Origin of the sequence: Azospirillum agricola, from assembly GCF_020005195.1 — a bacterium.
Taxonomy (GTDB): Bacteria; Pseudomonadota; Alphaproteobacteria; order Azospirillales; family Azospirillaceae; genus Azospirillum; species Azospirillum agricola.
Map to the genome: position 1 here is coordinate 56,283 of NZ_JAIFZR010000002.1, position 452,141 is coordinate 508,423.

At 70.8% G+C, this 452,141-nt stretch carries 404 protein-coding genes and 1 riboswitch; of the genes, 186 read left to right on the forward strand and 218 right to left on the reverse strand.

The features are described 5' to 3' along the window. Positions 1-95: 95 nt before the first annotated feature. Positions 96-833, forward strand: a complete 738-nt coding sequence (locus JN22_RS03115) for a hypothetical protein (RefSeq protein WP_085552534.1) — start codon at positions 96-98, stop codon at positions 831-833. A gap of 34 nt (positions 834-867) precedes the next feature. On the opposite strand, the gene tenA is transcribed toward JN22_RS03115, so the two are convergent. Both tenA and JN22_RS03125 read right to left on the reverse strand, forming a co-directional pair. Further along, positions 868-1,560 carry a thiaminase II gene (gene tenA, locus JN22_RS03120; RefSeq protein WP_085552535.1) on the reverse strand — a complete coding sequence of 231 codons (693 nt, stop codon included), beginning with the start codon at positions 1,558-1,560 and terminating at the stop codon, positions 868-870. Between the two features lie 10 nt (positions 1,561-1,570). Then, complete coding sequence (locus JN22_RS03125; protein ID WP_085552536.1) at positions 1,571-2,206, reverse strand: LysE family translocator; 636 nt, start codon at positions 2,204-2,206, stop codon at positions 1,571-1,573. Between the two features lie 265 nt (positions 2,207-2,471). On the opposite strand from JN22_RS03125, the gene JN22_RS03130 reads away from it, so the two are divergent. From JN22_RS03130 to JN22_RS03170, 9 genes are all read left to right on the forward strand, one after another. Continuing rightward, complete coding sequence (locus tag JN22_RS03130; protein WP_085552537.1) at positions 2,472-3,338, forward strand: DUF1194 domain-containing protein; 867 nt, start codon at positions 2,472-2,474, stop codon at positions 3,336-3,338. Further along, on the forward strand, positions 3,335-3,778 hold the full coding sequence (locus JN22_RS03135; RefSeq protein ID WP_085552538.1) for a hypothetical protein: 444 nt from the start codon (positions 3,335-3,337) through the stop codon (positions 3,776-3,778). Before JN22_RS03130 ends, JN22_RS03135 begins: the two co-directional genes overlap by 4 nt. A 164-nt stretch (positions 3,779-3,942) precedes the next feature. Next, a complete protein-coding gene (locus JN22_RS03140) occupies positions 3,943-5,346 on the forward strand; it encodes an efflux RND transporter periplasmic adaptor subunit (protein WP_085552539.1) in 1,404 nt (467 codons plus the stop codon). After that, positions 5,343-8,465, forward strand: a complete 3,123-nt coding sequence (locus JN22_RS03145; protein WP_085552540.1) for a multidrug efflux RND transporter permease subunit — start codon at positions 5,343-5,345, stop codon at positions 8,463-8,465. The genes JN22_RS03140 and JN22_RS03145 overlap by 4 nt, the downstream gene beginning before the upstream one ends. Before the next feature lie 6 nt (positions 8,466-8,471). Next, positions 8,472-11,561: an efflux RND transporter permease subunit gene (locus JN22_RS03150; protein WP_085552541.1), complete on the forward strand. Its 3,090-nt coding sequence runs from the start codon at positions 8,472-8,474 to the stop codon at positions 11,559-11,561. Between the two features lie 252 nt (positions 11,562-11,813). After that, positions 11,814-12,383: an RNA polymerase sigma factor gene (locus JN22_RS03155; protein ID WP_085552543.1), complete on the forward strand. Its 570-nt coding sequence runs from the start codon at positions 11,814-11,816 to the stop codon at positions 12,381-12,383. After that, complete coding sequence (locus tag JN22_RS03160; protein WP_085552544.1) at positions 12,380-12,814, forward strand: hypothetical protein; 435 nt, start codon at positions 12,380-12,382, stop codon at positions 12,812-12,814. The genes JN22_RS03155 and JN22_RS03160 overlap by 4 nt, the downstream gene beginning before the upstream one ends. After that, positions 12,811-13,266, forward strand: coding sequence for a periplasmic heavy metal sensor (locus JN22_RS03165; protein WP_085552545.1), 456 nt, complete (start codon positions 12,811-12,813; stop codon positions 13,264-13,266). The genes JN22_RS03160 and JN22_RS03165 overlap by 4 nt, the downstream gene beginning before the upstream one ends. A gap of 274 nt (positions 13,267-13,540) precedes the next feature. Further along, positions 13,541-13,795 (forward strand): hypothetical protein, encoded by a 255-nt coding sequence (locus tag JN22_RS03170; protein WP_085552546.1) that lies wholly within the window; start codon positions 13,541-13,543, stop codon positions 13,793-13,795. 15 nt (positions 13,796-13,810) lie between these two features. Here JN22_RS03170 and qhpR read toward each other — a convergent pair whose 3' ends face one another. From qhpR to JN22_RS03190, 4 genes are all read right to left on the reverse strand, one after another. Beyond that, a complete protein-coding gene (gene qhpR / locus JN22_RS03175; RefSeq protein ID WP_223677547.1) occupies positions 13,811-14,821 on the reverse strand; it encodes an AraC-like transcriptional regulator QhpR in 1,011 nt (336 codons plus the stop codon). A 275-nt stretch (positions 14,822-15,096) separates the two neighbouring features. After that, positions 15,097-16,497, reverse strand: coding sequence for an ethanolamine permease (eat, locus tag JN22_RS03180; RefSeq protein WP_085552548.1), 1,401 nt, complete (start codon positions 16,495-16,497; stop codon positions 15,097-15,099). 34 nt (positions 16,498-16,531) lie between these two features. Next, on the reverse strand, positions 16,532-17,338 hold the full coding sequence (gene eutC / locus JN22_RS03185; protein ID WP_085552549.1) for an ethanolamine ammonia-lyase subunit EutC: 807 nt from the start codon (positions 17,336-17,338) through the stop codon (positions 16,532-16,534). After that, positions 17,335-18,729 carry an ethanolamine ammonia-lyase subunit EutB gene (locus JN22_RS03190; protein ID WP_085552550.1) on the reverse strand — a complete coding sequence of 465 codons (1,395 nt, stop codon included), beginning with the start codon at positions 18,727-18,729 and terminating at the stop codon, positions 17,335-17,337. Before JN22_RS03190 ends, eutC begins: the two co-directional genes overlap by 4 nt. Before the next feature lie 228 nt (positions 18,730-18,957). Between JN22_RS03190 and JN22_RS03195 the strand changes: the two genes are divergently transcribed. Continuing rightward, entirely contained in the window at positions 18,958-19,146 is a 189-nt protein-coding gene (locus JN22_RS03195; protein WP_223677548.1) for a hypothetical protein, read from the forward strand. A 46-nt stretch (positions 19,147-19,192) separates the two neighbouring features. Here JN22_RS03195 and JN22_RS03200 read toward each other — a convergent pair whose 3' ends face one another. From JN22_RS03200 to JN22_RS03210, 3 genes are all read right to left on the reverse strand, one after another. Beyond that, complete coding sequence (locus JN22_RS03200; RefSeq protein WP_143268132.1) at positions 19,193-20,302, reverse strand: serine hydrolase domain-containing protein; 1,110 nt, start codon at positions 20,300-20,302, stop codon at positions 19,193-19,195. A 93-nt stretch (positions 20,303-20,395) separates the two neighbouring features. Continuing rightward, on the reverse strand, positions 20,396-21,094 hold the full coding sequence (locus tag JN22_RS03205) for a DUF1345 domain-containing protein (RefSeq protein ID WP_085552553.1): 699 nt from the start codon (positions 21,092-21,094) through the stop codon (positions 20,396-20,398). Positions 21,095-21,106: 12 nt separating this feature from the next. After that, a complete protein-coding gene (locus JN22_RS03210) occupies positions 21,107-22,813 on the reverse strand; it encodes a VTT domain-containing protein (protein ID WP_143268133.1) in 1,707 nt (568 codons plus the stop codon). 274 nt (positions 22,814-23,087) lie between these two features. On the opposite strand from JN22_RS03210, the gene JN22_RS03215 reads away from it, so the two are divergent. Continuing rightward, positions 23,088-24,257, forward strand: a complete 1,170-nt coding sequence (locus tag JN22_RS03215) for an acyl-CoA dehydrogenase (RefSeq protein ID WP_085553391.1) — start codon at positions 23,088-23,090, stop codon at positions 24,255-24,257. 109 nt (positions 24,258-24,366) lie between these two features. Here JN22_RS03215 and JN22_RS03220 read toward each other — a convergent pair whose 3' ends face one another. The 7 genes from JN22_RS03220 to ald all read right to left on the reverse strand — a co-directional run bounded on the left by JN22_RS03220 (position 24,367) and on the right by ald (position 32,710). After that, positions 24,367-26,040 (reverse strand): methyl-accepting chemotaxis protein, encoded by a 1,674-nt coding sequence (locus JN22_RS03220; RefSeq protein ID WP_085552554.1) that lies wholly within the window; start codon positions 26,038-26,040, stop codon positions 24,367-24,369. A gap of 421 nt (positions 26,041-26,461) precedes the next feature. Beyond that, complete coding sequence (locus tag JN22_RS03225; protein WP_085552555.1) at positions 26,462-26,815, reverse strand: DUF6867 family protein; 354 nt, start codon at positions 26,813-26,815, stop codon at positions 26,462-26,464. A 1-nt stretch (position 26,816) separates the two neighbouring features. Beyond that, positions 26,817-27,527 carry an ABC transporter ATP-binding protein gene (locus tag JN22_RS03230; protein WP_085553392.1) on the reverse strand — a complete coding sequence of 237 codons (711 nt, stop codon included), beginning with the start codon at positions 27,525-27,527 and terminating at the stop codon, positions 26,817-26,819. A 10-nt stretch (positions 27,528-27,537) separates the two neighbouring features. Continuing rightward, a complete protein-coding gene (locus JN22_RS03235; RefSeq protein WP_085552556.1) occupies positions 27,538-28,446 on the reverse strand; it encodes an ABC transporter ATP-binding protein in 909 nt (302 codons plus the stop codon). Continuing rightward, complete coding sequence (livM, locus tag JN22_RS03240) at positions 28,443-29,936, reverse strand: high-affinity branched-chain amino acid ABC transporter permease LivM (RefSeq protein WP_085552557.1); 1,494 nt, start codon at positions 29,934-29,936, stop codon at positions 28,443-28,445. Before livM ends, JN22_RS03235 begins: the two co-directional genes overlap by 4 nt. A 5-nt stretch (positions 29,937-29,941) precedes the next feature. Beyond that, positions 29,942-30,847, reverse strand: coding sequence for an ABC transporter permease subunit (locus JN22_RS03245; protein ID WP_085552558.1), 906 nt, complete (start codon positions 30,845-30,847; stop codon positions 29,942-29,944). A 744-nt stretch (positions 30,848-31,591) separates the two neighbouring features. After that, a complete protein-coding gene (ald, locus tag JN22_RS03250) occupies positions 31,592-32,710 on the reverse strand; it encodes an alanine dehydrogenase (RefSeq protein ID WP_085552559.1) in 1,119 nt (372 codons plus the stop codon). Positions 32,711-32,868: 158 nt separating this feature from the next. Here ald and JN22_RS03255 point away from each other — a divergent pair, with 158 nt between their 5' ends. Continuing rightward, complete coding sequence (locus JN22_RS03255) at positions 32,869-33,345, forward strand: Lrp/AsnC family transcriptional regulator (RefSeq protein WP_085552560.1); 477 nt, start codon at positions 32,869-32,871, stop codon at positions 33,343-33,345. 116 nt (positions 33,346-33,461) lie between these two features. On the opposite strand, the gene JN22_RS34735 is transcribed toward JN22_RS03255, so the two are convergent. Continuing rightward, positions 33,462-33,590 carry a tautomerase family protein gene (locus tag JN22_RS34735; RefSeq protein WP_263300728.1) on the reverse strand — a complete coding sequence of 43 codons (129 nt, stop codon included), beginning with the start codon at positions 33,588-33,590 and terminating at the stop codon, positions 33,462-33,464. Positions 33,591-33,656: 66 nt separating this feature from the next. On the opposite strand from JN22_RS34735, the gene JN22_RS03260 reads away from it, so the two are divergent. Next, positions 33,657-33,983 carry a LysR substrate-binding domain-containing protein gene (locus JN22_RS03260; RefSeq protein ID WP_247877480.1) on the forward strand — a complete coding sequence of 109 codons (327 nt, stop codon included), beginning with the start codon at positions 33,657-33,659 and terminating at the stop codon, positions 33,981-33,983. A gap of 160 nt (positions 33,984-34,143) precedes the next feature. Next, positions 34,144-36,783 (forward strand): response regulator, encoded by a 2,640-nt coding sequence (locus JN22_RS03265; protein ID WP_223677550.1) that lies wholly within the window; start codon positions 34,144-34,146, stop codon positions 36,781-36,783. A 79-nt stretch (positions 36,784-36,862) separates the two neighbouring features. Here JN22_RS03265 and JN22_RS03270 read toward each other — a convergent pair whose 3' ends face one another. The 3 genes from JN22_RS03270 to JN22_RS03280 all read right to left on the reverse strand — a co-directional run bounded on the left by JN22_RS03270 (position 36,863) and on the right by JN22_RS03280 (position 38,988). Further along, a complete protein-coding gene (locus JN22_RS03270) occupies positions 36,863-37,207 on the reverse strand; it encodes a hypothetical protein (RefSeq protein WP_085552562.1) in 345 nt (114 codons plus the stop codon). 112 nt (positions 37,208-37,319) lie between these two features. Beyond that, positions 37,320-38,333 carry an inorganic phosphate transporter gene (locus JN22_RS03275; RefSeq protein ID WP_085552563.1) on the reverse strand — a complete coding sequence of 338 codons (1,014 nt, stop codon included), beginning with the start codon at positions 38,331-38,333 and terminating at the stop codon, positions 37,320-37,322. Positions 38,334-38,343: 10 nt separating this feature from the next. After that, positions 38,344-38,988: a DUF47 domain-containing protein gene (locus JN22_RS03280; RefSeq protein ID WP_085552564.1), complete on the reverse strand. Its 645-nt coding sequence runs from the start codon at positions 38,986-38,988 to the stop codon at positions 38,344-38,346. A 421-nt stretch (positions 38,989-39,409) separates the two neighbouring features. On the opposite strand from JN22_RS03280, the gene JN22_RS03285 reads away from it, so the two are divergent. From JN22_RS03285 to JN22_RS03295, 3 genes are all read left to right on the forward strand, one after another. Continuing rightward, on the forward strand, positions 39,410-39,910 hold the full coding sequence (locus tag JN22_RS03285; RefSeq protein ID WP_085552565.1) for a hypothetical protein: 501 nt from the start codon (positions 39,410-39,412) through the stop codon (positions 39,908-39,910). Between the two features lie 297 nt (positions 39,911-40,207). Beyond that, positions 40,208-40,456 (forward strand): hypothetical protein, encoded by a 249-nt coding sequence (locus tag JN22_RS03290; RefSeq protein ID WP_085552566.1) that lies wholly within the window; start codon positions 40,208-40,210, stop codon positions 40,454-40,456. A 76-nt stretch (positions 40,457-40,532) separates the two neighbouring features. Beyond that, entirely contained in the window at positions 40,533-40,808 is a 276-nt protein-coding gene (locus JN22_RS03295) for a hypothetical protein (protein ID WP_085552567.1), read from the forward strand. A gap of 84 nt (positions 40,809-40,892) precedes the next feature. Here JN22_RS03295 and JN22_RS03300 read toward each other — a convergent pair whose 3' ends face one another. Next, a complete protein-coding gene (locus JN22_RS03300; protein WP_085552568.1) occupies positions 40,893-41,144 on the reverse strand; it encodes a hypothetical protein in 252 nt (83 codons plus the stop codon). A 327-nt stretch (positions 41,145-41,471) separates the two neighbouring features. Between JN22_RS03300 and JN22_RS03305 the strand changes: the two genes are divergently transcribed. The 4 genes from JN22_RS03305 (at position 41,472) to JN22_RS03320 (ending at position 47,483) form a co-directional block, all read left to right on the forward strand. Next, positions 41,472-45,062 carry a PAS domain-containing hybrid sensor histidine kinase/response regulator gene (locus JN22_RS03305; RefSeq protein ID WP_085552569.1) on the forward strand — a complete coding sequence of 1,197 codons (3,591 nt, stop codon included), beginning with the start codon at positions 41,472-41,474 and terminating at the stop codon, positions 45,060-45,062. A 60-nt stretch (positions 45,063-45,122) separates the two neighbouring features. Further along, positions 45,123-45,776, forward strand: a complete 654-nt coding sequence (locus JN22_RS03310; RefSeq protein ID WP_085552570.1) for a response regulator transcription factor — start codon at positions 45,123-45,125, stop codon at positions 45,774-45,776. A gap of 139 nt (positions 45,777-45,915) precedes the next feature. Beyond that, positions 45,916-47,088, forward strand: a complete 1,173-nt coding sequence (locus JN22_RS03315) for a DNA polymerase IV (protein WP_085552571.1) — start codon at positions 45,916-45,918, stop codon at positions 47,086-47,088. Positions 47,089-47,162: 74 nt separating this feature from the next. Then, on the forward strand, positions 47,163-47,483 hold the full coding sequence (locus tag JN22_RS03320) for a YgaP family membrane protein (RefSeq protein WP_085552572.1): 321 nt from the start codon (positions 47,163-47,165) through the stop codon (positions 47,481-47,483). An 85-nt stretch (positions 47,484-47,568) separates the two neighbouring features. Here the strand turns inward: JN22_RS03320 and JN22_RS03325 are convergent, their stop codons facing one another. The 5 genes from JN22_RS03325 to JN22_RS03345 form a co-directional block, all read right to left on the reverse strand. Further along, positions 47,569-48,756 carry a Gfo/Idh/MocA family protein gene (locus JN22_RS03325; protein ID WP_085552573.1) on the reverse strand — a complete coding sequence of 396 codons (1,188 nt, stop codon included), beginning with the start codon at positions 48,754-48,756 and terminating at the stop codon, positions 47,569-47,571. Positions 48,757-48,770: 14 nt separating this feature from the next. Further along, on the reverse strand, positions 48,771-49,826 hold the full coding sequence (locus tag JN22_RS03330) for a sugar phosphate isomerase/epimerase family protein (RefSeq protein ID WP_085552574.1): 1,056 nt from the start codon (positions 49,824-49,826) through the stop codon (positions 48,771-48,773). A gap of 204 nt (positions 49,827-50,030) precedes the next feature. Then, on the reverse strand, positions 50,031-51,011 hold the full coding sequence (locus JN22_RS03335; RefSeq protein WP_085552575.1) for a substrate-binding domain-containing protein: 981 nt from the start codon (positions 51,009-51,011) through the stop codon (positions 50,031-50,033). A 43-nt stretch (positions 51,012-51,054) separates the two neighbouring features. Further along, on the reverse strand, positions 51,055-52,083 hold the full coding sequence (locus JN22_RS03340) for an ABC transporter permease (RefSeq protein WP_085552576.1): 1,029 nt from the start codon (positions 52,081-52,083) through the stop codon (positions 51,055-51,057). Continuing rightward, the gene (locus JN22_RS03345) at positions 52,055-53,548 is read right to left on the reverse strand and encodes a sugar ABC transporter ATP-binding protein (protein WP_085553393.1); all 1,494 of its coding nucleotides are present in this window, start codon (positions 53,546-53,548) and stop codon (positions 52,055-52,057) included. Before JN22_RS03345 ends, JN22_RS03340 begins: the two co-directional genes overlap by 29 nt. A gap of 365 nt (positions 53,549-53,913) precedes the next feature. On the opposite strand from JN22_RS03345, the gene JN22_RS03350 reads away from it, so the two are divergent. Then, the gene (locus tag JN22_RS03350) at positions 53,914-55,116 is read left to right on the forward strand and encodes an ROK family protein (protein ID WP_211099563.1); all 1,203 of its coding nucleotides are present in this window, start codon (positions 53,914-53,916) and stop codon (positions 55,114-55,116) included. Positions 55,117-55,123: 7 nt separating this feature from the next. On the opposite strand, the gene JN22_RS03355 is transcribed toward JN22_RS03350, so the two are convergent. Together JN22_RS03355 and JN22_RS34740 are read right to left on the reverse strand one after the other, a co-directional pair. Further along, positions 55,124-56,896, reverse strand: a complete 1,773-nt coding sequence (locus tag JN22_RS03355; protein ID WP_085552578.1) for a tetratricopeptide repeat protein — start codon at positions 56,894-56,896, stop codon at positions 55,124-55,126. A 124-nt stretch (positions 56,897-57,020) separates the two neighbouring features. Next, complete coding sequence (locus JN22_RS34740; protein ID WP_211099564.1) at positions 57,021-60,104, reverse strand: response regulator; 3,084 nt, start codon at positions 60,102-60,104, stop codon at positions 57,021-57,023. 180 nt (positions 60,105-60,284) lie between these two features. Between JN22_RS34740 and JN22_RS03375 the strand changes: the two genes are divergently transcribed. Next, a complete protein-coding gene (locus JN22_RS03375) occupies positions 60,285-61,754 on the forward strand; it encodes an MFS transporter (protein WP_085552579.1) in 1,470 nt (489 codons plus the stop codon). Between the two features lie 21 nt (positions 61,755-61,775). Here the strand turns inward: JN22_RS03375 and JN22_RS03380 are convergent, their stop codons facing one another. Together JN22_RS03380 and otnI are read right to left on the reverse strand one after the other, a co-directional pair. Next, positions 61,776-62,543, reverse strand: coding sequence for an SDR family oxidoreductase (locus JN22_RS03380; protein WP_085552580.1), 768 nt, complete (start codon positions 62,541-62,543; stop codon positions 61,776-61,778). Between the two features lie 127 nt (positions 62,544-62,670). Continuing rightward, the gene (gene otnI, locus JN22_RS03385; RefSeq protein ID WP_085552581.1) at positions 62,671-63,447 is read right to left on the reverse strand and encodes a 2-oxo-tetronate isomerase; all 777 of its coding nucleotides are present in this window, start codon (positions 63,445-63,447) and stop codon (positions 62,671-62,673) included. A gap of 166 nt (positions 63,448-63,613) precedes the next feature. Here otnI and pelG point away from each other — a divergent pair, with 166 nt between their 5' ends. Then, the gene (pelG, locus tag JN22_RS03390) at positions 63,614-63,994 is read left to right on the forward strand and encodes an exopolysaccharide Pel transporter PelG (protein WP_179166030.1); all 381 of its coding nucleotides are present in this window, start codon (positions 63,614-63,616) and stop codon (positions 63,992-63,994) included. A 16-nt stretch (positions 63,995-64,010) separates the two neighbouring features. Here the strand turns inward: pelG and JN22_RS03395 are convergent, their stop codons facing one another. The 10 genes from JN22_RS03395 to hisG all read right to left on the reverse strand — a co-directional run bounded on the left by JN22_RS03395 (position 64,011) and on the right by hisG (position 73,084). Beyond that, positions 64,011-64,199 carry a DNA gyrase inhibitor YacG gene (locus JN22_RS03395; protein ID WP_085552582.1) on the reverse strand — a complete coding sequence of 63 codons (189 nt, stop codon included), beginning with the start codon at positions 64,197-64,199 and terminating at the stop codon, positions 64,011-64,013. Between the two features lie 27 nt (positions 64,200-64,226). Continuing rightward, on the reverse strand, positions 64,227-65,414 hold the full coding sequence (locus tag JN22_RS03400) for a ribonuclease E/G (protein ID WP_085552583.1): 1,188 nt from the start codon (positions 65,412-65,414) through the stop codon (positions 64,227-64,229). Between the two features lie 25 nt (positions 65,415-65,439). Beyond that, the gene (locus tag JN22_RS03405) at positions 65,440-66,036 is read right to left on the reverse strand and encodes a Maf family protein (RefSeq protein WP_396021886.1); all 597 of its coding nucleotides are present in this window, start codon (positions 66,034-66,036) and stop codon (positions 65,440-65,442) included. Positions 66,037-66,070: 34 nt separating this feature from the next. After that, on the reverse strand, positions 66,071-66,289 hold the full coding sequence (gene infA / locus JN22_RS03410; protein ID WP_012977999.1) for a translation initiation factor IF-1: 219 nt from the start codon (positions 66,287-66,289) through the stop codon (positions 66,071-66,073). A 112-nt stretch (positions 66,290-66,401) separates the two neighbouring features. Further along, positions 66,402-67,250: a lysozyme family protein gene (locus tag JN22_RS03415; RefSeq protein ID WP_223677551.1), complete on the reverse strand. Its 849-nt coding sequence runs from the start codon at positions 67,248-67,250 to the stop codon at positions 66,402-66,404. A gap of 367 nt (positions 67,251-67,617) precedes the next feature. Beyond that, positions 67,618-69,927 (reverse strand): hybrid sensor histidine kinase/response regulator, encoded by a 2,310-nt coding sequence (locus JN22_RS03420; protein WP_085552586.1) that lies wholly within the window; start codon positions 69,925-69,927, stop codon positions 67,618-67,620. A gap of 169 nt (positions 69,928-70,096) precedes the next feature. After that, complete coding sequence (locus JN22_RS03425; protein WP_085552587.1) at positions 70,097-70,570, reverse strand: arsenate-mycothiol transferase ArsC; 474 nt, start codon at positions 70,568-70,570, stop codon at positions 70,097-70,099. Positions 70,571-70,585: 15 nt separating this feature from the next. Further along, positions 70,586-71,068, reverse strand: a complete 483-nt coding sequence (locus tag JN22_RS03430) for a UPF0262 family protein (RefSeq protein ID WP_085552588.1) — start codon at positions 71,066-71,068, stop codon at positions 70,586-70,588. Continuing rightward, a complete protein-coding gene (gene hisD, locus JN22_RS03435; RefSeq protein WP_085552589.1) occupies positions 71,065-72,390 on the reverse strand; it encodes a histidinol dehydrogenase in 1,326 nt (441 codons plus the stop codon). The genes JN22_RS03430 and hisD overlap by 4 nt, the downstream gene beginning before the upstream one ends. Then, on the reverse strand, positions 72,374-73,084 hold the full coding sequence (hisG, locus tag JN22_RS03440) for an ATP phosphoribosyltransferase (RefSeq protein ID WP_085552590.1): 711 nt from the start codon (positions 73,082-73,084) through the stop codon (positions 72,374-72,376). The genes hisD and hisG overlap by 17 nt, the downstream gene beginning before the upstream one ends. 621 nt (positions 73,085-73,705) lie before the next feature. On the opposite strand from hisG, the gene JN22_RS03445 reads away from it, so the two are divergent. From JN22_RS03445 to JN22_RS03465, 5 genes are all read left to right on the forward strand, one after another. Continuing rightward, positions 73,706-73,906 (forward strand): hypothetical protein, encoded by a 201-nt coding sequence (locus JN22_RS03445; RefSeq protein WP_085552591.1) that lies wholly within the window; start codon positions 73,706-73,708, stop codon positions 73,904-73,906. 86 nt (positions 73,907-73,992) lie between these two features. Then, the gene (locus tag JN22_RS03450; RefSeq protein ID WP_085552592.1) at positions 73,993-74,775 is read left to right on the forward strand and encodes a MetQ/NlpA family ABC transporter substrate-binding protein; all 783 of its coding nucleotides are present in this window, start codon (positions 73,993-73,995) and stop codon (positions 74,773-74,775) included. Positions 74,776-74,818: 43 nt separating this feature from the next. Beyond that, positions 74,819-75,871: a methionine ABC transporter ATP-binding protein gene (locus JN22_RS03455; RefSeq protein ID WP_085552593.1), complete on the forward strand. Its 1,053-nt coding sequence runs from the start codon at positions 74,819-74,821 to the stop codon at positions 75,869-75,871. Then, positions 75,849-76,517: a methionine ABC transporter permease gene (locus JN22_RS03460; protein WP_143268135.1), complete on the forward strand. Its 669-nt coding sequence runs from the start codon at positions 75,849-75,851 to the stop codon at positions 76,515-76,517. The genes JN22_RS03455 and JN22_RS03460 overlap by 23 nt, the downstream gene beginning before the upstream one ends. A gap of 12 nt (positions 76,518-76,529) precedes the next feature. Then, on the forward strand, positions 76,530-77,327 hold the full coding sequence (locus JN22_RS03465) for a MetQ/NlpA family ABC transporter substrate-binding protein (protein ID WP_085553396.1): 798 nt from the start codon (positions 76,530-76,532) through the stop codon (positions 77,325-77,327). Here JN22_RS03465 and JN22_RS03470 read toward each other — a convergent pair. Beyond that, the gene (locus tag JN22_RS03470) at positions 77,299-81,009 is read right to left on the reverse strand and encodes a tetratricopeptide repeat protein (protein WP_085552594.1); all 3,711 of its coding nucleotides are present in this window, start codon (positions 81,007-81,009) and stop codon (positions 77,299-77,301) included. The two genes, JN22_RS03465 and JN22_RS03470, sit on opposite strands and share 29 nt — an antisense overlap. Before the next feature lie 191 nt (positions 81,010-81,200). Between JN22_RS03470 and JN22_RS03475 the strand changes: the two genes are divergently transcribed. Genes JN22_RS03475 through JN22_RS03520 form a run of 10 tightly spaced genes read left to right on the forward strand, consistent with a single transcriptional unit; the run spans position 81,201 to position 91,522 of the window. After that, positions 81,201-81,587: a response regulator transcription factor gene (locus tag JN22_RS03475; protein ID WP_085552595.1), complete on the forward strand. Its 387-nt coding sequence runs from the start codon at positions 81,201-81,203 to the stop codon at positions 81,585-81,587. Then, complete coding sequence (locus JN22_RS03480; RefSeq protein WP_223677552.1) at positions 81,584-82,315, forward strand: chemotaxis protein CheC; 732 nt, start codon at positions 81,584-81,586, stop codon at positions 82,313-82,315. Before JN22_RS03475 ends, JN22_RS03480 begins: the two co-directional genes overlap by 4 nt. A gap of 57 nt (positions 82,316-82,372) precedes the next feature. Next, the gene (locus JN22_RS03485; protein ID WP_085552596.1) at positions 82,373-84,331 is read left to right on the forward strand and encodes a methyl-accepting chemotaxis protein; all 1,959 of its coding nucleotides are present in this window, start codon (positions 82,373-82,375) and stop codon (positions 84,329-84,331) included. Then, complete coding sequence (locus JN22_RS03490) at positions 84,328-85,962, forward strand: chemotaxis protein CheW (RefSeq protein WP_085552597.1); 1,635 nt, start codon at positions 84,328-84,330, stop codon at positions 85,960-85,962. Before JN22_RS03485 ends, JN22_RS03490 begins: the two co-directional genes overlap by 4 nt. A gap of 20 nt (positions 85,963-85,982) precedes the next feature. After that, entirely contained in the window at positions 85,983-87,068 is a 1,086-nt protein-coding gene (gene cheB / locus JN22_RS03495; RefSeq protein ID WP_085552598.1) for a chemotaxis-specific protein-glutamate methyltransferase CheB, read from the forward strand. A gap of 54 nt (positions 87,069-87,122) precedes the next feature. Then, positions 87,123-87,740, forward strand: a complete 618-nt coding sequence (locus JN22_RS03500; RefSeq protein ID WP_085552599.1) for a HEAT repeat domain-containing protein — start codon at positions 87,123-87,125, stop codon at positions 87,738-87,740. An 8-nt stretch (positions 87,741-87,748) separates the two neighbouring features. Then, entirely contained in the window at positions 87,749-88,624 is an 876-nt protein-coding gene (locus JN22_RS03505; protein WP_085552600.1) for a CheR family methyltransferase, read from the forward strand. After that, positions 88,621-89,049: a response regulator gene (locus tag JN22_RS03510; RefSeq protein WP_085552601.1), complete on the forward strand. Its 429-nt coding sequence runs from the start codon at positions 88,621-88,623 to the stop codon at positions 89,047-89,049. The genes JN22_RS03505 and JN22_RS03510 overlap by 4 nt, the downstream gene beginning before the upstream one ends. Then, a complete protein-coding gene (locus JN22_RS03515) occupies positions 89,046-91,262 on the forward strand; it encodes a chemotaxis protein CheA (RefSeq protein WP_085552602.1) in 2,217 nt (738 codons plus the stop codon). The genes JN22_RS03510 and JN22_RS03515 overlap by 4 nt, the downstream gene beginning before the upstream one ends. Then, complete coding sequence (locus JN22_RS03520; protein ID WP_085552603.1) at positions 91,262-91,522, forward strand: hypothetical protein; 261 nt, start codon at positions 91,262-91,264, stop codon at positions 91,520-91,522. Before JN22_RS03515 ends, JN22_RS03520 begins: the two co-directional genes overlap by 1 nt. A gap of 119 nt (positions 91,523-91,641) precedes the next feature. Here the strand turns inward: JN22_RS03520 and JN22_RS03525 are convergent, their stop codons facing one another. Next, positions 91,642-93,330, reverse strand: a complete 1,689-nt coding sequence (locus JN22_RS03525; RefSeq protein ID WP_143268136.1) for a methyl-accepting chemotaxis protein — start codon at positions 93,328-93,330, stop codon at positions 91,642-91,644. A 236-nt stretch (positions 93,331-93,566) separates the two neighbouring features. Between JN22_RS03525 and JN22_RS03530 the strand changes: the two genes are divergently transcribed. The 3 genes from JN22_RS03530 to JN22_RS03540 all read left to right on the forward strand — a co-directional run bounded on the left by JN22_RS03530 (position 93,567) and on the right by JN22_RS03540 (position 98,778). Further along, on the forward strand, positions 93,567-94,976 hold the full coding sequence (locus JN22_RS03530) for a PAS domain-containing sensor histidine kinase (RefSeq protein ID WP_223677553.1): 1,410 nt from the start codon (positions 93,567-93,569) through the stop codon (positions 94,974-94,976). 71 nt (positions 94,977-95,047) lie between these two features. Then, positions 95,048-96,757 (forward strand): adenine deaminase, encoded by a 1,710-nt coding sequence (gene ade / locus JN22_RS03535; RefSeq protein ID WP_085552606.1) that lies wholly within the window; start codon positions 95,048-95,050, stop codon positions 96,755-96,757. Positions 96,758-97,023: 266 nt separating this feature from the next. After that, complete coding sequence (locus JN22_RS03540; protein WP_085552607.1) at positions 97,024-98,778, forward strand: CocE/NonD family hydrolase; 1,755 nt, start codon at positions 97,024-97,026, stop codon at positions 98,776-98,778. On the opposite strand, the gene JN22_RS03545 is transcribed toward JN22_RS03540, so the two are convergent. Beyond that, on the reverse strand, positions 98,694-99,467 hold the full coding sequence (locus JN22_RS03545) for a Fic family protein (protein ID WP_085552608.1): 774 nt from the start codon (positions 99,465-99,467) through the stop codon (positions 98,694-98,696). The genes JN22_RS03540 and JN22_RS03545 overlap by 85 nt on opposite strands. A 231-nt stretch (positions 99,468-99,698) precedes the next feature. On the opposite strand from JN22_RS03545, the gene JN22_RS03550 reads away from it, so the two are divergent. After that, a complete protein-coding gene (locus JN22_RS03550; protein ID WP_085552609.1) occupies positions 99,699-100,121 on the forward strand; it encodes a bacteriohemerythrin in 423 nt (140 codons plus the stop codon). Positions 100,122-100,177: 56 nt separating this feature from the next. Here the strand turns inward: JN22_RS03550 and JN22_RS03555 are convergent, their stop codons facing one another. After that, positions 100,178-101,869: a tetratricopeptide repeat protein gene (locus JN22_RS03555; RefSeq protein ID WP_085552610.1), complete on the reverse strand. Its 1,692-nt coding sequence runs from the start codon at positions 101,867-101,869 to the stop codon at positions 100,178-100,180. Positions 101,870-102,161: 292 nt separating this feature from the next. Between JN22_RS03555 and JN22_RS03560 the strand changes: the two genes are divergently transcribed. Further along, positions 102,162-103,589: a S8 family peptidase gene (locus JN22_RS03560; RefSeq protein WP_085552611.1), complete on the forward strand. Its 1,428-nt coding sequence runs from the start codon at positions 102,162-102,164 to the stop codon at positions 103,587-103,589. 89 nt (positions 103,590-103,678) lie between these two features. Next, positions 103,679-103,897 (forward strand): hypothetical protein, encoded by a 219-nt coding sequence (locus tag JN22_RS03565; protein WP_085552612.1) that lies wholly within the window; start codon positions 103,679-103,681, stop codon positions 103,895-103,897. A gap of 63 nt (positions 103,898-103,960) precedes the next feature. On the opposite strand, the gene JN22_RS03570 is transcribed toward JN22_RS03565, so the two are convergent. From JN22_RS03570 to JN22_RS03585, 4 genes are all read right to left on the reverse strand, one after another. After that, on the reverse strand, positions 103,961-104,974 hold the full coding sequence (locus tag JN22_RS03570; RefSeq protein WP_223677554.1) for a phosphotransferase family protein: 1,014 nt from the start codon (positions 104,972-104,974) through the stop codon (positions 103,961-103,963). A gap of 9 nt (positions 104,975-104,983) precedes the next feature. After that, on the reverse strand, positions 104,984-105,520 hold the full coding sequence (gene moaB / locus JN22_RS03575) for a molybdenum cofactor biosynthesis protein B (protein ID WP_085552613.1): 537 nt from the start codon (positions 105,518-105,520) through the stop codon (positions 104,984-104,986). A 32-nt stretch (positions 105,521-105,552) separates the two neighbouring features. Then, positions 105,553-107,565: a lytic transglycosylase domain-containing protein gene (locus JN22_RS03580; RefSeq protein ID WP_223677555.1), complete on the reverse strand. Its 2,013-nt coding sequence runs from the start codon at positions 107,563-107,565 to the stop codon at positions 105,553-105,555. 309 nt (positions 107,566-107,874) lie between these two features. Further along, positions 107,875-108,759, reverse strand: a complete 885-nt coding sequence (locus JN22_RS03585; protein WP_085552614.1) for a uracil-DNA glycosylase — start codon at positions 108,757-108,759, stop codon at positions 107,875-107,877. 153 nt (positions 108,760-108,912) lie between these two features. On the opposite strand from JN22_RS03585, the gene JN22_RS03590 reads away from it, so the two are divergent. After that, positions 108,913-110,586 carry an electron transfer flavoprotein-ubiquinone oxidoreductase gene (locus JN22_RS03590; protein ID WP_085552615.1) on the forward strand — a complete coding sequence of 558 codons (1,674 nt, stop codon included), beginning with the start codon at positions 108,913-108,915 and terminating at the stop codon, positions 110,584-110,586. A 74-nt stretch (positions 110,587-110,660) separates the two neighbouring features. Here the strand turns inward: JN22_RS03590 and JN22_RS03595 are convergent, their stop codons facing one another. The 14 genes from JN22_RS03595 to JN22_RS03660 form a co-directional block, all read right to left on the reverse strand. Further along, complete coding sequence (locus JN22_RS03595; RefSeq protein ID WP_085552616.1) at positions 110,661-111,206, reverse strand: HupE/UreJ family protein; 546 nt, start codon at positions 111,204-111,206, stop codon at positions 110,661-110,663. Between the two features lie 68 nt (positions 111,207-111,274). Next, entirely contained in the window at positions 111,275-112,372 is a 1,098-nt protein-coding gene (gene hypE / locus JN22_RS03600) for a hydrogenase expression/formation protein HypE (protein ID WP_085552617.1), read from the reverse strand. After that, the gene (gene hypD, locus JN22_RS03605; protein ID WP_085552618.1) at positions 112,369-113,517 is read right to left on the reverse strand and encodes a hydrogenase formation protein HypD; all 1,149 of its coding nucleotides are present in this window, start codon (positions 113,515-113,517) and stop codon (positions 112,369-112,371) included. The genes hypE and hypD overlap by 4 nt, the downstream gene beginning before the upstream one ends. Continuing rightward, on the reverse strand, positions 113,514-113,831 hold the full coding sequence (locus tag JN22_RS03610) for a HypC/HybG/HupF family hydrogenase formation chaperone (protein ID WP_085552619.1): 318 nt from the start codon (positions 113,829-113,831) through the stop codon (positions 113,514-113,516). Before JN22_RS03610 ends, hypD begins: the two co-directional genes overlap by 4 nt. Before the next feature lie 30 nt (positions 113,832-113,861). Next, complete coding sequence (locus JN22_RS03615; protein WP_085552620.1) at positions 113,862-115,355, reverse strand: sigma-54-dependent transcriptional regulator; 1,494 nt, start codon at positions 115,353-115,355, stop codon at positions 113,862-113,864. After that, on the reverse strand, positions 115,352-116,332 hold the full coding sequence (hypB, locus tag JN22_RS03620; RefSeq protein WP_085552621.1) for a hydrogenase nickel incorporation protein HypB: 981 nt from the start codon (positions 116,330-116,332) through the stop codon (positions 115,352-115,354). The genes JN22_RS03615 and hypB overlap by 4 nt, the downstream gene beginning before the upstream one ends. Next, positions 116,332-116,673, reverse strand: coding sequence for a hydrogenase maturation nickel metallochaperone HypA (hypA, locus tag JN22_RS03625; RefSeq protein WP_085552622.1), 342 nt, complete (start codon positions 116,671-116,673; stop codon positions 116,332-116,334). Before hypA ends, hypB begins: the two co-directional genes overlap by 1 nt. Before the next feature lie 15 nt (positions 116,674-116,688). Further along, positions 116,689-117,570, reverse strand: coding sequence for a [NiFe]-hydrogenase assembly chaperone HybE (locus tag JN22_RS03630; protein WP_085552623.1), 882 nt, complete (start codon positions 117,568-117,570; stop codon positions 116,689-116,691). After that, positions 117,567-118,451, reverse strand: a complete 885-nt coding sequence (locus JN22_RS03635) for a hydrogenase expression/formation protein (protein WP_085552624.1) — start codon at positions 118,449-118,451, stop codon at positions 117,567-117,569. Before JN22_RS03635 ends, JN22_RS03630 begins: the two co-directional genes overlap by 4 nt. Positions 118,452-118,462: 11 nt before the next feature. Further along, the gene (locus JN22_RS03640; protein ID WP_085552625.1) at positions 118,463-118,921 is read right to left on the reverse strand and encodes a thioredoxin domain-containing protein; all 459 of its coding nucleotides are present in this window, start codon (positions 118,919-118,921) and stop codon (positions 118,463-118,465) included. A gap of 6 nt (positions 118,922-118,927) precedes the next feature. Next, positions 118,928-119,248, reverse strand: coding sequence for a HypC/HybG/HupF family hydrogenase formation chaperone (locus tag JN22_RS03645; RefSeq protein WP_085552626.1), 321 nt, complete (start codon positions 119,246-119,248; stop codon positions 118,928-118,930). Positions 119,249-119,258: 10 nt separating this feature from the next. Further along, positions 119,259-119,885 carry a HyaD/HybD family hydrogenase maturation endopeptidase gene (locus JN22_RS03650; RefSeq protein WP_085552627.1) on the reverse strand — a complete coding sequence of 209 codons (627 nt, stop codon included), beginning with the start codon at positions 119,883-119,885 and terminating at the stop codon, positions 119,259-119,261. Positions 119,886-120,418: 533 nt separating this feature from the next. Further along, on the reverse strand, positions 120,419-121,258 hold the full coding sequence (locus tag JN22_RS03655; protein ID WP_211099565.1) for a Stf0 family sulfotransferase: 840 nt from the start codon (positions 121,256-121,258) through the stop codon (positions 120,419-120,421). Positions 121,259-121,268: 10 nt separating this feature from the next. Next, positions 121,269-122,033 carry a lysophospholipid acyltransferase family protein gene (locus JN22_RS03660; RefSeq protein WP_085552629.1) on the reverse strand — a complete coding sequence of 255 codons (765 nt, stop codon included), beginning with the start codon at positions 122,031-122,033 and terminating at the stop codon, positions 121,269-121,271. A 168-nt stretch (positions 122,034-122,201) separates the two neighbouring features. Here JN22_RS03660 and ftsE point away from each other — a divergent pair, with 168 nt between their 5' ends. The 8 genes from ftsE (at position 122,202) to JN22_RS03700 (ending at position 128,672) form a co-directional block, all read left to right on the forward strand. Next, a complete protein-coding gene (gene ftsE, locus JN22_RS03665; RefSeq protein ID WP_085552630.1) occupies positions 122,202-122,882 on the forward strand; it encodes a cell division ATP-binding protein FtsE in 681 nt (226 codons plus the stop codon). Positions 122,883-122,887: 5 nt separating this feature from the next. Then, the gene (locus tag JN22_RS03670) at positions 122,888-123,781 is read left to right on the forward strand and encodes a cell division protein FtsX (protein WP_085552631.1); all 894 of its coding nucleotides are present in this window, start codon (positions 122,888-122,890) and stop codon (positions 123,779-123,781) included. Continuing rightward, on the forward strand, positions 123,778-124,413 hold the full coding sequence (locus JN22_RS03675) for a YdcF family protein (RefSeq protein ID WP_317852915.1): 636 nt from the start codon (positions 123,778-123,780) through the stop codon (positions 124,411-124,413). The genes JN22_RS03670 and JN22_RS03675 overlap by 4 nt, the downstream gene beginning before the upstream one ends. A 316-nt stretch (positions 124,414-124,729) precedes the next feature. After that, positions 124,730-124,981 carry a DUF1127 domain-containing protein gene (locus tag JN22_RS03680; protein WP_223677556.1) on the forward strand — a complete coding sequence of 84 codons (252 nt, stop codon included), beginning with the start codon at positions 124,730-124,732 and terminating at the stop codon, positions 124,979-124,981. A 4-nt stretch (positions 124,982-124,985) separates the two neighbouring features. Further along, the gene (locus tag JN22_RS03685) at positions 124,986-125,423 is read left to right on the forward strand and encodes a GNAT family N-acetyltransferase (protein WP_085552633.1); all 438 of its coding nucleotides are present in this window, start codon (positions 124,986-124,988) and stop codon (positions 125,421-125,423) included. Positions 125,424-125,505: 82 nt separating this feature from the next. After that, positions 125,506-126,474: a threo-3-hydroxy-L-aspartate ammonia-lyase gene (locus JN22_RS03690; protein ID WP_085552634.1), complete on the forward strand. Its 969-nt coding sequence runs from the start codon at positions 125,506-125,508 to the stop codon at positions 126,472-126,474. A 56-nt stretch (positions 126,475-126,530) separates the two neighbouring features. Continuing rightward, a complete protein-coding gene (locus JN22_RS03695) occupies positions 126,531-127,322 on the forward strand; it encodes a PhzF family phenazine biosynthesis protein (protein ID WP_085552635.1) in 792 nt (263 codons plus the stop codon). Between the two features lie 120 nt (positions 127,323-127,442). Further along, on the forward strand, positions 127,443-128,672 hold the full coding sequence (locus JN22_RS03700; protein WP_143268137.1) for an acyltransferase family protein: 1,230 nt from the start codon (positions 127,443-127,445) through the stop codon (positions 128,670-128,672). Positions 128,673-128,681: 9 nt separating this feature from the next. Here the strand turns inward: JN22_RS03700 and JN22_RS03705 are convergent, their stop codons facing one another. The 5 genes from JN22_RS03705 to JN22_RS03725 all read right to left on the reverse strand — a co-directional run bounded on the left by JN22_RS03705 (position 128,682) and on the right by JN22_RS03725 (position 137,625). Then, a complete protein-coding gene (locus JN22_RS03705; protein ID WP_085552636.1) occupies positions 128,682-130,109 on the reverse strand; it encodes a S41 family peptidase in 1,428 nt (475 codons plus the stop codon). Positions 130,110-130,371: 262 nt separating this feature from the next. Further along, positions 130,372-131,094 carry a sugar transferase gene (locus JN22_RS03710; protein WP_211099566.1) on the reverse strand — a complete coding sequence of 241 codons (723 nt, stop codon included), beginning with the start codon at positions 131,092-131,094 and terminating at the stop codon, positions 130,372-130,374. A 150-nt stretch (positions 131,095-131,244) separates the two neighbouring features. Further along, positions 131,245-132,450, reverse strand: coding sequence for a nickel-dependent hydrogenase large subunit (locus tag JN22_RS35150; RefSeq protein ID WP_085552638.1), 1,206 nt, complete (start codon positions 132,448-132,450; stop codon positions 131,245-131,247). 273 nt (positions 132,451-132,723) lie between these two features. Further along, positions 132,724-134,400: a methyl-accepting chemotaxis protein gene (locus tag JN22_RS03720; RefSeq protein ID WP_085552639.1), complete on the reverse strand. Its 1,677-nt coding sequence runs from the start codon at positions 134,398-134,400 to the stop codon at positions 132,724-132,726. 126 nt (positions 134,401-134,526) lie between these two features. Beyond that, positions 134,527-137,625 carry a response regulator gene (locus JN22_RS03725; protein ID WP_179166031.1) on the reverse strand — a complete coding sequence of 1,033 codons (3,099 nt, stop codon included), beginning with the start codon at positions 137,623-137,625 and terminating at the stop codon, positions 134,527-134,529. Positions 137,626-137,911: 286 nt separating this feature from the next. Here JN22_RS03725 and hypF point away from each other — a divergent pair, with 286 nt between their 5' ends. From hypF to JN22_RS03740, 3 genes are all read left to right on the forward strand, one after another. After that, a complete protein-coding gene (gene hypF, locus JN22_RS03730) occupies positions 137,912-140,272 on the forward strand; it encodes a carbamoyltransferase HypF (RefSeq protein ID WP_085552641.1) in 2,361 nt (786 codons plus the stop codon). A 76-nt stretch (positions 140,273-140,348) separates the two neighbouring features. Next, a complete protein-coding gene (locus JN22_RS03735) occupies positions 140,349-140,804 on the forward strand; it encodes a DoxX family protein (RefSeq protein ID WP_085552642.1) in 456 nt (151 codons plus the stop codon). Between the two features lie 65 nt (positions 140,805-140,869). Further along, positions 140,870-142,147, forward strand: coding sequence for a hypothetical protein (locus tag JN22_RS03740; RefSeq protein ID WP_223677557.1), 1,278 nt, complete (start codon positions 140,870-140,872; stop codon positions 142,145-142,147). Between the two features lie 194 nt (positions 142,148-142,341). On the opposite strand, the gene cybH is transcribed toward JN22_RS03740, so the two are convergent. The 6 genes from cybH to JN22_RS03770 all read right to left on the reverse strand — a co-directional run bounded on the left by cybH (position 142,342) and on the right by JN22_RS03770 (position 149,218). Continuing rightward, on the reverse strand, positions 142,342-143,160 hold the full coding sequence (gene cybH / locus JN22_RS03745) for a Ni/Fe-hydrogenase, b-type cytochrome subunit (RefSeq protein ID WP_085552644.1): 819 nt from the start codon (positions 143,158-143,160) through the stop codon (positions 142,342-142,344). A 25-nt stretch (positions 143,161-143,185) separates the two neighbouring features. Beyond that, positions 143,186-145,000: a nickel-dependent hydrogenase large subunit gene (locus JN22_RS03750; protein ID WP_085552645.1), complete on the reverse strand. Its 1,815-nt coding sequence runs from the start codon at positions 144,998-145,000 to the stop codon at positions 143,186-143,188. 2 nt (positions 145,001-145,002) lie between these two features. After that, complete coding sequence (locus JN22_RS03755) at positions 145,003-146,076, reverse strand: hydrogenase small subunit (RefSeq protein WP_179166032.1); 1,074 nt, start codon at positions 146,074-146,076, stop codon at positions 145,003-145,005. 192 nt (positions 146,077-146,268) lie between these two features. After that, entirely contained in the window at positions 146,269-147,027 is a 759-nt protein-coding gene (locus tag JN22_RS03760; protein ID WP_085552646.1) for a thioesterase II family protein, read from the reverse strand. Between the two features lie 105 nt (positions 147,028-147,132). Further along, positions 147,133-148,872 (reverse strand): sensor histidine kinase, encoded by a 1,740-nt coding sequence (locus JN22_RS03765; protein WP_085552647.1) that lies wholly within the window; start codon positions 148,870-148,872, stop codon positions 147,133-147,135. 163 nt (positions 148,873-149,035) lie between these two features. Then, positions 149,036-149,218: a DUF3553 domain-containing protein gene (locus JN22_RS03770; RefSeq protein WP_085552648.1), complete on the reverse strand. Its 183-nt coding sequence runs from the start codon at positions 149,216-149,218 to the stop codon at positions 149,036-149,038. 121 nt (positions 149,219-149,339) lie between these two features. Here JN22_RS03770 and JN22_RS03775 point away from each other — a divergent pair, with 121 nt between their 5' ends. Next, positions 149,340-149,993 (forward strand): histidine phosphotransferase family protein, encoded by a 654-nt coding sequence (locus JN22_RS03775; protein ID WP_223677558.1) that lies wholly within the window; start codon positions 149,340-149,342, stop codon positions 149,991-149,993. A 35-nt stretch (positions 149,994-150,028) separates the two neighbouring features. On the opposite strand, the gene JN22_RS03780 is transcribed toward JN22_RS03775, so the two are convergent. Continuing rightward, complete coding sequence (locus tag JN22_RS03780; RefSeq protein ID WP_179166033.1) at positions 150,029-150,202, reverse strand: hypothetical protein; 174 nt, start codon at positions 150,200-150,202, stop codon at positions 150,029-150,031. A gap of 202 nt (positions 150,203-150,404) precedes the next feature. Here JN22_RS03780 and JN22_RS03785 point away from each other — a divergent pair, with 202 nt between their 5' ends. The 5 genes from JN22_RS03785 to JN22_RS03805 all read left to right on the forward strand — a co-directional run bounded on the left by JN22_RS03785 (position 150,405) and on the right by JN22_RS03805 (position 156,243). Further along, positions 150,405-153,179 (forward strand): hybrid sensor histidine kinase/response regulator, encoded by a 2,775-nt coding sequence (locus JN22_RS03785; protein WP_085552650.1) that lies wholly within the window; start codon positions 150,405-150,407, stop codon positions 153,177-153,179. Next, entirely contained in the window at positions 153,176-153,676 is a 501-nt protein-coding gene (locus tag JN22_RS03790) for a chemotaxis protein CheW (protein WP_085552651.1), read from the forward strand. Before JN22_RS03785 ends, JN22_RS03790 begins: the two co-directional genes overlap by 4 nt. An 81-nt stretch (positions 153,677-153,757) precedes the next feature. Continuing rightward, complete coding sequence (locus JN22_RS03795; protein ID WP_085552652.1) at positions 153,758-154,123, forward strand: response regulator; 366 nt, start codon at positions 153,758-153,760, stop codon at positions 154,121-154,123. 183 nt (positions 154,124-154,306) lie between these two features. Continuing rightward, complete coding sequence (locus tag JN22_RS03800) at positions 154,307-155,404, forward strand: protein-glutamate methylesterase/protein-glutamine glutaminase (RefSeq protein ID WP_085553403.1); 1,098 nt, start codon at positions 154,307-154,309, stop codon at positions 155,402-155,404. Then, positions 155,401-156,243 carry a CheR family methyltransferase gene (locus JN22_RS03805; protein ID WP_085552653.1) on the forward strand — a complete coding sequence of 281 codons (843 nt, stop codon included), beginning with the start codon at positions 155,401-155,403 and terminating at the stop codon, positions 156,241-156,243. The genes JN22_RS03800 and JN22_RS03805 overlap by 4 nt, the downstream gene beginning before the upstream one ends. A 55-nt stretch (positions 156,244-156,298) precedes the next feature. Here the strand turns inward: JN22_RS03805 and JN22_RS03810 are convergent, their stop codons facing one another. The 4 genes from JN22_RS03810 to ctrA all read right to left on the reverse strand — a co-directional run bounded on the left by JN22_RS03810 (position 156,299) and on the right by ctrA (position 158,060). Next, complete coding sequence (locus JN22_RS03810) at positions 156,299-156,526, reverse strand: hypothetical protein (RefSeq protein ID WP_085552654.1); 228 nt, start codon at positions 156,524-156,526, stop codon at positions 156,299-156,301. 32 nt (positions 156,527-156,558) lie between these two features. Then, a complete protein-coding gene (locus JN22_RS03815; protein WP_085552655.1) occupies positions 156,559-156,774 on the reverse strand; it encodes a hypothetical protein in 216 nt (71 codons plus the stop codon). Positions 156,775-156,856: 82 nt separating this feature from the next. Next, complete coding sequence (locus JN22_RS03820; RefSeq protein WP_085552656.1) at positions 156,857-157,066, reverse strand: cold-shock protein; 210 nt, start codon at positions 157,064-157,066, stop codon at positions 156,857-156,859. Between the two features lie 253 nt (positions 157,067-157,319). Beyond that, positions 157,320-158,060: a response regulator transcription factor CtrA gene (ctrA, locus tag JN22_RS03825; RefSeq protein WP_085552657.1), complete on the reverse strand. Its 741-nt coding sequence runs from the start codon at positions 158,058-158,060 to the stop codon at positions 157,320-157,322. Positions 158,061-158,324: 264 nt separating this feature from the next. On the opposite strand from ctrA, the gene fliI reads away from it, so the two are divergent. Both fliI and JN22_RS03835 read left to right on the forward strand, forming a co-directional pair. Continuing rightward, on the forward strand, positions 158,325-159,662 hold the full coding sequence (gene fliI, locus JN22_RS03830) for a flagellar protein export ATPase FliI (protein WP_085552658.1): 1,338 nt from the start codon (positions 158,325-158,327) through the stop codon (positions 159,660-159,662). Beyond that, the gene (locus JN22_RS03835) at positions 159,659-160,093 is read left to right on the forward strand and encodes a flagellar export protein FliJ (RefSeq protein WP_085552659.1); all 435 of its coding nucleotides are present in this window, start codon (positions 159,659-159,661) and stop codon (positions 160,091-160,093) included. The genes fliI and JN22_RS03835 overlap by 4 nt, the downstream gene beginning before the upstream one ends. Positions 160,094-160,122: 29 nt before the next feature. On the opposite strand, the gene JN22_RS03840 is transcribed toward JN22_RS03835, so the two are convergent. Beyond that, positions 160,123-160,455 carry an SHOCT domain-containing protein gene (locus JN22_RS03840; RefSeq protein WP_143268139.1) on the reverse strand — a complete coding sequence of 111 codons (333 nt, stop codon included), beginning with the start codon at positions 160,453-160,455 and terminating at the stop codon, positions 160,123-160,125. Positions 160,456-160,604: 149 nt separating this feature from the next. On the opposite strand from JN22_RS03840, the gene JN22_RS03845 reads away from it, so the two are divergent. Then, positions 160,605-161,147 carry a hypothetical protein gene (locus tag JN22_RS03845; RefSeq protein ID WP_179166034.1) on the forward strand — a complete coding sequence of 181 codons (543 nt, stop codon included), beginning with the start codon at positions 160,605-160,607 and terminating at the stop codon, positions 161,145-161,147. A 127-nt stretch (positions 161,148-161,274) separates the two neighbouring features. Continuing rightward, positions 161,275-162,165 (forward strand): prephenate/arogenate dehydrogenase family protein, encoded by an 891-nt coding sequence (locus JN22_RS03850; RefSeq protein WP_143268140.1) that lies wholly within the window; start codon positions 161,275-161,277, stop codon positions 162,163-162,165. 101 nt (positions 162,166-162,266) lie between these two features. Here JN22_RS03850 and JN22_RS03855 read toward each other — a convergent pair whose 3' ends face one another. Then, the gene (locus tag JN22_RS03855) at positions 162,267-162,866 is read right to left on the reverse strand and encodes a cold-shock protein (protein ID WP_085552663.1); all 600 of its coding nucleotides are present in this window, start codon (positions 162,864-162,866) and stop codon (positions 162,267-162,269) included. A 209-nt stretch (positions 162,867-163,075) separates the two neighbouring features. After that, positions 163,076-163,582, reverse strand: a complete 507-nt coding sequence (locus JN22_RS03860; RefSeq protein WP_085553404.1) for a YchJ family protein — start codon at positions 163,580-163,582, stop codon at positions 163,076-163,078. A gap of 190 nt (positions 163,583-163,772) precedes the next feature. On the opposite strand from JN22_RS03860, the gene JN22_RS03865 reads away from it, so the two are divergent. The 3 genes from JN22_RS03865 to JN22_RS03875 all read left to right on the forward strand — a co-directional run bounded on the left by JN22_RS03865 (position 163,773) and on the right by JN22_RS03875 (position 166,115). Further along, entirely contained in the window at positions 163,773-164,447 is a 675-nt protein-coding gene (locus JN22_RS03865; RefSeq protein WP_085552664.1) for a ribonuclease HII, read from the forward strand. Between the two features lie 90 nt (positions 164,448-164,537). Next, positions 164,538-165,620, forward strand: a complete 1,083-nt coding sequence (locus tag JN22_RS03870) for a site-specific DNA-methyltransferase (RefSeq protein ID WP_085552665.1) — start codon at positions 164,538-164,540, stop codon at positions 165,618-165,620. A 111-nt stretch (positions 165,621-165,731) separates the two neighbouring features. Beyond that, positions 165,732-166,115 carry a dihydroneopterin aldolase gene (locus tag JN22_RS03875; RefSeq protein ID WP_085552666.1) on the forward strand — a complete coding sequence of 128 codons (384 nt, stop codon included), beginning with the start codon at positions 165,732-165,734 and terminating at the stop codon, positions 166,113-166,115. 7 nt (positions 166,116-166,122) lie between these two features. Here the strand turns inward: JN22_RS03875 and pcaG are convergent, their stop codons facing one another. The 8 genes from pcaG to JN22_RS03915 form a co-directional block, all read right to left on the reverse strand. Further along, on the reverse strand, positions 166,123-166,671 hold the full coding sequence (pcaG, locus tag JN22_RS03880) for a protocatechuate 3,4-dioxygenase subunit alpha (RefSeq protein WP_085552667.1): 549 nt from the start codon (positions 166,669-166,671) through the stop codon (positions 166,123-166,125). Between the two features lie 3 nt (positions 166,672-166,674). Next, positions 166,675-167,394: a protocatechuate 3,4-dioxygenase subunit beta gene (pcaH, locus tag JN22_RS03885; protein ID WP_085552668.1), complete on the reverse strand. Its 720-nt coding sequence runs from the start codon at positions 167,392-167,394 to the stop codon at positions 166,675-166,677. A 74-nt stretch (positions 167,395-167,468) separates the two neighbouring features. Continuing rightward, entirely contained in the window at positions 167,469-168,839 is a 1,371-nt protein-coding gene (locus JN22_RS03890) for a 3-carboxy-cis,cis-muconate cycloisomerase (RefSeq protein WP_085552669.1), read from the reverse strand. Positions 168,840-168,848: 9 nt separating this feature from the next. Further along, positions 168,849-169,271: a 4-carboxymuconolactone decarboxylase gene (pcaC, locus tag JN22_RS03895; RefSeq protein WP_449658088.1), complete on the reverse strand. Its 423-nt coding sequence runs from the start codon at positions 169,269-169,271 to the stop codon at positions 168,849-168,851. 24 nt (positions 169,272-169,295) lie between these two features. Next, entirely contained in the window at positions 169,296-170,102 is an 807-nt protein-coding gene (gene pcaD, locus JN22_RS03900) for a 3-oxoadipate enol-lactonase (RefSeq protein WP_085552670.1), read from the reverse strand. Between the two features lie 70 nt (positions 170,103-170,172). Then, positions 170,173-171,372 carry a 3-oxoadipyl-CoA thiolase gene (pcaF, locus tag JN22_RS03905; RefSeq protein WP_085552671.1) on the reverse strand — a complete coding sequence of 400 codons (1,200 nt, stop codon included), beginning with the start codon at positions 171,370-171,372 and terminating at the stop codon, positions 170,173-170,175. Between the two features lie 3 nt (positions 171,373-171,375). Next, entirely contained in the window at positions 171,376-172,197 is an 822-nt protein-coding gene (locus JN22_RS03910; protein WP_085552672.1) for a CoA-transferase subunit beta, read from the reverse strand. Then, positions 172,197-173,075, reverse strand: a complete 879-nt coding sequence (locus JN22_RS03915; protein ID WP_085552673.1) for a CoA transferase subunit A — start codon at positions 173,073-173,075, stop codon at positions 172,197-172,199. The genes JN22_RS03910 and JN22_RS03915 overlap by 1 nt, the downstream gene beginning before the upstream one ends. A gap of 349 nt (positions 173,076-173,424) precedes the next feature. Between JN22_RS03915 and JN22_RS03920 the strand changes: the two genes are divergently transcribed. The 5 genes from JN22_RS03920 to JN22_RS03940 all read left to right on the forward strand — a co-directional run bounded on the left by JN22_RS03920 (position 173,425) and on the right by JN22_RS03940 (position 178,055). Continuing rightward, positions 173,425-174,609, forward strand: coding sequence for an ABC transporter substrate-binding protein (locus JN22_RS03920; RefSeq protein ID WP_085552674.1), 1,185 nt, complete (start codon positions 173,425-173,427; stop codon positions 174,607-174,609). Positions 174,610-174,678: 69 nt separating this feature from the next. After that, positions 174,679-175,548 carry a branched-chain amino acid ABC transporter permease gene (locus JN22_RS03925; RefSeq protein ID WP_085552675.1) on the forward strand — a complete coding sequence of 290 codons (870 nt, stop codon included), beginning with the start codon at positions 174,679-174,681 and terminating at the stop codon, positions 175,546-175,548. Further along, positions 175,545-176,585 (forward strand): branched-chain amino acid ABC transporter permease, encoded by a 1,041-nt coding sequence (locus tag JN22_RS03930; RefSeq protein ID WP_085552676.1) that lies wholly within the window; start codon positions 175,545-175,547, stop codon positions 176,583-176,585. Before JN22_RS03925 ends, JN22_RS03930 begins: the two co-directional genes overlap by 4 nt. Beyond that, complete coding sequence (locus tag JN22_RS03935) at positions 176,582-177,340, forward strand: ABC transporter ATP-binding protein (RefSeq protein ID WP_085552677.1); 759 nt, start codon at positions 176,582-176,584, stop codon at positions 177,338-177,340. The genes JN22_RS03930 and JN22_RS03935 overlap by 4 nt, the downstream gene beginning before the upstream one ends. Then, positions 177,330-178,055, forward strand: coding sequence for an ABC transporter ATP-binding protein (locus JN22_RS03940; RefSeq protein ID WP_085552678.1), 726 nt, complete (start codon positions 177,330-177,332; stop codon positions 178,053-178,055). The genes JN22_RS03935 and JN22_RS03940 overlap by 11 nt, the downstream gene beginning before the upstream one ends. Positions 178,056-178,177: 122 nt before the next feature. On the opposite strand, the gene JN22_RS03945 is transcribed toward JN22_RS03940, so the two are convergent. Both JN22_RS03945 and JN22_RS03950 read right to left on the reverse strand, forming a co-directional pair. Beyond that, on the reverse strand, positions 178,178-178,540 hold the full coding sequence (locus tag JN22_RS03945; protein ID WP_223677559.1) for a Lin0512 family protein: 363 nt from the start codon (positions 178,538-178,540) through the stop codon (positions 178,178-178,180). Positions 178,541-178,638: 98 nt separating this feature from the next. Beyond that, entirely contained in the window at positions 178,639-179,847 is a 1,209-nt protein-coding gene (locus JN22_RS03950) for a 4-hydroxybenzoate 3-monooxygenase (protein ID WP_085552679.1), read from the reverse strand. A 177-nt stretch (positions 179,848-180,024) separates the two neighbouring features. On the opposite strand from JN22_RS03950, the gene JN22_RS03955 reads away from it, so the two are divergent. The 5 genes from JN22_RS03955 to JN22_RS03975 all read left to right on the forward strand — a co-directional run bounded on the left by JN22_RS03955 (position 180,025) and on the right by JN22_RS03975 (position 186,264). Further along, complete coding sequence (locus JN22_RS03955) at positions 180,025-181,005, forward strand: helix-turn-helix domain-containing protein (protein WP_085552680.1); 981 nt, start codon at positions 180,025-180,027, stop codon at positions 181,003-181,005. Positions 181,006-181,040: 35 nt separating this feature from the next. Further along, complete coding sequence (gene cysE, locus JN22_RS03960; protein ID WP_085552681.1) at positions 181,041-181,874, forward strand: serine O-acetyltransferase; 834 nt, start codon at positions 181,041-181,043, stop codon at positions 181,872-181,874. Between the two features lie 154 nt (positions 181,875-182,028). Beyond that, the gene (locus JN22_RS03965; RefSeq protein ID WP_085552682.1) at positions 182,029-182,742 is read left to right on the forward strand and encodes a glutathione S-transferase; all 714 of its coding nucleotides are present in this window, start codon (positions 182,029-182,031) and stop codon (positions 182,740-182,742) included. A gap of 259 nt (positions 182,743-183,001) precedes the next feature. Next, positions 183,002-185,776: a phosphoenolpyruvate carboxylase gene (gene ppc / locus JN22_RS03970; protein ID WP_085552683.1), complete on the forward strand. Its 2,775-nt coding sequence runs from the start codon at positions 183,002-183,004 to the stop codon at positions 185,774-185,776. Between the two features lie 284 nt (positions 185,777-186,060). Continuing rightward, positions 186,061-186,264: a hypothetical protein gene (locus JN22_RS03975; protein ID WP_085552684.1), complete on the forward strand. Its 204-nt coding sequence runs from the start codon at positions 186,061-186,063 to the stop codon at positions 186,262-186,264. Between the two features lie 40 nt (positions 186,265-186,304). Here the strand turns inward: JN22_RS03975 and JN22_RS03980 are convergent, their stop codons facing one another. From JN22_RS03980 to JN22_RS03990, 3 genes are all read right to left on the reverse strand, one after another. Continuing rightward, entirely contained in the window at positions 186,305-189,253 is a 2,949-nt protein-coding gene (locus JN22_RS03980) for a hybrid sensor histidine kinase/response regulator (RefSeq protein ID WP_223677560.1), read from the reverse strand. Beyond that, positions 189,250-190,674: a sigma-54-dependent transcriptional regulator gene (locus JN22_RS03985; protein ID WP_085552685.1), complete on the reverse strand. Its 1,425-nt coding sequence runs from the start codon at positions 190,672-190,674 to the stop codon at positions 189,250-189,252. The genes JN22_RS03980 and JN22_RS03985 overlap by 4 nt, the downstream gene beginning before the upstream one ends. 82 nt (positions 190,675-190,756) lie before the next feature. Then, a complete protein-coding gene (locus JN22_RS03990) occupies positions 190,757-191,527 on the reverse strand; it encodes an FCD domain-containing protein (RefSeq protein ID WP_085552686.1) in 771 nt (256 codons plus the stop codon). Between the two features lie 581 nt (positions 191,528-192,108). On the opposite strand from JN22_RS03990, the gene lldP reads away from it, so the two are divergent. The 8 genes from lldP to JN22_RS04030 all read left to right on the forward strand — a co-directional run bounded on the left by lldP (position 192,109) and on the right by JN22_RS04030 (position 204,785). Then, positions 192,109-193,818, forward strand: coding sequence for an L-lactate permease (gene lldP, locus JN22_RS03995; protein WP_085552687.1), 1,710 nt, complete (start codon positions 192,109-192,111; stop codon positions 193,816-193,818). Between the two features lie 101 nt (positions 193,819-193,919). Further along, complete coding sequence (locus JN22_RS04000) at positions 193,920-196,793, forward strand: FAD-binding and (Fe-S)-binding domain-containing protein (RefSeq protein WP_085552688.1); 2,874 nt, start codon at positions 193,920-193,922, stop codon at positions 196,791-196,793. A 14-nt stretch (positions 196,794-196,807) separates the two neighbouring features. Further along, positions 196,808-197,575, forward strand: coding sequence for a (Fe-S)-binding protein (locus JN22_RS04005; protein WP_085552689.1), 768 nt, complete (start codon positions 196,808-196,810; stop codon positions 197,573-197,575). Next, a complete protein-coding gene (locus tag JN22_RS04010) occupies positions 197,568-199,001 on the forward strand; it encodes a LutB/LldF family L-lactate oxidation iron-sulfur protein (protein ID WP_085552690.1) in 1,434 nt (477 codons plus the stop codon). The genes JN22_RS04005 and JN22_RS04010 overlap by 8 nt, the downstream gene beginning before the upstream one ends. Beyond that, the gene (locus JN22_RS04015; RefSeq protein ID WP_223677561.1) at positions 198,994-199,791 is read left to right on the forward strand and encodes a LutC/YkgG family protein; all 798 of its coding nucleotides are present in this window, start codon (positions 198,994-198,996) and stop codon (positions 199,789-199,791) included. The genes JN22_RS04010 and JN22_RS04015 overlap by 8 nt, the downstream gene beginning before the upstream one ends. Before the next feature lie 123 nt (positions 199,792-199,914). Beyond that, a complete protein-coding gene (locus JN22_RS04020) occupies positions 199,915-203,361 on the forward strand; it encodes a pyruvate carboxylase (protein ID WP_085552691.1) in 3,447 nt (1,148 codons plus the stop codon). Next, the gene (locus JN22_RS04025; RefSeq protein WP_085552692.1) at positions 203,361-203,573 is read left to right on the forward strand and encodes a hypothetical protein; all 213 of its coding nucleotides are present in this window, start codon (positions 203,361-203,363) and stop codon (positions 203,571-203,573) included. Before JN22_RS04020 ends, JN22_RS04025 begins: the two co-directional genes overlap by 1 nt. Before the next feature lie 135 nt (positions 203,574-203,708). Further along, positions 203,709-204,785, forward strand: coding sequence for a PDZ domain-containing protein (locus JN22_RS04030; RefSeq protein ID WP_085552693.1), 1,077 nt, complete (start codon positions 203,709-203,711; stop codon positions 204,783-204,785). Between the two features lie 125 nt (positions 204,786-204,910). Here the strand turns inward: JN22_RS04030 and JN22_RS04035 are convergent, their stop codons facing one another. Further along, positions 204,911-206,227, reverse strand: coding sequence for a D-amino acid dehydrogenase (locus tag JN22_RS04035; RefSeq protein WP_085552694.1), 1,317 nt, complete (start codon positions 206,225-206,227; stop codon positions 204,911-204,913). A gap of 276 nt (positions 206,228-206,503) precedes the next feature. Here JN22_RS04035 and JN22_RS04040 point away from each other — a divergent pair, with 276 nt between their 5' ends. Beyond that, a complete protein-coding gene (locus JN22_RS04040) occupies positions 206,504-208,084 on the forward strand; it encodes a sigma 54-interacting transcriptional regulator (protein WP_085552695.1) in 1,581 nt (526 codons plus the stop codon). Between the two features lie 340 nt (positions 208,085-208,424). Next, the gene (locus tag JN22_RS04045) at positions 208,425-209,300 is read left to right on the forward strand and encodes a 3-hydroxybutyryl-CoA dehydrogenase (RefSeq protein ID WP_085552696.1); all 876 of its coding nucleotides are present in this window, start codon (positions 208,425-208,427) and stop codon (positions 209,298-209,300) included. A gap of 154 nt (positions 209,301-209,454) precedes the next feature. Here the strand turns inward: JN22_RS04045 and JN22_RS04050 are convergent, their stop codons facing one another. Beyond that, the gene (locus JN22_RS04050) at positions 209,455-210,402 is read right to left on the reverse strand and encodes a LysR family transcriptional regulator (RefSeq protein ID WP_085552697.1); all 948 of its coding nucleotides are present in this window, start codon (positions 210,400-210,402) and stop codon (positions 209,455-209,457) included. Positions 210,403-210,714: 312 nt separating this feature from the next. Between JN22_RS04050 and JN22_RS04055 the strand changes: the two genes are divergently transcribed. From JN22_RS04055 to JN22_RS04100, 10 genes are all read left to right on the forward strand, one after another. After that, a complete protein-coding gene (locus JN22_RS04055) occupies positions 210,715-212,037 on the forward strand; it encodes a M20 family metallopeptidase (protein ID WP_085552698.1) in 1,323 nt (440 codons plus the stop codon). 42 nt (positions 212,038-212,079) lie between these two features. After that, positions 212,080-212,856, forward strand: coding sequence for a class II aldolase/adducin family protein (locus JN22_RS04060; protein ID WP_085552699.1), 777 nt, complete (start codon positions 212,080-212,082; stop codon positions 212,854-212,856). 58 nt (positions 212,857-212,914) lie between these two features. After that, a complete protein-coding gene (locus tag JN22_RS04065; protein ID WP_085552700.1) occupies positions 212,915-214,561 on the forward strand; it encodes an ABC transporter substrate-binding protein in 1,647 nt (548 codons plus the stop codon). Positions 214,562-214,748: 187 nt separating this feature from the next. Further along, positions 214,749-215,729, forward strand: coding sequence for an ABC transporter permease (locus tag JN22_RS04070; RefSeq protein WP_085552701.1), 981 nt, complete (start codon positions 214,749-214,751; stop codon positions 215,727-215,729). Then, positions 215,729-216,586 (forward strand): ABC transporter permease, encoded by an 858-nt coding sequence (locus JN22_RS04075; RefSeq protein ID WP_085552702.1) that lies wholly within the window; start codon positions 215,729-215,731, stop codon positions 216,584-216,586. The genes JN22_RS04070 and JN22_RS04075 overlap by 1 nt, the downstream gene beginning before the upstream one ends. 67 nt (positions 216,587-216,653) lie before the next feature. Further along, complete coding sequence (locus tag JN22_RS04080; RefSeq protein WP_179166036.1) at positions 216,654-218,303, forward strand: ABC transporter ATP-binding protein; 1,650 nt, start codon at positions 216,654-216,656, stop codon at positions 218,301-218,303. Next, the gene (locus tag JN22_RS04085; RefSeq protein WP_085552704.1) at positions 218,300-219,295 is read left to right on the forward strand and encodes a ketopantoate reductase family protein; all 996 of its coding nucleotides are present in this window, start codon (positions 218,300-218,302) and stop codon (positions 219,293-219,295) included. The genes JN22_RS04080 and JN22_RS04085 overlap by 4 nt, the downstream gene beginning before the upstream one ends. Before the next feature lie 51 nt (positions 219,296-219,346). Further along, the gene (locus JN22_RS04090) at positions 219,347-220,588 is read left to right on the forward strand and encodes a Zn-dependent hydrolase (protein ID WP_085552705.1); all 1,242 of its coding nucleotides are present in this window, start codon (positions 219,347-219,349) and stop codon (positions 220,586-220,588) included. 188 nt (positions 220,589-220,776) lie between these two features. Beyond that, a complete protein-coding gene (locus tag JN22_RS04095) occupies positions 220,777-221,826 on the forward strand; it encodes a histone deacetylase family protein (RefSeq protein ID WP_085552706.1) in 1,050 nt (349 codons plus the stop codon). Continuing rightward, positions 221,823-222,743, forward strand: a complete 921-nt coding sequence (locus JN22_RS04100; protein ID WP_085552707.1) for a DMT family transporter — start codon at positions 221,823-221,825, stop codon at positions 222,741-222,743. The genes JN22_RS04095 and JN22_RS04100 overlap by 4 nt, the downstream gene beginning before the upstream one ends. Before the next feature lie 10 nt (positions 222,744-222,753). Here the strand turns inward: JN22_RS04100 and JN22_RS04105 are convergent, their stop codons facing one another. The 10 genes from JN22_RS04105 to JN22_RS04150 form a co-directional block, all read right to left on the reverse strand. Then, entirely contained in the window at positions 222,754-223,440 is a 687-nt protein-coding gene (locus JN22_RS04105) for an HAD family hydrolase (protein ID WP_085552708.1), read from the reverse strand. Between the two features lie 84 nt (positions 223,441-223,524). Further along, complete coding sequence (locus JN22_RS04110) at positions 223,525-224,289, reverse strand: ABC transporter ATP-binding protein (protein WP_085552709.1); 765 nt, start codon at positions 224,287-224,289, stop codon at positions 223,525-223,527. A 13-nt stretch (positions 224,290-224,302) separates the two neighbouring features. Beyond that, positions 224,303-225,046, reverse strand: a complete 744-nt coding sequence (locus JN22_RS04115; protein WP_085552710.1) for an ABC transporter ATP-binding protein — start codon at positions 225,044-225,046, stop codon at positions 224,303-224,305. Continuing rightward, positions 225,043-226,065: a branched-chain amino acid ABC transporter permease gene (locus JN22_RS04120; protein ID WP_085552711.1), complete on the reverse strand. Its 1,023-nt coding sequence runs from the start codon at positions 226,063-226,065 to the stop codon at positions 225,043-225,045. Before JN22_RS04120 ends, JN22_RS04115 begins: the two co-directional genes overlap by 4 nt. Continuing rightward, positions 226,062-226,937, reverse strand: coding sequence for a branched-chain amino acid ABC transporter permease (locus JN22_RS04125; protein WP_085553409.1), 876 nt, complete (start codon positions 226,935-226,937; stop codon positions 226,062-226,064). Before JN22_RS04125 ends, JN22_RS04120 begins: the two co-directional genes overlap by 4 nt. Before the next feature lie 215 nt (positions 226,938-227,152). Next, on the reverse strand, positions 227,153-228,289 hold the full coding sequence (locus JN22_RS04130) for an ABC transporter substrate-binding protein (RefSeq protein ID WP_085552712.1): 1,137 nt from the start codon (positions 228,287-228,289) through the stop codon (positions 227,153-227,155). Positions 228,290-228,332: 43 nt separating this feature from the next. Beyond that, positions 228,333-229,169 carry a shikimate dehydrogenase family protein gene (locus JN22_RS04135; RefSeq protein ID WP_085552713.1) on the reverse strand — a complete coding sequence of 279 codons (837 nt, stop codon included), beginning with the start codon at positions 229,167-229,169 and terminating at the stop codon, positions 228,333-228,335. Positions 229,170-229,173: 4 nt separating this feature from the next. Further along, positions 229,174-231,084 carry a bifunctional sugar phosphate isomerase/epimerase/4-hydroxyphenylpyruvate dioxygenase family protein gene (locus tag JN22_RS04140; protein ID WP_085552714.1) on the reverse strand — a complete coding sequence of 637 codons (1,911 nt, stop codon included), beginning with the start codon at positions 231,082-231,084 and terminating at the stop codon, positions 229,174-229,176. Between the two features lie 153 nt (positions 231,085-231,237). Then, complete coding sequence (locus JN22_RS04145) at positions 231,238-231,921, reverse strand: response regulator (protein ID WP_085552715.1); 684 nt, start codon at positions 231,919-231,921, stop codon at positions 231,238-231,240. Then, complete coding sequence (locus tag JN22_RS04150) at positions 231,918-232,124, reverse strand: hypothetical protein (protein WP_085552716.1); 207 nt, start codon at positions 232,122-232,124, stop codon at positions 231,918-231,920. Before JN22_RS04150 ends, JN22_RS04145 begins: the two co-directional genes overlap by 4 nt. 76 nt (positions 232,125-232,200) lie before the next feature. Here JN22_RS04150 and JN22_RS04155 point away from each other — a divergent pair, with 76 nt between their 5' ends. Continuing rightward, positions 232,201-234,084 (forward strand): sensor histidine kinase, encoded by a 1,884-nt coding sequence (locus tag JN22_RS04155; protein ID WP_085552717.1) that lies wholly within the window; start codon positions 232,201-232,203, stop codon positions 234,082-234,084. 127 nt (positions 234,085-234,211) lie between these two features. After that, positions 234,212-235,174: an AEC family transporter gene (locus JN22_RS04160; protein ID WP_085552718.1), complete on the forward strand. Its 963-nt coding sequence runs from the start codon at positions 234,212-234,214 to the stop codon at positions 235,172-235,174. On the opposite strand, the gene JN22_RS04165 is transcribed toward JN22_RS04160, so the two are convergent. Beyond that, complete coding sequence (locus JN22_RS04165; RefSeq protein ID WP_085552719.1) at positions 235,158-236,246, reverse strand: esterase-like activity of phytase family protein; 1,089 nt, start codon at positions 236,244-236,246, stop codon at positions 235,158-235,160. The genes JN22_RS04160 and JN22_RS04165 overlap by 17 nt on opposite strands. 271 nt (positions 236,247-236,517) lie before the next feature. Between JN22_RS04165 and JN22_RS04170 the strand changes: the two genes are divergently transcribed. Next, positions 236,518-237,216 (forward strand): sensor histidine kinase, encoded by a 699-nt coding sequence (locus JN22_RS04170; RefSeq protein ID WP_085552720.1) that lies wholly within the window; start codon positions 236,518-236,520, stop codon positions 237,214-237,216. Here JN22_RS04170 and JN22_RS04175 read toward each other — a convergent pair. Continuing rightward, the gene (locus JN22_RS04175) at positions 237,200-237,613 is read right to left on the reverse strand and encodes a NifB/NifX family molybdenum-iron cluster-binding protein (protein ID WP_085552721.1); all 414 of its coding nucleotides are present in this window, start codon (positions 237,611-237,613) and stop codon (positions 237,200-237,202) included. The genes JN22_RS04170 and JN22_RS04175 overlap by 17 nt on opposite strands. A gap of 219 nt (positions 237,614-237,832) precedes the next feature. Here JN22_RS04175 and rpoH point away from each other — a divergent pair, with 219 nt between their 5' ends. Together rpoH and pcp are read left to right on the forward strand one after the other, a co-directional pair. Continuing rightward, positions 237,833-238,705, forward strand: coding sequence for an RNA polymerase sigma factor RpoH (gene rpoH / locus JN22_RS04180; protein WP_085552722.1), 873 nt, complete (start codon positions 237,833-237,835; stop codon positions 238,703-238,705). A 379-nt stretch (positions 238,706-239,084) separates the two neighbouring features. Further along, positions 239,085-239,732: a pyroglutamyl-peptidase I gene (pcp, locus tag JN22_RS04185; protein ID WP_085552723.1), complete on the forward strand. Its 648-nt coding sequence runs from the start codon at positions 239,085-239,087 to the stop codon at positions 239,730-239,732. A 27-nt stretch (positions 239,733-239,759) separates the two neighbouring features. On the opposite strand, the gene JN22_RS04190 is transcribed toward pcp, so the two are convergent. The 7 genes from JN22_RS04190 to JN22_RS04220 form a co-directional block, all read right to left on the reverse strand. Further along, positions 239,760-241,274, reverse strand: a complete 1,515-nt coding sequence (locus JN22_RS04190) for a sigma-54 interaction domain-containing protein (RefSeq protein ID WP_085552724.1) — start codon at positions 241,272-241,274, stop codon at positions 239,760-239,762. A 207-nt stretch (positions 241,275-241,481) separates the two neighbouring features. Next, the gene (locus tag JN22_RS04195; protein ID WP_085552725.1) at positions 241,482-242,267 is read right to left on the reverse strand and encodes a 3-hydroxybutyrate dehydrogenase; all 786 of its coding nucleotides are present in this window, start codon (positions 242,265-242,267) and stop codon (positions 241,482-241,484) included. Positions 242,268-242,483: 216 nt separating this feature from the next. Beyond that, entirely contained in the window at positions 242,484-243,395 is a 912-nt protein-coding gene (locus JN22_RS04200) for a branched-chain amino acid ABC transporter permease (RefSeq protein ID WP_223677626.1), read from the reverse strand. 65 nt (positions 243,396-243,460) lie between these two features. Further along, positions 243,461-244,348, reverse strand: coding sequence for a branched-chain amino acid ABC transporter permease (locus tag JN22_RS04205; RefSeq protein WP_085552727.1), 888 nt, complete (start codon positions 244,346-244,348; stop codon positions 243,461-243,463). Between the two features lie 85 nt (positions 244,349-244,433). After that, on the reverse strand, positions 244,434-245,636 hold the full coding sequence (locus JN22_RS04210; RefSeq protein WP_085552728.1) for an ABC transporter substrate-binding protein: 1,203 nt from the start codon (positions 245,634-245,636) through the stop codon (positions 244,434-244,436). Between the two features lie 161 nt (positions 245,637-245,797). After that, a complete protein-coding gene (locus tag JN22_RS04215) occupies positions 245,798-246,535 on the reverse strand; it encodes an ABC transporter ATP-binding protein (protein WP_085552729.1) in 738 nt (245 codons plus the stop codon). After that, positions 246,528-247,283, reverse strand: a complete 756-nt coding sequence (locus JN22_RS04220) for an ABC transporter ATP-binding protein (RefSeq protein WP_085552730.1) — start codon at positions 247,281-247,283, stop codon at positions 246,528-246,530. Before JN22_RS04220 ends, JN22_RS04215 begins: the two co-directional genes overlap by 8 nt. Positions 247,284-247,874: 591 nt before the next feature. Then, positions 247,875-248,092: riboswitch (cobalamin riboswitch) on the forward strand. A 47-nt stretch (positions 248,093-248,139) separates the two neighbouring features. On the opposite strand from JN22_RS04220, the gene JN22_RS04225 reads away from it, so the two are divergent. The 8 genes from JN22_RS04225 to cobJ all read left to right on the forward strand — a co-directional run bounded on the left by JN22_RS04225 (position 248,140) and on the right by cobJ (position 257,237). Further along, positions 248,140-248,331: a CbtB domain-containing protein gene (locus JN22_RS04225; protein WP_085552731.1), complete on the forward strand. Its 192-nt coding sequence runs from the start codon at positions 248,140-248,142 to the stop codon at positions 248,329-248,331. Positions 248,332-248,340: 9 nt separating this feature from the next. After that, complete coding sequence (locus JN22_RS04230; protein ID WP_085552732.1) at positions 248,341-249,084, forward strand: CbtA family protein; 744 nt, start codon at positions 248,341-248,343, stop codon at positions 249,082-249,084. Between the two features lie 13 nt (positions 249,085-249,097). Beyond that, a complete protein-coding gene (gene cobW, locus JN22_RS04235; protein ID WP_085552733.1) occupies positions 249,098-250,147 on the forward strand; it encodes a cobalamin biosynthesis protein CobW in 1,050 nt (349 codons plus the stop codon). 171 nt (positions 250,148-250,318) lie between these two features. Next, positions 250,319-253,723: a cobaltochelatase subunit CobN gene (gene cobN, locus JN22_RS04240; RefSeq protein ID WP_085552734.1), complete on the forward strand. Its 3,405-nt coding sequence runs from the start codon at positions 250,319-250,321 to the stop codon at positions 253,721-253,723. Next, positions 253,720-255,087: a precorrin-3B synthase gene (gene cobG / locus JN22_RS04245; RefSeq protein WP_085552735.1), complete on the forward strand. Its 1,368-nt coding sequence runs from the start codon at positions 253,720-253,722 to the stop codon at positions 255,085-255,087. The genes cobN and cobG overlap by 4 nt, the downstream gene beginning before the upstream one ends. Continuing rightward, positions 255,080-255,718 carry a precorrin-8X methylmutase gene (locus tag JN22_RS04250; protein WP_085552736.1) on the forward strand — a complete coding sequence of 213 codons (639 nt, stop codon included), beginning with the start codon at positions 255,080-255,082 and terminating at the stop codon, positions 255,716-255,718. Before cobG ends, JN22_RS04250 begins: the two co-directional genes overlap by 8 nt. After that, the gene (locus JN22_RS04255; RefSeq protein ID WP_085552737.1) at positions 255,715-256,482 is read left to right on the forward strand and encodes a precorrin-2 C(20)-methyltransferase; all 768 of its coding nucleotides are present in this window, start codon (positions 255,715-255,717) and stop codon (positions 256,480-256,482) included. Before JN22_RS04250 ends, JN22_RS04255 begins: the two co-directional genes overlap by 4 nt. Then, entirely contained in the window at positions 256,479-257,237 is a 759-nt protein-coding gene (gene cobJ, locus JN22_RS04260) for a precorrin-3B C(17)-methyltransferase (RefSeq protein ID WP_085552738.1), read from the forward strand. Before JN22_RS04255 ends, cobJ begins: the two co-directional genes overlap by 4 nt. A 92-nt stretch (positions 257,238-257,329) precedes the next feature. Here cobJ and JN22_RS04265 read toward each other — a convergent pair whose 3' ends face one another. Continuing rightward, positions 257,330-258,082 carry a cobalt-precorrin-6A reductase gene (locus JN22_RS04265; protein WP_211099567.1) on the reverse strand — a complete coding sequence of 251 codons (753 nt, stop codon included), beginning with the start codon at positions 258,080-258,082 and terminating at the stop codon, positions 257,330-257,332. A 28-nt stretch (positions 258,083-258,110) separates the two neighbouring features. Between JN22_RS04265 and cbiE the strand changes: the two genes are divergently transcribed. From cbiE to cobM, 3 genes are read left to right on the forward strand one after another with little or no spacing between them, the layout of a single operon-like run. Then, positions 258,111-259,367: a precorrin-6y C5,15-methyltransferase (decarboxylating) subunit CbiE gene (cbiE, locus tag JN22_RS04270; protein ID WP_143268143.1), complete on the forward strand. Its 1,257-nt coding sequence runs from the start codon at positions 258,111-258,113 to the stop codon at positions 259,365-259,367. Beyond that, complete coding sequence (locus JN22_RS04275; RefSeq protein ID WP_085552740.1) at positions 259,364-259,816, forward strand: cobalamin biosynthesis protein; 453 nt, start codon at positions 259,364-259,366, stop codon at positions 259,814-259,816. The genes cbiE and JN22_RS04275 overlap by 4 nt, the downstream gene beginning before the upstream one ends. Further along, positions 259,813-260,574, forward strand: a complete 762-nt coding sequence (cobM, locus tag JN22_RS04280) for a precorrin-4 C(11)-methyltransferase (RefSeq protein WP_085552741.1) — start codon at positions 259,813-259,815, stop codon at positions 260,572-260,574. Before JN22_RS04275 ends, cobM begins: the two co-directional genes overlap by 4 nt. 56 nt (positions 260,575-260,630) lie before the next feature. Here the strand turns inward: cobM and JN22_RS04285 are convergent, their stop codons facing one another. Further along, on the reverse strand, positions 260,631-261,779 hold the full coding sequence (locus tag JN22_RS04285) for a cobalt-precorrin-5B (C(1))-methyltransferase (protein ID WP_085553411.1): 1,149 nt from the start codon (positions 261,777-261,779) through the stop codon (positions 260,631-260,633). Here JN22_RS04285 and cobA point away from each other — a divergent pair. The 4 genes from cobA (at position 261,778) to JN22_RS04305 (ending at position 266,127) form a co-directional block, all read left to right on the forward strand. Further along, entirely contained in the window at positions 261,778-262,563 is a 786-nt protein-coding gene (cobA, locus tag JN22_RS04290; RefSeq protein ID WP_085552742.1) for a uroporphyrinogen-III C-methyltransferase, read from the forward strand. The two genes, JN22_RS04285 and cobA, sit on opposite strands and share 2 nt — an antisense overlap. Continuing rightward, complete coding sequence (locus JN22_RS04295) at positions 262,556-263,902, forward strand: cobyrinate a,c-diamide synthase (protein WP_223677562.1); 1,347 nt, start codon at positions 262,556-262,558, stop codon at positions 263,900-263,902. The genes cobA and JN22_RS04295 overlap by 8 nt, the downstream gene beginning before the upstream one ends. A gap of 2 nt (positions 263,903-263,904) precedes the next feature. After that, positions 263,905-264,570, forward strand: coding sequence for a 5,6-dimethylbenzimidazole synthase (bluB, locus tag JN22_RS04300; RefSeq protein ID WP_085552744.1), 666 nt, complete (start codon positions 263,905-263,907; stop codon positions 264,568-264,570). 366 nt (positions 264,571-264,936) lie between these two features. Then, positions 264,937-266,127: a pentapeptide repeat-containing protein gene (locus JN22_RS04305; RefSeq protein ID WP_085552745.1), complete on the forward strand. Its 1,191-nt coding sequence runs from the start codon at positions 264,937-264,939 to the stop codon at positions 266,125-266,127. A gap of 15 nt (positions 266,128-266,142) precedes the next feature. Here JN22_RS04305 and JN22_RS04310 read toward each other — a convergent pair whose 3' ends face one another. The 5 genes from JN22_RS04310 to JN22_RS04330 form a co-directional block, all read right to left on the reverse strand. Then, positions 266,143-267,135: a formate dehydrogenase subunit gamma gene (locus JN22_RS04310; RefSeq protein WP_085552746.1), complete on the reverse strand. Its 993-nt coding sequence runs from the start codon at positions 267,133-267,135 to the stop codon at positions 266,143-266,145. A 74-nt stretch (positions 267,136-267,209) separates the two neighbouring features. Further along, positions 267,210-267,845 carry a formate dehydrogenase FDH3 subunit beta gene (fdh3B, locus tag JN22_RS04315; RefSeq protein WP_085552747.1) on the reverse strand — a complete coding sequence of 212 codons (636 nt, stop codon included), beginning with the start codon at positions 267,843-267,845 and terminating at the stop codon, positions 267,210-267,212. A 20-nt stretch (positions 267,846-267,865) separates the two neighbouring features. Further along, entirely contained in the window at positions 267,866-270,781 is a 2,916-nt protein-coding gene (locus JN22_RS04320) for a formate dehydrogenase subunit alpha (RefSeq protein ID WP_085552748.1), read from the reverse strand. A gap of 22 nt (positions 270,782-270,803) precedes the next feature. Further along, on the reverse strand, positions 270,804-271,007 hold the full coding sequence (locus JN22_RS04325) for a twin-arginine translocation signal domain-containing protein (RefSeq protein WP_085552749.1): 204 nt from the start codon (positions 271,005-271,007) through the stop codon (positions 270,804-270,806). Then, positions 271,004-271,624 (reverse strand): TorD/DmsD family molecular chaperone, encoded by a 621-nt coding sequence (locus tag JN22_RS04330; protein WP_085552750.1) that lies wholly within the window; start codon positions 271,622-271,624, stop codon positions 271,004-271,006. Before JN22_RS04330 ends, JN22_RS04325 begins: the two co-directional genes overlap by 4 nt. A gap of 220 nt (positions 271,625-271,844) precedes the next feature. Between JN22_RS04330 and adh the strand changes: the two genes are divergently transcribed. The 5 genes from adh to JN22_RS04355 all read left to right on the forward strand — a co-directional run bounded on the left by adh (position 271,845) and on the right by JN22_RS04355 (position 277,713). Next, positions 271,845-273,365, forward strand: coding sequence for an aldehyde dehydrogenase (gene adh / locus JN22_RS04335; protein WP_085552751.1), 1,521 nt, complete (start codon positions 271,845-271,847; stop codon positions 273,363-273,365). Positions 273,366-273,447: 82 nt separating this feature from the next. Then, positions 273,448-273,837, forward strand: a complete 390-nt coding sequence (locus tag JN22_RS04340) for a DUF779 domain-containing protein (RefSeq protein WP_085552752.1) — start codon at positions 273,448-273,450, stop codon at positions 273,835-273,837. 16 nt (positions 273,838-273,853) lie between these two features. After that, on the forward strand, positions 273,854-275,119 hold the full coding sequence (gene nosP, locus JN22_RS04345; RefSeq protein WP_085552753.1) for a nitric oxide-sensing protein NosP: 1,266 nt from the start codon (positions 273,854-273,856) through the stop codon (positions 275,117-275,119). 2 nt (positions 275,120-275,121) lie between these two features. Continuing rightward, positions 275,122-276,927 (forward strand): ATP-binding response regulator, encoded by a 1,806-nt coding sequence (locus tag JN22_RS04350; protein WP_085552754.1) that lies wholly within the window; start codon positions 275,122-275,124, stop codon positions 276,925-276,927. Between the two features lie 30 nt (positions 276,928-276,957). Then, positions 276,958-277,713, forward strand: coding sequence for an endonuclease III domain-containing protein (locus JN22_RS04355; RefSeq protein ID WP_085552755.1), 756 nt, complete (start codon positions 276,958-276,960; stop codon positions 277,711-277,713). A gap of 7 nt (positions 277,714-277,720) precedes the next feature. On the opposite strand, the gene JN22_RS04360 is transcribed toward JN22_RS04355, so the two are convergent. After that, the gene (locus tag JN22_RS04360; protein WP_085552756.1) at positions 277,721-279,757 is read right to left on the reverse strand and encodes a putative bifunctional diguanylate cyclase/phosphodiesterase; all 2,037 of its coding nucleotides are present in this window, start codon (positions 279,755-279,757) and stop codon (positions 277,721-277,723) included. A 275-nt stretch (positions 279,758-280,032) separates the two neighbouring features. Here JN22_RS04360 and msrB point away from each other — a divergent pair, with 275 nt between their 5' ends. The 7 genes from msrB (at position 280,033) to JN22_RS04395 (ending at position 286,406) form a co-directional block, all read left to right on the forward strand. Beyond that, on the forward strand, positions 280,033-280,446 hold the full coding sequence (gene msrB, locus JN22_RS04365) for a peptide-methionine (R)-S-oxide reductase MsrB (RefSeq protein ID WP_085552757.1): 414 nt from the start codon (positions 280,033-280,035) through the stop codon (positions 280,444-280,446). Positions 280,447-280,721: 275 nt separating this feature from the next. Further along, positions 280,722-281,258, forward strand: coding sequence for a hypothetical protein (locus JN22_RS04370; protein WP_223677563.1), 537 nt, complete (start codon positions 280,722-280,724; stop codon positions 281,256-281,258). Next, positions 281,255-281,878: a hypothetical protein gene (locus tag JN22_RS04375; protein ID WP_085552759.1), complete on the forward strand. Its 624-nt coding sequence runs from the start codon at positions 281,255-281,257 to the stop codon at positions 281,876-281,878. Before JN22_RS04370 ends, JN22_RS04375 begins: the two co-directional genes overlap by 4 nt. A 111-nt stretch (positions 281,879-281,989) precedes the next feature. After that, positions 281,990-283,123, forward strand: a complete 1,134-nt coding sequence (locus JN22_RS04380) for a hypothetical protein (protein ID WP_085552760.1) — start codon at positions 281,990-281,992, stop codon at positions 283,121-283,123. A gap of 5 nt (positions 283,124-283,128) precedes the next feature. Continuing rightward, positions 283,129-284,655: an ATP-binding cassette domain-containing protein gene (locus tag JN22_RS04385; protein WP_085552761.1), complete on the forward strand. Its 1,527-nt coding sequence runs from the start codon at positions 283,129-283,131 to the stop codon at positions 284,653-284,655. A 108-nt stretch (positions 284,656-284,763) separates the two neighbouring features. After that, positions 284,764-285,624, forward strand: coding sequence for an MICOS complex subunit MIC60 (locus JN22_RS04390; protein WP_143268144.1), 861 nt, complete (start codon positions 284,764-284,766; stop codon positions 285,622-285,624). Further along, positions 285,621-286,406, forward strand: coding sequence for an MlaA family lipoprotein (locus tag JN22_RS04395; RefSeq protein ID WP_223677564.1), 786 nt, complete (start codon positions 285,621-285,623; stop codon positions 286,404-286,406). Before JN22_RS04390 ends, JN22_RS04395 begins: the two co-directional genes overlap by 4 nt. A 7-nt stretch (positions 286,407-286,413) precedes the next feature. On the opposite strand, the gene JN22_RS04400 is transcribed toward JN22_RS04395, so the two are convergent. Beyond that, the gene (locus tag JN22_RS04400) at positions 286,414-287,112 is read right to left on the reverse strand and encodes a response regulator (protein WP_085552763.1); all 699 of its coding nucleotides are present in this window, start codon (positions 287,110-287,112) and stop codon (positions 286,414-286,416) included. Positions 287,113-287,326: 214 nt separating this feature from the next. Between JN22_RS04400 and JN22_RS04405 the strand changes: the two genes are divergently transcribed. Further along, entirely contained in the window at positions 287,327-288,730 is a 1,404-nt protein-coding gene (locus JN22_RS04405; protein WP_085552764.1) for an aminotransferase-like domain-containing protein, read from the forward strand. 72 nt (positions 288,731-288,802) lie between these two features. Here the strand turns inward: JN22_RS04405 and JN22_RS04410 are convergent, their stop codons facing one another. Then, positions 288,803-289,357 carry a carbonic anhydrase gene (locus JN22_RS04410; protein WP_085552765.1) on the reverse strand — a complete coding sequence of 185 codons (555 nt, stop codon included), beginning with the start codon at positions 289,355-289,357 and terminating at the stop codon, positions 288,803-288,805. 588 nt (positions 289,358-289,945) lie between these two features. Further along, on the reverse strand, positions 289,946-291,118 hold the full coding sequence (locus JN22_RS04415) for a mandelate racemase/muconate lactonizing enzyme family protein (RefSeq protein WP_085552766.1): 1,173 nt from the start codon (positions 291,116-291,118) through the stop codon (positions 289,946-289,948). Positions 291,119-291,230: 112 nt separating this feature from the next. Between JN22_RS04415 and JN22_RS04420 the strand changes: the two genes are divergently transcribed. The 3 genes from JN22_RS04420 (at position 291,231) to JN22_RS04430 (ending at position 293,257) form a co-directional block, all read left to right on the forward strand. Continuing rightward, positions 291,231-292,220, forward strand: coding sequence for a LysR family transcriptional regulator (locus JN22_RS04420; protein WP_223677565.1), 990 nt, complete (start codon positions 291,231-291,233; stop codon positions 292,218-292,220). Positions 292,221-292,365: 145 nt separating this feature from the next. After that, positions 292,366-292,596, forward strand: coding sequence for a hypothetical protein (locus tag JN22_RS04425; protein WP_085552767.1), 231 nt, complete (start codon positions 292,366-292,368; stop codon positions 292,594-292,596). Between the two features lie 85 nt (positions 292,597-292,681). Beyond that, a complete protein-coding gene (locus tag JN22_RS04430; RefSeq protein WP_085552768.1) occupies positions 292,682-293,257 on the forward strand; it encodes a hypothetical protein in 576 nt (191 codons plus the stop codon). Between the two features lie 55 nt (positions 293,258-293,312). On the opposite strand, the gene JN22_RS04435 is transcribed toward JN22_RS04430, so the two are convergent. The 5 genes from JN22_RS04435 to JN22_RS04455 all read right to left on the reverse strand — a co-directional run bounded on the left by JN22_RS04435 (position 293,313) and on the right by JN22_RS04455 (position 297,350). Next, positions 293,313-293,711 carry a hypothetical protein gene (locus JN22_RS04435; RefSeq protein ID WP_223677566.1) on the reverse strand — a complete coding sequence of 133 codons (399 nt, stop codon included), beginning with the start codon at positions 293,709-293,711 and terminating at the stop codon, positions 293,313-293,315. A gap of 21 nt (positions 293,712-293,732) precedes the next feature. Next, positions 293,733-294,287 carry a hypothetical protein gene (locus JN22_RS04440; protein ID WP_179166037.1) on the reverse strand — a complete coding sequence of 185 codons (555 nt, stop codon included), beginning with the start codon at positions 294,285-294,287 and terminating at the stop codon, positions 293,733-293,735. An 83-nt stretch (positions 294,288-294,370) separates the two neighbouring features. Next, a complete protein-coding gene (locus tag JN22_RS04445; protein WP_085552769.1) occupies positions 294,371-295,165 on the reverse strand; it encodes a phosphatase PAP2 family protein in 795 nt (264 codons plus the stop codon). A 23-nt stretch (positions 295,166-295,188) separates the two neighbouring features. Continuing rightward, positions 295,189-296,148, reverse strand: coding sequence for a D-2-hydroxyacid dehydrogenase family protein (locus JN22_RS04450; RefSeq protein ID WP_085553415.1), 960 nt, complete (start codon positions 296,146-296,148; stop codon positions 295,189-295,191). A 221-nt stretch (positions 296,149-296,369) separates the two neighbouring features. Beyond that, on the reverse strand, positions 296,370-297,350 hold the full coding sequence (locus tag JN22_RS04455) for a phosphoribosylaminoimidazolesuccinocarboxamide synthase (RefSeq protein ID WP_085552770.1): 981 nt from the start codon (positions 297,348-297,350) through the stop codon (positions 296,370-296,372). A gap of 92 nt (positions 297,351-297,442) precedes the next feature. Between JN22_RS04455 and JN22_RS04460 the strand changes: the two genes are divergently transcribed. After that, on the forward strand, positions 297,443-298,216 hold the full coding sequence (locus JN22_RS04460) for a 4'-phosphopantetheinyl transferase family protein (protein ID WP_085552771.1): 774 nt from the start codon (positions 297,443-297,445) through the stop codon (positions 298,214-298,216). On the opposite strand, the gene JN22_RS04465 is transcribed toward JN22_RS04460, so the two are convergent. Beyond that, positions 298,200-300,032, reverse strand: coding sequence for an FHA domain-containing protein (locus tag JN22_RS04465; protein ID WP_085552772.1), 1,833 nt, complete (start codon positions 300,030-300,032; stop codon positions 298,200-298,202). The two genes, JN22_RS04460 and JN22_RS04465, sit on opposite strands and share 17 nt — an antisense overlap. A gap of 396 nt (positions 300,033-300,428) precedes the next feature. Between JN22_RS04465 and JN22_RS04470 the strand changes: the two genes are divergently transcribed. Both JN22_RS04470 and JN22_RS04475 read left to right on the forward strand, forming a co-directional pair. Further along, entirely contained in the window at positions 300,429-301,082 is a 654-nt protein-coding gene (locus tag JN22_RS04470) for a chemotaxis protein (protein ID WP_085552773.1), read from the forward strand. 38 nt (positions 301,083-301,120) lie between these two features. Next, positions 301,121-302,101, forward strand: coding sequence for an endonuclease/exonuclease/phosphatase family protein (locus JN22_RS04475; protein ID WP_085552774.1), 981 nt, complete (start codon positions 301,121-301,123; stop codon positions 302,099-302,101). Positions 302,102-302,111: 10 nt separating this feature from the next. Here JN22_RS04475 and JN22_RS04480 read toward each other — a convergent pair whose 3' ends face one another. The 3 genes from JN22_RS04480 to JN22_RS04490 form a co-directional block, all read right to left on the reverse strand. Further along, positions 302,112-302,417 carry a hypothetical protein gene (locus JN22_RS04480; protein ID WP_085552775.1) on the reverse strand — a complete coding sequence of 102 codons (306 nt, stop codon included), beginning with the start codon at positions 302,415-302,417 and terminating at the stop codon, positions 302,112-302,114. Between the two features lie 3 nt (positions 302,418-302,420). Beyond that, positions 302,421-303,443, reverse strand: coding sequence for an ABC transporter substrate-binding protein (locus JN22_RS04485; RefSeq protein WP_085552776.1), 1,023 nt, complete (start codon positions 303,441-303,443; stop codon positions 302,421-302,423). A 115-nt stretch (positions 303,444-303,558) separates the two neighbouring features. After that, entirely contained in the window at positions 303,559-304,785 is a 1,227-nt protein-coding gene (locus JN22_RS04490) for a Bcr/CflA family multidrug efflux MFS transporter (RefSeq protein WP_085552777.1), read from the reverse strand. Between the two features lie 240 nt (positions 304,786-305,025). Between JN22_RS04490 and JN22_RS04495 the strand changes: the two genes are divergently transcribed. Continuing rightward, complete coding sequence (locus JN22_RS04495; RefSeq protein WP_085552778.1) at positions 305,026-306,015, forward strand: BMP family lipoprotein; 990 nt, start codon at positions 305,026-305,028, stop codon at positions 306,013-306,015. Between the two features lie 30 nt (positions 306,016-306,045). Here JN22_RS04495 and JN22_RS04500 read toward each other — a convergent pair whose 3' ends face one another. Next, positions 306,046-306,237 (reverse strand): hypothetical protein, encoded by a 192-nt coding sequence (locus JN22_RS04500; protein WP_085552779.1) that lies wholly within the window; start codon positions 306,235-306,237, stop codon positions 306,046-306,048. A 188-nt stretch (positions 306,238-306,425) separates the two neighbouring features. Here JN22_RS04500 and nadA point away from each other — a divergent pair, with 188 nt between their 5' ends. From nadA to nadC, 3 genes are read left to right on the forward strand one after another with little or no spacing between them, the layout of a single operon-like run. Beyond that, the gene (gene nadA / locus JN22_RS04505; RefSeq protein WP_085552780.1) at positions 306,426-307,478 is read left to right on the forward strand and encodes a quinolinate synthase NadA; all 1,053 of its coding nucleotides are present in this window, start codon (positions 306,426-306,428) and stop codon (positions 307,476-307,478) included. Positions 307,479-307,536: 58 nt separating this feature from the next. Next, positions 307,537-309,195, forward strand: coding sequence for an L-aspartate oxidase (locus tag JN22_RS04510; RefSeq protein WP_085552781.1), 1,659 nt, complete (start codon positions 307,537-307,539; stop codon positions 309,193-309,195). After that, positions 309,180-310,013 carry a carboxylating nicotinate-nucleotide diphosphorylase gene (nadC, locus tag JN22_RS04515; protein ID WP_085552782.1) on the forward strand — a complete coding sequence of 278 codons (834 nt, stop codon included), beginning with the start codon at positions 309,180-309,182 and terminating at the stop codon, positions 310,011-310,013. The genes JN22_RS04510 and nadC overlap by 16 nt, the downstream gene beginning before the upstream one ends. A 33-nt stretch (positions 310,014-310,046) precedes the next feature. On the opposite strand, the gene thiD is transcribed toward nadC, so the two are convergent. The 8 genes from thiD to JN22_RS04555 all read right to left on the reverse strand — a co-directional run bounded on the left by thiD (position 310,047) and on the right by JN22_RS04555 (position 319,334). Next, positions 310,047-310,847 carry a bifunctional hydroxymethylpyrimidine kinase/phosphomethylpyrimidine kinase gene (gene thiD / locus JN22_RS04520; RefSeq protein ID WP_085552783.1) on the reverse strand — a complete coding sequence of 267 codons (801 nt, stop codon included), beginning with the start codon at positions 310,845-310,847 and terminating at the stop codon, positions 310,047-310,049. Continuing rightward, a complete protein-coding gene (glmM, locus tag JN22_RS04525) occupies positions 310,844-312,208 on the reverse strand; it encodes a phosphoglucosamine mutase (RefSeq protein WP_085552784.1) in 1,365 nt (454 codons plus the stop codon). The genes thiD and glmM overlap by 4 nt, the downstream gene beginning before the upstream one ends. A 139-nt stretch (positions 312,209-312,347) precedes the next feature. Then, a complete protein-coding gene (gene folP, locus JN22_RS04530; RefSeq protein ID WP_085552785.1) occupies positions 312,348-313,499 on the reverse strand; it encodes a dihydropteroate synthase in 1,152 nt (383 codons plus the stop codon). Positions 313,500-313,588: 89 nt separating this feature from the next. Further along, the gene (locus JN22_RS04535) at positions 313,589-314,050 is read right to left on the reverse strand and encodes a hemerythrin domain-containing protein (RefSeq protein WP_085552786.1); all 462 of its coding nucleotides are present in this window, start codon (positions 314,048-314,050) and stop codon (positions 313,589-313,591) included. A gap of 91 nt (positions 314,051-314,141) precedes the next feature. After that, a complete protein-coding gene (locus tag JN22_RS04540; protein ID WP_085552787.1) occupies positions 314,142-316,844 on the reverse strand; it encodes a TIGR02302 family protein in 2,703 nt (900 codons plus the stop codon). 140 nt (positions 316,845-316,984) lie between these two features. Then, positions 316,985-317,923 carry a DMT family transporter gene (locus tag JN22_RS04545; protein WP_223677567.1) on the reverse strand — a complete coding sequence of 313 codons (939 nt, stop codon included), beginning with the start codon at positions 317,921-317,923 and terminating at the stop codon, positions 316,985-316,987. A 126-nt stretch (positions 317,924-318,049) separates the two neighbouring features. Further along, complete coding sequence (locus tag JN22_RS04550; RefSeq protein WP_085552788.1) at positions 318,050-318,601, reverse strand: DUF2934 domain-containing protein; 552 nt, start codon at positions 318,599-318,601, stop codon at positions 318,050-318,052. Between the two features lie 133 nt (positions 318,602-318,734). Further along, positions 318,735-319,334, reverse strand: coding sequence for an acyloxyacyl hydrolase (locus tag JN22_RS04555; protein WP_223677568.1), 600 nt, complete (start codon positions 319,332-319,334; stop codon positions 318,735-318,737). Between the two features lie 186 nt (positions 319,335-319,520). Between JN22_RS04555 and JN22_RS04560 the strand changes: the two genes are divergently transcribed. The 3 genes from JN22_RS04560 (at position 319,521) to JN22_RS04570 (ending at position 322,508) form a co-directional block, all read left to right on the forward strand. Beyond that, complete coding sequence (locus JN22_RS04560; RefSeq protein ID WP_085552789.1) at positions 319,521-321,083, forward strand: bifunctional aminoglycoside phosphotransferase/ATP-binding protein; 1,563 nt, start codon at positions 319,521-319,523, stop codon at positions 321,081-321,083. Positions 321,084-321,257: 174 nt separating this feature from the next. After that, positions 321,258-322,124, forward strand: coding sequence for a universal stress protein (locus JN22_RS04565; protein WP_085552790.1), 867 nt, complete (start codon positions 321,258-321,260; stop codon positions 322,122-322,124). Between the two features lie 105 nt (positions 322,125-322,229). Continuing rightward, the gene (locus JN22_RS04570) at positions 322,230-322,508 is read left to right on the forward strand and encodes a hypothetical protein (protein ID WP_085552791.1); all 279 of its coding nucleotides are present in this window, start codon (positions 322,230-322,232) and stop codon (positions 322,506-322,508) included. Between the two features lie 50 nt (positions 322,509-322,558). Here JN22_RS04570 and JN22_RS04575 read toward each other — a convergent pair whose 3' ends face one another. The 3 genes from JN22_RS04575 to JN22_RS04585 form a co-directional block, all read right to left on the reverse strand. After that, positions 322,559-323,230: a DUF3426 domain-containing protein gene (locus JN22_RS04575; protein WP_085552792.1), complete on the reverse strand. Its 672-nt coding sequence runs from the start codon at positions 323,228-323,230 to the stop codon at positions 322,559-322,561. 103 nt (positions 323,231-323,333) lie between these two features. Continuing rightward, a complete protein-coding gene (locus JN22_RS04580; RefSeq protein WP_085552793.1) occupies positions 323,334-324,578 on the reverse strand; it encodes an ABC transporter substrate-binding protein in 1,245 nt (414 codons plus the stop codon). Between the two features lie 55 nt (positions 324,579-324,633). Beyond that, on the reverse strand, positions 324,634-325,923 hold the full coding sequence (locus JN22_RS04585; protein ID WP_223677569.1) for a hydroxymethylglutaryl-CoA reductase, degradative: 1,290 nt from the start codon (positions 325,921-325,923) through the stop codon (positions 324,634-324,636). 142 nt (positions 325,924-326,065) lie between these two features. On the opposite strand from JN22_RS04585, the gene JN22_RS04590 reads away from it, so the two are divergent. After that, positions 326,066-327,442, forward strand: a complete 1,377-nt coding sequence (locus JN22_RS04590) for an aminotransferase-like domain-containing protein (protein ID WP_085552795.1) — start codon at positions 326,066-326,068, stop codon at positions 327,440-327,442. 16 nt (positions 327,443-327,458) lie between these two features. Here the strand turns inward: JN22_RS04590 and JN22_RS04595 are convergent, their stop codons facing one another. From JN22_RS04595 to JN22_RS04620, 6 genes are all read right to left on the reverse strand, one after another. Further along, positions 327,459-328,631 carry an MFS transporter gene (locus tag JN22_RS04595; protein ID WP_085552796.1) on the reverse strand — a complete coding sequence of 391 codons (1,173 nt, stop codon included), beginning with the start codon at positions 328,629-328,631 and terminating at the stop codon, positions 327,459-327,461. 325 nt (positions 328,632-328,956) lie between these two features. Continuing rightward, positions 328,957-329,745 (reverse strand): 3-hydroxybutyrate dehydrogenase, encoded by a 789-nt coding sequence (locus JN22_RS04600; RefSeq protein WP_085553418.1) that lies wholly within the window; start codon positions 329,743-329,745, stop codon positions 328,957-328,959. 5 nt (positions 329,746-329,750) lie between these two features. Next, positions 329,751-330,404, reverse strand: a complete 654-nt coding sequence (locus JN22_RS04605) for a 3-oxoacid CoA-transferase subunit B (RefSeq protein WP_085552797.1) — start codon at positions 330,402-330,404, stop codon at positions 329,751-329,753. A 17-nt stretch (positions 330,405-330,421) separates the two neighbouring features. Then, entirely contained in the window at positions 330,422-331,081 is a 660-nt protein-coding gene (locus JN22_RS04610; protein WP_085552798.1) for a CoA transferase subunit A, read from the reverse strand. 2 nt (positions 331,082-331,083) lie between these two features. Beyond that, positions 331,084-332,475 carry a GntP family permease gene (locus JN22_RS04615; RefSeq protein ID WP_085552799.1) on the reverse strand — a complete coding sequence of 464 codons (1,392 nt, stop codon included), beginning with the start codon at positions 332,473-332,475 and terminating at the stop codon, positions 331,084-331,086. A gap of 57 nt (positions 332,476-332,532) precedes the next feature. Next, entirely contained in the window at positions 332,533-332,973 is a 441-nt protein-coding gene (locus JN22_RS04620; protein WP_085552800.1) for an SRPBCC family protein, read from the reverse strand. Positions 332,974-333,462: 489 nt separating this feature from the next. Between JN22_RS04620 and infC the strand changes: the two genes are divergently transcribed. Then, positions 333,463-334,002 (forward strand): translation initiation factor IF-3, encoded by a 540-nt coding sequence (infC, locus tag JN22_RS04625; RefSeq protein WP_085552801.1) that lies wholly within the window; start codon positions 333,463-333,465, stop codon positions 334,000-334,002. 147 nt (positions 334,003-334,149) lie between these two features. On the opposite strand, the gene JN22_RS04630 is transcribed toward infC, so the two are convergent. Next, on the reverse strand, positions 334,150-335,421 hold the full coding sequence (locus JN22_RS04630) for a multidrug effflux MFS transporter (RefSeq protein WP_085553419.1): 1,272 nt from the start codon (positions 335,419-335,421) through the stop codon (positions 334,150-334,152). Between the two features lie 143 nt (positions 335,422-335,564). Between JN22_RS04630 and JN22_RS04635 the strand changes: the two genes are divergently transcribed. After that, on the forward strand, positions 335,565-335,765 hold the full coding sequence (locus JN22_RS04635) for a heavy-metal-associated domain-containing protein (protein WP_085552802.1): 201 nt from the start codon (positions 335,565-335,567) through the stop codon (positions 335,763-335,765). Between the two features lie 20 nt (positions 335,766-335,785). On the opposite strand, the gene hemP is transcribed toward JN22_RS04635, so the two are convergent. Continuing rightward, positions 335,786-335,989, reverse strand: coding sequence for a hemin uptake protein HemP (gene hemP, locus JN22_RS04640; RefSeq protein WP_223677570.1), 204 nt, complete (start codon positions 335,987-335,989; stop codon positions 335,786-335,788). Positions 335,990-336,238: 249 nt separating this feature from the next. On the opposite strand from hemP, the gene JN22_RS04645 reads away from it, so the two are divergent. The 5 genes from JN22_RS04645 to JN22_RS04665 all read left to right on the forward strand — a co-directional run bounded on the left by JN22_RS04645 (position 336,239) and on the right by JN22_RS04665 (position 341,142). After that, positions 336,239-337,258, forward strand: a complete 1,020-nt coding sequence (locus JN22_RS04645) for a LacI family DNA-binding transcriptional regulator (protein WP_085552803.1) — start codon at positions 336,239-336,241, stop codon at positions 337,256-337,258. A 124-nt stretch (positions 337,259-337,382) separates the two neighbouring features. Then, the gene (locus tag JN22_RS04650; RefSeq protein WP_085552804.1) at positions 337,383-337,835 is read left to right on the forward strand and encodes a MarR family winged helix-turn-helix transcriptional regulator; all 453 of its coding nucleotides are present in this window, start codon (positions 337,383-337,385) and stop codon (positions 337,833-337,835) included. Between the two features lie 36 nt (positions 337,836-337,871). Next, on the forward strand, positions 337,872-338,831 hold the full coding sequence (locus JN22_RS04655) for an efflux RND transporter periplasmic adaptor subunit (RefSeq protein ID WP_223677571.1): 960 nt from the start codon (positions 337,872-337,874) through the stop codon (positions 338,829-338,831). Positions 338,832-338,842: 11 nt separating this feature from the next. Continuing rightward, positions 338,843-340,942, forward strand: a complete 2,100-nt coding sequence (locus JN22_RS04660; RefSeq protein ID WP_085552805.1) for an FUSC family protein — start codon at positions 338,843-338,845, stop codon at positions 340,940-340,942. Then, positions 340,939-341,142, forward strand: coding sequence for a DUF1656 domain-containing protein (locus JN22_RS04665; protein WP_085552806.1), 204 nt, complete (start codon positions 340,939-340,941; stop codon positions 341,140-341,142). Before JN22_RS04660 ends, JN22_RS04665 begins: the two co-directional genes overlap by 4 nt. 20 nt (positions 341,143-341,162) lie before the next feature. On the opposite strand, the gene JN22_RS04670 is transcribed toward JN22_RS04665, so the two are convergent. The 7 genes from JN22_RS04670 to JN22_RS04700 all read right to left on the reverse strand — a co-directional run bounded on the left by JN22_RS04670 (position 341,163) and on the right by JN22_RS04700 (position 348,559). Next, entirely contained in the window at positions 341,163-342,020 is an 858-nt protein-coding gene (locus tag JN22_RS04670) for an AAA family ATPase (protein ID WP_085552807.1), read from the reverse strand. Positions 342,021-342,750: 730 nt separating this feature from the next. Beyond that, the gene (locus JN22_RS04675; protein ID WP_223677572.1) at positions 342,751-343,386 is read right to left on the reverse strand and encodes an endonuclease III domain-containing protein; all 636 of its coding nucleotides are present in this window, start codon (positions 343,384-343,386) and stop codon (positions 342,751-342,753) included. Positions 343,387-343,562: 176 nt separating this feature from the next. Beyond that, on the reverse strand, positions 343,563-344,348 hold the full coding sequence (locus tag JN22_RS04680; protein WP_085553422.1) for an ABC transporter ATP-binding protein: 786 nt from the start codon (positions 344,346-344,348) through the stop codon (positions 343,563-343,565). A gap of 11 nt (positions 344,349-344,359) precedes the next feature. Further along, positions 344,360-345,136: an MlaE family ABC transporter permease gene (locus JN22_RS04685; protein ID WP_085552809.1), complete on the reverse strand. Its 777-nt coding sequence runs from the start codon at positions 345,134-345,136 to the stop codon at positions 344,360-344,362. Positions 345,137-345,212: 76 nt separating this feature from the next. Further along, positions 345,213-346,325 carry an alanine racemase gene (alr, locus tag JN22_RS04690; protein WP_085552810.1) on the reverse strand — a complete coding sequence of 371 codons (1,113 nt, stop codon included), beginning with the start codon at positions 346,323-346,325 and terminating at the stop codon, positions 345,213-345,215. Positions 346,326-346,333: 8 nt separating this feature from the next. Then, entirely contained in the window at positions 346,334-347,839 is a 1,506-nt protein-coding gene (locus JN22_RS04695) for a replicative DNA helicase (RefSeq protein ID WP_085552811.1), read from the reverse strand. A gap of 135 nt (positions 347,840-347,974) precedes the next feature. Next, the gene (locus JN22_RS04700; protein ID WP_085552812.1) at positions 347,975-348,559 is read right to left on the reverse strand and encodes an LOG family protein; all 585 of its coding nucleotides are present in this window, start codon (positions 348,557-348,559) and stop codon (positions 347,975-347,977) included. 160 nt (positions 348,560-348,719) lie between these two features. Here JN22_RS04700 and JN22_RS04705 point away from each other — a divergent pair, with 160 nt between their 5' ends. The 3 genes from JN22_RS04705 to JN22_RS04715 all read left to right on the forward strand — a co-directional run bounded on the left by JN22_RS04705 (position 348,720) and on the right by JN22_RS04715 (position 351,384). Further along, complete coding sequence (locus tag JN22_RS04705) at positions 348,720-349,196, forward strand: c-type cytochrome (protein WP_085552813.1); 477 nt, start codon at positions 348,720-348,722, stop codon at positions 349,194-349,196. 5 nt (positions 349,197-349,201) lie between these two features. Continuing rightward, positions 349,202-350,125 (forward strand): c-type cytochrome, encoded by a 924-nt coding sequence (locus tag JN22_RS04710; RefSeq protein WP_085553423.1) that lies wholly within the window; start codon positions 349,202-349,204, stop codon positions 350,123-350,125. A gap of 167 nt (positions 350,126-350,292) precedes the next feature. After that, complete coding sequence (locus JN22_RS04715) at positions 350,293-351,384, forward strand: LysM peptidoglycan-binding domain-containing protein (RefSeq protein WP_223677573.1); 1,092 nt, start codon at positions 350,293-350,295, stop codon at positions 351,382-351,384. 20 nt (positions 351,385-351,404) lie between these two features. Here JN22_RS04715 and JN22_RS04720 read toward each other — a convergent pair whose 3' ends face one another. The 9 genes from JN22_RS04720 to JN22_RS04760 form a co-directional block, all read right to left on the reverse strand. Continuing rightward, positions 351,405-351,815, reverse strand: a complete 411-nt coding sequence (locus JN22_RS04720; protein WP_085552814.1) for a hypothetical protein — start codon at positions 351,813-351,815, stop codon at positions 351,405-351,407. Between the two features lie 29 nt (positions 351,816-351,844). Further along, positions 351,845-352,840 carry a magnesium/cobalt transporter CorA gene (gene corA, locus JN22_RS04725; RefSeq protein WP_085552815.1) on the reverse strand — a complete coding sequence of 332 codons (996 nt, stop codon included), beginning with the start codon at positions 352,838-352,840 and terminating at the stop codon, positions 351,845-351,847. A gap of 72 nt (positions 352,841-352,912) precedes the next feature. Beyond that, entirely contained in the window at positions 352,913-354,628 is a 1,716-nt protein-coding gene (gene ilvA, locus JN22_RS04730) for a threonine ammonia-lyase, biosynthetic (RefSeq protein WP_085552816.1), read from the reverse strand. 45 nt (positions 354,629-354,673) lie between these two features. Beyond that, entirely contained in the window at positions 354,674-355,849 is a 1,176-nt protein-coding gene (pelF, locus tag JN22_RS04735; protein ID WP_179166038.1) for a GT4 family glycosyltransferase PelF, read from the reverse strand. Beyond that, the gene (locus JN22_RS04740; RefSeq protein WP_179166039.1) at positions 355,786-356,715 is read right to left on the reverse strand and encodes a hypothetical protein; all 930 of its coding nucleotides are present in this window, start codon (positions 356,713-356,715) and stop codon (positions 355,786-355,788) included. The genes pelF and JN22_RS04740 overlap by 64 nt, the downstream gene beginning before the upstream one ends. A gap of 205 nt (positions 356,716-356,920) precedes the next feature. Further along, positions 356,921-358,282 carry a GAF domain-containing protein gene (locus JN22_RS04745; RefSeq protein ID WP_085553425.1) on the reverse strand — a complete coding sequence of 454 codons (1,362 nt, stop codon included), beginning with the start codon at positions 358,280-358,282 and terminating at the stop codon, positions 356,921-356,923. Positions 358,283-358,319: 37 nt separating this feature from the next. Continuing rightward, positions 358,320-358,904, reverse strand: a complete 585-nt coding sequence (locus JN22_RS04750) for a CsgG/HfaB family protein (protein WP_085552818.1) — start codon at positions 358,902-358,904, stop codon at positions 358,320-358,322. An 81-nt stretch (positions 358,905-358,985) separates the two neighbouring features. Beyond that, positions 358,986-360,596, reverse strand: a complete 1,611-nt coding sequence (locus JN22_RS04755; protein ID WP_223677574.1) for a tetratricopeptide repeat protein — start codon at positions 360,594-360,596, stop codon at positions 358,986-358,988. Continuing rightward, positions 360,577-363,552 carry a tetratricopeptide repeat protein gene (locus tag JN22_RS04760; RefSeq protein WP_223677575.1) on the reverse strand — a complete coding sequence of 992 codons (2,976 nt, stop codon included), beginning with the start codon at positions 363,550-363,552 and terminating at the stop codon, positions 360,577-360,579. Before JN22_RS04760 ends, JN22_RS04755 begins: the two co-directional genes overlap by 20 nt. Before the next feature lie 413 nt (positions 363,553-363,965). Between JN22_RS04760 and JN22_RS04765 the strand changes: the two genes are divergently transcribed. Further along, positions 363,966-364,142 carry a hypothetical protein gene (locus JN22_RS04765; protein ID WP_179166040.1) on the forward strand — a complete coding sequence of 59 codons (177 nt, stop codon included), beginning with the start codon at positions 363,966-363,968 and terminating at the stop codon, positions 364,140-364,142. Positions 364,143-364,371: 229 nt separating this feature from the next. Here the strand turns inward: JN22_RS04765 and JN22_RS04770 are convergent, their stop codons facing one another. The 4 genes from JN22_RS04770 to JN22_RS04780 form a co-directional block, all read right to left on the reverse strand. Continuing rightward, complete coding sequence (locus tag JN22_RS04770) at positions 364,372-365,073, reverse strand: endo alpha-1,4 polygalactosaminidase (protein ID WP_179166041.1); 702 nt, start codon at positions 365,071-365,073, stop codon at positions 364,372-364,374. 48 nt (positions 365,074-365,121) lie between these two features. Further along, complete coding sequence (locus tag JN22_RS34750) at positions 365,122-365,250, reverse strand: hypothetical protein (RefSeq protein WP_263300729.1); 129 nt, start codon at positions 365,248-365,250, stop codon at positions 365,122-365,124. A 4-nt stretch (positions 365,251-365,254) separates the two neighbouring features. Further along, the gene (locus tag JN22_RS04775) at positions 365,255-366,181 is read right to left on the reverse strand and encodes an NAD-dependent epimerase/dehydratase family protein (protein ID WP_085553426.1); all 927 of its coding nucleotides are present in this window, start codon (positions 366,179-366,181) and stop codon (positions 365,255-365,257) included. A gap of 104 nt (positions 366,182-366,285) precedes the next feature. Further along, entirely contained in the window at positions 366,286-366,687 is a 402-nt protein-coding gene (locus tag JN22_RS04780; protein WP_085552822.1) for a response regulator, read from the reverse strand. Between the two features lie 503 nt (positions 366,688-367,190). Here JN22_RS04780 and JN22_RS04785 point away from each other — a divergent pair. From JN22_RS04785 to JN22_RS04805, 5 genes are all read left to right on the forward strand, one after another. Beyond that, a complete protein-coding gene (locus JN22_RS04785) occupies positions 367,191-368,579 on the forward strand; it encodes a DUF6880 family protein (protein WP_085552823.1) in 1,389 nt (462 codons plus the stop codon). Between the two features lie 587 nt (positions 368,580-369,166). Further along, the gene (locus tag JN22_RS04790) at positions 369,167-370,720 is read left to right on the forward strand and encodes an MFS transporter (RefSeq protein WP_085553427.1); all 1,554 of its coding nucleotides are present in this window, start codon (positions 369,167-369,169) and stop codon (positions 370,718-370,720) included. Positions 370,721-370,827: 107 nt separating this feature from the next. Next, positions 370,828-371,979, forward strand: a complete 1,152-nt coding sequence (locus JN22_RS04795) for an alpha/beta fold hydrolase (RefSeq protein ID WP_223677576.1) — start codon at positions 370,828-370,830, stop codon at positions 371,977-371,979. Then, a complete protein-coding gene (locus JN22_RS04800; RefSeq protein ID WP_085552824.1) occupies positions 371,976-372,566 on the forward strand; it encodes a histidine phosphatase family protein in 591 nt (196 codons plus the stop codon). Before JN22_RS04795 ends, JN22_RS04800 begins: the two co-directional genes overlap by 4 nt. A 70-nt stretch (positions 372,567-372,636) precedes the next feature. Continuing rightward, positions 372,637-374,313: a methyl-accepting chemotaxis protein gene (locus tag JN22_RS04805; protein ID WP_085552825.1), complete on the forward strand. Its 1,677-nt coding sequence runs from the start codon at positions 372,637-372,639 to the stop codon at positions 374,311-374,313. A 117-nt stretch (positions 374,314-374,430) separates the two neighbouring features. On the opposite strand, the gene JN22_RS04810 is transcribed toward JN22_RS04805, so the two are convergent. Continuing rightward, positions 374,431-374,688, reverse strand: a complete 258-nt coding sequence (locus JN22_RS04810) for a con-10 family general stress protein (protein WP_085552826.1) — start codon at positions 374,686-374,688, stop codon at positions 374,431-374,433. 386 nt (positions 374,689-375,074) lie between these two features. Between JN22_RS04810 and JN22_RS04815 the strand changes: the two genes are divergently transcribed. The 4 genes from JN22_RS04815 to JN22_RS04830 all read left to right on the forward strand — a co-directional run bounded on the left by JN22_RS04815 (position 375,075) and on the right by JN22_RS04830 (position 380,402). Further along, on the forward strand, positions 375,075-376,580 hold the full coding sequence (locus JN22_RS04815) for a sigma-54 interaction domain-containing protein (protein WP_223677577.1): 1,506 nt from the start codon (positions 375,075-375,077) through the stop codon (positions 376,578-376,580). A gap of 236 nt (positions 376,581-376,816) precedes the next feature. Beyond that, entirely contained in the window at positions 376,817-378,307 is a 1,491-nt protein-coding gene (gene ccoG, locus JN22_RS04820) for a cytochrome c oxidase accessory protein CcoG (RefSeq protein ID WP_085552827.1), read from the forward strand. Between the two features lie 89 nt (positions 378,308-378,396). After that, positions 378,397-378,870 carry a DUF983 domain-containing protein gene (locus JN22_RS04825; RefSeq protein ID WP_085552828.1) on the forward strand — a complete coding sequence of 158 codons (474 nt, stop codon included), beginning with the start codon at positions 378,397-378,399 and terminating at the stop codon, positions 378,868-378,870. A 38-nt stretch (positions 378,871-378,908) separates the two neighbouring features. After that, on the forward strand, positions 378,909-380,402 hold the full coding sequence (locus JN22_RS04830) for an aminotransferase-like domain-containing protein (RefSeq protein ID WP_085552829.1): 1,494 nt from the start codon (positions 378,909-378,911) through the stop codon (positions 380,400-380,402). A gap of 5 nt (positions 380,403-380,407) precedes the next feature. Here JN22_RS04830 and JN22_RS04835 read toward each other — a convergent pair whose 3' ends face one another. Next, positions 380,408-382,078: an isovaleryl-CoA dehydrogenase gene (locus JN22_RS04835; RefSeq protein WP_085552830.1), complete on the reverse strand. Its 1,671-nt coding sequence runs from the start codon at positions 382,076-382,078 to the stop codon at positions 380,408-380,410. A 114-nt stretch (positions 382,079-382,192) separates the two neighbouring features. Beyond that, positions 382,193-382,822 (reverse strand): SH3 domain-containing protein, encoded by a 630-nt coding sequence (locus JN22_RS04840; protein WP_085552831.1) that lies wholly within the window; start codon positions 382,820-382,822, stop codon positions 382,193-382,195. A gap of 280 nt (positions 382,823-383,102) precedes the next feature. Here JN22_RS04840 and JN22_RS04845 point away from each other — a divergent pair, with 280 nt between their 5' ends. Beyond that, positions 383,103-383,771 carry a glutathione S-transferase gene (locus JN22_RS04845; RefSeq protein WP_085552832.1) on the forward strand — a complete coding sequence of 223 codons (669 nt, stop codon included), beginning with the start codon at positions 383,103-383,105 and terminating at the stop codon, positions 383,769-383,771. 11 nt (positions 383,772-383,782) lie between these two features. Here JN22_RS04845 and JN22_RS04850 read toward each other — a convergent pair whose 3' ends face one another. The 5 genes from JN22_RS04850 to gloB all read right to left on the reverse strand — a co-directional run bounded on the left by JN22_RS04850 (position 383,783) and on the right by gloB (position 387,612). Then, on the reverse strand, positions 383,783-384,073 hold the full coding sequence (locus tag JN22_RS04850; protein ID WP_085552833.1) for a DUF1488 family protein: 291 nt from the start codon (positions 384,071-384,073) through the stop codon (positions 383,783-383,785). 44 nt (positions 384,074-384,117) lie between these two features. Further along, positions 384,118-384,741 carry a LysE/ArgO family amino acid transporter gene (locus tag JN22_RS04855; RefSeq protein ID WP_085552834.1) on the reverse strand — a complete coding sequence of 208 codons (624 nt, stop codon included), beginning with the start codon at positions 384,739-384,741 and terminating at the stop codon, positions 384,118-384,120. A gap of 214 nt (positions 384,742-384,955) precedes the next feature. Continuing rightward, positions 384,956-386,047: an oxidoreductase gene (locus JN22_RS04860; RefSeq protein WP_085552835.1), complete on the reverse strand. Its 1,092-nt coding sequence runs from the start codon at positions 386,045-386,047 to the stop codon at positions 384,956-384,958. 100 nt (positions 386,048-386,147) lie between these two features. Next, positions 386,148-386,759 (reverse strand): glutathione S-transferase N-terminal domain-containing protein, encoded by a 612-nt coding sequence (locus JN22_RS04865; protein WP_179166042.1) that lies wholly within the window; start codon positions 386,757-386,759, stop codon positions 386,148-386,150. Positions 386,760-386,832: 73 nt separating this feature from the next. Further along, the gene (gene gloB / locus JN22_RS04870) at positions 386,833-387,612 is read right to left on the reverse strand and encodes a hydroxyacylglutathione hydrolase (RefSeq protein ID WP_085552836.1); all 780 of its coding nucleotides are present in this window, start codon (positions 387,610-387,612) and stop codon (positions 386,833-386,835) included. A 51-nt stretch (positions 387,613-387,663) separates the two neighbouring features. Here gloB and JN22_RS04875 point away from each other — a divergent pair, with 51 nt between their 5' ends. After that, a complete protein-coding gene (locus JN22_RS04875; protein ID WP_085552837.1) occupies positions 387,664-388,449 on the forward strand; it encodes a class I SAM-dependent methyltransferase in 786 nt (261 codons plus the stop codon). Positions 388,450-388,543: 94 nt separating this feature from the next. Here JN22_RS04875 and JN22_RS04880 read toward each other — a convergent pair whose 3' ends face one another. Then, complete coding sequence (locus tag JN22_RS04880; RefSeq protein WP_085552838.1) at positions 388,544-389,758, reverse strand: methyl-accepting chemotaxis protein; 1,215 nt, start codon at positions 389,756-389,758, stop codon at positions 388,544-388,546. 141 nt (positions 389,759-389,899) lie between these two features. Between JN22_RS04880 and JN22_RS04885 the strand changes: the two genes are divergently transcribed. After that, positions 389,900-390,451: an RBBP9/YdeN family alpha/beta hydrolase gene (locus JN22_RS04885; RefSeq protein WP_085552839.1), complete on the forward strand. Its 552-nt coding sequence runs from the start codon at positions 389,900-389,902 to the stop codon at positions 390,449-390,451. A gap of 99 nt (positions 390,452-390,550) precedes the next feature. Beyond that, entirely contained in the window at positions 390,551-391,576 is a 1,026-nt protein-coding gene (locus JN22_RS04890) for a 4-(cytidine 5'-diphospho)-2-C-methyl-D-erythritol kinase (RefSeq protein WP_085553431.1), read from the forward strand. Positions 391,577-391,591: 15 nt separating this feature from the next. On the opposite strand, the gene JN22_RS04895 is transcribed toward JN22_RS04890, so the two are convergent. After that, the gene (locus JN22_RS04895; RefSeq protein ID WP_085552840.1) at positions 391,592-395,041 is read right to left on the reverse strand and encodes an ATP-binding protein; all 3,450 of its coding nucleotides are present in this window, start codon (positions 395,039-395,041) and stop codon (positions 391,592-391,594) included. Positions 395,042-395,122: 81 nt separating this feature from the next. Between JN22_RS04895 and JN22_RS04900 the strand changes: the two genes are divergently transcribed. The 4 genes from JN22_RS04900 to JN22_RS04915 all read left to right on the forward strand — a co-directional run bounded on the left by JN22_RS04900 (position 395,123) and on the right by JN22_RS04915 (position 402,194). Further along, a complete protein-coding gene (locus JN22_RS04900; RefSeq protein WP_085552841.1) occupies positions 395,123-396,190 on the forward strand; it encodes a transporter substrate-binding domain-containing protein in 1,068 nt (355 codons plus the stop codon). A gap of 281 nt (positions 396,191-396,471) precedes the next feature. Further along, on the forward strand, positions 396,472-398,193 hold the full coding sequence (locus tag JN22_RS04905) for an MFS transporter (protein WP_085552842.1): 1,722 nt from the start codon (positions 396,472-396,474) through the stop codon (positions 398,191-398,193). Positions 398,194-398,320: 127 nt separating this feature from the next. Next, positions 398,321-401,800, forward strand: coding sequence for a hybrid sensor histidine kinase/response regulator (locus JN22_RS04910; protein WP_085552843.1), 3,480 nt, complete (start codon positions 398,321-398,323; stop codon positions 401,798-401,800). A 130-nt stretch (positions 401,801-401,930) separates the two neighbouring features. Continuing rightward, positions 401,931-402,194, forward strand: coding sequence for a CBU_0592 family membrane protein (locus JN22_RS04915; protein WP_085552844.1), 264 nt, complete (start codon positions 401,931-401,933; stop codon positions 402,192-402,194). A 19-nt stretch (positions 402,195-402,213) separates the two neighbouring features. Here the strand turns inward: JN22_RS04915 and JN22_RS04920 are convergent, their stop codons facing one another. The 4 genes from JN22_RS04920 to gltA all read right to left on the reverse strand — a co-directional run bounded on the left by JN22_RS04920 (position 402,214) and on the right by gltA (position 405,750). Then, positions 402,214-402,546 carry a hypothetical protein gene (locus tag JN22_RS04920; RefSeq protein WP_085552845.1) on the reverse strand — a complete coding sequence of 111 codons (333 nt, stop codon included), beginning with the start codon at positions 402,544-402,546 and terminating at the stop codon, positions 402,214-402,216. Between the two features lie 11 nt (positions 402,547-402,557). After that, positions 402,558-403,205 (reverse strand): response regulator, encoded by a 648-nt coding sequence (locus JN22_RS04925; RefSeq protein ID WP_085552846.1) that lies wholly within the window; start codon positions 403,203-403,205, stop codon positions 402,558-402,560. Positions 403,206-403,322: 117 nt separating this feature from the next. Continuing rightward, on the reverse strand, positions 403,323-404,336 hold the full coding sequence (locus tag JN22_RS04930) for an NUDIX hydrolase (RefSeq protein ID WP_085552847.1): 1,014 nt from the start codon (positions 404,334-404,336) through the stop codon (positions 403,323-403,325). An 82-nt stretch (positions 404,337-404,418) separates the two neighbouring features. Next, positions 404,419-405,750 carry a citrate synthase gene (gene gltA / locus JN22_RS04935; RefSeq protein WP_085552848.1) on the reverse strand — a complete coding sequence of 444 codons (1,332 nt, stop codon included), beginning with the start codon at positions 405,748-405,750 and terminating at the stop codon, positions 404,419-404,421. A gap of 206 nt (positions 405,751-405,956) precedes the next feature. On the opposite strand from gltA, the gene JN22_RS04940 reads away from it, so the two are divergent. Next, the gene (locus JN22_RS04940) at positions 405,957-406,187 is read left to right on the forward strand and encodes a hypothetical protein (RefSeq protein WP_085552849.1); all 231 of its coding nucleotides are present in this window, start codon (positions 405,957-405,959) and stop codon (positions 406,185-406,187) included. 76 nt (positions 406,188-406,263) lie between these two features. Here JN22_RS04940 and JN22_RS04945 read toward each other — a convergent pair whose 3' ends face one another. The 7 genes from JN22_RS04945 to JN22_RS04975 form a co-directional block, all read right to left on the reverse strand. Next, a complete protein-coding gene (locus JN22_RS04945) occupies positions 406,264-410,211 on the reverse strand; it encodes a response regulator (RefSeq protein ID WP_223677578.1) in 3,948 nt (1,315 codons plus the stop codon). A gap of 191 nt (positions 410,212-410,402) precedes the next feature. Further along, positions 410,403-413,006 carry a methyl-accepting chemotaxis protein gene (locus JN22_RS34755; protein WP_085552850.1) on the reverse strand — a complete coding sequence of 868 codons (2,604 nt, stop codon included), beginning with the start codon at positions 413,004-413,006 and terminating at the stop codon, positions 410,403-410,405. Between the two features lie 321 nt (positions 413,007-413,327). Then, on the reverse strand, positions 413,328-414,389 hold the full coding sequence (locus JN22_RS04955; protein WP_085552851.1) for an aldose epimerase family protein: 1,062 nt from the start codon (positions 414,387-414,389) through the stop codon (positions 413,328-413,330). A 22-nt stretch (positions 414,390-414,411) separates the two neighbouring features. Continuing rightward, entirely contained in the window at positions 414,412-416,175 is a 1,764-nt protein-coding gene (gene araD / locus JN22_RS04960; protein WP_085552852.1) for an L-arabinonate dehydratase, read from the reverse strand. A gap of 606 nt (positions 416,176-416,781) precedes the next feature. Further along, positions 416,782-417,090 (reverse strand): DUF2834 domain-containing protein, encoded by a 309-nt coding sequence (locus JN22_RS04965; protein WP_211099568.1) that lies wholly within the window; start codon positions 417,088-417,090, stop codon positions 416,782-416,784. Between the two features lie 98 nt (positions 417,091-417,188). After that, positions 417,189-417,893, reverse strand: coding sequence for an SDR family oxidoreductase (locus JN22_RS04970; protein WP_143268192.1), 705 nt, complete (start codon positions 417,891-417,893; stop codon positions 417,189-417,191). 177 nt (positions 417,894-418,070) lie between these two features. Further along, positions 418,071-418,799, reverse strand: a complete 729-nt coding sequence (locus JN22_RS04975; RefSeq protein ID WP_085552855.1) for a FadR/GntR family transcriptional regulator — start codon at positions 418,797-418,799, stop codon at positions 418,071-418,073. A 266-nt stretch (positions 418,800-419,065) separates the two neighbouring features. Here JN22_RS04975 and JN22_RS04980 point away from each other — a divergent pair, with 266 nt between their 5' ends. Both JN22_RS04980 and kdgD read left to right on the forward strand, forming a co-directional pair. After that, on the forward strand, positions 419,066-420,526 hold the full coding sequence (locus JN22_RS04980; RefSeq protein WP_085552856.1) for an NAD-dependent succinate-semialdehyde dehydrogenase: 1,461 nt from the start codon (positions 419,066-419,068) through the stop codon (positions 420,524-420,526). Positions 420,527-420,560: 34 nt separating this feature from the next. Continuing rightward, positions 420,561-421,472, forward strand: a complete 912-nt coding sequence (gene kdgD, locus JN22_RS04985) for a 5-dehydro-4-deoxyglucarate dehydratase (protein WP_085552857.1) — start codon at positions 420,561-420,563, stop codon at positions 421,470-421,472. 124 nt (positions 421,473-421,596) lie between these two features. Here kdgD and JN22_RS04990 read toward each other — a convergent pair whose 3' ends face one another. After that, on the reverse strand, positions 421,597-421,944 hold the full coding sequence (locus tag JN22_RS04990) for a hypothetical protein (protein WP_143268148.1): 348 nt from the start codon (positions 421,942-421,944) through the stop codon (positions 421,597-421,599). A gap of 277 nt (positions 421,945-422,221) precedes the next feature. Between JN22_RS04990 and JN22_RS04995 the strand changes: the two genes are divergently transcribed. After that, positions 422,222-422,599 carry an endonuclease domain-containing protein gene (locus JN22_RS04995; protein WP_085552859.1) on the forward strand — a complete coding sequence of 126 codons (378 nt, stop codon included), beginning with the start codon at positions 422,222-422,224 and terminating at the stop codon, positions 422,597-422,599. On the opposite strand, the gene JN22_RS05000 is transcribed toward JN22_RS04995, so the two are convergent. Further along, complete coding sequence (locus JN22_RS05000; RefSeq protein WP_085552860.1) at positions 422,577-424,781, reverse strand: methyl-accepting chemotaxis protein; 2,205 nt, start codon at positions 424,779-424,781, stop codon at positions 422,577-422,579. The two genes, JN22_RS04995 and JN22_RS05000, sit on opposite strands and share 23 nt — an antisense overlap. 563 nt (positions 424,782-425,344) lie before the next feature. Between JN22_RS05000 and JN22_RS05005 the strand changes: the two genes are divergently transcribed. The 4 genes from JN22_RS05005 to JN22_RS05020 all read left to right on the forward strand — a co-directional run bounded on the left by JN22_RS05005 (position 425,345) and on the right by JN22_RS05020 (position 428,692). Next, positions 425,345-426,340 (forward strand): TRAP transporter substrate-binding protein, encoded by a 996-nt coding sequence (locus JN22_RS05005; protein ID WP_085552861.1) that lies wholly within the window; start codon positions 425,345-425,347, stop codon positions 426,338-426,340. 80 nt (positions 426,341-426,420) lie between these two features. Beyond that, positions 426,421-426,960, forward strand: a complete 540-nt coding sequence (locus JN22_RS05010; protein WP_143268149.1) for a TRAP transporter small permease — start codon at positions 426,421-426,423, stop codon at positions 426,958-426,960. Beyond that, positions 426,951-428,234 (forward strand): TRAP transporter large permease, encoded by a 1,284-nt coding sequence (locus tag JN22_RS05015; RefSeq protein WP_085552862.1) that lies wholly within the window; start codon positions 426,951-426,953, stop codon positions 428,232-428,234. Before JN22_RS05010 ends, JN22_RS05015 begins: the two co-directional genes overlap by 10 nt. 125 nt (positions 428,235-428,359) lie before the next feature. After that, positions 428,360-428,692 (forward strand): cupin domain-containing protein, encoded by a 333-nt coding sequence (locus JN22_RS05020; RefSeq protein ID WP_085552863.1) that lies wholly within the window; start codon positions 428,360-428,362, stop codon positions 428,690-428,692. 158 nt (positions 428,693-428,850) lie between these two features. On the opposite strand, the gene JN22_RS05025 is transcribed toward JN22_RS05020, so the two are convergent. From JN22_RS05025 to kduI, 12 genes are all read right to left on the reverse strand, one after another. Beyond that, positions 428,851-429,567 carry a FadR/GntR family transcriptional regulator gene (locus JN22_RS05025; protein WP_085552864.1) on the reverse strand — a complete coding sequence of 239 codons (717 nt, stop codon included), beginning with the start codon at positions 429,565-429,567 and terminating at the stop codon, positions 428,851-428,853. A 162-nt stretch (positions 429,568-429,729) separates the two neighbouring features. Beyond that, positions 429,730-430,485 (reverse strand): GntR family transcriptional regulator, encoded by a 756-nt coding sequence (locus JN22_RS05030; protein ID WP_085552865.1) that lies wholly within the window; start codon positions 430,483-430,485, stop codon positions 429,730-429,732. Further along, on the reverse strand, positions 430,485-431,411 hold the full coding sequence (locus tag JN22_RS05035; protein WP_085552866.1) for a sugar kinase: 927 nt from the start codon (positions 431,409-431,411) through the stop codon (positions 430,485-430,487). Before JN22_RS05035 ends, JN22_RS05030 begins: the two co-directional genes overlap by 1 nt. Before the next feature lie 4 nt (positions 431,412-431,415). Next, on the reverse strand, positions 431,416-432,357 hold the full coding sequence (locus tag JN22_RS05040; RefSeq protein ID WP_085552867.1) for a 2-hydroxyacid dehydrogenase: 942 nt from the start codon (positions 432,355-432,357) through the stop codon (positions 431,416-431,418). 16 nt (positions 432,358-432,373) lie between these two features. After that, entirely contained in the window at positions 432,374-433,216 is an 843-nt protein-coding gene (locus tag JN22_RS05045) for a fumarylacetoacetate hydrolase family protein (RefSeq protein WP_085552868.1), read from the reverse strand. A 46-nt stretch (positions 433,217-433,262) separates the two neighbouring features. Beyond that, positions 433,263-434,003, reverse strand: a complete 741-nt coding sequence (locus JN22_RS05050; protein WP_085552869.1) for an SDR family oxidoreductase — start codon at positions 434,001-434,003, stop codon at positions 433,263-433,265. Between the two features lie 185 nt (positions 434,004-434,188). Next, positions 434,189-434,992, reverse strand: a complete 804-nt coding sequence (locus JN22_RS05055; RefSeq protein ID WP_085552870.1) for a transporter substrate-binding domain-containing protein — start codon at positions 434,990-434,992, stop codon at positions 434,189-434,191. 63 nt (positions 434,993-435,055) lie between these two features. Then, complete coding sequence (locus JN22_RS05060) at positions 435,056-435,784, reverse strand: amino acid ABC transporter ATP-binding protein (protein WP_085552871.1); 729 nt, start codon at positions 435,782-435,784, stop codon at positions 435,056-435,058. Then, positions 435,759-436,421 (reverse strand): amino acid ABC transporter permease, encoded by a 663-nt coding sequence (locus tag JN22_RS05065; protein WP_085552872.1) that lies wholly within the window; start codon positions 436,419-436,421, stop codon positions 435,759-435,761. The genes JN22_RS05060 and JN22_RS05065 overlap by 26 nt, the downstream gene beginning before the upstream one ends. A 47-nt stretch (positions 436,422-436,468) precedes the next feature. Beyond that, entirely contained in the window at positions 436,469-437,152 is a 684-nt protein-coding gene (locus JN22_RS05070) for an amino acid ABC transporter permease (protein ID WP_085552873.1), read from the reverse strand. Between the two features lie 119 nt (positions 437,153-437,271). Next, entirely contained in the window at positions 437,272-438,036 is a 765-nt protein-coding gene (kduD, locus tag JN22_RS05075; protein ID WP_085552874.1) for a 2-dehydro-3-deoxy-D-gluconate 5-dehydrogenase KduD, read from the reverse strand. Next, complete coding sequence (gene kduI / locus JN22_RS05080) at positions 438,033-438,869, reverse strand: 5-dehydro-4-deoxy-D-glucuronate isomerase (RefSeq protein WP_085552875.1); 837 nt, start codon at positions 438,867-438,869, stop codon at positions 438,033-438,035. The genes kduD and kduI overlap by 4 nt, the downstream gene beginning before the upstream one ends. 258 nt (positions 438,870-439,127) lie before the next feature. Between kduI and JN22_RS05085 the strand changes: the two genes are divergently transcribed. Together JN22_RS05085 and JN22_RS05090 are read left to right on the forward strand one after the other, a co-directional pair. After that, entirely contained in the window at positions 439,128-440,054 is a 927-nt protein-coding gene (locus JN22_RS05085; RefSeq protein WP_085552876.1) for a MurR/RpiR family transcriptional regulator, read from the forward strand. Next, complete coding sequence (locus JN22_RS05090; RefSeq protein ID WP_085552877.1) at positions 440,051-440,695, forward strand: bifunctional 4-hydroxy-2-oxoglutarate aldolase/2-dehydro-3-deoxy-phosphogluconate aldolase; 645 nt, start codon at positions 440,051-440,053, stop codon at positions 440,693-440,695. The genes JN22_RS05085 and JN22_RS05090 overlap by 4 nt, the downstream gene beginning before the upstream one ends. A 74-nt stretch (positions 440,696-440,769) precedes the next feature. Here the strand turns inward: JN22_RS05090 and JN22_RS05095 are convergent, their stop codons facing one another. The 8 genes from JN22_RS05095 to JN22_RS05130 all read right to left on the reverse strand — a co-directional run bounded on the left by JN22_RS05095 (position 440,770) and on the right by JN22_RS05130 (position 452,132). Next, entirely contained in the window at positions 440,770-441,450 is a 681-nt protein-coding gene (locus JN22_RS05095) for a Fe2+-dependent dioxygenase (protein ID WP_085552878.1), read from the reverse strand. A gap of 110 nt (positions 441,451-441,560) precedes the next feature. After that, entirely contained in the window at positions 441,561-443,744 is a 2,184-nt protein-coding gene (locus JN22_RS05100; RefSeq protein ID WP_143268150.1) for a TonB-dependent receptor, read from the reverse strand. Positions 443,745-443,919: 175 nt separating this feature from the next. Continuing rightward, positions 443,920-444,771 carry an energy transducer TonB gene (locus tag JN22_RS05105; protein WP_085552880.1) on the reverse strand — a complete coding sequence of 284 codons (852 nt, stop codon included), beginning with the start codon at positions 444,769-444,771 and terminating at the stop codon, positions 443,920-443,922. Beyond that, the gene (gene exbD, locus JN22_RS05110) at positions 444,768-445,196 is read right to left on the reverse strand and encodes a TonB system transport protein ExbD (RefSeq protein WP_085552881.1); all 429 of its coding nucleotides are present in this window, start codon (positions 445,194-445,196) and stop codon (positions 444,768-444,770) included. Before exbD ends, JN22_RS05105 begins: the two co-directional genes overlap by 4 nt. Positions 445,197-445,202: 6 nt before the next feature. Beyond that, entirely contained in the window at positions 445,203-446,168 is a 966-nt protein-coding gene (gene exbB / locus JN22_RS05115; protein WP_085552882.1) for a tonB-system energizer ExbB, read from the reverse strand. 433 nt (positions 446,169-446,601) lie between these two features. Further along, a complete protein-coding gene (locus JN22_RS05120) occupies positions 446,602-449,562 on the reverse strand; it encodes a PAS domain S-box protein (protein ID WP_085552883.1) in 2,961 nt (986 codons plus the stop codon). Then, a complete protein-coding gene (locus tag JN22_RS05125) occupies positions 449,562-451,331 on the reverse strand; it encodes a response regulator (RefSeq protein ID WP_085552884.1) in 1,770 nt (589 codons plus the stop codon). The genes JN22_RS05120 and JN22_RS05125 overlap by 1 nt, the downstream gene beginning before the upstream one ends. A gap of 114 nt (positions 451,332-451,445) precedes the next feature. Next, positions 451,446-452,132: a response regulator transcription factor gene (locus JN22_RS05130; RefSeq protein WP_085552885.1), complete on the reverse strand. Its 687-nt coding sequence runs from the start codon at positions 452,130-452,132 to the stop codon at positions 451,446-451,448. Between the last annotated feature and the right edge of the window lie 9 nt (positions 452,133-452,141).

Below are 452,141 nucleotides of genomic sequence, written 5' to 3' on the forward strand. Positions count from 1 at the left end.
GCTATTGGAATATATGAATTTTGCTGTCTGGCCCGCTTTCTGCACACCTTCTGCCCCAAACACCCCGGCGGGGTGCCAGACGAAGGGAGCGGGTCATGGTCAGCTTGTCCAGTTACAGCGATGTCAGCAGCATGGCGCAGAGCCTGCAGCAGTCCATCGACGCGGCGGTCAAGCGCGTGCAGCAGCAAGCCGGCCAATCCGCCAACAGCGGCGCCAGCGGCGCCAGCGGCAAGGTCCAGGAGTACGAGCAGACCGTCAAGAAGTCCTCCTACAACACCGCCCCCTTCGCGTCGAACATCGGCACGCTGGTGAAGGACACCAGCCGGCTCAACGTGTTCAGCTCGCTGGCGGCGAACGACCCGGCGGACTTCTACAAGTTCCAGGTCACCAGCAAGGGCGAGGTCACCGTCGGCACGGTCGGCGACGCCGGGGTGCGCATCCAGCTGATGGACCGCCAGGGCAAGGTGATCGCCGACAGCAACAAGGACTCCGGCTCGACCTACGACGCCTTCAAGAAGATGCAGGGCGGCAGCCTGAGCCTCGACAAGGGCGACTACACCCTGCGCGTCGCCCGCGACACGGACGTGCCGCTCAAGGAGGACAAGAGCTACGGCGTGCAGCTCCGCATGGGCAACTACAGCAAGGACTACGACACCATCGCCAAGCAGCCGGCCAAGGGCGACAACCCGTTCGGCGGCAACACCAAGCTCCAGAATCTGGCGGCGCTGCTGAACGGCGGCAGCTCCACCACCGGCAGCCTGTCGATGCTGCTGGGCGGCTCCGGCGGCGGCGCCTATGGCGGGCGCGGCTCGCTGGTGAACGCGCTGTTCTGAGCCGGGTTCCGAGCCGGCGCGGGCCGCGCCGGACTCAGGTGCCCAGCGTCAGGCCCATCTCCCAGAAATCCGCCTCCAGCCGGCTGGCCTGGCGGAAGATGGTCAGCAGCCGGGGGAAGCGGGCCGGGGTCAGGCTGTCGGCGGCGAGGCGGTTCAGCGTCTCCCGCGCGGCGGCGGCGACCCGCTGGTATTCCTCGCCGGAATATTCGGCGATCCAGGCGCGGTAGGGGTTGCCCTCGGCCAGCGCGCCCGGCACCGCCGCCAGCGTCCGGCCGATCTCGGCGTAGCCGATGACGCAGGGCGCCAGCGCCACATGCAGATCCAGCAGGTCGCCGCGCAGGCCCGTCTCCAGCACGTAGCGGGTGTAGGCCATCGTCGCCTTGGCTTCCGGCGTCCGCTCCAGCTCGTCGGCCGACAGGCCCCAGCCGGCGCAGAGCGAGACGTGCAGATCCATCTCGACGTCGAGGATCGCCTTCAGCCCGCCCAGCGAGGCCCGCATGTCGGCGAGGTTGCGGCCCTTGTAGACCGCCAGCGCGTAGGCCCGCGCGAAATGGATCAGGAACAAATAGTCCTGCGCCAGATAATGGCGGAAGGCGGCCTGGGCCAAGCTGCCGTCGCCCATCCCGCGCACGAAGGCGTGGTCGACGTAGCGCCGCCAGTCCTCCGCCCCCTCGGCGGCGAGGCGGTCGAACAGGTCCATGGTCGGGCTTCCGGTCATCGTCGTCATCCCCGGCGCCTCAGACCCGGCGCGCCAGCGCCAGCAGCCCGCCGGCCCCGATCATCAGCCCGCCGGTCAGCCGGTTCAGGCCGCGCGCCGCCGACACGCTGGTCAGCCGGGCGGCCAGACGGTCGCCGCCGGTGGCGTAGGCCATGATCCAGCCGAACTCGATGACGATCATGGTGGCGACCAGCGCGCCGAGCTGGGGTGGCAGCGGGGCGGCGGCGTCGATGAATTGCGGGAACAGGGCGCCCATGAAGACCAGCGCCTTGGGGTTGCTGAAGGCGACCAGCAGGCCGCGCAGGAACAGGCGGGCGGGCGACCCCTGGCCGCCGGCCGCCGCCGCCGCGTCGCGCGTCCCGGCCGGCTCGACCGGAGCCCGCCACGCGGCGATGCCGAGCCAGGTCAGATAGGCGACGCCGGCCCAGCGCACCACCTCGAAGGCGACGACCGAGGTGGAGAGCAGGGCGCCCAGCCCGAAGGCCGACAGCGCCGCCATCACCGCCAGCGCCACGCACATGCCGACCCCGCCCCAGACGGCGCGGCGGGCGCCGAAGCGCAGCCCGAGGCTCATCGCCAGCAGCATGTTGGGACCCGGCGTCGCCGAGATCACGAAGGCGGTGGCGAAGAAGAAGGCGAGCGTCTGCCAGCTCATGGGGGCTGCTCCAGGTGGGATGGGCGCCCAGGGGAGCACGAACCTTCCGCCTCCACAAGCGGTGACGGGGAAGCGCAGCCATGCCGGCGATTCGGGCCGGCAACCCGGATCGAGGCTCCGTCCGGCGTACCGCCTCCGGTCGCCGGCCTCCGGCGCGGGGGGCGCAAACAGGCAGGCGCGGTTCCGCGCGGTGGACAGCGGCGGCGGCGCTGTCCATGTCATTCCCTTGCCCGTGTCGGAAAGGACAACGCAAAGGGGGTGCGCGATGCCTGTGTGCCGTCGTTCGTGCCGTCGCCTCACCCTGGCCGCCGCCCTGGCGCTGGCCTCCCCCTTGTCCCAGCCGGCCATGGCCCCACCGGCCTTCGCCGACGAGCCGGTCGACCTGGAGCTGGTCCTGGCCATCGACGTGTCGGGCAGCGTCGACCCGGAGGAGGGGAGGCTCCAGCGCGACGGCTACGTCCAGGCCTTCCTGAACGAGAAGATCCAGCGGGCGATCCGGGGCGGTCCCTTCGGCCGCATCGCCGTCACCTACATGGAATGGGCCGGCGACAACTACCAGCGCACCGTCATCGACTGGACCGTGCTGAGCGACCCCCGCAGCGTGCGCAGCTTCGCGCTGGCGGTGGGCGAGGCGCCGATCACCTCGCAGCAATGGACCTCGATCAGCGGCGCCATCGACCACGCCGTGCCGCTGTTCGAGGCCAACGGGGTGGAGGGCACCCGCCGAGTCATCGACATATCGGGCGACGGCGAGAACAACCGCGGCCGTCCGGTGGAGACGGCGCGCGACGAGGCGGTGGCGCGCGGCATCACCATCAACGGGCTGCCGATCCTCAACGACCGGCCCAACCCGTGGGGCGGCTCGCCCTCCAACAACCTCGACGGCTATTACCGCGACCACGTCATCGGCGGTCCCGGCGCCTTCCTGGTGCCGGCGAACGACTTCGACGCCTTCGCCGACGCCATCCTCAGCAAGCTGCTGCTGGAGGTGTCGGGCATGGTGCCGGAGCGCGACTGGGCGCTGTCCGAGCGGTTGCGGCGGGAAATGGAAAAACTGGCGGCGGATCCGGGACAGGGCGGGGGGGATCGGCTAGCCTCGCCGCAAACCACCGCCGACGGACACGCCACATGACCGGAACCCCGCTGTCGCACCTGCTGAAACTCGGCCCCGACCGCGTCGTCGCCAGCGCGGCGGTGGCGCGCAACGGCGGGGAGGAGGGCGGCGCGCTGATCCTGTTCGCGCGCGACCGGCAGCCGCCGCTGCCCCTGCTGTTCATCAGCGGCGTCGTGGAATCGCTGGGCGACGCGCTGCGCGCCTTCGCCCGGGCCGGCGGGCGGGCGCCGGAGGATCCGGCGCTGGCGCTGCGCTTCTCCCTGAAGCGGCCGAGGATCGAGGAGAGCCATTGGGCGGTCCGCCACGACGATTCCCGCGTCGTCGACACCATCCGGGCGCTGGCGGCGACCAACGCCCTGGCCCTGGAGCTGGTGATGCAGGACCGCGGCGTTTGCCACCTCGCCCTGCCCGCCGGGGTGACGCGCCTGCTGGCGGACGAGCTGCGCGCCACCCTCTGAGACCCCCGGCCCCGGGAGCCCGCCGGGAAAGGGGCGGGCACGCCCGCAGGCCCGCCCCGAAAAATATCCCGCCTTCGCGCGACGAATTCGCCCCAGCCGCCCGTACCAAGGAACGCCAAGGAAACGCGGCCGGACAAACAGGTCGAGCGAGCGTCGGGACTGTCATGAAGATTCGTTGGAGGCCGGTCGTCACCGGCGTGGTTCTCGTCGGGCTGGCCGGTGGCGTCGGTTACGCGGTCGAGCGGAAGCTGACGGCGCCGGCCAGGACCGCCGGGGTCCCCGGCGGCCCGCCCGGCATGCCCGGTCCTCCCGGCATGGCTCCGGGCGGCGGCCGCAGCCCGGTGGTCGCCGTGCAGGCCGGCACGGTGGCGCGCGAGGACGTGCCCATCTGGTTCGACGGCATCGGCACCGTGCAGGCCTTCAACAGCGTCACCGTGCGCGCCCGCGTCGACGGCGAGCTGCAACGGCTCGACCTGCGCGAGGGGCAGATGGTCAAGGCCGGCGACGTGCTGGCGGTGATCGACTCGCGCCCGCTCCAGGCCCAGCTCGCCCAGGCCCAGGCCAAGAAGGCGCAGGACGAGGCCCAGCTCGCCAACGCCCGGCGCGACCTGGAGCGCAACATGAACCTGAGGGAGTTCGCCTCCAAGCAGACGGTGGACACCCAGCGCGCCCTGGTCGCCCAGTACGAGGCGCAGATCCGCGCCGACGAGGCGGCGATCGAGGCGGTGCGGGTGCAGCTCAACTACACCACCGTCACCGCCCCGATCAGCGGACGGATCGGCCTGCGCAACATCGACAACGGCAACGTCGTGCGGGCGAGCGACCAGAACGGCATCGTCACCATCACCCAGATCCAGCCGATCGCCGTCGTCTTCACCCTGCCGGAGAAGCAGCTTCCCGCCATCCTCGCCGCCCAGGCCAATGGCGAGGTGCCGGTCCAGGCGCTCGACCGCGAGGGCAGGGCGCTGCTCGGCGCCGGGGCGCTCCAGGTCATCGACAACCTGATCGACAGCGGCACCGGCACCATCCGCCTGAAGGCGACCCTGCCCAACGAGCCGCAGCGCCTGTGGCCCGGCCAGTTCGTCAACGTCCGGCTGCTCTCCACGGTGCGCCGGGGGGCCACGACGGTGCCGGCCACGGTGGTGCAGCGCGGCCCCCAGGGGACCTTCGCCTACATCGTCAAGGACGACCAGACCGTCGAGCAACGCCCGATCAAGGTCGGCCACATCGAGGAGAACAAGGCCATCGTCGAATCCGGGCTGACCCCCGGCGAGCGGGTGGTGGTGGACGGCCAGTACCGGCTCCAGCCCGGCTCGCGCGTCCGCATCGTCGATCCGGCCGCCGCCCAGCCTCCGGCCGGCTCCCCCACCGCCGCCGCACCCGCCGGGGCACCGCCCGCCATGGCTGGCCAGTCGGGAGGCGAGGCCCCGGTCGCCCGCGAGGAACGCCACCGGGAACGCGGCCCCCGCGATCCGAACAACCCGGACGCCCCGCGCCGCCGGCCGCCCTCGGCGGATGGCAGCCCGGAGAGTGCCGGCCCCGCCCGCAGCCCGCGTGAGCCCTCATGAACATCTCCGCCCCCTTCATCCTGCGGCCGGTCGCCACCGGGCTGCTGATGGCGGCGGTGGTGCTGCTGGGGCTGCTCGGCTACAGCGCGCTGCCGATCTCGTCGCTGCCGACGGTCGATTTCCCGACCGTGCGCGTCACCACCCAGTTGCCGGGGGCGGCGCCGGACGTCATCGCCTCCTCGGTCACGGCGCCGCTGGAGCGCCAGCTCGGGCAGATCGCCGGCATCTCGTCGATGATCTCGACCAGCTCCTTCGGGCTGTCGAGCATCACCCTGCAATTCAACCTGTCGCGCGACATCGACGCCGCCTCGCAGGACGTGCAGTCGGCCATCAGCGCGGCGGCCGGCAGCCTGCCCAAGGGGCTGCCCAACCCGCCGATCTACGACAAGGTCAACCCGGCCGACACGCCGGTCATGGTGCTGGCGCTCAGCTCCGACTCCCTGCGGCTGGAGACGGTCAGCGACGCCGCCGACACGCTGCTGGCGCAGAAGCTCGGCCAGGTCGACGGCGTCGGCTATGTCGGCATCGAGGGCGGCCTGCGCCCGGCCGTGCGCGTGCAGGTCAACCCGGCGGCGGTCGCCGGGCTGGGGCTGACGCTGGAGGACGTGCGCACCACCATCACCCAGGCCAACGTCAACGCCCCCAAGGGCAGCTTCGACGGGCCGCGCCAGTCCTGGTCGATCGGCGTCAACGACCAGATCGAGAACGCCGCCGCCTACCGCCCGATCATCGTCACCTACAGGAACGGCGGCCCGGTGCGGCTGTCCGACATCGGCGCCGTCGTCGATTCGGTGGAGAACACCCGGCTGGCGGCGTGGCACGACGGCAAGCCGGCGGTGCTGCTGAACGTCCAGCGCCAGCCCGGCGCCAACATCATCGACACGGTGGACCGCATCCGCGCCCTGCTGCCGTCGATCCAGGAGTCGCTGCCGCCGCAGATCACGATGGCGGTGCTGACCGACCGGACCGAGACGATCCGCGCCTCGGTGCTGGACGTCCAGAAGACGCTGGTGCTCACCGCCGGGCTGGTGGTGATGGTGATCTTCCTGTTCCTGCGCAAGGCGTGGGCGACGGTGATCCCGGCGGCGGTTCTGCCGCTGTCGCTGATCGGCACCTTCGGAATCATGGCGCTGTGCGGCTTCAGCCTCGACAACCTGTCGCTGATGGCGCTGACCATCGCGTCGGGCTTCGTGGTGGACGACGCCATCGTCATGATCGAGAACATCGTCCGCCACATCGAGAAGGGCGAGACGCCGATGCAGGCGGCGCTGAAGGGCGCCCGCCAGATCGGCTTCACCGTCGTCTCGCTGACGCTGTCGCTGATCGCCGTCTTCATCCCGCTGCTGTTCATGAGCGGCGTGGTCGGCCGGCTGTTCCGCGAGTTCGCCGTCACGCTCTCCATCGCGGTGCTGGTGTCGATGGTGATCTCGCTGACCCTGACGCCGATGATGTGCGCCCGCCTGCTGAAGCCGGAGGGCGACGAGCGGCCGAACATCTTCTTCCGCTGGAGCGAGCGCGGCTTCGACGCGCTGCTCAACGGCTACGCGGCGAGCCTGCGCGTCGTGCTGCGCCACCAGTTCGCGACGCTGCTCTTCACCCTGGCGACGCTGGCCGCGACGCTGTGGCTCTACAACGCGGTGCCGAAGGGCTTCCTGCCGCAGCAGGACACCGGCGTCATCGTCGGCGTCACCGACGCCGCCCCCTCCATCTCGGTCAAGGCGATGGCCGAGCGCCAGCGCGAGGTCGCCGAGATCGTGCGGCGCGACCCCGACGTCACCGGGGTGGCGAGCTTCGTCGGCACCGGCACGGTCAACGCCACCACCAACACCGGCAGCCTGACCATCGCGCTCAAGCCGCGCGAGCAGCGGACCTCATCGGCGGAGGCGATCATCGCCCGGCTGCGCGCCGCCACGGCGGAGCTGAAGGGCATCTCGCTGTTCATGCAGTCGGTGCAGGACGTGCAGATCGACAGCCGCGTCAGCCGCACCCAGTACCAGTACGTGTTGCAGGACGCCGACCCGAAGGAGCTGGAGACCTGGACCCCGCGCCTGCTCGACGCGCTGCGCGCCCGGCCCGAGCTGACCGACGTGGCGACCGACCAGCAGCCCTACGGTCTCCAGGTCTACCTCACCATCGACCGCGACGCCGCCTCGCGCCTGCATGTGCTGCCGCAGGCGATCGACGACACGCTGTACGACGCCTTCGGCCAGCGGCAGGTTTCGACCATCTACACCCAGACCAACCAGTACCGCGTCATCCTGGAGGTGGAGCCGGCCTTCCAGATGGACCCGGCCTCGCTGTCCAAGATCTACGTGAAGTCGAGCGGGGGCGGCGTCGTGCCGCTGAACGCGCTGGTCAGGGTGGAGCGCACCACCGCCCCGCTGGTCATCACCCACCAGGGCCAGTTCCCCTCCGTCACCCTGTCCTTCAACGTCGCCCACGGCGTGGCGCTGGGCGACGCGGTGCGGGCGATCCAGGAGGCGCGCGCCGGCATCGGCATGCCCGACACCGCGACCGCCCGCTTCGCCGGCACGGCCGCCGAGTTCAATTCCTCGCTGGAAACCCAGCCCTGGCTGATCCTGGCGGCGGTGGTCGCGGTCTACATCGTGCTGGGCATCCTCTACGAGAGCACGATCCACCCGATCACCATCCTGTCGACCCTGCCGTCGGCCGGCGTCGGCGCCATCCTGGCGCTGATGGCGACGGGTCACGACCTGTCGCTGATCGCGCTGGTCGGCATCGTGCTGCTGATCGGCATCGTCAAGAAGAACGCCATCATGATGATCGACTTCGCGCTGGAGGCCGAGCGCCACCAGGGCATGGCGCCGGAGCGCTCGATCTACGAGGCGTCGCTGCTGCGCTTCCGGCCGATCATGATGACGACGATGGCGGCGCTGCTCGGCGCCCTGCCGCTGGCGCTGGAGACCGGCACCGGGTCGGAGCTGCGCCAGCCGATGGGCATCGCCATCGTCGGCGGGCTGCTGGTGTCCCAGGTGCTGACGCTCTACACGACGCCGGTGGTCTATCTGTACATGGACCGGCTCGGCCGGCTGCTGCGCCCGCGCCGCAAGGCCAAGGCGACGCCGCCGCCGCACGGCGAACCGGCGGCGGCGGAGTAGGCGGCCATGTCCCTCTCCACCCCCTTCATCCACCGTCCGGTCGGCACCTCGCTGCTGATGGTGGGGCTGATGCTGCTGGGCATCGTCGCCTACCGCTTCCTGCCCGTCGCCCCGCTGCCGCAGGTCGAGTTCCCGACCATCGTCGTCTCCGCCTCGCTGCCCGGCGCCAGCCCGGAGACGATGGCCGCCTCGGTTGCGACACCGCTGGAACGCCGCCTGTCGCGCATCGCCGGCATCACCGAGATGACGTCGAACAGCAAGCTGGGCAGCACCGCCGTCGTCGTGCAGTTCGAGCTGGACCGCGACGTCGAGGCGGCGTCGCGCGACGTCCAGGCCGCCATCAACGCGGCCGGCGGCGACCTGCCGGCCGATCTGCCGAGCCCGCCCCGCATGCGGCGGATGAACCCCAGCGACGCCCCGATCATGACGTTGGCGATGACCTCCGCCACCCTGCCGCCGGGGGAGGTCTTCTCGCTCGCCGAGACCATCATCGGCCAGCGGCTGAGCCAGATCGAGGGCGTTTCCCAGGTCTCGATCAACGGGGCGGAGAAGACCGCCGTCCGCGTCCGCGCCAACGCCGCCGCCGCCGCGTCGATGGGCGTCAGCCTGGAGATGATCCGCAGCGCCATCTCCCAGGCCAACGCCAACGGCCCCAAGGGCAGCTTCGACGGCGAGCACGAGAGCTGGGCGATCGGCGCCAGCGACCAGTTGTTCGGCGCCGACGCCTACCGCCGGCTGATCGTCACCGAGAAGAACGGCGCCACCATCCGCCTGTCCGACGTCGCCGAGGTGATCGAGGCGCCGGAGAACAGCCGCACCGCGGCGTGGTACGACGGGCAGCGCGCCGTCCTCATCAACATCCAGAAGCAGACCGGCTCCAACGTGGTGGAGACGGTCGACCGCATCCGCGCCGAGCTGCCGGTGCTGGAGGGCTGGATGCCGCCCGGCGTCAAGATCGCGGTGCGCAGCGACCGCACGCCGATGATCCGCGCCTCCATCGCCGACGTGCAGAAGACGCTGGCGATCACGGTGGCGCTGGTGGTGATGGTGATGGCGCTGTTCCTGCGCCGGCTGTGGGCCACCGTGATCCCGACCGCCGCCGTGCCGCTGTCGCTGGCCGGCACCTGCGCGGTGATGTGGGCGGCCGGCTACAGCCTGGACAATTTCTCGCTGATGGCGCTGACCATCTCGGTCGGCTTCGTGGTCGACGACGCCATCGTCGTCATCGAGAACATCGTCCGCCACATCGAGAAAGGCGAGACGCCGTTGCGGGCGGCGCTGAAGGGCGCCCGTCAGGTCGCCTTCACCGTGGTGTCGATCAGCCTGTCGCTGGTCGCGGTCTTCATCCCCATCCTGTTCATGGGCGGCATCCAGGGCCGGCTGTTCCGCGAGTTCGCCGTCGTCCTGTCGGTCGCCATCGCCGTCTCGGCCGTCGTCTCGCTGACGCTGACGCCGATGATGTGCGCCCATCTGCTGACCCCCGAGGCCGAGCGCGGCCCGCCCGGCCGCGTCGCCCGCGCGCTGGGCTGGGTCGGCGACCGGCTGTTCGGGCTCTACGCCGACGGGCTCGACTGGGTGCTGGAGCACCGGCGCTTCATGCTGGTCACGACCTTCGCCATCATCGGCGTCAGCGTCTGGCTCTACGGGCAGGTGCCGAAGGGGCTGATCCCGCAGCAGGACACCGGCATGCTGAACGGCTTCAGCGACCCGCCGCCGGACATCTCCTTCCAGGCCATGCTGGCGCGCCAGCGGGCGTTGCAGGAGGCCATCGACGGCGACCCGGCGGTGGAGAGCGTCGGCGCCTCGATCGGCGGCGGCGGGCCGGGCGGCACCTATTCCGGCCAGATCTTCATCGCGCTGAAGCCGCGCGACCAGCGCGAGGATCTGGCGACCGTCACCCAGCGGCTGCGGATGCGCGCCGCCCGCGTGCCGGGGGCGCAGCTCTATCTCAGCCCGGTGCAGGACATCCGGGTCGGCGGCTTCCAGGGGCGCAGCCAGTACCGCTACTCGCTCCAGGACACCGACATCAACGCGCTCAACGCCTGGGCGCCGAAGCTGGTCGACAAGCTGCGCACCCTGCCGGAGCTGGTCGACGTCGCCAACGACCGCCAGAACGGCGGCATCCAGGCGAACATCCAGGTGGACCGCGACGCCGCCTCGCGGCTCGGGGTGTCGATCAGCGCGCTGGAGGCGACGCTGTACGACGCCTTCGGGCAGCGGCAGGTCTCGACCATGTACCTGATGCAGAACCAGCACAAGGTGGTGCTGGAGGTCGATCCTAGGGACGCGCTCGGCCCCGACGCCTTGAAGAGGATGCATGTGCCGGGCCGCGCCGGGCTGGTGCCGCTGTCGGCGGTCGCCAGCGTGACCATCGGCAACCAGGCGTCGAGCATCCAGCACCAGAGCGGCTTCCCGGTCGCCAACCTGACCTTCGACCTCGCGCCGGGAGTCTCGCTGAGCCAGGCGACCCAGGTGATCGCGCGGGCGGCCGAGGACATCGGCATGCCGGCCAGCATCCGCGCCGGCTTCCAGGGCGACGCCCGCGCCTTCCAGCAGTCGCAGTCGAGCCAGCCGCTGCTGATCCTGGCGGCGCTGCTGACCATCTACGTCGTGCTCGGCGTGCTGTACGAGAGCCTGATCCACCCGTTGACGATCCTGTCCACCCTGCCGTCGGCCGGCTTGGGGGCGCTGATCGCGCTGATCCTGACCGGCTACGACCTGTCGATCGTCGCGCTGATCGGCATCGTGCTGCTGATCGGCATCGTCAAGAAGAACGCCATCATGATGATCGACTTCGCGCTGGAGGCCGAGCGCGAGCGCGGCCTGACGCCGCTGGAGGCGATCCGCGAGGCCGGTCTGGTGCGCTTCCGCCCGATCATGATGACGACGATGGCGGCGCTGCTCGGCGCGGTGCCGCTGGCCTTCGATTACGGCACGGGGGGCGAGCTGCGCCGGCCGCTCGGCGTCGCCATCATCGGCGGGCTTCTGGTCAGCCAGATGCTGACGCTCTACACGACGCCGGTGGTCTATCTGACGCTGGAGAGGCTGGCGCTGCGCCGCAAGCGCGGGCGCCGGTCGCTGGCGCCTGCGGAGTAGGGGGGATGAATGCCATCCTCACGCCGGATCATGCTCAAAAGCCCTTCTCCCCTTGCGGGAGAAGGGTTGGGATGAGGGGTATTCCGCCGGAGGCGGAAAGATTCGCTCCCCCTCACCCCAACCCCTCTCCCACAAGGGGAGAGGGGGCTCTCTTGACAGCTTTTCGATAGGGAGGCGACGACGAACGGGTGCATTTCCAGGCCGCTTGACGTAGGTCTTCGCCATGCCCTGCTGCACGCCCTGCATCACGCCATGGCGCCGGACCGGACGGCGATGAACGACACCGACGGCGACGATTCGCTGATGGCGCGCGTGGCCGGCGGCGACGCCGGGGCCTTCGAGCGGCTGGCGGCCCGCCACATGCGGCGCGCGGTGGCGCTGGCGCAGCGGATGACCGGCAACCCGTCCGACGCCGACGAGATCGCGCAGGAGGCGTTCCTGCGCGTCTGGCAGCACGCCGCCCGCTGGGACGGCGCCCGCGCCGCCTTCACGACCTGGCTCTACCGGATCGTCGTCAACCTCGCCATCGACCGTGGGCGCCGGCCGGCGTGGTCGCCGCTGGAGGACGCCGGGGAACTGCCCGACGCCGCCCCCGACGCGGTGGCGCAAATCGCCGAGCGCCAGACCGCCGACCTCGTCAACCGCGCGCTGGACGGGCTGCCCGACCGCCAGCGCGCCGCCGTGGTGCTGTTCCACCAGGAGGGGCTGAGCCTGCGGCAGGCCGCCGAGATCCTGGGACTGTCCGAGACCGCCTTCGCGTCGCTGCTGGCGCGGGCGCGGGGTGCGTTGAAGACGGCGCTCGCCGCCGGGAGGGTGTCATGATGACCGAGAGCCAGTTCCTCCAGCACCTCGCCGATCTCGGCGCCGACCCCGCCCGCTGGCCGCCGGAGCTGCGCGCCGACGCCGAACGGGCGCTCGCCGCCTCCCCCGCCCTGAGGGACGCGGTGCGCGAGGCCGAGGCGTTCGACCGGCTGCTCGGCGGTCCGGTTCCGGCGGTGGACGAGGCGCGCGTCGCCCGCCTGCTGTCGGCCGTCGGCGCGGCGGCGCGCTCCGTCCCGCAGGACACGCTCATGATGCTGCTGCTCGGCCGCATGCCGCGGCGGACGGCGGCGTCGCTGTGCGTGGCGCTGCTGGCGCTGGGCTGGCTCGCCGGCAGCCTCGCCACCCCCGGCGGCCCGGCGCCCACCGCCACGCGGGACGTCGCCCTGCTGAGCGACGACGTGCCCACCCTGTTCGACGGAGACGCGCGATGACCGGCGCCATCCTCACCCGCCTGCGGCCGCGTCTGGGCTTGCGCGCGCTGACGCTGCTGTCGCTCGGCCTCAACCTGTTCCTGGCGGCGGCGCTGGTCGCGACCTGGCGCCATCCGCCCCCGCCGCCCTACCAGCCGATGCCCGACCGCTTCGTCGAGCGCCTGGTCCCCGACCTGTCGGCCGAGGACGCCGCCCGCCTGCGCGCCGCCTTCGAGCCGCAGCGCGCCCGCTACGCCGCCCTGACCGACGAGTACCGCGCGGCCGGCCACAAGGTCCGCACCATCCTGGAGGCCGAGCGCTTCGATCCCCAGGCCCTGCGCGCCGCCACCGAGGCCGCCCGCGCCAAGCGCCGGCAGATCGCCGAGCTGACCGAGGAGACCATCCTGACCCTGCTGCCCGACCTGTCCCCGGCCGGGCGCATGCGGCTGATCGGTTCGGGCCGCGGCTTCTGAGGGAACTTTCCCGGACTGCCTAATTTTTAAGCAAACCCACTCATCCACAGGCGGGATACGCCGCGCCAAAGGGTGGCGCTGATTCTGTTCGGGGATTGCGCACACATCTATCCACAGATTCTGTGGAGAAGAAAACCGGCCGAAATCTTATCCACACAAATTCACATTCTATCATCCCCAGGAAAGATCGATTCTTGATCCCGCGATCCTTGTATCCACAGCCGTTCTGAAATATCCAGGAAGGACGGATCGACAAGGACCGAGGGCATTCATCATGCTTGGAGATGCGTTTCATCCAAGAAAGGCGACGATTTCGCTGCGCGTCGACCACCGCGTCAAAGCAGCGGCCAAGAATTACGCGCGCCAGCGGCAAACACCGCTGTCCGACGTCATGCGCGATCTGCTGGCGCGCTACGTCGCCGAATGCGCGACCGAGAACGCCACGGCGGCGCCGGACCTGCTGAAGGACCGCCCGCCCCAGTATGTGGATTTCGCCCGCCTCCAGAGGATCCTGCCGGACGCGGAGTGACGCCGGCCCGTTCCCTCAGCCCGCCCGCATTCCCAGCGGCGAGACGCCGAACCAGCGTCGGAAGGCCCGGCTGAAGGCGCTGACCTCCGAATAGCCGAGCAGGACGCCGATGTCGGCGACCGGCACATGGCGCTGGCGGATGTAGACGCCGGCCAACTCGCGCCGCACCCGCTCGACGAGATCGGAGAAGCTCAGCCCCTCGTCGGCCAGCCGGCGTTGCAGCGTCCAGCGGGCGATCCCCAGCGCGTCGGCGATGTCCTCGACATAGGGGTAGCCTTCCGGCAGGCGCGCGCGCACCTCGGCCTTCACGCGGTCGAGCAGGGCCGGCGTTCCGGTGTCCCCGGCGATGCCGACCAGCGTGCCGCACAGCGCGGTCAGCCGCGCCATGTCGCCCCCCGGCATGCGGCGGTCGAGCATGCGGCGGTCGAGGTTGCGGTCGCGCAGCACCAGCGCGTTGGTGCGCTGGCCGAAATGGGCCGGGGCGTCGAACAGCGCCTCGTGCTGGCGCCAGCCCTCGGGCCGGGGATGCTCGAACAGCACCTCCTCCGGCATCCAGGACGGGCCGAGTCCCGCGCGCACCACGTTGGCGAACATGCCCATGGTCAGTTCCGCGTCCTGCCGCCGCTCGACGATGCGGCCGTCGAGGATGCGGTATTCCAGCCGCAGGAACTCGCCGTCGCGGACGAAGCGGGTCTCCGTCGCCTGCTGGTGGAAGGGGAACAGCCGGGCCAGATGGTCGAGCGCCGAGCCGAGAGTCGGCGCCGCCAGCGCGATGCGGCCGATCAGCCCCAGCATCTCCGGCTGGAACTGGCGCCCGAACAGCAGCCCGAAATTGTCGTTGCCGGTGTCGCGCGCCGCGACCTCCATCATCGCCACATAGGCGCCGAGGTCGAGCGCCAGCGTCGGCTGGCCGAGCGCCTTCTCCTCGACGCCGGCGCGATGGAAGACGTCGTCGGGATGCCCGCCCTGCCCGGCGATGAAGTCGGCGACGCCCGACGCGGCGGCGGCCAGGATGTTGCGTTGCACAGGCGCTGTGCCGGAGCCTGGATAATGACCGGGAGTCTGCCTGGAAATCGATCCGCGCGGCGTCATGGGACAGCCTTTCGAAGCCGGTTTGCCGCAACGCAGCAAACACCGTGCCGAACCCGCAAGTCAGCATGGCCGGAAAGGCAAGCGGCGACAATAATACGATGGGCGGATATTTCGCCTTCAAAGAGAAAGGGCCGCCATCGCGAAGGATGGCGACCCGAATATCGCCCTCTCCCGGGACGGGAGAGGGAATTAAGCAGCGCAAACGGCCCTCAATCCGTCATGCTGCGCGCTTCCGCGTGCGCGAGGTTCAGCAGCGGGTCGCCATCCTCCCGCAGATCGGCGGTGAAGCGGTAGAACAGGTAGCCGACCGCGAACAGCCCGACGAACAGGCCGAAGACCAGGGCGTTGAAGTAGATCATCGTCGCCAGCGCCAGCACCGCCAGCCCCAGCGAGATCGCCGGAAACACCGGGTAGAAGGGCGCGCGGTACGGGCGCTCCAGCCCCGGCTCGATCGCGCGCAGGCGGAACAGCGCCGCCATGGACATGATGTACATGACAATGGCGCCGAACACCGACATGGTGACGATGTTGGCGGTCAGCGGCTGCCCGCCGATCTCGACCAGCCCGTCGGAGAAGATGGCGGCGATGCCGACCACGCCGCCGGCCAGGATCGCCCAATGCGGCGTCTTACGGGTCGGGTGGACGGTGGCGAAGACCGGCGGCAGGAAGCCGGCGCGGGCCAGCGCGAAGATCTGGCGGGAATAGCCCATGATGATGCCGTGGAAGGAGGCGATCAGCCCGAACAGCCCGATCCACACCAGCATGTGCAGCCAGCCGCTGTTCTCGCCGACCACCGCCTTCATCGCCTGCGGCAGCGGGTCGTTGATGTTGGAGAGCTGGGTCCAGTCGCCGACTCCGCCGGCGAAGATCATGGTGCCGAAGGCCAGCACCACCAGCGTCAGGATCCCGCAGATGTAGGCGCGCGGCACGGTGCGCCTGGGATCGCGGGTCTCCTCCGCCGCCATCGCCGCGCCCTCGATCGCCAGGAAGAACCAGATGGCGAAGGGGATGGCCGCGAAGACGCCGCCGAGCGACCCCAGCGAGAAGCCGTCCTCCCCCGACCAGCCCTTGGCCGCGAAGTTGGCCCAGGAGAAGCCCGGCGAGACGACGCCCATGAAGACGATCAGCTCGATGATCGCCAGCACCGTCACGAACAGCTCGAAGGTCGCGGCGATGGACACGCCCGCCACGTTCAGCCCCATGAAGATGACGTAGGCGCCGACCGCCGCCATCTTCGGGTCGAGCCCGGGAAACTGCACGTTCAGATAGGCGCCGATGGCCAGCGCGATGGCCGGCGGGGCGAAGACGAACTCGATCAGCGTGGCGAAGCCGGCGACGAAGCCGCCGGTCGGCCCGAAGGCGCGGTAGCTGTAGGCGAACGGCCCGCCGGCGTGCGGGATGGCGGTGGTCAGCTCGGTGAAGCTGAAGATGAAGGTGGTGTACATCGCCGCGATCAGGATGGTGGTGACGAGGAACCCCAGCGTCCCCGCCGCCGCCCAGCCGTAGCTCCAGCCGAAATACTCGCCGGAGATCACCAGACCGACCGCGATCCCCCACAGATGCAGCCCGGTCAGGCTCTTGCTCAGTTCAGGCTTCGTGCTCCCAGACATGAAAATACCTCCTGCCCCTGTTCGAAGGCGTTGGTCATGGTTTGCCGTCGTGTCCCCTTGCGGGGCTGGGCAGGTCCGGTCCCTGTTTCTTGTCGTTGTCCGGACCCGCCAGGGACGGGGCGTCCTCCTTGAGGCCGACCCCCGTCAGTTTCAGCCGCGCCGCCTCGGTGACGAGCCAGCACAGCTTGTCCGCCGCCGCCCCGATGGGCAGGCCGTCGGCGTGGATGTTGGAGATGCAGTTGCGCTCGGAATCGGCGCGCCCCGGCTTCGCATCCCAGGTCAGGTAGACGCCCAGCGACTCCGCCGCCGACAGGCCCGGCCGCTCGCCGACCAGCAGCGCCACCAGCCGGGCGCCCATGGCGGCGCCCACCTCGTCGCCGAGCGCGACCCGCGCCTGCTCCGCCAGCACCAGCGGCCCGATGCGCAGGTGGGCGAGCCGCTCGACGCAGGCGTGGACCAGCGGCGCCGCGTTGACCTGCACCGCCGCCGCCGACAGCCCGTCGGCGATGACGAACAGGACGTCCCACGCCCCGTCAGCCGGAGCCGGCGGCAGGGCGGCGGCGCTCGCCGGGTCGAGCCGGCGGCCGAGGTCGGGGCGGCGCAGGTAGGTGGCGCGGTCGGGGGCGGCGCTGTGGACGCGCAGGGTCGGGTGCGGCGCCAGATCGGCGGCCAGCCGGTCGAAGTTCACCGCGCTGTGCACCGCGTCGCGGGCACGGGCGTGGGCGAGCTGGAACTCCAGCAGCGCCTTCGTCGGCAGCGAGTCGCCGCTGCGCCCCAGCCCGATCCGCGCGCGGGTCGCCCGGCGGAAGCGCGCCCAGGGATCCTTGGGCTGGTCGTTCATACGGCCGCCCTCCCCAGCAGGGCGGAGACGACGAGGCTCCGGTCGGGCCAGGGCGGCAGGCGGCGCTGCTCGTCGAGCCAGCCGGCCTTGTCGAGCCACGCCTCGAATTCCGGGGCGGGCGGACGCTTCAGCAGGTGCCGCAGCCCGAGCACGTCGTGGTAGGACAGGCTCTGGTAGTTCAGCATCACGTCGTCGGCGCCGGGCACCGCGATCAGGAAATTGACCCCGGCCGTCGCCAGCAGCGTCATCAGGACGTCCATGTCGTCCTGGTCGGCCTCGGCGTGGTTGGTGTAGCAGACGTCGCAGCCCATCGGCACGCCGAGCAGCTTGGCGCAGGCGTGATCCTCCAGCCCGGCCCGCGTGATCTGCTTGGCGTCATACAGGTATTCCGGCCCGATGAAGCCGACCACCGTGTTGACCAGCAGCGGATCGAAGGCGCGGGCGACGGCGTAGGCGCGGGTCTCGACCGTCTGCTGGTCCACCCCGAAATGCGCGTCGGCCGACAGCGCCGAGCCCTGGCCGGTCTCGAAATACATCACGTTGTCGCCGATGCTGCCGCGCTTCAGCGCCTTGGCGGCCTCCTGCGCCTCGGCCAGCAGCGACAGGCTGACGCCGAATCCCCGGTTGGCCTTTTCGGTGCCGGCGATCGACTGGAAGACCAGATCGACCGGCGCCCCGCGCTCGATCGCCTGGAGCGTGGTGGTGACGTGGGCCAGCACGCAGGACTGCACCGGGATGTCGAAGCGCGTGCGCACCGCCTCCAGCATCTCCAGCAGTGCGACGCAGGCCGGAACATTGTCGGTCGCCGGGTTGATGCCGATCACCGCGTCGCCGATGCCGTAGAGCAGCCCGTCCAGCGTCGAGGCGGCGATGCCGGTGGGGTCGTCGGTCGGGTGGTTGGGCTGGAGACGGCTCGACAGCCGGCCGGGCAGGCCGATGGTGGTGCGGAAACGGGTGACGACCGAGCATTTCGCCGCGACACAGACCAGATCCTGGTTGCGCATCAGCTTCGACACCGCCGCCACCATCTCCGGCGTCAGGCCGGGGGCGAGCGCCGCCAGCGCCGCCGTGTCGGCCTCGTAGGACAGCAGCCAGTCGCGGAACTGCCCGACCGTCATGTGCGCCACCGGGCGGAAGGCGGCGGAATCGTGGCCGTCGAGGATCAGCCGCGTCACCTCGTCGGTCTCGTAGGGGACCAACGCCTCGTTCAGGAAGACCGTCAGCGGCAGGTCGGCCAGCAGCATGCGCGCCGCCACCCGCCGCTCGTCGCTGTCGGCGGCGATGCCCGCCAGCTCGTCCCCCGAGCGGCGCGGCGAGGCGCAGGCCATCACCGCCTTCAGGTCGTCGAAGCGGTGCCGATGCCGCCCCAGATCGCGCGTGTAGACCGCCATCGCCGGCCTCCCTCCTTGCCTGTGCGTGAAGCATGACACGGGGATGGGGAGGGGCCGTTGACATTGGAACACAAAATGATGAGCCGCCCCCTTCGGGGCAACGGCGCGGCGCAATCGGCCTAAACCCGGTCCGACCCGCTCCGGCGGGCGTTGAAAGGGCGGTTGGATCGCGGCGAAATCGATATCGCCCGCCGGTCCGGACCCGTTTTTCCGATGGGAGATGTTCCGATGTTGACGTTGTTGCGCACCGCCGCCCTGGTCCTGCCGCTGATCGCCGTCGCCGCCTGCCACCAGGAAGGCCCGGCCGAGCGCGCCGGCAAGTCCATCGACAACGCCGGCCAGAGCGTCAAGGACGCCATCGACCCGCCGGGTCCGGCCGAGAAGGCCGGCCGCGCGCTCGACAAGGCGGTGAACTGAGCCTGACGATCCTTGGGGGGGGCGCCGGCGTCGGCCCGGCCTCCCTTCAGGGCGTCAGAAGGCCGCGGGCCAGCAGCAGGCCGACGTCGTCGTCGGTGTTCTCGTCGCCGTTCATGATCAGGACGATGACGCTGTCACGCTCCGGGTAGTACCAGGCCTCGGTGCGGAAGCCGGCGAGCCGGCCGGGATGCCCGTATTTCGGCCCGAGATCGCTGTCCTCCACCATGATGCCGTACCCATAGCCGTCCTCGGCGTCGCCCGCCCGGTCGACCAGCATCGCCCGCAGCGTCGCCGGGTCGAGCAGCAGCCCCGGACGGCGGAACAGCGCGGTCATGAAGCGTTCCAGGTCGCCGGCCGTCATCGTCGCCGGCGCGTCGCCGAGCGGGCTGGAATAGGCGTAGAGGCTGGCGTCCGACCGGCTGCCGTCCGGCCTCGGCGCGCGGTAGCCGTGCGCGACGCCGGGGTCGGCCGGATCCGCGCCGAGCCCGGTCGCCGTCATCCCGGCCGGGCGGAAGATCCGCGCCGCCAGCGCCTCGGCAAGGCCGACCCCGTCCAGCTTCTCGACGATCCGGCCCAGCAGCATGTAGTTGGTGTTGGAGTAGGCGTACTCGCCCGGCTTGGTCGGACGGCCGCAGGGCGCCTCGGTCAGCGCCTCCGCCACCGTCCAGCGCGGGCTCGGGTGGCGGGCCGTCACCGCCGCCGCGTTGCGCAGGCAATCGGGGATGCCCGAGCGGTGGGTCAGCAGATCCTCCACCGTCGCCGTGCGCAGATTGGCGAGCCGCTCGACCCCCGGCAGATCGAGCAGCGGCAGGGCGGGGTCGCCGAGCGCGACGCGCCCCTCCTGCACCAGTTGCAGGACGGCGACCGCCGTCATCATCTTGCCGGCGGAGGCGGTGTGGAAGCGGGTGTCCGGCGTCACCGCGACGCCGCGCGCCCGGTCGGCCATCCCGGCGGCGACGACGCGGGGGATCCCGTCGGGGCCGGACAGCGCCAGCACGCCGCCCGGCGCGTCGTAGCGGCGCAGCAGGCCGGCGAGCACCGTCTCGGGAGCCTCCGCCGCGCCGGCGGCCGGGGCGCCGGCCAGCAGGCACATCAGCACCGCGCAGCGCCGTGACGCGCGCGCCCAGGCCGCAGGACCGGCCGACCGAAAACCCACGACACCCTCCGGCGTTGCAACGAAACGCCGCTCATCCTGCCCAGGGCAATCCGGCGGGCGCCAGCGGCAAATCGTTCGTTTTCGAAGTGGTCGTCAGCCGACCAGACCGGCGGCAAGATTGACCCCCAGCGCCAGCACCGCCGTGTTGAACAGGAAGGACAGGGCGCCGTGCATCAGCACCAGCCGCCGCATCGCCGCCGTCCGGGTGGTGACGTCGGACACCTGCGCCGTCATGCCGACGGTGAAGCTGAAATAGAGGAACTCCAGATAGTCCGGCGCGTCGTTGCCGGGAAAATCCAGGCTGCGGCCGTCCGGGGGCTGGCCATCCGGGGCCCGCCCGCCCTGGCCGGTGCCGTCCAGCCAGTAATCATGGGCGTAATGCTGGGCGAAGAAGACGTGCAGGAAGGCCCAGGACAGCAGCACCGTCACGGCGGCGAGCCCCGCCGACAGGCCGGCGTGGGGGGAGCCCTTGGCGGCGATCAGCTCGACCGCGATGGCGACCAGCGAGGCCAGCGCCGCCAGCACCGCTCCCGCCAGCACGCCCCATTTGCCGGGGTCGAGCCGCTGGGCGCGGCGGCGCATCGACGCGACGGTGGCCCGGCTCATCAAGGCGGAGGCGACGACGATGTAGAGCGCAACCCCGACGTCCCAGCCGACCAGCAGGGCACCGACCGGGCGCAGCCACAGCGCGGCGGCCATGGCGACGGCCACCGCCAGCGCCAGCGCCGTCGCCAGCGACGGGCGGTTGCGGAGGTGGCGGATGGCGCCGCGGCGCAGGGCGTTGCGGCGCATCGGGGCGTTCCGTCAGTTCGAGGCCGGGTAGAGCGGCAGCAGCGCCTGCTGGCGCCGCTGGAAACGGACCAGCTCCAGCGCGGTCAGCGGGGCGAAGCCGCGCGCCCGGTTGGCGGCGGCGACCTCGAACATCAGCGCCTGCTGGTGGAACAGCGCGGCGTAGGCGTCGGTCAGCCGGAAATCGGGATCCCACATGTGGATGGCCTCGGCCCCGGCGCCGTTGACCTCGATGATCTGGATGTCCTCGCCCAGCTCCAGCCGCTCCACCGAGGCGAAACGCACGTCGAAGCGGCCGAAATGGAAGTTCGGCATGGAATCGGCGATCTCGTCGAAGCGCGCGACCAGGGTCGCCGTCACATGGGCGCGGGCGTCCTTGTAGAGGCCGCCGACCCGGCTGCTGCCGACCAGCGACAGGCGGACCACGTCGCCCTCCGCCGGCACCTCGTCCAGCCGGCCGGCCAGCGCCTCGTGGTGCAGGTCGGCCTTCCAGGCGGCGCGCGGGTCGCGCGCGATCAGGGCGCGCAGGCTCGACCGCCCGTCGCCGACGACGTGCGGGAAATAGCGGAAGGTCATCGAGAAGATGCGCCCGCTCTGCTCCCCCGGCAGCCGGACGTAGAAGATTCCGGCCTCGCCCGCGTAGGGCACGTAATCCTGGAGGATCACCCGGCAGTCGGCCGGGAAGCCGGCCAGATAGGCGGCGAGGTCGGCGCTGTCGCGCACCAGCCGGACGCCGATGCCGCGCCAGCCGATGTCGGGCTTGGCGACCAGCGGGAAGGCGAGGTCGGCCGATTCCGCCACCCGCTCCAACTCGGCGGTGCTCAGATCCGGCCGGTTGACCAGCGCCACCGATTTCGCCACCCAGCGCCGCGCCTGCGGCCCGATCAGGTCGATGCACTGGATCTTGGATTCGCCGAGCAGGCCGCCCGCCTCGATCGAGGGGTTGGCGGCCGTCGGCAGGCTCAGGCTGCGGTGGCGGATGCCCAGCGCGAACCACTGGATCACCAGCGGAATGTAGAAGAGCAGCGGCGGGATGCGCTCGGCCAGCCCGATGGTGCGGGCGCCGGCCGGGACCACCGGCATGCCGGGCAGGGCGATGGCGTGCGGCGTCGGCATCCCCTTCAGCGCGGCCGGCAGGTGCGGCCCGATGACGCGGCTCAGCCGGGATGCCAGGGGGGCCAGCGCCGAGCGCGCCGTCCGTGTCCGCAGCCCGACGATGACCAGCACGGTGACGAGGCCGATGGCCTGCATCTCCACCGCCGCCGCCTCCAGCGAGGAGGTCAGCAGCGTCAGCAGCAGACCGACATGCAGGACCGCCGTCACGATCGTGATGACGATGAAGCGCAGGAAGGGCACCTTCATCGCGCCGCAGGCGAAATAGGTCGGGAACAGGACGCCGGGCACCAGACGGCAAGTCACCAGCGCCGGAAGCAAATTCTTCTGCAACGCCGTGCGGCAGCGCTCAAGCAACGGCCCCTCGGTCCGCCGCCGCAGCCAAGTGACGCGCAGCGACAGGATTCCGAGGAAATAAATGAAAAGGTCTCCGGCAACAATCCCACCCAACAGAGCAAGAGCCGCAAGGCCGATGTTGAGAGTGCCGACGCTGATGAGACTGGCGCCCGCCGCAATCGCAACGTCTTCGTGCAACAGCGTCAGCAAGGCGAGTCCAAACAACAGAGGGAAATCGGAGAAGGCCGTTATTGGTTGCAATGCAGCAAGCACGGGCGTCGCTGTCCGTCAGAGTGGGTATCCAGTCTGGATATACGGGCAAAATTGCATAAGATTCGGTAAGCTTCACGTTAAAAGTTTTTTGAAACGCTTCGGTACGGACAATCCCCGATATGTCATATCGTTTCGTTATGGGGCTGATCGAAAATATGTGTTTGTCACTATGGCAGCAACCGGGCAGACTGCCCGTCCATCGCTTGAAGCCGCCCAACCCAGAGGTCCGCCCCCGACCGTTCGGGCAAGGACCAGGAGACGCACCGTGAAGACCATGCAGTGGGACGATCCCTTCCTCCTCGACTCCCAGCTTTCCGAGGACGAGAAGCTGGTGCGCGACAGCGCCCGCGCCTACTGCCAGGACAAGTTGCAGCCGCGCGTCATCGGCGCCTTCCGGGAGGAGCGCTTCGACCGCGAGATCATGGCGGAGATGGGTGCCTTGGGCCTGCTCGGTCCGACCATCCCGGAGGAATATGGCGGGCCGGGGGTCAACCACGTCGCCTACGGCCTCGTCGCCCGCGAGGTGGAGCGGGTGGACAGCGGCTACCGCTCGGCGATGTCGGTGCAGTCCTCGCTGGTCATGCACCCGATCTTCGCCTACGGCAGCGAGGAGCAGAAGAAGACGTGGCTGCCGCGTCTGGCCAGCGGCGAGCTGGTCGGCTGCTTCGGCCTGACCGAGCCGGACCACGGCTCCGACCCCGGCGGCATGAAGACCCGCGCCACGAAGGTGGACGGCGGCTATCTGCTGAGCGGCTCCAAGATGTGGATCACCAACTCGCCGATTGCCGATCTGGCGGTGGTGTGGGCCAAGTCCGACGCCCATGACAACAAGATCAAGGGCTTCGTCGTCGAGCGCGGGACCAAGGGCTTCTCGACCCCGAAGATCGAGGGCAAGCTGTCGCTCCGTTCCTCGGTGACCGGCGAGATCGTGCTCGACGAGGCCTTCGTGCCCGACGGGAACCTGCTGCCCAACGCGTCGGGCCTCGGCGGGCCGTTCGGCTGCCTCAACAAGGCGCGCTACGGCATTGCCTGGGGCGTGATGGGCGCCGCCGAGTTCTGCTGGCACGCGGCGCGCCAGTACACGCTGGACCGCAAGCAGTTCGGCCGTCCGCTGGCCGCCAACCAGCTCGTCCAGAAGAAGCTGGCCGACATGCAGACGGAGATCACGCTCGGCCTCCAGGCCTGCCTGCGCGTCGGCCGCATGATGGACGACGGAAGCTGGTCGCCGGAGATCATCTCGCTGATCAAGCGCAACAATTGCGGCAAGGCCCTGGACATCGCCCGCGTCGCCCGCGACATGCACGGCGGCAACGGCATCTCCGACGAGTTCCAGGTCATCCGGCACATGGTGAACCTGGAGACGGTGAACACCTACGAAGGCACCCACGACGTCCACGCCCTGATCCTGGGCCGTGCGCAGACGGGCATCCAGGCCTTCTTCTAAGGCGTTCTCCCGACGGCGGGGGGGCGGTGTCCGTCCGCCCCCCTTGTCCGTCTGAGCGGTTGTGCTCCCTTCCCCCTTCCGTCCCCCGGCGGAAGGGCTTTTTTTGCCGTTACGCCGCCTTGGCCTGCGAGCGCACCTCGTTGAGGAAGCGGTCGACCTCGGCGGCCAGCGTCCGCGTCTGCTCCGACAGGCCGCGCGCGGCGTCCAGCACGGTGCCGGCGGTCGCCCCGGCGCTCTCGGCGGTGCGGGCGAGCGCGGCGATGGTGCCCGACACCTCCTGGGTGCCCAGCGCCGCCATCTCCACCGCCCGCGCGATCGCCTGGGTCGCCGCGTTCTGCTCCTGCACCGAATGGGTGATGTCGCCGGCGATCCCGTCGATCGCGGTGATCGTCGTGCCGATCGAGCCGATGGCGGACGCCGCGTCGCGCGTCACGCTCTGCATGGCGTTGACCTGGGCGGCGATCTCGTCGGTCGCCTTCGCCGTCTGATCGGCCAGCCCCTTGACCTCGGTCGCCACGACGGCGAAGCCCTTGCCGGCCTCGCCCGCCCGCGCCGCCTCGATGGTGGCGTTCAGAGCCAGCAGGTTGGTCTGCTTGGCGATGGCGTGGATCAGCCCGACCACCTGACCGATGCGCTCGGCGTTGGCGATCAGCCCCTGCACCGTGGCGTTGGTGCGGTCGGTGTGGGACACCGCCTCCCCGGCGATGCGGGCGGAATGGCCGACCTGCTCGGTGATGCCGCCGATCGAGCCGGCGAGCTGGCTCGCCGCCGCCGCCGCCGAGCGGACGTTGGCCTGGATGTCGTCGGATTCCCGCGCGACGTTCCGCGACTGGTCGGACGCCTCGCCGGTCACCGCCGCCATGCGGCCGGCGCTGTCGGCCATGCCGACGGCCGAGGCGGCGATGCCCTCGACCAGCCGCATCACCGTGCCCTGGAAGCGGTCGGCGAGGTCGAGCAGGGCGGCGCGCTTGGCCCGTTCCGCCTTGGCGTCGGATTCCGCCTGCGCCGCGTGCATGCGCTCGATGGCCTGGGCGTTGTCGCGGAAGACGCTGACCGAGCCGGCCATGGCGCCGATCTCGTCGCGCCGCTCGGTGCCGGGGACCGCCGCCATGCTGTTGCCGCCGGCCAGATCGGCCATCGCCGCCGCCATGGCGCGCAACGGCTTGATCAGCATGCGGCTCAGCGCCAGGTTGAGCAGGCCGATCTGCACGACCAGCGCGATCAGGCAGATGGCGATCTGGTTGCGCATCTGGCCCAGGATGGCGTCGATCTGCTGCTCCAGGCTCCAGGCGATCTGGAGGGCGCCGACCAGCCGGTTGCTCTTGCCGGTCACGACGGGCACCGTCACCACGATGTGCCCCTTGGCCGAATGCGTCTGCGCGCCCTTGCCGGCCAGCACGGCGGCGACCGCCTCCTTGTCGGCGGCGAGGTCGTATTTGGCGAAGCGGGGGTTGGAATAGTCGGCCAGCGTCTCGGTCGCCGTCACCGCGCGCAGCGAGGCGAGCTGCACCTCCTGGCTGTCGGCCAGCGGCATGAACTCCGTCTCGATGGAGGCGCCGTCGTTGGCGACGAAGCTGGTCTTGGCGGCGTTCGCCAGCATGTCGGTCTTGACGCGGGCGTCGTGGGTGGCGAGCCGCACCGTGTCGTCATACTGCATCCTGGCCTGGAGGCCCATGATGACGACGAAGCCGCCGACGATGGCGGCGACGAAGGCGGCCGTCACCTTGCGTCCGACGGTCCAGAAATGACGGGGCCGCGAACCGGCCCTGCTGTCCCCTGTCATGAGACTGTCCCTTCCCCTGCGGATGAAGCCTTGCGGATGAATCCGTACGCCGGTGACGGCGTTTTCCCTGTTCATGGTCGAGATCGTTCGCGCCGGCCGATGACGTTCGGTCGGTTTTCCCGATTGCTCGGGTGGCTGATTGTCCAGGCGCGTCGTATTTCTGTAATTTTTTATTACAGTTATCGTCGATGATATCGTCGGGTTTCGACGAAATCCATCATGTTTTTGATTGATCGACCAATCATCAAGAGATCGATTGGTCTGTGTCTTCGGATTTTAGCCGAATTTTCTGAATTTCCGTGACATGGACGATGCCATGACTTCGGGTATGGTTTTTTTACGGTGACCGGCTGGACAACCGCCAAGTCTACGCTTGGCGGTTGTTTCACATCACATGGCAAACAATGCCCGGTGCGTGGGATCAGCCGCGCGCGGGGCTGCGCTCACGCCAAGCGAAGGGCCCTGCGCGCTCGTAGAGCCATGGGTACTGGTTGACCATGCGGCGTGCGATGGCGATGCGGTGGGCGGTGAGCGTGATGGCGCCGATAACGGCCGTGTGGACCAGGAAGCCCCATGGCGACAGCAGCGGCTCGCCGAACAGGCCCCAGGCGAGGAAGCGGTCGCCCAGCCCGAGCAGCAGCGAATAGGCCACCGCCACCGACGCCGGCTTCCAGCCCTCCGCCAGGGTCTGCCCGGTCAGCACCCCGAAGCCGCCGAACACCACCACCGTCAGCCCGAGGAACACCGGAAGCGACGCGCCAAGCAGATGCTCCATCTCAGTGCCCCCCTTCCAGATAGGCCGCCCGCACCTCCGGGTCAGCCAGAAGCTGCGCCCCCGACCCCGTCATCGTGATCCGCCCGTTCACCATCACATAGCCCCGGTGCGCCAGCTTGAGCGCGTGGAACGCGTTCTGCTCCACCATGAACACCGTCATCTTCTGCTCTTCGTTGATCGCCTTGATCACCTGGAAGATCTGCTTGACGATCAGCGGCGCCAGACCCAGCGACGGCTCGTCGAGCAGCAGCAGCCGCGGCTGGCTCATCAGCGCCCGGCCGATCGCCAGCATCTGCTGCTCGCCCCCCGACATCGTGCCGGCCCGCTGGTGGATGCGCTCCTTCAGCCGCGGGAACAGCGTCAGCACCCGCTCCAGCTCGGTCTCGAAGCTGCCCGGCTTCGCCACGATCGAGCCCATCTGGAGATTCTCCAGCACGCTCATCCGCGGGAAGATCCGTCTCCCTTCGGGCGACTGGGCGATGCCGCGCCGCACGATCTCGTGGGTCGGCAGGTCGGTGATGTCCTCGCCCTCGAACACCACCCGCCCCTGGCGCGCCCGCGGGCTGCCGCACAGCGTCATCAGCAGCGTCGACTTGCCCGCCCCGTTCGCCCCGATCAGCGAGACGATCTCGCCCGAGCCGATCTCCAGGTCGATGCCCTTCAGCGCCTCGATGGCGCCGTAGAAGGTGTGCACCCCCGACACTTTCAGCATGCTCATCGCCTCACGCCCCCTTCTGAACGGGAGCCGCCGGATCGACCGCCGCGGCCGGCAGGTCCGCCGCCACCTCCGGCGGCAGCTCGGAATCCTCGTCCTCGCCCAGATAGGCGCGGATCACCGCCGGGTCGTTCCTCACCGACGCCGGATCGCCGTCGGCGATCTTCCGCCCATAGTCCAGCACCACCACATGGTCGGAGATGCGCATCACCACGCTCATGTCATGCTCGATCAGCAGCACCCCCATCCGGTGCCCGCCCGGCGTCCGGGTGTCGCGGATGAAGGTGAGGATTTCCGCCAGCTCCGCCGACTCGCGCGGGTTCAGCCCCGCCGCCGGCTCGTCCAGGCACAAGAGCACCGGCTCGGTGCACATCGCCCGCGCGATCTCCAGGCGGCGCTGCGCCCCGTAGGGCAGATTGCCCGCCTCCCAGTCGGCGAACTCGGTCAGCCGCACCCGCTCCAGCCAGTATTTCGCGAGATCCAGCGCCTCGCGCTCCGCCGCCCGGTAGCCGGGCAGCCCGAGCAGCCCGGCGATCGCGAAGCCCGACGCGTCCATCAGCTTGTTGTGCTGGGCGACGATCAGGTTCTCCAGAACGCTCATGCCGCCGAACAGGCGGATGTTCTGGAAGGTGCGCGCCACCCCGGCCTGCTGGGCGATGCGGTAGCCGGCCATGCGCTCCAGCAGGAACTCCCGCCCGTCGGCGTGGCGCAGCGTCAGCCGCCCGACGGTCGGCGTGTAGAAGCCGGTGACGCAGTTGAACAGCGTCGTCTTGCCCGCCCCGTTCGGCCCGATCAGCGCGGTGATCTCGCCGGCCCGCGCCTCGAAGGAGACGTCGTTGTTGGCGACCAGGCCGCCGAAGCGCATGGTCAGGTGTTCCACCGTCAGCAGCGGCTTGTCGGTCATCACGGCGCTCATCGGGCGGCTCCGGCGTTCTGGGCCTGGGGTTTGCGGCCGCCATGCAGCAGGATGGTCGGGTCGCGGTGGGCCAGCAGGCCGCGCGGCCGCCACAGCATGATCACCACCATGCCCATGCCGAAGGCCAGCATGCGGTAGTCGGCCAGCTCGCGGAAGGCTTCCGGCAGCCCGATCACCAGCAGCGTCGCCACCACCACGCCGATCTGCGAGCCCATGCCGCCGAGCACGACGATCGCCAGGATGATCGCCGATTCGATGAAGGTGAAGCTCTCCGGGCTGATGAAGCCCTGGCGGGTGGCGAAGAAGGAGCCGGCGAAGCCGCCGAACATCGCGGCGATGGCGAAGGCCGCCAGCTTCATGTTGGTGCGGTTGATGCCGAGCGACGCGCTGGCGATCTCGTCCTCGCGCAGCGCCTCCCAGGCGCGGCCCAGCGGCAGCTTGCGGACCCTGAGCGTGAACAGGTTGACCACCAGCGCCAGCGCCAGGATCAGGTAGTACAGGAAGACGATGCGGTGCAGCGAGGAGAACTCCAGCCCGAACAGCTCGTGGAAGGCGGCCATGCCCTCGGTCGGCGTGCGGGTGAAGTCGGCGATGCCGAAGAAGCTCGGGCGCGGGATGCCGGAGATGCCGTTGGGGCCGCCGGTGAACTGGTACCAGTTGACCAGGATGATGCGGATGATCTCGCCGAAGCCCAGCGTCACGATGGCGAAATAGTCGCCGCGCAGCCGCAGCACCGGGAAGCCGAGCAGCACCCCCGACAGCGCGGCCAGCAATCCTGCCAGCGGCAGGCAGACCCAGAAGCTGAGCCCGAAGTAATGCGCCAGCAGCGCGTAGCTGTAGGCGCCGACCGCGTAGAAGGCGACGTAGCCGAGGTCGAGCAATCCGGCCAGCCCGACCACGATGTTCAGCCCCCAGCCGAGCATGATGTAGGTCAGCAGCAGGATGCCGATGTCGAGGATCTGGCGGTCGGCGATCGGCGTCAGCGGCAGGAGGGCGGCGCCGATGATGGCGACCGGCGCGATGTATTTGGTGGCGTGCTGGACCTGGACGGCGACGCGGTCCATGCGGCGGTCGCGCTCGGCCTGGGACAGCTTGGAGCGCCCGGTGGTCAGCGTGATGGCGGCGCGCAGGGCGATGATGCCGCCGCCGGCGACCAGCACCAGGCGCAGCACCTGGGTCGGCATCGGCAGCACCAGCCCGACCCCGGCGCAGACCAGCGCCAGGACGAGCACCGGCAGGGCGAGGTTCTGGCGGATCAGCCCGAGCCCGAGGCGGCCCAGGAACACCAGGACGATGGAGGCGATGACCTCGTCGGGCCGCGCCTCGATGCCCAGTCCGGTCGGGCGGTCGATGGTGCGCAGGCCGACCAGCGGCAGGGTGAGCAGCAGCGCCACGAAGGCGGCGAGCCCGGCGTCGCGCAGGGTGCCCGGCCAGTCGACGGCGCGAGTGGCGGGGACGGCGGCGGCGGCGGTGTGGGACGGCATGGTCATGGCGCTCACACCTTCTCGATCTCGGGCCGGCCGAGCAGGCCGGTGGGGCGGAAGATCAGCACGAGGACGAGCAGGGTGAAGGTGGCGACGTCCTTCCACTCGGAACCGACATAGCCCGACCAGAAGGCCTCGATCAGCCCGATGACGACGCCGCCGAGCATGGCGCCGGGCAGCGAGCCGACGCCGCCGAGCACGGCGGCGGTGAAGCTCTTCACCCCGGCGAGGAAGCCGATGTAGAAGTCGATGACGCCGTAGATCAGCAGCACCATCATGCCGGCGACGGCGGCCAGGGCGGCGCCCATGACGAAGGTCAGCGAGATGATGCGGTCGACGTTGACGCCGAGCAGGCCGGCCATCTTCTTGTCCTGCTCGCAGGCGCGCTGGGCGCGGCCCAGCGAGGTGCGGTTGATCAGGATGGTGAAGCCGACCATCAGCAGCAGGGTGAGCACGATGGTGGCGAGCCGCACGTAGCTGACCGAGACGGCGCCGTCCATCAGGGTGAGGTTGCCGGGCAGGATCGGCTGCAACGGCTTGGAGCGCGCGCCCTGGAGGATCTGCATGTAGTTCTGCAGGAAGATCGACATGCCGATGGCCGAGATCAGCGGCGCCAGCCGCGGGCTGGAGCGCAGCGGCCGGTAGGCGATGCGCTCGACCGTCCAGCCATAGACGCTGGTGAACAGCATCGAGGCCGCCAGCATCAGCAGCAGCGCCAAGGGCACCCAGGTGATCCCCAGCGCGCCGATCGCCAGGAACGTGATCAGCGCCACGAACGCACCGATCATGTAGATCTCGCCGTGCGCGAAGTTGATCATCCCGATGATGCCGTACACCATCGTGTAGCCGATCGCGATCAGCCCGTAGATCGCACCAAGCGACAAGCCGTTGATCAATTGCTGTACAAAATAGTCCATCAGGCTGGCATCTCCCAGTCTTCCAGAACCGCGTCTCCCAGACGACCGGCTTTCGTTGACAGGTGGTGTGAGGGGTGCTGAGGCCGGTGGGCGGCCGTGTGTGGCGGCGAGGTTCCGGTTCGGACCGAACGGGGGAGGACGGACCGGACCGAGGCAGGGGACGCTTGGAACCCCGCCGCCGCACCCGCTTGCGGCGAAAGCCCCGCCAGAGGGATCCGGCGGAGGTGTCGCGGCGTCGGGATGATGCGGACGCGCCTTAACAGGCGCGGGCGCGCATCGCGAATTCCTGTGATCTTCGGCCAGTGCGGCGGGCGGCGCGGCGATGCGCCTGCTTCACCCGGTCGAAAGCGCGGTAAGCGACCATGCGAACAGTTCCCCCATACGCGGCGTGGCGTTCAGCCACGGCGTCCCGCGTCCCACCGGCATCGCTGCCGGTTTTGTGTTTTTGACGATGCAACGGCCATGACGGACGGAATCCCCGCCCGCTCCAACCCGGCCGGCGTTACACGCCGAGCCTTGCCCTGTTCAAAATCTGTTCTTAATTGGCGGCCCCGGCACTTTGGTGCCGGTGGCGTATGCTGACCCTTTTCTTGTTACAGACACGTAAAGCAACTCGATCCGTGGGCGCAACTCTCTCTTTCCGATGAGCGAAAAAAACAACAAACGTTCGAAAAATTTGGAAGGTTTCCGCAAAAAATTTCGATGTCCCCAAGGGCGCGAGATATTTTCTTCGCTTTCAAGCAATCAGACCCCCAGCAGCGCCTGCGGGTCGTGGAACGGGTGGCCGAGGGCTTCCGCCACCGCCGGATGGGTGATGCGGCCGTCATGGACGTTCAGCCCGTCGCGCAGATGCCCATCCTCGGCCAGCGCCCGGCGCCAGCCCTTCCCGGCCAGCGCCTGGACGAAGGGGAGGGTGGCGTGGTTCAGCGCCTGGGTCGAGGTGCGGGCGACCGCCCCCGGCATGTTGGCGACGCAGTAATGGACGATGCCATCGACCAGATAGGTCGGGTCGGAATGGGTTGTGGCGTGGCTGGTCTCGAAACAGCCGCCCTGGTCGATGGCGACGTCGACCAGCACCGAGCCCCGGCGCATCCGGCCCAGTTGCGCGCGCGACACCAGCTTGGGTGCGGCGGCGCCCACCACAAGCACGGCGCCGATCACCAGATCGGCGTCGGCGACCAGCCGGTCGAGCGCGTCGGCCGAGGCGTAGACCGTCTTCAGCCGAGGCCCGAACAGGTCGTCGAGCTGGGCGAGGCGCGGCACGGAGCGGTCGGCGATCACCACGTCGGCGCCTAGCCCCATCGCCATGCGCGCCGCGTTGGCGCCGACCACGCCGCCGCCGATGACCAGCACCTTGCCCGGCAGCACGCCCGGCACGCCGCCCAGCAGCACGCCGGAGCCGCCCGCGCTCTTGTGCAGGGCGGTCGCGCCGACCTGGATCGCCATGCGCCCGGCGATCTCCGACATCGGCGCCAGCAGCGGCAGGCGGCCCTGGCGGTCGGTCACCGTCTCGTAGGCGATGGCGGTGCAGCCGCTCTCCATCAGCAGCCGCGCCTGCTCCGGATCGGGGGCGAGATGCAGATAGGTGAAGAGGAGCTGGCCGGGGCGCAGCCTGCGGCATTCTGTCGGCTGCGGTTCCTTGACCTTGACAATCATCTCCGCCGTGGAGAAGACATCCTCGGCGCTTCCCGCTATGGTGGCTCCGGCGGCCCGGTAATCCTCGTCGGAAAAGCCGATCTCCGCGCCCGCGCCGGTCTGGACGAGCAACTCGTGTCCATCCGCCGCCAGTTCGCGCACCGAGCCCGGCGTCAGCCCGACGCGGTACTCGTGGTCCTTGATTTCCTTCGGAACACCGAGGCGCATGGGCGTTGGTTCCTCTTGAAAAATTCAGCGGGGCGGATTGTCACCGTAAGGTCACTATACGCCGGGCGAATGGGGAGGATCTTTGCAAAGCCTTGCATGATTCGGCGATAATGGGCGGGTGCCTTCGCACGATCGCTCAAACTTTCGAACAAAGTTGCATGCACGCCCTCGACGCCCTCGATCACAAGATCCTCCGCCTGCTCCGCAAGGACGGCCGCATGAGCAACGCCAAGCTGGCGGCGGAGGTCGGGCTGTCGCCGTCGGCCTGCCTGCGCCGCCTGCACATGCTGGAGCATTCCGGCGTGATCCGGGGCTACACCGCCATCGTCGAGACCACCGACGCGGACCGTTCGGTCACCGTCATCGTGCAGATCACGCTGGAGCGGCAGACCGACGACTATCTTCGCCGATTCGACGCCGCCGTCCGCCGCTGCCCGGAGGTGCGGGAATGCTATCTGCTGTCCGGCAGTTCCGATTACCTGCTGCGGGTGGTGGCGCAGGACGCGGCGGATTACGACCGGCTCTACAAGGAGTCGCTGTCGCGCCTGCCCGGCGTGGTGCGCATCCAGTCGAGCTTCGCCATCCGCAGCGTGATCCGTCCGGGGATGACGATGGTGGACGAGCCGGCGGGCTGAGAGGGATCTCGCGATCATGGCCTCATGCCCGCTATACGACGTCGTATGAAAGGCCGCGCGGCGCTCCCCCGCCGGGGGGCAAGGGTTGGAGCAAGGGCGGGGGAAAGGGGCGACGCCTACGCCGCCAGCTTGCCGGCGATGCAGCGGTGCTCCTGCGTCCGTCCGCCATAGCCGTAGGCGTCGGCCTGCACCTCGTGGACCAGGATGTAGCTCTCCTCGTGCAGCGGCCCCAGCACCTCCGCCATGAAGGCGAAGATCGCCTGGAGATGGCGGCCTTCTCGTCCTTGGTGTTGGTGCCGTCGACCAGCTTGATGTCCAGCCAGAAGCTGCCGCTCGCCCTGTTCGACCCCCCGTGCAGCTTCCGCACGGCGGCGCTCGACGCGCTGGCGGCGGCTGGGAGGGCGTCGCGCGTCGCGGTGACCAGCCCCAGCCTCGCCGGGCTGCGCGCGGCGGTGGAGGCCGGCGTCGGGCTGACCGTGCGGACCCGCCACAGCCTGACCGGGCCGCTGCTGGCCGACGTCGGCGCGGAGTTGGCGCTGCCGCCCTTGCCGACCGCCGCCTTCTGCCTGTACGCCGGCGGTGACGAGCGCTGGCCGGAACGCGAGGACTTCCTGGAGATGTGCCGCCGCCTGGGGTGAGGCCGCCTGGGGTGAGGCGGCCAGGGCGCGGACCGGCTGGACCCGGAATTGGCGCGGGCGCGGCCTTGGCGGATGTGATAGTTTGGACCTGAAGGTTTTTGCGTGTCCGGACGACATCCAGGGGGGACGGTTGAGCCGTTTGGTCCGAGGCTCTTTGGCGGTGGCGATCGTCCTGTCCGCGATGATGGGCAACGCGGCGCTGATGGTGCACCGCGATTACCAGGACACGGTGCAGCGCCGCTACTCCATGGTCCGCGACATGACCAGGGTGGTGGAGGAGCATGTCCACCGGGCGATCCGGGGGGCCGCCATCTCGCTCGACCAGACGGCGGCGATGGTGGCGGAGGCCGGCGGCATCGACGCCGTCCGCGACCTGGACCACTGGAAGCGGCTGCGCGAATACGCCGCCCATGTCGACGGCGGCGAGTCGATCTGGCTCATCGACGCGCGGGGGCGCGCGGTTCTGGAAAGCACCAGCTTTCCCGGCCGGCCGCTGACGGTGCCCGACCGTGACTATTTCCGCGCGGCGCAGGAGAGCGACCGGCTGTTCGTCGGTCCGGCGGTGATCGGGCGGACGCCCGAGCGGCGGATGGTCTTCACCGTCTCGCGCCCGCTGCGCGACCAGGAGGGGACCTTCGTCGGCGTCGCCGCCGTGGCGATGAGCGTCGATTACCTGACCGGCTTCTACGACCTGCTGGGCTTCGACTTCAACCCGCTGATCGGCGTCTACCGGCCGGATGGCACGGTGGTCGGCCGCCGCCCCGACATGCGGGACATGGTCGGGCGCAGCGTCGCCGGCGGGCTGCTGTTCCAGAGCAAGCTGAAGGAGGCGCCGGAGGGGACGTACGTCTCCCCCTCGGTGCTCGACGGCGTGTCGCGCTTCGCCGCCTACCGGACCATGCGCGACTACGGCCTGATCGTCCTGGCCGGCATCGAGCAGACGGAGGCGCTGGCCGAATGGCGGTCGCGCGCCGTCGACACGATCGTCGAGGCGCTGGTCGGCAGCCTGATCATCCTGCTGACCATGGGCTGGGGCTTCCGCTACCTCGACCGCGAGAGGCGGACGCAGCTCCAGCTCGTCGAGGCGCGGGAGACCGCCGAGCGGGCCGGCGCCGAGCGCGACGAGGTGACCCGGCTGGCCGGCGAGCTGACCCGCGCCAAGGAGGCGGCGGAAGCGGCCAACCGGGGCAAGGGGGAGTTCCTCGCCAGCCTCAGCCACGAGCTGCGCACGCCGCTGAACGCGGTGATCGGCTTCTCCGACCTGATCGCGCGGGAGTCGGAGGGGCCGGTCGGGGTTCCCGTCTACCGGCACTTCGCCGCCAACGTCCGTGATTCCGGCCAGCATCTGCTGGAACTCATCAACGAGATCCTCGACCACGCGCAGGCGGAGGCGGGAAACCTGCGACTCGTCGAGGGGCGCGTCGATCTCGACGCCGCCGCCACCTTCGCCGTCCGCATGCTGACGCCGCGCGCCGAGCGGGCCGGGGTGACGCTGGCGGTCATGGTGGCGCCCGGTGCGCGCTTCCTGCGCGGCGACGAGCGGCGCCTGCGCCAGATCCTGCTGAACCTGATCGCCAACGCGGTGAAATACACGCCGTCGGGCGGGTCGGTGACGGTGACCGCCGGGCTGGAGGCCGGAGCGCTGGAGATCCGCGTCATCGACACCGGCTTCGGCATCCCGCCGGAGGATCTGGAGCGGGTGATGGAGCCGTTCGGCCGGGTCGACAGCGCGGTCAACCGCCGGGTCGAGGGCACCGGCCTCGGCCTGCCGCTGACCCGGCGGCTGGTGGAGCTGCACGGCGGCACCCTGTCGCTGCGCAGCACGCTGGGCGTCGGCACCACGGTGACGGCCCGCCTGCCGGGCGCGCGCGTCCTGCCGGTGGAGCCGGACAAGGCGGAGCCGGGGGAGATGCGGCCGGCCCCGTCCCGCGGCGACGGGCCGCTGACCGTTCTGCTGGTGGAGGACGACCCGATCATCCGCATGGGGACGGCGGAGCTGCTGCGCGAGTGGGGGCATGCGGTGGTCGAGGCGGCGAACGCCAACGCGGCGCTGGTCGTGCTGACGGGAAAGGAGCCGCTCGACCTGCTGTTCACCGACGTGGTGATGCCGCCCGGCATGCCCGGCACCGAGCTGGCCCGGCACGCGCAACGGCTGCGGCCGGGGCTGCCGGTCCTGTTGACCTCGGGTTTCGCGGCCCATGCGGTGGGGGCGGGCGACGGCATCGGGCCGGAGGTCGCCATGATCGCCAAGCCTTACGCCCCCGAGGATCTGCGGCAGCATCTGGCCCGCGCCGCCGCCGTCCGGGCCGGACGCCGGAAGGCCGCCCCCGAGATGGCGGCTTCCGGAACAACCGCCGAGGCGCCGATGACCGGCGCCGCGCCGTCCGCCGGCCCGGCCGGCCGCGCGCCGCGCCTGCTGATCGCCGAGGATCTGGAGATCAACCGCGAGCTTCTGGCCGCCATCTTCCAGCAGAGCGGGTACGGGCTGGATCTCGTCGCCGACGGCGCCGCGGCGGTGGAGGCGATGCGCGGCGGGGCCGATTACGACCTCGTGCTGATGGACGTCCACATGCCGGTGATGAACGGGCTGGAGGCGACCCGGTTGATCCGCGCCATGCCGCCGCCGCGCGGGACCGTGCCCATCCTCGCCCTGACCGCCGGGAACATGCCCGAGGAGATCGCGGAATGCCGGCGCGCCGGGATGGACGGCCATGTCGGCAAGCCCTACGACCGTGCCCGTCTGCTGCGGGAGGCGGCGAAAGCCATCGACGACGCCCGGACCAGCGCGTCGCGCGTCTGACCCGATTCGGCACGGCGACGCCGGCGCGAGGGCGGGTGGCGCCGATGGAAAGCGTGGGGAGCGGGCGGGGAAACGGCCGTCAGGCCGGGTCGAAGACCTGCGGGAAATGCGCCAGCCGGCGGCCGAACAGCCCGGCGGCCGAGGCGGTGCCCCCCTTGCCGCGCGCCTTCTCCGTCGCCGGGGTGGCGGGGGCCGGCATGGTGGTGGTGGGCAGGGCGGCGGCGGTCAGGGGGCCGGCAGGCACGGCGGCAGGCAGGGCGGCGGTGGGGCGGGCGCGGCGCTCCTCGTCGCGCGGAGGGGCGTAGAAATGCAGGGTCAACTGGCCGTCGGGTTCCGCCGCGTAGGGCAGACCGGGAACCGTCCGGCGCTCCGTGCCCGGAAGAACATACTGATCGCCTTGATCGGTGCGCTCGATGTGCGGCATGTACCGGTGTCCTGTCTCGACCCCAGCGATTCTGCCGTTCCCGACCGTCCGGGTCAAGGCCATGCTTGCGTGCGAACGGCTCAACCCGTTCGCGCCGCATGTTTTTTCCCTCTCAGGGGAGCAGAAGGGCCGCCGTGACGAGGTAGGAGACGTAGGCGACCGTCGCCGAGGCCGGAATCGTCAGCACCCAGGCCCAGACGATCCGCCCCGCCAGCCCCCAGCGCACCGCCGAGGTGCGTCGGGCGGAGCCGACTCCGACGATGGCGCCGGTGATGGTGTGGGTGGTGGACACCGGGATGCCGAGCCACGTCGCGCCGAACAGCGTGATGGCGCCCGCCGTCTCGGCGCAGAAGCCCTGGTAGGGCTTCAGGTCGGTGATGCGCGAGCCCATGGTGCGGACGATGCGCCAGCCGCCCATCAGCGTGCCCAGCCCCATCGCCGCCTGGCAGGCCAGGATGACCCAGAAGGGGACGTAGAAGCTGTCGCCCAGCATGCCCTGGCTGAACAGCAGCACGGCGATGATGCCCATCGTCTTCTGCGCGTCGTTGCCGCCGTGGCCCAGGCTGTAGAGGGCGGCGGAGACGAGCTGCCAATGGCGGAACTGGCGGTCCACCGCGAAGGGCGGCGCCTTGCGCAGCGCCCACGAGATGATCAGCACCAGCAGCAGCGCCAGCAGCAGGCCGATGGTTGGCGACAGCACGATCGCGACGGCGGTCTTGAAGAAGCCGCTGCCGACGATGGCCCCCACCCCCGCCTTGGCGATGCCGGCCCCGGCCAGCCCGCCGACCAGCGCGTGCGAGGAGGAGGAGGGCAGCCCCAGCCACCAGGTGAACAGGTTCCAGCCGATGGCGCCGCACAGCGCCCCCAGGATCACCGCCGGGTCGATGACCGACGGCTCGACCAGCCCGGTGCCGATGGTGGTGGCGACGTGCAGGCCGAAGAACAGGAAGGCGATGAAGTTGAAGAAGGCCGCCCAGGCGACGGCCAGCTTCGGGGACAGCACGCGGGTCGACACCACGGTGGCGATGGAGTTCGCCGCGTCGTGCAGCCCGTTGATGAAGTCGAAGGCGAGCGCCACCAGGATGATGAAGGCGAGCGCCGGCAGGCCGATCTGAAGGGCGTCCATCGGCGGGATCTCAGACCTGATCGAGCGTGATGCCCGCGACGAGGTCGCCGACGTCGTCGCAGCGGTCGGTCACCGCCTCCAGCATCTCGTACAGCTCGCGCCGGCCGAGGAAGGCGATCATGTCCGGCCGCTCGGCGATCAGCGCCTGGAGCGCGTTGCGCAGGATGTCGTCGGCCTCGTCCTCCAGATCCGACAGCCGGCCGCAGAGCTGGCCGATGCGGTCGGCGTTGCGGGCGATGGCGCCGAGCAGCGGCATCAGCTCGACCAGCACGCCGGCCTGCTGGCGGATCAGCGCCACGAAACGGCGCATCGGGTCGTCGAAGCTGACGACCCCGTACAGGCCGGCGTGGCGCGGCACCTCGTCCATCAGGTCGATGGCGTCGTCCAGCGCGTTGATCAGTGACAGGATGTCGGAGCGGTCGAACGGCGTGATGAAGGCGCGGTGCAGGTCGCGCCCGGCCTCCTTGGCGATGTGGTCGGCGTCCTTCTCGACCTTCTTCAGCGCGGCGATGCGCTGGGGGCGTTCGTCGGGGCTGGCGTCCATGACCGCTTCCAGCGCGGCGGCGGCGGCCACGATGTGGCGGGCCTGCTCGACGAACTGGTCGACGAAGCGTTCCTCCTTCGGCATCAGCGAACGGAATGCGCGGAGCAGCATGGGACGGTATCTCTTGTGCGTGAACTGGCGCGCCGCTCATAACACGCTTCGCGGGCGCGTGCAGCGGCGACTGTCATCCGAACGTCATAAAATCGACATCCGGCTTTCGGAAGGCCCCGCACTGCGGCATTTCCGCCCGCCCGCCAGGGCCGGCGGGCGATCGACGCGGGCGGAGTGTCTTCGACGCGGACAGGCACGGATTCCGGCTGTGCCGGCTCGCCGGAGGACACGGTATGGGATGGTTCGGCCATCCATGTTCATCCCTGGATACCGGAAACCGTCCATGTCTTGAAGAATTTTCTCCTTCCGCTTTGCCCCGGTCAACCGCAGCATGTCATGCTGGAGTCATCCTGCCCGCCCTGGACAGCCGGCGGAGCCGCCCCAACATGGGGGAGGGACACCCGAACCACGGACGCCGACCATGAAGACCCCGTTCGCCGCCGCGACCTTCGCCATCGCGCTCACCCTTTCGCCGCTGGCCGCGCGGGCGCAGGGCGCCGCCGCGCCGGACAGTTGCAGCCCGACCGTGTCGGCGGCGCTGGAGACCTGGGACCTGGGCATGGCGGCGGCCGAGCGGTTCGGCGAGAAGGCGGTGGCGCTGGCCCGCGAGAAGGGGCGGGAGTATCTGCTTCCCCTGCTGGGCATCGATCCGAAGACGCCCCCCTCCTCGGCGCATCCCGACGCGGAGCGCACCACCGACGACGTCGCCCGCGCGGTCGAGGCCAGCCGCAACGACCCCAAGCGCCGGGCCGAGCTGTGCGTCGCCGTCACCCGCGCGATGAACGAGGCGCGCGACACCGCCGCCAACACGGCGGGGGCGGGGCTGGACGCGCTGCGCCGCGCGGTGGAGGGGCTGCGCTCCACGCTGCCCGCCGCGCCGGCGGCGCCCGCTCCGGCTCCGGACGGCGCCATCAGGACCTGATCCGGCCGGACGGTGCCGAACCGGCGTTGTTTATCAAGTGGGGACGGCCGCAATCCTCCGCGCGAATTCGCCGGGCTGGCCCCGCAAAAAATCACAGGCGGAATAAACACGCTTCGCCCATGTTCTTCCTCGTGAGCCTCGGGGCTGCTTCGGGGCGGGGTGAGGGTGCGGCGGATTTGCCATGGCTCGCGGATTTGTCACAATCCAGGGTCATAGGCCCAATTGCAGCGTTCCTCACCAAGGTCTAGGTTGTTCGTGTAACCAACCAAAATCCCTCCTGCGGGGAAGGTGCCATCCATGAATCTGCACGGTCTGGCCAGCGATATGGTGAAAACCGCTCTGGCCTGCGAAAGGACGCTCCCCGGACGGGCGGGCGCCGACGATCACGATCTGGCGTTGCACATCATGAAGGAACCGGACATCGCCTGGCACGTCTGCGAGACGTACGCCCGCGTCACCCAGGTTTCCATCGAGGAACTGCCGGTCAGCCAGCTGCGCGGCCTCATCAGCGACATCGTGCTGTCCAAGCTTCCCCGTTACGACTGAGTTCCGCGATCCCAGGGGCCGGAGTCATCCGGGAGTCTTCTCTTCTCCCTCAATCCACAGACTTTGTGGTGCCGCCATGGCGATCGAACTTCATTCCTTCACCGTTACCCTGGCCATCGCCGACGCCTCCGGCTGCGCCAGCGCCGCCGAGCATCGCGCCCGCGTGTGGAAGGCCGTGTCCGAACTGTCGGAGGCGGTGCGCTCCGCCGGCATGGCCAAGGAGGCGCGTTTCCGCGGCCAGGACCGCTGCGGCCATGTGCTTTTCGAGGCGACCGACACCGGCGCCGCCTTCCTGCGCGGCCTGCCGGCCATCGCCCGCGTCGACACCGGACGGGTCGCCGTCCATCACTGACCGGCACTGACCGGCACTGACCGGCACTGACCGATTCGTGTCCGTCCCGCCGCCAGCGGCGGGACGGCTCACGTCATTGCGATCTCACCGCACGCGGTGGCGCAGGGGGCGGACGTTGCTTTCGCTTTCCTCCGCCTCTTCCGTGGGGCGGACCTTCTTGAGCTGAACCACGAAGCGTTCGGCGCCGTTCTCCATCACGGCGATCCCCGTCAGCCCATGCGCCCAGTCGCAGGGGACGACGTGGATTTCCTTGATGGTGGCGGTGCCGGCCGCAAGCTCCGCGCGGTCGAGGACGACATCCCCGACCCGAAATCCCAAATACGCGTCGATCAGCATTCTGTTGGGCGTCCGTCTTCCGTTGGGCGTCGAACCGGGGCCGGCCCGATGCCGGCCGACCCGTGACGGCCCATCTTGCCACAGATTGGGTCGGTTGCGACGCATTCCCATGACAATCGGTCGGGCTGCCGCTTGGTTCCCGTCCGGGCGATTCCGCCGGGGTCGCCCGGATGCCCCCTACCTTGGTTCCGGTGTGCCTGAAAAACAGGCAATCGCCGGGGCCGCCGTTGGCGGCGCTTCGGCCGATGGGCTAGGGTGGGGGGACGCCGGGGGCCATGGGCGCTCAAGCCCCTCGGGGGTGTGCGCAATCGCGGAAGGTTTCTCGCCGTGCAGAGTTGGCTGGTGCTGGCCGTGTCGGCGGCCTATCTGGGCGTGCTGTTCGCCATCGCGTGGTGGGGCGACCGCCAGACCGACCCGCGCGCCGGGGGCGGGGCGGGCGGCGGCCGGGCGGGCGGCGGCGCCCTGGTCTCGCTGACCTCGCGCTGGGCGGCGGTCTTCTACGCGCTGACGCTGTGCATCTACAACACGAGCTGGAGCTTCTACGGATCGGTCGGCCGGGCGTCGGCCAGCGGCTTCGACTTCCTGCCGATCTATCTCGGGCCGACCATCCTGCTGCTGTTCGCCCGGCCGGTCTTCCTGAAGACCATCGCCATCACCAAGGCGCAGAACGTCACCTCGATCGCCGATTTCATCGGCGCCCGCTACGGCAAGAGCCAGGCGGTGGCGGCGCTGGTCACGCTGACGGCGCTGGTCGGCGTGCTGCCCTACATCGCGCTGCAACTGAAGGCGGTCGCCGCCAGCTTCGACGTGCTGACCGCCCCGGCGCTGGCGGCGGCGACGGCGCAGCCGCCCTTCTGGGGCGACACCGCCTTCGCGGTCGCCGGGGCGATGGCGGTCTTCAGCATCCTGTTCGGCGTCCGCCACATCAACGCCAGCGAGCACCACCGCGGCCTGATGCTGGCCATCGCCTTCGAGAGCCTGGTCAAGCTGGCGGTCTTCCTGGCCGTCGCCGCCTTCATCGTCTACGGCATGTTCGACGGGTTCGGCGACCTGCTGTCGCGGCCGCAGGCGGCGCCGCTGCTCGATCCCGATTTCCTGCACCCGACCTGGTGGTCGAACACGGCGATCTCGGTCGTCGCCTTCCTCTGCCTGCCGCAGATGTTCCACGTCCTGTCGGTGGAGAACGAGAACCCGCGCCATGTCCGCGCCGCCGCCTGGATGTACCCGTCCTACCTGCTGGCGCTGAGCCTGCTGATGATCCCCATCGCGGTCGCCGGGCTGGTCACCTTCGGTGGCGGCATGGTCAACCCCGACACCTTCATGATCACCCTGCCGATCGCCGCCGGGGCGAACGGCTTCAGCCTGCTGTCCTTCATCGGCGGGCTGTCGGCGGCGACCGGCATGGTCATCGTCGCGGCGGTGTCGCTCAGCACCATGCTGTGCAACGACGTGGTGATGCCGCTGCTGCTGCGCCGGCCGCGCTTCGCCGCCCGGCTGGGCAGCGGCGAGACGGGGCGCGACATGGTCGGCACGCTGCTGCTGGTGCGCCGGCTGTCAGTGGTCGGCATCCTGCTGCTCGCCTACGCCATGCACCGGCTGGTCGACAAGGGCTACCCGCTGACCGTCATCGGGCTGCTGTCCTTCGTCGCGGTGGCGCAGTTCGGGCCGGCCTTCTTCGGGGCGCTCTACTGGCCGCGCGCCAACCGGGTGGGGGCGCTGGCCGGGATGGGCGCCGGCTTCCTCGTGTGGATCCACACGCTGCTGGTGCCGGCGATGGCCCGCATCGTGCCGATTCCGGCCGGTTTCCTGGATGACGGCCCCTGGGGCATCGGCTGGCTGGCGCCGGGGGCGCTGTTCGGGATCGAGGGGCTCGACCCGATCTCCCACGCCAGCCTGTGGAGCCTGCTCGCCAACCTGACCGCCTTCGTCGCCGGCTCGCTGCTGGCGCGGCCGAGCGCGGTGGAACGCACCCAGGCCGTCGCCTACATCGAGACCCGCTTCGCCGACAGGGAGGAGAGCCGTCCCTTCGCCCGCTCCCCGGCGCGGCTGGACGATCTGCGGGCGCTGGCCGTCCGCTTCGTCGGGGCCGAGCGCGGCAACGCCGCCTTCGACGCCTATGGCGCCGGCCGGGGCGGAAGGGCCGGGCCGGCCGATCTCGACGCCGTGCGTTTCACCGAGACGCTGATCGCCGGGGCGGTGGGCGCCGCCTCGGCCCGCGTGGTGATGGCGGCCTCGCTGCAAGGGCGCTCGCTGTCGCGCGGCGACGCCATGGCGATGCTCGACGAGGCGTCGGAGGCTCTTCTCTTCAACCGCAAGCTGTTGCAGGAGACGCTGGAGAACATCGGCCAGGGCGTCTGCGTGATCGACGCCGAGTTCCGGGTGGCCGCCTGGAACCGCCGCTACCTGGAACTGCTCGACCTGCCGGCGGACATGGTGCGGGTCGGCGTTTCCTTCGGCGACCTGATCCGCTTCAACACCGCGCGCGGCGAGTACGGCGTGCGCGACCTGCGGGATCTGCTGGTCGGCCGCGAGGCCGCGGGCCAGAGCTGGCCCTACCGCTACGAGCGCCGCCGCCCCGACGGCACGGTGCTGGAGATCGTGGTCAACCCGATGCCGGAGGGCGGCTACGTCTCGACCTACGCCGACGTGACCGAGCGCTACCGAGCCGCCGAGGCGCTGCGCGAGGCCAACGAGAGCCTGGAGCACCGCGTGCGCGAGCGCACCGACGCGCTCCAGCAGGCCAAGGCCGAGGCCGAGGCCGCCAACGCCAGCAAGACCCGCTTCCTCGCCGCCGCCAGCCACGATCTGCTGCAACCGCTGAACGCGGCGCGGCTGTTCGTCTCGGCGCTGGAGGAGAGCGTGCGGGAAGCCGCGCCGGGGCCGGACCAGCGCGCGGCGGAAGGGGCGATGGCCGACAACGCGGCGGCCGCGCTGCGCTCGACCGAGATGCTGCTGGGCGGGCTGCTCGACATCTCCTCGCTGGACGCCGGCAACGTGCGGGCCAAGATTCGGACCTTCGCCATCGGCGAGCTGCTGAGCGGGCTGGGCGTCGAGTTCTCCGCCCTGGCGCAGGAGCGCGGGCTGACCCTGCGGGTGGTCGGCTGCGGCGCCGTGGTGCGCTCGGATCCGCAGCTCCTGCGCCGGGTGTTGCAGAATTTCCTGGCCAACGCCATCCGCTACACGCCGAAGGGACGCGTGCTGCTGGGCTGCCGGCGGCGTGGCGGGGCCTTGCGCATCGAGGTGTGGGACACCGGCCCCGGCATTCCCGAGAACAAGCGCGGCGAGGTGTTCGAGGAGTTCCGCCGGCTGGGCGGCGACGGCGCCGGAAGCGTCGCCGATCACCGGCTGGGGCCGGGTGGCCTGGGGCTCGGGCTGGCCATCGTCGACCGCATCGCCAAGCTGCTCGGCCATCCGGTGACGCTGCGCTCCACCCTGGGGCGCGGCACCGGCTTCGCGGTCGAGGTGCCGGTGGCCGAGCATCGCGCCGTCTCCGCCGCCCGGCCGGCGGCCGCGCCCGCCGGGCAGCTGGCCGGCGGCCTGCTGGTGCTGTGCATCGACAACGAGGAGGCGATCCTCGCCGGCCTGCGCGCCCTGCTCGGCCAGTGGGGCTGCCGGGTGGCGACCGCCTCGGGGGTGGAGGGCGCGCTGGCGGCGCTGGACGGGGCGCTGCCCGATGTGGTCTGTGTCGATTATCACGTCGGCGGCGGGCTGACCGGCCTGATGGTGCTGGAACGGCTGCGGGAACTGTGGGACCGTCCGGTGAAGGGGCTGCTGATCACCGCCGACCGTTCCGAGATCGTGCGGGCGGAGGCCGAGCGCGCCGGTTGCGGCGTGCTCTACAAGCCGGTCAAGCCGGCCTCGCTGCGCCGCTTCCTCAATGGGGCGGCCTTGCAGACGACGGCGGTGGCGGAGCGTTAGGGAAGGGGCCGGAACCGGCGGTACAAGCCGGACGGCGCGGACAGGGGGGAGACGCGGGCCATGACCCGGACGACGATTGTCATCGGCGACGACCATCCGCTGGTCCAGGCGGCGCTGCGCGACGCGCTGGGCAAGGCGATGCCCGAGGTCGCGGTGGTCGAATGCCTCGACCTCGATTCGGTGATGGCGGCGGTGGCGGAGCGGCCGGACGACGTCGACCTCGTGCTGCTCGACCTCAACATGCCGGGGACCAACGGTTTCGCCGGGCTGTTCCTGATGCTGGCCCACCACCCGACGGTGCCGGTCGCCATCCTGTCGGCCTTGCAGGATTCCGACACCATCCGCCGGGCGCTGGCCTACGGCGCCTCGGGCTACATCCCGAAATCCCTGTCGATGGCGGCGATGGCCGACGCCATCCGCGCCATCCTCGGCGGCGCCGTCTGGGCGCCGCCGCTGGGCGGGCTGGGCAGTCCGGAGGCCGACGAGGCGGAGGCGGCCCGCCGTTTCGCCAGCCTCTCGCCGCAGCAGTTGCGCATCCTGACCATGATCGTCGACGGCAAGCTGAACAAGCAGATCGCCGGCGAGCTGAACGTCTCGGAGCAGACGGTGAAGGTCCATGTCTCCAGCATTCTGCGCAAGCTGAACGTGGTCAGCCGCACCCAGGCGGCGGTGGTCGCCGGCAAGCTGGCGGTGGAGGGGGACGTGCTGCGCTGAGTCCGGCCGCCGTTGGAGTGTTCCTCGTTCGTACTCAAGGACTGGTCCGGTTCGCCGCAGTCTGCTAAGCAGAACCGCGTGGCTCCTGGCGGGACTTGGGGAATTCCGCGTGGGGCAGCCGGGGAGCATAGGGCACGCCATGACCGCATCCTGCGTCTGCCGCGACTGCGCCGCCGCCCTGCGCGGGGACGCGGCGCGCTGCCCGAAATGCGACAGCCGGCGGCTGTTCCGCCATCCGGAACTGCACGCGCTGCCCATCGGCCACATCGATTGCGACAGCTTCTACGCCACGGTGGAGAAGCGCGACCGGCCGGAGCTGGCCAGCCGCCCGGTGATCGTCGGCGGCGAGGACCATCGCGGGGTGGTGGCCGCCTGCTGCTACGTCGCGCGCATGTCGGGGGTGCGCTCGGCAATGACGATCCGCGAGGCGCTCGACCGCTGCCCCGACGCGACGATCATCCGGCCCGACCACGCCAAGTACCGGGAGGTCGGCCATCAGGCCCGCGCCATCATGGCCGCCTTCACCCCGCTGGTCGAGCCGATCAGCATCGACGAGGCCTATCTCGACCTGACCGGCGTCGAGGAGCGGCTGAGCATCAGCCCGGCCCAGGCGCTGGTGGAGATCGTCCGCCGCTTCGAGACGGACCTGCGCATCACCGCCTCCATCGGCCTCAGTTACAACAAGCTGCTGGCGAAGATCGCGTCCGATCTCGACAAGCCGCGCGGCTTCTCGGTGCTCGGCCGGGGCGAGGCGGCGGCCTTCCTGGCGCCCAGGCGCGTCACCATCCTGTGGGGGGTCGGCCCGGCGCTGGAGCGCAGGCTGTTCACCGACGGCATCACCCGCGTCGGCGACCTCCAGGACAAGGACGAGCATTGGCTGGTCAAGCGCTACGGCGCCATGGGCCGCGTGCTGTTCAACTTCGCGCGCGGCGAGGACCAGCGCCGGGTCCAGCCGGAATCGGTCAGCAAGAGCATCTCGTCCGAGGAAACCTTCGACTGGGACATGACCACCCTGCCGGCGCTGATCGAGGAACTGCGCCCGCTCGCCGCCAAGGTCGCCCGCCGGATGGAGCGCGAGGGGCTGCTCGGCCGCAGCGTGGTGCTGAAGCTGAAGACCAAGGATTTCCAGCAGCTCACCCGCTCCCGCCGGGTCGAGCCGACGCGCTCGGCCGACGCCATCCTCGCCGCCGGGCTGGCCCTGCTGGAGCGCGAGGTGGACGGTCGCGCCTTCCGCCTGATCGGCATCGGCTGCACCGACCTGACCGATCCCGAAAGCGCGCCCGATCCGGAACTGGATCTGTTCGGCGGCTGAGGGACGGCGGAACAGGAGGCCGCTCCGGCCGTTGGAAGGGGCACACTGACACGCACCCTTTCCACGGAGTCGCCATGAGCGCCCAATCCACCATCCGCCACGCCTACGACAGCGCCTTCCATGGCGACCAGAATCTCGGATTCGGCGAGCGGGTCCTCTCGACCGGCCTCGGCCTCGCCGTCGCGGCCGGCGGCCTGCGCAAGGGGGCCAGCGTGCCGGGAGCGATCATGGGGCTGGTCGGCGCCGCCCTCGTCGCGCGCGGCATGAGCGGCCACTGCCCGATCAAGGAACGGCTGGAGGGCGGCGGCTCGCACGAGCGGCTTGGCTGGAGCGAGGGTTCGTCGCACGACCGGGCCGAGGCGCCTCCGGTTTCGGAGATGACCCGCAGCTATTGAGGGGGCGCGAGGGAACGACCGCCCAGCGACCCTTCGTCATGCCCGTGCCAAGCACGGGCATGACGTGTCGGATGAGCCGCCGGCCTCACAGTTCCACCCAGGCCGCGTCGCGGCGGCTGGATTCCACGGCGGCGTGGATGAAGCGGACTCCCCGCAGGCCGTCCTCGACCGTCGGCAGATCCGCCGCCGCGTCGGGCGGCGGGCGCCCCTCCAGATGGGCGGTGATCAGGTCGGCGGCGTCGCGGTAGATCTGCGCGAAGCCCTCCAGATAGCCCTCCGGGTGGCCGGCCGGGATGCGCGACGCGCGGGTCGCGGCGGGCAGGGCGCCCGGTCCGTTCCGCAGGATCGTCCGCGCCGGCTCGCCCAGGGGCGAGACGCGCAGCTCCTCCGGGCGCTCCTGCTGCCATTCCAGCCCGCCCGCCTCGCCGTAGATCCGCAGTTTCAGGTTGTTGGTGTTGCCGGGACAGACCTGGCTGGCCCACAGCATCCCGCGCACGCCCGACCCGTAGCGCATCAGGATGTGGGCGTTGTCGTCCAGGCTGCGGCCGGGAACGAAGGAGGACAGGTCGGCGGCCAGCGACCGGCAGGCCAGCCCCGACACGTATTCCGCGAGCTGGAAGGCGTGGGTGCCGATGTCGCCGATGCAGCCGCCGGCCCCGCTGAGCGCCGGGTCGGTGCGCCACGCCGCCTGTTTCTGGCCGGTCGCCTCGACCGGGGTGGCCAGCCAGTCCTGCGCGTACTCGACCTGCACCACCCGCAGCGGCCCCAGCGCGCCCGCCGCGACCATGGCGCGGGCCTGCCGGATCATCGGGTAGCCGCTGTAATTGTGGGTGAGCACGAAGGCCAGCCCGCGGTCGCGGACCAGCGCCGCCAGCTCCTCCGCCTGTTCGATCGTGTGGACCAGCGGCTTGTCGCAGATCACATGGATGCCGGCTTCCAGGAACGCCTTGGCCGCCGGGTGGTGCAGATGGTTGGGGGTGACGATCGCCACCACGTCGATGCCGTCGTCCCGCGCCGCCTCGGCCGCCGCCATGGCGGTGAAGTCGGCGTAGCGGCGGTCCGGCGCCAGGAACAGCTCGGCGCCGCTCGCCCGGTTGCGGTCCGGGTCGGACGACAGGGCGCCGGCGACCAGCTCGTAGCGGTCGTCGAGGCGGGCGGCGATGCGGTGCACGCCGCCGATGAACGCCCCTTGCCCGCCGCCGACCATGCCCAGCCGCAGGCGCCGCCCGAGGGGTGTCGGGGTGGGGGGCGGGGATGCGCCGTTCTTGCCCATGATGCCTCTTCTCCTCACCCCAGCCCGAGGATGCGGCGGTTCGCGGCGAGGTCGGTTCCGGCCTCGGCGAAATCGTCGAAGGCGCGGTCGGTGACGCGGATGATGTGGTCGTTGATGAAGCGGGCGCCCTCGGCGGCGCCCTGCTCGGGATGCTTCAGGCAGCATTCCCATTCCAGCACCGCCCAGCCGTCGAAGCCGTACTGGGTGAGCTTGGAGAAGATGCCGCCGAAATCGACCTGCCCGTCGCCCAGCGAGCGGAAGCGCCCGGCGCGCTCCGGCCAGGAGGCGTAGCCGGAATAGACCCCCTGGTAGGCGCTCGGGTTGAACTCCGCGTCCTTCACATGGACCATGCGGATGCGGTCGTGGAAGACGTCGATGTAGGAGAGGTAGTCGAGCTGTTGCAGCACGAAGTGGCTGGGATCGTAGAGGATGTTGCAGCGCCTGTGGCCGCCGACGCGGTCGAGGAACATCGCGAAGGTGGTGCCGTCGAACAGGTCCTCGCCGGGGTGGACCTCGTAGCAGAGGTCGCAGCCGGCCTCGTCGAAGGCGTCGAGGATCGGCCGCCAGCGCCGCGCCAGCTCGTCGAAGGCGGTCTCGATCAGGCCGGGCGGGCGCTGCGGCCAGGGATAGAGGAAGGGCCAGGCGAGGGAGCCGGAGAAGGTCGCGTGCGCCGTCAGGCCGAGATTGGCCGACGCCTTGGCCCCCAGCATGAGCTGTTCCACCGCCCAGGCCTGGCGGGCCTCCGGACGGCCGCGCAGCTCCGGCGGCGCGAAGCCGTCGAACATGGCGTCGTAGGCCGGATGCACGGCGACGAGCTGGCCCTGGAGATGGGTCGACAGCTCGGTCAGCGCGACGCCCGCGTCGGCCAGGACGCCCTTCACCTCGTCGCAATAGGCGGCGCTGGTGGCCGCCTTTTCCAGATCGAACAGGCGGCGGTCCCAGGAGGGTATCTGCACGCCCTTGAAGCCCAGACCGGCGGCCCAGCGGGCGATCCCCTCCAGGGAGTTGAACGGCGCCGCGTCGCCGGCGAACTGCGCCAGGAAAATGGCGGGTCCCTTGATCGTCTTCATCGACGTCCTCTCCATCCGATGCGCCGGTGTCGAACCGCCCTGCTCGCGAAATCCGCCCCGCCCGTCATGGCCGGGCTTGGCCCGGCCATCCACGCGCAACCTTTGTCCTGGAATTTGCGGCCCTGGATGCCCGGCTCAAGGCCGGGCATGACGTGGGTCGGGGGATGGTCGCGATGTGCGGTGCGATGCCCTGCCGAACCCTTCTCAGTAGGGCGAGTCCGGGAAGTAGAAGTCCTTGGCGTTGTCCTTGGTGATCAGCGCCGAGGGGATGATGTGGGTGGCCGGCAGCGCCGCGCCCTTCAGCCGGGCCTCGGCCGTCAGCTTGATGGCGTCGTAGATGAACTTCGGCGAGTAGGACACGTCGGCCTGGATCAGCGGGTTGGAGCCGTCGAGGATGGTCTTCACCATGGTCTTGGAGCCGGCGCCGCCGAAGACCTCCTTGATGTCGGTCCGCTTGGCCTGCTCGATCGCCTTGAGCACGCCGAAGGCCATGTCGTCGTCGGCCGCCCAGACGACGTCGATCTCCTTGAAGCGGGTCAGATAGTCCTGCGTCACCTTGAAGGCGTCGTCGCGGTTCCAGTTGGCGTATTTGGCGTCGAGAATCTTGATGTCCGGGTGCTTCTTCATCACCTCGGTGAAGGCGTTCCAGCGCTCGTTGTCGATGGTGGTGGCGATGCCGCGCAGCGCGACGATGTTCGCCTTCCCATTGTACTTCTTCGCGATGTATTCCGCCGGGATGCGGCCGAAGGCGGTGTTGTCGCCGGCGATGTAGGCGTCCTGCGCACTGGTGTCGGTCAGGCCACGATCGACGACGGTGACGTAGACGCCCTTCTTCTTGGCCTGGGCCACCGGCTGGGTCAGGGCGGCGGACTCGAAGGGGAAGATCACGAGGCTGTCGATCTTGGTGACGGTCACCAGATCCTGGAGCTGGTTGGCCTGCTCGGGCGCGCCGCCGGCCGTCTTGATGGTGATCTTCAGGTTCGGGTGGGCCTTCTCCAGCTCCTTCTTGGCCTCGTTGGCCCACCAGACGATGCCGCCGGTGAAGCCGTGGGTGGCCGCCGGGATGCAGACGCCGAGCTTCACCGTCTCCGCCGCCAGGGCGAACCCGCCGGTCCCGGCCAGCGCTGCCAAGGCCGCGCCGGCGCCGAGGACAGCGCGCCGGGTGACTGTCGCAACTTCCGTCATGACGTTTTCTCCACCGTTGTTTTCTGGTTGGTCCATGATGGCTTCACGGCCGCCGCCGTTGCAGGAAGGCGACGGCGATGATCACGCAGCCCTGCACCGCCGCGTTCAGGTAGACGCTGATGATGCTGGTCAGGTTCAGGATGTTGCTGATGACCGACAGCAGGATGGCGCCGATCACCGTGCCGGCGACGCGCCCCTCGCCGCCCTTGAAGGAGGTGCCGCCGACGATGACCGCCGCGATCGCCTCCAGCTCCCACAGCAGGCCGGTGGTCGGCGAGGCGGAGCCCAGGCGCGGCACGTAGAGCACCGTCGCGATGCCGACGCAGGCGCCGAGCAGCCCGTAGGTCAGCAGCTTCACCCGGTCGACGTCGACCGCCGCGTAGCGCGCCACCAGCTCGTTCGAGCCGATGGCCTGGACGTAGCGGCCGAAGGGCGTGTGGTTCAGCAGCACCGCGCCGGCCACCGCCACCAGGACGAAGATCCAGACCGGCGTCTGGATGCCGAGCAGGCTGCCGTAATAGACCGGGCTGTAGACGTCGGCGAGGTCGCTGTCGAGCGTGATGGCGCCGCCGTCGGACAGCCAGGTCAGCACCGCGCGGAAGATGCCGAGCGTGCCGAGGGTCACGATGAAGGGCTCGATCCGCCCGCGCGTGATGAGAAATCCGTGCGCCAGCCCGAAGGCGCCGCCCAGCGCCACGGCGGCCAGCATGCCGACCACGACCACCAGCACCGGCGAGCCGAGCGACCCGGCCAGCGCGTTCATAGCCAGGATCATCACGCCGGCGATCAGCGCCGCCATCGAGCCGACCGACAGGTCGATGCCGCCGGAGATGATGACGAATCCCATGCCGATCGCGATGATTCCGATGAAGGCCGTGCGCGTCAGCACGTTCATCCAGTTGTCCCAGGTCGCGAAATCCGGGTTCAGCAGGGTGCCGACGACCAGCAGCAGCCCCAGCCCGATCAGCGGGCCGTAGCGGTGCGGGTCGAAGCGCCGGGACGGCGCCTTCGGCTTGCCGGCCGCGTCCGCGCCGGGAGGCGTGTCAGTGGCGGGGGTGGGTGCCGATGGCATGGGCAATCAACTCCTCTTCGGTCAGCCGCTCGGCGGGCAGGGTCGCCGTCACCCGGCGGCCCCGCATCACGATCACCCGGTGGCACAGCCCGATCAGCTCGATGAGTTCCGACGAGACGACGATCACGCCCCGCCCCTCGGCGGCCAGCCGCTCGACCAGGAAATAGATGTCGCGCTTGGCCCCGACGTCGACGCCGCGCGTCGGCTCGTCGAGCACGAACACGCGCGGGTCGGGCTCCAGATACTTGGCGATCGCCAGCTTCTGCTGGTTGCCGCCGGACAGGGAGGAGGCCCGGCCCTCCGGGTCGCCGCGGACGCCGAAGGCGGCGACGGCGCGTCCCAGCGCCTCGTCCTCCGAACGGCCGGACAGCAGGGGGTGCGCGTGGCGGTCGAGCGTCATCAGGGTGAGGTTGTCCCGCAGCGGCCGGTTCACATGCAGGCCCTTGCCCTTGCGGTCCTCGCTCAGATAGGTCAGGCCGTGGCGCATCGCCTCGCGCGGGCTGCGCAGGCGAACCTCCCGGCCTTCCAGCGTGACGCGGCCGGCGCTGTGCGGGCGCAGGCCCAGGATGCCCTCGAACAGCTCGGTGCGGCCGGCGCCGACCAGCCCGGCGAAGCCCAGGATCTCGCCGGGCCACAGATCGAAATCCACCGCCTCCGCCCAGCCCGGCACCGTGAAGCCGCGCACCGACATCAGCGGCGTGCCCGACGTCGGTGCCACCCGCTTGGCCGGGAACAGGTCGGTCAGCTCGCGGCCGACCATCAGCGTCGCCATGTGGTGGCGCGAGGTCTCGGCGGTGGGGGCGCGGGCGACGAAGCGGCCGTCGCGCATCACGATGACCTCGTCGGTGATGCGCTCCACCTCGTCCAGCTTGTGGGAGATGTAGACGATGGTCACGCCGTCGCGCTTCAGCCGCCCGATCAGGGCGAACAGGCGCTCGCACTCGGCCGGGGTCAGGCTGGCGGTCGGCTCGTCCATGATCAGCAGGCGGGCGTTGCGGACCTGCGCCTTGGCGATCTCGACGAGCTGCTTCTCGGCGACGATCAGGTCGCGCACCTTGAGGTCGGGGTCGCCCTCGAAGCCGACCTGGCGCAGGGCGTTCTCCGCCTTCCGGCGCATCGCCCGGTCGTCGAGCAGCCAGCCGCGCCGGATCTCGTGGCCGAGGAACATGTTCTGGGCGATGGTCAGGTCGTCGGCGAGGCTGAGTTCCTGGTGGATCAGCACGATTCCCTGCTGCTCGGCCTCGCGCGACGAGGCGAAGCGCCGGGGCTCCCCGTCGATGCGCAGGGTGCCGGCGGTGGGGGCGTGGTAGCCGGCGAGGATCTTCATCAGGGTCGATTTGCCGGCCCCGTTCTCGCCCAGCAGACCGTAGACGCGGCCGGGCTGAAGCTCGACGCTGACGCCGTGCAGCACGCGGACGGCGCCGAATTCCTTGGTGATGCCCTCGAAGGCGACATGCAGGCTCATGGCGCCGCCTTTCGCGGAGACCATCGCGGCCCGTGCCGTTCCTCCTGCCGCGACCGGGCGACACCCGGACGAACGAGATCGGCCATGACGTTTCTCCCGATGCGGAGCGTGTCGTCCGGGGGCCGGGGCGCCCGTCGCCGCTTCCTTCAGTCCGTCCATCATACAAAGACGAGTTTGGACAGACAATGGTCATCTTCGGCCATAATATGATCTAAGATGGCCCGGTCCGGGCTTGAAGTCTGTTTCCTCCGAAACCGATCTGTGCTCCGATCGGGTCGCGCCGGGAGTGGTTCGGCGGCATGGAGCGGATCGGGTGGGACAAGGCCCAGGCGTCGGGAAAAGCGGGGAGGGGGAGGGTGCGGTCCGTGGTGAATTGGCAGCCTTTGTCGGCCGGCGAGCGCGCCCTGCTGGAGCGCCTGTTCTGGTCGGCGGGCCTGTCGCGCGGCGAGCTGGCCAGCTCGGCCGCCTTCTCGAAGAGCAAGGCGAACCTGGTCATCGCCAGCCTGATCGGGCGCGGCCTGATCGAGGAGGGCGGCAACCTGCCCTCCTCCGGCGGGCGCCGGCCGGAGATGCTGCACCTGAGCCACCGGATGGGCGTGCTGGCGGGGATCGACGTCGGCGCGACCAGCCTCGACGTGGCGCTGCTGGCCCCGGACATGACTCTGCTCGACCACCGGTCGGAGCCGGCCGACGTCCAGGCCGGTCCGGCCGCGCTGTTCGTCCGCGCGCGCGCGCTGCTGGGGGAGGCGCTGGAGCGGCACGGCCTGACCCGCGACCGGGTGCTGGGGATCGGCGTCGGCGTGCCCGGCCCGGTGGCCTTCGACAGCGGCCTGCTGGTCAACCCGCCGCTGCTGCCGGGGTGGGAGGGCTTCTCGATCCGCGACGAGCTGGGCGCGGAGTACGGCGCGCCGGTGTTCGTCGACAACGACGTCAACGTGATGGCGCTCGGCACCCATTGGCGCCTGCGCGGCCAGTTGCAGAATTTCCTGGTGGTCAAGGTCGGCACCGGCATCGGCTGCGGCGTGATCTGCCACGGCACCGTCTATCGCGGGGCCGACGGCTCGGCCGGCGACGTCGGGCACATCTGCGTCGATCCCAACGGCCCGCTCTGCCATTGCGGCAACGCCGGCTGCGTCGAGGCGATGGCCGCCGGCCCGGCGATCGCCCGCATGGCCGAGGAGGCGGCGCGCGCCGGCGAGAGCCTGCGTCTGAGGGAGATCCTCGACCTCAACGGCTTCATCAGCCCGGTCGAGCTGGGGAACGCCAGCCGGGCCGGCGACGCGGCGGCGGCGGCGATCGTCCAGCGGGCCGGCGTCCAGATCGGCCGCATGCTGGCGGCCGTGGTCAATTTCTTCAACCCGTCGCACGTCTTCATCGGCGGCGGCGTCGCCCAGATCGGGCCGCTGCTGCTCGCCTCGATCCGGCAGAGCGTCTATCAGCGCTCGCTCGCCCTGTCGACGCGCCACCTCGACATCCAGTATGTGCCGCAGGTGGAAAGCGCCGGGGTGATCGGGGCCGGCGTGCTGGCCTTGCAGGAAACCATCCTGGCGGGCGGCGGGCGCGGCTGAGCCGAACTCAGTCCGCCGGCTGGCGCTCCGCTTGCCGGTAGCGGAGCGCGTCGGCGACGCGCCGGCCGACGCTTGCCCAGTCGCCGACCCGCGTCTGGCGGAACAGGCGGGCGGTCGGGTACCAGGGGCTGTCCTCGCGGTCGAGCAGCCAGCGCCAGTCCGGCGAGAAGGGCAGCACCACCCACAGCGGCACGCCCAGCGCTCCCGCCAGATGCGCCGGCGCGGTGCAGGAGGAGATCACGAGGTCGAGGTTGGCCATGATCGCCGCCGTGTCGGTGAAGTCCTTCAACTCCGGGCCGAGGTCGGTGAAGCCCGGCGGCAGGTCGGCGCCCTCCAGGTCGGCGCGTCCGGGGCCGGCCTGGAGGCCGAAGACTCGCACGCCCGGCACGTCCAGCACGGCGCGCATCCCCTCCAGGCGCGGCGAGCGCAGGCGGTCGCCGGGAAAGCGCGGGTTGCCGGCCCAGACCAGCCCGACCTTCAGCGCCTCCCCATCGCCGATCCGGTCCCGCCACCGCCGGGCCTGCGCGGGATCCGGCCGCAGATAGGGGGCGGCCGGCACCGAGTCCGGCTCCGTCGCGAAGGCGCGCGGCAGGCTCATCAGCGGGCATTCCAGGTCGAAGTCGGGCAGCGGCTCGCCGCGGCCGAAGACCCGCTCCACCCCTGGCAGGCCGGACAGTAGCCGGACCAGTTGCGGCTGCACCTCCAGCAGCACGCGGGCGCCGCGTGCGGCGGCGAGCGGCGCGTAGCGGACGAATTGCAGCGTGTCGCCGAAGCCCTGCTCGGCGTAGAGCAGCAGCGTGCGGCCGGCGACGTCCTCGCCGCGCCAGGTCGGCTGCGGGAAGGTGCGCCAGGGCAGCTCGGTCCGCGTGTCGGCCCGGCGATGCTCGACCTCCGGCCAGGCGCCGGCGTAGTCGCCGATCAGCAGCCGGGCGAAACCGCGATTCCAGCGCAGGCCGGAATCGTCCGGCCGGGACTCCAGCGCCCGGTCGAAATCGGTCAGCGCCTCGGCCGGACGCGCCATGGCCATCTTCGCGATGCCGCGCGTCACCCACAGCAGCGGCGACGGGCGCAGCGCCTCGGCGCGGTCGAAGCCGGCCAGGGACTCGCCGAAGCGGCCGAGCTTGGCGAGCAGCGCCGCCCAGTTCTCCCACGCCTCGCCATAGCGGGGATCCAGGGCCAGCGCGGTGCGGTAGGCGGGGACCGCCTCCTCCCAGCGGTCGGCCATGGTCAGCGCCGAGCCGAGCGTCATCCAGGCGGCGGTCAGATCGGGCCGCATCCGCAGCGCCCGGCGCGCCGCGGCCTCGGCGTCGTCGGGTTGGTGGCAGGCGAGCAGGGCGTCGGCGGCGTTCGCCAGCGCCTCGCCGTGCGCCGGCTCCAGGGCCAGGGCGCGGATGGCGGAATCCCGCGCCATGTCCGCCCGGCTGAGCGCGCGCAGCGCGCTGGCCCGCCCGGCGTGGGCGTCGGCCAGCGTCGGGGCGAGCCGGAGGGTGCGCCGGTAGGAGGCCTCGGCGGCGGCCGATTCCCCCAGCGTCTGGAGGACGCCGGCAAGGTTGGAGTGGGTCCCGGCCCCGTCCGGCCGCAGGGCCGCCGCCCGGTGGAGCATCGCCCGTCCGGTGGCCGCCCGCCCGCTCTGGGCGTGCAGCACGCCGAGGAACTGCCACGCGTCCGGCTGCCCGGAATCCGCCTCCAGCACGCGGCGGTAGAGCGTCGCGGCATCGTTCAGGCGCCCTGCCCGGTGATGGTCGAGGGCGATCAGGAGGGCCTCGTGGATCGTTGCCATGCGGGACGTCCGGATGCTGGACCAGGGAACGGGCGCGGACGCTCGCTCCCTACTCATAGAGGGATTGCCCGGCGCAGGGAACCGGCAATCCGCACCGGCAATCCGTCCGCCGCCGGCCCCGGCGCTACCCGACGCCGCGCCCGGCCCGCACGGCCCGCAGGGCGGCGGCGAGGCCGTTGCTGTCGTAGGGCTTGCGCAGCAGGCGGGTGGTTCCCCGCCCGTCGTCCAGCCTGGGCGGGTCGTCCTGGCCGGTGGCGAAGATGATGCCGATCCGCGGGCGGAGCGCGCGGACACGGGCCGCGAACTCCGCCCCGGACAGGCCGGGCAGGCCGAGGTCGGTGACCAGAACCTCGACCGCCATATCCTCCAGCGCCGCCATCGCCTCCTCGGCGCTGGCCGCCTCGACGACGCTGTGGCCGAGATCCTGGAGCATGTCCGCCGTCGCCATGCGGATCAGGGCGTCGTCCTCGACCAGCAGGACGGACAGGCCGGCGTCGTCCGCCTCGCCCTTTCCGGGGTCGGCGGCCTCGGGCGCCGCCGGGGCGGGGTCCTGGAGGCGCTGGGCGCGGTTGGCCAGCACATGGCGAAGCTTGCGCGCCAGCGCCTCGCGGCTGTAGGGCTTGGAGAGCAGCTCGACCCCGGCGTCGAGCCGGCCGCCATGGACGATGGCGTTCTCGGTGTAGCCCGAGGTGAACAGCACGGCGATGCCGGGCTGCCGTTCCCGCGCCTTGCGGGCCAGATCGGGGCTGCGCAGCGGCCCCGGCATGACGACGTCGGTGAACAGCAGGTCGATCGGGACGCCGCTCTCGATCACGGTCAGGGCGCTGGCCGCGTCGCGCGCGGTGAGCACGCGGTAGCCGAGGTCGCCCAGCGTCTCGACCACGGTGGCGCGCACCCCCTCGTCGTCCTCGGCGACCAGGATCGTCTCGCTGCCGCCGGCGATCGGGCCGGAAGCGACGGGGATCATCACGTCCTCGCGCTGGTGGACGCGTGGGAAATAGAGCTTCACCGTCGTGCCCTGGCCGGGCTCGCTGTAGATCTTCACATGCCCGCCGGACTGCTTGACGAAGCCGTACACCATCGACAGGCCGAGCCCGGTGCCCTTGCCCTCCGGCTTGGTCGAGAAGAAGGGCTCGAAGACCTGGGCCATGACCTCCGGCGTCATGCCGCTGCCGGTGTCGGTGACGGCCAGCATGACGTATTGGCCGGGCCGTACGTCGGCGTGGCCGAGGGTGTAGGCGTCGTCGAGGAAGGCGTTGCCGACCTCCACGGTCAGCCGCCCATGCCCGTCCATGGCGTCGCGGGCGTTGATGGCGAGGTTCAGCAGGGCATTCTCGACCTGGGCGGGATCGACCAGCGTGTTCCACAGGCCGCCGGCGATCACCACCTCGACCTCGATGGCCTCGCCGATGGTGCGGCGCATCAGGTCGCCCATGCCGGTGACGAAGCGGCCGATGTTGACGACCTTCGGCTCCAGCGCCTGCCGCCGGCCGAAGGCGAGGAGCTGGCTCGCCAGCTTGGCGCCGCGCTCGACCCCGGCCAGGGCGTTGGCGACGCGCCGCCGCGCCTGCTCGTCCCCCGCGACGTCGCGCAGCAGAAGATGCAGGTTGCCGGCGATGATCTGGAGCAGGTTGTTGAAGTCGTGCGCCACGCCGCCGGTGAGCTGGCCGATGGACTCCATCTTCTGGGCCTGCTGGAGCGCCGCCTCCGTCCGCCGCAGCGTCTCCGCCGCCTCCCGTTCGGCGGTGACGTCGCGGCCGACGGCGTGGATGAAGCGGTGGTCGGGAACCGCCGTCCAGGACAGCAGGCAATGGCTGCCGTCCTTGCGCCGGTAGCGGTTCTCGAACCGGAAGGTCGTCACCCCCCGGCCGAGCTTGGCGACCTCGGCCAGCGTCGCCGCGCGGTCGTCGGGGTGGACCAGATCCATGAAGGAGCGGCCGAGAAGCTCGGCCTCCGTCCAGCCCAGCATCAGGGTCCAGGCCGGGTTGACCGCCGTGATCGTGGCGTCGAGGCCGGCCACCAGCATGATGTCGGTCGAGAGCCGCCACATGCGGTCGCGGTCGGCCGTCCGCTCGGCCACCTGCCGTTCCAGGCTGGCGTTCAGGTCGCGGAGCGCCGCCTCGGCGTGGGCGCGGTAGCGGTTCTCCTCCTGCACCGATTGGAGCAGCCGGGCGTTGTCGATGGCGACCGCCGCCTGGGCGGCGAGGCTCGACAGGCCGTCCTCGACGGCGGCGTCGAAGCGGCCGGCCCGCGAATGGCCGAAGAACAGGCCGCCGATCACCTCGCCGTTGCGCGACTTGACCGGCACCGCCAGATAGCTGCGCACCGGCAGGTGCCCCTCCGGCATGCCGGAGCGCGGCGCGTTGCGGCCGTAGCGCGGATCCGTCGTGATGTCGTCGGAACGGACGATCCCCTCCCCCGCGAAGGTCGGGGCGAAGACCGCCGTGTTGCGCGGCATCGGGAAGCCGGCGAAGGCGCTGCGGTCCACCCCCGACAGGGTGTAGAGCATGTAGCTGCCGCTCGCCTCGTCCTGGACGTTGTAGAAGAAGGCGCCGAACTCGGCGCCGCTGAGCGCCACCCCGGCGTCGGTGACGATCTGGGTCAGGCGGTCGAGGTCGCGTTCGGCCGACAGGGCGGTGCCGGTCCGGTTGATGATGGCCAGAGCCTCCGTCTGCGCCTTCAGGGCGTCGAGCGCCTCGCGGGCGGCCCGTTCGGCGCACACCTTCGCGGTGGTCTCCACCACGATGGCGATGACCCCGGCGGGCGTGCCGTCCTCGCCGAGGATCGGGGAATAGTCCAGGTTCATCCAGACCGGCTCCGGAACGCCGTTGCGGTCGAGCGTCAGTTCCTGGTCCTCGTAGGCCAGCGTCCCGCCGGCCAGCCCGATCTTCATGACGTTGTCGTTGAAGTCGGCGACCTCGGGCCAGCCCTCGCGCACCTTGGAGCCGAGAAGGCGCGGGTGCCGTCCGCCGGCGAATTCCGAATAGGCGTCGTTGTAGATCATCACGCCGTCCCCGCCCCACAGCGTGACGATCGGCACGGGCGAGCGCAGGGCGACGGCGAGGGTGGAGCGCAGGCTGGGCGGCCAGCCGGCGATGGGGCCGAGCCCGGTCGACGGCCAGTCGAACCCGGCGATCAGCCTCCCCAGCTCGCCGCCGCCGTTCAGGAACGAAAGGTCCGGGGACGATTCCTGAAGCTGTTCGGTCATCGGGGCGCGCTCGTTCCTGATCGTTGCCAAGACGCGGCAGGGTGTCGCAGGTGTAGCACAAGGCTCACCACCACAGGCAACAGCCGACGGCGCCGCGCGTGACATTTCCGTCCGTCCACCCGTTTTCGAGGAGCGGGGCGGCGCGTCGCCTCCGCCAAGGCCAGGGGAGCGTTGCGGGCGATGACCAGCGGGGATGACGGCACGACCATCCGCAACCTCATTCCCCTGCGCATGGACCGGCTGCCCTGGGCGCGCTTCCACTGGACGGTGGTCGTCGGGCTGGGGGTGAGCTGGATCCTGGACGGCATCGAGATCCAGTTGATCGCGGCCTCGGGCTTCAAGGAAAGCCTGGGCATGTCGAGCGCCGAGGTCGGCTTCGCCGGCACGGCCTATCTGGTCGGGCAGGTCGTCGGCGCCCTGGTCTTCGGCCGGCTGACCGACCGCTGGGGCCGGCGCCGGCTGTTCCTCGTCACCCTCGCCCTCTATCTGGTCGCCTCGGGGATCGCCGGTCTGGCCTGGACCCCCTGGTTCCTCCATGTCTGGCGCTTCGTCGCCGGGCTGGGGATCGGCGGGGAGTACACCGCGATCAACTCGGCCATCGACGAGTTGATTCCGGCCCGGTACCGTGGCCGGGTCGACATCGCCGTCAACGGAACCTATTGGGCCGGCGCCATGCTGGGCGCGGTGGGCAGCGTCTTCCTGCTCGACCGCGCGCTGCTGCCCGCGGACGTCGGCTGGCGGATCGCCTTCTTCATCGGGCCGGTGCTGGGGCTGGTCATCATCCATCTGCGCCGCCACATCCCGGAAAGCCCGCGCTGGATGGTCACCCACGGGCAGGCGGAGGAGGCCGAGCGCATCGTCGCGCGGATCGAGGCGGAGGTGCGGGCGCAGGGCCGGGAACTGCCGCCGGTCGACGCCGGCCGGGCGCTGTGCCTCCAGCCGGAGGGGGCGGTGCCGTTCGCCCGTCTGGCCGAGGTGTTCTTCCGGCAATACCCGTCGCGCACGGTCCTCGGCGTCACGATGATGGTCACCCAGTCGTTTTTGTACAACGCGATCTTCTTCACCTACGCGCTGGTCCTGCAAAATTTCTATCACCTCAGCGAGTCGCGGGCGGCGCTGTATTTCTTTCCGTTCGCCGCCGGCAACCTGCTCGGCCCGCTGCTGCTCGGGCCGCTGTTCGACACGGTCGGCCGGCGCCGGATGATCGTCGGCACCTATCTGCTGGCCGGGGCGGTGCTGCTCGCCTCGGCCTTCCTGTTCCGTCAGGGGGCGCTGACGGCGGGCACCCACACCGTGCTGTGGTGCGCCTCCTTCTTCTTCGCGTCGGCGGGGGCGTCCTCGGCTTATCTGACGGTCAGCGAGATCTTCCCCCTGGAGGTGCGCGGGCAGGCGATCTCCTACTTCTTCGCCGTCGGCCAGCTGGTCGGTTCCACCGGGCCGCTGCTGTTCGGGTGGCTGGTGGGCGACGGGACGGAGCGCGAGCCGCTGTTCTGGGGTTATGTCGTCGGCTCGGTGGTGATGATCGCCGGAGGCCTCGTCGCGCTGGTCTGCGGTGTCGACGCCGAGCGCAAGGGGCTGGAGGAGATCGCCGAGCCTCTGGGAACGGTCGCGCGACGGGCCGGCGGGCCGGCCCCGTCCGACGGGGGGTGAGCGGTTCCGGCCCCGCGCCCCTCACGCCCGGCTGATCGAGACGCCGCCCTCCACGAGAAGGGCGGTTCCCGTCGTGAAGCTGGAGGCGTCGCTGGCCAGATAGAGCGCGGAGCGCGCGATCTCGCAGGGCGAGGCCAGCCGTTTCAGGGCGTGCAGCCCCTCCACGAAGCGGCGCGCCTCCGGCGTGGCCATCGCGGCGCGGCCCATCGGGGTGTCCGTGCCGCCGGGGAGCAGCGCGTTGGCCCGGATGCCCTGGCCGCCGAACTCAGCGGCGATCACCTGGACGAGGCCGATCAGGCCGGCCTTGCTGGCCGCGTAGGCGCCCATTCCCGGAAAACCAACGGTGTGGCCGACGAAGGTCGAGGTGACGATCAGAGAGCCCCCGCCGCGCGCGACCATCGCCGGAATCTGGTGGCGGGCGCCGAGGAAGGCGCTGGTGAGGTTGGTGTCGAGCACCTCCCGCCAGCCGTCCGGGGTGATGTCCGGGACGGGCACGGCCTCCCCCATCGTCCCGGCGTTGTTGAAGGCGATGTCGAGCCCGCCGAACCGGCGGACCGCGACGCTCACCGCCTCCTCGGCCACGGCCTCGTCGCGGACGTCGCCCGCGACGGCGGCGGCCTCGCCGCCTTCCGCCTCGATCGCGGCGACGAGCCGTTCGAGCTCCGCGCGGCGGCGCGCCACGACGACGAGCCGCGCGCCCTCCCGCGCGAAGAGGCTTGCGGCCTCCCGGCCGATTCCCGAACTGGCGCCGGTGACGATCGCCGTCTTTCCCGCCAATTGCCGTCCCATCGTCATTCTCCCCGTGGCTGTGGATGTCCCGGGGTGATGCACGAGGAGGGGTGGCCGGCGCTTCCCGTTTCTTGCGGTCGAATCCGGATGCGGGGCCGGTCGCTTGGGGCCGGTCGTTCCGCGCGGGTCAGCGGCGCAGCGAGGCCAGCCAGCCCAGCCCGTCCTCGGTCCGCCCCCTGGGGCGGTACTCGCAGCCGACGAAGCCGTCGTAGCCGGTGGCGGCCAGAACCCCGAACAGGTAGGGGTAGTTGACCTCGCCCTGGTCCGGCTCGTGGCGGTCGGGCACGCCGGCGACCTGGACATGGCCGGTGATGTCGGCGTTGGCGCGGATGCGGGTGGCGAGGTCGCCCTCGCTGATCTGGCAATGGTAGAGGTCGAGCTGGAGCTTCAGGTTGGGCGCCCCGACCCGTTCGATCATCGCACGCGCCAGGGCGGTGCTGTTCATCAGGTAACCCGGCATGTCGCGGTTGTTGATCGGCTCGACCAGCAGGGTCAGCCCGGCCTCGGCGCAGGCCGCCGCCGCGACCCGCAGGTTGCCGGCGTAGGTGTCCAGCGCCGTGGCGCGGTCCGTTCCGGGAGCCGGAATCCCCGACATGCAGTGCAGGCGCCGGTTGCCGAGCGCCCTGGCGTAGCCGATGGCGGCCGCCACCCCGTCGCGGAACTCGGCCTCGCGGCCGGGCAGGCAGGCGATGCCGCGCTCCCCCGCCGCCCAGTCGCCGGGCGGCAGGTTGAACAGCGCCTGGGTCAGACCATGGGCGCGCAGCGCCGCCGCGACCGCCCCGGCCGGCGCCTCGTAGGGGAACAGCACCTCCACGGCGTCGAATCCGGCCGCCGCCGCCGCGCCGAAACGGTCCAGGAAGGGGTGTTCGGTGAACATCATGGTCAGGTTGGCGGCGAATCTCATCGCGGCGGCTCCCACAGGTCCAGAGGGATGGGGCCGGCATCCCCCGAAGGCGGGGGTGTCCATCCGGCTGCGGTCCTGTCTAACCTGCGGGTTAGCGGTTGGGTAATCGTTTGCCGACCAGAGTCGAGCGTTTTTTCCGATGCGCCGGCCGGGGGCCGTCATCTCCATGAACGTCGAGGGAGCCGTCTGCGCCGTGACGATCTTCACCGCACCGGCCATCGTCGGCGCGCTGGGGCTGCATTACCAGCAGATCGGCATGTTCCGCTTCGGCGCGCTGGGCGCCTTCTTCCAGGCGATGTTCCTGTTCTGCACGGTGATCCTCGCCTATTTCGACCTGCGGATGCGCAACCTGGCGGTCCAGCTTCTCTATCTGGCGGCCAACGCCGGCTTTACCCTGGCCTTCAGCAGGCTGGGCTTCGCCTGGTACGGCTACGGCTATTTCCTCAGCTCGCTGCTCGCCTTCGCGGTCGGCTACCTGATGGTCGCCGACGCGGTGCGGCGCCTGCCTTATTTCGCCTTCGTCGCCAACAACCCGTCGGTGCGCTGAGAGCGGTGGCGGCGGGTCAATCCTCGGTGGACGAAGCGGAGGGGGGCTGCGGCGTCTCGTTGGTCTCGATGCGGTAGACCCCGCCCAGCCAGCGGCCGAGATCGACGTCGGCGCAGCGCTGGGAGCAGAAGGGGCGGCTTGCCGGGTCGGGCGGACGGCCGCAGACCGGGCAGGGCTTGGCGGAGGTGGTGGCTTTGGCGTTCATGGGGACGCATCTCCCGTCCGGTGGAGCTTATGGGGACAGCAGGGCGGCCAGCGGCGAGCCCCGGCGGGCGCGGGTCAGCTCGACCAGCCCCAGCTTCGACATGCCATAGACCTGGGTCTGCACCGGGTCGCCGTCCACCGCCTCGTGCAGGGCGGCCAGCACCCGTTCGGCGTCGCCGCGCGAGCGCATGTTGACGAAATCGACGACGACGATGCCGCCGACGTTGCGCAGGCGGAGCTGCCGGGCGATCTCGGCCGCCGCGTCGAGGTTGACGTCGAGCGGGTTGCCGCGCTCCCCCGCGTTCACGTCCACGACGGTCAGCGCCTCGGTCGGCTCGATCACCAGCGAGCCGCCGCGCGGAAGCTCCACCCGCGTGTCGAGCAGGTCGGCGATGGCGCTGTCGAGGTCGCGCAGGTCGAACAGGTGCGGCGGCGCCTTGTGCCGCTCGATCAGCGGCAGCAGGTCGGGGGCGTGGTCGGCGCACCAGCCGGCCAGCCGCCGCGCCATCGATTCGTCGTCGACGAGGATGGAGGCCGGGGCGGCGCCCTGCTCGATCAGGGCGCGGACGGGCGCGGACGGGCCGGCGTGCAGCGGCGAGGGGGCCGTGGCGCTTTCCGCCGCGTCGCGGATGCCGCGCCAGAGCAGGTGCAGGGCTTCGGATTCGGCGGCCAGACGGTCGTCGCCGGCCGCCGCCGCTCCCGCCCGGACGATCCAGCCCGACCCGGTGGCCAGCCGCTGGACGCGCAGCCCCAGCTCGGCCCGCTCCGGACCGGCGCCCAGCCGTTTGGACACCGCCACGCCGCGGCCGAAGGGGGCGTGGATCAGGAAGCGGCCGGGCAGGGTGACGTCCATCGTCAGGGACGGCCCCTTGGAGGCCGTGGCGTCGGCCTTGACCTGGACCAGCACCGGCTGGCCGGTGCGCAGCAGGGCGCCGATCCGTCCGGTCTTCTGCCGGGGGCGCCCGTCGGGGTTGTCCGCGTCGGACGGGTGGCGGACGTCGGCGGCGACCAGGAAGCCGGAGACGCCGCCGCCGAGTTCGACGAAGGCGGCGTCGATGCCGCTGACGATCCGCTCGACCCGGCCGAGGAAGACATGGCCGAGCAGCGAGGGCTTGTCGGCGCGGTCGATGTGGAGGTCGGTCAACCGCCCGTCCGTCAGCACCGCCGCCCGCGTCAGCGTGCCGTCACGGTCGACGAGGATGTCGATCCGACTCAAGCGGGACCGCCGGCCGGGCGGCCCGTCATGATTGCGGGAACCCGGCGCCGTGGAGCAGGCCCGCCACCTCGTGCAGCGGCAGCCCGACCACGTTGCTGTAGGAGCCGCCGATCCAGCGGACCAGCGCGGCGGCCCGGCCCTGGATGGCGTAGCCGCCGGCCTTGCCGTGCCAGTCGTTGGAGGCGATGTAGGATTCGACCTCGGCCTTGGACAGCGCCTTGAAGGTCACGTCGGTGCGGACCAGCCGTTCGAGCCGGCGCTTGCCGCCCTCGGCGTCCGGAACCAGCAGGACGACGCCGCCATAGACCCGGTGCCGGCGGCCGGACAGCAGGTCGAGGCACTTGCGCGCCTCCGTCTCCTGCTCGGCCTTGGGCAGGATTCGCCGGCCGCAGGCGACGACGGTGTCGGCGGCGAGGATCCAGGAGTCGGGGTGGCGCGCGGCGACGCAGGCCGCCTTCTCGCCGGCCAGACGCAGGGCGTGCTGGGGCGGAAGTTCGCGCGGCAGTGGGGTTTCGTCGAGATCGGCGGGGTCGACCGCGTCGGGGACGATGCCGATCTGGCGCAGCAGGTCGAGCCGGCGGGGCGAGGCCGAAGCCAGGACCAGCCGGGGCGCCTTGGACATGCTCATCACGCGGGGCAGCGGCGTGGGTGTGCTGTTACTTGAACCGGAAGGTGATCCGGCCCTTGGTCAGGTCGTACGGCGTCATCTCCACATTGACGCGGTCGCCCGCCAGAACGCGAATCCGGTTCTTGCGCATCTTGCCCGAGGTGTGGGCGAGAACCTCGTGATCGTTGTCGAGCTTCACCCGGAACATCGCGTTCGGAAGCAATTCGACGACGGTCCCGGAGAACTCGATCAGATCTTCCTTTGCCATATGACCTTTAGTCCGTGCCTAGAGTTTCGCGGCAATAACTGACCCTCCGAAGCCGCCGGGTCAAGGGGGATTCCCATCCGGCGTGCGTTCGGTCGCAGCTTTGAGGTGCGGGTCAGCCCTGCGCGTTCGCCGTGTCGTCCTCGCTTTCGGTGCCGGACAGGCCCACGCTCTGGAACGGGCTGAGCGGCGATTGGGTTCCGCCGTCCAGCTTTTGCAGGGGTTCCGCCGCTTTGCCGATGGCCGCGAACATCTCCCGCTGGTCGATCTCCATGCGCCGGGTCAGCCGCGCCACCGTCTCGACGGCGGTGAGCGCCCGGCCGCTGCCGCGGTCGTGAAACAGGTTGTGGTTGGCCTTGGCGGCGGCCGGGAGCAGGTCCGACGCGGCGGTCTGGGGGGCCGATTCGGCCGCCTTGATCAGCTTCGCCGCGCCGCCGACGCCCATGATGTAGGCGATCCGGCTCTCGGATTCGCTCGCCGGGCGGCCCAGCCGCTTCTCCAGCCGTTCCCGCCCCTCGGCCAGATAGCGGGCGGCCATGCCGGCCGACAGGTCGACGTCGTGGCGCAGGTCGAGGATCTTCCGCCGCGTCTCCGGGTCCTTGACCGAGGCGATGCCGTTGCGGTTCCGGATCTGGCTGGCCAGCTCCCCCTGGCCGTAGGCGGCGCCGTGGCGGCTGAACAGGTCGAGCCAGGTGCGCTCCAGGAACTGGAAGGGGCCGGCGGCGGAGCTGTTGCTGTTGCGCGCCTTGACGTTCAGGCCGCTCTCCTGGGTCGCCTGGGCCAGGATGGCGGTGAAGCTGTGGCCCGACAGGCCGGCGACCTGCTGGGAGGCGATGGAGACGCGGACGGCGGTCGGGTTGTCGGAGGCGGCGATGGCGGCGGCGCCCGTCAGCCCGCCGCGCGACGCGGGCAGGGACGGCTTGCGGACCGGCAGCGGCACCAGCGTGCCGTCGGCCAGCTCCATCGGGGGCTCCGGCTTGGTCGCGGGCGCCGGCGGCGCCTTCTGCCCGTTGGCAAGGCGACCGCGCGGAACGGGCTGGGACTGCGCCATGACGTCGAGGAACGAGGCATCGCCTGCCTCGGCCGTGTTTCCGGCCGGGGGCGGATCGGGCTTCCGCTCGGGAACGGGAGCGAGAGGGGGCTGCGCAACCTTCATGAACCACCGGAGACCGTCGACTCGGCGACCACGCGGTGGCGGTCGCGGACAGGCAGTATAGCACCGACTCAGCCCATATGGGCATCAACCTGCGGGGGACAACCGGCGGGCGGTTCAAGCGGATCCGCGCGGGTTCGGCCGCAAGATCCTGTTCGGTGCCGGTTCCGGCGCCGGTTCAGGTGTGGACGATCTGCCGTGGTCCGGCGGGCCGGTCCGTCTCCAGGCCGGGACCGTCTTCCGCCGGCGCCGCCCAATGGGCGATGGCGGCCAGCAGCTTGCCCTTGTCGAGCGGCTTGGCGAGGTGGGCGTTCATGCCGGCCTGGAGGCAGCGCTCGACCTCCACCGCCAGCACGCCGGCCGACAGGGCGAGGATCGGGATGCGGCCGGTCGGGCCGGGCAGGGCGCGGATGCGGCGGGTGGCCTCCAGCCCGTCCATCACCGGCATCTGCACGTCCATCAGCACGAGGTCGTAGGGCGTCTCCTGCACCGCCGCGACGGCGGCGGCGCCGTCCTCCACGGAATCGACATGGTGCCCGGCCCGGGTCAGCATGGCGACGGCGAGGTCGCGGTTCATCGCCAGATCCTCGGCCAGCAGCACGCGGACGCCGGGGCTGCTGGGTTCCGACAGGGACGGGGCGGCGCTCTCCGCCTGGAGGACGGCGGCGCCGGCCGGTTGCAGCGGCAGCGTGAACCAGAAACTGCTGCCGCTGCCGGGCCGGCTCTCCACGCCGATCTCGCCGCCCATCAGCTCGACCAGCCGGTGGCAGATCGCCAGCCCGAGCCCGGTGCCGCCCCGGCCGCGCTCCAATTGGGTGAAGCGCTGGAACAGGTCGTGCCGGCGTTCCTCGGCGATGCCGATGCCGGTGTCGGTCACGGTGAAGGTGCAGCGCCGGCCGCCCTGGCCGTCGTCCGTCGCCCTCACCGTCAGCCGGACGGAGCCGCGGTCGGTGAACTTCACCGCGTTGCCCAGAAGGTTCAGCAGGATCTGCCGCACCCGGTCGGGGTCGCCCATGACGAAGCCGCGCGCCGTCGAGGCGATGGCGGTCTGCAACTCCAGACCCTTCTGCTCGGCGGTCAGGCGGACGATGGCGACGCAGCGGTCGGCGAGGTCGTCGAGCCGGAACGGCACGCTGACCAGATCGAGCCGCCCGGCCTCCAGCTTCGACAGGTCGAGAACGTCGTTGATGACGGTCAGCAGCGACCGCCCGGCCTCGCGCACCTGCGAGGCGTAGCGGCGCTGTTCGGCGGTCAGCGGGGTTTCCAGCAGCATCTCCGCGAATCCGATCACCCCGTTCATCGGCGTGCGGATCTCGTGGCTCATCGTCGCCAGGAACTCCTCCTTGGCGCGGCTGCCGGCCCGCGCCTCCTCCATGGCGCCGCGCAGGTCCTGCTCGCGCTGCTGGAGGCGGCGCGACATGTCGTTGAAGGCGTGGGCGACGAGCTGGAATTCGTGGGGCGCGCGGTCGGCCTCGATCACCGTGCCGACCCCGCCGGCGCCGATGCGCTTGGCGGCGCCCGCCAGCTCCCACACCCAGCGCAGCACCGAGGCGCGCAGCAGCGCCCACAGAGCGGCGACGCTGACCAGCGCCGCCACCGCCAGCAGCCCGAGCCCCTGGAGCAGGTCGCGCCTGGCCTCGCGGAGGATCGGCTCGGTCGGCACGCCGACGGCGAAGACGGTGCTGGTTTCCGCCGAATGGCGGAAGGCCCACAGGCGCGGGCGGCCGTCGGCGCTGGGGCTGTCCAGGGTGCCGGCGCCCTCCTTCAGCATGCGCTGGACGTAGGGCAGGTCGCTGACGTTGCGGTTCAGCCAGCCCTCGGGGTCGGGCTGGCGGGCGACGATGACGCCGTTGCGGTCGAGGACCAGCACCCGCGCGTCGGGCTGCTTCAGCACCTTGACGAGGTCGGTCAGCCAGGCGAGGTCGACGGCGACGCCGATGACGCGCCAGACCCGGCCGTCGCGCAGGATCGGGGCGGCGACGATGATCAGCGGCCGCAGCGACCGCTTGCCGATGATGAAGTCGCTCACCACCGCGGTGCGGGTGTCGAGCACGCGCTGGAAATACTCGCGCTCGCGCAGGTTGATGCCGGCGCCGGGGCCGCTGGTGTCGCAGATCAGCCGCCCGTCCGCCTCGGCCAGCCAGACGCCGGTGGTCCAGCGGTGCTGGCGCGGCATGGGAGCGAGCGTGCCGACGCAGGCGTCGGTGCTCTCGAAGGTCGCGTCGCGGATCGCCGGCACCAGCGACAGCACGCCCAGCAGGTTGCGCGCCTCGCCGATCAGGTCGCGCTGGCGCTCGACCCCGTCCTCCGCCAGATGGACGACCTGATCGCGGGCCGCGTCGAGGCGGTCGTCGAGCTGCTGGTCGAACAGATAGAGCGCGCCCAGCAGCGGCAGGGCCAGCGACGCCAGCACCACGCCCATCAGCCGGACGCGCAGGCTGCGCGGGCTCACGGCGCGGAGCAGGCGGGGCAGCGGTCCTGCGGGCATGGGTGGCGTGTCTCCAGCGGGGCGGGTCTGAAACGGGACGGATCCAACCCTAGAATGAGGCAAAAGCCGCCTCCATGACACAGCTCAATAGCACCGGAGACGGCGGCGTGGGAATGGGCGCCCTTCAGAAAGTTGAAAATATCACAGGCGTTCCAAACTTTTCCGCGTGTCAGACGCTGGGACCGCGCGACAGGGGAAAACGCTGCTTCAGCTTCACCAGCAACCCGTCGCGGACCTGCCGGTAGGCCTCCAGCATGGCGTCGCGGGTGCCGTCGACCAGGGTTGGGTCGAAGGTGTTCCAGAACTCGACGTCGCAGGCCATGGTCCGCGTCATCTCGATGGCGCGGTGCTGCGCCTCGGGCGACAGCGAGACGATCAGGTCGAAGTTGGTGTCCTCCAGATCCTCGAAGGTGCGGCAGCGGTGCCTGGAGAGGTCGATCCCCATCTCCTCCATCACCGCGACGGCGAAGGGGTCGACCTCGTCGCCCTCGCGGACGCCGACCGAATCGACATAGACCCGCGTGCCGTGGAAATGGCGCATCAGCGCCGCCGCCATCGGCGAGCGGATCATGTTGTAGGTGCAGGCGAACAGAACGCTCGTGACCGGAAGGGTCTGGAAGGCCGGGGCCGCCACCATGACCATGCGCCGTCCGCCCCGTCAGCCGCGAATGTGGAGGACGCAGATCAGCGTGAACAGCCGGCGCGCGGTCTGAAGGTCCATCTCGACCTTGCCGGACAGCCGGTCGCGCAGCATCTCCGATCCCTCGTTGTGCAGGCCGCGCCGGCCCATGTCGATCGCCTCGATCTGCGACGGCGTCGACCGCTTGATGGCGGCGTAGTAGCTCTCGCAGATCAGGAAGTAATCCTTCACGATCGACCGGAAGCCGGTGACCGGCAGGGCGATGGTGTCCAGCTCGCTGTTGTCCTCGCAGCGGATGTCGAAGAGGAGCCGGTTGTCCTCGATCGACAGATGCAGGTGGTAGGGACCGGCGTCCGGATGGTCGCAGGGGCAGAACTCGTTCTCTTCGAGCAGGTCGAAGATGGCGACGGCGCGCTCGTGCTCCACCTCCGGCTTGCGGCGGACCACGGTGCGCTCGTCGAGCGTCACATGGGTGATGCGGCGGTTGCTCTTTGCGGTCACGCGCCCCCTCCCGTCGTTAAGCCGCCCCCGCCGGGCAGGCGCAGCGCCACCGACAGGGCGTGCGCGTCCAGCCCCTCCGCGCGGGCCAGCGTCACGGCGGCCGGGCCGATGGCCCGCAGGCTGTCCGCGTCGCAGCCGACGAAGGTCGTGCGCTTCATGAAATCCAGCACGTTCAGCCCCGACGAGAAGCGCGCGCTGCGCGCCGTCGGCAGCACATGGTTGGGGCCGGCGACGTAGTCGCCGATGGCCTCCGGCGTGTGGCGGCCGAGGAAGATGGCGCCGGCGTTGCGGATCCGCGCGGCCAGCGCGTCCGGGTCCTCGACGGCCAGTTCCAGATGCTCCGGGGCCAGCCGGTCGACCAGGGCGGGCGCGTCGGCCAGCAGGTCGCCGACCAGCACGATGGCGCCGTGCCCGCGCCAGCTCTCGCCGGCGATGGCCGTGCGCGGCAGGGTTTCGAGATGCTTGTCCACGGCGGCGGCCACCGCGTCGGCGAAGGCGGCGTCGTCGGTGATCAGGATCGACTGGGCGGACGTGTCGTGCTCGGCCTGCGAGAGCAGGTCCATGGCGATCCAGGCCGGGTCGTTCTTCGCGTCGGCGACCACCAGGATCTCCGACGGGCCGGCGATGCTGTCGATGCCGACCAGCCCGTAGACCTGCCGCTTGGCGGCGGCGACGAAGGCGTTTCCGGGGCCGACGATCTTGTCGACCGGGCGGATCGTCGCCGTGCCGTGGGCCAGCGCCGCGACCGCCTGGGCGCCGCCGACGCGGTACAGCTCGCTGATCCCGCAACGCTTGGCAGCGGCCAGCACCAGCGGGTTGATGATCCCGTCCGGAGTCGGCACCACCATGACGATGCGCTCCACCCCGGCGACCTTGGCCGGCAGCGCGTTCATCAGCACCGAGGAGGGATAGGAGGCGGTGCCGCCCGGCACATAGAGCCCGACCGCGCCCACCGGCGTCCAGCGGGCGCCGAGCCGCACGCCCTGGGCGTCGCGGTAGTCCACGACCTCCGGCACCTGACGGCGGTGGAAATCCTCGATCCGCGCAGCGGCGAGGTTGAGGGCCTCCAGCGTCTCCGCCCCGCACTTGGCGGTGGCGGCGTCGATCTCGTCCTGGCCGATGCGCAGGGTCGCGGGCGTCAGCGTCTGGCGGTCCCAGCGGGCGGTGAAGTCGATCAGCGCCGCGTCGCCGCGCGCCTTGACCTCGTCGATCACCCCGGCGACGAGCGCCTGGACGTCCTCGCTGGTCTCGCGCTTGGCGTGCAGCAGCCCCTCGAAACCCTCGGCGAAGGCCGCGTCCCGGATATCAAGCCTGACGGGCATCGACCGCCTCCCGCATCCTGTCGATCCATTGCGAAATCTCGTCCGGCCGCGTCTTGAAGGCGGCGCGGTTGACGATGAGGCGCGAGGTCACGTCGGCGATGTGCTCCACCTCGACCAGCCCGTTGGCCTTCAGCGTCGAGCCGGTCGAGACCAGATCGACGATGCGGCGGCACAGGCCCAGCGTCGGCGCCAGCTCCATGGCGCCGTTCAGCTTGACGCATTCGGCCTGGACGCCGCGCGCGGCGAAATGGCGCTTGGTCACCTCGGGGTATTTGGTGGCGACGCGGACGTGGCTCCAGCGCGACGGATCGTCGCTCTCCCCCAGCTCCACCGGCTCGGCGACCGACAGGCGGCACTTGCCGATGCCGAGGTCGAGCGGCGCGTAGATCTCGGGATAGTCGAACTCCATCAGCACGTCGTTGCCGGCCACGCCGAGATGCGCGGCGCCAAAGGCGACGAAGGTCGCCACGTCGAAGGAGCGGACGCGGATGATGCTGAGGTTCGGCACATTGGTGGCGAAGCGCAGAAGCCGGCTGTTGTCGTCGTCGAAGGCCGCCTCGGGCTCGATCCCGGCATGCTTCAGCAGCGGGCGCAGCTCCTTCAGGATGCGGCCCTTGGGCAGGGCCAGCACCAGTTGGTCGTCGGCCGGGGACGGGGTGGCCGGATTCGCCGGGGCGCTGGTGTCGGCGGACAAAACTCTCTCCTCGGGTGGACCGCCGGGGCGCGGGCGGGCGCCCCGGGTGAACCGCAGACGCGATAGATAGCACATTCCACGCGCGCGTCACCTCCTGGTGTCGGAGAGGACAACCGCATTTGGACGTCCCCTTCCTCGGGGACGACGCCCCCTCCCGCGCGGGTGCAGGGGCCTTGCATGGGGGCGCCCGGATGACGGGGGAGGGGCCGAAGGCCGGGTTCCCGCTATAAACCCGTTGCTTGTGTGGAATATGTTATTTCACATCCGCCGTGAAAAATGTGGATTGACACAATCCTGACTCGTGGCGTAGATAAAGCTCATCGGCCGCCCAATGGTGGGCAGCCCGCGGCAATTTGATCCTCGCAGCTTGCGCCGCGTCACCAAACGCTAAAGCGCCACGATGCCGGTCGTGGACCTCTGATGAAGGAGAGACCGGAATGACCCAGCGGACCGCCGCTCCTCCACCCTCCCGGAACATGCTCCCGGTTGCCGTGTTCTCCGTCGCCCGAATGTGTTGCCGCTGATCCAAGCGCAGCCTTCCGCCGATTCGAGACAACGCCGCCCGCGCCGCCGACCCTGCCAATCGAGCCGGTCGCCGCGGGCCGAGGGGAGCCTTCCGTCATGACCCACGCCAACGCCTACGCCATCGAGGTCCAGGGCCGTTCCGCCGGCATCGTCGTCGCCGAGCGCGGCGGCTTCACCTTCTTCGTGTCCGACTGGGCCTTCCGCGACCTCGACCGCCGGGTGTTCCGCAACGTCGGGCAGGCCCAGCGCGCTGCCCACCAGCATCTGAGCCGCCTGCCGGACAACCGCCGCCGCTGAGGCCGCCGCCGCTGAGCGGCCCGCCCGGATCCGCAAAGACCTTCATTCCCACGCATCATCCCCAAGAAGAACGAAGGACATCTGCCGTGAAGCGTTTCCTGACGTCGGCGGTTCTGGCCGCCGGCCTTCTCACCGCCGCCGCCACCGCCCTTGCCGCCCCGCTGAAGGTCGGCGTCTCCGCCGGTCCCTACGGCGAGATTCTCGATTTCACCGCCAAGATCGCCGCCAAGGAGGGCATCGAGGCCCAGGTCGTCGAGTTCACCGACTGGAACATGCTGAACGCGGCGTTGCAGGACGGCAGCATCGACGCCAACAACTTCCAGCACCAGCCCTTCCTCGACAACCAGATCAAGCAGCGCAACTACGACATCGTCTCGGTCGCCAAGAGCGTCGTCGTGCCGATGGGCATCTACGCCAAGAAGGCGCAGAAGCTGGAGGAGCTGAAGCCGGGCGCCACCGTGTCGATCCCTAACGATCCGACCAACGCCGCCCGCGCCCTGTTCCTGCTGGCCAAGGCCGGGCTGATCGGCCTGAAGCCGGACGCCGGCATCAACACCAGCATCGTCGACATCGCCAGCAACCCGAAGAACATCAAGTTCGTCGAGCTGGACGCCGCGCAGCTGCCGCGCTCGCTCGACGACGTCGACGCCTCGGTCATCACGCTGAACTACGCGGTGCTGGCCAAGCTGGACCCGAAGCAGGCGCTGCTGCTGGAGGACGACCAGTCCAAGTGGCACCTCGTCTGGGCCGTCCGCAAGGACCGCGCCGAGGATCCGACGCTCAAGCGCTTCATCGCGCTGTATCGTTCGCCCGAAGTGCGGCAGTTTATCGAGACGCGCTTCAACGGCTCCATCATCCCGACGTGGTGAGACGGCCGGGGGAGTTGCGGCTCCCCCTTTTGCCGACCAGAAAATGATTACGCTAACAAACCTTCAGAAGACCTTCCCCGCCCGTGGTTCGGGCGTGCCGGTCCAGGCGCTCGCCGACATCGACCTGACCATCGGGCGCGGCGAGATCTTCGGAATCATCGGTCGCTCCGGGGCTGGGAAATCCACCCTGCTGCGCACGATCAACCTGCTGGAAAAGCCGACGACGGGCAGCGTGCGCGTCGACGACGTCGAGATGACCGCGCTGACCGCCGCGCAGCTGCGTGAGGCGCGCCACTCGATCGGCATGATCTTCCAGCATTTCAACCTGCTGTCCTCGCGCACCGTGTTCGACAATGTGGCGCTGCCGCTGGAGCTGGCGGGGGTGCCCAAGGCGGAGATCAGGACGGCGGTGGAGCCGCTGCTCGACCTCGTCGGGCTGGCCGACAAGCGCGACCGCTACCCGGCGGAGCTGTCGGGCGGGCAGAAGCAGCGCGTCGGCATCGCCCGCGCGCTCGCCAGCAAGCCCAAGGTGCTGCTGTCGGACGAGGCGACCTCGGCGCTCGACCCGGAGACGACGACCCAGATCCTGCATCTGCTGGCCGACATCAACCGGCGGCTCGGCCTGACCATCGTCCTGATCACCCACGAGATCGCCGTCATCAAGGAGATCTGCCACAAGGTGGCGGTGATGGAGGGCGGCCGCATCATCGAGCAGGGGCCGGTCTTCGACATCTTCGCCCACCCGTCGCACCCGACGACGCGCAGCTTCGTCGATCCGGTGATCAACCGGGGCATTCCGGACAGCCTGAAGGGCCGCCTGTCGCCGACCCCGCAGCCCGGCGCCAACCCGGTCCTGCGCATCACCTTCACCGGCGAGAAGGCGACCAGCCCGGTCATCAGCGCCATCAGCCGCAAGCTGAACCTTGACCTGAACATCTGGCACGGGCAGATCGACGAAATCCAGGGCGCCCCCTTCGGCACGCTGGTGGTCGAGGCGCTGGGCGACTCCACCTCGGTCGAGGCGGCGGTCAGCCTGCTGAAAGTCAATCATCTGGGTGTCGAGGTCCTGGGCCATGCTGTCCCCGCAAATCATTGACCTGCTCATCAAGGGGCTGATCGACACGCTGCACATGGTGGCGGTGTCGGGCGCCATCGGCACGCTGATCGGTCTGCCGCTCGGCGTGCTGCTGGCGGTGACCGGGCGCGGCGAGCTGTTGCAGAACCTCGTCTTCAACCGGATCATCGGGGCGGTGGTCAACATGACCCGTTCCACCCCCTTCATCATCCTGGTGGTGGCGATCATCCCCTTCACCCGGCTGGTCGCCGGCACCTCCATCGGCACCTCGGCGGCCATCGTGCCGCTGACCGTCGCGGCGGCTCCCTTCATCGCCCGCGTCGTCGAGAACGCCATCCGCGAGGTCGACCGCGGCCTGATCGAGGCGGCGCAGGCGATGGGCGCCACGCCGTTCCAGATCGTCCGCAAGGTGCTGCTGCCCGAGGCGCTGCCGGCCATCGCCATGGGCCTGACCCTGTCGGCGGTCAGCCTGATCGGCTATTCGGCGATGGTCGGCGCCGTCGGTGGCGGGGGCTTGGGCGATCTCGGCATCCGCTACGGCTACCAGCGCTTCCTGCCGGAGGTGATGCTGGCGGTGGTCGTCGTTCTGATCGTGCTGGTGCAGGTCGTGCAATCGACGGGCGACTGGATCGCCCGCCGCGTCAACAAGCGAAATCTGAAAGTCTGAGGAGTGTTCGAGATGCCGCGTATCCGTCTCCGTCCGCTGGCCGCCCTGCTGGCCGGTGCCGCCACCGTCGCCATGGCCTTCGGCGCTTCGGCGGAAGCCCTCAAGGTCGGCGTCACCCCCGGCCCGCACGCCCAGATCTTCGAGGCGGTGAAGCCGCTCGCCGCCAAGGAAGGGCTGGATCTCGAGGTCCTGGAATTCTCCGACTACGTGATCCCCAACCAGGCGCTGTCGCAGGGCGACCTCGACGTCAACTCGTTCCAGCACCAGCCCTATCTGGACAACCAGATCAAGGACCGCGGCTACGACCTCGTCACCGTTGGCAAGACGGTGGTCTTCCCCATCGGCCTCTTCTCCAAGAAGATCAAGAGCCTGGACGAGCTGGCCCCCGGCTCCAAGGTCGCCATCCCCAACGACCCGACCAACGGCGGCCGCGTGCTGCTGCTGCTCCAGTCCAAGGGGCTGATCAAGCTGAAGGACGGCGGCACGCTGAAGGCCTCGCCGATCGACATCGTCGAGAACCCGAAGAAGCTCCAGATCGTCGAGCTGGACGCGGCGCAGCTCCCCCGCTCGCTCGACGACGTGACGGTGGCGGCGATCAACGGCAACTACGCCATCGAGGCCGGCATGGATCCGGTGAAGGACGCCATCGCCCGCGAGGCGGCCGAGAGCCCCTACGCCAACATCCTCGTCGTCCGCAAGGCCGACAAGGACAAGCCCTGGGTCGCCAAGCTGGTGAAGATCTACCAGAGCCCCGAGGTCAAGCAGTTCGTCCTGACCAAGTTCAAGGACGCGGTCGTTCCGGCCTGGTAAGGTCCCGCAGCGCACGCCCGGCGGCGCCCAGCGCGTCGTCGAGCGTGCCGCCGGGCGGCGGGCCGAACAGCCGCATCGACGGGAACCACGGGCGGCAGCCGGTGCCGAGCGCCGTCCATTCCCCGGCATGGCCGATGCGCCAGACCGGCACGCCGAGCGCCCCGGCCATCTCGGCCACCGAGGTTCCGGCGGAGATCACGAGGTCGAGGGCGGCGGTGAGCGCCGCGGCGCCGTCGAGATCGTTCAGCAAATCAAGATCTGGGCGCAGGATGCGGATGCCGAAGCGCGCCTCGGCCTCGGCGAGTTCGGCCTCGCACTCGTCGTATTGAAGAGTGACGAAGCGCAGGCCGGGCAGGGTGAGGACCGCTCCCCAGCGGTCGAGCGTGGTGTAGTTTCCCGACCGTGCGGCGTTCAGGAAACGGCTGCGCCAGCAGATCCCGACGAGAAGCTCCCCGCCGTCCGCCGCCCGCCACCGCGCCACCGCTTCCGGATCCGCCCTTAGCCATCCGGCATTGCCCCTCGGGAAATCCGCCAACCGGCCGCGCAGCCGCAGCGGCAGCGACCCCGCCGCGACCTGGACGTCGGCATCCACCGGATCCGCGCTTTCCGCCCGCACCAGGGCGGTCGGGAAGGAGCGCGCGAACAGCGTCACCAGCCGCGCCTCGCATTCGATGACGACCCGTCCGGCCCGCGCGATCAGGTCGGCGTAGCAGGAGCTGTGCATCAGCTCGTCGCCGATCCCCTGCTCCCGCCAGACCAGCACGGTCCGTCCCGCAAGATCGCCGCCGTCCCAATTCGGAATGCGGAAGCGCCGGTCCGGCAGCGCCTGTCCCGAGGCGAAACGCGCCTCCAGTCCGGCCCAGCCCGCCGCCAGCTCGCCGCGCGCCAGCGCCGCGTAGCCCCGGTTGAAGGCCGCCAGGGTCTGCGAGGGATCCGTTTCCACCGCGAGGCGGTAGGCGGCGTCGGCCTCCGCCGGCCGGCCGGCGGCGTGCAGCGCGTTGCCCAGGTTGTAGCGCCAGTCCGCCCGCCCCGGCGCCGCCGCCAGCGCCCGTCCCCACGCCTTCAGCGCCGCGTCCAGCCGGGCCTGCCGCTGCCGCAGATCCGCCAGCCCGGCCCAGCCCTCGCCGCCGCCGGGCGCGAGCAGGATCAGCCGCCACCAGACCAGCCCGGCCGCGTTGCCGTCGCCGCTCCGCTCCAGCGCCAGGGCCAGATTGGCGAGGGTGCCGCCATCCTGCGGCCGGACGCGCAGGGCGGCGCGCAGGCTCGCCACCGCCTCGTCGGCGCGGTCCAGCGCCAGAAGCGCCACGCCGAGGTTGCCCAGCGCCTCGGGATAGCCGGGGCGCAGCCGCAGGGCCCGGCGCGCGACGCGCTCCGCCGCCGTGCCGGCTTCCCCGGCGCCCAACCCGTTCCACGCCTCCGCCAGCGCCGGGTCGAGGGCGAGCGCGCGGCGCAGGGAGGCTGTGCCGTCGCCCGCCGCCGCCTGGAGCGCCAGCCCGAGATTGGCGTGCAGGCCGGCGTGATCGGGAGCGTGACGCAGCGCCGCCCGCGTCGCCTCGGCCGACCCCGCCGCGTCGCCCCGTCCCAGCCGCAGGGCGCCCAGGCTGCCGAGCGCCTCCATGTCGCCGGGGGCGAGGGCGGCGGCGGCGCTCCAGTCGGCTTCGGCGGCGGCGAGGTCGCCCAGGGTCTGGTGGGCGAGCGCCCGCCGCCCGTGGCGGCCGGCCGTCGGCTCGGCCGCGATGGCGCGGGTCAGCAGCGTGACGGCGATGTCCGGCCGCCCGGCCTGCCAGCCGAGCCAGCCATAGCCCTCCAGGGCGTCCGCGTTGTTCGCGTCGCGGTCGAGGAGGCGTTGATAGGCCTTCTCGGCATCGGGCCAGCGGCCGGCGTCGTGGAGATGACGTGCCTCGGCGAGCAGGACGGGCAGGGTGTCGTCTTGTGCCCTCGCCTCAGGGGCCCGCTCACCGGCCCCCGCCCCGGCCTCTCCCGGCTCCTGCGCCAGCCGTCGCAGCTCGCCCGCGATCCGTCCCAGCACGTCGCCGAGCCCCTCGCCGGGCCGCGCGCTCCACAGCCGCATGGCTGGAAACCAGGGGCGCACCGCCGTGCCCAGCGCGGTCCAGTCACCAGCCTGGCCGAAGCGCCAGACCGGCACGCCGAGTGCTCCCGCCATCTCGCCGACCGAGGTCGCCACCGTCACCACGAGGTCGAGACCGGCCGTCAGCGCCGCCGCCGTCTCCAGATCGTCCGTCAGGTCGGCGTCGGCCCAGCGGTGCAGCCTCACGCCGAAGCGCGCCTCGGCCTCCGCGATCTCCGCCTCGGCCCCGTCATATTGCAGGCTGACCAGAGTCAGGCCGGGCACGGCGAACAGCGGCGCCCAATCGGCGAGCGCCGTGTAGGATTTTTTGCGCTCCCCGGCCCGCAGCCGGCTTTGCCAGCAGATTCCCACCCGCAGCCCCGGCCCGAGCGCGTCCAGCCGTCCGCGCCACAGCGCGGCCAGCGCCGGATCGGCCTTCAGCCAGCCAGCCGTTCCTGGAGCCGCCGCCGCCGGAAAATCGGCCAGCCGCCGCCGCATCAAGCCGGGCAGCGACCCCATGGCAACGTGCCGGTCGGCGTCGGCCGGCCCCACCGTCGGCGCCCGCACCGTGGCGCCGGGAAGCGAGCGGGCGAGCAGCCCGACCAGCCGCCCGTCGCATTCGACGATGAGGTGTCCGGACGAGGCCGCGACCCGCGCCGCCAGATCGGGCAGCGCGGAGCCGAACAGCAGCTCGTCGCCCAACCCCTGCTCGCGCCACACCAGGATGCGCCGGCCGGCCGCATCGCCGCCGTCCCAGCGCGGCATGGCGAGGTCGTCGCGTCCGCCCTGCACCCGGCGGGAAGCGAATCGCGCCTCGTAGAGCGCCTGCCCCTCCGCCAGCCGGCCCTGACCGAGCAGCAGCAGGGCGAGGTTCCAGCGCGCCAGCGGAAAATCCGGATCGGCCGCCAGGGCCTGCCGGTGCAGCGCCTCGGCGTCGGCCGGGCGCCCCTGCGCCTCGCGCAGCAGGGCCATGTTGACCAGCGTCTCCGGGTCGCCGGGGGCGTGGCGCAGCGCCTCGGCATGGGCGGCTTCGGCCTCCGCGAGCCGGCCGGCTTCCTTCAGCAGGACGCCCAGGTTGGTCAGCGCCACCGGGTTTTCCGGATCGAGCCGCAAGGCCCGGCGCAGGGCGTCCTCCGCCTCGCCGGTCCGGTCGGCGGCGCGCAGCGCGGTGCCGAGGTTGGTCCAGGCCTCCGCGTAGTCGCCGCGCAGATCCAGCGCGCGGCGGTAATGGGCGGCCGCCTCCTCCAGCCGGCCGCGTTCCTGAAGGGCGCTGCCCAGGCTGTTGTGCGCCTCCGGATAGGCCTCCCGCCGGTCGAGCGCCCGGCGGTAGGCGGCTTCCGCCTCCGCCGTCCGGCCGAGCGCGTGCAGCGCCAGCCCGAGGTTGGCGTGATATTCGGCGACGCCGTTCCGCCGGGCCAGCGCCTCGCCGATCAGCCGGACCGCCTCCCCGTGATGGCCGCACTGGTGGGCCAGCACGCCGAGCAGATGCAGGGCGTCCGGCTGGCCGGAGTCGGCGGCGAGGATGGCGCGGTAGCCCTCTTCCGCCCCGGCGAGGTCGCCGGCGCGGTGCCGGGCCAGCGCGGCGGCGAGGGAGGAGGGCGGCGGGAGAGTCATGAAGGTTGCGGCGTTGCGGTCTCGGCACCTCTTGATAGCATGGTTCGGCGGTGAAGAGGCGCCGGGAAAACCAGGGACCGCCGTCCGCCGGGAACTTCAAGTCTTCGGCGGCATTGAGAGGGCTGGTGCCCCGATAAACAAACTGTATAATCGGGGAAAATTGCGGAACCTCTCGCCTAAGGGCATATAACGTGAGTAAGACAGCGATCATTGTCGATGACAGCAAACTGTCCCGCATGCATGTGCGGGCGATGATTTTGCGTCATAAGCCCGATTGGTCGGTGGTGGAGGCCGCGAGCGGCGACGAACTCTTCCAGAAATTGGACGAGACTGCCGTGGACGTCGCGATCATCGATTACAACATGCCCGGCGACAACGGCGTCGAGGCCGCGGCCAAGCTGCGCGCGGCCAAGCCGGAGATCCACATCGCCATCATCACCGCCAACGCCCAGGACGCCGTGGTGTCGGGCATCCGCGCGGTCGGGGCCGCCTTCATGCCGAAGCCGCTGGACGAGGAGCAGGTAAGCCGTTTCCTGGCCTCCACCGCCCTGCCGCGCCGCCGCACGGCGCCGGAGTGACCGCCGCGGCCGGGGAGCTCGATGGACCGCCCGGCGGGCCGGCGGGCGGGCCGCCGGGCAGGGCATGGGACCGGCGGCTGACCGATCTGGAGCGTGACGCGCTGGCCGAGCTCGGCAACATGGGGATCGGCAAGGCCTCGACCGCGCTCGGCCGCATGGTCGGCGAACTGGTGCGCCTGTCGGTCCCCTCGGTGGAGGTCATGGAACCGGACGCCGCCGCCCGGTCGCTGGGCGAGGCGATGCCCGGCCCGCTGATCGGCGTGTCGGAGTCGCTGGGCGGGGTCTTCGACGGCACCGCGCTGTTCCTGTTTCCGGAGACCGACAGCCTTCCGCTGGTGCGCGCGGCCCTGCCGCCCGACGTGCCGCCGGAAGAGGCCGGTCTGCTGGAGGAGGAGGCGCTGGCCGAACTGGGCAACATCGTGCTGAACAGCGCGCTGGCCCTGGTCGCCAACCTGTTGGGCGGCGGGATCGACACCAGCCTTCCGGCGGTGCGCCGGGGAACCGCGGCCGCGATCCTGGCGGATTGCCGCAAGGCGGGCTTCCCCGGAGGCGGCCAGGCGGGTGGGGCTGCGGGTGCGGAGGCGGACGACACGGTGGTGCTGTTCCGCATCGATCTGCGCGCCACCGCCCAGACGCTCGGCGGCCGGGTCGTGCTGATGCTCGATCCCGGCTCGATGGGGCGCTTGAGGGGTACGCTCGGCCGCTTCATCGGACGTGTGTCGGGCTGAACGCGGAGACGCGTGGGAAAGGGCGCGCGGGCGCGCCGGTTTGGGGAACCGAGGGACATGGCACTCATCAAGAAGAAGCAGATCGACACGCCCCGCAAGACGCCGGGCGTCGGAACGGACGACCAGCGCGCCGCCGCCCCCGTTCCGCCGCCCGCCCCGGCGCCGTCCGGCGGAGCGATGGCCGTGCAGCAGCGCAAGGCCCGGGCCAACTCGCGCCGCCGTCAGGCCGCCGCCGGAATCGCCGCCGCGGCGGGCGAGCTGGCCAGCGGCGTCGCCCAGGCGGCCTCGGCGTCGGAGGAGCTGCGCAAGGCGATGGAGCAGATCGCCGCCGGAGCCGAGGAGGCGGCGGGGGCCACCCAGCAGTCGCAGCGCATGATCGGGCGCGCCGGCGAGCTGGTCGGGGCCACACGCAGCAACGCCGAGCAGGCGGTGGTCCGGATCGAGGCCTTGCAGACCACCGTCAAGGCGGTGAGCGTCCAGATCCTCGCCTCGATCGACGCCATCGTGCGCTCGTCGGAGCGGCAGGAGGCGTCGGTCCGTCTGGTGCGCGACCTGGAGAACCACGCGGCGGAGATCGGGACCATCGTCCAGGGCGTCGCCGCCATCGCCGAACAGACCAACCTGCTGGCGCTCAACGCCGCCATCGAGGCGGCCCGCGCCGGGGACAGCGGGCGCGGCTTCGCCGTGGTCGCCGACGAGGTGCAGGCGCTGGCCGATCGGTCGGAGCGCAGCGCCAACGACATCCAGTCGATGGTCGCCTCGATCCAGGAGGCGGTCGCCGCGATCGTCGGCGGCATCGTCGCCTCGTCGGAGGCCGGCAAGACCGAGGTCGGGCGTGGCCGGCGGATCGTCGAGCGGCTGGAGACGATGCGGGTCGACATGGCGACCGTCGCCCAGGGCGCGCAGGAAACCATCCGTGCCGCCGCCGAGGCCGACCAGGCCGCCCGCGAGGCGCAGAAGGGAGCGGAGACCATCGCCGCCAGCGCCGAGGAGCAGTCCGCCGCCGCCGAGGAGGCGCTGAAGACGGTTGGCGAGCAGGCGCTGGCCCTGGCCCAGAGCGAACGCGCCGCCAGCCTGTTGGCGGAGGTTTCCGAGGATCTGGAGGGCACGGCCAACCTCGCCTCGACTGCCGACGACCTGGCCTCCTCCGCCGACGAGCTGTCGGCCGCCATCGAGGAGATCAACCGCGCCGCCGCCCAGATCATGACCGCCATCGGCCAGATCGCCGGCGGCGCCCAGACGCAGAGCGCCGCGACCCACCAGCTCGCCTCCGCCATCACCGAGATCGACGCCGCCGCCAAGCTGGGGGGCGACCGGGCGCGGGAGGCGCTCGACCGCTCCGCCGCGATGGAGGAGCTGCTGGGCGAGATGCGCGGCATGCTGGGGGAACTGGCCGACGGCGTGACCGGCGCGGTCGAGTCGGCGCGCGCCGCCATCGCGCGCATGGACGGGCTGGACCGGCTGGGGCGCCGGATCGACAAGGTGGTGGACGCCATCACCATGGTGTCGATCCAGACCGGCATGCTGGCGGTCAGCGGCTCCATCGAGGCGGCGCGGGCCGGCGACTACGGGCGCGGCTTCACCGTGGTCAGCAACGACATCCGCAACCTCTCCCAGGACAGCGCGCAGAACGCCGAGCGCGTCAAGGACATCGTGCGCGACATCCAGGATCAGGTTCTCCATGTCCGCCGCGACATCGAGGACATCGCCGCCACCGCCGCCGCCGAGACCGTGCGCAATCGCGCCTTCGCCGCGACCCTGGCCACCGCCGCGGAGGAGCTGCGGATGGTGACGGCCGGCAGCCGGGACATCGTCGCCGCGGCCACCGAGGTGTCGGTCGCCCTGCGGGAAACGCGCAACGGGGTGGATCAGGTGGCGACCGCCGCCGCCGCCGCCAACGTCGCGGCCTCCGAAGCCGCCAAGGCCGCGCGCGAGCAGGCCAAGGGGGCCGAGGAACTGGCCGCCGCCATCGAGGAGATCGCCGCGATGGCCGACAACCTGCTGGGCGCCGCGTGACCGCCGCCGCGACCGATCGGGACGCGGCCGGGACCGGGGGCGGGGCCGCGCACGCGCTGGCCTTCCTGACGGTCCGGTCCGCCGGGCTGGGCTTCGCCCTGCCGCTGGCCGAGGTGCTGGAGGTCGTCCGGCCGCCGGAGGTGGTCCGCGTTCCGCTGGGGCCGCCCGGCCTGGACGGGCTGGCGCAATGGCATGGCGCCGCGATGCCGGTGCTCGATCTGCGCCGTGCGCTCGGACAGGAGGCCGGATCCGGCGGGGACGGAGCCGGTGGAGACGGCGGGGGCGGAGACGGGGGGGCGGGCGGCCGCGTCGTGGTGGTGCGGCACCAGGGGCAACCTGTCGGGCTGCGGGTCGACGGCATGGCCGGCATGGTCCGCGCGGCTCCCGACCGCATCGATCGGCTCGACGACGCGGAGGCTCCGGCGGTCGACGCCGCCCTGCTCGCCGGCGTGCTGCGCGACGGGGCCGTGGCCATTCTCGACAGCGGCGCGCTGATCGACCGCCAGTTCGGCGCGGGCTGGGGCGCCGCGGCGCCGCGGAGCGCGCTGGCGGGCGGGGCCGGTCCCGCGTCTCCGGCCATCCACCCGGCAGCGGCGGCGCCCGTGGATCACGCCCGGCTGCTGGTGTTCGGGGTTGCCGGACAGGAGTTCGCCCTGCCGGTCGAACAGGTCCGGGAGGTCCTGCCGGCGCCGGCCGGCGTTGTTACACGGATGGCCAGGGCCAAGGCGCATCTGCTGGGCGTCATGCCGCTGCGCGACCGGCTCCTGCCGCTGGTCGGGCTGCGCGTCCTGTTCGGCCTCGGCGCGGCCGGCGAGGGCTCCGGGCGCCGGGTCGTGGTGGTCCAGGCCGGAGGCGGCGACGCCCTGGTCGGGGTGGTGGTGGACGAGGTGCGGGAGATCCTGGGCATCGACCGCGCGCTGATCGACCTGGTGCCGCCGCTGCTGGCCCGCGAGCCGGAATTCGCGGACCTCGACGGCATCGCCCGTGCCGGGGACGGCCGCCGCCTGGTGTCGGTGCTGTCGGCGGCGCGCATGTTCCGCCACGGCCTGTCGCTGGGCGATGAGGGGGAGACGGCCATGGAGCGGTCCGGGACGCATGGGGATGCCGGCGGCGGTGCCGCCACCGACGCCGGCGAGCGTTTCGTGGTGTTCCGGCTGGCCGGAGCGGAGTACGGCCTGCCGGTCGCCGCCGTGCAGGAGGTGCTGCGTCGGCCCGACACGCCGGTTCCGCTGCCCAACGCGCCGGACTTCGTGGCGGGCGTCCTGACGCTGCGCGGCATCGTGCTGCCGCTGATCGACCTGCGCCGGCTGCTGGGCCTGCCGGCGGATGGCGGTAGCCGGGGCGGGGGCCAGGGCGGGAGCGGGCGGGGCCGCGTGGTGGCGGTCGCCCAGGGCGAGGCGCGCGTCGGGCTTCTGGTGGACGGGATGACCGGCCTTCTGGCGGTGCCGGCCGACCGCATCGGTCCGGCGCCGTCGGTGTCCGACGCCCAGCGCCGGCTGATCCGCCGGGTCGCCACCCTGACGGGCGACGGGGGGAGGGCGCGTCTGGTCCTGCTGATGGAGCCCGGCGGGCTGCTCGACATGGACCGTCTGTCCGCCCTGCTGCCCTCGGCCCCGCCGCTTTCGGCCTGACCGGCGGGGATGGACCGGGAATGACCAAGGTTCTGGTGGTGGACGATTCCCCGCTGATGCGCCGGCGGATCGGCGAGCTGCTGAGCGCGGCGGGATTCGTCGTGGAGACGGCGGTGAACGGCAGCGACGCGCTGGCGCTGCTGCCGGTCTTCGACCCGGACGTGGTGACGCTGGACGTCACCATGCCCGGCATGGACGGCTTGACCTGCCTCGCCCGCATCATGGTCGAGCATCCCAAGCCGGTGGTGATGGTGTCCGCCCTGACCGCCGCCGGAGCGGAGGCGACGCTGGAGGCCCTGCGGCTCGGCGCGGTCGAGGCGGTGCGCAAGCCGTCGGCCGGCGCGCTCGGCCTCATCGCCGAGACGCTGGTCGACACCGTGGCCGCCGCCGCCCACGCCCGGCCGCGCCGCGCGCGCAATCTGCGCGAGCGGCTGCGGCTGACCCGCGCCCGCATCGCCGGGGAGGATTTCGTGGCTCCGCCGGACCCGGACACCGCGGCGCCGGAGGCGGAGGGGATGGGGGCCGTGCTGGTCGGCGTCTCCACCGGCGGGCCGAGCACGCTGGAGGAGATCCTGTGCGGCCTGCCCGCCGGATTTCCCTGGCCGGTGGTCGTCGCCCAGCACATGCCGGTGGCCTTCACGGGCCCCCTTGCCCGCCGGCTCGACGAACTCTGTGCCCTGCGCGTGGTCGAGGTCGCCGCTCCGATGGCGCTGGAGCCGGGCTGCGTCTGCATCGCGCGAGGCGGGGCCGACGTCGAGCTGGTCCGGCGCGGCGGGCGCCTGATGGTGACGCCCGTGCCGCCGGGGGGCGAGAAACCCTGGCACCCCAGCGCCGACCGTCTGGTACGCAGCGCCATGCGGCTGCTGCCGCCCGAGCGCCTGGTCGGCGTGCTGCTGACCGGCATGGGCAACGACGGCGCCGAGGCGATGACCGAACTGCGCAAGGCGGGCGGCCGTACCGTCGCGGAGTCGGAGGAGAGCGCCGTCGTCTTCGGCATGCCGCAGGATCTGATCCGGCGCGGCGGCGCCAGCATCGTCCTCCCGTCCGAACGGATCGCCGGGCATCTGGCCCGGCTGCTGGCCCCGTCCGGCTGGCGGACGGGGTGAGGGTCGGGTCGCAACAGGTTTCGCACGCTTCGAACCCCCAAAGGGAGGAACAGGATGGCGCTGGTCAAGGCCAAGAAGAACGCGGCGCCGGCTCCGGCGGCCGAGACTCCTGTCGCCGACCCGCGCGCCGGGCTGTCGGATCCCGACGCCGCCGTGCGGCGGCAGGCGGCGCATCGGCTGGCGCAGGACCACGGCGCGGTGTCCCGGCTGGCCGACCGGCTGGCGATTGAGGCCGAGCCCGGCGTCCGCGAGGCGATCCTGACCGCGCTGGTCCGTATCGGCACGGGCGAGGCGGTGGAGGCGCTGCTGCCGCTGCTCGCCCGCGAGGATGCCGGGCTGCGCAACGCCGTTCTGGAAAGCGTCCAGCAGATGCCGGGCGAGTCCGTTGCCCCGTCGGTCGTGCCGCTGCTCGGCCATGCCGATTCCGACCTGCGGATCTTCGCGGTCCAACTCGTCGGCAAGCTGCGCCATCCCGAGCGCCCGGCCTGGCTGGCCGGGGTTCTGGAGAGCGACCCCCACGTCAATGTCTGCCTCGCCGCCGTCGAGGCGCTGGGCGAGATCGGCGACCCGGCGGCGCTGCCCGCCCTGGAGCGGCTGCTCCTGCGCTTTCCCGACGATCCGATGGTCGGCTTCTCGGTCGACGCGGCGCGGCGCCGCTTCCGGGGCGGATGACCGCCGGAATGAACGCTCTTCCCGACGAGTCGTCCCCCGGCCTTCCGCCGGCCGACTATGAGATGCTCTGCGATTTCCTGCGGGAGAGGACCGGCCTGTCCTTCACCGAGGCCAAGCGCTATTTCGTCGACCGCCGCGTCGCCACCCGCATGGCCGCGGTGGGCGTCGCCACCGTCCGCGAATATCTGAGGCTGCTGCGCTTCCAGGCCTCGGGCGAGGAGTTGCAGCTTCTCGTGAACCTGATGACGGTGAACGAGACCTATTTCTTCCGCGAGAAGTACCAGTTCGACTGCCTCGTCAATTCGGCCCTGGACGAGGTGGTGCGCGGGCGTCCGCCGGGCGCGCGGGTGCGCATCTGGTCGGCCGGCTGCTCGACCGGCGAGGAGCCCTATTCCATCGCCCTCATGCTGCTGGAGTATTGGCGTCGGGTGGACGAGTTCGAGATCGAGCTGTACGCCTCCGACATCGATTCGTCGGTCCTTGCCCGTGCCCAGGAGGGAATTTACGAGGAAAGATCGCTCCAGGGGCTGCCGGCGCATCTGCGGTCCAAATATTTCCGGCGGATCGGTTCCGCCCCCGACCGCTGGCAGATCATCGAGGAGTTGCGCGAGTCCATTGATTTCTCGCACGTCAACATCGTCGATCCCGAACAGCTGCGCGCCTTTCGCGGCATCGACGTCATCTTCTGCCGGAATCTGCTGATCTATTTCGACGATCTTGGCCGAAGGGAGGCCGCATCGATGTTCTATGACGCTCTGGCGCCCAACGGGTTCGTGTGCCTCGGCCATTCGGAGAGCATGAGCCGCATCTCGTCGCTCTTCGTTCCCCGGCGCTTTCCGGACGCCATCCTCTACCAGAAGCCGGTGCCGGGGGGGCTGCCATGAGCGCGCTTCCGGCCGCGGGCCGGTCTCCCCGCGTCCTGGTGGTGGACGACGCCGCCACCGTCCGCGCCTACAGCCGGCAGGTGCTCGAGGACGACGGTTTCACGGTGGACGAGGCGGTGAACGGCATCGAGGGACTGGAGCGCGCCCTGGCCCAGCCGCCCGACCTGTTGGTCGTCGACGTGAACATGGTCAAGATGGACGGCTACACCATGCTGCGCGTGCTGCGCCGCGACCCGGCCCTGCGCGACGTGCCGGCGATCATGGTCAGCACCGAGGCGCAGGACAGCGACCGCGAGCAGGCTTTTCTGGCCGGGGCGAACTGGTACATCGTCAAGCCGGCGCGGCCCGACGCGCTGACCGCCGCCGCCCGCCTGCTGACCGGCCGCCCGCCAGCCGGCCGCCCCGACGCGGAGGGAACCCCATGAGCGCGCTGTTCGACCAGTTCATCCTGGAATCGCGCGACCTGCTGACCGAGGCCGGCGACAGCCTGCTGGCGCTGGAGCGCGATCCCGCCGACCGGGCCGCCGTGGACGCGCTGTTCCGTGCCTTCCACACGTTGAAGGGCGCCACCGGCCTGTTCGATCTGGCGTCTTTCACCCGTCTGGTCCATGCCGGGGAGGATGCGCTGGCCGCCGTGCGCGACGGGCGGCGGGTCCTGACCCCGGAGCTGGCCGACCGGCTTTTCCGCGCGATCGACCAGAGCGCCCGCTGGATCGACGCGCTGGAGGCCGCCGGAACCCTGCCCGGCGATGCCGCCGAGGCGGCCGGGCGGCTGGGCGGCGAGCTTGGCGACGGGCCGGGCGACGGTTCGGGGGGTGGTTCGGGGGGTGGTCCGGGAGCCGGACCCGCCGCCGGGCCGGCGGCCGGTTTCGAATGGGTGGAGACGCTGGACGGGAGCCGGCGCGAGGCGGCCGGCCTGACCGGCGGGCGGACGCTGACGGCGCTGACCTACGATCCCGATCCCGAATGCTTCTTCAACGGCGACGATCCGCTGGCCCTGTGCCGGCGGATTCCCGACCTGCGCCTGCTGCTCGTCGAGCCGGCGCAGCCGCTGCCGCCGCTCGGCGCGCTGGACCCCTACCGTTGCCTGCTGCGCTTCCGCGCCCTCAGCGGCGCGCCGCCGGCCGAGGTGACAGCGGTGTTCCGCACGGTCCCCGATCAGGTGCGGGTCGGCGCGGTGACGCCGCCCCCGCCCCCGCCTCCGCCGCCGGCTCCCGGTCCGGAGGGGGCGGACAGTCTGGCTGACGCGATGCTGCGCACGCAGGAGAGCATCCTCGACCTGCCCGGCGAGCCGGAGGAGCGCGAGGCCCGCCGCGCCGCCGTGGCGCGCTCCGCCGGCAACATCCTGGCGGCGCAGGGGCTGACGGTGGACCGGGCCGCCCTGCTGGCGGCCTGCGTCGACGCCGGGTCGCTGCGCCGCTTCGTCGAAACCGCGCGGGCGCCGGCCATGGGCGAGGGGCCCCCGCCCATGGTCGGGCGCCGCGCCCTGCGGGTCGATCCGGAGCGCCTGGACCGGCTGATGGCCCTGGTCGGCGAGCTGACCGTCGCCAAGAGCCAGTTGCCGCCGCTGGTCCGGCGGGTCGGCGACGACGCGCTGGGGCAGGGGCTGAAGGCGGTGTCGGCGCAGTTCGACGCGCTGGTCGGCGAGTTGCAGCACGCCGCCCTGCGCCTGCGCCTGGTGCCGCTGTCCCGGGTGTTCGAACCGCTGCCCCGGCTGGTCCGCGACACCGCGCGGCGGCTCGGCAAGACGGTCGTGCTGGAACTCGACGGCGGCGAAACCGAGGCCGACCGGGACATCCTCGACGCGCTGGGCGAGCCCCTGCTGCATCTGGTGCGCAACAGCCTGGACCACGGCATCGAATCGCCGGAACGCCGCGCCGCCGCCGGCAAGCCGGACAGCGGCACCATCCGCGTCCACGCCTTCCAGGAGAAGGACGGGGTGGTCGTCGAGGTGGGCGACGACGGCGCCGGCATCGACCCGGCGGCGATGCGCGCCGCCGCCTGCCGCAAGGGGCTGCTCGACGAGGCCGCCGCCGCGGCGCTGGACGACGGGGAGGCGGTGCGTCTGGTCTTCGCCCCCGGCTTCAGCACGGCGGCTGGCGTGTCCGAGCTGTCGGGGCGCGGTGTCGGCATGGACGCCGTGCGCGCCGCCGTCGAGCGGGCCGGCGGGCGGGTCGAGATCGCCTCCACTCCCGGCGCCGGCACGCGGGTGCGGCTGGCGCTGCCGCTGACGCTCAGCATCACCCGCGTGGTGGTGGTCGAGGCGGCGGGCGAGCTGTTCGGCGTGCCCGTCGCCCTGGTCGAGGGCATGCGGCGGGTTCCCCGCGCCGACATCCGCGCGCTGAAGACGGCGGAAAGCGTCGTGTTGGGCGGCCGCGTCGTGCCGCTGCTCCGCCTGCGCCGCCTGCTCGGCCTTCCCGAAGATCCGCGCGAGCGCGCGGCGGAACGGGTCCTGGTCGCCGGGCTCGGCGGCGCCGGGGGAACCGTGGCGCTGGTGGTGGACGACGTGCGCGAACGGGCCGACGTGATGCTGCGGCCGATGCATGGCGTCTTGCGGGGGCTGCGCGGCTACAGCGGCACGGCGGTCCTGGGCGACGGGCGTTTGCTGCTGGTGCTCGACCTGCGGGAGCTTTTGTGATGCCGATCCGTTACGATCCGGACGCCGGGGCCGGCGGAACCGCGCGCTTCGAGGGCGTGTGCGCGGTGGACGAGGCGCTGCCGCTCGCCGAATGGCTGGAGGCGGCGGCCGAGCCGCGCGTCGATCTCGGCGCCTGCACGGAGCTGCACACCGCCCTGCTGCAACTGCTGCTGGCCGCAGGTCCGGCGGTGGCGGTGGCGGTGGCGCCGGAGGATGCGTTCCTGCGCCGCTGGGTGGCGCCCCTGCTGGCCAAGCCCTAGGGAAGCGGCCCGGCCTTGAGCCGGGCATTCACGGGCAAGCGCCAGGCGTCCGTCCCGACGGACGGGGGATGAGCCCGGTCACGACGGGAACTGAACGGGCGGGCGTTCCAACCCCCGGTTCACACCGCCTTCAGACGTTCGGTGAAATCGTCGAGATCGGTTTGCAGGGTGCGGGCGTGGACGGTCAGCCCCTGGGCGGCGTCGAGCATGCGGGCCGCGGCGTCGCCGGTGCGGCTGGCGGCCTCCGACACGCCGGTGATCGTCTGCGACACCTCGCGGGTGCCCGACGCCGCGTCGTGGACGTTGCGGGTGATCTCGCGCGTCGCCGCCCCCTGCTGCTCGACGGCGGCGGACACGCCGGCGCTGATGCCGTTGATCCGCTCGATGGTGCCGACGATGCCGCTGATGGCGGCGACGGCGCTGTGCGTCTCGCCCTGGATGGCGACGATCTGGGCGGAGATGTCCTCCGTCGCCTTCGCCGTCTGGTTGGCGAGGTTCTTCACCTCGCCGGCCACCACGGCGAATCCCTTGCCGGCCTCGCCGGCGCGGGCCGCCTCGATGGTGGCGTTCAGCGCCAGCAGGTTGGTCTGGGACGCGATGGAGTTGATCAGCCCCACCACCTCGCCGATGCGGTTGGCGGCGTCGGCCAGCCCGCGCACCGTTTCGTTGGTGCGCTGGGCCTCGCTCTCGGCCTCGCTGGCGATGCGGGCGGCCTCGTGCATGCGGGCGCTGATCTCGGTGATCGAGGCGACCATCTGCTCGGTGGCGGCGGCGACGGTGTGGACGTTGCCGGTCGCCTGTTCGGCCGCCGTGGCGACGCTGGCCGAGCGCTGCGAGGCGTCGCGGGCCGAATCCGACAGCCCTTCGGCGCTGCCCCGGATCTGGTCGGCCTCGCCGTTCAGGGTACGGCACAGCCCCTCGATCTTCCGCGCGAAGCCGCGGGTCAGCGATTCCAACGCTTCCTGGCGTTGCTGGCGGGCCGCCAGCGCCACCCGTTCCTGTTCGGCCAGCTCCTGGTTGCGCCGCAGGGCGTCGCGGAAGACCAGCACGGCGCGGGCCATGTCGCCAATCTCGTCGGCGCCGTCGGTGTTGGGCACGGCGGCGCTGGTGTCGCCGGCGGCGATGCCGGTCATCGCCGCCGTCATCCGCTGGAGCGGCCGGGCGATCTGGCCGCGCGCCACCGCCACCGCCAGCAGCAGCGCCACGACGATGCCGGCGACCGCCGTCGCCTCGACGATCAGGGTCCAGCGCGTCTCGGCGGCGACGAGCTCGGCGCGCAGCTGGTCGACCTCGCGGTCGATCGCGCCGACCAGCGTTTCCAGCGCGGCGTTCAGCGCCTGACGGTTCTTGCGGTTGGCGTCGTTGTCGCCGTAGCCCCGCGCCGCCGCCGCCCCTTGCTCGCGCCCGATGCGCACCAGCTCGGTCCGGAAGCTCACGAATTCGGCGAGCTTGGCGGAGGAGTCGGCGACATGCCCGCGCTCGGCCGCCGGGGTCAGCGTCTTCAATTCGGCCATGCGCTCGTCGAGGGACTTGAGCGCGGCGAGCAGCGGGGTGGCGAACTTGTCGGTTTCGGCGCGGTCACGGGACATGTAGATGCCCCGGCTGTCCATCACCACCGACAGCACCAGCCCGTTCAGCCGCTCGCCCAGCGCCTGCCGGTGCGAGGCGTTCTCGATCCGGGTCGAAAGCTCCGACAGATCGTTCATGGCGACCAGGGCGAGAAGACCGAGCAGCGCGGCGGCCACCGCCTGGATGCCGGCGATCGAATAAATCTTGGAACCGATTCTTAGCTTTCTAAGCGCTGACATTATCGCTTCCGCCCTTTCCCACTGCCTGCCTTGGTTTTTCTCTTCGAAACCCGCTCCGGCATCAGCATGGTCTAGGGGGACAATATTTCGAGATCCTTAAACTGGCATGCGACCGGCTGTCGCGGTTTCCCCTGAATGGTCACCCCTGGCCGTATGGCGGAGACTTGCGTGGGCCTACCCCTTCCAGCATAGTCGGGATGGCAAGGCCGGCGAACCGTTGGCAAGGTGTTTGGACCGTGGTGATTCAGCCTCTGCACAGCCTGTCCGAGGAGACGCCGGCCCAGGAGGCGGCGGCCGGGGAAACGCCGGAGGACACGATCCGCCGGCTGAAGAGGCGCGTCGCCGAGCTGGAGCTGTGCCAGCGCGGGACCGACCGCATGCAGGGCATCGCCGCCGGCATCGACGAGCTGAGGAGGCGCGAGGCGAAGCTGCGCGCCAGCGAGGCGCGTTTCCGGTCCCTGGTGCAGACGGCCGCCAGCATCATTTTGGTGCTGGGCGAGGACGGGCGCGTCCACGAGGCCAACCGCGAGGCGGAGCGCGCCTTCGGGCTGGAGCCCGGCACCACCGTCGGCCGGGCCTGGACCGAGGTGGTCGGCGAGCATCCGGTCAGCGCCTTCGCCGCCCAGCTCGCCATCGCGGCGGAAGGCCACGAGATCCGCAATTTCGAACAGGTCCAGCACGACCGCGCCGGGATCGGCGAGCGGGTGCTGCTGTGGAACATGAACCGGCTGCCCGAGGTGGAGGGGGTGGCGCCCGGCATCCTCTGCGTCGGCCAGGACATCACCCGGCGCAAGCGCGCCGAGCTGGCCCTGCGTCAGGCCCGCGACGAGCTGGAGATGCGCGTCGCCGAGCGCACCCGCGCCCTGATGCAGGAGGTGCAGGAGCGCCGTCGCGCCGAACAGGCGCTGATCCAGGCCAAGGAGCAGGCGGAGCTCGCCAACCGCGCCAAGAGCGAGTTCCTGGCCAACATGAGCCACGAGCTGCGCACCCCGCTGAACGCCATCATCGGCTTCTCGGCGATGATGGAAGGCGAGATCGTCGGGCCGCTCGGCCACCCCAAATACCTCGACTACGCCAAGGTGATCGGCACGTCGGGCCAGCATCTGCTGGCGGTGATCAGCGACATCCTCGACATCGCCAAGATCGAGGCCGGCAAGCTCGACCTCCACCCGCAGCCGATGGACGTGCGCGACGCGGTGGAAAGCTCGCTGCTGCTGATCGCCGAGCGGGCGGCGGAAGGCGGGCTGACCCTGACGGACGCGGTGGCGGACGACACGCCGCTGCTGCTCGGCGACCCGGTGCGGGTCAAGCAGATCCTGCTGAACCTGCTGTCGAACGCGGTCAAGTTCACCGGCCCCGGCGGAACGGTGTCGCTCCAGGTCCGCCGCGACCGCGACCGCATCCTGATCGAGGTCGCCGACACCGGCATCGGCATGAGCGCCGAGGGCATCGCCGTCGCCCTGCAACCCTTCGGGCAGGTCGACAGCCAGCTCTCCAGGCGGTCGGGCGGCACCGGGCTCGGGCTGCCGCTGGTGCGCTCCTTCGTCGAGATGCTGAACGGCACGCTCGACATCCGCAGCCGCGAGGGGGAGGGCACGACGGTCAGCGTGCGCCTGCCGGTCGCCCGCTACTTCGACGGGGAATAGGCCCGCGCTTGCGGATCGGCCCCGCCCGAGCCATGTTCCGATTTCGACGGCACACGAAGGAAGAGGCGGGCATGGCGATCGGGCGGGACGCGCTGAAGACGCGCATCGGGCAGGCGCTCGGCGAGAGCCGGGCCGATCTGGTCATCAAGAACACGCGCTTCCTCAACGTCGTGACCGGCGAGATCGCCGAGGGCGACATCGCCGTCTGCGGCGACGTCATCGTCGGCACCTATGAATCCTACGACGGGGCCGAGGAGATCGACGGGCGCGGGCTGATCGTGGTCCCCGGCTTCATCGACACCCACGTCCATTGCGAATCCACCTGCGTCACCCCGCGGGAGTTCGACCGCTGCGTGCTGCCGCGCGGCACCACCACGGCGATCTGCGACCCGCACGAGATCTGCAACGTGCTGGGCGAGGCGGGGCTGCGCTATTTCCTCGACAGCGCCGGCGGCACGGCCATCGACCTGTTCGTGCAGCTTTCCTCCTGCGTGCCGGCGACCGAGCTGGAGACGTCCGGCGCCCGGCTGGAGGCGCCCGACCTGATCCGCCACATGGATCACCCGCGCGTGATCGGGCTGGCCGAGTTCATGAACTTCCCCGGCGTCTTCCACAAGGTGGACGGGGTGCTCGACAAGCTGGCCGCCTTCGACGGGCGCCACATCGACGGCCACGCGCCGCTGGTGACCGGACGGGAACTGAACGCCTATCTGTCCTGCGGCATCCGCAACTGCCACGAGACGACCAGCGCCGGCGAGGCGATGGAGAAGCTGCGCAAGGGGATGCAGGTGCTGATCCGCGACGGGTCGGTGTCGAAGGACGTCCACGCCCTGGCCGAAGTCATCACCCCGGAAACCTCGCCCTTCCTCGGATTCTGCACCGACGACCGCAACCCGCTGGACATCGCGGAGGAGGGGCACATGGACCACCTCATCCGCAGCGCCATCCGGCTCGGCGCGCCGGTCGCCCATGTCTACCGGGCGGCCACCTGGTCGGCGGCGCGCGGATTCCGCCTGTTCGACCGCGGGCTGGTGGCGCCGGGGCACCGGGCCGATCTGGTGCTGCTCGACGATCTGGAGGAGTGCGCCGTCAACCGCGTCATCCGGGGTGGCCGCGTGGTGACGGCCGAGAGCTTCGCGGGCCGTCCGGCGGTGACTCCGGTCGGGTTGGATTCGGTCAGGCTCGACCCGGTGACGGTGGAGGATTTCGCGGTGCCGGCCGGCGGCTCGGTGCAGTCGGTGATCGGGCTGGAACCGGGCAGGATTCTGACCGAGCACCGGCGGATCGAGGTGCCGGCGGCGGGCGGGCGGATGGTCGCCGACCCGGCGCGCGACCTGCTGAAGATCTGCGTCTTCGCCCGCCACGGCAGCAACCGCAACGTCGGGCGCGGCTTCGTCCAGGGCTTCGGCTTCGCGGAGGGGGCGCTGGCCTCCTCGGTCGGCCATGACAGCCACAACATCTGCGTCGTCGGGGCGTCGGACGCCGACATGTCGGTCGCGGTCAACCGGCTGATCGAGCTTCAGGGCGGCTTCGTCGCCGTGCGCGGCGGCCGGGTCGTCGGCGAACTCGCCCTGCCGCTGGCCGGGCTGATGAGTCTGGAGCCCTTCGAGACGGTGGAGGCGCAACTGCGCGGCCTGCGCGCTGCGGTGCGGGCGATGGGCTGCCCGCTGGCCGAGCCCTTCCTGCAACTGGCCTTCCTGCCGCTGCCGGTGATCCCGCATCTGAAGATCACCGATCGCGGCATGGTGGACGTCGACCGTTTCGAGCTGATCGCCGCCTGAGCGGGCGGTGTGGCGATTTTTTGGGCGGTTGGGTGTTGTTTGGGCAGTGCTGAGCCCTTGCCCCCACCCCGCCCTTCCTCCGCCGGGCGGGGGAGGGAGTTCCGCCGCGCCCCGGCAAGGCTCCCGTCCCCCATTCCCCGCCCAATGGAGGAGGGGTCAAATGGGGGCAAGTGGTCGCACCCCCGGCCCAAAGGGGGCGGTTGCCATGCCCTGGCACGCGCCTTGCCACAGGATCCGGCGGAATCCACACACGACGCCGTTGCCGCATGACCCACCTCGCTCCGCTGCTCGTCGAAACCTCCCCCCTGCTGCCGGTCCGGCCGCCGGAAACCGTGTCGATGCGCACGCGCGACGGGGCGCGGCTGGACGCCGATCTCTACCGGCCCGACGCCGCCGGGACCTGGCCGGTGCTGCTGCTGCGCCTGCCCTGCGGCCGGCGGACGGCCCTGACCAGCCATTACGCCCACCCGCGCTGGTACGCCGCGCGCGGCTATGTGGTGGTGGTGCAGGACATGCGGGGCTGCGGCACCTCGGACGGCCGCTTCCGCCCCTTCGAGGCCGAGCGCGAGGACGGCGCCGACGCGGTCGCCTGGGCGGCCTCGCTGCCCGGTTCGTCGGGGGCGGTGGCCCTCTATGGCTGCGGCTATGCCGGCATCGCCCAGCTTCTCACCCTGGCGGCGGCCCCGCCGGCCCTGCGCGCGGTGGCGCCGGCCTTCGCCGGCTGGGACGTCTTCTCCGACTGGGCCTACGAGGGCGGCGCCTTCCGGTTGGCCGACGCCATGGAATGGGCCTTGCGCTCGGCCGCCGAGGCCGCCCGGCGGGTCGAGGACGGCACCGCCCACCGCATCCTGTCCGACGCCGCCCGCCGCCTGCCGCTCGACGAGGAGATCCCCTCGCGCCCGCAGGCGCTGCGCGATTACGCGCGCTACACCCATTACGACGACTGGCTGAGCCTGCCGGCGCCGGACCGGAGCTGGGACGCCCTGTCGCCGCGCGCCATGCTGGCGGACATGCCGGGCGACGTGGCGGTGATGCAGATCGGCGGCTGGTACGACCCCCGCCTCGCCGGCACGCTCGACGCCCACGAGGCGCTGTCCGGACGGACGGACGGACGGGCCCGCGCGCCGGTGCGGCTGGTCGTCGGTCCCTGGACGGCGGCGGGGCCGCAGGACGGCCCGTCGCTCGACAGCCTGCAACTGGCGTGGTTCGACCGGGTGCTGAAGGGTGAGGGCGCCGACGGCGGCCGTGGCGGAGCCGTGCGCCTGCACGACGTCGAGGCCGGGCGCTGGCACGATCTGCCGGCCGTTCCGCCGGCCGACACCGCCTTCCACCTGTCGAGCGACGGGTTGGCCAACCGCCAGGGCGGGCGGCTCGGGCTGGAGATGGCGGAAAGCGCGGCGCTCGATGTGGTGGTGCACGACCCGCGCGGGCCGGTGCCGGCGGTCGGCGGCCACGCGGTGCCCGACGCCGGCTGCCGCGACCGCGCCGCCGTGGACCGGCGGCCGGACGTCGCCGTCTACACCACCCCGCCGCTGGGCGAGCCGCTGACGCTGGCCGGGCGGGTGGCGCTCGACCTGTGGGTGGAGGCCGACGCGCCGTCCTTCGACGTCAGCGCGGTGCTGTCGGTGGTGCGCCCCGACGGGCGGGTGCTGCCGTTGACCCAGGGGCACGCGCGGGTCGAGCCGGGCGACCCGACCCGGCCGCTCGCGATCGCCATGCGCGGGGTCTGCGCGACTCTGGCGCCGGGCTCGGCGCTGCGGCTGAGCCTCGCCGGGGCCTGCTTCCCGGCCTACCCGGTCAACCCCGGCACAGGGGCCGAGCCGGGCGAGACGCGGCGGGTCGACGCCCAGCCGATCACCCTGCTGATCCACAGCGGGCCGGACCGCCCGTCGCGGCTGCGCCTCCCGCTGTCGGGGGCGGCGGACGCGCCCTTCGGTCAGCCGGCGCCGGGCCCGTCGTTCCCGGCCTCGGGAGCGGCCAGCCCCTTCGCCGCGGCGACGAGGCAGACGTCGAGGCTCTGATCGAGGAAGCGCATCATCAGGTCGCGGAACGGCGTCTTGTCGCCGACCGCCCAGGCGCGCTCGACCAGATCGGTGTAGAGCGCGCGGTCCTCGGCCCGGACCACCACCGGCGGATAGCCGGCGCGGTTCAGCATCAGGTTGCACATCAGCAGCGCCGTCGCCGCGTTGCCGGCGCGGAAGGGGCGGATCGCCATCAGCCGGTGGTGCGTCTCGAAGGCGGTGTCGGGCCCGGCCTCGGCACGGCGCAGCCAGCCCGACAGGGCCGACATCGACACCCGCAGCTTGGCCGGGTCGGGAGCGGCGCCGGCCGGATCGTCCTTGGGCGGGCCGTTGCGGTACTTGCCGGCCTCCTCGTCGACGCCCTGCTCCAGCACCGTGTGGAAGGCCGTGACGGTGCGCTCGCCGATCACGCCGTTCGGCTCGTAGGACAGCCGGGCCATCAGCTCCAGCGCGCCGCGGTGGTTGAGGACGAAGCGCTGCTCGTCGACCGGGCGGTGGCGCAGCACGGTGCCGCGCTCCAGGATCGCCTTGACGTCGGCCCGCTTCAGCACGACGCCCTCGATCCCCAGCGCGGCGATGGTCAGCTCCATCTCGAACCAGTCGGCGAGGTCGTGGACGGTGTCCTGGGGCAGCGGGCGGGCGCTGTCGAGCGCCTGTTTCTTGTCGGCGATCACGTCGAGCAGGGGCATGCGCCGCAGTCTCCGGAAAACGAAGCCAGGATACCGGAGAGGGAAACTGGCGGGGGAGGGAGGGGGAAGCGCGCCCCATGCGGCGCCCTCCGCGGCACCCCCTGCGGGGATTTGCCGCTTGAGCCGGCACCGTTGCCGGTTTTAGGATCCCTGTCAAGATTCCACAACTCGATCGGTCGGCCGGTTGCCGCCCCGGAGAATCCGGGGGGCGCGCAGGGGAGGATTGGGGCCATGACGCATGTCGCCTGGGACGAAACGATGAGCGTCGGCGTCGCCGTGCTCGACGACGAACACAAACGCCTGCTGGATCTGTTCAACGGGCTGCTCGAGAGCGGCATCACCCCGGCGAACCGGGAGGAGCTGTCGGCCCTGCTGGTCAGCCTGCGCGATTATGTCGCGGTCCATTTCGCGCGGGAGGAGGCGTTGATGGAACGCCGCCGTTATCCCGATCTCGACGCCCACATCGCCGCCCACCGCTATTTCGAGGGCGAGGTGGACAAGCTCCACGCCGACTTCGACGGGGACAACACCACCATGCTGCGGATGGACCTGATCCTGCTGCTGAAGGATTGGTTCGTCGAGCACATCCAGGAAACCGACGCCCTCTACCGGCCCTATGTGGCGGGCGAGCCGGCGGCGGCGACGGCGGAGTAGGGGGGCAGGCACCCGTCATGCCCGTGCCAGCCACGGGCATGACGGACGGGGGGGCCCTACGGCTTGGCCGCCGCCGCCTGCTTGTCGGGCAGCCCCTTGTCGAGCTTGGCCTGGATGGCCTCCTTCTGGGTGTCCTCGTCGGCGTTGCGCAACGCGCGGGTCCATTGGAAGCGCGCCTCGTTGCGGCGGCCGACGCGCCAGTAGGCGTCGCCGAGATGGTCGTTGATCGTCGGGTCGACCGGCTTCAGCTCCACCGCCCGCTCCAGCTTGGCGACGGCGCCCTCGTAGTCGCCCAGGCTGTAGAGCGCCCAGCCCAGGCTGTCGACGATGTAGCCGTCGCGCGGCTTCAGCTCCACCGCCCGCTCGACCATCGCCTTGGCCTTGTCGAGGTTGAGGCCGCGGTCGATCCAGCTGTAGCCGAGATAGTTCAGCAGCGTCGCCTCGTTCGGCTTCAGGTTCAGCGCCGCCTTCAGGTCGGCCTCGGCCTCCGGCCAGCGGTTGGTCTTCTCGAAGGCCATGGCGCGGGCGTAGAGCACCGGCCAATGCTGCTCCTGCGGCGTGCCGATGCGGGCCAGCGCCGCGCTGTAGGCCTCGGCCGACTCGGCGAACTTCCGGGCGTAGCGGTAGAGGTCGCCGAGCCGGATCGTCGCGTCGGTGCGCTCCGGCCGCTCGGCCGACAGGGCCTTCAAAGCGGCGATGGCGTCGTCGTTGCGCTCCAGCCGGGCGAGCGCGTCGACCGCGCGCATCCGCGCCGTCCAGCCCAGCACCGGGTTGCCTTCGAGCTGCTTGTATTCGGCCAGCGCGTCCTCGAAATGGTCGCGCGATTCCATGACGTCGCCGATCATCAGGCGGGCGAGCGGCAGATCCGCGCGCAGATGCAGGGCGATGCGGCCGAACAGCAGGGCGGTCTCCGCCGCCCCCTCGTGCTGCAACGCGCTGCCCAGGTCGAACAGGGCCTCCGCCATGCCGTGGCGGGCGTCGTTCACCATGCGGACCGGCACCGTGCCGGTGGCGAGCGCCTTCAGCGCCGGCTCGACGAGCTGGCGGTCGGGGCTGCCGGCCTGGAAGGCCTCGTAGAGCTTGCGTGCTTCCGCCGGGCGGCCGGTGCGCTCCAGGAAATTGCCGACGATCTGCACGACGCGCAGCGGCGCCTCGGTTTCCGCCACCTTGGCGTAGCGGGCCGCCGCGTCCTCGTTGCGGCCGCCGAGGTCGAGGATCAGGCCGGCGTGCAGGTTGTACAGCGCCCCGAAGCCGGCGACCCCGGCCAGCGGCTCCAGCGCCTCCAGCGCGCGGTCGGTCTGGCCGCGCCCGGCGGCGAGCCACGCCCTGGTCAGCGGGGCGACGAACTTGCCCAGCCCCTCGGCCGGCATCCGCGCGGCCATCGCCTCCGCCTCGGCCTGCCGGCCGGCGGCGAGATGGTCGGCGGCGATCAGCGCGATCGCCATCTGCGGCTCCTTGTCCTCCTCCAGCAGCCGGTTGGCGAGGCCGAGCGCGGCGGCGATCTGCCCCTCGCCGAGCTTCAGCAGGAAGGTTCGGCGCAGCAGGGCGAGGTCGTCGGGGTCGGCGGCCAGCGCCTGGGCGGTGTAGAGCGCGGCGGCGGTCCAGTCGTCCTGATGCTGGGCGAAGCGGCCGGCGAGATAGCTGCCGGTCGCCGATCCCGGCGCGCCCGCCGCCTGCGCGCCCGCGAGGGCGAGCGAGGAAAGCACCAGGGCGGCACCCAGCCGCAATCCAGTCCGGAACGTCGTCATACCTTGTCCACCTTGCGGGAGCGGGTTTGAACTCATGAGCCTAAGCAGCAAATCGCCGGCTGTCACACACTTGATGGCCTGATCGCACGATGATCATCCGCGGGGACCATTCGCGAGGATCAGCCGCGGTGATCATCCGCAGGGAAATGGGGATGGCTGGCCCGCATCTCCAGCCGGCGGCCGCTCGTCGGCAACGGACGGCGGGGAAATCGCGTCGAAGGCGATCGGTTCGCAAACATATTCCCCTTCCCGCTTCATCCCGGCGTGATAAAATTGAACATGTTTCGATAACATGTCTTTTCGAGGGATTGTCATGGCGGATATGAATGTTCTGATTGAGGTCAGGGGCGGCGATCCGCTTTCCCTGTCCGCCGTCGAGGCTGTGGCTTTTTCCGCCGGTCCCGCCGAACGGGTGAGAAGGGCGGAGGCGCTGCTGGCCGACCTTCCCGGCCTCGGGGTGGACGTGCTGGACGACATCGGTCCAATCCCCCTCGCGTCCGGTCCCGATGATCCGGTGTTCCTTCAGTCGCCCGGTCTGTTCGGCATGACGTTCGAGGGCAGGCTTGCGGATACCCCGGGCAGCGAGCGGACCTTCGTCGTGTCCGCCCAGGTGAAGCCGGGGGCGCTGGCGCGGCTGGAGGAGCGGGACGACATCATCGTCTGGCCGAACAGCCCCATCACGCTGCTGGGAGACGGGGGGGCGGTCGGCGACGGGTATTTCGGACTGTTCGATCTTGCCGGCAGCGGGGGCGGAACCGATTGCCGTCCCTTCCGGCCTGGGGTGTCGGTCGACGCCATCCGCCAGCTTCTCGGCGTGGAGGCGCTGTGGCGCGACGGCTATCGCGGGCAGAACGTCATCGTTGCGGTCCTGGATGAAGGGGTGAACGGCGCCTACCCCGTCGTCGGGGGATTCGAAAAGGATAACCAGAAGCTGTGGGGCATCGCCCCCATCCACAGCCATGGATCGATGTGCGCGGCGGATATCCTGGTGGCCGCCCCGGCGGCGCGGCTGTACGATTATCCATTCCTCGGTCAGCCGCGATCCGGCGGCGCCCTCGCCATGTTCCAGGCGGTCCTCGAACGCCGGCGCCGGGATGGAACGCCTCACCTGACCAACAACAGCTACGGTTATGTCGCCGTGCCCGATCGGGCGACCCAGCCGCGTCACGAAATCTGGGACATCAACCACCCCCTGCACCGGAAGATCCGGGAGGTGGTCGCCGAAGGCGTGGCCTGCTTCTTCGCGGCGGGGAACTGCGGCAGCGAATGCCCCAGCTCGGTCTGCCACAGCAGCGGGACCGGTCGCGGACGGTCGATCCACGCGTCGAACAGCCTGAGCGAGGTGGTCACGGTTGCCGCGGTGAACAGCCGGCACGAGCGCATCGGCTATTCGAGCCAGGGGCCGGGGATGTTCGACCCGGCGAAACCGGACATCGCCGGCTACTCGCACTTCTTCGGAAATTTCGGGCCGGGGCGGCCGGCAGGACTGGCCCAGCCGTTCGACAATGGAACGTCGGCGGCGACGCCCGTGGTCTGCGGCGTGGCGGCGGCCCTGGCCAGCGTGTCTCCCGGCATCAGCCCGCAGGAGATGAAAGCGGTTCTTATGGAGAGCGCTATTGACATCGGGGAACCGGGACCAGACCATCTTACGGGTTCGGGAGTCGTGAACGCCGCCGCCGCCTATCAGCTGTTGAAGAGGCGGAGGGTGCCCACCGCGTAGGACGGATCGCGTGAGGGCAGGCTGCGCAAGGCGGGAGGGGCCGGGCAGGAGGATGCAGCGGAGCGCATGAACTGCGACAGGAGAGTCCGATGAAATGGTTGATTACGACCGACACGCGGGTCGATGCCACGCTCCTTGAAAAGAAATTGGAAAGGCTTGGCGCCCACCGCGACGACACCCCGCCCGTTCCGCTCGGGGACAGGGAGGTCGTCTGGAGCGTCGACGGTCCGGCCAACCTCGATCGGACCCTTCCGGAAACCAAGGGCATTCTCGAGATATACCCCTCGTCCTCCATGACGCTTTATTGAACGCTTTCCCGGCTCCCCCCGCGCTTCGACAGGGCGGGAGCCGGTCGTGCAAACGCCCTTCCTCTACGACCAATCGCGCCGCACCTGCTCGATCCGCGCGGCGCGCAGGATGTCGGCGGCGTGCCCGTCCATATGGATGCGCAGCGAGTCCGGCATGCCGGGCGACAGGGTCGCGCCCTTCACCGACCAGCGGGCCATCCACGACAGCGTGCGCAGCCAGGTGAGACGGCGCAGCGGCTTGATCCCCGGCCGCACCGCCCCGGCCAGTTCCGCGGGCACGGCTGCGGCCCAGGACTCGTGGAAGGCGGCGACCTCGGCGGCGGTCAGCGCGGCGTCGACCGCCGGGTCCCACTTGGTCGAGCTGTAGAGGCTGGCGTGGGCCAGATCCATGGCCGGATGGCCGTATTGCAGCTTCTCCAGGTCGGTGAACCACGCCTTGCCGGCGGCATCGATCAGGAAATTGCCGGGGTGCACGTCGACCCCGACCAGGACGACCGGGGCCGGGCCGTCCAGGCGGGCGGCGCGGGCGGCGTCCAGCTCGGCTTCGATCAGGGCGCGGGCCTCGGCGGCCAAGCCGGCGTCGGCGAACCAGTCGGCCTGCCGCTCGACCTGGGCCAGCAGCGCTGCCGCCGGGTCGGCCGGGGCCGGCAGCGGCGGGCGCTCCTCCGGCGGGAGAAGCGGCAGCCGGTGCAGGGCGGCGAGCGCGCGGGCGATCGCCGGCATGTCGTCCGGCAGGCGCGGCGTGCGCCCGACGATCTCGCCGACCAGCAGGGCGCCCAACGGCAGGCCGTTTTCCGAAGCCGGGGCCGGCGGCAGCACGGCGGCGAGGCGCGGGGTGTGGCCCGACGGTTCGGCGCGGCGGAAGGCGGCCGCCTGATGGTCCAGCGCCGTCAGCGGGTCGAGCCCCATCTGGCTCCAGCGCGGGATGCGGACGACGAGGCCGTGTCCGCGCAGCCGGACATGGTCGTGGGCCACCCCCTTGAGCGGCAGCGGTTCGAGTGCGTCCATGGGGAGCGCCGCGAAGCCGGGCAGGCGCGCCAGCGCGGCGTGAAGGGCCGGCAGGGAGAAGGACGGCAAGGGGCGGGCCTAGGCCTGATGCTCGCGCAGGCGCGGGATCAGCTCGACGAGGTTGCAGGGGCGGTGGCGGTTGTCGAGCTGCCAGACCAGGATGTCGTCCCAGGCGTCGCGGCAGGCGCTGGGCGAGCCGGGCAGGGCGAAGAGGTAGGTCCCGTTCGCCAACCCGCCGGTCGCCCGGCTCTGGATGGTCGAGGTGCCGACCTTGGCGTAGCTGAGCTGACGGAACAGCTCGCCGAAGCCGGGAATCGCCTTGTCGTAGAGCGCCTCGACCGCTTCCGGCGTGACGTCGCGGCCGGTGACGCCGGTGCCGCCGGTGGTCAGCACCACGTCGATCTCCGGATCGGCGATGAAGCCCTGCACCTGCGCCCGGATCGCCGCCACGTCGTCCTTGACGATGACCCGCCGGGCGAGCCGGTGGCCGGCCGCCGTCAGCCGTTCCGCCAGCGCGTCGCCCGATCGGTCGTCGGCGGGGGTGCGGGTGTCGGAGACGGTGACGACGGCGATGTTCACCGGCAGGAAGGGGCGGGTCTCGTCGATCTTCGGCATGGAGGAGGCGCTTTCCGGGGAGGGGGTGGCGGTCAGGGCGTGGGACCGGCCACCTCCTTCTCGGCCACGGTCTCGACCGGGGCGTCGGGCTGGATGGCGACCTGCGTCGGGCGGCTGTCCGCCGGGCTGTAGACCGGCCATTTGCCGGCCGCAACGGCGTCCAGTGTGGCGGTTTCCTGGCCCAGCCGCAGCCGGTAGATCCAGAAATTCGCCATCACCTTCTCCACATAGTCGCGCGTCTCGGCGAAGGGAAGGCTCTCGATGAACAGAAGCGGGTCGGTCACTTCGCTGAGGTCGCGACGCCAGCGCCCCAGCGTGCCCGGTCCGGCGTTGTAGGCGGCGGCGGCCAGAAACAGGTTGCCGCCGATGTCGGGCATCGCCAGCAGCTCGGCCAGATAGCGCTGGCCCAGCTCCATGTTGCGGGCGGGGTCGAACAGGGCGGCGCGGTCGGTGTCGGCGCTGCCGATGTCGGCGTTGCGCTCCTGCACATGCTGGGCGGTGCTGGGCAGGATCTGCATCAGCCCGGTGGCGCCGGCCGAGCTGACCAGACGCGGGTCGAAGCGCGATTCCTGCCGCATCACCGCGAAGACCAGCGCGCGGTCGAGCGCGAAGCCGTCGCGCGGCTTCCAGTAGGGCAGCGGGTAGAGGGCGGCCGCGTAGGGCGCGCCGTCCGGCCCGGCCAGCGCGTTGCCGATTCGCAGCGACAGCGCCGGCAGACCGGCGCGGTCGGCGAGCCCGACCAGCGCCTGCTCGACCAGCGGGTCGTTCTGCGGGTGGACGCGCTGAAGCTCCATCTCCGCCAGATCGCGCTGGCCGGCCTGGAGCAGGGCGATGGCGCGCTGGCCGGCCGGTTTCTGCGCCAGCGCCGCCAGATGCGCGCCGGTCAGCTCGGGCGCCTGCCAGCGGAACTGGTCGACGCGGTTCAGGCTGCGCAGGGCGACCAGCCCATAGAAGGTGTGCGGGTAGCGGGCGGCGGCCGTCATGTGGGCCAGCGCCTCGCGCGCGCGGCCCTTGCGGGCGTGGGCGCGGGCGGCCCAGAAATCGGCGGCGGCGGCCAGCCAGGGGGAGCGCGGCCCGGCCGCCGCCATGCCGTCGAAATGGCGCGACGCGCGGTCGATCTGCTTCAGCCGCCACGCCGCCAGCCCGGCGATCCAGTGGGATTCCGGCAGGGCGTCGCCCGAGCGCGCGGCGCTGGCCGAGGCGAGCGCCAGCGCCTGGGTGACCTCGCCCGCGTAATAGAGCGCGGCGGCGATGCGGGTGCGGGCGGCGTCGTACTGCACCGGGTCGAGGTTGCGCGAGAAATCGTCCTGCCCCAGCAGGGACAGCGCGGCGCCGGCCTTGCCGGAGCGCAGCAGATCGTCCACGCGGGCGACGGCGGCGCGATCGACGCGGGCGCGGCTGACCGTGCGGCTGCGCGGCGCCACGGTGACGCTGTCGGTCCCCTCGGCGGCGTCGGCGGTGGTGCCGGCCGGGTCGTCGGCCGTCTTGCCCTCCCCGGACTCCGGCTTGGCGCCGTCGGACTTGGCCGCGTCGGAGGATTTGACGGACACGGTGCGCAGGCCGCCCAGCCGTTCCAGCGAGCCGTTCAGCCGCACCGTCTCGTCGCCGCGCGGCGGCTTGGGCGCCCGCTGCCCGGCCGGCTGGCGGCGCTGGGCGAGGCTGTGCACGCGCTCCGCCCCGGCGAGGTCGCCGTAGCGCTGCATCCACAGCGCCAGCTCGTCGTAGCTGGCCTTGCGGTCGGGATGCAGGTAGCGCTGGCGCAGCACGTAGCCGACCAGCCGCCTGTCCGATAACTGGCGGATCTCGCCGTCGGCCGCCTCCCAGTCGCCGCGCTCCTGCAAGGTGAAGATGCGGCGGTAGCGGTCGGCCTCGTCCTCGCTGAGCTGGACGGCGCGGGCCTCCTCGTCCATGGCGAGGAGCAGCGGTTCGGGCGCGGTTTCGGTGCCGGGCGGGACGACGGCCTGGCCGTCCGGCGCGTGGATGATGAGGGCGGCACGGGCGGGGCGCACAGCGCCCGGCCCGTCGGGCAGTACGGTGGACACCACCGCGAGACCCAGGACCCCCAGAAGGTTCCGCCGCAGCGGGGCCGCGATCGCGACCCGGTATGCTGCATTGCAAAATATCCGGAGCATGGGATCCGAATAACCCACGCCAGCGCGAACCGCAAGCAATGGATTCGCACCTTTTGTGTCATCGCCGGTAATCGCCAGCGCTAACAACGGGTTAACCGCTCTGGCTAAAACGCCTTAGCCCGACTGTAAGATGCGTTTGGCCGTAGAGCGATGCCGGTTGCGGCCTTGTCGTGCCTCGCTCATCCAAACGATTTGGGAAGATTTGGAAAGCCTGTTTTTTATTTACGAAGACTTGGCGGCGACTTCATTCATCCTTTGCCGCAAACTCAGCATGTCGCGCCACGCCTCGCGCTTGGCGATCGGGTTGCGCAGCAGATAGGCGGGATGGAGCATCGGCAGCAGCGGCACCGGCCCGCCGGCGGCGTCGTAGTCGCGCCACTGCCCGCGCAGCCGGGTGATTCCCTCGGCCCGGTTCAGAAGCGTCTTGGCCGACACGCCGCCGAGCGCAACCAGAAGCTTCGGTTTGACCAGCGCGATGTGGCGCTCCAGGAAGGGCAGGCAGGCGGCGATCTCCGCCTGGGTCGGGCTGCGGTTGCCGGGCGGGCGCCAGGGCAGGATGTTGGTGATGTAGATGGCGCCGCGGTCCAGCCCGATCTGCGCCAGCATGCGGTCGAGCAGCCGGCCGCTGACCCCGACGAAGGGCTTGCCCTGGCGGTCCTCGTCCTCGCCGGGAGCCTCGCCGACCAGCATGACCGTGGCTTCCGGGTTGCCGTCGGCGAACACGGTGTTCATGGCGGTGGCCTTCAGCGGGCAGCCGTCGAAGGCGCGCAGCGCCGCCTCAAGCTCGGCCAGCGTCCGCGCCTCCCCCGCCCGCGCCCGCGCGCTGACCCCGGCCTCGCTGGCGCCGAGCGGCTGGGCCGGGTCGGCGAAGGGCGTGCCGGCGAAGGCGGCGGCCGGTCGCGGCGCCGGCCGGGGAGCGGGCTGCCCCCGAGTCGCACCGCCTCCGTTGGCCGGGACGGAGCCGGCGGCGGGCGCGGTGGACGGCGCCCGCGCGGCGGCGCGGGCGGTCAGAGTCGCCCAGTCCAGCGGGGTGTCGCCGATGGCTTCGTCGCAGCCGATGTCCGCATGCCAGCGCAGCGCGTCCAGGATGTCGCTTACGTCAATCATCGTTTGACCTTACCACAAGGCGTGTGGTCTTTCATGGTGCAGATACCCGATTTGGGTGCCCGGCATCCTATGCTAAAAGCACCCACCCGCGGGAGAGGCGGGGGGACCGAGAGAGCAAGAAGCACCAGAACAAGAAGGTGGGGGAGTTTGGTTATGGAACGCGAACCGCGCGAGGTAATGGAGTATGACGTCCTGATCGTCGGCGCCGGCCCGGCCGGTCTCAGCGCGGCGATCCGCCTGAGGCAGCGCGCGGCCGAGAGCGGGCAGGAGGTCAGCGTCTGCGTGATCGAGAAGGGGTCGGAGGTCGGCGCCCACATCCTGTCGGGCAACGTGCTCGACCCCAAGGCGCTGAACGAGCTGATCCCGGACTGGAAGGAAAAGGGCGCTCCGCTCCACACCCCGGTGACCGACGACCGTTTCTACGTCCTGTCCGAAAAGGGCGGGTTCCAGATTCCCAACGCGCTCCTGCCGCCGCTGATGCACAACGACGGCAACTACGCCATCTCGCTCGGCAACCTCTGCCGCTGGCTCGGCACCCAGGCCGAGGAGATGGGGGTCGAGATCTACCCCGGCTTCGCCGGCGCCGAGGTGCTCTACAACGAGGACGGCAGCGTCAAGGGCGTCGCCACCGGCGACATGGGCATCGGCAAGGACGGCGAGCCCACCGGCAACTACACGCCGGGCATGGAGCTGCACGCCAAATACACCTTCTTCGCCGAGGGCGTGCGCGGCAACCTGTCCAAGCAGCTGATGGATAAGTTCAACCTGCGCGCCGACTGCGACGTGCAGAAATACGGCATCGGCATCAAGGAGCTGTGGCAGGTCGATCCGGCCAAGCACAAGCCGGGCCTCGTCGTCCACACCCAGGGCTGGCCGCTCGACGCCAAGACGGCCGGCGGCTCCTGGATGTACCATTTCGAGGACGGCCTCGTCTCGATCGGCTTCGTGGTCAACCTCGACTACTGGAACCCGCATCTGAGCCCGTTCGAGGAGTTCCAGCGCTTCAAGCAGCACCCGAACGTGCGGCCCTACCTGGAGGGCGGCAAGCGCCTGTCCTACGGCGCCCGCGCCATCAACGAGGGCGGGTTGCAGTCGGTCCCGGCGGTCGCCTTCCCCGGCGGCGCGCTGATCGGCTGCTCGGCCGGCTTCGTCAACGTGCCGCGCATCAAGGGCACCCACAACGCCATGAAGACCGGCATGCTGGCCGCCGACGCCGCCTTCGACCGGCTGGCGAACGGGGGCGGCTCCGGCGACACGCTCGACAGCTACGAGAAGAGCTGGAAGGAGAGCTGGGTCCACGAGGACCTGCACAAGGTCCGCAACGTCAAGCCCGGCCTGAAATGGGGGCTGGCGCTGGGCAGCCTGCACGGCGGCTTCCAGATGTGGCTGCACCAGCTCGGGCTCGGTAAGTTCCTGCCCTACACGCTGCACCACAAGAAGGCCGACAACCAGTCGCTGGCCAAGGCGGGTGACGCGCCGAAGATCGCCTACCCCAAGCCGGACGGGGTGATCAGCTTCGACCGCCTGTCGTCGGTGTACCTGTCGAACACCAACCACGAGGAGAACCAGCCGTCGCACCTGACGCTGAAGAACCCCGAGGTTCCGATCAGCGTCAATCTGGCGCTCTACGACGCGCCGGAGCAGCGCTACTGCCCGGCCGGCGTGTACGAGATCGTCCGCAACGACAACGGCACCGACCCGCGCCTCCAGATCAACGCGCAGAACTGCGTGCACTGCAAGACCTGCGACATCAAGGACCCGACCCAGAACATCGTCTGGGTGGTGCCGGAGGGCGGCGGCGGCCCGAACTATCCGGGCGGCATGTAATCCAGAACGAAAACGGCGGATGGGCAACCATCCGCCGTTTTCCGTTGTGCCGCGTTGGGTCGTTGGGCCGGCGCTTACGCCTCGACGGCGCCGCGCCCGAGCAGGCGGTGGATCGCCAGGCCCAGACCGAGGCCGACGGCGTGCAGGCCGATGGTCGACAGCAGGAAGCCCGCCGCATAGCCCAGCGCCGCCGCGTCGGCCGGCATCTCGGCGCCATGGGCGAAGCCGTGGAACAGGCCGAACCAGCCGGCGAAGACCACGCCGATCCAGGCGGTGCGCGACATCGGCATCAGGCAGAGCAGCACCAGCACCACGGTCGAGGCGTAGATCATCGGCTCGACCAGCGGCAGGCCGATCCCGGCCAGCGCCAGCGCGCCGCCCAGCAGCATCATGCCGACGAAGGCGCCCGGCACCGCCAGCAGGGCGCGCCTGCCGATGGTGGCGCCGTAGACGCCGACCGTGACCATGGCGACCAGATGGTCCAGCCCGCCGAGCGGGTGTCCGACCCCGTCGAGGAAGCCGGCCGTGTCGAGATGGCCGGGATGGGCGAGCGCCGGCAGGGCGACGGCCGACAGCGCGGCGGCGAGGGCGAGGAGGCGGGCGGAGGACGGCGTGCTCATCGAAAGGCTCTCCTTCGGAGATGTTCTTTGCGGGTGTTGGCGGGCGGGTGCGTCTTTGGAACGGAAACTCAGCAGATGCGGGGCAGCGGGTCGCCGACCAGCAGATCGACGATGCGGGTGCCGCCGAAGGGCGTGTCCATGATGACGAGGCCGGGCCGTTCGGCGGTGATCGCGCCGATGGCGGCGGCCATGCCGCCCAGCGGGTGGGCGCGCAACGCCGCCAGCGCGGCGTCCGCCTGCCCGGTCGGGACCACGGCGACCATCACACCCTCGTTGCCGAGATAGAGCGGGTCGAGGCCGAGCAGGTCGCACAGGCCGCGCACCTCGTCGCGGATCGGGATGGCGGACTCGTCGACGCGGACGCCGACGGCCGACGCCTCGGCCATCTCGTTCAGCACGGCGGCCAGCCCGCCGCGCGTGGCGTCGCGGATCAGCCGGGTGTCGGGGGCGGCGTCGAGCAGCGCGCCGATCAGCCCGTTCAGCGGCGCGCAGTCGCTCGCCACGCTGGTCTCGACCGCCAGTTCGCCGCGCGCCGCCAGGATCGCCGCGCCATGGTCGCCGAGCGGGCCGTTGACGATCACCACGTCGCCCGGCCGCGCGCGGGCGATGCCCAGCTCGACCCCGCTGCGGATGACGCCGACGCCGCTGGTGGTGATGAACAGCTTGTCGCAGGCGCCGCGCGCCACGACCTTGGTGTCGCCGGTGACGACCCGCACCCCGGCCTCGCGCGCGGTGGCGGCGATGGAGGCGGCGATGCGGCGCAGCGTGGCGACGGCCATCCCCTCCTCGATCACCACGGCGCAGGACAGCGCGACGGGCACGGCGCCGCCGACCGCGAGGTCGTTGACCGTGCCGCAGACCGCCAACCGGCCGATGTCGCCGCCGGCGAACTCCAGCGGATGGACGACGAAGCTGTCGGTGGTGAAGGCCAGCCGGTCGCCGCGCGCCATCAGATCGGCCAGCGGCAGGCGGGCCTGGTCCTCCAGCGGAGCCGCCGCCTGAGCGGCGTCCTGCTGTTCGGCGAAGGCGGAGACGAAGACATCCTCGACCAGATCGCGCATGGCGCTGCCGCCGCCGCCATGGGCCAGCGTCACCGTCTCGTGCCGCACCCGCCGCCGCGAGGGGCGGAGGGGGATCGGGCCGGGCGTGGGAGCGTTCGCGGTCATGCCGCACCTTTCCGCAGGCCGCCATACTGGTGGTAGGCGGCGCAGGCCCCCTCGGAGGAGACCATCAGGGCGCCGATCGGGGTTTCCGGCGTGCAGGCGCCGCCGAACAGCGCGCACTGCCAAGGCTTGAGACCGCCCTTCAGCACGTCGCCGCACTGGCAGCCGGCCGGATCGGCGACGGCCGGGCTCTCGACCGCGAAGCGGCGCTCGGCGTCGAAGCGGGCGTAGCGTTCGCGCACGGCGACGCCGGACTCGTCGATGCTGCCGAGCCCGCGCCACTCGAAGAAGTCGCGCGTCTCGAACACCGCGTCGATGGCGGCCTGCGCCTGCGGGTTGCCGTCCTCCGGGACGATGCGGGAATACTGGTTCTCGATCGCCGCCGTGCCGCGCCCGATCTGCTCCAGCAGCATCCACACCGATTGCAGCACGTCGAGCGGCTCGAAGCCGGCGACCACCAGCGGCCGGTTGTAATGGCTGGCGATGAAGCGGTAGGGCTTCAGCCCGATCACCATGCTGACATGGCCCGGCCCGATGAAGCCGTCGACCCGCATGCCCGGCGAATCCAGCACCGCCCTGATCGTCGGGATGATGGTGATGTGGTTGCAGAACAGCGAGAAGTTGGCGATCCCCTCGCGTTCGGCCCGCAGGACGGTCAGCGCGGTCGAGGGCATCGTCGTCTCGAAGCCGAGCCCGAAGAACACCACCTCGCGATCCGGGTTGCGGCGGGCGAGCGCCAGCGCGTCGAGCGGCGAATAGACCATGCGGATGTCGGCGCCGTCGGCCTTGGCCTGCATCAGCGACTTCTTCGACCCCGGCACCCGCATGGCGTCGCCGAAGGTGGCGAGGATGACGCGCGGATCCTCGGCGATGGCGACGCAATCGTCGATGCGGCCCATCGGCAGCACGCAGACCGGGCAGCCGGGGCCGTGCAGGAACTCGACCCCCGGCGGCAGCACGCCGGCCAGCCCATGCCGGAAGATGGCGTGGGTGTGGCCGCCGCAGATCTCCATCAGGCGGATCGGGTCGCGTTCGGTGGCGCCGAGCGCGCGCAGCTTGTCGCCGATGCGCTCGATCAGGCGCCGGCCGGTGTCGCGGTCGTGGAAGGGGGCGGTGACGGGGCCGCCGGGGGTGAATCGGGTGGTCATGGCGTCGCTCCCGCGTTTTCCCGGCCCTGTTCCTCGCCCTGGCCCTGGCCGGCGAAGGCGGCGATCTCCGTCTCGGCCTCGCCGATCTCGGCGAGGAGGGCCAGGGTCGCCTGGGCCTCCGCCTCGTCGATCAGGCTCATGGCGAAGCCGACATGGACCAGCGTCCAGCGGCCCAGCAGATCCTCAAGCGGCTCGCCCGGCGTCGCGACGCAGGTGATGTCGACGTCGCGGCGCACGCCCGACACGTCCACCGTCGCCAGCAGGGCGTCGGCGTCGGAAATGGCGACGATGCGGCCCGGTATGCCCAGACACATCGGTTGGCTCCTTCCTCTCAAAAAGCGGCGTCAGTGACGCTGCGCCGTCGCGGCGCGTTCGATGCCGTAGCGTTCCAGCTTGGCGCGCAGGCCCATGCGCGACAGGCCCAGCTCGTCGGCGGCACGGCTCTTGTTCCAGCGGCAGCGCACCAGCGTCTCCAGCAGGATGCCGGCCTCGACCCGCTCGATGCGCGTCTTCAGCGGGCCGCCCTGGGCCAGAGCCTCCAGCGCCGCGGCGTCGCCGCCAGTGCCGGCGGGCGGCGCGTGCGCGCTCATCGCCGCGCCGCGCAGCACGGTGTCGGACAGCAGCTCGGCGCCCAGCCGGTCGCCCTCGCACAGCACCAGCATCCGCATGATCTCGTTCTGCAACTCGCGGACGTTGCCGGGCCAGCCATAGCCCTCCAGGCAGGCCAGCGTCTCGTCGGTGAAGCCGGCCACCGGCTTGCCGTGGGCGGCGGAGAGCCGGTCCAGAAGGTTGCGGGCGAGCACCGGGATGTCGGCCGGGCGGTCGCGCAGCGGCGGCATGGTCAGCGTCATGGTGGCGAGCCGGTAATAGAGATCCTCGCGGAACCGCCCGGCCCGCACCTCGGCCGGCAGGTCGCGGTGGGTGGCGGCGAGCACGCGCACGTCGACGGTGCGCGTCTCGTTGGAACCGACCGGCCGGATCTCCCCCTCCTGGAGGAAGCGCAGCAGCTTGACCTGGAAGGCGGGGGAGATGTCGCCGATCTCGTCGAGGAAGATGGTGCCGCCGTCCGCCTGCTCCAGCAGGCCGATGCGGGTCGAGTGCGCCCCGGTGAAGGCGCCCTTCTTGTGGCCGAACAGTTCGCTTTCCAGCAGCTCGTCGGGGATGGCGCCGCAATTCTCGGCGTAGAAGGGGCGGTCGCTGCGCGGGCTGCCGTAATGGATGGCGCGGGCCAGAAGCTCCTTGCCGGTCCCCGTCTCGCCCAGCACCAGCACCGGCACGTTGAAGCCGGCGACCTGCGCCGCCTTGCGGCAGACCGCGTCCACCGGGCTGCCGGGGGCGCGGACCAGGCTGTCGAAGCGGTAATGCTGGGCGACCCGCTCGCGCCGGGTGACGACGCGGCTCTCGGCGACCGGGGTGAGCAGCTTCAGTTCGCCCGACAGCCGGTCGTGCTCGCGCTGAAGCTGATACAGCCGGGCGGCGTTGCGGGCGGTCAGCAGCAGATGGTCGGGGTGCCAGGGCTTGGTGATGAACTGGTGGATGCCGGCGGTGTTGATGGCGCCGATGATGTCCTCGGGGTCGATGTAGCCGGTGATGACGATGCGCACCACTTCCGGCCAGCGCTCGCGCACCTCGGTCAGGAACTCCACCCCGCTGACCTCGGGCATCCGCTGGTCGGAGAAGACGATCTGGATCCATTCCGTCTCCAGCAGCCGCAGGGCCTCCTCGGCCGAGAGCGCGGTGTGGACGTCGAAATCCTCGTCGAGCACGCGGGCGATGACCTCGACCGAGCGCGGCTCGTCGTCGACCACCAGGATGCCGGGGCGGGGGGAGGCGGTCATGGATGCGGCTTCGAGCCGGCGGCGGCGCGCAGGCTGGCGGCGTGGGCCTCCGCCTCGGCGGCGAGCGCGCCCAGGAAGGCGCCGCGCTCGGCCTCCAGCCAGCCGAGCCATCCGTCCATGCCCTGGCCGTCGCGCGACGACACGCGCAGGATCGCGGCCCCCGGATTGACGCGGGCGAGCGCCCGGTCGATGGCCTCGTCGTCGATGTCGAGATGCGGCGCCAGATCGGCCTTGGTGACCAGCACCAGATCGGCGCCGGCGAAGATGTCGGGGTATTTCAGGGGCTTGTCCTCCCCCTCGGTCAGCGACAGCAGGACGACCCGCTTGGCCTCGCCCAGGTCGAAGGCGGCGGGGCAGACGAGGTTGCCGACATTCTCGACGAACAGCAGGCCGCCGTCCAGGCTTGGCAGCTGTTCCAGCGCGTGCCCGACCATGTGGGCGTCGAGGTGGCAGCCCTTGCCGGTGTTGATCTGCACGGCCGGCGCCCCGGTGGCGCGGATGCGCTCGGCGTCGTTGGAGGTCTGCTGGTCGCCCTCGACGACCGCGACCGGCCAGCGGCCGGCCAGGGCCTTCAGCGTGGCGACCAGCAGAGTCGTCTTGCCGGCGCCGGGGCTGGACAGCAGGTTGACCGCGAAGGTGCCGGCGCGGGCCAGCCGCGCCCGGTTGGCGGCGGCGTAGCCGTCGTTCTTCGACAGGATGCCGCGCTCGATCTCCACCATGCGGGTCTGCGACAGGCCGGGCGCGTGGGCGCGGGCCGGCCCGGCGCCGTAGTCGAGCAGCCCGGCATCCCCGTGATGGTGATGGCCGTCGTCGCCATGGTCGTGGGAATGGCCATGGTCGTGGTCGTGGTCGTGGTCGTGGTCGTGCCCATGCCCATGCCCATGCCCATGGTCATGATGATGGTGATCGTGATCGCCGTGATGATGATGGTCGGCCCCGCCGACCGTGGCGCCCGAACAACCGCAAACCGTGCACATCACTCGACCTCCAGATCCTTGATCGTCATCTCGGTGCCGCCGTTGGGCTGGAGCCGGTCGCCGCCGCAGCGCGGGCAGGAGGCCAGCCGATGCTCCAGCGGCACCGTCTCGCTGCAATCGAAACACCAGCCCTGGCCCGGCACGTCGAGGATGACCAGCTCGGCCCCCTCGGCCAGCGTGCCGCGCGTCACCACGTCGAAGCCGAAGCGCAAGGCCTCGGGCTCCACCCCGGCGAAGCGGCCGATCGCCAGCCGCACCCGGCGCACGCGGGTGAAGCCGTTGCTCCGCCCGGCCTCCTCCATCGCCTGGAGCAGGCTTTCGCACAGCGCCATCTCATGCATGGCGGCAAGCTCCGCTCATGGCGCCGGCTCCGCGCCCGGTCCCATCAGAAGGACGCGGCGCGACGGGCGGCGCGGCGGGGGCGGCGGCTCGTCCACCGGGGCTGCCTCCGCCTCCGCCGGTTCCACGGCCCCGGCGGGCGGGGCGAGTTCGGCCTCGCGCAAGCGGCGGATCTCGGCGGTGCGGGCGCCATCCTCGCGGATCTCCGGGTCGAACAGGGCGACCAGCGCGGCGGCGGCGGTTTCGCTGGCGTGCAGCATGCTGGTGAATTCGAACATCGGCGAGAACAGCGAGCAGGCCTTGTAGGGGCCGACGTCCTTGCGCAGGGCGTGGACGAACTCGTAGCGGCCCGACGGGAATTCCACCAGCTCCTTGGCGCCGGGGACGAGGCCCGACCAGTCGTCGGCCCCGCCGGGCAGCAGCACCAGATTCATGAACCAGGGCGTGATCAGGGCGCCGAGCCAGCGCCCGTCCCAGGCGCGGAAGCCGACCGCCTTCACCGCCAGCGCGTCGTTGACGATGGGGATGCCGCGCATCTGCGCGGTGTGGATCTCGCGGAAGGCGCGCTCCAGCCCCTGGATGACGGCGGTCGGCAGCTCCGGCGCGGCGACCGCCGGACGCGGCGGAGCGGCGGCGGCTGCGGGTGGCGGGGCGGCCGTGTCGGTGCCGGCGTCCAGCGTCATGAACTGGTCGCGGTCGCCGTCGCACACCGGGCAGCGCCATTCGCCGGGCAGCGCCGCGAAGGGGGTTCCGGCGGGAACCTGCCAGACGTCGCAGCCCTCGGCCGGGTCGTAGACGTGCCAGCAGATCTTGCATTCCATCCGCGCCGTCGCGGACAGGCGCGAGGCGTCGCCGAGGTAGGAGCCCTCGAACCGCCCCGGCACGGCGAAGGCGGTCATGCCGAGGCTCCGTTCGCGCCGGCCCCGCCGATGGCGTCGAGGATTTCCGCCAGCCGCTCGGCGCTGTCGGCGATGTCCTCCGCCGCCGCGCAGACGACGGCGGGCACCTGGGTGACCTCGACCGTGTTGAGGATCAGCGTGTCCATCGAGTTGTAATAGCGCACCCACCAGACGTTGGGGGTGGCGGTGGCGGTGACCCGGCAATTGCCGTAACCGCGCGACAGGATGGTGGTGGCGCCGACCCCGAGCCGCCGCTCGACGAAGGCGAGATCCTCCGGGCTGTGCGGCAGCAGGCTGAAATTCACCGCGTGGGCGGCGTCGCCGCGCTGCCAGCGGGCGCTGTGGTCGAGCAGCTCGGTCAGGATGGGCAGGCCGTTCATCAGCCCGGCGGGCGCTTCGGCCTGCGCTTCGGCCGGGGGCGCCGCCGGAAAGGCGCGGGTCAGGGCGACGCGCGGGAAGGCGCCGACCAGCACCGTCTCGCGCGGGGCGGCGACCCCGGTTTCATAGGAACGGACACGCCAGACGCCGGCCAGCGCCGCCTCCTGGATCTCCAGCCGGTCGCCCGGCCGCTCGACCAGGACGGAGACCTCGCCCTCGCCCAGCGCCTCGTCGATCAGCGACAGGACCGGGGCGTCGAGCCGCTCCACCGGGATGCGGATCTCCTCGCCTTCGCTCCAGCCGGCCAGCGCGGCGTGCAGCCGCTCCAGCAGGCCGCGCGCGGCGGCGGCGCGGACGGGGTCGGTGACCTCCGGCAGGTGGGGGTGGTAGATGCGCATGCCCGACGGCATGGGCAGATACTCCAGCCCCTCCGCGTCCGCCTCGGGCTGGCTGCCGGGGCCGAAGCCGATCGGCGGGTGGGTCAGGCCGTACAGGGAGGTCATCGCGGAATCCTTCACTGCAAGCGGGATGAGGGGGCGTGGGGGCCGAGCAGGATGGCGGCGATGCGCTCCAGATAGTCGTCCCAGTCGCGGACGCGGGGGATGCTGCCGAGCAGGTCGTCGCCGCGCAGGAAGACCAGCGCCGGCAGGCTCATCATCCCGGCGCGCGCCAGCAGGGCCTGTTCGGCGGCCGGACCGGCGACGGCGGGCTTCAGATGGGGCGACAGGACGCGCACCAGCTCGGGCAGGATCACCGCGACATCGGCCGTCTCGGCGTTGCCCTTGCCGTGGCCGGGGAGGAAGACGACCCAGCTCTCGGTTCCGCCGCGCCAGGGCTGGTCGTCGGCGCTCTCCAGACGGGGGTAGCCGAGCGCGTCGGTCAGCCGGTCGACCAGCGGCGGCAGCGGCAGCAGGGGTTTCGCCGGCTTCGGGGCGGGTGTCGTGGCTGGCTCGGCAACGGGCGTGTCGGTCATGCTGGGTCAGCCCTCGGAACGGCCGGCGGCGCGGGCCGCCTCCAGATGGGGGGGAAGGGTGGGGGTGCGGTCGGTCAGGTCGGCGAAGCCGTCATGCTCCTCGCCGCGCATCGCGGCGGCGACCGCCGCCAGCGCGTCGCGGATCAGCGCCGCCTCGTCGGCGTCGATGCGGCGGCGGGCGGCGCCGAGGAAGTCGAGCACCCAGTCGCCGGGCCGCGTGTCGGGCAGCAGCGACAGATCGACGGCGACGGGCGTGCCCGAGCCGTCGTCGCCGGTCGCCGCGATGCCGTCCACCGTCAGGATCCGCACGGGCGTGCCGATGCACATGGGCGGATCCTCAGAGCGCGCCGGCGGCGGCGAGCACGCGGGGGTCGCCGATGCGGCAGGCCTCCTCCGCGCTGGGACGCCCGGTCTCGTAGGCGTGGCGGGACACGGCGGCGGACGCGGTGGAGGTCGCCGCCCGCGCCGGGCGGGGCTCGCCGCCCGCGCCGAACTCGTCGCGCAGGATCTCCCGCACGCGGTCGAGAACCGGCTCCAGTTGAGCGGCGACGGTGTCGGTCAGGCCACCGCCGTAATCCTCCAGGCATTCGGGCTGGACGCCGACCAGGATCATCCGTTCCGGGCAGCGGCCCAGCAGGGTGGCGCTTCCCAGAACCTCCTGGAAGCCGGTCTGGTGCAGGCTCATCTTCTTGGCGCCGAGGAAGGCCGGAACGTCGCCGTCGCGGAACTCGCGCCGGGTGCCGGGCGGCAGGCCGTAGTCGATGGCGTCGATCAGGATCAGCGTGTCGGCGCTCTCCAGATGCGGCAGCAGGTACAGGCCCTGGGTGCCGCCGTCCATCAGCGTGACGTTGGGGGGAAAGCTCCAGCCCTCGGCCAGACGCTCCACGGCGCGGACGCCGAACCCTTCGTCGGCCCACAGGATGTTGCCGATTCCCAGCACCAGGATGCGGTTGCCCCGGTTCATGCCCTCTTTCCCTCCCCGTCGCGGCCGCCTTGCCGGGCGGTCCGTCCTGCCGATGCGGCGCTCCCGCCGTGATCCGTCTCCACACTCAAGTTCCATGCCAAAAGTAGTATTTGCTCCAAGCAACTGAAATCGCGGGAGTTTTCCGGCGATTTGATTTGGTCCTGAAGCTGTTGTGGACATGAACGTTACAGAGTGGCGCCAAACTGGCAAGTCAGTTGCCAGTTTGGCTGGAGACTTGCCGTTCGGCGCGGGGGCGTTTCCGCGAGGTCCCGTCGGCAGCGGGCGTGCCCGTGCGTCCCTTGAATAGGACGGAGTGGCGCTGATCGAGCCGCTGGCCGGGCGGCGGTCGGGTTGGGTCCATGTTTTCGGGCTGCGCTCCACCTCCCCGCCACGCCCGCCCGCCGATCCCTTCGGCGTTCACGGGTCGCTGGCGTCGCCGAGCCGGTGGACGCCGGCATCCGCTGCGTTGTTGCGGGTTTCTGCCGACGCTTCATCCGGAGACGGTTCCGTCGGACTCCCGGCCGAGGGGCAAGCTACCGGATCGCGGCGGCGTCAGCCTGATACCGTGTGATCCATTCCCGGTTGGTCGCGTCCGCGAGTTTGGCAACGCCAGGAACGATGTTTTCCAAGGGCGGTGGCTGGACCCCAAGTTGCCGACAGACCGCGAGCACCGCGCTCGCCGGCTGCTGCGACAGGGTTTCGTAAGCGATCTTGAGAGGAGACAGTCCCTGGTCGGCGAACCATGCCAGCCATTCGGCATCATATTGGTTCAGCTCGTCCAGTTTGGTTCTCAGCCGGGCAAAGTCATAAGCCGGGTCCATGGGGGGAGACAGCCGTTCCAGTTCGGAACCATCGGCGGCGATGTGCCACAAGCCGGTCTGCTCGGCCTTTACCATGGAAACGGCTTGAGAAAGTTTGTCCTCCCGCGTGAGATGAATGTAGAGAACATTGCCGAAGGCCGCCTGCAAACGGTCTCGGTCCGATGGAAGACCAGGATGCACCTGGCTGATCATCGACATCAAATCGTCGAAGCTTCTGCGCATCAGTCGAAGGCCGAATATTCCGGATTGCCCACGGCCTGCGGAGATTGCCGCTTCAAGGTAGGCCGAGCAATAATCCTTTTTGCTTCTTCCCTCTGGCGATGGAAGCCCCAGCTGCTCCGCCCAGACGGGATCGATGTCCTGCATGAAAAACGAGTCGGGCTCACCCGCAACCCCGGTTGAGGCGAGCAGGTCGCAAAGCATGGTGCTGCCGGTTCGTGGCGTTCCGCAAATGATGTAGCTGTCGTAAGAAGGCATTCCGACGTCGGGCTTCGCCGTGGATGAGGGGGGCAAGCGGTGAGGATGGCAGTCGGGGATGGAGCGCTCGTTCATGGGGAAACCCTCAGGAGACCGCCGTCGCCGCCCGGTCCACCGCCGGCTTCACCGTCGGCGGGCCGCCGGCCGCCGTCACCAGACGGTCGCTGGCGGCCTCCAGCCGGTCCTCCAGGTCGCGCATCGCCTCGGCGCGCGGGAGGCCCGGCGGGATCGGCGGCAGGAACTCGACCACCACCGTGCCGGGACGCTTCAGGAAGCTCTGGCGCGGCCAGTAGACCCCGGCGTTCAGCGCCATCGGCACAATGGGAATCTTCAGGCTCTCGTAGAGCACCCCGACGCCGATCCGATAGGGCTTGTAGGCGCCGGGCGCCACCCGCGTGCCCTGCGGGAAGATCACGATCGGCCGCCCCTGGTCCCGCACCGGGCGGGCGTTGCGGATCAGCGACTTGATCGCCGCCCCGCCGGCGCCGCGATCCACCGGGATCATTTTCGCCTTGGAGGCGTACCAGCCCCAGATCGGGATCCACATCAGCTCGCGCTTCAGGATGATCGCCGGGTCGTCCACCAGCAGGTGGAGCTTCATGGTCTCCCACGCCGACTGGTGCTTGGCGGCCAGCAGGAAGGAGCCCTCGGGCAGGTTCTCCCGCCCGCGCACCTCGTAGCGGATGCCGACCAGCACCCGTTCCAGCCAGCCGACGCTGCGCAGGTACCATGCGACGACCGCGACCATCCGGCGGCGCGGCAGCAGCAGCATCCACAGAAGGGCGAAACACATCAGCGCGGTCCAGGCGTGGAACGCGATGTTGAAGGCGAGGGAACGGAGCCAGATCATGGCCGGCAACTTGTCAGGATTCGCATGCCTTCTCAAGTGTGCTCGCGGGGAGCCGCTTCCCGTGGACCAAGCCCCTGGACTCCATCGGGTGGACTCCATCTGTGGACTCGGGGCCACGCGCCGGTGCATTGTCCGTTGCCGTTGCGTCGGCGTTGCTGTGGTGGGACCGTGATCCGTTTCGAGAATGTCGGACTGCGCTACGGCACCGAATCGGAGGTGCTGCGCGACATCAGCTTCACCCTGCCGCCCGGCTCCTTCCATTTCATGACCGGGGCGAGCGGGGCGGGGAAGTCGTCGCTGCTGAAGCTGATGTATCTGGCGCACCGGCCGTCGCGCGGGCTGATCACCCTGTTCGGCCGCGACATGGCCCGCGTCACCCGCGCCGAGCTGCCGGAGATGCGCCGCCAGATCGGCGTCGTCTTCCAGGATTTCGCGCTGCTCGACCATCTGTCGGCGCTCGACAACGTGGCGTTGCCGCTGCGCATGGGCGGCGCGCCGGAAACCGACACCGTCGCCCACTGCACCGAGATCCTGCGCTGGGTGGGGCTGGGCAATCATCTGCACGCCAAGCCCTCCACCCTGTCGGGCGGCCAGCAGCAGCGCGTCGCCATCGCCCGCTCGGTCATCAACCGGCCGCGCCTGCTGCTGGCCGACGAGCCGACCGGCAACGTCGACGACGGCATCGGCATGCGGCTGCTCTATCTGTTCGAGGAGCTTCACAAGCTGGGAACCACCGTGGTCATCGCCACCCACAACGAGGCGCTGATCCGCCGCTTCGACCACCCGCACCTGCATCTCGACAACGGGCGCCTCCAGGTCGTGCCGGCCCGCAACGCGCGCTGGGGCTGAGGGCCATGGCGTTGTTCCTCCTGGGCCGTCCGTCCGACCTGCCGCTGGCGAAGGACCCATCCTCGCGCTTCCTGGCCTGGATCACCGCGCTGATGGTGTTCCTGGCGGCGCTGGCGCTGGCCGGGGCGATGGTGGTGTCGGACATGGCGCGGCGCTGGGACAACGGGCTCGCCGGCGGGCTGACCGTCCAGATCGCCCCGTTGCCCGGCGCCCCGGTGGCGCCGCTCGACGAGCGGGTGGAGGCGGCGCTGACCGTGCTGCGCGCCGCCCCCGGCGTCAGGACGGCGACCGCGCTCGACGCCGCCGCCACCGCCCGCCTGCTGGAACCCTGGCTTGGGCCGGAGGCGGGGGACCCGCTGCTTCCCATGCCGCGCCTGATCGACGTCGCCACCGACGGGCCGGTCGACGTGCCCGGCCTGACGCTGCGCCTGAAATCGGCGGCGCCCGGCGCCACTCTGGACGATCACGCCGTCTGGCTGGCCGACCTGCGGGCCTTCGCCGGCGCCGTGCATCTGGCGGCGCTGGGGGTGGTCGGGCTGATCGGCGGGGCCGGGGTGATGACGGTGGTCTTCTCCGTCCGCGCCGGGCTGGCCATCCACCGGCATGTGGTGGAACTGCTGCATCTGATGGGCGCCACCGACCGCTATGTCTCCCGCCAGTTCGAGACCCATGTGGTCGGGCTGACGCTGCGCGGCGGGCTGATCGGGCTGCTGCTGGCGGTGGCGGCGCTGGCCGGCACCCTGCGCGCCTCCCAGGAGCTGCGCGCCAGCCTGCTGCCCGATCTGGCGCTGGCGCCCTGGCAATGGGCGGCGCTGGCGCTGGTGCCGCTGGCCGCCGCGCTGCTGGCGCGGATGACGGCGCGCTGGACCGTGCTGCGCACCCTGGAATCGCTGCCGTGACCCGCTCGCGGCGCGGCACGCTGGCGCGGCTGGCCGGGCGGACGCTGGCCGGGCTGCTGCTGCTGGCGGCGGTCTGGGGGCTGGGGCTGTTCTGGTTCGCCGCCGGGGTGCCGCGCCATGCCCCGGATCTGAACGACCCGGTGGCCGGACGGGCGACCGACGCCATCGTCGTGCTGACCGGCGGCAGCAACCGGCTCGCCGTCGGGCTGGAACTGCTGGCCGCCGGGCGGGCGCGCAAGCTGTTCGTGTCGGGCGTCTATGATGGGGTCGACGTCCAGGAATTGCTGAAGCTGTCGCGCCGCGCGCCGACCGAGATGGAATGCTGCATCGCGCTCGGCTATTCCGCCGACAGCACCATCGGCAACGCCTATGAAACGGCGGACTGGATGCGCGACCAGGGCTTCCGCTCTCTGCGGGTGGTGACCGCCAATTACCACATGCGCCGCAGCCTGCTGGAGCTGGCCATGGCGATGCCGGACATCGAGCTGGTGCCCCACCCGGTGGTCGCCCCCACGGTGCATCTGGCCGACTGGTGGCTGTGGCCGGGCACCGCCAACCTGCTGGTCAACGAGTACAACAAGCTGCTGATGACCTACGGCCGCTACGGACTCTATCGGGCCGTGGAACGCTGACGCTGCGGAAGATCCGTGCGCATGGCGGCCATGCGGCGTGTCGATTGTCCTCATTTGATTGGCATTGTCCCCATTTTAACGTCCGGTTTCGATGGGATGCGTGTCGGATGCGCCGAGGGCGGCGTGCTTCCCCTTTGAAAACATTGACAATTGAGGGCAAACCGGGTGGCGCGAAGCCCCGCTGTGACCGAAAAGATACATCCGATATCGGAAATGTAATGGTGACAATATTCGATTTGACCCTGTCGTTTGCTTGTCCATAATCCTCATTGTCTCGATTGTTCGAGCCAATGAGCGCCAGATGATGGAGGATCCGATGCGCCCTACCGACATGACCCGCAGCCCCGGCTCGTTCGCGACCGCCGCCAACGGCGACGCCCCTGCCACCCGCGGCGCCAGCGTCGGCGGGCGTGCGTTCTGGACGGTGGTGGATCTGCTGTTCACCGTGTTGGAGCGGCGCAAACAGCGGCGCGCGCTGATGGCGCTCGACGAGCATCTGCTGAAGGACATCGGCGTCAGCCGCAGCGAGGTCGAGCAGGAAGTCACCAAGCCGTTCTGGCGGGGATGAGACGATGGCCGACCAATCCCTTCCGCCCATCCAGTACGCCCCCATCCAGTACGCTGTCGAACCGGATCTGACCGCCGACGCCTTCATCGACCTTCTGCACCGCTCCGGGCTGGCCGAACGCCGGCCCGTGGCGGAGGTGGAGCGGGTCGAGGCGATGCTGCGCAACGCCGGCCTGATCATCACCGCCCGGCTGGACGGCGCCCTGGTCGGCGTCGCCCGCTCGGTCACCGATTTCGTCTATTGCTGCTACCTGTCCGACCTCGCGGTCGACCGCGCCATCCAGGGGCGGGGCATCGGCAAGGAGCTGATGCGCCGCACCCGCGACGCGGTGGGGCCGGGCACCACCTGCCTGCTGCTCTCGGCGCCGAAGGCGGTCGGCTTCTACGAGCAGGCCGGGCTGGCCCGGCACGGGCAGGCCTTCCTGTTCACCGACCTGCCGTAAGGCGGCCGGGCGCGAACGACCCGTTCAAGACGATCGGTTCAAGACGATCGGTTCAAGACGATCCGAGGGGAGATGTCACGCCATGACGGATCTTGCGATCTCCTTCGCGGACGTGGCGGGGGCGGCCGGGCGAATCGCCGGGATCGCCCACCGCACGCCCGTGCTGACCTCCGCCACCGCCGACGCGCGGACCGGCGGGCGGCTCTTCTTCAAGTGCGAGAATTTCCAGCGCACCGGTGCCTTCAAGATCCGGGGCGCCTACAACGCCATCGCCCAGCTCGACGAGGCCCAGCGGGCGGCGGGCGTCATCGCCTACTCGTCCGGCAACCACTCGCAGGCGATCGCGCTGGCCGCAAGGCTGCTCGGCGTGGCGGCGACCATCGTCATGCCGCAGGACGCCCCGGCCGCCAAGCTCGACGCGACGCGCGGCTATGGCGGCGAGGTGGTGCTGTACGACCGCTACGCCGAGCCGCCGGACGCCGTCGTCGCCCGGCTGATGGCGCAGCGCGGCGGCACCTTCATCCCGCCCTTCGACCATCCGCATGTGATGGCCGGGCAAGGCACCGTCGCCAAGGAACTGATCGAGGAGGCCGGCGACCTCGACCTGCTGCTGGTGCCGACCGGCGGCGGCGGGCTGCTGTCCGGCTGCGCCGTCGCGGCGCGGGCGCTCGCCCCCGACTGCCGGATTCTCGGTGTCGAGCCGGAAGCCGGCAACGACGCCCAGCAGAGCCTGCGTCTCGGCTCCATCGTCCGCATCGAACCGCCCAAGACCATCGCCGACGGCGCCCAGAGCCGCAGTCTCGGCCAGCTCACCTTCCCGGTGCTGCGCGCGCTGGTCGACGGCATCGAGACCGTCGCCGACGACGAGCTGGTCGAGGCCATGCGCTTCCTCGCCACCCGCCTGAAGCTGGTGGTCGAGCCGACCGGCTGTCTCGCCGTGGCGGCGGCGCTGTCCGGCCGCATCGACCTGCGCGGCAAGCGCGTCGGCATCGTCGTCACCGGCGGCAACGTCGATCTCGACCGTTTCGCGGCGCTGGTGCGGGCCGCCTGAGCTTGCGTTTCTTCCGTCCCTACCCCGTGTCCCGCCCCTTGCGAGGAAGCCGTCCCATGCGCTTGCCCATCTATCAGGTCGACGCCTTCACCGACCGGGTGTTCGCCGGCAATCCGGCGGCGGTCGTGCCGCTGGAACGCTGGCTGCCCGACGAACAGCTCCAGGCCATCGCGGCCGAGAACAATCTGGCCGAAACCGCCTATTTCCTGCGCAGCGACGACGTGTTCGAACTGCGCTGGTTCACCCCGGCGGTCGAGGTCGATCTGTGCGGCCACGCCACGCTGGCGACCGCCTTCGTCATCTCCACCCTGCTGGAACCGGGGCGCGACCGGCTGGATTTCGTCACCCGGCAGGCCGGCACCCTGACCGTGACCCGTTCCGGCGACCTCTTCACGCTGGATTTCCCCAGCCGCCCGGCCGAGCCGGTGGCGGCCCCCGATCCGGGGCTGGCCGCCGCCCTCGGCGGGCCGGCTCCGGTTTCGGTCCTCGCCGCCCGCGACTATCTGGTCGTCTATGAGGACGAGGCGGCGGTGCGCGCCCTGGCTCCCGACATGGCGGCGTTGGCGAAGCTCGACCGTTACGCGGTGTGCGTGACGGCACCGGGAGCGGACGGGGTGGATTTCGTCTCGCGCTTCTTCGCCCCCGCCCAGGGCATCCCGGAGGATCCGGTCACCGGCTCCGCCCATTGCACGCTGATTCCCTACTGGGCGGCGCGGCTCGGCAAGACGGCGCTGTCGGCCCGGCAGGTGTCCGCGCGCGGCGGCGAGCTGGCCTGCGCGCTGGCCGGCGACCGCGTGAGGATCGGCGGCAAGGCCGTCCTGTATCTGGAAGGCGCCATCACCGTCTGACGGCGGCGGCGGCGTGCGGGAGGGCGCGCGGGGCGTGATTTTGCCCCCGCGCGGAGAGGGATTGTCTGGTAATCATCGGCCGGCAGCGCCCCTTTCCCCGGTTCCGGACCTTTCCCGCGCATGAACAACGGCTTGCTTATCGTCCCGGCGCTGTACGGCGTCGCCATCGGCCTGTCCGCCCTGCTGCTGCGCGTGCTGCCCGCTGGCGCGCTGCCGCCGGCCGCCGGGGAGGAGGCGCGGGGGCGCTTCACCACCATCGACGGGCTGCGCGGTCTGCTGGCCTACGGCGTGTTCATCCACCACGGCGTCATCACCTGGAATTACCTCCACACCGGCCGATGGGTGCTGCCGGATCAGCGGCTGTTCATCCATCTCGGGCAGTCCGGCGTCGCCCTGTTCTTCATGGTCACGGCCTTCCTGTTCTGGACCAGGATTCTGGACGCCCGGACGCCGACCGACTGGCTGGGCTTCGTGGTGTCGCGATTCTACCGGCTCTATCCGGTCTATCTGCTGGCCGCCGCCTGCGTCGTGATGATCGCCCTGGCCTCCACCGGCTTCTCGCCGGCGGTCGGCGCCGTGACGCTGCTCCGCTCGCTGGCCGGCTGGGCCAGCTTCAAGGTGCCGCCGGTCAACGGCATGGAGAACGCCGGGCAGATCGTCGCCTACGCGACCTGGTCGCTGCCCTACGAGCTGCTGTTCTACGCGGCGCTGCCCGGTCTGGCCTTCCTGTTCGCGGGCACCCGGCGGAGCGGGCCGGCGCTGGCCTCGCTGGCGGCGACGCTGGCGGTCTTCCTCTATTTCCGAAGCTTCAACCCGGCTGTCCTCGCGGGATTCGGCGGCGGCTTCGCCGCGGCCTACTGGGTTCGCCGGCCGCGATTGGCCGCCTTCGCCCGTTCCCCGGCCGGCGCGCTCCTCGCCCTGGCCGCGCTGGCGTGCACCGTCGCCTTCGGCGACACGGCCTACGCGCCGCTGCCGATGCTTGGCCTGACCGTCGTCTTCATCGCCGTCGCCTCCGGGCAGGGTTTCGGGTCGCTGCTGACGCGACGGCCCGTCCTCTGGCTGGGGGAGATCAGCTATGGCGTGTATCTGCTGCACGGGATCGTGCTGTGGGTCGCCGTCACCGGCAACGGCGCGCTGCCGGCCGCCGTGCGGAACGACGGGCTGCTCTACGCCGCCGTGCTCGCCCTGTCCGGCGGGCTGGTGGTGCTGGCGGCGAGCCTCGTGCATCTGACGGTCGAGCGTCCGGGGATCGCGCTCGGCCGCAGACACCTCGCCCGACTCAAGGCGAAGGCGGCGGCCAGAGCGGCCCGACGGGCCGGCCGCCGCGCGCTGGGGACGGCCGACGCCTGAACGGCCGGCTCAGTTCCGTCCGGCCAGCGTGCCGGTCAGGCGGGTGCGGATGGCGGCGACGGCGCAGTCCATCGGGCGGTCGGCGTCCGGCTTGACCGGGGTGTTGGCGACGTCCGGGCACATGTCCTCCATCGTCCAGACGCGCGGCGGTGGCGGCGGCGGGGCGTTGGCGTCGCAGGTCGCCGGGTCGGGGTGGGTTTCGTCGGCGTTGCCGTTGGCCGGCTTGACCTCCAGGTTGGGCGACACGCCGAAGCAGTCGACCAGCGCCCCCGACGGGCGGAAATAGCGGGCGGTGGTCAGGCGGATGCCGGTGTCGGCGCTGAGCGACGAGATGGTCTGCACCGAGCCCTTGCCGTAGGAGCGGGTGCCGAACAGCAGCGCCCGGCCATGATCCTGCAACGCCCCGGCGACGATCTCCGAGGCGGAGGCCGAGCCGCTGTTGATCAGCACCACCACCGGCAGCCCGGCCAGCAGGTCGCCCGAGGTGCCGTGGTAGGCCCGCGTCTCGTCCGGGTCGCGGCCGCGCACGGTGACGATGTCCACCGCCTCCAGCAACCGGTCGGCGACGTTCACCGCCTGCTCCAGCAGGCCGCCGGGGTTGTTGCGCAGGTCGATCACCGCCCCGGCCAGCCGGCCGCCCGACTGGTGGCGCATGTCCTCGACCGCGGCGTCGAGCGCCGATGAGGTCTGCTGGTTGAAGGTGGCGATGCGGATGTAGGCAACGTCGCCCTCCAGCCGGTAGCGCACCGGGTGGATCTTGACGATGGCGCGGGTCAGCGAGACCCGGTTGGTGGGGTCGGGCGAAGGCGGGCGCCGCACGGTCAGGGCGACCGAGGTGCCGACCGGCCCGCGCATGCGCGCCACCGCGTCCTGCAAATTCAGGCCCTTGACCTGCACGTCGTCGATGCGGGCGATCAGGTCGCCGCTGCGCAGGCCGGCGCGGGCGGCGGGCGAGCCGTCGATGGGCGAGACGACGCGGATCAGCCCGCTCTCCTCGTCCATCGTCACCTCGATTCCCAGCCCGCCGAACTCGCCCTGGGTCTGTTCGCGCAGGTAGCGGTAGCGCTCGGAGTCGAGGAAGCTGGAATAGGGGTCGAGCCCGCCCAGCATGCTGTCCAGACCCGCCTCGGTCAGGGCGCGGTCGCTGGCGCGCGGGGTTTCGGCCTTCTTCTTCTGGACGCCGGTCAGCGCCTTGTCGACCAGCACCTGCGGGTCGTACGGCTTCACATGCTCGGTCAGGACCCGCCGCATGGCGTCGGCGAACAGCACGTAGTTGCGGTCGGAGGGGGACAGGGTTCCGTAGCCGCGCGTCTTGGCGAACTCGGCGCGGTAGCGCTCGAGCGCCGCCACGGTGTCGGCCCGGCTGGTCGGGGCCACCGCGCAGGCCGGACCGATCGCCACCATCATCAGCAGCAAGGCCGCCAGCAATTTCGCCATCCTAGGCCCCTCTCGACTGGCCGGTCCGTCCGGCGGAATCCATCGCATCGTTCACGTGCACCAGGGGTTTCGCCAGCCGGGATTGTCGCTGCCGGGCATCGACCCTAGCACGGTGTCCGCCCATTCTCAAACTCCACCCCCACCGTCCCGGCGGGAGGCGGTGAACGGGAAATGGGGCGCGCGGTCCCCGTTGTCGCGCCCCCGGAAGGCGACGCGCACGGGCGTGAACGGATGTTCTCCTTCGTCGAAAGGGGGGGGGGCGTCAGTAGGCGCCGCTGCCCTTCACCATGACCCGCACGGTGCGCAGCATGATGACAATGTCGGTCCAGAAGTTCCAGCCCACCACATAGGCGGTGTCGAGCTGGACCCGGCGCACGTAATCGACGTCGCTGCGCCCGCTGACCTGCCACAGCCCGGTCAGGCCGGGCCGGCATTGCGTGTAGAAGGGAAAGCAGGCGTGGTAGAAGGCGACCTCGTCGTCGACGATCGGGCGTGGGCCGACCAGACTCATCTCGCCGCGCAGGACGTTGAACAGCTGCGGCAGCTCGTCCAGGCTCGACCGGCGCAGGAAGCGGCCGACACCGGTGATGCGCGGGTCGTTGCGCAGCTTGCGGGCGGCCTCCCATTCGGCGCGCGCCTCGGGATTCTCGGCCAGCAGGCGGTCGAGCACCTCGTTCGCGTTCACCACCATGGAGCGGAACTTCAGGCAGGTGAAGGACCGCCCGTCGGCGCCAACGCGGCGGTGCCCGAACACCGCCGGCCCGCCGTCCTTGGCGACGAGCCAGGCGACCGCGAGCATCAGCGGTCCGAACAGGACGATGAGACCCAGCGCGCCGACCACGTCGAAGCCGCGCTTGACGCGATGGCGGTGGAGCGGCTGGCCGTCGGGCAGGCGCGCCATCGCCTGGGCGGCCGACGCGGTTCCGGCCAGCCTGTCCGGGTCCAAACGGGGGGCGCCCAAACGGACGGTGGTGAGCAGTGCCATTGGAACCTCTCTTCGCGGATCGTCCGAGTCCGGGCATAGGATCATCCGAGAGAGGCAACGGCCAGAGCGCGAAAGGGGTCCTTCCGACGGCGCGTCCGGCGCGGCAACGACGGGGTAGCCCTGGTGGCATCGGCCGCCCGCCGTTCCGCTTCAGCCGCCAGCGCCCCCATCCGCGCCCCCGCCATCCTCCCCGACGATGCTGATGGCGCAGGCGACGCAGGGGTCGAGCAGGGCGGCCAGCAACCGCGCCCGCTCCGGCAGGTCCGGTCCGTCCGGCAGCCCGGCCAGCCCGCGCGCCAGCGGCCCGTCGGCGGCGAAGTTCCACTCCGTCGGCGCCACCGTGCGGAAATCGGCGATGCGTCCGTCGGGACCGAGGCGCAGCCAGTGGGCGAGCCGGCCGCGCGCGGTCTCCACCACGCCGCAGCCGGCGCCGGCCCGCGCCGGCCCGAGCGCCAGGGGGGCGGCGGGCGCCACGCGCGCCAGCGTTCCGGCCATCCGGGCGGGAAGCTCGGCCAGATCGGCGAGCCGCGCCGCCGCCAGCGCCGCCAGCCCGAAGCCGTGCCGCGCCGCCACCGAGGCGACCAGCGGGTGGCCGGCGCGGCGGGCCAGCGGTCCGGTGTGGGCGGGGGCGCCGTCCCGGTGCGGGCGGGACGAGAAGGCCGGATCGGCGGCGAGCCGTTCGCCGAACCAGGAGGGGCGGTCCTCGTCCAGGGCGGCGACCCCGACGGCCCCCTGCGGGGCGAGGCCGGGGGCCAGCAGCCGCGCCGTCAGCCGGGCGGCGGCGGTGGCGCCGCGCGCGGCCCAGACGGCGAGCGAGTCGAGATCGGCCGGGCAGGGGCCGGCGAAGACGCGCGACCCGATCCAGCCGGCGATCCCATCCACCGCGAGGCCGAGCGCCGCCGGGTCGGGGCGAAGCGATCCGCCGCCCGGCATCAGCCCGTCCCCGGCCGGATGAAGGGTGTTCCCGAGGGCGGCCACGGCGGCGCGCAGCGCGCGCAGGGACTGCGGGTCCGGGGGTTCGCCGAGCAGCTTCGGCCATTCCATGGCGATCTGCCACGCGTGGTTGTCGGCGGCCTCGGCGTCGAGCATCAGGGATCGGGCCGCCGGATGGCCCGACGCCGGGGCGTCGATGCCCAGGGCGGCCTCGCAGGCCAGCGCGGCGGCCAGACCCTGGGCGGTGCCGCACAGGCTGAAGAGCAGCGGCACCAGCCGGGCGGCCTCCTCCGGCCGTCGTCCGACCAGCGCCCGCGCCGCGGCGGTCGGGCGGCGGACCGCGACCTCGGCGCGGCGGACCGCCCCGCCGGAGACCCGAAGACGGACCGACACGGCCCCTTCGATGGCGGAGGTCGCGCTCACGCGCGGCCCCGTCCCGGACGGGAACGACGGAGCGGCCCCGTGGCGAGGCTGCCGGCGTCCGCAATCCGCTTCGGTTGAGTCAGTCGGTGGGGCAGGGGCATGGGCATGGGCACGCCTTCACAGTGACCGGCGTCGGAAGGGTGGTCAACGCCCCGGCGCGGGTTGTCGGGTCGCGGGTTGTCGGGTCATGGACAGCGAAAAGGCCGCACGGGAGGTCCCCGTCCGGCCTTCGGGCCTCGTCCGGCCCTGCCGATGCCCGTGCCGAAAAGCCTGTCAGGCCCGGCGCACCACCGACAGGAAGCTCGACACCTCGCTGGAGAGGGTCTGGGATTCGCCGAGCAGGTTGCCCGCGGCGGTCAGCAGTTCCTCGGCGCTCGACCCGGTGTCGCGGGCCTGGCGCGAGACGTCCTCGATGCTGGAGGTCACGGCGTGGGTGCCGGTCGAGGCCTCCTGCACGTTGCGGGCGATCTCGCGGGTGGCGGCCCCCTGCTGGCCGACCGCGTCGGACACCGTCGCGGTGATGTCGCTGATGCGGCGGATGGTGTCGACGATGGCCGAGATCGCTCCCACCGCCGCCTGGGTCTCGCCCTGGATGCCGGCGACCTGGGCCTGGATGTCCTCCGTGGCCTTGGCGGTCTGGCTGGCGAGATTCTTCACCTCGCTCGCCACCACGGCGAAGCCCTTGCCCGCCTCGCCGGCCCGCGCGGCTTCGATCGTCGCGTTCAGCGCCAGCAGGTTGGTCTGCGCCGCGATGGAGTTGATGAGTTCCACCACCTCGCCGATGCGGTTGGCGGCGTTGGCCAGCCCCTTCACCGTGTCGTTGGTCGATTGCGCCTCGCTCACCGCGCGCTGGGCGACCTGGGTCGCCTCGCCGACGTGGCGGCCGATCTCGCCGATCGAGGCGGACAGCTCCTCGGCGGCGGCGGCGACGGTCTCGACGTTGCTGGACGCCTGGACGGCGGCGCTCGACACGCTGCTGGCGGCCTCCTGGGTGCTTTCGGCGCTGCTGGTCAGCCGTTCGGCGTTGCCGCGCATGCGCGTCGCGGAGTCGTTGACCGCGCGCACCACCACGTCGATCTTGCCGGCGAAGCTGCGGGTCGCCGCGTCGATCTCGGCGTGGCGGCGGGCCTGCTGCTGCTCGGCCTCGCGCTGGCGCTCGGCCAGCGACTCGGCGTTGGCCAGCCCGTCGCGGAAGCCGGCGACGGCGCGGGCCATCGCGCCGATCTCGTCGGCGCGGCCGGTTTCCTCGACGACGGTAGCGTAGTTCCTGTGGCCCAGTGCGTCGATGGCGGAGGCGAGGTGCTGGAGCGCGCCCATCTGCCGCTTCACATAGACGAACACGCCGGCGCTCAGCAGCAGCCCGACCAGCAGCGACACCCCGCCGATCCGCCAGCCCAGGGCGCCGATCAGCGCGTGGAACTCGCCCGAGGGCATGCCGACGGCGAAGGCGCCGATCGTCTTGCCCGACTGGTCCTTCAGCGGGACGTAGCTGACCAGATAGTTGACGCCGAGCACCGGGTATTCGCCGAGCAGGCTCTCGCCCTGCCCGACGACGCGCTGGTGGATGTCGTCCGGCATGCGGGAGCCGATGGCCCGGCTGCCGTCCTTGTTCACCAGCGTGGTGGCGATGCGCGTGCTGTCGCGGAACATGGTGACGGTGATGTTCAGCGCCGACTTGATGCGGTCGACATGCTCGAACGTGCCTTCCAGCGCGGTGTCGCCGACCATCAGCTTGCCGTCGGCGATGCGGTAGGGCTGGTTCCTCGGGTTCAGGATTTCCTTGGCGACCCGGATGTTCATGTCCTGCCGGTCGATTTCCTGACGCTTCAGGTCGGTGGCGATGAAATAGAGCGCCACGAACAGCGTTGACGCACAACTCAGGATGGTGCCAAGCAGCGTCAGCGAGACGAGCTTGTGGGTGAAGGAGAGACGTTTTAGAAACTGGCCCATGAGAAGGCTCCCGCCCCGCTGCGGGGCGAGGCTTGTTTTGCAACGCAAAGGGAAACTTTAGTCCCTATAAAATATCAGAGCTCTCTCTTGAGCGGCAACATCGCAATTGTCGCAGCGCTGCAACCTTTAGCGGATATCGCCGAACGCCTGCATGGGAACGGGGCCGGCGCTCCGCTGCGTGTCGGGGGGAAGGGCGATGCCGAGCGGCCGGGCGAAGGCGCGCAGCCGTTCCAGCGCCTCGCCATAGCGCAGGTCGTCCAGCAGATTCGTGATGGCCGTGGCGAAGTCCGGGTGCGCCGGGGCGAGCCGCCCCTGGAGGTCGCGCCAGACATCCTCGGCGCGCAGGTCCGCCCGGTCGAGCAGCTCGGCCAGTCGGCCGATCGCCTCCTCCAGCGTCGCGTCGACCGCCGGGTCGGGCGGCGGCGGGATCATCGGCGCCAGCGTGGACAGCCGGTCGAGCAGGGCGGCCAGTTCCCCCGCCAGATCCGCCGTCAGCCGCTCGGCCGTGCGGGAATGGGCGTTGCGCAGCGCCTCCTCGACCCGGCCGGCGAGCAGCGACAGGTCGGTCGCCCCGATGTAGGCCGAGGACGAACGCAGGGCGTGGGCCAGGAAGCGGATCCGCTCGGTCTGCCCGGTCGCGGCGGCCTCGGCCAGGGCTTGGGGATGGCCGGCGCAATCGCGCAGGAAGGTCCGGACCAGCCGGGAGAGCATGGCCGGGTCGCCGTCGACGCGGCGCAGCGCCCCGTCCCAGTCCAGCCCGGCCTGCCGCGCGGCGTCGCGCGCGGCCAGGCCCATGCCTCGGCCCATGTCCCGGCCCGTATCGGTCCGGCCCGCATCGCCGCCCCTGGCCGCGTCGGGCGCCGGATCCCGCGGCGTCCGACGTCCGGCGAGACGGACCGGATCGATCAGCCGCAGCAGGGTATCGAACAGCAGATCGGGCTCGATGGGCTTGCTCAGATGCTCGTCCAGCCCGGCCGCCAGGCTCGTCCGCCGATCGCCGGACATCGCCTGGGCGGTCATGGCGACGATGGGCAGATCCAGGCAGCCGGGCAGGGCGCGGATGCGCCGGGTCGCCTCCAGCCCGTCCATCACCGGCATCTGGATGTCCATCAGAACGAGGTCGTAGTCGCCGCGGCCGGCCCGCTCCACCGCCTGGACCCCGTTTTCCGCCACGTCCACGGCGATGCGCGCCTCGGTCAGCAGATGCAGCGCCACCTCGCGGTTCAGGGCGTTGTCGTCGACCAGCAGCAGGCGGGCGCCGCGCAGCCGCGACAGGTCGCCGCGCTCCGCCACCGGGGTCGCGCTCCGCTCCTCCGGCCCTCCCAGCAGGGAGGTCAGCCGGTGGCGCAGCCGGCCGGGGCTGACCGGCTTCACCAGCACGCCGTCGGCCCCGCCGCCCGGATCCTGGACGAAGGCCGGCCGGTCGCGGTCGCCGCGCGCGTCGAGCGGCATCAGCGCCAGGATCGGAAGCCCGGCGGCCCGGCCGTTGTTGCGCAGCCGTTCGATGGTCTCCGGGCCGTCCCAGCCGGGCAGCCGCCAGTCGACCAGCGCCGCCGTCACCGGGCGCCCCTCCCGCGCCGCCTGTTCGACCGCCAGCAGCGCCGCCGGTCCCGAGGCGGCCTCCAGCGGTTCGGCGCCCAGCGCCGCGACCATCTCGACCAGGGCGGCGCGGGCGGTCGGATGGTCGTCCACCACCAGCACCCGCCCGCCCAGCGCCGGGGGCGGCGGGGTTTCGGGCGCGACCAGCCCAAGCTCCACCGCGAAGCCGAAGCGGCTGCCCCGGCCCGGCTCGCTGCTGACCGCGATGCGGCCGCCCATCAGCTCGACCAGCTGCTTGCAGATGGTCAGGCCGAGGCCGGTGCCGCCGAAGCGGCGCGTCGTTGTGTCGTCGGCCTGGACGAAGGGCTGGAACAGCCGGGCCTGCTGGGCGTGGTCGATGCCGATTCCGCTGTCGGCGACCGAGACGTCCAGCGTCACGCGATCGGCGCCGCGGGCGGCCGCCCCGACGGTCACCAGAATCTCGCCGCGCTCGGTGAATTTCAGGGCGTTGTTGATCAGGTTGGCGAGGATCTGCCCGAGCCGCAACGGATCGCCGACCAGCCGGTCCGGCGTGCCGGGGGCGACGCGGATGACCACCTCGACCCCGTCCGCCCCGCCGTTGCCTACGATCAGGTCGCACAGCGGCTCCAGCACCTCGTCGAGGCTGAAGGGCTGCTCGGCGATCGTCACCTTGCCGGCCTCGATCTTCGAGAAGTCCAGCAGGTCGTTGATGATCCCGAGCAGCCGCCCGGCCGAGGCGTTGATCGTCTCCAGATAGCCGCGCTGCCCCGGTTCGACGGCCGACTTCAGGGCGATCCGGCCGATCCCGATGATGGCGTTCATCGGTGTGCGGATCTCGTGGCTGATCATGGCGAGGAAGCGCGACTTGGCGGCGTTGGCGCGGTCCGCCTCCTCCCTGGCGCCGATCATGGCGGTCTGGAGCCGCTTCATCTCGGTGATGTCGACGTGGGTGGTGTAGGCGATGCCGTCGACGCCGCGCTGCTGGGCGACCCGCAGCCAGCGGTCGCCCGGCAGCTCGACCTCGAAGGGGGCGCTGGGAAAGCGCTGCCGCTCCGTCAGCATCGCCGGCAGGCGCGAGCGGTCGCCGCGCCACACCAGCTCCAGCAGCTCCTCGAAGCTCAGGCCGATCAGGTCGGATTTCCGCGGCACGTCGTAAAGGAACAAGGCCTGCTCGTTGGCCTTGGCGATCCGGCCGTCGGGATCCAGCAGCAGCACGCCGTCGGCGACATGCTCCAGCAGCAGATCCTCGGCGTCGGCCTGGGCGCCGGGACGGTTCCACGGCGCCGCCCCGGTCGGCGAGGCGAGCGGGGTCCACACCCGGATGCGCCCTTCCGTCCCGGTCGGCAGCGAGGCGACGCGCAGCCATTGGCCGCGGTGCTGGAAGACGAAGGGTTGGGTCTGGGCGCGGTGGCGGGCGATGCCCCCGTCGATGTAGTCGTCGATCAGCGGCAGTTCGTCCACGGACAGCCGCGCCTGATAGAAGCGGCGCAGGTTGACGGAATAGTGCTCGCCCACCCGGATGTGGCCGTCATGCTCCGGGAACAGGGTCAGGAAGCTGCGGTTCCACAGCAGGGCATGGTCGCCGGAATCGAACAGGCAGAGGCCGACATTCACGCTGTCGAGCAACTCGGCCATCAGGGCGTAGGGGCCCGTGTCCATCGCCATGCAACCACCTTGTGACCATCCGCGCCAGCCGGCCCGCCCGGTTCCGTTTCGGCTGCGGGGTGTGGACAGGCCTTGCGGAAAGGGTACAGCGCCGGTCGCCGATCGGCAAAACGCTTGATTGTGATCTATTGCCGCAACGATTGTTTCCGTTTCGTAAATGAACGAATCAGGGAATTCTGCAAGCATTGGGGCTTGGCGCCTTGACCGGCTCTTGCGCCGGTCTTGACGCGGCGGTCCCGGCCGCCTTCCCATGGGCAAGGCCGGAAATCCAGCGAGCGGGGAAACCATGACATCCGGTGTGGTCGAGCGGGGGGCCGATCAGGCGGCGGGGCCGACGGTCCGGCGGTTGCGGATCCGGGTGCGCGGTCGGGTGCAGGGGGTCGGTTTCCGCCCGCACGCCCATGCGCTGGCCGGCCGCTTCGGCGTGACCGGCTGGGTCCTGAACGACGGCGGGGGGGTGCTGCTGGAAATCCAGGGCGCCGCCATCGCCGCCTTCCTCGACGCCCTGACCGCGGAGGCGCCGCCGCTGGCCCGCATCGACGCGGTGGAGGCCGTGCCCTGTCCGGTCCGGCCGGACGAGGAGGGCTTCGCCATCCGCCGCAGCGAGGCGGGAAGCGCGGTCACCACCGGCGTCGCCCCCGACGCGGCGGTCTGCCCGGCCTGCCTGTCGGAGCTGTTCGATCCGGCGGACCGGCGCTACCGCTACCCCTTCCTCAACTGCACCCATTGCGGGCCGCGCTTCACCATCACCCGCCGGCTTCCCTACGACCGGCCGCAGACGGCGATGGCGGGCTTTCCGCTCTGTCCGGCCTGCGCCGCCGAATACGCCGATCCGGCCGACCGCCGCTTCCACGCCCAGCCGACCGCCTGCCCGGAATGCGGCCCCCGCCTGTCGCATCCGCCCGAGGCGATCCTCGCCGCGCTGGCGGCCGGCCGGATCGTCGCGATCAAGGGGCTGGGCGGTTTCCATCTCGTCTGCGACGCCACCAACGCCGGGGCGGTCGAGCGGCTGCGCCGGGTCAAGCAGCGCAATGGCAAGCCCTTCGCCCTGATGGTCGCCAACGCCGCGTCGGCCGCGCGCCTCGTCCATCTCGACGCGGGCGAGCGGGCGCTGCTGGAGGGGGCCGCCCGCCCCATCACGCTGCTGCGGCGGCGCGACGATGCGCCCGCCCCGTCGCTCGGCATCGCTCCGGATATCGCCCCTGGCATCGCTCCGGATCTGGCGTGGCTCGGCGTCATGCTGCCCTACACGCCGATCCACTGGCTGCTGTTCCACGAGGCCGCCGGCCGGCCGGCCGGGACCGGCTGGGCGCGGGAGCCGCAACCCCTGGTTCTGGTGATGACCTCGGCCAATCCGGGCGGCGAGCCGCTCGCCATCGGCAACGAAGAGGCCCGGGCGCGGCTGGCCGGCATCGCCGACCTGATCGTCGATCACGACCGCGACATCGTCGTCCGCGCCGACGACAGCGTGGTCCGCCGGCTGGCCGGCGCCCCAACCCTCCTGCGGCGCGGGCGCGGCCATGTCCCGGAGCCGATCCGGCTCGCCCGCGCCGTTCCGCCGCTGCTGGCGGTCGGCGGGCATCTGAAGAACACGGTCTGCGTGACGCGCGGCGACGAGGCGTTCCTGTCGCAGCACATCGGTGATCTCGACAACCCCGCGACGCTGGATTTCCTGGAGGAGACGGTCGCCCATCTGCTCCATGTCCTGGGGGTGGAGCCGGTGGCGGTCGCCCATGACCGGCACCCCGACTTCCACTCCACCCGCTTCGCCGGGCGCACGGGGCTGCCGGCGGTCGCTGTCCAGCACCACCACGCCCATGTCGCCGCCGTGCTGGCCGAGCATCGGGTCGATCCCTGGGACGAGGGGCCGGCGATCGGCCTCGCGCTCGACGGGTTCGGGCTGGGGCCGGGGGGCGAGTCCTGGGGGGGCGAGATGCTGCTGGTCGAGGGGGCATCCTGCCGGCGCCTTGGCCATCTTGCGCCGCTGGCCCAGCCCGGCGGCGACGTCGCGGCCCGCCAGCCCTGGCGCATGGCGGCGGCGGCGCTGGTCCGCATGGGCCGGGCCGGCGAGATCGTTCCCCGCTTCGCCGCCCACGGCCCGGCCGACGGGGTGCGGCGGATGATCGAGGGCGGCATCAACGCGCCGCCGACCAGCTCCTGCGGGCGCTGGTTCGACGCCGCCTGCGGCATCCTCGGCGTGCGCCCGGTCGCCGGCTTCGAGGGCGAGGCGCCGATGATCCTGGAATCGCTGGTCCGCCGGCCCCGCGTCGCGGAGGGCGCGTGGCGGGTGACGGACGGGGTGCTCGACCTCACCCCCCTGCTGGAGCGGCTGCTGGACGCCGCCGGCGCGGCGGAGGGGGCGGAGCTGTTCCACGGCACGCTGACCGCCGCGCTGCTCGACTGGTCCTTGCCGGCCCTGCGCGAGCATGGTCTGCGGCGGATCGCGCTGTCGGGCGGCTGTCTGATGAACGGCGTGCTGGCCGAGGGGCTGGCGGCCGGCTTCGCGGCGGCCGGGATCGAGGCGCTGCTGCCCCGGCAGGCCCCGGCCAACGATGGCGGTCTCAGCCTGGGGCAGGCTTGGGTGGCTGCCATGGAAATCGGGGGCACGGAAATCGGGGCTGCGGAAATCGGAGCCGTGCGGGAATAGAAGGCCGGCGGGCGGCGTCCTGGGCTCAGGAAACCGCGCCGGCATGGGCCCGCGCGGACGCTGGGGAGTGAGTGGAATGATCGACAACGACACGCGCGTCGGCCGGATGGATCGGACGGCGGAGGGCGGACGGGACGCCCTGCTGCTGGCCGCCCGTGTCCTGCTGGGCGCGATCTTCGTCCAGAGCGGGTTCGGCAAGCTGATGGCGCTGGGCGGCTTCATCGCCGGGCTGGAGAGCCAGGGGGTGCCGATGGCGGCGGTCGCCGGCACCGTCGGGGCGGTGGTCGAGTGCTTCGGCGGCTTGGCGGTGGTGCTGGGCGCCTGGACCCGGCTGGCGGCGCTGCTGGTCGCCGGCTTCACCGTCGCCGCGACCCTGGTCGCCCACCGCTATTGGGACGCGGCGCCCGAGGCGATGAAGATGCAGCAGATCCAGTTCATGAAGAACCTCGCCATCATCGGCGGTTATCTGGCGCTGGTCGCGTCGGGCGCGGGGCGCTTCAGCGTCGACGGTTTCCGCAGCCCGCGCCGCTGATTGGCGAAGCCGGTTGCCGGGCGTCGCCGGGCGGTCCATATCTGGCCCAGTCGTGAACTGCGCCGGTGGCCGGAATCGTCATGGGGTTGATGGGCAAGGGACGCCGTTCGGCGTTGGGGATGATGCTGGCCGGAACAATGCTGGCGCTGCTGCCGGGGGGCGCCGCGCGCGCCGAAGGCGCCGGGCCGGCGGCCGAGCTGGCGGCGAGGACCTGCGCCACGCTGGCGGCGCGGGTGGATGAGATCCCCGGCTCCGGCCCGGTGTTCCTGCGCAGCTACGACAACGCCTACGCTCCCGGCCCGACCTCCGAGCCGGCGCTGTCGATCGCCGCCTTCACCTACGACAACGCGCTGGCGGTCATCGCGCTGAACGGCTGCGGCAAGCGCCCCCAGGCTCTGCGCATCGGCGAGGCGCTGCTCGATGCGGTGACGCTCGACCGCGCCGGCTACAAGGGCCGCCTGCGCAACACCTACCGGGCCGGTGCGCAGAAGCAGCGCCCGATCCCGCCGATGGGCTGGTGGGACGCGGTGGAGAACCGCTGGCTGGAGGATCCCTACCAGATCGGCACCGCCACCGGGAACGTCGCCTGGGCCGGGCTGGCGCTGGTGACGCTGGGCGAGGCGACCGGCGAGAAGCGTTTCCGCGACGGCGCCGCCGAACTGGCCCGCTGGGTCGCCGACAAGACCGCCGACCCGCGCGGGCCGGGCGGCTTCAACGGCGGGGTGCAGGGCTTCGACAACGCGCCGCAGCTCCTGACCTGGAAATCGACCGAGCACAACACCGATCTGGTCGCCCTGTTCGGCCGGCTCGGCAAGGGGTGGGAGGCTCCGGCCCAGGCGGCGCGCGGCTTCCTCGACGCCGCCTGGGCGGCCGGCAACGGGCATTTCCCGGTCGGCACCACGCCGGACGGGGTGACGATCAGCCACGCCACCTCGGGGCTCGACGCCCAGCTTTGGCCTCTTCTGCTGCGCGACGCGCCGGAGGCGTGGCGCGGCGCGCTGGCCTACGCCGAGCGGGCGCATGGGGTGGACGGCGGTTTCGACTTCAACGACGACCGCGACGGCGTCTGGGTGGAGGGCACCGCGCAGGCGGCGCTGACCTACCGGGCGCTGGGCCGGCGGGCCGACGCCGACCGGCTGTTCGCCGGGTTGCTGGCGGACATCAGCCCCGGCGGCTTCCTGTGGGCGACCCGCCCGGCGGTGCTGACCACCGGGCTGGCCATCGGTCCGGACAGCAAGACCGACGATTTCCTCTATTACCGCCGCCCGCATCTGGGAGCGACCGCCTGGGCCACGCTGGCGGCGCTGGGGTTGAACCCCTTCACCGGAACGCGGGTGCCCTGAGTCTTTCGGTCGGCGCATCGGTATAAGCGCCAGGAAGCCCCTCTCCCTCAGGGAGAGGGGTTGGGGTGAGGGGGGAACGCAACCTTCCCGGCCTTCGGCCGGCCGCACCCCTCATCCCAACCCGCGCACCCATCGGACGCCGCTGGCGTCCTCCGGGATGCGCCCCACAAGGGGAGAAGGGCTTCTTCGCGCCCTCAGCCGGCCGGCTCCAGCGCCTTGGGCGAGGCTGGCTTGGCCGCCTTCGGCTCCGGCTCGTCGGCCGGGGCCTCGGCGTCCTTGAAGGTGCGCACGCCGCTGACCATCGTCGAGATGATCGACTGGCGGGACATGATGTCCTCGCGCACCGCCGCGTAGACATGGACCATCACGAACAGGATGATCACCCACATGCCCAGATGGTGCCAGGTGTGGACGTCCTGGCTCTGGCCGAACAGGGGGATGACCCAGCCGAACAGCCGGTCCTGCCAGCTGTCCACCCCGGCCCCCTCGCCGTAGAGCGCGAAGCCGGTCACGATCATGAAGACGCTGCCGACCGCGATGGTCCAGAACATGGCGAACTGGGCCAGCGGGTTGTGCCCGACATAGAGCTTCGGCTTGCGCTCCAGGAACAGGTACCAGCGCGCCTCCAGGAACAGCTCGCCCCACCAGTGGCCGTCCCAGAAGGGGAAGCGGAACAGCTGCCGGGCGTGGTGGTTGCCGGCGAAGGCCCAGTAGAGCCGGCCGAGGAAGCCGATCGCGAAGATGTAGCCGGCCGCGAAATGGGCGAAGCGGATGTAGCCCATCAGGTAGTTGGCGCTGGCCTCGCCGGGCATGCTCGGCAGCGGGCTGCCGATCAGATAGCCGGTGACGGCCAGCACGGTGATGGCGAGCGCGTTGACCCAGTGCCACAGGCGCACCGGGACCTCGTACACGTAGATCGCCTTCAGGAAGCGCGGCGAGGCCGCCGGAGCGGGCGGATCCTCCGCCCGCTCCGGCGTTGCGCCGTCCCGCTTCCCGTGGTCGAGAGGTGCCATGGCGAAACCCTCCGGTCTGGTGGGATCAGCGCACGGTGACGCGGGCCAGTTCGGCCCCGTCCGGCGCCATCACATGGGTGGAGCAGGCGAGGCAGGGGTCGAAGCTGTGCAGGGTGCGCAGGATCTCGACCGGCTCGTCCGGGCGCTCCATCGGCGTGTTGAGCAGCGACGCCTCGAAGGCGCCGATGTTGCCCTTGGGGTCGCGCGGGCTGCCGTTCCAGGTCGAGGGCACGACGCACTGGTAGTTCTCGATCTTGCCGTCCTTGATCTTGATCCAGTGGCCGAGCCCGCCGCGCGGCGCCGCGACGACGCCGACACCCTTGGCCTCCTTCGGCCAGCTCTTGGGATCCCACTTCTCGACGTTGGCGGTGGCGGTGTCGCCGGCCTTGATGTTGGCGATCAGGTCCTTCCAGTCCTCCAGCATCATGGTCGCGCAGTACTGCGCCTCCAGCGCGCGGGCCAGCGTGCGGCCGATGGTGGTCGGCAGCGCCTGCTGCGGCGTGAAGCTGGTGCCCGACAGGCTGTTGAAGCGGCCGAGCGAGTCGGTGATCTGGTCGCGCACGTAGGTGACGTTCTGGGCGTAGGCCAGGATGTAGCGGGGCAGGGGGCCGACCTCCACCGCGTGGCCGCGCCAGCGCGGCGCCTTGATCCAGGAGTATTTGGCCGCCTCGTCCAGCTCCTTGATGTCGGTGCGGCTGCCCTTGGTGTTGGGGCCCAGCTCGAACTTCGCCTCGGTGACGCCGTCCCAGGGATGCAGGCCCTTGTTCTCGTCCTCGTAGCTGTACCAGCTGTGGGCGACGAACTCCTGCACCTGCGCCGGGTCGCGCGGGTCGATCGGGTGCACCTCGTTCCAGTTGCCGTTCAGGATGACGCCGCCGGGAAGCTGGCAGGTCGAACGGTCGTAGGGGACCTTCTCGTAGTCGCCGTAGTCCATCACGTTGGTGGCCGACAGCCCGCCGCCGTAGAGCCAGCCCTTGTAGAAGCTGGCGATGGCCAGAACGTCGGGGATGTAGACGTTGTCGATGAAGGCGGCGGCCTCCTGCATGCGGGCCAGAACGAAGTTCAGCCGCTCCATGTTGACCGGCGCGCCGGCCGCTCCCGTCCCCTCCATGTTGATGGCGCAGGGCACGCCGCCGACCATGTAGTTGGGGTGCGGGTTCTTGCCGCCGAACACCGCGTGGATCTTCACGATGTCCTTCTGGAGGTCGAGCGCCTCCAGATAGTGCGTGACCGCCATCAGGTCGGCCTCGGGCGGCAGCTTGTAGGCCGGGTTGTCCCAGTAGCCGTTCTTGAAGATGCCGAGCTGGCCCGATTCCACGAACTTCTTCAACCGGTTCTGCACGTCGCGGAAATAGCCGGGGCTGGATTTCGGGTGGCGCGGCGAGACCGACTGCTGGAGCGCCGAGGTCGCCTGCGGGTCGGCCTTCAGCGCGTTGACCGGGTTGACCCAGTCGAGCGCGTGCAGGTGGTAGAAATGGACGATGTGGTCGTGGACCTGCAGCGTCTTCGCCATGATCTCGCGGATCAGGTGGGCGTTCTTCGGGATGCGGATGCCCAGCGCGTCCTCGACCGCCCGGACCGAGGTCAGGGCGTGGCAGCCGGTGCAGACGCCGCAGATGCGCTCGACGAAGGCCCAGGCGTCGCGCGGGTCGCGGCCCTTGAGGATGACCTCCAGACCGCGCCACATGGTGCCGGTCGAGACGGCGTTGCGGATGATGTTGTCGGAATCGACGTTCACCTCGCAGCGCATGTGCCCCTCGATGCGCGTCACCGGATCGACGACGATGCGCCGGCCGCCGTTGTCCAGCGCGAAGCCGTTGGGGGTTTGCAGAACGGCCATGGTCAGACGTCTCCCTTGTGCTGCGCGCGCTTCAGGGCGCTGACCGCCGCGTGCGCGGCGATGACTCCGCCGACGCCGATGGCGGCGGTGGCGCCGACCTGATCGGCGTTGGCCTCGATCCCGAACTGGTGGAAATCGGACAGGCGGGCGTACCAGGACCCCTTGTCCCAGAAGCCGTCCTCCGAGCAGCCGATGCAGCCGTGGCCGGCCTGGATGGGGAAGCTGGTCCCCTCGTTCCAGCGCACGGTGGAGCAGGCGTTGTAGGTCGTCGGCCCCTTGCAGCCGACCTTGTAGAGGCAATGCCCCTTGCGGGCGCCCTCGTCGTCGAAGGCCTCGACGAACTGGCCGGCGTCGAAATGCGGCCGGCGGTAGCATTTGTCGTGGATGCGCTGGCTGTAGAACATCTTCGGGCGGCCCTGGCGGTCCAGCTCCGGGATGCGGTCGAAGGTCAGCATGTAGGTGATGACGCCGGTCATCACCTCGGCGATCGGCGGGCAGCCGGGCACCTTGATGATCGGCTTGTCGGTGATGACCTCGTGCACCGGGGTGGCGCGCGTCGGGTTGGGCCGCGCCGCCTGGACGCAGCCGAAGCTGGCGCAGGAACCCCAGGAGATGATCGCCTTGGCGTCGCGCGACACCTTGCGCAGCTGGTCGAGGAAGGGCTTGCCGCCGATGATGCAGGACATGCCGTCCTGGTTCAGCGGCGGGTTGCCCTCCACCGCCAGGATGTAGTTGCCCTTGTACTTCTCCATCACCTCGTCGAGGATCGCCTCGGCCTGGTGGCCGGCGGCGGCCATCAGCGTGTCGTCGTAGTCGAGCGAGATCATCGACAGCACCACGTCCTTCACCAGCGGGTGCGCCGAGCGGATGAAGGATTCGGAGCAGCAGGTGCATTCCAGCCCGTGCAGCCACAGCACCGGGGTGCGCGGCTTGGTTTCCATGGCGTGGACGATCTGCGGCACCAGCTCCGGCCCCAGCCCGAGGGCGGCGGCCGTGAGCGAACAGTATTTCAGGAACGAGCGGCGGGTGATGCCCTGCCGCCGCATGACCTCGTAGAAGGTCTCCAGCGCAGCCATTCGGAATGTCCTCTCCCAACGTGGCGCGGCGTTTGGGAGGGCCGCCGCGCCCTTCTCGGAAGGGGTAGAGGCAACATTCGTGCCGATATACGAACAATCGGCGCGGCAATGGTTGGGAGTGTTCCGGAGCGCCGCCGGCTGGCAAGCGGCTGTCCGGAATGGCCGGGCCGGTGGAAGCGGCGTTGCCGGCCGCTACGCGGCGGACAGGAGGATGTCGAGGATGGTCCGGCGCTGCGGGTTCACGAAGAAATGGTCGCCGGGCAGGGGGTGGAGGGCGAAGCCGGCGCCGGCCAGCCGCTCCCATTCGGCGACGGCCTCGACCGGGACCTCGGCGTCGCCGGTGCCGGCGAAGGCGACCAGCGGGATCGGCAGCGGCGCGGGGGCCGGCTCGAAGAAGCGGTCGGACATGCCGAAGTCGGCGCGCAGCAGCGGGACCATCAGCTCCATCAGTTCGGCCGACGCCAGCACCTCGGGCGGGGTGCCGCCCAGCGCGTGCAGCTTGTCGCGGAACTCGGCCTCGCTCAGATCCTGGGTGGCGGCGCGGCGCAGCGGGACCTGCGGCGCGCGGCGTCCCGAGACGGCGAGCAGGCGGGGCGGGTGGCCGCGCCCGATCAGCGCGCGGGCGGTGGCGTAGGCCAGCGCGGCGCCCAGCGAATGGCCGAACAGGATCAGCGGCCGGTCGAGGCGTCCGCCCAAGCGTTCGGTCAGCGCCTCAAGGACCGGCGGAACCGCCTCCGCCACCGTCTTCAGACAGGGTTCGCCGAAGCGGTGCTCGCGGCCGGGCAGGCGGACGGCGAGGATCTCGTCCTCCGGACTGGCGTCGCGGTGCCAGTCGCGGAACAGGGCGGCCCCGGCCCCGGCGTAGGGGAAGCAGAGCAGCGTCCGGCGCGGATGGGCGACGGGGCGGAAGCCGTGCAGCCAACGGTTCGCGGTCGAGGTGTTCGCGGTCATGATTCCTGGGCCAACCCTGAAATTCGTGGATGGGGGCACGCGTCGCCGGAGTTGCGCGATCCCAGGCATCAGAAAGGTTGGAAACCGTCGCTTGTCAAACGCTTCTCACGCCAGCGCGCCGGAGACTTGGACGGTTTCGGCCTCCTGGGCGACGACGAATCGCCCGGCCGGCAGCACCACGGTCGCCGTGGTGCCGCGTCCGAGCGCGCTGGTCAGGCCGAGGCTGCCCTGGTGCATTTCGACCAGCGACTTGACCAGCCCCAGCCCAAGCCCGGTTCCGGCGTAACGCCGGGTGTGGGAGTTGTCGACCTGATGGAAGGGCTCCAGCACCTGTTCCAGCTCGCTTTGCGGGATGCCGATGCCGGTGTCGGTGACGCGCAGGCGCAAATCCAGTTCGGCCCGGTCGGCGGTGACGACGATGTGGCCGCCGGCCGGCGTGAACTTCACGGCGTTCGACAGCAGGTTCAGCAGGATCTGCCGCAAGGCCCGCTCGTCGGCCAGCAGGTCCGGCAGCTCGGGCTCCATCGAGGCGGCGAGCCCGATGCCCTTCTGCACCGCCAGCGGCTCGATCTGGCGCAGGCACTGGCCGACGACCGCGCGGACCGCCAGCCGCTCCTCGTGCAGGACGTACTTGCCGGATTCGATCTTGGTGGTGTCGAGGATGTCGTTGATCAGGCTCAGCAGATGCAGGCCGGAGCGCCGGATGTCCGACACATACTCCGTCTGCTTGGCCGACATGGCGCCGAAGATGCCGCTCTCCAGCGCCTCGGCGAAACCGATGACGGCGTTCAGCGGGGTGCGCAGCTCGTGGCTCATGTTGGCGAGGAACTGGGTCTTCGCCCGGTTGGAGGAGTCGGACGCCTGCTTGGCGGCGATCAGTTCGGCTTCCGCCCGGTGACGGGCGGCGATGTCGAGGATCAGCCGGCGCTGGCTGTCGCGCAGGGCGCCCTCGCTGGCCTGGAGATCCTCCAGCATCCGCTCGCGCCGGCCGGCCTCGCGGACCAGCGTCAGGGTCAGAAGCCCCAGCATCAGGCTGGCGCCGAGCGCCGCCGCCAGTTCCACCACCGCGCGCAGCCGCCAGGGAGCGAGCACCGCGTCGCGGGCCAGCGACACCGTGACCACCAGCGGAACCTCGGACGATGTCCGGTGGCTGGAGATGCGGTCCGTTCCCTCGTCCCGCGCGCCCGCCCCGCCGCGGACCGGGCGGCCGACGAAGCGCTCATGGTCGGGGAAGCGCGCCACCACCGGACCGTCGGCGTGGTGGAGCGTCACCACCGCGTCGTTGCGCAGCTTCAGCGATTCGTAGAAGCCGCGGAAGGCCGCCGGCTCGACGACGGCGACGGCGACTCCGGCGAAGCGCCCGTCGGGCGTCTCCAGCCGGCGGCTCATGCTGACGAACCAGGCGCCGGACGTGCGTCCCTCCACCGGAACGCCGAGATGGACGGTGCCGGCCAGCCCGTCGCGGTGGGCCAGCAGATAGTCGCGGTCGGACAGGTCGAGGTCGGCGGGTTCCAGCGTGTCGGTGTCGTGGATCAGCCGCCCGTCGGCCGACACCACCAGCAGGGCGCGGGTCAGCGGCGAGAGGGCGAGCTGGCGCCGCAGCAGCGCGTGCACCTCGGGCGCGCCGCGGGTCCAGCGGTCGCCGCGCACCGCCAGCACCTCGGCGACTCCCGCCAGGGTCTTGGCGACCCCGGAAAAGCTGTCGGTGGCGTGGCGTTCGAGGACGAGGGCCAGCGACTGCGTCTCGTCGCGCGCCTGGTCGACCAGGGTGCCGTGCTCGCGCAGCAGGTCGTAGCCGATCATGGCGTTGAGGCCGAGGATCAGCACCACCCCGAACGCGCTCATGCCGCCCTTGAGCCGTGAAAACACGCGGAGCCCCGTCCTGTTGAAGGGCGTCGAGGTCAGGGCCGGCCCGCCCGGAGGCGGGCCGGCGTCTCATGAAAGCAAAGCGGACGCGGCGGCGCAACCGGGCCCAGCCCTGACCGGAGGGCTTCGGCGAAACACCCGGTCAGGGGCCCCGATCGGGATCCACCACCGTGAGCGCGATGACGTCGGAGTCGATCAACACCTTGCCCGCATGCTCGAAATTCACGGTGACGCGGTTGCGGATGGCCGACTGCACCTGGCCCAGCCCCCAGTCGGGCTGGCTCGGGTGGCGCACCCAGGCGCCGGGAACCAGGGAATCATCCATCGCACATCCTTTCCGGAACTCGAATCGCTGTGTCGATGATACGATATCGGATATGGATCCGGGTACACACGCGGCAATCGCCGCCGCGACCGGACTTTTCCGCCTTGCTGGAGACGCCACCTTGACCATCGACATCCGGGTGCTCGAACTGCTCGCCTCCAAGCTTTGCCACGATCTCGTCAGCCCGGTGGGGGCCATCCGCAACGGGCTGGAGCTGATCGAGGAGATGCAGGACGACGAGGACGGCGCGCCCGCCGGCGGATTCGTCGGCGAGGCGGTGAAGCTGATCGACCATTCCTCGTTGCAGGCCGATCGGCGGCTGCGGGTGTTCCGGCTGGCCTACGGGGTCGCCGGGCGCGACCAGAAGGGATTCGGCGACGCCCGCAACGCCGCCGCCGGCTGGCTCGACGGCGGGCGCACCAAGCTGGACTGGCCGGAGCGGGTGCCGAGCGACATGATCGCCTACCGGCGCGGCGTGGTGAAGACGCTGCTCAACCTCGTGCTGCTGGCCGACGAGGCGCTGACCCACGGCGGCACCATCCGCGTGACGGGGGAGGGCACCGAGGAATCGGGCCGTCTGACCGTCACCGCCGAGGGCCGCCCCGGCGCGCTCAACCCGGCCACCGCCGCCGCGCTGGCCGGAACGGAAGCGGCCGAACTGACGCCGCGCAGCGTCCACGCCTATCTGGCCGGCCGTTTCGCCGAGGATGACGGGTTCCGCATCGCCGTCACCCCGTCGGGCCCCGACCGGCTGGTCCTCACCGCCGACTGGTGAGGGGCCGCCGGGGATTCCCGCCCCCACGGCCCGGCCTACAGCTGCTTGAAGATGCGCGGCTCCACCACGACCCGCTCGACCCCGCCGGTCGTCTGGTGCGCGGTGGTGCGCAGCGTCACCGCCAGATTGTGCTGCGCCGCCTGGGCCAGCGCCTCGTTCAGGGTTGCCACCGCGTCGCGCACGGCCTTGGCGAGATCCGCGTCCTTCATCGGTCCTCCTGTGACAATCCGCGCCGCGTTTCCTCGGCGGGGTGTTGCACGAACGTCCCTATCAAAAGAGGTAAGGTTCTCTTAATCAGTGTTTGACACGCTCCGGTCACACCTGGACTGGAACGCAACCGGCGACGCTCGACGTCGCCCGTTCGGGCCGCGGGCCGGCACGGACCATAACATTGGGCCTGGGGAATGCGACATGGATGATCTGCTCTCCGAATTTCTGACGGAAACCAACGAAAACCTATCGGTGCTCGACGTCGAGTTGGTCCGATTGGAGCAGAATCCCAACAATCCGGAGCTGCTGTCGAACATCTTCCGCCTCGTCCACACCATCAAGGGCACCTGCGGCTTCCTCGGCCTGCCGCGCCTGGAGAAGGTGGCGCACGCGTCGGAGAACGTGCTCGGCAAGTTCCGTGACGGCGAACTGACGATCAACCCGGAAGCGGTCTCGCTGATCCTCCAGGCGCTCGACACCATCAAGAGCCTGCTCGCCGTGCTGGAGGCCACCGAGGCCGAGCCGCCGGGCGACGACCTGCCGCTGATCGAGCGGCTGAACCTGTGCGCCGAAGGCAAGCTGGGCGGCCCCGCTCCGGCCGCCGCCGCTCCGCCGCCCGCCGCCCCCACCGCCCCGGCGGTCGCCGCCGCGGAGGAGCGCCCGGTGACGCTCGACGAGCTGGAGGCGCTGTGGAATTCCACGCCCGGCCCGGCGACCCCGGTTCCCGCCCCGGCCAGCACCGCGCTGGCGCCCCGCGCGCCCGAGCCGGCCGATGAGCCCGCCCCCTCCCAGGATCTGGTCGTTCCCGAACCGGAGCCGGTTCCCGCCGCCAAGGTTCCGGTCGCCGCGACCCCGGTCACCGGCGGCGGCGCTGGCGGCAACGATGGCGGCACCGAGGCCGCGACCAAGGAATCGGCGGTCGCCGCCCAAACCATCCGCGTCAACGTCGACCTGCTCGAAAACCTGATGACCATGGTCTCGGAGCTGGTGCTGACCCGCAACCAGCTGCTCCAGATCCTCCGGTCCCAGAAGGAGAGCGAGTTCGCCGCACCCTTGCAGCGTCTGAACCATGTGACGTCCGAGTTGCAGGAAGGCGTCATGAAGACGCGCATGCAGCCGATCGGCAACGCCTGGGCCAAGCTGCCGCGCCTGGTGCGCGATCTCGCGCACGAACTGAACAAGAAGATCGACCTCCAGATGCTCGGCGCCGACACCGAGCTGGACCGCCAGGTGCTGGAGCTGATCAAGGATCCGCTGACCCACATGGTGCGCAACAGCGCCGACCATGGGTTGGAGATCCCGGCCGAGCGCGTCAAGGCCGGCAAGATCGAGACCGGCCGCATCACGCTGAACGCCTACCACGAGGGCGGCCACATCATCATCGAGATCCAGGATGATGGTAAGGGTCTGGCGATCGACCGGATCAAGCAGAAGGCCATCCAGAACAACATGGCCTCGGAGATCGAGCTGGCGTCGATGACCGACCAGCAGATCATCCAGTTCATCATGAAGCCCGGCTTCTCGACCGCGGCGAAGGTCACCAACGTGTCGGGCCGCGGCGTCGGCATGGACGTGGTCAAGACCAACATCGAGAAGATCGGCGGCACGATCGAGATCAAGTCGACCCAGGGCAAGGGTTCGACCTTCGTCATCAAGATCCCGCTGACGCTGGCCATCGTCTCCGCCCTGATCGTCGAGTGCGCCGGCGAGCGCTTCGCCATCCCGCAGATCAGCGTGGTCGAACTGGTGCGCGCCGCCGCCGACAGCGAGCACACCATCGAGCGCCTGAAGGGCACGCCGGTGCTGCGCCTGCGCAACCGCCTGCTGCCGCTGGTCTCGCTCCAGCAGCTCCTCAGGCTCGACGACGCCGCCGAGGCCGCCAAGAAGACCGAGGACGAGACCTTCATCGTCGTCACCCAGGTCGGCACCTACACCTTCGGCATCATGGTCGACCGCGTGTTCGACACCGAGGAAATCGTCGTCAAGCCGGTCGCCCCGATCCTGCGCCACATCGAGATGTTCTCGGGCAACACGATCCTCGGCGACGGCTCGGTGATCATGATCCTCGACCCCAACGGCATCGCGTCGGCCACCGGCGAGCTGGGCGGCGGCGAGAGCGCCGGCAAGGAGGCGGCCACCGTCCAGACCCAGCGCCAGGAGGACAAGATGGCGCTCCTGCTGTTCCGCGCCGGGGAGGGCGCGCCCAAGGCGGTGCCGCTGTCGCTGGTCGCCCGCCTGGAGGACGTCGATCTCGCCACGGTCGAGATGTCCAACGGCCTGCCGATGGTCCAGTACCGCGGCAAGCTGATGCCGCTGGTCCCGATCGACCCCAACTTCATGATCGGCCAGGAAGGCCGCCAGCCGGTGCTGGTCTTCGCCGACGGCGACCGCTCGATGGGCCTGATCGTCGACGAGATCGTCGACATCGTCGAGGAGAAGCTCCAGGTCCAGCTCGCCGCCGAGCGTCCCGGCCTGATGGGCTCGGCGATCATCGCCGGCAAGGCGACGGAGGTCATCGACGCCGGCTTCTTCCTGACCCAGGCCTACAAGGACTGGTTCGGCTCGGCCACCAACGAGGGGTTCGAGGAGGAGAAGCTCCAGCGCGTGCTGCTGGTCGACGACAGCCCCTTCTTCCGCAACCTGCTGACGCCGCTGCTGTCGGTCGCCGGCTACGACGTGACGGCGGTGGAGAACGCCGGCGACGCGCTGGCGCTGTGCGAGGCTGGGGAGGACTTCGACGTCATCGTGTCGGACATCGAGATGCCGGGCATGAGCGGCTTCGACTTCGCCGAGGCGGTCCGCCACGGCAGCCGTTGGCATCATGTGCCGATGGTGGCATTGTCGAGCCACGCCAGCCCGCGCGACCTCGACCGCGGCCGGATCGCCGGTTTCAATGACTATGTCGCCAAGTTCGACCGTGACGCGCTGCTCTACGCCCTCCAGCAGACGCTGACCGAACAGAAAGGTGCCGCATGAGCAACGCCAAGCTGCCGTCCACCGTCCGGAAGTCGAAGGGCGACGACCTCGTCGCCACCGGCAACCAGGATTACGTGACCATGACGATCGCCGACCAGATGTTCGGCATCCCGGTCCTTCAGGTGCAGGACGTGCTGGGGCATCAGCGGATCACCCGGATCCCGCTGGCGCCGCCCGAGGTGGCCGGCTCGCTGAACCTGCGCGGCCGCATCGTCACCGCGATCGACGTCCGCCTGCGGCTTGGCCTGACCGGCCGGCCGAAGGACAAGCCCGGCATGTCCATCGTCGTCGACCTGCGCGGCGAGCTGTACAGCCTGATGGTCGACTCGGTCGGCGAGGTGCTGAGCCTCACCAACGAGGATTTCGAGCGCAACCCGGCGACGCTGGATCCGCGCTGGCGCGAGGTGTCGACCGGCATCTACCGCCTGAACGGCCAGCTGATGGTGGTTCTCGACGTTCCGCGCCTGCTGAACTTCACGACCGTCGAGGCGGCTTGACGCCGCCCACCGGACCGGGGAGGGTGTCAATCCTCCCTGGCTCCTCCGCCGGAATTTCCGCATGCCCGAGGCCTTACCGAGATGAAATCCTGTCTGGTGGTCGATGACAGTCGAGTTGTGCGCAAGGTTGCCCGCAAGATCCTCGAGGAACTGAACTTCGCCTGCACCGAGGCCGAGGACGGCAAGCAGGCGATGGAGGCCTGCGCGAAGCAGATGCCCGACGCCATCCTGCTGGACTGGAACATGCCGGTGATGACGGGGATCGAATTCCTGCGCCGTCTGCGCAAGATGAGCGGCGGCGATTTCCCCAAGGTGGTGTTCTGCACGACCGAGAATGATCTCGCCCACATCCAGGAGGCGTTGTCGGCCGGGGCCAACGAATACATCATGAAGCCCTTCGACAGCGACATCATCCAGACCAAATTCGCCCAGGTCGGGCTGCTGTGACGCCTTCGCGTCGCGCAGCAACCGTCCCGGTGTTGGATTGAAAGGCGATTCGCCGTTATGTCGGACAGTTTTGGCAGACCCTTCAGCGCCGCGCGGCCGGCCGGCCTGGGAACGACGACCGGTTCGGGGCTTGGCGGCTCCGGGGGCGGCTCCGGGGCGGGCGGCGCGGACCCCATCCGCGTCATGGTGGTGGACGATTCCGCGGTCATCCGCGGCCTGCTGACCCGCGCGCTGGAAGGCGACGCGGACATCCGCGTCGTGACCTCGGTCGGCGACGGCCAGATGGCCGTCAACTCGCTCCAGCGCAACTCGATCGACGTCATCGTGCTCGACATCGAGATGCCGGTGATGGACGGGCTGACCGCCATTCCGAAGCTGCTGGCGGTGGCGCCGCAGGTCAAGATCATCATGGCCTCGACGCTGACGCTGCGCGGGGCCGACGTCTCGATCCGCTGCCTGTCGGCCGGTGCCGCCGACTACATCCCCAAGCCGACCTCGACCCGCGAGATCGGCGGAGCCGAGGATTTCAAGCGCGAGCTGGTGTCCAAGGTCAAGGCGCTGGGCGCCGCCGCCCGCCGCGCCGGATCGCGGACCCGCGGCGAAATCCGCCCGCTGTCGCCGGCGCCGCTGCCCCTGTCGTTGCTGAAACGCGAGGTCGGGCCGATCACCACCCGCCCGGCGCCCGTCGGCCTCCAGGTGAAGCCCGACGTGATCGCCATCGGGAGTTCCACCGGCGGGCCTCAGGCGCTGTTCGAGGTGCTGTCGCACATGAAGAGCGGCGTCACCCAGCCGATCCTGATCACCCAGCACATGCCGGCGACCTTCACCACCATCCTGGCCGAGCACATCACCCGCCAGTGCGGCATCAACGCCCAGGAGGCGAAGGACGGCGAGCCGGTGGTGCCGAACCGCTGCTACATCGCGCCCGGCGACTTCCATATGCTGGTGACCCAGCGCGCCGGGGTGAACGTGATTTCGCTGACCAAGGATCCGCCCGAGAATTTCTGCCGCCCGGCGGTCGACCCGATGATGCGGTCGATCCTGAAGGCCTATGGCGGGCGCAAGATCCTGGCCTGCATCCTGACCGGCATGGGGCAGGACGGGCTGAAGGGCTGCACCGACGTCGTCAACGGCGGCGGCACCCTGATCGCCCAGGACGAGGCGTCGAGCGTCGTCTGGGGCATGCCGGGCGCGGTGGCCCAGGCCGGCATCTGCCAGTCGATCCTGCCGCTCAAGGAAATCGGTCCCTACATCCGCAAGTTCGCCTCGAGGGCAGCATGAGAGTCGAAGATTTCGACATGTTCTCCACGCTGCTCAAGCAGCGCTCCGGCTTGGTCCTGACCCGCGACAAGGCCTATCTGCTGGAATCCCGGCTGATGCCGGTGGCCCGCAAATGGAACATGAAGGGGTTGGAGGAGCTGGCGACCACCGTCCGCACCCGCAAGGACGAGGCGCTGCTGCGCGACATCACGGAAGCGATGACGACCAACGAATCGTCCTTCTTCCGCGACCAGAAGCCGTTCGACCAGTTCCGCCAGCTCGTGCTGCCGCGGCTGATGGAGGCACGGGCGGCCAAGCGGAGCTTGCGCATCTGGTCGGCGGCCTGCTCGTCCGGCCAGGAAGCCTATTCGCTGGCGATGATCCTGAACGACGAGGCGGCCAAGCTGGCCGGCTGGCGGATCGAGATCGTCGGCACCGACATTTCGGGCGAGATGGTGGAGCGCTGCAAGGCCGGCGTCTACACCCAGTTCGAGGTCCAGCGCGGCCTGCCGATCACCATGCTGGTGAAGCATTTCAAGCAGAACGGGGACAAGTGGCAGATCAGCCCGCAGCTTCGCCAGATGGCGTCGTTCCGGGAATGGAATCTGCTGGGCGACCTGTCGCCGCTGGGGCAGTTCGACATCGTCTTCTGCCGCAACGTGCTGATCTATTTCGATGGGCCGACCAAGGCCAAGGTGCTGGAGGCCATCGCCCGCCAGATGCCGCAGGATGGCGTGCTCTATCTCGGCGGCGCCGAGACCGTGCTGGGCATCACCGACCGTTTCAAGCCGGTCGAGGGCCAGCGTGGCCTCTACAGCCTGGGCGGCTTCTCGGCCGCGGGGATGAAGGCGGCGGGCTGAACCGCCTCCCGCATCCCTGATGGCGCATCCCTGAGGGCGGGGTGCCGGCCGGCGCTCAGGCGTCCGAGCGGGTGATCGACTTGATCGGTCCGCGCGGGTTGCCCGACATTTCGGCAATCTTGCGATCCTGCGCCTCGATGAAGGCGCGGACCGAGGCTTCGTTGTCAAAGCTGTCGATTTCGGCCGTCGGAACCTTGCGGTTCGAGGTGCGGGCGCCGTCCTGGTAGAAGACGTCGTAGAGGATGAAGCTGGCGTCCACCGGCTGTTTCTTGCTGCGTGCCATGTCGCACTCTCCTGAAAGGCGTGATCGGTGACTCAACCGTTGCCGGTCGTCTCGGTGTCCGTTTGGCCGGGCGCGTCGTCCGCGAGCTTGTCGGCGTCGCCAACCTCGGAATCAAGGTCGGGCGGCAGGCCGGCGGCGCGGCGGGCGGCCACCTCCTCCTCGCGGCGCTGCAGCTTTTCCTGCTTCTTCTGCTCTTTGGCGCGGTTGCGCTCGGCGCGCTGCTGGTTGTAATTCGGTTTGAAGGCCATGGGTGCGGACTCCGGATCGGGAAACACGGAAAAAGGGCATCGGTTTCCCGATGCCCTTTTCTCTGGAATCGCTAAAGACGGATCAGACCGCCTTCAGGTTTTCCGCCGAGGTCTTGCCACGCTTCGGATCGCGCTGCTCTTCGTAGGAAACCTTCTGGCCTTCCAGCAGGCTGCGCAGCCCGGCGCGCTCGACGGCGGAGATGTGAACGAACACATCCGCCCCGCCGCTTTCCGGCTGAATGAAACCGAAGCCCTTGGTGCTGTTGAACCATTTGACGGTGCCGACGGGCATCTCTGTCTCCCATAGCGCTAGTGGCGGCGCATCACCGATGCGCCGCATCAGACTGGATTTTGGATTGGCCGCAATCTGGCAAGCTCGCGAAGCGAGATCGTGGGCGTAACAGGCCCGGGCAGTCCGAAGCAGAATGACACCCTAGAAGTGGGGGCTGCACCCACCCTGTTCAAGCGAAAACCGGCGGAGCCTGGAAATATGGCCACGCCGGCGCGCGGGAACCCAAGGGAAAGGGCGGGGAAGGCAGCGGCCCTCAGCCCGTCGGCTGCTGCTGCTGCACGCGGGGTGGCGGGGGCGGGTTGCCCTCGGCGATCGCCTCGTGCGGGTCGCGCAGCACATAGCCGCGGCCCCACACCGTCTCGATGTAGTTGTCGCCCTGGGTGGCGGCGGCCAGCTTCTTGCGCAGCTTGCAGACGAAGACGTCGATGATCTTCAGTTCCGGCTCGTCCATCCCGCCGTAGAGATGGTTGAGGAACATCTCCTTGGTCAGGGTGGTGCCCTTGCGCAGGCTCAGCAGCTCCAGGATGCCGTATTCCTTGCCGGTCAGGTGCAGCGGCTGGGTGTCGACCTCCACCGTGCGGGTGTCGAGGTTGACGGTCAGGCGGCCGGTGCGGATGACGCTGTCGGAATGGCCCTTGGACCGGCGGACGATCGCCTGGATGCGGGCGATCAACTCGCGCTTGTCGAACGGCTTGGTCAGGTAGTCGTCGGCGCCGAAACCCAGCCCCTTGATCTTGTTGTCCATCTCGGTGAGGCCCGAGAGGATCAGGATCGGCGTGGTGACGCGGGCGGCGCGCAGGCGGCGCAGCACCTCGTACCCGTCGATGTCCGGCAACATCAGATCGAGGATGATGATGTCGTAATCGTAGAGCTTGCCGATCTCCAGCCCGTCTTCACCCAGGTCGGTAGAGTCGACGATGAACCCTTCCGTGTTCAGCATCAATTCGATGCTTTTGGCGACGGAGGAGTCGTCTTCAACCAGCAGAACCCTCATGGCGATATCCCGACGTTTGATGGCGCGCTTTCGCAACCGGAACCCTGGCGCGGCACCCGCTCCTTCATGAACGGTTTACCCCCCGCCGTTTACACAAGTTAACAGACGATTCAGCTTAACGCCAGCGTGATGCGCTTCATCCAACGTTAATGCTTCCATCGGAAGATGCGGACATGGTGGTTAACGGGAAACGGGTCCACCGCTCTACCTCCTCTTTGTTAACCCTTCGCCGCCCTTTTCGTTCCGACGCTCTGGACCGGGACCATGCCAGCCGACATCGCCCAACTGATCCGCGACATCGACGCCATTCCGGGCCACAGCCGCTTCGGCCGCGTCACCGCCGTGTCCGGCCTGATGGTCGAGGTCGGCGGCATCGAGAAGGAGCTGTCGGTCGGCGGCCGCTGCATCGTCGAGACGCGCGACGGCCGCCACGTCCCCTGCGAGGTGGTCGGCTTCCGCCAGGGCCGCGCGCTGCTGATGCCGTTCGGCGCGCTCGACGGGGTGGGGCTGGGCTGCCGGGCTCTGGTGGCGGGCGACCAGCCCTCGATCTTCCCGACCGACGCCTGGCTCGGCCGCGTGGTCAACGCGCTGGGCGAGCCGGTCGACGGCAAGGGGCCGCTGCCCAAGGGGCCGCGCGCCACGCCGATCCGCAACAACCCGCCCAACGCCCACGCCCGCGCGCGGGTCGGCGAGAAGCTCGATCTCGGCATCCGCGCCATCAACGCCTTCCTCACCTGCTGCCTGGGGCAGCGCATGGGCATCTTCGCCGGCTCGGGCGTCGGCAAATCGTCGGTCATGTCGATGCTGGCGCGCTTCTCCGGGGCCGAGATCGCGGTGATCGGGCTGATCGGCGAGCGCGGCCGCGAGTTGCAGGAGTTCATCACCGAGGATCTCGGCGAGGAGGGCTTGGCGCGCAGCATCGTCGTCTGCGCCACCTCCGACGAGGCGCCGCTGATGCGCCGGCAGGCCGCCTACATGACGCTGGCGGTCGCCGAGCATTTCCGCGACGAGGGCCGCAACGTGCTGTGCATGATGGACAGCGTGACCCGCTTCGCCATGGCCCAGCGCGAGATCGGCCTGTCGGCCGGCGAGCCGCCGACGACCAAGGGCTACCCGCCGACCGTCTTCGCCGAGCTGCCGCGCCTGCTGGAACGCGCCGGGCCGGGGCTGGTCGGCTCCGGTTCGATCACCGGGCTGTTCACCGTGCTGGTCGAGGGCGACGACCACAACGAGCCGATCGCCGACGCGGTGCGCGGCATCCTCGACGGCCACATCGTGCTGGAGCGCCAGATCGGCGAGCGCGGGCGCTACCCGGCCATCAACATCCTGCGCAGCGTCTCGCGCACCATGCCGGGCTGCAATTCCCGGAACGAGAACGAGCTGGTCGGGCACGCGCGGCGCCTGCTGTCCTCCTACGACAACATGGCCGAGATGATCCGGCTGGGCGCCTACCGCAAGGGCTCCGACCCGCAGGTGGACGAGGCCATCCATTACCAGCCGGCGTTGGAGGCCTTCTTGAAGCAGGGCAAGCGGGAATCGACCGATCTGGCGACCAGCTACGCCCTTCTGGCTGAAATCTTCGGGGTGCAGTGGCCGCAATGAGCCTCAAGACCATCATCCGCCTGCAAAAGCTCCAGCTCGACGAGAAGCGCCGTGTGCTGGCCGAATTGCAGAATCTCGGCGACCGTCTGAAGGCGGAGATCGAGCGCCTGAAGGAGGAGATCGCCCGCGAGCAGGCGACCGCCCGCGAGGATTTCGCGGTGTCCTTCACCTACGCGAACTTCGCCCAGGCGGCGCTGGAGCGCGGACGGCGGCTGGGTGAATCGCTGGCGCAGGTCGAGGTGCAGATCTCGGTGGCGACCGACCAGATGGCCGAGGCCTACCAGGAGTTGAAGCGCTACGAACTGGCCGAGGAGGAACGGCTGAAGCGCGAGAAGGAGAAGCAGAAGCGCAAGGACGCCAACATGCTGGACGAAACCGCCCTGATCGGCTTCCGGCGCCGGCAGGCGGAAGAGGAAGCCGCCGGCGGCTGAGGTGTACGAACTCATAGCCGACGGCCGGGTCAGGGGGAGGCGATCCAGACCCTTGATGAAGCGATCCAGACCTTCGGCTTCCTGTCTTTCAGGCCGGGGAGGGGGCGCCGGTATCCGTTGGATGCGGATGGGACGAGAGGGACCGCTGGGGCGGGGGGCTGCGCGGAGGTTGTCATGCCGCCGGAGGGGGCGAGACGGTTCAGGATTTCCGTGCGCTTCTGCGTGAACTCAGCAAGTGTGATGTAGCCGGCGTCGCGCAGGCGGGTCAGGGCGTCGAGGCTGCGCTCCAGGCCATCGTTGTTTGAATTCACTCCTGACAGCCACTCCCGATAAGACGGGAGATTCGGAAGATCGTTGGTCAAGGTCTCACCTCCATACTTCAAATGCCCGTACGGATTCTCCAGTGCCGCGTTCGTCTGCTTCTCCTGGCTCGGCTCCGCGTGTTTCCTGTTCGACATGATCTTCCGGAGGCTGCATAATATCGGCCTTCATCGCAAGTCCGAATGCGGAAATGGAATTACTGATTGCAATCGTTGGGGGCGTGCTGGGGGCTCTGATCGCTTCAAGACGCGGCCGGAGGCGATGGCTCTGGTTCTTGTTGGGTTTTTTCCTGACGCCTCTGGTTTTGATCGTGCTTTTTCTTCTTCCCCGCGTCGGGCCACCCTCTCCCTCGCCCTCTCCCGCGGAGGCTGAGACCCTGCTTATCCCCCGTTCACCCTACGATCCGGAACCGGGCGTTGGTTTGTCGGCGATCGGCTCGTCCGTTGCTCTGCCCGACACCAAGCCCTGCCCGCGTTGCGCGGAAACCATCAAGCGGGCCGCGCTGGTCTGCCGGTTCTGCCGGGCCGATTTCGAGGCCGAGAGTCTGGGTGTGCAGGGGGCGATGGTGGGGGACACCGTCATCCATCCCGCCCTGGGGAACGGAGTCATCGTCAGGATCGAGGTCGGTGGCGTGGCGCTCGTCCAGTTCTCCATGGCGGAGATTCCGATACAGCTCCAGCATCTGAAAGCCCAGGAGCAGGCCATGGCCGTTGTGGAAGGCGCATCCCCGTAGGACAGACGGCTGGCTCCCCATGGGCTGGCTCCCGGCCGTCCGGCAAAGTTTCGCTTGGTGCATCCGCGCCGAGGTGGTTTAAAACGGGGCGTTTTTCGCCTCCGCAACCCATCTCCGGTGGATCACCATGACCGACACCGCTCCCCTGTTCGACCGCGTCGCCATCGTCGGCATCGGTCTGATCGGCTCCTCCCTGGCGCGGGCGATGGCGGAGTATGGGATCGCCCGGCAGGTGGTCTGCGCCGACCGCAGCAAGGACGCCTGCGTCAAGGCGATGGAACTGGGCATCGTCGAGATGGCGACGACCGAGATCGAGGTCGCGCTGGACGGCGCCGATCTGGTCGTGCTCGCCACCCCGGTCGGCAGCTTCGCCGAGGTGGGCGAGCGCATCGGCCCGCATCTGGCGCCCGGCACCATCGTGACCGATGTCGGGTCGGTGAAGCAGGCGGTGTTCCGCGACGTCGGCCCCAACCTGCCGGACGGCGTGCATCTGATTCCCGGCCATCCGGTCGCCGGCACCGAGCATTCCGGGCCGGAAGCCGGCTTCGCCAGCCTGTTCCAGGGCCGCTGGTGCATCCTGACCCCGCCGACCGGCGCCGATGCCGCGGCGGTGGAAAAGGTGATGGAGCTGTGGCGCCGCGTCGGCTCCACGGTCGAGATCATGGACGCCAACCACCATGACCGCGTGCTGGCCATCACGTCCCACCTGCCGCACCTGATCGCCTACACCATCGTCGGCACCGCGTCGGACCTGGAGGACGACACCAAGTCCGAGGTCATCAAATTCTCGGCCGGCGGCTTCCGCGACTTCACCCGCATCGCCGCCAGCGATCCGGTGATGTGGCGCGACGTGTTCCTGAACAACCGGGAGGCGGTCCTGGAGATCCTTCAGCGCTTCACCGAGGATCTGACCGCCCTCCAGCGCGCCATCCGTTGGGGCGAGGGGCAGCAGTTGCAGGACCAGTTCACCAAGACCCGCGCCATCCGACGCGGCATCATCGACGCCAAGCAGGCGTGATCCGCGCTCCCGGCCGTCTTCGGGCCGGATCGTCCGCGTGGGGCCAGCAAAAAGCCCCCCGCTCCGGTGGAGCGGGGGGCTTTTCACATCACGAGACGAGATTACGGCAGCTCGATGCGCTGAGCTTCCGGACCCTTGGCGCCCTGGCGGATGGTGACGCGGACCTGCTCGCCGTCCGACAGACCCTGGATGCCCGAACGCTCCAGAGCGCGGATGTGGACGAAGATGTCCTTGCCTCCGGTGGCCGGGGCGATGAAGCCGAAGCCCTTGGTGACGTTGAACCACTTCACCGTGCCGTCGACAACCTCGCCGTCGGCGTCGTCGCCGTAGCCGCCGCGGCTGCTGTAGCCGCCGCCGCCGCCGTAGCCGCCGTCATTGCCCCAGGAGTCACGCTCGCGCGCCGGGCGCGCCGGACGGCTGGGGGCCGCCGTCGAGGTGTCCACGGCGTGGATGGTGGCAACCTGCGGGCCCTTCGGGCCGCGCGACAGATCGCAGGTGATGGTGGCGCCTTCGTCCAGGCTGTCATGTCCGCAGAATTGCAGAACCGTGGAATGCAGGAAAGCATCCGGCGAACCGTCTTCGGGCGTGACGAAGCCGAAGCCCTTGGTGGCGTTGAACCACTTGACGGTGGCGCGGATGTCGCGCTGGGTGATCTCGGGAGCGCGGAAGGAGTTGTTGTTGCGCTGCGGACGGTCGAACATCAGTGTAGTCTCATCTGTCGTGATACGCCGCACTCCGAAACGCCGGAACACGGCACGCGGAAGATGATCCGTTCCCGATCATATTTCAATCAGGATCGCATCGGGGCGCACGAAAGACTCGAGAAACCCCGATCGCGGCCCGCCGGGCGAGCGCGTCGGGGTCGATGAAACAAGCCGGACAACCGCATCGCGGGTGGAGGACGACCGAATCAGGCCGCCGCCCCGTGGCATTTCTTGTACTTCTTGCCGCTGCCGCACGGGCAGGGATCGTTGCGGCCGACCTTGGGGCCGCTGCGCGGACGGGCGCCCAGCGTGCCGTCGACGTAGTACCAGCGGCCGTCCTGGTGGGCGAAGCGGCTGGTCTCGTGGTGGGTCATCGGCTTGCCGTTCATCGAGAAGCGGGCGACGAACTCGACCACCCCTTCGCTGTCGCCCGGCTGGCCGGCCTCGGTGCCGCGGATCTCGACCCCGGTCCAGACGCTGTTCTTCGCCCAGTTCTCGATCTCTTCGCGATTGAAGTCGTCGCGGGTGTTGGGCAGCAGCGTGTCGTGCAGATAGTCGATGTTGCCGGTGGCGAAGGCCGAATAGCGCGACCGCATCAGCGCCTCCGCCGTCGGGGCGGGCAGGCCGGCCAGATAGGGGCCGCAGCAGGCGTCCAGGCTCTTGCCGGACCGGCAGGGGCATTCGGCGGAAGCGGGGGTGGTTTCGGCGGTCATGGCGAGCGAATCCCGGCTGGCACGCGGCGGCGCCATGCCGTCGCGGGGCGCATCCATACCGCAGCCGCGAACCGCTTCTCAAGGGGACAGATCAAAAGATGGGCAGGGGAGGGGTGGCGCCCGGTCCTTGCCGCCCGCCGCCGGCTGCCGCTATCTAGCGGTCCGCTCCTCTCCAATTCGCGATTCCGTCATGCCCCGCAAAGCCGCCTCCGCCACGCCGCGCGCCCCGGCGCCCCGCTACCGCCCCGACCTGTCCTTCGAGGCCGCCTTCGGTCCCGGCCGCCGGGTCTGCGGCATCGACGAGGTCGGGCGCGGCCCGCTCGCCGGTCCGGTGGTCGCCGCCGCCGTGGTCCTGCCGCCCGAGGGATTGCCGCCGGAGATCGCCGCCCTCATCGACGACAGCAAGGCGCTCGCCCGCCGCCTGCGCGAGGAGATCGAGCCGGCCATCCGCGCCCACGCGCTCGCCTTCGCCATCGCCGAGGCGTCGGCGGCCGAGATCGACGCACTGAACATCCACAAGGCGACGCTGCTCGCCATGAAGCGCGCCTACCACGCCCTGGCGGGCGCGGCGCCGGACGCCGCCCTGATCGACGGAAAATTTCTCCCCGACCTCGGCTGCGAGGCGGTGGCGGTGGTCAAGGGCGACAGCCGCAGCCAATCCATCGCCTGCGCGTCGATTCTCGCCAAAGTGGCGCGTGACAGCGAGATGTTGCGGTTGTCGGCCGAGCATCCACACTATGGCTGGGACCGCAACGCCGGCTACCCGACGCCCGAGCATCTGGCCGCGCTGAGTGTCCACGGCGTCACGCCGCACCACCGAGTCTCTTTTGCACCAGTCGCCCGGCAAAAGGCCATAACCGGCTGACTCTCCTGACTCTTGCCGAAAAAAGCTGTTGACGGCGACTCGGGCCCGAATCATTGTCCGGCCGAGTCCCCGCTTCATTCGGTTGCCCCAATGCTCCCTCACAATCGTATCCTCGTCGGCGATTGCATCGCTCTCATGAACGAGTTGCCGGCCGAGTCGGTCGATCTCGTCTTCGCCGACCCGCCTTACAACCTCCAGTTGGGGGGTGAGCTGCTGCGGCCGAACCATTCCCGCGTCGCCGGGGTGGACGACGAGTGGGACAAGTTCGAGGATTTCGAGGCCTACGACCGCTTCACCCGCGACTGGATGGCGGCGGCCCGCCGCATCCTGAAGCCGAACGGCTCGATGTGGGTGATCGGCAGCTACCACAACATCTTCCGGGTCGGCGCGACCTTGCAGAATCTGGGCTTCTGGATCCTGAACGACATCGTCTGGCGCAAGACCAACCCGATGCCGAACTTCCGGGGCACCCGCTTCGCCAACGCCCACGAGACGATGATCTGGGCGTCGAAGGACAAGGACGCGCGCTACCAGTTCAACTACGACGCCATGAAGAACCTCAACGAGGATCTCCAGATGCGCAGCGACTGGTTGCTGCCGATCTGCACCGGCGGCGAGCGGCTGCGCGATGGCGACGGCAAGAAGACCCACCCGACGCAGAAGCCGGAGGCGCTGCTCTACCGGGTCATCATGTCCTCGTCGCGGCCGGGCGACACGGTGCTCGACCCCTTCTTCGGCACCGGCACCACCGGCGCCGTCGCCAAGCGGCTGGGCCGCAAATGGATCGGGCTGGAGCGCGACGACAGCTACGTCAAGGCGGCGCAGGCCCGCATCGACGCGGTGGAGGAGGCGCCGGAGGGCGCCATCCTCGACACGCCGCCCAAGCGCAGCGCGCCGCGCATTCCCTTTGGCTGGGTGGTGGAGCGCGGGCTTCTGCGCCCCGGCTCGACCCTGTTCGACCAGCGCCGCCGCGTCGCCGCCAAGGTGCGCGCCGACGGCACGCTGATCGGCTCCAGCCCGCGCGGCGACCATCGCGGCTCGATCCATCAGGTCGGCGCCGCCATGGCCGGGCTGCCGGCCTGCAACGGCTGGACCTTCTGGCATTACGAGGACGGCGACGCCCTCCAGCCGATCGACGTGCTGCGCGAGCGCATCCGGGCCGAGGCCCACTGAGCCGGTCCACCGGGCCGGCCCATCCGGCGGAGCGCCGCCCGCCGGGGGCGGCCCTGCCTTGCGGCGGCGGCGGCTTGGCAGCGCGCCGCCGTCCGTGTATAGGCGTTTCCCATGAACAAGCTCTTCGCCACCGTCACCGCCCCGCTGCCGCGTTCGGCCCCGGCGGTGCTGTCCACCCGCTGCTTCGTCCGCGATCTGGTGATGGACGCGCTGATCGGCGTCTACGCGCATGAACGGATCAAGTCCCAGCGCATCCGCCTGAACCTCGACCTGGAGGTCATCGGGCCCGGCGTGACCGGCGAGGACATGGCCGTGCTGGTCAAGGGCGTGGTGACGCAGGGCCATGTCACGCTGGTGGAGACGCTGGCCGAGCGGATCGCCGAACGCTGCCTCGCCGACGCGCGGGTGGCGTCGGCGAAGGTCCGCGTTGAAAAGCTGGACGTGTTCCCCGACGCCGCCAGCGTCGGCGTCGAGATCGAACGCGCCCGCGCCTGACGGCCCCTCAGCAGTCGAAGAAGACCGTCTCGTTCTCGCCCTGGATGCGGATGTCGAAACGGTAGACGGTGCCGAAGCTCCCCGCCGCGCGGGTGGCGATCAGGGTCGCGCGCCGCTCCTCCGGCACCGTCGCCAGCACCGGGTCGGCGGCGTTGGCGCTCTCCTCGTCGGAGAAATGCACGCGGGTGAAGGCGTGGCTCAGCATGCCGCGGGCGAACACCGTCACCGCGATGTGCGGCGCCTGCCCGTCGCCGAGCGCTCCCGGCTTCACCGTGTGGAAATGATACTCGCCGGAATCGTTGGTGGCGCAGCGGCCGAAGCCGGCGGTGCCGGGCTGGTGCTTGCCGGCGGCGTCGGCCTGCCAGATCTCGACCACGCAGTCGCGGACGATGGCGCCCTCGCCGTCATAGACGACGCCCTCCAGGCGGATGTGCTCGCCGGTGGTGCCGTTGCGGGTCAGGTCGTTGGTCGCCAGCGGGCGGCGCCCGTAGGTCTCCGGCGTCCAGGCGTAGGCGAAATAGGGGCCGACGGTCTGGGACGGGGTTTGCTTCAGCATGGCTCAGGCCTCCATCGGCGTGGCGTGGCGTCCGCGCAGGACGATGTCGAACTCGTAGCCGAGCGCCCAGACCGGCTCGGTCACGTCGATCGAGAAGCGCGAGACCAGCAGGTCGCGCGACCCCTCCGGCACGCCGTTGAAGATCGGGTCGAGCGGCAGCAGCGGGTCGCCGGGGAAATACATCTGGGTGACCAGCCGGGTCAGGAAGGACGGCCCGAACAGCGAGAAATGGATGTGCGCCGGGCGCCACGCGTTGTGGTGGTTGCCCCAGGGATAGGCGCCGGGCTTGATCGAGACGAAGCGGTAGCGCCCCTGCTCGTCGGTCATGCAGCGCCCGGCCCCGAAGAAGTTGGGGTCGATCGGCGCGTCGTGCTGGTCCCAGCGGTGGACGTAGCGGCCGGTCGCGTTGGCCTGCCAGATCTCCAGCAGCGTGTTGGGCACCGGCCGGCCGCTCTCGTCCAGCACGCGGCCGGTGACGATGATGCGCTCGCCGATCGCTTCGCCGTTGACGCGGCCGTTCTGCGTCAGGTCGGAATCCAGCGGGTCGAGGCTGTCATGGCCGAACGCCGGCCCGGTGCGGACCGACAGGCTCTGCCTCATCGGGATCAGCGGCTTGCGCGGCGAGCGCAGCACCGTCGACTTGTAGCCGGGCGACAGGTAGGGCGGGTGCTGGGCCCAGTCGCGCGGGGTGAAATCGGCTTCCGCCGGATTGACCGTGTCCATCTCGGACGCCTCCTGTGGGGACATTGTTTCCTCCTCCTGCGCCGCTTCCGTTGCTTGGCGGCGCGTCGGCACTCTCAATTCCGTGCGTGCCCCGCCAGCACGCGGTCGATGAAGACCGCCGCCGAGCCGGTGTAGTTCAGCGGGTCGAACAGCCGGTCGAGCTCGTCGATCCCAAGCGCCTGGGCGATCTCCGAATCCTCGGCCAGCACGTCGCGCAGGGGCCGCTGCCCGGCGGCGGCGCGGAGGCTGGCCTCGGCGACGCGGGAATGGGCGGCGAGCCGCCCCATGCGTCCGCCGAGCGCCATCGTCACCGCTTCCGCCAGGATCAGCCCGCGCGTCAGGTCGAGGTTGGCGCGCATCCGGTCGGCGTCCACCGTCAGGCCGGCGATCATCGAGGCGGCGTGGTGGGCGGCCCCGGCGACGAGGCGGGCGAGGTCGGGCAGGGCCTGCCATTCGGCGTGCCAGCCGCCCAGGCCGCGCTCGTGCTCCTGCACCTGCGCGGCGAGCAGCCCGCCGACCAGGGCCGGGGCGCGGACGGCGGCCGACAGCAGCACGGCGCAGGACACCGGGTTGCGCTTGTGCGGCATGGTGGAGGAGCCGCCACGGCCGGGGCCGGTGGGTTCGAAGGCTTCGGCGACCTCCATCTGCATCATCAGCGACACGTCGCGGCCGATGGTGCCCAGCGTGCCGGCGAGGATGCCCAGCGCGGCGGCCAGTTCCGTGATCCGGTCACGGCTGGCGTGCCAGGGCAGGGCGGGCAGGGGAAGATCCAGTTCGCGGGCGAGCGCCTCGGCCACCGCCGGGCCGGCGTCGCCGAGCGCCGCCAGCGTGCCGGCGGCGCCGCCGAACTGGAGCGCCAGACCGCCGCGCGCCGCCGCCAGCCGCCGCCGGTCGCGGCCGAGCGCGTCGAGCCAGCCGGCGGCCTTCAGCCCGAAGGTGGTGGGAAGCGCGTGTTGCAGCCAGGTGCGCGCCACCATCGGCGTCGCGCGGTGGCGGTCGGCGAGATCGGCCAGGGCGTCGGCCAGCGTCCTCAGATCGCCGTCCAGCCCGTCGATGAAGCCGCGCAGCTGCAGGACCAGACCGCTGTCCATGGCGTCCTGGCTGGTGGCGCCCCAGTGGACGAAGCGCGCGGCGTCGGGATCGGTCGCCTTGACGCGATTGGTCAGATGCTTGACCAGCGGGATGGCCGTGTTTCCGGCCAGCGCCGCCTCCGCTCCCAGCGTGGCCGGGTCGTAGAGGGCCGCGTCGCAGGCCGCCGCGATGGCGGGAACCGCCGTCGCCGGGATGACTCCAACGGCGGCCTCGGCGCGGGCGAGCGCCGCCTCGAAATCCAGCATCCCCTGCACGCGCGCGGCGGGGGAGAAGGCGCGCGCCGCCGCCGCGGTGGTGAAGAGGGGATCGAGCAGCGGATCGGCCAGGACATCGGCGGGGCACGGGTCGGTCATGGCGGGCCCTCAGCCTTCCTGCGCGTTCGTGGCCGCGTCTTCGGCGTCCATCTCGTCGTAGACGGCGCGGGCCAGCGCGATGGCGTGGTTGGCGGTGGGGACCCCGGCGTAGACGGCGGTTTGCAGGAGGATCTCCTTCACCTCGTCGCGGGTCACGCCGGTGTTGCGGGTGGCGCGGATGTGAAGCTTCAGCTCGCCGTCCTTGCCCAGCGCCGCCAGCATGCCGATGGTCAGCATGCTGCGCGTCCGGATGTCGAGCCCCGGCCGGGTCCAGACCGAGCCCCAGGCCTGCTTGGTGATGTATTCCTGGAAGTCGGCGTCGAACGGGGTGGCGCGGGCCAGCGAGCGGTCGACATGGGCGTCGCCCAGCACCGCCCGGCGGACCACCAGCCCGCGCTCGTACAGATCCTTGTCCAGCATCTCGTCGGTCATCGGCTTGGCCTTGTCGGTGTGGTCTTATCGGAGTGGCAGGCCGCGCAGGAACCCGTCGATCAGGGCGGCCAGTTCGTCCGGTCGCTCGACGCAGGGGATGTGGGCGGCGTCGGGCAGCAGGGTGAAGCGGGCGCCGGGGATGCTGGCGGCCAGTTCGCGGGCCAGGGCCGGCGGGGTCGCCAGATCCTGGTCGCCGACCACCACCAGCGTCGGGGCGGTGATGCCGGCGTTGGCGGCGCGCAGGTCGGCGTGGCGGATCGCCATCGCGCAGCCGACATAGCCGTCCTCGGTCGTCCGGCCGAGCATGGCGGCGTAGCCTCTGACCTGAGCGGGGCGCTCGGCGCGGAAACGCTCGGTGAACCAGCGGGCCATCACCCCATCGGCGATGCCGGCCATGCCGCGGGCGCGGATCGCCGCGATGCGGTCGGTCCAGACCGAGGGGGGGCCGATCAGCCCGGCGGTGTCGCAGAGGATCAGGCCGTTCACCCGCTGCGGCGCCTTGACGGCCAGCCGCTGCGCCATCATCCCGCCGATCGACAGGCCGCAGACATGCGCCCGCGCGATGCCCAGCGCGTCGAGCAGCGCCGCCGCGTCGTCGGCCAGCGTGTCCATGCCGTAGCCGGCGTCGCCGGTCACCGGCGTCGCCTGGGTCAGCCCGTGGCCGCGCATGTCGTAGCGCAGCACCCGGTAGGACCCGGACAGTTTAGGGACCATCGCATCCCAGATGTGGAAGCTGGTGCCGATCGAGTTGGCGAACAGCAGCACCGGCGCGTCGGCCGGGCCGGTCAGGTCGTAGTGGACCGTGATGCCGCCGGCGTCGATGAAGGGCATGGTGTCTCCCGGTTTCGTTGTTGGTCGGGCAGGGTGACGTGCCGGCACCGAGGGCTCTTGCCCCCGAATCCTACACCCGCTCGATCACCAGGGCGATGCCCTGGCCGACGCCGATGCACATGGTGCAGAGCGCGCGGCGCCCGCCCGTGTGCTCCAGCTCGTGCAGCGCCGTCGTCACCAGCCGCGCGCCGCTCATCCCCAGCGGGTGGCCGAGCGCGATGGCGCCGCCGTTCGGGTTGACGTGCGGCGCGTCGTCCGGCAGGCCAAGCTCGCGCAGCACCGCCAGCCCCTGCGCGGCGAAGGCCTCGTTCAGCTCGACGACGTCGATGGCGCCGATGCCAAGCCCCAGCCGCTCCAGCAGCTTGCGGGTGGCCGGGGCCGGGCCGATGCCCATGACGCGCGGCGGCACCCCGGCGGTGGCGCCGCCGACGATGCGGGCGCGCGGCGTCAGGCCGAAACGCTTGACCGCCGCCTCGGACGCGATCAGCAGGGCGCAGGCGCCGTCGTTGACGCCCGACGCGTTGCCGGCCGTCACCGTGCCGCCGGGGCGGACCACCGGCTTCAGCGCGGCCAGCGCCTCCAGCGTCGTCGCGCGCGGGTGCTCGTCGGTGGTCACCACCGTCTCGCCCTTGCGGCCCTTGACCACCACCGGGACGATCTCCTTCGCCAGCCGGCCCCCGGCGATGGCGCGGGCGGCGCGCTGCTGGCTGAGCAGGGCGAAGGAATCCTGGTCGGCGCGCGAGATCCTCCAGTCCTCGGCGACGTTCTCCGCCGTCTCCGGCATCGAATCGACGCCGTACTTCGCCTTCATCAGCGGGTTGACGAAGCGCCAGCCGATGGTGGTGTCGTGGATATCGGCGGCGCGCGCGAAGGCGGTCTCCGCCTTGCCCATCACGAAGGGGGCGCGGCTCATGCTCTCGACGCCGCCGGCGATCATCAGCTCGGCCTCGCCGGCCTTGATGGCGCGCGCCGCCGTGGCGACGGCGTCCATGCCGGAGCCGCAGAGCCGGTTCATCGTCGTGCCCGGCACGCTGTCCGGCAGGCCGGCCAGTAGGCTGGACATGCGGGCAACGTTGCGGTTGTCCTCGCCGGCCTGGTTGGCGCAGCCGAAGATCACGTCGTCGACGGCGGCCCAGTCGACGCCGGCGTTGCGCTCCATCAGCGCCTTCAGCGGGACGGCGCCGAGATCGTCGGGGCGCACCGGCGACAGGGCTCCGGCGTAGCGGCCGATCGGGGTGCGGACGGCGTCGCAGATGTAGGCGTCACGCATCGCTCAACCCTCCCCGCCGGCGGATTGGCCGTGCGCCCTGGCGGTGCGGGCCTGGAGATCGCGCAGGGCGGCCAGGGCGGCGGCGTCCGGGATCTCGGTGGTCTTCAGGTCGGGGGAAATCTTCAGGTCCCAGCCGGTGGCTTCCCGGACCTGCTCCACCGTCACGCCGGGATGGATGCTGGTCAGGGTCAGCTCGCGCGTCACCGGGTCGGGGGTCAGGATGCCGAGGTCGGTGATGACCGCCGTCGGGCCGCCGCCCGGAATGCCCGCCTTCTCGCGCGCGTCCCCGCCGTCGAGGAAGCCGGCCGAGGTGACGAAGGGCAGCTTTTCGACGAAGGCCTTCCGGCTCTGCTTGAGCACGATGAAGACCTCCTTGGCCTGGGCCGCGATCTCGGGCGCGCCGCCGGCGCCCGGCAGGCGGACCTTGGGGGCGTCGTAGGCGCCGATCACCGTGGTGTTGATGTTGGCGAAGCGGTCGACCTGCGCTGCGCCGAGGAAGCCGACGTCGATCCGCCCGCCCTGGAGCCAGTAGCGGAAGATCTCCGGCGTGCTGACCACCGTGTCGGCGGTGAGCGCCAGATCGCCGTCGCCGATCGACAGCGGCAGCACGTTGGGCTTGGCGCCGATCGGGCCGGATTCGTAGATCAGCACCACCTCGGGGGCGTGGGTGAGGCGCGCCAGATTCGCCGCCGTGGAGGGCAGGCCGATGCCGACGAAGCAGACCGTGCCGTCGTGCAGCAGGCGGCTGGCCGCCACGGTCATGATCTCGGTCGCCGAAAAATCGGTCGCCGGGACATCGGCGGAGGACGGAACCGTTTCAGCCATCACGCAACCTCCTGTCCGGCGGCCTTCGGACCGGCCGTTTCGGCGAGCACGCGCCGGAAATCCGCGAAATCCTCGGTGTCGAGGACGTGGCGCTTCATCCAGGCGCGGAAGCCGTCGCGCGAGCGCGCCACCGGATCCCAATCCTTGTAGAAGCGGTTGTCGCGCTCGTAATAGCCCTGCGCGTAGGAGGGGTAGGCGCCGCCCGGCTCAAGACAGACGGCCGACAGCGCCCAGCCCGGCAGCACGCAGGCGTTGGGCGGCGCCTCCAGATCGTCGACGATCTCCTCGACCGTGACGATGGAGCGCCTGGCGGCGAGGACCGCCTCCTTCTGGACGCCGAGGATGCCCCACAGCAGCACGTTGCCGCGCCGGTCGGCCTTCTGGGCATGGATCACCGTCACGTCGGGGCGGACCGACGGGATGGCGGCCAGCTTCTCGCCGGTGAAGGGGCACTCGACGAAGCGGATGTTCGGGTTGACCTTGGGCAGGTCGGAGCCGGTGTAGCCGCGCAGCAGGGCGAAGGGCAGGTTGGAGGCGCCGGCGACGTAGGCGTTGGCCATGCCGGCGTGGCTGTGCTCCTCGATCTCCAGCCGCTGCGGCCAGCCGCCCTCGACGGCGTCGCGGAAGCGGTGGAGCGAGCCGACTCCGGGATTGCCGCCCCAGGAGAAGATCAGCTTGCGCACCCCGCCCATGCCGATGATCTGGTCGTAGATCAGGTCGGGCGTCATGCGGACCAGGGTGAGATCCTTCTTCGCCTGACGGATGATCTCGTGCCCGGCGGCGTGGGGGATGAGGTGGGTGAAGCCTTCGAGGGCAACGGTGTCGCCGTCGCGCACGAGGCTCGACACCGCCTCGCGCAGGGGCGTGATAAGCGCCATGTGACCTCCCGGATGTGCGAAAACCGCACGAGTGTCTTTATTTACGCACAGGGTGGACGGAATGTCGCAGGCGTGTCAAGGGCGAATTTAGACAGTTCCGTTCGATTAACGCCCATATTGCGTTGCAGCATAAACGAATTTCCGAATAAATTCCGGTGTGAAACCAGAACATCCTGTCAGAACATACTCTTGTCTGGAATTGCCCAATTGTGCGATTATCGCCCTGAAATTCCAATATCGCACTTGACGGTTTGGGTGTCCCTCAGTACGCTCGGCCAAACAGTTGAAGATCGGGCGATGCCCGACATCCGGTCACGGTCGAAATCACGGGCAAAAACTGGGAGGAACCATGGCGACGCATCTTCGTACGGCGTTGTTCGGGGCGGTGTTCGGCCTCGCGCTGGGGGTTGGCGGGGCATCGGCGGCGACGGTCAAGGTGGGCGTGATCGCCCCATTCTCCGGCCCCTTCGCCATGGTCGGCAAGACCTTCAAGGAGGCCATCGCCGTCTATCAGGCCGAAAACGGCAAGACCGTCGGCGGCGACACCGTCGAGTTCATCTTCAAGGACCTCGACCAGGCCAACCCGGCCCAAAGCAAGGCGCTCGCCCAGGAGCTGATCGTCAAGGAGAAGGTCGGCTACCTCGCCGGCTTCTTCTTCACCCCCGACGCGCTGGCCGTGGCGCCGCTGATCGACGAGGCCAACATCCCGGCGGTGATCTTCAACGCCGCGACCTCGGCCATCACCGAGAAGTCGCCGCGCTACGTCCGCACCTCCTTCACCCTGTGGCAGAACACCGTGCCGCTGGCCGAGCACATGGCCAAGCAGGGCATCAAGACGGTGGTCACCGCGGTCAGCGACTACGGCCCCGGCATCGACGGCGAGACCGCCTTCAAGACCACCTTCGAGAAGTCCGGCGGCAAGGTCGTCGACACCATCCGCATGCCGCTGAAGTCCAACGACTTCGCCCCCTTCATGCAGCGGATCAAGGATTCGGGCGCCGAGGCGATCTACGCCTTCCTGCCGGCCGGCCCGACGACGCTGGCCTTCGCCAAGGCCTTCGCCGACAACGGCCTGAAGGAGAAGGGCATCAAGTTCTTCGGCCCCGGCGACATCACCCAGGAACCCGACCTGCCGGCGCTCGGCGACGCGGCGCTGGGGATCACCACAACCTTCAACTACAGCCAGGCCCACGATTCGGCGAAGAACAAGGCGTTCCTCGCCAAGCACAAGGAGCTGTTCGGCTCCAGCGACACCGTGACCTTCACCTCGGTCGGCGCCTATGACGGGGCGCATGTCATCTACCAGATGATCCAGAAGACCGGCGGCAAGTCCGACGGGCTGAAGGCGGTCGACGCGGTGAAGGGGATGAGCTGGGAGAGCCCGCGCGGGCCGCTGACCATCAACCCGGACAGCCGCCACGTCACCCAGACCATCTACCTGCGCACGGTGGAGAAGGTCGACGGCAAGCTCCAGAACACCGAACAGGCCGCCTTCGCCGACCAGCCGGATTACGGCTACAAGGTCGGGAAGTAACGCGCACCGCCCTCTCCCGCCCCGGGAGAGGGCTGTACGATCGGCCATTGACGAGGGCGCAGCAGAGCCATGGAAACCATGTTCGGCATCGCCGTGGACGGCGTTGCCTATGGGATGATCCTCTTCATCATCTCGGTCGGCCTGTCGGTGACGCTCGGGCTGATGCGGGTGGTCAACCTCGCCCACGGCGCCTTCGCCATGGTCGGCGGCTACGTCGCCTCCTACGCCGCGCAGTCGTTGGGCTTGCCCTACGCGGCCGCGCTCGTGGTCGCGGTGGCGCTCACCGTGCTCGCCACCCTGCCGCTGGAGACGCTGCTCTACCGCCGGATCTACGGCCACGCCAACGAGCTGTCGCAGGTGCTGCTGACGATCGGCCTGACCTTCGTCATCGTCGCCTGCGTCAACTACCTGTTCGGCCCGACCCTGAAGCGCATTCCGCTGCCCGACGCCCTGCTCGGCACCGTGTCGCTCGGGCCCAAGGCGATCCCGACCCACCGCGCCTTCGTCATCGGCATGGGCGCCGTCACCCTGCTCGGGCTGTGGTGGCTGCTGGAGCGCACCGATTTCGGCATCCGCCTGCGCGCGGCGGTCGATGACCCGGCGATGGCGGCGGCGCTCGGCATCCGCACCGAGCGGCTCTACATGGCGACCTTCGCGCTCGGCACCGGGCTGGCGGCGCTGGGCGGCGTGCTGGGGGCCGAGCTGCTGCCGCTGGAGCCCTACTACGCCATCCGCTACATCGTGCTGTTCCTGGCGGTGGTCGCCGTCGGCGGGGCGGGCAGCATCTTCGGCTCGGCCGCCGCCGCGCTGGCGCTCGGCATCACCGACACCGCCGGCAAGTACCTGATCCCGAATTTCGGCGAGTTCTTCTTCTACGCCGCGCTCATCCTGATCCTGTTCCGCTGGCCGCACGGCTTCTTCAAGGGGAGGACGGCATGACCGCCGCCGCGACCGATCAAGCCAAGACCGACAAGAGCACCGTTCCGGCCACCCCTCCGGCCGCAACCCTGCCGCGCCGGCCGCGCGACCTCGGCTGGCTCGGGGTGCCGGTGACCGCCGCCGCCGGGCTGGCCGCCTTCTGGCTGTTTCCCGAGGATCTCGGGCTGCTGACCCGCATCCTCGCCACCGCGCTCTACGTGCTGTCGCTCGACCTCGTGCTCGGCTATTGCGGCATCGCCACGCTGGGGCAGGCGGCGATGTTCGGCACCGGCGCCTACGCCGCCGGCATCGCCGCGGTGCATTGGATCGGCGATCCTCTGGCCCTGCTTGTGGTCGGCGGGCTGGCCGGCGGGGTGATCGCGCTGCTGACCGGGGCGCTGATCCTGCACGCGCGCGGCCTGACCCTGCTGATGCTGACCATCGCCGTCACCCAGATCGTCCAGGAGGTCGCCAACAAGGCGCGCGACTGGACCGGCGGCAGCGACGGGCTGTCGGGCATCGACCCGTCCCCGCTGCTCGGGCTGTTCCGCTTCGACATGTTCGGCCGCACCTCCTACCTGTTCGCGCTGGCGGTTCTGCTGGTCGGGCTGCTGGTGGCGCGGCGCATCGTCCGCTCGCCCTTCGGGCTGGCCTGCCGCGGCGTCAAGGAGGATCCGTTGCGGATATCCGCCATCGGCGGCTCGCCCAAGGCCTATCTGGTGGCGATGTACGCGGTGGCCGGGGTCTTCGCCGGGGTGGCCGGCGCGCTGACCGCGGTAAGCAGCGGCATCGTCGGGCTCGACAGCGCCAGCTTCTCCTGGTCGGCCGAGGCGCTGGTGATGCTGGTGCTCGGCGGCACCGGGCGGCTCTACGGCGCCGTCATCGGCACGGTCGCCTTCATGGGCGTCCACCACATCCTGGCGGCCAGCGACCCGTTCCACTGGATGCTGTTCATCGGCCTCTTCCTGATGGGGGTGGTGCTGTTCCTGCCCGGCGGCATCCTGTCGGGAATCGAGCGTCTGGGCGGCCTGTTCCGCGCCAAGGGGGGGAAGGCATGAAGCCGCCGTTGCTTGAGGTCGAGGGGCTGAGCAAGAATTTCGGCGGGCTCCAGGTGTCGTCCGACATCAGCCTGAGCCTGCATCCCGGCGACCGCTGCGCCCTGATCGGGCCGAACGGGGCGGGCAAGACGACCTTCGTCAACCTCGTCACCGGGGTGCTGCCGCCGAGCGCCGGGACGATCCGCCTCGACGGCCGCGACGTGACCAGGCTGTCGGCGGCGGAGCGGGTGCGGCGCGGGCTGATCCGCAGCTTCCAGGTCGCCCGCCTGTTCAAGTCGATGACGGTGCGCGAGCATCTGGAGCTGGCCGTCCTTCAGCGCGACGGGCGGACCTTCCGCCTCTTCGCCTCGGTGGCGCGGGTGCCGGGGTTGGCCGACGAGGTGGCCGGGCTGCTCGACACCATGGGGCTGGGGGCGGTGGCCGCGACGCCGGTCGGGTCGCTCGCCTACGGGCAGCAGCGGCTGCTGGAGATCGCGCTGGCGCTGGCGATGCGGCCGAAGGTGCTGATCCTCGACGAGCCGGCGGCCGGCGTGCCGCATTCGGAAAGCCAGCGCATCCTCGACGCCATCGACCGGCTGCCGAAGGATCTGGCGGTGCTGATGATCGAGCACGACATGGATCTGGTGTTCCGCTTCGCCAGCTCGATCGTCGTGCTGGCTCAGGGACGCCTGCTCTGCCGGGGCACGGCGCAGGAGATCGTGGCCGACCCGCGGGTGCGCGAGGTCTATCTGGGGAGCCGGGCGCATGCGCACTGAGGCGGGGGCCGACGCGAAGGGTCTGCTGGAAATCTCGGGGCTGAGCGCCGGCTACGGCCGGACGCTGATCCTGGAAGGGGTCGGCTTCACGGTGCCGGCGGGCGGGCGGCTGGCGCTGCTCGGCCGCAACGGGGTCGGCAAGACGACGACGCTGGCGACGCTGGTCGGGCAGACGACGCGCCACGCCGGCTCGATCCGGCTGGACGGGGTGGAGCTGGGAGCCCTGGCGTCCTCGGCGCGGGCGGCGGCGGGGCTGGGCTACGTGCCGCAGACGCGCGACGTCTTCAAGTCGCTGACGGTGGAGGAAAATCTCGTCACCGGCCTGAAGGGCCGGCCGCGCGCGGCGCTGGATGAGGCCTACACCCTGTTCCCGCGCCTGGGCGAGCGGCGGCGCAACGGCGGCGGCGAGCTGTCGGGGGGCGAGCAGCAGATGCTGTCGGTGGCGCGCGCCCTGCTCGGCCGGCCGACCGCGCTGCTGCTCGACGAGCCGCTGGAGGGCTTGGCGCCGGTGATCTGCGACCAGCTGATGGCGGCGCTGTCGCAGCTCGACATGACGGTGGTGCTGGTCGAGCAGCAGGTCGACCGGGCGCTGGATTTCGCCGACAGCGTGGTCTTCCTCGACCGCGGCCGCGTCGTCCACGCCGGGCCGGCCCATCAGGCCAAGGCCGACCATGAGTTGCTGGAACGCCACCTCGGCGTCGCGCTCGCGGCGTGACGCGCGTTCCTTCTGGACACGGATGAGCATGGATTCCGCCGGATGGACACGGATGACGGCCGACGAGCGTCCGCCGGGCTCCGTTCATCCGTGTTGACGGCCCCGTCTGCGCCGGAAACCCGTCAGATCCTCACCTCGACCGCCGCGTTGACCACATAGATCAGCTCGTTGCGGTCGTTCTTGTCGGCCAGGAAGATGCCGCTCGGCGCCAGCATGCCGCCCGAGGTCACGCGGATCGAGACGTCGCCGTAGGGAAAGACCGCCCGCACGGCCTCGTGATCGAGCCGGTCGGCGTCGGCGGGGACGGCCAGCGTGACGCGCACGCGCATCCGGCTGGTGTCACCGTCGACCAGCGCCCGCATGCCCGGCATGGAGTTGCGCTCGATGGCGTTGCGCACCGCGCGCACCGCCGCCTTGGTGACGTCCTGCCCGTGCAGGTCCACCCCCATGCCGAGTTCGACGAACATCACCCGTTCCATCGCCATGCATCCCGTTTCCCTGTTCCGGTCCGCCAGGATGCCGGAATCCGGCCGAGGGGGACAGGCCGTTCCGGCTCCTTTTCCGCCGTTTGGAAACCGCCCGGTCAGTCCATCGGCAGGCCGACGTAATTTTCGGCCAGCGCGGTCATCGCCGCGCGCGACTGCACCAGATAATCCAGTTCGGCCAGATGGATGCGCTGCTCGAACGGCGATTCCGCCGGATTTCGGTGCAGCATCGTCGTCATGTACCAGGAGAAGCGCTCGGCCTTCCAGATGCGGCGCAGGCAGGTGGCGCTGTAGCCGTCGAGCCCCTCGGTCGATCCGGTCCTGTAGAAGGCGGCCAGCGCCCGCGACAGCACCAGCACGTCGGCGACCGCCAGATTCAGGCCCTTGGCCCCGGTCGGCGGCACGATGTGGGCGGCGTCGCCGGCGATGAACAGGCGGCCGTGCCGCATCGGCTCGCAGACGAAGCTGCGCATGCCGATGATGCCCTTCTGGAAGATCGGCCCCTCGGTGAGCGTCCAGCCGTCCCTGTCCTCCAGCCGGGCGTGCAGTTCGGACCAGATGCGGTCGTCGGACCAGTTGGCGATGTCGTCCCCGGGATCGACCTGGAGGTACAGCCGCTGCACCTCGGGCGAGCGGGTGCTGAGCAGCGCGAAGCCGCGGTCGTGGTTGGCGTAGATCAGCTCGGGGTGCGAGGGCGGCGCCTCCGTCAGGATGCCGAGCCAGCCGAAGGGGTAGACGGTCTGGAACTCGCTGCGCAGCGCCGCCGGGATCGCCGGACGGCTCGGCCCGTGGAAGCCGTCGCAGCCGGCGATGAAATCGCAGCGCAACTCCTCCGGCGGCCCGTCCGGGTTGCGGCGGAAGGCGATGCGCGGGGCTGTGCCGTCGACATCGAGCGGCTGCAAGTCGGACGCGCCGAAGACGATCCCGCCGCCATCCTCCAGCCGGGCGGCGACCAGATCGCGGATCACCTCGTGCTGGGCGTAGACGGTGACGCGCTTCCCGCCGGTCAGATCCGCCATGTCGATGTGGTGGCTCCGGTGGTCGAAGCGGAGCGTGATGCCGGAATGGAAATGGCCCTCGCGCATCATGCGCCCGCCGAGCCCCATCCGGTTCATCAGGTCGACCACCCACTGTTCCAGCACGCCGGCGCGGATGGTGCCCTCGATCTCGGCGCGGCTGCGGCTTTCCAGGATGACGGACTCGATGCCCTGGCGGTGGAGCAGATGCGCGAGGAACAGGCCGGCCGGCCCGGCCCCGACGATGCCGACCTGGGTCCGCGTGATGGAACTGGGCGTGGCCTGCGCCATGTCTCTGGTCCTTCCTCGGGGATCTTTCAAAGAAGCGCGATTCCTCGAATGATCTTGATGCCGAACTGTATCGACTCGATCATAGTCGTTCGTTCCCTCGGCCGGACATGGACGAACCGGCCGATCTCTTGCACTTTCCATCGCCACAGCGCCTTGCCGGACCCGCCATCGCCGCCAATGCCCCAGACCGCCGAACCCATCCCGCGCTATTGGCTTTACGGCGAGCCGCCGGCCGTCCCGGAGCTGCGCTTCGTCCACATCGAGACCATTCCCGACCGGATGCGCTTGCACAATTGGGAGGTCCAGCCCCACCGCCACGACGGCCTGAGCCACGCCCTTCTGGTCACCGGCGGGGGCGGGCGGTTGACGGTGGACGCGGCGGAGTGGTGGTTCCGCGCCCCGGCGCTGATCGCGGTGCCGGCCCAGGTGGTGCACGGCTTCCGCTTCGACCCCGGCACCGACGGCCATGTCCTGACCATGTCGGAGGGCTTCCTTTCCAGCGTGCTGGCCGCCGCCCACGAGGAGGAGCTGCGCGACGCCCTGGCGCTGCCCTTCGCCCACGACCTCGACCGGACCGCGCCGGCGCTGGCGGCGCTGGAGCGCGCCTTCGCCGACATCGTGGCCGAATTCCGCGCCCATCACACCGGGCGCGCCAGCGCCATCGCCGCGCATGTGACGCTGCTGCTGGTGACGGCGGCGCGGCTGCTGGCCGCCCGGCGGATCGCGGCGGCCGGCGGGGCGGGGCAGGGGCGGTCCCCCGACCTGCGGCTGCTCGCCCGGCTGCATCACCTGATCGAGGAGCGGTTCCGCGAGCATTGGCCCATCGACCGCTACGCCGGGGCGCTCGGCGTTTCCGCCGGGCGGCTGAACGCGGCCTGCCGGCGCGTCACCGGCCGCTCGACCCTGCAACTCGTCCACGCCCGGGTGATGCTGGAGGCCAGACGGTCGCTGATCTACACCAGCCACGGCATGGCCGAGATCGGCTACGCGCTGGGCTTCGAGGATCCGGCCTATTTCTCGCGCTTCTTCACCCGGCGCGACGGGCGGTCGCCCCAGGGCTTCCGGCGGATGCACGCGGCTGCCGACAGCCATGCGGCGCCGCCGGGCGGTCGCGGCGGCAATGGGCTTGACCCGGAGGGGCCGTCGTCACCAAAGTAGCGCTTTCTTGATCGGTGGCTGGGAAAGACGGACGGATGGACACCCTCGGCCTTGCGGTGCGCGACCCGTCGCCGGTCGGGCAGGATTTGTGGCGGACCCTGTGCGCCGACGCCGCCCGCGTCGCCGCGGAGGAACGGACGCTGCGCGTCTTCCTGAACGAATCGGTCCTGTCGCACGACTGTTTCGGCTCGGCGCTCGCCGCCTTGCTGGTGCGCAAGCTGGCCGACCGGGTGATGCCGCCCGACCGTCTGGCCGTGACCGTGCAGGAGGCGATGGAGGCCGACGCCGGCATCGTCGAGGCCGCCGCCACCGACCTCGCCGCCATCCTGGCGCGCGATCCGGCGGCCGACAGCTGCCTGACGCCGTTCCTGTATTTCAAGGGTTTCCACGCCCTGCAATGGCACCGCGTCGCCCATTGGCTGTGGGGGAACGGCCGTCACAACCTTGCGCATTTCCTCCAGAGCCGGGTGTCGGAAACCTTCGCGGTGGACATCCACCCGGCGGTGCCGGTCGGGCGCGGGGTGTTCATCGACCACGGCACCGGCGTCGTCATCGGCGAGACGGCGGTGATCGGCAACGACGTCTCGATCCTTCAGAACGTGACGCTGGGCGGCACCGGCAAGGAGCATGGCGACCGCCACCCGAAGGTGCGCGACGGCGTGCTGCTGGCGGCCGGCGCCAAGGTGCTGGGCAACATCACCGTCGGCGCCCACGCCAAGGTCGGCGCCGGCAGCGTCGTGCTGAAGGACGTTCCCGGCTGCGCCACCGTGGCCGGCATCCCGGCGAGGATCGTCGGCTGGTGCCGCGACGAGGTCGCCCCGGCGCTCAGCATGGACCAGAGCCTGCAACAGGGCGACTACAGCATCTGATCTGACCGATCGGGTTGGTGCCGCGCCGTCACGCCCGGCCAACGGTCGCCGCCGTTCCCGACGCGACGATCCCCCCGTTCCCGTGTTGTAGGCTCGTCCGGGACGGCCGGTCCATTGGCTGGGGCAGGGTGGCTGGGGCAGGGAGGATGTGCCGATGTATGAGCTTTATTATTGGCCGGAAATCCAGGGCCGCGGCGAATTCGTGCGCCTGGCGCTGGAGGCGGCGGGTGTTCCCTACCGCGACGTGGCGCGCGGGGAGGGCGGGATGGACGCGATGATGCGCCTGCTGGAGGCGCCGGAGGTCCGCACCCCATCCTTCGCGCCGCCCTTCCTGCGCGACGGGGAGATTCTGGTGGGGCAGGTGGCGGCGATCCTGCATCATCTCGGACCCAAGCTGGGGTTGGCCCCCGACGACGCGGCCGGGCGGCTGTGGCTGGACCAGATCCAGCTGACCGTCACCGATTTCGTCGCCGAAATCCATGACACCCACCACCCCGTCGGCAACCGCTTTTACTACGAGGAGCAGAAGGCCGAGGCGCTGCGCCGCGCCGCCCAGTTTCGCGAGGACCGCATTCCGAAGTTCCTGGGGTGGTTCGAGACGATCCTGACCCGCAACCCGGCGGGACCGGAGCATCTTGTCGGCGACCGGCTGAGCCATGCCGACACCTCGCTGTTCCAACTGGTGGAGGGGTTGCGCTACGCCTTTCCCAGGACGATGGCCAGGATGGAGTCGGCCTGGCTGAGGACCATCGCCCTGCACGACCGGGTGGCGTCGCTTCCCCGCATTCAGGCCTACTGCCGCTCCGGCCGCCGGATTCCCTTCAACGAGAACGGCATCTTCCGGGCCTATCCCGAACTGGACGGCTGAAGCCTTCCCCCAAGACGTTCGGGGAGGCTTCCTCGGGGTGGCGCCACAAAACGCATAATATCAGTTATGGAAAATATTTTGCGCCTGCACACGGATGGTTGAAACTTGAACAGGAATAGGCATTCTGTGGGGGTTGGTCTGACCATTTCGCGCGCAGACCGGATCTTGCCGGATTTTTGACCACGGTCCAGCGCCGAAGCCAGCCGCCGACCCTGCCCATGCTCGTCCCGCCACGCTCGCCCCGAGGATACCGCCGCCCATGTCCGCCATCGTGCTCACCCAGGACGAATCCGAGAAGGACCACCCGCTGCGCGACGACATCCGTCTTCTCGGCCGCATCCTGGGCGACACCGTGCGCCGCCAGGAAGGCGAAGCGGTCTTCGACATCGTCGAGCGCATCCGCCAGACCTCGATCCGCTTCCACCGCGACGAGGACCAGGGTGCCCGGCGCGAGCTGGAAGGCATCCTGAACAGCCTGTCGCCGCCGCAGACCGCCCGCGTCGTCCGTGCCTACAGCTTCTTCTCGCACCTGTCGAACATCGCCGAGGACCAGCACCACATCCGCCGCACCCGCGCCCACGCGCTGGCCGGCTCGGCGCCGCGCGACGGCACCATGGCGCACGCGCTCGACGAGGCCCGCAAGGCCGGCGTCACCACCCAGCAGCTCCAGGACTTCTTCGCGACGGCGCTGGTCAGCCCGGTTCTGACCGCCCACCCGACCGAGGTGCAGCGCAAGAGCATCCTGACCGTGCAGATGGACCTCGCCCGCCTGCTGGCCGAGCGCGAGCGCGGCCCGATGACCGAGGAGGAGGAGCAGGCCAACCTCGAAGGGCTGGAACGCTCGGTCCTGACCCTGTGGCAGACCTCGATCCTGCGCTGGACCAAGCTGGCGGTGATCGACGAGGTCGCCAATGGGCTGACCTTCTACGACTACACCTTCCTGCGCGAGATGCCGCGGTTCTACGCGGCGCTGGAGGACCAGCTGCGCAAGATGGATCCAGCCTGGACCACCACCGAGCTGCCCTCCTTCGTGCGGATGGGAAGCTGGATCGGCGGCGACCGCGACGGCAACCCGTTCGTCACCGCCCCGGTGCTCCAGCAGGCCCTGCGCATGCAGAGCACGCGGGCGCTGCGCTTCTACCTGGACGAACTGCACAGCCTGGGCGCCGAGCTGTCGCTCAGCACCCGTGTCATCGCCGTGTCGGAGCCGCTGCGCCAACTCGCCGAACGCTCCCCCGACACCTCGCCGCATCGCAACCTGGAGCCCTACCGCCGCGCCATCTCCGGCATCTACGCCCGGGTCGCGGCAACCGCGAAGCAGCTCGACGGGCACGAGGCGGCGCGCCACGCGCTAGGCGACGCCCCGGCCTACGCCAGCGCGGCCGAGCTGCGCGCCGACCTCGACATCCTCGACCGCTCGCTGACGGTCAACGGCTCGGCGGCGCTGGCCAAGGGACGGCTGCGCAGCCTGCGCCGGGCGGTCGATCTGTTCGGTTTCCACCTCGCCAGCGTCGATTTGCGCCAGAACTCCGACGTGCACGAGCGCACGGTGGCGGAGCTGCTGGCCTTCGCCGATCCGTCCGTCGATTACAAGGCGCTGCCGGAGGACGAGCGGATCGAGCGGCTGCTCGGCGAACTCGAGAGCAACCGCCCGCTGGCCTCGCCCTACGCCGATTATTCGGAGGAGACGAAGTCCGAGCTGGCGATCCTGCGCACCGCCGCCGACTGCCGCGCCCGCCTCGGCGCCGACGCGGTGGTGAACTGCGTCATCTCCAAGACCGACGGGGTGTCGGACATCCTGGAGGTCGCCGTCCTGCTGAAGGAGGCCGGGCTGCTGCGCCCGAAGGACGGGGCGCTCGACCTGAACATCGCGCCGCTGTTCGAGACCATCGGCGACCTGCGCAACAGCGCCGCCACCATGGACCGCCTGCTCTCCCTGCCCGTCTACCGCCGCTTCCTCGAAAGCCGCGGCGGCCTGCAGGAGGTCATGCTCGGCTATTCCGACAGCAACAAGGACGGCGGCTTCCTGACGTCGGGCTGGGAGCTGTACAAGGCCGAGATCGCGCTGGTCGAGGTCTTCGCCAAGCATAAGGTGCGGCTGCGGCTGTTCCACGGCCGCGGCGGCTCGGTCGGCCGTGGCGGCGGCCCCAGCTACCAGGCGATCCTGGCCCAGCCGGCCGGCGCCGTGCAGGGAGCCATCCGCATCACCGAGCAGGGCGAGGTCATCGCCGGCAAATACTCCAACCCCGAGGTCGGCCGCCGCAACCTCGAGACGCTGGCCGCCGCGACCCTGGAGGCCACCCTCCTCCACCCGGAGGCCGCCGCCCCCTGCGAGGAGGCGTTCCTGGCGACGATGGAGGAGCTGTCGGCCCACGCCTTCAAGGCCTACCGCGGGCTGGTCTACGAGACCGAGGGATTCGAGACGTATTTCTGGGAATCGACGGTGATCGGCGAGATCGCCAACCTGAACATCGGCAGCCGCCCGGCCTCGCGCAAGAAGTCGACCAGCATCGAGGATCTGCGCGCGATTCCCTGGGTGTTCAGCTGGTCGCAATGCCGCCTGATGCTGCCGGGCTGGTACGGCTTCGGCTCCGCCGTCAAGGCGTGGCTGGCCGACCATCCGGAGAGCGGGCTGGAGCGGCTGCGGGCGATGCACCGCGACTGGGGATTCTTCCGCACGCTGCTGTCGAACATGGACATGGTGCTGGCCAAGTCGAACATCGCCATCGCGTCGCGCTACGCCGAGCTGGTGTCGGACCCGGCGCTGCGCGAGGCGATCTTCACCCGCATCCGCGCGGAGTGGCAGGACAGCATCGAGGCGCTGCTGGCGATCAGCGGGCAGCAGGCGCTGCTGGAAGGCAACCCGCTGCTGGCGCGCTCGATCCGCAACCGCTTCCCCTATCTCGACCCGCTCAACCATGTTCAGGTCGAGCTGCTGAAGCGCCATCGCGGCAACAACCCCGACGAGCAGATCGCCCGCGGCATCCACCTGACCATCAACGGCATCGCCGCCGGGCTGCGCAACAGCGGTTGAGGCGCTCCTTCTCACCGGACGCCGCCATGCGAGCCCTTCCCCCTTTTGCGGGAGAGGGGCTTATGCCGGTGCCCATGACAGTTCCGCGATGTCGGATCGCCGCGAAGCCCGCCCCCACCGGGGCGGGTTTTTCGTTGTGCCCCTGGACATTCCATATGGTGGAAACAAAAAGATGGCCTTGCCGATTGTCTTGACTCGGACAATCCTGGATTCGATTGTTGGAATCCGTCTTGATCTGGTCCGGCGCCTCCGTTAGAAGAGCGCCCTCCACAGGAGGAATTGGTATGACCACTCGATCCCAGCAGCAAGAGCAGATGTCGCAACCGGGCAACGCACGGCCGGATGGCGCCACCGGCACGGCCCAGGCCGGCGCGTCCGACGGCTTCGTCGGGGCGGCCTGCGGAGCCGGCGCCGGGGCGGCGATGATCTGGCAGCCGGTGACGGTGCGCGGCGACGGCCGCCGGAGCGGTCAGCGGGGCGGCCAATGAAACGTTGATCACGCCCGCCGCCGGTCCCTGACGCGCGCCTTCAGCGCGCGGCGGCGATCCGGCGGCGCAGGGTGCGTTCGAGCCGCCCGGCCTCGCGCAGCAACTCCGGCAGCAGGGCCTCGGCCTGGGCGCGCTCGTTCTGGCGGCAGAACACCTCCAGCCGCCACGCCAGATGCATGACCCGCGTTCCGCCGAAACTGCCCGCCGTGCTGGACAAATCATGGGCCTCGCTGGCGAGCGCCCGCAGGTCGAGGTCGCCGGAAGCCATCGCCTCGCCCATCACCGTCAGCCGGCCGACCCGTCTGGCGATGTCGCCCAGGAAGCTGTCGATGATCCGGCCCAGGCTCTCCGGTCCGACGCTGTCCGCCAGTTCATTCAGGATTGCCTCGTCGATCACGTCGCCATCCGGCTCGGAGCCTGCCTCCCGAACGTCCGCCGACGGCTCCGCCTCGACCGGCGCTTCCGCCGCCGGCGACAGCCAACGGTCGAGCGCCGCCACCAGCGTCGGCCGGCCGATCGGCTTGGTGATGTAGTCGTCCATCCCGGCGGCGAGGCACTCCTCGCGCGTGCCCGGCATGGCGTCGGCGGTCAGGGCGACGATCGGGATCGTGGCGCACGGCCCGCCCAGGGCACGGATCGCCCGCGCCGCGTCCAACCCGTCCATGACGGGCATCTGCACGTCCATCAGGATCAGGTCGACGCCGCCGGCCATGGCGAGGACAAGCGCCTGCCGGCCGTCCTCCGCCACCTCCACGTCGTAGCCCAGCCGTTGCAGCAGGGTGGTGGCGAAGAGCTGGTTGGTCCGGTTGTCCTCGGCCAGCAGGATGCGGCCGCGCCGCGCCACGCCGTCCGCCCGCGCGGCGGGCGGCGCGGCTGGGGACGGGCGTATCCCCTCGCCGAACAGCGCGGCGAGGCAGGACACCAGCGCGGCCTGCCGCAGCGGCTTGGTCAGGGTCGCGTCGGCGAGCCTGCCCTCGCCGCTCCCGGCCCCCGGTCCAAGCGAGGTGACCAGAACCCGCTTGACCCGGCCCAGTTGAGGCCGTTCGGCCATCGCCGCCAGCAGCGCGTCGCCGCCCATCACCGGCATGATCTGGTCGATCAGCGCGACGTCGAAGGAGCGCCCGGCGGCGGCGGCGCGCTCCAGCGCGTCGAGCGCGTCGAGCGCGCTGTCCACCGCCACGGTCTCGGCCCCCTGCCCCTCCAGCATGGAGGAAAGGACGCGGCGGTTGATCGCCAGATCGTCCACCACCAGGACACGGCGTCCGGCCAGCGATTGCGCGGCGGGCCCCTCCTCCGCGCCGACGCCGAGCGGGAGATCGACCTGGAATCGGCTGCCGACGCCGGGGGTGCTCTCCACCGCGATGCCGCCGCCCATCAGCTCCGCCAATTGCCGGCAGATCGCCAGCCCCAGGCCGGTGCCGCCATACCGGCGGGTGATCGAGCCGTCGACCTGCTGGAACTTGCCGAACAGGGTGGGCAGCGCGTCGGCCGGGATGCCGATGCCGCTGTCGCTCACCGTGGCCCGCATCGTCAGACGGTCGCCGCCGCTTTCCAGCGCCTCCAGCTCCACCGTCACGCTGCCGCGGTCGGTGAACTTGACGGCGTTGCCGACCAGATTGACCAGGATCTGGCGGATTCGCGTCGGATCGCCGACCAAAGCGCGGTGGAGCCGCGGGTCGATGAAGAAACCGATCTCGATGTCCTTCTCGCGCGCGCGGGGGGCCAGCAGCTCGACCACCCCCTCGACCAGATCGGCGGGGTCGAAAGGCAGCGACTCGATGGAGACCTTGCCGGCCTCCAGCTTGGAGAAGTCGAGGATGTCGTTGACGATGGTCAGCAGCGCGTTGGCGGAGCTGCGCACCGCCTGGGCGAACTGGCGCTGCTCCGGCGTCAGCGGGGTGTCGAACAGAAGCTCGCTCATCCCCATGATGCCGTTCATCGGCGTGCGGATCTCGTGGCTCATGGTGGCGAGGAAATCCGACTTGGCGCGGGTCGCCGCCTCGGCGGCGGAGCGCTGCCGGTCGGCGTCCTCGCGGGCGGCGTCCAGCCCCTCGGCCAGCGCGCACATGTCGGCGGCCTGGCGCTGCAACTCGGCCTCGGCGCGCTTGTGCTCGGTGATGTCGGTCCGTGTGCCGACCAGGGCGCCGCCGGCCGTCCGCTTCTCCGCCACCCGGATCCAGCGCCCGTCGGCCAGCTGCCGCTCGAAGGGCTGGTCGGGGGCGCGGTGCCGGGCGAGTTCGGCCTGGATCCAGCTCTCGGAATCGGCGCGGCCGTCGGGGGCGCGGCCGAACTCCCCGTTGGCGATGCCGGCGCGCAGGATGGTCTCGAACGGCGCGCCGGGGACGATCGCGGGGGCGGTCCTCGGATGCGCGGTGCGGTAGCGGCGGTTGCACAGGATCAGCCGGTCGTCGGAATCGTACAGCACCAGCCCGTCGGGGATGGCGTCGATGGCGTCGGCGAGCGTCTGGCGGATCCGGCGCTGGTCCAGCAGCTCCACCACCAGCCGGGCGAGCTGCTCCAGCGTCTCGGCGTCGCGGGTGGTGAAATCCGAACGGGGAACGGTGTCGACGACGCACAGGGTGCCGAGCCGGCGGCCCGCGACCACCAGCGGCGCCCCGGCGTAGAAGCGCACGCCCGGCTCGCCGGTCACCGCCGGGTGGGCGGCGAAGCGCGGATCCCGCGTGGCGTCGGGAACCACCATCACGTCGTGGCCGGCGATGGCGTGGGCGCAGAAGGCGAGGTTGCGCGGGGTTTCCGTAGCGTCGAGGCCGACACGGCTCTTGAACCATTGGCGGTCGCGGTCGATCAGCGAAATCAGCGCCATGGGCGTGCGGAAGACATGGGCGGCGAGCCGGGTGACGCCGTCGAAGCCGGGTTCCGGCGGCGTGTCGAGGATGCAGCAGGCGTCCAGCATGCTCTGGCGCTCCGCCTCGTCGGGCAGGGTCGGAGGCAGGACGGGGGGCAGGATCGGGCCGGCCGCCACGTTCACGCCGCCCGCTCATCGGACAGGCGCCATTGCTGGAGCTTGCGGTAGATGGTCGAGGGGCTGATCTCCAGCAGCAGGGCGGCGCGCGGCACGTCGTCGCCGGTCAGGCGCAGCGCCCGCTGGATCATCTCCTTCTCGACCCGCCACAGCGGCAGCACCGCGTCGCCGTCGGCCGGGCCGCCGCCGTCCGGCTGGCTGCCGTTCGCCGCCCGCGCCGACGCGGCGGCCCCCTGCGGCATCATCAGCGGCGGCAGCATGTCGGGCGTCACCAGCGGACCGTCGTGCAGCACCGCCACGTTGCGCAGGACGTTCTGCAACTGGCGCACGTTGCCCGGCCAGTCGTGGGCGCGCAGCCGCGCCTCGACCTCCGGCGCGAAGCCGGCGAGCGCCTTGCCCTCCTCGCGGGCGTAGTCGGTCAGCAGGGCGCGGGCGATCTCCACCACGTCCTCGCCGCGCTCGCGCAGCGGCGGCAGGGCCAGCGGGATGACGTGCAGGCGGTAATAGAGATCCTCGCGGAACCGCCCGCACTGAACCTCGCCCAGCGGGTCGCGGTTGGTGGCGGCGACGAAGCGGACGTCGACCCGCTGCTCCCGCCCGCTGCCGACCGGGGCGACGGTGCCGGTCTGCACGAAGCGCAGCAGCTTGCTTTGCAGGTCGATCGGCATCTCGCAGATCTCGTCGAGGAACAGCGTGCCGCCGTCGGCCAGCAGGGCCGCGCCCGGCCGGTCGCCGGTGGCGCCGGTGAAGGCCCCCTTCACATGGCCGAAGATCTCGCTTTCCAGCAGATCCTTGGGAATGGCGGCGCAGTTCAGCGCGACGAAGGCGCGGTCGCGGCGCGGGCTGGCGCGGTGGATGGCCTGGGCCGCCACCTCCTTGCCGGTGCCGCTCTCGCCGGTGATGAAGACGTTGGCGCGGCTGGCGGCGACGCTCTCGATGGTGCGGTAGACCGCCTGCATCTCCGGCGAGCCGCCGATGAAGCCGTGGAAGCGGCCGCGGTCGAGATCCTTGCGGTAGCCGGCGACGATGCTGGCCAGCGCCCGCCGCTCCAGCGCGTTGCGCAGGGTCAGCTTCAGCCGGTCGGCGTTGAAGGGCTTGACGATGAAGTCAAAGGCGCCCAGCCGCATCGCCTCCACCGCGATGTCGATCGAGCCGTGGGCGGTGACGATCACCACCGACACGCCGGGGTCGCGCGCCTGGAGCGCCTTCAGCACCTCCAGCCCCTCCATGTCGGGGAGCTTGAGGTCGAGAACCACCGCGTCGGGCGGGTTGGCCGCCGCGGCCGCCAGCGCCTCGCGCCCGGTCGTGACGTGGGTGACGGCGAGCGGTTCGGCGCGCAGGTACTCGACATACAGCGTCGCGAGCGGAAGCGTGTCCTCGATCAGCAGGATTTTGCGCTTGGGGTGTACTCGCGGCGATGCGGGCATGGCGTCGGTCGGTCCCGTTTCGGTGACGAAGTGTAGCGCACGCGGCCGGTTGCAGCCAGACGGCCTTTTTACCATCCGTTGGTTAAGCGGACGTATCGATCAGGTCGGTGCGGCCGACACGGCGCAGCGAAACCTCCAGCCGGGCGTCGTTCTCGCGGATCTCGCGCAGGGTCTTCAGCGTGTACTCGACATGCGCGGTCGCCGCCGCGTGGGCGCGGGCCGGGTCGCCGGTCAGCACCGCGTCGGCGATGTCCAGATGCTGGGCCAGCAGCAGGTCGCGCACGCCCTGGCGCGAGTAGAGGTCGGCGCGGTTGTAGAACACGTCGTTGCGCAGCATGTTGGACAGGGTCCGCATGATGTGCAGCATGACGATGTTGTGGGCCGCCTCGTAGATCGCCAGATGCAGGTCGGCGTCGGAGTCCGCCTCCTCCGAGCTGTCGTCCTTGCCGTGGGCGGCCTTCATGCGGGCGACGATGGCGCTGATGCCGGCGCGGTCGAGGTCGGTGGCGCGCTGGGCCGCCAGCATCGCCGCCTGCGCCTCGATCGAGCCGCGGAACTCCAGATAGTCGAAGGTCGTCTTCGGGTTGTTCTGGAGCAGCGCCACCAGCGGGTCGCCGATGTGCGAGAGGAACTGCGCGATGTGGGTGCCGTTGCGCCCGGTCACCAGCAGCCCGCGCTCCTCCAGCTTGGCGATGGCGTCGCGCAGCGACGGGCGGGACACGTCGAGCTTGGCCGCCAGCTCGCGTTCGGCCAGCAGCTTCTCGCCCGGACGCAAAGCGCCCTCCAGGATCAGCTTTTCCAGATGCTCGGCAATGGCGTCGGCCAGCTTGGCGGGTTTGATCGTCCCCTGCATTGGGTAGGCGGTCCTTCTGCGCGTCTCGGTGTCTTCAATACCCTATGGATTCCAACAGCGTCCACTGCCGCCGCACCCCGGTGGCCCCACCCCCCTACGAAAGTGCATCGACCACCCAATGATTTTACCGTTGCACGGTATGGTCAAATCTTTTATCCAGCAAACGTCATATGGATAAGAGACGTCCAGACTGAGGCCGCCGGCGAAGGATTCTGTCCCGATCCGGTTCCTGGTCAAGGGTGTCCATCTGTTCTGGGGATAGGACGGACCCGCCGAGAAGGCGTTCCGCGTCGCCGCCGGTCCGGCGGCGGCGAACGCTGTTGGCTTGCCGCATGGCTGGCCGACCGACGACCGGCCTCCTCCCCGACTTTTCTAGGTCTGGAACCCACGCCCCTCGCGGAGGAAGCCCTCGGATGATCCGGTCCCGCACCCACGCCCCGATGAACGGCACGGCCCCGCCGGCGCCGTTCGCGTCGATGTGGGGGCCAACCACGGCGCCGATGGTCGCCTTCGGGTTCTGATCGCGCCGCCGCCGGCCTTTGACGAGGGACGGCGCGGTCAAACTTTGAATGGAAGATAAAATGCAACCTTGGATGCAAGTCTATGATCCGGCGGGGAACCTGTGGGTTTCGGCGCTGGTCGCCGCGCTGCCGATCATCTTCTTCTTCGTCGCCCTGGCCTTCCTGCGGATGAAGGGGCATGTCGCGGCCACCATCACGGTCGCCATCGCGCTGCTCGTCGCCATCTTCTTCTACAAGATGCCGCTCGGCATGGGCTTCGCCTCGGCCGTCTACGGCTTCCTCTATGGTCTGTGGCCGATCGCCTGGATCATCGTCGGCGCCGTGTTCCTCTACAAGATCACGGTCAAGACCGGGCAGTTCGACATCATCCGCTCGTCGATTCTGTCGATCACCGAGGACCAGCGTCTCCAGATGCTGCTGGTCGGCTTCTCCTTCGGCGCCTTCCTGGAAGGCGCGGCGGGCTTCGGCGCGCCGGTCGCCATCACGGCGGCGCTGCTGGTCGGCCTCGGCTTCAACCCGCTCTACGCCGCCGGCCTCTGCCTGATCGCCAACACCGCCCCGGTGGCCTTCGGCGCCATGGGCATCCCGATGATCGTCGCCGGCCAGGTGACGGGTCTGGACGCCTTCAAGATCGGCCAGATGGCCGGCCGCCAGCTGCCGCTGCTCGCCGTGTTCGTGCCCTTCTGGATCGTCTTCATCATGGACGGCTTCCGCGGCGTGCGCGAGACGTGGCCGGCCGTGCTGGTGGCGGGCGTGTCCTTCGCCGTCGGCGTGTTCTTCACCTCGAACTTCATCGGCCCCGAGCTGCCGGACATCACGTCGGCCCTGTTCAGCCTGGTCTGCCTGACGCTGTTCCTGAAGGTGTGGAAGCCCAAGCGCATCTTCCGCTTCGAGAACGCCGGCACCATGGGCGCCCCTGTTGGCGGCCCGGCGGCGGCCTCGGTCGGCGCCATGGCCACCCCGGCCTCCGCGCTGGCCGGCAACGCCCCGGCCTACACGTCGGGTCAGGTGATCAAGGCGTGGTCGCCCTTCCTGGTCCTGACCGCCATCGTCACCGTGTGGAGCCTCGCGCCCTTCAAGGCGCTGTTCGCCAAGACCGGCGCGCTCGCCTCGACGGTGATGTACTTCCCGATCGAGGGCCTGCACCAGCTGGTGATGCGCGTCGCCCCGATCGTCGCCTCGCCCAAGCCCTACGACGCGGTCTACAAGCTGGACCTGCTGGCCGCCACCGGCACGGCGATCCTGCTGACCGCCATCGTCACCGTCTTCTTCCTGCGCATGAAGCCCTCGACCGCCGTCTCGACCTTCGGCGAGACGCTGTCGGAGCTGCGCCGCCCGATCTACTCGATCGGCATGGTGCTGGCCTTCGCCTTCATCGCCAACTACTCGGGCCTGTCCTCGACGCTGGCGCTGCTGCTGGCCGGCACGGGCAACGCCTTCCCGTTCTTCTCGCCGGTGCTCGGCTGGCTCGGCGTGTTCCTGACCGGGTCGGACACCTCGTCGAACGCGCTGTTCTGCGCCCTCCAGGCGACCACCGCGCAGCAGCTCGGCCTGTCGGACATCCTGATGGTCACCGCCAACACCACCGGCGGCGTCACCGGCAAGATGATCTCGCCGCAGTCCATCGCGGTGGCCTGCGCCGCCGTGGGCCTGGTCGGGCGCGAGGCGGACCTGTTCCGCTTCACCCTGAAGCACAGCCTGTTCTTCGTCACCATCATCGGCGTGATCACGGTGCTCCAGGCCTACTACTTCCAGTGGATGATCCCCTGATCCTCCGCCCTTAGAGTCTCCTGACTGCGGTCGGACGGGGTCGCCCGTCCGACCGGCCTTTTCCTTGAAGCCATCTCATTCCAGCCGAAGGAACCGGACCGATGCTGCCCGTCCCCTACGAGCGCGTGCTGACCGAGCTGCGGGAGTTCATGCCCGAAGCCCGCCTGATCACCGATCCGCTGCGGACGCTGGCCTACGGCACCGACGGCAGCTTCTACCGTCTCATTCCCAAGATCGTCGCCATCGTCGAGACCGAGGAGGAGGTCGTCCGCCTGCTGCGCGTGACGCGCGGGCACAAGGCGCCCGTCACCTTCCGCGCCGGCGGCACCAGCCTGTCGGGGCAGGCGGTCAGCGACAGCGTGCTCGTCCTGCTGGGCGACGGCTGGCGCGGCTGCGCGATCGCACCCGACGCCGCGACGGTCACTCTCCAGCCCGGCGTCATCGGCGCCGAGGCCAACCGCAAGCTGGCGCCGCTGGGCCGCAAGATCGGCCCCGACCCGGCCTCCATCGCCACCGCCAAGATCGGTGGCATCGCCGCCAACAACGCCAGCGGCATGTGCTGCGGCACCGCGCAGAACAGCTACCGGACGCTGGCCTCGATGCGGCTGGCGCTGGCCGACGGCACCGTGCTCGACACCGGCGACGCCAGCAGCCGAAGCGCCTTCTGGCGCAGCCACAGGCCCCTGCTCGACAGCCTGACGGAGCTCGGCGCGCGGACCCGCGCCGACGGGCCCCTGGCCGAGCGCATCCGCAACAAGTTCCGCATCAAGAACACCACCGGCTACAGCCTGAACGCGCTGGTCGATTACGAGGACCCCATCGACATCCTCCAGCATCTGCTGATCGGCTCGGAAGGGACGCTGGGCTTCATCTCCGCCATCACCCTGCACACGGTGCCGGAGCACGCCGACAAGGCGAGCGCCCTGCTGTTCTTCCCCGACATCGCCGAGGCCTGCCGCGCCGTCGCCCTGCTGAAGGCGACTCCGGTCTCGGCGGTGGAGTTGATGGACCGCGCCTCGCTGCGCTCCATCGAGGACAAGCCGGGCATGCCGCCGCAGATCAAGGGCTTCGGTCCGGACGTGGCCTGCCTGCTGGTCGAGACCCGCGCCGAGAGCCCGGCCGCGCTGGACTCCCAGCTCGCCGAGATCGCCGCCGTGCTGGCGACGACCGTCACCATCGGCGACGGCGCCTTCACCACCGACGCCAAGGCCTGCGAGGGTTTCTGGAAGATCCGCAAGGGCCTGTTCCCGGCGGTCGGCGCCATCCGCGAGCTGGGCACCACCGTCATCATCGAGGACGTCGCCTTCCCGCTGGAACGGCTGGCCGAGGCGACGGTCGAACTCCAGGCCCTGTTCCTCAAGCACGGCTACCACGAGGCCATCATCTTCGGCCACGCGCTGGAAGGGAACCTGCACTTCGTCTTCACCCAGGCCTTCGACACCGACACCGAAATCGACCGCTACCGCCAGTTCATGGACGACGTCTGCGCCATGGTGGTGCAGGGCTATGACGGCTCGCTGAAGGCCGAGCACGGCACCGGCCGCAACATGGCCCCCTTCGTCGAGATGGAGTGGGGGCCGCAGGCCTACGGCCTGATGAAGGAGATCAAGGCGCTGTTCGATCCGGAGGGGCTGCTGAACCCCGGCGTGATCCTGAACGGCGACCCCGAGGCGCATCTCAAGAACCTCAAGCCGATGCCGCCGGCCCATCCGCTGGTCGACACCTGCATCGAGTGCGGCTTCTGCGAGCCGACCTGCCCGTCGCACAAGATGACGCTGTCGCCGCGCCAGCGCATCGTCGGCTGGCGCGAGATCTCGCGCCTGACCCGCGACGGCGCCGACCCGGCCCGGCTGGCGGCGCTGAGCGACGCCTACGACTACCAGGGCATCGACACCTGCGCGGCCTGCGGCCTGTGCTCCACCGCCTGCCCGGTCGGCATCGAGACGGGGCTGCTGATCAAGGCGCTGCGCGGCCAGAATCGCGGCGCCGTCGCCCGGAAGGTCGGCGATTTCGTCGCCGACCACATGGGGGGCGTGCTGGGCGTGGCGCGCACCGGCCTGCGGCTGGCCGACCTCGCCCGCCGGGTCGCCGGACCGGAGGCGGTCAGCACCGCCGCCCGCGCGCTGACCGCCGGCCATCTGCCCGGCCTGCCGCGCAACATGCCGACCCCGGTCCGCTTCACGCCCCTGGCGGAGAAGGCGCCCGAGAGCCAGCTCGCGGCCCAGCCGGCGGTGGTCTACATCCCGAGCTGCGTCAGCCGCACCATGGGCCCGTCGGCCGGGGATCCGGAGCAGGTCCCGCTGCCCGAGAAGGTCGAGGGGCTGATGCGCAAGGCCGGCTTCCGGGTGATCTATCCGGAGGAGCTGTCCTCGCAATGCTGCGGCATGTCGCTGGAGAGCAAGGGCCTCGCCGACCAGGCCGACGCCAAGGCCGACGCGATGCTGGCGGCGCTGGCCAAGGCGAGCAACAACGGCGCGCTGCCCATCGTCATGGACACCAGCCCCTGCGCCTTCCGTTTGAAGAAACGGGCGACCGACGGCGGCCTCAGGATCCTCGACATCGCCGAGTTCCTGCACCTCCACGCCCTGCCCCGCCTCGACATCGTCAGGAGCGAGGAGCCGGTCGTCCTGCACCTGACCTGCAGCACGCGCCGCATGGGGCTGGATGCGACGCTGACCGCCATCGCCAAGGCCTGCTCGTCCAAGGTCGTGGTGCCCGAGGATGTCGGCTGCTGCGGCTTCGCCGGCGACAAGGGCTTCTCGACGCCGGAACTCAACGCCCATGCGCTGCGCCACCTGAAGAAGGACGTGCCGGCGGGCGCCAGCTCCGGCTACTCGACCAGCCGCACCTGCGAGATCGGTCTGTCGGACCATGCCGGCCTGCCCTACCGCTCGATCGTCTACCTCGTGGACGCCTGTTCGCGCCCCAAGGCCGCCACGGCCCCGGCCGCCCGCGCGCCCGAACCCGCCTTCTGACAGGACACCGTGCAATGACCACCGCCACCGCGCCCCAGCCGACCCCGCCCCGGCCGAGCAAGGTCTATTTCTTCGGAACCTGTCTGGTCGATCTGTTCTACCCCGAGGCCGGCATGGCCGGCATGGAGCTGCTGAAGGCCCAGGGACTGACCGTGGTCTTCCCGCAGGGGCAGAGCTGCTGCGGCCAGCCGGCCTACAACTCCGGCTACCGCGCCGACGCCCTCAAGGTCGCCCGCGCCCAGCTCGACCTGTTCCCCGAGGATCTGCCCATCGTGGTGCCCTCGGGCTCCTGCGCCGGCATGATGAAGAAGCACTGGCCCCACCTGTTCCACGGCGAGCCGGACGAGGCGAAGGCGGTGAACGTCTCGTCCCGCGTCTGGGAGCTGACGCAGTTCCTCGTCCAGCTCCTCGACGTCAGGCTGGAGGACAAGGGCGAGCCGATGCGCGTCACCTGGCACGCCTCCTGCCACGCCCAGCGCGAGATGGGCGTGGTCGAGGAACCCAAGGCGCTGCTGCGCCAGCTCGCCAACGTCGAACTGGTCGAGTTGAAGCGGGAGAAGGAATGCTGCGGCTTCGGCGGCACCTTCGCCGTCCGCCACCCGGAGATCTCGGCCGCGATGGTCGGCGACAAGGTGGCGGACATCGAGCAGACCGGCGCCAAGCGGGTGGTGTCGGGCGACTGCGGCTGCCTGCTGAACATCAACGGCGCGTTGGAGGGCGGGCGCAAGCCGGTGCAGGGCCAGCACATCGCCCAGTTCCTGAAGGAGCGCCTCCATGGCTGAGCATACCCCCCAGGCCGTGAACTTCGCCGCCGCGTCGAAGGCGGCGCTGCTCGACCCGCAGCTTCGCGGCAACTTCCGCCGGGCCATGGACGGCCTGATGAGCAAGCGCGCCGTCCAGTTCGCCGACGCCAAGGAGTGGCACGACATGCGGGCGCTGGCGGCCAGCGTTCGCCTGCGCACGCTCGCCAAGCTGCCGGAGCTGCTGGAGAAGCTGGAGGCCAACTGCACCCGCAACGGCATCCAGGTGCATTGGGCCTCGACCACCGACGAGGCCAACGCCATCGTGCTGGGCATCATGAAGCGCGTCGACGCCAAGCTCGCCGTCAAGGGCAAGTCGATGGTGACCGAGGAGATGCACCTCAACGCCTTCCTGGAGCAGCACGGCATCGAGGCGCTGGAGGCCGATCTCGGCGAGTACATCGTCCAGCTCGACGGCACCATGCCGTCGCACATCATCATGCCGGCGATCCACCTGAACACCAAGCAGATCGCCCATCTGTTCAAGCGCAAGATCAAGGAGGCGGAGAGCATCGAGGACGCCGCCTACCTGACCGATCTGGCGCGGCGCATCCTGCGCAGGAAGTTCATGACCGCCGACGTCGGCATGTCCGGCGTCAACGCGGCGGTGGCCGAGACCGGCACGCTCTGCCTGATCGAGAACGAGGGCAACGGCCGCATGTGCACCACGGTGCCGCCGGTCCACATCGCCTTCATGGGGCTGGAGAAGGTGGTCGAGCATCTGGAGGACGTGCCGCCGGTCATCAGCCTGCTGCCGCGTTCCGCCACCGGCCAGCCGATCACCACCTACGTCAACATGATCACCTCGCCCCGCAAGGAGGGCGAGCTGGACGGCCCGCGCGAGATCCATCTGGTGATCCTCGACAACGGGCGGTCGTCGGTCTACGCCGACCCGGAGCTGCGCGACACGCTGCGCTGCATCCGCTGCGGCGCCTGCATGAACCACTGTCCGGTCTACACCAAGGTCGGCGGCCACGCCTACGAGGCGCCCTACCCCGGCCCGATCGGCAAGATCCTGGTGCCGCAGATGGAGGGCTTGGCCAAGCGCGGCGAGATGCCCCACGCCTGCACCATGTGCAACGCCTGCGTCGAGATCTGCCCGGTCAAGATCCCCATCGTCGAGATCATGGGCCGGTTGCGCGTCGAGGCCGTGCGCCCGAGCGACGCGGTGAAGGATGCCGGCGCCCAGGCCAGCAAGGCCGAGGCGATGGTGTGGAAGGGCTGGGCGGCGATGAACGCCTCGCCGACCGCCTACAAGATCGCGACCATGGCGATGAGCAAGCTCGGCAACGCGGCGCCCACGGGGCTGCCGCTGCTCAAGGAATGGACCAGCGTGCGGGCCAAGCCGCGCTTCGCGTCGCGCACGCTCCATGATCTGGCCCGCGAGAAGGGGATTCCCGATGTCTGACGCCCGTTCCGCCATCCTGGCCAAGCTGCGGACCAACCGCGACGCCCACCCGGTGACCCCGCCGCCGTCCGACACCACCGTGCTGGCCGAGAAGCGCTGGGCGCCGGAGGAACGGCTCCCCCGCATCCGCCGCCTGATGGAGGCGGTGCACACCGAGTTCCTGGAGGCGACCGAGGCCGATTGGCCGGCGGTGGTGCGGGAGTTCCTGGTGCGCGAAGGCGCGACGACGCTGCTCTACGCGCCGGCGACGCCGGATGGAAAGACGCTGGCGGCTTACAGCCCTCTCCCGCCCCGGGAGAGGGAGGGGACCCACGGCGATAGCCGTGGGGAGGGTGAGGGGCTGTCCGAACATGGATCCGGCCCCACGCCCGATAGCCCCTCACCCTTCCCGCTTCGCGGGCCCCTTCCCTCTCCCGGGGCGGGAGAGGGACTCCGGCTCATCCCCTACGACCGTCCGGTCGAGGCCTTCAAGGAACGGCTTTTCGAGAGCATCGACGCCGGCCTCACCTCCACGCTGGGCGCCATCGCCGAAACCGGCAGCCTGATCCTGTGGCCGAGCGCCGAGGAACCGCGCCTGCTCTCCCTCGTCCCGCACATCCATGTGGCGCTGCTGCGCGCCGACGCGCTCTACGACACCTTCTGGCAGGCGATGCGCGACAACCGCTGGGCCGAGGGCATGCCGACCAACGCCCTGCTGATCTCCGGCCCCAGCAAGACGGCCGACATCGAGCAGACGCTGGCCTACGGCGTCCATGGACCCAAGCGGCTGGTCGTCGTCATCGTCCGCTGACGGGACCGCTGGACGGGGCCGCTGAGAAGCGGCCACCGACACGCCGCTTCACCCCGCCTTGATCCCGCCGGTGCGCCTCCCCGCGCCTGCCCGCCCTCTCGCCCATCTTCGAGGACCCGCGCCATGCCGACGCCCGCCTTCCGCAAACTCCTGGTCGCCAACCGCGGCGAGATCGCCATCCGCGTGCTGCGGGCGGCCACCGAACTCGGCATTCCCACCGTCGCGGTCTATTCCACCGAGGACCGCTTCGCGCTGCACCGCTTCAAGGCCGACGAGAGCTACCGCATCGGCGAGGGCAAGGGGCCGATCGAGGCCTATCTCGACATCGACGCCATCATCGCCGTGGCGCTCCGGACCGGCGCCGACGCCATCCACCCCGGCTACGGCTTCCTGTCGGAGAATCCGGCCTTCGCCGACGCCTGCGCCGCCAACGGCATCACCTTCGTCGGCCCGTCGCCCGACACCATGCGGTTGCTCGGCAACAAGGTGGCGGCCCGCAACCTCGCCGTCTCGGCCGGCGTGCCGGTGATGCCCGCGACCGGCGCCCTGCCCGACGACCCGGCCGAGACCGCGCGGCTGGCCGGGGAGGTCGGCTACCCGCTGATGCTGAAGGCGAGCTGGGGCGGCGGCGGGCGCGGCATGCGCGTCGTCGAGACGGCGAAGGATCTCCCCGACCTCGTCGCCGCAGCCCGCCGCGAGGCCCAGGCCGCCTTCGGCAACGGCGAGGTCTATCTGGAGAAGCTCGTCCGCCGCGCCCGCCACGTCGAGGTGCAGATCCTCGGCGATTCCGCCGGCAATCTCGTCCACCTGTTCGAGCGCGACTGCACCGTCCAGCGCCGCAACCAGAAGGTCGTCGAGCGCGCGCCCGCCGTCTATCTCACCACCGACGAGCGGCTCGGCCTGTGCGACGCCGCCTTGAAGCTCGCCCGCGCCGCCGGCTACCGCAACGCCGGAACGGTCGAGTTCCTGATGGACGCCGACAGCGGCGCCTTCTACTTCATCGAGGTCAACCCGCGCGTCCAGGTCGAGCACACGATCACCGAGGTCGTCACCGGCATCGACATCGTGAAGGCTCAGATCCGCATCGCCGCCGGCGCCCTGATCGGCGGCGGCGCCAGCGGCGTTCCGGAACAGCGCGACATCCGCCTGACCGGCCACGCCATCCAGTGCCGCATCACCACCGAGGATCCGGACAACAGCTTCATCCCGGATTACGGCCGCATCACCGCCTACCGCGGCGCCAACGGCTTCGGAATCCGGCTCGACGGCGGCACCGCCTTTTCCGGAGCGCTGATCACCCGCCATTACGACAGCCTGCTGGAAAAGGTCGTCTCCTGGGCGCCGACCCCCGAGGAGGCGATCGCCCGCATGGACCGCGCGCTGCGCGAGTTCCGCATCCGCGGCGTGGCGACCAACCTCGCCTTTCTGGAGGCGCTGATCGACCACCCGCAGTTCCGCGGCGGCACCTACACCACCCGCTTCATCGACACCACGCCCGAGCTGTTCCAGCGCGAGCCGCGCCGCGACCGCGCCACCCGGCTGCTGACCTTCCTGGCCGACGTCATGGTCAACGGCAACCCGGAAATGAAGCCCGGCGCCCACCCCCGCCCGGCCGAACCCAAGGCACCGGCCGCCGGCCGCGACGCCCCGCCGCCCGGCCTGAAACAGAAACTGCAAGCCGAGGGCGCCGAGGCCGTCGCCCGCTGGATGAAGGCGCAGACCCGCACGCTGGTCACCGACACCAGCATGCGCGACGCCCACCAGTCGCTGCTGGCGACCCGCGTGCGCAGCCATGACCTGCTGGCGGTCGCTCCGGCCTACGCCCGGCTGCTGCCTGACCTGTTCTCCGTCGAATGCTGGGGCGGCGCGACCTTCGACGTCGCCATGCGCTTCCTCAAGGAGGACCCGTGGGAGCGGCTCGACGGGCTGCGCGCCGCGATGCCGAACCTGCTCTTGCAGATGCTGCTGCGCGCGTCGAACGCCGTCGGCTACGCCAACTACCCGGACAATGTGGTGCGCCAGTTCGTCGGGCAGGCGGCGGCCGGCGGCATCGACGTCTTCCGCGTCTTCGACAGCCTGAACTGGGTCGGGAACATGCGCGTCGCCATCGACGCGGTGCGCGAGACCGGCGCCATCTGCGAAGCCGCCATCTGCTACACCGGCGATCTGCTCGACCCGTCGCGGCCGAAATACGATCTGCGCTATTACGTGAACCTCGCCAAGGAGCTGGAGGCGGCCGGCGCCCACATCCTCGGCATCAAGGACATGGCCGGCCTGTGCAAGCCGGCCGCCGCCTCGCTGCTGGTGCGCACGCTGAAGGAGGAGGTCGGGCTGCCGATCCACTTCCACACCCACGACACCTCGGGCGCCAGCGCCGCCAGCGTGCTGGCCGCCGTCGAGGCCGGGGTGGACGCGGTGGACGCGGCGATGGACAGCCTGTCGGGCCTGACCTCGCAGCCGCCGCTGGGCTCGATCGCGGCGGCGCTGCGCCACACGCCGCGCGACACCGGACTCGACCCCGAGGCGATCCGCCGGATCGGCCATTACTGGGAGGAGGTGCGCGCCGCCTACGCGCCCTTCGAGAGCGCGATCCGCTCCGGTTCCTCGGAGGTCTACCGGCACGAGATGCCGGGCGGGCAATACACGAACCTGCGCGAGCAGGCCCGCTCGCTGGGCATCGAGGAGCATCACTGGGACGACGTCGTGCGCGCCTACGCCACGGTGAACCGGCTGTTCGGCGACATCGTGAAGGTGACGCCGACCTCCAAGGTGGTCGGCGACATGGCGCTGGTGATGGTGACCGGCGGGCTGACCGAGGACGACATCCTCGACCCCGCGAAGGAGATCGCCTTCCCGGAGTCGGTCGTGCAGCTCATGCGCGGCGAGCTGGGCCAGCCGCCGGGCGGCTTCCCCGACGCCTTGCAGCGCAAGGTTCTGAAGGGCGAGGCGCCGCTGACGGTGCGGCCCGGCGCCATCCTGCCGCCGGCCGACCTGGAGGCCGAGCGCGCCGCCGTCGCCGCCAAGCTCGGCCAGCCGATCGACGACCGGCAGCTCGCCTCGCACCTGATGTACCCGAAGGTGTTCGCCGACTTCTGCCAGCACCGCAAGACCCACGGCGACGTGTCGGTGCTCTCCACGCCGGTGTTCTTCCACGGTCTGTTGCAGGGCGAGGAGACCGGCGTCGAGCTGGAGCCGGGCAAGTCGCTGCTGATCCGCTATCTGGCGACCGGCGAGGCCGACGAGGAGGGCCGCCGCGCGGTGTTCTTCGAGCTGAACGGCCAGCCGCGCACCATCAAGGTGGCCGACCGCAAGGTGGCCCCGGCCCGCGCCGCCCACCCGAAGGCGGAGGACGGCAACCCGGCCCATGTCGGCGCCCCGATGCCCGGCCTCGTCACCGGCATCCTGGTCCAGCCGGGCCAGGCGGTGGAGGCCGGCGACGCGCTGCTGTCGCTGGAGGCGATGAAGATGGAGACCACGGTGCGGGCCGAGCGCGCCGGCACGGTCGAGCGCATCGTCGCCCAGCAGGGCCGCAACGTCGAGACCAAGGATCTGCTGCTGGTGCTGGCGTGATGGAGCGGCGCACCCTCGCGGAGGAGCCGGCGCGGCTCTACGAGGCGATCCTGCATCTGCGGCGCCTCGGCCATCAGGTGCGCCGCCACCCCGGCCCGCACGAGAGGGGGGCCGCCCGGCATCTGCTGGACGGCGCCCCGGTGAGCGACTCGGCGCTTCTGGAACTCGCCATGACCCGCTTCCGCCGCGCGGCGCGGACCATGGCGCGGTAGGACGGGCGCGCCGGAGCGGCCGCAACCCGCGACGCTTCGATCGACAGGGAGCGCGGCGCACGCGTCACGCCGCTTCTCTTACCACTTTGGAGCAGGCACACTGCGCTCCTGCCGGCACGGGGGGAGACGGGGGTGATGCGGCGCTTTCGCACAAGGGCCACGGCATGGATCGCGGTGTTGGGGGCGGCTTCGGGAGCGGCGGTGCTGTCGGGCTGTGCCCTTGATCCGGTTGGGCTGGCGATCGGGGCGGCAAGCACGGCGGCCGGACCGCCGGAGGTGTCCGTTGCCCCCGCCTACCGGGGCATGGATTGCCGGACGCTGGCAGGGATGCTGAAGGCGTACGGCGACCAGTTGCCCACGATGGACATGGAGCAGCGCGAGGCGCAGTCGATCCACATCAGGGGGGTGCGACAGGTCATGGCCGAGCAGGGGTGCGCGGTGGCGGGTGCGGCCCCCGCCGTGGCGACGCCCGCCGCCGGTCCATCGCCGGCGCCGCCGGCGACGAGCGAACCGCAGGGGGCGATGGGAGCGGCGGTCGGCCCGGTGACCGCCGAACTGGCGCAGGCGGTGGGGCTGGCAACACCGCGCGGCTTGCTGGTGACGGCGCTGATACCGGGCCGGGCGGCTGACCAGTCGGGCATCCGGGGCGGCGACGTGATCCTCGAGGTGCGTGGTGTGGCGGTGAGCGATGCGGCGCGGATGCGCCGGGTGCTGGGTACGGTGCCCAACGGGCAGAGCGTGCTGGTGACACTGTGGCGGGCACGCGAGTCGCGCGAGATGATCGTGGGGCCCATCACCAGCAACACCCCGGCGTTGCCGCCGGGCGCGGTGTACGCCGACGCGCCGGTCCTGGCGCCGGCGCCGGTGCGCGAGCGCTTCTGCGTGGCGCAATTGACGGGGTCGGGCTTTCTCGCCAGCAGCGTCCACTCGCCGCTGTTCACGGTGCGCAACGACGGCAGCGAGGCGGAGAGCGCCAAGCTGGCGGAGTCCTTCCTGCTGGCGGCGCGGAAGTCTCAGCCTGGCAAATGGCTGGCACCGCACACGCGGCCGAGCTGCAACCGGGATTCGAAGGTCTGCTCATCGGCCAGCCCGGACTCCGACGTGCTGATGATGCTGTGCGAGACGGAGCGCGAGAAGGGCGTGGCGGTGTATGAAGCGTTCAAGCGGAGCAAGCCGCTGACGGAGCTGGCCTGGTCGCCGCCGGCGTCGTGAGGCGAAACCGGCGGGCGGGCAGCCCCGGATGACGGTTCCCCGGATGACGGTTCGCGGTCGTGAATGCCCGGCACAAGGCCGGGCATGACGAAGGGATGGATGGAGTTGGCCGCCGCCGCGTGCCTTTACGACCGGGCGTCGGCCGGACGGACGGCGCCCGGACGCGAGACGGCCGTCGCGGCGGGCTTGCGGCCGTAGCGCTCGACGGTCAGGCCGTCCAGGTCGATCTCGGTCTGGCGGCCGCCGACCGCGTCGGCGACCAGACGGCCCGAACCGGCGGCCATCGTCCAGCCCAGCGTGCCGTGGCCGGTGTTGAGGAACAGGTTGCGCACGGGGGTCGGGCCGACGATCGGCGTGCCGTCCGGCGTGTTGGGGCGCAGGCCGGTCCAGAACTCGGCCTTCGACAGGTCGCCGCCACGCGGGAACAGGTCGCTGACCACATGGTCGAGCGGACCCCGGCCGCGCGGGCGCAGCGTCAGGTCGAAGCCGGCCAGTTCGGCGGTGCCGCCGACGCGGATGCGGTCGCCAAGGCGCGTGACGGCGACCTTGTGGGTCTCGTCCATCACCGTCGATTCCGGGGCGCCGGCCGGATCGGTGATCGGCAGAGTCAGCGAGTAGCCCTTCACCGGGTAGACCGGCAGGTCGAGCCCGAAGGGCTTCACCAGCGTGGGCGAGTAGCTGCCCATGGCGACGACGTAGCTGTCGGCGGTCAGGGTGCCCTGGTCGGTGACGACGCCGGTCACCTTGCGGCCGTCGCTCTCCAGGCCACGGATGGTGACGCCGTAGCGGAACGCGACGCCGCGCTTGGCGGCGAACTCGGCCAGCCGGTTGGTGAACAGGAAGCAGTCGCCGGTCTCGTCGCCCGGCAGCAGCAGGCCGCCGACCAGCTTCTCCTTCACGCCCTCCAGCGCCGGCTCGACGGCGCTCAAGGACTCGCGGTCGTGCAGGCTGTAGGGCACGCCGTAGCGCTCCAGCACCGCCATGTCGTAGCCGGCGGCGTCCATCTGCTTTTGCGTGCGGAAGACCTGGAAGGTGCCCTTCGTGCGCTCGTCGTAGGCGATGCCGGTCTCGGCGCGCAGCGCCTTCAGGCAGTCGCGGCTGTATTCGGCGATGCGGACCATCCGGCTCTTGTTGAGCTGGTAGCTGGTCTCGTTGGCGTTCATCAGCAGCTTCAGGCACCAGGACCACATGGCCGGATCCAGCTTCGGCCGGATGACCAGCGGAGAGTGCTTCATGGTCATCCACTTGATGGCCTTCAGCATCAGGCCCGGCGCCGCCCAGGGGGCCGAGTAGCCCGGCGAGACTTCGCCCGCGTTGGCGAAGCTGGTTTCCAGCGCGGGGCCGCTCTGGCGGTCGATCACCGTCACGTCATGGCCGGCGCGCGCCAGATAATAGGCGGTGGAGACACCGATGACGCCGCTGCCCAGAACGATCACGCGCATGTGACTGGCTCCCGAGGATCATGAAGTCGCTTGGGGACTGGGCTAGCAAACGCGGTGCCAAGCGGCAGGGTGGCGGAAACGCTGGATGGGAAAAGCCGGTGGCGATGGCCGGCTGTACGCCAAATTTTACAGGGCCGCCGTCCCGGTGATGAAGGAATGAAGAATTCCTTTCCGTTTCAGGCTCATGCATCATCTGTAAAGATTTTGATACGGCGTAAATTATTCGATACAGTTGACCGGGCGCGCCCCCACGCCAGCACCGTCCAAGGTCTCCCCATGCGCATCGAGGTCACCTTCGCCGACCGGGTCGGCATCGCCCACGAGATCCTCGCCGTGCTGGCCATCCGCCGGCTGAACGTCGTCGGGGTGGAGGTCGATCCGCCCCACATCCACATCGACGCTCCCGGCCTCGACCCGACCACCCTTCCGGCGCTTGGCGACGCCCTGCGCGGCATCGAGGGCGTGCGGTCGGTCACCGCCATCGACATGCTGCCCGGAACGCGGCGGCGGCTGCACCTCGACGCGCTGCTGGCAGCCTTGCCCGACCCGGTGCTGGCGGTCGACCGCGCCGGCCATGTCGTCGTGGCGAACGCCGCCGCCGCCTCGGTGGCCGGCGTCCCCGAGGCGGCGCTGACCGGGGCGGATCTTGGCGCGCTGCTCGGCGACCCGGCCCTGACCCGCGATCTGACCGGCGGCGGGTTCCGCATCCCCGGCCGCGAGGCGACGCTGAACGGCCAGCCCTTCCTGATCGACGTCACCCCGATCATCGACCAGGACGCGGCGGACGCCGCCCAGGGTGCCGTCCAAGGCGCGGTCCAAGGCGCCGTCGTCACCCTGTTCGCCCCGGCGCGCATCGGCGAGCGGCTGGACGCCTTGCAGAATTTCGACGAGGGCGGTTTCGAGAAGATCCTCGGCGACTCCCCGCCGGTGCGCGGGCTGAAGGCGCGGGCCGCCCGCGTCGCCGCGGTGGAGGCGCCGCTGCTGATCCTCGGCGAGACCGGCACCGGCAAGGAGCTGATCGCCCACGCCTGCCACCGCGCCAGCCCGCGCGCCGACAAGCCCTTCCTGGCGCTGAACTGCGCCGCCGTGCCGGAGAATCTGGCCGAGAGCGAGCTGTTCGGCTACGCCCCCGGCTCCTTCACCGGAGCGCAGCGCGGCGGCAAGCCGGGGCTGCTGGAACTGGCGCACGGCGGCACCGTCTTCCTCGACGAGATCGGCGAAATGTCGGCCTATCTCCAGGCCAAGCTGCTGCGCTTCCTCAACGACGGCAGCTTCCGCCGCGTCGGCGGCGAGCGCGAGCAGAAGGTCGACGTCCGCGTCGTCAGCGCGACCCACCGCCCGCTGGAGGCGATGGTCGCCGAGCACGGCTTCCGCGAGGATCTGTTCTACCGCCTGAACGTGCTGTCCCTCCATGTGCCGCCCCTGCGCGAGCGCGGCGACGACATCCTGCTGCTGGCCCGGCACTTCATCGCGCGGGCCTGCGCCCAGACCCGGCGCCCGCCCTGCCGGCTGACCGCGGCGGCGGGGGCGGCGCTGCTCGCCAACCGCTGGCCGGGCAACGTCCGCCAATTGGAGAACGTCATCTTCCGCGCCGTGACGATGAGCGACGGCGCCTTTCTCGACGCCGCCGACCTGGAACTGGCCGGCGCCGGCATGGAGCCGGGCAACCCCGGCGCGGCGGCCGACGGCGTGGAGGAGGTCGAAAGCTGGGAGGCGGCCGTGGAGGGATTCGAACGGGCGCTGCTGCGCCGGCTCTATCCCCGCTTCCCGTCCAGCCGCAAGCTGGCGGCCCGGCTCGACATCTCGCACACCATGATCGCCAACAAGCTGCGGAAATACGGGATTCCGGACCGATGAGGACGCCGCGGGGGCCGGCTTTCCGGAGCGCCGAGTCGGGCCCGGCCGATGGCGCCGAGGCGGTGGATGCCGGTCGCCGGCCTTTCCTTCCCCCGGCGACCGCCCCGGCCATGGGACGGAGAAGGGAGTAGAGGGGAAGCGGGGCGGACCGATGACAATTCGTTGGCAAAGCAATTGAAACCGCGCCGCGTGGATGGCCGGGACCGGCCGGATTCCCCTGTCCGCGAAGGGCTGCGACACCCCCTGCGGCAGCGTGGCCGATGGACAAGTCATCGCAGTGCAACAGGAAACGGTGTAGAAGCTGCTGCACCCGCGAGACCAACAAAGGGACATTGGGACCATGACCGAGAGCACGGGAACCATCGCCATCGAGACCATCGGCGTCATCGGCGCCGGCACGATGGGCAACGGCATCGCGCAGATCTGCGCGGCCGCCGGCCTGACCGTGGTGATGACCGACATCTCCGAGGAGGCCGTCGCCCGCGGCCTGAAGACGGTCGGCGGCAGCCTCGACCGTCTGGTCAAGAAGGAGAAGATGACGGCCGGGGCCCGCGATGAGGCGCTCGCCCGCATCACGGCCACCACCGACAAGGCGAAGCTCGCCAACTGCGATCTGGTCATCGAGGCGGCGACCGAGAACGAGGGCCTGAAGGTCAAGATCCTGAAGGAACTCTGCGAGACGCTGAAGCCCGAGGCGCTGCTCGCCACCAACACCTCGTCGATCTCGATCACCAAGCTGGCCGCCGCGACCGACCGCCCCGACCGCTTCATCGGCATGCACTTCTTCAACCCGGTGCCGATGATGGCGCTGCTGGAGCTGATCCGCGGCCTGCAAACGTCCGACGCGACGCTGGCGGCGGCGGAAGCCTTCGCCAAGCGCGTCGGCAAGGCGCCGATCACCGCCAAGAACAGCCCCGGCTTCGCCGTCAACCGCATCCTCTGCCCGATGATCAACGAGGCGATCTTCGCGCTCCAGGAAGGTCTGGCGACCGCCGAGGACATCGACACCGGCATGAAGCTGGGCTGCAACCACCCGATCGGCCCGTTGGCGCTGGCCGACCTGATCGGCCTCGACACCATGCTGTTCGTGATGAACGTCTTCTACGAAGGCTTCAACGATCCGAAGTACCGCCCGGCCCCGCTGCTGAAGGAAATGGTCGACGCCGGCCACCTCGGCCGCAAGACCGGCAAGGGCTTCTACGACTATTCGAAGTAAGCGGGCGCTCTTGTCCCTCTCCCGTCCCGGGAGAGGGTGGCCCGCAGGGCCGGGTGAGGGGCTATCGGGCGTGGTACGGAATCCATATCCCGATTGCCCCTCACCCTTCCCGCTTCGCGGGCCCCTTCCCTCTCCCGGGGCGGGAGAGGGACAGCTACACCTCCGCCGCGACCGTCTGCAAATACTCCAGGAACGCGCGTTCCGCCCGGTTCAGCTTGCCCTGCTCGCTCCAGATCAGGTGGATGTTGACGGGGGCGACGCCCTCGTAGGGGGGCAGTTCCCACAAGAGCCCGTCCTCGACGTCGCGCGCCGCGATGTGGTCGGGCAGCGGGCCGATGCCGAGCCCGCACAGGATCAGCCGCCGCACCTCCTCCAAATTCGCGGACGACGCGACGATGCGGCCGGCGAAGCTCTCGCGCGCCCGGAACAGGGTCAGCGGCGACAGGGCGCCGTCGATCTGGTCCGAGGTGAAGGACACGAAATTCTCGCGCCGCAGCTCGGCGATGTCGATGTCGCGCCGGCCGAACAGCCGGAAGTCCGGCCCGCAATAGAGCCGGTAGGTCTGGCGCAGGAACACCATGCTGGCCAGCCCCGGAATCGGCTCGCGCAGCAGGCAGATCGCCATGGCGCCGATCCGCTGCTGCAACGCGATGTGCGCGTCGGCCGACGCCATCACGTCGATGCGGAAGGTCACCTGCGGGTAGAGCTTGTGGAACTCCCGCAGCGAGCGGTCGAACAGCGCGGTCTGGATGCGGCTGGTCATCAGGATGTGGACGTGGCCGCTGACCCCGTCCTTGGCGTCGCGCACCAGGGCGCCCAGCCGCGACACCGTGCCGTGGATCGACACCGCCTCGTCATAGACCTGCTCGCCGGCGGCGGTGACGGCGAATCGCCCCGGCCCCCGGTCGATCAGCGGACGGCCGAGCTGTTCCTCCAGCCGCTTCAGGGCAAGGCTGACCGCCGGCTGCGTCAAAAACAGGCGGACGGCGGCCTTGGTGATGCTGCCCTCCTGCACGATCACCATGAAGGTGCGCAGCAGATTCCAGTCGAGCTGCTGCCCCAGACGGGCCAGAGCTTGGCGCTCCGCCTCGGTTTCGTTCACCGCATCCCTCTTTCGCTCGGCTGCCCGTTCCGGCGGCAGCGGTCCCTCTGGCCAAATTCTATGCACATGAACGCCCAGTGAGCAACTGCGGCATAAATCAGATTCATGGGCAAAATGAAAAATGCTTATTTGCGCCATGGCCGGTCGGGACGGCCTAATCATTCCATCGCGGCCCCAAACATCGCCGCAACCGCACAAAGCATAAGACCGCAATATGGCGGCCATGTCCGGAAGGATTGGGCCGAAACCTGCTTGTCTTGTCTTTTTCTAGAATGCGATGGGATCGCGCAACCGCGCCGACGGGGAGCAGGAATGAGCGTTTCGAAGGCCAACACCAGTGAAGTCGGGCTGCCCGACGCCGGCCTGCGCGCCGCCATCATCGACGCCGCCGACGCGGCGCAGGCGCGCTGCGTCGCGCTGCTGTCCAATCTGGTGCGCCAGCCCTCGCTGCTGGGCAATGAGGCCGGGGCGCAGGCCCTGATGGCCGACCGCTTCGCCGCGCTGGGGCTGCTGGTCGACCGTTTCGAGGTGGACGAGGCGGCAATCTCCACCCTGCCCGGCTTTTCCCCGCCGGTGCTGCCGGGCGCCTACGCCGGCCGCGAGAATGTCGTCGGAATCCACAAGCCGCGCGAGGCCAGGGGCCGCTCGCTGATCCTCAACGGCCATATCGACGTCGTGCCGACCGGCCCGGCCGAGCTGTGGACCACCCCGCCCTTCGAGCCCCGCATCGCCGACGGCCGCCTCTATGGCCGCGGGGCCGGCGACATGAAGGCCGGCATCGCCGCCTACACCGCCGCCTTCGAGGCGCTGGCGAGCCTCGGCTACCGCCCGGCCGCCCCGGTCTATCTCCAGTCGGTGATCGAGGAGGAATGCACCGGCAACGGTGCGCTGGCCTGCCTGCACCGCGGCTACCGCGCCGACGCGGCGGTGATCCCGGAGCCCTTCAACCACACGCTCTCGATCGCCCAGGTCGGCGTCATGTGGGTGCGGCTGGCCGTCACCGGCACGCCGGCCCATGTGCTGGACACCGCCGCCGGCACCAACGCCATCGAGGCCGCCACCAGTCTGGCCGCCCACCTGAAGGCGCTGGAAATCCGCTGGAACGAGCCGGGCCGCCGCCACCACGCCTTCTGCGACCACCCGCACCCACTGAACATCAACCTCGGGCGGATCGAGGGCGGCGAGTGGACCTCCTCGGTGCCGACCCGCTGCGCGGTCGATCTGCGGCTCGGCTTCTTTCCCGGCCAGGATCCGCGCGCCGTGCGCGACGAGCTCGCCGACGCGCTGGCCCGCGCGCTGCGCGACGACCCGGCCCTGGCCGGCGTGTCGGCCGAGCTGGTGTGGACCGGCTTCCAGGCCGAGGGCTGCGCCATCGATCCCAAGCACCCGCTGCTGGCGATGCTGGCCGACAGCCACCGCGCCGTGCGCGGCGACGAGCCGCGCCACGTCGCCCTGACCTGCACCACCGACGCCCGCTTCTTCGCGCTGTACGGCGACACCCCGGCCACCTGCTACGGCCCCGAGGCGACGCGCATCCACGGCATCGACGAGTCGGTGTCGCTCGACAGCGTGCGCGACGTCACCCGCGTGCTGGCCCTGTTCATCGCCGGCTGGTGCGGCCTGGAACCCGCCTGATTCCTCCGCCTGTTTTCGAGGCTCCCGAGAGACCGACACGCCATGATCGCCAACGCCACCCACGCCCCCCGCTCCACCCGCCACTGCTCCGACGTGGAGTGGAAGGCGCGCGTCGATCTCGCCGCCGCCTACCGGCTGTTCGACCGGCTGGGCATGACCGACCTGATCTACACCCACATGTCGGCGCGCATCCCCGACACGCCCGACCATTTCCTGATCAACCCCTACGGGCTGATGTTCCACGAGGTCACGCCGGACAATCTGGTCAAGGTCGACATCGACGGGAACCTGGTGGAGGCGCGCGAGGGCGACGCCGTCAACCCGGCCGGCTTCACCATCCACAGCGCGGTGCATCAGGCGCGGCACGACGCCGGCGCGGTCATCCATCTGCACACCGACGCCGGCATGGCGGTCAGCGCCCAGGCCGACGGGCTGCTGCCGATCACCCAGCATTCGCTGCGCTGGTACAACCGCATCGCCTACCACGCCTACGAGGGCATCGCGCTCGATCTGGCGGAGCGCGAGCGGCTGGTCGCCGATCTCGGCAGCCACCACAGCATGATCCTGCGCAACCACGGCCTGCTGACCGTGGGGCGCGACGTGCCGGAGGCGGCGGTCCTGATGTATTATCTGGAGCAGGCCTGCCGCCAGCAGGTGATGGCGCTGTCCGGCGGCCGCCCGCTGATCACGCCGCCGCACGACGTCTGCGAGCACACCGCCCGCCAGTACGAACACGCCTACCCGCGCGCCGGCGTCCTGGAATGGGACGCCCTGCTGCGCTGGCTCGACAGCACCACCGGCCCGACCGGGCCGCGCTGAACAAAACAAAAAGACAGGGTCGCTACAGCCTTTCCCTTCGGAGACGAGGACAACCGCAATGACACGTTCGATTTCCGGCTTCCAGTTCGGCCTCCCCCTCGCGGTCCAGCGGGCGACGGCCGCCGGCCTGCTCGCCGCCGTGCTCGCCATCCCGGCGCTCGCCGGCCTGACCGCGACCCCCGCGACGGCGCAGGAGACGCCGGTCAAGGGCGGTGTCCTCAACAGCATCGTGCAGCCCGAGCCGCCGACCCTGATGCTCGGCCTCAACCAGCAGGGCCCGACCCAGACCGTCGCCGGCAAGATCTACCAGGGCCTGCTGACCTACGACCAGAAGCTCAACCCGCTGCCCTCGCTGGCCAAGAGCTGGACCGTTTCGCCGGACGGGCTGACCTACACCTTCAAGCTGTTCGAAAACGTGACGTGGCACGACGGCAAGCCCTTCACCGCGAAGGACGTCGTCTTCTCGACCTCGAAGTTCCTGATGGAGGTCCACCCGCGCGCCCGCGCCGTCTTCGCCCGCTGCGAATCCATCACCGCGCCGGACGATTTCACGGTGGAGTTCAAGCTGAAGGAGCCGTTCCCGGCCTTCCTGCAATCCTTCGAGGTGTCGTCGGCGCCGATCGTTCCGGCCCACCTCTATGAAGGCACCGACTTCCGCGCCAACCCGGCCAACGCGACACCGATCGGCACCGGCCCCTTCAAGCTGAAGGAATGGGTCAAGGGCAGCCACATCCAGCTCGTCCGCAACGAGGCCTATTACAAGGCCGGCCTGCCCTACCTCGACGGCATCACCTTCCGCGTCATCCCCGACGCCGCCAGCCGCTCGCTGGCGCTGGAGAGCGGTCAGGTCCAGCAGACCCAGTACAGCGACGTCGAGCCCTTCGAGGTTCCGCGCCTGAAGACGCTGGCGAACCTGGAGCTGAGCACCAAGGGGTACGAGTTCGTCGCGCCGATGTCCTGGCTGGAGATCAACCACCGGGTCAAGCCGCTCGACGACAAGCGCTTCCGCAAGGCGATCGCCCACGCCATCGACCGCAAGTTCATCCGCGACAAGATCTGGTTCGGGCTCGGCCGCGTGCCGACCGGTCCGATCAACTCGGTGGTCAAGTTCTACGACCCCAAGGTGACGACCTACGAGCCGAACATCGAGAAGGCCAAGGCGCTGCTCGACGAGATGGGCCTGAAGCCGGACGCCAAGGGCGTGCGCGCGACGGTCAAGATCATGCCGATGCCCTACGGCGAGACCTGGACTCGGCTCGGCGAGTATCTCAAGCAGGCGCTCGGCAAGGCCGGCATCGCCGTGACGCTGGAGAGCACCGACGCCGCCGGCTGGAGCCAGCGCGTGGCGAACTGGGACTACGAGATCACCACGAACTTCCTCTACCAGTACGGCGACCCGGCGCTGGGCGTGGCGCGCACCTACATCTCGGACAACATCCGCAAGGGCGTGCTGTTCACCAACACCATGGGCTATTCCAACCCCAAGGTGGATGCGCTCTTCGCCAGCGCCGCCCGCGAGATCGACCCGGCCAAGCGTCAGGCGAACTACAGCGAGGTCCAGCAGATCCTGGCCGACGAGCTGCCGGTCGTCTGGCTGCTGGAGATGGAGTTCCCGACCTTCCTCGACAAGCGGGTCAGGAACGCCAACAAGACCGCCATCGGCGTCAACGACACGTATGAAGATGTCTGGCTGGCGGCGAAGTAAGTCACGCCTTTCTTTGGTCCCCTCTCCCGCTCCGGGAGAGGGAAGGGGCCCGCGAAGCGGGAAGGGTGAGGGGCTGTCGGGCGTGCGACCCGATCCATGTTCCGATAGCCCCTCACCCTCCCCATGCTTTGCATGGGTCCCCTCCCTCTCCCGGGGCGGGAGAGGGAATTTTCGAGGAACCACGCCCATGCTGGGATTCGCCCACCTCTTCGCGAGCCGCCTCGTCAAGGCGCTCGCGATCCTGATCGCCATCGTGGTGATGAACTTCTTCCTCGTCCACGCCGCCCCCGGCGACCCGGCCATGGTCATGGCCGGCGAGGCCGGCGCCGCCGACGAGAAGTTCGTCGAACAGCTCCGCCAGCAGTTCGGCCTCGACCGCCCGCTGCACGAACAGCTCGCCACCTATGTCGGCAAGATCGCGCAGGGCGACCTCGGCTTCTCCTACCGCCAGCAGCGGCCGGTGTGGGACATCCTGGCGGAGCGGCTCCCGGCGACGCTGATCCTCACCCTGACCGCCTTCCTGCTGGCGCTGGCCGCCGGTGTCGCGCTCGGAACACTGGCGGCGATCACCGTCGGCACCTGGGCGGACAGCGCCATCACCGTCGTGGCCCTGCTCGCCTACGCGACGCCGATCTACTGGATCGGGCTGATGATGAGCCTGCTTTTCTCCATCCAGCTCGGCTGGCTGCCGGCCTTCGGCTACGAGACCATCGGCGCCGGCTACACCGGATTGGCCCACGTCGCCGACGTGGCGGCGCACCTCGTCCTTCCCGTCATCACGCTGGCGCTGTTCTACATGGCCGGCTACGCCCGCCTCACCCGCGCCTCGATGCTGGAGGTGCGCGGCCAGGATTTCGTCAAGACCGCCAAGGCCAAGGGCCTGTCGCCGTCGCACATCGTCACCCGCCACGTCCTGCGCAACGCCATCCTGCCGGTCATCACGGTCGCCGGCATCCAGGCCGGGCAGCTGGTCGGCGGCTCCATCCTGATCGAGACGGTCTTCGCCTGGCCCGGTATCGGGCGGCTGGCCTTCGAGGCGGTGCTGCAACGCGACTATCAGGTCTTGCTCGGCATCTTCCTCGTCACCTCGGTGATGGTGATCCTCTTCAACATCCTGACCGACATCCTCTACGGCCTCGTCGATCCTCGCATCCAGGCGGCACGCTGATGTTGAAACTTTTCTCCTCCTCCGGGGATTTCTGGAAGGCCTTCGCCCGCAACAAGGGCGCCGTCTTCGGCCTCGTCATCCTGGCGGGCATCCTGGTGCTGGCGGCCTTCGCCTCCGTCCTCTTCCCCGGCGATCCGTGGGACATGGCGACCGCACCCTTCCAGCCACCGCTGTCGGACGGCTCGCCGCTGGGCTCCGACATGCTGGGGCGCGACATCGCGGCCGGCATTGCCCACGGCGCGCGGGTGTCGCTGCTGATCGGCCTGACCTCGACCGCCGCCGCGCTGGCCATCGGCGTGACGCTGGGGGCGCTGGCCGGGTTCCACGGCGGCCGGGTCGACGACGCGATCATGCGCTTCACCGAGCTGTTCCAGACCATCCCCAACTTCGTGCTGGCCGTGGTGCTGGTGGCGATCTTCACGCCGAGCCTGACCACCATCGTCGCCGCCATCGCCATCGTCAGCTGGCCGCCGCTGGCCCGGCTGGCCCGCGCCGAGTTCATGAGCCTGCGCACCCGCGAGTTCGTCCAGGCCGCCATCACAACCGGCCAGTCGAACGCGAGCATCATCCTGCGCCAGATCCTGCCGAACAGCCTGTCGCCGATCATCGTCTCGGCCTCGCTGATGGTGGCGACCGCCATCCTGCTGGAAAGCTCGCTGAGCTTCCTCGGCCTCGGCGACCCCAACGCGATGAGCTGGGGCTACATGATCGGCGCCGCCCGCACCGTGATCCGGCAGGCGTGGTGGATGAGCTTCTTCCCCGGTCTGGCCATCGTGCTGACCGTGCTGGCGCTGAACCTCGTCGGCGAGGGGCTGAACGACGCGCTGAACCCCAAGCTCGCCCGCTCGCGGGGCTGAGAGCATGAGCCATTCTTCTTTTCCAGGCATCCCTTCCCAGGCCCAAGCCGTGCCGGAGACGACCGACATGACCGTTCCGCTTCTGGACGTTCGCGGCCTCAGCATCGCGCTGCCGCCCGGCGCCGACCGCCCGCTGGCGGTGGACGACCTGACCTTCACGCTCAACGCCGACGAGATTCTCTGCGTCGTCGGCGAGTCCGGCTCCGGCAAGTCGATGACCGCCCACGCCATGATGGGGCTGCTGCCGCACCCCCATGTGCGGGTGGCCGGCGGCAGCCTGCTGTTCAAGGGCAGGGACGTGCTGGCGATGCCGGAGGCCGAGCAGCGGAACTTGCGCGGCGGCCGCATCGCCATGGTGTTCCAGGAGCCGATGACCGCGCTGAACCCGCTGATGCGGGTCGGCCGCCAGATCGGCGAATCGCTGCGCGCCCACACCCCCCTGCCCGCCCCGGCCCGGCGCCAGCGGGTGGTGGAACTGCTCGATCAGGTCGGCCTGCCCAACCCGGCGGAGCTGGCCGACGCCTACCCGTTCCGCCTGTCGGGCGGCCAGCGGCAGCGCGTGATGATCGCCATGGCGCTCGCCTGCCAGCCCGACATCCTGATCGCCGACGAGCCCACGACGGCGCTCGACGTCACCACCCAGAAGCAGATCCTCGACCTGATCCGGTCGATCCAGGCCGAGCACCACATGGGCATGATGTTCATCACCCATGACTTCGGCGTGGTGGCGGAGATCGCCCACCGCGTCGCGGTGATGCGCCACGGCCGGCTGGTCGAGTACGGCCCGGCCGACGACGTGCTGAACCGCCCGCAGCACCCCTACACCCGCCAGCTCATCGCGTCCGTCCCCCACTACATCGAGCACCGCGACGATCACGCCAAGACCGGCGCGCCGCTGCTGGTGGCCGAAAAGGTGCGCAAGACCTTCCATGTCGGCGGCGGGCTGTTCAGGAAGTCCAAGCCGGTGGTGGCCGGCGACGACCTGTCGTTGACCATTCACCCCGGCGAGACGGTCGGGCTGGTCGGCGAGTCCGGGTCCGGCAAATCGACTCTCGGCCGCAGCATCGTCGGCCTCATCAAGCCGGATTCCGGCCGTATCCTGTTCGAGGGCACCGATCTGCTGTCGCTCGACGCCAAGGGCTTCCGGCCCTACCGCCGCGCCGTGCAGATGGTGTTTCAGGACCCCTACGCCTCGCTGAACCCGCGCCACCGCATCGGCGACATCATCGCGCAGGGGCCGGTCGCCTTCGGCGAGGACCGCAACAAGGCGCTGAAACGGGCGCGCGAGCTGCTGGCGATGGTCGGGCTCGACGGCTCGGCGGCCGACCGCTTCCCGCACGAGTTCTCCGGCGGGCAGCGCCAGCGAGTCGGCATCGCCCGCGCGCTGGCCATGGAGCCCAAGCTGCTGGTCGCCGACGAGCCGGTCTCGGCGCTCGACGTGTCGGTGCAGGGGCAGGTTCTGGAGCTGCTGGACGGCATCCGCAAGCGGCTCGGCCTCGCCATGCTGTTCATCACCCACGACCTGCGGGTCGCGGCCCAGGTCTGCGACACCATCGCGGTGATGCGGCGCGGCCGGATCGTCGAGATGGGCAGTTCCCGGCAGGTTTTCACCCACCCGCGCGACGCCTACACCCGCACCCTGCTCGACGCCATCCCCGGCAAGGCGTGGCACATCCCCGAGGATCTGCAACGGATGCCGGCGGAGGCGAGGTCATGAAGGTCGCCATCGTCGGGGCCGGCGCGATCGGCGGTCTGCTGACCGCGCGGCTCGGCGCCATCGGCGCCCCTGGGGCGGAGGTGACGCTGGTCGCCCGCCCCAACGCCGCCGCCGCCATCCGGCGCGACGGGCTGACCATGGTCACGCCGCTGAACCGCGTCGCCCGCCTGACGCCGCGTGTCACCGACGATTCCCTGTCGCTCGGCCCCCAGGACGTGGTGATCCTCTGCGTCAAGGCGCACGCCCTGCGCGGCACGGTGGACACCATCACGCCGCTGCTGGGGCCCGACACCGCCATCGTGCCGATGGTCAACGGCGTCCCCTGGTGGTACCCGCACCGCCAGCCCGAGCCGCTGGCCGACCGGCCGCTGCGCAGCGTCGATCCCGATGGGCTGCTGTGGCGCTCCATCGACCCCGACCGGGTCGTCGGCGCCACCACCTTCGTCGCGGTGGAAGGTGACGGTCCGACCCGCATCCGCCACATCAGCGACCAGCGTTTCGTTTTCGGCGACGCCGCCGACCGCGACCGGCCCGTGGTGGACCGCATCGTCACGCTGTTCGGGCAGGCCGGCTTCCAGCCCGCGCGCACGTCCGACATCCGGCAGGCGGTCTGGGTGAAGCTGTGGGGCAATCTCGGCTTCAACCCCTTGAGCGTGCTGACCGGCGCCACGCTCGGCGATTTGTGCAACGACCCCGGCACCCGCGAGGTCGGCCGCAGCCTGATGCTGGAGGCCAAGGCGGTCGCCGAGCGGCTGGGCGTGACCTTCGCCACCAGCGTCGACGAGCGCATCGCCATGGCGGCCGGCGTCGGCCCGTTCAAGACCTCGATGCTCCAGGATTACGAGGCCGGCCGCCGGCTGGAGCTGGAGGCCATCCTCGGCTCGGTGATCGAGCTGGCCGAGCGGGTCGAGGTTCCGGTGCCGATGCTGCGCGCCATCCTGGCGCTGGTCGATCTGCGGGCGCGCGAGCGCCGCAGCGATCTGGCGGCGTAGGCCTCGCCCTTCTCCTTTTCCTCCCCCTTCCCGCTCCCTGGAGCCCATGCCATGCCTTTCCCCTCCAACCTGCCCATCAACCCCGACCGGCTGTGGGCCAGCCTCGCGGCGATGGCCGAGATCGGCGCGACCGCCAAGGGCGGAAGCTGCCGTCTCGCGCTCTCCGACGAGGACAAGGCCGGGCGCGACCTGTTCGTGTCCTGGTGCGAGCAGGCCGGCTGCACCGTCTCCATCGACCGCGTCGGCAACATCTTCGCCCGGCGCCCCGGCCGCGAGCCCGGTCTTCCCCCGGTGGTGATGGGCAGCCACCTCGACACCCAGCCGACCGGCGGCCGTTTCGACGGCGTGTTCGGCGTGCTGGCCGGGCTGGAGGTGATCCGCTCGCTGAACGACCGGGGCCTCGCCACCCGCCACCCGGTGGAGGTCGCCGTCTGGACCAACGAGGAGGGCTCGCGCTTCTCCCCGCCGATGATGGGCTCGGGCGTCGTCACCGGCGTGTTCGGGCTGGACGAGATCCTCGACAAGATCGCCCAGGACGGCGCCCGGCTGGGCGACGAGCTGGTCCGCACCGGCTATGCCGGCGACGCCCCGGTCGAACACCCGATGCACGCCTATCTGGAGGCCCACATCGAGCAGGGCCCGGTGCTGGAGGTCGAGGGCAAGGAAATCGGCGTCGTCACCGGCGCGCAGGGGCAGCGCTGGTACGAGGTGACGGTGACGGGCACCGAGGCCCACGCCGGTCCGACCCCGATGCGCCTGCGCCGCGACGCGCTGGTGGCCTCGGCCCGCATGGTCCAGGCGGTGCAGGCGCTGGGGCTGGAGACTCCCGGCGACGCCTGCACGACGGTCGGCATCCTCGACGTGCACCCGCATTCGCGCAACGTCATCCCCGGCCGGGTGTTCTTCACGGTGGACCTGCGCCATCCCGACGCCGCGACGCTGGCCGGCATGGACCGCCGCTTCCGCGAGGACGTCGCCGCCATCGCCGCCGAGGCCGGCGTGACCGCCGAGATCGCCGATTTCTGGGAGTTCCCACCCACCCCGTTCGACGCGACGCTGGTGGTCCGCGTGCGCGACGCGGCGGCCGGCTTCGGCTTCAGCCACCGCGACATCGTGTCGGGCGCCGGGCACGACGCGGTCTATGTGGCGGGCAAGGTGCCGACCGCGATGGTCTTCATCCCCTGCGAGGACGGCATCAGCCACAACGAAGTCGAGAACATCAGCCCCGCCGACGGAGCCCGCGGCGCCGCCGTGCTGTTCGAAGCGCTGGTCGCCACCGCCGGCACGCCCTGAGCCCTTCGTTTCCCTCTCCCGCCCCGGGAGAGGGAGGGGACCCGCCGCGAAGCGGTAGGGAGGGTGAGGGGCTATCGGAACATGGATTGAAGTCGCACGCCCGATCGCCCCTCACCCTTCCCGCTTCGCGGGCCCCTTCCCTCTCCCGGGGCGGGAGAGGGAGAGCACATCCTCCCGGAGTTTTCCCGATGAAGTTCGTCCACCATCCCGACGCGGCGCTGCACCGCCCCTCGACCTACTTCAACAAGGGCCAGCTCCGCGCCCTGCCCGAGAAGCCCGAGCGGCTGGGCGCGCTCGCGGCCCTGGTCGGGAAGCGCGGCGGCACCCTGATCCGTCCCGACGACTACGGTTCGGCCCCGCGCGCCGCCGTCCACACCCCCGCCTATCTCGCCTTCCTGGAGACCGCACACGCCCGCTGGATGGCCGAGGGCGGCATGGGCGACGTGGTGCTGCCCAACGTCCACAAGATGCAGCGCGTGCCCTCCTATCCGGCGTCCATCGTCGGGCAGGCCGGCTGGCACATGTACGACACGGCCTGCCCGATCGACGCCCACACCTGGACCGCGACCTGCGCCGCCACCAACGCCGCCATCCACGCCGCCCGGCTGGTCGCCACCGGCGCCGACCGCGCGGCCTACGCGCTGTGCCGCCCGCCCGGCCACCACGCCACCCGCGACATGGCCGGCGGCTTCTGCTACCTGAACCACGTCGCCGTCGCCGCCGAATCCGTGCTGCCGATCCTGCGGAGCCAGGGCAAGGCGGCGCGCGTCGCCATCCTCGACGTGGACGTCCACCACGGCAACGGCACGCAGGACATCTTCTACGAGCGCGACGACGTGTTCTTCGTCTCGGTCCACGGCGACCCGGCGCATTTCTACCCCCACATGGCCGGCTACGCGCAGGAGCGCGGCGTCGGACGCGGCGAGGGCTACACCCTGAACCTGCCGCTGCCCATCGGCAGTGACGAGGCGGCGGTGCTCGCCACCATCGGTCGGTCGCTCGACGCCATCGCCCGCTTCGCACCGGACATGCTGTTCATCTCGCTGGGCTTCGACACCTTCATCAACGATCCGCTGGCCGCCTTCGGCGTCACCACCCCCGGCTTCGCCCGGATGGCCGCGCTGATCGCCGACGCCGGCCTGCCGACCGTGCTGGTGCAGGAGGGCGGCTACGCGGTGGACGACCTCGCCGCCAACCTCGGCAGCTTCCTCGACGGGTACGGGGCCGCGCTGGGATGACCGCCGCCACCGCCGGCCTCTCCGACCCCGCCCCGGCCCGGGATCCGATGAAATACGCGCTGATCGCCATGGTCGCCCTGTTCTGGGGCCTGAACTGGCCGGCGGTGAAGACGATCCTCTCCCAGGTGCCGCCCTTCAGCCTGCGGGCGATCGGCTTCACGGCGGGGGCGGTGCTTCTGCTCGGGCTGGCCCGGCTGTCCGGCCACCGGCTGCGGGTCGACCGGGACGAGCTTCCGGCGCTGGTCGCGGCCGGCCTGTGCAACGTGCTGGTCTTCAACCTGTGCACCGCCTTCGCGCAGACGATGATGGTGACCTCGCAGGCGGCGATCATCGCCTTCACCATGCCGGTGTGGGCGACGCTGATGGCGATCCCCATCCTGGGCGAGCGGCCGGGGCCGCGCCAGATCGCCGGGTTGCTCTGCGGCCTGTCCGGCCTGTTCGTGCTGCTGGGGCCGGAGGCGCTGTCGGCCCCGCCCAAGGCGCTGCTCGGCCCGGCGCTGATGCTGGTCGCGGCGCTGGCCTGGGCGCTCGGCACCATCCTGATGAAGCGCCGGGTCTGGCGGGCGCACCCGACCGTCATCACCGGCTGGCAGTATGTGGTCTGCGCCCTGCCGATGATCCTCGCCGCCCTGACGGAAAGCCGCCCCGCCCTGGCCGAGATCCACGGCGCCGTGTGGGCCGGCTTCGCCTGGCACCTGATCTGCTCGCTCTGCGCCGCCCAGGCGCTGTGGTACGTGACCGTGCGGCGGCTGACGGTGGGCGAGGCGGCGGTCAGCACGCTGCTGATCCCGATCGTCGGCGTCAGCGGCGCCGTGGTCATCCTCGGCGACCCGGTGACGCCCCGGCTGGCGGTGGCGCTCGCCCTGATCCTCGCCGCCGTCGCCTGCGTGCTGGGGGCGAGGAAGCCGGCCCGGTAGCGGGCCGGCCTCAGCCGACGCCGATCAGCGCCGCCAGCCCGTGCAGGTCGCGCACGATCGCGGTGCCGGCCGGAAAGGGATCGGGCACGTCCGGCGGCACCACCCCGGCGAAGGGCGCGCCGATGTGGCGGGCGCCGACCAGTTCGGTCAGCGAATCGCCGACGATCAGCGTGCGCTCCGCCTGATGGGCGTGGGTGGCGACGAGGCCGGCGAAGACCGCCGACTTGTCGTTCGGCGTGCCGTCGTCGGGCGCGCCGGTGACGGTGACGAAGAAGCCGCCCAGACCCTTGCGCGCCACCGTGTCCAGCAGGGTGCGGTGCGGCGTGCCCGACACCAGATGGCAGGGCGTGCCGTCCAGCGCCCGCAGCAGTTCCGGCGCGCCGTCGATCAGCGGGCAGTCCTTCACGGCGTCGTCGACCATCGCGGCGTAGCGGCCGGCGAGCTCGGCGACCCGCTCGGGCGTCGGCTCGCGGCCGAAGACGCCGCGCTCCAGCACGGCGATCGAGCCGGTGCGGGTCAGCCCGCCGTTCTGCCAGACCGTCTGGCGGACCGCCGCCTCGAAGGGGCCGTTCCGCGCCCCGAAGAGATCGACCATCGCGTCGGTCTTCATGCGGGCGGAATCGAGGATGACCCCGTCGAAGTCGAAGATCACGGCCGCGGGCGGGTTCGGGACCGGCGGGCGGATGGCGCTGGGCATCGGACAACCTTTTCGTTCACGAATGGCTTGGCACCCTACACCAAACCGGCGGCGGCGGGAGCCTCCGGCCGCCACCCCTTTCGGTCAGGCCGCGACCCCCTTTTCCTCCAGGGAGCCGCCGAGGAAGAGCTGCCCGACGCGCGGGTCGGCCAGGATGGCCGGGGCGGTGTCGAACAGGCGCGTCTGCCCGAGTTCCAGCACCAGCCCGTAATCGGACATGGCGAGCGCCGAGCGGGCGTTCTGCTCGATCATCAGGATCGACACGCCCTTGTCGCGCTGCTCGGTCAGGATCTGGAAGGTCTCCGCCACCATCATCGGCGACAGGCCGATGGAGGGCTCGTCGATCAGGATCAGCTTGGGGTCGAGCAGCAGGCCGCGCACGATCTCCAGCTGCTTCTGCTGGCCCCCGGACAGGGTGGAGGCCTGCTGGTCGGCCTTCCGGCGCAGGATGGGGAAGCGGTCGAGCGCCGCCTCGATGCGCGCCGGCATGTCGGTGATGCCGCGCCCGGCGGCGACCGCGCCCATCTCGATGTTGTGGCGGACCGACAGCTCGGGGAAGATGTTGCGCCCCTGCGGGACGTAGCAGATTCCGGCCTCCAGCAGGTCGCGCGGCTCCTTGTTGGTGACGTCGCGGCCGTCGAAGGTGACGGTCCCCTCCCGCGCGTTCAGCAGGCCGAAGATGGTCTTGAAGACGGTCGACTTGCCGGCCCCGTTCGGGCCGATCACCGTGGTGATCGAGCCGCGCGGGACGGAGAAGCTGGTTCCGTTGAGGATCGTCATCTTGCCGTAGCCGGCGACGACGTTCGACAGGGTCAGGATGGGCTGGGCCGGAACGGCTTGGGCGGTCATGGCGGGGTTCCCCTCAATGGCCGAGATAGGCTTCGACGACGGCCGGGTCGGCGCGGACGGCGGCGGGGGATCCCTGCGCCAGCACCTTGCCCTCCGCCATCACGACGACGCGCGAGCACAGGCTCATGACGAACTCCATGTTGTGCTCGATCACGACGAAGGTGGCGCCAAGCTCGCGGTTGATCGCCTGCAACCGCTCCTTCAGGTTGGCCAGCATGGTCAGGTTCACGCCGCCCGCCGGCTCGTCGAGCAGGACGAGGCGCGGCCCCGCCATGAAGGCCATCGCCGCGTCCAGCAGCTTCTGCTGGCCGTAGGACAGGCCGCCGGCCTTCTGCTCGGCCAGATGCTCCAGCTTGAAGAAGGCGATCATGCGGTCGGCGTCCGGCGTCAGCCCGGCGTCGCGCGGGCCGAACAGGCGCTTCAGCATGGTCCCCTTGTGCTCCTGCCCGGCAAGGATCAGGTTCTCGCGCACCGACAGGTTCGGGAAGACCTGGAGGAGCTGGAAGGTCCGCGACACGCCCAGCCGGTTGAGCTGCGACGGGTAGAGGCCGGTGATCGCCTTGCCGTCCAGCCGCACCTCGCCGTCGTCCGGCGAGAGCTGGCCGAGGATGCAGTTGAACAGGGTGGACTTGCCGCAGCCGTTCGGGCCGATCAATCCCAGGATCTCGCCCTCGTCGACATGGAAGGACACGCCGTCCACCGCCTTCACGCCGCCGAAATGCTTCCGGATGCCGTTGACTTCGAGAACGCGGGTCATGATGCGGATCCTTGCTGGGGGCCTTGCTGGGCGCCCAGCGTCGGGCGGGCGGCGGCGCGGATGGTGGCGGCCCTGCGCTGGGAACGGTGGTCGCGCCAGCGGTCGATCAGGCCGAGCAGGCCGGTCGGGCTGACCATCACCAGCACCAGCACGACGGCGGCGTAGATGATCAGGTACCAGCCGCCGGTCGCCCGCAGCAGCTCCGGCAGCATGTAGGAGAAGAAGGCGCCGACGAACGGCCCGAAGAAGGACCCCGCCCCGCCGGCCACCACCGTCAGCAGCAGCACGAAGGAGGCCGAGAGCGCGAAGGGCGCGGGGTCGATGAACTCGACCAGCGGCGCGTAGAGCGAGCCCGCCGCCCCGCCGAAGGCCGAGCCGATGGCGAAGGCGAGCAGCGTGTAGGCGCGGATGTCGATGCCCAGGCTGGCGGCGCGCAGCGCGTTCTCGCGGATCGCCAGGAAGGCGCGGCCCCAGGGCGAGTGCAGCAGCCACCACATCACCAGCGTCAGCACCAGCGTGACGCACAGCACGAAGCGGTAGAAGGCCAGCCCGCCGCCGAGGTCGATGCCGAACAGCACCGGGCGCGGGATGTTGGCCAGCCCGAAGACGCCGCCGGTCAGCCATTCCTCGTTGCGGGCGACCAGGAAGACCACCACCGAGAAGGCCAGCGTGACGAAGGCGAGGTAATGGTGCTTCACCCGCAGGGCCGGGAAGCCCAGCACGATGCCGACCGCGAAGGACAGGCCGGTCGAGACCAGGAAGGAGGCCGGCAGCGACCAGCCGGCCTTGACGGTGAGGATGGCGGTGGCGTAGGCGCCGATGCCGAGGAAGGCGCCCTGCGCCAGCGAGGTCAGCCCGGCGTAGCCCAGCGTCAGGTTCAGCCCCATGGCGGCGATCGACATCACCAGCCACAGCGCCACGACGTAGAGGCCGTAGCTCTTCAGCCCGGCGGGGGCGAACCACAGGATCGGGAAGGCGAGCAGCACGATCAGCAGGGTCGGGTTCAGCTTGCGGGTCATACCGTGCGCTCCTCCTTGCGGCCCAGCAGCCCCTCGGGCTTGACCAGGATGACGACGACCAGGACCACGAGCGGCACGGCGGTGCGGTAGGCGCTGGACACGTAGGCGGCGGCGAGGTTGTCGATCAGACCGATCAGGAAGCCGCCGGCGAGCGCGCCGCGGATCTGGTTGAAGCCGCCGACGATGGCGGCGATGAAGGCGGCCAGTCCGATGTGCTCGCCGTTTGAGAATTTCGCCAGATAGACCGGCGAGATCAGGTAGGAGGCGACCAGCGCCAGCGCCGCGTTGATCAGGAAGGTCAGCAGGATCATGCGCTGGACCGGCACGCCGAGGATGCGGGCGACGGTCGGGTTCTGCGCGGTCGCCTGCATGGTGCGGCCGGTGCGGGTGTGGGTGATGAAGGCCTGGAGCCCGAGGATGGCGGCGACGGCGACGACGAAGATGGCGAGGTCGCGCACCGACACGGCGGCCCCCAGCATCGACAGCGTGCCGTCCGGCACCAGCGAGGGGAACTGCTGCGCCTCGGCGGAGAAGCCGTTCTTGGCCGCCTCCTTGATCAGCACCGACAGCGCCATGGTGGCGATGGCCAGCGGCAGCACGCCGTGGCGCTGCATCGGCTCGACCAGGAAGCGCTTGAAGCCGAAGCCGAACAGCAGGACGAAGCCGACCGTTCCGACGACGAAGGCGAGCCACATCGGCAGCCCGACATGGGACGCCGCGAGCACGAGGATCGCCGGCAGCATGACGAACTCGCCCTGCGCGAAATTGATGGTCTGGGAGGTTTGCCAGACCAGGGTGAAGCCGATGGCGGCCAGCGCGTAGATCGCGCCCGTCGCCAGCCCGGCGACGATGAGCTGAAGGAACTGGTCCATGTCAGCGTTCCTGATGTTCATCTCCCTCTCCCGCCCCGGGAGAGGGAAGGGGCCCATGCGCAGCATGGGAAGGGTGAGGGGCTACCCGAGAATCCAGAGGGCCGGGGCGCGGAGCTCCATGGTTCAACCCCATGCTCCGATCGCCCCTCACCCTCCCCGCGCTTCGCGCGGGTCCCCTCCCTCTCCCGGGGCGGGAGAGGGCTTTCCAAGACGCCTTACGGGTTGATCATCGGCAGCGTCGCCTTGACCACCGGCTTGCCGTTCGTCACCTCGACCAGGAAGCTCTCGCGGTCGACGTCGCCGTTCGCCAGCCACTTGGTGTCGATCAGGATGCCCGGTTCCTGCGCCACGTCGATGCGGGCGCCGTGCAGGGCCTTGGCGAAGGCCTCGCGGTCGAACTTGCCGATGCGCTCGGTGATCGTCTTCACCGTGTAGACGGCGGTGTAGCCCTTGATGCCGTTGTGGTCCGACGTGAAGCCGTACTTGTCCATGTACTTCTTGCCGAAGGCCTGGAAGCCCGGATTGGGCGCGTCGACCAGCAGCCCGACATGGCCCTTCACCCCGTTGGCGGCCTCGCCGGCCAGCTCGATCACCTTGGCGCCGAGCAGGGTCGTCTCGCCGATGATCGGCTTGGCGATGCCCTGCTGGCGGACGGCGCGCAGGAAGCGGGCGCTCTCCTCCTCGTTCAGATAGACGAAGACGGCGTCGGCGTTGGCGTTCTTCACCTTGATCGCGTCGGCGGCGAAATCGGCCTGCCCGGATTCCGTGGCGATGTCGGCGGCGACCTGGATGCCGCGCTTTTGCAGCTCCGGAATGATCGCGTCGCGCCCGCCCTTGCCGAAGTCGTTGTTGATCCACACGACCGCCACCGACTTGGCCTTCACCTCGTCGCGCAGGTAGTTGGCCAGCTTCGGCATCGAATCGGCCTGGTTCAGCGAGGTGCGGAAGATGTAGGGGTTGCCCTGCTTGGTGAAGGCCGAGGCCTCGCCGCCGACGATCTGCGGCACGCCGGCCCGCTGGGTGATCTGCATCGAGGCGCTGATCGGCCCGGAGAAGATCGGGCCCAGCACGACGTAGGCGTCCTCGTCCACCGCGCGCTGCACGGCGGCGCGGGTGGCGCCGGGGTTGGTCTGGCTGTCGTAATGGATCAGCTCGATCTGCTTGCCGAGGATGCCGCCCTTGGCGTTGATCTCGGCGACCGCCAGATCGGAGCCGTTCTTCCAGTTGGTGCCGGCCGGCGCCCCCGGACCCGACAGCTCGATCACGTCGATCAGCTTGACCGTGTCGGCGAAGGCCGGGGCGGCGAAGGCCGCGGCGAGCGCGACGCCGGCGGCGAAGGTCTTGAACGTCATTGGATGATCCTCCCGTTGGATTTTTTGAACCGGTTCTTGAACATCACGCGGGAATCGCCGCGAGAACCCGATCCGCACCGGCGTCGATCCCGAAGAAGCGCAGCGCCGGGGCGAGCTGGTGATCGAGCATCGGGCGCCCCGGCTGCACCGGATGGCCGAGCGCCGAGGCGGCGCGCAGCAGCGCCGTCACCGCCGGTTTCATGATGACGTCGGCGACCAGCGCGCCGGGCGCCAGCGCCGCCGGGTCGAAGGGCAGCGGGTCGTCGGCGCCGAGCCCGCAGGGCGAGGCGTTGACCGCCAGATCGCAGCCCTCCGGCGCCTTGCCGGAGACGGACAGCGCCACCGCCGGGAAGAGGCCGGCCAGCCGCGCGACGCACGCCTCGGCGCGGGCGCGGTCGAGATCGGTCAGCGCCAGCGCCGCCGCCCCCGCCTCGCACAGGGCCGCCGCGACGGCGGCCCCGGCCCCGCCGCTGCCGACGAGCCAGACGCTCTTGCCCGCCGGTTCGAAGCCACGGGCGCGCAGCCCCTCGACGAAGCCCAGCCCGTCCACCATGTCGGCGGTCAGCGAGCCGTCCGCCTCGAAGCGCAGCAGGTTGGCGCCGCCGGCGGCGCGCGCGCGGTCGCTGGCGCGGTCGGCGGCGGCCAGCGCGTCGGGCTTGTGCGGGATCGTCACCGACAGGCCGCCGAGGTTGCGCACCCGCCGCAGGCCGTCGAGCGCGCCCCTCAGCTCGCCGGGGGCGATGTCCAGCGCCAGCCACGCCGCGTTGACGCCGAGCGCCGCGAAGACCGCCGGCATGATCAGCGGCATCCGGATCTGCGCCACCGGATGGCCGATGGTGAAGAAGAGGCGGGTCGAGCCGTCGTGCGTGGAGGCGTGCATGCCCCTACCCGACCAGCGTGTCGTTGGCGCCGAGCTGGCTGAAGGCGGCCATGCGGATCGAGGCGTTGGCCGCGCCATACTGGTCGTAGCCGCCGCGCCGCTCGACCAGCTCGAAGAAGAAGCGCCCCTCGAAGGGCTGGGTGTAGAGCTGGAAGAATTCGCCGTCGCCGTTGCGGTCGTAGAGGATGTTCAGCCGGGTCATCGCCGCCAGCAGATCGTCGTCGAGGTCGAAGCGGGTGGCGAGGTCGTCGTAATAGTTGGTCGGAATCGGCAGGATCGCGGTGCCGGTCGCGCGCAGCGCCTCGGCGGCGGCGAAGAGGTCGGCGGTCTCCAGCGCGATGTGGTGGACCCCGGCGCCGAGATAGGTCGAGACCGACTTGGCGGTCGTGGTGTTACGGCCGCTGGCGATGTTCAGCGGGAAGCGCACCCGGCGGCGGCGGTCGGAGATCGCCCGGCTGCGCACCAGGCCGAAGGGGTCGGGCAGCACGAAGACCGGCTCCGGCTCCAGATCCAGCACGGTGCGGTGGAACAGCACGGCGGCGTCGAGCGCGCCTTCCGGCAGCACCTGCGCGATGTGGTCGATGCGGCGCAGGTCGCCGGGTGCCTCCCCGCTGTCCTCCAGGTTGAAGTCGGTCTCGAAATCGATCGAGCCGTCGGCGCGGCGGCGGGTGAAATAGACCAGCTCGCCGCCGATCGAGCGGATGCCCGGCAGCGACAGCTCGTTCGGGCCGACGCGCCCCTCGAAGCGCGGACAGCCGAACGCCTCCGCCCGGCCGAGCGCCCGCAGCGGGTCGTCCACCTCGTAGGCGACGGCGCAGACCGAGGTGCCGTGAAGCAGATAGTAGGAATGGGCGGTCGAATGCGGCTCGGCGTTCAGCACGAAGCGGATGTCGCCCTGCCCGTAGAGGGTGACGTCCTTGCTGCGGTGGCGGCCCAGCCGGCGGAAGCCCAGCCGCGTCAGTTCGTCGGCCAGCTTCGCCTGCGAGGCGTGGCTGACCGCGAACTCGACGAAGGCGATGCCGTCGAGCCGGGCCGGGGTCGGCGGGTCGAACAGCTCGACCCGGCGCGGCGGCGCGGCGGCCGGTTCCCGCCGGGCCGCCTCGACCCGGCGCACCCGCTCCTCGACGTGCAGCAGGGAGCGCATGGCGTCCTTGGCGGTCTGGCGGGCCGGGGCGCTGCGCATGGCGTCGCTGAAGATCTCCAGCGACAGGGTGCCGGTGTAGCCGGCGCGCAGCACCGCCTCGGTGAAGCCGCCGACGTCGAACTCGCCCTGCCCCGGCAGACAGCGGTGGTGCCGGCTCAGCATCAGCGTCGCCATGTCCAGGCGCGGCGCGTCGGCGAGCTGGACGAAGAAGATGCGGTCGCCCGGCAGGTCGCCGATGCCGCTCCAGTCGTGGGGCAGCGCCAGCGTGTGGAAGCTGTCGAGGATCAGGCCGAGATGCGGGTGGTCGGCGCGCTCGACGATCCGCCAGGCGTGGTCGTAGGTGGAAACGTTGGTGCCCCAGGCCAGCGCCTCGTAGCCCAGCCGGATGCCGCGCCGGCCGGCGCGCTCGGCCATGGCGCGGAGCTGTTCGGCGGCTAGCCCGTCGTCGTCGATGGCGTCCGGCTCGACGTTGGAGCAGACCAGCATCAGCGTCGTGCCCAACTCTCCCATCAGGTCGAACTTGCGCTCCAGCCGGTCGAGGCTGCGGGCGAAGCGGGCGGGCTCGACGCCCTCGGCGTTGCGGAAGGGCTGGAACAGGTCGATGGTCAGTCCGAGGTCGGCGGCCATGTCGCGGATCTCGCGCGGGCGGCCGTGGTGGCCGGTCAGGTCCGGCTCGAAGATCTCGACGCCGTCGAAACGGGCGGCGGCGATGGCCTCCAGCTTCTCCGGCAACGTGCCGCTGAGCGACACGGTCGCGATGGACCGACGCATTTCCTCATCCTCCCGTCCCGCGCGGCTCTTGCCGCCATTCTTGGGGGCAGTATCGGCCGGAAACGGCGGCGGCGACAGCTGCCGGGCGTCACATTGCGACGTGACGAAAGTCATAATATCAAACAATCCGCGATCACGCGTATTCGGAAACGTTCAGCGCTTCGGGGTCCTCAGCGCCTTGACCGCCAGCTCGGTGCGCGACTGCACGCCCAGCTTCTCCATGATGCGGCTGACGTAGTTCTTCACCGTCCCCTCGGCCAGGAACAGGCCGCCGGCGATCTGCCGGTTGCTCTGGCCCTGGGCGATCAGGTCGAGGATGGCGTGCTCGCGGTCGGTCAGCTCGGTCAGGTCGGGCAGGCTGGCGCCCTCCGGCGGCGGCGCCGGGCGGGAGCGGCGCAGCTCGTCGAACAGCTTGCGGGCGATGTGCGGCGAAATGCGCGTCTCCCCGCGCATCACCCCGCGGATGGTGTCGAGGATCTCCGCCTCCGAGGCGTCCTTCAGCAGATAGGCGGCGGCCCCGGCGGAGATGGCGCCGAAGACGAGGTCGTCGGTGTCGAAGGTGGTCAGCACCACCACCTGGGTGGCCGGGAACTCCGACAGGATCTGTTTCGTCGCGGCGATGCCGCCCAGCCGGGGCATCTGGATGTCCATCAGCACCACGTCGGGCCGGAAGCGGCGGCACAGCTCCACCGCCTCGGCCCCGTCGGGGGCCTGGCCGACGATCTCGATGTCGGCCTCCAGCGACAGCAGGTTGGCGAAGGCGCGGCGGATCAGTTGCTGATCCTCGGCGATGACGATTCGAATGGGAGGGCTGTTCGGGGGATCGATCGGGGTCATGGCGGGCCGGGTTCCGGATGGCCGTCCAGGAAAGGGGCTTCCCCGTCCTCGGTCAAGATCCGCTGGAGCCGGCCGAAGACCGGCGAGGGCAGCCGCGCCGCCAGCAGCGGCAGCAGCGCATCCAGCGCCGCCGCCGTCTGGGCGACGGGAACGCCGGACCGGGCCGCGACCTCCTCGACAAGCGCCTGCGCCGCATGCTTCATGGAACCAACCTTCCGTTGGCAAAATCATGACTCACGTGGGCGGTGTTCGAACATTGACGAAAGACACGGATCGGGCATGACGAACGTCACTTTCGGTGGTGGCGGCGGCGTCGGGGAAAGCGTGGGGGAGACGGGCGCCGGTCCTCTGCTGCGCAGCGTCGATCCGCGCTGGCGGCTGGCGGCGGCGATCGGCTGGTCGATCGCGCTGGTGTCGCTGGCGGTCGCCCTGTTCGTCGGCTTCTGGACGATGCGCGAGGCGCGGCAGGCGCTGGAGCGCGAGATCGGCCAGCTCTACGCCACCCACGCGCAACGGCTGATCGACACCATCGACACCAACCTCGCCGGCCGGCGGGAATGGGTCGCCGCGTCGGCCACCCTGATCGGCGTGCGGGAGGGCGGGCTGGCCGGCCCGGACGCTGACCGGGCCCTGGCCGACCTGAAGGGCGCGCTGGCCGAGATCGAATGGGCGGGCATCATCGACCTGAACGGCACGGTGGTCGCCGGCACCGGCGGCGTGCTGGTCGGCCAGTCGGTGGTGCTGCGCCCCTGGTACACCGGCGCCTTCCTCGGCCCCTACATCGGCGACACCCACCGCGAGCTGCTGCTCGACCGGCTGCTGCCGCCGCTGCGCAACGGCGAGCCGCGCCGCTTCGTCGAGCTGTCGGCCCCGGTGCTCGACCGCGCCGGGAGCATTCGCGGCGTGCTGGCGGTGACGCTCGGCTGGTCGTGGATCGAGGCGTTGCAGCGCGGCACGCTCGCCACGCTGAAGGACCGGCCGGGGGCCGAGGTGCTGCTGCTCGGCATCGACGGCACCGTGCTGTTCGGGTCGCGGCAGACTCCGCGCGGCACCCGCATCGACCTGTCGGCCCACCCCTTCGGCACCAGCCACAGCGTCGAGGGCGGGCTGCTGAGCGGCATCGCCCGCAGCAGCGGCTTCGCCGACTTCCCCGGCCTGGGCTGGAGCGTCATGGTGCGCGAGCCGGTGGCGACCGCCTTCCGCACCGCCGACCGCGCCTCGGTGTCGATCTTCACCGCCATCGCGCTGGGCGGGCTGTTCGCCACGCTGCTCAGCGTGCTGGTCGCCAGCCGGATCATGCGCCGGCTGACGGCGATGGCCGAGGCCGCCGACGACCTGCGCACCGGCCGCAAGACCGGCTTCGAGGGGCCGACCGGGCGCGACGAGGCCGGACGGATCGGCCGCTCCATCGCCTCGCTGGTCGGCACGCTGCAACAGGCCAACGCCGAGCTGTCGGCGAGCAACGAACGGCTCGACGCCCGCGTCGAGGAGCGCACCCGCGAGATCGAGCGGCTGAGCCATGAGACCCGCGCCGCCGCCATCGTCCGCGAGCGGCTGCGCATCTCGCGCGACCTGCACGACACGGTGGCCCACACGCTGCTCGGGCTGCTGACCCAGATCCGGTTGATCCGCAAGCTGGTGGAGGTCGATCCCTCGCGCCTGCCCGAGGAGATCCGCCGGGCCGACGAGGCGGCGCAGGAAGGGCTGGCGCACGCCCGCGGCGCGGTGTCTCAACTGCGCTATTCCCCCGTGCGCGACGACGGATTCGGTCCGGCGCTGCGCCGTCTGGTCTGCCAGATCCAGGACCGCAGCGCCGCGCGCCTGTCGCTGGCGGTGGATGGCGGGGCCGAGGGGATGACGGGCCAGGCCGCCGAGACCCTCTACCGGATGATCGAGGAGGCGTTGCGCAACGCCGTCCGCCACGCCGACGCCACCAGCGTCGCGGTCTCCGTCGCGCTGGTGGAGGGCGGCGACGGTGCCGCGGCGTTCCAGGCCAGCGTGCGCGACGACGGGGTCGGCTTCGACCCCACGGCCGATCAGGCGAATCATTTCGGGCTTCTCGGCCTGCGCGAACAGGCCGAGCTGATCGGCGCCGCCCTGACGCTGGACAGCGCGCCGGGGCGCGGCACCACCGTCATCCTGCGCTGGCCCTGGGCGTCCTGACCGCACCCACCGCGGGCCGGGCGGGCGGAAACGGCCGACACCCGCGAAATCCGCAGGGCCGCATCGCGCCGCAACCGGAGGCATGGCGGTTCTCCGGCCGGCGGACTTTGCTATAAGCCCCGGTATCATGCAGGACATCGACATCGCCACCGTCACCGCCCCGATCTTCCTCACGATCGCCATCGGCTATCTGACCGTCCGTTTCGGCGTGATGACCAAGGCCGACGTCGCCGGGCTGGGCAAGTTCGTCATCAACCTGTCGCTGCCGGCCCTGCTGTTCCGCGCGCTGTCGCAGCATCCGCTGGGCGAGATCCTGAACGGCACCTACCTGCTGGCCTACGCGACGGGATCGCTGACGGTGCTGGCCTTCGGCATCGCCGTCGCCCGCTTCGGCCGCAAGCTGAGCCTGCCGGCCAGCACGATGAACGGCATGGGCATGGCCTGCTCCAACAGCGGCTTCATCGGCTACCCCATCGTCCTCCAGATCCTGGGGCCGGCGGCGGGGGTGGGGCTGGCGCTGACGATGATCGTCGAGAACATGGTGGTCCTGCCCATCGTCCTGGCGCTGGCCGAGAGCGGCGGCCCGAATGGCGGCTCGCCCTGGCGGGCCGTCGCCGCCAGCTTCCGCCGGCTGGCGCGCAACCCGCTGATCCTGGCGATCGTCGCCGGTTTCGCCTTCGCCCTGCTCGGCGCCCCGCCGCCGGCCCCGGTCGCGCGGGTGGTCGATCTGTTCGCGGCGTCGTCGGGCGCGGTGGCCCTCTTCGCGGTCGGCGGCACGCTGGTCGGCCTGCGGGTGCGCGGGATGCTGCCGGACCTTCTCCAGATCGTCAGCGGCAAGCTGATCCTGCACCCGCTGGCCGTCCTTGCGGCGCTGCTGCTGCTGCCGCCGATCGACCCGAAGCTCCAGATCGCCGCCATCCTCTTCGCGGCGGCGCCGATGCTGACCGTCTACCCGATCTTCGGCCAGAAATACGGGCGGGAGGGAGTCTGCGCGGCGGCCCTGCTGGCGGCGACCGCGCTGTCCTTCGTCACCATCAGCGCCGGCCTCGGCCTGATGGAGGCCGGCGGCCTGCTCAGCGTCCCGCGCTGACCGCGCGGGGCGGCGCCTCCTCCAGCGCGAACAGCGCCAGATAGGTGCGCTGGAGCGCGTTGAAATTGTCGTCGGACAGCAGATAGACCAGCACCTCACCCGCCGGCCCGCGCCGGGTGGCGATGGCCTCGAAATTGTCGTTGAGCAGCGGGGACTCCAGCCGGGCGAGCTCCCGCCCCTCGACCGCCGCCCCTTCCCGCAGGTCGGCCGCCGCGACCCGGACGACCCGCGACGACCAGCCGCCGAGCAGCGACACCCGCCGTTCCAGCACCAGCGCCCCGCCGTCGGGCAACGGCGCCGCGCCGGTCGGCCGGTAGCGCGGCGCCGTCCGGTAGGCCAGCGGCCGCCAGTCCTCGCGGAACTCCGGCAGGGCGGCGGTGCGCGTCACCCAGGCGCGCCGATCCTGGAGTCCGTCCGCCCCCTCCTCGATGGTCAGGAAGCGTCCGTCGGACAGGCGGGTCAGCGATTCCAGGCCGCTGTTGGGCGGGCTGCCCTCCGCGACGTCAGGGGGGACCGGCACCGGGACGGGGGTGCCGGCCGGCCCGCCCTCCCCGGCCGGGTAGCGCAAGATGCGGTGATCGCGCTCGAACGCCACCAGCCATCCGCCGCCGGGCCATCCGCCATCGGGCCATCCGCCGTCGGGCAGGCGCGCCAGCTCCTCCACGTCGGAGCGGCGCTTGCGTCCGGGGATGCCCTCCTCGACCGCCAGGGGCCGCACCCGCAGGTCGCGCGCGCCGGTCAGCCGGCCGGCCGGATCGTGGTCGAGGCGGCCGGTCGCGACGAGGCCGGTGTCGGCGACGGCGACGAAACGGTCGCCCTCCGGCGCCACCCACAGGCCGGACAGCCCGCCGAGTCCCTCGGCCCTCAGGTCGAGAGCGCCGAGGAAGCGCAGGCCGCCGACCCGGTCCACGCCCGGCCGTTCGCGGTCGAGCATCACCGGAATCGCGGCTCCCGGAGTCGCGCCCTCCGGGGATGCGGCGGCGTTCGGCCGGTCGGTGCCGACCAGCGCGGCGCAGCCGCCGGACAGGGCCAGCAGCAACAGGGCGGAGAGGGTTTTCGTGCGCGTCGTCATGCCCGCACTCATGCCACGCCCGTTCGATCGAGGGAACCACCCGTTGGGTGTCGCCCGTTCGCCGAAGCCCGGAAGCGAAGGGGCGGCCAAGTCCCGGCCGGCGGTGGAGGGGCGGCGGCCCTTTCGACTAGGCGCGCCGGATTACTCCCTTAGAACCGGTTTGGACGGCACGCCGAGGGCCTAGATTGAAGCAGGTTCCCTCGTGACGCCGTGCCGTCCCATACTGTCGCCCCATCGCCCCCATCCTGCCGCCCGAGCCGAGACCGTCCCGATGCCGATGCCCCTGCGGCCCCGCGCCGCGCTTCTTCCCCCGGACCGAACCGGCGGCGCGCCCGAAGCGGAGGCGCCGGAAGACCGGCTGAACCGCCGCATCCAGGAACTGGAATCGGAACTGCGCGAGCTTCAGCACCGCGCCAAGAACAGCCTGCAACTGGTGATCAGCCTGCTGAAGCTTCAGGCCGGCCGCATCCGCGACCCGGACGCCCGCGCCGCCTACGAGCAGACGATGCTGCGGATCGAGGCGCTGGCCATCCTCTACCGCCAGCTTCACGAGACCGGATCGGGCACCCATGTCGATCTGGGCCGCTACGTCGAGGCTTTGTGCGAGACGGTGAAGGAGGGCACGCCGGGCGGGCTGGCCCGCATCCCCGTCCATGTCAGCTCCGACCCGATCCAGGTCGGGCTGTACGAGGCGATGCCGCTCGGCCTGATCATCGCCGAGCTGGTGACCAACTGCCTGCACCACGCCTATCCAGACGACGGCTGGATCCGGGTGTCGGTGCGGCAGGAGCCGAACGGCCGCGCCCGCCTGACGGTGGAGGACAACGGCCGCGCCCTGCCCGCCGGCTTCGACACCACGGCGGAGGATGGGCTGATGCTGGCCGAGGCTCTCGCCGGCCAGCTCGGCGACACGCTGTCCACCGATTCCGACGCGAGCGGAACGACCGCCGGGGTCAGCTTTCCGATCTGACCGGCTCTCCATGGGCATGGGTGTGGGCGTCATGCCCGTGGTCGTGGTGCTCGTGCGGGTGGGCGGGCTCCCCGGCCGTCTTCACCGCGCCGGCGAACCAGTCGCGGATCGCCTGGAGCGGGTCGGTTTCGGTCGTCGTCACCGGCTCGATTCCCCGCCGCCGCATGTGCGCGACGAAACCGGCGCCGGACGCTCCGACGACGACCACGCCAACCGCGTCGATCGGGTGCGGCCGTCCGTCGCCGCACAGATGCAGGACCTCATCCTCGGCCAGCTCGATCCGGCCGGTCTCGACCGGGGCGGCGCCGGCCTCCGCCTCGAAGACCAGGAAACGGCGCGTCCGGCCGCCATGGGTGGCGATGGTCCGGAAATCCTGGGTCCCGACCGCGATTTTCATGGGCATTGGTGCTCCTGCTTGTCCGCGATGACGCACCCGACGACCCTCCCTCCTGCCACGCGCGTGGCAGTCCTGCACTGAGCGAGGTCAATGTTCGGGCCAAAAGCTTGACAGGCCCGGCCAATTTCTTAAGATTAACCAACCTGCTCCGTCGGAGAGGCCGGATCCCGCCGCATGGGGGGTCCGTTCCCGTCATATCGCTTTGCATGAGGATGTGACATGAGCACCGCGCTCGCACTCCGTTCGCCGGAAACCGGCGAATCCCTGACCCGCTACATCAACGAAACCCACCGCTATCCGGTGCTGGCCGCCAACGACGAGTTCATGCTGGCCAAGGCGTGGAGCGAGCATGGCGACGTCAAGGCCGCGCACGCGCTGGTCACCAGCCACCTGCGGCTGGTCGTGAAGATCGCCGGCGGCTACCGTGGCTACGGCCTGCCGCTGTCGGACCTGATCGCCGAGGGCAATCTCGGCCTGATGACCGCCGTCAAGAAATTCGAGCCGGAACGCGGCTTCCGCCTGTCCACCTACGCGATGTGGTGGATCAAGGCGTCGATCCAGGACTACATCCTGCGCTCCTGGAGCCTCGTGAAGATCGGCACCACCGCCGCCCAGAAGAAGCTGTTCTTCAGCCTGGGCCGCCTGAAGCGCAAGCTGGGCGAGCTGGGCAACGGCGATCTGGCCCCGGAGAGCGTCACCCGCATCGCCAACGACCTGGAGGTCGGCGAGAGTGACGTGGTGGCGATGAACCGCCGCCTGTCCGCCCCGGTCGCCTCGCTGAACGCACCCATCGCGGTGGAGGGCGATTCGGAATGGCAGGATCTGCTGGCCGACGAGCGCCCGACCGTCGAAGACCATCTGATCGAGCGCGGCGAGGCCGGCCGCCGCAGCGCCCTGCTGCGCGAGGCGATGATGGTGCTGAACGACCGCGAACGCGACATCCTGACGTCGCGCCGCCTGTCGGAACAGCCGCTGACCCTGGAGGATCTGGCCGTCCGCTATGGCGTCAGCCGCGAGCGCATCCGCCAGATCGAGGAGAAGGCCTTCTCCAAGGTCGCCAAGCAGACCCTGGAGCTTGCCGCCGCGGCGTGACGCCGGTCGCGCGCTCTGCCCCGCTCCGTTTCCCCAATGCGCCGCAATCCCAATTGCGGCGCTCTTTTTTGGCTCGGTGAATAACTCATGGTGAGTTATTTATTGACGCTCTCCGGGCGATCTGTAAGAGTCGAAACCGGATCGCGGCCTTGCCGTGCGACCTCTTTCGACTCGAAACGGGCCGCCTTGGGCGACCGTTCGCCGTGTTTTTCTGGAATGCGCTCCTCCTCGGGTGCGTCGGGCTTCCGCTTCCTGGCAGAGGCTCACCTTGCGGCCGGACGGTCTGTCACCGTCCGGCCTTTTCTTTTGTCGAGAGTGTCGGCACGCCGCGTGACGGCCCGGCGTGCCGGCGGTTGGAACAAGGTCCGGAGAGAAAGTCATGCGCACCGTTCTGCTGACCGGCTTCGAGCCTTTCGCGGGCGAATCCGTCAACCCGTCCTGGGAGGCGGTGCGCCGGCTCGCCGATTGGGAATGCCGGGGCCATCGCGTGGTGGTCCACCGCATCCCCTGCGTCTTCGGCGCGGCGCTGACGGCGCTGGAGCGGACGGTGGCGCTCGCGGATCCGGTGGCGGTGCTCGGTGTCGGCCAGGCGCAGAGCCGCGCCGATGTTTCCGTGGAGCGGGTGGCGATCAACCTCGACGACGCCCGCATCCCCGACAACGCCGGCCGCCAGCCCATCGACGAGCCGGTCGTTCCCGGCGGTCCCGACGCCTATTTCGCCAGCCTGCCGGTCAAGGCCATCGTCGCGGCGGTGCAAGCCGCCGGCCTGCCGGCCTCGGTGTCGCAGACGGCGGGGACCTTTGTCTGCAACCATCTGTTCTACGGCGCCTGCCACCTGCGGGCGCGGCATCGGCCAACGATGCGGGTCGGCTTCATCCATGTTCCGCTGTCACCGGAGCAGGCGGCGCGCCATCCGGGAAGCCCGTCGATGAGCGTCGACAGCGTCGCCGCCGCGCTGCGGATCGCGGTGGACACCGTTCTGGCCACCCGGACCGATTCCCGGATCGCCGGAGGCCGGCTGGACTGACGGCACCGGGCCAGGCGGCCCGCCGGGTCACTGGGGCGAGGCACCCAGCCCCAACGACATCATCCGCTCATAGAGCGAGGCGCGCGAGATGCCGAGCAGCTTGGCCGCCCGCGCCTTGACGCCGCCGGCCTCCTCCAGCGCCGCCGCGATGGCCATCCGTTCGGCGGCGCTCAGCACCTCCTGCAAGGGCCGGGTGCCGGGATGCGCGGCGAGCGCCGAGGCGCCGGCCGGGTGATGATGGACGCCGGGCAGCACGCTGCGGATGCGCGGCGCCGTCAGGATCGGCGCGTCGGTCAACGCCACCACCCGCTCCAGCGTGTTGTAGAGTTCGCGGACGTTGCCCGGCCACTCATACTCGCGCAGCACCTGCACCGCCGATTCCAGCAGCTCGCGCGGCGGTGTGCCCTGCTGGATCGCCAGCTGCTCCAGGATGCGGTCGGCGATGCTCTCGACGTCCTCCGGCCGGTCGCGCAGCGGCGGCAGGGTGATGGGAATCACGTTGAGCCGGTAATAGAGGTCGGCGCGGAACTGCTTGTCCTTCACCAGCCCGAGCAGGTCGCGGCTGGTCGCCGCGATGATCCGCACATCGACCCGCGTCACCTTGTTGGAGCCGAGCGGCTCGATCTCCCGCTCCTGCAACACGCGCAGCAGCTTGGCCTGGAGCGGCAGCGACATGTCGCCGATCTCGTCGAGGAACAGGGTGCCGCCGTTGGCGAGCTGGAACTTGCCCTCGCGGTGACGCCGGTCGGCGCCCGTGAAGGCTCCTGGGGCGACACCGAAGAACTCGGCCTCCAGCAGCGTTTCCGGGATCGCCGCGACGTTCACCCCGACGAAGGGGCGGTTGGCGCGCGGGCCGGCGTTGTGGATCGCCTGGGCCAGCAGCTCCTTGCCGGTCCCGGTCTCCCCCAGCAGCAGGACGGTGGAATCCATCTGCGCGGCACGGCGGCCCAGCCGCTTGATCTCGCGAACGGATTCGCTGGCTCCGAGGAACTGCGAGAAGGAGTGTTTGGCCCGCCGCTCATGCGCCAGCTCCTGCTGGGCGCGGACCAGCTCCTCCTGCAACTGCTCGTACTTCTTCACCAGCGGGCGCAGATACTCGGCGCGGTCGAACAGCACGAAGCCGATGGCGCCGATGACGGCGCCGTCCGGCCCGCACAGCGGCAGGCGGGTGACCACGAAGGAGCGGTCGCCGAACTCCATGATGTCCAGCGGCATCGGCTGGCCGGTCTCGATGACATGGCGCAGCAAACTCTTGGGAAGCACATCCTCAACCGGCTTGCCGCGCGGATCGCCCTTGAACCCCACCAGGGCCTTGTACTTGTCATCCATCCAGGCGATGCGGGCGTTATGGTCCACGGTGACGGCGCCGACACACATGCTTTCCAGATGTTCGGAGAGGGAGTGAACCGCGCGCTGGCGCAGCGCTTCGAAATCGACGTTGTCGCCCACTCCACCCTCCCAGACAGGGCCGACCGGTGTCGTCGCGGCGTCGGCCTTCGCTGCATCGCAGCGATTTTCCCCAACATTGTCGGAGGTCTGCATGGTAGCCCATCCTGGATGACGAAGGGAAGGCGTGTATCGGGAAGTGGAGCGCCAGTGCCACGCTCCGTCTCTCCACCGATTTGACCTTACTCATGCTTCAGTTTCTTGGGGATTTATGGAAAGGGAACTGCGGCATGGGGATATGCAAGGTCTCTTATGATCGAAGGAACGGGCCGGAGCCCGCTCCAAGCGTCGGCCTTCGAAGAATTACTGGGAGGTCCAGCCGCCGTCCATCGTCACCGCGGAGCCGGTCATCTGGTCCGCCGCGCCGGAGCACAGGAACATCGCCAGCTCGCCGAGCTGGGCGGGGGTGACGAAGCTCTTGGAGGGTTGCTTCTCGCCGACCAGCAGGCGGCCCGCCTCCTCGACCGAAATCCCCTTGGACAGCGCCAGCGCGTCGATCTGCTTCTGCACCAGCGGGGTCAGCACCCAGCCGGGGCAGATCGCGTTGCAGGTCACCCCGCTGCCCGCCGTCTCCAGCGCCACCACCTTGGTCAGGCCGACGACGCCGTGCTTGGCGGCGACATAGGCGGTCTTGTTGACCGAGCCGACCATGCCGTGGACCGAGGCGATGTTGATGATGCGGCCCCAGCCGCGCTCGCGCATGCCGGGCAGGGCGTGGTGGATGCCGTGGAACACCGCCGACAGGTTGATGGCGATCACCGCGTCCCAGCGCTCGGTCGGGAATTCCTCCACGGGGGCGACGTGCTGGATGCCGGCGTTGTTGACCAGGACGTCGACGCGGCCGAACTCCGCCTCGGCGTGACCGACCAGCGCGGCGATCTCGTCGGGCTTCGACAGGTCGGCGCCGTGGTGGGTGGCGCGCACGCCGAACTCCGAGGCGATGGAGCGGCGCAGATCCTCGATGGCGTCGCGCTCGCCGAAGCCGTTCAGCACCAGATCGGCCCCGGCCCCGGCCAGCGCCCGCGCGATGCCCAGGCCGATCCCGCTGGTGGACCCGGTGACGATGGCGGCCTTTCCCTTCAACAGCATGGCGTTTCCTCTTCCCGTTCTTTTGTCTTCGTTGTGGGTTGTCGAGGGCATGGGCGCCCACCACACGGCGGCACCGGCCTTTCAAATATAAAAAACGAATGGATCGGCTTGCGATCGGCGGATCGCGGATCCCCGAAAGGCAGGGGGCCATGACGGCCCCCCGAGGGGAACAACCGCAAAACGAAATCTCTCGCGTCCGGCCTGTTCCGGCGCGGATCAGCGGGCCCGGCCCGGAAGACGGGCCAGAATCTCGCCGACGATGCCCTTGCGGAAGAGCAGGACGCAGACGACGAAGATGGCGCCGATGACGACCGGGACCGGCAGGCTGGTGGCGGCCAGATAGCTCTCCAGCGTGACGACCAGCGCCGCGCCCACCACCGGACCGAACAGCGTGCCCATGCCGCCGAGCAGCGTCATCAGCACCACCTCGCCCGACATCTGCCACTGCACGTCGGTCAGCGAGGCGAGCTGGAACACCAGCGCCTTGGTGCCGCCGGCCAGACCGGCGAGGCTCGCCGACAGCACGAAGGCCAGCAGCTTGTAACGGTCGGTGCGGTAGCCGAGCGAGATGGCGCGCGGCTCGTTCTCGCGGATCGCCTTCAAAACCTGGCCGAAGGGCGAATGCACGGTGCGCCAGATCAGGACGAAGCCGCCCAGGAAGATCGCCAGCACCACATAGTACATGGTCAGCGGCTGGGTCAGGTCGAACAGGCCGAACAGCGTGCCGCGCGGCACCGCCTGGATGCCGTCCTCGCCGCCGGTGAACTTCAGCTGCAAGGCCAGGAAGAACACCATCTGGCTCAAGGCCAGCGTGATCATCGCGAAGTAGATGCCCTGCCGGCGGATCGCCAGCGCGCCGAAGGCCAGCCCCAGCACGGCGGCGAAGGCTGTGCCGAGCAGCAGCCCGAGCTCCGGCGGCAGGCCCCACACCTTGACCGTGTGGGCGGTGACGTAGGCGGCGCCGCCGAAGAAGGCGGCGTGGCCGAAGCTGAGCAGGCCGGCGTAGCCGATCAGCAGGTTGAAGGCGCAGGCGAACAGCGCGAAGCACAGCACCTTCATCAGGAAGACGGGGTACAGCGTGAAGGGCGCCACCAGCGCGATCAGCAGGCCGGCGCCGAACAGCAGCATGTTGCGCGTCGAGGTCGAGGCCGGAAGGGCGGCGGGAGTCGAGGTCTGGCTTGCGGAGGTCATGATCAACGCTCCCGTCCGAAGAGGCCCGCGGGCTTGATGAGAAGAACGATCGCCATGATGACGAAGACGACGATGTTGGAGGCCTCGGGGTAGAAGACCTTGGTCAGGCCCTCCAGCAGCCCGAGCCCCAGCCCGGTCACGATGGCGCCCATGATCGAGCCCATGCCGCCGATCACCACCACGGCGAAGACGATGATGATCAGGTTCGAGCCCATCAGCGGCGAGACCTGATAGATCGGCGCCGCCAGCACCCCGGCCAGACCGGCCAAGGCGACGCCGAAGCCGTAGGTCAGCGAGACCATCACCGGCACGTTGATGCCGAAGGCCTGGACCAGCGTCGGGTTCTCGGTGGCGGCGCGCAGGTAGGCGCCGAGCTTGGTGCGCTCGATGGCGAACCAGGTGCCGAAGCAGACGATCAACGAGAACACCACGACCCAGCCGCGGTAGGTGGGCAGGAACATGAAGCCGAGGTTGTTGCCGCCCCGCAGCAGGTCGGGGATCGGGTAGGGCTGGCCGGAGACGCCGTACTGGTGGCGGAAGGCGCCCTCGAAGATCAGCGCCAGACCGAAGGTCAGCAGCAGCCCGTACAGGTGGTCGACCTTGTAGAGCCGGCGCAGCATCGTGCGCTCCAGCACCAGCCCGATGGCGCCGACGACGATCGGCGCGACGATCAAGGCCCCCCAGTAGCCGACGCCGACATAGGTCAGCAGCAGCCACGCCACGAAGGCGCCGACCATGTACAAGGCGCCGTGCGCCATGTTGACGACGTTCAACATACCGAAGATCACCGCCAGCCCGAGGCTGAGCAGCGCGTAAAAGGAGCCGTTGATCAGGCCGAGCAGAAGCTGGCCGAACAGCGCCTGGGGTGGCACCCCCAGAAGTTCGAACATGACCGTTCCTCCCCGATGTTCCGTGCTTGACGAGTTCTTTTTGGGTGGCGGCGCGCCGTCGGGCGGACGGGACGCCGCCGGTCCGTCACTTCACCAGCGGACAGCCGCTCTGCGCCGGATCGAGGAAGGCGGTGGCGGCCGGGATGGTCTTCACGACCTCGTAATAGTCCCACGGCCCCTTCGAATCGCCGGGCTTCTTCACGCGCACCAGATACATGTCGTGGAACATGCGGCCGTTGGCGGCGATCTTGCCGTTCTTGGCGAACATATCCTCCACCGGCAGTTCGCGCATCTTGGCGGCGACCTTGTCGGAATCGTCGGTCTTCGCCGCCTCGACCGCCTTCAGGTAATGCTTGACCGCCGAATAGACGCCGGCCTGCACCATGGTCGGCTTCTTGCCGGCCTTGGCCTCGAACTTCTTCGACCAGTCGCGGGTCTGCTCGTCGAGATCCCAGTAGAAGCCCTCGGTGAACATCAGCCCCTGCGCGGCCTGGAGGCCAAGCGCGTGGATGTCGGTGATGAACAGCAGCAACCCGGCGAGGCTCTGGCCGCCCTGGGTGATGCCGAACTCGGCCGCCTGCTTGACGCCGTTGGTGGCGTCGCCGCCGGCGTTGGCGAAGCCGATGACGTCGGCCTTCGACGCCTGCGCCTGCAACAGGAAGGACGAGAAGTCGGCGGTGCCGAGCGGATGGCGGACGGCGCCGACGACCTTGCCGCCCAGCTTGGTCACCATCTTGGTGGTCTCCTCCTCCAGCGACTGGCCGAAGGCGTAGTCGGCGGTGATGAAGTACCAGTTCTTCTTGCCCTGCTCGACCAGCGCGCGGCCGGTGCCGGCGGCCATGGCGTAATTGTCGTAGGCCCATTGGAAGCCGTAGGGGCTGCATTGCGCGCCGGTCAGCGCGGTGGCGCCGGGACCGGACATCAGGAAGATGCGCTTCTTCTCCTTGGTGATCCCCTGCACGGCGAGCGCCGCCGCCGAGTTCGGCACGTCGGCGATGACGTCGACGTTGCCGGTGTCGACCCACTCGCGCGCCTTGCTGGCGGCGATGTCGGCCTTGTTCTGGTGGTCGGCGACGACGATCTCGATGGGCGCGCCGACGACCTTGCCGCCGAACTCCTCCGCCGCCATGCGCGCGGCGATGGCCGAGCCCTCGCCGGCCAGATCGGCGTAGATGCCCGACCGGTCGTTCAGCACGCCGATGCGGACGACGTCGTTCGACACCTGGGCCTGGGCCGCGGTGCCGGCGAGCGTGAGCAGCGCGGTGCCGGCGAGAAGAAGGGTGCGCATGGATGGTCTCTCCCTCTGGATTCTTCTGAGTGTGCGGGCGTGGTTTTGTTGTTCTTGGTGAAGCGCCGGAGCGGCGCCGCCCCTGCCCGGCGGGCAGGAAGCGGCGCCGCTCCGGCCGGCTTGCAAGGGCGGGCGGCCGGACGCCTCGAACGCTGGTTGCCTCACACGCCGAGATAGGTGTGGAGCTTGTCCATGTTGGCGTGGAGCTGGTCGTTGGGGATCATGTCGACGACGTGCCCCTCCTCCATCACGTAATGGCGGTCGGCGATGGTGGCGGCGAAGCGGAAGTTCTGCTCGACCAGCACGATGGTGAAGCCGCGCTGCTTCAAGGCCCGCACCGCCACGCCGATCTGCTCGATGATGACGGGGGCCAGGCCCTCGGTCGGCTCGTCGAGCAGGATCAGGGTGGCGCCGGTGCGCAGGATGCGGGCGATCGCCAGCATCTGCTGCTCGCCGCCCGACAGGCGTGTTCCTTGCGTGCTCCCACGCCCCTTCAGGTTGGGGAACAGCTCGTAAATCTGCTCCACCGTCATCCCGCCGTCCTTGATGACCGGCGGCAGCGTCAGGTTCTCGTCGACGCTGAGCGAGGAGAAGATGCCGCGCTCCTCCGGCACATAGCCGATGCCCAGGCGCGGGATCCGGTGCGGGGCCATGCCGATCAGCTCGGTGCCCTGGAAGCGGATCGAGCCGGTGCGCTTGGCCATGATGCCCATGATGGCGCGCATGGTCGAGGTCTTGCCGGCGCCGTTGCGCCCCAGCAGCGTCACCACCTCGCCCTGGCGCACCTCCAGGCTGACGCCGTGCAGGACGTGGCTCTCGCCGTAGAAGCCGTGCAGGTCGCGGACCTCCAGCATGGCGGTCCCAACCTGGCTGGTCTTGCTCTGCATCCCGTCAGGCATGTCCGGTCCCCATGTACGCTTCCATGACCTGGGCGTTCTTCGACACCACCTCGTAGGGGCCTTCCGCCAGGATCTCGCCGCGCCGCAGCACGGTGATGGTGTCCGACAGATGCGCCACGACCGAGAGGTTGTGCTCGACCATCAGCACGGTGCGGTCGGCGGCGACGCGCTTGATCAGCGCCGCGGTGCCCTCGATGTCCTCGTGCCCCATGCCGGCCAGCGGCTCGTCGAGCAGCATGACCTCCGGGTCGAGGGCGAGCGTGGTGGCGATCTCCAGGGCGCGCTTGCGGCCGTAGGGCAGCTCGGCGGCCAGATGATGCGCCCAGGGGGTGAGGTTGACGTCCTCGATCAGTTGCAGGGCGCGGCCGTGCAGGTCGTGCAGCGAGGATTCCGACTTCCAGAAATGGAAGCTGGTGCCGAGCGGGCGCTGCAAGGCGACGCGGACGTTCTCCAGCACGCTGAGGTGCGGGAAGACGGCCGAGATCTGGAAGGAGCGGACCAGCCCCATCAGCGCGATGTCGGCCGGCCTGGTGCGGGTGATGTCCTTGCCCTTGTAGAGGATCTGGCCGCGCGTCGGCGTCAGGAACTTGGTGAGCAGGTTGAACACCGTGCTCTTGCCGGCGCCGTTCGGGCCGATCAGCGCGTGGATGGTGCCCCGCCTCACTTGCAGGTTCACCTCCTTCACAGCCACGAAGCCCTTGAACTCCTTCGTCAGGCCACGTGCTTCCAGGATGATGTCGTCGGTCATCGGCGGTGCGATCCCCTCCCTGTCGTCCTTGTGGTTCCCGGCCGTTCCCGGTGGGACGTTTCACCGGCCTTCGTAAGCACGAGGCGTGCCAACAAACGGCGTTCGTGACGGAATGCTTGGGTTTCCTGCCTTCCGCTCGCCGGACAGCCATTCGGCCTAATCCGTTTGTCCACGGAAGTGTCGGATTACCAGACACTCTGTCCAACGAACATGCCAAGATTCCCGACACTTCACAAGAGGTTGTCGAAAGACCGAACTGTTGAAAAAGCCAATGGTAACATACCCGTATTGGTTGGTGGCCGACCGCGGGCCAGCGAAACGTGCGCCGCACAACGAAGGGAGATTCGCACGACGGTGCTCCTTGCCGACCTGCCGACCTGCCGACCTTCCCGGCGCACTGGTGGTTTGCGTCATCCCGGCGCTGGCGATTCTTGCGCAACGGGGCCGGAAGAGGCCGCCGACGCGATGACGGCGCCGCGCGTGGTCATGGCAACCGCCTTCCCGACGGTCCACGGCCTGCATCTCCGCCTCGTCGCAAGGACGGGCTGAGCCGCCACGGGCGATCACGCTTGCAAAACCCCACCGCCACTGCGAATGTGGCGAACCGACGGTGCCCCGGCGCCCCCAAGGGGTCGGGGATAATAGGGAATGCGGTTCGGATTCCGTCTTGGGATCCCAAGCCGCGGCTGCCCCCGCAACTGTGTGCGGCGAGTTCCACTTCGAGAAAGCCACTGTCCCTCGGGCCGGGAAGGCGGAAGACGGAACGACGACCCGCGAGCCAGGAAACCTGCCGCCGGATCATGAACACCCTATCCAGCCCCGCCGGGTGTGGCGGGAGAATAAGGACAGCGAGAGCATGAGCACCCCTTCGATCCGGACAGCGTCCGCGCGAAACGCCGCCGCCACCTCGGCCCGCACCGCCGTCGCCGCCTTTGCCGCGATGCTGCTGGGCAGCTTCCTGCTGTACGGCGTCGGCTTCGCGCAGCCGCAGCAGATCCACGACGCGGCCCACGACGCCCGTCACTCCTTCGCCTTCCCCTGCCACTGAGTCCGACTCATGGCTCTGATTCGGCGGCTGTTCACAGCCGCCCTGGTCGCGGGCGTGCTCTCCGGCACGGCCGCTTCCGTCGTTCAGCAGGCGACCACCGTCCCGCTGATCCTGGAAGCCGAGAAGTATGAGGTGGTGACGCCTCCCCCGGCCGCCGCAAGCGCCGCTCCCGCCGCGCAGGACCACGCCGCGCATGGCGCGCCCGTCCGGCAGATCGGCGAGGCCGTCCCCGAATCGGCCGACGAGGCGTTCCAGCGCCTGTGGCTGACGGTCGCCTCCAACCTGCTGACCGGCGTCGGCTACGCGCTGCTGCTCGCCGGCGTCATGCTGCTGATGGGCGAGCGTGTGGACGCGCGGCGCGGCCTGCTGTGGGGCGCCGGCGGCTTCGTCGCCTTCGCTCTGTCGCCCTCCTTCGGCCTGCCGCCCGAACTGCCGGGCATGGCCGGGGCCGATCTGGAGGCCCGCCAGCTCTGGTGGCTGGCGGCGGCGCTTTGCGCCGGCAGCGGCCTGCTCGCCGTCGCCTTCGCTCGCAACCGCGCGCTGGTGGCGGCCGGCGTCGTGCTTGCCGCCCTGCCGCATCTGGTCGGCGCGCCGCACCCCGAATCGCCGGAGGGCGCCTTTCCGCCCGAGCTGGCGGCGCATTTCGTGGCGGTCTCGCTGGGCGGCGCCGCGCTGTTCTGGGCGCTGCTGGGGGCGGTCTGCGGCGCGATGATGAGCCCGATCGTCGCTTCCACCGAAGACGACGACGCGTAGGAAGGACCGCAGCATGTCCGCACCCCTCAAGGCGGCGGCCGGCAAGACGCCGGCCACCGTCATCACCGGCTTTCTCGGCGCCGGCAAGACCACGCTGATCCGTGGCCTGCTGGAGCGCTCCGGGGGCCGCCGCCTCGCGCTGATCATCAACGAGTTCGGCGACGTCGGCATCGACGGCGACATCCTGCGCTCCTGCGGCAACCCGACCTGCACCGAGGACGACGTCATCGAGCTGGCGAACGGCTGCCTGTGCTGCACCGTCGCCGACGATTTCGTCCCGGCCATCGAGAAGCTGCTGGCCCGCCCGGATCCGCCCGAGCACATCGTCATCGAGACCAGCGGCCTCGCCCTGCCCAAGCCGCTGGTCCAGGCCTTCCACTGGCCGGCGATCAAGTCGCGGGTGACGGTGGACGGCGTGATCGCCGTGGTCGACGCCGCCGCCGCCGCCGAGGGGCGTTTCGCGCCCGATCCGGCGGCGCTGGCGGCCCAGCGCGACACCGCCGGCACGGTCGACCACGAAACGCCGATCGAGGAGGTCTTCGAGGACCAGCTGCTCTGCGCCGACCTGATCGTCGTCAACAAGACCGATCTGGTCGGGGCCGACGACCTCGTCCGCGTCGAGGGGATCATCCGCGAGGCGCTGAACCGCGACGCCAAGCTGGTGCGGGCATCGCAGGGGGCGGTCGACCCGCTGGTGCTGCTCGGCGTCGGCGCGGCGGTCGAGGACGACCTCGCCAACCGCCCGAGCCATCACGACGACGAGGACGGCCACGACCACGACGACTTCACCAGCTTCGTCGTCGAGCTGCCGGCGCAGCCCGACCCGGCCGCGCTGGCGAAGACGCTGGAGGAGGCAGCCGGCCTGCACGGCGTGCTGCGGCTGAAGGGCTTCATCGACGTTCCCGGCAAGCCGATGCGCCTGCTGGTGCAGGGAGTCGGCACGCGGGTGCAGACCCATTACGACCGCCTGTGGAAGCCCGGCGAGGAGCGCCGCAGCCGTCTGGTGGTGATCGGCGAGACCGGCCTGGACCGCGACGCCGTGACCCGCGCGATCGCCGGGTAGCGTCCTATCCCTCTCCCCTCCCGGGAGAGGGTGGCCCGCAGGGCCGGGTGAGGGGCGATCGTGCGTGGCGTGCGTCCTGCCACCGATAGCCCCTCACCCTCCCCGCTTCGCGGGCCCCCTCCCTTTCCCGGGGCGGGAGAGGGCATCACGCCTGAACATGTGTGGCAACCGATGCATCTGCTCGCCGCCCGTCAGGACGACCTCGACGCCGGCCCCCAGGCCGAGGATCTGGGGCAGTCGGCGGCCGACCTCGTCGTGCTGTCCTTCTCCGACAGCGACCTGACCGCGCTCGCCGCCGCCTGGCGGGCGAACCGCGACCGCCTGCCGTCGCTGCGGCTGGCGAACCTGAACCGCCTGGGGCATCCCCTGTCGGTCGATCTCTACGCCGATTCGGTCATCGCCGGGGCCAAGCTGGTGGTGCTGCGGCTGCTCGGCGGCAGCGGCTACTGGCGCTACGGGCTGGACCGCGTCGCCGCCGTCTGCCGCGAGCGCGGCGTCGCCCTGGCCGTCCTGCCGGGCGATTCGCGGCCCGATCCCAACCTCGACGGCTTCGGCACCGTTCCGGCCGAGGCCGCGCAGCGGCTGTGGCGCTTCTTCTGCGAGGGCGGGCCGGACAACAACGCCAGCCTGCTCGCCTACGCCGCAACCCTGGCCGGCCGGCCGCTGCCCTGGAGCGAGCCCGCCCCGGTTCCCCGATTCGGCGCCTATGACGGCTGGCGCGAAGTTGTTCTCGACGGTGCCCCGGTGGCGGCGGTGGTGTTCTACCGCTCGCACCTGCTGGCCGGCGATCTGGCGCCGGTGCGGGCGCTGTGCGGGGCGCTGGCCGGGCGCGGCCTCGCACCGCTTCCGCTGTTCGTGTCCAGCCTGAAGGAGCCGGACTGCGCCGCCTGGATGCGCGCCACCCTGACCGCCCGCGACGCGGCGCTGGTCGTCAACACCACCGGATTTTCGGCACGCCGGGAATCCGGTGGGGATGGTTCGCCGCTGGAGGCCAACGGCACGCCGGTGCTCCAGGCCATCCTCTCCACCACGCCGGAGGAGGGGTGGCGCGCCTCGACGCGCGGCCTGACGCCCTCCGACCTTGCCATGAACGTCGTGCTGCCGGAAATGGACGGCCGCATCATCGCCCGCGCCATCGCCTTCAAGGCGGCCGGCGAGCCCGACCCCGACCTACAGTTCGCGGCCCCCGCCCTGCGCCCGCTTCCCGACCGGGTGGACGCCACCGCCGACCTCGCCGCCGCCTGGGTGCGGCTGGCGCGGACTCCGCGCGCCGCACGGCGGATCGCCCTGGTGCTCTCCGACTACCCCGGCCCCGGCGGCGGCATCGGCCACGCGGTCGGGCTCGACAGCCCGGCGAGCGCCGTGGCGATGCTGGCCCGCCTCTCCGTCGAGGGCTACGCCCTGTCCGATCTTCCGGCCGACGGCGCCGCGCTGATGGACACGCTGACCGGCCCGCCCGCCGCGACGCTGAGTCTGGCCGAGTACGACCGGCTCGCCCCCGCGGGCGCGCGGGCGCGCATCGCCGCCGTCTGGGGCGAACCGGACGCCGACCCGGCGCTGCGCGACGGAGCGTTCGCGTTCCGGATCCGGCGCTGCGGCAACGCCCTGGTCGCCGTGCAGCCCAGCCGGGGCCACGGTCCGCTGACCACCGCCCAGCACCACGACCCCGACACGCCGCCCAGCCACGGCTATCTTGCCTTCCACCTCTGGCTCCGTCATGCGGCCGGCATCCACGCCCTTGTGCAGATCGGCGCGCACGGCACGCTGGAATGGCTGCCCGGCAAGGCCGTCGCCCTGTCGTCCGAATGCTGGCCGGAGATCGTCGGCGGCGCCCTGCCGGTGCTCTACCCCTTCATCGTCAACAACCCCGGCGAGGGCGTGCAGGCGCGCCGCCGCTCGGCCGCCGTGCTGATCGGCCACCTCACCCCGCCGCCGGTCGAGGCCGGGCTGCACGGCGACCTCGCCGGGCTGGAGACCGCCATCGACGAGTATTCCCAGGCGACCGCGCTCGACCCGCGCCGGCTCGGCCTGCTGCGCGAGACGATCCTCGATCTGGCGTGGCGGTCGGGGGTGGCGGCGGACTGCAACCTGCGCCCCGACGACGACCCCGAGGCCATCCTCGGCCGGCTCGACGCCCATCTCTGCGACATCAAGGAGATGCAGATCCGCGACGGCCTGCATGTCTTCGGCACCAGCCCGGCGGGCGAGCGGCGCGACCGCCTGACCGCCGCCGTCGCCCGCAACGCCGAGGCCGAAACCGTCGCCCGCGACCTCGATTCCTGCGGCGAGGCCGAGATGCGGGCGCTGCTCGCCGGGCTCGACGGCCGCTTCGTCGCTCCCGGCCCCGGCGGCTCGCCGGCGCGCGGGCGGGCCGACACGCTGCCGACCGGGCGGAACCTCTACGCGCTCGACCCGCGCGGGGTGCCGACGCCGACTGCCTGGACGCTCGGCTGGCAGGCGGCCGACGCGCTGATCACCCGCTACCTCCAGGACCATGGTGACTGGCCGAAGCGACTGGTGGTCGATTGCTGGGGCACGCCGGCCATGCGCACCGGCGGCGACGAGCTGGCGCAGGCGCTGGCCCTGCTCGGCGTGCGCCCGCTGTGGGAGAACGGGTCGGGCCGCGTCACCGGCTACGAGATCATGCCGGCCGGCGTGCTCGGCCGCCCGCGCGTCGACGTGACCCTGCGCATCTCCGGCCTGTTCCGCGACGTGTTCCCCCAGCAGATCACCCTGTTCGACCAGGCGGTGCGCGCCGTTGCCGGGTTGGACGAGGACAAATCCACCAACCCGCTGGCCGCCGCCGCCCGCGCCGAGGCGGAGGCGCTGGCCTCGTCCGGCACCCCGCCCGACGAAGCCAGCCGCTGGGCGACGGCGCGGGTGTTCGGCTCGGCCCCCGGAGTCTACGGCACCGCCCTGCCGGGGATGATCGCGCGCGGCGACTGGACGGCGCGGGCCGATTTCGGCGCCGCCTATCTCGACGGCGGCTGCCACGCCTACGGTGCCGGGCTGGAGGGGGAGCCGCTGCCCGCCCTGTTCCGCCGCCGGGTCGGCGGGGCCGACGCGCTGGTCCACCACCAGGACCAGCGCGAGCACGACGTGCTCTCCACCGACGGCTTCATGCAGTATGAGGGCGGCTTCGCGGCCGCCGCCGCGTCGCTGGAGGCGGCGGAGCCGACGCTCTACCACCTGGACAGTTCCGACCCGGAAACGCTCGCCGTCCGCACGCTGGCCGAGGAGATCGCCCGCACCCTGCGCGGACGGGCGGCCAACCCGCGCTGGATCGCCGGCATGATGCGGCACGGCTACCGGGGGGCGGCGGAGATGGCGGCGGGCGTCGACACGCTGTTCGCCTTCGCCGCGACCACCGACGCGGTGCGCTCGGCCCATTTCGACCTGCTGTTCGACGCCTATGTCGAGGACGCCACCGTCTGGGACTTTTTGACCCATGCCAACCCGGCGGCCTCCCGGCACATTCTCGCGCGCATGGGCGAGGCGCTCGACCGTGGCCTGTGGCACCCGCGCCGCAACTCCACGGCCGAGGATCCGCGCCTGCGCCGGGAGAGAGCCGCATGACCAGCACCGTTCAGAGCACCGTTCCAACCCCTGTTTCCCCCCGCAACCCGCAGCGCCGCCGCGGCACCTGTCCGGGCGTCCTCGCTCCGATGGAGGTCGGCGACGGGTTTCTGCTGCGCGTGCGCGTCCCGGCCGGCGTGCTGCCGGCGGAGCATGCGCGGCGCATCGCGGCGCTGGGGGCGGAGCATGGCAACGGCCTGATCGACCTCAGCCATCGCGGCAACCTGCAACTGCGCGGCGTTCCGGCGCGTGGGCTGGAGCCGGTGACGGACGCGCTGCGGGCGATGGGCTACGTCGCCGACGACGCCGCCAGCGAGGCCGTGCGCAACGTGCTGTGCGCCCCGGCCGCCGGGCTGGACGGAACGGCGCCGATGGACGTGCGGCCGGTGGCCCGCGCGCTCGACGCGCGGCTGGCCGGGGACGCGGCGCTGCACCGGCTGCCGCCGAAATTCGGCTGGCTGGTCTGCGGCGGCGGGATCGCGCATCTGGCGGCAAGCGGCACCGACGTGCGCTTCGACGCGGTGGACGGCGAGCGCCTGCGGGTGTCGCTGGGCGGCACGCTGGCCGAGGCCGTGCCGCTGGGGCTGTGCCGGGCGGAGGACGTGACCGACGTGGCGTCGGCGCTTGGACGCGCCTTCCTGGAGCTGCGGGCCGCCCTGCCGGAGCCGCCGCGCCGCATGGCCGGTCTGGTTGATGCCCTTGGGGTCGGACCGTTCCGCACGCGCCTCTCCCCCCTGCTTCTCCCTCTCCCCCCCCAGGAGAGGGTTGGGGGGAGGGGGACGCACCTCATGGAGATCTTCGGCTGCGCCGAACCCCCTCATCCCGGCCTTCTCCTCGGGGGGGAGACGGGGAGCGGCGCGGGGAACACCCCATTCCTCACCGTCGCCTTCCCGTTCGGCCGCCTGACCTGCGCCACCCTGTCCGCGCTGTCCGATCTCACGCACGAAATCCGCCTCACCCCCTGGCGCGCCCTGCTGCTGGTCCGCCCGGTTCCCGAGGCCGCCGCCCAAGCCGCAGCGCTCGGCGCCATCCTCACGCCCGCCGACCGGCGGCTGAAGCTGACGGCGTGCAGCGGCCTGCACGGCTGCGACGTCGGCACCACCGACACCCACGCCACGGCGCTGGCCATCGCCGACCGCGCAGGCCCCTTGCTGGACCGGGTGCGGATGGTGCATGTCTCCGGCTGCGCCAAGGGCTGCGCCCATCCGGGCGCGGCCGATGTCACGCTCACCGCGCGTGACGGCGTGTACGACGTCGCCCTGAACGCCAAACCCGGCGCCGCTTCCCGGCACGCCGGCCTGTCACCCGACGACGCGGTCGCCTGCGTCGCCGGCCTGTCCCCCGAGGAGTTGCCCGGTGCCTGAGCCGCTCTACGACTACATCCGCGACGGAGCGGCCATCTACCGCCAGTCCTTCGCCACCATCCGGGCGGAGGCCGACCTGTCGGCCCTGCCCGACGACCTGAAGCCGGTGGCGGTCCGCGTGATCCACGCCTGCGGCATGGTGGACGCGGCGCAGGATCTGATGTTCTCCCCCGACGTCGGCACGGCCGCCCGCGCGGCGCTGCGCAGCGGCGCCGCGATCCTCTGCGACAGCGAGATGGTCGCCCACGGCGTCACCCGCGCCCGGCTGCCGGCCGGCAACCCGGTGGTCTGCACGCTGCGCGACCCCGCCGTTCCCGATCTGGCGAAGGCGGTCGCCAACACCCGCTCCGCCGCGGCGCTCGACCTGTGGGGCGACCGGCTGGCCGGGTCGGTGGTCGCCATCGGCAACGCGCCGACGGCGCTCTTCCGCCTGCTGGAGATGATCGCGGCCGGCGCCCCGAAGCCGGCGGCGATCCTGGGCTTCCCGGTCGGCTTCGTCGGCGCGCTGGAAAGCAAGGAGGCGCTGGCCGGGAACCCGTTCGGCATCCCCCATCTGGCGATCCGCGGCCGGCGCGGCGGCAGCGCCATGGCGGCGGCGGCGGTCAACGCCCTGGCGAGCGACGTGGAATGAGCGGCGGAACCGTCACCCCCGGCCGGCTCTACGGCGTCGGCGTCGGCCCCGGCGATCCGGAGCTGATGACGCTGAAGGCCGTGCGCACCATCGGCGCCTGCCCGGTCGTCGCCTATTTCTGCAAGCGCGGCACCAAGGGCCACGCCCGCCGCATCGCCGACCACGCCATCGTCGACGGGCAGGTCGAGCTGCCGATGGTCTATCCGGTGACGGTCGAGCTGCCGCCGGACCATCCGGACTATGGCCGCCAGATCGAGGCCTTCTTCGACGAATCCGCCGAGCGCATCGCCGGGCATCTCGCCGCCGGCCGCTCGGTGGCGGCGCTGAACGAGGGGGATCCGTTCTTCTACGGCTCCTTCATGCATCTGTTCCTGCGCCTGTCCGCGCGCTTCCCGACCGAGGTGGTTCCCGGCGTCACCAGCATGGTGTGCAGCGCCTCGCTGCTGCCGCGCCCGCTGATGCTGCGCGACGACGTGCTGTCGGTCATCCCCGGCACGCTGGACGAGGAGGCGCTGGTCCGCGCGCTCACCGCCGCCGACGCCTGCGTGGTGATGAAGCTCGGCCAGAACCTGCCGAAGGTGCGCCGCGCCATCGCCGCCGCCGGCCTGTCGGAGCGCGCTTGGTACGTCGAGCGCGCCAGCATGGAGGAGCAGCGCTTCATGCCGTTCCTGGAGGCGCCGGACAGCGCGCCCTACTTCTCGCAGATCGTCATTCCGGGCGACGGGCATCGCGGTGGAAAAGCGGGGGGCGGGACGGCGGAATGACCGGCTGGCTGAAGGTGGTCGGGCTCGGTCCCGGCCCGGAGGATTGGCTGACGCCCGAGGCCCGGCGCGATCTGGCCGAGGCGACCGACCTTGTCGGCTATTTCCCCTATGTCGAACGCGTGCCGCCGGGGCCGCAGGTGCGCCACGCCTCGGACAACCGGGTCGAGCTGGACCGCGCCCGCTTCGCGCTGGATCTGGCGGCGCAGGGCCGGCGGGTCGCGGTGGTGTCGGGCGGCGATCCCGGCATCTTCGCCATGGCGGCGGCGGTGTTCGAGGCGCTGGACGATCCCGACGCTCCGGCGGCGTGGCGCGCCGTGCCGCTGGCGGTCGATCCCGGCCTGTCGGCGATGCAGGCGGCGGCGGCGCGGGCGGGGGCGCCGCTCGGGCATGATTTCTGCGCCATCTCGCTGTCCGACAACCTGAAGCCGTGGGAGGTGGTGCTGAAGCGCCTGCGTCTGGCGGCGGAGGCGGATTTCGTCATCGCGCTCTACAACCCGATCTCGCGCGCCCGGCCCTGGCAGCTCGGCGCCGCCTTCGACGCCTTGCGGGAGATCCGCAAGCCGGAGACCCCCATCGTGCTGGGCCGCGCCGTCGGCCGCCCGGACGAGGCGCTAACGGTGACGAGCCTGGGCGCGGTCGATCCGGCGCAGGCCGACATGCGGACCCTGGTGATCATCGGCGCCTCCCACACCCGGCTGGTGCCGCGCGCCGACGGTCAACCCTGGGTCTACACCCCCCGCCATTACCGGGGGTGAGGATGGAAATCGCGACGACTTTCCGTGTTGAGGCCCTTTCCCCCCCCGCGCAAGCTGCGCTGGGGGGGAGGGAGAAGGAGGCGAGGCACGATTCAGCCCATCCCCTCCAACCACGCCACCGCCGCGTCGACGTCGCGCAGTTCCTCGACGCCGTTGCCCGGCGGGCGTTCCACCATCACGACGGTCAGGCCCAGCCGCCGCGCGGCCTCCAGCTTCGCGTCGGTGGCGCTGCCCCCGCTGTTCTTGCTGACAACGGCGGCGACGGCGTGCTCCCGCATGAGGGCGATCTCGCCCTCCAGCGTGAAGGGGCCACGGTCGAGGATCAGCGTCGCGCGCGGCAGGGCCGGCATCGGCTCCGGCGGATCGACGGCGCGGATCAGATAGCGCGTGTCGGGCGCCGCCTCGAAGGCCGAGACCTCCTGCCGGCCGATGGTCAGGAACACGGTGTCGTCGAGACCTTGATCGAGATCGCGCACCGCCTCGGCCGCCGCCGCCATGTCGGGCACGCCGATCCAGCGGTCGCCCGGCCCCGCCATCCAGGGCGCGCGGGTCAGCAGCCGCAGCGGCACCCCGGCCCGCGCGCAGGCCGCCGCCGCGTTGGCGGAGATGCGGTCGGCGAAGGGGTGCGTGGCGTCGATCACCGCCTGGACGCCGGCCTCGGCCAGATGGGCCACCAGCCCCTCGACACCGCCGAATCCGCCGATGCGGGTCGGCAGCGGCGGCAGCACCGGGTTTCTGGTGCGCCCGGCCAGCGACACCGCCGCATCGATGCCGCGATGCCCGACCAGCCGCCGCGCCAACGCGGTCGCCTCCGTCGTTCCGCCGAGTATCAGGACCTTGAGCACCGTTTCCCCCCTCATCCGGACCGCCGCCATGGTCCCCTGGACCGCCGCCATGGATAGCACACCGCCGCCGCCCTGGCTGTCCCCCTGGCTGTCGGTCGTCGGGCTGGGCGAGGATGGCTGGGACGGGCTGCCGCCCGCCGCCCGCGCGCTGGTCGAGCACGCCGAATGGCTGGTCGGCGGCACCCGCCACCTGTCCCTGGTGCCCGCCGTCGCCGGGCAGGAGCGCGCGGCGTGGCCATCGCCGCTGACCGACGCCTTTCCGGCGCTGCTGGCCCGGCGCGGCCGTCCGGTCTGCGTGCTGGCGAGCGGCGACCCCTCCTGGTACGGAATCGGCGCCACCCTGTCGCGGATCGTCCCGGCGGCCGAGATGACCGTCCTGCCCGCCCCCTCCGCCTTCAGCCTTGCCGCCGCCCGGCTGGGCTGGCCGTTGCAGGAGGCGACCTGCCTGACGGTCCATGGCCGCCCGTTGGAGCTGGTCATCCCGCACCTCCAGCCCGGCGCCCGCCTGCTGCTCCTGTCCTGGGATGGCACCACTCCGGCGAAGCTGGCGGCCCTGCTGCGCGCGCGCGGCTTCGGCGCCTCCCGCCTGACCGCCCTGGAGGCGATGGGCGGCCCGCGCGAATCCCGCACCGCCGCCACGGCCGAATCCTGGAGCGTCGAGCGCGTCGCCGACCTCAACACGCTGGCGGTGGAGTGCGCCGCCGCCCCCGGCGCCCGCATCCTGCCCCGCGCGCCCGGCCTGCCCGACGACTGGTTCGCCCATGACGGCCAGATCACCAAGCGCGAGGTGCGCGCCGTCACCCTGTCGGCGCTGGCGCCGCGCCGGGGCGAGGTGCTGTGGGACGTCGGCGCCGGCTCCGGCTCCATCGGCATCGAATGGATGCTGGCCGACCCGGCCAACCGCGCCGTCGCCGTCGAGCATCGCGAGGAGCGCGTCGCCCGCATCCTCGCCAACGCCGCCGCCTTCGGCGTGCCGGGGCTGGAGGTCGCGCGCGGCAAGGCGCCCGACGCGCTGGCCGGCCTGCCGGCGCCGAACGCGGTGTTCATCGGCGGCGGCGTCACCGGCGTAGGCGTGCTCGACCGTTGCTGGGAGGCGCTGAGGCCCGGCGGCCGGCTGGTCGCCAACGCGGTCACGCTGGAAAGCGAGGCGGTGCTGTTCGACGCCCACAAGCGCCTGGGCGGCGAGCTGTCGCAGATCGCGGTCAGCCGGTCGGCGCCGGTCGGCGGCTTCCGCGGCTGGAAACCGCTGATGCCGGTCACGCTGTGGCGGGTGGACAAGCCATGATCGTCGTTGGTCTGGGCTGCCGCCGGGGCTGTGGCTGGGAAGAGATCGCCGGCCTTGCCGCCGCCGCCTTCGACGAGGCGGGGCTCGACGGCAGCGCCCGCGCGTCCGCCCGGCTGGCGGCCCCGGCGCTGAAGCGGGACGAGCCCGGCATCGCCGAGGCCGCGCGCGCTCTCGGCCTGCCGCTCGACTTCGTCGGGGAGGAGGCGATGCTCGACGCGCAGCCGCGCGTCCACACCCGCTCCGCCACCGTGCTGGCGGCGGTCGGGCTCGCCTCCGTGGCGGAGGCCGCGGCGCTGGCCGCCGCCGGGCCGGACGCGCGGCTGATCCTGCCGCGCCGCTCCACCCCCCGCGCCACCGTCGCCATCGCCGCCCTTCCCGCCGTCATTCCCACCGTCACCCCCATTGCCGCCCTTCCCGACGCCGACGCCGTTCCGGAGACCCGATCATGACCGTCCATTTCATCGGCGCCGGGCCGGGCGCCCCCGACCTGCTGACCCTACGCGGGCGCGACCTCATCGCCGCCTGCCCCGTCTGCCTCTACGCCGGTTCCCTGGTGCCGAGGGAGATCATCGCCCACGCCCCGCCGGGCGCCAGGATCGTCGACACCGCGCCGATGACGCTCGACGGGATCGTCGCCGAGTTCCAGGCGGCGCACGCCGCCGGACAGGACGTGGCGCGGCTGCATTCGGGCGACCTGTCGGTCTACAGCGCGCTCGGCGAGCAGACCCGCGCGCTGCGGGAACTCGGGATCCCCTACACGATCACGCCGGGCGTGCCGGCCTTCGCGGCGGCGGCGGCGGCGCTCGGGCGGGAACTGACCCTGCCGGAGGTCAGCCAGACGCTGATCCTGACCCGCACCAGCGGCCGCGCCTCGGCCATGCCGGCCAACGAGACGCTGGAGGTGCTGGGCGCCTCGGGCGGCACGCTGGCGGTCCATCTGTCGATCCACGTCGTCGGGCAGGTGGTCGAACGGCTGACCCCGCTCTACGGCGCCGACTGTCCGGCGGCGGTGGTCTACCGGGCGAGCTGGCCCGACGAGCGGGTGCTGGAAGGCACGCTGGCCGACATCGCCGCCAAGGTGGCGGCCGCGCCGATGGAGCGCACCGCGCTGATCCTGGTCGGCCCGGCGCTGGCGACCGAGGATTTCCGGTGCAGCGCGCTCTACGACGGCAGCCACGTCCGCCGTTACCGGGGGCTTGGAGAGTGAGGGGACGGTCCGCTCTTGTCATCCCGACGATCAGGCGCAGGATGGGGGGAGAAGCTTCACCAGCCCCTCGCCTCGCCCACGATGTGTCCCTGGCGGTCGGTGACCAGCACCTCGACCGCCACCGGGGCGCCTTCCAACGTGTCGAGCGCCGCCCCGCGCGCCAGTGCCGCCACCCGGTCGCCGAGCGGCAGGCCGGCGGCCCGCGCCATCCCCAGCACATGGGCCGCCGTGTTGGCGCCGCGCGCCTGCGCCACCAATTCCGGATCGGCCCCCAGTTCCGCCAGCCGCTCCGCCAGCCAGTCGAGATCGACGCTGCCGCGCTTGGAGTGCAGATCCATCAGCCCGCGCGCCAGCTTTCCGAACTTGGCGAAGCCGCCGCACAGGGTCAGCCGCGCGACCGGGTGGCGGCGCAGATACTTCAGCGTTCCCCCGGCGAAGTCCCCCATGTCGATCAGCGCCTGCTCGGAAAAGCCGTGGCGCGCCGTCGCCGCCTTCTCCGAGACGTCGCCAGTGCAGGCCGCCACATGGGTCAGCCCGGCCGCGCGCGCGACGTCCACCCCGCGCTGGATGGACGCGATCCAGGCCGCGCAGGAATAGGGCACGACGATTCCGGTCGTCCCCAGGATCGACAGCCCGCCGAGGATGCCGAGCCGCCCGTTCATGGTGCGCCTGGCCAGGATCTCGCCGTTCTCCACCCCGACCTCGACGACCAGATCGGCCGGCCGGCCGGCGGCCTCGGCAACCCCCGTCACCGCCGCGCGGATCATCGCGCGCGGCACCGGGTTGATCGCCGGCTCGCCGACCGGCAGCGGCAGACCCGGCAGCGTCACCGTGCCGACCCCCGGCCCGGCGCGGAACGCCACGCCGCCTCCCGCCGGGCCACGCCACACCCGCGCGCGGACCAGCGCGCCGTGCGTCACGTCCGGGTCGTCGCCGGCGTCCTTCACCACCCCGGCCGCCGTCCAGGGACCGTCGCCGCCCTCGCCGCGCGCCGTCCAGGCGAGCGCGAAGGCCGGCGTCTGGCCGCCCGGCAGGGTCACCGTCACCGGATCGGGGAACTCCCCACCGAACAGGGCGACCGTTGCCGCCTTCGCCGCGGCGGTGGCGCAGGTCCCGGTCGTCCAGCCGCGCCGCAAGGGTGTAGGATCCTCGCCCGCGCCGTTCTCCCCGCCTTCCCCGTCGCCTGAGCCTCGAGTCCCGTCCATGCCCACCGAGCAGTGTCTGCCCGACTCCCTACTGGTTCCCTTCGCCCCCGGCAGCGTCTGGCTGGCCGGCGCCGGCCCCGGCGATCCCGGCCTGCTGACCCTGCTGGCGCTGCAAGGTCTAAGGCAAGCCGACGTCATCGTCCACGACGCGCTGGTCGGTGAACGGATCCTGGAGCTGGCGTCGAAGACGGCAAGGCTGGAATTCGCCGGCAAGCGCGGCGGCCGGCCCTCGGCCCACCAGGACGACATCACCGGCCGCCTGATCGAGCTGGCGAAGGAGGGGCACCGGGTGCTGCGGCTGAAGGGCGGCGATCCCTTCGTCTTCGGGCGCGGCGGCGAGGAGGCCCAGGCGCTGGCCGAGGAGGGCATTCCCTTCCGCATCGTGCCGGGCATCACGGCGGGCATCGCCGGCCCGGCCTACGCCGGCATCCCGGCGACCCACCGCAGCGCCAACCAGGCGGTGATCCTGGCGACCGGCCATTCGCTGGGCGGCGGGCCGGACTGGCGGGCGCTGGCGGCGACCGGCGCGCCGCTGATCCTCTACATGGCCTGGAAGGCGCTGCCGGCCATCGCCGCCGAGCTGACGGCCGGCGGCCTGGCCCCCGACACGCCGGTCGGCGTGGTGACGGAGGCGACCACCCCCAACCAGAAGACGCTGGTGACGAGCCTCGGCACCTGCGTCGCCGATCTGGCGGCGAGCGGGCTGGAGCCGCCGGCCATCATCGTCATCGGCGAGGTGGTGCGGCTGCGCCCGGCGCTGGACTGGCTGCCGCACCATGGCTGAGGGGGATGGGATGGCCCATGGGGGCGGGGCGAGGGGGCTGATCGTCGCGGCGCCGGCGTCGGGCACCGGCAAGACCACGGTGACGCTCGGGCTGCTGGTGGCGCTGCGCGGGCGCGGCGTCCGCGTCGGCGCGGTGAAGTCCGGGCCGGACTACATCGACCCGGCCTTCCACCAGGCGGCCACCGGGCGCCCCAGCGTCAACCTCGACACCTGGGCGATGGGGCCGGATCTGCTCGACGGGCTGGCCGCCCGCGCCGGGCGCGGCACCGACCTGCTGGTCTGCGAGGCGCTGATGGGGCTGTTCGACGGGGTTGCCGGGATCGGCGCCACCGGCACCGGCTCGACCGCCGAGATCGCCGCGCGCACCGGCTGGCCGGTTCTGCTGGTGGTCAACGCCAAGGGCCAGTCGCAGTCGGCCGCCGCCCTGGTCAAGGGCTTCGCGACCTACCGCGACGATGTGCGGATCGGCGGAGTCGTGCTGAACAACGTCGGCAGCCCGCGCCACACCGCGCTGGCCGGCGGCGCCATCGAGGCGCTCGGCATTCCGGTCCTGGGTTCCCTGCCCCGCTCGCCCGACATCGTGCTGCCGGAGCGCCATCTGGGATTGATCCAGGCCGGCGAGACCGAGGGGCTGGCCGAACGGCTGGCGGCGCTCGGCCGCTTCGTCGCCGCCCATGTCGACATCGACCGGGTGGCGGGGCTGGCGGCCCCGTCGCTGGCCGGGCCGGGCAGCGACGCGCCAGCGATGCCGCCGCTCGGCCAGCGGATCGCCATCGCCCGCGACGCCGCCTTCACCTTCGCGTACCCGCATCTGCTCGACGGCTGGCGCGCCGCCGGGGCCGAGATCCGGAGCTTCTCCCCGCTGGCCGACGAGCCGCCGCCGGAGGACGCCGACGCGGTCTATCTGCCCGGCGGCTATCCCGAGTTGCACGCCGGCCGCCTCGCCGCCGCCGGCCGCTTCCGCGCCGGACTGGTCGCGGCGGCGGCGGTCAAGCCGGTCTATGGCGAGTGCGGCGGCTATATGGCGATGGGCGAGACGCTGGAGGACGCCGACGGGGTGGTCCACCCGATGGCCGGGCTGCTCGGGGTGCGCACCTCCTTCGCCAAGCGCCGGCTGCATCTGGGGTACCGGCGGGCGACGCTGCTCGCCGACGGGCCGCTGGGGCCGGCGGGCGCGGTGCTGATGGGGCACGAGTTCCATTACGCCTCCACCGTCGCGCGCGGCGATGACGAACCGCTGGTGACGGCGCGCTCGGCCGACGGCGGGGATCTGGGCGCGCTCGGCGGGCGGCGCGGCCACGCGATGGGGTCGTTCTTCCATCTGATCGCACGGGGGTGAGCATGGGCGACGCCTTCACCGGGCCCTTCACGGGGGCGGAGCGCGAGGCGCTCTACAAGGCGATCTTCTCGCGGCGCGACGTGCGCGGCCAGTTCCGCCCCGACCCGGTGCCGGAGGAGGTCCTGCGCCGCATCCTGCTGGCGGCCCACCACGCGCCGTCGGTCGGCTTCATGCAGCCCTGGAACTTCATCGTCATCACCGATCCCGACGTGAAGGCGCGCATCCACGCCGACTTCGCCCAGGCCAACGAGGAGGCCGCCGCGCTGTTCGACGGCGAGCGCCGCGCCCTCTACAGCCGTCTGAAGCTGGAGGGCATCCGCGACGCGCCGGTCAATCTCTGCGTCACCTGCGACCGCGAGCGCTCCGGCCCGGTGGTGCTCGGCCGCACCCACATGCCGGCGATGGATCTCTACAGCTGCGTCTGCGCCGTGCAGAATCTCTGGCTCGCGGCGCGGGCCGAGGGGCTGGGGGTCGGCTGGGTCAGCATCCTGCACGAGGAGGCGCTGAAGGCGACGCTGGGAATTCCCGAACGGATCGTCCCCATCGCCTATCTCTGCATCGGCCATGTCAGCCATTTCGAACCGGCGCCGGAACTGGAGACCAAGGGATGGCGGCGCCGGCTGGAGCTGGACGAGCTGGTCTTCCGCGACCGCTGGGAACGGCGCTGATTCTTCGGTCCGGGCAAAGAAAAAGGGCCGCGGGAGAACCCGCGGCCCTGAAGTCTAGGGAGGAAACGCCCCGAGAATGGGCAAGGGCAGGATATGCTGCGGCGCACACTAAGTGGTATTACCATTGCTGAATGGGAGCTTTGCGCTCCACGCATGGCGCCGCGCCTTCGTATGCGTACCCCACAAATCATTCACGCGTCGCCCGCCGGCAACGGTGCGGCGCCGTCGCAAAAGCGTGATCCTTCCGACCTTCCGAATCGGCTTTCAATCCGGTAATATCGTCCCACCAAACGGTGTCGAATGTTGCGAAGCGGCAACCGGACCCGGGCGGCAGCCGCGTTTCGCAACGGCACGGAAGCGTCGCACATGGACGAGCGGTATCTGCGGGCGGTGCGCGACGCGCTGGTGCGGCACCAGCAGTGGCTGCTGCGCGACCCCGCCGGACAGGGCCGCCGCGCCGACCTCAGCTTCCACGACCTGACCGGGCTTGGCCTGAACCGCATCAATCTGGCGGTCGCCAAGCTGACCGGCGCCCGCCTGACCCGCGCCCGGCTGGTCGGCACGGTGCTGAGCCGCGCCGACCTCTACGGCGCCGACCTGTCGAAGGCCGACCTCAGCGGCGCCCAGTTGCAGAATGCCGACCTGCGCGGGGCGCGGGTGGACGGCGCCAAGCTGCAAAGCGCCAACCTCCAGGGCGCCGACCTGCGTCGCGGCATGGTGCTGGAGGGCGGCGAGTTCCGCGCCGCCGGCAACTCCGACGGGGCGACGACCTTCGTCGGCTGCTCGATGACCCGCGCGGTGCTGACCAGCTGCCGCATGGCGCAGTGCGACTTCTCCGGCAGCGACCTGTCGGGGGCCGACTTCACCGACAGCGACCTCAGCGGCGCCATCCTGATCGGCGCCGACCTGTCCGACGCGACGATGCGGCGCGCCACGCTGGACGGCGTGCTGATGTGCGGCGCCCGGCTGAACGAGGAACTGCGGACGGCGCTGGAGCGCAAGGGCATCGACGTCGACGGCACCGGCGCCACCACCGCCGCCGCCCGCATGTCGGAACTGATCTCGGCGCACCAGCTCTGGGTCGACAAGGGCGGCAAGGGCGGCGAGCGGATCGAGTTGCAGCGCGTCGACCTGCGCGGCTACTCCTTCGCCAACCAGCTCCTGTGCGGCTCGGTGATGCGGTTCTGCGGGCTGCGCGGGGCCGATTTCTCCGGCGCCCGGCTGATGATGGCGGATCTGTCCTACAGCGACCTGCGCGACGCCGACTTCACCAGCGCCGACCTGTCCGGCTGCAACCTGGAGGGCGCGAATTTGACCGGCGCCAAGCTGTGGCGGACCCGGCTGCGCGAGGTCGATCTCAGCGGCGACGGCACCCGCCTGTGGCCGACCAACCTGTCCCGCGCCCGGCTGACCGGCGCCGACCTGCGCGACGCCAGCCTTGCCGGGGTGCTGCTGCGCGGCACCGACCTGACGGCGATCAAAACCAGCTTCGCGACCCTGAAGGGCGCCGACCTGACCGGCGTGCTCGGGCAGCAGGCGGTGGCGCAGCCGGCCTGATCCGGTCGAGTCCCGTCACTCGGCCGGCTGCCGGTCCTCGACATAGCCCTTGCGGCGCTGCTCCTCGTACCAGCTCCGGTGATGCTCGATGGCCCAGTTCTCGTCGACCTCGCCGCTGCCCATGGCGTCGAAGGCGCCTTCCATGCCGACGGTGCCGATGTAGATGTGACCGATGATGGCGGCGATCAGCAGGGCCGCCAGCAGGCCGTGGATGACGTGAAGGATCTGCATCCCGCCGATGCCGACGCCGGTGAAGGGCACCATCAGCCAATAGCCCGTCACCGCCATCGCCGCCCCGCCGAGCACCACCGTCCAGAACACCCCCTTCTGCCCGGCGTTGAAGCGGCCGGCGTCGGGGTGATGGCCGCTCTTCGACATCAGCCCGCCCATGCATTTCAACCACGCCCAGTCGGCCCGGTTGGGAATGTTGTCGCGCGCCCACAGGGCGACGATCAGCAGCAGCCCGACGATGAAGGGGACGCTGACGAAGTTGTGGATCGACTTCGAGGTCTCGGCGAGGCTGGTGAAGGCCGGATGGCCGATCAGCGGAATCAGCAGCGTCCGCCCGAAGGTCAGCACCACCCCGGTCAGCGCCATCGTCAGGAAGCTGACCGCCGTCGTCCAGTGGGCGAAGCGGTCGAGCCCGTTGAAGCGCAGCACCTGCCGGCCCGACCAGCCGGCCGAGATGCGGATCTTGCCCCGGTAGAGGTAGAACAGCGCCAGCACGACCACCATGCCCAGCGCCAGCCCGCCGACCACCAGCTTCAGCGTGTGGGAACGGAAGGCCCGCCACTCGCGCCCCTCCGGCTGGATCAGCACGGCGGAGCGCGCGTCGGGGATGCTGACCCGGCCGATCAGCTCGTCGGTCTGCGGCGTGTAGAGCGGCACCTGCTCCTTCGAGGCCGGCGAGGACGGGCCGGGGGTCTGGTAGAGCTGGGCGCCGGCCTGGGTGAAGGCGACCGGCGTCAGCAGGACGGCCAGCAGGAGAAGGCGGAGGATCCTGCGCATGGTGGTGGTCTCCCGGATAGTCTCTTGGACCCGCCCCGACCCTCCGCCGCGAGAGCGGAGGGGGGCCGTCTCCGCTACGCCCCGTCCGTGCTCGGCCCGCCCGGCGCGAAGGGGCTGCCGCGATCGTGCTGGCCATAGGCCACCGACCAGCCGGCCGCGCCCGAGCCGTAGCCGCGCCGCGCCGACCGTTCCTGGTAGATGTCGGCCAGCACCTCGCCGTCGCCGGCCATCAGCGCGCGGGTCGAGCACATCTCGGCGCAGAGCGGCAGCTTGCCCTCGGCCAGCCGGTTCGAGCCGTATTTCTGGTACTCCTCGACGCTGCCGTCGGCTTCCGGGCCGCCGGCGCAGAAGGTGCACTTGTCCATCTTGCCGCGACTACCGAAATTGGTGGTCTGCGGGTACTGCGGAGCCCCGAACGGACAGGCGTAGAAGCAGTAGCCGCAACCGATGCACAGATCCTTGTTGTGCAGCACCACCCCGTCGGCCGTCTGGATGAAGCAATCGACCGGACAGACCGCCGCGCAGGGCGGGTCGTTGCAGTGCATGCAGGCCATCGAGATGGAGCGCTCGCCCGGCACCCCGTCGTCCAGCGTCACGACGCGGCGGCGGTTGATGCCCCAGGGGACCTCATGCTCGTTCTTGCAGGCGGTGACGCAGGCGTTGCACTCGATGCAGCGCTCCGCGTCGCACAGGAATTTCATCCGGGCCATGGCAATCCTCTTTCCACCCGTCACGCCGGCTCGACGCGGCACAGCGTGACCTTGGTCTCCTGCATGAAGGTCACCGGGTCGTAGCCGTAGGTCGTCACCCCGTTGACCGGCTCGCCCAGAACGATCGGATCGGTGTCCGGCGGGTAGTTGCGCCGCAGGCTGTCGCCCTGCCACTGGCCCGAGAAATGGAAGGGCATGAACACGGTGCCCGTCCCCACCCGGTCGGTCACCAGCGCCCGCACCTTGGCCCGGCCGGCGTTCTCCGGCCCGTGCACCCAGACCCAGGCCCCGTCCTTGATGCCCAGCCGCTCGGCGTCCTTGCGGTTGATCTCGGCGAACATGCTCTGCTGCAACTCGGCCAGCCACGGGTTGGAGCGCGTCTCCTCGCCGCCGCCCTCGTACTCGACCAGCCGGCCGGAGGTCAGCACCATCGGGAACTTGCCGCGCAGGTCGCTCTCCGCCGCCTTGAACTGGAGCGAGCGGGCGAGCTGCACCAGCCGGAAGTCGCGCCGGTCCTCGATGGCGGGATAGGCCTTCACCAGATCGGGGCGCGGGGAATAGATCGGCTCGCGGTGGACCGGCACCGGGTCGGGCAGGCTCCAGGCGACGGCGCGCGCCTTGGCGTTGCCGTAGGGCACGCAGCCATGCTTCAGGGCCACGCGGATGATCCCCATGGACAGGTCGGTCTGCCAGCTCACCTCGTCGGTCCTGCCGCCGCCGACCGCCTCGATGACGCGCATCTCCTCGGGCGTCAGATCCTTGTCCCAGCCCAGCTTCCTCAGCACGGCCATGGTGAATTCGGGATAGCCGTCCTCGATCTCCGACCCCTTGGGGTAGGAGCCGTCGGCCAGCAGCGACACGCCGTTGCGCTCCACCCCGAAGCGGGCGCGGAAGCCGCCGCCGCCGTCCATCACCGACTTGGAGGTGTCGTAAAGGATCGCCGAGCCGGGGTGGCGGATCTCCGGATGGCCCCAGCAGGGCCAGGGCAGACCGTAGTAATCCCCGGCGCAGGGGCCGCTGGTGGCCCGCATGGTGATCTTGTCGAAATCGGCCTGATGCTTCATGTGCATCTTGAGGCGCTCCGGCGACTGGCCGGTGGCGCCGATGGCGAGGCAGCCGCGATTCATCTCGCGCAGGATGTCCTCGGGCACCGGGCGGGTCTCTTCGACCGTGATGTGCTTGAACATCTCGTCCGCGAAGCCGAGCTTGCGGGCGAGCAGATACATGATCGTGTAGTCGTCCTTCGATTCGAAGATCGGCTCCACCACCTTCTCGCCCCACTGCATCGAGCGGTTGGAGCAGGTGCGCGAGCCGTCCGTCTCGAACTGGGTGCAGGTCGGCAGGATGTAGGTGCCGTCGCGCCGCTCCTTGATGGCGGCGAAGGTGGTGGGGTGCGGGTCGGCGATGACGAGAAGGCTGAGCTTCTCCAGCCCCTTGATCATCTCCGGCATGCGGGTGACGGTGTTGCCGCCATGGCCGAAGCAGACCATGGCGCGCAAGGGGCTCGGCTGGTCGATCTGGTCCGGCCGGGCCAGCACGGCGTCGAACCAGCGGGTCGTCGGGATGCCCTTGGCCTCCATCAGATCCTTGGAGGCGAAGCGGCCCTTCAGATAGTCGTAATCGACGTCCCAGACCCGGCCGAAATGCTTCCACGCCCCCTCGGCCAGCCCGTAATAGGCCGGCAGGGTGGTGACGTCGAGGCCGAAGTCGGTGGCGCCCTGCACGTTGCAGTGGCCGCGGTAGATGTTGGCGCCGCCGCCCTCGACGCCGATGTTGCCGAGCGCCAGTTGCAGGATCGACAGCGCCCGGACGTTGGCGGTGCCGACCGTGTGCTGGGTGATGCCCATGCACCAGATAACGGTGCTCGGCTTGTTCCTGGCGATGGCCTCGGCCACCCGGCGGACCTGGGTGCCGGGGACGCCGGTCACCCGCTCGACCTCCTCGGGCGTCCATTTCCTCACCTCGGCGCGGATCTCGTCCATGCCGTAGACGCGCTGGCGGATGTACTCCTTGTCCTCCCAGCCATTCTCGAAGATGTGCCAGAGCAGGCCCCAGGCGATCGGGATGTCGGTGCCGGGGCGGATGCGGACATATTCGGTGGCGTGGGCGGCGGTGCGGGTGAAGCGCGGGTCGATGACGATGAAGGGCGCGCGGTTGCGCTCCTTGCCGCGCAGCATGTGCTGGAGCGAGACGGGGTGCGCCTCGGCCGGGTTGCCGCCGACGATCAGCAGGGCCTTGGAGTTCTGGATGTCGTTATAGCTGTTGGTCATGGCGCCGTAGCCCCACGTGTTCGCCACCCCGGCGACCGTGGTCGAATGGCAGATGCGCGCCTGATGGTCGACGTTGTTGGTGCCCCAGAAGGCCGCCAGCTTGCGGTAGAGATAGGCCCCCTCGTTGGAGAATTTCGCCGAGCCGAGCCAGAACACCGCGTCGGGGCCGGACGCCTGCCGGATCTCCAGCAGCTTGGTCCCGATCTCCTCGATCGCCTGGTCCCAGGACAGGCGCTTCCATTCACCGTTCACCAGCTTCAACGGGTATTTGACGCGGCGCGTGCCCTTGGTCAGCTCGCGGACCGACGCCCCCTTGGCGCAGTGCGTGCCCTGGTTGATCGGGCTTTCCCAGCCGGGTTCCTGGCCGACCCAGACGCCGTTCTGCACCTCGGCGATCACCGTGCAGCCGACCGAGCAGTGGGTGCAGACGTTCTTGCGCGTCACCAGCTCGACGTTGGGCAGGACGGGGCCGGCCTCGCTGCGGCGGATCATGGCGGCGGGCAGCGCGCCGATGGCGGCGATCCCGCCGGCGGCGAGGCCCGAGCGGCGCAGGAAGCCGCGCCGGCTGACGCCGGCCTCCAGGCTTCCCGCCCCGTTGACATCGCCGGACAGCGCCCGGAGAAGCGACCCGCGCGCGGTCTTTCCGGAGGAGCGTTTCACGAGCATGGCGGCGGCCCTTCTCCGGTGGCTAGAGACGGTTCAGCGCGTAGAAGCGCTTGACGTGGTCCGTTTCGCGATAGCGCGCCTTGACCTGCTCCCGCGGGGACTCGGCGGCCCGCGCGGCGTCGCCGGGCATCAGGGTGGCCGCCGCCCCGGCGGCGCCCAGCCCCAGGCCCTTCAGGAGGTCGCGGCGTTCCAGGTCCGGGCCCTGGCGCAGGCGTTCCGGCTTCATGCTTCGGCTCCCTCAAGCATCGCGAAGGCGTTGGATTCAATCGACAGGAACAGCCGCCCGATGGTGCCGACCGGGCGGTACAGGCTGGCGGCTCCGGCCTTTTCCAGGTCGCGGAAGAAGCGGTCGGCCCAAGGAACGAGGTGGCTGGCGAAGACATGCCGCTGCACCGCGTCGTCGGCGCCGTCGAGGACCAGAGCGGCCATGATGTCGCACAGGCCGGCGATGTGGTCCTCCGGCTCCGACACGCCGGGGGCGCGCTCGAAACCCAGCGCCTGGAGGTCGGCGCGCAGCGCCGCGAGCGGCCGGTCGCTGAGGAAGCCGGTGCGGTAGTAGGAGGCGTAGGGCACCAGCTCGCCCTGGACGACGCCGATGAAGAGCGCGTTGAACTCCCGCTCGGCCGTCTCGGCCTCGCCGGCTCCCGCACGGGCCGCCAGAGCGTCGAAGGCGTCGCCAAGCGGCGTTCCGTCGCCTTGCAGGCCGGCGAGCAGGGCCAGCAGGCCGGCGTCCGGCGGCCTGGCCAGGGTCAGCGCCAGCAAACGGTAAACGTGGGCGCGCAGCCGGTCGGCCTCGCCCCCCGCCGTCACGTCATCATCCAGATCAAGGGCCGGAACCGTCATCGGCTGTCCACGTGCAACTCGGCTGAACCAGGGAAACAGCCCAAGCGAACGATGGTTTCGCCGGCCGGCCGGGGTCATCCGGAAGCGAAGGCTACCCCGACCGCGCGGGCCTCCTTCCATAGTATAATTTACCGTCCCCCTCCCCCGGTGGCTGAATGGCTCAGACAAACGCGCTGGGCCGGAACCTTGACCGGCCTGCCACTTCGAGAGGAACGGCCCAATGCTCCACCAGGCACTCGACACGCTTCAGAAGCAAATCGCGCTGCGCCCCCGCTACGACAACTATATCGGCGGGCAGTGGGTGGCCCCGGTGGATGGCCAATACTTCACGAACCTGACCCCGATCACCGGCAAGCCGCTGTGCGAGATCGCCCGTTCGACCGCCGCCGACGTCGAGCTGGCGCTGGACGCCGCCCACAAGGCCAAGGACGCCTGGGGCCGCACCTCGCCCACCGAGCGCTCGAACATCCTGCTGAAGATCGCCGACCGGATCGAGGAGCGGCTGGAGATCATCGCGCTGGCCGAGACGCTGGACAACGGCAAGCCGATCCGCGAGACCCGCGCCGCCGACATCCCGCTTGCCATCGACCATTTCCGCTACTACGCCGGCTGCATCCGCGCCCAGGAAGGCTCGATCGCCGAGATCGACCACACCACCTACGCCTACCACTTCCATGAGCCGCTGGGCGTCGTCGGCCAGATCATCCCCTGGAACTTCCCGCTGCTGATGGCCGCCTGGAAGCTGGCCCCGGCGCTCGCCGCCGGCAACTGCGTCGTGCTGAAGCCGGCCGAGCAGACCCCGATGGCGATCCTGGTGCTGGCCGAGATGATCGGTGACCTGCTGCCGGCCGGCGTGCTGAACATCGTCAACGGCTTCGGCATCGAGGCCGGCAAGCCGCTCGCCACCAACAAGCGCATCTCGAAGATCGCCTTCACCGGCGAGACCTCGACCGGCCGCCTGATCCTGCAATACGCGTCGGAGAACATCATCCCCTCGACGGTCGAGCTGGGCGGCAAGTCGCCCAACATCTTCTTCGAGGACGTGATGGCGGCGGACGACGAGTTCCTCGACAAGGCGCTCGAAGGCTTCGCGATGTTCGCGCTGAACCAGGGCGAGGTCTGCACCTGCCCGAGCCGCGTGCTGATCCAGAAGTCGATCTACGACCGCTTCATCAAGCTGGCGGTCGAGCGCGTCGCCAAGATCACCCAGGGCCACCCGCTGGACGGCGCCACCATGATCGGCGCCCAGGCCTCGCAGGAGCAGCTCGAGAAGATCCTCTCCTACATCGAGATCGGCAAGGCCGAGGGCGCCAAGGTGCTGATCGGCGGCGGCCGCGCCCATCTCGGCGGCGAGCTTGAGGGCGGCTACTACGTGCAGCCGACCATCCTCGAGGGCCACAACAAGATGCGCATCTTCCAGGAGGAGATCTTCGGGCCGGTGGTCGCCGTCACGACCTTCGAGACCGAGGAGGAGGCGCTGGCCATCGCCAACGACAGCGAGTTCGGGCTGGGCGCCGGCGTGTGGACCCGCGACGGCAACCGCGCCTTCCGCATGGGCCGCGGCATCCAGGCCGGCCGCGTCTGGACCAATTGCTACCACCTGTACCCGGCCCACGCCGCCTTCGGTGGTTACAAGAAGTCCGGCATCGGCCGCGAGACGCACAAGATGATGCTCGATCACTACCAGCAGACCAAGAACCTGCTGGTCAGCTACAGCCCGAAAGCACTCGGCTTCTTCTGAGTGTGCTCCTCCCTATCGGGCAGAACTGGGCCGGGGGTGCGAACCCCCGGCCTTTTTTCTTGACGATCACCGGAGAACCGTGATGACCGACCGCGTGACCGCCACCCCCGAGGCGCTCGCCCTGCTCGACCGGCTGTCGGCCCGGCACGGGCCGCTGCTGCTGCATCTGTCGGGCGGCTGCTGCGACGGCACGGCGCCGCTCTGCCTGCCGCTCGGGGAATTCCGCATGGGCGGGGGCGACCTCTGCCTCGGTATGGTCGGCGGCACGCCCTTCTGCATGGCCGACGGCACCTTCGCCTATTGGGAGCACAGCCAGGTGATCCTCGACGTCATCCAGGCGCGCGGCGGCGGCTTCTCGCTGGAGGCGCCGGACGGTGTGCGCTTCACCGCCAGGGCCAGGCTGTTCAGCGACGACGAATTGCCGCATCTGTTGCCCCCGGTCCCGGCGGGCGCGCTCGCCGTTCCCCGTTAGGAGTCCGCATTCGACGATGGTCGCATTCACCCGCTCGCGCAACGGGCTTGCCCGCCGCCATCCCTGGAGTACGCTGGCCGGAGAGAACTCGCGGACGGAAGGGGCCGCCATGTCCGAACCCAGTCCAGATCCCCGGCCCGGCGATGGGATGCCGCGCGCGATGTCGCACGCCGAGCGCCCGGCCGACGCGGCGCGCGAGCTGCGCGAGGGGCTGGGCGACACCCCGCTGGAGATGGTCGTCGTCTTCTGCGCCCCCCATTACGACCTGACCGCGTTGGCCGACGCGCTGGCCGTGCAGTTCGGCACCGTCCCCGTCATCGGCTGCACCACGGCGGGCGAGATCGGTCCCGGCGGCTACAGCGTCGGCGCGGTGGTGGCGGTCGGCTTCCCGTCGGAGGATTTCACCGTCGTCACCGCGCTGGTCGACCATGTCGACCGTTTCGAGATCGCCGACAGCACGGTCATCGCCCGCTCGCTGCTGACCCGGCGCGACCGGGCGCTGGCGGCGCGGCCGGTGCCGATGGGCGAGACCGGCAGCTTCGCCATGCTGCTGATCGACGGCCTGTCGATGAGCGAGGAGACCGTCGTCAGCGCCCTGCACAACGCGATGATCGACATCCCGCTGTTCGGCGCCTCGGCCGGCGACGACATGCATTTCGAGCGCACCTTCGTCCTGCACGAGGGCGCCTTCCACCCCAACGCGGCGGTGGTCGCGCTGTTCACCACGACGCGCCCCTTCACCGTCTTCCGCACCCAGCATTTCGTCAACTCGGACCGCAAGATGGTGGTGACCGGCGCCGACCCGCAGCGCCGCATCGTCACCGAGATCAACGCCGAGCCGGCGGGCCGCGAATACGCCCGGCTGGTCGGGCTGGAGGGCGAGCCGCTGACGCCGATGATCTTCGCCTCCCACCCGGTGGTGGTGCGGGTCGGCGGCCAGTACCATGTCCGCTCGATCCAGAAGGTCAACGACGACGAGAGCCTGACCTTCTTCTGCGCCATCGACGAGGGGATCGTGCTGACGGTGGCGGAGGGGGTGGACCCGGTCGCCAACTTCGACGCGCTGATGGACGGCATTGAATCGGAGGTCGGGCCGCCCGACCTGATCCTGGGTTGCGACTGCATCCTGCGCCGGCTGGAGATGGAACAGCGCCAGATCGGCGCCGTCATGGCGGAACGCCTGACGCGGCACCGGGTCGTCGGGTTCTGCGCCTACGGCGAACAGGTGAACGGGATGCACGTCAACCAGACCTTCACCGGCGTGGCGATCGGGGGACGCTGACCATGAGCCGCGAGAGCGACCGCATCGCCGAGCTGGAGCGCGAGAACGCCAAGCTCCAGCGCATCAACAAGGTGCTGATGGACCGCGTCGAGCGGTCGATGGATTTCCAGGGCGGCGCCTTCTCGCTGTTCCAGACCGCCATCGTGCTGGAGCAGAAGATCCGCGAGCGCACGCTGGAGCTGGAACGCGCCCTGCACAAGCTGGAAGACAGCAACCGCGACATCGCCCGCGCCAAGGAGCTGGCGGAGACCATGCGGACCCGGCTGTTCGAGGCCATCGAGTCGGTGAACGAGGGCTTCGCCCTGTTCGACTCGTCCGACCGGCTGGTGCTGTGCAACCGCAAGTACCTGTCCTACTGGCCGGCGGTGGCCGCGCGCATCCAGGCCGGAATCCGCTTCGGCGAGCTGGCCGCCATGGTGGCGGAGGCGAGCGCGGTGATGGAGCCGCCGCCCGACCTCTGGCTGAAGGAACGGCTGGACCACCGCCACGACCTGAATGGCGTCTTCATCAACCGGCTGGCCGACGGGCGCTGGGTGCAGGTGAACGAGCGGCGCACCCGCGACGGCGGCATCGTCGGCGTCTACACCGACATCACCGACATCAAGCAGGCCGAGGAGCGGCGGCGCGAATCCGAACAGGCCGAGAAGACCGGCCTGATGCTGCTGAACGACCAGCTCCACCAGGCCAAGGCGGAGGCCGACCAGGCCAACCTGTCCAAGACCCGCTTCATCGCGGCGGCCAGCCACGACCTGCTGCAACCGCTGAACGCGGCCCGCCTGTTCGTCTCGGCGCTCGCCGACCTGGAGAAGACCGGCAGCGTCGGCGAGCTGGTCGAGAACATCGACGTGGCGCTGGCCTCGGTCGAGGATCTGCTGTCGGCGCTGCTCGACATCTCCAAGCTCGACGCCGGGGCGGTGACGCCGGAGGTCAGCGACTTTCCGTTGCGCGGCATCCTGGCGCCGCTCGCCACCGAATACGCGGCGGTCGCGGCGGAGCGCGGCATCGCGCTGCGGGTGGTCGGATCGGGCGCGGTGGTGCGCAGCGACATGCGGCTGTTGCGGCGGATCGTGCAGAACTTCCTGTCCAACGCGCTGCGCTACGTCCGCAGCGGCCGGGTGGTGGTCGGCTGCCGCCGCTGCGCCGAGGGGGTGCGGATCGAGGTGTGGGACAACGGCCCCGGCATTCCGCCCGACAAGCTCGCCGAGATCTTCCAGGAGTTCCGCCGCCTCGACACGCCGGTCGTCCATGGCCGCGACCGTGGCATGGGGCTGGGGCTGGCCATCGTCGAGCGTGTCGCGCGCATGCTGAACCACCCGATCACCGTGCGGTCGGAGCCGGGGCGCGGCTCGGTCTTCGCCGTCACCGTGCCGCGCGGCACCGAACGCCGCGCCGCCCGTCCGCCGAGCGCCGCCGCCGTGCGGCCGCTGACCGACCGGCTGGCCGGCACCTCGGTGCTGGTGCTCGACAACGAGCCGGCCGTGGTGGCGGGGATGGAGGCGCTGCTGCGCGGCTGGTCCTGCGCGGTGGTCTCGGCGACCTCGGGCGAGCAGGCGCTAGCGCTGCTATCGGGCATGCCACGGCCGCCGGATCTGCTGATCGCCGACTACCACCTCGACGACGGCGCCCTCGGCGTGAACGAGGTGGCCCGGCTGCGGGCGGCCTGCGGGCGCATCCTGCCGGCGGTGATCGTCACCGCCAACCGCACCCCCGAGTTGGCCGACGAGGCCAAGGCCGCCGGCTGCCTCGTGCTGAACAAGCCGGTGAAGCCGGCGCAGCTCCGCGCGGTGATGTCCGGTCTGGTCGGGTGACGCTTCGGCCGCCTCGCTGTTGTCGGCTGCATGACCGACCTTTTCACCGATCCCGCCGCGCTGCGCGCCAAGGCGCTTGAGATCCACCGGCTGCTGTGCAGGATCCACGGCTGCCCGGTGCCCTATTTCCACAGCCTGGATCCGCTCAGCGAGCTGGTGTCCTCGCTGCTGTCGCACCGGACCCGCAACGCCGCCTCCGGCGCCGCCTTCAAGGCGCTGCGCAAGCGCTGGCCGGGCCAGCCATCAACGGGCCAATCATCAACGGATTGGGCGGCGGTGCGCGACGCGCCGACGACGGAGGTCGAGGCGGTCATCGCCGGGGTGACATGGCCGGAGCAGAAGGCGCCGCGCATCCAGGCCATCCTGCGACGCATCACCGAACGCACCGGCGGCCTGTCCCTGGATGTCCTGAACGACCTCTCTGTGCCCGAGGCCCGCGCGTGGCTGGAGGCACTGCCGGGCGTCGGGCCGAAGACCAGCGCCGCCGTCCTCAGCTTCTCCACCCTGCGCCGGGCCGCCCTGCCGGTGGACAGCCACCATCACCGGGTGGCGGTGCGCACCGGCCTGATTCCGGCCTCGCTGGCGGTCGGCCCGTCCCACGCCGTGCTCGCCGCGCAACTGCCGCCGGAGTGGGACGCCCAGCGGGTCTACGACAACCACGAGGTCATGATGCTGCACGGGCAGCGCTGCTGCTATCACCGCGACCCGGCCTGCGACCGCTGCGTGCTGCTGGATCTCTGCCCGACCGGGCAGGCCCGCCGGGAACCGGAGCGGGCGCGGGCGTGAAGCCCCGTCACGCGGTCAGCGCCATGCCCTCGGCGCGCGCGAAGGCGCCCATCACCATCGCCTCCGCCGCGTCGGCCGACAGCGGGCGGGAAATCAGGTAGCCTTGCAGGCAGTTGCAGCCGGCCTCGGCCAGCCAGCGCTGCTGCTCGACCGTCTCCACCCCCTCGGCGACGGTGGACAGGAACAGCCGCTGCGCCAGCCCGATGACGGTGGAGGCGATGTCCGGCGCGTGCGGCAGGTCGGTGACGAAGCTGCGGTCGATCTTCAGCACGTCGACCGGCAATTGCCGCAGATAGGCCAGCGAGGAATAGCCGGTGCCGAAATCGTCGATGGCGATCCGCACCCCCAGTGCCCGCAGGCGGTTCAGCGTCGGCAGATGGTGGCGGACGTCCTTCATGATGACGGTCTCGGTGATCTCGATCTCCAGCAGCTCCGGCCGCGTGCCGTGGCGGGCCAGCGTCGCCTCGACCAGTTCGGCGAAGGCCGGGTCGGCGAGCTGCCGGGCCGAGACGTTGACCGCGATCGGCACCGGCCCGTGGTCGAGCGCCCAGCGCGCCGCCGTGCGGCAGGATTCGTCGAGCACCCAGGCGCCGATGTCGATGATCAGTCCGGTGTCCTCGGCGACCGGAATGAACTCCATCGGCGGGATCATCGCCCCCTCGTGACGCCAGCGGATCAGCGCCTCGAAGCCGGTCAGCCGGCCGCCGGTGGCGTCGATCTTCGGCTGGTAGACCAGTTCGAAGCCGCGCTGCGCCGTCGCCTCGCGCAGGCAGGCCTCCAGCCGCAGGCGGGCCATGGCGCGGTCGGTCATGTCGCGGGTGTAGAAGACGTAGCGTCCGCCGCCGTCCGCCTTGGCCACCTGCATCGCCGCGTCGGCCATCCGCATCAGGCTCTGCCCGTCGGCGGCGTCCTCGGGATGCAGCGCTATGCCGATGCTGGCGCCGATGTGGACGCGGTGCTCCTCGACCAGCGTCACGGTGGCGAGCGCGTCGAGCAGCCGGCCGGCGACGGCCGCCGCCTCGTCGGCGTCGGTCACCCGCTCCAGCACGATCACGAACTCGTCGCCGCCCAGTCGGGCGACCGTGTCGGAGCGCCGCACCGTCTCGCTCAGCCGCTCCGCCACCCGGCAGAGCAGCGCGTCGCCGACCGTGTGGCCCAGGCTGTCGTTGATGCGCTTGAAACGGTCGAGGTCGACGTAGAGCAGCGCCAGCCGCCCGCGCGACCGCCCGGCCAGCGCGATGGCGTGCGACAGCCGGTCGATCAGCAGCGCCCGGTTCGCCAGCCCGGTCAGGGTGCAGCGCGTCGCCATCCGCCGCAGTTCGGCGTGCTCGCGCTCAAGCTGGCCCAGCGTCTCGTTGAAGCGGGCGACGACGTAGCCCAGCTCGTCGTCGGCGTGGCCGCGCGGCATCGGCAGCGGCTGGCCGAGCGGCCGCTCCGGGTCGATCCGCGCCACCGCGTGGCCGATGCGGACCAGCGGCCGGGTCAGCAGCCGGTGGAACACCACCGCCATCGCCAGACCGATCATCAGGTTGCGCAGCAGGCCGACGAGCAGCGTGCGCGCCGCGTAGTCGAGGAAGCCGTCGGCGGCCTCCGCCGTGTCGACGCCGATGCGCAGATGGGCGAAGGGCTGGCGGCCGCGCCGGGTGTCGAGCGGATACAGCGCGCGTTCCACCACCGGTTCGTCGACGAACAGCATGGCCTGGGCGGTGCGCTGGACGAGGGTCTGTTCGGTCGGCGGGCGGGTGCGCCGGCTCGTCACCGTGCCGTTGTCGAGCCGGATCTCGGCCCAGCCGGCGGTGCGCACCGCCAGGATGCCGTCGAGCACCTGTTCGCCCAGGTTGCGGTCGAGCGTCCAGGCCGCCGTGGTGGCGGCGCCGTCCATCAGCATGGCGACCTCGCCGATCCGGTCGAGCGCGATGGCGCGCTCGCGGGTCGCGGTCCAGCCGAACTCGACCGCCGTGATGGCGAGGCCGATCACGAAGGCGGCGAGGATCGCGTGGATCGCCTGCTTCAGCGTGAGGCTGCGCAGGAGGGAGATCGCCATCGGGTCGCACCTTGATCGAGGGAAATCGGAGTCGGGGGATGCCGGGGAACCGGCCCGAAACGCCAGCAGCCTCCTGGAGAGGTTTTGGCAAATTGCAGCATAATGGGACGGCCGGTGACTCCGACGCTGCGGTTCCATGAAACTTTTGTTAACGCGCCCCCCCCGCTGCCCGGTCACGAATGTGTGAGCGGATCCGTCCACGTCTTGGGAAGGACCCAAGACCGACCAATATGATAGGTCAATCCGCCAACGACCCCATTAGGAGAAACCCCGGTATGACCGGCACCGACAAGACCGAACCCCACAAGTCCGACGCCGACTGGAAGCAGGAGCTGTCGCCGACGCAGTACCGCGTCCTGCGCGAGCACGGCACCGAGCGGCCGGGTTCCAGCCCGCTGAACGACGAGAAGCGTTCCGGCACCTTCCTGTGCGCCGGCTGCGGGCAGCCGCTTTACAGCAGCGCCACCAAGTATGAGAGCGGGTCGGGCTGGCCCAGCTTCTGGGAGCCGCTGCCGGGGGCCGTCGCCACCTCGACCGATTACAAGCTGGCCTACCCGCGCACCGAGGTGCATTGCGCCCGCTGCGAGGGGCATCTCGGCCATGTGTTCGAGGACGGGCCGCAGCCGACCGGCCTGCGCTATTGCATGAACGGCGCGGCGATGAGCTTCGCGCCGCGCGGCGAAGAGTAGAACGGCGCGACCAGAGAGTCGCGGGCGTCGCGGCGCGGCGCCGCGTGATGACGGAAAGATGAAGGCCATGGCGGGGGTGCGACTTGGTGTCGTCCCCGTCGCGCCCGCACTCCGGAAATGGTCCGCGCCACTGGATTTCGTCGAAAAATTACAACCCGGACACACGCCCCCGATGCTATGATCCGGCCGGGGCGGCTGCGGTGTCCGGCGCCCCGGAAAGAGCATCCGTCGCAGCGGCAGGTGGGCGTATGGTGATTTCCGGCGAATTCCTGGGCATGCTGCTTCTCATCACCAGCGCCGCCGCCCTCGGCCTGTCCATCGTCATCGACGTCGGCCGCGTCAGCGCGGAGAAGACGCGCGAGGCGATGAACCAGCGCCTCTACGACAAGAGGCGCGCGGCGCTCGCCGAATGGCGGCAGAAGAGCGAGCGCAAGCGCGGCGAGCTCATCGACCAGCAGGCCCGCTTCACCGAGTTCAACGCCCGCCGCCAGAAGGCGCTGACCGAGCTGCGGGCCCTGGAATACGCCAAGATCGAGCTGGTCCACGAGCTGGGCGAGCCCGAGGGCAACAACGACGTCTATTGGGCGCAGGTCGTGCCGGCGCCGAACTTCGCGGAACTCGACCGCAAGGACATCGTGTTCTCCCGCCAGATCTGGGAGTTCCGCAACGTCGCCCACATCTCCGCCGCTTCGGCCGACCAGGCGCACGCGATCGTTCGCGGCAGCTTCGGCCAACGCAACGGCCTCGCCGTCTCGCCCGTCGTGCCCCTGGCGCTCGCCCCCGATCCCGAGGCGGAGGCCGTTCCCGCATGACCGGGATGATGCTCTACATCGCGCTGGGGCTGATGGTGCTGACCGTCCTGTCCAACCGCTACTGGCGCCGCCAGCTCGTGCTGACGCGCATCGCCATGAGCAAGCTGAAGGACAAGGTCGAGGACGCCGGCAAGGAGCTGACCGACGCCGCCGCCGACCACGCGCATCTCGCCCAGCAGCACGCCGACATGGAGAAGCGCGTCCAGAAGGCCGAGGTCGATCTCCAGGCCGCCCTCCAGGAACTCGACCAGAAGAAGGTGGCGCCGCTCGACCGCTATTTCATCTTCGACCGGCTGGAACCGCGCCCCGGACGCTTCTGGGAGGTGGCGGTGCGCCACAGCGCGGCGGGGATGCATCACAGCGACATGCGCGGCTTCCGCGGCTGGTCCGGCATCCGCCGCTACATCCTGATCGCCGACAGCGAGCGCGACGCGCGCGACCGGGCGTCATCGCGTTTTCCCCGCAAGGTCGGGTTCGAGGTGGTCGAGGTCGCCGGCTGCCGGGTGAACGGCCTGTCGGTCAGCCGCATCGCCGAGCTCAGCACCTTCCGCAAACCCGGCAAGGACGAGGAGGACGGCGCCGCCAAGCCGCCGCGCAAGGCGTCGGCCGCGCGCACCTGACCCCGTATGCAAGTCTCGAAACGGTCACGCTGATTTCCGCTGTTTTTCCGTCGGTTATAATGCTTCCCTGCGCAGGCGTGTCGGCTGGGACGGAAACGGGGTTCGCCGGGGATGGATGCTGTCGGTCGATCGGGGGCGCTGCCGGTCATCGCGAGCCTGCTGCTGTTGGGTCTGTTCACCGCCGCCGGGTTGTCGGCCCTGCCCCTGCGCGGGGCGCCGCCCAGCCTGTTCTTCACCCCGGCGGTCCCGGACCCGCTGCCCGCCCTGTCCGGCGGCATCCCGGTCCTGACCCTGCGGGCCGACCGCACGACGATCCGCTCCGGCTACGCCACCCGCGAGGCCACCGACCAGCCCGGCGGACGCCTCCGCGTCACGCTCTACGACCCCTACGAGCCGCTGCTCGCCCAGGCGAGCGAGGGCGTGCTGTTCTCCGCCGACCTGCGGACGCTGTGGATGCTCGCCACCGACGAGGAGCGGACCCGGCTGCGCGAGGGGTTCACCGAACTGGCCCAGTCGCTGCGCCGGTCGGCCGACGCCATCCTGCATTCGCCGGAATTCAACGCCGACTACCGCCCGGCCCTCCAGGAGGCCGCGCGCAACGCCATCGAGGCGGCGTGGCGGTCGCCGCGCACCCGCGCCGCCTATGACGAGATGATGCGCGGGGCCGAGCCGGTGCTGCGCGACACCGCGCTGCGGGAGATCCGGCCGATCCTGCTGCGCCGGGTCGACGGGCTGATCTGGGACACCGTTCAGGCCAACATCGGCACCGTCCTCGACGTGTTCAACGCCCGCCCCTGGAACACCGCCCCGATCGAGCAGGCGCTGGAGGGGGCCTTGCGCGACATCCGCGACCAGGGCGTGATGGAGCGCATGGTCGCCAGCATCTTCGAGACCCGGCAGACCAAGGCGTTCCTCCAGGTCTTCGCCGGCACCACGATGGACATGCTGGCCGCCGACCGGACGGTCGAGAACACGCTGGTCCGGCTGGCCACCGACCCGCGCATGACCGCCTACCTGACCCCGATGGCCCAGCCGGCGAACGCCCTGTCGCTGGCCGCGCCCCGCATCCTGTTCGGGGTGCGCGACGGCAGCGACCTGAACGCCATGGCGGCCTACACCTTCAACGGCCTGATCGCCGGACGTCCCGGCCCGGTGGTGATCCTGATGAGCCCCCAGCAACGCGACGAGATGCTGCGCCTCGACTCCCGCGCGCCCAAGCTTCTGGTGCGGAGCCTCACGCCGTGACGCCGATGGCCTCCGACGACATCCTCATCGAGAATCTCACCATCGACCGCCCCGGCGGCGGCCGCGTGCTGAACGACACGACGCTGCGCATCCGGGCCGGCGAGGTGGTGCTGCTGATCGGCCCCAGCGGCGGCGGCAAATCCACGCTGGTCAAGCTGCTCGGCGGCCTGCTGGAGGTCGGCGAGGGAGGCTGGACGGTGGGCGGGCGCCTGCGCCATGGCGACCGCGGCATCGACCTCGCCACCGAGCGCAGCGACATCGGCGGCATCGTCTTCCAGGAACACGCGCTGTTCGACGACCTGTCGGCGATGGAGAATCTGCGCATCGCCGCCGATCACGCGCCGGGCCGCCACCCGGCCCCGATGGGCGACGCCCAGGGGCTGCTGGCCGACATCGGGCCGGACAAGCGCATCGCGTCGTGCAGCGGCGGCCAGCGCCAGCGCCTTGCCATCGCCCGCACCGTGCTGGCCGACCGCCCGGTCCTGCTGTTCGACGAGCCGAACTCCGGCCTCGACGTCGTGTCGGCCCGCCGGCTGGGCGAACTGATCCGCGGCCTGTGCCGGGGCATGGGCAAGCCGGCGCTGATCGTCGCCCATCATGTGAAGGATCTGCTGCCGATCGCCGACCGCGTGCTGCTGCTCGACACACGCGGCCGCCGGCTGGTCGAGGTGCCGCCCGACGCCGATCTGGTGGAAGCCGAGCTGCTGAAGACCGACAGCGGCGACGCCATCCCGGCGGCCGCCATCCGGCCCCAGGGCCAACCGCCGGCCGCCGTCGCGGGCAACCCCTGGCCGGCGACCATCCGCCGCCGGTCGCGGGCGCACTGGTTCCTGCGCTACCTCGCCGAGTATTTCTGGGCGCTCTGCGTCTCTCCCCTGATGCTGATCTACATGGGGATGGGGGCGCTGATCATGGGCTTCGTGTCCATGTGGTTCGGCTTCAACTACAATTCCTTCGGCGGTTTCCTGAAGTCGGTGCTGCACGACGAGACGCTGACCGGGGTCGGGCTGGTCCAGGGCACCATCGCGGTGCCCTTGATCAGCAGCATCCTGTTCGTCGCCCGCAACAACGCCATCATCGCCGCCGACATCGGCAACCGGGTGCTGTCCTCGCAGTTCAAGGCGATGGAGAATCTGCGCATCCCGGCGCGCGGCTACATCTTCACCGCCATCATCCTGAACATGGTGGTGGGCTCCGGCCTGCTGCTGCTGGTGTCGCTGGCGGTGGCGAGCTGGGGGTCGATGGAGACGTGGCACCTGCTGTTCCCCCAGCAGCACCGCGAGCTGTGGCAGGAGCATTTCTTCCGCAAGCTGCTGACCGAGGGGCTGACGCCGTCGCCGAAGATGGGCTGGGTGCTGCTGAAGGTGGCGCTCAGCGGGCTGCTGGCCGGCGGGATCGCCATCGCCATCGGGATGGGGCGCAAGGATTCGGTCATCGCCATCAACACCGCCATCGCGCAATCGATCATCGCCGGCGTGACCGTGACGCTGCTGGTCCATGCGCTGGTGTCGGTGCTGACGCTGACCTTCTGAAACCGTGGCGGAGGCGCCCGGACCAAGACGTTATGCGACGCCGCATACGGCCTTGCCGGGTTTTCTCTTCGGATGTACTTACAATGGGCCAGTCGAGCGAGGTGATGCATGTCGGGTGACCAGGATTCCTCCACACCGAACACGGTTTCCCAGGCCGTTTCCCCATCGGCGTCCGCATCCGGCACGGGCTACCGCGCCGCCGGCGGAACCACGACGATGGCGGCGGTGGCGCTGGTCGCCGCCATCACCTCGGCCTTCTGGGCGCCGCCGCTCTTCAAATTCATGCATCTGCGCACGCCTGCCGCCGCCGCCCAGGCCCGGCAGGACGTCGAGATCGGCCGCCTGAACCAGTCGGTCGCCGATCTCGAACGCAAGCTGGCGGACACCAGCGCCACGCTGGCCAGGGCCCAGCAGGACGCCGCCGCGGCCAAGGCCGCGCAATCCGCCGCCGAGACGCGTGTCGGTCTGGTCGCCCTGGTGCAGCTCCAGTCGGCGCTGCGCCGCCCCGGCCCCTTCGACGTCGAGCTGGCGCTGGCCCGCGCCTCCAACCCGGACCTCGGCGCGCTGGAGCCGGCGCTGGCGGCGGTGGAGAAATACGCCGCGACCGGCATCCTGGTCGGCTCGCAGCTCCGCCAGGAGTTCCGCGACCTCGCCGACGAACTGGGCCGCCGCGACTTCAAGGTGATCCCGGTCGCCTGGATCAACTCCCTGCTCGGCCGCCCGGCGCCCGGAGAGGAGCCGCAGAGCGTCGTGCCGCCGATCGAGCGCGCCTCCGTCGTCGCCGACCGGGTCAAGGAGCGGCTGGCCGGCGGCGACCTCGACGCGGCGGTCCACGAGCTTTCGCCGCTCAGCGGCGAGGCCGCCGCCCTCGTCGAAAGCTGGGTTCAGGAGGCCCGCGCCCGCATCGCCGCCGACGCCGCCATCGCGAAGCTGGCCGACCGCATCGGCGGCAAGCTGGCCCGCCCGTGAGGCTGCGGCCGCTCCTCGCCACCGGCCTGCTGGCGCTGACGGGCTTCGCCGTCCCCGCGGCGGCCGAGGGCGTGTCCGTGCCGGCGGAAGCCCCGCCGCACTCCGCCGCGCCGGTACCGGCCGGCGGCATCCTCGACGGCTACAGCCGCTTCATGTTCGACGCCAACCGGGCTTTGTACGCCAGGCTGGACCAGGCGTCGGCCTGGTGGTCGGGCACGCCGGCCGGGGCGGCGGCGGTCCCCCCCGCCGGAAGCGGAAGCCTCGGCAACGTCGTCGCCAACCTCGTCAACGAGCCGGTCACCGCCGTCACCGCGCTGGCGGTCGGCGAGTTCGCCGGCAGCTGGCGGTCGGTGGAGCGCTTCGCCATCAACAGCACGGCGGGAGCGCTCGGCTATTACGACACGGCAACGGCCTGGGGGTACGAATCCACCCACACCGACCCCGGCCTCAGCCTGTGCAAGGCCGGGGTCGGCGAGGGTCCCTATGTCGTCCTGCCCTTCATCGGCCCGCGCACGGTGCGCGACGCGGTGTCGGACGTGGTGCTGACCAACGCGGTGCTGTGGATCGCGGCGGGCAGTTTGTTCGGCACCGGAGCCAGCGTGCAGACCATCGTCATCGCCGAATCGGTGGAGGTGGTCGCCGACATCGTCGCCACCCGCCAGATCGACCCGCAGGCCAAGGCCATCGGCTTCACCGACTACGACACCACGCGCGACCGCTATCTGGCCCAGCGCCGCGCCCGCTGCGCCGCCCTGCGCGGCGAAGCCGCCGGCCAATCCTGAGCGCGCGCTACTCCACCTCGGCCTGGAACAGATAGCCCATGCCGTGGACCGTCACGATCCGCGTCGGTTCCGCCGGATCGGGCTCGACGACCCGGCGCAGGCGGCGGACCAGACGGTCGATGGAGCGGTCATAGGGCACGCTGTCGCCACGCAGGGTCAGATCCAGCAGGTCGTCGCGGGTCAGGACCCGGCCGGGATTCCCGACGAAGGCGGCCAGAAGTTCGAACTCGGCCGAGGTCAGGCGCATCTCCTCCCCCGCCGGGTCGCGCAGGCGCCGTTTGTCGAGGTGCAGTTCCCACCCCTCGAATCGCTTCACCCGGCCGGTGGGTGCCGTGGCCGGCTTGGCGGCGACACGGCGCAGCAGGCTGCGGGTGCGGGCCAGGATCTCGCGCGGCTCGAACGGCTTGGTGATGTAGTCGTCGGCGCCCAGCTCCAGCCCGACGATGCGGTCCATCCGGTCGGAGCGGCCGGTGATCAGGATGATGCCGATGTTGGAACTCGCCCGCAGCTCGCGCGTCACCATCAGCCCGTCCTTGCCGGGCAGACGGATGTCGAGCAGCAGCAGGTCGATACGCCCGCGCGCCAGCAGGGCCGACAACTGGTCGCCGTCGCGGGCCAGCATCACGCGGTAGCCCTCACCCTCCAGATAGGATTTCAGGGTTTCGCGGGTGATGGGGTCGTCGTCGACAACGGCGATCGTGTGCATCGTCCCCCACGGCTGCGGCATGGCCGGCCGGGGGTCCGGCGCCGATGGCCGGGCGCCGGTGGCCCGGCTGGGAAATTATCGGGTCGCCGGTGCCGGCACAACCCGTTCGTGTCCTCCACAAGGCGTGACGAATTGTCGGCGTCCGGCGCTGTTCCGTATGGTGACAATTCCGCCTCACTGGACAATTCAGGTGGAGAATGTCATCTTTGTATCCATGACAAGTTGGACACCCGATCTGAACGGCCGCAGCGGCCCGCTGTACCGCGCCATCGCCGACGCGCTCGCCGAGGGCATCGCAGACGGCTCGCTCGCCGTGGGCACCCGGCTGCCGACCCACCGCGACCTCGCTTTCCGGCTTGGCGTCACCGTCGGCACCGTCACCCGCGCCTACGCCGAGGCGGAAAAGCGCAGCCTGATCGGCGGCGAGGTCGGACGCGGCACCTTCGTGCAGGGACAGCGGCCGCCCCCCGCTCCGTTGCCGCTGAGCTGGACTCCCCCGTCCGTTCCCGGCGGGACGGGGCCGATCAACATGACGACGATCCGGCCCGAGCACGCGGTCGCCGTCCAGTCCCTGGGCACCACGCTGAACGCCATCGCCGCGTCGGGACAGGCGGCTGACCTGCTGGGCTACGCGCCGCACGCCGGCCTGCCCCATCACCGGGCCGCCGGGGCGGCGTGGCTGGAACGGCAGCACGGGGTGTCGACGACCGCCGGTTCGGTCCTGATGACCACCGGGGCGCAGAACGCCATGGCGGTGGCGCTCGCCGCCGTGGCGCGGCCGGGCGACGTCATCCTCGCCGAGCGGCTGACCAACATCGGCTTAAAGACCCTGGCCGGAACCCTGGGCTATCATCTGGAAGGCGTGGCCATCGACGAGCACGGGATCATGCCCGACGCCTTCGACAGCGCCTGCCGCCGGTTGGGGCCGAAGGCGCTCTATCTGGTGCCGACCATCCAGAATCCGACCGCCGTGGTGATGCCGCAGGCGCGCCGGGCCGAGATCGCGGCGATCGCGCGGCGCTATGGCGTCATTCTGATCGAGGACGACGTGTTCGGCTTCATGGTGCCGGACGCGATGCCGATCCAGACCATCGCGCCGGACATCACCATCTATGTGACCAGCCTGTCGAAAAGCGTGTCGGCCGGCCTGCGGATCGGCTACGCGGTGGTCCCGCCCGATCTACAGCCGCGCGTCGAGGCGGCGATCCGATCGCTGCAATACTCCGCCCCCACCCTGCCGGCGGAGGTGGCGTCGCGCTGGATCCAGGACGGCACCGCCGACCGCGTCGCCGAAACGCAGCGCGTCGAGGATCTGGCCCGACAGCGCCTCGCCCGCTCGATCCTGCCGGTGGAGACGGTCTACGGCCACCCGGCGGCGCAGCATCTCTGGCTGGTCCTGCCGGAACCGTGGCGGCGCGAGGATTTCGTGCTGGAGACCCGGCGGCGTGGCGTGATCGTCACCGGAGCCGACGCCTTCGCGGTCGGCCGGGCCAGCGCGCCGCACGCGGTGCGTGTCGGCCTGTGCATGCCCGGCACCCGCGACGAGGCGGCGCGCGGCCTGCGCGCCATCGCCGATTCGCTGGAGGCGCCGGCCTCGGCGATGATGTCCATCGTCTGAGCGGACAGCCGGACGGAACGGCGGATACGGAACGGTCCCCGCCCAGGGTCGGGATGGGGACTGTCCGGGCGATCAGGCGGCGACCTTCTCGACCTGCCCGTCGAGGCCCATCAGCAGAAGCTCGACCTCCAGATCCGGGTGGCGCTCCGTCACCATCGCCTTCAGCTTGGCCAGATACTGGCCATGCACGTCGGCTTCCTTGGCCGCGTCGCCCTTCAGATCCATGCCGAGGAACACCTTGTAGGCGCCGCAGTCGCGATGGTCCATAACGACCAGCCTCTTGATGTGGTGCAGGTCCTTCGCCACCGCCACGTGATCCCAGAAGGCCTCGCCCCAGCTCGGCTTCTTGTCGGTCAGGGCGCCCAGGCTGGCACCGGCCAGCACGATGTGGTCGTAGTTGGCCTGGAGGTTGCGCGACTGCATGTAGCTGGCGACATGCCCCATCAGGCGGTAGTCCATGCAGGAGAGCAGCAGCGTGTCGACACCGCCGGCGGCGCGGGCCACGCCGGGCATCACCGGCGTCAGCAGCGAGACGCCGGCACCCAGCGCCGCCAGCTTCAGGAACGAACGCCGCGAATTCCGCTCGCCGTGGCAGCAGCCCAGCTCATGCTCCAGCCCGTGATCCATAGCCCGCCCCTCTCAAAAATGCGCCGATGGTGGTTGGTGGTCGCCCCGGACGGCCTCGGCACACGCCTTAGGCTCCATCACCCAGGGTTTCTCTCCGCATCATCGCAGGGAGCATGAAAATTTCAATATCGCGGTTTGTACCGAGAGAAAAAGCAACGAACGGTTAATAAATTCGACACAATCGGAACAGCCCAGCCTCCATTGCGATCATCGCAAGGGCGGAGGGCGGAGGGGAATTAAACGAAACGGGCCGCCCCCGCGAGGGGACGGCCCGTCTCATGACATGGCGGCGTGCCGGTCGTCAGCCGGGCGTGCTGCTCGTCGCCGGGGTGCCGCTCGAACCCGTGGTGCTGGTTGCGGGCGGCGGCGAAGCGCTCGCGCTGTGACTTGGCGAACAATCCGCGTTGGCGATCCCCGCCGTCAGGAGAGCGGCGAGACCGAACAGGGCGGCAACGACCGGACTTGCTCCATGAGACATTGGATCACCTCCTTTCTGAAATGTTGCGACACGGCAGAGATTGCCACAGCGGCGCGCTGGGTCAATCCCCCTCTCCCAAACGAACAGGAGGGGGCTGGAGAGCCGGGCCGTCAGCCCTGCGTTTCCAGCAGGCCGCTCATCGTCGCGAACAGCTCCGACTTGGCCTCGAATCCGACGCCCGGCAAGTCGGGCAGGCGGACGCGCCCGTCCTCCACCGCGATGCCGTCGGCGAAGCCGCAGAAGGGCTTGAAGACGTCGGGGTAGGATTCGTTGCCGCCCAGATGCAGGCCGGCGGCGATGTTCAGCGACATCTGGTGGCCGCCGTGCGGCACCACCCGGCGGCTCGACCAGCCATGCTCGGCGAGCATGTCGAGCGTCCGCAGATACTCGACGAGTCCGTAGCTGAGCGCGCAGTCGAATTGCAGCCAGTCGCGGTCGGGCCGCATGCCGCCGTGGCGGATCAGGTTGCGGGCGTCCTGGTGGGAGAACAGATTCTCGCCGGTCGCCATCGGCCCGTCGTAATGGTTGGCCAGTTCGGCCTGGAGGGCGTAGTCGAGCGGGTCGCCCGCCTCCTCGTACCAGAACAGGCCGTAGGGCTTCAGCGCCTCGGCGTAGGCCACGGCGGTCTTCAGGTCGAAGCGGCCGTTGGCGTCGACGCAGAGGTTGGCGCCCTCGCCCACCACCTCCAGAACGGCGTCGATGCGGCGGAGATCCTCGTCCAGCCCGTTGCCGATCTTCATCTTCACGACCTTGTAGCCGCGGTCCCGGTAGCTGCGCATCTCGTCCTGGAGCGCCTTGGTGTCCTTGCCGGGGTAGTAGTAGCCGCCGGCCGCGTAGACCCACACGCTGTCGTCGGCCACCCCGGCGCGGTAGCGGTCGGCCAGCAGCCGGTAGAGCGGCTTGCCGGCGATCTTCGCCACGGCGTCCCACACCGCCATGTCGATGGTGCCGACGGCGACCGAGCGCTCGCCATGGCCGCCCGGCTTCTCGTTGGTCATCAGCCGCGCCCAGATGCGGAACGGGTCGAGGTTCCCGCCCGACTCGTCGAGCAGGCTGTCGGCCGGCGCGCTCATCAGGCGGGGGATGAAGCGCTCGCGCAGCAACCCGCCGGCGGCGTAGCGCCCGTTGGAGTTGAAGCCGTAGCCGATCACCGGCTTGCCGTCGCGCACCACGTCGGTCACCACCGCGACGACGCTGCACGTCATCTGGCTGAAATCGATGTAGGCGTTGGCGATGTCGGACCTGATGCCGGCGGTCTTCTCGCGGATCTCGACGATGCGCATGGCGGTTCCCTGGGGCTGGCGGTGGAGAGCGGTGATGGCTGTTGCGACACTCTAGGGATGGACGGCCCCGCCCGGCCAATGCCAGAGTCGGAACGCGTTATGTCCGTTCGGCATGGTGATGGAACTTTCCTGGCTCGACGACTTCCTGGCGCTGGTCGACAGCGGCAACTTCTCCCGCGCGGCGGAGGCCCGCCACCTGACCCAGCCGGCCTTCAGCCGCCGCATCCGCGCGCTGGAGGACTGGGTGGGAACGCCCCTGTTCGACCGCGCCGGCCAGCCGGTGGCGCTGACCGAGGCCGGGCGGCGCTTCCGCCCCTTCGCCGACGAGACGGCGCGCCGCCTGCTCCAGGGCCGCGAGGAGGCGCGGCTGGCCGCCCAGACGGAGGCTGCGACCCTGCGCTTCGCCGCCACCCACGCGCTGTCGCTGACCTTCTTCCCGCATTGGCTGCGGACGCTCGAGTCGCGGGCGCGGCTGGGCGCGATCACGCTGGCGTCGGACAGCCTGGAGGCCTGCGAGCGCATCATGCTGGCCGGGCAGGCGCAATTCCTGCTGTGCCACGCGCACGCCCAGTCGGCCGCCGCCGGACGGCTCGACGCCGACGCCTTCCGCTCGGTGGTGGTCGGGTCGGACCGGCTGGTCCCGGTGACCGCTCCCGACGGCGCGGGCGCGCCGCGCCACCGCCTGCCAGGCGGCGACTCGGCGCCGCTGCCGCATCTCTCCTACAGCCGCGAATCGGGCATGGGCCGCATCCTGGAGGCGGTGCGGGCGTCGTCGCCGGTGCCGGCGGTGCTGGACACGGTGTTCACCTCGCACCTCGCGGCGGTGCTGCGGACGATGGCGCGCGACGGGCGGGGCGTGGCGTGGCTGCCGGAAAGCCTGATCGGCGAGGATCTCGGGCGCGGCGCGCTGGTGCCGGCCGGGGAACCGCACTGGAGCGTTCCCGTGCAGATCCGCCTGATCCGCCCCCGCTCACGCCAGAGCAAGGCCGCCGAGAATTTCTGGACCCTGGCGGTGGAGGCGGCGCTGTGGCGCAACGCCGATCCCGCCGCCGACAGCGCTCCGGTTGCCCATCCGGAGCCGGTTGCCGAAAAAGAGTTGTGATCGTTGCGGTTTCCAGTGAAACGGCGGTTGACAAACCGGAAACCCGACGTTCGAGGAGTCGATTTCGGTGGCGCTTCCCCTTTCGATCGGGCAAAATTTGCCTATTGAAAAAATCAGGGCTGCCCCGGCAGCCGGAGGAACCATCATGGGCGTCAGCGGCATCGGCGGTATCGGCGGCTACCAGCAGCCCTACACCACCCCGCTCAGCAGCGGTCCAGCGGCCGCGCAGCGATCGACCTCCCCCGTGGAGACCGCGCAGGAGGAGGAGGCGGAACGCACCCGCCGCACCCAGGAGGCGCAGAACAGCACCCAGAGCGGCTCCTCGGGCGGCAACACGACGCCGACGCGCGGCCAGAACCTGAACATCACGGTCTGATCGGCAAGGATCCGTTTCCAGCGCTCTGCCGGGGACCGGCGGCGACCACCGACAACCACCACAATGGCCAAGGCGGGAGGCACCGATGGACATCCGCAGCGTTTCCGGCGCAGCGCCAAACCGGCCGGCGGCTTCCCAGACGCCCGAGACCGTGGTGGAAAACGCCGATCGCGTGGCGTCCGACCCTTCCTCTTCCGCCATGACCGGCGCCAAGACCAGCGGAGTCGGCGGCTACATCAGCCCCTTCCTGCGGTACGACCAGGGGGCGCGGGTCGCCGTTCTGCTGTTCCGCGACATCGACACCGGCGAAACCCAGGACCAGATCCCCTCCCAGCGCGTGGTCGAGGAATACCGCCGCACCGCCGGCCGTCTGTCGCCGACCACCGGGAGCGACGGCAGCATGGCGACCAATGCGGGGGCGGGCCGCGATGGAGCCGCATCCGCTTTCGGCACCGGAAGCACGGGAACCGGCACGGCGGCGAACCGCGGGATATCCTTCGCCTCGTTCGGTGCGTCCGCTTCCGCCGGCGCCAGCCCGGGAATCTCCGGGACCGGCGGCTCCGCCCCCGGTCCGGCGGCCTCCGGCGCCGTCCCGCCGCCGCTGGCGGGAGGCGGCGGGGGAACGGCCTCGCCGGGCGGTCTGGTTTCGGTGACGGTGTAGGCGAACCGCTCGGCTCTGCAAAAGTCGGCCCGGAAAAACCCTGCCGTGCGACCGCTCACCCCCGCGCGGGCCCCTCGGAGGGCGGCTCGGATGCCGCACCGCCGGCCTTTTCCTGCTCCACCACCTCCAGAATGCGGCGCAGCGCGGCGGCCGAGATCGGCGACTCCATGGTCAGGCTGTCGGCGAACTTGCGCAGGGCGCCGATGCTGCGGCGCTTGACGACGTGATCCTCGTCACCGTCCCGGATGGGCTCGACCACCGGCCCCTTGTAGAAGCTGCCGCGAAAACCCCATTGCCGCCGGCCGTCGGCCCGCCATTCGGTTCCGTCGGACAACACCATGCAGCGATTGTCGTGGGTGTAGCGCTCCACCGTCGCGATGGATTGCGGGCCGGACTGTCCGCTGTGGATGGTCACGCGGTCGCCGACACGGAAGCTGGCGGCTGTGATGGTCAAAATGCTGTCTCCCGACTCAGGTCAGGTCGCGCGGGGCAGCCGCACGCCGGGGCGAAGCCCCCTGTCGTATCCCACATCCGGGGCGGTTTCGGGAAGCGCCCGCTGGGTCTCGACCGCCGCCCTCAGGCGATCCTTCGCGGCGTCCCGGCTGTCGGGCGCCGCGCCGCCAGCGGCCTTCGGCCCGATCTTCGCGCCCGAAGGCCGCAACCCGTTGAGCGCGGCAAGGAAGCTGGAGCCCGCCGACTTCACCGTCTTCACCGTCGGCCGGATGGGAAGCGGCGGAATGTCCAGAGCCGGAATCTCCACGGTCGTGGCGTCGGCGCGGCCGGCGCGAACCTGTGCATGAGCCTCCGCCTTGGCGCGCTCGACGATGCGGATTCGCAGTTCCGGCTCCAGGGTCTTGAAGACACGCGCGGCCTCCTTCAACTCCCGCTCCGACCGGGAATCGGCGGCGCGGTTCAGCGCGTTGGCCAGCATGCGGAACTCCAGAACGCCGGGAACCCGCTCGCGCTCGACGGCGCGGGCAAGCACGGCGATGGCTTCCAGGGTGTGGTGGTCGAGTGTCGCGGAAGCCATCGATTGGGGGGCTGGTTGTTCGTGGGCGCAGTATCGACAGGCACGGATCGCCGTTCAACCGATCTTTGCACCGAGGGGCGGCTCTATCTCCCCGACGAGGCGTTCTTCACCGACAGGACGGGCCGCGCCCGGCCAGCCGGCTCCTCCCCGTCCTCATGGCTCCGGTCCTGCTCCACGGCACCGCGCCGTTGCAGCCACTCGGCGACGATCCAGCACAGCGCCGCCCAGGCGGCGCCAATGCACCAGCCGGCCAGCACGTCGGTCGGCCAATGAACCGCCAGATAGACCCGGCTGGCGCCGATCAGCAGGGTCAGCAGCATGGCCCAGATCAGAAGATAGGCCTTCACCCGCCGCCCGGCGACGAACTGGGCCAGCAGGGCGCCGATCGTCAGGTAGACGATCGCCGACAGCATGGCGTGGCCGCTGGGGAAGCTGGCGGTGACGACGAGGTCGCCGTGCGGCACCAGATCGGGCCGCGCCCGCCCGATCATCGCCTTCAGGCTCGAACTCAGCGCCATGCCGCCGCCGACCGACACGAGCACCAGCAGCGCCGCCGCCCGCTTGCGCAGCAGCAGCAGGAAGCCCAGCGCCGCCACCGTGGTCAGGGTGAGGATGGTCGTGCTGCCGAGCGAGGTGAGGTCCCGCGCCATCCGCGCCAGCCACCAGGGGCCGCCGGGCTGGTCCGGGTCGGCCGCGTCGCGCATCGCCAGCAGCAGCGCCTTGTCGAAGGCGAGCGTGTCGCCCTCCACCACCTCGCCGGCCAGTTCGACGAAGGCGAAGAGAAGGCCGGCGATGAGGGAGAGCCCGAGAAGAAGGCCGAGCTGATGCCGGCCGAGCCGTGCCCAGAACCCGTTTTCCAACCGATCCTTCCAGCCCACCGGCGCCCTCCCTGCGTGTCGGTCTACCCCGCCGTCAGCAGGCGCCGCGGCGTCCCGGCGCTCCAGGCCAGGATGTCCTCCAGGGCGTCGCGGTAATAGACCGCGTAGTTGTCCTTGGTGACATAGCCCAGATGGGGCGTCAGCACCGTGTTGGGAAGATCGAGCCAGGGGCTGTTCGCCGAAAGAGGCTCGACGGGAAAAACGTCGAGTCCGGCACCGGCGATGCGTCCGTCGCGCAGCGCCGCCATCAGCGCCGTCTCGTCCACCAGCCCCGCGCGCGATGTGTTGACGAACAGGGCGGTCGGCTTCATGACGGCGAACTCGTCGGCGCCGACCACCCCGCGCGTCCGCTCGCCCAGCACCAGATGGACGGAGATCACGTCGGCGGTGGCGAACAGGTCGCGTTTCTCCAGCCGGGTGACGCCGGCCGCCGCCGCGCGCTCGTCGGTGAGGTTGGGGCTCCAGGCCGCCACCTCCATGCCGAAGGCCTGCCCGACGCGGGCAACCTGCGTGCCCAGCTTCCCCAGCCCGACCAGCCCGAGCCGCCGGCCCTCCAGGCTGCCGGTCAGGCCGGTCTGCCAGCGCCCCTCGCGCAGCGCCCGGTCCTCGGCGGGGATGCGCTTGACCAGGGCGAGGATCAGGCCCCAAGCCAGTTCGGCGGTGGGGGCGCCGACCGCCCCGGTGCCGCAGACGGTCACGCCACGCGCCGCGCAGGCGGCGAGATCGATGGCGTTGTTGCGCATGCCGGTGGTGACCAGCAGCCTCAGCTTCGGCAGGCGTTCGATCAGCGCCGCCGGGAAGGGCGTGCGCTCCCGCATGATCACCAGCGCCTCGAAGGGCGCCAGCGCCGCCGCCGCCGCGTCGAGGTCGCCGAGCGGCCGGTCGAACACGGTCAGGCCGCTGCCCGCCGGCAGCCGCGACCAATCGGCGAGATCGCGGGCGACCTTCTGGTAGTCATCGAGAATGGCGACGGAGAGGGACATCGGCTCGACCTCGTGCAAGGGGAGATCAATCGGTGCGGGCGGAGCGGGCCGGTTCCCTGAGCGCCGCCCTTCTCCCTTCCGTCATGGCCGGACTCGCCCCAAGCCATCCACGGGCGAACCCGTCCCGGCGGTTCGCGGCCGTGGATGCCCGGCGCGAGGCCGGGCATGACGTCGTGTGGAGAAGGCGGGGAGCCGCCGGTCGGACGGGCTCCGGAACCGCGTCACGTCGTGAAGTAGGGCGCCAGATTCGCGCGGATGCGCTCCAGCACCGGCACCGCCTCGGCGGGGACGTCGAAGGGGCGGCCGGTGATGGTCTCGCCCGCCTCGATGTAGACCTTGGCGGCCTGGAGCACCACCTCGCCGGGGATCTCCGGCAGTTCGTCGGCGTAGGGGTCGCAGCGCGCGGTCACCCAGCTCCGCACGAAATCCTTGTCGAAGCTCTCCGGCCGCTCGCCGGCGGCGAAGCGCTCCGGGTAGCTGCCGGCGAACCAGTAGCGCGAGCTGTCCGGCGTGTGGATCTCGTCGGCCAGCAGGATGTTGCCGTCCGCGTCGAATCCGAACTCGTACTTGGTGTCGACCAGAATCAGGCCACGCTCCGCCGCCATCGTCTGGCCGCGCGCGAACAGGGCGAGCGCCTTGTCCGACACCTCGTCCCACTGGGCGCGGGTCAGCAGGTTCTGCTCGACGATGGCGGCGGCGGTCAGCTCCTCGTCGTGGCCGGCGTCGAAGGCCTTGGTCGTCGGCGTGATGATCGGCGCGGCGAGCTTCTGGTTCTCGCGCAGCCCGTCGGGGAAGCGGTGGCCGTACATCTCGCGGCGGCCCTTCTTGTACATCGACCAGATCGACGTGCCGGTGGTGCCGGCCATGTAGTCGCGGACGACGACCTCGACCGGCATGATGGTCAGCCGCTTGGCGACCACGACGTTGGGGTCGGGGTATTCCAGCACATGGTTGGCGCAGATGTCCTTGGTCGCCTCGAACCAGAAGCGGGCGGTCTGGGTCAGCACCTGGCCCTTGAAGGGAAGCGCCGTCAGGATGCGGTCGAAGGCCGACAGCCGGTCGGTGGTGATCAGAATGCGCCGCCCGTCGGGAAGGTCGTAGTTTTCCCGCACCTTCCCACGGTAATGATTGGGAAGCTCCGGAATGGAGGCGTCCTTCAGGACGTTGGTCAGGTGCGGGGCAAGCAGGGCGGTGTCAACCATGGGGCACGAATCCGGCAGAACAAGAGGGCGGCATGATACCCGAAACCTCGCCGGGAGCCAGGACGCTAATTTCCAAGGGAGGAACGCTTCGCATGCATGACGAGGCCTATGGCGGCTACGACCTGCCGCCCCGGACCATCCGGGTGTGGTTCGCCGACCTGCGCGCGCTGGGCGGCCGGCTCCCGTCGCTGCGCGCCCTGCTGAGCGACGACGAGATCGAACGGGCCCAGCGCTTCACCATGGAGCGGCTGACCAACCGCTTCATCCTGCGGCGCGGGCTGCTGCGCGTCCTGCTCGGGCGCTGCGCCGGCCGGGCGCCGGAGAGCCTGCGCTTCGACTATGGCAGCCATGGCAAGCCCTCGCTGCCCGGCGGCCCCAGCTTCAACCTCGCCGACAGCGAGGATTCGGTGGCCATCGCGGTGGCGGCGGAGGGCCGGATCGGCGTCGACATCGAGCGGCTGCGCGAGGTCGAGAGCGCCGACGGCATCGCCGACCGCTTCTTCCACGTGTCCGAGAACGCCGCCCTGCGCGCCCTGCCCCCGGAGCGGCGCGACGAGGGCTTCCTGCTGGCCTGGACCCGCAAGGAGGCCTTCATCAAGGCGGCGGGAATCGGGCTGTCGATGCCGCTCGACCAGTTCGCGGTGTCGGTGACGCCGGGCGCCCCGGCGGCGGTGCTGGCGGTCGACAAGGCCCTGCGCGGCGACGCCGGCCGGCCGGAGGACTGGTCGCTGTTCGACCGCCGGGTCCTGCCCGACACGGTGGCGGCGGTGGCCGCGCACGGCACCGGCTGGACCGTCGAAACCCGGCTGGTCGGAGAGGCTCTCTTCACGGGCGCGGCCGCGCCGCAGGTCAGCGCACCGTCCTGACCTCCCAGCCGATGCGGGCGGGCTGTTCGCCGAGGTCGAGCGAACCGATGACGATCTCGCCCCGTCCGGACAGCGGCGCCTCCTCCCCCTGCTTGAGCAGGCGGGAGTCGCCGCCGGCCGGCATCAGCCGGGTGCCGTTGCGGCTGAGATCCTCGACCAGGCAGGCGCCGTCGCGGATGCGGATCGCCGCGTGCCGGCGCGACGCCGAGGCGTGGTCGAGCACGATGGCGCAGTCCGACGCACGGCCGACGACGATCTCCGCCCCGTCCTCCGCCAGGGTCGCAACGCGCCCCTGGTAGCTCACCGTCACGACGGGCCGGCCCGGCCGCGGGGCGCTGATCTCCAGCGTCTCGTTCTGGCGCAGCCCCGGCGGCAGGGTCAGCGCCCGCTGCTCGTCCGGGATGGCGGCGATCTTGGCGATCAGGCCTTCCGCCAGCGCGCGCGGAATGCCGGCGGCGCGCAGCCGCCGCCCCAGCCCGTCGCGGACCTCCTGGACCGAGACGCCGGGCGCCGCCAGCTCGGCGGCCGACTTCACCCGGCCGAACTCGTCGGCGACGCGCTGGATGAGGAAGCTGATCTTGCGCCGGCCATAGTCGCCGGTCGCGAGATCCAGCAGGTAGCCCAGCCGCGCCGCCGTCGAGTCGAGCCGGCCGGCCAGACGCAGCACCGTGTCCTCGAACGGACAATCCTGGCCGCCGACGCCCCAGACGGTCTTGCCGCGCTTGGTCAGCGCCTCCGCGATGCCGGGGCCGCCCAGGAAACCGTCGAAGGACACCATCCCGTCGGCGATGGCCTGGAACGCCCTGGCCTCGCTGGCCGGACCGGTCTTGGTCAGCGGGTTCAGCCCCTCCAGCCCGCCCCGGACGCGGCGCAGCAGGGCGTCGCGCACCTCGCGGAAGCCGCCGCCGCCGACCGCGCCGGACAGGGCCAGAAGCGGATCGGTGTTGGGCAGACGGTCGTCGAGATCGCCGCGCAGCACCGCCAGCAGCGACAGCAGCGCCGAACCGAGATCGGGCGCGTAGCCGATCAGGGCGCGGATCGGCTCGCGGCCGTCGATGATCTCCGCCAGGAACTCGTCGGCCAACCGCGTGCTCTCGGCGTCGCCCTCCTGGTGCAGGCGCAGGATGGCGGCGGTCTTGGCGCCCCATTCCCGGTGCGGCTCCAGCAGCGTCCCGACGGCGTGGGTGACGATGCGGTCGCGTTCCTCCGGCGGGCGGCCGACCAGCGCCGCCAGCAGCCCGCCGACACCGCCGCGCGCCAGCGCCTGGTCGTAGGGGGCGAGGCTGTCGCCCTGCTGTGCCAGTTCCTTCAGCGCCGTGAACAGGCGCAGGAGCTGGTCATGGCGCTCGTGCGGCTTCTGCCCGGCCATCGGCGCCTGGATCGTCGCCAGCCGGCTGACCGCCGGGTTGAACAGCAGCGCCTCGCGCTCGAAATGGCGCAGCGGGTAATAGCGGTGGAGCTGCTCCGCTGGAATGACGCCCTGGTCGTCCCAATAGCCGCGCAGCAGCCGCAGCAGGGTCATCCGGCTGTCGAAGGAGAAGACGCGCAGGACGTCGGTGCAGAGATTGGCCTCGCTGATCGGCGAGATCGTCGTCAGCCTCTCGCCGCCGGCCGAGGCCTTCTGGAAGATGGTTTCCTCCCGCCCGGCGCCATTGACGCGGACGATGCGGACCACCGGGAACTTCGCGAGACGCAGCAGATAGTTGGCGCGCTCCGTGGCGGCCTTCTCGTCGTCGAAGACGCCGTCGATGTTGGGTTTTCCGCCCTGCTCGACCACCACCTCGAAGCGCGTCTCGCGCCGTTTGGACATCGCCATAGCGCCCCCTCGGCCGGCGTGGCACCCCGGCTACGTTCCCTGCCCCGTTTTCCAGCGCCATATCCTTTGAAACTTTATGGCACGCCGGATGAAGCGACGGCAAGTCTCCGTCCCCGTCCCGGCCCGGGGCGGCGCATCGGAAACGCGACGCCACCCGCCACAGCCGCCCGGCGCGAGAAGCCGGCGCAAGAAAAATGCCGGCCGATGGACAGGAAATACAACATTGACGGGTGTAAATTCTCCCACCGCAGCCGGAACGGGGCTTGAATATATCCATGATTCAGATCCGGGAATAAGCTGGATTGGCAAAGACGCCGTTCCGCCATAGGTTGATGTCGACACTCACCGAACCCGCCTGCCTTCATCAGACCGCCGAAGCCGAGGACCGTTGCCCCGATGCCGCCCGACCCGTACCGGACGTCACACCCCGCGCGCAGTTTCCTGCGGCGATCCCTGGAACGGCAGGACATCGCCGCCAACCGCTACCACGACCACCGGCTGGGCGCCGAGATCGTCAACATCGTCGTCGGCGGCTGCGTGGTCAGCGACGATCCCAACGTGATCGTGACCACCACGCTCGGCTCCTGCGTCGCCGCCTGCCTCTACGACCCGGTGGCGGGGATCGGCGGCATGAACCATTTCCTGCTGCCCGACGCCGGGCTCGACACGCTGTCGCTGGCGTCGCGCTACGGCAGCGCCGCGATGGAGCAGCTCATCAACCGTCTGCTCTCGGCGACGGCGCGGCGCGAACGGCTGCGCGCCAAGATCTTCGGCGGCGCCAACGTCAACCTGATGACGCTGCCCGGCTCCAACATCGGCGAGCGCAACGTCGAGTTCGTCATGGAGTATCTGGCCACCGAGGGCATTCCGACCCTGAGCTGGGACGTCGGCGGTTCCACCCCGCGCGCGGTGCGCTTCTTCCCGACCACCGGGCGCAGCCAGCGCCGGCTGATCGGCGGCGAGACCCTGCGCGACGTCGCCCGCAGCGAATCCTCCTTCATCGAACATCTGCGCCGCAGCGAGATCGAGGGCGAGGTCGAGCTGTTCTGACCGGGGTTGCCTCACGGAGGCGTCGTGGAGAGACCGAGATGGCCGAAACCCTGTTCCGCATCGCCAGCTTCAATCTGGAGAATCTCGACGACGACACCGCCGATCCGCCCTTCGAGGCGCGGATCGCCACCCTGCGGCCCCAGTTGGAGCGGCTGGCCGCCGACATCCTGTGCCTTCAGGAGGTCGACGCCCAGCACCCGGTGAAGAGCGAGCCGCGCGTCCTGCGGGCGCTCGGCCGGCTGCTGGAGGGCACGCGCTACGCGGATTTCCACGTCACGGCGGGCGACGGCGCCACCCCGGCCGACCGCCACAACCCGGTGGTGGTCAGCCGCTGGCCGATCAGGGCGGCGCGCCTGCTGCGCCACGATCTGGTGCGGCCGCCGCAAATCCGCTTCGCCACCGCCGACCCGGCGCAGGACGCCCCGGCGGAGGTCGAATGGGACCGCCCGGTCCTGCACGCCGAGGTGACGCTGCCCGACGGGCGGGCCCTGCACGTCTTCGACCTGCATCTGCGCTCGCCGCTGGCCGCTCCGGTGCCGGGCCAGAAGGCGGGCGCCTTCACCTGGAAGACGGCGGGAGGCTGGGCCGAGGGCTTCTACCTCGCCTCGGTCAAGCGCGCCGGACAGGCGCTGGAAACCCGGCTGGCGGTGGATCGGCTGTTCGACGCCGATCCCGACGCGCTGGTGGTGGTGGCCGGCGACTGCAACGCCGAGCTGGAGCAGACCCCCGTGCGCATCCTGCGCGCCGACCCCGACTTCACCGGCAACGAGGAGCTTGCGGCCCGCGCCCTGATCCCGCTGGAACAGCAGCTTCCCGAGGAGCGCCGCTTCTCGGTGCTGCACGGGGGCACCCCGGTGATGCTCGACCATCTGCTGGTGTCGCGGAGGCTGGCCGGCTGGTTCCGCGAGGCCGAGATCCACAACGAGACCCTGCGCGACGAGGTTCTCCAGGCGACCGACACGCCGACGCCCGAGAGCCACCACGCCCCGCTGGTCGCCAGCTTCGCCCTGCCGGGGTGAACCCTCCCCGTCACGCCCGCATGTAGCCCCAGCCCTCGGCCTGCGCCTCGGCGATGTCGAGCACGCCCGCCTCCACCACCGTCAGGCCCGGCGCCGTCCGGCCGAGCCTGGCCAGCGTGTTGCCGCACAGGCGCAGCAGCGGGTCGGTGTCGGAATCGGGCCGGTCGAGCGCCGCCGCCACCGCCTCGGCGTTGGCGACGATGCGGATGGCGGCGTCCGGCCGCGCCTTGCGCAGGTTGGCGGCGTTGCGCCGCGCCCGCTCCAGCGCGGCGGCGGTGGGGGCGTGGATGACCAGCCTCAGGGGAACATCGGCCACCGCTCAGCCCGCCTTCGCCGCGTCGTGGAAGGAGAAGTCGAACAACGCGTCGATGTCCACCGGGTCGGTGATCTGCCCGAGCCCCTGCTGGAACGCCTGCATGCGTCGGGTCGACTCGACGATGGCGCGGGGATCGTCCACGAAGTTCGTCGCCTCGGAGGTCAGGGCCGCCCGCATCACCGCCGGCTCGACCAGCCCCTTGCCGATGGCGGCGGTGACATGCTCGGCGGTGCGGTCCGGATTGGCCTTGGCGAAAGCGGTGGCGCGGACGTGCAGCCTGACCAGCGCGGCGACGGCGGCGCGGTCGCGGGCGATGGCCGCCTCGGTCACGGCCAGGACGGCGCCGGGCTGCTGGGGGAACATCGTGCCGGCGCGGGCGACGATCCGCGCGTCGGGCAGGCGGGACTGCACCAGGGTCAGGGTCGGCTCCAGGATCGAGGCGCCGTCGACCGCGCCCGACAGCAGCGCCTGCTGCACCTGCTCGTCGCCCATGCCGACGATCTGGATGTCGGCGGCCGGAATCCTTGCGACCTCCGCCGTCCAGTGGCGCAGCACCGTGTCGGGCACCGAGCCGGCGGGCAGCGAGGCGATCTTGGCCGGACGCCCCTGCGCGGCGCGGAACGCCCTGAAGCCATCCGCCGGACCGGCGGCCCCGGCGACCGCCTCGGCGAGCGGGCCGCGGCCGATCAGGGCGACCTGATCGATCACGTTGGCGGCGACCACCTTCAACGGAACCCCCTTCGAGCGCGCGATCATCGCCGGACCGATCCCGACATAGGCGACGTCGAGCGTGCCCGACGCGAGCGCCTGGATCATCGCCGGCCCCGACTGGAAGCCGGTCGTCGTCAGCTCCAGCCCGGCCTCCTTCGCCCAGCCTTCGCCGGAGAGCACGTAGAGCTGGGTCATCGGAATGATCGGGATGTAGCCGACCCGCAGCGTCGTCGCCGCGCGGGTCGGGTGCGGAAGGGCGGCGCTTCCAGCCAGGGCGGCAGCGGAAAGCAGCAGGGTGCGGCGGTTCAAGGGCATCGTCTGGTTTCCCGGTGGACTTTGGAAAACACCCTAGGACGGCGGCCTTGGGAAATCAATTCACGCCATGGATAAAAACACACCACCAAAACAACATGGAAAATTCGTTTTTAGTCTACGGCGCCACGGCTCCGGCCCCCCGACGCACCAGCGACAGGTTCAGCGCCAGACTGACGACGGCGGAACCGCCGATCACCAGCGCCATCGGCATCGCCGTGCCGTCGGCCGTCAGCCCGACCACCCAGCCCGCCAGCGCTCCCGTGCTGAACTGCAACATACCGGCGAGCGCCGAGGCGGTGCCCGCCATCTGCGGGAAGGACTGCATGGCGCCGGCCATCGCGTTGGCGTTGGTCAGCCCGGTCAGCGCCATGAACAGGAACAGGCAGCCGACCAGCCCCCACAGACCGCCCCAGCCCTCCAGCGCGACCACCGCCAGCAGCAGGCCGCTCGCCGCCGACAGGGCGGTGCCGGCCCGCAGGATGCGGTCGGAACCGAAGCGCATGACGATGCGGCTGTTGACCGTGTTGACCAGGATCATGCCGACGATGTTGATTCCGAACAGATACCCGTAATTCTCCGGCCGCACGCCGAACAGCTCGATGTAGACGAAGGGCGAGCCGGAGATGAAGGCGAACATCCCCGCATAGATGAAGGACGACCCCACCGCGTAGCCGAGATAGGCGCGGTTGGTCAGCAGCCGGCGATAGGATTGCGCCAGCACCATCGGGCGCAGGCTGGTGCGGTTGCCGGCCGCCAGCGTCTCCGGCAGGGTGAACAGCGCCAGCATGGCGACGGCGCCGAAGATGGCCTGCGCCCAGAAGATCCAGCGCCAGTCGGCCCAGACCAGGATCTGCCCGCCGATCAGCGGGGCGATGATCGGGGCGGCCCCCATCACCAGCATCATCATCGACAGGGTGCTCGCGGCGCGATCGCGCTCGAAGACGTCGCGGATCATCGCGCGGACCAGCACCGGCCCGGCGCAGGCGCCGAGCGCCTGGACGAAGCGCCAGAGGGCGAGATGCGCGATGTCTCCGGTCAGCGAGCAGCCGACGCAGCCGACGGCATAGAGCAGGATGCCGGTCGCCACCGGCCCGCGCCGGCCGAAACGGTCGCCCAGCGCCCCCCACAGGAGCTGCCCGACGCCGAAGCCCAGGAAGAAGGCCGACAGGGTCCACTGCACCTGGCCCTGGCTGGCGCGCAGATCCGCCCCGATCGCCGGCATGCCCGGCAGATACATGTCGGTCCCCATCGGACCGAAGGACATCAGGACGCCGAGGGCGGCGATGAAGAAAGGGCTGTGCGCGGGCGACAGGGAACGGACGGCGGCAAGGCGCGCGAGCATGGTGTGTCCGGTTTGGATGCTTGGGGGAGGACGGAAGGGTGGGAGTCCGAAGCATTCAGGCTGAGCCTTTTCCGCAACCTCACAAAGCCCCGTCTCGGCATGGCTGATCTGCCGAACGGGCAACGGCCAGGCGGGTGGCGACCGCCCATGACGGTTGCGCCACGCGAATCACCTATGCGTTCAGGGGCTTTTCGCGTCTAGACTTCCACATTGACCGCCGAACCCGCCGAAGGCCGCTCCATGATGGCTTGCTCCCGCCGCTCGGTCCTGACGCTGGGTGCCGCCGCCCTCGCCGCGCGCGCCCTCCCGGCTCGGGCCGAGGGCTTCACCCCCGGCCTCGTCTACGCGGTCGGGCAGAAGTTCGACAAGAGCTTCAACGAGGGCGCCCATCTCGGGGCGGAGCGCTTCAAGGCCGCGACCGGAATCCCCTACCTCGAATACGCGCCGGCCAGCCCGGCCCAGTTCAACCAGGCGGTGGCGTCGCTGCTCCGCCGCAAGGCCACCGACGTGGCGGCCATCGGCTTCTACTACGCGACGGCGCTCACCGCCCTGGCCCCGAGCCATCCGCAAGTGCGCTTCACCCTTGTCGACGGGGTGGCGGAGGGGCCGAACATCCGCTGCGTCACCTTCAAGGAACAGGAGGGCGCCTTCCTGGTCGGGGTGCTGGCGGCGCTGGCCTCGAAGACGGGAACGGTCGGCTTCATCGGCGCCCTCGACATCCCGCTGCTGCGCAAGTTCGCCGCCGGGTTCGAGCAGGGCGCCCGCCACGCTCGCGGCGACGTGAAGGTTCTGGTCAATTTCGTCGGCACCACGCCCGCCGCCTTCAACGACCCGACGAACGGGGCGGAGGTCGCACGCGCCCAGTTCCAGCGTGACGCCGACGTGGTGTTCGCCGGGGCCGGAGTGTCGAATTTCGGCATCTTCGCGGCGGCCAAGGACGGCGGCCGGCTGGCCATCGGGGTCGACGGCAACCAGAACCACCTCTATCCCGGCACCATCCTGACCTCGATGCTGAAACGGGTCGATCTGGCGGTGGAGGCCAGCTTCCAGGCCGGCCGACAGGGCGTCTGGAGCGCCGGCGGCCGGGCGCTGGGCCTGGCGGACGGCGCCGTCGATTACGCCGTCGACGTGAACAACCGCGAGCTTCTGACGCCGGTCATGCTGGCCCAGGCGGAGGAGGCGCGCCGCGCCATCATCGCCGGCCGCATCCCGGTCGCCGACGGAAGCTGAATCCCGCGCCCCGGCCATCACCGGCATCCATCAGCGCTCCGCCTTCGAGCGGCCTTCCGTGCCGGTGAAGTCGCGATGGGCGATCGACGCCTCCTCCCCGACACGCGCGCTTGACGTGGCAAAGGCCTCATCCGCCGAACGGTCGAGCAGTTCCGGCAGCACGACCCGCGCCCCGGCCGCCAGCACGACGATGGCCGCCAGGGCCGTGACGAAGGCTTTCATCCCCACCTCTCCTTCCAAGACCTGCGGTCCGGCCAAGACCCGCGATCCGGTCGCCGCGGGCTCCTGACGCGCCTGGACCTGACAACAGCCGGTCTGGGCGATTGTTTCCAGCCTCCGCTTTTTTCCCCTTGATATGCTCTAACAGAGCACATAGTGTTTTGCTCGAAACGAGCATTTTGGAGCGAACGATGCCCGACGCCGCCGGCCCCGCCCAAGCGCCCCGCGACCTCCGCGCCGCCCCCGGCGACCTCGCCTACACCCCCGCCGTCGCCGAGGCCACGGCGCCCATCTACGAGCGGATGAAGCGCGTCGTCCCCGCCATCGAATGGCCGTTCCACGCCCCGCTGATCCACGCCATCAACGCGCTGAAGCGCGAGCGGAACGCCGTCGTCCTCGCCCACAACTACCAGACGCCGGAGATCTTCCACGGCGTGGCCGACATCGTCGGCGACAGCCTGGCGCTGGCCGCCAGGGCGACGCAGACCGACGCCGACGTCATCGTGCTGGCCGGCGTGCATTTCATGGCGGAGACGGCCAAGCTGCTGAATCCGTCCAAGACGGTGCTGATCCCCAGCCGCAACGCCGGCTGCTCGCTGGCCGACTCGATCACCGCCGCCGACGTGCGGCTGCTGCGCGAGGCGCATCCCGGCGTGCCGGTCGTCGCCTACGTCAACACCTCGGCCGAGGTGAAGGCGGAGGTCGACATCTGCTGCACCTCCGGCAACGCGGTGGAGGTGGTGGAATCGCTCGGCGTCGACCGCGTGCTGTTCCTGCCCGACGAGTATCTGGCGAAATACGTCGCCACCCAGACCAAGGTCGAGATCATCGCCTGGAAGGGCCATTGCGAGGTCCACGAGCGCTTCACCGGCGCCGAGATCGACGAGTTCCGCCGGCGCTTCGACCGGCTGACGGTGATCGCCCACCCGGAATGCCCGCCCGACGTGCTGGCCGCCGCCGATTTCGTCGGCTCGACCGCCCGGATGATCGATTTCGTGGCCGGGGAGAAGCCGCCGCGCGTCCTGATGGTCACCGAATGCTCGATGAGCGACAACGTCGCCGCCGCCTCGCCCGACACCGAGTTCGTGCGCCCCTGCAACCTGTGCCCGCACATGAAGACGGTCACGCTGGCCGGCATCCTGGAGGCGCTGCAAACGCTGGAGCCGCGCGTCGAGATCGCCCCGGAGCTGGCCGACCGCGCCCGCCGCTCGGTGGAGCGGATGCTGGCGGTCAAGCCGCGGTGAGCTTCACGCCCTCGCCCGCCCCGGACGAGGGACACCACGCCCGTGCCGAGGATCGCCCATGACCTCAACCACATCGCCCATCCCCTACGAGATCCGCGACTCCGACGTGATCGTCGTTGGCTCCGGGCTGGCCGGAATGACGGCGGCGCTCGCGCTGGCTCCGCGCGCCGTCACCCTGCTGACCAAGACCGCCGACCTGCCCGGCGGGTCGAGCCTCCACGCCCAGGGCGGCATCGCCGCCGCCATCGGTCCCGGCGACCGGCCGGAGGACCACGCCGCCGACACCGTGTCGGCCGGGGCCGGGCTGGTCGACGCGGCGATGGCGGCGCTGCTGACCCGCGACGGCGCCGAATGCCTGCGGGCGATGCTCGCCGACGGCCTCCCGTTCGACCGCGACGCGAACGGCGCGCCGCTGCTCGGCCGCGAGGCGGCGCACGGTGCGGCACGCATCGTCCACGCCGGGGGAGACGCCACCGGGCGGACCCTGGTCACGGCGCTGGCCCGGCGGCTGCGCGCCACCCCGTCGGTGCGGGTCGAGACCGACGCCTTCGCCGTCGATCTCGCCATGCGCGGCGGCCGCGTCTGCGGCCTGCTGGCCTTCCAATCGGAGGGTTGGGTCCTGCACCGCGCGCCGCGCGTGATCCTGGCGACCGGCGGCATCGGCGCCGCCTTCGCCCGCACCACCAACCCGGCCGAGGCGACCGGCGACGGGCTGGCGCTGGCGGCGCGGGCCGGCGCCCGGCTGGCCGACCTGGAGTTCGTGCAGTTCCACCCCACCGCGCTGGCCGTCGATTCCGACCCGGCGCCGCTGCTGACCGAGGCGCTGCGCGGGGCGGGCGCCGTCCTGCTCGACCGCGCCGGGCGGCGCTTCATGCCCGACGAGCACCCCCTGGCCGAGTTGGCGCCGCGCGACGTCGTCGCCCGCGCCATCGGCCGCCGCGTCGCGGCGGGGGAAGGCGTCTTCCTCGACCTGCGCCCGGCGCTCGCCGCCAAGCCGGACGGCTTCCCGACCGTGCTGGCGCTCTGCGCCGCCCATGGGCTGGACCCGTTCCGGGAACCGATGCCGGTCGCCCCGGCCGCCCATTACCACATGGGCGGAATCGTCACCGACGCCGAAGGGCGCACCAGCCTGGAGGGGCTGTGGGCCTGCGGCGAGGTCGCCTGCACCGGCGTCCACGGCGCCAACCGGCTGGCCAGCAACTCGCTGCTGGAAGCGCTGGTCTTCGGCGCCCGCGTCGCCCGCGACGTCGCGGCCCGCGCCCTGCCGCCGCCGCCGCCCTTCGCCCTGCCCGCCCCTCCCGCCGTGGTGACGGGGTTGGGCGACGCACTGCTCGACGCCATCGCGGCGGAGACGCGCGCCGTGCTCTACGAGGGCGCCGGGCTGGTCCGCGACGGGCTGGGGCTGCGGGCGGCGCGGCGCAAGCTCGACCGGCTGGCGGCGGCGCTCGACAGCCTGAGCGGGGGCGAAACCGACCGCACCGCCACCCCCGACGGGATCCGCCGCTGGGGCGAGGCGCGCAACCGGCTGCTGGTCGGCCGGCTGGTCGTCCACGCCGCGCTGTCCCGCGAGGAGAGCCGGGGCGCCCATTGCCGGACCGACCACCCCCTGCCCGACCCGGCGCTGGGCCGCAGCGCCGACCGCCGCACCCTGACCCTCACCGATCTGGCCGGCCCCGCCGGCCCCTTGCCCGGAGACGCCGCATGCTGCATCCCCTGACCGTCGAGCCCATCGTCCGCGCCGCCCTGGCCGAGGATCTGGGCCGGGCCGGCGACATCACCACCGACAGCATCATCCCCGCCGACGCCACCGCCACCGCCCGCATCGCCGCCCGCAAGGATGGCCGGGTCGCCGGGCTGGAGGCGGCGCTGATCGCTTTCCGCCTGCTCGACCCCGCCGTCGCCGTCACGGTGGAGCGGGAGGACGGCGGTGACGTCGCCCCCGGCGGCACCATCGCCACCGTCGCCGGCAAGGCCCGCGCCCTGCTGACCGCCGAGCGCACGGCGCTGAACCTGATGGGCCGGCTGTCCGGCATCGCCACCGCCACCCGCGCGCTGGTCCGCGAGGTCGAGGGCACCAACGCCCGCATCGTCTGCACCCGCAAGACCACGCCGGGGCTGCGCGTGCTGGAGAAGCACGCGGTCAAGCTGGGCGGCGGCTTCAACCACCGTTTCGGCCTCGACGACGCGGTGCTGATCAAGGACAACCACATCGCGGTGGCCGGCGGCGTCCGCGCGGCGGTGGAGCGGGTGCGCGCCCACATCGGCCACATGGTGAAGGTCGAGGTCGAGGTCGACACGCTCGACCAGCTCGACGAACTGCTGGGGCTGCCGGTGGACGTCGTGCTGCTCGACAACATGGACCCGGACACGCTGCGCCGCGCGGTGCGGATGGTCGACGGCCGGTTGCTGACCGAGGCGTCGGGCAACGTCACGCAGGCCACCGTCCGCGCCATCGCCGAGGCGGGGGTGGATATGATCTCCTGCGGCTGGCTGACCCACAGCGCGCCCAACCTCGACATCGGGCTGGACATCTAGCCCTCTCGCGGGGCGGGAGAGGGAAACCTTCGCCTACGGGAAATCCCTCACCGTGTGCAGGTGGTTCAGCGGCCCGTGGCCATGGCCCAGCCCCGGCGCCGTCAGGATCGCGGTCTCGACATAGGCCCGCGCGCGGGCGACCGCGTCGCGGGTGCTCAGGCCCTGGGCCAGACCGGCGGCGATGGCCGAGGCCAGGGTGCAGCCCGTGCCGTGGGTGTGCGGCGTGTGGACCCGCTCGCCCTGGAACACCGTCTCGCCCTCCTCCGTCAGCAGCAGGTCGTAGAGCCGGTCGTCCTCCAGATGCCCGCCCTTCAGCAGCACCGACTTGGGCCCGAAGGTGAGGATCAGTTCGGCGGCGCGGCGCATGTCGTCGAGGTCGCGGATCGGCACGTCGGTCAGCGCCTCGGCCTCCGGCAGGTTGGGCGTGACGATGGCGGCGCGCGGCAGCAGCCGCTTGCGCAGCGTCAGCACCGCCTCGGGCTCCAGCAGGTGATGGCCGCTCTTGGCGATCATCACCGGATCGACGACCAGCGGCACGTTGCCGCCGCGGACCTCGTATTCGGTCGCCACCGCGTCGATGACGGCGGCGTTGGCCAGCATGCCGATCTTCAGCGCGTCGGCGCCGATGTCCTCCAGCACCACCTTCATCTGGAGCGCCACGAAGGCCGGATCGATCGGCAGCACGCTGTAGACGCCGGTGGTGTTCTGCGCCGTCAGCGCCGCGATGGCGGTCGCCGCATAGGCGCCGAGCGCGCTCACCGCCTTGATGTCGGCCTGGATGCCGGCGCCGCCCCCGGAATCCGACCCGGCGACGATGAGGACGCGGCCCTTCATCGCGCGCCCTCCAGCACGCTGGTCCGGATGGCCTCGGCGATGTCGCCGACCACCTGATGGACCAGCGCCTCGTCGTCGCCCTCGGCCATGACGCGGATCACCGGCTCGGTCCCCGACTTGCGGATCAGGATGCGGCCGTTTTTCGCCAGACGCGCCTCGCCGTCGCGGATGGCGTCCTGCACCGTCAGATCGTCCAGCGGCTTGGAGCCGGCGGCGAAGCGGACATTGGTCAGCTTCTGCGGCACCGGCGCGAAGACACGGCAGACCTCGCTCGCCGACCGGCCGTTGGACTGGATCAGCACCGCCAGCACCTGGAGCGCCGCGATCAGCCCGTCGCCGGTGGTCGAATAGTCCGACAGCACGACGTGCCCCGACTGCTCGCCGCCGACGTTGTACCCGCGCTCGCGCATCAGCTCGACGACGTAGCGGTCGCCGACCGGCGTGCGCGCCAGATGCAGGCCCAGCCCGTCGAGGTGGCGCTCCATGCCGAGGTTCGACATGACGGTCGCCACCACGCCGCCGCCGCGCAGCGTCTGCGACGCCGCCCAGGAGGAGGCGATCAGGGTCATCAGCTGGTCGCCGTCGATCGGGCGCCCGGCCTCGTCCACCATGATCAGCCGGTCGGCGTCGCCATCCAGCGCGATGCCCAGATGGGCGTTGTGGGCGACGACCTGCTCCTGCAAGGTCTGGGTGGCGGTGGCGCCGCAGCCCTTGTTGATGTTGGTGCCGTCCGGCGCGACGCCGACCGGGATGACGTCGGCCCCCAGCTCGTACAGCACCTTGGGCGCAACGCGGTAGGCGGCGCCGTTGGCGCAGTCGACGACGATCTTCAGCCCGTCGAGCCGCAGGCCGCGCGGGAAAGTGTTCTTCACATACTCGATGTAGCGGCCGGTCGCGTCCTCCATGCGGCTGGCGCGGCCGAGGTCGGAGGGGGCGGCGAGATCGGCGGCGAAGGGCTGGCCCATCCGCGTCTCGATGGCGATCTCGACCTCGTCCGACAGCTTGTAGCCGTCCGGGCCGAACAGCTTGATGCCGTTGTCCTGGTAGGGGTTGTGCGAGGCCGAGATGACGACGCCCATGTCGGCGCGCAAGGACCGCGTCAGCATCGCCACCGCCGGGGTCGGCAGCGGGCCGACCAGCACGACGTCCATCCCCATCGAGATGAAGCCGGCGGTCAGCGCCGGCTCCAGCAGATAGCCCGACAGGCGCGTGTCCTTGCCGATCACCACGCGGTGGCGGTGGTCGCCGCGCCGGAACTGGAGCGCCGTCGCCATCGCCACGCGCAGGGCCGTTTCGGCGGTCATCGGATCGACGTTGGCGGTGCCGCGGATGCCGTCGGTGCCGAACAGGTGTCGCGTCATGAGAACCTCGGGAATGGACATGCCCGACGGCCGGCGACGCCGGCCGGGGGAAACTGTGAAATGACTTTTTCCACCGGTTTCCTCGGCGCGGTCAAGCATCCTTCCCACATCTGCGCGAAAGGGTTACGGCGGGCGGGGTTCATAGGCGGGATTGCAGGGGGTGCAGCCCCTCCCACAGGGCGCGGGCCTGCGCGGTCTCCGCCACGTCGTGGACGCGCAGGATCTGCGCCCCCTGGTTCAGCGTCTCCAGCCCGGCGGCGAGCGAGCCGGCCAGACGCTCCCTCGGCGGCTCGCCGCGCGACAGGCGGCCGATGAAGGCCTTGCGCGACAGGCCGATCAGCACCGCGCAGCCGAGCGCGTGGTACAGCGCCGTGTGGCGCAGGATCGACAGGTTGTGCTCCACCGTCTTGCCGAAGCCGATGCCGGGATCGACGGCGATGCGCTCCGGCGGCACCCCGGCGGCGGCGCAGCGGGCGACGCGCTCCTCCAGCCAGTCGAAGACGTCGAGGGCGGCGTCGGCGTATTGGGGGTTCGCCTGCATGGTGCCGGGCTCGCCCAGCATGTGCATCAGCACGACCGGCGTGCCCGATCGGGCGACGACCGGCAGGGCCAGCGGATCGCCGAGGCCGGCGACGTCGTTGACGACGCGCGCGCCGGCCCCGATGGCGGCGGCCATGACGCGGGCGTGCCGCGTATCGACCGACACGGTGGCGCCCCGGCCGGCGAAATGGCGGATGACGGGGAGGACGCGCCTCTCCTCCTCCTCCGGCGACACCGGGCTGGAACCGGGACGGGTGGACTCGCCGCCGATGTCGAGGATGTCGGCGCCGGCGTCCAGCAGCGCCCCGCCATGGGCGATGGCGGCGGCGTGATCGAGGAAGTCGCCGCCGTCGGAGAAGCTGTCGGGCGTGACGTTGACGATGCCCATGATGGCGGGCCGGCCCAGGTCGACGCCGCCGAAGGGGGAGCGGGAGCGGGTCAGCGCGCCGAGCTGGCGGTCCAGCGCCTCGGCCACCTCCCGCGCGCGCTCCCAGCCCCAGGCGAGGATCTCGGAGAGCGGCGCGAAGGCGCGCTCGATGCGGTCCCCCTCAAGACCGCCCCCCTGGCGGACGATCAGCTCCGCCGTGGCGAAGGCGAAGCGCCCGCCGGCCAGCGGAACCGCCGCCCCCTTGGCCCAGGCGGCGATGGGCATCAGCCCGACCGGACGCAGATAGACCCGCACGCCCGGCTCCGCCGCCCAGGGGCAGAAGGAGGCCAGCGAGCCGGCGGCGGATTTGGGGGCGGGGGGCATGGACGAACCTTCGGAACGGAAAGCGCTGCTCCGTTCCTAGGACGGGGGCGGCCGGGGGGCAAGAGGAAGTCGCCCCCGGCCGGCCTTCCTCACTTCGGCAGCGGCGCCAGACCGGCCATGATGTGGTCCTTGCGCTCGCCGTAGAAGCCGCCAAGCTCGGCGGCGCGGCCGTCGTCGAGAACGTCCTTGGCCTCCTCGAACAGTTCCTCCTCCTCCTCGTCGAGGTGGTGGCGGACCAGCTCGCCCAGGACCTGGAGCTTCTCCTTCCAGCCGCTGTCGGTCACCTTCATGGCGTTCAGCTCGTCGAGCAGGCCGTTGATCAGGTGATGCTCGTTCAGCCCCTCGACGGTCTCCGACTTGGCCTCCTTGGCCTTGGACAGCGAGGCGTAGAAGACGCCCTCCTCGACCTTGGCGTGGGCCCACAGCTCGCGCTGCAAATCCTCGAAGACGGCGCGGCCGTTGCCGTTGGCCTGCTCGATCTTGTCGAGCAGGGCGCGGATGGTGTCGTGGTCGGTCTTGATGCGGGCGAAGATGTCGGTCTTCCGGGCCATTGCGGCGTCCTTCCAATGAAATCCGTTGCTGGAAGAACCCCGACGGCGGCCCGGTGTTCCTTGCCCCCTCCCCTTGAGCGCCGTCCCCGGCTCAGAACTGCTTCAGCAGCCGGTCGATGTATTCCCGCTCCGGCTGCGGCCGGTTGTACTGGCCGGAGCGGCGGCGCAGCTCGTCCAGGATCTCGCGGGCGCGCTGAAGCTCCGACTGCTCGGGGATCTTGACGTCGTTGGAATCCTGCATGCCGTAGCCGGACGGGCGGCGGCCCAGCGGGTCGCGGCCCCGGCCCTGGCGTTGCCCCTGGCCCTGCTGCCCCGGCTGCTGCTGGCCCATCATCGCCGGCCCCTGCCCCATCATCATCTGGTTGGCGAGCTGCTCGGCCATGCTCTGCATGCTCTGCTGAAGCTCGTCCATCGCCTGGGTCTGCGACGGCACGGCGGCGCCGGGGGAGCCCTGCTGCAAGGCCTGGGCGGCGTCGCGCATGGCGCGCTCGGCGCGGCCCAGCGGCCGGGGAATCTCGCCGCCGGACTGCTCGCCCATGCGGCGCATCAGCTCGCCGAGCTGGCGGCGCAGCGCCTCCTGCTGCTCGGCCTGCTTCTGGAGGGTCGGGCTGCCGGCCATGTTGCCCTGGTTGTTGCGCTGGCCCTGCTGCCCCGGCTGCTGGCGCCCCCGCGGAGACTGCTGACCCTGCTGGCCCTGCTGCTGGCTGGGATCCTGGGCCTGACGGAAGCTCTGGTCGAGAAGCTGCTGCTGCTGCTGGGTCAGCTTCTGCAAGTCCTGCATCATCTGCCAGGCGTCGTTCTGGTTGTTCTGCTGGCCCGACTGCGCCATGGCGCCGTTGCGCATGTTCTCCAGCATCTGCTGGAGCTGCGACAGCATCTGGCGGGCGGCGTCGCGCGAGCCCGTCTGCGCCATCTCGCGCATGCGGTCGAGCATCTGCTGGAGGTCGTTGCGGTCGGTCATGCGGTCGGCCATCTCCGGCGGGATGGTCGGGATCTGCTCGCCGCGCTGGAGCGCCTCCATCATCCGCTGCTCCATGGCGTCCATGAACTTGTCGAGCGCCGCCTGCAACTCGTCCATCAGGCGGTTCAGCTCCTCGTCGCCGACATTCTTGTCGAGCGCCTCGGACAGGCGGCGTTCGGCGTCGCGCAGGTCGCGCTCGGCCAGCGACAGCCCGCCGTCCTCGATGCGCAGCGCGGTTTCCCACAGAAGCTGCTGGAGGGCCGGCACCGACTCCGCGCTGTCGTCCAGCATCAGCCGGGCGACGGCGGTGCGCAGCGCCAGGAAGGCCACCAGATCCTGCCCGTACTGGCCGGGCCGCGCCGAGATGTCGGCCAGGGCGCGGGCGACGTCGGTGCGGGATTCCGCCGGCTGGCGGGTGAGGATCCTGCGCTGCTCGACGATGGCGCGGGCGACCGGATGATTGAAGATCCGCTCGGGCAGCACGATCGGGGCATCCTCCGACTGGCCGGTCTGGCCGGCGCCGTCGGTGGCGATCAGACGCACCGTGACCGGCAGCCCCGCCCAGGGATGAGCGGTCAGGTCGTGGAAGGCGGTGTTGCGCGCGTCCTTCGGGCGCAGGCCGGGCAAGGCCAGCGGCAGGTCGAGCGGCGGGGCGTCGCGCAGGGCCGGAGGCAGGGCGGAGGGGGAGGCGGGCGCCGGCGCGGCGCCGGGCGCGGCCTCGTTGGGGCCAGGGGCGGAAGCGGGGGCCGGCGCGGCCGGCCGGATTTGCGCCTTCACCTCGGTCAGGCCGTAATCGTCGCGGGCGGCGTAGTCCAGCCGCAGGGCGCCGCGCTCGCCGGCCGTGGGCGGGTTGGCGTGGGCGACGATCGGCGGGCTGTCCGGCACGACGCGGACCGGCCAGCTCCCCAGCGTCCGCCCGCCCTGGGTCACCGCGATGCGGTTGCCGGCGGTGATCGGCTGCTGGATCTGGAAGGTGGTGGCGTCCACCGTCTCGAAGCCGGCGGAGCGGTCGCCCGCCTCCAGGGTCGGGACGCCGCCGCCGCCGCTGACGCGGGCCATCACCTGGCTGCCCGCGGGCACCGGCACCGGCTGGTCGGCCGGGGCGTTGACGGTGGCGCCGGCCTTCAGGAAGACCGGCGGCAGGCCGGTGTGGTCGGGCGGCGTCACCCACAGGTCGAGCGTCGCCACGGCGGTCGCCGGCCCGCCGTCGAAGCGGGGCGTCAGCGCCGCCATCAGGCGCGGGCGCCAGTCGCCCCAGCCGGCGGCCCCGGCCACCACGAGCAGCAGGATCACCAGCGCCCGCAAGGCGAAGCGGTCGTGCGCCGGGACGGTCGCCTCCGGCCACGCCACCCGCAGCCGGCGCATCGCCGCGCGGGTGCGCTCCTGGTGCAGGCGCCACAGCGCCTCGGCCAGCGGGTCGTTGCCCGACGGGCGGTCGCGCAGCGCGGTCAGCGGGCGGTGGGGGATGCCGCTGTCGCGCTCCAGCCGGCGGCGGGCGTCGCCCTCGTCCGGCAGGCGGAGGCGGCGGACGCCGGCCACGGCGGCCAGCGCGAAGGCGCCGGCCAGCAGCACCAGCAGCGCCGCGTGCAGCCAGCCCGGCAGATGCGGCAGCAGATTGAACAGGGCGAGCGCCAGGAAGACACCGAGGATGGTCAGGGGCGCCCACAGGGCCGGTCCCAGCCGCTCCCACAGCAGCGCCGAACGGGCCTGCCACAGCCGGGCGCGCGGTTCGGATGGGGGGAGGAAATTGGCGGAGGCGCGGCCCTGGTCGCCGCCCTGGTCGCCGCCGCGCGCGTCCGTCGCCGGGTCGGTCCGCCGTGCGTCCTGCCTCATGCCGTACCCCACTTCCGCGTTCGTGGCCGTGCGCCATCCACCATATAGGGCGCCGCCGCCGGTTTTGCCCACCGGCGCGATGGTACAGCACACCATCGCCGGATGGCGAAACTGTGACGGGCGGAGCCGCCGGAGGCGGGTCAGTCGCCGGAGCCGGGGGGGATCGCGCGGGTCACGGCGACGCGGCGGCGGGTCTCGCGGTGCAGGATGTACAGGCCGCTCGCCATCACCACGGCGGCTCCCAGCGCCATCGTCCCGGTCGGCACGTCGCCCCACAGCGCCCAGCCGAACAGCACCGCCAGCAGCAGCGACGAGTAGTTCAGCGGCGCCACCACCGCGGCCGGGGCCAGCGAATAGGCCCGCGTCACCAGCATCTGGCCGCCGCCGCCGAGCAGCCCCATGGCGACCAGCAGCGCCCATTCGGTCGCGGTCGGCGTCACCCAGTCGAAGGGCAGCGCCAACCCAAGCGCCAGCGTGGTGATCAGGGTGAAGTAGAAGACGATGGTGTTGGGCGGCTCGGTCCGGCTCAACTGGCGGATGGCGATGACCGCGAAGGCGTTGCCGAAAGCGCCGCCCAGCGCCACCATGGCGCCGAGATTCAGCACGTCGCCGCTCGGTTGCACGATGATCAGCACGCCGGCGAAGCCGACCAGCACCGCGCTCCAGCGGTGGATGCCGACCTTCTCGGCCAGCAGCGGGACCGACAGCGCGGTCAGGAACAGTGGCGCCGCGAAGTTCAGCGCGATGGCGTCGCCAAGCGGCAGCAGATGGAACGACCAGAACATGGCGACCATCGTCGTCAGCCCGATCATCGACCGCCCCAGATGCCCCCAGGGATGACGGGTGCGCAGGGTCCGCGCGAATCCGTCGCCGAAATGGATGGCGACGCAGACCGGGATCAGCGCGAAGAAGCTGCGGAAGAACGAGACTTCGGCCACCGGGAAACGCTCGGTCAGGAGCTTCACCAGGACGTTCATCATCGAGAAGAGGAACACCGACCCGAACATCGCGGCGATGCCGAGCGGCGTGTTGTCCACCCGCCGGTGAGGCTTGGACGTCGTCTGGGGGGGGGAGGTCACGATGGCCGGCAGTCTATCAAAGCGGAACCGCCCGCGTCACGGTGTCGCGACGCGGGCGGTCATGTCCCGACGGAATGGCGGCCCTGCGGCCTTAACGGCTTGCCCGCGTTGCGGCTTTCAGCCGCTTCAGGCCTTCAACTGGCCGGTCACCTCGGCCTCGGCGCGCAGCCAGTGGTCCTGCTCGCGGCCGTGGGGCCGTCCCTCCTCCTCCCAGATCTGATAGGCGCGGTCCTGAATCAGCTTGCTCTGCTGGCCGCCCAGCAGCCCCTCGGCGATTCCCATGTTGAGACGGGCGAGCGAAACCAGGCGCCGCTCCTCGATCGAGCCGCCGGTGGCCTCCATCGTCGTGCCGACGACATACTGCGCCAGGTTGCGCAGGTTGGCCTTCACCTCCGGCTCGATCGGGCTGTCGCCGTTGAGCAGGACGGCCTTGATCGCGATCCAGAGCTTCAGGTTGTGGTCGAGCGCGACGTTGACCTTTTCCGGCGTGTCGGCGTCCAGCAGCAGGCTGGCGGCGTGCAGCAGCGCGACACTGTCCTGTTCCGCCACGGCGAAGTTGGTGCGCAGGATGACCTCGGCCCCCGAATCGGTGGCAGCGGACGGCAGTTCGCTCGCGGGGGTCGCTTGCGAAACCTGGGCGGGCGGAGCGGAGGCGGCGGTCTTGCGCTTGGTGGCCATGGTCGTTTCCCCGGGAGCGTTCAATCCGCGTCCACTAGAACCAACCATGTTTAAGATGCGGTTAAGGGCGAGTGGAACCGTTCGTCGCACCACCGGAAGGTTCCGGCCGGAATCGTCGTCGTCCCGCGCGCCCTCACGGCCCGCCGAACGGCAGGCGGTAGTAGAGGCCGAACACGTTGTTCGGCACCGACGCCGCATCGGCCGACCCGCCGTCGGTGGCGATGCGGCTGTAGCCCAGGCTGAAGCGCGACTTGTTGTCGAATTCATAGCCGAGCTCCAGCTGGGACCGGAACTCCGTGGTCGCCCCGCCGTCGCGCGGCGTGCGCGGCAGGGTGCCGGCGCCGAAGCTGGGGGTGAAGACGAAGGAGCCGAGCGGCACGTCGATCAGGACACCGCCCATCAGCCCGGTCGTGCCGCCGGTCCCGGCCAGGGATCCGGCCATGGAGGCGCGCGCGCTGCCGTCGAAGGACTGCGCGCCCGGTCCGATCCACGGCCGCACGCTGGCGTAGCGCTCGATCTGCGGCAGCAGCGAGGCGCCGCCGATGCGGACCTTGCTGTTCAACCCGGACAAGGTGTTTTCCGGCGGGGTCTGCACCGTGTAGGCCAGCCCGCCGACGGTCCAGTCGCCAATGCGGTCGCCGGCCGCCCCCACCGTCTGCGCGGTCGCCGCGAGCCCCGGCAGCAGGGCACCCAGGGCGGCGGACAGGCACAGGATGAAGGACCGACGGCTCACGGGCTGCCCCTCCGACGACACGGCGATCCACCATAACGAAGGGCACCGCCCTCCGTCCTCCGGCGTATCGGCGCTACCTCCAACTATGTCGGACCTGACACACGGCGATTCAACCATCAATGCGGCATGGAAGCGAGCGCGAAAGCGCAAGCGACGCCGCGGGCCGGAGACTGCTAGTCTGGCCGGATGCCGCCGATCGACGCCGCCCCGTCCACCGACAGGAGTCAGGCCGGAACGCTCGCCTTCCTGGGCGATCCGCGCAGCCACGGCGGCCGTCCGGTGGAGCGCGTCGACACCCACGCCGCCGTGGTCTTCCTGGCCGGCGGGCGCGCCTACAAGCTGAAGCGCGCGGTGCGCTACCCCTACCTCGACTATTCGACGGTGGAAAAGCGCGAGGCCGCCTGCCGGGCCGAGCTGGCGATCAACCGCCGCACCGCCCCCACGCTGTACCGCGACGTCCTGGCGATCCGACGGCGGCCCGACGGCGGGCTGTTCCTCGACGAGGCCGGCGACGGCGCACGGAGCGGCCCGGCGGTGGATTGGGTGGTGGCGATGCGGCGCTTTCCCGCCGACGCCCTGTTCGACCGGATGGCCGAGCGCGGCGCGCTCACCCCGGCGATCATGCGGGCGCTGGCCGGACGCGTCGCCGCCTTCCACGCGGCGGCGGAGGTCCGGCGCGACGGCGGCGGCGAGGCGGCGCTGCGCGCGGTGGTGGACGGCAACATCGCCGAGATGGCGGAATCGCCGGCGCTGTTCCCCCCGGAACGCCTGGGCCGGCTCGCCGCCCGTTCGGCGGCGGCGCTGGACCGGCTGAAGCCCCTGCTGGAACGGCGGCGGCGCGACGGCTTCGTCCGCCGCTGCCACGGCGACCTGCATCTGCGCAACATCCTGCTGCTGGACGGCGTCCTGACCCTGTTCGACGCCATCGAGTTCGACGAAACCCTGGCCGTCACCGACCTGCTCTACGATCTGGCCTTCCTTCTGATGGATCTGGAGCGGCGCGGTCTGCGCCCGCTCGGCAACGCGCTGCTCAACCGCTGGCTCGACGAGACCGGCGACCGCGCCGGGCTGGCGGCGCTGCCGCTGTTCCTGTCGGTGCGCGCCGCCGTGCGCGCCAAGATCGCCGCCGTCGCGGCCGCCCTGTCAGCCGGCAAGGCAGAGGAGCTGGCGGCCGAGGCCCGGCGCGGATTCGATCAGGCCGTCGCCGCGCTGGAACCGCCGCCGCCGCGCCTCGTCGCCGTCGGCGGGCTGTCGGGCACCGGCAAATCGCTGCTCGCCCATGCCCTGGCCCCCGCTCTCGGACCGGCTCCGGGGGCGGTGATCCTGCGCAGCGACGCGCTGCGCAAGCGGATGCGGGGGGTTCCGGAAACCGAGCGGCTGCCGCCCGACGCCTACGATCCCGCGACGACCGCGCGGGTGTACGCCGCGCTGCTGGACGGCGCGCGCACCGTTCTGGAGGCCGGCCACGCCGTGGTCGTCGACGCGGTCTGCGCCCGGCCGGAGGAACGCGCCGCCCTCGAATCGCTCGCGGCCGCAGCATCGGTGCGCTTCGACGGAATCTGGCTCGACGCCGCCCTGGAGCTGCGCGCCGCGCGCGTGACGAATCGTCGCAACGACGCCTCCGACGCGACGGCGGAGGTGGCGAAGCGGCAGGAATCCTACGATCTGGGAGACATCCGCTGGGCGCGCCTGGATTCTGGCAGGGTTGCAGCGGATGTGCTTGCCGACGCTCGGGCTACGCTGGCGTAATTCCAAAACGACGGGCGGCGAAGCGCCTCCCGGTCGGCTACACTGACGGAACAGAGCGGCGGCGCCCGCCGCCGCCCGGTCCCTCGCACCGGCCGGGTCCGGCCAGACAGCAAGCGCTGGCCCGGCCCCGGAAACCGTCCAAGAGGACCGAACGAACCGGTCCGGGAGGAGTCCATGACCTACAAGACCATCCTCGTTCCGCTCGGCGGCGGCGACAGCGACCCCGTCGCCCTGAAGGCCGCCCTGACGGTGGCGCGCGATTTCGACGCCCACATCGTCGCGCTGTTCGTGTCGCTCGACCCGCGCGACGCGGTTCCGATGCTGGGCGAGGGTATGTCCGGCGCCATGGTGGACGAGATCATGCGCGCGGCGGAGGGCGAGTCGAAGAACCACCGCGCCGTCGCCCGCCGCCATTTCGACGACGCGGTGCGCGAGTCCGGCATCGAGCTGCGCGACGTTCCCGGCGGGGTGGAAGCCCCGTCGGCCGCGTGGCGCGAGGTCGTCGGCCGCATCGAGGACGTGGTGCCCGCCGAGGGCCGGCTGGCCGACCTGATCGTCTTCGCCCACACCTCGCTGGACGCCGACACCCAGGGCTACGCCACCATGGAAACCGCGCTGCTGGGGTCCGGCCGGCCGCTGCTGCTGGTGCCGAAGGTGTTGCCGGCGGAGATCGGCCGCACCGTCGCCATCGCCTGGAACGGCAAGATCGAGGCCACGCGCGCCGTGGCCGCCGCCCTGCCCTTCCTGCGCGGCGCCGACCGGGTCCTCACCCTGACCGCCGAAACGTCGGCGACCGAAGCTGCGGCAGGACGCCGCATCGCCGATTATTTGGCTTGGCAAGGCGTTAACCCTGAGTTAACTATTCTCAAGCCCGGATCGGAACCCGTCGGCGAGACGGTCACCAAAAAGGCTGCGGAACTTGGCGCCGACCTCCTGGTCATGGGGGGCTACGGGCACAGCCGGATGCGGGAAATGATTCTGGGCGGAGTCACCCGATATGTACTCAATCACGCCGGGTTGCCGGTGCTGATGGCCCATTAGACCGACACGGCGACGCCCCCGCTGCTCCTTTCCGCGGGGGCGCCCTCCCGGCCGGCCGATGGTCCCCCATCCCATGGGGCCCGGCGGTTCCGGGAGGAACGCGCCATGTTGACGATCAAGGATTGCATCGCGTTGAGCGATCTGACCGAAGCGCAGATCGACGCGATCGCCGAACACGAGCATGTGCCGGAGATGGTCGCGGTGGAGCTGGGCTGCTGCCTGGCCCACAGCCCCGCCGGCCACGCGCGCATCCTGCACATTCTGGCCGACGACATCGCCGTGGCGCGCGCCCACGGGCGCACTGGCCACGCCGCCGAACTGGTGGCGGCGCTGGTGGATTTCGTCGCGACCCACCCGGCCGCCGGGCTCCACCCGGCCCGGTGATCCGACCCGGCAACGGAAAAGACAAGGCCAGACGAAGAGGTCAGAAAAGGTCAGCGGCCGTCCAGCGTCACCGTCACCTCGGCGACGGCGCCGGGATCGGGTTGGCTGTGGTGGAAGGTCGTCACCTCGCCGGGACGCAGGGTGGGGGCCGAAGCCTCCATGGTCCAGCTTTGCAGCGTCTTGTGCTCGGCGTCCCGCGACGTGGCGCGCAGGCGCGGCACCGGGCGGTCGCTGTCGGATTCGTTGAGGATCTGGCCCTCGATCAGCAGGACCGTGGCGCCGTTCTCGCTCTTCTGCTCGGACCGGACGCTGCGCAGTTGCAGCCCGGCGCCGGGCGGCTCGGCGGGCAGGCCGACCGTCTCGAACAGCAGCGCCAGCGGCGGCCACGCGCGGACCAGCGTGTCGCGCGTGGCGAAGCCTCCGCCGGCGATCCCGGCCAGCGCCAGCCCCAGCACCGCGAAACCGATCACCGTGCGCCGGGTCGGGCGGGAAAAGCCGAGCTTGTGGAAGGCGAAGCCGCCGTTCCCCGCGGATTCGGCCGGTCGGGAGGAGCGGATCTCGGTCGGCGCGTCGGCCAGCATCCGGGCGAAGTCGGGCTCATCCTCCGGCCGCTGCCACCAGAGGTGACCGCATTTGGCGCAGCGGACCTTGCGCCCGCCGGGCCCGAGCGACGCTTCGGACAGGGTGTAGCGCGTGGAACAGCTCGGGCAGGAAACGATCATCGCGCCTTCGGGGACGGTTCACCCCCTGCCTTATAGATAGCCGCGCTTTCCGGCGCAACGGCGGCGCGCTCGCAAGCACGCCGCCGTTGCGCCGCGGGCCCGTTCAGGACTTCCCGGCGAGCGGGCAGTTCCCCTGGTCGAGCGGCCGGAAGGCCTCGGCCGCCGGGATGGTCTTGACGTGGGTGTAATAGTCCCAGTCGGCCTTCGATTCGGACGGCTTCTTGACCTGGAAGAAGTGCATGTCGTGCACCGCGCGGCCGTCGACGCGGACATTGCCCTTGCCGAACAGCACGTCGTCGATCGGCAGCTCGCGCATGGCGCCGGCCACCTTGGCGGCGTCGGTGGTGCCGGCCGCCTTGACCGCCTTCAGGTAATGCAGGGCGCCGCTGTAGACGCCGGCCTGGTTACCGGTCGGGCGGCGGCCCTTCATCTTGGCGGCAAAGCGGTCGGCGAAGGCGCGGGTGCCGTCGTTCAGGTCCCAGTAGAAGGCCTCGGTCAGGTACAGCCCCTGGGCCGATTGCAGGCCCACCGCGTTGACGTCGGTGAGCTGCATCAGCAGCGCCGCCAGCTTCTGCTGGCCGCCGGCGGTGACTCCGAACTCGACCGACTGCTTGACCGAGTTGATGGTGTCGCCGACCGCGTTGGCCAGCCCGATGATCTGCGCCTTGCTGGCCTGCGCCTGGAGCAGGAAGGAGGAGAAATCCGGCGCGTTCGGCGGGTGGCGGACGCTGCCGACCACGGTGCCGCCGGCGCTGGCGACGACTCCGCTGGCGTCCTTCTCCAGCGCGTGGCCGAAGGCGTAGTCGGCGGTCAGGAAGAACCAGCTCTTGCCCCCCTCCCCCACCACGGCGCGGGCGGTGCCGTTGGCGAGCGCGTAGGTGTCGTAGGTCCACTGCACGGTGTTGGCCGAGCATTTCGGCCCGGTCAGCTCGGTGGTGCCGGGGCCGGACGCGATGAACATGGCCTTGGAGTTGCGCGTCACCTCGTTGACCGCCAGCGCCACCGAGGAGAAGGGCACGTCGAGGATGGCGTTGACGTTCTCCTGGTCCAGCCATTGCCGGGCGATGGAGGAGCCCAGGTCGGGCTTGTTCTGATGGTCGCCGAGCACGACCTCGATGGTGACGCCGGGCAGCTCCTTGGCGAAATCCTCCGCCGCGAGCTGGGCCGCGACGACGGAGCCCATGCCGGTGGAATCGGCGGCGAAGCCGCTCATGTCGGTCAGCACGCCCAGCTTGACCTTGTTGCCGGCGATCTGCGCCGAGGCCGGGGCGGCGGTGGCGAGCAGAAGCGCCGCGCTGAGAATGGCGCCCGAAAGGGCGGAACCGCCCAGAAGCCCACGCTTGATCATCGTTTCCTCCGTTGTGTCTCTTTTCGTTCGGCGGAGTGGTGCCCCACCCTGACCTTTACGCCCCGCGCAGCTCGCTCAGCACCGCCTGCGCCACGTCGATGCGCACGGTGCCGCGCTCGACCAGGGTGCGGGCCACCCGCTCGATCTCCTCGCCGACGGCGCCGGCCATCATGGCGATGTTCTGGGCATGCAGCGCCATGTGGCCCTTCTGGATGCCGGTGGTCGCCAGCGCCTTCAGCGCCGAGAAGTTCTGCGCCAGACCGACCGCCGCGATGACGCGGGCCAGCCGCTCCGCCGAGGTGGCGCCGACGATCCTCAGGCAGGTCTGCGCCGTCGGGTGCAGCTTGGTGGCGCCGCCGATCAGCCCGACCGCCATCGGCAGCTCGATCGAGCCGCTGAGATGGCCGTCCTTGGTGACCTCGTAGCGGGTCAGGCTGCTGTAGGAGCCGTTGCGGGCGGCGTAGGCGTGGGCGCCGGCCTCCACCGCGCGGGTGTCGTTGCCGGTGGCGAGCACGACGGCGCTGACTCCGTTCATGATGCCCTTGTTGTGCGTCGCCGCGCGGTAGGGATCGGCGGCGGCGAACTGGTAGGCGCTGACGATGCCGTCGCGCACCGCCTCGCCGCCGCCCTGACCACCGATCGCGTCGAGGTGCCAGACCGCGTGCGCCCGTGCCAGCCGGCGGTCGGCGAGGTTCGACAGGATGCGCAGATAGACCCGGCCGCCGGTCCATTCCTCGACGCGCGGCGCCAGCTTCTCCGCCATGGTGTTGACGGCGTTGGCGCCCATCGCGTCGCGGGTGTCGACGATCAGGTGGGTGATCAGCATGGTGCCGCCGGCCGTCTCCAGCACCCGCACCTCGACGTCGCGGAAGCCGCCGCCCAGGCCCAGCAGGATCGGGTCGCAGCCGTCGCACACCTCCTTGATGGCGTCGCGGCGGTCAAGGATGCGCAGCCGCGCCGCGTGCGGGTCGGCGACGCCGACCGCCTGGATCTGGGCGATCATCAGCGTGCCGGACAGCGACGTCGTGAAGCCGCCGGTCTCGTAGCATTGCCGCCCGGCGTTGCAGACCGCCGCGACGACCGAGGATTCCTCCGTCGCCATCGGGATCAGCACGTCCTCGCCGTCGACCTTCATGTTGGTGGCGACGCCGAGCGGGATGTTCATGGTGCCGACGACGTTCTCGATCAGCCGGTCGGCCAGCCCGGCGTCGAGGTTGCCGGTGTCGGCGAGCCGTTCCACGGCGGCGGCGTCCAGCCCGGCGAAGCCGGCGACCGTGTCGCGCCGCTCCTGCGGCGACATGCGGTGAAAGCCCGAGATCCGGGAATTCCGGGGCGTGTTGGGCACGGGGACGATCTCCTCTGGGAACGCAGCCATTTTGTTTGTGATGACAATGGTCTGTGATACGAAGGGACGGAGCAAGGGACAGTTCGGCGGTTTTTTGGTCCGACTGTCCCAGGCGTTCGACGGGGACAGTCAGGAGCAGCCGATGAGCCGGATCACCGACATCGTCGACCGGATCACCGAACAGATCGACCGTGGCCTGCTGAAGCCGGGCGACCGCCTGCATTCGGTGCGCGCCGGGGCGCAGGAGCACGGCGTCTCCAAGAACACGATGGCGGAGGCCTACGACCGGCTGGTGTCGATGGGCCGGCTGGAGGCCAAGCAGGGCTCCGGCTATTACGTCGCCCGCGCGGAAACGCCGAAGAGGGGGCCGCGCGGGCCGCATCTGGCCGAGGCGATGGACCATGTCTCCCTGCTGCGCGAGCAGTTGGAGCGGCAGTACAGCGTGCGGGTCGGCGATGGCCGCCCGCCCCCCTCCTGGCTGGAGCGGCTGGAGGTCGGCGCCCACGCCCGGCTGGTGCGGCCGGCGGGGGGCAGCAGCCTCGACCACGGCTACGGCAATCCGTGGGGCTACGCCCCCTTGCGGGAGCGCATCGCGCTGACGCTGGCGGAGCGCTCGATCGCGGCCGCCCCCGAACGCATCCTGCTGACCCAGGGCGCCAACCACGCGCTGGATCTGGTGTGCCGGCAACTGCTGGAACCGGGCGACACGGCGCTGGTCGACACGCCCGGCTATTATCCGCTGTTCGGCAAGCTGAAGCTGGCGAAGGTGACGGTGGCCGGGGTGCGGCGCCAGCCCGACGGCCCCGACCTGGAGGAGTTCGCGGCGAAGATCGAGGCGCTGAAGCCCAAGATCTTCTTCACCCAGTCGCTGGCCCACAACCCGACCGGCGGGTCGATCTCCATCGCAGTGGCGCACCGGCTGTTGCAGATCGCCGCCCAGCACAACGTCACCATCGTCGAGGACGACCCCTTCGCCGACGTGCTGCCCGCCTCCGCCCCGCGCCTTGCCGCGCTCGACCAGCTGGAGCGGGTGATCTACATCGGCACCTTCTCGAAGACGCTGTCGGCCAGCCTGCGCGTCGGCTACATCGCCGCCTCGCCGGCCCTGGCGCAGACCCTGTGCGACCTGAAGATGCTGACCGTGGTCAGCACGTCCGACTATGTGGAGCGGCTGGTCTTCACGCTGATCGCCGGCGGGCAGTATCTGCGCCATCTGCGCCGGCTGAAGACGCGGATCGAAACGGCGAGCGCCGACGCGCTGGCGGCGCTGGAGCGGGTCGGCATCGCCGTCCCCGCCGCCCCGGCCGGCGGCTACTACATCTGGGGCAGCCTGCCCGAGGGGCTGGAGGAGACGGCGCTGGTCCGCGCCGCCGCCGACCGGGGCATCTTCCTCGCCCCCGGTTCGGTGTTCTCGACGGGCAAGGCGGCCGGCCGGCTGTCCCTACGCATCAACATCGCCTACGCCTGCGACCCGCGCTTCCTCGACTTCATCGCCGAACAGGTGGCCGGGATTCGCTGATGTCGCAACGGTCTGGTCAATGTCCGGCTTCGCAGGCGAGTTCCGCGCGCCGCGCGCCGGAACGCGCCGTCACCACGAAGGCCAGGGCCAGCAGGGCGAAGCCGGCGCCGATCCAGGGAAGCTCCCCGTACCCCACCCCGGCGTTGATCGCCACGCCGCCGACCCAGGCGCCCAGCGCGTTGCCGAGGTTGAACGCCCCCTGGTTGAGGGTGGAGGCGAGGTTGGGCGCGTCGGTCGCCGAATCGACGACCCAGAGCTGGAGCGGCGACACCAGCGCGAAGGCCAGCGCCCCCCAGACTCCCAGCGTCGCCACCGCCGGAACCGCCGATGGGCCGGTGAAGACGAACAGAACCAGCACCGCGACGACCGCCAGCAGGCTGCCGATAATGGTCGCCATGGCGCCGCGGTCGGCCAGTCGCCCGCCCGCGAAGTTGCCCAGCGTCAGCCCGACGCCGAAGACCAGCAGAGCCCCGGTCACCGCCTGCGGGGTGAGGCCGCTGACATGCTCCAGCAGCGGGGCGATGTAGGTGAAGACGCTGAACAGGCTGACCGAGCACAGCGTGCTGACCAGCATCGGCAGCAGCACCGGCCAGCGCCCGAGCACGCGGAACTCCGACAGCAGCCCGCCCTTCGACCCCGGCATGCCGCCCGGCACGCAGCGCAGGATCGCCAGCCACGCCACCACGCCGATGGCGACCACCGCGACGAAGGTCGAGCGCCAGCCGGCCGCCTGCCCCAGCGCGGTGCCCAGCGGCACGCCGAGGATGTTGGCGATGGTCAGGCCGGAGAAGACCAGCGCCACCGCCTGGGTGCGCTGTTGGCGCGGCACGAGGGTGCTGGCGACCACCGCGCCGATACCGAAGAAGGCGCCGTGCGCGAAGGCGGTCAGCACCCGCGCCGCCATCAGCAGCCAATAGCCGGGCGCCAGCGCGCAGCCGACGTTGCCGGCGATGAAGATCGCCATCAGCGCCAGCAGCGCCGTCTTGCGCGGCAGCCGCGCCGTCGCCATCGCCACCAGCGGGGCGCCGACCACCACGCCCATGGCGTAGCCCGACACCAGATAGCCGGCCTCCGGCACGCTGACGCCCAGGCTGCGGGCGACGTCGGGCAGCAGGCCCATGATGACGAATTCGGTGGTGCCGATGCCGAAGGAGGCGGCGGCGAGGGCCAGGATGGGAAGCGAGACCATGGCGGGCGGGCTCCGGACCTCGAAATGGCGAAGAGGGGGACACGGGCCGGGCATGCTCATGCTGCGGCGCAGCGTCGCACTCATAAGGCCGGAAGCCGGGAACTTTGCATAGCTATGCAATGCGCGGGACAGGTCTGCGCGAGGTGCGGGGTGCCAAGCAATTGCTTGGACAAGCCCTTCTCCCCTTGTGGGAGAAGGGTTGGGATGAGGGGGATTCCGCCGAAGGCGGAAGGAGGCTTGCCCCCTCACCCCAACCCCTCTCCCACGAGGGGAGAGGGGCTTGTCCACAGGGAGGATCGGGGACGGGGACCCGCCCCCGATGCCCTTACTGCGCGGTCCAGCCGCCGTCCATCAGCAGCGAGGCGCCGCGCATGTTGGCGCCGCCGTCGGAGCACAGGAACACCGCCAGATCGCCGAGCTGCTCCGGCGTGACGAAGGTTTTGGACGGCTGCTTCTCGCTCAGCAGCTCGCGGCCGGCCTCCTCGTTCGACAGGCCCTTGGATGCCGCCAGCGCGTCGATCTGCTTCTGCACCAGCGGGGTCAGCACCCAGCCGGGGCAGATGGCGTTGCAGGTGATGGCGGTCTCGGCGGTCTCCAGCGCGACCACCTTGGTCAGGCCGATGACGCCGTGCTTGGCCGCGACGTAGGCCGACTTGTTGGCCGACCCCACCACCCCGTGCGCCGAGGAGATGTTGATGATGCGGCCCCAGTTGCGCGCCTTCATCCCCGGCAGGGCGGCGCGGGTGCTGTGGAACACCGCCGACAGGTTGATGGCGATCACCGCGTCCCAGCGCTCGACCGGGAACTCGTCGACCGGCGAGACGTGCTGGATGCCGGCGTTGTTGACGAGGACGTCGAGACGGCCGAACTCGGCCTCGGTCGCGGCGACCATCGCCTCGATCTCGGCGGCCTTCGACATGTCGGCGCCGCTGTGGGCGACGCGGACGCCGAACTCCTTGGCGAGCCCCTCGCGCAGCTCGGCGATGTAGGCGGCGTCGCCGAAGCCGTTCAGCATCAGGTCGGCGCCCTGCCCGGCCAGCTTGCGGGCGATGCCGAGCCCGATCCCGCTGGTCGAGCCGGTGACGAGGGCGGTCTTGCCTTTCAAAGCGGTCATGGTCTTCACCCTTCCAGCGGCATGGTGCGGAGATCCGGCGACACGATCAGCTCGGCCCCGGTGTTGGCGATCACCTGCTCGACGGTCACGCCGGGCGCGGTTTCCTTCAGCAGGAGGCCGGAGGCGGTCGGCTCGATCACCGCGAGGTCGGTGACGACCAGATCGACGCGGCGGACCGAGGTCAGCGGCAGGGTGCAGCGCTTGACGATCTTGGATTCGCCCTTGGCGCTGTGCTGCATGGCGACGATGACGCGCTTGGCGCCGGTCACGAGGTCCATGGCGCCGCCCATGCCGGGCACCATCTTGCCGGGCACCATCCAGTTGGCGAGATGGCCCTCCTCGTCGACCTGGAGGCCGCCGAGAACGGTGACGTCCAGGTGCCCGCCGCGGATCAGCCCGAAGGACAGCGCGCTGTCGAAGGAGGCCGCCCCCGGCAGCGCCGAGATCGGCGAGCCGCCGGCGTCGGTCAGGTCGTTGTTCTCGGCGCCGGTGATCGGCCCGGACATGCCCAGGATGCCGTTCTCCGACTGGAAGAACACGTGGCGGCCGACGGGCACGTAGCGGGCCACCAGCGTCGGCAGGCCGATGCCGAGGTTGACGAGGTCGCCGTCGAACAGCTCAAGCGCGACGCGCTTGGCGATCAGGGTCTTTTCATCCATGATTCCGGTCTCCCCTCTCAGCGCGGCCGGGCGGTGACGATGTGGTCCACCAGGACCGACGGCGTCATCACCGCGTCGGGCGCGATGCAGCCGACGGGCAGGATGTCCTCGGCCTCGGCGATCACGGTGGCGGCGGCCAGCGCCATGATCGGGTTGAAGTTGCGCGCGGTCAGCGCGTAGGTCAGGTTGCCGTAGAGATCCGCCTGCTTGGCCGCCAGCAGCGCGAAGTCGGCCTTGATCGGCGTCTCCAGCAGGAAGGTCTTGCCGTCGATCTCGACCGTGCGCTTGCCCTCCTCCACCGTCGTGCCGACGCCGGTCGGGGTCAGCACGCCGCCGAGGCCCACGCCGCCGGCGCGGATGCGCTCGGCCAGCGTGCCCTGCGGCACCAGCTCCACCTCAATGTCGCCGGCGATCATCTGCTTCTGGGTGTCGGGGTTCAGCCCGATGTGGCTGGTGATCACCTTGGCGACCAGCTTCTCCACCACCAGCTTGCCGATGCCCTGGTGCGGACGGGCGGTGTCGTTGGCGATGATGGTCAGGCCGCTCTTGCGCTGGCGGATGATCTCGTCCACCAGCCGGGTCGGGCCGCCGACGGCCATGAAGCCGCCGAACAGGATCGAGGCGCCGTCGGGTATCCGCGCGACCGCGTCCTCCAGGGAAATGAGCTTGTTCTTCATGATCAGACGATCCCGGTCAGGTAATACACGGCGATCACGAAGAAGACCGCCAGCGTCTTGATGCAGGTGATGGCGAAGATGTCGCCGTAGGACTGGCGGTGCGTCAAGCCCGTCACGCCCAGCAAGGTGATGACCGCGCCGTTGTGCGGCAAGGTGTCCATGCCGCCGCTGGCCATCGAGGCGACGCGGTGCAGGACCTCCATCGGAATGCCCGACGCGTTGGCGGCGGCGATGAACTGGTCGGCCATCGCGGCCAGCGCGATGCTCATGCCGCCCGAGGCCGAGCCGGTGATGCCGGCCAGCGCGGTGACGGTCACCGCCTCGTTGACCAGCGGGTTGGGGATGGACTGGAGCACGCCGGCGATGACCAGGAAGCCCGGCAGCGCGGCGATGACGGCGCCGAAGCCGTATTCCGACGCCGTGTTCATCGCCGCCAGCAGCGAGCCGCCGATGGCGGCCTTGGTGCCCTCGGCGAAGCGCTGGGTCACCGGCTTCCAGGCGAAGACCAGCACGGTCAGGATGCCGCAGAGCAGCGCGCCCTCGACCGCCCAGATGCCGGCGACCGACGACACTGCCGTGACCAGCGGCTTGGCGCCGGGGGTCAGCGCGACCTCGTAGCTGGTGCCGTAGACCTTGGGGATCGCCAGGGTGAAGACCTTGTTCAGCACGCCGACGATGACCAGCGGCAGCAGGGCGACGAGCGGATTGGGCAGCGTCTCGGCGGCGACCGCCTCCGGCTCGTTGCTGTGGCCGGTGCCGTAGCCCTCGCCCCGGGCGATGGCGGTGCGCACGCGCCATTCCAGATAGACCAGGCCGACGGTCAGGATGAAGACCGAACCGATGATGCCCAGCCAGGGGGCGGCGTAGGCGTCGGTCTTGAAGAAGGTCGTCGGGATGATGTTCTGGATCTGCGGGGTGCCCGGCAGCGCGTCCATGGTGACGGTGAAGGCGCCGAGCGCGATCACGCCGGGGATCAGGCGCTTGGGGATGTCGCCCTGGCGGAACATCTCGGCGGCGAAGGGGTAGACGGCGAAGACCACCACGAACAGCGACACGCCGCCGTAGGTCAGCAGCAGGCAGACCAGCACGATGGAGGTCACCGCCCGCTCGCGGCCGATCATCTTGATGACGGCCGAGACGATCGACTTGGAGAAGCCCGACAGCTCGATCACCTTGCCGAACACGGCGCCCAGCAGGAAGACCGGGAAGTACAGCTTCACGAAGCCGACCATCTTGTCCATGAAGAGGCCGGTGAATATGGGCGGCACGGCGGCCGGATCGGTCAGCAGCACCGCACCCAGCGCCGCCACCGGCGCGAAGAGGATGACGCTGAATCCTCGGTAGGCGACGAACATCAGGAACGCAAGCGCTCCCACGCAGATCAGCAAACTCATTGGACGGGTGCTCCCTCGTTTTTGTTCTGGGCGCCGGTTGGTCGGTGCGCCGTGGTCCTAGAGCCGGTAGGGGGTCAGAAGGCCGCGCAGCCGTTCCACGCCCGCGTCGTAGAGATCGCGGACGAAGCGTTCGGTCCTGGCTTCGTCCAGCCCGCCGGGCAGGCCGAGCGGCTGGAACGTGGCGGTCCATGTCAGCGTCGCGTGCCCGTCGTTCCCCGGCTGGACGCGGATCTGCGCGAGCAGATCGGCGACCGGATAGGGGCTTTCGACCACGGCGTAGGTGTAGGCGTCGTCGATTCGGCTGATGTGCTCCAGCCGCTGGACCAGACGGGTTCCGTCCTTCAGCAGCAGCCGCCGCACGGCCCCCTTCTCCGTTCCGTCGACGCTCAACGCGATCGCGCCGGGATACCAGTCGCACAGCCGGCCGTCCCAACGGACCAGCGGCCACAGGCGGCGGGCCGGGTCGGGAAGCAGAATGGTGACGGCGATCATCGGCATGTCGAGTCGGGCTTCGGCCGGATGGGGTACCCCGCGGGGCATGGCCCATCGAGAGCAAGCCGCATGCCATCATTGCGTGCAATGGGCGATCAATTGAAAAGCTTGAACAATTTTTGATGGAACAACTGATGGATTGTCACACGAACGTCTTAAAAACGAGATGTTTTCGCCGCGCATCGTCTCAAAAAGGAGAATTATCTCGAAACAGAGAATATTCCCTGATTCGCGGGGTCCGGCCCGCCGCCGGGCTCGCGGCCCCCCGAAAGAGCGCTGGATTTCCCGCCCGCAAGCGCCCATCTCCCGTTCAGAAGCGGGTTATACCGCCAAAGAGTCGTTGCTGGATGTTGCGGCCGCCGGTTTCATGGATATGGAACCGAGAAACTGTTGCACCTATATGATGGTTGCTGTTAAAGGGCGGCGTGGTTCGGTCGCCCTCGGCGACATCGTTGCCGTTCGGGCATCGTGCTTCCGGCCGGCGCATCCAAGGAGATGGTCATAGCAAAGCTTTACGATCAGGACCCCGTCCGCGAAGGCCCGCGGCTCAATCGCGAGATCACGGCCCGTCAGGTGCGTCTCATCAACGCCGATGGCGAGATGGTGGGCATCGTCCCGTTGCATCAGGCGTTCACGGCTGCCGCCGACGCCGACCTCGACCTTGTCGAGATCGTGCCGAATGCCGATCCGCCCGTCTGCAAGGTCCTCGATTACGGCAAGTTCCGGTTCGAGGAGCAGAAGAAGGCCAACGAGGCGCGCAAGAAGCAGAAGATCGTCGAGATCAAGGAGCTGAAGCTCCGTCCGAACATCGACGACAACGACTACGACGTGAAGATGCGCGCCGCGCGCCGCTTCCTGGAGGAAGGCGACAAGGTCAAGATGACCATGCGCTTCCGTGGCCGTGAAATGGCCCACCAGGACCTCGGCATGAACGTGCTGCTGCGTGTCCGCGACGAGTTGGAGGCGATGGCCAAGGTCGAGCAGATGCCGCGCCTGGAAGGGCGCCAGATGATCATGGTCCTCGCGCCGAGGTGATCGGCGCGCGTCCGGCCGTTCCTTCCCGCATGACGGACTCGTCATGATGGAAAGGCGGCCGTTTGGCGTTCACGAAAAAGGCCCATCCCTCACGGGACGGGCCTTTTTCGTTGAAGCGTCCGGAACAGCGGGGGCGCTCCCCCGCCTTCACTCGCCGCCGGCCGGCCGGGCCGCGCCCGACACATGGGAGTGGGTGCGGAACAGGACGCCGCCCTCCGTCTTCAGCACGGTCAGGACGGCCAGCACGGCCAGCACGGTGAAGCCGATGGTCATCGGCCGCACGGTGCCGTCGAAGGCCTGGCCGATTCCCCAGCCGAACAGGGCACCCGCCGCCGTCGAATAGAAGCCGGTGAAGGACGACCCCATGCCGGCGATGTGGCCGAGCGGCTCCATGGCCAGCGCGTTGAAGTTCGGCGCGATCAGGCCGAAGCAATAGAAGGTCGCGGCGAGGAAGCCGCCCAGCGCCAGCAGCGGCGGACGCTCGGGAAAGCCGAAGGCCGCCATCGCCAGGCAGGCCGCCAGGAAGCCGAGCATGGCCGCGTGCGACACCCGCCGCATCCCCAGCCGCCCGACCAGCCGGGCGTTGGTCAGCGAGGCGACCGCCATCACCGCCGCGATGGCGCCGAAGACGACCGGGAACAGGGTCCCCAGCCCGTAGATGTCGACGAACACCTGCTGGGCGCTGCCGATGTAGCTCAGCAGGCTGCCGAACATGAAGCCCATGGCGACGGTGTAGCCGACCGTCTGCCGCGTGGTGACGACCATGCGGAGGGCGTTGCCGAGCGCCGCCGGCGACAGGGGCAGCCGGTCCTCGGCGTGGCGGGTTTCCGGCAGGCGCAGCGCCGACCAGGCCAGCGCGCCGCCGGCGGCCAGGAACAGCGCCGCGAAGACCCACGGCCAGCTTCCGGCATGCAGGATCAGCTCGCCGATGGCCGGGGCGATGACCGGCACGATGATGAAGACCATCATGGCGAAGGACATGACGCGGGCCATGTCGCGCCCGGCGAAGCGGTCGCGCACGATGGCGACGGCGACGATGCGCGGCGCGGCGGCGCCGAAGCCCTGGATCGCCCGCGCCGCCAGCATGACCCCGAAGCTCGGCGCCAGGACCGCCGCCAGCGAGGCCACGGCGAAGACGACCAGCCCGGCGGCCAGCACCGGCTTGCGCCCGAAACGGTCGGACAGCGGGCCGGCGAAGGGCTGCCCGGCGGCGAAGCCGAGCATGTAGGCGGTGATGATGAGCTGGCGGTCGTTGGCGCCGTCGCCGCCCAGCGCGTGGGCGATGTCCGGCAGGGCGACCAGCATGATGTCGATGGACAGGGCCGTCAGCGCCATCATCGCGGCGATGAGGGTGACGAATTCCACGAAGGAGATGCCGCGCGGCGGCGACGGCGACGGCGATTGGGATGTGTTCAGCATGCCCGAAGTCTGGGGCAGCCCGCCGCCTTCGGCAAGCGGCGCGGAATCCCGCGACACCCCCGGAAACAGCGCTTGACCTTCCCGCCGCTGGAAGGTGCAGGCTGATTCCCATCGACCCATTCCATCACGCGACGGAGGATCCCATGGTGACGTTGAAGGTGTCGGGCATGACCTGCGGCCATTGCGCCCAGACCGTGACCAGGGCCGTGGAGGCCGTGCCCGCGGTCGAGCGTGCGCTGGTCGACCTCAAGGCCGGCGCGGTCTCGGTGGAGGGGAACGCCGACATGGCGGCGGTCCGCAAGGCCATCGAGGACGCCGGCTACGAGGTGGAGGGCGCCGCCTGAAAGGCGGCGGCCCGCCTCTCCTACTTGGTCAGGATCAGCTTGTTGGCCCGGGTCACCCGCAGGCGGTAGCTCTGGCCGGCGTGCTGGATGACGATCTCGCGGCCGCCGGCCATCAGACGGGCCGACTCCACCACGGGAAGGGACAAGGCGGCGACACCTTGCCACGGCATGGCTTGCGAAGCGGCGGGACCGGCGAGGGTGGCGGTGACGGCGTTCTGCTGCATGGCCTTGGCTTTCTGGTTGGAAAGACGGTTGGTCGCGAAGACGGTGGCGGTCGGGGGTGCGGCGATGCGCCGTCCCGGCCGGCCATGAGCAGACCCTACAAAAGCTCTCCTGCGATTGCAAGTCATTCTCATCTGGTTTTGCTCTTTGCATAGGCAGGCGCCGCGCCGGGCGCATGGACGCCGTTCCGCCCGGTCCCTATCATCGGCGGGGACGCCGCGGGGACGCGAAGAGGGGGGAAGGCCGCCACCATGACGCCGGGCAAGCGATACGCATCCTCGACCGACGTGGCGCGGCTGGCCGGCGTGTCGCAATCGGCGGTCTCGCGCACCTTCACGCCGGGCGCCAGCGTGTCGGCGGAAACCCGCCGCAAGGTCCTGGAGGCGGCCGAGGCGCTTGGATTCCGGCCCAGCATCATCCCGCAGATCCTGCTGACCGATCGTTCGGGCCTCGTCGCCGTGATCGTCGGCGGCCTGTGGAACGCCTACCACAGCGCCGTTCTGGAACGCTTCGCCACGCGGCTGCGCGACGCCGGAAAGCAGGTGCTGCTGGTGCCGGTGGACAGCGACTACGCGCTCGACGCCGTGCTGGCGCAACTGTCGAGCTACCGCGTGGACGCCATCGTCAGCGGTCTGGCGGTGCTGTCGCAGGAGGTCGCCGACGCGCTGTCGGCCTTCCGGATTCCCATCGTCTCCTTCAACGCCGGGGTGACCAGCGAGCGGGTCGCCTCGGTCGAATCCGACAACCGCGCCTCGGCCGCCACCGCCGCCGCGCTGCTCCACCGGCGCGGCGGCCGGCGCTTCGCCTTCCTGGCCGGGCCGGAGGAAAGCCCGGCCAGCCGCGACCGTCTCGCCGGATTCCGCGACGGGCTGGCGGCCCTGGGGCTGGAGGAACCGCGCGTGATCGCCGGCGACTACAGCTACGCCGGCGGGCAGTCGGCGGCGCGGCGGCTGTTCGCCCGGAGCTCCGCCGGCGAGCCGGCCGACGCGCTGTTCTGCGCCAACGACCTCATCGCCTTCGGCGCCATGGACGTCATCCGCCGGGAGTTGGGGCTGCGGGTGCCGGAGGACGTGATGCTGGTCGGCTACGACAACATCCCCTCGGCGGCCTGGAGCGCCTACGACCTGACCAGCTTCGACCAGGACGCCGAGGCGCTGGTCACCGAGGCGCTCGCCCTCGTCGAGGAGATGACCGCCCGCCCGTCGGCGCATGGCCCGGTGCGGGTGGTGCCGGCGCGCTTTGTCGAACGCGGCAGCACGCGGCGGCCGTAGACGCGCCGACGCCCTGGCCGCGGCCTTCCGGCCGACCGTCGTCATCGCAGCCATGCGGAGCGCGCTTGCCGCCCCGTGGCGAATCCGTCTTGCCGGAATTCGATAGCAAAACTATTTAATAGCCATGCTAGACAATGATCCCCCCCGCTTTCCCGCCAGCTTCGGCCTGCATCTCTTCCGCGCCGCGCACCTGTGGCGCCGCGCGGTCAACGCAATCCTGGCGGATTGGGGGTTTTCCTCGTCAGTCATCACGCCGCTGATGCTGCTGAACGAGCTGGGGGACGGCATGCGCCAGCGCGAGCTGGCCGAGGAGATGGGGGTCGAGGGTCCGTCCCTGGTGCGGCTGCTCGACAGCCTGGAGGCCGGCAAGCTGGTCGAGCGCCGCGAGGATCCGGCCGACCGCCGGGCCAAGACCCTCCACCTCACCGACCAGGGGCGCGAGTTGCTGGCGCGGGTCAACGCGGTGCTCGGCGACGTCCGCAGCCGCCTGCTGACCCAGGCCAGCAAGGACGACATCGACGCCTGCTCCCGCGTCCTCTCGATCATCGAAACCAACGCCAAGCGCGAACAACCGTGACCGGCGCCGCTTCGGCCGGTCCGTGAGGGCACTCCCTTGAAACTCCTGTCCGTCCTGTCCCGCCTCAGCGTCACCCTGCTGGTGACGGCCGCCGCCGCCGTGGGCGGCTGGTGGATGTGGGACCACTACATGAACGAGCCCTGGACCCGCGACGGCCGCGTGCGGGCCGACATCGTGCAGGTGTCGCCCGACGTCGCCGGCCTCGTCACCGAGGTCCGCGTCGCCGACAACCAGACGGTCCGCAAGGGCGACGTCCTCTTCGTCGTCGATCCCGCCCGCTACCGGCTGGCGATCGAGCAGGCGGAGGCCAACCTGGAAAGCGCCCGCGCCGAGATGTCCTTCCGCAGCGCCGAGGCGCGCCGCTACGAGCGGTTGTCCGAGGGCGTGGTCTCCACCGCCCAGCGCCAGGAGGTCGCCTCGGCGATGGCCAAGGCGGCGGCGGCGGCCAAGCAGGCGGAAGCCTCGCTCGACCTCGCGCGCTTCAACCTGGAGCGGACCGAGGTGCGGGCGACGGTGGACGGCTACGTCGCCAACCTCCAGCTCAAGGCCGGCAACTACGTGTCGGCCGGTCAGGCGGTGGTGGCGCTGATCGACCGCCGTTCCTTCCACGTGATGGGCTATTTCGAGGAGACCAAGCTGCCGCGCATCCACGCCGGCGACCCGGTGGCCGTCACCATCATGGGGATGAGCGGCAGCCTGTCCGGCCATGTCGACAGCGTCGCCCGCGCGATCGTCGACCGTGACCGCACCGAGGGCAGCGGCCTGCTCGCCAACGTCAACCCGACCTTCAACTGGGTGCGGCTGGCCCAGCGCATTCCGGTGCGCATCGCGCTCGACCCGGTGCCCGACACGCTCGACCTCGTGGCCGGACGCACGGTGACGGTGCGCGTGCTCGGTCCCGACGAACGCGCCACCGGACACGCCACCCAGAGCGCCGCCCGGAGCAGCGCCCCCCAGAGCGCCGACGCAGGTCCGGCGCGCACGGCGGGTCTGTAAGGGGGCCCGTCATGCCGAAGCCGCCCAACGCCGCCGAGATGATCTTCTCGGCCAAGTCCTTCGCCGCCGCCATGCTGGCGCTCTACATCGCGCTCGGCATGGGGCTGCCCCGCCCCTTCTGGGCGATGATGACCGCCTATGTGGTCGCCGGCCCGCTGTCGGGGGCCGTGCGCTCCAAGGCCGTCTACCGCGTCGCCGGCACCATCCTCGGCAGCGTCGCCGCGGTGGCGCTGACCGTCGCCCTGGTCGACGCGCCGGAGCTGATGGTGCTCGGGGTCGGGCTGTGGGTGGGGCTGTGCCTGTTCGTCTCGCTGCTCGACCGCACGCCGCGCAGCTATCTGTTCATGCTGGCCGGCTACACGGCCGGGCTGATCGCCTTCCCGGCCGTCACCAGCCCCGACACCATCTTCGACACCGGGCTGGCGCGGGTCGAGGAAATCCTGCTCGGCATCCTCTGCGCCACGGTGATCCACAGCGTCGTGCTGCCGCGCGGCATCGGCCCGGTGCTGCTCGCCAGGCTCGACGCCACCCTGCGCGACGCGGAGCGCTGGACGCTCGACGCGCTGTCCGGCGCCGATGACGCCGCCCGCGCCGCCGACCGCCAGACGCTGGCCCGCGACGTCACCGAGCTGCGCGTGATGTCCGCCCACCTGCCCTACGACACCTCGGACGTCCGCTGGATGACCCGGTCGGTGCGCGCGCTGACCGACCGCATGACCTATCTGCTGCCGGTGCTGGCCGCGGTCGGCGAGCGGCTGGCCGCGCTCCGCGAAGCCGGGGACCGGGACGGGAGCGGCGGCCTGCCCCCTGCCCTGCTGCCGGTGCTGGAGGATGTCAAACGCTGGATCGCCGACGATTCCGGCACGCCCGCCCAGGCCGACGCCCTGCGCGCGGCGCTCGACCGGCTGGCCCCGGTCCTGGGCGACGATCGGGACGATCCGTCGGCCTGGCACCGCGCCACCCTGCTCGGCCTGGTGACGCGCCTGCGCACGCTGGTCGGCATCCACCGCGACTGCCGGGAGCTGCGGGCCCACATCCGCTCCGGGAACCACAGCCTGCCGGCGCATCTCGACCCGCTGACGCGCGGCCGGTCGCGCGGGGTCTTCCACCTCGATTGCGGCATGGCGCTGTGGTCGGGGGCCGCCGCCTTCCTCGGGATCGTCCTGGTCTCCGGCTTCTGGATCGCCACCGGCTGGTCGTCGGGGTCGGCGGCGGCGATGATGGTCGCCATCTTCTGCTGCTTCTTCGCCTCCTTCGACGATCCGGCGCCGGGAATCCGGATGTTCCTGGTCTTCACCCTGCTGTCGATGCCGATCGGCGCCTTCTACCTGCTGGTGGTGCTGCCCTCCACCGACAGCTTCCCGATGCTGGCGCTCTCCCTCGCCCCGACCTTCCTGCTGCTGGGCTGCTTCATCCCGCGCCCGGCGCTGATGGGGCAGTCGATGGCGCTGCTGTTCGGCGTCGCCGGCTCGCTCAGCCTGCTCGACACCAACACCGCCGACTTCGCCTCCTTCCTCAACAGCAGCAGCGGGCAGGTCGTCGGCATCGTCGCGGCGTTGCAGGTGACCCGCCTGTGCCGCTCGGTCGGCGCCGCCTGGAGCGCGCGCCGCCTGCTGCATGCCGGCTGGCGGGAGATCGCGGCGCTCGCCGCCGTGCGCTCGCCGTCGGCGGCGACCGGCTTCGAAAGCCGGATGCTCGACCGCGTCGGCCTGCTGTCGGCCCGCTTCGCCCAGATCGGCCCGCAGCCCGGCCGGCGCCTTGATCCGGCGGCCATCGACGCGGTGGCCGATCTGCGGGTCGGCCTGAACGTCGTCGAGCTCCAGCGGGTGCGCCCGGCGCTCGGCCGGGCTGCGGCCCCGGCGATCGAGCGGCTGCTCGGCGGCATCGCCGGCCATTTCCGCGCCCGGATAACCAAGGATACCGCCAAGCACCCCTCTCCCCCGCCGGAGGAGCTGCTCGGCAGCCTGGACGGGGCGCTGTCGAGCGTCGGCGCCGCGCCGCCGTCCCCCGAGCGCGACCGCGCCGTGGTGGCGCTCGCCGGCCTGCGCCGCAGCCTGTTCCCCACCATCGCGCTCCAGGCGCCCGCCCATCCGGAAGGTGTGACCGCATGATCGGTGAGATCGACGTCCAAGGCCTGTTCCTGCCGCCCCTGCTGATCCTGGCGGTGGTGGCCTGGATCCTCTCGGGCCTGCTCCGGCGCGGCCTGCGCGCCGCCGGATTCTACGGCTGGGTCTGGCACCCTCCGCTGTTCGATCTGGCGCTCTACGTGGTCGTGCTGAGCGGTCTGGCCGCCTTGTCATCGGGCGTCTGAGGCGCGACCGGAGAGCGGACTCACCGGCCGGCGGCGTCGGCGCCGAGCCACGCCATCGCCTCGCGGAAGCGCCGGCAGTGACGGAAGACCGGCTCGCCGATGCCGGCGGCAACCGCCAGCGGAACCGGCCGGTAGGGCAGGCAGTGGCTGGGCGGTTCCCCCAGGGTCCGCACCAGATCGGCCATCGCCAGTTCGCCGGGCGCTCCCAGCCGGTTGAGCACGGTCATCACCCGCGCCCCCGGCTTCGACGGCGCGGCGGCGCGCAGCCGCACCAGATCGCGCAGGCTCGGCCGGCTGGCGTCGCCGACCAGCACGCAGAGCGACGCCGCCTCCAGAACGGCGCGGGCGGCCCGCCCCTGCGGACGGCCGACATCGACGACGGCGTAGTCGTGGCGGAGTTGCAGACGGTTCAGAAGCGCCTGCACGGCCGGACCGCCGACCTCGACGGCGTCCTTGATCGGCTCATCGGCGGCCAGAACCGCCAGCCGCTCCGGGGCGGCGACCGTCGCCCGCTCCATGAACAGGTCGTCGACGCGGTCGGGGGCCTCCACCGCCTCGCGCGGCATGGGGCCCGGCTTGAGGCGCAGCGCCAGGGCGACGGTGCCGCCCTGCAAATCGAGATCGACCAGCGCGGTGCGCCCGCGCGCCTCCGACAGCCAGGCGGCCAGATGGACGGCGACCGTGGTCGCCCCCACCCCGCCGCGCGCGCCGACGACGGCGATCAGTTTGCCCGGCCGGGTCCGCCCGTCCCCGGCCGGGCTGGCCGGATCGGTGGCATCGGCGAGCAGGCGGGAGGCAAACGGACGGCGGACGGGCGTGCGGGAGGCTGCGTCGGAACGCGCCGCCGGCTCGCCCAGGATGGGATCGAGAAGACTCATCGGACGTCCTGGGTTCCAGAAGTGGCGGGGGTATGGGTGCTGGAGCCGCTGCCTGTGGACAGGCCTTCACCCGGTCGATGCGCCGCCGCCTGCGGGCCGCTCCGTCGTAATTTTGCGGATCGGAAAAAGGGGACGGCCAGGATAGGAGATCACAGTCATCGCAACTCTCCGACAATCCCGTGGAAACAGGAGCCCGGCATCAAGGAAACAGGAGCGCTCGTCGGTGGACTGCCCTCGGCCTGCCCGGCGCTTGATGTCGGTGAGGCGATGGTGGCCAGATCAGATTTTGAAATAAACCTATCGATGGTGATAGGCCGCCGATCCTGAAATTATAAGATCACAACAGCCCTGCAATTGAATGCATTTTATGAAAATGCATTCAAAGGTGTGCGACGGCCATCCCCAGTCGTCGCAGGCCGCGGCCTTCAAAGAAGGGCCGGGGAGAAGGCGAGGAGGCTGCGCACCTGTTCGCATGCGCAAAGAAATACGCCGCCAATACAGAAATCTCCGAAATCGCGGGAAAGAAGAGACAGAGAAGCAGGACCGCCCCGGCCTTTTCGTGTTGCCGCTACCCCCAACACATCCGGCGCGGGGCAAAAGGGGTAATACGGAACGCCGGATCGTCCAAAGGATCGAGCGAGGAAGGGCCGGACCGTGCCCGCCTCTCCCGCGCCGTCACACCGGAACGGACGGCACACCGGAACGGACGGCTGCCCTTGGAAGCCGCGCCCTACCGGCTCTGGGTGACGCCGACCCGCGCGCACATCGACAGCAGCGGGCAGGCCGAACAGCGCGGCCGCTCGCCGGTGCAGACCCATTTCCCGAAGGGAACCAGCCGCTCGTTGATCTCCACCCAGTAATGGCGCGGCAAAACCGCCAGCAGGGCCGCCATCGTGCGCTCGGGAGTGCGGGTGGCGACATAGCCCCAGCGGTTGGTGATGCGGTGGACGTGGATGTCGACCGCCAGCGCCGGGATGCCGAAGCCGACCGCCAGCGTCAGCGCCGCGATCTTCGGGCCGACTCCATGGAAGGCCATCAGAGCGTCGGGCGTGTCGGGCACGGTCCCGCCATGCTCGGCCAGGATGCGGCGGGACAGCGCCAGGATGTCGCGCGCCTTCGGCTCGGGAAAGGTGGCGCCATTCAGCAGCGCCACCAGCCGTTCCTCCGGCAGGGCGGCCATCGCGGCGGGGGTGCGGGCCTCGGCGAAGAGCCGCTCGCTGACCGCCAGCGTTGTCTCGTCGCGCGTGCGGGCGGAGATCAGGCTGGCCACGAGCTGCTCGAAGGGGGAGCGGTAGCCGCGGTCGCGCAGGTCGAACATGGCCGCCTTGGGCCGCCCGGCCAGCGCGATCCGCAGGCGCCGGAACACCTCGTCGATGTCGAAGGAAGCGAGGGCGGCGTCGGGATTCAGGGCAGGACTCCGGGGCGGGAGGGCGGCCGAGGAACAACGCCTCCGCCGCCCGTTTCGTTCCCGGAAAAGCCTGCCGGAACGCCGTCTCCGTTCCCCTGTCCGCCCCTCCGATGACCGCGGTCAGGGCGGGAAGGTCAGAGCGCGCGGATCTGCATCTTGATCGGCCCCTCGGCGCGGCCATGCACGAACTGGTCGACATGGGCGTTGCCGGACTGGTCGATGTCGCGGGCGTGGCCGGTCCAGATGATGCGGCCCTGGTAGATCATGGCGACACGGTCGGCGATCTTGCGGGCCGACGCCATGTCGTGGGTGATGGTGACCGCCGTCGCCCCCAGATCCTTCACGCACTGGACGATCAGCTCGTTGATGACGTCGGCCATGATCGGGTCGAGGCCGGTGGTCGGCTCGTCGAAGAAGATGATCTCCGGCTCGTCGGCGATGGCGCGGGCCAGCCCGACGCGCTTCTGCATGCCGCCCGACAGTTCCGACGGCGACAGCTCGGCCACGTCGGGGGTCAGGCCGACGGCGCCGAGCTTGGCGATGGCGATCTCCTTGGCCTGGGCGCGCGGCATGTGCTCGCCCTGGATCAGGCCGAAGGCCACGTTCTCCCACACGGTCAGGCTGTCGAACAGGGCGGCGCCCTGGAACAGCATGCCGAACTTGTGCAGCAGCTTCTCCCGCTCGCGCGGGCGCAGCCTCGTCGTCTCCTCGCCGTCGACGCGGATCGAGCCGCTGTCCGGCTGGAGCAGGCCGAGGATGGATTTCAGCATCACCGACTTGCCGGTGCCCGAGCCGCCGATGACGACCAGCGACTCGCCCTTGCCGACCTCCAGATCGACGCCGTTCAGCACCCGCTTGGGGCCGAAGCTCTTGTGGACGCCGCTAAGCGCGATCTTCGGCGCAATCGTTGGCAAGGGCATGGCGGTCGCGCTCACTTGGTCGAGAAGAAGAGGCCGGTGATCAGGTAGTTCCACACCAGGATCATGATCGAGGCCGACACCACCGCGTTGGTGGTCGCGGCCCCCACGCCCTGGGCGCCGCCCTTGGAATGGTAGCCGTGGTAGCAGCCCATCAGCGCGATCATGAAGCCGAACACCGCCGCCTTGACGAGGCCGGAGATGACGTCGATCGGCTGGAGGAACTCCCAGGTGCGGTTGATGTAGCTGCTGGCGTTGAAGTCCAGCCGGTAGACACCGACCAGGAAGCCGCCGAAGACGCCGATGATGTCGGCAACGACGACCAGGATCGGCAGCATCGTCAGCCCGGCCAGCAGGCGCGGCGCAACCAGATATTTGAACGGGTTGGTCGACAGGGTGGACAGCGCGTCGATCTGCTCGGTCACCCGCATGGTGCCGATCTCCGCCGCCATGGCGGCGCCGATGCGGCCCGCCACCATCAGCCCGGCCAGCACCGGCCCCAGTTCGCGCGTCACCGACAGCACGACGACGGTGGCGATGGCGCCCTCCGCCTGGAAGCGGGAGAAGCCGCTGTAGCTCTGGAGCGCCAGCACCATGCCGGTGAACAGCGCGGTCAGCCCGACCACCGGCAGCGAATAATAGCCGATGTCGATCATCTGCCGCAGGATCTGGCGCGGGTAGAAGGGCGGGCGCACGCAGTGCGACAGGGCCGATCCGGTGAACATGGCGAGGCGGCCGGTGGCTTCCAGGAAGACCAGGAAGGCCCGGCCGGTGGCGGCGAGGAAACCCATCAGAAGGCCCGGATCGTTGTCGTGGTGGTCATGATGGGCATGGTCGTCCCGGCGACCGCCTGCACGGCACGGATGGTCATGGAGCGGCGTACACCCGGTGATAGCGGCGGCCGAGCGAGGTCAGCACCTCGTAGCCGATGGTCCCGGCCTCCGCCGCGACGGTGTCGACCGGGCGGTTGGGGCCGATCAGCTCGACCAGCCCGCCGGGACGGACCGCGCCGTCGGGCAGCCCGCTGACGTCCACCGTGATCAGATCCATGGAAATGCGCCCGACGATGGGGGCCGGCACGCCATCGACATGCACATGGCCGCGCCCGCTGAGCGAGCGCAGGTATCCGTCGGCGTATCCCACGGCGATGGTCGCAATCTTGGCAGCCCCTTCCACGCGGTGGGCGGCACCGTAGCCAACGGTCATAGGGCTGTCAACGCTGCGAAGCTGAAGCACGCGGGCGTCGAGCCGCACCGTGCCGGCCATCGGGTTGGCGCGGTGCGGCGTCGGGTTCACCCCGTAGAGCGCGCAGCCCGGCCGGGCGAGGTCGAAATGGAAGGGCTTGCCATGGAAGATGCCCGACGAGTTGGCGAAGCTGGCCAGCGCCCTGGGCAGCCGGGCCAGCGCGTCCTGGAAGCGCAGATGCTGCTGGGCCGACATCGGCTGGTCGAACTCGTCGGCGCAGGCGAGATGGGTCATCCAAAGCTGGACGTCCACCCCCTGCAGCCAGTCGAGATTCGCGGCGAGCCGATCCAGCTCGTCGGGGCCGAGGCCGAGCCGGTTCATGCCGGTGTCGATGTGGACGACCGCCGGCAGCGCCCGCCCCTGACCGCCGGCGAAGGCGCGCCACGCGGCGATCTCGCCCAGATGGTTCAGCACCGGCAGGATGCGGTTGGCGAGGAACTCCGCCTCGCTGCCCTGCGGCAGCCCGCCCAGCGACAGCACCCGCGCGCCCGAGTCCGGCCCCAACGCGGCGCGGACCGCCAGCGCCTCCTCGAGCTGGGCGACGACGAAGGTCCGGCAGCCGGCGTCGCGCAGCGCCGGCACGACGCGGGCGACGCCGAGCCCGTAGGCGTCGGCCTTGACCACGGCGGCGCACTCGGCGGGCGCCACGCGGTCGCGCAGCTGGATCCAGTTGGCGACGACGGCGCCGAGATCCACGGTGAGGATGGCGGCGGCTCGCCGGAGGGGATCAGACATCGTCCCGGTCACTCGTCGTCCTGGTGGCGTTGGTCGAGATCGCCGAACTTGGTGAACTGGCCGTCGAAGTAGAGACGGACGGTGCCGATCGGACCGTGACGCTGCTTGGCGATGATCACCTCGGCGGTGTTGTGCACCTCGCCGAGGCGCTGCTGCCAGCGCTGGTAGCGGTCGTTGAACTTGTCGTCGCTCTCGTCGGGCCGGCGCGAGGGCTCGGCGCGCTCAAGATAATACTGTTCGCGGAAAACGAACATCACGACGTCGGCGTCCTGCTCGATGGAGCCGGATTCGCGCAGGTCGGCGAGCTGCGGTCGCTTGTCCTCGCGCAGCTCGACCGCGCGGCTCAGCTGCGACAGCGCGATGACCGGGACTTCCAGCTCCTTGGCGATGGCCTTCAGGCCGCGCGTGATCTCGGAGATTTCCTGCACCCGGTTCTCCGAGCCGCGCGCCGACGAGCCGCGCAGCAGCTGGAGATAGTCGACCACCACCATGTTCAGGCCCGACGTGCGCTTCAGCCGGCGGCAGCGGGTGCGGACGGCCGAGACCGAGAGCGCCGGGGTGTCGTCGACGTAGAAGGGGCAGCGCGCCAGATCCTGGCTGGCCTGGACGAATTTCGGAAAGTCGCTGTCGCGGATCTCGCCGCGCCGAATCTTGTCGCCGGGCACCTCGACCACCTCGGCGAGGATACGGGTGGCAAGCTGCTCGGCCGACATTTCCAGCGAGAAGAAGCCGACGACCCCGCCCTCCTGCCCGGTCGAGCGCATGTGGGCGCGGGCGGCGTTGAAGGCGATGTTGGTGGCCAGCGCCGTCTTGCCCATCGACGGGCGCCCGGCGAGGATGACCAGATCGGACGGGTGCAGGCCGCCCAGCTTGCGGTCGATGTCGATCAGCCCGGTGGTGACGCCGGTGACGTGGCTGGAGCGGCGGAACGCCACCTCGGCCGTCGCGATGGCGTGCTTGACCGACTCGCCGAACGCCACGAAGCCGCCCTGCACGTCGCCGGTCGAGGCGAGGTCGAAGAGCTGCTTCTCCGCCTCGCCGATCTGGTCGAGCGCGGTGACGTCGAGGTCGTGGCGGTACGCCTCGTTCACCATGTCGGTGCCGACCTCGATCAGCTGCCGGCGGATGAACAGGTCGTGGATGGTCTTGCCGTAGTCGCCGGCGTTGACCACGGTGACGACGTTCGCCGCCAGATCGGCCAGATAGGCGCTGCCGCCCTCGACCGCCAGCTCGGGATCGTTGTCGAACAACGACTTCAGGGTCACCGGGTTGGCGATCTGGCCGCGGTCGATCATCTTGGTGATCGCGGCGAAGATGCGCTGGTGCGCCGGGTCGTAGAAATGCTCCGCCCGCAGGAACTCGCCGACCTTCTCGTAGGCCTTGTTGTTGACCAGGATCGCGCCGAGCAGCGCCTGCTCCGCCTCCTCGTTGTTGGGCGGGGTGCGGTACTCCGCCGTCGGCTTCACGGCGGACTGCGGGCGGGGATCGAACAGCGAGGAGGTCTGGTTGCTCATGCGGGACACTGTAGCAGAAACGGAACGGGAACGCTGTGCGAAGGGGAGAACTCCTCCGCAAAAGCTGTGCACAGAAGTTATCCACAGACTGGGAAGTCTGGGGATAACGCCCTCGGGCCGGACTTCTTCCCGGCGTCAGAGCTTCCGGGGCTGGGTCGGAATCCGGGCGAGGGGCGAGGCCTCCAGCGCGTCGAACACGCCGTCGATGTGGTCGGCGACGGCGTAGAGCTTCTTCTGGTCGACGCGGGCGAAGCCCTGCGCCACCATGTGGTCGACCAGACCCAGCAGGGGCCGCCAGTAGCCGTCGACGTCGGCGATGACGATCGGCTTGTCGTGGAGCTGGAGCTGCTTCCAGGTCAGGATCTCGAACGCCTCGTCGAGCGTGCCGAGGCCGCCCGGCAGGACGACGAAGGCGTCGGACTTCTCCACCATCATCCGCTTGCGGGTGTGCATGCTGTCGACGACGTGCAGCTCGGTCAGGCCGGTGTGCTCGACCTCGGCCGACTGGATGTGCTCGGGGATGATGCCGACCACCTCGCCGCCGGCGGCCAGCGCCGCGTCGGCGGCGATGCCCATCAGCCCGACCCGGCCGCCGCCATAGACCAGACGGATGCCGCGGCGCGCCAGACCGTCGCCCAGCGCGTGCGCCGCCTGCTTGTGGATATCGGCGACCTGGGAGGACGCCCCGCAATAGACGCACACCGACGACAGGGTCTTCATCGCGACTCAACCTTTCTCGTGCCCGGAACCGGAACCGCTCGCTTGACGGGACGCGGGGCGCGGACGAATTCTTTGTTGGACCGACGGAATAACCGGCCGGCACCCGGCGTCATCACCGGAGCCGGCCGGTCATGGCCATGGTATCACCGGGAGGGACCACATGAACAACCGCGTCGTCAACGCCCTTGCTGCCGCCTGCGTGTCCGGGCTGCTCTTCGCCGCCTTCGGCGGAACGGCCGGCGCCGCCGATCCGGCGGAGCAGGTCAAGGACCGCCAGCAGACCATGAAAAAGCTGGGCGGCGGCATGGGCGCCGTCGCCAAGTTCGTGAAGAACGAGGGCGCCACGGCCGAGGACGCCGCCAAGGGCGCCGACGCCGTGCTGGCGGTCGCGAAGATGGACCCGAAGGCGATCTTCCCCGAGGGCACCGCCGTCGGCGTGTCCGACAGCGCCGCCAAGCCGGAGCTGTGGGCGAGCTGGAGCACCGCGCAGGAGCGCTGGAGCGCGATGCGGCCCGCCGCCGAGAAGCTGGAGGCGGCGATCAAGGGCGGCGACCGCGCGCAGATCGCCCAGGCGCTGGGGGCGACGTCGAAGACCTGCGGCGGCTGCCACGAGGATTTCCGCGTCAAGAAGCAGTGACCGCCATGCACCGCCCGCTCCGGTCCACGGCCCACGGCCTTGCGCTGACCCTGTCCATCTTCCTCTGGACGGGGCTCCTCTGGACGGGCTTCCTCCGGGCGGGTGGCGCGCAGGCGGCCTCCCCCGACGCCGGCGCCGTCGCGCGCGGCGCCTACGTCTTCCAAGCGGCCGGCTGCCTCGGCTGCCACACCGCCCCGGAGAGGGACGGAGCGCCCGCGGGCGCCCCGCTGGCGGGCGGACGGGCGCTGGCGACCCCGTTCGGCACCTTCTTCACCCCGAACATCACGCCCGACCCGGCCAACGGGATCGGACGCTGGTCCGACGCCGACTTCGTCCGCGCCTTCCGCGAGGGCCGCCGGCCGGACGGGGCGGCGCTGTTCCCCGCCTTCCCCTACGCCAGCTACACCCGGATGACCGACCGCGACCTGCTGGACCTGAAGGCCTATCTGTTCAGCCAGCCCGCCGTCGCCGTCGCCAACAAGCCGCATGACCTCGCCCCGCCCTTCTCCTGGCGGTTCCTGCTGCCGGCCTGGCAATGGCTGTACCTGACGCCTGGACCGTTGCCCGACGACCCGGCCAAGCCGGCGGCCTGGAACCGCGGGCGCTATCTGGTCGACGCGCTCGGCCATTGCGCGGAGTGCCACAGCCCGCGCTCGATGCTCGGCGGACTTGACGGGGACCGCTACCTCGCCGGCAACCCGCAGGGGCCGGACGGCGGCAAGGTGCCCAACATCACCCCGCACCCGAAGGGGCTCGGCGACTGGTCGGACGGCGATCTGACGCTGATGCTGGAAACCGGGCTGCTGCCCGACGGCGACGTCGCCGGCGGGGCGATGGCCGAGGTGGTGCGCAACAGCACCTCCAAGCTCACGGCGGAGGACCGCGCCGCCATCGCCGCCTACCTGCGGACGGTGCCGGCGCTGGAGTGACGCCCGTTTCCGCGCTCACCTTCCGGTACTCCCCTTTCGGAACTCCCCTTTCGGAACTCCGGGGGATGATGCGGACGCCCCGTCGGCGCTGTTCTTTTGGCGCATCCCCTTCTGCTATAGTTGACGGCAACGGCCAGACGCGGCCGGTCGCCGGAAGGGTCTCCAAGGTGAAGCAAAGCGCGCTGTTCGGTGGTTCCGCCCTGGCCCTGCTGGCGGCGGTCGCCGCCTATGGCCTGTGGCCGCGGGAATCCTCCGTTCCCCAGCCAGCCATGATCGCCCTCAAGCAGGCGCCCCCGACGCCGTCGCCCCCCGCTGCCGCTGCCGCCGCGGTTCCGGCCGCGCCCGCGCAGCCGGCGGCCCCCAGCTTCGACGTGGTGCGGGTGGCGCCGGACGGCGCGACGGTGATGGCCGGCCGCGCCGCGCCCGGAGCCTCGGTGACGGTCCAGGACGGCGACCGGACGCTGGGCTCGGCCAAGGCGGACGGGCGCGGCGAATGGGTGATGCTGCCCGACCAGCCGCTCGCCCCCGGCACCCGCGAACTGAATCTCAGCGAGACCCGCCCCGGCACGCAAGCCCCGGTGCCGGCCGAGAAGGTCGTCGTCGTCGTCGTGCCCGACCCGCCGGCCCCCGCCACGGCCTCGGCCAACGCCATGGCCAGCCCCCCCGCCACGGCGCTGGCGGTCGCGGTGCCGCGCGACGGCCTGACGCCCGGCCCGACCCGCGGCATGGGCGGCAACATGGGCGGCAGTTCGCTGCTCCAGGCCCCGCCGGTCCCGGACCAGACGTCGGGCCAGGGCGCCCCGGCCCCGCCGGGCGGCGTGTCGGTGGAGACCATGGACTACGACCCGGCCGGGCGCGTGGCGCTCGGCGGACGCGCGAAGCCCAACAGCGCGGTGCAGCTCTATCTCGACAACATCCTGGTCGGCCGCGCCCACACCGACCCGCAAGGGCAGTGGCGGCTGAGCCCGGAGAAGCTGATCGACCCCGGCCTCTACACCCTGCGCGCCGACCAGGTGAGCGACAGCGGCAAGGTCCTGGCCCGCGCCGAGCTGCCGGTCCAGGTCTCGCCCCTGCCGGCCAACCTGACGGACGGGCGCAACGTGGTGGTCCAGCCGGGCAACAGCCTGTGGCGGCTGGCCCGGCGCACCTACGGCGACGGGATGCTCTACACGACGATCTACACCGCCAACCGCGAGCAGATCCGCGATCCCGACATGATCTATCCGGGCCAGATCTTCGCGCTGCCGCCGGTGAACTGACGCGGCGCCGCGCGACGGCGTCAGGCCGGCGGGGTGCGCCCCACCGCCGCCCAGCCGGCCGGCGTCAGGCGCAGCCGCTCCGGCCCGTCTCCCGCCCCCTCGCCGGCCGTATCGGGCTCCAGCGTGACCAGCTCGCGGTTCTCAAACCACGCCCAGCGGGAAACCTCCGCCGTGGTCCCGGCCCAGCCGTCGGCCAGACGCTTCAGCACGTCGAGGTCGGCGGCGGCGATGGGGAATTTCGGCCGTGGCACCGCCGGACGGGCGGGCGGGCCCGCCGCCGGCGGGGGCGGCGCGTCGGCCCCGGCGCACGCGCGGATCCAGTCGGTCTGGTAGGCCCTGAGCGCGCTGTCCAGCTCGGCCCGCGCCGCCTCGACCGGGCAGCGCAGATAGGTGTCCAGCAGCGCGCGCAGCGCGTCCTTCGGGTCGCTCATCCTCGCCCCATCCTTCACAGCCATCCCCATCAAAGCCAGCCCGTCCGCCGGAAGCGGACGAACAGCGCGCCGCAGACCACCGCGATGACCGCCAGCACCGCCGGGTAGCCGTAGCGCCAGTGAAGCTCCGGCATGTGCTCGAAATTCATGCCGTAGAGGCCGGCGATGGCCGTCGGCACGGCAAGGATGGCGGCCCAGGCGGCCAGCTTGCGCGTCACGTCGTTCTGCCGCGCGGCGGCCAGGATCATACTGGTTTCAAAGGCGAAGGACAGCACTTCGCGCAGCGAGCCGATCTGCTCGTTGACGCGGATCACATGGTCCTGCACGTCGCGGTAATAGGGCCGGATGTCGGCGTCGATCATCGGCAGGTCGAAGCGCTCCAGCCGCGAGCAGACCTCCAGCAGCGGCGAGGCGGCGCGGCGCAGGCGTTCCAGGTCGTGGCGGAGCTGGTGGATGCGCTCGATCTCGGCCATGCCGGGCGGGCGGGTCATCAGGAGCGCTTCCAGCTCCTCCACCACCCCGCCCATCTGGTCGAGCGCCGGGAAGTAGCAGTCGACCACATAGTCCATCACCGCGTAGACGACGAAATCCTCACCGTGCTTCAGCAACTGAGGGGAACTTTCGCAGCGCGCCCGCACCGGCGAATAGCTGCTTGAGGCGCCGTGCCGCACGGTGACGACATAGCCCTGCCCGGCGAAGACATGCGTCTCGCCGAGCACCAGCGCCTCCTTTTCCAGCCGCGCGGTGCGCAGCACCATGAACAGGCTGTTGCCGTAGATTTCCACCTTGGGGCGCTGGTGGGCGTGCAGCGCGTCCTCCACCGCCAGCTCGTGCAGGCCGAACTGGCGCTTGACCTCCATCAGCAGGGCCTCGTCCGGTTCGTGCAGGCCGATCCAGACGAAATGCCCCTCACGCGCCGCCCAGGCTCCAGCCTCGGCGACCGGGACGTCGGCGACCCGGCAGCCGTTGCAATAGGCCACGCTGGCGACCACGGCGGGATTGGCGGAAGGAGCGGGCGTGGTCATGGGTCAGCACACAGGAGGCACCGTGGAAGGGGCGGACAGTTTAGGCCGTGGGCATCGTGCCGTCGATGGAGGTCACTCCGGATCCCGCTCCATCCCCGGCCCGGCGCTGAGGAAGCAGCGGTAGGCCGGGTTGTCGGACTCGTCCCAATAGGGATAGTCGAGCTCGTCGAGGCTGCGCGCCAACTGCTCCCGATCCCCCGCCGGCACCTGGATGCCGGCCAGCACCCGCCCGTAATCGGCGCCGTGGTTGCGGTAGTGGAACAGCGAGATGTTCCACTGCCCCGACAGGCTGTCGAGGAACTTCAACAGGGCGCCGGGCCGCTCCGGGAACTGGAAGCGGTAGATCACCTCGTCCTGCAAGCCGGGCACCCGGCCGCCGACCATGTAGCGGACGTGCAGCTTGGCCATCTCGTTGTCGCTCATGTCGAGCACGGGATAGCCGTGCCCGCGCAGCATGGCGATGATCTGGGCCTTCTCGCGCTCGCCATCGGACAGGCGGACGCCGACGAAGATCTGGGCGGCCGAGGCGTCGGCGTAGCGGTAGTTGAACTCGGTGATCGCCCGCGTCCCCAGCAGCCGGATGAAGGCGCGGTAGCTGTCCGGCCTCTCCGGAATGGTGACGGCGAGCAGCGCCTCGCGGTGCTCGCCGATCTCGGCCCGCTCGGCGATGTGGCGGAGCCGGTCGAAATTCATGTTGGCGCCGCTGTTGATGGCGACCAGCGCGCCGCCCTCGCCGCCGATCCCGTCCTCGACGTACTTCTTCAGGCCGGCGAGGCTGACCGCGCCGGACGGCTCGGCGATCGCGCGGGTGTCCTCGAAGATGTCCTTGACGGCGGCGCAGATCTCGTCCGTGCCGACGGTGACGACGCCGTCCAGCAGTTCCCGGCACAACCGGAAGGTTTCCTCGCCGGCCTGCCGCACGGCGACGCCGTCGGCGAACAGGCCGACCTGGTTGAGGATCACGCGGTCGCCGGCGGCGATGGCGGCGGCCATGCTCGCCGCCTCCTCCGGCTCGACGCCGATCACCTTCACGTCGGGACGCAGGAACTTGACGAACAGCGCCACCCCGGCGGCCAGCCCGCCGCCGCCGATCGGCACGAACACCGCCTCGATCGGGTCGGGGTGCTGGCGCAGGATCTCCATGCCGACGGTGCCCTGGCCGGCAATCACGTCGGGATCGTCGTAGGGATGGATGAAGGTCAGGCCCTCCCCGGCCTCCAGCCGGCGGGCGTGGGCGTAGGCCTCGTCGAAGCTCTCGCCGTGCAGCACCACCCGACCGCCCCGGCTCTTGACCGCCTGGACCTTGATGTCGGGGGTGGTGCGCGGCATGACGATGGTCGCCGTGGCGCCGAGCGACTGGGCGGCCAGCGCCACGCCCTGGGCGTGGTTGCCGGCCGAGGCGCAGATGACCCCGCGGTCGAGATCCGCCCGTTCCAGCCCCGCCATCTTGTTGTAGGCGCCGCGCAGCTTGAAGGAGAAGACCGGCTGGAGATCCTCCCGCTTCAGGGCGATGGCGCAGCCGAGACGCTCCGACAGGCGGGGCATGGAATCGAGCGGGCTCTCGATCGCCACGTCGTAGACGCGGGCCGAGAGAATCTTCCGGATATAGTCCTGCACGTCCGACCAGCCTGTCTCAATCGTGGATGTCCGCGGGTGGCCCGGCCGCGCTGGCCCCGCCGCGCTGTCGACGGGCGGCGTGCCGACGGGCGGCGTGCCGACGGGCGATCCGCGAACCGGAGAGGCGTCAGGTCTAGCGGTGGGCGGCCGGCTGTCAAGACCCTCCTGCATCGGGGCAGGGTCCCGCCGGCCCGACCGGGGCCGCCGCGGAGCGCATCACCGGTCGGGCATGGCGATGTGCTCGTCGTAGATGGCGCGGTAGATGCGGTCGATCTCGACCTTGTCGTAACAGCGGGCGACGCGCCGGGCGATGGCTTCGCCGCAGCGCTCCCGCCAGGGCCGGTCGAGCAGCAGGGCGCGCAGCTCCCGCGCCGTCTCCAGCGGGCTGGCCAGCGGCGTGACCGCCCCGCCCGGCCCGAGCGGCGGCACCTCGTCCGGCCGCCCGAGCAGCAGTTCGGAGCAGGAGCCGACGTCGGTCGCCACCGTCGGCACGCCGGAGGCGCCGGCCTCCAGGATGACCAGCGGTTGCGCCTCGCTGACGCTGGTCAGCGCGATGGCGTCGATCCGGCCCAGCCAGTCGGTCAGCCTGACCCGGCCGGCGAAGATCACCGTGTCCTCCAGCCCGAGATGCCGGACGATGGTCCGGCATTCCTCGACATAGCCGGGATCCTCCTCCAGCGGGCCGAGGATCATCGCCTTCAGGTCGGGAATGTCCTCGCGCAGGATGCCGGCGGCGCGGATGTAGGTCTTCACGTCCTTGATCGGCACGACGCGGCCGATCAACGCGATGGTCGGCGGCCGGTCGGACGTGTCGCGCACCACCTTGGAATAGCCGGCGTAGTCGATGCCGTTGGGCACCACCGTGAGCTTGGCGGGGTCGGCGCCCTGGCGGCGCTGGAACTCCTGGTTGCCACCGTAGAGGGTGAAGATCCGGTCGCAGGCGTCGTAGCAGGCCTTGGAGTAGCTGGCGAAGGTGTCGAGCCAGAGGTCGCGCAGGTCGCGCTTCTTCTTGTCGAGCGCCAGCGAGGTGTCGGCCCCCTCGAACAGCCATTCGGCCATCAGGATCTCGATGCGGCGCTCGTTGGTGTAGATGCCGTGCTCGGTCAGCAGGGCGGGCCGGCCGGTCTCCAGCCTGGCGCGGGCGGCGAACAGCCCGGCGTAGCCGGTCGAGACGGCGTGGTAGACCTTGCAGCGGGGCATCGGCGCCAGCAGCGTGGCGAACAGCTCGCTCATCAGCGCGCGCGAGCCCCAGAAATACTCCAGGAAGGAGGCGTCGGGCAGAGCGGCCCGGCACATCCGCACCACCATGCGGAAGGACTCCTCGGAATTCAGCAGCAGGCGCCGCCCCACCTTGCCGCGCCTGGAACCGAGCAGGCGGACAACCTCCGCCACCTCCTCCAGCCCGCCGCCCTGTTGCAGCCGGCCGAGGTCGTGCCGCAGTTCGTCGTCGTCGGGCGCCAGCCCCAGGCCGTGGCGGTAGCCGGCGAGCGCCTTCTCGCGGATTTCCGCCTCGCGGTTGGCGTCGAGCAGCCCGCAGAAGGCGTAGTCGTCGAGATGCCGGGCCAGCGCCGCGACGGTGCCGGCGTCGTCGGGGTGCGAGCGGGCGGCGTGGTCGAGCGCCAGCCAGCGCTCGTTGAACTCGTGCTCGACCCGCGCCGTGGCGGTGGCGGCCTGGACGCGGACCGACGGGTCGGCGTCGGCCAGCCCGGCCTTGAGGGCGGGGGTGAAGGCCGGGCGACCAGGGCGATGACCGCCTGCTTCTGCTGCGGCGAGCCGACCGACATGACGTCGGTGAAGGACTCGCCCGCCGCCAGATGCGAGGTTTCCCGCCCCGAGACGATCAGTTCGTAGAGTTCGCGCGCCGGCTCGACCTCGCTGTCCGGGAAGAGGGAGAGGTACCAGTCCTGGAAGCCGGTGGCGTAGCGCCGGAACAGCGCGTGCAGCGCGGCGGCGGCCAGCGTGAAGAGCGGCCCCAGCGGCCCCAGAACGGGCGTCGTGACCAGCATCAGCCCGGCCAGCCGCAGGTCCAGCCCCCGGCGCAGGCGCGACCGCACCCAGACGGCCAGCCCGCCGCAGACCGCCAGATGCAGCGCCACGGCGGCGGGAAGCGCGTGGGGGATGGCCGTCGCGGCGGCGGTCGCGAAGCCGGCCGTCTCGACGGCGGCGGCCAGCAGCCCGGCCAGCACGAGTTCGGCGGAGCCGCCTTCCGGCGCGCGCTCCAGCGGGGCGTCGTCCGGACCGGCGTCGATCGTCGTCATGGCCGGACCGTCCTGTCGATCCGGCATTCATGCCCCTCTCCCGCCCCGGGAGAGGGAGGGGACCCGCCGCGAAGCGGTGGGGAGGGTGAGGGGCAATCGGCGGCATGGATCGAACCGCACGCCCGATCGCCCCTCACCCTTCCCATGCTGCGCATGGGCCCCTTCCCTCTCCCGGGACGGGAGAGGGACAGGCTCAAGCCTCTCCTCATTCCCGCGCCTCGACCTTGCGGGTGGTGAAGGCGATGGGGATCGCCGCCAGCGCCTCGGGCAGCGACTGGCGGACCGCGCGTTCCAGCTTGGCCTCCACCAGTCTGGCGCCCTCCAGCGGGGTGCCGGTCAGCACGACGCCGAAGGTGGCGCCCTGGTTGCCGAAGTCGCAGGCGAGGTCGGTGTCGCGCAGGCTGTCGCGCACGGCGCGGCCGATCGCCGCCAGATCGGCCCGCTGGCTGGAGGACAGGCGCGAAAGGCCGGACGGCCGGATGGTGATGGTCGTCGTCTCGAACCCGATCCGGCGGCCGAGCAGCGCCAGGAATTCCGCCTGACGGCCGATGAAGCCCGACGAATAGAGCGCCTCGTCGGTGAAGACGCGCTGCTCGCTGGCGACGCGGTACTGGCGCGCCTTGGCCAGCGCCGTGCCGATCCATTCGCAGAGGATGCGGAAATTCTCCACCGTGTTGACGCTGAGGTCGGTGAAGCCCAGGCTCTCGATCTTCACCATGCCGACCACCTCGCCGGTGTCGCCGCTGACCAGCGGCCCGGCCAGGATGCGCTCGTCCTCCGGCGCCGTGACGCAGAGCTGGCGCTGGCGGCCGATCACGGTGGCGAACAGCGCGGACTGGTTGTCGAACCAGCGGGCGTAGCTGTCCCGCTCGTCGTCCCAGCCCTCGTTGGTGACGGACTCCAGCGTGTCGCCGTTCAGCAGGAACAGCGAGAACTTGTCCGGCTTCATCACCGTGCGGACCAGGTCGGCGACGCCCAGCATCACGTCGCCCTCGTCGAGCCGGTCGATGGATTTCGACGCCTGATACAGCGTGAAGACGGTGCGGAGCTGCCCGGCGACGCGGGTTTCCAGCCCCTCCTTGACCGACTTCAGCGCCCGGTGGGAGCGGGTGATCGCCTCCGCCTCCCGGCGCGCCAGGGCAAGCTCGGCGCGCAACTCCTCGCGCTCGCGGATCTGGCGCATGCGCAGTTCCCCGATCAGCACGCCGGCCACCAGCCAGAGGATCGGCTCGCGGGTCAGGGTGAAGAGATGCTGGTAGAGATCCTGGGCGAACGTCTGTTCCGGCAGGTTGCCCAGCCGCAGCGCCGCCGCGGCGACCAGCGCCGCCAGCACCCCCTCGTTCGTGCCGTACTGGATCGCCAGCAGCAGAACCGGGATCCAGAAGGGATGCGGCTGCACCCCCTCGAAGCGCAGACCCGAGCCGAACGCCCAATCCAGCCCCAGCGCGACGCCGAAGAACAGCGCCAGTTCGATCAGCGCGACGCGGCGGATGCCGAACAGGCGGCGCGGCGCCGCCGCGTCGTCCACGGCCGCGGCGGTCGGAGGCGGTTCGGACACGGCGCTCATCGACGGCTCCGTCAGCAAGGCGGCGGACAGGCGGCGGTCATTGGGCGCCGCCGGCCGCGCGCAGGCTGTCCAGCATGCGGGAAACGACGCGCTGGGCGACGTTGTTGACGCTGTCGCGGCTGAAGTAACCGCACCCGGCCTCCGACTGGCTCGACGCCCACAGCACGGCGCCGTCGGCGCTGCGCACCAGCCGGGCGTTCAGCCCGACCACCGGTTCCTCGCGCAGGCCGTGCTGGTAGCCGTATTCCGACACGCTGCCGACCAGCACCGCGTCGACCCCCAGCGTCCGCCCGGCGGCCTGGGCCGAGCTGCTGTCCGACAGCTTCTCCACGTCCACCTTGGCGGCGACGAGCTGGTTGCGGACCCGGCTGGACTCCACCGGCCGGTAGAGCCCGAGGCCGTACAGCTCGGTCGAAACCAGATCGGCGGCGATCTGCCCGGCGCTCGGGTGGTTGGTCAGATTTTCGAAGGGCAGCACGGCGACCGTCGATCCGGCCGGCAGCCCCGCCCCCGGTTGCGCGAAGTCGCGGCTGGTGGTGCGGCCGGTGCCGCACCCCGCCAGCGCCAGGACGACCAGCGCCGAGGCCGCCATCAGCGCCAGCGGCTTTCCAAAAGATCCCACGCCCCGCTCTCCTGTCGTCCGTCCCATGCCCGTCCCCCCAATCCTGATCGCGATCACGAGTTCCCGCCCATCGCCGGGCCATCAGCAGCGCAAGATCACATAGCCGCCCACCATGTCGACCGCGCTGGCGCTGCCGCGCGCGGTGGAACGGGCGTGGCTGGCCCGGAAGCCGACCCCCAGCGAATCGGTCGGCTCCCAGCTCAGCGAAAAGCTCCCCTGCGGCCCGCTCTTGCCGCGCCGGTCGTAGGAGTAGCCGACCTGCACGCCGTAGCGCACATAGTCGGTCACCCAATCCTCCGCCGCGACCTGGATGCCGTGAACCTCGCGCGTTGCCGCCGGCAACGGAACATAGGGCTGGCCCTGAGCCGTCTCGCGCTGCGCCCGCCGCCCGACATATTCGGCGTCCAGCGTGTAGGCGACGCTGGCGAGCGGCCCCTCCTGGTTCAGCACGTAGCGCAGCGCGCCCTCGACGGTGGCGCTGCGCGCCAGATCCGCCGCTCCGGACAGGCCGTAGCGGTTGTAGCCGGCGCCCAGCGCCAGGCTCCAGCGCTCGGACAACCGCTCGTCGTGCTGGAGGAAAACGCGGTCGCGGCGGCCGCCGCCGACGACGCCCTCCAGGAAGGCGAAGTTCGGCTCGCTCCAGGCGATTCCGGCGCGGGTCTCGGAGGTCTCGTCGCGCCACGCGTGGGTGTAGCCGATGCCCAGCGTGCGCTGCGCCGCCGAGACCGTCAGGGCCGAGCGCTCCAGCTCCGGCCAGTCGCGCACCAGCCCGAGGTCAAGCTTCTGGCGGCTGCCATGGAAGAAACGCTGGTCGCCGTCGGCCCGCTGGGCCAGCTTGGCGTCGACGAAGCGGCTCTCCAGCCCGTAGACGAAGGAGGTCGAGCGACCGATGTCCTTGATCCCGCCGAACTTCAAAATGTGCTGGGTCTCGCCGCCGCGCACCTTCTGGCGATCGACGTCGAAGCGCATGCGGTCGCCGTTCTCGCGCAGCAGCCGCGCCTTGGCCCGGACCAGGGACGGTTCGTTCGGCGTCAGCTTCAGCGCCATGTCGTAGGCCCGCAGCGCCTCGCGCCAGCGGCCGAGCCGCTCCTCCGCCTGGGCCAGCAGGGCGGTGGACTGGGCGTCGCGCGGCTCGACCCGGATCCGGTCGAGCAGCAGCGAGCGCGCTTGGCGGAGCTGTCCGCCCTCCAGGAAGGTCAGCGCCTGGAAATAGTCGATGCGCCGCTGCGCTGCTTGGTCGGCCGCACGGTCGGCGGCCTGGGACGCCGTGGACCGCAGGGCGGCCGGCTCCCGCGTGAAGGCCACGGCGACGCCGGAACCGTCCGGACTCGCCTCCGCCGCGACGCCCGGCGCCAGCACCAGCAGCACGCTGTCGTAGCCATACTGCACGCCCTCGACCCAGCCCTGCAAACGCTCGCCCGCCACATCCAGCGCCACCCCGCCGAGCGGGCGGCTGAAGCGCAGCCTCAGGTCGCGGCCCTGCCGCTCGATCTCGGTGGCGACACGCCCCGGCCAGCGCAGGGCGAAGCGGGCGCCGGCCTCGTCGCCACTGGCTTCCAGCCGGGCGGCGGGCGGCGGGGTCTGCGCCCGCATCGTCACCGACAGCGACGGAACCGCCGCCACCCACAGCAGGGCCGCGAGCGCCAACGCCCAGCGCAGCAAAGGGAAGGCCCTATTGTAGGCTGAGCACACGGCGCGCCTCCTGCAAACGTCCGTTCTCGATCAGCATCGACGCGTAATCGGCCTTGAGTTGGCGGTCGTTCGGCCGTCGCCTGCGCAGGCCCTCGAACAGCGCCACCGCGTCGTCCAGCTTGCCCAGCCGGTTCAGCAGATTGGCTTCCGTCTGGGCGGTGGCGTCGTTGCGGGTCCGGCCGGCACGCAACTGCGTCAGCGCGGTCTGGTAGAAGGGAGTGGCGGCGCCCGGTTTCTTCAGCGCGGTCAGCGCCTCGCCCAGGAAATAATAGGCCTCGTAATCGTCGGGGCCGCGCGCGATGAAACGGCGCAGCAGCCGTTCGGCGTCGATCAGCCGGTTCTCGTCATAGGCCAGCATCCCAAGCTGGCGCAGCGCCTCGCCGTCGTCCGGCCGCTGCGCCAGCAGGGCGTCCCAGGCGGCGGCGGCGGTCGGCCGTTCGCGCGCCTGCTCGGCCAGCCGGGCGTAGCGGCGCAGCCGGTCCGGCGCGCGCTCCGTCGCCAGCGCCGAGCGCACCGCCCCGGCCAGCTCCCTGCCCTTGCCCTGGGCGGCCAGCGCCTCGATGTAGGGGGCCTTCAGCGCCGGGCTGTCCGGTGTGCCGCCGCCACCCAACCGTTCCGCGACGCGGCTGGCGCCGCCCAGTTCGGCGAGCCGGTCGTACCACCCCGCCTGTTCGGCCGACGAGTCGGCGGCCTTGGCGCGCGCCTCGATCCAATCGAGCGCCGCCGGCGGCGGGCGCGGCCCCCAGAGATAGGCGAGTTGCCTGAAATCCTCGCTCCGCGCTCCCTGACCGGCGGCAAGCCGGCGCAACGCCTGCTCCGCCCCCGCCTTCTCGCCCAACTCCAGCAGGACGAAGGCGACCTCGCGGCGATCCTTGGCCGGCAGCCGCTCGTCGTCGGCGCGGGTCAGCAGGTAGCGCCGCAGCTCGCCCTTGCGGCCGAGCTTGCCCAACGTCTCGCGGTACAGCGCATCCCACGGCCCACCGGCGCCGGACGTCGCCAACGGCCTGAGCACCGGCAGGGCGCGGGCCGGGCCGGCGGCCTCCAGCAGCAGGGTGGCGCGCTGCTCGCGCGCCGCCACGGTCAGCGCCGGGTCGGCGAGCTGGCGCTCCAGCAGGTCGGCGACCTCGCCGAGCGTCCCCGCGCGGCGGGCGGCGTCGGCGTAGGCGAACAGCCACTCCCCGCCCAGCCGCTCGGCCCGCCCGCGCAGCGTCGGCAGGGCGGCGCGGTAGGCCTTGCGGTCGAGCAGCGCGAAGACGAGCGCCCGCTCATCGGAATCCGACAGGTCGCCCCTGGCGAGCTTGCCGACAAGGAAGCGCACCGCCTCCCCGGTCCGGCCGGTGGCGTCGAGGGCGGCCAGATAGGCGGTCTCGACCTCGACCCCGCCGCCGGGCAGCAGTTGGGTCAGGTGCGGCAGCGCCTCGGCGGCGCGGCCGGCCGACAGCAGGGCGCCGGCCAGCGCCAGACGGCTGCGCGGCGTCGGCGCCGGCGCCAGGGCGAAGACACGCTCCGCCGCCTTCAGCGCCAGCGGGGCGGCGCCGCGCTCCGCCGCGATGGTGGCGACGTCCTGCAACAGCGTCTCGCCCAGCCTGGGATGGGCGTCGAGCCACGCCGCGACCGCCGCCGGATCGCCCGCCCGCGCCGCCAGCCGCACCCAGCCGAGATCGGCCGCTCCCGAGGAGGAGGCTTTCCGCCGCGCCTCGAACCAGGACAGACCGGCCGGCGCCCGGCCGAGGTCGAGGAACAGGCTGCCCAGCTCCTCCAGCGACTCGTCGGGCAGGTCGCTGTCGAGCGGCAGCCGGTCGAAACCGGCGAGCGCCTCGGCGCGGCGGCCGGCGCGGTCGAGGATGCGGACGGCGGTCAGCCGCTCGGTCAGGGGTTGCTTCGGATCGGCGAGGCCCTGTTGCGCCCAACGGACGGCGGCGGCCTTGTCGTCGCGCCCGATGGCGATGTTGGCGGCCAGCACCGGTCGCTCGGCGAGGAAGCCGTCGCCCAGATCGGCGGCGAGGCGGTCGAGGAAGGCGCGGTCGCGGTCGCGGAAGGCGGTTTCGGCCAAGCCGGCGAGCACCCAGTCGGGGACCAGCCGCAGGTCGCGCCCGCGCGCCGCCGTCAGCGCCGGACGGTCCAGCCCGGCGTTCATCTGCAAGGCCAGCAGCCGCCCGTGGGAGGCGTCGTCGACCGGCCCCGGCAGCGCCTCCAGCCGCGCCCGCGCCTCGTCGCGCCGTCCGGCGGCGAGTTGGAGGTCGATGAATGTCAGCTCCAGCGCCAGCGCATGGTCCGGCTTGGCGACCTGCGGCTCCAGCAACCGCAGCCCGAGGTCGGGCCGGGCGGCGGCGGCGAGCTGGCTGGCGAGCCCCACCATGTCGGCGACCGTCGGGTTCTCGCCGAGCCAGCGCTGGGCGCGGCGGAAGGCGTCGTCGTCGCGGTCGAGGTCGATCAGCAGGCTCATCAGCAGCTCGCGACTGTCGGCCTCGATGCGGCCGCCGGCGCGGTCGTCGGTCTGGAGCAGCCGCTCCACCGCACCGGCCCGGTCGCCGAGCGACGCCAGCAGCGACGCCAGCTCCTGCTGAGCCTCCACATCCTCCGGGCGCAGGTCGCAATAGCGGGCCAGCGCCTCCGCCTGTATATCGAGCCGACCCTGGAAGCCGGCGAGATAGGCCAGCTCGCGCTGCGCCTCGCCGGTGCCGCGCAGGCGGGCCATCACGCGCAAGTTCTCCAGATGGTCGCCCTGGCGCTGGGCGTCCTGGTAGAGCGTGTCCAGAAGCTCGCGCCCCTCGATGGATTTCGGTTCCTGGGCGACGAAGCCCTCCATCAGGGCGATGGCGCGCCCGACGTCGCCCTCGGCAAGGTGCAGCCTGGTCAGCGGCATCACCGTGGCGGCGCCGCGGTCGCCGGCGGCGAAGCGTTCCTCGTAGACCGAGCGGGCGTTCTCGTAATCGCGGTCGCGGAACTTCTGCAAGGCCAGTTCGCCGCCCCCTACTGAAATACATCCGCCGGCCCGACAGGATGGTGACGTCGGGCTTGGGCAGGTCGTCGGTGGCGAAGGCGTCGCGGAAGAAGGCGAAGGGATCGATGATCCACTGCCGCCGGTTCATCTCCGGATCGTAATGGCGGGCGTAGCCGTCCGACACCAGGCCGCCGGCCGGGCCGGTGACGACCAGATGGCTGTCGGTCGCCTCGTCGCCGCCCCGCCGCATGACGAGGTGCGAGACGACGCGCCCGTCGGTCTTGCGGAACAGCGGGTAGCCGGGCAGCGCGCCGGCCAGGGCGCGCTCGTAGCCGATCATCGCGTCGGCGACCGCCGGGCGCGACTTGTAGGTGAGGTCGGAATAGCCGTCGTCGTCGCGCAGGCCGAACCGGGCGAAGAAGCGGTTGACCAGCGCCAGCGGCACCGCCTTCCCGCCGGCCGAGACGCGGATCCCCGGCTGGCCCAGAACGGCGAAGCGCACGCCGTGCCCCATCGCCGCCGCCGCCCAGTCGATGAAGGCGGGGGCGTCGGCGAAAGGCTCCCCGGCGAACCAGGTCACCACCCCGCGCAGAGCCGGATAGCGGGACAGGTCGGGCAGGCCATCGGCGACGTTCCAGTAGACCACCGACAGCCCGAGATGGTTGAGCGGCATCTCGGCCATGGAATGCACCCGCGTCAGGCGGATCGTCCGCTCCTCGCGCAGGTCGACCAGGGCCAGCACGGTGCGCGGCACCGCCGGCCCGGCCGCCCGCGCGGCTCCCCCGGCGGCGGCCAGCAGGAACGCCACGCACACGGCACGCAGCAGCGGCGTCACGGCGGCGGCTCCGCCACCAGCCGGTCGAGCTCGACCACCGACACATAGGGCGAAAAGCCGTTGGCCCGCTGGCGGGCGTAGATGGCGCGGACGCCCGCCGTGTCGGCCGGGTCCCAGTAATCCAGCGAGAACAGGCCGAGCACCGGGTTGAGCGCCTTGGCCTCCTTCAGCGCCTCCACCTGGAACCGGTAATCCTCGTCGCTTTGCAGATGCGGGCGCTTGGCCGCGAAGTCCCAGCCGGCGTAGACGCTCTCCCCCAGCGCGAAGTCGATGGAGCGGGCGGTCTGCGGCAGGATCTCGTAGGCGCGGTTCTGCATGACGCGGATCTGCGGCCAGTTCCTGCGGATGGCGCCGACCAGACGCGCCGCCCCCCCGGTCATGCCGGCCCAGCGCTTGGGATCGGTGCGCTCCAGATGCGGCGGGTTGTCGAGCGTGTCGAGGAAGACGCCGTCGAAGCCGGAGCGCAGCAGCGCCGGCACCAGCCCCTCCACCACCAGCTTGACCCAGCGGCGGTCGCGCACGTCGACATAGAAGCTGCCCGGCCAGTTCGGGTTCTCCTGGTCCAGGATGCCCCAGCCCTTGACCAGGCCGAACCAGGGGCGGTGGGTCTCGACCTCGCCAACGCTGATGTAGCCGAGCAGGGTCTTGCCGCGGTCCTTCAGCGGCCGCAGCGGCGGGTGGGTGCGGCTGTCGAGCACCAGCAGCCCGTAGGGTTCGAAGGCCTGCGGCGGCTCCCTGTCGGCGTACTAGACCGCCCAGGAGGGGGCGGCGAAGTCTCCGGCCCCGCCGGCCGCCGCCGCGCGGGCGCGGCCGGGCAGCGCCAGCGCCGCCGCGCCGGCCAGCAGGCCGCCCGTCACGCCGCGCCGCCCGATCACGGCGTCAGCCGAGCCAGGCCAGCGTGTCCCGCAGACCATCCTCCAGCGAGGTGTCGCAGGTCATGCCGAAGGCGCCGACCAGCCGCGACGGGTCGCCGATGGAGACGCGGATGTCGCCGGCCCGCGCCGGCCCGTAACCGCGGTCGAGCGGACGGCCGGCCAGCCCGGCCAGCACCTCGGCCAGCCGGTTCACCGAGGTCGGCTTGCCGGTGCAGACGTTGAAGACCGGGGCGCCGGGGCGCGGGTCGTCCATCGCGGCGGTCAGGTAGCGCACCAGATCCTTCACATACACGAAGTCGCGCACCTGCTCGCCGTCGCCGTTGACGGTGATCGGCTCGCCCCTGACGATCCGCCCGGCGAAGATCGAAATGACTCCGGAATAGGGCGATTTCGGATCCTGGCGCGGCCCGTAGACGTTGAAGAAACGGAAGCCGGTCGTCGGCACGCCGTGCACCCCGTCGGCGACCCGCGCGTGCAGCTCGCAGCCCAGCTTGTCGGCGCCGTAGGCCGACAGCGGGCGGGTCGCGGCGTCCTCGGTCAGCGGGGTGGACGGGTTGTCGCCGTAGACGGCGGCCGACGAGGCGTAGACCACCGGCACCGGCCCCTTCGGGTTGGCGCGCCGCGCCGCGTCGAACACCGCGACGGTGCCGGACAGGTTGGCGTGGTGGGTCTCCAGCCACGCCTCGCGCGAGCGGTCGACGGAGGCCACGGCGGCCAGATGGAAGCAGCCGTCCACCCCGCCCATCGCCGCCTCGACGGCCGCCGCGTCGGCGACGTCGCCGACGATGACCGGAACGCCCTCCGGCAGGTTCCCGCGCTTGCCGGTGGACAGATCGTCCAGCACCCGGACCTCGTGCCCGGCGGCCAGAAGACGTTCGATCAGGTGAGAACCGATGAAGCCGCAGCCCCCGGTGACCAGATAACGCGCCATGCTCGCGGTGTCCCCCATGCTGTTCGAACTCGGAAGGGTTGTACGCTGCGCCCGCAAGTCCGGATCACCGCCGCGTCTCCGGCGGGGCCGCCCACCCCGCCCGCTCAGGAATCCTGGTCCGCCGACGTCTTGAGGAAACCGGCGACGACCGCCTGGAACTCCCTGGGCTTGATCGGCTTCGACACGTGCCCGTCGAACCCGGCTTCGACCAGCCGGCGCTTGTCGGCGGGCGTCGCCAGGTTGGTGACCGCCAGCACCGGCGTCGCCGCCAGACCGCCGTCGGCGCGGATTTGCTGGATCAGCTCGACCCCCGACAGGTTGGGCATGACGATGTCCATCACGACCAGGTCGGGCCGCAGCTCCCGCATCATGTCGAGGACGGCGCGGGCGTCCGTCGCCTCGGCCACGGCGTGGCCGCTCTCCTCCAGGCAGCGGACGAAGAGCTTGCGCATCAGCACATTGTCCTCGACCACCAGAATCGTTCGTGTCGCTTCGACCGGATCCATGTCCACGCTACCGGAAAAACGGCGCCGGCTTCGGGGCCGGCGGTTGAGTGGAAGAGCCACCCACTCGGAAAATTCTTTAGGGAAGATGCCCGAACAGGTCAAGCCAAGCCCTGGTCATAGGGAAAAACCCTGACCTTTGGACAGGCTCATGCAATAGTCAGGGAAGTAAAAGACGGAAAATATGTTAATGAGCTGTTGATGGAAATCCGGGTTCCGTTTGTTGTCACTGCCACGCCCGACGGAAGCGCCGGGCTGGAGCGGAGCCGGTGCCTGTCACGATTTTCCAGCAGGTCGCCGACAACGGCGGCCAGACGGACGCGGACGCCATGCCCCGCGGAGCGGCCGGCGCCGCGATGATGCCCGGAGAGCTTTGCAGAATAGGGGGTACCCCTTATAGAATGCCGGCTGACTCGCGCCTAACGTGTGAAACCGGCCGACACAATCCTGCCCGACCGCGATCATCCCGGATGCGAGCATCCTTCGATTGTTACAGGAAGAGCGGCATGGACCTCCGGAGTGACATCGATCTTTCGCCGGACGCGATCGAGACCCTCGGCGCCCGGCGCCTCGCGGATCTGCTGCTGCGGCACGCCGGCCGCGACGCGGCGCTGCGCGAGGAGCTTCGGCTGGCCCTGCTGGCGGCGGAGCCGGCCGACCGGCTGGCCGGCGAACTGGCCGAGGCGATCGAGGCCATCGACGCCGACCCCCGCGACTGTGACGGGATGGAAAGCGGCGGGCTGGCGGCGACGCTCGACCGCCTGCGCGCCTCCATCACCGCCGACCTGCTGCCGCGCGACCCGAAGGCGGCGGCGGATCTGCTCGGCCGGCTGCTGCGGCTGGAAACGGGGGTGCTGGAGCGCTGCGACGATTCCGACGGGCTGATCGCCGACGTCTTCAGCAGCGCGCTCGCCGATTGCGGCCGCGCCTGGCTGGCCGTGCCGGGGCAGCCGCCCCAGGCGCTGGCCGAGCTGGTGTTCGGCCTGTTCGCCGAAAGCGACTACAGCGTGCGCGGCGACATCGTCCCCGCCTTCAAGGACGCCCTCGGCCCGGTCGGGCTGGACGCGCTGGAGGGGCTGATCCGCCACCGGCTCGGCGCGCTGTCGGACGGCCCGACGGACTGGCGCGAGGCCGACCTCGTGCGCGCCCTGACCGAGATCGCCGACGCGCGCGGCGATCTGGAGAGCTACATCGCCCTGCATGAGCAGGCCGGCACCGAGGCCAGCGCCGTCAAGGACATCTGCGAGCGGCTGGTCGCCGCCGGCCGGCTGGAGGAGGCGCTCGACCGCGCGCAGCGGGCCGAGGTGCCGGGCTGGCGGCGCGGCGACATCGACCGGCTGCGCATCGACATCCTCGCCCGGCTGGAGCGGACGGCCGAGGCTCAGGCGCTGCGCCGCGACCTGTTCGCCCGCACCTTGTCGCCGACCGTCCTCGATTCCTATCTGGCGGCCCTGCCGGACGCGGAGCGGCCGGCGGCGCTGGCCGGCGCCATCGCGCTGGCCCAGGCCCACGGGGACATCCATGGCGCCCTGGAACTGCTGGTCCGCCTCGACCTCGACGCGGCGGCGACGCTGGTCAACCGGCGGGTGCAGGATCTCAACCCGCAGCTCTACCGCGTCCTGCGGCCGGCCGCGGCGACGCTCGCGGCGAAGCACCCGCTGGCGGCGAGCCTGCTGTTCCGCCACCTCGCCGAATCGGTGCTCGACCAGGGGCAGACCTCGGCCTACGGCTATGCGGTCGGCGATCTCGAGTCGGCCGAGGGATTGTCGGAAACGGTCGCCGATTGGCTCGGCCACCCCTCTCACGATCTCTACCGCCAGCAACTTTTTGTCCGGCATCACCAGAAGCGGGCCTTCTGGGAGCGCATGCGTCAGGCCGGACTCGACTGGCGCTGATCACGGAAGCCGGGCACCCTTCGGCAATCTGGAATTGTTTTAAAAACGCGGCCCCACCCATTTTCGTATGGGTGGGGTTTTTCGCGTGTATTTTTGCAAACGCACAACACTTGTGCGCCGCAACGAAATTCCGCAGTCAGAAAAAATTTACTCGACGTTTCCTTATACGACACACCAACAATTCGACATACATGAGTATGTCTCTGGATAATTGCGATTCTTCTCCCCATGCGATTACGGTTTACCAAATCTTTGGAGTTATGAATTAGGTTCTGACACTCTTTCTTCCTGAAGAGAGATCGGCCGGACCTGTTTTCATGACAAATTACTCATCGATACGCCTGCCACTTACCCTCGTGATTCTGACATTTCTCGGAATCACTCTGATCACCTATCTCAATTACGCTAAATTTTACACAACTTTTGTTGAGCAGTCCGCCCCGCAAATCTCCCTTCCTTCCTTGTCCCCCACACCGCCGGCCACCGATGCGGCACAGGCCGGCGTCCCGGCCGACCGGACATCCGCAACCGGCGCAAGCGGGGACGGCGCCGCACGGGACGGCATTGCGCTGGCGGTGCGCGACCGCATGGCTCTGGTGCTCGGGTTGGTCGCCGGGACGGTTGTCCTGCTGGCGGCGACGGCTCCCTCCCTGTTCCAGCGCGCCGGCCGATCGCCTTTGCGGTCGCTGGCGCTGGTCGCGGCGGCCGGAATCGCCGTCTCCGCCGGATCGCTTCCCCAACTGCAAGGCATGCTCGACGCCGAGGCGCTGCGGGCTCTGCTCCAGGACGGCGCCGTGGTGCTGGTCGTGTCGCTGCTGGTTGTGTTCGAGCTTCTCCTGCTGGTCCACGCCCGCTGGCTCCGGCGGGATCCGGCCACGGCGGCGAACGGCGACGCGGCGGGCGGCATCGCCGGCATCCGCATCGCGCTCTTCCTGTTCATGCTGGCGGAGGAGCTGTCGCGCTCCTTCCTGCCGCTCTACGCGCAAAAACTCTACACGCCGATCCCCGGCCTGTCGGACACCCTGATGATGGGGTTGCCGATCGGCCTGTTCATGCTGCTGGTCGCCGTCTTCACCCCCTTCGCCGGAGCCTGGGCCGACCGCTTCGGCAGCCGCCGCACCCTGCTGTTCGGCACGCTGCCGGCTGTGGCCGGCTTCGTGGGCACGGCGCTCGCGCAATCGGTGGCCGAACTGCTGCTGTGGCGCGGCGCCTGCGCGCTCGGCTACGCCGTCATGTTCATCGGCGCCCAGGGCTTCATCGCCCGCCACGCCCGGCGGGAGGAGCGGACGCGCGGCATGGCGCAGTTCGTCGCCGCGGTGGTCGTCGCCGGCCTATGCGGCGCGCCGATCGGCGGCATCCTCGCCGACCATGTCGGCGAGCGCGCCACCTTCGCGGTGTCGGCGCTGCTGGCGCTCGCCGCCGCGCTGGCCGCCGCCCTCCTGCTGCCGGCGGAACGGGGGGAGCGCGTGGAACGGCGCAGGGTTCGCTGGCGCGACCACACGGCCCTGCTCGCCAACCCGCGCTTCGCGGCGCTGCTGCTGTTCTCCTCGCTGCCGACCAAGCTGATGCTGACCGGCTACCTCTTCTATCTGGTGCCCGTCACCCTGCACGGGCTGGGCGAGACGCCGGCCGGCATCGGCCGCATCCTGATGATCTACGGGCTGACCATCGTCGTCCTCGGCCCCTGGGTGTCGCGGGCCGCCGACCGCAGCGGGCGCAACGCCCTGTTCGCCGGCGTCGGCGGGCTGGTCGGCGGCGCCGGGATGCTGGTCGTGCTGCTGGCGCCAGGGGTGCCGGGGGTGCTGGCCGGCGTCGCGGCGCTCGGCATCGCCCATGCGCTCAACAACGCCACCCAGCTCGCGCTGGTGCCGGACGTCTGCAAGGCCGAATGCGCCCGCATCGGCTCGACCAGTGTCTTCGCCGTCTACCGCCTGCTGGAACGCGGCGGTTCGGTGCTGGGGCCGCTGCTGGCCGCGGCGCTGGCCGACCGCTTCGGCCACCAGAGCGCGCTGGCGGCGCTCGGCATCCTCGGCGCGCTGTGCGGCGCGGCCTTCTGCGTCGTCTTCGTGCTCTCGCCTTCCCCCGCCGACGCCGACACCCGCAACACGGCCGCCGACGCGGCCGGAGGGGGCGCACCGTGACCACCGCTCCGCCCCTCGCCGCCCCGCCGCTCGCCACCCCTCCCGTCCAGACCGTCCCCGCACGCCCCCGCCCCGTTCCATCCCGCCGTCGATCCAAGAGAGAGGCGATGACGCCGATGCCAGACCAGATGCTCGCGGAGCCCGCAACGGCCAACCTGGCCACGCTTTTCGCGCCCTGCACCACGCCCCACGCCGACCCGATGGGCGCGCTGGTGGCGGCGCTGGACGCGCTCGGCCTGACCTCGACCGAGCAGATGACCTGGAAGGACTACGACCGGATCATGCGGGCCATCGAGCCGTCGATCGGGTCGGGCCACACGCTGCGCCACTTCGACTACACGCACACGGCGACGCTCCAGGCCGGCACGGTGGAGCGGCTGCGCAAGGACTACACCATCCGCCTCGCCTACACGGAATGGGGCAGCCCCCTGCGGCCGACTCTGTTGTGCCTGGGCGGCATCGCCAACGCGGCGCGGCGCTTCGACTATCTCGCCCGCGCGCTGTCGCGCGACCACCATGTGCTGTGCCTCGACTGGGCCGGGCGCGGGCGCAGCGGCTGGCTGGCCGAACAGTCCGACTACAGCTTCGACAGCAACGTCGCCCAGGTGCTGGCGCTGATCCGCCACAAGCGGCTGAGCCGGGTCACGCTGCTGGGGTCCTCGCTCGGCGGCTGCGTGGCGATGCGGGTGGCGGCCGAGGCGCCGGAGGTGGTCGACCGCCTGATCCTCAACGACATCGGCCCCTTCATCCCGATGGAGCGCCGCAGCCGCCGCGCCGAATCGGTGGCCCGCCACTATGTCTTCCGCAAGCCGGCCCAGCTCTTCCACCGCGCCGGCGCCGCCCAGAAGAACGACGGGCCGGTCGACGACACGGTGCTGCTCCACAACAGCTTCCACCAGACCCGCTGGTCGGAGGAGAATGGCGGGCGCGTCTACCGCCACGACATCCGCGCCCTTCAGAACTACCGCGAGGGCGCCGCCCAGGACCACGACCAGTGGGACGACTGGCAGCGCATCGACTGCCCGGTGCTGCTGGTGCACGGGATGCTGACCGACGCCCTGCTCGATTCGACCATCGAACGGATGCTGGCCAAGCCGCGCGTCGGCGTCGTGCATGTGCCGCTGGTCGGCCACACCCCGACGCTCAGCGACCCGCTGCACATCGGCGCGCTGCGCAACTGGCTGAACGGTCCCGACGGCTGGCCGCGCGAGAGCACGGTCGGCTGGACGCCGGGCGCCGAACGGATCCTGTTCCGGTGAGCGGGGCGGCCTCCTTCCACTTCGCGCGGCACGGCCAGACGGCGGACAACCTCCGGGGCGTGCGCTGCGGCGGCGACCGCGACGTGCCGCTGACCGATGCCGGAGTCGCCCAGGCGCGCGCCGCCGCCGAACGCTTCCGGAAATCCGGCGCGCCCTGCGGGCTGGTGATCGCCGGCCCTCTGGAGCGCACCGCCGTGACCGGCGCGCTGTTCGCCGAGGCGCTGGGGGTGCCGCTGGCCGAGCGCGGCTGGCTGCGCGAGCGCGCGCTCGGCGACTGGAACGGCGTGGCCATCGACGTCACCCGCCCCTGGTTCGCCGCCGGCCGGACCCCGCCCGGCGGCGAGAGCGAGGAGGATTTCGCCGCCCGCGTGCTCGCCGGGGTGGCGGAGCTGGAGGACGTGCTGGAGCGGCGGCCGCTGCTGGTCGGCAGCAAGGGGATCGGACGGATCCTGCTGCACCGGCTGGCCGGGCGCCCCGGCGTCGAGTTGGGAAATTGCGACGTCGTCGGGTTCGCGCGCGGCGCCGGCCCGGATGCCCCCCCCGATGGCGACGGGGCGGAACGCCCCCTCTGGCGGTGCGACCGCTGACGCTTTCGTCTGAATGACCATGATGGAGCCCGCCGCTCGGCGCGCGGGACGATGAGGAGGAGACTGGTCCATGAAGCTCAAGATTGGAACGCGGCTGCTGCTGCTGGTGTTCGGCGTGGCACTGCTGAGCGCCGTGTCCGGCGCGACCGTCCACCTGACGGGGATGCGCACGAATCTGATCGAGCAGCGCAAGGCCAAGGTCAAGGAGATGGTGGACGCCGCCAGCTCCGTGGTCGCTCTCTACGGCGAGCGGGAGAAGCAGGGCAAGCTGACGCGCGCCCAGGCCCAGGAGGCCGCCCGCGACGCCGTGCGCGCCATGCGCTACGGCGCCGGGGAATACTTCTTCGTCTACGACTACGAGGGCGTCAGCATGGTCCACGGCCTGCGCCCGCAGGTCGAGGGCAAGAACCTGCTGAACCTGAAGGACCCCGACGGCGTCTCCTTCAACGTCCTGATGACCGAGGCGGCCAAGGCCGGCGGCGGCTTCGTCGCCTTCCGCCACAAGCGCAGCGACGACGCCGAGCCGACGCCGAAGATCGCCTACGCCACCGGCTACCAGCCCTGGCAATGGATGATCGGCACCGGCGTCTACACCGACGACGTCGACGCCGAGTTCACCACCCGCGCGACGCGCGAGCTGCTCGTCACCTTCCTGCTGCTCGGCGTCAGCATCGGCATCGGCGTCTGGGTGGCGCGCGGCACCTCGCGGCCGCTGCTGGCGATCCGCGACACCGTCAGCCGGATCGGCGGCGGCGACCTCGCCGTGACCGTGCCGCACACCGGCCGCCCCGACGAGATCGGCGACATCGCCCGCACCGTCGCCGGTCTGGCGACCACCCTGTCGGCCGCCCGCGACGACAGCCAGCGCATGGAGCAGGAGCGCGCCGCCCGCGACCAGCAGCGCGAGCGCCTGTCGGCCCGCGCCGCCCAGTTCGCCCGCGCCATGGACGAGGTGGTGGCGACGCTGAGCACCACCACCCTCACCCTGCACGAGCGCACCGCCGCCCTGTCGAGCGACGCGGCCAGCACCACCGAGCAGGCGCACGCCGCCGCCGGCGCCGCCCAGGGCGCCTCGGACAGCGTCGAATCCGCCGCCCAGGCCAGCGAGGAGCTGCGCAGCTCGATCGCCGAGATCAGCCGTCAGGTGGAAAGCGCGGCACAGACCGCGTCGCGCGCGGTGACCGAGACCGCCAACACCACCGGCATCGTCTCCGGCCTCGTCTCGGCGGCTGAGCAGATCGGCGCGGTGGTCGAGCTGATCAACTCGATCGCCGGCCAGACCAACCTGCTGGCGCTGAACGCCACCATCGAGGCGGCGCGGGCGGGCGAGGCCGGCAAGGGCTTCGCCGTGGTGGCGAGCGAGGTCAAGAGCCTCGCCACCCAGACCGCCAAGGCGACCGAGGACATCCAGGCGCAGGTCGGCGCCATCCGGGTCGCCACCACCAACGCCATCGGCGCCATCGAGGGCATCGCGACGCTGATCACCAACCTCAGCGCGCTGAACGGCGACGTCGCCTCGGCGGTGCAGCAGCAGGAGGCGGCGACCCACCAGATCTTCGCCAACTCCCGTGCGGCGGCCGACAACTCCCGCCGCGTCACCAACAGCGTCGGCTCGCTGTCGACGACGATGACGGCGACCACCGACCGCATGCGGCAGGTGTCCGCCAGCGTCGAGAACGTCTCCAGCCAGTCGGAGCGCCTGAAGGACGAGGTGCGCCGCTTCGTCGCCGAGGTCAACGCGGCCTGACGGCGCGCCTTGGGGAGCATGCGGACGGGGGCCTGCCCGAAAGGACAGGCCCCCGCGCCGTTTCCGGAGCGCGCTTCGTTGCGGCGAGGCGCGCTCCCGGCGTGGCCGGTGCCGCCGTCAGCGGCGCTCGCCGCCCTGGTTTCCGCCACCCTGGCCGCCCTGGCCGCCGTGGCTGTGCTCGCCGCCCTTGCGCCCGGCCTCGGCGGCCAGGTTGTGATCCTTGGAGAAGCTGCGGTCCTCGGGGGCCACGTTCTGGCCGCCCTTCGACCCGGCCTGGGCCGCCCGTTCCGGATCGTTCTTGAAGTTTCCTCCGCTGTGCTGGCCGCCGGCGGCGCGCCCTTCGTTCTGCTTCCCGCCTTCGTTCTGCTTCGCCATGGTTCTTCCTCCGTGATCGTGAACCGTTACGGAGCGGACAACATGGCGGAGGACGGGCCGTTGCGGGGGCTATGCCACCCGGACAAGGGCGTGGCGGGAGGCTCCGCGATCCAGTGACCCGACGCACAGAAGCCGGTGGGGGCGGGATCCGTCCGACGGCCTAGTCCGCCGGACGCTCCCCCCTGCCCGACCGGCCAGTGCCGTCGCCGCCTTTCCTATGCCCGGCGCAGGGAGGCGACGAACCCGGCGACCTGGGTCCGCATGGCGCCGACGCGGGCCTGGAGGCTGTGCGCCCCGGCGAAAACCCGGCATGATGCGCGCCGGTTCATCCAGGCCGGGGAGCGGGCGTGTTCGAGAGCGACGGGACGGGCGGATCGGCTGATGGATTGGCTGATGGATCCGGGGGCGCCTTCCAGGTCGGCGCCGACATGCTGCGCGGCCGGGCCATGCCGTCGCTGTTCGAGGCGCTCGACAAGCAGTCGGAGGGCACCGTCGCCGTCGACCGCGACGCCCGTGTCATCTGGATCAACGCCAAATACGCCCGGATGCTGGGCATCCCCGACCCGGCCGAGGCGATCGGCCGCGAGGTCGAGGAGATCATCCCCAACTCGCAGATGCGGCAGGTCGTCACCAGCGGCCAGCCGATCCTGCTCGACCTGATGCTGTTCGGCACGCAGCGCCTCGTCGTCTCGCGCTTTCCGCTGACCGACGACAGCGGGGCGATCATCGGGGCGGTCGGCTTCGTGCTGTACGACAGCCTGCACCGGCTGAAGCCGCTGCTGGCCGAGCTGTCGCGGCTGGAGGCCGAGCTGGCGGCGACCAAGCGCCGGCTCGACGAGCGGCGGCAGCCACGCTACACGCTGCAAAGCTACGTCGGCGACAGCCCGGCCAGCCTGGAGGTCAAGCGCAAGGCCCGCCTCGCCGCCCGCACCGACGCGCCGATCCTGCTGCTGGGCGAGACCGGCACCGGCAAGGAGCTGATCGCCCAGGCGATCCACGGCCTGTCGGCGCGCACCGGCCGGCCCTTCGTCGGCGTCAACGTGGCGGCGATCCCCGACACGCTGCTGGAGGCGGAGTTCTTCGGCGCGGTTCCCGGCGCCTACACCGGGCTCGACCGGCGGGGCCGGGAGGGGCGCTTCAAGACCGCCGACGGCGGCACCCTGTTCCTCGACGAGATCGGCGACATGCCGATGGGCCTCCAGGCCAAGCTGCTGCGCGCCCTCCAGGAGCAGGAGATCGAACCGCTCGGCTCCGACCGCCCGGTCAAGGTCGACGTCCGGGTCATCGCCGCGACCAACGTCGATCTGGAGCGGCGCATCCAGGACGGCCGCTTCCGCTCCGACCTCTATTACCGGCTGAACGTGCTGCCGATCCGCCTGCCGTCGCTGTCGGAGCTGGGCAGCGGGCTGGAGGCCATCGCCGAATCGATCCTCCAGGAGATCGCCGCCCGCACCGGGCTTCCCGGACGCGGCCTGACGCACGAGGCGGTCGAGGCGCTGAGCCGCCACCCCTGGCCGGGCAACGTCCGCGAGCTGCGCAACGTGCTGGAGCGGGCCTGCCTGCTGACCGACAATCTGCGGCTGACGGTCGAGGATCTGGCGGAGGCGCTGCCCGGCGTGCGGCACGCCGCGGACGCTCCGGCGGCGCGCCCCGTTTTGGGGCAATCAATCCATACAATCGAGCCGTCCACCCCTCTGCCCGGTCAGCCGGCCAGCGCACCATTGGGTGCGCCGCTGGACTACGACGCCGCCTACGACGGCTTCGAGCGCGACCTGCTGGGCCGGGCGTTGGCCGCCAGCGGCGGCCGGGCGGAGGCGGCGGCGCGGCTGCTCGGCATCTCCCGCGCGGCCTTCTACAAGAAGATGGCGCGGCTGGGCCTGCGCGCGCGCTGAGCGCCGGCACGAACGTCGCTCTGGCTTGCCTTGCCATCAATCCGTATTTGTATGGAAATATCGATCGGATTGCGGCGCAATGACGCATTCAATCCTCTTGATGAATGCATTCAATCGGCGTAGAACAGGCCCCGACGGTTGACGGCGGTCTCGCGGTGCGGGTGCCGCCGCGCACGGCCCCGGCTCCCACCGGGGCGGCCCCTCACCGCACCGCCCTTTCCGGGATCGAAATCGCCATGCCGAACACCCTGACGCGCCTGGGCGGACCCGCGCGCGTGCTGCCCCTTCAGGACGGCACAGCCGACACCAAGCCGGCCCCGTTCTTCGTCTCGCGCCGCCAGATCCACCCGAAATCGGTGAAGGGCCGCTACCGCAACATCAAGACCTGGCTGGGCATCGCCCTGCTGGCGCTGTTCGTGCTGCTGCCCTGGCTGCGCTGGGACCGCGGGCCGGGCATCGCCGACCAGGCGGTGCTGTTCGACCTTGGGGAGCAGCGCTTCTACCTGTTCGGGCTGGAGCTGTGGCCCCAGCACATCTACTACATGACCGGCGCGATGATCCTGGCGGCGGTCGGCCTGTTCCTGGCGACCTCGGTGGCCGGGCGCGTCTGGTGCGGCTTCACCTGCCCGCAGACGGTGTGGACCGACCTGTATGTCTGGGTCGAGAAGCTGACCGAGGGCGACCGCGGCGAGCGCATCCGGCTCGACCGCCAGCCCTGGACCGCCAACAAGATCGCCCGCAAGGCGATGAAGCACGCCGCGTGGCTGTTCATCGCGCTGGTCACAGGGGCTTCGGGCATCTTCTATCTGGCCGACGCGCCGACCCTGGCGGGCGAGCTGCTGCGCTTCGAGGCGCCGGAGCTGGCAGTGTGGTCGATCCTGTTCATCGCCGGCAGCACCTATCTGATGGCCGGCTTCATGCGCGAGCAGATGTGCCTGCACGCCTGCCCCTGGCCGCGCATCCAGGTGTCGATGATCGACGAGGAGAGCCGCGTCGTCACCTATCAGGACTGGCGGGGCGAGGGCCGCGCGCCGCTGCGCAAGGGCCAGCCGGTCGCCGAGCGTCAGGCCCAGGGGCTGGGCGACTGCATCGACTGCGGGGCCTGCGTCCACGTCTGCCCGACCGGCATCGACATCCGCGACGGCTTGCAGATGGACTGCATCGGCTGCGGCCTGTGCGCCGACGCCTGCAACGACGTGATGACCCGCATCGGCCGGCCCGTCGACCTGATCCTGTTCGACACCGCCTCGGCGCAGGCCGCCAAGGCGGCCGGGGTCGAGCCGCCGAAGGCGGGCCTGATCCGTCCGCGCACCATCGTCTACACGCTCATGATGGTGGTGGTCGCCGGCCTGATGGCCATCGGCATGCTGCTGAAGCCGAGCGCCGACATCGCCATCCTGCGCGACCGCGCGCCGCTCTTCGTCCAGCTCAGCGACGGCCGGGTGCAGAACGCCTACACCGTCAAGATCTCCAACATGACCCGCTCGGAACGTCAGTACCGGCTGACCGTCAGCGGCCTGGACGGCGCCCGTCTGGCCACCGCCGGCGACCCGGCCGAGGCCGACACGCTGACCCTGACCGCCCCCGCCAACGCCGTGGCGACCTACCGGGTCTACGCCCGCAGCCGGCAGGACACGCTGTCCGGCGCATCGACCCCGGTGACCTTCGACGTCCGCGCCGAGGGTGGGGGCCACGCCAAGCACGACAGCGTCTTCCTGGCTCCCTGAGCGGGGTGGGGGGCAAGCGCAGCGGAGGCTGCACGCCCCCCTTGCCTTGCCCCCCAGCCATCCTTTCCGGATCGAGGAGAGAATCGACCATGATCGACCGACCCGCTTCCGACCAGCCGCCCATCAGCCCGCTGCCGACCGCCCGGCCGCTGCCCTCACTGCCGCCGATGGAGACCGGCATCCGGGGCCGCTGCCCGCGCTGCGGCCAGGGGCACCTGTTCCAGGGCTACCTGACCCTGGCGCCGCGCTGCGCGGTGTGCGGGCTGGATTTCTCCTTCGCCGATCCGGCGGACGGCCCGGCCTTCTTCGTGATGTCGATCGTCAGCTTCCCGGTGGTCGCCTTCGCCGGCTGGCTGGAGGTGTCCTTCGAGCCGCCGCTCTGGGTGCATGTCCTGACCTCGCTGCCGCTGCTGCTGATCGGCTGCCTCGGGCTGCTGCGGCCCTTGAAAGGATGGATTGTCTGCACGCAATACGTCCACAAGGCCGCCGAGGCCCGGCTGGCCGAACCGCAGGCCGCCCCCCCTGCGGATGCTTGCATATCGGGATGCGCACCGGTCAAATGACCCGGTGGTGATGGTCAAATCGGCGCAACGGTGCTTCCATGCAATCGGATCTCAAGCGGGCGGATCTCAGGCAAGCGGATCTCAGGCAGGCCGACCAGGACGGCGGCCCGGAGGATTGGGCCCCCCGTCTCGACGGGCGGGACAAGCCGGCCTACCTCGCCATCGCCGACGCCATCGCCGACGATTTGCGCGACGGCCGCCTGACCCCCGGCCAGCGGCTGCCGCCGCAGCGGGCGCTGGCGGCGCGGATCGGGCTGGACTTCACCACCGTGAGCCGGGCCTATGGCGAGGCGAGGCGCCGTGGGCTGGTGGACGCCCGCGTCGGACAGGGAACCTTCGTGCGCGCCCCGGCGGCCGACGCCGCCGCCTCCCCTTCCCCCGCCTCCCCGTCCCGGCGAACGGCCACGGGGATCCGCTTCGTCGACATGACGATGAACCAGCCGCCGGTCCCCGACCGCCCGGATCTGCTCGACCGTCTGCGCCGCGACGCCGCCGAGGCGGTGGCGGAGCTGGACGCGCATAGCCTGCTGCGCTACCCCGACAGCGTCGGCGCCGAAAGCGGGGCCGGCGACCGCGCCGCCGGGCGGCTGTGGCTGCGCGACCGCCTGCCCGGCGTCACCGGGGAGCGGCTGGCCGTCTGCCCCGGCACCCAGGGCGCCCTGCTGGCGCTGCTGACCCTGCTGGCGCGGCCGGGCGACACGGTGTGCGCCGAGGCGCTGACCTACCCCGGCTTCAGGGCGGTGGCCCGGCAACTCGGCCTGTCGGTGGTCGGCGCGCCGATGGACCGCGACGGGCTCGATCCCGACGCCCTGCGCGCCGTCTTCGAACAGCACAGGCCGAAGCTGCTCTACTGCATGCCGACCCTGCACAACCCGACCACGGCGACCATGCCGCTGGAACGGCGCGAGGCGGTGATCGCGGCGGCGCGGGAATTCGGCGTCTGCATCGTCGAGGACGACATCTACGGCCCGCTGGTGACCGACGCCCCGCCGCCGTTGGCCGCCCTGGCCCCCGATCTGGTGTTCCACATCGGCGGGCTGGCGAAATGCCTGTCGCCGGCCCTGCGTCTGGCCTATGTCGCGGCGCCCGACGCGCGGCAGGCGATGCGGGTGACCGGGGCCCTGCGGGCGACGACGCTGATGGCCTCGCCGGTCACCTGCGCCATCGCCAACCGCTGGATCACCGGCGGCACCGCCGCGGCGCTGCTCGACGCCGTGCGGGAGGAGGCGGTCGGGCGCCAGCGGCTGGCGGCCTCCCTGCTGCCGCCGGAAAGCGTCGCGGCGCACCCGGAGGGGTTCCACATCTGGCTGAAGCTGCCGCCCGGCTGGACGCGCGGCGAATTCGCCACCCATCTGCGCACGCGCGGCATCGCCGCCGTGGTCGGCGACACCTTCGCGCTGCGCGAGCCGGTGCCGGAGGCGCTGCGCCTGTGCCTGGGCGCCGCCGCCGACCGGGCGGAGGCGCGCTGGGTGCTGTCCGTGGTGGCCGACGCGCTGGAGCAGAGCCCGGCGCTGGCCGGGGTGATCATCTGAGGCGATCATCTGGCGTCCGGCGCCGCCCGCTCCAGGATCGCATCCAAGTCTGTGTCCGGCGGCAGCGTGCCGAAGGCGTGCCCCCAGTCGCCGCCGAGCCGCGAGGCGCAGAAAGCCCCGGCGACGGCAGGCGGGGCATGGCGGAGCAGCAGCCCGGCCTGGAGCGCCAGGGCCAGCCGCTCGACCAGCCGGCGCGCCTGCCCTTCCAGCGTGGCCGGATCGGCGAGCATGGCGCGCGTCCGCCCGACCCAGGCGTCGAAGCGGGCGTCCAGCCCGCCGGCCAGCGCCAGTTCGGCCTCCAGCCCGGCGAGCGCCGCCGGCTCCTTGTGCAGGGTGCGCAGCACGTCCAGCGCGATGACGTTCCCCGACCCCTCCCAGATCGCGTTGAGCGGAGCCTCGCGGTAGAGGCGCGGCATCGGCCCCTCCTCGACGTAGCCGTTGCCGCCGTGGCACTCCAGCGCCTCGCAGACCAGGGCGGGGCAGCGCTTGGTGATCCAGTATTTGGCGACCGCCACCGCCAGACGGGCGAAGGCGCGGGCCTGCGGGTCGCCCTCCCCCTCGTCGAAGGCGCGGGCGACGCGCAGCACCAGCGCGATGGCCGCCTCGCTCTCCAGCGCGAGGTCGGCCAGCACCCCGCGCATCAGCGGCTGGCCGATCAGCGGCCGACCGAAGGCGGCGCGGTGGGTCGCGTGGTGCAGCGCCCGCGCCACCGCCGCCCGCATCAACCCGGCGGCGGCGAAGCCGCAATCGAGCCGCGTGTGGTGGACCATGTCGATGATGGTGGCGATGCCGTCACCCTCCTCGCCGACCAGCACCGCCGAGGCGCCGTCATACTCGATCTCGGCCGAGGCGTTGGAGCGGTTGCCCAGCTTGTCCTTCAACCGCTGGAGACGGATGGCGTTGCGCGTCCCGTCGGGCCGCCATCGCGGCACCAGGAAACAGGACAGCCCGCGCCCGGTCCGCGCCAGCGTCAGGAAGGCGTCCGACATCGGCGCCGAGCAGAACCATTTGTGGCCGGTCAGCCGGTACTCCCCGCCCGGCCCACCGCCGCCGAGCGGCTCGGCCCGCGTGCTGTTGGCGCGGACGTCGGAGCCGCCCTGCTTTTCGGTCATCGCCATGCCGATGGTGACGCCGGTCTTCTCGCCCGCCGGGACGAAGCGCGGGTCGTAGCGATCGGACAGGACGCGCGGCAGCCATTCCGCCGCCAGTTCCGGCTGGCGCCTCAGGACCGGCACGGCGGCGTGGGTCATGGCGACCGGGCACAGCACCCCGGCCTCCGCCTGGGTCGCCAGATAGCCCATCGCGGCGTGCGCGACGTGCCCGCCCGGCCTGGAGCCATCCCAGGCGACGGCGTGGATCCGGTGGCGGAACACCAGCTCCATCAGCGCGTGGTAGGAGGGGTGGAACTCGACCTCGTCGATCCGGTGGCCGAAGCGGTCGAAGGCGCGCAGCTCCGGGCCGTGGCGGTTGGCGAGGTCGCCGAGTTCCATCACCCGTTCGCTGCCGGCCTCGGCCCCCAGCGCCGCCAGCGCGTCCCCGGCCCAGCCGCCGCCCTCGCGCCGCACCGCCTCCCGCAGCGCGGTGTCCGTCCGCCAAAGGTCGCGCGGCGCGAAGTCGGGCGGCTGGTTGGCGACGCTGTGGGTGGCGAGCGTGGCAACGGGCGCGCGGCGGGTCATGGCGGGGCCTCCCAAGGGATGGTGTCCTCCTCACATGGCCGCCGCGCCCGCTTCCGCAAAGCCCGGCCGCCGCCTCCCTGCCCTGCCCCTGCTCACGCCCCTGCCCCGCAGCCGTCAGCGCGACGAGCCCATCATCGGCAGGACCAGCTCCGGCCCCTTGGCGCTGTCCTCGATGGTGATGGCGGAGGCGCCCTGCGGCCCCAGCGCCACCGTCACCGGGCGGCCGTTGTTGTAGTTCTTCCACATCTGGTACAGGGCGAGCGCCGCGTACATCTTGGCGTCGCGGCTGGTGTTGTAGCTCCAGTCCTGCGTCGGCACGACCCGCAGAGCACCGTTGCCGGTCTGCTCGACCTTGTCGGCGAAGCGGTAGCCGAGATGGTCGGAAATGCTGGCGACCAGCCCGTCGAAGCCCGGCGCGATCCGGCCGAACCCGGCCTGCGCCGGCCCGGCCGCCGCGGCACCGCCCAGCGTGCTGGCGGTGCGCCGCTTCACGAGGTCGGAGAACAGCCAGCCCTCCTCGCCGGTGCGCAGCACCCGCACGCCCAGCCAGTTGCCGTCCTGCTTCAGTTCGACCACCTCGTCGCCGCGCGTCACCGTGGAGCGGACCGAGGCGTCGTCCGACGGGGCCGCCCGCAGATTGACCTTTTCCCCCGTGACCGAATGAACGTCGCCGGGGGCGGCCAGCGCCGGCAGCGCCAGCATTCCGAACAGTCCGGCAAGCGCCGCGATTGCTTTTCCTGACATGACCACTCCTCCTCGCCGGGCGTGTCCAGCACACGCCGTTTTCCCAACAACGCGGAAACCCTGGCCGGTGATCCATTCGGGTTCTGCTGAACGGCCTAATTTGACTATGCCCAACACGGTAATGGGCGTGGCCCGCCCCGCCGCCGAGCCGGCGGCGCGGCATCGCCGCATGGCCGGGCCAAGTCCGTCGCGACGTGATCCTTCCGGCATCTCCTGACGTATAGGTCATGCACCCCGCCGCGCAGGGCGGACGCCAACGACCGGGAAGACCGCCGCCGCCATGATCACCGTCCATCATCTCGACAATTCCCGCTCGCAGCGCGTCCTCTGGCTTCTGGAGGAGTTGGAGCTTCCCTACGAGATCGTCCGCTACGCGCGCGACCCGGCGACGCTGGCGGCCCCGGCCGCCCTGCGCGCCGTCCACCCGCTCGGCAAGTCCCCGGTGATCGTCGAGGACGGGCTGACCATCGCCGAATCCGGCGCCATCCTGGAGTATCTGGTGAGCCGGCACGGCGACGGCCGGCTGCGCCCGCCGCCGGGCACGCCGGAAGGGCTGCGCTGCACCTATTGGCTCCATTACGCCGAGGGGTCGCTGATGCCGCTTCTGCTGCTGAAGCTGGTGATGGACCGGATGGGCCGCCCGCCGATGCCGGTCCTGCTGCGCCCGCTGGCCCGCAGGATCGCCGGCGGGGTGGTGGGCGCCATGGTGGCGCCGCGCCTCGGCCAGCATCTCGATTTCCTGGAGGACGGCCTGAAGGACTCGCCCTGGTTCGCCGGCGCGGACTTCAGCGTCGCCGACATCCAGATGAGCTTTCCCATCGAGGCCGCCGCCGCGCGCGCCGGGCTGAACGGCTCGCGCCCCCGGCTGATGGCGTGGCTGGAGCGCATCCACGCCCGCCCGGCCTACCGCCGCGCGCTCGACCGCGGCGGCCCCTACGCCTACGCCTGACCGGTCGCCCCCTACCCGGCCGCGATGGCGCGGGCGACGTCGCGGCTGGTCAGATGCAGGCTGGCCGAGGCGTCAAGCCCGCGCCGGGCGATCTTCGCCGCCGCCGCCCGCTCGAAGGCCGGACGGTGGGCGGCGAAGAAGGCGAGACAGTCCTCCGCCCCGCCGGTCCGCCCGAGCAGGGCGCGGAAGGCCAGACGATGGATCGCGCAGACACCCCGATGACCGGACGGGCGGAAGACCAGGGCGTCGATGGCCGGCTGCCATTGCGCGGCGTCCGCATCCCGGACGGCGGCGCCGGCCACACAGGCCCTTCCGTCCCGGCCGCCGCTGTCGGCGCCCTTCCCTGTCATCCTGCGAGGCCCGACAGCAGCAGGCTCGCCGCCAGCGCCGTCATCACCACGCCGATCAGCGTGTCGAGCACCCGCCACGCCACCGGCCGGGCGAAGAGCGGCGCCAGCAGGCGGGCGCCATAACCCAGCGCCGTGAACCACGCGAAGGACGCCGCCATGGCGCCGCCGGCGAACCAGACCCGCTCGCCGATGGGATAGCGGCCGGCGATGCCGCCCACCAGCACCACCGTGTCGAGATAGACATGCGGGTTCAGGAAGGTGAAGGCCGCGACGGTGGCCAGCGCCCGGCCGAGCGGCAGATTGGCGGCGCCCTCGGCGCTCAGGCTCTGGGCCTTGAAAGCGCTGCGGAAGGCGCGGAATCCATAGACGCCGAGAAAGGCGGCCCCGCCGAAGGCGGCGGCGCGCAGGAGAAGCGGGCTGCTGGCCACCAGGCTGCCGAAGCCGGCGGAGCCGGCGGCGATGAGAAGCGCGTCGCTCAGGGCGCAGAATAGGACGAGCGGCAGCACATGGCGCCGGACGAGGCCCTGGCGCAGGACGAAGGCGTTCTGCGCGCCGATGGCGATGATCAACCCGGCGCCCAGGGTGAACCCCTGGAACGCGACCCAGAACAGCGGATGCATGGACGAACCTCGGCGAAGACCGCCCGCAAAAGCGCGGCGGCCGGTGTATCGGGAAACGCGAAGACGAACGGCGCCGTCAGGCTCGGCGGCGGCTGCGCTTTTCCAGATGGGCGGCGACGATGAGGTTCATGGCGAAGCGGGTTCCTGCGTGACGTCGTTGCTTCTACCGGGCCGTCCGCCGAGCGTCAACGCCGGCGCCCGGCCGGGCCGGGCGTCAGGGCAGCGCCACCGTCCGCCGTTCTGCGGCGCTGCGGACGCAGGCTTCGAGCACGAGCATGACGTCGCGGGCGGAGTGCGCCGTCACCGGCGGCGGCGCGCCATCGAGGATGGCGGCGACGACGCCCCGGTAGAAGGCCGGATAATCGCCGGCCAGCGTCTCCACCACCTGTTCGCTCCCGTCGGCCAGGTGCAGGATCCCGTGCAGGGCCGGGTCGTCGCGGCCCCAATCCGGGCCGCCGGGCGTGGCGCCGGCCCGCAGCGCCGCCTCCTGGCCGTCCAGCCCGTGCTTCAGGAAGCTGCCCCGGTCGCCGTGGATCTGGATGCGCGGCCCCGGACGGCAGACCACCGTGCCGGCGTGCAGGATCGCCCGCATCCGGCCATAGCCCAGGATCAGGTGGAACCAGTCGTCCACCTCGGCGGCGCGGCGCTGGGCGCCGACGTCGGCGGTGACGGTGCGCGGCGGCCCGAACAGGGTCAGCGCCTGATCGATCAGATGGGCGCCGAGATCGAACAGCACCCCCGATCCGGGAAGCGGCCGCTCCCGCCAGCCGGGCTTGATCGCCGGGCGGAAACGGTCGAAATGCACCTCGCAATGATGGATCTCGCCCAGGCTTCCATCCTCGACGCAGGCGCGCGCGGTCAGGAAATCGCCGTCCCAGCGGCGGTTGTGGAACACGGTCAGCACGCGGCCCTGGCGCTCGGCCAGTTCGATGAGCGCGTCGGCCTCGCGCGCGGTGGCCGCCATCGGCTTGTCGATCACCACATGCTTGCCGGCCAGCAGGGCGGCGCGGGCCAGCGGGGCGTGGCTGGTGTTGGGGGTGGCGACCACCACCAGATCGATGGCCGGGTCCGCCAGGATCGCCTCCGGAGCGGCCACCGCGACGGCGCCGGGGGCGACCCGGCGGATGTCGTCGGTGCGCGAGCTGGCGACGGCGGCCAGCCGGAGCCGTGGCTCGCTCCGGATCAGCGGCGCGTGGAAGACCGCCCCGGCCAGCCCGAAACCGAGCAGCCCGACGGACAGCGGCGCGGCGGACGGCGGCGCGGCTGAAGACGGTGTGGTCGACGACGGTGTGGAGGGTTGCGGCATGACGATGATTCCCCTTGTTCGGCGCTGTCCCGAACAGGTCACGCGCCGCCCCCTCCGGTCAAGGCCGCAGGGCACGTCCCTCCGAGGAGAGCGGGACCTCTCAGCCGGCCGGCGGCGCGGTGCGGCGGACGCTGTCGCGGTCGGACGCCGCCGCGAACCACGCCGCCAGGGTCGGACGGCCGTCGCGCCAATCCTCCTGGCCGAAGCGGAAGTCGAGGTAGCCCAGGGCCGACAGCACCGCCAGCGTGCCGACCGTCGGCCGCTCGACGGCGAGCCCCGCCGCTTCCGCCTCCAGCAGGTCGAGCGCGCGGGCCACCGCCTTGCGCTGGCGCTCCACCCAGCCGGCCGACCGCTCACCGTCGGGGCGGTTGGTCTCCAGGCGGCGCAGGATCGCCGCGTCGCAGATGCCGTCGGCGACGGCCTGGAGCCGCAGCGCCGCCCAGCGCGCGGGCCCCGGCTCCGGCAGCAGCCCGGCGGCCGGAGCCAGCGTGGCGAGATACTCGACGATGACCGGGCTGTCGAACAGGACGGTCCCATCCTCCAGCGTCAGGACCGGGACCTTGCCGAGCGGATTGTCCGCCGGCAGGTCGGTGCCGGGCGACCAGGGGTCGGTGGCGCGGCAGGAGAGCCGGCCGTCCAGCCCGCCCTCGATGGCGACCATCATCACCTTGCGCACATAAGGCGACGTCGCACTCCAGCGCAGCGTCAGCATCGGGACTCTTCCTCAACAGGTTCGGCGACGGGAAAAAGCCTAGCGTGGCACTCGTCCCCGGTCACCGAAAAGATCAGCCGCGGAAATGATCCTTGCGTCGGCGGATCTCGGCGAAGACCCGCTCCGCCGCCGCACCGGGCAGGCCGACCGCCGCCTGCACCGCCGGCTCGTCGGCGCGCAGGAAGGGGTTGGTGCGGCGCTCCAGCCCGATGGTGGAGGGGATGGTCGGCTCGCCGCGCTCCCGCATCGCGGCGATGGTTTCGGCGCGTTCCAGCAGGGCGCCGTTCTCCGGGTCCACCGTCACCGCGAATCGGGCGTTCGACAGGGTGTACTCATGGCCGCAATAGACGCGGGTCGAATCCGACAGGGCGCGCAGCTTGCCCAGCGACTCCCACATCTGCTCCGGCGTGCCTTCGAACAGCCGGCCGCAGCCGAGCGCGAACAGGGTGTCGCCGCAGAACAGCGCGCCAGCGCCGTTGAAGGCCGTCTCGAACCAGAAGGCGATGTGGCCGCTGGTGTGGCCGGGAACGGCGATGACCCGCGCGGTCTGCTCGCCGAACACGGTGCGGGCCCCCTCGTCGAGCGCCACGTCGAGGCCGGGGATGCGGTGCGAATCGGCGCGCGCGCCGATCACCGTCGGGCGGTAGCGCGCCTTCAGGGCCGCCACGCCGCCGATGTGGTCGTCGTGGTGGTGGGTGAGGAAGATGTGGGTCGGCACCCAGCCGCGCCGGTCCAGTTCGGCGATCACCGGCTCCGCGTCGCCGGGATCGACCACGCCGACCTTGCCGGACGCCGCATCACGCAGCACATAGATGTAGTTGTCGGCGAATGCCGGAACGAGAACGACCTCCACGGCAACGGACTCCCTCTGTTGCGACGCAAACCCGTGATACGCTGGGATACCATGTACACCGATATCGTCGATCTGAGGGAGTTCTACGAGTCCGGATTGGGCCAGATGGCCCAGCGGATGATCCGGCGCCGCGTCCGCACCATCTGGCCGGACGTGCGCGGGCAGATCGTGCTGGGCGTCGGCTACGCCACCCCCTACCTGCGCCCCTTCATGGCCGAGGCCGACCGGGTGGCGGCGGTGATGCCGGCCAGCCAGGGCGTCAGCTTCTGGCCGCCCGAAGGGCGCGGGATGGTGGCGCTGGGCGACGAGGCCGACCTCCCCTTCGGCGACAACACCATCGACCGCGTGCTGCTGGTCCACGGGCTGGAGGGCACCGAGCAGCTGCGGCCGATGATGCGCGAGATCTGGCGCGTGCTGGCCGGCGGCGGGCGGGTGCTGGCGGTGGTGCCGAACCGGCGCGGCTTGTGGGCGCGGGCCGACTGGACGCCCTTCGGCCACGGCTTCCCCTATTCGGCCTCCCAACTGAAGCAGGTTCTGCGCGACACCATGTTCGTGCCGGAACGCACCGGCCACGCCCTGTTCATCCCGCCGCTGCGCTCGCGCTTCCTGCTGAAGACCGCGCCGGCCTGGGAGGAGGTCGGCGGGCGCTGGTTCAAGGCCTTCGCCGGGGTGACGATGATCGAGGCGTCGAAGCAGATCTTCGCCGGGGTGTCGCGCCGCACGACGCAGCAGCCGGTCAAGCGCCGGCTGATCGTGCCGCTGCCGGGCGGGGCGGCCACCGCCGCCCGCCGCACCGCCGATCCCGACCCGACGACGACTCCCTACCCGCACGCCTGACGCACGGACCGTTCATCATCCGGCGCGACGTCATGCCCGTGCCTGGCACGGGCATGACGGAACGGGACGAGGACGCCTTTCCCGAAACCGGCCCCTACCCGCGCACCTGACGCAGCGCGTCGCCGACCCGGCCGCCCAGGCTGCCGGCCCGCGTGGCGATGTTCTGGCTGAGCGCGCTCAGTTCCTCCAGCGTGCGGGTCACGCCGCCCAGCGTCTGTTCTGCGTCGCCGATGCGCTGCTCGGCGGCCATCGCGTCCTGGCGCGAACGGTCGAGCGTGCGCGACACCTCGGCGGTCAGCATCGCCTGCTCGTCGATGGCGGCGGCCACCGTGCCGTTGATCGTCTGGATCGAGCCGATGGTCGAATGAATCCGCCCCAGCGCCTCGTCCACCGCCGCCGTCTCCTTTTGCAGGTTGGAGACCTGATCGGCGATCTGCTTGGTGGCGTCGGCGGTCTGGCGGGACAGCGCCTTCACCTCGTTGGCGACGACGGCGAAGCCGCGCCCGGCCTCCCCGGCGCGCGCCGCCTCGATGGTGGCGTTCAGCGCCAGCAGGTTGGTCTGGCTGGCGATGGCGTTGATCAGCTTGACGACGCTGGCGATCTGCTCGGCGGCGGCGCGCAGCGAGGTCATCACGGTGGTGGCGCGGTCGCTGTCGACGGCGGCGGCCTGGCTGATCTCGCGCGCCTTGCTGGTGTCGCCGGAAATCTGCTGGGAGGTCGAGGACAGCCGGTCGAGCACGCCGGCGATGGCGCCGACCGACCCGTCCACCGCGCGGGCGGCGGCGGCGGCGTCGCCGGTCTGGCGCAGGCAATCGTCGCCGGCCCGCCGCACCGTGTCGACGGCGCCGTCGAGCTTGCGTCCGGCCTCGGTCATCTCGGCGGCGAGCCCGCCGATGTCGCGCTCCAGCCGGTCGGACAGCTCGCGCAGGATCCGGGCGCGCTGGGCGTCGGCGTTTTCGGCGCGCAGCATCGACAGCGCCCAGTGGCGGGCGATGCGGGCGTAGCGGCGGGCCTGATCGGCCGGGCCGGCGACGGCAAGCGAGCCGACGCGCTCCCCGTCCAGGTCGATGGCGACGTTGTAGCCCTCGCGCATGGCGCCGCCGGACTTGGCGGCCTCGTCCTTGGCGACCGCGCGCTCGTCGATGCGGCGCGCCATGATCTCGGCGGCGATGGCGTGGGTGGAGCCGATGCGGTCGCGGGCGGTGGAGGCGATGATGCTGCCACCCTTGCCCATGAAGGAGACCACGACCTCCAGTTCGCGGCCGATGTGATCGCAGATGTCCTGAGCGATGGTGGCGCTGATGTCCAAGACGTTCTCTCCCGATGATGCCCGATGCGTGCCGCCGGCGGTTGAGCATCCCAGCCATCCCCGGGCTGGAAGCCTTGAGCGGTTGCCCCGCGGTCTTGTCGCGATACTATACGGGAACGATGACGATTCTGAGTTGAAAGAATGACGCAGCCGACCGTTTTGATCCTTCCCGGCCTGGGCAACTCCGGCCCCGACCATTGGCAGAGCTGGCTGGCGGGCCGCATGCCCGGTCTGGTCCGGGTCGAGCAGGCGGACTGGGACCATCCGACGCCGGCCGACTGGGTCGCGCGGCTTGAGGCGGCGGTCGCGGCGGCGCCGGGCCCGGTGCTGCTGGTCGCCCACAGCCTGTCCTGCATCCTGGTCGCCCATTGGGCGGAAGTACCGGGCGCGTCGGTGGGCAAGGTCGCGGCGGCGCTGCTGGTCGCCCCGCCCGACGTCGAATCGCCCGCTCACACCCCGCCGGAGGTCCGGGGCTTCGCGCCGGTGCCCACATCCCCCCTGCCCTTTCCCGCCGTCGTCGTCGGCAGCCGCAACGATCCCTACTGCCCGGCGGCGCGGGCCTGTGGCTTCGCGGCGCTGTGGGGCGCCGACTTCATCGACGCGGGCGAGGTCGGGCACATCAACCCCGCCGCCGGCTTCGGCCCCTGGCCGATGGGCGAAAAGCTGGTGCGGGACCTGCTGGCGGCGGCCTGATCCGGTGCCCGAACAGGCGATCCCCCTCTTGCCGCAACGCGGCATCGGTGCCAAACAGGGCCGCCCTCTCCGCCCCCCTTTCGCCAGCCGGTGACGCCGATGACCGCCGCCCCCCTCGCCGAGGCCGCCCCCGCCAAGCTGAACCTCTACCTGCACGTCACGGCCAGGCGGCCGGACGGCTACCACGAGTTGGACAGCCTCGTCGCCTTCGCGGAGATCGGCGACACGGTGACGGTGCAGCCGGGCGTCGCGCGGGTGGCGCTGCGCGGGGCCGACCTCCCGGCGGCCGGGCCACGCCTGGTGATCTCCGGCCCCTTCGGACCGGCGCTGATGGGCGAGAATCCCGCCGGCAACCTCGTCATCCGCGCGGCCCACGCCTTGGCGGCGCGGCTGGGCCGCGACGCCGACGCGCTGATCGCGCTGCACAAGCTTCTGCCGGTGGCGTCGGGCATCGGCGGCGGCTCGGCGGACGCGGCGGCAACGCTGCGGGCGCTCGGCCGGCTGTGGGGGCTGGAAGCGAACGCCACCCTGCTTTACGAGGTCGCCGCCGGGCTGGGCGCCGACGTGCCGGCCTGCGTCGCCGGGCAAAGCTGCTTCTTCGGCGGGATCGGCGAGATCCTGGACGCGGCGCCGCCGCTGCCGGAGGTCCACGCCGTGCTCGCCAACCCCGGCGTGCCGGTGCCGACCCCGGCGGTGTTCAAGGCGCGGAGCGGCGGCTTCTCCGCTCCGGCCCGCTTCTCCGCCGCACCGTCCGACGCGGCGGCGCTGGCGGCGCTGCTGCGCGAACGCTCCAACGACCTGACCGCCCCCGCCCTGACGGTGGCCCCGGCGATCGCCGACACGCTGGCGGCGCTGGAGCGCGGCCCCGGCTGCCTGCTGGCCCGCCTGTCGGGCAGCGGGGCGACCTGCTTCGGGCTGTACGCCACCGCGACCGAGGCGGAGGCCGCGGCGGCGGGCATCGCGGCGGCCGAGCCGCGCTGGTGGGTGAAGGCGACGCGGCTGCGGCCGACGGCGCCCGACGCGCCCACCCTGCCGAAGGGGTTGACGGCAGCCCTCGCGACGGGCCCGGCGGTGCCGCCGCCCTCCGTCCCCTTCCCGGACACCGGCGGCTGGGGCGTGGGCTGAGGCCGCCCTCCAGCCCTAAACGGCCATCGCCCCGCACAGCGCGTCCATCGCCGCGACGCCGCGCGTGAATTCGGCCGCCGCCGTCGCGGCCAGTTCCTGTGCCTCCCCCCGGCGGCCCTCGCGCACGCCGTCCTCGACCGCCCGCATCAGCCCGACGAAGGCCGTCAGCCCGAAATGGCTGGCCGCCCCGGCGAGGCGATGGGCGATGTCCTCCAGATCGGCGTCCCCGGTGTCGGGGGCGGCCAGACGCGGCAGCCCGTCCGCCGCCGCCTCCATCAGCAGCCCACGGATGGACGCGAAGCGCGCCGCCCCCAGCGACCGGACGTAGCGGTCGAGAATCTCCGCGTTGACCGCCGCCTCCCTTGTCGGCGGCACCGGCGGAGGCAGGGACGGCTCGCCGGGTGGTTCCAGCCGCATCGGCACGGTGTTGGACAGCAGATGCATCAGCCGTTCCGGGAAGATCGGCTTCTCGATCACCGTGTCGATGCCGGCGGCGAGGTAGCGGGCGCGGTCGGCGGCGAAGACGTTGGCGGTCACCGCGACGATCGGCACCGCCGCGCGCCCGGCGTCCGGCAGGGCGCGGATGCGGCGCGCCACCTCCGGCCCGTCGATGTCGGGCAGGCGGATGTCGAGCAGCACCGCGTCGAACGTCCGCTGCGCCGCCAGCGCCAGCGCCTTCTCCCCCGTCTCGGCGACGGTGACGCGGTGGCCGGCGTCGGACAGCAGCCCCAGCGCCACCTCGCGGTTGATGGCGTCGTCCTCGACCAGCAGCAGAGCCAGCGAGCGCACCCGGTGGATCGGCAGCAGCCATCCCGGCGCCGCCGGCGGGCTGGCCGCCGCGACCCGCTCCAGCGGGATGGCGACGGTGAAGATGCTGCCCAGCCCGACCGCGCTGTCCACCGCGATGGTGCCCCGCATGGCGTTCAGCAGATGGCGCACGATGGCCAGCCCGAGCCCGCTGCCGCCGAAGCGGCGGGCGATGCTGGAATCGGCCTGCTCCAGCTTCTCGAAGATGGCGGCGCGGCGGTCGGGCGGCACGCCGATGCCGGTGTCGCGCACGCTCATCACCAGACGCTCGCCCGCATCGCCGTCACGCGACAGGCCCACCCGCACGTCGACCCCGCCGCGCTCGGTGAACTTCACGGCGTTGCCGACGAGGTTGACCAGGATCTGCCGCAGCCGCTGGCGGTCGACCACCACCAGTTCCGGCACCTCCGGGGCGATCTCCAGATCCAGCGCGATGCCCTTCTCGTTGGCGAGGCTCTCGACCGTCGCGACGACCTCCTCCAGCACTGGCAGCAGCGCGCAGGGGGTGGGGTCGAGGTCGAGCTTGCCGTCCTCGATCTTGCGCAGGTCGAGGATGTCGTTGACCTGATCGAGCAGCCCATGCCCGCAGCGCATGATCGACACGGCGTAGCGCCGCTCCCCCGGCTCCAGCCGCCCGGTCAGCAGCAGCCGGCACAGGCCGAGGATGCCGTTCAGCGGGGTGCGCATCTCGTGGCTGACGGTGGCGAGGAACTCGGTCTTGGCGGCGTCGGCGCGCTCGGCCCGCTCCTTGGCCTGCCGCAGCTCCTCGCGCGCCCGGCGCGAGGCGGTGATGTCGTTGGCGATGCAGATGATGTGGCAGCGCCCGTCGCCCGACCATTCGAAGGGGTGGCGCTGCAACGCGAAGACCGCCGTCTCGCCGTTGCGGGTCAGCGCCAGCTCCTCCAGACCCAGCGCGCGCATCGCCCCGGCGGGGCCGCCGGCCAGCGCGCGGCCGGTCTCCTCGCCCAGCGCGTCCGGCAGCGCGCGGCCCTGGATGGCGGCGCGGCTGGTGCCGAACGCCTCTTCCGCCGCGCGGTTCCACAGAACGACCCGGCCGCTGTCGCCGTCGAGCACGTAGAGCACGCTCGGCACGTTGTCGATCACCGCGTCGAGGAAGGCGCGGGTCCGCCGCAGCTCCTCCTCCGCCTCGCGGCGGCGGGTGATGTCGACGACGGCGCTGAGCAGCACCTCCTCGCCCTGGAACTCGAAGGCGATGCCGGACAGCAATGCCCAGATGCGGTGCCCGGATTCGGTGACCAGCTCGGTTTCCACGTCGAGCGCGAGGCCGGTGGCGAAGACGTCGCGGACGAAATCCTCGCGCACCGCCGGCGCCGACCAGACGCTCGACGCCGGTCGGCCGAGCAGGATTTTCGCCTCCGCCACCCCGAACAGGTCGGCGGCGCGGCGGTTGACGAAGCGGATCGCCCCGTCGGCCCGGCCGGAAATCACCAGCGGGACGGGGGCCGCCTCCAGCACCGTGCGCAGCCATTGCTCGTTGCGGCGCAGCGCCTCGCTCTTGACCTCGGTCTCATGGATGTAGAAGCGCAACGCGCGCGCCAGTTCACCGATCTCGTCGGTGCCGGTGGCGGGGATCTCGGAGTCCCCCCCCTCGGTGCGGTCGCGGATCGCCTCGCTGACCGCCCACAGCCGCGCCAGCACCTTGCGGCGAACATAGGCGACCGACAGCACCATGCCGATCACCACCACGCCGACCGAGGCGAAGAACAGCCGGGTGTAGGTGGTGGACACGTCGATGATCTGCCGGCGGCTGTCCTCGGCGGCCTTGGTCTGCTCGACCAGGATGCCGGTGTTCAGCCCGGTGTTGACCAGCGAGATCTGGTTGGCGCGGTCGACCAGCCCGGTCAGCGCCTCCGACGCCTGCAAGTCGGCCTGGCGCTGGCGGAAGACCGAGCGCTCGCCCTCGACCACCGCGCGCAGGCCGCCGATCAGCCGCGCCGCCGGCTCCCGCAACCCCTCCGGCAGGCCGGCGCCGTCGCCGGTCAGGACGGCGAGTTGGGCGGCGGCGGTCTCGCCGAGCCGGGTCAGGGCGAAGCTGTTCTCGGTCTGATGGACCGAGGCGATCAGGAACAGCAGCCGTTCCGCCTTCGCCAGCCAGCGCTGGACGGCGACGTCCTCCTGCCCGCGCAGCGCCGGGTCGGCCAGCGCGTCGGCCAGCCGCCGGACGTCGCGGTCGCGCTCGGTCAGTGCGCGGCGGGCGGCGATGCGGACGGCGACCCCGCGGTCGATCGCCTCGCGCAGCCGCAGGATCTCGTCGCGCTGCTGCTTCAGCCCGCCCAGCCGCGGCCCCGGCCGGCCGTCGCCCGACTCCAACTCGGCGAGCAGCCGGTCATAGCCGTTGAGCTGGTCGGACAGGCCCTGGTTGATCGTCTCGCGGCCGAAATTGTCGTTCGACAGGGCCAGCTGTTCCAGGGTCCGCATGATCCGCTGGTGCTGGCGCTCCAGCCGCGCGGCGGCGACGACGGCGGGAAACTGCTCGGAGGTCACCCGCGTGATGCCGGCGTGCAGCCCGTCGAAGGCGACGTAGGCGCCGAGCCCGATCAGGAAGGCGACCAGCCCGTTGAAGGCGAGCGCGCCGAACAGCCGCGCGCCGACCCCGATCCCGAGAGCCCCGATCCTTCCCGCCCCCCTTCCCGCCATGCCCGATCCGTCTCTCTCAAGGGGTGCCGCCCGTCGCTGGCCGAGCGTATCATAGCGCCGCCGTCGGATCAGGGGAGAAGGATGAGGCCGCACCGTTTCGTGACCGCGCTGGGTCTGCTGGCCGCGCTGTGGGCGGCCCAGTGGGCGACGCCATGGGCGACGCCGTGGGCAGGGCGTGCGCAGGCCGCCGACCCGTCCCCCACCCTGGCCGAGATCGAACGGCGCGGCGTGGTGCGCTGCGGCGTCTCCTACAATCCCGGCTTCGCCGCCAACGACGGCGCCGGCCGGCCGGTCGGCTTCATGGTCGATCTCTGCCGGGCGCTGGCCGCCGCTGTGCTGGGCAAGGCCGACGCGGTGGAGATCCGCCGCCTGTCCAAGCCGCAGGAGTTCGCCGCCGTCGCCGCCGGCGAGGTCGACGTGTCCTTCGCCCAGACCTCCTGGACGCTGACGCGCGACGCCACCCTGCCGATCGACTTCGGGCCCCCGGTGTTCCACGACGAGCAGGGCATCGCGGCGTGGCGGGCGCCCGACGGCCATTCGCCGCTGGATGGCGGGCCGGCGACGGTCTGCGTGCCGGCGGCGACCACCTCGCACTGGGCGCTGGAGGATCTCGTCGCGCGTGGCGGAAAACCCTGGACCCTGCGCAGCTTCGCGACCTGGCCGGACGCCCTGCAAGCCTTCATCGGGCGGGAATGCGCCGCCCTGTCGGCCGACATGGCGCTGCTGGCCGCAGCGCTGCGCACGCTCGACGCGCCGCCGGACTCCCTCATCCTCGCCCGGCCGCCGGTGCCGTCGCGCGAGCCGATCGCGCCGCTCACCTCCAACCTCGACCGCCAGTGGCTGGCGGTGGTGCGCTGGACGATGTTCGCGCTGTTCCTGGCCGACGACGCCGGGGTGACCGGCGAGAACGCCGGCTTCCTGCGCATCACCGGCAACAGCGAGGTGCAGCGCCTGCTCGACGGGATGCCCGAGGCGGCGCGGCGGATCGGGCTGCGGCCCGACTGGGCCTATCAGGCGATCGTGCAGGTCGGGAATTACGGCGAGATCTTCGAGCGCAACCTCGGCGCCCGTTCGCCCTTCCGGCTCGAACGCGGGCCGAACAGGCCCTGGACGCAGGGCGGCCTGCTCTACGCGCCGGTGTTCCAATAAGGCATTCCGGCCAAGGACTTCCGCTGCGGTCCCGACCGTGAACGGGAAAATCTACACCATCCCACCACCGCCCCACCCCCGACCATGGTAGGGGGTGACGCAAATAGTTTAGAGTGCGCACAATCAGTCCGATAACCGAGAGGTGCGCTTGGTCATACGCCCCACCGTCACCCCAGCGGCGATGACCCGACGCCACCCCGACAGAACGGCCCCGGCCAAACCGGGCCGCGTCAAGATTCGGCAAATCGAACTGGACAAATCGAACTGGGAGGTGTGGAAACATGGCCTATGCGGCTTCGACGACGGAATCCGTCCGTCCAATGACCGCCGAGGAGAAGAAGGTGATCTTCGCCTCGTCGCTCGGCACCGTCTTCGAATGGTACGACTTCTATCTGTACGGATCGCTCAGCGCGGTCATCGCCATGCAGTTCTTCTCGGGCGTCAACCCGACCGCCGCCTTCATCTTCGCGCTGATGGCGTTCGCCGCCGGCTTCGCCGTGCGGCCCTTCGGCGCGCTGCTGTTCGGCCGGCTCGGCGACATGATCGGCCGAAAATACACCTTTCTCGTCACCATCCTGATCATGGGCCTGTCCACCTTCATCGTGGGCATCCTGCCGAACTACGCCGCCATCGGCATCGCCGCCCCGATCATCCTGATCGTCCTGCGGCTGCTGCAAGGCTTGGCGCTGGGCGGCGAGTATGGCGGTGCCGCGACCTACGTCGCCGAGCACGCCCCGCACGGCCGCCGCGGCAACTACACCTCCTGGATCCAGACCACCGCGACGCTCGGCCTGTTCCTGTCGCTGCTGGTGATCCTGGGCTGCCGCGTGTCGATGTCGCCGGAAGCCTTCAACGACTGGGGCTGGCGCATCCCGTTCCTGATCTCCATCGTGCTGCTCGGCATCTCGGTGTGGATCCGCCTGATGCTGAACGAGTCGCCCGCCTTCAAGAAGATGAAGGAGGAGGGCAAGCACTCCAAGGCGCCGCTGACCGAATCCTTCGCCCGCTGGCCGAACCTGAAGGTCGTGCTGCTCGCTCTCTTCGGCCTCGTCGCCGGCCAGGCGGTGGTGTGGTACACGGGCCAGTTCTACGCCCTGTTCTTCCTGACCCAGACGCTGAAGGTCGACGCCCAGGCGGCCAACCTGATGATCGCCGGCGCCCTGCTGCTGGGCACCCCCTTCTTCGTGATCTTCGGCACCCTGTCCGACAAGATCGGCCGCAAGCCGATCATCATGGCCGGTCTGGTGCTCGCCTGCCTGACCTACTTCCCGCTGTTCAAGGGCATCACCCACTACGCCAACCCGGCCCTTGAGGAAGCCATCGCCACAGCCCCGGTCGTCGTCACCGCCGACCCGAACGAGTGCTCCTTCCAGTTCAACCCGGTCGGCACCAGCCAGTTCACCAGCTCCTGCGACATCGCCAAGAGCGCGCTGGTCCGCCGCGGCATCCCCTACTCCAACGAGGCCGCCCCGGCCGGCACCATCGCCTCGATCAAGGTCGGCTCGACCGTCATTCCGTCCTACACCGCGGCCCCGGCCGGCCCAGCCGCCGTGTCGCTCGGCCACGGCCCCTCGACCTCCACCCCCGCCGCTCCGGCCGACGCCAAGGCCGCCGACGCCGCCTTCGACAAGGGGCTGGGCGACGCGCTGAAGACCGCCAACTACCCGGCCAAGGCCGACCCGGCCCGCGTCGACACCGTCATGGTCGTGCTGCTGCTGACCGTGCTGGTCATCTACGTGACCATGGTCTACGGCCCGATCGCCGCCATGCTGGTCGAGATGTTCCCGACCAAGATCCGCTACACCTCGATGTCGCTGCCCTATCACATCGGCAACGGCTGGTTCGGCGGCTTCCTGCCGACGACCTCCTTCGCCATCGTGGCGGCGACCGGCGACATCTATTCCGGCCTCTGGTACCCGATCATCATCGCCGCCGCGACCTTCGTGATCGGCATGCTGTTCGTACGCGAGACCAAGGACGTCGACATCTACAAGCACGACTGACGGTTTCCCCGACGACGGTCGCGCTCCGGAGCGGGCGGAGGGTCATTCCCTCCGCCCCTTTTTCGTTCCTGTGCTATCCTCGGCACCCATAGGGAGAAAAAGTCCAAGAAGGAGGGCGGAAAGCCCGATGGAAAGCTGGTTGATCGTCGCCGCGTCGCTGGCCTACCTGCTGTCGCTGTTCGCCATCGCGTGGTACGGCGACCGCACCGCCGGCAGCGGCGGGGAGCGGCGCACGCCGCTGCTCTACGCGCTGAGCTTCGGGGTCTACTGCACCTCCTGGACCTTCTACGGCGCGGTCGGGCGCGCGGCGACCGGCGGCTTCTACTTCCTGCCGATCTACATCGGGCCGATCGTGATGATCGGGCTGGGCTGGCCGGTGCTGGCCCGCATCGTCCGGGTGGCGAAGTCGGAGAACGTCGTCTCCATCTCCGACTTCCTGTCGGCGCGCTACGGCAAGAGCCGCAGCCTCGCCGCGCTCGTCACCGTCACGGCGGTGATCGGGCTGCTTCCCTACATCGCCCTGCAATTGAAGGCGATCAGCGTCAGCTTCGAGATCCTGGCCGGCGACACGCTGGGGCCGGGGGTCAACCAGCTACCCGGCGGCACGGCGCTGCTGGCGGCCCTGCTGATGGCCGCCTTCGCCATCCTGTTCGGCGTCCGCAGCATCTCCGCCAACGAGCACCACCGCGGCCTGATGATGGCCATCGCCGCCGAATCGGTGGTGAAGCTCGCCGCCTCGCTCGGGGTCGGGGCGGCCATCGCCTTCGCCTTCTTCGGCAACCCGGCCAACTTCATCGAGGTCGCCGCCAGCCATCCGGGATTCCTGGAACTGATGCGGCTGGGCAGCATCGGCGCCGACTGGTGGGTCGCCTGCGTGCTGTCGGGGTTGGCGATCCTCTGCCTGCCGCGCCAGTTCCACGTCGCGGTGGTGGAGAACACCCACACCGGCGACGTGCGCTCCACCGCCCGGCTGTTCCCGGCCTATCTGATCGTCATCAACCTGTTCGTTCTGCCGGTGGCGCTGGCCGGGCTGATGCTGTTCCCCGACGGCGCGATCAACGCCGACACCTTCATGGTCTCCATCCCGCTCGAACATGGCTGGCCCTGGCTGGCGCTGATCGCCTTCATCGGCGGGCTGTCGGCGGCGACCAGCATGATCCTGGTCGAGATGGTGGCGCTCAGCACCATGATCTGCAACGACATCGCCGTGCCGCTGCTGATGGCGCTGCGCCCCGACGACCGCCGCCTGCGCGACGAACCGGCGGCGGTGTTGCTGGCGGTGCGCCGCTCGGCGGTGATCGTGCTGGTGCTGTTGTCCTACGGCTGCTACCGGCTGATCGGCTCGGCCTTCCCGCTGGCGACCATCGGCATGATGAGCTTCACGGCGGTGGCGCAGTTCGCCCCGGCGCTGCTCGGCGGGCTGGTGTGGGGTCGCGCCAGCCGGGCCGGCGCCTTCGCCGGCATCTGCGCCGGCTTCCTCGGCTGGGCCTACACCATGCTGCTGCCCTCCTTCGCCGACGCCGGCTGGCTGGCGCCGAGCGCCCTGAAGGAGGGGCCGTTCGGCATGACCGGCCTCAGCCCGGTGGCGCTCGCCGGCATCGGCGGCATCGACCCGTTGACCAACGCGGCGCTGTGGAGCCTCGGCCCCAACATCCTGCTGTTCGTCGTCATCTCGCTGCTGACCCGCCCCTCCACCCTGGAAAAGCAGCAGGCCGCCCGCTTCATGAGCCTGCGCCGCGCGGCCGACGGCGAGGCGCATGGGCCGCGCGGGGCGACGCTGGCCGACCTGCACGATCTGGCGGTGCGCTACGTCGGCACGCCGCGCGCCGACGCCGCCTTCCGCCGCTTCACCGCCGTGCGCGACGGCGACCTCCAGACCGCGCTGCTCGCCCGCAGCGACGGCGAGGCGATCCAGATGACCGAGCGGCTGCTGGCCGGCGCCGTCGGCTCGGCCTCGGCCCGCGTGGTGGTGGCCGGGCTGCTGTCCGACCGCCGGCTGTCGCGCACCGACGCGCGCTCGATCATCGACGAGGCGTCGCGCGCCATCCTCAAGCAGCACGAGCTGCTGCGCGCCACCGTGGAGAACGTCCCCCAGGGCATCGCCGTGTTCGACGAGGACTGGCGGGTCGCCACCTGGAACAACCAGTTCGTCGTGCTGCTGGAGCTGCCGGACGGCTTCGTGCAGGTCGGCACCTCGCTGGAGGAGATCGTCGGCTTCATCGACCGGCGCGGCGAGTACGGCCACAACGGCGAGATCGAGACGCTGCTGGAGCGCCGCTCCGACCCGCGCCGCCGCAACAGGCCGGACGTCTATGAGCGGGTGCGGCCCGACGGCTCGGTGCTGGAGATCGCCACCAACCCGATGCCCGGCGGCGGCTTCGTCGCCGTCTACACCGACGTGACCGAGCGCCACCGCGCCGCCGCCGCGCTGCGCGAGGCCAACGAGAGCCTGGAGCGCCGCATCGCCGAGCGCACCCGCGACCTCTCGGCCGCGAAGGGCGAGGCGGAGCGCGCCAACCGCAGCAAGACCCGCTTCCTCGCCGCCGCCAGCCACGACCTGCTGCAACCGCTGCACGCCGCACGCCTGTTCCTGTCGGCGCTGGGCGAGCGCAACCAGGACACGGCGATCCGCCAGATCGACGCCTCGCTGCGGTCGGTCGAGCAGATCCTCGGCGACCTGCTCGACGTGTCGAAGATCGACAGCGGCGTCGTCCGCCCCAACCCGGTGCCGATGCGCATCGACGAGCTTCTGAAGCCGCTGGGCGAGGAGTTCACCGTGCTGGCGAGCCGCCACGGGCTGGGGCTGCGGACGGTCGACTGCTCGGCGACGGTGCGCAGCGACCCGACGCTGCTGCGGCGCATCCTGCAGAACTACCTCGCCAACGCGGTGCGCTACACCCGCACCGGCCGCATCCTGCTGGGCTGCCGGAAGCGTGGGGCCTTCCTGTCCATCGAGGTGTGGGACACCGGCCCCGGCATCCCCGAGCACAAGGTGCCGGAGATCTTCATGGAGTTCCGCCAGCTCGACAACGAGGCGGACGAGCGCGGCAAGGGCCTCGGCCTCGGCCTCGCCATCGTCGAGCGGCTGGCGACCATCCTCGACCACCCGGTGCAGGTGCGCTCCATCGTCGGGCGGGGCAGCGCCTTCTCCGTGCTGGTGCCGCTGACCGACGAGCGGGTCGCCGTGCGCGCCGTCGTCGCGCGGCCGCGCGGCCGCGACCTGCGCGGCGTGCTGGTGCTGTGCCTGGAGAACGAGCCGGCCATCGCGCGGGCGACCGAGGATCTGCTGTCGAGCTGGTCCTGCCGGGTCGTCACCGCCACCAACCCCGACCAGGCGCTGGCCGGGCTGGAGGGGCGGATCCCCGACGTGATCCTGACCGACTACCACCTCGACCGCAGCCTGACCGGGGTGGAGGCGCTGGGCGCCCTGCGCGCCCGGCTGGGCAGCGCCATCCCGGCGGCGGTCGTCACCGCCGACCGCGACGCCGCCGTGCGCGAGGACATCGAGGCGGCGGGCTGCCGGCTGCTCTACAAGCCGGTGCGGCCGGGGGCGCTGCGGGCGCTGCTCGGGCAACTGCTGACCGAGGGGCAGCGGCTGGCGGGGTGAGGCGGAACCACGGCCGGAGGCCGCTCCGTCCGTTCCAGGCGGTCTCGGCCGCCCCGGCACGCGCCCCTTCCCTCCGAAGGGGGGAAAATGTGATGCTGTGTCCCGATGACGACGCCTGGAGAAGCACGCGATGAGCGCCGCCAACATCGTTGGGCTGATCGGGGTTGCCGCCTATCTGGTGGCCTACGGCCTGCTTCAACTGGGAAAGCTGAAGGTCGAGGACAAGCTCTACGCACTTCTCAACGCGGCCGGCGCCCTGGCGATCCTCTACTCCCTGATCTATGACTTCAACCTGCCGTCCTTCATCTCGCAGTCCGTCTGGCTGCTTCTCACGATTGTCGGCTATGCGCGTTCCCGCTCCAGGCGTTCGGTGGAGCAGACCGCGAAGGCGTGACGGGACGGACCGGGCGGCGTCACGGCGGAAGGTCCTCGACGCGGAAGAACACCGGAAGCCCGCGCGCCCGGAACCGCTCGACCTCCTCGTCGGCTCCCAGCGACGGACCGCCGACGCGCAGGCAGGCGTCGCAGCGGTCGGCCAGCGCCAGCGACACCGGCATCATGATCGCGTCGTAGGACTCCTCTCCGGCGATCTCGATGATCGGAAGGGCCGCATTGACGCCGATGAGCGGAATGTGCCCGCGCCGGAACACGGACAGCGCCGCCTCGTTCAGAATCCGCAGGTTGGCGGCGCGCTGCGCCGCGTCGGCACCACCGGAACGGTAGGGGCCGGCGACCATGATCAGCATGGCCGGCCCCCTCACTCCACCGGCGGGGGGGTCGGGGACAGGGCGAGCTGGCTGGCCAGCACCGCCGCCTGGGTGCGGGTCAGCACGCCCAGCTTGCGCAGGATCGTCGTCACATGCGCCTTCACCGTCGTCTCGGCGACGTTCATCTCGTAGGCGATCTGCTTGTTCAGCTTGCCCTCGGCGATGCCGGCCAGGACGCGGAGCTGCTGCGGCGTCAGCGTCGCGGCGCGCTGGGCCGGGTCGGGGGCGTCGGCGTCATGCCCGCCGCTGATCACCGGCAGCCACAGCTCGCCCTCCAGCACCGCGTTGATCGCCTCGACGATCTGGGTGTTCGGCGCCGATTTCGGCACGAAGCCCGAGGCGCCGTAATCGATGGCCCGCTGGATCGTCACCGGGTCCTCGGACGCCGAGACCACGATCACCGGAATCGCCGGATGCTCGGCGCGCAGCATCATCAGCCCGATCAGCCCGCTCATCCCCGGCATGTGCAGGTCGAGCAGGATGACGTCGGCCGCCTCCCCGGCTTCCAGGACCGGCTTGATCTGGTCGAACCGGGAGACCTCCAGGATTTCGGCGCCGGCCATCGCCTGCCCGATGGTCTGGGTCAGCGCGGTGCGCATCAGCGGGTGGTCGTCGGCGATCAGAATGCGGAGCGACATTGACAATCCGATAAGAGAACCATGCCGGCAGTATCGGCCCCCGGCCGGCCGTTGACAACAGTGCCCAATGCCGCGCCCCGCCCTTTTCCGATAAAAAGGCGTGGCCGCACTCCGGATTCAACCGCCGGCCGAGGGAATCGCCCCGGCGCTGGTGCGTTCGTGGATCGCCTGCCGGCGGAAACGGTGAAGCTCGGCGGGACGGCCGCCGGTCTGGCTCTCGAACTGGCCGGTCGGTTCGACCAGCCCGCCGGAGATCATCATGCGGCGGAAATTCTGCTTGTGGACGCGCTCGCCCGACAGCGCCTCGACCACGCGCTGGAGCTGGTGCAGGGTGAAGACCGGCGGCAGCAGTTCGAACACGATCGGGCGGTATTTCAGCTTGCCGCGCAGCCGCTCCAGCGCGGTCGCCAGGATGCGCCGCCCGTCGCGCGCCATCGGCCGACCGAGCGCGCGCGGCATCGGACCGCCCGGCGGCGGGGCATCGGCCCGGCGCGCCGCCAGATCGCGGTCGCGGAAGGATTCGACCACCAGACCGGCCTCGTAGAGCAGCTCGTAGCGCTCCAGCACCCGCTCCATGTCCCACTCGGCGCCCTCCAGTCCGAAGGCGAGCTGCGCCCGCTCGCCGCGCCGGGCGCGGGAGTCGGGATCCCCGGCGGCGGCGACCCAGCCGCGCAGGGCCGGCTCGATCACCCCGTCGATCAGGGACGGACGCTGGTCGCGCCAGTCCTCCCATGGGAAATGGTCGTAGAGATTGCTCCAGTCCGCCGCCGTCCCGCCGCCCAGCGGCCCGTCGCGGACCAGCGCCAGATAGCCGACGACGACCGAGCGCGGCCCGCCGAACAGCTCGTGCGGGTCGCGGAAGCGGTCGCCGAAGGTGTAGAGCTGCTCGACGTAGCGCAGCGACAGGCCGGACAGCCCCTCGGCCACCGCGCGCACGCCGTCCTGCAAGGTGCGGAAACGGGCCGGGTCGAAGGGCGCGCCCGGCAGGGCGTCGCGGTGCGGCAGCGGTTCGTCGCCCCGCCGGTGCTCCGGCGGGATCTCGAAGCCGCTGCGCACCGTCACCACGCGCGGCGTGGCGCCGGCCACCGCCACCACCGCGACCGACAAGCCCAACTGCACACCGGAAGTCACGACAAGGAACTCCGCCGCCCATCCGGCCTGCCCCCTCTCTCCCCGGGGGGGAGAAGGGGATGGACCTTGAGTCGAGACAGGCTCAACGCTTGTCGAGCGGCACGAAGGCGCGGGCCGGGTGGCCGGTGAAGAGCTGGCGCGGACGGCCGATGCGCTGGTCGGGATCCTCGATCATCTCCTTCCACTGGCTGATCCAGCCGACGGTGCGGGCCAGCGCGAACAGCACGGTGAACATGCTGGTCGGGAAGCCCATCGCCTTCAGGATGATGCCCGAGTAGAAATCGACGTTCGGGTACAGCTTCTTCTCGATGAAGTACGGGTCGGAGAGGGCGATCTTTTCCAGCTCCAGCGCGATGGCGAGGTGCGGCTCGTCCTTGATGCCGAGCACGTCGAGAACCTGGTAGCAGGTCTCGCGCATGATCTTGGCGCGCGGGTCGTAGTTCTTGTAGACCCGGTGGCCGAAGCCCATCAGACGGAAGCTGTCGTTCTTGTCCTTGGCGCGGTTGATGAATTCGGGGATGCGGTCGACCGAGCCGATCTCCTCCAGCATCTTCAGCACGGCCTCGTTGGCGCCGCCATGGGCGGGACCCCACAGCGCGGCGATGCCCGACGCGATGCAGGCGAACGGGTTGGCGTGCGACGAGCCGGCCAGCCGGACGGTCGAGGTCGAGGCGTTCTGCTCGTGGTCGGCGTGCAGGATGAAGATCTTGTCCATCGCCTCGGACAGGACCGGATCGACCTTCCACTCCTCGCAGGGCGTGCCGAAGGTCATGTAGAGGAAGTTCTCGGCGTAGCTCAGGTCGTTGCGCGGGTACATGAAGGGCTGGCCCGACGTGTACTTGTAGGCCATCGCCGCCAGGGTCGGCATCTTGGCGATCAGCCGGTGCGCGGCGATCTTGCGCTGCACCGGATCGAAGATGTCCGTCGAGTCATGGTAGAAGGCCGAGAGCGCGCCGACGACGCCGCACATGATGGCCATCGGGTGGGCGTCGCGGCGGAAACCGCTGTAGAACTTGGCGAGCTGCTCGTGCACCATCGTGTGGTAGGTGATGGTCCGCTCGAACTCGGCCTTCTGCTCGGCGTTGGGCAGCTCGTTGTTGAGCAGAAGGTGGCAGACTTCGAGGAAGTCGCAGTTCTCCGCCAGATCGGCGATGGCGTAGCCCCGGTGCAGCAGGACGCCCTCGTCGCCGTCGATGTAGGTGATGGCCGAATCGCAGGCGGCGGTGGAGGTGAAGCCCGGATCGTAGGTGAAATAACCGGTGGCGGCGTAGAGCTTGCGGATGTCGATGACCCGCGGACCCGTGGAGCCCTCCAGCACCGGCAGCTTCAGCGTCTTGCCGGTGGCGTCGTCGGTCAACGTGACGGTGCCGACCTCGCTGACATCGCCGTGGGGCGTGTGCTTGCTCGATTCCATGACCTTCTCACTCTCCTTGGCTGGTCGGCCCTTGGCGTGTCGGTCCGCCCGTGCGCGGGGCGCGAACGGACCCTGGCTTGCGCCGCCGGGTTCTTGCGGCCGGGTTTCTTGCGTTTGATCCGCCCGCGCGAAAGGACAGGGAGCCGTGATGGAACCCCGGAGCCGCCGGCGCGGTTGGATGGGGGAAAGAATAGCACGAGGACATCATGACCGACACGCCCGTTGAACGTTCCTCCCCCGAACAGGGTTCCGATCAGGCCGCGGCGCCGACGCCGAAGGACGAGACTCCGGCCGGCGAGCGCTCGCCGCGCGAGGACATGCGCCGCACGCCCGGCGACGGCACGCTCCAGGACGCCACGCCGGCCGGCCTGTCGGCGGACGAGCTGCGCCGCCGCGCCGAGGAGATCGACGGCTCGGCCCAGCCGGGGACCGGCTGAGGCCTGGAGAGGCATCCCCCCGCCCCTCCCCCTTCCGGCGCGGGAGGGGCGGGGGGATGCGACTTGAGGACGGCGATCACCCCACCATCCGCGCCAGCACCGCCGCCAGATCGTGCTCGTTGTAGGGCTTGCGCAGCAGCACCGCGCCCGGCACCCGCTCGGCGCCCGGCACACGGTCGTGGCCGGTGGCGAACACCACCTTGAGGGATTTCACCAACCCCACCGCGGTGGCGGCCAGATCGCCGCCGGAACCGTCGGGCAGGCTGACGTCGGTCAGCAGCACGTCGAACGGACCGCCTTCCGTCCCGCCCTCAAGCGCTTCCAGCGCTCCGGCCGAATCGCCGACGTCGACCACCCTGTGCCCAAGCTCGACCAGCATGTCGGTGGTCGCCAGACGGATCAGCTCGTCGTCCTCGACCAGCAGGACGCGCAGGCCGGACGACGGCGCCGCCGGTTCCGGCAGCGGATGGGTTCCCGCCGGCTGGCTGCGCTGGCGATGGTTGCGCAGGACATGCTGAAGCTTGCGGGCCAGCGCCTCACGCGTGTAGGGCTTGCTCAGCAGCTCCACCCCGGCGTCGAGCCGGCCGCCATGGACGATGGCGTTCTCGGTGTAGCCGGAGGTGAACAGGACCGCGAGGTTGGGCAGCCGCTCCCGCGCCCGGCGGGCCAGCTCGGGGCTGCGCAGCGGCCCCGGCATCACCACGTCCGTGAACAGCAGGTCGATCGGCATCCCGCTCTCGACGATGGCCAGCGCGCTCTGCGCGTCCTTGGCCTTCAGCACGCGGTAGCCGAGGTCGGTCAGCAGCTCGATCACCGTGGCGCGGACGTCGGGGTCGTCCTCGACCACCAGCACCGTCTCGGCCCCGCCAGTCACCGGGCCGGTGTCGGTCTCGGCGGCGATGTCCTCCTCCTGGCGGACGCGCGGCAGGTAGAGGCGGATCGTCGTCCCCTGCCCGACCTCGCTGTACAGCTTGATGTGGCCACCCGACTGCTTGACGAAGCCATAGATCATGCTGAGGCCGAGGCCGGTGCCCTGCCCCTCCGGCTTGGTGGTGAAGAAGGGCTCGAAGACCCGCTCCATCACGTCGGGCGCCATGCCGCAGCCGGTGTCGGTCACCGCCAGCATCACATACTGGCCGGCCACCACCTCCTCGTGCCTGGCGGCGTAGGCGTCGTCGAGGAAGGCGTTGCCGGCCTCGATGGTCAGACGCCCGCGCCCGTTCATGGCGTCGCGCGCGTTGATGGCGAGGTTCAGCAGCGCGTTCTCGACCTGGGTCGGGTCGACCAGCGTGTTCCACAGGCCGCCGGCGACGACGGTCTCGATCTCGATCTCCTCGCCCAGCGCGCGGCGCAGCATGTCGTCGAGCGCGCGGACCAGCCGGCCGAGATTGACCGCCTTGGGCTCCAGCGGCTGGCGCCGGGCGAAGGCCAGCAGGTAGGAGGCCAGCTTCGCCCCGCGCGTCACCCCACTCAGCGCGTTGCGCAGCCGGTGCTCGGCGCGCGGGTTGCCGGCGATGTCCTTCCCCAGAAGCTGGAGGTTGCCGCTGACGACCTGGAGCAGATTGTTGAAGTCATGGGCGACGCCGCCGGTCAGCCGGCCGATGGCCTCCATCTTCTGGGCCTGGCGGAGCTGGATCTCGGCCTTCTCGCGCTCGGCGACGGCGAGAAGGACGCGCTGCTCCAGCGTCTCGTTGAGCTGGCGCAGATGGTCCTCGGCCTCGCGGCGGACACGGGCCAGCGCCAGGGCGCCGTCGACCCGCGCGATCAGCTCGCGCGCCGAGAAGGGCTTCACCAGATAATCGTCGGCCCCGGCCGACAGCCCCTCGACGCTCGCCTCCTCGCCGGCGCGGGCGGAAACCAGGATCACCGGCAGGTCGCGCAACGCCCCGTCCTCGCGGATCGCCTTCAGCAGGCCGAACCCGTCGAGCCGCGGCATCATCACGTCGGACAGCACCAGATCGGGCCGCCACGCGCGGATCAGCTCCAGCGCGGCGGCGCCGTCGCCGGCGACCTTCACGGCGTGGCGGTTGCCGAGCAGCCGTTGCATGTACTCCCGCATGTCGGCGTTGTCGTCGGCGATCAGCACGCGCGCCGCCTGGTCGGCGGCCGGCAGGTCGGCCAGATCCATCGCCACCGGCCCGCCGCGCGCCTCCTCGGGCAGCCAGCGCAGGGCCTCCTCGACGAAGGCCTCGGCGCCGACGGCGGTCGAGACGCGCGGACGCTCGGCGCGCAGCCGGTCGTCCGGCAGATGGGCGCTGCCCAGCGGCAGCGTGACGGTGAAGCGGCTTCCCTGCCCCTCCGCGCTCTCCACCGCGATGGCGCCGCCATGCAGCTTGACCAGTTCGTTGACCAGCGCCAGCCCGATGCCGCTGCCCTCGTGGGTGCGGCCCTGCTGGCCCTCGATGCGGTGGAAGCGCTCGAAGACGCGGGGCAGTTCGGCCTCCGGGATGCCGACGCCGCTGTCCTGGACGCTGAAGGCGACGCGCATGCCCTCCATCGCCAACCCGACCCGGATGCCGCCCTCCAGCGTGTATTTGAAGGCGTTCGACAGCAGGTTGAGAACGATCTTCTCCCACAAATCGCGGTCGACCCAGACCGGTTCGGCCAGAGGCGGGCACACGACGGTCAGTGTCAGCCCGGCGCGCTCGCAGGCCGAGCGGAAGTTGCTGGCCAGCTCCGCCGTGAATTCGGCGAGATCGATCGGTTCGAAGGAGGCCTGGACGCGCCCGGCCTCGACCCGGCTGAAGTCGAGCAGCGCGTTGACCAGCCGCAGCAGCCGCAGGCTGTTGCGGTGCGCCACCTCCAGCAGGCCGCGGTCCTGCTCGCCGATCACCCCGGCGGGACGGGACAGCACCTCCTCGATCGGGCTCATCATCAGGGTCAGCGGGGTGCGGAACTCGTGGCTGACGTTGGAGAAGAAGGCCGTCTTGGCGCGATCGATGGCGGCCAGCGCCTCGGCCCGCCGCCGCTCCTCCTCATAGGCCTGGGCGTTGGCGACCGCCGAGGCGATCTGCCCGGCGAGCAGCGCGATGAAGCCGGTGTAGTCGGGGGTGTGGGGCCGGTAGGGGTTGAGGCCGGCGATCAGCACGCCGGCCGGCCGCTCCTGCCCCTGCTGGGCGATCGGCACCGCCGCCGCCTGGCGCGGCGGCGTGTCCCACGCGCCGCAGGGCAGGCCGGGAAAGCGCGCGCCCAGATTCTCGACCAGCACCGGCTCGCCGCGCGCCAGCAGCTCCGCCACCGGCCAGGGGCTCTCCCCGCTCAGCGGCAGGCTGTCGGGGGCCGCCGGGTGATCTTTCCCGTCGAAGCCGGTGCGGCCGACCAGCCGCGCCTGCCCGCCCGCCTCGTCGAACAGATAGACCAGGGAGAAGGGCAGGTCGCGGTCGAGCACATCGGCCAGCCGGGCGAAGGCGGCGAAGACCTCGTCCATCGTGTTGGTGCCGCCCAGGGCCGAGCCAAGCTCGCGCAGCGCCAGCAGGCGCCGCTCGCCGATCACCCGCTCGGTCTCCTCGGTCACCACGCACAGCATCCCGGCGATGCCGCCGGCGTCGCCGGGCACCGGGCCGTAGGAGAAGGTGTGGTAGGTCTCCTCCGGGTAGCCGCTGCGCTCCAGGAACAGCATCAGCGCCTCGTCCCAGGTCGCCTCGCCGGTGCTCAGCACGCGGTCGATGCGCGGCCCGATGACGTCCCAGATCTCGGCCCACACCACCGGCGCCGGCAGGCCCAGCGAGCGGTCCTGCTTGATGCCCAGCGTCGGCCGGTAGGCGTCGTTGCACAGGAAGGTCAGCTCCGGCCCCCACGCCATCCACATGGCGTAGCGCGAGGTCAGCATGATGCGGACGACGATCTTCAGGCTCTGCGGCCAGTCCTCGGGCGGGCCGAGCGGCGTGCTGCGCCAATCGAAGGCGCGCATCATGGCGCCCATGGCGCCGCCGCCGCCCAGAACCCCGTCAAGGCCGGGGGGGGCGTCGAGCGTCTCGCTGTCGTCCTGACGGGCATCCTGGTGGGGCATGCTGGGAGCGGTCATGGTTGCTCGGATGTTCCAGCGCCGTGCGGCTATCCCTTTGGATTGCTTGACCGGCGGACAGGCGGCAGTGTCGGGATGAGAGCGGGCACGGTCAATGCCGCCGTCGTCATAGGTCCTTAGAAAGGCACGAAAAGGCGACGCCCCGAAAGCGCGCCGCCCTCGTCAACCCGCTTCGGCCGGGTTCGGTTCCGTCAGCCGGCGCGCATCCGGTTGACCAGCGTGTCGACCTGGGAACCGAGCGAGCGCACCTCGTCGGCCACCGTGGAGGAGGCGGTCAGCACGCGGTTGGCCGATTCGCCCGACTCGGCGGCGGCGCTCGCCACCGAATCGATGCTGTGGCGGACATGCTGGGTGCCGTCGGCGGCCTCGCCGACGTTGCGGGCGATCTCGCGGGTGGCGGCGCTCTGCTCCTCCACCGCGGCGGCGATGGTGGCGGCGATCTCGTTGATGTCGCGGATGGTGCCGGCGATGGAGCGGATGGCGTCGACCGCCTCGCGCGTCACCGCCTGCATCGCCGCGATCTGGCCGGAGATCTCCTCGGTCGCCTTGCCGGTCTGGTTGGCGAGGCTCTTGACCTCGCTCGCCACGACGGCGAAGCCCTTGCCGGCCTCGCCCGCCCGCGCCGCCTCGATGGTGGCGTTCAGCGCCAGCAGGTTGGTCTGGCTGGCGATGTCGTTGATGAGCTGGACCACCTCGCCGATCTTGTTGGCGCTCTGGGCCAAGCCTTCCACCGTGCGGTCGGTGCGCTCGGCGTCGTCGGCGGCCTTGCGGGCGATGCGGCTCGACGCCGTCACCTGGGCGCCGATCTCCTGGATCGAGGCCGACAGCTCCTCGGTGGCGGCGGCGACCGCCTTGACGCTGCCCTCGGCCTGCTGCGAGGTGCTGGCGGCGGTGGCCGCCTCGCCGGTGGTGGTTTCGGCGTTGCGGCTCATGCGCTGGGCCATGTCCTGCATCTCGCCGGCCGCGCGCGACACGCGGTCGAGCACCGAGCGCACGCTGCTCTCGAAGGTCTCGGCCATCTCGACCATGGCGCGGCGGCGTTCCTGGGCGGCGCGGCCGCGCTCGGCCTCGGCCCGCGCGTCGGCCTCCTTCGCCTGGTTGGCGGTGTCGCGGAAGACGATCAACGCCTGCGCCATGTCGCCGATCTCGTCGGCGCCGGGCTTGGGGATGGCCGTGTCGAGGTCGCCGCCGGCGATGGCGCGCATGGCGTCGGAAAGCTGGCTGATGCGGGCGACGATGCTGCGGCCGACGACGAACCAGGCGAGCGCCGCGGCGCCGATCAGGCTGGCGGCGGCGAACAGGATCATCATGAGGCGGCCGGAACCGATGGCGGCGGTCGCCCCGGCGGCGGCGCTGTCCGCCTCGGCCTTCATCGCGGCGATCTGGCGGTCGACGGTGACGGCGAACTGCTGGGCCAGCTGGCGGTTCTGGTCGAGCACCCCCTCGTTGTCGGAGATCGCCGCCAGTTCGGCGCGGCGCAGCGCGAAGATGCCGGCCTCGCCCTTGCCGAAGGCGGCCAGCGCCTCGGCGGCCCTGACCAGCTTGGGCAGCCCGTCGTCGCCGGCGCGGCCGAGCAACTTGATGCGGTCGTCCAGCTCCTTGGCGGCGGCGGCGTAGCGGGCCTCCAGCGCCTTCAGCCGCTGGCCGTTCGGCGCCTGCGCCGCCTCGTTCAGCGCGCTGGTCAGGGCGTTGCCGTGGGTCGACAGCTCCAGATAGGTGCGGAAGCGGGTCAGGCCGTCACCCAGCAGATCCTGCATGGAATCGCGGGTCTGCGAGCGGACGTTGACGCTCGACAGCTTGATCTCGGCCTTCAGCCGCATCAGCGGCGACTCCATCTGGTCGAGAAGGCCGAGCTGCCGTTTCTGCGCATCGGCGAGACGCTCGTGGATCCGGGTCATCAGGGGGATGCGGTCGGCCTCGGCGGCCTCCAGGAACCTGCGCCGCAGATCGAAGATGCCCTGCTCGCCGTCGCCCAAGGTGAAGAACTCGTCGAGCGCGTCGGTGGTCTGCGTGCTCAACCGGCTGCCGACCTGGGCGGTGGCGCTGACCAGACGGGCGGCGGCCTCCAGGTAGGATTGCTGGTGCTGGGTGACGGCGGGGCCGTCGATGGCGGCGGCGGCGCGGCTCATCGATTCCGACGCGGCGGCGATGTCGCCGCGCAGCTCGTACAGGCTGATCAGCGAGCGGATGGCGTCGGCCAGCGCGTCCATGTCGCGCTCGGTGCCGGAATCCAGCTCGTCGCCCTTGCTGCGCAGGGTGGTGCCGGCCTTCTCGGTCAGCGGGGCGAGCGCCGCCAGGAACGCGTCGTAACCCTTGGTCAGTTCGGACAGCGTCTCGTCGCGCTTGGCGCGCACGGCCAGCCGGCGCTCGACGGCGGCGTTCTCGGCCTCCAGCGTGGCGATCAGCGCGGTGGTCTTGGCGCGGACGTCGGGCAGCATCGGGTCGCCCGGCCGGCGCGCCTCAAGCTCGCCGACCAGCCCGACCAGCGCCTTGCCGCGCCCCATGATCTCGGAGAAGAGGTGTTCGCGGGCGGTCTGGTTCTCGGCGGCGTCCAGCGTCGGGGCGGCGGCGGCGATCCCCCCGCTCTCGCCCGACAGGCGCTTGGCCAGCTCCATCTCCGGCAGGCTGGTGCCGACGATCCGGGTCAGCGGCGCCTCGACCGCCGAGAAGGACGTCAGCCCGACGCCGCTGGCCGCGACCGTCATGCCGGCCATGCCGGCGAACGCCAGCAGAAGCTTCGCGCGCACGCCGAAGCGGCGGCTCTGGACGGGCGTGGACTGTTTGGCGATGGTCATGCTCTGCAACTCCTCCCGGCATCGTTCTAGTGCCTGGGCATACCGCCCGCCTGTTGTCTTTTTCAGCGCTCTCTCGGGAAACGGCGACGCCCACGCTTCGCGTCCCTAATTGATTGCTATACCAACTATACACCCGTGTGGTTGACAGAATCTTACGGAGACACCCCCTACTTTCGTTAAGTCGAGGGGCAGGGAAAATCCTCATGCCCGTGCTCGGCACGGGCATCCACGGGCAAGCCCCAGGGGGCCGCGCGGACGGCCGGGACGAAGTCCGGCCGTGACGCAGGACGAGCGGACGACGCGGCGGCTCCGCGCGATGGATCAGCGCACGCCGAAGCGGTAGGCGATGACGCCCCGGAAGGTCTCGCCGGGATCGAGAACGGTCGACGGAAAGTTCGGGTGGTTGGGCGCGTCGGGGAAGCGCTGCGGCTCGATGCACAGGCCGCCACGGCGGACGAAGGGCACCCCGCCGCGCCCGACGTCGCGCGGCGCCACGCCGGTCAGGAAATTACCGGAATGGAGCTGCGCCCCCGGTTCGCTGCTGCTCACCTCCAGCAGCCGGCCGGAGACGGGCTCCTCCACCGTGGCGACCGGCCCGAAGGCGCCCGGCGGCTTGTCGATCACCATGTTGTGGTCGTAGCCGCTGCCGAAGCGGATCTGCTCGTCGTCGGCGTCGATGCGCTCGCCGATGCGATGCGGCGTGGTGAAGTCGAACGGCGTGCCGGCGACCGGCCGGATCTCCCCGGTCGGAATCGCGGTCGCGTCGGTCGGGGTGAAGGCCCGCGCGTTCATCGTCAGCACATGGTCGAGGATCGTGCCTGCGCCGGCCAGGTTGAAGTAGGCATGGCCGGTGAAGTTGACGATGGTGCGGCGGTCGGTGACCGCCTCGTACTCCATCCGCAGCGTGTCGCCGTCGAGCCGGTAGGTGACGGCGGAGCGCAGTTCCCCCGGATAGCCCTCCTCGCCGTCGGCGTAGGTCAGGCTCATGCGGACGGCGCCGGGGCCGAGCCGCTCGCTGTCGAACACGCGGAAGCGGCTGCCCTTGACGCCGCCATGGATGTGGTGGGCGCCGCCGTTGCGGGCGAGTTGATGCTCCACCCCGTCCAGCGTGAAGCGGCCGTCGGCGATGCGGTTGGCGAAGCGGCCGATGAAGGCGCCCATCGACGCCTGCCCGTCCATCACCGACCGGATGTTGTCGTAGCCGAGCACCACGTCGCCGGGCACCCCGTCGCGGTCGGGGGCGAGGATGCGGACGATCCGCGCGCCATAGTCGGTCAGGTCGACGGAGACCCCGCCGTCGCCGGTCAGGGTGTGGAGGTCGGTCGGCTTGCCGTCCACCTCGGTCCGGAAGGCGGCGGGATCGAGGGCGACGGGGTGCGGCATGGCGGGTCCTTCCGGCAAATCGTCAGTGGATCTCGGGCTCCGGCACCGCCTCCCCCGCCTGGAGGAAGTCGAAGTCGCAGCCCTCGTCCGCCTGCCCGATGTGGCGGCTGAACAGCGCGCCGTAGCCGCGCGGGTAATGCGGCCTGGGCGCCACCCAGTCGGCGCGGCGCCGCGCCATCTCCTCGTCGGACACGTGAAGATGGATCCGGCGCAGGGCGATGTCCACCTCGATCAGGTCACCGGTGCGCACGAAGGCGAGCGGCCCGCCGATGAAGGATTCCGGGGCGATGTGCAGCACGCAGGCGCCATAGCTGGTGCCGCTCATCCGCGAGTCGGACAGGCGCAGCATGTCCCGCACGCCCTGGCGCAGCAGCGTCTTCGGGATCGGCAGCATGCCCCATTCCGGCATGCCCGGCCCGCCCTGCGGCCCGGCGTTCTGCAAGACCAGCACATGGTCGGCGGTGACCTCCAGATCCTCGCGGTCGATCTCGGCGGCCATGTGGTTGTAGTCGCGGAAGACCAGCGCCGGGCCGGTGTGCTTCCACAGGCGCGGCTCGGCCGCCGCCGGCTTCATCACGCAACCGTTGGGGGCGAGGTTGCCGCGCAGCACCGCCAGCCCGACCGCCGAGGACACCGGGTTGTCGAGCGGCCGGATCACGTCCGGCAGATGGGTCCTGGCGTCGGCGATGTCGTCACCCAGCGTGCCGCCGTTGACCGTGCGCTGGGTCAGGTCGAGCTTGCCGCCCAGTTCCTTCAGCAGCGCGCGCAGGCCGCCGGCGTAGTAGAAATCCTCCATCAGGAACTGGCCGGACGGGCGGACGTTGGCGATCACCGGCACCTCGCGGGCCAGCGCGTCGTAATCGTCGATGCCGAGGTCGATCCTGGCCCGGCGCGCCATGGCGACGGTGTGGATGATGCCGTTGGTCGAGCCGGCCATCGCCAGCGAGGCAACGATGGCGTTCTCGAAGGACTTCCGGGTCAGGATGTCGGAGGGCTTCAGATCCTCCCACACCATGTCGACGATGCGCCGGCCGCTGTCGCCGGCCATGCGCGGGTGGTTGCTGTCGGCCGCCGGGATCGAGGAGGCGTTGGGCAGGGTGAAGCCCAGCACCTCGGCGATGGCGGTCATGGTGGCGGCGGTGCCCATGGTCATGCACACACCATGGGAGCGGGCGATTCCGTTCTCGATCTCCTCCCACTCGCGCTCGCTGATGGTGCCCGCGCGCTTCTCGTCCCAGTATTTCCAGACGTCGGAACCGCTGCCGAGGATCTTGCCGCCCCAGTTGCCGCGCAGCATCGGCCCGGCGGGGACGAAGATCGCCGGCAGGTCCATGCTGATGGCGCCCATCAGCAGGGCCGGCGTGGTCTTGTCGCAGCCGCCCATCAGCACCACGCCGTCGATCGGGTTGGAGCGCAGATGCTCCTCCGTCTCCATCGCCAGGAAATTGCGGTAGAGCATCGAGGTCGGCTTGGCGTAGGTCTCCGGCACCGACATGGCGGGCAGCTCGACGGGGAAGCCGCCGGCCTGCCAGACGCCGCGCTTCACATCCTCCACCCGCTGCTTGAAATGGGCGTGGCAGGGGTTGAGGTCGCTCCAGGTGTTGACGATGGCGATGACCGGCTTGCCCGTGAAATCCGCCGCCGCGTAGCCCATCTGCCGCACGCGCGAGCGGTGGCCGAAGGAACGCAGATCCTGCACGCCGAACCAGCGGTGACTGCGCAGGGATTTCGGGTCGCGGGACTTCGGATCGCGGCCAGGGTCGCGGCCAGGGTCGCGGGTCGTCATCGGGGAAACCTCCCACCGGAATGTCTTGTTGGTTTTGAACCTGTCAGACAAAATCACAGATAGGCGGATTGGAGCAAGGATCAAATGCGGCGGCGGGACACCTTCCGCCAGACGGAAGATGACGGCAGCGGTGTGCCTCAGGCTTTAGAGACTATGAAAAACATGGAGTTCCAGAAAATTCAGGGGATTTTCTCCGAAGGCACCCAGAACGGATGCGGCGGAGGCCCTTGCTCAAGACGATGAAATGATCCGCGAAACGAACATAATATGTTTGACATCCGACAAGCGCTCCGCTATCCCTGTGGACGCTGGCGGTCACGAGCGCTTCCCGACCGCCGGCTGGTCAGACGCTGGAGTCGCCGCCGCCGGGTTCATGGTCCCACCCGGTGCTCTCCCCCTTGCGCGCGGCTCGGTCCACTCGGGCGCCCCTTCGGATGAAGGCGGCGCCCGATTTTTTCCGGACGGAGTGCCAGGCCGACCGGAGAAAGAGGCGTGGTTTCAATTGCCCCTGCTTGGGAATGACCACAGCCAGACAGAGCGTTTCACACCATCGAGCGTCGGACTCTTGATGGGGGTGCGACAAGCAGGTCTTGGAAATTCACGCCTTCAATCCTGCTCACGCAAATACAGGTAGAGCGGAAACGCCAGCGACAGGCCAACGAAAAAGCTTGCCGGAAGAATCAGCCACCACCGCGCGACGTTGTTCTTGGCCGCATCCCGCCATGACCATACCCAGAATACGACGATCGTGATCAGCACATCGGCGGAGAAGCCGCCGGCCGCGCCGTTTACAAACAGGGATTGCAGGAAGAGCGGAACATCAATTCCATGCACCGCAAAGAAAGATCCGAAGAACATCCAAGGGACCATTGTTCCGGCCACAGCCATGGCCAAATAGAAATTCCTCGCGCTCACGCGTCCCTTCCTTCGCTGCAAACCCCAGAACCTGGGAGCGGTCTCTTGTTCGGCACAGAATGTCCGGGTCATGGCCGCGCAATCTTTCCGGCCGCCCCTCAGACCGACCGGGTGATGCCGCCGTCGACGCGGATGTTCTGGCCGGTGATGTAGCCGGCGCCGGGCGAGGCCAGGAAGGCGATGGTCGCGGCGACCTCCTCGCTTCGGCCGTAGCGCTGCATCGGGATGCGCTGGCGGCGCTCCTCGGTCTCCGGCAGGCTGTCGATGAAGCCGGGCAGCACGTTGTTCATGCGCACGTTGTCGGCGGCGTACTTGTCGGCGAACAGCTTGGTGTAGGAGGCCAGCCCGGCGCGGAACACGCCCGAGGTCGGGAACAGCGGGTCGGGCTCGAAGGCGGCGAAGGTGGAGATGTTGATGATCACCCCGCCCCGTTGCCCGATCATGATCGGCGCCACCAGCCGGGTCGGCCGGATCACGTTCATCAGATAGACGTCGAGGCCGGTGTGCCAGTCCTCGTCCGACAGGTCGAGGATCGGCGCGCGCGGGCCATGACCGGCGCTGTTCACCAGGACGTCGATGCGCCCCCAGCGCTCCATCGCCAGATCCACCAGACGCTTGAGGTCGTCGTTGGAGCGGTTCGACCCGGTGACGCCGACGCCGCCGAGTTCCCGCGCGAGCGCCTCGCCCTTGCCCGACGACGACAGGATCGCCACGCGGAAGCCGTCCGCCGCCAGCCGGCGCGCCGCGTCGGCGCCCATGCCGCTGCCGCCCGCCGTCACCAGGGCCACCTTCTCCGGCGCCACGTCTTCCATCGACATCCCGAAACCCTCCCGAAGCTGTTGAAGCGGGCACGAAACCTTGCCGTGGCCGCTGTTCACACGGTTACGATAGGGGCGGGGCGACACCCGCTCAAACCAGATTTTCGATCCCGATTCATTAGAAAAAATAGGGCGTGAACGATCCTGCGGGCGCCACCGTCCTCACCCCTGCCGGCTGTTGGCCTCCCAATAGCCGCGCAGGCGCTCGCGGCTGCCGGTCAGGTGCAGGCGCATGGCAGCGCGCGCGGCGTCGCTGTCGCGGCGGACGATGGCGTCGAACAGCCCCCAATGCTCGTCGTTGATGCGGCGCAGATAGGCGTCGCGCGGCTCCGCGGCGAGGCGGAAGGTCTGCACATGGGTGCGCGGGATCAGCACCGAGCCGAGATACTGGAACAGCTCCAGCATGTAGCGGTTGCCGGTCGCCTCGGCGATGGCGCGGTGGAAGTCGAGGTCGTGCGACACCGCGTCCTCCCCCGCCTCGACCGCCGCCGCGATGCGCTCCAGGGCGGCCCGCATGGCGGCGATGTGGCTGTCCTTGCGGCGCTGGGCGGCGAGCGCCGCCGCCTCCGTCTCGATGCCGATGCGCAGTTCCAGCACCGACATCACCTCGTAGACGACGCCGAGGTCGGCCTCGTCGATGCGGAAGGGCGGCACCGGCGCCGGCTCCGGGGCCTGCACGAAGGCGCCGACCCCCTGGCGGGTCGCCACCAGCCCGCCAGCCTTCAAATTGGAGATCGCCTCGCGCACCACGGTGCGGCTGACGCCGAAGGATTCGATCAGCTCCTGCTCGCTCGGCAGCTTGGCGCCGGGCGGGAACTCCCCGCCCTCGATCCGCGCGCGCAGGGCCGTCACCAGTTGGGAGGTCAAGGTTTCCCGCCGCTGCAAGCTCATCGTCGCGTCCTTTCCTGCCCGCCCCACGGCCTCGTCTCGGTTCGTGGTATCACTTATCATGTCAAGTTACAAGAAAGACCGCGTTCGCGGCTCGTGATCGGCGCAACCAAGGGCCTACTTGTATGACGACACGATGTCGTGTAACACTTCGATCATCCGAGCCTCGGCAGCCCGACGCCCCACCCCGGTCACGGACGCTGCGCAAAACCAAGAGGCCGGGCAGGCCCGCCCGACCCGTGGGCCGTTTCAGCTTGGGAGAGCGCGTCATGGCCCATCACGCCTACGGGGATCCGAACTTCTTCATCGACGGCGAGTGGCTGGCGCCGCCCGACGCGGCCCGCGCGCCGGTCCTCAACCCGGCGACCGGCGAGACGCTGGCGCGGGTGCCGCTGGCGACGGCCGCCGACCTCGACGCGGCGCTGGACTCGGCCCGCCAGGGCTTCCAGGTGTGGCGCCGGGTGCCGGCCTACGACCGCGCCAAGCTGCTGCGCCGCGCCGCCGAGCTGATCCGCGAGCGGCTGGAGCACATCGCGCTGGTCCTGACGCTGGAGCAGGGCAAGCCGCTGGTCGAGGCGCGGGCCGAGGTCGCCGGCTCCGCCGACATGTTCGAATGGTTCGCCGACGAGGGGCGCCGCGCCTGCGGCCGCGTCATCCCGGCCCGTCAGCGCGGCGGCCGCCTGACCGCCGTCCGCGAGCCGGTCGGCCCGGTCGCCGCCTTCACGCCGTGGAACTTCCCGGCCATCACGCCGGCCCGCAAGATCGCCGCCGCGCTCGCCGCCGGCTGCTCCTGCATCCTCAAGCCCGCCGAGGAGACGCCGGCCACCGCGCTGGAGCTGGCCCGCGCGCTCGACGACGCCGGCCTGCCGCTCGGCGTGCTGAACGTCGTGTTCGGCGAGCCGGCCGAGGTGGCGGAGCGGCTGATCCGCTCGCCGGTCGTCCGCAAGGTGTCCTTCACCGGCTCCGCCGCCGTCGGCGCCCGCATCGCCGGTCTGGCGGCGGAGGGCGTCAAGCCGGTCATCATGGAGCTGGGCGGCCACGCCCCCGTGGTGGTCTGCGAGGACGTCGACGCCGACGCGGTGGCCGCCCTGTCGGTCGCCGCCAAGTTCCGCAACGCCGGCCAGATCTGCATCTCCCCCACCCGCTTCCTGGTCCATGAGGCGGTGTTCGACCGCTTCGTCGCCCGCTTCGCCGAGGCCGCCCGCGCGCTGACCGTCGGCGACGGGCGCGACCCGGCCATGCAGGTCGGGCCGCTCGCCAACCGCCGCCGCCTCGACTCCATGGAGCATCTGATCGGCGACGCCCGCGACCACGGCGCCCGGCTGCTGGCTGGCGGCGCCCGCATTGCCGGCCCCGGCCTGTTCTTCCAGCCGACCCTGCTGGCCGACGTGCCGGTCGAGGCCGCCGCCATGTCCGTCGAGCCCTTCGGCCCGCTGGCCCTCGTCAACCGTTTCTCCAGCCTCGACGAGGCGCTGCGGGAGGCCAACCGCCTGCCCCAGGGCCTCGCCGCCTACGCCTTCACCCGCTCCGCCCGCCGGGCCGCCGACCTGTCGGACGGGCTGGAAAGCGGGCTGGTCGGGCTGAACAGCTACGGCATCGCCTTCGCCGAGGCCCCCTTCGGCGGCGTGAAGGAGAGCGGGTACGGCAGCGAGGGCGGCGTCGAAGGGCTGGACGCCTATCTCATCACAAAAACCGTCGCCGAGCTTCCCGCCGATTTTCCGACGGAGTGAGCCGGCACGCCACCCCTGAAAGGTCCCCGTTCCCATGGAGCCGCAAGCCCTCAAGGCCGCGCTGTCGTCCGGTCTGCTGTCCTTCCCCGTGACCGATTTCACCGCCGACGGCGCCTTCGACGCCGCCGGCTACGCCCGCCGTCTGGAATGGCTGGCCCCCTACGGCGCCAGCGCCCTGTTCGCGGCCGGCGGCACCGGGGAATTCTTCTCGCTGACGCCGGGCGAGTACGGCGATGTCGTCGGCACCGCCGTCGCGGCCAGCAACGGGCAGGTGCCGATCATCGCCGGCACCGGCTACGGCACGCGGCTGGCGGTGGAGCTGGCGCGCAAGGCCGAGGATCTCGGCGCCGCCGGCCTGCTGGTGCTGCCCCACTACCTGACCGAGGCCGACGAGGAGGGGGTGTCGCGCCATGTCGAGGCGATCTGCAACGCCGTCGGCGTCGGGGTGATCGTCTACAACCGGGGGGTCTGCCGGCTGGGGCCGGATTCGCTGGCCCGGCTGGCCGACCGCTGTCCGAACCTCATCGGCTTCAAGGACGGCATCGGCGACCTGGAGCTGATGATCCGCATCCGCCGCCGCATGGGGGACCGCTTCAGCTACCTCGGCGGCCTGCCGACGGCCGAGTTCTTCGCCAGCGCCTACAACGCCATCGGCGTGCCGGTCTATTCGTCGGCGGTCTTCAACTTCATCCCGCGAACGGCGCTGGAGTTCTACCGCGCGGTGATCGCGCGGGACGACGCGACGGTGAACCGCCTGCTGGAGGGCTTCTTCGTGCCCTACGCGGCGATCCGCAGCCGGCGCCCCGGCTACGCGGTCAGCATCGTCAAGGCCGGCGCCCGTCTGGTCGGCCGCGACGCCGGCCCGGTGCGCACCCCGCTGGTGGATTGCAGCGCGGAGGAATGCGCGGCGCTCGCGGATTTGATCGAGACGCTCGGGCCGCAGTGACGCGTCGGCCAGGGGGACGGCCAGGAGGGGGTGGCCAGGAGGGGACGGCCGAGCTTGCCGCCTCTCCACGAAGCGCCCCGCCGCGACGCTGGGTGACGTCAGGGCGCTCCGCAGTCCGGCGGGCCTACCCCCGCGCCGCCAGACGCTCCGCGTCCTTCAACGCTCCCCACGCCAGACGGCGGGTGATGGAGGCGCCTTCGGGCGGACCGGCGAACAAGGACTCATCCCTTTCGCACTCGATGCTCCACAGCGCGAACAGCCGCACCGCCAGACCGCCGGCGGTCCGGGCCGGTGTCTCGGCGATGCGGTCCTCCATCGTGCAGATCCGGTGGATCTGGTCGTCGGTGGCGCCGTGCAGGCCCCAGCTGGGGCCGTGGGTGTCGCGCAGCAGGACCATGTAGGCTTCTCCCAGCCGAATCAGTTCGAGGTCCTGTTCGTTCGGGGAAGCTGTGCTACTGTCGGCATCAGCCATGATCGAAGCTCCTGTATCAGCTTGGGTTGTGGTCAGGCCGGGCGGGGTGTTGGCGCACTCCGTTCGGCCGCCGGACGGACGCGTTTGGCGACGCGTCATCCGTGCGTGTGCAATCCTAGGGCATCGACGGGCGGCTGTCACCCCTCCGCTTAGAAGCCCCTCTCCCGCAAGGGGAGAAGGGCTATCCGCTTTCATGGGGGTGGATTTTTGCAAACAGGAGCTATGCAGGATCCGCACATATTCTTGAAGGACGGCATGTCGCTTGACGCCTACAACCATGACCGTCCAACGCGCGCGCACTCTGCGCCAAACGACGACCGAAGCGGAAAAGCTGCTGTGGCATGGTCTGCGCGACCGGCGGCTCAACGGCCTCACGTTCCGCCGCCAGCAGACCATCGACCGCCAGGTCGTCGATTTCCTTTGCCATGAAAAGCGCCTGATCGTCGAGGCCGACGGCAGCCGGCACAGCCCGCAAGCGGACGGCCCGCGCACCGCCTTCCTCGAAGCCCAGGGCTATCGGGTTCTTCGTTTCTGGAACCCGGAGAGCCTGGCCAATCTGACCGGCGTGCTTGAAACCATTCTGGCCGCCGCGGAAGATCGCTCTGCCCCTTCTCCGGAGCAGAGCGATGTCCTCAGGCCGACCGCACCTGCTTGAGGAAGCGGTCGATCTGCTGGAGCAGGTGCGAGGTTTCGCTCGACACTTGCCCCGCGACCGACAGGACGTCCTGCGCCGACTGGCCGGTCTGGCCGGCGGCGGTGCGCACCATGCCGATGTTCTCCGACGCCTGCGCCGTGCCGCCCGCCGCCTGCTGGACGTTGCGGGCGATCTCCGAGGTCGCCGCGCCCTGCTCCTCCACCGCCGCGGCGATGCCGGTGGCGATGTCGTTCAGCCGGGCGATGGTGGCGCCGATGGTGCGGATCGCCTCCACCGCCTCGCCGGTCGCCTGCTGCATGGCGCCGATCTGGCTGGCGATCTGGTCGGTGGCCTTGGCCGTCTGGCTGGCGAGCTGCTTGACCTCGCTCGCCACCACGGCGAAGCCCTTGCCGGCCTCGCCGGCACGGGCCGCCTCGATCGTCGCGTTCAGCGCCAGCAGGTTGGTCTGGCCGGCGATGTCGGTGATCAGGTCGAGCACCGCGCCGATCCGCGCGGCCGCCCCGTTCAGCTCGCGCATGGTGGCGTCGGTGCGCTCGGCGTCGCGCGCCGCCTGGCCCGCGATGGTCGCCGATTCGGTGACCTGACGCGAGATCTCGGTGATCGACAGCGACAGCTCGTGCGCCGCCGAGGCGGCGCTGTCGACGTTGCTCGACGCCTGTTCCGCCGCCGCCGCCGCGCTGCCGGCCTGCCGCGAGGTGTCCTCGGCCGTCTCGACCATGGTCGAGGCGGTCTGGTGCATCTGGGTCGCGGCGGCGGACACGTTCTCCACCACCATCTTCACGCCGCTCTCGAACTGGTCGGCGATGTTCAGCATGGCTTGGCGGCGTTCGCCGGCCGCCTTGACGCGGTCCTGCTCGGCCTGGAGGCGGGTTCCCTCCATCTCGCGCGCGGTGTCGCGGAAGACGCGGAGTGCCGCCCCCATCTCGGCGATCTCGTCGTGCCCGTCGAGCGCGATGTCGGCGTCGAGGTCGCCGGACGCGATGCGGCCCATGCCGGTCTTCAGCGCCATCAGCCGCTGCACCACGCTGCGCCCGACATAGAGCCAGACCACCAGGATCGACACGACGATGCTGACGACGCTGACGGCGATCTGGGTCAGGCGGCTGTTGTCGAGCATCCGCCCGGTGGCGGCGCTGGCGGCGGCGATGCCGCTCTCCTGCCGCTGCACCATCGCGGCGATGCCGGCGGCCATGGTCTCGGCCAGAGCGTGGTTGCCCTCCAGCAGCTTGCGCGACTGCTCCAGGATCTCCAGCTCCTTGCGCCGCGCCTCGATCAGCGCGTCGCCGCCGAGCGCCGTGGCCCGCAGGATCGCGGTCTGGGCGGTGGCGACCTCGCCCAGCCGGTCGGGCAGCTCGGTCGCCGCCCCTTCCAGGTTGGCGAGGATCAGGCCGAGCCGGGTCTCGATGATGGTCAGCCGCTGCTCGTCGGTGACGCCGACGGCCTCCAGCAGCATGTTGCGGGCGCTGGCGGCCTCCTCGATCACCGAGGCCAGCGGCTTGGCCCGCTTCGCCACGTCGACCAGCACCGCGGCGGCGTTGCGCAGCTCCTCGGGCTTGGCGCCCGGATTGGCCAGCGTCTCGCGCGCCTCCTGCTCCTCGTTGAACAGGACGGTGCGCCAGGGGGCGGTGAATTTCTGGAGCTGGGCGTCGGCCTCCAGAATCCTGGGCAGCAGCGTGGCGCGGCGCTGGGCCTGGGCCACCCGCTCGCCGGCCGCCGCGTCGAGCTGGACGAGGTTGCCGAGCAGGTCCTTCGACGCCGCCTCGATGGTGGCGAGCTGGTCGCCGCCGGCGCCAGCGGCGCGCAGCCGGTCGAGTCGGGCGGCGAACTCCTCCTTGGCGTGGCGGATGCGGGCGGAGACCTCCTCGCGGCCCTTCGGGTCGGCGGCGGAGGACAGCGCCGGGGCCAGCGCCACCAGACGTTCGGCCTGCTGGGCGACGGCCATGCCCTCCTTCATGGCGGGAACGGCCTGCCCGACGATGACGTCGATGGTGGTCCGCACGTTGGCGTAGCCGGACAACGCCACCGCCGCCGCGATCAGGGTGCCGGACAGCACGACGCCGATGGCGATCATCAGCTTGCCGCGCAGACCCGAATACCAGTGCGTCACCACCCCGCCGCCCATTCCGGAGCCACCGGCGGTCCCGCGATGCCGGGGCGCCGTGTTCGCCGCATTGTATGACATCTCTTCCTCCCCAAAGCCTGTGCGGCGGCCCTTTCCGGGTCTCGTCGCACCAAGTCATCTTACCACTTGACCACTTGAACGCAACGCGACTAGAGTAACCTTCAGCAAGGCAAACCAACCGAAGTCCCAACAAAAGCAGCGTGCGTGGCGCCCAAGGACATGCCCCCGGAATCGGGGACCGCCATCATGCGACCCATCATCGTTCGATACAGGTGTTCGCTAGGCGGCGGTCATGAACTTGGGTCGACAATCCCCGCACCGGGACATGAAAGCCGAGAAAAGCCTAAGAAATAAATAAGGAGTATCCACAATCCGTCCGCCCAAATTCCGGATACCGGGAAGAACGATTGGGAAATGCCCAGACGGGCGCCCGGTCGAGCCCGTACGGATGCGGATGGGTTGCATGGGTTTCCATTCTGAATTGTGATTTTGTCATTTCTCAAAGCTCACCGGATCGGGATCCGCAGCGGAAATCCGCGGCGACCGCCCCTTCCGGCGCACGACGAGACGCGACCGCGACCGCCCCGCCGAGGGCCGCGCGAACAAAAACGGAGGAGACGTTGATGTCCGGGTTGTTTCGTTCACTGGCCGTCGCCGCGGCCCTGACCTTCGGCGCCACGGTCGCCCTGGCCGTCGGCCAGACCGCGCAGGCGCGTGATTTCCGTTCCGCCGACATCCACCCGGCCGACTACCCGACCGTCGAGGCGGTCAAGCAGATGGGCAAGACCCTGGCCGAGCAGACCGGCGGCAAGCTCGGCATCCGGGTCTTTCCCTCGGGCGCGCTCGGCACCGAGAAGGACACCATCGAGCAGCTCAAGCTCGGCGGTCTCGACATGATGCGCATCAACGTCGGCGCGCTGAACAGCGTGGTGCCGGAGACCATCGTCACCGTGCTGCCCTTCATCTTCCGCGACACCCAGCACATGCGCACGGTGCTCGACGGCCCGATCGGCGACGACATCCTGAAGTCGATGGAGGCCCAGGGGCTGGTCGGCCTCGCCTTCTACGACAGCGGCTCGCGCTCCTTCTATACGGTGAAGAAGCCGATCACCTCGCTGGCCGACTTCAAGGGCCTGAAGATCCGCGTGCAGCCGTCGGAGCTGTTCGTCGGCATGATGAACGCGCTCGGCGCCAACGCCACCCCGATGCCCTACGGCGAGGTCTACACCGCACTGAAGACCGGCATCGTCGACGGCGCCGAGAACAACTGGCCGAGCTATGAGTCCTCCCGCCACTTCGAGGCGGCGAAATACTACAGCCTGACCGAGCATTCGCTGGCCCCCGAGGTCGTCGTCTTCTCCAAGGTCATCTGGGACCGGCTGTCGAAGGACGACCAGGCGCTGATCCGCAAGGCGGCCAAGGAGTCGGTGCCCTTCATGCGCAAGCTGTGGGACGAGCGCGAGATCAAGTCGCGCAAGATGGTCGAGGACGGCGGCGCCCAGATCACGCAGATCGCCAACAAGCAGGAGCTGATCGACGCGATGAAGCCGGTCTACGCCAAGTTCGCCGACACGCCGACGCTCCAGGGCCTCGTCAAGCGGATCCAGGACACGAAGTGATCCGATCGCGCGGGGAACCGGCGGACGGCCCTTCGCTGGACGGCCCGCCGGCTCCCGCGCCGAACTCCATCGGAGCAACCATGATGCAAGACTGCTTGGTGGAAGACGGCGTCCGGGCCCAGCCCCGGAGGCTTCTGACACAGCTCAATAGACTGCTGGCGCGGGCCAGCACGGTGATCGCGGTCGTCGGGCTGCTGTGCATCGTCGGAATCGTCTTCTACGAGGTCGTCGGGCGCTACGTCTTCAACCAGACCCCGACCTGGGCGGAAAGCCTGGCGCTGGTGCTGGTGCTCTACGTCACGCTGCTGGGCGCCGCCGTCGCCGTGCGCGACGCCGGGCACATCGGCATGGACTCGATCCTCGTCCTGCTGCCGCTGCATGTGCAGCGCTGGTTCGAGATCCTGATCCACCTGCTGGTCGCCTTCTTCGGCGCCGCCATGGCCTACAACGGCTGGGTGCTGGGGATGTCGGTCGCCCACTACCTGATCCCCAACCTCGGCCTGCCGGAAATCGCGCGCTACATCCCGCTGTCGGTCTCCGGCGTGCTGATCGTGCTGTTCTCGGTCGAGCACACGCTCGCCCTCCTGCGTCATGAAGAGGTCGAGCCGACATGGAACTGATCGTCCTCGCCGTATCCTTCTTCGGTCTGCTGATCCTCGGCGTGCCGGTCGCCTTCGCCATCGGCCTGTCGTCGCTCTTCACCATCATGTACGAAGGTCTGCCCTACGCCGTCATCTTCCAGCAGATGACGTCCGGCATGAACATCTTCTCCTTCCTTGCCATTCCCTTCTTCGTCTTCTCGGGCGAGCTGATGCTGCACGGCGGCATCGCCGACAAGATCGTGACGCTGGCCCGCAACATGGTCGGCCACATCCGCGGCGGTCTCGGCATGGCGAACGTCGTCGCCTGCACGCTGTTCGGCGGCGTCTCCGGCTCGCCGGTGGCCGACGTGTCGGCCATGGGGTCGGTGATGATCCCGATGATGAAGCGCGAGGGCTACCACACCGACTACGCCGTCAACGTGACGACGCACGCGGCGCTGGTCGGCGCGCTGATGCCGACCAGCCACAATTTGATCCTCTATTCGCTGGCGGCGGGCGGCAAGGTGTCGATCGGCTCGCTGATCGCCGCCGGGCTGATGCCGGTGGCGGTGATGACCGCCTGCATGCTGGCCGCCGCCTATTTCGTGGCGGTGAAGCGCGGCTACCCGGCCGGCCGCTTCCCCGGCTGGCCGGCGGTCCTCGGCTCCTTCCTGCACGCGCTGCCCGGCCTGTTCGTCGTCGCCATCATCCTCGGCGGCATCCTGCTCGGCATCTTCACGGCGACGGAGGGCGCCTCGGTCGCGGTGGTCTACTCGCTGCTGCTGACGGTCTTCGCCTACCGCACGCTGTCCTGGGAGAAGTTCGTCTATGCGACGATGAAGGCGGTCAAGACCACCGGCGTGGTGCTGCTGCTGATCGGCGTGTCGACCATGTTCCAGTACCTGATGGCCCTCTACAGCGTCGCCGACCTGACCGGCGAGATGATGGCCAACCTGTCCTCGAACCCGCTGGTCATCTTCCTGATGATCAACATCATCCTGTTCGTGCTGGGTACCTTCATGGACATGGCGAGCACGATCCTGATCTGCACGCCGATCTTCCTGCCCATCGCCCAGGCCTACGGCATGGACCCGGTCCAGTTCGGCATGGTGATGCTGATCAACTGCGCGCTGGGCCTGAACACCCCGCCGGTCGGCACCACCCAGTTCGTCGGCTGCGCCATCGGCGGCATCTCGGTGGGCGAGGTGATGAAGACCATCCTGCCCTTCTACGCGGCGCTGATCCTGGCGCTGGGGCTGGTGACCTACGTGCCCGGCTTCTCCATGTGGCTGCCGCATCTGCTGATCCACTGAGCGCGCTCGGGCGATGCCGGGGGTTTCCCTCCCCCCGGCGCGTTCCTTCCCCAGGCCCGGCCCATCCCCGATGAGCCGGGCTTTTCCTTCCCCGCTTTCCTTTTCCTGTTCGAAGGACACCCGCGATGAAGATTCTGGCCAGTGCGGCGCAAGAGACGCCGGTCATTACCCCCGAGGGCGCCGAGCGCCGCGTTCTGAGCTATGGCCCCGGCCTGATGCTGGTGGAGTTCACCTTCAAGCCCGGCACCGTCGCGCCGATGCACAGCCACCCGCATGAGCAGGTCGGCTACATCGTCTCGGGCGCCCTGGAACTGACGATGGACGGCCATGGCACCGAGATTCTGGGCGCCGGCGCCAGCTATTACGTGCCGCCCGGCACGATGCACGGCGTGACCATCCTGGAGCCGACCGTGCTGGTCGACGCCTTCACGCCGGTGCGGGAGGATTTTTTGGGGTGAGGTGGTTTCCGGCCTGGACCGATGTCTTCCGTCATGACCGGGCTTGTCCCGGTCATCCACGCGGAAATTTGAGATTTGCCCGTGGATGCCCGTGCCAGGCTCGGGCATGACGCGTTCCGGGACGCGTGCTCCTGCTGCTCCCTTTCGGGGAGACGCCGTCACACGTCCTGCTGCTGGTCGGTGATCCGCTGGCGGGCGCGGTTGATGTGGTAGCGCATGGCGAGGTTGGCCGCCTCGGCGTCGCCCATGGCGATCGCCTCGTAGATCCGGCCATGCTCGTCGAGCACGCGGCGGCTGCGCTCGGCCGAGCCCTGCGCGGTGATGTTCAGCGCCACCACCATGGAGTTCTCGACGGCGGCGTGCAGCGTCTCCAGGATCGAGACGAACAGGTCGTTGCAGCTCGCCTCGGCGACGGCGCGGTGGAAGGCGAAATCGGCGGCGCTGGCCGACGTGCGCGTCTCGAAGGCGCGGGCGAGGTCGTCGAGCGCCGCCTTGATCTGGGCGAGTTGCTCCGGCGTCCGCCGCTTGGCGGCCAGCGCCGCCGCCTCGCCCTCCAGCGGCACGCGCAGCTCGTAGCAGCGCAGCATCCCGGCGACGTCCGACGCGCTGCCCAGCGCGATCAGCCCCTGCGGCGGGCGGCGCTGCACGTAGGTTCCCGAGCCCTGGCGGGCGACCACCAGACCGTCGGCCTGGAGCAGCATCATGGCTTCCCGCACCACCGGGCGCGAGACCTCGAACATCAGGCAAAGCTCCTTTTCGGACGGGAGCTTGTCCCCCTCCTTCAAGGTCCCGGAGACGATCTGCTCCAGTATCTGTCCGTAGAGCTGGTCGCCCAGGCGTTCCTTGCGCTTGGGCTGCAACTTCAAACCGGCCATCGTCGCCCTTCCTCACACCCAAATCCCGCGCGGAATCCTGCGCGCTCCAAAGATCATGTTAGCAGACAAGTTAACATATAGGAACGCGGAAACGCCGAAGGGCGGGCGTCCCGAAGGCCGCCCGCCCGATCAAGCCAGAAGCTTGCCGAAGAATGAAGCGTTTTATGAAGCGGCCGGCGGCACCCGATCGTCGATGAAGCTGTCGGGCTCCTCGACGCGGTAGGCGTCGATGTCCTCGCGCAGCTTCTCCAGGTGATGCTTGATCGCCCGCGCCGCGGCGTCCGCGTCATGGGCGGCGATGGCGGCGACGACCGCCGCGTGCTCGGCGACCACCCGGTCCATGCGGCCGGGCTCCGGCAGCGTCAGCCGGCGGTAGCGGTCGATCTGCACCTTGACCTGCTGGATCATCGCCCACACCCCCGGCAGCCCGGCGACCTCCGACAGGGCGGCGTGGAAATCCTCGTCGGCGAAATGGAAGCCCTCGCGGTCGCCGGCCGCCGCCATGGCGCGCTGGCGCTCGATCAGGGTGGCGAGGTGTTCGGCCTGCTCCGGCGTGGCGCGCTGGGCGGCGTGGCGGACGCTGGCCTCCTCCAGCGCCGAGCGGATGATGATGGTCTCCGGCAGGTCGGACAGCGGGATGCGGGCGACGAAGGTGCCGGATTGCGGGAAGACCTCGACCAGCCGTTCCGAGGCGAGCTTCAGCATCGCCTCGCGCACCGGGGTGCGGCTAACGCCGTGGGCCTGGGCCAGATCCTTCTCGCTGATCGGCTCGCCCGGCTTGCGGTGCAGGCTGACGATCTCGGCGCGAAGCTGCTGGTAGACCTGCTGCGCCGCCGTGGTTCCGCGCTCGCGGAGCGCCGCCGCCGGTTTGGGCGCCCGGCGCCGCGCCGGGGCGGGTGCGTTGCCGGGCGCGTCCATCACAGGCTTCCCTTCAGGCCGGCGGTGGCCTCGGCCGGGACGATGGCGCCCGGATGGCCGATGACGATGCCGGCCAGCCGGTGGCCGAGCCGAGCCGCCTCGGCGATGCCCCGGCCCGCCTGACGCGCGGCGAGGTAGCCGGCACAGAAGCTGTCGCCCGCCGCCGTGGTGTCGACGATCCGCTCGACCTTCGTCGTCGGCACGGTTTCGACCGCCCCGCCCTGCTCCCAGACCAGGCAGTCGTCGCCGCCGCGCTTCACCACCACCTCGGTGGCGCCGGCGGCGCGCCAGCGGGCGACGATGGCGTCCGCCGGCTCGTCGCCGTAGAGCAGCGCCTCGTCCTCGACACCCGACAGCACGATGTCGACCCGGCCGGCCAGCGCCTCGTAGGCGGCGCGCGCCACCTCGAGGGTGGGCCAGCCGCGCGGCCGCAGGTTGGTGTCGAAGGCGACCCTGGCCCCGGCGGCGCGCGCCTTGTCGAGCGCGTCGTGCAACCGCTGCCGTCCCTCCTCGCCGTAGAGCGACAGCGAGATGCCGGACAGCATCAGCAGGCCGTATTCCGGCAGCGCCTCGACCAGCGGCCGGGCGTCAGGGTGGGTGAACAGCTCGCGCGCCGGGGCGCGGTCGCGCCAGTAGAAGAAGGAACGCTCGCCCTTGTCGTCGGTCTCGATGGCGTAGAGGCCGGGCAGCCGGCCGGGCAACCGGACGACGCGGCCGGTGCCGATGCCCTCCGCCGCCCAGGCCGCCAGCATGTCGGCGCTGTAATGGTCGTCGCCAAGCAACGTCACGTAATCGACCGGCACGCCGAGCCGGGCCAGATACAGCGCGCAGTTCAGCGTGTCGCCGCCGAAGCCGAAGCGGGCGGGGCCGAAGCCGCTGCTGCGCAGCTCCAGCATGCATTCCCCGATGGCCGCGATGCGTTTCATGGTCTCAGACTTCCTTGGCGGCGGAATGGGCGGCGGCGAAATGCGCCAGCAGATTGTCACGCATGACGTGGCCCATGCGCGCCCGCGTCTCGGTGGTGGCGCTGCCGACATGGGGCAGCAGCACGATGTCGGGGTGGCCGACCAGCTCCGGGCGCGGGTTCGGCTCGTTGCGGCAGACGTCCAGCCCGGCCCCGGCGAGGGATCCTTCGGCCAGCGCCGCCAGCAGCGCGTCCTCGTCCACCACGCTGCCGCGCGAGACGTTGACGACCACGCCGTCCGGCCCGAGAGCCCGCAGCACCTTGGCGTCGATCAGGTTCAGCGTCGCCGGCCCGCCGGGGCAGCAGACGGCGAGGATGTCGGAGTTCGCCGCCAGTTCCACGGCGGTCGCGTGGTAGGCATAGGGCGCGCCGGGCTTGGGCTTGCGGTTGTGGTAGGCGATGGACAGGCCGAACACCGCCGCCCGCACAGCGATGGCCTCGCCGATGTGGCCCAACCCGACGATGCCGAGCCGCTTCCCCTTCAGGCTGCGCGACAGCGGGAACGGCCCCTTGGCCCAGTTGCCGTCCAGCACATGGCGCTGTGCCGCGGCGAAGCGGCGGACGCTCATCAGCATCAGGGCGATGGCGGTGTCGGCCACCTCCTCGTCGAGTGCCTCCGAGCTGTTGGCGACCACCAGCCCGCGCCGCTTCGCCGCGTCGAGGTCGATGTTGTCGATCCCCGCGCTGTAGGAGGAGATGATCTCCAGATTGGGCAGCGCCTCCAGCAGCGCCGCGTCCACCTTGGCCGGCTCGCGGCTGGCCATTCCACGGATGCGCGGCGCCAGATCCGCGAAGCCGGGGGAGCCGATGACCTCGGGTCCGTGCAGGGTGAAGTGCCGTGCCAGATCCTCGGCCACGCCGGGCGGCATGGTCGCGGAGAGCAGGATGTCGATGCCCGATCGGTTCATTCCATCAACCTTGAAGTCAGCCTTGGATCACGCTCTGGCGCTGGGTGCCCAGCCCCTCGATGCCCAAGGTAACGACATCGCCGGCCTTCAGGTAGACCTGCGGCTTCTGCCCCAGCCCGACGCCCGGCGGCGTGCCGGTGGAGATGATGTCGCCCGGTTGCAGCGACATGAACTGCGACAGGTAGGACACCAGATAGCGCACCCCATAGACCATGGTGGCGGTGCTGCCGTTCTGGTAGCGGTGGCCGTTGACCTCCAGCCACATCGGCAGCGCCTGCGGATCCTCGACCTCGTCCGGCGTCACCAGCCAGGGGCCGGTCGGGCCGAAGGTGTCGGCCGACTTGCCCTTGGTCCACTGGCCCTGGCGCTCGGCCTGGAAGGCACGCTCCGACACGTCGTTGATGACGCAATAGCCGGCGACATGGTCCATCGCCTCGGCTTCCGAGACGTATTTGGCGGTCTTGCCGATGACGACGCCCAGCTCGACCTCCCAGTCGGTCTTCTCCGAGCCGCGCGGGATCTCGATGTCGTCGTTGGGGCCGACGATGGCGCTGGTCGCCTTCATGAAGATGATCGGCTCCGGCGGCACGGTGGCGCCGGTCTCCGCCGCGTGGTCGGAGTAGTTCAGGCCGATGCAGATCATCTTGCCGGTGCCGGCCACGCAGGGCCCGAGGCGCGGATCGCCCTCCACCAGCGGCAGCGAGGCCGGGTCGATGGCCTTCAGCCGGGCGATGCCGTCGGGCAGCAGCGCGGCGCCGGCGATGTCGGCGACATGGCCGGACAGGTCGCGGATGCGGCCCTCGGAATCGAGGAGGCCCGGCTTTTCCTGGCCCGGCGGGCCGTAGCGAAGCAGCTTCATGGAGGGTGTCCCGTGGTGTGTCGTGGTGTCGTCGGGCGGTCTGTCGTCAGGCGGTCCAGCCGCCGTCGATCACATGGATGGCGCCGGTCGTGTAGGCCGCCGCGTCGGAGGCAAGATAGACGACCAGCTCGGCGATTTCCTCCGGCTTTCCGAAGCGGCCGACCGGCTGGCGGGCGATGAAGGCGGCGCGGGTCGCGTCATAGTCGCCCTGGGCGCGCAGACGCTCCTCCAGCGAGGGGGATTCGACGGTGCCGGGGCAGATGGCGTTGCAACGGACGCCGCGCGCCACCGTGTCGGCGGCGACCGACTTGGTCAGACCGATGACGGCGGCCTTGGTGACGCTGTAGGCGAAGCGGTTGGGCACCGCCTTCACGCTCGACGACACCGAGGACATGTTGACGATCGAGCCGCGCCCGCGCTCCAGCATGCCGGGCAGCACGGCACGGATCATCCGGTGCATCGACTTGACGTTCAGGTCGAAGCTGAAGTCGAGCGCCTGCTCGTCGCAATCGAGGATGGTGCCGCTGTGGACGAAGCCGGCGCAGTTGAACAGCGCGTCGACCGGCCCGATGGCGGCCACCGTCTCGGCGACGGCGCCGCCGTCCAGCACGTCGAGCCGGCGGGTGGTGATGCCGGGGACGCCGGCGAGGTCGGCGAGCCGTTCCTCGTTGATGTCGAGCGCCCAGACCTGCGCGCCCTCGCGGGCGAAGGCTTCCGCCGCGGCGCGGCCGATGCCCTGGGCTGCGGCGGTGACGATGGCGGTCTTGCCGTGGAGTCTTCCGGGCATGGTTCGTTTCCTGTGATCGACGATACCCTCTCCCGCCCCGGGAGAGGGAGGGGACCCGCGGCGTTAGCCGTGGGGAGGGTGAGGGACTATCGGGCGTGCGGCTTCATCCATGCCACCGATCACCCCTCACCCTTCCCGCTTCGCGGGCCCCTTCCCTCTCCCGGGACGGGAGAGGGAGAGAAACCTCACTGCCGGGTCAGCAGATCCTGCGGCAGGTCGCGGTCGTGGAAGGCGGAGAAGATGGCGTTCATCTTGCCGTTCTGGAAGTTGGTCTTGATCCAGGTGTTGACCCACTCCTTCAGCCGGTCCTCGCCCTGCGGCAGGGCGATGCCGAGGTTCAGTTCCTGCTGGACGAACTTCACCTTCAGCGGGCTCTGCGGACGCTTCTCGTTCATCGCGGCCAGCACGGCGGTCTGGGTCGAGACGATGTCGAGCTGGCCCGACACGGCCGCCGTGATCAGCGTCGCGTCGTCCTCGAAGCGCACGACCTCGGCGCCCTTGGCGCCCTTGGTCACCATGCTGTCGTTCACGGTGGCGCGGGTCAGGCCGATCTTCTTGCCGTTCAGGTCGTCGTAGCCCTTGATGGCGTTGTCCTGCGTGCCGGCGACGATGATGTCGAGCGTCGCGTAGGGGATGGTGAAGTCCACCACCTTCTTGCGCTCCGGCGTGATCGCCAGGGTGGCGATCAGCAGGTCGGCCTTGCGGGTCTGGATGGTCGGCACGCGGGCGGCGTTGGTGATCTCGACCAGCTCCAGCTCGACGCCCATGTCCTTGGCGAGCAGCCGCGCGGTCTCGACGTCGGAGCCGGTCGCCTTGACGTCCTTGTCGACGAAGGCGAAGAGCGGAATGCCCATGGCGACGGCGATGCGGATCTTCTTCGCCTTCATGATGTCGTCGAGCTGGTCGGCCTGCGCCGTCACGGGCGCGGCGGCGAGCCACAGGGCGGCGACGGCGGCGGTCGCGGTGGAAAGAAGCGTCTTGATGCGCATGGACCGGTTTCCTCCTCAGGGGTGTTCTTTGCGGGGTTGTTCTTTAAAAGCGGACGGCTCGGATCACAGGCCGTTCGAGATGAAGTCGCGCAGCTCCGGCGTCTTGGGGTCGGCCAGCATGTCGCCGGGGCCGGTCTCCCACACCTTGCCCTGGTGCATGAAGATCACGCGATTGGCGACGCGGCGGGCGAAGGCCATCTCGTGCGTCACCACCACCATGGTCATGCCGCCGCGCGCCAGCGTCTCCATGACGCGCAGCACCTCGCCGGTGAGCTGGGGGTCGAGCGCCGAGGTCACCTCGTCGAACAGCATCACCTTGGGCTGCATGGCCAGCGAGCGGGCGATGGCGACGCGCTGTTGCTGCCCGCCGGAAAGCTGCTCGGGGTAGGCGTCGATCTTCTCGGCCAGCCCGACCCGCTGGAGCGATTCCAGCGCCAGCGCGCGGGCGTCGCGGTTCGCCAGCTTCTTCACCCGGCGGGGCGCCAGCGTGATGTTCTCCTCCACCGTCAAATGCGGGAACAGGTTGTAGCTCTGGAACACCATGCCGACGTCCTGGCGCAGCGCGCGCAGATCGATGGCTTCGTTGTCGATGCGGTGGCCGCAGACCTCCAGCGTGCCGGACTGGATGGTCTCCAGCCGGTTGATGCAGCGCAGCGCCGTGCTCTTGCCGGAGCCGCTGCGGCCGATGATGGCGACGACCTCGCCCTTGGCGATCTCGAAGGACACCCCCTTCAGCACCTCGACGCTGCCGAAGGATTTGTGGATGTCATGCAGCTTGACGACGGCCGACATTGAGCTTCCTCTCAAGCGAACGGCTCCAGCGCGACAGCGGGTAGCACAGGGCGAAATACAGGACGCCCGCGATCCCGAAGACGAGGAACGGCGTGAACAGCGAGTTGTTGACGACCTGCGCGGCGCGGGTCAGCTCGACGAAGCCGACGACCGAGGCGAGCGAGGTGCTTTTCATCACCTGGACCAGGAAGCCCACGGTGGGTGGCGTGGCGATGCGCGCCGCCTGCGGCAGAATGACGTCGACCAGCGTCTGCCAGCGGGTCAGCGCCAGGCATTCCGACGCCTCCCACTGGGTGCGCGGCACCGCCTCGACGCAGCCGCGCCAGATCTCGCCGAGGAAGGCGCTGGAATAGACCATCAGCGACACGCCGGCCGCCAGCAGCGGCGGCAGCTCGATGCCGACCACGCCGAGGCCGAAATAGACGACGAACAGCACGATCAGCAGCGGCGTGCCCTGGATGAGCTGGACATAGACGAAGGAGATCTGCCGCAGGAGGCGCGTGCGCGCGGTGCGCATCAGCATCACGCCGAAGCCGGCGACACCGCCGAGCGCGAAGGCCAGCGCGGACAGCACGACCGTCCACATCATGCCCTGCAACAGGTAGATCAGATGGTTGACGGTGAAGGACCCGCCCATGGTGTTTTCTCCCTTCCGGCCTTGCGTTCGCGGCCTTGATTCCAGCCTTACAGCGGTGTGCCGAGCCGGCGACGGCGCGGGAAGATGGCTTGGCCGAACAGGTGGAAGGCGAATTTCAGCATCATCGCCATGCCGAAATAGAGCACCGCGACGACGATGAAGGTCTCGAAGGAGCGGAAGCTCTCGGACTGGACCGAGTTGGCGACGCCGGTCAGCTCCTCCGCCGAGATCTGCGAGGTGACGGACGAGGACAGCATCATCAGCACGAACTGGCCGCTGAGCGACGGGTAGACCCGCTCCAGCGACGGGCGCAGGATGACGTCCCAGTAGATCTGCGGGGTCGAGAGGCCCAGCGCCTCCGCCGCCTCGATCTGGCCGGGATGGATGGTGTCCATGCCGGCGCGCACGATCTCGGCGGTGTAGGCGCCGACGTTGAAGACCATGGTCAGCACGGCGGCGGCGAAGATCGGCAGCTTCAGCCCGGCGCTCGCCAGACCGAAGAAGATGAAGAAGATCTGGATCAGGTACGGCGTGTTGCGCACGATCTCGACATAGGCGCCGCACAGCGTCGCCAGCCACTTGCGCTTGCCGCGCCGCCCGATGGCGCAGAGCACGCCGATGACGAGGCCGAACACGCAGGCGATGACCGTCATCTCCAGCGTCATCAGCGCGCCGCGCAGGAACTCCGGCCAATACTCCTGGAGACTGGCAAAGTCGAAGTTGTATTTCATGAAAGCGCCTCCCGACTGGCCCGGCTTTGCGCCGGTTGTTCTGTCATCAACGCGTGGGTCCCAAAGGTGCCGTTCAAGCCCCTCTCCCTGGGGGAGAGGGGCTTTGAGCCCATACTGCCTCAGCGCGCCAGCCAGCCGCCGTCGACCGGCAGCACGATGCCGTGCACGTAATCCGCCGCCGCCGAGGCCAGGAACACCGCCGCGCCGCCCAGTTCCTTGGGCTGGCCCCAATGGCCGGCCGGGATGCGGGCGAGGATGTCGGCGCTGCGCTTGGGGTCGGCGCGCAGGGCGGACGTGTTGTTGGTGTCGAAGTAACCCGGCGCGATGGCGTTGACGTTGATGCCCTTGCCGGCCCATTCGCAGGCGAGCAGCCGGGTCAGCCCGGCCAGCCCGCTCTTGCTGGCGGTGTAGGAGGGGATGCGGATCCCGCCCTGGAAGGACAGCATCGACGCGATGTTGATGATCTTGCCGCCGCGCCCCTCGTCGATCATGGCGCGGCCGACCGCCTGGGTCAGGAAGAAGGTCGTCTTCAGGTTGACGTCCATCACCGCGTCCCAGTCGGCCTCGGTGAAGTCCACGGCGTCGGCGCGGCGGATGATGCCGGCGTTGTTGACCAGGATGTCGATCTTCGTGCCGTCGGCGGTCGCCTCCTCCATCAGCGGCGCCACCGCCGCCACGCTCGACAGGTCGGCGCGGATCTCGCGGAAGGGCGCGCCGGTCCCGGCGACCAGCGCCGCCGTCTCGGTCATCGCCGAGCGGCCGACCGCGACGATGCCGGCCCCGGCCTCGGCCAGCGCGACCGCGATCGCCTGCCCCAGCCCGGTGTTGGCGCCGGTGACCATCGCGGTCCTGCCGGTCAGGTCGAACAGGGGATGGGGGCTCATCGCAGGGTCTCCATCGGGATCCAATCCATGTCGGTGTAGTCGACGTTGTCGCCGCCCATGCCCCAGATGAAGGCGTAGTTGCTGGTGCCGACGCCGGAATGGATCGACCAGCTCGGCGAGATCACCACCTCGTCGCTCTTCATCACGATGTGGCGGGTCTCGCTCGGCTCGCCCATCAGGTGGAAGACGCGGGCGTTCTCGGCGAGGTCGAAGTAGAAATACACCTCGCAGCGGCGGCCGTGGCTGTGGACCGGCATGGTGTTCCACATGTTGCCCGGCTCCAGCTGGGTCAGGCCCATGACGAGCTGGCTGGTCTCGCAGACGCCCGGCAGGATGTACTGGTAAATGACCCGCTTGTTGGAGGTCGCGATGTCGCCGAGCGCCATCGACCTGGCCTGCGCCTGGGTGATGACGCGCGTCTCGTAGCGGGCGTGGGCCGGCGTGCTCATCAGGTAGAACTTGGCCGGGCTGTCCGGATCGACGCTCTCGAAGCGGACGTCGACGCTGTCCTTGCCGATGTAGAGGGCGTCGCGGTTGTTCAGGTCGTAGGTCGTACCGTCCACCACCACGCGGCCCGGCGCGCCGATGTTGAAGACGCCCAACTCGCGGCGCGCCAGGAAGGTCGGCGAGCCGATCTCCTTCGGCGCGCTCAGCGCCACCGACTCGGTCGTCGGCAGGACGCCGCCCACCACCACCCGGTCGACGGTGCTGTAGGTCAGCACGATCTCGTTCGGCTGGAAGATGTCTTCCAGCAGGAAATGCCGGCGCAGCGTGTCCGTGTCGTAGCGTTTCGCGTCGTCCGGATGCGGTGCGTAGCGGAGGTCGATCTTCATGCTGTCTCCCTGGGGGCCGTGGTTCCGCCCATCGTTCCGCTCGTCCGGCCGAAGCGCCCGGAAGCGCGGCCGGAGCGGTCGCCTTGGTTCTCGCGCTGGGTGCGCCGTGTCTCGGACCATCAGTAAGATATACTAGTATATCAGTCAAGCGGGATTCTGTGGGACCAACGAACGGTCTGTAGTCTTGCTTCATCGGCGCGTCGACAAGGCCGCTGAAATGTAGTAAAACTACAAAACCAGTTCCCCGGACAGCCGCCCATGCTCGCCACCATCGAAGCCTCCCTCGACCGTCTGCGCCGCGCGGAAATCGCCGTAGCGCGGGTCGTGCTGGCCGCACCCGACGCGGTGCTGGAGGACAGCATCGGCCAGCTTGCCGCCAAGGCCGGGGTCAGCGAGCCGACCGTGCTGCGCTTCTGCCGCGCCGCCGGCTTTTCCGGTTTCCAGGATTTCAAGCTGCGCCTCGCCCAGCATCTGGCGGCCAGCGCCGCGCGGGAGGCGGCGCTGCTGGCGCCGGTCACCCTGGCGCGCGACCTGTCGCCCGGCGACAGCGTCGGCGGAGCGGCGGAGAAAGTGCTGAACCGCGCCATCGACGCGCTGGCCCGCCTGCGCGACAGGCTCGACCCGGCGGCGCTGGAGCGCGCGGCGCGGGCCCTGGTCAAGGCCGGCCGGGTGGAGATCGTCGGCGTCGGCGCCTCGGGCGCGGTGGCGCAGGACGCCCACCACAAGCTGTTCCGGCTGCTGCCTTCGGTCGCCGCCTCGTCCGACGCGCACATCCAGGCGATGGCGGCGGCGACGCTCGGCCCCGGCGACGTGATGCTCGCCGTCTCCAAGACCGGCACCAGCCGCGAGATCCTCGATTCGGCCGCCATCGCCCGCGAGGGCGGTGCGACGCTGGTCGCCATCACCGGGGCGGGCACGCCGCTGGCGGCGCTCTGCGACACGTTGCTGGTCGTCGACGTCGACGAGGACACCGCCGTCCACACGCCGATGGCCTCCCGGCTGGCGCAGCTCGCGCTGATCGACGCGCTGACCGTCTCCGTCGGGCTGCTGTCGCCGCCCGGCCTCAACCAACGCCTGTCCCGCATCAAGGCCGCGCTGCGCGGCCGTCACCGGAGCGGGGGCGCCCAACCGGACGCCCCACAGGACACCCCGCCCGCTCCCCTCCAACTTGAGGATTCCCAATGACCGCCACCACCGACATTCTGGACCAGCTCGTCGCCTACGGCGTGGTCCCCGTCATCCGCAACAGCTCGGCCGATCTGGCGCGCACCGCCGTGGGCTGGCTGCGCGAGGCCGGCTACGGCACCTTCGAGATCACCATGACGACGCCGGGCGCGGTCGGGCTGATCGAGGAGCTGACCGCCGAGGGCGGCGCCCTGATCGGCGCCGGCACGGTGCTGACCGCCGCCGGGGTCGCCGACGTGGTGAAGGCCGGCGCCCGCTACGTGGTGTCGCCCTGCGTGCTGCCCGAGGTCGCCGCCGCCTGCCGCGACCACGGCGTCGCCTGCCTGATGGGCGCGCTCACCCCCAGCGAGGTCCACGCGGCCAGCGTCGCCGGGGCCGACGCGGTGAAGATCTTCCCGGCCTCGACGGTCGGGCCGGCGCACATCAAGGCGCTGAAGTCGGTGTTTCCGGGCATCCGCTTCGTGCCGACCGGCGGCATCGACGCCGGAAACGTGGCGTCCTACGTGGCGGCCGGCGTCGCCTGCGTCGGGGCCGGCGGCAAGCTGGTCGACGAGTCGCTGGTCAAAAAGGGCGACCGCGACGGCATCCTCGCCGCCGGGCGGCAGCTTCTGGACGCCTACCGCGCCGCCAAGGGGGTGTGAGCGGCGGCAACCCGCTCTTCCGACGCTGCTTTGGGACCAGCGGCGATCGGGTGCCGGCGATCAGGTGTCGGCGATCAGGTGTCGGCCCAGTGGCGCAGCAGGTTGTGGTAGAGGCCGGTCAACTGCACCACGCCCGGATGGTCCGGCACGTCGGCGCCGATCTTCTGGATCGCGGTGTCGAGATCGAACAGCATGGTCCGCCGCCCGTCGTCGCGGATCATGCTCTGCATCCAGAAGAAGGAGCAGATCCGGGCGCCGCGCGTCACCGGCTTGACCTGATGCAGGCTGGTCGAGGGGTAGAGCACCAGATCGCCGGCCGGCAGCTTGACCATGTGGACGCCGTAGGTGTCCTCCACCGTCAGCTCGCCGCCGTCATACTCGTCGGGGCCAGTGAGGAACAGGGTGGCCGACAGGTCGGTGCGCACGCGGTGCGCCGTGCCCGGCACCTGCCGGATGGCGTTGTCGACATGCACGCCGAAGGTCTGGCCCCCGGAATAGCGGTTGAACATCGGCGGATAGACCTTCAACGGCAGCGCCGCCGCCATGAACAGCGTGTTGCGCTCCAGCGCCGCGAGGATCACGTCGCCCAACTGGCGGGCCGCCGGATGCTGTTCGGGAATCTGCATGTTGTGTTTCGCCCGCGCCGACTGGTGGCCGGCGGTGACCGCCCCGTCCACCCAATCGGCCTGATCCAGGATGCGGCGCGCCTCGGCGACCTGTTCGGCCGTCAGGACGTTGGGAATGTGCAGAAGCATGCGCGTCTCCGTACCGAAAATGCGGACCTGACGAAGAAGGACGAAGGAAGAAGGGAGGCACCGGGGAAGGCCCCGGTGCCTTGTCCGGATGGATCCTGGACGTCCGCCCGTCAGAACTTCACGCTGGTGGTCAGCAGCGCCGTGCGGCCGGCGCCCGGCACCGCGTGGCCGCCGCCGGCGTGGACACGCTCGATGTAGAACTTGTCGGCCAGATTGTAGATGTTGAGCTGGAGATCGACACCCGGACGGATGGTGTAGGCCGCCATCGCGTCGAACACCGCGTAGTTCGGGATCTTGCCGAGGTTGGCGTCCGACCAGTAGCGGTCGGCGACATACTGCACACCGCCGCCGACCTTCAGGTTCCACGGCAGCTCGTAGGTGCTCCACAGGCTGAAGGTGTGCTTGGGCGTGCTGGCCAGCTCGTTGCCCTTGTTGGCGGCGGTGAAGGTCTCGACGATCTCGCTGGTCTGGTAGGTGTAGCCGCCGAAGACCTGCCACTTGCTGGTCAGATGGCCGGCGACGCCCAGCTCGATCCCGTCCACGCGGCGAACGCCGTTCAGCACCTGCACGGTGCCGCCCGGCAGCGTCTCGCGGGCGTTGGTCTTCTCGGTGCGGAATAGGGCGCCGGTCAGCGACAGCGTGTCGCCCAGCAGGTCCCACTTGGTGCCGACCTCGTAGGTGACGTTCTTCTCCGGCGGGGTGCCGGCGTTCGCCACCGTCAGCGACAGCCCCTCGGCCGACGGGTTGTAGGAGCTGGAGGCGCTGGCGTAGACGCTGGCGTTGGGCACCGGCTTGTAGATCACCGCGCCGCGCCAGCTCACCAGATTGTCGGTGCGGTCGAGGGCCGCCGCCGCCGAGGTGGCGGTCGGAGCGATCTTCGTCTCGGCGTGGAAGCGATCGTAGCGCACGCCGCCGGCCACCTCCCATTGCTCGCCGATCTTGATGGTGTCCATCAGGTAGACGGCGGCGGTGGTGCTGTCGGTCTCGGTCTTGGCACCGGCGGTGCGGGTGCCGGTGTAGCGGGCGAACGGGTTCGGGGTGAACAGCCGGTCGGTGGTCGAGGCGTTGGCCGAGAAGCTGTAGGGCTGGTTGTCGTAGCTTTCCGCCGTCAGCTCGACGCCGGTCACCACCGTGTGGCTGAGCGCGCCGGTGGTGAATTTCAGCGTGACGTCGGTCTGGTTGTCGATCGTCTTCAGCATGGCGTCGCGCGCCGTCGGCACCTTGGTCATGCTGTTGGCGGCGACGTTCGCGGCGCGCGGCACCGAGACGTTGGAGATGCGCCGGGTCTGCGCGGCGCGCAGCGTGTTGCGGACGCTGACGCTGTCGTTGAACTCGTGCTCCAGCCGCGCGGTGCCGATGTCGGTGCGCACGGTCTCGGCGTTCAGATCCTTGAAGCCGTAGTAGTTCTCACGCTTCACGTTCGGCAGCGAGGTCGCGTTGACGACCGGGATGCCGTAGTCCGGGATGTTGTCTTCCTGGAGGTGAAAGTAGCTGAGCGTGAACTTGGTCGGCCCGGTCAGGCCGAAGGTGATCGAGGGGTTGAAGCCCCAGCGGTTGTTCTCCACCACATCGCGCCCGGCGATCCCGGAGGTCTGGCCCATCACGTTCAGCCGGATGGCGGCGTTGTCGAGTCCCAGCGCGGTCAGCGGCTGGTTCAGGTCGGCGGTGATCCGCTTGGTGCGGTCGGTGCCGAGCGCGACCGTGCCGGCGGTGATCGCCTCCTTCTGCGGGGCCTTGGTGACGAGGTTGACGGCGCCGCCGGTGGCTCCCCGGCCCGCCGACGTCGCCGACCCACCCTTGACCACCTCGACCTGCTCCAGGTTGAAGGAATCGCGGCTGTACTGGCCCTGGTCCCGCATCCCGTCGATGAACAGGTCGGTGTTGGCGGCGAAGCCACGGATCTTCAGGTTGTCGCCCTGCGGCCCGCCCCCCTCGCCGGCCGCGATGGTGACGCCCGGAACCGTGCGCAGGACGTCACGCAGCGAATTGGCGCCGCGATCCTCGATCACCTCGCGCGGGATGACGGTGATCGTCTGCGGCGTGTCGAGCAGCGGCTCGGTCGTCTTCGGCGATGAGGCGCGGTCGACCTTGTAGTCGTTCTGCGGCCGGGCGCCCTCGACCGAAATGGCCGGAAGCTGCTGCTGCGGCGCGGCGGCGGGCGCCGCCGTCCGGGCCGCCGTCTGGGCGGCGGCCGGCAGCAGGGAGGCGCAGGACAGCGCCAGCCCGAGAGCGGACGAGGTGGCGACCTGCCGGGAAACCCTCATGGACAGCAGGACGGTGTTGGATGATGACACGTTCAATTCCCCCCAAGGAATCTGCGACATGCGGCTGAATGCAAATCATTCTTAAAATCGCTTAGAAGCTTAAGCAACGCCGAAATGAAAATGATTCTTATTCGCGAACAAATGAAAAAAGCCCCTGTGACCGAATGGTCACAGGGGCTTTGTCCGCCTGTCTTCCCGGAACGGGCTACTTCAGGAAAAACTGAACCGGAACAACAAGCTCGATCCGATCCTGGGTCATCTCCTCGGGCGGTGCCGGGACCGGCGAGGCGCGGCGGACCATCTCCACCGTCTCCTCGTCCAGCACGGCGGTGCCGGAGGTCTTGTCGAGTTGCACCGACAGCACCTTGCCTTCGCGGTCGATGACGAAGCGGACCTGGGCCACGCCCTCCTGGCGGCGGGCCTGGGCCGAACGCGGGTAGCGCTTGTGCCGCTCCAGATGGCCGAGCACCCGGCCCTGCCAGCTCGGAACCGCGCGGCTCGGCGCCATCGACGGGGCGGGGGCCGCCGCGACGGGGGCCGGAGCCGGGGCCGGCGCCGCCGGGGCGACGGGGGCCACCTGCGGCGCGACGCGCGGGGGCGGCGGCTTGGGCGGTTCCTTCTTCGGCTTGGGCGGTTCCTTCTTGGGTTCCGGCTTCGGCTTCGGCGGCTCCGGCGGCGGCTTGGGCAGCACCACCTCGGGCTCGACCACCGGGGGCGGCTCCGGCGGCGGCGGCGGCTCGACGATCGGCTCGGGCGGCGGCGGTTCCGGTTCGGGAGGCGGCGGCTCGGGCGGCGGCGGCTCGACCACCGGCTCGGGCGGCGGGGCCTCCATCGCCGGGGTCGGCTCGGGCGGGGCCACCGGCAACGGCGCCAGCTCCAGCATCACGGCGGGCGGCTCGGCGTCGATCGGCTCCACCGGAACATGCCAAGCCATGAAGGCGATGCCTGCCGCCGCGTGCACGCCGAGCGCCAGCAGGAAGCTTCCGCTCCAGCGGAAGGCCCCCGAGGGTGGCGGTTCCTCGACCAGGAAGGCCGGGTCGATGCTCGACGCGGTCATGGCGCCGACGCCGATTCCAGACCGACCAGCCCGACCTTCAGGTAACCGGCGCCGCGCAGCGCGTTCATGACCTCGGTCAGCGCGCCGTAATCGACCGTCTTGTCGGCGCGCAGGAAGACCCGCGCCGTCTTGTCGCCGTTGGTCGCCGCGTCGAGCGCCGCCCCGAGACCCTCGCGCGTGGTCTTGGTTTCGCCCAGCGACAGGCTCTTGTCGGCCTGGATCGACAGGAACAGCGGCTTGTCCGGACGCGGGGTCGGCGTGGCGGTGGAGGCCGGCAGGTCGACCGGGACGTCCACGGTGGCGAGCGGCGCGGCCACCATGAAGATGATCAGCAGGACGAGAACGACGTCGATGAAGGGCGTGACGTTGATCTCGTGTGTTTCGGTGAGTTCGTCGTCACCGCCGGAACCGAGACGGGCACCCATCGCCGGTCACTCCGCCGCGCTCGACGCGCCGACCGAGCGGGGCAGCGCGTGGCGGTCGATGTCGCGGCTCAGCAGGCGCAGCACGGCGGCCGAGGCGTCGGTGAGCTGGGCCTTGTGCCCGCCGATGGCGCGGGTGCAGGCGTTGTAGACGACGACGGCGGGAATGGCGGCGACCAGGCCGATGGCGGTGGCCAGCAGCGCCTCGGCGATGCCCGGCGCCACGACGGCGAGGTTGGTGGTCTGTGCCTTGGAGATGCCGATGAAGCTGGTCATGATGCCCCACACCGTGCCGAACAGGCCGATGAAGGGGCCGGTCGAGCCGATGGTGGCGAGCATGCCGGTGCCGCGCGCCATGCGGCGGCCGGCGGCGGCCTCGATCCGCTCCAGCCGCGAGGCGGCGCGGTCCATCAGCCCCTCGCGCGACGGCGCGTCGGCCGACAGATGGGTTTCGGCGATGACGGCGCGGACCAGCGTGGCGGCCGTGCCCTGGCTGAAGCCGACCCGTTCCGCCGCCTGGCCGAGCGAGCGCGCGTCCTCCAGCATGGCGAGCGCGGCGCGGGCCTTGCGCTTGGCCGAGGACAGCTCGACGGCCTTGGCGATGGCAATGGTCCAGGTGGCGACCGAGGCCAGCGCCAGGCCGATCATCACCGCCTGCACCACCGGGCTGGCGGCCATGAACATGCCCCAGGCCGTCAGGTCGTGCGGCAGGGTCGCCACCGTGGCGGCGGCAGCGGCGGCCTGCTCGGCGGCGGGAACGACCATGGGGGCGGCCGCGGCGGCGGGAGCCACCGTAGCGGCGGCAGCGGCGGCGGTTGCGGCGGCGTCGAGGGCCGGGACGGCGGGCGTTGCGGCGGGCGCGGCACCGGCGACGGCGGCGCCACCCTCCTGCGCCAGGGCGGCCACGGCGCTCAGCAGCGTGGCGAACCCGGCGAACGCGGCGGCGGCGCGAGGACGGTGAAGCGGTGTCGGCATTGGCGGTCGAACTCCCCCAGAACACAAAGAAGGCGAAATCCCGATGAACCCCAGAGCAAGGCCCCGACCCGCGTTATAGTGCGAATGAGTCTCAGTCGCACTCAAAATCGACCGCCGGCTCGCTTGATTTCTGGCTGTCTCCGCCCCGAAGGAGAATGTTTTTGTTCGTTTTACCAACCATTTACACGGACGGCCCCTGGCGGTGGCGGGCGTGCTTGTTGCAAACGATTTTCAATACCATCAACACGGATGGTTGTCGCGCGGAAAAATGTGACGGCAAAAGGGACACAGGATTGCGCCCGGCACATCCACGCATGCCGAACGAAAGGGGCGCCGGTCGCCGGTTGCGCGAGGATGACGGGGGAGGATGACGGGGCGAGGGGATGGGAGGAAGCAGCCCTCCCCCGCCTCCGGTCCGCCCCACCGGGGCCGTTTAGCCCTGAACCGCCGCGGCCTGCTCGCGCGGGGCCTTCAAAGTGACGTCGAGAAGCTCGTCCAGCGCGGGAGGGCGCGTGACGGCCGCGAGCGTCTTGAACAGGTCGGAGGACACGATCGGCTTGGGCAGATAGGCGGTCATGCCGGCCGCCAGATACTCGTCGCGGTTGCCCGGCATGGCGTTGCCGGTCAGCGCCACCACCGGGATCTCGCGCGCCGCCCCGGGCATGGCGCGGATGTGGCGGGTCGCGGTGATGCCGTCCATCACCGGCATCTGCACGTCCATCAGCACGGCGTCGAACTTCTGCGCCTCGACCGCGCGGACGGCCTGGAGGCCGTCCGTCACGGCGGTGACGCTGTGCCCGGCGCGGCCCAGCATGGCGACCACGATCTCGCGGTTGATCTCGTTGTCCTCGGCGACCAGCAGCCGCAGGCCGCCCGCCGGGGCGGCGGAACCGTGGGGGGGGGCGGCGCGGTCCTCCGCCTCCTCGCCGGCGGCCGACGGGGCCGGACGGCACGCCACGGTGAACCAGAAGGTGCTGCCCTTGCCCTCGGTGCTGACGACGCCGATGCGGCCGTCCATCAGGGCGACCAGTTCCCGGCAGATCGCCAGCCCCAGCCCGGTGCCGCCGAAACGCCGCGTCGTCGAGCTGTCGGCCTGGGTGAAGCGGCGGAACAGGCTGGGCAGGACCGCCTCGGAGATGCCGATGCCGCTGTCCGTCACCTCGAAACGCAGGGGGAAGGAGCCGTCGGGCCTGGGCGCCCCGTCCATCGACACCCGCACCGTAACCCCCCCGCGATGGGTGAATTTCAGGGCGTTGCCGATCAGGTTGACCAGCACCTGGCGGATGCGCCGCATGTCGGCCCGCAGCCGCTGCGGCACCGGCGGCGCCACCTCGGTGGTGAGGGTGAGCCCGCGCCCGGTGGCGGTCGGTTGCAGCAGGTCGATCGTGTCGGCCAGCACGTTGCGCAGTTCGAAATCGACAGGTTCCAGATCCACCTTGCCGGCCTCCAGCTTGGACAGGTCGAGGATGTCGTCGATGATCAGCAGCAGCGCGTTCCCCGATCGGCTGGCGACGTCGAGCATCTGCCGCTGCTCCGCGTCCAGATTGGGGCCGTCGACCAGCGCCAGCGCCCCCAGCACGCCGTTCATCGGCGTGCGGATCTCGTGGCTCATGGTCGCCAGGAACTCGCCCTTCATGCGGTTGGCGAGGTCGGCGGCGTCCCGCGCCCGGCGCAGGCTCGCCTCGATCTCGCGCTGCGCGGTGACGTCGCGGATGGCGCCGGTGAAATACTGCCGGCCACCCTCCCGCCAGCCGGCCAGCGTGACCTCGACCGGGAACTCGCTGCCGTCCTTGCGGCGGCCGACCATGTCGCGCACGCCGGACTTCGGCGGCTCCACCTCGCCTCTGCGGTAGGCCTCCATCAGGCCCTCGTGGATCTCCCCCTCGGCCTCCGGCATCAGCCGGCGCACCGGCCCGCCGACGATCTCGGCGGCGGGATAGCCGTACAGCCGCTCCGCCGCCGGGTTGAAGGCGTTGACGACGCCGTTCTCGTCGACAGTGATGATCGGCTGCTCCACCGCGGCCAGCATGGCGCGATAGCGTGTCTCGCTCGATTGCAGCCGCTCGGCCGCGCGCTCCCGCTCGGTGATGTCGGTGGCCGATCCCCGGTAGCCGATGAAGGCGCCGTCCTCGTCGAACAGCGGGCGGCCGCTGACGCTGATGTGCCGGACACCGATGGAGGTCCGCACCCGGTACTGGAAATCGCGGAACGGCTCGTGCCGCTCCAGCAGCCGGCGGTGCTCCCGCCAGCGGACGTCGTCCCCCGGCTCGCGCAGCGCGATGTCCTCGCGGCGCAGGCCGATGGGCGGCTCCCCCTCCGCCGTGTGCGGCATCAGCGGCCCGATCAGGCAGGAAAAGCGCAGGTCGGCGCCCATCTCCCAGAACCAGTCGGACGCGGTTTCCGCCTGGTCGCGGAAGCGCTGCTCGCTCACCGCCAGCCGGCGGGCGGAGGCGGCCAGCCGGGCGGACTGCCGCGTCGCCAGCGCCGCCAGCCCGAACAGCCCCAGCGTGCAGGCCGCCGAGCCCAGCCAGTAGAGGCGCTGGCGGTTCCGGGTGCCGGCCATGAAGGCGCTCTCGCTGAAACCGGCGGTGACGATCAGAGGGTAGGATTCGAGGGTGCGGTAGGATTGCAGGCGGTGGACGCCGTCGATCACGCTGGTCTCGTGCAGGAAGCCGTTCGGCTGCGTCCGGGCCTGGCGCAGGGTCGCCGTGTCGCCGACGTCGAGCCCCATGATGCGCTCGTTCAGGACCGACCGCGCCCGCAGGATGCCGTCCGTGCCGACGATCTTCACCGAGCCGCCGATCCCGACATCCATCCTCTCCAGCACCCGGCTGAAGTAGAAGGGATCCATCGAAGCGACCATCACCCCGGCGAAGCTGCCGTCGTGTCGGGCCAGGCGGCGAGTCAACTGGATCGCCCAGCGCTTCGACGCCCGGCCGAACACCGGCTTGCCGATGAAGAGGCCGACGTCGGCGTTCTCGGCATGGACGCGGAAATGCTCGCGGTCGCCGACATAGAGGCGGGGCGGCAGGTCCTCCACGCTCGACCGCACCAGCTCGCCCCGCTCGTCGATGATGGAGAGTTGCAGCAGGATCGCGGACCGCTCGGCGGCCCGATTCATCATCTCGCCGGTATGCGGGTCCAGCACGCCACCATGCCTGCTGAAGTCGTCGATCAGGAACAGCATGACCTGATCGGCCTCGGCGACGGCGCGCGTGGTCTGCTCGGCGACGACGCGGGTCAGGTTGCCGGTGTCGCGCTCGGCCCGCGCCATCGCGTCCGCCTCGTCGGTGCGGGAGAGCAGCAGCGCCGCTCCCCACAGCGCGGCGGTCAGGCCAAGCGTCGCCGTCCAGACGGCGATCGAGAAGCCCCGATGCTGGCGTTGGCGTATCATCACGGCCGCTCCAGCACCGGACCGAAGGTGGCGATGGCGCGCGCCAGCGCCACGGCGTCCACCGGACGGGGCAGGAACAGGTCGGCGGGAACCGGCTCGGCCTCCGCCATCCCCTCCGGGGCGCCGCACAGCACGCAGCTCAGGCCGGGGCGCAGGGCCTTAAGCCGGACGATCAGCGCCGGGCCGCTCATTCCCCCGGCCGACGGGCCTGCGACGACGACGTCGAAGCTGGCCGGCTCCTCCATGACGATCTCCAGCGCCTCCCCGGCGCTTTCGCAGACGGCCACCTCGCAGCCCAGCCGCTCCAGGCTGTCCGACAGCCAGTCGCCCATCGCCGGGTTGTCGTCGACCACCAGCACATGGCAGCGCGGGGCAGCGGACGGCTGGTCGGGCCGGACCGTCTCGGCGGCGGGAAGCGGGATGAAGAGGCGGACCACGGTCCCCTCGGTCGGGTGGGTCCAGACGGAAAGCCCGCCGTCGTGCCAGCGGGCGACGGTCAGGGCGGTCGACGGCGCCGCCGCCTCGTGCCGCCGCGCCGCCGCGCGGGCGGAGAGCAGCGGGTCGAAGGCGGCAAGCAGATCGGCCATCGGACGGGGCGTCCCGCCGCTGCGCAGCTCGAACATCGCGTGCGGACGGCGCCGGGGAACCAGCGGGGTTTCGACCCGCCAGCCGTGCGGCGCCGCCGAGGCGTCGAGGTCCCCGCTCCACAGCGCCGCGCGGAAACCCAGCCGGGGCTCAACCAGACCGCGGATCTCGGTGCCGGCGGCGGCCAGGCACCGCGCCAGCAGGCCCGCATGGCCGGGGAAGGCCGGCAGTTCCGGTTCATCGCGCACCGACAGCGCCGCACCCGCCGGCAGCGCGGCCCGCAGCCGCGCGGCGGCGTCGTTCAGGATCTGGCTGGCGGTGACCGGCCGGAACTCCGGCGGGGCGCCGCGCGCGCCGGCCAGGATCTGGCGCATCAACGTCTTGCTGCGGTCGACGGCGCGCAGGATGCGGGCGGCGTAATCGGCCTGCGGACTGTCGGCCGGCAGGTCGGTCGCCAGGAAATCGGCGTAGCCGGCGACCGCGCCCAGCCCGTTGTTGACGTCGTGGACGATGGCGGCGGCCAGCCCGGCCATCGCGTCCATGCCGTCGGTCTGCGCGGTGCGCAACCGGTCGAGCAGCGGGTCGCGGCCGATGATCAGGGCGCCGCCGCCCGGCAGCGCCCGGCGTTCGGGAACCAGCGGGGCGGGCCAGACGACGCCGTCGTCCCAGCGGCTGTCCGGCACGGCGGCGGCCCCCAGCGCCGCCGACGCCGCCCGGTTGGCGGCGACCACCCAACCGTCCGGGCCGAGCAGAACCACCGCGTCCGTCATCGCGTCGAGCAGGACCTGCCGGTCGGCGGCATGCCCGGCCGCCCCGCCCGGCCGTTCTGGCTCCTCCTCCAGGCCGGCATCGCCGAGGGCGTCCCCGCCCAACCCGTCCGGATCGAGCGAATCGTCGCGGGAGGCGTCCTCCCGCCACGCCGCCGCGGCCAGCGCGCGCCGGTGCTCGTGGCCGAGCCACCCCAGCTCCGCCCGCGCCCGGACGGCGACCAGAAGGGCACCGGCGGTCAGGCCGGCGGCGGCGGCAAGCAGGACCACCACCGTGCCGTCTCCCTCGAACGGCGGCATCAGCCACAGGGCGGCGGCACCGGCGGCGGCGGCCAGAAGCGGCGGCACCGCGATCGCCCACCCCCATCCACGCGCCGGATGAGCCTGGGAACGGTCGGTCGGTGGCGTGGCGGTCATGATCACTCGTCGATTGTGGCCGTGGAAAAGCGCCGGCCGGCGGCCTGACCGGGGAATAGTAACGCGCGCACCGGCCAGCCCCGCCTCAGGGCCGACCCGTATGCACAGGTTCCCTCAGGGCGACGCGGGGCTCAGGCCATGGCTCAGCAGCCCGGCCTCCTGGGCGCGGCGGACGGCGTCGGTGCGGTTGCGGGCGCCCAGCTTGCGCAGGATCCGCCGCGTGTGCAGCTTCACCGTCACCTCCTGAAGGCTCAGCCGCCGCCCGATCTCCTTGTTGGTGGCGCCGGTCGCCAGCATGCACAGGACCTGCTGTTCACGCTCCGTCAGCGGCGCGGAGAGAGCGCCGTCGCCGTCCGCCGCGCCGTCCGCCGCGTCGTCGCCGTCGTCGAGATCGGCCGACAGCTCGCTGATGTGCAGCAGATCCATCGCGACGCTGCGGGGGATGAAGCTGCCGCCCTCGGCAACCAGGCGCAGGGCCTGGGCCAGCACGCGCCGCGGCGTGGTCTTGGGCAGGAATCCGTCGGCGCCGCAGCGCAGCACCTCCAGCGCCGTCTCGGGATCCTCGGCGCCGGTGACGACCGCCACCGGCCCCTCGACGCCGGCCCGCCGCAGCAGGGTCAGCGGGTCCGTGCCCTCGACGCCGGGCATCCGCCAGTCGAGGACGATGAGATCGAACCACCCGGCCGTCAGACCGTCCAGCGACCCGACGGACAGCACGTCGGCATCCGCCCAGGCCTGACGGATGGACAGCTCCAGGGCATCGCGAAACAGCGGGTGGTCGTCGGCCACCAGAATTCTCATCCACCGCCT

What these genes read in the sequence shown, in the direction of transcription:
- JN22_RS03115 (WP_085552534.1), top strand. Translation starts at nt 96, where the DNA reads ATGGTCAGCTTGTCCAGTTACAGCGATGTCAGCAGCATGGCGCAGAGC.
- tenA (WP_085552535.1), bottom strand. Translation starts at nt 1,560, where the DNA reads ATGACGACGATGACCGGAAGCCCGACCATGGACCTGTTCGACCGCCTC.
- JN22_RS03125 (WP_085552536.1), bottom strand. Translation starts at nt 2,206, where the DNA reads ATGAGCTGGCAGACGCTCGCCTTCTTCTTCGCCACCGCCTTCGTGATC.
- JN22_RS03130 (WP_085552537.1), top strand. Translation starts at nt 2,472, where the DNA reads ATGCCTGTGTGCCGTCGTTCGTGCCGTCGCCTCACCCTGGCCGCCGCC.
- JN22_RS03135 (WP_085552538.1), top strand. Translation starts at nt 3,335, where the DNA reads ATGACCGGAACCCCGCTGTCGCACCTGCTGAAACTCGGCCCCGACCGC.
- JN22_RS03140 (WP_085552539.1), top strand. Translation starts at nt 3,943, where the DNA reads ATGAAGATTCGTTGGAGGCCGGTCGTCACCGGCGTGGTTCTCGTCGGG.
- JN22_RS03145 (WP_085552540.1), top strand. Translation starts at nt 5,343, where the DNA reads ATGAACATCTCCGCCCCCTTCATCCTGCGGCCGGTCGCCACCGGGCTG.
- JN22_RS03150 (WP_085552541.1), top strand. Translation starts at nt 8,472, where the DNA reads ATGTCCCTCTCCACCCCCTTCATCCACCGTCCGGTCGGCACCTCGCTG.
- JN22_RS03155 (WP_085552543.1), top strand. Translation starts at nt 11,814, where the DNA reads ATGGCGCCGGACCGGACGGCGATGAACGACACCGACGGCGACGATTCG.
- JN22_RS03160 (WP_085552544.1), top strand. Translation starts at nt 12,380, where the DNA reads ATGATGACCGAGAGCCAGTTCCTCCAGCACCTCGCCGATCTCGGCGCC.
- JN22_RS03165 (WP_085552545.1), top strand. Translation starts at nt 12,811, where the DNA reads ATGACCGGCGCCATCCTCACCCGCCTGCGGCCGCGTCTGGGCTTGCGC.
- JN22_RS03170 (WP_085552546.1), top strand. Translation starts at nt 13,541, where the DNA reads ATGCTTGGAGATGCGTTTCATCCAAGAAAGGCGACGATTTCGCTGCGC.
- eat (WP_085552548.1), bottom strand. Translation starts at nt 16,497, where the DNA reads ATGTCTGGGAGCACGAAGCCTGAACTGAGCAAGAGCCTGACCGGGCTG.
- eutC (WP_085552549.1), bottom strand. Translation starts at nt 17,338, where the DNA reads ATGAACGACCAGCCCAAGGATCCCTGGGCGCGCTTCCGCCGGGCGACC.
- JN22_RS03190 (WP_085552550.1), bottom strand. Translation starts at nt 18,729, where the DNA reads ATGGCGGTCTACACGCGCGATCTGGGGCGGCATCGGCACCGCTTCGAC.
- JN22_RS03195 (WP_223677548.1), top strand. Translation starts at nt 18,958, where the DNA reads ATGTTGACGTTGTTGCGCACCGCCGCCCTGGTCCTGCCGCTGATCGCC.
- JN22_RS03205 (WP_085552553.1), bottom strand. Translation starts at nt 21,094, where the DNA reads ATGCGCCGCAACGCCCTGCGCCGCGGCGCCATCCGCCACCTCCGCAAC.
- JN22_RS03215 (WP_085553391.1), top strand. Translation starts at nt 23,088, where the DNA reads ATGCAGTGGGACGATCCCTTCCTCCTCGACTCCCAGCTTTCCGAGGAC.
- JN22_RS03220 (WP_085552554.1), bottom strand. Translation starts at nt 26,040, where the DNA reads ATGACAGGGGACAGCAGGGCCGGTTCGCGGCCCCGTCATTTCTGGACC.
- JN22_RS03225 (WP_085552555.1), bottom strand. Translation starts at nt 26,815, where the DNA reads ATGGAGCATCTGCTTGGCGCGTCGCTTCCGGTGTTCCTCGGGCTGACG.
- JN22_RS03230 (WP_085553392.1), bottom strand. Translation starts at nt 27,527, where the DNA reads ATGCTGAAAGTGTCGGGGGTGCACACCTTCTACGGCGCCATCGAGGCG.
- JN22_RS03235 (WP_085552556.1), bottom strand. Translation starts at nt 28,446, where the DNA reads ATGAGCGCCGTGATGACCGACAAGCCGCTGCTGACGGTGGAACACCTG.
- livM (WP_085552557.1), bottom strand. Translation starts at nt 29,936, where the DNA reads ATGACCATGCCGTCCCACACCGCCGCCGCCGCCGTCCCCGCCACTCGC.
- JN22_RS03245 (WP_085552558.1), bottom strand. Translation starts at nt 30,847, where the DNA reads ATGGACTATTTTGTACAGCAATTGATCAACGGCTTGTCGCTTGGTGCG.
- ald (WP_085552559.1), bottom strand. Translation starts at nt 32,710, where the DNA reads ATGCGCCTCGGTGTTCCGAAGGAAATCAAGGACCACGAGTACCGCGTC.
- JN22_RS03255 (WP_085552560.1), top strand. Translation starts at nt 32,869, where the DNA reads ATGCACGCCCTCGACGCCCTCGATCACAAGATCCTCCGCCTGCTCCGC.
- JN22_RS34735 (WP_263300728.1), bottom strand. Translation starts at nt 33,590, where the DNA reads ATGGCGGAGGTGCTGGGGCCGCTGCACGAGGAGAGCTACATCCTGGTC.
- JN22_RS03260 (WP_247877480.1), top strand. Translation starts at nt 33,657, where the DNA reads ATGTCCAGCCAGAAGCTGCCGCTCGCCCTGTTCGACCCCCCGTGCAGC.
- JN22_RS03270 (WP_085552562.1), bottom strand. Translation starts at nt 37,207, where the DNA reads ATGCCGCACATCGAGCGCACCGATCAAGGCGATCAGTATGTTCTTCCG.
- JN22_RS03275 (WP_085552563.1), bottom strand. Translation starts at nt 38,333, where the DNA reads ATGGACGCCCTTCAGATCGGCCTGCCGGCGCTCGCCTTCATCATCCTG.
- JN22_RS03280 (WP_085552564.1), bottom strand. Translation starts at nt 38,988, where the DNA reads ATGCTGCTCCGCGCATTCCGTTCGCTGATGCCGAAGGAGGAACGCTTC.
- JN22_RS03285 (WP_085552565.1), top strand. Translation starts at nt 39,410, where the DNA reads ATGAAGACCCCGTTCGCCGCCGCGACCTTCGCCATCGCGCTCACCCTT.
- JN22_RS03290 (WP_085552566.1), top strand. Translation starts at nt 40,208, where the DNA reads ATGAATCTGCACGGTCTGGCCAGCGATATGGTGAAAACCGCTCTGGCC.
- JN22_RS03295 (WP_085552567.1), top strand. Translation starts at nt 40,533, where the DNA reads ATGGCGATCGAACTTCATTCCTTCACCGTTACCCTGGCCATCGCCGAC.
- JN22_RS03300 (WP_085552568.1), bottom strand. Translation starts at nt 41,144, where the DNA reads ATGCTGATCGACGCGTATTTGGGATTTCGGGTCGGGGATGTCGTCCTC.
- JN22_RS03310 (WP_085552570.1), top strand. Translation starts at nt 45,123, where the DNA reads ATGACCCGGACGACGATTGTCATCGGCGACGACCATCCGCTGGTCCAG.
- JN22_RS03315 (WP_085552571.1), top strand. Translation starts at nt 45,916, where the DNA reads ATGACCGCATCCTGCGTCTGCCGCGACTGCGCCGCCGCCCTGCGCGGG.
- JN22_RS03320 (WP_085552572.1), top strand. Translation starts at nt 47,163, where the DNA reads ATGAGCGCCCAATCCACCATCCGCCACGCCTACGACAGCGCCTTCCAT.
- JN22_RS03325 (WP_085552573.1), bottom strand. Translation starts at nt 48,756, where the DNA reads ATGGGCAAGAACGGCGCATCCCCGCCCCCCACCCCGACACCCCTCGGG.
- JN22_RS03330 (WP_085552574.1), bottom strand. Translation starts at nt 49,826, where the DNA reads ATGAAGACGATCAAGGGACCCGCCATTTTCCTGGCGCAGTTCGCCGGC.
- JN22_RS03335 (WP_085552575.1), bottom strand. Translation starts at nt 51,011, where the DNA reads ATGACGGAAGTTGCGACAGTCACCCGGCGCGCTGTCCTCGGCGCCGGC.
- JN22_RS03340 (WP_085552576.1), bottom strand. Translation starts at nt 52,083, where the DNA reads ATGCCATCGGCACCCACCCCCGCCACTGACACGCCTCCCGGCGCGGAC.
- JN22_RS03345 (WP_085553393.1), bottom strand. Translation starts at nt 53,548, where the DNA reads ATGAGCCTGCATGTCGCCTTCGAGGGCATCACCAAGGAATTCGGCGCC.
- JN22_RS03355 (WP_085552578.1), bottom strand. Translation starts at nt 56,896, where the DNA reads ATGGCAACGATCCACGAGGCCCTCCTGATCGCCCTCGACCATCACCGG.
- JN22_RS34740 (WP_211099564.1), bottom strand. Translation starts at nt 60,104, where the DNA reads ATGACCGAACAGCTTCAGGAATCGTCCCCGGACCTTTCGTTCCTGAAC.
- JN22_RS03375 (WP_085552579.1), top strand. Translation starts at nt 60,285, where the DNA reads ATGACCAGCGGGGATGACGGCACGACCATCCGCAACCTCATTCCCCTG.
- JN22_RS03380 (WP_085552580.1), bottom strand. Translation starts at nt 62,543, where the DNA reads ATGGGACGGCAATTGGCGGGAAAGACGGCGATCGTCACCGGCGCCAGT.
- otnI (WP_085552581.1), bottom strand. Translation starts at nt 63,447, where the DNA reads ATGAGATTCGCCGCCAACCTGACCATGATGTTCACCGAACACCCCTTC.
- pelG (WP_179166030.1), top strand. Translation starts at nt 63,614, where the DNA reads ATGAACGTCGAGGGAGCCGTCTGCGCCGTGACGATCTTCACCGCACCG.
- JN22_RS03395 (WP_085552582.1), bottom strand. Translation starts at nt 64,199, where the DNA reads ATGAACGCCAAAGCCACCACCTCCGCCAAGCCCTGCCCGGTCTGCGGC.
- JN22_RS03405 (WP_396021886.1), bottom strand. Translation starts at nt 66,036, where the DNA reads ATGTCCAAGGCGCCCCGGCTGGTCCTGGCTTCGGCCTCGCCCCGCCGG.
- infA (WP_012977999.1), bottom strand. Translation starts at nt 66,289, where the DNA reads ATGGCAAAGGAAGATCTGATCGAGTTCTCCGGGACCGTCGTCGAATTG.
- JN22_RS03415 (WP_223677551.1), bottom strand. Translation starts at nt 67,250, where the DNA reads ATGGAGCTGGCCGACGGCACGCTGGTGCCGCTGCCGGTCCGCAAGCCG.
- JN22_RS03420 (WP_085552586.1), bottom strand. Translation starts at nt 69,927, where the DNA reads ATGCCCGCAGGACCGCTGCCCCGCCTGCTCCGCGCCGTGAGCCCGCGC.
- JN22_RS03425 (WP_085552587.1), bottom strand. Translation starts at nt 70,570, where the DNA reads ATGGTCATGGTGGCGGCCCCGGCCTTCCAGACCCTTCCGGTCACGAGC.
- hisD (WP_085552589.1), bottom strand. Translation starts at nt 72,390, where the DNA reads ATGCCCGTCAGGCTTGATATCCGGGACGCGGCCTTCGCCGAGGGTTTC.
- JN22_RS03445 (WP_085552591.1), top strand. Translation starts at nt 73,706, where the DNA reads ATGACCCACGCCAACGCCTACGCCATCGAGGTCCAGGGCCGTTCCGCC.
- JN22_RS03455 (WP_085552593.1), top strand. Translation starts at nt 74,819, where the DNA reads ATGATTACGCTAACAAACCTTCAGAAGACCTTCCCCGCCCGTGGTTCG.
- JN22_RS03460 (WP_143268135.1), top strand. Translation starts at nt 75,849, where the DNA reads ATGCTGTCCCCGCAAATCATTGACCTGCTCATCAAGGGGCTGATCGAC.
- JN22_RS03465 (WP_085553396.1), top strand. Translation starts at nt 76,530, where the DNA reads ATGCCGCGTATCCGTCTCCGTCCGCTGGCCGCCCTGCTGGCCGGTGCC.
- JN22_RS03470 (WP_085552594.1), bottom strand. Translation starts at nt 81,009, where the DNA reads ATGACTCTCCCGCCGCCCTCCTCCCTCGCCGCCGCGCTGGCCCGGCAC.
- JN22_RS03485 (WP_085552596.1), top strand. Translation starts at nt 82,373, where the DNA reads ATGGCACTCATCAAGAAGAAGCAGATCGACACGCCCCGCAAGACGCCG.
- cheB (WP_085552598.1), top strand. Translation starts at nt 85,983, where the DNA reads ATGACCAAGGTTCTGGTGGTGGACGATTCCCCGCTGATGCGCCGGCGG.
- JN22_RS03500 (WP_085552599.1), top strand. Translation starts at nt 87,123, where the DNA reads ATGGCGCTGGTCAAGGCCAAGAAGAACGCGGCGCCGGCTCCGGCGGCC.
- JN22_RS03505 (WP_085552600.1), top strand. Translation starts at nt 87,749, where the DNA reads ATGAACGCTCTTCCCGACGAGTCGTCCCCCGGCCTTCCGCCGGCCGAC.
- JN22_RS03510 (WP_085552601.1), top strand. Translation starts at nt 88,621, where the DNA reads ATGAGCGCGCTTCCGGCCGCGGGCCGGTCTCCCCGCGTCCTGGTGGTG.
- JN22_RS03515 (WP_085552602.1), top strand. Translation starts at nt 89,046, where the DNA reads ATGAGCGCGCTGTTCGACCAGTTCATCCTGGAATCGCGCGACCTGCTG.
- JN22_RS03520 (WP_085552603.1), top strand. Translation starts at nt 91,262, where the DNA reads ATGCCGATCCGTTACGATCCGGACGCCGGGGCCGGCGGAACCGCGCGC.
- JN22_RS03525 (WP_143268136.1), bottom strand. Translation starts at nt 93,330, where the DNA reads ATGTCAGCGCTTAGAAAGCTAAGAATCGGTTCCAAGATTTATTCGATC.
- ade (WP_085552606.1), top strand. Translation starts at nt 95,048, where the DNA reads ATGGCGATCGGGCGGGACGCGCTGAAGACGCGCATCGGGCAGGCGCTC.
- JN22_RS03540 (WP_085552607.1), top strand. Translation starts at nt 97,024, where the DNA reads ATGACCCACCTCGCTCCGCTGCTCGTCGAAACCTCCCCCCTGCTGCCG.
- JN22_RS03545 (WP_085552608.1), bottom strand. Translation starts at nt 99,467, where the DNA reads ATGCCCCTGCTCGACGTGATCGCCGACAAGAAACAGGCGCTCGACAGC.
- JN22_RS03550 (WP_085552609.1), top strand. Translation starts at nt 99,699, where the DNA reads ATGACGCATGTCGCCTGGGACGAAACGATGAGCGTCGGCGTCGCCGTG.
- JN22_RS03555 (WP_085552610.1), bottom strand. Translation starts at nt 101,869, where the DNA reads ATGACGACGTTCCGGACTGGATTGCGGCTGGGTGCCGCCCTGGTGCTT.
- JN22_RS03560 (WP_085552611.1), top strand. Translation starts at nt 102,162, where the DNA reads ATGTCTTTTCGAGGGATTGTCATGGCGGATATGAATGTTCTGATTGAG.
- JN22_RS03565 (WP_085552612.1), top strand. Translation starts at nt 103,679, where the DNA reads ATGAAATGGTTGATTACGACCGACACGCGGGTCGATGCCACGCTCCTT.
- moaB (WP_085552613.1), bottom strand. Translation starts at nt 105,520, where the DNA reads ATGCCGAAGATCGACGAGACCCGCCCCTTCCTGCCGGTGAACATCGCC.
- JN22_RS03585 (WP_085552614.1), bottom strand. Translation starts at nt 108,759, where the DNA reads ATGATTGACGTAAGCGACATCCTGGACGCGCTGCGCTGGCATGCGGAC.
- JN22_RS03590 (WP_085552615.1), top strand. Translation starts at nt 108,913, where the DNA reads ATGGAACGCGAACCGCGCGAGGTAATGGAGTATGACGTCCTGATCGTC.
- JN22_RS03595 (WP_085552616.1), bottom strand. Translation starts at nt 111,206, where the DNA reads ATGAGCACGCCGTCCTCCGCCCGCCTCCTCGCCCTCGCCGCCGCGCTG.
- hypE (WP_085552617.1), bottom strand. Translation starts at nt 112,372, where the DNA reads ATGACCGCGAACGCTCCCACGCCCGGCCCGATCCCCCTCCGCCCCTCG.
- hypD (WP_085552618.1), bottom strand. Translation starts at nt 113,517, where the DNA reads ATGACCACCCGATTCACCCCCGGCGGCCCCGTCACCGCCCCCTTCCAC.
- JN22_RS03610 (WP_085552619.1), bottom strand. Translation starts at nt 113,831, where the DNA reads ATGTGTCTGGGCATACCGGGCCGCATCGTCGCCATTTCCGACGCCGAC.
- JN22_RS03615 (WP_085552620.1), bottom strand. Translation starts at nt 115,355, where the DNA reads ATGACCGCCTCCCCCCGCCCCGGCATCCTGGTGGTCGACGACGAGCCG.
- hypB (WP_085552621.1), bottom strand. Translation starts at nt 116,332, where the DNA reads ATGTGCACGGTTTGCGGTTGTTCGGGCGCCACGGTCGGCGGGGCCGAC.
- hypA (WP_085552622.1), bottom strand. Translation starts at nt 116,673, where the DNA reads ATGCATGAGATGGCGCTGTGCGAAAGCCTGCTCCAGGCGATGGAGGAG.
- JN22_RS03630 (WP_085552623.1), bottom strand. Translation starts at nt 117,570, where the DNA reads ATGACCGCCTTCGCCGTGCCGGGGCGGTTCGAGGGCTCCTACCTCGGC.
- JN22_RS03635 (WP_085552624.1), bottom strand. Translation starts at nt 118,451, where the DNA reads ATGACCTCCCTGTACGGCCTGACCCACCCGCCGATCGGCTTCGGCCCC.
- JN22_RS03640 (WP_085552625.1), bottom strand. Translation starts at nt 118,921, where the DNA reads ATGACCGACACGCCCGTTGCCGAGCCAGCCACGACACCCGCCCCGAAG.
- JN22_RS03645 (WP_085552626.1), bottom strand. Translation starts at nt 119,248, where the DNA reads ATGTGCATCGGCACGCCCGTGCGGATCCTGACGGTGGACGGCATCGCG.
- JN22_RS03650 (WP_085552627.1), bottom strand. Translation starts at nt 119,885, where the DNA reads ATGAACCGGGGCAACCGCATCCTGGTGCTGGGAATCGGCAACATCCTG.
- JN22_RS03655 (WP_211099565.1), bottom strand. Translation starts at nt 121,258, where the DNA reads ATGAACGAGCGCTCCATCCCCGACTGCCATCCTCACCGCTTGCCCCCC.
- JN22_RS03660 (WP_085552629.1), bottom strand. Translation starts at nt 122,033, where the DNA reads ATGATCTGGCTCCGTTCCCTCGCCTTCAACATCGCGTTCCACGCCTGG.
- JN22_RS03670 (WP_085552631.1), top strand. Translation starts at nt 122,888, where the DNA reads ATGGCGTTGTTCCTCCTGGGCCGTCCGTCCGACCTGCCGCTGGCGAAG.
- JN22_RS03680 (WP_223677556.1), top strand. Translation starts at nt 124,730, where the DNA reads ATGCGCCCTACCGACATGACCCGCAGCCCCGGCTCGTTCGCGACCGCC.
- JN22_RS03685 (WP_085552633.1), top strand. Translation starts at nt 124,986, where the DNA reads ATGGCCGACCAATCCCTTCCGCCCATCCAGTACGCCCCCATCCAGTAC.
- JN22_RS03690 (WP_085552634.1), top strand. Translation starts at nt 125,506, where the DNA reads ATGACGGATCTTGCGATCTCCTTCGCGGACGTGGCGGGGGCGGCCGGG.
- JN22_RS03695 (WP_085552635.1), top strand. Translation starts at nt 126,531, where the DNA reads ATGCGCTTGCCCATCTATCAGGTCGACGCCTTCACCGACCGGGTGTTC.
- JN22_RS03700 (WP_143268137.1), top strand. Translation starts at nt 127,443, where the DNA reads ATGAACAACGGCTTGCTTATCGTCCCGGCGCTGTACGGCGTCGCCATC.
- JN22_RS03705 (WP_085552636.1), bottom strand. Translation starts at nt 130,109, where the DNA reads ATGGCGAAATTGCTGGCGGCCTTGCTGCTGATGATGGTGGCGATCGGT.
- JN22_RS03710 (WP_211099566.1), bottom strand. Translation starts at nt 131,094, where the DNA reads ATGGCACTGCTCACCACCGTCCGTTTGGGCGCCCCCCGTTTGGACCCG.
- JN22_RS03720 (WP_085552639.1), bottom strand. Translation starts at nt 134,400, where the DNA reads ATGGGCCAGTTTCTAAAACGTCTCTCCTTCACCCACAAGCTCGTCTCG.
- JN22_RS03725 (WP_179166031.1), bottom strand. Translation starts at nt 137,625, where the DNA reads ATGGCGATGGACACGGGCCCCTACGCCCTGATGGCCGAGTTGCTCGAC.
- hypF (WP_085552641.1), top strand. Translation starts at nt 137,912, where the DNA reads ATGACATCCGGTGTGGTCGAGCGGGGGGCCGATCAGGCGGCGGGGCCG.
- JN22_RS03735 (WP_085552642.1), top strand. Translation starts at nt 140,349, where the DNA reads ATGATCGACAACGACACGCGCGTCGGCCGGATGGATCGGACGGCGGAG.
- cybH (WP_085552644.1), bottom strand. Translation starts at nt 143,160, where the DNA reads ATGGCACCTCTCGACCACGGGAAGCGGGACGGCGCAACGCCGGAGCGG.
- JN22_RS03750 (WP_085552645.1), bottom strand. Translation starts at nt 145,000, where the DNA reads ATGGCCGTTCTGCAAACCCCCAACGGCTTCGCGCTGGACAACGGCGGC.
- JN22_RS03755 (WP_179166032.1), bottom strand. Translation starts at nt 146,076, where the DNA reads ATGGCTGCGCTGGAGACCTTCTACGAGGTCATGCGGCGGCAGGGCATC.
- JN22_RS03760 (WP_085552646.1), bottom strand. Translation starts at nt 147,027, where the DNA reads ATGACCGCGAACACCTCGACCGCGAACCGTTGGCTGCACGGCTTCCGC.
- JN22_RS03765 (WP_085552647.1), bottom strand. Translation starts at nt 148,872, where the DNA reads ATGAGCGCGTTCGGGGTGGTGCTGATCCTCGGCCTCAACGCCATGATC.
- JN22_RS03770 (WP_085552648.1), bottom strand. Translation starts at nt 149,218, where the DNA reads ATGGATGATTCCCTGGTTCCCGGCGCCTGGGTGCGCCACCCGAGCCAG.
- JN22_RS03780 (WP_179166033.1), bottom strand. Translation starts at nt 150,202, where the DNA reads ATGAAGGACGCGGATCTCGCCAAGGCCGTGCGCGACGCGGTGGCAACC.
- JN22_RS03785 (WP_085552650.1), top strand. Translation starts at nt 150,405, where the DNA reads ATGGATGATCTGCTCTCCGAATTTCTGACGGAAACCAACGAAAACCTA.
- JN22_RS03790 (WP_085552651.1), top strand. Translation starts at nt 153,176, where the DNA reads ATGAGCAACGCCAAGCTGCCGTCCACCGTCCGGAAGTCGAAGGGCGAC.
- JN22_RS03795 (WP_085552652.1), top strand. Translation starts at nt 153,758, where the DNA reads ATGAAATCCTGTCTGGTGGTCGATGACAGTCGAGTTGTGCGCAAGGTT.
- JN22_RS03800 (WP_085553403.1), top strand. Translation starts at nt 154,307, where the DNA reads ATGGTGGTGGACGATTCCGCGGTCATCCGCGGCCTGCTGACCCGCGCG.
- JN22_RS03805 (WP_085552653.1), top strand. Translation starts at nt 155,401, where the DNA reads ATGAGAGTCGAAGATTTCGACATGTTCTCCACGCTGCTCAAGCAGCGC.
- JN22_RS03810 (WP_085552654.1), bottom strand. Translation starts at nt 156,526, where the DNA reads ATGGCACGCAGCAAGAAACAGCCGGTGGACGCCAGCTTCATCCTCTAC.
- JN22_RS03815 (WP_085552655.1), bottom strand. Translation starts at nt 156,774, where the DNA reads ATGGCCTTCAAACCGAATTACAACCAGCAGCGCGCCGAGCGCAACCGC.
- JN22_RS03820 (WP_085552656.1), bottom strand. Translation starts at nt 157,066, where the DNA reads ATGCCCGTCGGCACCGTCAAATGGTTCAACAGCACCAAGGGCTTCGGT.
- ctrA (WP_085552657.1), bottom strand. Translation starts at nt 158,060, where the DNA reads ATGAGGGTTCTGCTGGTTGAAGACGACTCCTCCGTCGCCAAAAGCATC.
- fliI (WP_085552658.1), top strand. Translation starts at nt 158,325, where the DNA reads ATGCCAGCCGACATCGCCCAACTGATCCGCGACATCGACGCCATTCCG.
- JN22_RS03835 (WP_085552659.1), top strand. Translation starts at nt 159,659, where the DNA reads ATGAGCCTCAAGACCATCATCCGCCTGCAAAAGCTCCAGCTCGACGAG.
- JN22_RS03845 (WP_179166034.1), top strand. Translation starts at nt 160,605, where the DNA reads ATGGAATTACTGATTGCAATCGTTGGGGGCGTGCTGGGGGCTCTGATC.
- JN22_RS03850 (WP_143268140.1), top strand. Translation starts at nt 161,275, where the DNA reads ATGACCGACACCGCTCCCCTGTTCGACCGCGTCGCCATCGTCGGCATC.
- JN22_RS03855 (WP_085552663.1), bottom strand. Translation starts at nt 162,866, where the DNA reads ATGTTCGACCGTCCGCAGCGCAACAACAACTCCTTCCGCGCTCCCGAG.
- JN22_RS03860 (WP_085553404.1), bottom strand. Translation starts at nt 163,582, where the DNA reads ATGACCGCCGAAACCACCCCCGCTTCCGCCGAATGCCCCTGCCGGTCC.
- JN22_RS03865 (WP_085552664.1), top strand. Translation starts at nt 163,773, where the DNA reads ATGCCCCGCAAAGCCGCCTCCGCCACGCCGCGCGCCCCGGCGCCCCGC.
- JN22_RS03870 (WP_085552665.1), top strand. Translation starts at nt 164,538, where the DNA reads ATGCTCCCTCACAATCGTATCCTCGTCGGCGATTGCATCGCTCTCATG.
- JN22_RS03875 (WP_085552666.1), top strand. Translation starts at nt 165,732, where the DNA reads ATGAACAAGCTCTTCGCCACCGTCACCGCCCCGCTGCCGCGTTCGGCC.
- pcaG (WP_085552667.1), bottom strand. Translation starts at nt 166,671, where the DNA reads ATGCTGAAGCAAACCCCGTCCCAGACCGTCGGCCCCTATTTCGCCTAC.
- pcaH (WP_085552668.1), bottom strand. Translation starts at nt 167,394, where the DNA reads ATGGACACGGTCAATCCGGCGGAAGCCGATTTCACCCCGCGCGACTGG.
- JN22_RS03890 (WP_085552669.1), bottom strand. Translation starts at nt 168,839, where the DNA reads ATGACCGACCCGTGCCCCGCCGATGTCCTGGCCGATCCGCTGCTCGAT.
- pcaC (WP_449658088.1), bottom strand. Translation starts at nt 169,271, where the DNA reads ATGACCGACGAGATGCTGGACAAGGATCTGTACGAGCGCGGGCTGGTG.
- pcaD (WP_085552670.1), bottom strand. Translation starts at nt 170,102, where the DNA reads ATGCCCTTCATCGACGCCGGCGGCATCACGGTCCACTACGACCTGACC.
- pcaF (WP_085552671.1), bottom strand. Translation starts at nt 171,372, where the DNA reads ATGCGTGACGCCTACATCTGCGACGCCGTCCGCACCCCGATCGGCCGC.
- JN22_RS03910 (WP_085552672.1), bottom strand. Translation starts at nt 172,197, where the DNA reads ATGGCTGAAACGGTTCCGTCCTCCGCCGATGTCCCGGCGACCGATTTT.
- JN22_RS03915 (WP_085552673.1), bottom strand. Translation starts at nt 173,075, where the DNA reads ATGGCGCTTATCACGCCCCTGCGCGAGGCGGTGTCGAGCCTCGTGCGC.
- JN22_RS03920 (WP_085552674.1), top strand. Translation starts at nt 173,425, where the DNA reads ATGGCGACGCATCTTCGTACGGCGTTGTTCGGGGCGGTGTTCGGCCTC.
- JN22_RS03925 (WP_085552675.1), top strand. Translation starts at nt 174,679, where the DNA reads ATGGAAACCATGTTCGGCATCGCCGTGGACGGCGTTGCCTATGGGATG.
- JN22_RS03930 (WP_085552676.1), top strand. Translation starts at nt 175,545, where the DNA reads ATGACCGCCGCCGCGACCGATCAAGCCAAGACCGACAAGAGCACCGTT.
- JN22_RS03935 (WP_085552677.1), top strand. Translation starts at nt 176,582, where the DNA reads ATGAAGCCGCCGTTGCTTGAGGTCGAGGGGCTGAGCAAGAATTTCGGC.
- JN22_RS03940 (WP_085552678.1), top strand. Translation starts at nt 177,330, where the DNA reads ATGCGCACTGAGGCGGGGGCCGACGCGAAGGGTCTGCTGGAAATCTCG.
- JN22_RS03945 (WP_223677559.1), bottom strand. Translation starts at nt 178,540, where the DNA reads ATGGCGATGGAACGGGTGATGTTCGTCGAACTCGGCATGGGGGTGGAC.
- JN22_RS03950 (WP_085552679.1), bottom strand. Translation starts at nt 179,847, where the DNA reads ATGGCGCAGGCCACGCCCAGTTCCATCACGCGGACCCAGGTCGGCATC.
- JN22_RS03955 (WP_085552680.1), top strand. Translation starts at nt 180,025, where the DNA reads ATGCCCCAGACCGCCGAACCCATCCCGCGCTATTGGCTTTACGGCGAG.
- cysE (WP_085552681.1), top strand. Translation starts at nt 181,041, where the DNA reads ATGGACACCCTCGGCCTTGCGGTGCGCGACCCGTCGCCGGTCGGGCAG.
- JN22_RS03965 (WP_085552682.1), top strand. Translation starts at nt 182,029, where the DNA reads ATGTATGAGCTTTATTATTGGCCGGAAATCCAGGGCCGCGGCGAATTC.
- ppc (WP_085552683.1), top strand. Translation starts at nt 183,002, where the DNA reads ATGTCCGCCATCGTGCTCACCCAGGACGAATCCGAGAAGGACCACCCG.
- JN22_RS03975 (WP_085552684.1), top strand. Translation starts at nt 186,061, where the DNA reads ATGACCACTCGATCCCAGCAGCAAGAGCAGATGTCGCAACCGGGCAAC.
- JN22_RS03985 (WP_085552685.1), bottom strand. Translation starts at nt 190,674, where the DNA reads ATGCCCGCATCGCCGCGAGTACACCCCAAGCGCAAAATCCTGCTGATC.
- JN22_RS03990 (WP_085552686.1), bottom strand. Translation starts at nt 191,527, where the DNA reads ATGCAGGGGACGATCAAACCCGCCAAGCTGGCCGACGCCATTGCCGAG.
- lldP (WP_085552687.1), top strand. Translation starts at nt 192,109, where the DNA reads ATGCAACCTTGGATGCAAGTCTATGATCCGGCGGGGAACCTGTGGGTT.
- JN22_RS04000 (WP_085552688.1), top strand. Translation starts at nt 193,920, where the DNA reads ATGCTGCCCGTCCCCTACGAGCGCGTGCTGACCGAGCTGCGGGAGTTC.
- JN22_RS04005 (WP_085552689.1), top strand. Translation starts at nt 196,808, where the DNA reads ATGACCACCGCCACCGCGCCCCAGCCGACCCCGCCCCGGCCGAGCAAG.
- JN22_RS04010 (WP_085552690.1), top strand. Translation starts at nt 197,568, where the DNA reads ATGGCTGAGCATACCCCCCAGGCCGTGAACTTCGCCGCCGCGTCGAAG.
- JN22_RS04015 (WP_223677561.1), top strand. Translation starts at nt 198,994, where the DNA reads ATGTCTGACGCCCGTTCCGCCATCCTGGCCAAGCTGCGGACCAACCGC.
- JN22_RS04020 (WP_085552691.1), top strand. Translation starts at nt 199,915, where the DNA reads ATGCCGACGCCCGCCTTCCGCAAACTCCTGGTCGCCAACCGCGGCGAG.
- JN22_RS04025 (WP_085552692.1), top strand. Translation starts at nt 203,361, where the DNA reads ATGGAGCGGCGCACCCTCGCGGAGGAGCCGGCGCGGCTCTACGAGGCG.
- JN22_RS04030 (WP_085552693.1), top strand. Translation starts at nt 203,709, where the DNA reads ATGCGGCGCTTTCGCACAAGGGCCACGGCATGGATCGCGGTGTTGGGG.
- JN22_RS04035 (WP_085552694.1), bottom strand. Translation starts at nt 206,227, where the DNA reads ATGCGCGTGATCGTTCTGGGCAGCGGCGTCATCGGTGTCTCCACCGCC.
- JN22_RS04040 (WP_085552695.1), top strand. Translation starts at nt 206,504, where the DNA reads ATGCGCATCGAGGTCACCTTCGCCGACCGGGTCGGCATCGCCCACGAG.
- JN22_RS04045 (WP_085552696.1), top strand. Translation starts at nt 208,425, where the DNA reads ATGACCGAGAGCACGGGAACCATCGCCATCGAGACCATCGGCGTCATC.
- JN22_RS04055 (WP_085552698.1), top strand. Translation starts at nt 210,715, where the DNA reads ATGAGCGTTTCGAAGGCCAACACCAGTGAAGTCGGGCTGCCCGACGCC.
- JN22_RS04060 (WP_085552699.1), top strand. Translation starts at nt 212,080, where the DNA reads ATGATCGCCAACGCCACCCACGCCCCCCGCTCCACCCGCCACTGCTCC.
- JN22_RS04065 (WP_085552700.1), top strand. Translation starts at nt 212,915, where the DNA reads ATGACACGTTCGATTTCCGGCTTCCAGTTCGGCCTCCCCCTCGCGGTC.
- JN22_RS04070 (WP_085552701.1), top strand. Translation starts at nt 214,749, where the DNA reads ATGCTGGGATTCGCCCACCTCTTCGCGAGCCGCCTCGTCAAGGCGCTC.
- JN22_RS04075 (WP_085552702.1), top strand. Translation starts at nt 215,729, where the DNA reads ATGTTGAAACTTTTCTCCTCCTCCGGGGATTTCTGGAAGGCCTTCGCC.
- JN22_RS04080 (WP_179166036.1), top strand. Translation starts at nt 216,654, where the DNA reads ATGACCGTTCCGCTTCTGGACGTTCGCGGCCTCAGCATCGCGCTGCCG.
- JN22_RS04085 (WP_085552704.1), top strand. Translation starts at nt 218,300, where the DNA reads ATGAAGGTCGCCATCGTCGGGGCCGGCGCGATCGGCGGTCTGCTGACC.
- JN22_RS04090 (WP_085552705.1), top strand. Translation starts at nt 219,347, where the DNA reads ATGCCTTTCCCCTCCAACCTGCCCATCAACCCCGACCGGCTGTGGGCC.
- JN22_RS04095 (WP_085552706.1), top strand. Translation starts at nt 220,777, where the DNA reads ATGAAGTTCGTCCACCATCCCGACGCGGCGCTGCACCGCCCCTCGACC.
- JN22_RS04100 (WP_085552707.1), top strand. Translation starts at nt 221,823, where the DNA reads ATGACCGCCGCCACCGCCGGCCTCTCCGACCCCGCCCCGGCCCGGGAT.
- JN22_RS04105 (WP_085552708.1), bottom strand. Translation starts at nt 223,440, where the DNA reads ATGCCCAGCGCCATCCGCCCGCCGGTCCCGAACCCGCCCGCGGCCGTG.
- JN22_RS04110 (WP_085552709.1), bottom strand. Translation starts at nt 224,289, where the DNA reads ATGACCGCCCAAGCCGTTCCGGCCCAGCCCATCCTGACCCTGTCGAAC.
- JN22_RS04115 (WP_085552710.1), bottom strand. Translation starts at nt 225,046, where the DNA reads ATGACCCGCGTTCTCGAAGTCAACGGCATCCGGAAGCATTTCGGCGGC.
- JN22_RS04120 (WP_085552711.1), bottom strand. Translation starts at nt 226,065, where the DNA reads ATGACCCGCAAGCTGAACCCGACCCTGCTGATCGTGCTGCTCGCCTTC.
- JN22_RS04125 (WP_085553409.1), bottom strand. Translation starts at nt 226,937, where the DNA reads ATGGACCAGTTCCTTCAGCTCATCGTCGCCGGGCTGGCGACGGGCGCG.
- JN22_RS04130 (WP_085552712.1), bottom strand. Translation starts at nt 228,289, where the DNA reads ATGACGTTCAAGACCTTCGCCGCCGGCGTCGCGCTCGCCGCGGCCTTC.
- JN22_RS04135 (WP_085552713.1), bottom strand. Translation starts at nt 229,169, where the DNA reads ATGCACGCCTCCACGCACGACGGCTCGACCCGCCTCTTCTTCACCATC.
- JN22_RS04140 (WP_085552714.1), bottom strand. Translation starts at nt 231,084, where the DNA reads ATGCGTCGGTCCATCGCGACCGTGTCGCTCAGCGGCACGTTGCCGGAG.
- JN22_RS04145 (WP_085552715.1), bottom strand. Translation starts at nt 231,921, where the DNA reads ATGACCCCGATCGATCCCCCGAACAGCCCTCCCATTCGAATCGTCATC.
- JN22_RS04150 (WP_085552716.1), bottom strand. Translation starts at nt 232,124, where the DNA reads ATGAAGCATGCGGCGCAGGCGCTTGTCGAGGAGGTCGCGGCCCGGTCC.
- JN22_RS04155 (WP_085552717.1), top strand. Translation starts at nt 232,201, where the DNA reads ATGACGAACGTCACTTTCGGTGGTGGCGGCGGCGTCGGGGAAAGCGTG.
- JN22_RS04160 (WP_085552718.1), top strand. Translation starts at nt 234,212, where the DNA reads ATGCAGGACATCGACATCGCCACCGTCACCGCCCCGATCTTCCTCACG.
- JN22_RS04165 (WP_085552719.1), bottom strand. Translation starts at nt 236,246, where the DNA reads ATGACGACGCGCACGAAAACCCTCTCCGCCCTGTTGCTGCTGGCCCTG.
- JN22_RS04170 (WP_085552720.1), top strand. Translation starts at nt 236,518, where the DNA reads ATGCCGATGCCCCTGCGGCCCCGCGCCGCGCTTCTTCCCCCGGACCGA.
- JN22_RS04175 (WP_085552721.1), bottom strand. Translation starts at nt 237,613, where the DNA reads ATGAAAATCGCGGTCGGGACCCAGGATTTCCGGACCATCGCCACCCAT.
- rpoH (WP_085552722.1), top strand. Translation starts at nt 237,833, where the DNA reads ATGAGCACCGCGCTCGCACTCCGTTCGCCGGAAACCGGCGAATCCCTG.
- pcp (WP_085552723.1), top strand. Translation starts at nt 239,085, where the DNA reads ATGCGCACCGTTCTGCTGACCGGCTTCGAGCCTTTCGCGGGCGAATCC.
- JN22_RS04190 (WP_085552724.1), bottom strand. Translation starts at nt 241,274, where the DNA reads ATGCAGACCTCCGACAATGTTGGGGAAAATCGCTGCGATGCAGCGAAG.
- JN22_RS04195 (WP_085552725.1), bottom strand. Translation starts at nt 242,267, where the DNA reads ATGCTGTTGAAGGGAAAGGCCGCCATCGTCACCGGGTCCACCAGCGGG.
- JN22_RS04200 (WP_223677626.1), bottom strand. Translation starts at nt 243,395, where the DNA reads ATGCTGCTGTTCGGCGCCGGCCTGCTGATCGCGCTGGTGGCGCCCTTC.
- JN22_RS04205 (WP_085552727.1), bottom strand. Translation starts at nt 244,348, where the DNA reads ATGTTCGAACTTCTGGGGGTGCCACCCCAGGCGCTGTTCGGCCAGCTT.
- JN22_RS04210 (WP_085552728.1), bottom strand. Translation starts at nt 245,636, where the DNA reads ATGCGCACCCTTCTTCTCGCCGGCACCGCGCTGCTCACGCTCGCCGGC.
- JN22_RS04215 (WP_085552729.1), bottom strand. Translation starts at nt 246,535, where the DNA reads ATGCCTGACGGGATGCAGAGCAAGACCAGCCAGGTTGGGACCGCCATG.
- JN22_RS04220 (WP_085552730.1), bottom strand. Translation starts at nt 247,283, where the DNA reads ATGACCGACGACATCATCCTGGAAGCACGTGGCCTGACGAAGGAGTTC.
- JN22_RS04225 (WP_085552731.1), top strand. Translation starts at nt 248,140, where the DNA reads ATGAGCACCCCTTCGATCCGGACAGCGTCCGCGCGAAACGCCGCCGCC.
- JN22_RS04230 (WP_085552732.1), top strand. Translation starts at nt 248,341, where the DNA reads ATGGCTCTGATTCGGCGGCTGTTCACAGCCGCCCTGGTCGCGGGCGTG.
- cobW (WP_085552733.1), top strand. Translation starts at nt 249,098, where the DNA reads ATGTCCGCACCCCTCAAGGCGGCGGCCGGCAAGACGCCGGCCACCGTC.
- cobN (WP_085552734.1), top strand. Translation starts at nt 250,319, where the DNA reads ATGCATCTGCTCGCCGCCCGTCAGGACGACCTCGACGCCGGCCCCCAG.
- cobG (WP_085552735.1), top strand. Translation starts at nt 253,720, where the DNA reads ATGACCAGCACCGTTCAGAGCACCGTTCCAACCCCTGTTTCCCCCCGC.
- JN22_RS04255 (WP_085552737.1), top strand. Translation starts at nt 255,715, where the DNA reads ATGAGCGGCGGAACCGTCACCCCCGGCCGGCTCTACGGCGTCGGCGTC.
- cobJ (WP_085552738.1), top strand. Translation starts at nt 256,479, where the DNA reads ATGACCGGCTGGCTGAAGGTGGTCGGGCTCGGTCCCGGCCCGGAGGAT.
- cbiE (WP_143268143.1), top strand. Translation starts at nt 258,111, where the DNA reads ATGGTCCCCTGGACCGCCGCCATGGATAGCACACCGCCGCCGCCCTGG.
- JN22_RS04275 (WP_085552740.1), top strand. Translation starts at nt 259,364, where the DNA reads ATGATCGTCGTTGGTCTGGGCTGCCGCCGGGGCTGTGGCTGGGAAGAG.
- cobM (WP_085552741.1), top strand. Translation starts at nt 259,813, where the DNA reads ATGACCGTCCATTTCATCGGCGCCGGGCCGGGCGCCCCCGACCTGCTG.
- cobA (WP_085552742.1), top strand. Translation starts at nt 261,778, where the DNA reads ATGCCCACCGAGCAGTGTCTGCCCGACTCCCTACTGGTTCCCTTCGCC.
- JN22_RS04285 (WP_085553411.1), bottom strand. Translation starts at nt 261,779, where the DNA reads ATGGACGGGACTCGAGGCTCAGGCGACGGGGAAGGCGGGGAGAACGGC.
- JN22_RS04295 (WP_223677562.1), top strand. Translation starts at nt 262,556, where the DNA reads ATGGCTGAGGGGGATGGGATGGCCCATGGGGGCGGGGCGAGGGGGCTG.
- bluB (WP_085552744.1), top strand. Translation starts at nt 263,905, where the DNA reads ATGGGCGACGCCTTCACCGGGCCCTTCACGGGGGCGGAGCGCGAGGCG.
- JN22_RS04305 (WP_085552745.1), top strand. Translation starts at nt 264,937, where the DNA reads ATGGACGAGCGGTATCTGCGGGCGGTGCGCGACGCGCTGGTGCGGCAC.
- JN22_RS04310 (WP_085552746.1), bottom strand. Translation starts at nt 267,135, where the DNA reads ATGCGCAGGATCCTCCGCCTTCTCCTGCTGGCCGTCCTGCTGACGCCG.
- fdh3B (WP_085552747.1), bottom strand. Translation starts at nt 267,845, where the DNA reads ATGGCCCGGATGAAATTCCTGTGCGACGCGGAGCGCTGCATCGAGTGC.
- JN22_RS04320 (WP_085552748.1), bottom strand. Translation starts at nt 270,781, where the DNA reads ATGCTCGTGAAACGCTCCTCCGGAAAGACCGCGCGCGGGTCGCTTCTC.
- JN22_RS04325 (WP_085552749.1), bottom strand. Translation starts at nt 271,007, where the DNA reads ATGAAGCCGGAACGCCTGCGCCAGGGCCCGGACCTGGAACGCCGCGAC.
- JN22_RS04330 (WP_085552750.1), bottom strand. Translation starts at nt 271,624, where the DNA reads ATGACGGTTCCGGCCCTTGATCTGGATGATGACGTGACGGCGGGGGGC.
- adh (WP_085552751.1), top strand. Translation starts at nt 271,845, where the DNA reads ATGCTCCACCAGGCACTCGACACGCTTCAGAAGCAAATCGCGCTGCGC.
- JN22_RS04340 (WP_085552752.1), top strand. Translation starts at nt 273,448, where the DNA reads ATGACCGACCGCGTGACCGCCACCCCCGAGGCGCTCGCCCTGCTCGAC.
- nosP (WP_085552753.1), top strand. Translation starts at nt 273,854, where the DNA reads ATGGTCGCATTCACCCGCTCGCGCAACGGGCTTGCCCGCCGCCATCCC.
- JN22_RS04350 (WP_085552754.1), top strand. Translation starts at nt 275,122, where the DNA reads ATGAGCCGCGAGAGCGACCGCATCGCCGAGCTGGAGCGCGAGAACGCC.
- JN22_RS04355 (WP_085552755.1), top strand. Translation starts at nt 276,958, where the DNA reads ATGACCGACCTTTTCACCGATCCCGCCGCGCTGCGCGCCAAGGCGCTT.
- JN22_RS04360 (WP_085552756.1), bottom strand. Translation starts at nt 279,757, where the DNA reads ATGGCGATCTCCCTCCTGCGCAGCCTCACGCTGAAGCAGGCGATCCAC.
- msrB (WP_085552757.1), top strand. Translation starts at nt 280,033, where the DNA reads ATGACCGGCACCGACAAGACCGAACCCCACAAGTCCGACGCCGACTGG.
- JN22_RS04370 (WP_223677563.1), top strand. Translation starts at nt 280,722, where the DNA reads ATGCTGCTTCTCATCACCAGCGCCGCCGCCCTCGGCCTGTCCATCGTC.
- JN22_RS04375 (WP_085552759.1), top strand. Translation starts at nt 281,255, where the DNA reads ATGACCGGGATGATGCTCTACATCGCGCTGGGGCTGATGGTGCTGACC.
- JN22_RS04380 (WP_085552760.1), top strand. Translation starts at nt 281,990, where the DNA reads ATGGATGCTGTCGGTCGATCGGGGGCGCTGCCGGTCATCGCGAGCCTG.
- JN22_RS04385 (WP_085552761.1), top strand. Translation starts at nt 283,129, where the DNA reads ATGGCCTCCGACGACATCCTCATCGAGAATCTCACCATCGACCGCCCC.
- JN22_RS04390 (WP_143268144.1), top strand. Translation starts at nt 284,764, where the DNA reads ATGTCGGGTGACCAGGATTCCTCCACACCGAACACGGTTTCCCAGGCC.
- JN22_RS04400 (WP_085552763.1), bottom strand. Translation starts at nt 287,112, where the DNA reads ATGCACACGATCGCCGTTGTCGACGACGACCCCATCACCCGCGAAACC.
- JN22_RS04405 (WP_085552764.1), top strand. Translation starts at nt 287,327, where the DNA reads ATGACAAGTTGGACACCCGATCTGAACGGCCGCAGCGGCCCGCTGTAC.
- JN22_RS04410 (WP_085552765.1), bottom strand. Translation starts at nt 289,357, where the DNA reads ATGGATCACGGGCTGGAGCATGAGCTGGGCTGCTGCCACGGCGAGCGG.
- JN22_RS04415 (WP_085552766.1), bottom strand. Translation starts at nt 291,118, where the DNA reads ATGCGCATCGTCGAGATCCGCGAGAAGACCGCCGGCATCAGGTCCGAC.
- JN22_RS04420 (WP_223677565.1), top strand. Translation starts at nt 291,231, where the DNA reads ATGGTGATGGAACTTTCCTGGCTCGACGACTTCCTGGCGCTGGTCGAC.
- JN22_RS04425 (WP_085552767.1), top strand. Translation starts at nt 292,366, where the DNA reads ATGGGCGTCAGCGGCATCGGCGGTATCGGCGGCTACCAGCAGCCCTAC.
- JN22_RS04430 (WP_085552768.1), top strand. Translation starts at nt 292,682, where the DNA reads ATGGACATCCGCAGCGTTTCCGGCGCAGCGCCAAACCGGCCGGCGGCT.
- JN22_RS04440 (WP_179166037.1), bottom strand. Translation starts at nt 294,287, where the DNA reads ATGGCTTCCGCGACACTCGACCACCACACCCTGGAAGCCATCGCCGTG.
- JN22_RS04450 (WP_085553415.1), bottom strand. Translation starts at nt 296,148, where the DNA reads ATGTCCCTCTCCGTCGCCATTCTCGATGACTACCAGAAGGTCGCCCGC.
- JN22_RS04455 (WP_085552770.1), bottom strand. Translation starts at nt 297,350, where the DNA reads ATGGTTGACACCGCCCTGCTTGCCCCGCACCTGACCAACGTCCTGAAG.
- JN22_RS04460 (WP_085552771.1), top strand. Translation starts at nt 297,443, where the DNA reads ATGCATGACGAGGCCTATGGCGGCTACGACCTGCCGCCCCGGACCATC.
- JN22_RS04465 (WP_085552772.1), bottom strand. Translation starts at nt 300,032, where the DNA reads ATGGCGATGTCCAAACGGCGCGAGACGCGCTTCGAGGTGGTGGTCGAG.
- JN22_RS04470 (WP_085552773.1), top strand. Translation starts at nt 300,429, where the DNA reads ATGCCGCCCGACCCGTACCGGACGTCACACCCCGCGCGCAGTTTCCTG.
- JN22_RS04475 (WP_085552774.1), top strand. Translation starts at nt 301,121, where the DNA reads ATGGCCGAAACCCTGTTCCGCATCGCCAGCTTCAATCTGGAGAATCTC.
- JN22_RS04485 (WP_085552776.1), bottom strand. Translation starts at nt 303,443, where the DNA reads ATGCCCTTGAACCGCCGCACCCTGCTGCTTTCCGCTGCCGCCCTGGCT.
- JN22_RS04490 (WP_085552777.1), bottom strand. Translation starts at nt 304,785, where the DNA reads ATGCTCGCGCGCCTTGCCGCCGTCCGTTCCCTGTCGCCCGCGCACAGC.
- JN22_RS04495 (WP_085552778.1), top strand. Translation starts at nt 305,026, where the DNA reads ATGATGGCTTGCTCCCGCCGCTCGGTCCTGACGCTGGGTGCCGCCGCC.
- JN22_RS04500 (WP_085552779.1), bottom strand. Translation starts at nt 306,237, where the DNA reads ATGAAAGCCTTCGTCACGGCCCTGGCGGCCATCGTCGTGCTGGCGGCC.
- nadA (WP_085552780.1), top strand. Translation starts at nt 306,426, where the DNA reads ATGCCCGACGCCGCCGGCCCCGCCCAAGCGCCCCGCGACCTCCGCGCC.
- JN22_RS04510 (WP_085552781.1), top strand. Translation starts at nt 307,537, where the DNA reads ATGACCTCAACCACATCGCCCATCCCCTACGAGATCCGCGACTCCGAC.
- nadC (WP_085552782.1), top strand. Translation starts at nt 309,180, where the DNA reads ATGCTGCATCCCCTGACCGTCGAGCCCATCGTCCGCGCCGCCCTGGCC.
- thiD (WP_085552783.1), bottom strand. Translation starts at nt 310,847, where the DNA reads ATGAAGGGCCGCGTCCTCATCGTCGCCGGGTCGGATTCCGGGGGCGGC.
- glmM (WP_085552784.1), bottom strand. Translation starts at nt 312,208, where the DNA reads ATGACGCGACACCTGTTCGGCACCGACGGCATCCGCGGCACCGCCAAC.
- folP (WP_085552785.1), bottom strand. Translation starts at nt 313,499, where the DNA reads ATGCCCCCCGCCCCCAAATCCGCCGCCGGCTCGCTGGCCTCCTTCTGC.
- JN22_RS04535 (WP_085552786.1), bottom strand. Translation starts at nt 314,050, where the DNA reads ATGGCCCGGAAGACCGACATCTTCGCCCGCATCAAGACCGACCACGAC.
- JN22_RS04540 (WP_085552787.1), bottom strand. Translation starts at nt 316,844, where the DNA reads ATGAGGCAGGACGCACGGCGGACCGACCCGGCGACGGACGCGCGCGGC.
- JN22_RS04550 (WP_085552788.1), bottom strand. Translation starts at nt 318,601, where the DNA reads ATGGCCACCAAGCGCAAGACCGCCGCCTCCGCTCCGCCCGCCCAGGTT.
- JN22_RS04560 (WP_085552789.1), top strand. Translation starts at nt 319,521, where the DNA reads ATGCCGCCGATCGACGCCGCCCCGTCCACCGACAGGAGTCAGGCCGGA.
- JN22_RS04565 (WP_085552790.1), top strand. Translation starts at nt 321,258, where the DNA reads ATGACCTACAAGACCATCCTCGTTCCGCTCGGCGGCGGCGACAGCGAC.
- JN22_RS04570 (WP_085552791.1), top strand. Translation starts at nt 322,230, where the DNA reads ATGTTGACGATCAAGGATTGCATCGCGTTGAGCGATCTGACCGAAGCG.
- JN22_RS04575 (WP_085552792.1), bottom strand. Translation starts at nt 323,230, where the DNA reads ATGATCGTTTCCTGCCCGAGCTGTTCCACGCGCTACACCCTGTCCGAA.
- JN22_RS04580 (WP_085552793.1), bottom strand. Translation starts at nt 324,578, where the DNA reads ATGATCAAGCGTGGGCTTCTGGGCGGTTCCGCCCTTTCGGGCGCCATT.
- JN22_RS04590 (WP_085552795.1), top strand. Translation starts at nt 326,066, where the DNA reads ATGAGCCGGATCACCGACATCGTCGACCGGATCACCGAACAGATCGAC.
- JN22_RS04595 (WP_085552796.1), bottom strand. Translation starts at nt 328,631, where the DNA reads ATGGTCTCGCTTCCCATCCTGGCCCTCGCCGCCGCCTCCTTCGGCATC.
- JN22_RS04600 (WP_085553418.1), bottom strand. Translation starts at nt 329,745, where the DNA reads ATGACCGCTTTGAAAGGCAAGACCGCCCTCGTCACCGGCTCGACCAGC.
- JN22_RS04605 (WP_085552797.1), bottom strand. Translation starts at nt 330,404, where the DNA reads ATGGATGAAAAGACCCTGATCGCCAAGCGCGTCGCGCTTGAGCTGTTC.
- JN22_RS04610 (WP_085552798.1), bottom strand. Translation starts at nt 331,081, where the DNA reads ATGAAGAACAAGCTCATTTCCCTGGAGGACGCGGTCGCGCGGATACCC.
- JN22_RS04615 (WP_085552799.1), bottom strand. Translation starts at nt 332,475, where the DNA reads ATGAGTTTGCTGATCTGCGTGGGAGCGCTTGCGTTCCTGATGTTCGTC.
- JN22_RS04620 (WP_085552800.1), bottom strand. Translation starts at nt 332,973, where the DNA reads ATGCCGATGATCGCCGTCACCATTCTGCTTCCCGACCCGGCCCGCCGC.
- infC (WP_085552801.1), top strand. Translation starts at nt 333,463, where the DNA reads ATGGTCATAGCAAAGCTTTACGATCAGGACCCCGTCCGCGAAGGCCCG.
- JN22_RS04630 (WP_085553419.1), bottom strand. Translation starts at nt 335,421, where the DNA reads ATGCTGAACACATCCCAATCGCCGTCGCCGTCGCCGCCGCGCGGCATC.
- JN22_RS04635 (WP_085552802.1), top strand. Translation starts at nt 335,565, where the DNA reads ATGGTGACGTTGAAGGTGTCGGGCATGACCTGCGGCCATTGCGCCCAG.
- hemP (WP_223677570.1), bottom strand. Translation starts at nt 335,989, where the DNA reads ATGCAGCAGAACGCCGTCACCGCCACCCTCGCCGGTCCCGCCGCTTCG.
- JN22_RS04645 (WP_085552803.1), top strand. Translation starts at nt 336,239, where the DNA reads ATGACGCCGGGCAAGCGATACGCATCCTCGACCGACGTGGCGCGGCTG.
- JN22_RS04650 (WP_085552804.1), top strand. Translation starts at nt 337,383, where the DNA reads ATGCTAGACAATGATCCCCCCCGCTTTCCCGCCAGCTTCGGCCTGCAT.
- JN22_RS04660 (WP_085552805.1), top strand. Translation starts at nt 338,843, where the DNA reads ATGCCGAAGCCGCCCAACGCCGCCGAGATGATCTTCTCGGCCAAGTCC.
- JN22_RS04665 (WP_085552806.1), top strand. Translation starts at nt 340,939, where the DNA reads ATGATCGGTGAGATCGACGTCCAAGGCCTGTTCCTGCCGCCCCTGCTG.
- JN22_RS04670 (WP_085552807.1), bottom strand. Translation starts at nt 342,020, where the DNA reads ATGAGTCTTCTCGATCCCATCCTGGGCGAGCCGGCGGCGCGTTCCGAC.
- JN22_RS04680 (WP_085553422.1), bottom strand. Translation starts at nt 344,348, where the DNA reads ATGCCCTTGCCAACGATTGCGCCGAAGATCGCGCTTAGCGGCGTCCAC.
- JN22_RS04685 (WP_085552809.1), bottom strand. Translation starts at nt 345,136, where the DNA reads ATGGGTTTCCTCGCCGCCACCGGCCGGGCCTTCCTGGTCTTCCTGGAA.
- alr (WP_085552810.1), bottom strand. Translation starts at nt 346,325, where the DNA reads ATGTCTGATCCCCTCCGGCGAGCCGCCGCCATCCTCACCGTGGATCTC.
- JN22_RS04695 (WP_085552811.1), bottom strand. Translation starts at nt 347,839, where the DNA reads ATGAGCAACCAGACCTCCTCGCTGTTCGATCCCCGCCCGCAGTCCGCC.
- JN22_RS04700 (WP_085552812.1), bottom strand. Translation starts at nt 348,559, where the DNA reads ATGAAGACCCTGTCGTCGGTGTGCGTCTATTGCGGGGCGTCCTCCCAG.
- JN22_RS04705 (WP_085552813.1), top strand. Translation starts at nt 348,720, where the DNA reads ATGAACAACCGCGTCGTCAACGCCCTTGCTGCCGCCTGCGTGTCCGGG.
- JN22_RS04710 (WP_085553423.1), top strand. Translation starts at nt 349,202, where the DNA reads ATGCACCGCCCGCTCCGGTCCACGGCCCACGGCCTTGCGCTGACCCTG.
- JN22_RS04720 (WP_085552814.1), bottom strand. Translation starts at nt 351,815, where the DNA reads ATGAGCGACCCGAAGGACGCGCTGCGCGCGCTGCTGGACACCTATCTG.
- corA (WP_085552815.1), bottom strand. Translation starts at nt 352,840, where the DNA reads ATGACCACGCCCGCTCCTTCCGCCAATCCCGCCGTGGTCGCCAGCGTG.
- ilvA (WP_085552816.1), bottom strand. Translation starts at nt 354,628, where the DNA reads ATGCAGGAGGGTCTTGACAGCCGGCCGCCCACCGCTAGACCTGACGCC.
- JN22_RS04740 (WP_179166039.1), bottom strand. Translation starts at nt 356,715, where the DNA reads ATGACGACGATCGACGCCGGTCCGGACGACGCCCCGCTGGAGCGCGCG.
- JN22_RS04745 (WP_085553425.1), bottom strand. Translation starts at nt 358,282, where the DNA reads ATGAGCGCCGTGTCCGAACCGCCTCCGACCGCCGCGGCCGTGGACGAC.
- JN22_RS04775 (WP_085553426.1), bottom strand. Translation starts at nt 366,181, where the DNA reads ATGGCGCGTTATCTGGTCACCGGGGGCTGCGGCTTCATCGGTTCTCAC.
- JN22_RS04780 (WP_085552822.1), bottom strand. Translation starts at nt 366,687, where the DNA reads ATGGATCCGGTCGAAGCGACACGAACGATTCTGGTGGTCGAGGACAAT.
- JN22_RS04785 (WP_085552823.1), top strand. Translation starts at nt 367,191, where the DNA reads ATGGACCTCCGGAGTGACATCGATCTTTCGCCGGACGCGATCGAGACC.
- JN22_RS04790 (WP_085553427.1), top strand. Translation starts at nt 369,167, where the DNA reads ATGGCTCTGGTGCTCGGGTTGGTCGCCGGGACGGTTGTCCTGCTGGCG.
- JN22_RS04795 (WP_223677576.1), top strand. Translation starts at nt 370,828, where the DNA reads ATGACGCCGATGCCAGACCAGATGCTCGCGGAGCCCGCAACGGCCAAC.
- JN22_RS04805 (WP_085552825.1), top strand. Translation starts at nt 372,637, where the DNA reads ATGAAGCTCAAGATTGGAACGCGGCTGCTGCTGCTGGTGTTCGGCGTG.
- JN22_RS04810 (WP_085552826.1), bottom strand. Translation starts at nt 374,688, where the DNA reads ATGGCGAAGCAGAACGAAGGCGGGAAGCAGAACGAAGGGCGCGCCGCC.
- ccoG (WP_085552827.1), top strand. Translation starts at nt 376,817, where the DNA reads ATGCCGAACACCCTGACGCGCCTGGGCGGACCCGCGCGCGTGCTGCCC.
- JN22_RS04825 (WP_085552828.1), top strand. Translation starts at nt 378,397, where the DNA reads ATGATCGACCGACCCGCTTCCGACCAGCCGCCCATCAGCCCGCTGCCG.
- JN22_RS04830 (WP_085552829.1), top strand. Translation starts at nt 378,909, where the DNA reads ATGCAATCGGATCTCAAGCGGGCGGATCTCAGGCAAGCGGATCTCAGG.
- JN22_RS04835 (WP_085552830.1), bottom strand. Translation starts at nt 382,078, where the DNA reads ATGACCCGCCGCGCGCCCGTTGCCACGCTCGCCACCCACAGCGTCGCC.
- JN22_RS04840 (WP_085552831.1), bottom strand. Translation starts at nt 382,822, where the DNA reads ATGTCAGGAAAAGCAATCGCGGCGCTTGCCGGACTGTTCGGAATGCTG.
- JN22_RS04845 (WP_085552832.1), top strand. Translation starts at nt 383,103, where the DNA reads ATGATCACCGTCCATCATCTCGACAATTCCCGCTCGCAGCGCGTCCTC.
- JN22_RS04855 (WP_085552834.1), bottom strand. Translation starts at nt 384,741, where the DNA reads ATGCATCCGCTGTTCTGGGTCGCGTTCCAGGGGTTCACCCTGGGCGCC.
- JN22_RS04860 (WP_085552835.1), bottom strand. Translation starts at nt 386,047, where the DNA reads ATGCCGCAACCCTCCACACCGTCGTCGACCACACCGTCTTCAGCCGCG.
- JN22_RS04865 (WP_179166042.1), bottom strand. Translation starts at nt 386,759, where the DNA reads ATGCTGACGCTGCGCTGGAGTGCGACGTCGCCTTATGTGCGCAAGGTG.
- JN22_RS04875 (WP_085552837.1), top strand. Translation starts at nt 387,664, where the DNA reads ATGTACACCGATATCGTCGATCTGAGGGAGTTCTACGAGTCCGGATTG.
- JN22_RS04885 (WP_085552839.1), top strand. Translation starts at nt 389,900, where the DNA reads ATGACGCAGCCGACCGTTTTGATCCTTCCCGGCCTGGGCAACTCCGGC.
- JN22_RS04890 (WP_085553431.1), top strand. Translation starts at nt 390,551, where the DNA reads ATGACCGCCGCCCCCCTCGCCGAGGCCGCCCCCGCCAAGCTGAACCTC.
- JN22_RS04895 (WP_085552840.1), bottom strand. Translation starts at nt 395,041, where the DNA reads ATGGCGGGAAGGGGGGCGGGAAGGATCGGGGCTCTCGGGATCGGGGTC.
- JN22_RS04900 (WP_085552841.1), top strand. Translation starts at nt 395,123, where the DNA reads ATGAGGCCGCACCGTTTCGTGACCGCGCTGGGTCTGCTGGCCGCGCTG.
- JN22_RS04905 (WP_085552842.1), top strand. Translation starts at nt 396,472, where the DNA reads ATGGCCTATGCGGCTTCGACGACGGAATCCGTCCGTCCAATGACCGCC.
- JN22_RS04910 (WP_085552843.1), top strand. Translation starts at nt 398,321, where the DNA reads ATGGAAAGCTGGTTGATCGTCGCCGCGTCGCTGGCCTACCTGCTGTCG.
- JN22_RS04915 (WP_085552844.1), top strand. Translation starts at nt 401,931, where the DNA reads ATGAGCGCCGCCAACATCGTTGGGCTGATCGGGGTTGCCGCCTATCTG.
- JN22_RS04920 (WP_085552845.1), bottom strand. Translation starts at nt 402,546, where the DNA reads ATGCTGATCATGGTCGCCGGCCCCTACCGTTCCGGTGGTGCCGACGCG.
- JN22_RS04925 (WP_085552846.1), bottom strand. Translation starts at nt 403,205, where the DNA reads ATGTCGCTCCGCATTCTGATCGCCGACGACCACCCGCTGATGCGCACC.
- gltA (WP_085552848.1), bottom strand. Translation starts at nt 405,750, where the DNA reads ATGGAATCGAGCAAGCACACGCCCCACGGCGATGTCAGCGAGGTCGGC.
- JN22_RS04940 (WP_085552849.1), top strand. Translation starts at nt 405,957, where the DNA reads ATGACCGACACGCCCGTTGAACGTTCCTCCCCCGAACAGGGTTCCGAT.
- JN22_RS04945 (WP_223677578.1), bottom strand. Translation starts at nt 410,211, where the DNA reads ATGACCGCTCCCAGCATGCCCCACCAGGATGCCCGTCAGGACGACAGC.
- JN22_RS34755 (WP_085552850.1), bottom strand. Translation starts at nt 413,006, where the DNA reads ATGACCATCGCCAAACAGTCCACGCCCGTCCAGAGCCGCCGCTTCGGC.
- JN22_RS04955 (WP_085552851.1), bottom strand. Translation starts at nt 414,389, where the DNA reads ATGCCGCACCCCGTCGCCCTCGATCCCGCCGCCTTCCGGACCGAGGTG.
- araD (WP_085552852.1), bottom strand. Translation starts at nt 416,175, where the DNA reads ATGACGACCCGCGACCCTGGCCGCGACCCTGGCCGCGATCCGAAGTCC.
- JN22_RS04975 (WP_085552855.1), bottom strand. Translation starts at nt 418,799, where the DNA reads ATGAGCTTGCAGCGGCGGGAAACCTTGACCTCCCAACTGGTGACGGCC.
- JN22_RS04980 (WP_085552856.1), top strand. Translation starts at nt 419,066, where the DNA reads ATGGCCCATCACGCCTACGGGGATCCGAACTTCTTCATCGACGGCGAG.
- kdgD (WP_085552857.1), top strand. Translation starts at nt 420,561, where the DNA reads ATGGAGCCGCAAGCCCTCAAGGCCGCGCTGTCGTCCGGTCTGCTGTCC.
- JN22_RS04990 (WP_143268148.1), bottom strand. Translation starts at nt 421,944, where the DNA reads ATGGCTGATGCCGACAGTAGCACAGCTTCCCCGAACGAACAGGACCTC.
- JN22_RS04995 (WP_085552859.1), top strand. Translation starts at nt 422,222, where the DNA reads ATGACCGTCCAACGCGCGCGCACTCTGCGCCAAACGACGACCGAAGCG.
- JN22_RS05000 (WP_085552860.1), bottom strand. Translation starts at nt 424,781, where the DNA reads ATGTCATACAATGCGGCGAACACGGCGCCCCGGCATCGCGGGACCGCC.
- JN22_RS05005 (WP_085552861.1), top strand. Translation starts at nt 425,345, where the DNA reads ATGTCCGGGTTGTTTCGTTCACTGGCCGTCGCCGCGGCCCTGACCTTC.
- JN22_RS05010 (WP_143268149.1), top strand. Translation starts at nt 426,421, where the DNA reads ATGATGCAAGACTGCTTGGTGGAAGACGGCGTCCGGGCCCAGCCCCGG.
- JN22_RS05015 (WP_085552862.1), top strand. Translation starts at nt 426,951, where the DNA reads ATGGAACTGATCGTCCTCGCCGTATCCTTCTTCGGTCTGCTGATCCTC.
- JN22_RS05020 (WP_085552863.1), top strand. Translation starts at nt 428,360, where the DNA reads ATGAAGATTCTGGCCAGTGCGGCGCAAGAGACGCCGGTCATTACCCCC.
- JN22_RS05025 (WP_085552864.1), bottom strand. Translation starts at nt 429,567, where the DNA reads ATGGCCGGTTTGAAGTTGCAGCCCAAGCGCAAGGAACGCCTGGGCGAC.
- JN22_RS05030 (WP_085552865.1), bottom strand. Translation starts at nt 430,485, where the DNA reads ATGGACGCGCCCGGCAACGCACCCGCCCCGGCGCGGCGCCGGGCGCCC.
- JN22_RS05035 (WP_085552866.1), bottom strand. Translation starts at nt 431,411, where the DNA reads ATGAAACGCATCGCGGCCATCGGGGAATGCATGCTGGAGCTGCGCAGC.
- JN22_RS05040 (WP_085552867.1), bottom strand. Translation starts at nt 432,357, where the DNA reads ATGAACCGATCGGGCATCGACATCCTGCTCTCCGCGACCATGCCGCCC.
- JN22_RS05045 (WP_085552868.1), bottom strand. Translation starts at nt 433,216, where the DNA reads ATGAAGCTGCTTCGCTACGGCCCGCCGGGCCAGGAAAAGCCGGGCCTC.
- JN22_RS05050 (WP_085552869.1), bottom strand. Translation starts at nt 434,003, where the DNA reads ATGCCCGGAAGACTCCACGGCAAGACCGCCATCGTCACCGCCGCAGCC.
- JN22_RS05055 (WP_085552870.1), bottom strand. Translation starts at nt 434,992, where the DNA reads ATGCGCATCAAGACGCTTCTTTCCACCGCGACCGCCGCCGTCGCCGCC.
- JN22_RS05060 (WP_085552871.1), bottom strand. Translation starts at nt 435,784, where the DNA reads ATGTCGGCCGTCGTCAAGCTGCATGACATCCACAAATCCTTCGGCAGC.
- JN22_RS05065 (WP_085552872.1), bottom strand. Translation starts at nt 436,421, where the DNA reads ATGGGCGGGTCCTTCACCGTCAACCATCTGATCTACCTGTTGCAGGGC.
- JN22_RS05070 (WP_085552873.1), bottom strand. Translation starts at nt 437,152, where the DNA reads ATGAAATACAACTTCGACTTTGCCAGTCTCCAGGAGTATTGGCCGGAG.
- kduD (WP_085552874.1), bottom strand. Translation starts at nt 438,036, where the DNA reads ATGAGCCCCCATCCCCTGTTCGACCTGACCGGCAGGACCGCGATGGTC.
- kduI (WP_085552875.1), bottom strand. Translation starts at nt 438,869, where the DNA reads ATGAAGATCGACCTCCGCTACGCACCGCATCCGGACGACGCGAAACGC.
- JN22_RS05085 (WP_085552876.1), top strand. Translation starts at nt 439,128, where the DNA reads ATGCTCGCCACCATCGAAGCCTCCCTCGACCGTCTGCGCCGCGCGGAA.
- JN22_RS05090 (WP_085552877.1), top strand. Translation starts at nt 440,051, where the DNA reads ATGACCGCCACCACCGACATTCTGGACCAGCTCGTCGCCTACGGCGTG.
- JN22_RS05095 (WP_085552878.1), bottom strand. Translation starts at nt 441,450, where the DNA reads ATGCTTCTGCACATTCCCAACGTCCTGACGGCCGAACAGGTCGCCGAG.
- JN22_RS05105 (WP_085552880.1), bottom strand. Translation starts at nt 444,771, where the DNA reads ATGACCGCGTCGAGCATCGACCCGGCCTTCCTGGTCGAGGAACCGCCA.
- exbD (WP_085552881.1), bottom strand. Translation starts at nt 445,196, where the DNA reads ATGGGTGCCCGTCTCGGTTCCGGCGGTGACGACGAACTCACCGAAACA.
- exbB (WP_085552882.1), bottom strand. Translation starts at nt 446,168, where the DNA reads ATGCCGACACCGCTTCACCGTCCTCGCGCCGCCGCCGCGTTCGCCGGG.
- JN22_RS05120 (WP_085552883.1), bottom strand. Translation starts at nt 449,562, where the DNA reads ATGATACGCCAACGCCAGCATCGGGGCTTCTCGATCGCCGTCTGGACG.
- JN22_RS05125 (WP_085552884.1), bottom strand. Translation starts at nt 451,331, where the DNA reads ATGACCGCCACGCCACCGACCGACCGTTCCCAGGCTCATCCGGCGCGT.
- JN22_RS05130 (WP_085552885.1), bottom strand. Translation starts at nt 452,132, where the DNA reads ATGAGAATTCTGGTGGCCGACGACCACCCGCTGTTTCGCGATGCCCTG.